The sequence below is a fragment of the Gemmata palustris genome (assembly GCF_017939745.1).
Taxonomy (GTDB): domain Bacteria; phylum Planctomycetota; class Planctomycetia; order Gemmatales; family Gemmataceae; genus Gemmata; species Gemmata palustris.
This window is the reverse complement of the sequence record NZ_JAGKQQ010000001.1, coordinates 6,782,378-7,243,750: the sequence shown is the minus strand read 5'-3', so window position 1 is coordinate 7,243,750 and position 461,373 is coordinate 6,782,378. Positions and strand designations below refer to the sequence as shown.

Sequence of the window (461,373 nt, the reverse complement as noted above, 5' to 3'; positions counted from 1 at the left end):
TACCAACTGCACCACGCCAAACGACCGTTCTTTCGTTTTCCCTCCAAAGCGGTCGTTCGCGCATTCGCGTCGGTGCGGGGCATCAAGGCAATCGGAACACCCTCCCTCGCTGTCGATGACTCATTTGTGGTGGTACTTGCCGGGCCAGAATCGTTCCCCAATTCTTCCACAAGCTAAAGTGGAAATCCCACAGTTCCAAGCGCCTCCACGCATTGAAGCGTTGGCCCATGCAACGTGGGGGCCGGGGCTGCAAACGAATCCGCGCGTCGCTCGTTTCAACCTACAGTTGCGGTGAGAACGGTTGTAACGGATAATCGCACCGTTGAGCCACCAGAACGCGACGGAGGCGAGCCATGATGCGGTTCTTCGTTGGCGCTTGCGCGGTGTTGGGGCTGTCCGAACTGGCCCCGGCAAGGGCGCAGTTCGTGGCCGCGCCTTTGCACGGTCCCGGGTACGGTTTTGGTAGCAGGTATTCGTACCGGAGCGGGTTCGGGTTCTCGTTCGGTGGACCGCACGTCCGCGTCAGTGGGTTCTCCGGCGGGTTCGTGTCGCGTGCCGTGTTCTACCCGCCACTGGTTCCCGTCGCGCCGTTCGGGGCGGCCGGGTTCGGACCCGTTCCCCCGGTCGGGCCGTTCGGCTTCGGCCCGGCGTTCGGGAACGGGTGGGGCTACGCGGCCCCGAATGTGATCGTCACCCCACCGCCCATCATTATCGGCGGGAACTTCGGGAACCCCGACCCGGATGCCGCTGCCGAGAATGTTCCCCCGCCGCGCAACGACGCGGTCGCGTTCCCGCGCGGCGCGAAGGAAACAGACTTCCTCGTGATCTCGCCCAGAAAGGGCACGACCGTTCCCGAAATCACCCGCGTCGCTCCGCCGCCTCAACCGGCCCCAATGGGCGCGTTCGATCCGTTCAAGCCGGTCGTGAAAGTGGCCGTTGAGCAGCCGGAAGCGGACCCGAAGAAAGAAGCGGCCCGGCTCGTGAAACTCGCGCGGGCGGCGTTCGCGCTGGGCGACTACGGGCGCGCGGCCGAGCACTTCGAGCGCGCGATCGCCGCGGACCCGACCGACGCGCGGGCATACTTCCTGCACGCGCAGGCCCGGTTCGCGGCCGGTCAGTTTGCGGAAGCGGTGGCCCGGATTCGCGACGGGCTCGCACGCGACGCGAAGTGGCCCGCCGCGGCGTTCGATCCGGCGGAAATGTACGACGGGCGCGCGGACCGTTTCGCAGCGCACCTCGCCGCGTTGAAGAAAGCTGTTGCGGACAACCCCGGCCAGGCTACGCTCGAATTCTTACTCGGGTATCAGTTGTGGTTCGGCGGGGAGAAGGCGGAATCGGAGAAGCTGTTCCGCGCGGCCGAAAAGCACCTCACGGCGCCCGGGCCGATTTCGCTGTTCAAGTGAGTACCGCGAGCGGGTGCAAGCGAACGGCGCGGCGTAAGCCCGTCGGTGCTTTTAGCCACTACCGGCGGGCTTACGCCGCGCCGTTCGCTCGCGTTCACAGCACCGCCCTCACGAAGCGAGCTATTCCTTGCCCAACACGAGATCAAGAACCCAGCACCCGCGGAAGTGCGGCCCTTCTCCGCGGCAGTGAGCGAGGGCGTTCTCGTCGTCGCACCCGGCGTCCTGGAGCGCGTCGGCGAGGATCGGCAGCGCACTAAAATTGCGGCTCTCATACATTTGGCGCGCGAGTGACACTGCGGTATCCGTCTGCCAGTCGCGATAGAACAGCGCGGGCCGGAACGGGTTCCCGACGATCTCACGCACGACCCCGCGCATAACGGCGTCTTGTGTGGCGCTCGCGTCGTCCAACTCAGCCGAGGAAATCGGCATCATTTGAACGACCCCGACGCGGGCCGGAGCTGCGGCCCCGGCCGCACGTCTCCCGACCTCTTCGACCGAGAACGGCGTGGCCGCGGCGAACGCGAGTGCCCACGCGAACTGGGACCGAACCCACTCTCTTACCGCGTCCCCGCTCTCGGTCTTACCGTCAACCCGTCGAACGTAAACGTCGTGAGCCCGTTGAGCAATTTCGCGGCACGAATTACGGGCACGTTCGACCGCAGCGGCCGGAACGAGGCCGTCGGCGTACCGCTCGATCACGTCGAGCGCCTTAACCAAATCGGGGTGATCGAAGAGATCACTAACCGCACGACAGAACCCGGCCGCCAGCAAGCGCTGGCGGCGCGGGGAGAGGTGGTCGAGTGCGAACCGCACGTGCGCGGTGAAATCGGTCCCGGTCAGCCACTCGTCTTCGCTCATAGTGCCGACCGGGGAGGAACTTACGGCAACAGGTCGACTAATTGCGCGAGGTGCAGTTCGGCCCAGAGCGGCGCGACCAGCGCGTTCGGCGAACAGACCCGTGTCTGTTTGTAGGAGAAACCGTGCGGCGCGTCCGGGTCCGGTTGGGGGGCGCGGAAAATCGTGAGCTTGCGGGCCACCACATCGAGCACCCAGTAATCGGGTACGCCCGCGGCGGCGTTTCGGCCCGCTTGGTCGGCAATGTCGTAGGCGGTATCGGCGTCCTCGAACTCGATCACGAGAATCGGTCCGCGCTCGGCGTCAGTCTTCGGGTGGGCACGAACGACAGCGACGTCCGGGGTGTGGTCGTCGGGCGCACCGGCTTTCGCGTCGCGCCCGAGAACGGTGTACAGGTCGGGTGAAAAAACGTTACGCAGCCAGTTCTCGGTCAGGCGCTGAGAAGTGGCCGCGAGCGAACGGTGCGCGGGCAAGACGGTCGTAGACATGATCGAAACCTCCTGTGAGGCTCCCCCGGTGCGAGAAGATTTGGAGACCCGCACCACCCGCCGCAAGGAACCGCCAACGGGCCGCAAGGAAATGCGTGCGGCCCTGTACCGATTCGACGGGATTCGGAAGAGAACAGCGCCCCGTGTGGGACACCGGTGTAGTAAACGACTCACGGTTTGGTTGCACCGCGAACCGCTTCGGGAGAAGAACACTAGCGGGGGATTTTAACAGAAGCCGTTCGGCGCCGCACGAGGGAAACGAATAAACACTCGCACATGCAAGCAAGTGCAATAGGGATAACAGCTTGTGTCGACAAGAAATTGTTAAGTGCGGCCCGATCGGGCCGAAAACTCCCGGCACGTTGTGTGGGGTACGCAAGCACGCGGAAAAACGTGCTCGCGTGTAAACGACGAGAATGACGCAGAAAGCTAACGATCTTTGTATCGAACAGGCGCCCGACGCGCGATTGACTCTGCTGATATCAATCAGCGATTCGACACTCTGTCCACTTCAATTACACGGTATAATAATGCGAACCACTAGTTTAGTTGTTACGCAGTGCGATGGCTTGGGAAGCCAATACAGGGGCGTGCGAGGTAGGCTCGGACGGCGTCCCGGATGATTGCGGTCTTGGCTTCAATCCAACTGATACCGGTTGCGAAGCAATGGGCCTCGAACCGCAGGAAGGCACGCAGGGCGAGCCCGATGTGGTTCCGCTGGGCTCGGGCGGTGCGGCACTGACACCTCTCGACGCCGGTGCATTGCTTGATGCCCCGGTGGTAGTGCTCGATGGCCCAGGAGAAGTCGGCGAATTGCAACCGCGTCAGGTCGCCCATCCCCAGGTCGTTGGTGGCCCAGTACACGGTGCCACCGTTTGGGGTGGCAATCCCGAATACCTTCACCAACCCGAACCCGGGCAACCACACCTCCGTGCCCGTGGCTGCAATGGCCGTGTCCGCTAGGGCTCGCGTGCCCCGACGGTCGAGGTTCACCAGCCGATTCGACTTGAGCCGGGTGAGCCACGTCCACCCGCAGTTGCGGATCAACTTCAGGTTCTCCAGGCTGCTATACCAGCCGTCGAACACCACGCACCGAGGGGCGAACCCCCGCGCGTAGGCGGTCCGAATCATGTCCCCGAAGTGATCGTTCTTGGTCCGAGCATCGGCCTTGTCGTACACGCGGTAGTCGCACGGGATGTGTCGGTCCCCATCGGTCCACAGCAGGGACACCAGGTTGATCCCCTGGACCACCGCGCGGTGCTTGCCGGACCAGTGTCGGGTGACCAATTCGATGGACCGGGCATACGGCTTGTCCAGGGTCGAGTCGTCCACGACGAGAACCCCGTCGTCCCGCCGGACCTGGGCTTGCGCGTCGGCCCAGAGGGTGTCGGGATCGGGTTCCAACCGGGTCAGCAGTCGGGTAAACGCGTCGTGGGCCGGTGGGTCCGGTTGTTCCGGTTGCACCCGCGCGGCCTCCGTTCCCGAGCACGCCTTCGGGGTCGCGATCAAGAACTCGATGTAGTCACGCGGAAACACCTTGGGCACGCTCATGACACGATCGTAGGCCCAACGAGCCGCTCGCGCAAGGACCAAAAACGCTGCACTGCGTAACACCTATAGTTATCAACCTTGAACGATTTGAAAGCACGATTTGAGTGCCTGTGTCGGAGGGTGAGGGGGGGGCAACTAATAAAGCAGAAATGTTAGCGTTTATTAGCCAGAGCCGGCCCCGACGCAACAGCACCAATGAGATTAAAACACTGGTATTTGTTGCGAATATGAGTTCGGCAATCAGTACAGATCGCAACGATAGCCAAAATGTTAGCCAATGTTAGCATCGAAAGCAGAAGCCCAATAACAACAGCAACTTAGACGTGACCGCCGCAGACGGCGCTCGCAACGCACCGGGTTCGGAGAAGGAGCACGATCAGACCGCGCTGCCGATGACCGTTCGCACCTTGTAGGCCAACGAGAGTGGCGTGAACGGCTTCTGAAGGACCGCGTCCGCGTCCCCGATCGTCGCGTTGTCCGTGGGGCCGCCGACGTACAAAACCTTGATGCCGGGGTGCCGCACCCGCAGAACGTCCGCGACCTCGCGCCCGCCCACTTCCGGCATCACGACGTCCGTCATCAGGAGCTCGATCGGCCCGGTGTGCTCCCGCGCGAGCCGCAGCGCCTCGGCCCCGCCTGTTGCTTCCAGTACGCGGTACCCCTGCCCCTCCAGCGCGCGCCGGGCGAGCTCCCGCACTTCGCCCTCGTTCTCGACCAGCAGTACCGTCCCCGCGTCCCGGGACACGAGCCGAATCGATCCGGCAACGGGGGCAAGGGCGGGGAGGAGAATTTTGAACGTGGTCCCGACGCCCACTTCGCTCTCCACGTCCACCCGCCCGCCGCACTGCTTGATAATCCCGTCGACGACCGCGAGCCCCAGCCCGGTCCCCTTCCCGACGTCCTTCGTGGTGAAGAACGGCTCGAACACCCGCGCCCTGACCTCGCTCGTCATCCCCGCGCCGGTATCGGACACGACCAACTGCGCGTACTCACCGGGCGCGAGATCGGGGTACGCGCCCCGGTGCTCGTCCCGTAACCGGACGCTGCGCGTCTCGATGGTCAGACTACCGCCCCGGGGCATCGCGTCCCGCGCATTGACGGCGAGGTTCAGGATCACCTGCTCCACTTGTGCCGGGTCCGCTCGCACGCCGTTCAGATCGCGTGCCAGGTCGGTACTCAGGACCACGCCCGTTCCGAGGAGGTGGCGCAGGAGCGGTGCGGATTGCACCACCGCCGCGTTTAGATCGACAATTTTCGGTTTCACGGCGGCCCGGCGACTGGATACCAGGAGCTGCCGCGTCAGTTCCGCGGCGCGCTGGCACGCGGCCGACGCCCCTTGTGCGAATTCGTAAATCGGGTCCGCGCTCGGAACCCGTTCGGCGAGCATTTCGGCGTACCCGTTGATGACCGTCAACAAGTTGTTGAGGTCGTGAGCGAGCCCCCCGACGCGCTGCTCGGCCGGCTCCGCCTTCTGCACGAGCGGGACCGGCTCCCCGGCTTCTTTCCGCTCCGCTTGGTCGATCACCACAATGGAAACGCGCGCCGGCGCCTCGGCGTCGGCCTGGGACACAACGCGGACCCGCGCCCGGAGCGCGGAGCCGTCCTTCCGGCGGTACCGCCGGTCCGCCTCGTAGGACCGCACCCGGCCCGCTGCGACCTCGCCGTACTGGGCCAGAACACCGGCCCGGTCCTCGGGGAAAAGCACCTCGGTCCCGGACATCTCGTTCAGTTCCGCCAGCGAATAGCCGATCATCTGACTGAACGTGTCGTTGGCCCAGAGGATGCGGGCGTCGGGAGCGACCTCGACCATCCCGACCACGGTCGCGGTCGCATCGAAAAACGCGCGGAACCGCACTGCGCCGAGCCGGGCTTCGTTTTCGACCAGTTTTCGGGCGGTTACGTCCTGAATCTGATTCAGGCACACCGGCACCCGCCCGTTCGGGCCGCGAACGAGAGACACGTTCGTCAGCCCCCAGATCACGCTCCCGTCCCGGTGCAGGTACCGCGTTTCTGCTTGGATCTGCTGGCGCCCCCCCGTGAACAAGGCCTTGCCCGTTGCGAGGCTCTCGTGGAGGTCGTCCGGGTGGACGATGTCGGCCGCCAGCATCCCGAACATCTCGGACTGAAAATAACCGAACATCCGGGCGAACGCGGCGTTCACCCGGATGAAGCGGTTCTCGGTGTCGGTGAGCGCGGTGGGCACCCCCGCGTGCTCAAAAACGCCCCAGAACAGTTCCTCGCTCCCGTGCGGCCCGGCCTCCCCACCGGCGCGGGTCGAGGAGATGTCGGTGACGATCGCGAGGACGAGGCGCCCGTCGATCCGCACCTGGCCCCGGTTGACCCGAACCGGGAACTCGGTCCCGTCCTTTCGGCGCCCGGAAGGCGCGAACCCCGCACCCACCGAGTGCGGCTGCGGACCCCGGTGCCCGGGATCGGTTCGCGCGCGCCCGTCCACCCGGAACCATTCCGGGATGAGCAGCTCGGCCGGGCGCCCCAGCAGTTCGGCGCGCGCGTACCCGAACAACTTTTCGGCTCGGGTGTTTACGAACGCGACCCGGCCCGCCTCGTCCACGATTACGATCGGGTCCGAGGTGGAATCGAGCAGCCGGCAGAATTCGTCTGGGACGGAGCTGGGCGTCATAGTAAGTCCGCCGCGGGGCCGGGCCCCCTCTTGCTAGTGCGAGTCATCGAGTGTGTCGGCCGGGGTGCCCGCGGTATCGACCAACGCGCGCACCAGGTCTTCGGTCAAGAGCCGCTCCGCGCCCTCGGAGTGGTGGCCCGCGCGCGGGGCGCCGGGGCGCTGGCGGAGCCAGCCGACGAGAGCGGCCGGGCCGCGCTCGGTTCGGACGGCCCGACGCACCATCGGGAGGAGCAGGGCCGCCAGTTTGTCGGGCGGGAGCCCCCGGCTCTCGCCCAGAATCCGCGTGGCCAATCGGTGGAACCCGGCCCGTACTTCGCCCGGGTGCCCCCTGAGTGTCGAACCGGCCAGTTCCACATGCGCCTCCGGTGTGTGCGGGTGGTCCGTGAGCGGGCATTAACCCGGGCTGATGTTGTAAAGTGCGAGGTTCGAGGCGAGGCCGTTGGCGTCGGTCGTCTTCGCGGACGCGAGGCCGTTATCGGTCCCGTCCATCTTCATCAAATAGGTCACAGAGAAGTGCCCGGTGGCGTCGGTTGTTGTCGCCTTGTTCTGGAGCGTGGCCGGTACCCCACCGAACTGGATTACGAGTCCCGCGGGTGCGGGGCCGATTACGTCACCCGAGAACCGCCACACCCCACCGATCGCCTCAACGCCTTTGAAGTTGATAATGCGCGGGGCAACGTTTACGGCCGTAACCGGTGCGTAGATTTCCTGCGTCGCGTCCGCGTCCATCCTTACTAGAGTCGGGTCGGCGGTCGCACCGGGCAGCGGCGCGCTCGAAACCGCGATCACGTTCGCGGGGTCAATGACAGGCGCGGGGAGCAGAACGAAGACGCCTTGTGTCGAGTCGTCGAGTAGGGACGATGGGGCCAGCCGCGAATCGAGCGCCTCCAGCGATAAACGGGCTCGGAACCGATTAGCGCTCGAACCGGACGCCTGACGAAAGCTCCGCATGACCTGATCCCGACAGACGTTGGGGAACAGATGGCGCCTGCCACCCGGTACCGCGGAGAGCGGGACACTCAGGGAGTTGCGATTCCGTTGCGGTACTGGACATGATTTTCGGCAGACGACCTCCCCCACCAACAGTTTGTTGGCTCAGATGCGGTACCGAGTGTATTCGGTGATGGGTGTGTAAAGAGATTGGGGCCGGTGCCCCGGAGGTGATCGGCCGCTCGGCCCGCGTCAGGGAGCGAGTTTCGCGAGGTGCAAATTGATGGACGGGGCGACGTGATTGGCGCGCGGGGCCAGCGCGTCTTTGAAGGCGGGGTGATCCGCGAGTTCTTGCAACACCGGGTTGCTCTCGATCACCTTGGAGGGGCTCCCAGCCGAGACCGCGTGCCGTACCGCCCGCACCGCGGCGTCCCGCGCCGCGGGTCCGCCATCGGGCGCGAGGAGGTGTATTTGCGCGGCGGTAATCCAGGCGTCCGGAACGTTCGGCGCGCCCGCCGTCACCCGGTCGATGTCGGAGATCGCTTCTTGCGGAATGACCGCACCGCTCTTGAAGTACCATTGGAGGTACACGTCGGCGCGCGTGAACCGAGCCGCTAACAGATTCGGGTCGCGGCGAAGCGCCTCATCACAGTCGGCTTTCGCCGCCTCCAGGTCGCCACCTTGGAAGTGATCGTAAGCCCGGTTCGCGTACACCGGGGCCTCGCGGTAGCCCCGGCGAATCGCTTCGTCAGCGGCCTTAATCGCCCCGTCACGAATCCGGCACTCCGACAGACAGTGGGCCGCGTGACCGTAGGCTCGGCCGTCGTTGTCCGCCGCCGCAATATTCTGAAACTCCACGGCCGCCAGATCGTACTTCCCCTGTTGGTACAGATTCATCGCGCGCTGGCGCGGGGAAAGCTCCGGTGGTTCCGACGCGGGCGCCACCGGCTCCGCGGGAACGGTGGAGGGGCGAAGTATCGCGTACCCCAGCACCAGCCCCAAGATTCCCGCACCGGCGAGAACGGGAACCACGAACCGCCGCGCCCGCGGGGCACTGATCCGCGTGAACAGTGCGACCAATTCGGCCGCGGTGGGCCGGCTCTGCGGGTCGAGCGCCAAGCAGCGCCCGATCGCGGCGCGAACGGCGCGCCGGACCCGGGGATTGAGAGGAGCGAGGGGAAGGTGACCGGCCCGCTGCGCGTTGAGGAGGGCCGCGGCCACGTGCTCCCGTCCGAGTTTGGCGGAGAGCGCGCTCGGGTCACCGAACGGGTGCCGACCGGTCAACAGTTCAAACAGAACGACCCCGCACGCGAACACGTCGCCGGGGCGCCCGTCCGGGGGCGGGCTCGCGGACTCCTCCGCCATCAGTGCGAGTTGTTCCGGGGCCATGTACGGGAGCGTACCGACCAGGCGCCACGGGTCGGTGGACCGGGACGCGAGGTTGAAGTCCAGTAGGTACGGGTGCCCGTTCGGGCCGAGGAGCACGTTCGACGGCTTGAGGTCGCGGTGGGCGATGCCCTGTTCGTGCAGGTACGCGACGCCGGCGAACAGCCCGGCCGCGACCGCCCCCACCGCGTCCTCGTAGGTCGCGCGGCGGAGTGGGAACGCGGGACCGGGGAGAACCGGCGGATCGTCCCCGGTCCCGCCGCACCCGGCCGCTTCGAGCAGAACGGCGGCCGACCGCGGCGCCTCGTCCCGATCCGAGCGCCAGGCCACCGACAACACGTCTTCCAGGGTCGCCGTCCCCACAAACGGCATGGCGACGACGGTCCAGTTACCGGCCGACCGGGACGACAGCACCGGGGTGAGGTGCGGGTGGGACAGCGGCCCGAGCGTATCGGCCTCGCGGCTGCCCGCGGCGGAGACTTTCAGCGCGACCGGGCGCCCCCCGGCCGTGGTTTCAATCGCCAAGTAGACCCGGGAGAAGCTGCCGCGGCCCAGTTCCCGGAGCACGAAGAAGTCGCCCACGTCCTCCCCGACCGCGGGCCAGTTCGTCGGAACCCCGCCGAGTGCGTCGGGGTGATCGTCGAGGAACCGGTGGAGCGTGAGGAGCCGGCGCAGCGAGGCGCCGAAGGAGAAGCGGGCACAGAACGCCGTCGAGTCGAGAACCTCGCCCGCCTCTTCACGGGTGCAGAACTCTTCATACGCGAGGTCGATGGCGACCGCGCGATCCCCGGCGATGTCCGGGTTCTCGCGCAGTGCGGCCGCGGCGTCAGGGCGCCGGTCGCGCTGCCACCCGTCCTTAATGGCCTCGGCCCGGTCGATCCGGTAGCGGGCCGATTCCGCGGCAACGCGGGGCGCGGGGTGCGTCATGGCGGCGTTCCGGGTGAAGTGCCCCGCGAGAGGAGGCGCCGGACGAGGCGCTGCACGGTCTTTTCGGACAGTTGGAACGTTGCGGCGGTATCGGCGTGGGTGTGCCCGTCGCGCAACATCTGGAGCATTTGCCGCTCGCGGTCCGACAGCCCCGCCGTCAGCCGCTCCCACTCGTCGTGGGCGAGCACCGTCTGGCTGGGGGTCGGCTCGCGCCCGGTCGGGTCACCGACCTGGGAGGCCGGCACGTCGCGGGTCAACCCGACCTTCTGGGTCGTCTGGTGCCGGTACTCCTCGGCCACCTTGAGCCGGGCCATTTGAGAGAGGTAGGCGACGAGCCCGCCCTCGTCCCGGAGGTCCTCGCGGTCGATCGCGGCCCGGAAGAAGGACAGCCACACGTCCTGGGCAAAGTCCTGCGAGTCGAAGCGCATCCGCATACCCGTCGCGAGTCGGCGCCGCACGGCCGCGCGAACGTGGGGCAGGTACCGGTGGACCAGCTCCGCGGTTGCCGCGGGATCTCTCCGCCGACACGCCTCCAACAGCGACAGCAGATCGTTGTTTCCAGACATGTCAAGGTGTGATGCGAGGGTGAAGAGCGAGCTTTATATAGTTTCGTGATCTCGATCGCAAACGCAAGCGCGTTTGGATGGATCTCTGGAAGCCAAACTAGATCACGATTTCGGCAAACGCTACCGGGCCAGCGTTACTACCCGACACGCGGGCGGCAGAAAAGTCGAAAAACCGGCGACTTCGTTATCGCCGAAATGGGGAACCGGCCCTCGTTCCGAGACACAAGGGCACGTTTCGCAACGGTACTCACCTTGAGCCGCTTGCGCGACCGCCGAACGGGGCGGAAGCGAGAGCGGGACCGCATGCGAGCGCAGTGTCTGAAATGTCTACACGAACACGAATTTCGGCTCCCGCGGCTCCGGCTTCAGGTTTTCGGATTCCGTCGGCCCGGGCGGTTCGTAACCTGCGCCGCGTACCCCCGGTAGCCGGCCAATTTCGGGACGTCACCCGGGCTCGCGCTCCGGGCCAGCGCGCGTATCACCCGCCGGAGGCGGTCCGGTAAGCGCACGCCTCCGGAACGAGTCAGAACCGCGCCCACGATCTCGGGTTCGTCGCGCCGGTGAGACACGCGCCACCCCTTTTCCGGGTGAAGGGTGTAACCGAATTCGTGCAGTGCGGCCCGGACCCCGCGTTCAAAGCCCGAAGGCGGACCCGAGCTGATGGGCCAACTGAACGCCAAGTCGTCGCAGTACCGGGTGTAGCGCGCCCCCGAAGGTGCCGCGTGCCGGGTCAGGCGCGCGTCCAGTTCGGTGTTGACGAAGTTGCTCAGCCCCGGACTGGTCGGCGCCCCCTGCGGGAGCCCGTCACGGTCCGTGGTCAGCAGGGTGAGGAGCCGGGCCGTGTCGCTGTCGGTCCGTTCGCGCCACCACGTTTCGATGCGTTCCGCGCGCGTGCTCGGGAAAAAATCGCGGATATCGGCTGTGATTACGATTTCCGCACCGGCGTGCGCCCAGATGTGGTCCGCGGTGGATCGGCCCTTCTGATACGCGATCGCCGCCGGGTGCGAACGCTCGGCTGAAAAGCACCAGGAGACGATCGCGTACTGGAGCCGTTTGAGCCGGCGGTCCGGCTCGGCGATCGCGCGCCGACCGCCGGCGCGCTTCGGTTTTTGGAAGCGCCAGTAATGTAAATGCGGGTGAAGAGCACCGGACGCGACGATCGCGCGCTGGTTCTCCGGCGAGAGACCGAGTCGGGCGAGCCGTTCCGCCCAGTTCGACTCGAACGGAAGTGGCGCGATACCGGCCTCTGGCGCCGAGCGCCCGCCCGAAAGGGTTCGCCATAGTGGGGTGAAGATCGGCCACACGCCTACCGGCCCTCGTTTCGATCGCGCCGCGGGGCGAACAAGTCGGCCAAGTTGGGCAGTACAACAACGTTACCGCCCTTCCCGGCCAGGGCCAACAGCGCATCAAGTTCCTGCATACGGGCGACCTCGGGCGTTTCGGCCAGGAGCTTGGCCGTGTTCGCCCGCGCCCGTGCCGCCGCGATCTCGTGCCGCGCTTTGACGAGATCGGCCCGCCCCGTTCGGTCGGCCTCGATCTCCAGCATCAGCACGCGCTGCACCTCGCGCGGCAAAATCACGTCGCGCAGCCCGACGCGGCTCAATTCCACTCCGTAACGGCGCGCCGGTTCGACCGCCGAGCGGAGCAGTTCCGCCCCGATTTCGGCCCGCCCTTCGAGCAACTGGTCGATGGTCCGAGCGGCAACGACGTCGCGCAAACCCAATTGCAGTTCCTGGTGGAGCTGTTCGACGTAGTTCTCGACGGCCTGCAGCGCCAGCACCGGATCGGTTACGCGGTACTGGGCCACCAGCGTAACGCGCACCTCGATGCGGTCGGCGGTGAGGAGCCCCTGGCCGGGGACGACGTGGCTCATCTCCCGGAGCGAGATTTTCGCCACCTCCACCCGCTCCGACCGGCCGAACTGGTAGCGCCCGGGTTCGAGGGTGCGCTCGAGCCGACCGTCCCGATAGAGCAACCCGCGCTCGAACTCGAACACCGTAATTTCCTTGCGGAACCCGAACGCGGTCCGCCTCATCGGGGCCATCATGATGGTTCGATTCCGTGGGTCTTAACCGAGCCGAACTGCCCAGTCGCGTGGGCACGTACTGCGGGGGGACACGGGTTGACGCCGCCGTTAGCCGGACCGCGGTGCGGTCCGTTGACGACGACGGGTATCCCCCGTGCCGCAAACCCGGGTTCCGTGTCGCCCGAAGGCAGAAACGAACGGACAGTCCGGCTCGGAACGCTCCCCGGCCGCAACGCGGTCGGGGAGAAGAGTGGCACACGCGCGGAACACACGACCCGTATTCGGGGTGCGCCGCTTCCACCACGCTCACTTTAGACGGCTCCCCGAGGCGGTACAACCGAATGTGCTCGCGAAAGAGCCGTTCCCCGAACGGGAAGCTCCACCCGCTCGTCGCCGCCCACATTCACATTCAGCGGCCTGTGAAAACAAAAAAACTGCCCTGGACGCGATGCGTCACTTTTGGCATGGCGACACACACCTTCTGCGCAAGATTTAAAGACCGATGCTCCGGCCCGGCCCCTATGCAGGCGCGGTACCGGTGTAGCAAAGCTGCATAGAGGGCGAGCACCGGGAACCGGCTATGAAATCGCTCTTGTCCCGACTTACCCCGTTCGTCAGTCTCGGGCTCGTGGTTGTTTTCGGGTGCCACACCACGAAGCCGGTCCCCACCGCACGTAATTCGCCGCAGAAGGCGAATCTGCAGGCTATGCGGTTGGACTACGTCGATTCGGACGCTTTCGACCTGCTTTTTGAAACAACACTACTCAACGTGCAACCCGTGATTGTGGTCCAGACCGATCACGACAAACCGGAATGGGGCTCGCGCCTCAACGCCTGGATCGCCGCCTGGAACGCGGGCCGGAGAACCGACGGCTTCCGGGTCCGGGGCCAGATCCCGGGGGCGCCCTCCGTGGTCGTGGACGGCGACAGCATCCGCGAGTTTCGTTTGCTGATCGACGGGTTGATGAGCCGCACCGAGGAATCGGCGCGGACGGGCACCCGCTGGTGGACCGAAAAGCACCTGCGCGATCGGCGCGTCGCCCTGCTCAAGCCGTACAGCCTTCGGTTCCACCTCGACGCCAACGAGCGCATCCAGCTCATCTTCTTCCACGGTGACTTCGCGGCGTACCACGAAGACGTCGTCCGTTCGCTGGCCGACCCCAGTGGGAGCGAGTCTTTGGCGTGGTCCCCCGACTACTGCTGCTCCCGCAGCAAAGACTTGGTGAAGAGTAAAAGGCTGACGAAGAACTGAAGTCACCGCCGTGACGTGCCCCTGGAACCGGGCCCGGGCGCCGAGCACGCGACCGGGCGCCACGTGACGTTCGCGAACCCGATCCCGGGCGCGAAGCGCCACCGCTCCACACCCCTATTCCTTGCCGAGTACGAGATCGACGACCCAGCACCCGCGCACGTGCGGCCCCAGACTGTAACAGTGATCGAGTACATCGTCACTGCCGCCCCCCGGCGCTTTGGAGCGTCCGCCAGATTCGGCCATCGTTCGCCCCTCGGAACCAACGTGACCGCCCGATCGAGCGCGTGCGCCAATGAACGCGCCCGGGTCGAGGTCGCGACCCTACTCGGTGACCACCTCGCCGCCGTTTCGAGTGCCGAACCCGCGCAACACCAGGAGCGCGGTCGAGTCGTTGAGGAACCGGACGCTGCCGTCGGCGAAGGTCGCGTTCGCCCCGCCGTTGTGGAGGCTGCCGTAAGCGCCGAGCCGTGCCCACCACTGGAGCTTCAGCCCGTCCCACGGCACCGGGGGCGGCGGAGTGGGCGGGGGCGGCGGGAACCCCGGGAGCCCCAGGATCGGCGGCGGCGGGGTCCACACCGTTCCGTGCCGGTAACCGATCGCGGTCTCGCTACTGAGGAGCCCGGCCGCCGCGTTCGGTCCGGGCGCCGGCGCCCACAGGCAGTAAGCCGCGCTCGAATGGATCGGTGGCGCGGGCGCCGGTGTGATGACCCCGGGGGGCGCGTCCAGGTACGAATCCAGCGCCGGGTCGCCGATGACGCGCTCGCCGAAGAGGAGCGTGCTCGCGGTGCCGTCGGTCACGTCCGTGAGCCGCACGCCGGTCTGGTTCGCCCGCGGTTCGGACAGCGGGCCGGTGGTGTGGAACATCCCGTCGAGCGTGGCCCGCGCGGGCGGGAAGACGAGCGTGCCGCCGTTCCCGCCGTAGTTGCTGAGTGCGGGGGAACTGCCGCCGGACGCCAGCGTTTGCGCCGGGCACACGTACACGGACAGCACCGTCCCGGCGCGCGACGGGGAGCCCGAATAGTTCGTCGCCGGGTTCGCAAAGTCCCACTGTTGGTACAGCGGGGCCTGCTCGATGTACGGGAGCAGTTCGACGAAGAGCGACGAGAACCGCGGACCGATCTGCACGCCGCCGGGGAACCGCTCGTTGACGTCGTGGTAGGTGTGGGCCGCGAGCCCGAGTTGTTTGAGATTGTTCTGACACTTCAGGCGGGCGGCCGCGGCGCGGACCTTCTGAACCGCGGGCAGGAGCAACCCGATGAGGACCGCGATGATCGCGATCACCACCAGCAACTCAATGAGCGTAAACGCGCGACGAACAAGAAGCATGGGAATCTCGCGAGTCGGGCCGACGTGCTCTGCTTGTATTATCATCTCTTATCTGGTGCGGTGCGGTCCACCCTCAAAGTCGGGAGATTTCTCGTTCCGTTCAGCTATCGTCCGAATGTGCGTCGAACCCGCGGCCCACACGTCCGCGACCCGAACTGGTTCTTGCGCTTCTCTCTGTTCTTCTCCTCAACTCGACGAGGCGAGGAGGGGACGTCGGCGCCGCACCCTTCTTCGGCTCGGTTGGTGCTTTTCGGGAGGCGCGCGAACCGCTAGACTGTGGCAGGCGTCCCCTTATGCTTAAGAGGGTGAAGGCGGCGCTGTTCGTATCGGATCTGGTGCGAGCAACTTTTACGACCGCGGTCCCGTGTAACGGACGGTATGTGGAGAGGGGCAGTCGAGCGATCACGGAGCGAGCGGATACGTGACAGCAAAAGCTAGTAAATGAAGCATTTGGAAGGGTGGCAGAGTGGTCGATTGCACCGGTCTTGAAAACCGGCAACACCGAAAGGTGTTCCAGGGTTCGAATCCCTGCCCTTCCGCTGAGAATCCACGAAACCCTGAAAGGCCTGGGGCTCGTGGATTTCTGCACTTTCCGCAACGTTCTGTGCTTGGCCGGTGATGGCGGCGTCTTGTGCTCGAATAGCCTCACGGCAGCCACCAGCCAGACCACTGCGGGAACACCGGCCGAACAGGTCAGCAGCCCCAATTGGAGCGCGGGCAGCAACGTCATCTCGCAGACCGCGTACCGACCGTAGATGGCGGCCCCGGTTTCTGACCGGTCACCGTCCCTAACTTGCCCCTCACGATGTATTGCCTGGAGATCCCACCCGACGTTCGCGCGTGTCGGTTGTGTGAAAGGTGCTCCCGGCCACCGGCACGCCTAGAATACCTGCGACACTTCCTCTCCGGTGACACGATGAAGCACGTGCGAATCGGCAACGGGTGCGGGTTCTGGGGCGACAATCTCGACGCCCCCGTGCGCCTCGCGAGTGCGGGGCGGCTCGACTATCTCACGCTCGAGTACCTCGCAGAACTCACGATGTCGATCCTCGCCGTCCAGAAGGCGAAGGACGCGAGCGCCGGGTTCGCTACCGACTTTATCGACGTGCTCGGGCGCCTCGCCCCCACGCTCCAAGCACAACCGCAGTTGAAGATCGTCACCAACGCGGGCGGCATGAACCCGCGGGCGTGTGCGCTTCAGGCGAAGCAGGTAATTGCGAAAGCCGGAATCGAGAAGCGAATCGCGGTGGTGAGTGGTGACGACCTGCTGCCGCGCCTCGACGAATTGCTCGCCAGTGGACACACGCTCAATCACCTCGACACCGGCGAACCGATCGCCTCGATTCGCGACAAAGTGGTAAGCGCGAACGCCTACCTCGGAGCACGTCCAATTACGGACGCGCTGAAGCAAGGTGCGGAGATCGTCATCACGGGCCGCGTCGCGGATGCGTCGCTCACGGTCGGCCCGGCCGCGCACGAGTTCGGCTGGGGGTTCGGCCCTGCGGATCTGGACCGGCTCGCGGCCGGGACGGTCGCGGGGCACCTGATCGAGTGCGGCGCACAGGCTACCGGTGGATTGTGGATCAACGCGGACGAATCCACGCACCTCGAAAACGTCGGGTACCCGATCGCGGAGATGCGAGAAGACGGCACGTTCACGATCTCGAAGCCCGACGGCACCGGCGGGGCGGTGAACATCGAAACGGTGTCGGAGCAACTCCTCTACGAAGTCGCCGATCCCGCGCGATACTTCACGCCCGATGTCGTCGCTGATTTCACCACTGTGAAACTGACGCAGGCGAAACCCGACGTGGTGAACGTGACCGGCGGCACCGCGAACGGCTTGACGGACACCTACAAGGTGTCGATCGCGTACCGCGACGGGTTCATGTCGGCCGGCACGCTGGTCATCGCGGGACCGAATGCCGCAACGAAAGCCCGGCGCTCCGGCGCGATCCTGCTCGAAAAGTTGAAACAGGCGGGATTCACCTTCGCCGAGAGCCGTATCGAAGCGCTCGGCGCGGGCGATTGCGTGCCCGGCGTTATCACCGCGACCGCCGACCCGCCCGAGGTCGTGCTTCGTGTGAGCGTGCGCGATCCGCGTAAAGCTGCGATCGAACGCTTCACGAAGGAATTCGCCCCGCTCGTCACATCGGGGTTCCCGGGCACAACGGGCTACACCACGGGTCGTCCGCCCGTGCGCGAAGTGTTCGCTTACTGGCCCGCGCTCGTTGCGAAGTCGGCCGTGACACCGGTCGTGGAGGTGGTGTGATGGCGCAAGTTCCGCTCTCGCAGATCGCCCACGGGCGCAGCGGCGACAAGGGCAACCACGCGAACATCGCCGTGATCGCGTACACCGACGCGGGGTTCGCGTGGCTGCGCGAGCACCTCACGGCGGATGTCGTGGCCGAATACTTCCGCCCGCTCGGGGCGACCCGCGTGGAGCGCTTTGAAGCCGCGAACGTGCGCGGGCTGAACTTCATGTTGTACGATGCCCTCGCGGGCGGCGCGAGTCGGTCGTTGCGCACCGACACGCAGGGCAAGACGTTGGCGGTGGCCCTATTGCGCATGATGGTGGCGTGGGAAGAACCGACGTCCTGACGGGAACGGGAGAATCCATGTCCGACATCGTGCAGTACGCGAACCGCGGTTCCGCAGCGGTCATTACGATCAACCGTCCCGACAAACGCAACGCCCTTTCGCGCGCGCTGATCGCAGCGTTAGGCGATGCCTTCCGGCGCGCGGCCGAAGACAGCGCTGCGCGAAGCGTGATCCTCACGGGCGCGGGGACTGCATTTTGCGCGGGGATGGACCTCGACGAACTTCGCGGAACGTTGGGGGCGGATAGCGATAAAGTCTGGGACGACGCGGCGAAGCTCTCAGCGCTGTACGAACTCATCTACACGCTACCCAAACCGACCATCGCGGCCGTGAACGGCGCTGCGGTCGCGGGCGGAGCGGGACTCGTGACCGTGTGCGACCTCGCCGTGAGCGTGCCCGATGCGAAGTTCGGGTACCCGGAAGTGCGCCGCGGACTGGTCGCAGCAATGGTGATGCCGCACCTGCTCCGGCACGTCGGCGAGCGCACCGCTCGGTGGCTCCTTCTTACGGGCGAACTCATTGATGGACTCGCGGCCCTGCGCGTGGGCTTGGTGAATCAGATCGCGTCGGCAGAAAACGTGCTCCTCGTGGCCGGTGAGTGGGCGAAGTCACTCGCCGAAGGCGGCCCCAAAGCACTCGCGACCACGAAGGAACTGCTGCACCGCTGCTCGCGCCAGTCGGTCGGCGTCGATGACCTCGCGAAGGCGAGCGCTGAACCGCGCCTCACCGACGAGTGTCACCACGGGCTGACCGCGTTCTTCGACAAGAAACCGGCCCCGTGGGTGGGCGAACGGCCGGTGTGAGCCGGCCGGTGTCGAGCGCAATCGCACGAAGAACAATTGGACAGGATTAACCGGATCAACCGGATTCAGATCAACCAGAGACGCGATCCACGTCGAGCGGTCTCTTGATCGTGTTAATCCTGTCAAAAACTCTTCACTGTTCTCACCGGCCGGCTCACACCGGCCGTTCGCCCGGAGTTGTCATGAACCCAATTGTCGGCATCGGCGAAGTGCTGTGGGACGTGTACCCGGACGGCCGAAAGGTGGCCGGCGGGGCGCCGTTCAACTTCGCGTTCCACTGCCACCAGCTCGGCCACGACTCGGTCATCGTGTCGCGCGTCGGCGCCGACGACCTCGGGCACGAGTTGCGCGACCGCGTCCGGGCACTCGGGCTTTCAGACGAGTACATCCAGACCGATCCCGATCACCCGACCGGCACGGTCCAGGTGGCACTCGACGCGAACAAGGTGCCGACGTACACGATCACCGAATACGTCGCATGGGATTACATCGGGTGGGACGAGAAGCTCGAACCGCTTCTGAAAACGGCCCGCGCCGCGTGCTTCGGTACACTCGCGCAACGGTTCGGCACACCGGTTCCCGTTCACCGATTCGCCGAAAGGCTGCACCCGCGGCCGCGGGATTTGGTCGTGTTCGATGTGAATCTCCGAGGGCAATATTTCTCTGAAGAAATACTGCGGTGGGGAATCGGCACGAGCAATTGGATCAAAATCAACGCGGATGAGCTCTCTGTGCTCAGCGACGTCCTCGGATTCCGATCACTATCCGATGTCATGGACGCCGTGACGCCGCTCGCCTTCGGCTGTGGCGCTACGATCCTGACTCGTGGCGAACAGGGGTGCGAAATCTACAGACGGTGGGAAGAGGACGACGGGGACGACGGCTCACTTTATCCAAGTGAAACATTCACCGAGCCCGGCGTGTCCGCGAAGGTCGTTGATACGGTGGGGGCGGGGGACGCATTCACCGCCGCGATGGTGTGCCTGCACCTGGAGGGGCGGCCGCTGCGCGAGTGCGCGAAGTTCGCCACGCACTACGCGGCCCGGGTGTGCGAGTACCCGGGTGGCACCCCGAAAATCGATCGCGCCGAAGTGGAACGCGCTGCGGGGCTGAAATGATGAAACTGCCCAACTGGCGCCCGCCGACGCTCACCACGGAGCGCCTCGTCCTCCGGGCGTTCACCGAAGACGATGCACAACCGCTCTTCGAGCACGCGCGGAACCCGAACGTGACGCGGTTCACGCTCTGGGACGCGCACCGCACCGTCGCGGACACGATGCTGTTCCTCCGCGATTACGCCGTGCTGCGGTACCTCGAGGGAATGCCCGAGCCCTACGCCATTACCGTCACCCCGGACCCACACCCCATCGGTGCGTGCGGGTGCTTTTGGGCCGCGAAGCCGCACCAGACGATGGAGCTCGGCTACTGGATCGCCGAACCGTTTTGGGGCCAGGGGTATGTTGTCGAGGCGTGTCGGGCGGTGCTGAACTTCGCATTCACCGAGTACGAACCGGAGCGAATGCAGGCCCGCGTCATTGACGGCAACACCGCGAGCGAGCGCGTCCTGACGAAGCTGGGCTTCCAGCACGAAGGAGTGTTCCGCCACGCGCTCCTGCGCCGCGGGAATTTCGAGGACGTGCGGATGTACTCGGTGCTCCGCAACGAGTGGACGAAATCGGGACACGAGTCGGGCTGACCATCGCCTCCACTGTCCGTTTGCGCTCACAGCATTGCTTTGATAGTCATCGTGAACGTGCTGCCCTTGCCGAGTTCGCTCGCTACGGTGATCTGCCCGCCCATCGCGGCGCAGAGTTTCTGACTGATCGCCAGTCCCAAGCCGGTGCCGCCGAACTTGCGCCCGGCCGAAGAGTCCACCTGCGTGAACGCCCGGAACAGCCGGCCCACCTGCTCCGGCGACATGCCGATTCCCGTGTCCGACACCGCGATAAGGATCGAGTCCACCCCGGCCACGGGCTCGCGCCGGGCGGTCACCTTCACGGTGCCGTCCGTCGTGAACTTGCACGCATTGCCCACGAGGTTCAGCACGCACTGGCGAATGCGCGTCGGGTCGCCCATTGCGCGGCCCAGGTCCGGCGGGCAGTCCACTTCAATTTGGTTCTTGTTCTTCTTCGCGAGCGGTTCCACCGACAACATCAGGTCGCCGATCAAGCTCGCCGGCGCATAAGGATCGTTCGCGATCTCCAGTTTGCCCGCTTCGATCTTCGAGAAATCGAGGATGTCGTTGATGAGCGCGAGCAGGTGCTGGCCCGCGGCGTGGACCTGCTGGAGGTCGGCCGTGTATTGCGGCAAGTTGTCCATCGCGGCCTGTTCGAGCAGCATCTCCGAATAGCCGATGATGGTGGTGAGCGGCGTGCGGAGTTCGTGGCTGACCATCGCGAGGAAGCCGCTTTTGGTGCGGTCGGCTTCTTCCGCCGCCTCCTTCGCCACGCGCAGCCGGTTGGCCTCGTCGTCCTGCTCCAACCGCTGTAGCCCGGCACCGACGGCGGTCGCGAGCAACTGCACGACCTGCGCTTCGAGCGGCCCGATTTCGCGCCCGCGTGCGCGCTGCATCCGGCTACCGTAGACCACGCCGATCACGTTGTCCTTCGAGTCGAAGAACGGCGAGACCACGACGCCCTGCACCCCCACCAGGCTCTCGCCCCCTCCGGCCGCCGCCGCGCCCACGTAAAAGGTGCGCTTACCCGTCAGGGCCTGGTTCACGAGCGCGTGACTGAACGCCCGGGCGGGCTGTTTGTCGTCCCTCATTACCTGCGCCGTTACGCGCCACGCATCGCGCTCCTTCACGAGCACGATGCCGGTGTCCAACCCGATGTGCGAGACGAGCGCGTCGGCCGCTTGCTTGTAGAAGGCGTCGCGCTCGCCGGCCTTCTGCACGTTCACGACCGTTTCGAGCCAGCCGACGATCTCCTCGGGCTTCGCGGCCTCGCTGCGGTCGATGAGCGCCGGCTGCGTACCGGACCCCGCCCGCGCGGGCGCGGCGATGGTCTTCAGCACGTTCACCGAGACCGGCTCGGAGTCGCCGGAATCCACATCAATAACGGTTTCGCCCACGGCCAGCCGGACCGGGAGCAAATAGTCGCAATCGGCGCCGGGGTTCAGCACCGCGTGGTTGTCCACCGTGACGGGTGCCTTCGTGCTGAGGTTCGCCACCTTCACCTTGCGGCCCGGTAGCTCCTCGATGCGGATGTGGTCGCGCGACACGAAGGCGTCGCGCACCACGACCCGCGCCGACCCCGACCGCACCGGCCCGCGCCCGAGCTCCAGCGGGCCGCTGCTGTGCGTGAGTTGCTGCGTTTCGAGCTTGTTCGCGACCGTGAGCGTGAGCATGAGAGTGTTCCGAAGAACCGGGCATCCCGCCCGTAAGGGCGGTGGGTGATAACGAAGGCAGCAAGTGACACCGTCTCGCTTTGTTTGCCTTCTGTAGCCGGCCTCACGCAATGGATTGCGAACGTGGGCAATGATTCCGTTTTTGGTTGTGCCCTCTCCCCTTGCGGGAGAGGGTCGCCGCGCTTCGCGGCGGGGTGAGGGGTTGCTTCCGGTGTGTGGCGACCACCCCTCACCCGGTTCGCAAAGCCTCACCACCCTCTCCCGCAAGGGGAGAGGGCACAACCAAAAACGCTGGCGCACCCCACGTTTGCCATTCGTTGACAAAGGCCGGCTGCGGAAGACAGACAATCAGCACGATCCGGTCTGACTACAGTGGACCCCGCCCGCAAGGGCCGGGCGGTGGCTAGCTGACCCAGCGATACCCGCCGCGGCGCCAGGTGCTCCCACCGCCCTTGCGGGCGGGGTTCGCCAACACATTACCCACCCGACAATCGTAACCCAATCGGGAGGCTCTCGCCGAACAACCGCGACGCTTCTTCGCCCTCGGCCGCGACGACCTCCTCGACCATCCGCTTCCACGCCGCGGGGCACGGGTGCGCACGCAGCACGTCCAGCACCCGGTTGCGCGTCGAATCGCTAATGTCCACCGCGCGCAAACCGCTCTGGCGGGCGAGCTGCGACAAGCAAAAGAGCCAGCCGTTCTTCTCGCTGTCGTTGGCCGGCGTGAACGGCAGAAGCTCATCAATCCACTGCTCCACGATCTCGGGGTGAACGACCGAGTTTAACGGACCGTAGAACTGGACCCGGGCGCCGAACCGCGTGAGCGCCCAAAACGCATACGTCGGCACGGGCGACTTCTTGCAATCTCGAAGCACGGCGGCACCGAGCGTCTCGCGGGTCTTCGCATCCAGGCGCTCGAGGCTCGCAGCGGCCCGCCACATCTCGGCGAACTCGTTGGCCGGCGGGCGGGAGAACGCCTTGCCCTTCACGGGAAGGAGCGTGGGCTTCAAGCGGGAGAACAGCGCTTGCTGGAGCGCCGCGTTCAACCCGCCGCTCACCCGGCGCCACATGATCCAATAATCCGCACCGCCCTCGGGGACGACCATCTTCTTCGGGCCGCTCGTCTGCGCCTGGCCGCTCGCCGCGGCGGTAATCATCTTCCACAGCGATTCGACGCGGTAACGGTCGACCGGGTCGCCGAAACCGGGCCGCAGCGTGTAACCCGTGAGGTTGTACCACCGCGACAGGTGCCCGGGTGACCGGGCGCGACCGGGCGCGTTGGCTTCGAGGAACTCCCACACCCGGCGGCACAAACCCGTGGGCCAGTCGGCGCGCGGCGACTCCAACGCGGCTTCGAGCAGTTTGGGAAGATCGGAGGTCGTGGCCGCGGGGACCGCGGGCGCCTCACCCACTTCGGGGGCGCTGGTCCCTGGATCGCCAAACACCTGTGCGATCAGCGCCGCAGCAGCCTGAACTTTTTCTTCCGGGAAGACGTCGATCACAGCGCCCTTCGCGTCGTCATCGATGTCGTCCTTCGTCGGTTCGCGCAGCACGTCGCGGACGTTGAACTCCAGGCGCCAGCGGTTGCCTTCCTTCGATTCGCAGTAAAGTTCGAGCGTGCCGATCTCGGTACACTTGGCCGCGAGCGTGACCGGCACGCGCTTGGCGCCGGCCCTCTTTCCGCCGCGCAGAATCGTGTGAAGCGGCGGCAGGCGCATCAGCGATTCTTCCGGCAATCGCAGCACTTGCCCCGGTTTATCATCCCCACGCACGGTCGAGGTGTAGAGAGGGAACAGTACCGGCTCGCCGAGCGCGAGTTCCAGCACCGGCTCCGGCATGTGAACCTCTTCGCCCTCCTGCATCCGGCGCGGAACGACGCACAACACCGGAACGCTGTGCGCGTGAACCCCGCGCCCCGGTGCATCAGTCTCCACCGCGACGTAGTACGAGCGCGGAATCCCCCCGCCGATGCGCCGACCGCCGGAGTGCTTGAGCCACGCGAAGTACGCTGCGCCCCACGCGACCGCGAGGTCGAGCGACGGACTCGTTAGGACCAGCGGCTCCCACTTCTTCTCCGTCTGGTCGAACCACGGCCGCATCACATCAATGACGCGCTCGCGCAGCACTTCCGGCTGGAACACCCCGCCGTTGAAAAGAATCGCATCGACGCCCTCGGTCGCGGGCACGTGCTGCCGAATGAACGCCGCGAGGTGCTTGCTGACGGCCGCGTCGGAGACATACGGGAGCCCCATCTCCTGGAGCCCGGTGCGGATGCCGTGGGTCGGTTCCGCGTCGAACGGCGTGAGCGGGAAGAATCCGTCGAAGAGGGCGACGGCCACGTCCTTCGGGGTAATGTTCACCGACACCGTGCCACCCACAACGGAGCGCCCCTTCCCCATCACAGTGACGGGGTACGAGGGCGGTGGGGGGGCGGTGAGGAGCGCTTCCTTCGCCCCGCGGCACGCCTGCACGAGCGACCCGAACTGCGCCGCGTCGAGCCGGCCGCCGGGGAGCTTCTGCTCGACGGCCTTCGCGAGCGCGAGGTCCATGTTGTCGCCGCCGAGCAGCAGGTGGTCGCCGACCGCGTCGCGGATGAACGTGAGTTCTCCCTTCTCCTCCCCGGCCCGAATCAAACTGAAGTCGGACGTTCCGCCGCCGACGTCCACCACCAAGCAGCGCATCCCGGGGCGCAGCATTCCGGCTTCCTGCGGCGAGTGCGTGCCGAGCCACGCATAGAACGCGGCCTGCGGTTCTTCGAGCAGCGTGACGTGCTTCAAGCCCGCTTGCTTCGCGGCCTCGGCCGTCAGGTTCCGTGCCACGTCATCGAACGACGCGGGCACCGTCACCACCACCGTTTGTTCTTCGAGCTTGTCCGCCTCTTTGCGATTGGGCGCGTTGTTCCACGCCTCGACGATGTGTTTGAGGTACTTCGCCGACACTTCTAATGGCGACAGGCGCGGAACGTCCGGCGGACCGGCCCACGGCAACAGCGGCGCGGTGCGATCGACACCAGGGTGGCACAACCACGACTTCGCGCTCGAAATTTGGCGCCCGGGCACTTTCGCCCCGTGATTGCGAGCGAACAGGCCCGCGGTATCGGGCGGGTTCTTCTTCCAGGGGAGATCGATCGCCCCGGGCGCGAGGTCGTGCGGCCCCGGGATGTAGAGGAACGACGGCAGCAGGTCGTGCTCTTGCACCTGACCGGCCGCGACGACTTGCGGGACGTGGAACGTGTGCAGTCGCGGACCGCCGGCCGCTTTACTGGCCGTGTCCACGAAGGCCACCGCGACGTTCGTGGTGCCGAGATCGATTCCGACGAGGTAGCGGGGCATAGTCGAAGGTCGCAAAGTCGGAGGTCGTAAAGTCGCAGGTCGCAGGGTGTCAGCGGTCGGCGTCCGGGTTTCAGGGGGACGCGCGACTTTCGACTTTACGACCCCGCGACGGTATTCTGAGCCGCATGGCAACGTCAATCTTAGGACTCGACATCGGCGGGGCGAATCTGAAGGCCGCAACCGCGGATAAACGCGCCGTGTCGGTGCCGTTCCCGTTATGGAAGCAACCGGACAAGCTGCCGACCGCTCTCGCCGAACTTGTGGCGAAGTTCCCGGATGTCGAGGAACTGGCCGTAACGATGACCGGCGAGTTGTGCGACTGTTTCGAGACGAAGCGCGACGGCGTTCACGCGATCATCGCGGCCGTGCGGCGTGCGAGTGGCGGGCGCGCGATCAATGTGTGGAGCACGGACGGCGCGTTCCTGAATTCGGAGGAAGCGAAGCAGAATCACATGAAGGTCGCCGCGGCGAACTGGCACGCACTCGCGACCTTCGCGGGGCAGTACGTTCCCAAGGGCCGGGCGATCCTCGTCGATGTGGGTTCCACAACAACGGACATCATTCCGATTATGGACGGCAAGCCGGTGCCGGTCGGCAAGACGGATTATGATCGCCTCTTTAGCGGCGAACTGGTTTACACCGGCGTCCGCCGAACACCGGTGTGCGCAATCCTGCCGTGGCTGACGGCGGCAGAACTGTTCGCCACCACGCTCGACGTGTACGTGATGCTGGGCAACATTCCGGAAGACCCCAACGACCACGATACCGCCGACAGTCGCCCTGCAACGCGAAAATATGCCGCCGCCCGGCTCGCACGAATGTGTGGTGCCGATCTCGAAACGATTCCAACTGATATTACCGACACCCTCGTGCAAGGTGCTCGTGACAGCCAACTCGCGCGGCTCCGGGAGTGCATCGCTGACGTCAGTGGTTTCCTGAAAGCTCGGCAAGCAGGTGCGGCCCCTGAGCGGGCGACGCCGCAGTGGTCGCTGACCAACTTTCTGGCCCGCGTCGGCGTGTTCCGGCGGCGCGTACTCGATCGGGAGTTAGCGGCGCGGCTCGCCGAATTGACGCCATCTGAAGATGTCGCCTACATCGTATCCGGTTCCGGCGAGTTCCTCGCGCAACAAGCTATCGGCGCCCCCCACCACACATCCCTCAACGACACACTCGGCCCCGACGCCTCCGCCTGTGCGCCGGCCTACGCGGTCGCGGTGCTAGCGACGGAGCGCCGGCGATGATCGTCGTGAAGGTCGGCGGGAGCCTCTTCGACTCCGCGGCCCTCGGGCCAGCGCTCCGCGCGTTCATTGAATCGCTCGGGCCGGCAGAGGTGTTGCTCGTCCCCGGTGGCGGGCCGGTCGCGGACGCCGTGCGGAAACTGGACCGCACGCACGGATTGGGCGAAGAAGCCGCGCACTGGCTCGCACTGCAATCGCTGAGTGTGACGCGGACGTTTTTGGAGCGACTGGTGGGAAGTCGCGAAGAACCTAACCCCCTAACCCCCTTCCCTAAGAAGGAAGGGGGGACAGAACCAAACACAACAGACATCACGCAATCCGCGACGGTTTTAAGCCCCTCTCCGCTTAGGGGAGGGGTTGGGGAGGGGTTGTTTTCAGAACCTCCTCCCCCCGCCCCCCTCGCTTCTGGTGAGGGGGAACCCCCTGCGGGTTCCCCCTGCAACCCCCTCCTGTTAGGGAAGGGGGAGCAGGTATTGGGCGCCTCTGGGCGAACCGCGAGTGTTAACGAGCGGGTGGTTCCCCCCCCCTTCCCTTTAGCGAGGGGAGCGGGGAAAGTAGGTTGTCTCGATTGCTTCACCTTCGCGCTCGAAGACGAGGGGTGCCCCGGCGCCCTTCCTCACTCCTGGAGCGTGACGACTGATTCCATCGCCGCGCGCGCCGCACTGGTCCTCCGCGCCGAACGGCTCGTCCTCCTCAAATCGGTAGACGTCCCGCCCGGTACACCGTGGGAGTTTGCCTCGGCTAATGGCTGGGTCGATACGCACTTTCCCCAGATCGCTAAAGCACTTGCGTGCCCCATTGAGGTCGTGAATTTCCGTTCCAGACTTCACGCTCGCGCCTGACCTGAATGCGTGTTCTATGCTTGGCGCGAATAACGCTCGCCGCTCGAACACGGGAACTCACGCGCCATGCGGTTCATTATTGCGAACGAGTTCTATCAGCAGATGATCGCCGTGCCGGATCACACCCCGGACTGTTTCGTCCGGCCCGGCGAATATCTGCACCACATGTACATCGACGGGGTGAAGTACGCGGTCGCGCCCGCGGTCATTGATTGCCTCGCCGAAGCCGAAGCCAAGGACGACCAGGAAGCTATTGCGCACCTGCGGCTCCACAAACTGCACTTCGAGGCCCTGCTCGCAGACGCGGAGCGCACGGGCACACTGACCGAAGACGTTACGCTCCTGGGAGATGCGCCGCCAACAGACGAAGAGGGGATGCCGCTCACGGGGAACTCTTACATCCCGCGCGTACCGAGTCGGTGGGAAGACCTCGGGCTCGAGTTGCCGTTCATCTTCGACCTGGCGATGCGGACGATTTACACCCGCGGGCAGATTACGGGCGGCGAACTCGCCAACTCGATGGCCGTTCCGTTCCCGATCGTGAATCCCGTGTTCCAGGCGATGCGGAAACAGTCGCTCATCGACATCGTGGCCCAGCGCGGCAACAGCGGCGACGCCAGCTTCGTCTACGCGATCAAGCCGCCCAAGGGCGAAGACGCGCTCCGCGACGCGCTCGACAAGACCAGCTACGTCGGCCCGGCCCCGGTACCGTTCGCGGACTACGTCGAGTCCGTGATGGCCCAAACCATCAAGCGCCTTATCGTCACGCGCCGCAGCATCCGCCGGGCGTTTGAAGACCTCATCATCACGGACGAGTCGTTCAACGAGATCGGCCCCGCGATCAACTCCGCCCAGTCGATCTTCTTCTTCGGCTACCCGGGCAACGGGAAAACGAGCGTCGCCGAGCGCATCACCCGGCTCATGGGCGACGCCATCTACGTCCCGCACGCGGTCGAGGCCAACGGCCAGATCATCAAGGTGTTCGACCCGATCCAGCACACCGTGATCCAGGACGACGACCACCACGACGTGACCGAAACCGTGCTGAAGCGCGGGGTGCAGTTCGACCAGCGGTTCATCAAGGTGAAGCGCCCGACGATCGTGGTCGGCGGCGAGCTCACGATGCCGATGCTCGACCTGAAGTACAACAGCGTGGGCAAGTTCTACGAAGCGCCGCTCCAGATGAAGGCCAACGGCGGCATCTTCATGATCGACGACTTCGGGCGCCAGCAGGTGCGCGCGATGGACCTGCTCAACCGGTGGATCGTGCCGCTGGAGAAGAAGTACGACTACCTGAATACCGTCAACGGCACGAAGGTGGAAGTGCCGTTCGACCAGTTGCTCATCTTCAGCACGAACCTGGACCCGCACCAGCTCGCGGACGAAGCGTTCTTGCGCCGGATCAAGTTCAAGATCGAGATCCGCGACCCGGACGAGGCCCAGTACCGTAAGATCTGGGAGCTGGTGTGCCGGAGCAAGCGCGTCGAGTTCGATTCGCGCGGCGTGGACTACCTGGTTCAGAAGTGGTACCGCCCGAGCGGGCGCCCGTTCCGCATGTGCCAGCCGCGCGACATCCTCGACCAGATGATGTCGATCGCGAAGTACAACATGGAGCGCGTGAACTTCAGCCCGGACCTCATCGACGCCGCCTGCGCCACCTACTTCATCAGCGCCGAGAAGAAGGACTTCGGTGCCAAAGTACGCATGGACTAGGCACTTTTGGGCTGCACCTTCGTCCCCGTCTTCACCATGATGAAGGTGTGAATCACCAACGAAGCACCCAACGCGACGCGCCAAACACGTCTCTCTCCGATCGCCTCAAAGAGCACGCCCGTGAACTCGGCTTCGCGCTCGCGGGCATCGCGCCCGCGACCGACGCGGACGGGTTCGCGCGCTTTGGCGCGTGGCTCGAGCGCGGATTCGCGGGTGAAATGTCTTACCTGCCTAAATTCCGCGCCGAGCGCCAGAACCCGCGCAGCATCCTGGAGGGCGTGCGCAGCGTGCTGATGGTGGGAATGGAGTACGGGAGAGGGGAGGAACCTACCCCCCTAACCCCCTTCCCTAAGAAGGAAGGGGGGACAGAACCAAACACAACAGACATCACGCAATCCGCAACGGTTTTAAGCCCCTCTCCGCTTAGGGGAGGGGTTGGGGAGGGGTTGCAGCCCTCGCCCCTCGCCCGCGTCGCGGCTTACGCCGCCGGCCCCGACTACCACCGGTTCATCTGGGACCGCCTCAACGCGCTCGCGGCGTGGCTTGAAGCCGAAGTGCCCGGCTGCCGAACGGAAGCGGTCGCAGATACCGCGCCGCTCCTCGAACGCGACTTCGCCCGGCGCGCCGGTTTGGGGTGGGTCGGCAAGAACACGATGCTCATCAACACGCGACGCGGGAGCTTCTTCTTCCTCGGTGCGGTCCTCACGGATCTCGAACTCGAACCAGATTCGCCCTCAACATCTTCGCACTGCGGCACGTGTACGGCGTGCCTCGATGCGTGCCCGACACAGGCATTTGTAGAGCCGTTCGTGCTCAACGCGACCAAGTGCATCAGCTACCTGACCATCGAGTTGCGTTCGGATATTCCCGTCGAACTCCGGGAACCAGTGGGGAACTGGCTGTACGGCTGCGACGTGTGCCAGGACGTGTGCCCGTGGAACCGTAACGCCGGCAATCGCTCCCCGGCGTTCCCACACGACCCGGATTTGGCGTGGCTCGACCCGGCGGAACTACTCGGCCTCGATACCGATACGTTCCGCGTGCGCTTCAAGAAGACGTCGTTCTGGCGGAACCGCCGGGCCGGTCTGTTGCGCAACGCGGCAATCGTGTTGGGGAATGTCGGTGATGAACGCGCGTTGCCGGCACTGGAAAAGGCACTCACCGATTCCGAGGACGTGATCCGCGACGCGGCGCGCTGGGCCATCGAACGCATTCATCAGCGCACTTCGAGTGTGAAATCGGGATTGCCGTCCGCGCCCTCGGATTGAGTGAGTCGAAACGATTTGCCCAATGCGGCCGATTTCGTCCACCCACCGGCCTTGCGCACGGCGAGGTATTCCTTCTTCCCGCGCTTGTAAATATCGAACCGGATATCGTCCTCGTCGCGCGCGTCAACGACCCAATACTCTTGTACGTCAGCGTCAAAGTACGCGGTCATCGTCCATTCCGTGTCTTTGACTTCCGAACTCTCGCTGACGATCTCAATGACGACTTCCAGCGAACCGACCAGTTCGGTCTGCGTCCCCGTGTCCCCACCGACCAATTCCACGCGCCCGTCGCGCAGTGTCTCGTGCGAAACGATCATCCCGTCCGGTTCGGTAGACAACTGCGTCCCCAAGTGTCCGAATCGCATCCCTTCCGACACGAACCGCCCGAATTTCGTTTCCTTCATCAGATTCGCCAGCACACGACCGAGTTCCGTGCGGACGACGTTGTGACTTGAGAACTCCTCCATGCTCAGGTCCATCCACACTTTTCCGTTGATAAGGCAGATCCGCCCCTCTTCGGGAAATTCGGCCGAGTGCGACCAGTGCCGAAAGGATTCAAAGTCCGCCACCCACGCGGGCACCACCACCTTCCGCCTCCCAATCGCGAGTATCATTTCCATACATTTCTCATATTCTGGTCGCGGGTCGGGCACCTTCGCGTTTAAGGTCTTTGCGGATAATACCACCCGACTTGCGCATAAACCTCGCCGGACGAATGCGCCGATTGTAAGCCCGCACAGATTGCCCGGTTTCAGCAGGTTCTCATATCTTGGATCGTAAAATCAGGTACTCTACGAAACACCTCCGACTCGCCACAGGTACGACCACCACAGCCGCGGTACAGCAACACAAGCTGAGCTAAGGTACGGGGCCACAATGCAACTGATCCAAACGCTCACCGCCCGCGGACTGCTCAACGAAACCGACCGCGCCCGCGCCGCGGAGACCATCAAGGCCAACCCCGACATCCCCCCGCACCAGATCCTCATCGACAAAGGGTTCGTCCGCGAGGACGCGATCCTGCCGGTCCTGGCCGAAGAGTTCGGCCTCGAACTCATCGACCTGTCGCACGCGAAGATCGCCCCGGACGTGCTCTCCGCGATGCCGCAGAAGCTGGTTCACCGCAAGAACCTGCTGCCGGTCGCCCGGCACAACGGCACGCTCGTCGTCGCGACCGGCGACCCGTTCGACGTGTACGCGCTCGACGAACTCCAGACGCTCACCGGCCTGCACGTGATGCCGGTTCTCGCCCCGGCGCGCGAAATCACCCGGCTCATCAAGCAACACTTCGGCGTCGGCGGTGACACCGTCGCGGCGCTGGCGGAAGAGGCCAAGAACGAAGACGTTGAACTGCTCGAGGCCCTGGAAACCGACGACAGCGAGATGGCGAAGGCGGCGCAAGAGGCGTCCGTCGTCAAGCTCGTGAACCAGATCCTCGTCGAAGCGGCCAACGAGCGCGCGTCCGACATTCACGTCGAGACCGAAGAAAAGGGCATCCGCATCCGGTACCGGATCGACGGCCTGCTCCAGCTCCAGAACCTGCCCCCGGAGATCAACCGGTTCGCACTGGCGATCGTCAGCCGCATCAAGATCATGGCCCGCCTCAACATCGCCGAGAAGCGCCTCCCGCAGGACGGGCGCATCAAGATGAAGGTGCAGGGGCGCGAGATCGACGTCCGCGTGTCGATCATCCCGATGATCCACGGCGAGGGCATCGTCATGCGTCTGCTCGACAAGGGCCGCATGGCGTTCAGCCTCAAATCGTGCGGCATGTTGCCGGACATCTACGGCACGTTCAAGCAACTCATCGACCGGCCCCACGGCATTGTTCTCGTCACCGGCCCGACCGGTTCGGGTAAGTCCACCACGCTCTATTCGGCGCTCAACGAGATCAAGGACGAAGTCACCAAGATCATCACGGTGGAAGACCCGGTCGAGTACAACCAGGACGGGATCTCGCAGATCCAGACGCACGCGAAGATCGGCCTCACGTTCGGCCACGCCCTGCGGTCGATCCTGCGTCACGACCCGGACGTGATCCTCGTCGGCGAAATCCGCGACAAAGAAACCGCGGAAATGGCGATCCAGGCGTCGCTCACCGGGCACATGGTGTTCAGCACGCTGCACACCAACGACGCCCCCAGCGCCTTCACGCGAATGATCGACATGGGCGTCGAGCCGTTCCTCGTCTCGAGCACGGTCGAGGGCGTCATGGCCCAGCGCCTCGTGCGCACGATCTGCCCCGACTGCAAGACCGAGTACGTCCCCGACCCGGACTCGGTGCCGCTCGACTTCCCGGGGCGCACGGGGTCCGTGAAACCCGCCCCGGACATCGCGATCCAGCAGGGCGTGGTGGAGATGATGGCCGCCGGCGCCGCGAACGACGGCAAATTGTGGAAGGGGACGGGGTGCCGGGCGTGTCGCCAGGGCGGGTACCGCGGGCGGACCGGGATTCACGAGCTGCTCATCAACAATGAGGTAATGAAGGACCTGGTCGTCCAGCGCGTGAACGCCGGCGTGATCCGCCTGGAAGCACTCAAGGCCGGCATGATTACGCTCCGTCAGGACGGCTGGCGCAAGGTGCTCAACGGCAGCACCACCATCGACGAAGTGAACCGCACGACCGCCGGCGACATTAGCTAACGGCTTTGGCGTTTAGTTCATTGAGGCAATGCGGCACCGAACCGGCGCCCTTTGTACCGCGCGCCCGCAGGATGGATTCCGAGCTGACAACGTGATAGCCCGTACACTAAAATAGTAGTTCGCAGTTGAGGAACCAACTGTCCAATTGCGAACCGCAAGAGATTCGGGTGGGCGTTTCGAGACCGGAAGTGAGCCGAAAGTGAGCCGAGAATCGCGAAAATGTTAGCCAATGTTAGTGTTCGGCGCGGGGCAGATGTCGTGCGCAGCGGCTGCAAGGAACAGAAATTTCAGTAGTTAGGACGATTTCCCACCCAATACCCCGCCGCAACGCCCCAAAATGTTAGCAATTGTTAGCCCGGGCGACGCAAGATCATATAAGCCATCAAGTTAGTTGCCCCGCGTCGTCGCGAGCCAGTAATCGGTCGTGAGTGCCAAGGCCTGAAGTCGTCGTTTCACCGGAACAAACCGAGCACCGAGCGCTACCATGCCCGACTTCACGTTTGAAGCACTCGCCCGCACCGGGACCAAGTCCACTGGGACGCTCACGGCCAGCAGCGAACGCGAAGCGGCCCTGATCCTCGACGGGCGCGGGCTATTTCCGCTGAAGATCGGGCGCGCCAAGACGCAAGCGTCCAGCGCCGGCGGACTGTTCGGCGGGCGCGTCAGCGGGCGCGCGACCGCCACACTGTTCTCGCAACTCGCGGACCTGCTCCACTCCGGCGTACCGCTGCTGCGGTCGCTCGAACTGCTCGAGCGCCAGAGCACCAACCGCGCGCTCCAGTCGGTGCTGCGCGACATCCGCGCCCGCGTCGCCGACGGTACCGGGTTGGCCCAGGCGATGGCGTTCCACCCCAAAGTGTTTAACGAACTCGCCGTCAGCATGGTCCGCGCCGGTCAGGAGGGCGGGTTCCTTGAAGACGTGCTCAAGCGCATCGCCGCGTTCGTCGAGCACCAAGAGGACTTGAAGGCAAAGGTCGTCGGCTCGCTCGCGTACCCAGTGTTCCTGGCTTTTGCCGGCTTCGGCGTGGTCGCCGTGCTGATGGTGTTCTTCGTTCCCAAGTTCGAGTCGATTTTCGAGAAGCTGAAGGAAAAGGGCGAGATGCCCGACATCACCACCCTGCTGCTCTGGATTAGCCACACGCTTCAGGGCTACTGGTGGCTGATGTTGGGTGCGGTGATCGCACTGGGAATCGGGTTCCGCACGTGGTCGCAGACCCCGAACGGGCGGCTGATTGTGGACAAGCTCAAAATTCGGCTGCCGCTGTTCGGGCCGGTGTTCATGGGTCTGGCGCTATCGCGGTTCTGCCGCATCCTGGGGACGATGCTCCACAACGGCATCCCACTCCTCAAGTCGCTGCACATCTCCAAGGACTCGACCGGCAACAAGGTGCTGGCCGCGGCCGTCGAGCAAGCGGCGGAGAACGTGACCGCCGGGCAAAAGTTGGCCGACCCGCTCCGCAAGAGCGGCCACTTCCCGACCGACATCGTGGAAATGATTACCATCGCGGAAGAGGCGAACAGCCTGGAAAAGGTGCTGATCGACGTCGCCGACGGGCTGGACAAGCGGACCGCCCGCAACCTCGAACTCATGGTCAAACTGCTGGAGCCGATCATGCTGCTGTTCATGGCGGTGGTGGTCGGCACCATCGCGGTCGGCTTACTGATGCCCGTATTCAAGATCAGTAATACGCTCAGTTGAAGAAGTTACGTCTCTCATGGCGGGTTAACCGCCCGCCGAGTTATACTGACTGCATCCACGCTTCCTGTTCGCCCACGTAAGAGGTTCCGACCCATGATGCTCGCAACAACCCGCCTCTCTCCGGCAACCCGCCGGCGCTCCGCGTTCACCCTGATCGAAGTGCTGGTGGTGGTCGCGATTCTCGTGATTCTGGCGACCATCGCGGCGGTCGCCGTCCCGAAGCAGATCGAAGAAGCGAAGAAGGGTAAGGCCCAACTCGGGTGCAAGAGCATCGAAACGGCCATCGAGTCGTACCAGTTGAGCACCTCCAACCCGGGTCTCACCGACGAAGAGAAGATGCCGACGAGCATCACCGACCTGTACCAGCCGCCGTGGGGCGCAGCATCGTTCCTGAAAGACGGTCAGTCGAACACGATCGACCCGTGGGGCAAGCCGTACCAGTTCGAGCGGCGCTCGCGAACGGACGGGACGGCATACGTGTTCGTTTTCACGCACGCCCCGGACGCCGCAAACACGCGAATCAGCCAGTACGGGGTCGGGCCGAACTCCGAGCCCCGGAACTAGCCCTTACGTTCGTTCCCGTTCCGTGCGGACCGAGGCGGTCCGCGCGTCGCCTGAGGGTCGGCCGTGCTCACCCGCTCCACCCGCCGCGGATTCACCCTGGTTGAAGTACTCGTCGTCATGGCGATCCTTCTGCTGTTGGCGGCCGTCGTGCTGCCCAGCATCGGTGCCTTCCGCGGTGACTCGCGGCCGCGGGCCGCGGCCGATGTGATTCGCGGGGAACTGGCCACGGCTCGCGGCCGGGCGATGCTCGAATCGCGCCCGTACCGGATCGCAATCGGGGCTAACGGAACACGCATCCGGCGCGCCCCGGACGGGCCGGAATTCGCCGAGACCGCCGCCTTTGAACACGCCGACGGGGGCGCGGCCGTCGTTGAGTATGCGTTCGACTACGTCACCGCGGAGCTCCTCTCGGACCCGTCCGCGGCGTCCGATTCCGGCAACGGGTGGACGACGATCGCTGTCGTACTGCCCAACGGCACCTGCCTGGATGACAACATTATCGTTGGAGTGCGAGAAGACAGCGGTTCACCGCTTCGCATCCAGATCCGCGGGCTGACGGGTACGTCCCGTGTGCTGCCCGCCGGTACGGAGGCTCGCTGATGCTCCTCCGCACGCCCCCACGCCACGGGCTCTCGCTGATCGAAGTCATACTCGCGCTGACGATCCTGATTATTTCTCTCGCCGCCATCAGCCAGTTAGTCGACCTGGGTACCGACCAGGGGAACCAGGCCCGCGCCGCGACCCGCGGGACGCGATTGGCGCAGGGCAAGATGGTCGAGGTCGAGGCCGGGGTCGTGAGCCTCACCAGCGAATCGTCTGGCGATTTCGAGGGCGACGACGCGGCCTGGAAGTTCACGGTCACCCCGGAACCGGCCGGCCCCCCGAACCTGTACACCGTGACCGTCCGCGTCTCCCGCGATCTCAAGGGCCTGCCCTACGAAATCGTGCTGACGCAGATGATCTTCGACCCGACTGTGATGGGGTCCGCGGCGCAAGCCGAGCGCCCCCCGGCGGAATCCACGGCCACCGACTCGACGACCGGTACCACATCCGGCACCACGACCGGAACGGGAGGAACGACGCCGTGATGCTCCGCTCTCGACGCGCCCGCTCCACCCGCCGGGCCGGGTTCACGCTCCTCGAAATCCTCCTCGCCACCCTGATCGCCAGTCTGCTGCTCGCCGCACTATACCTTGCGATGTCCGTGACGCTGCGGCAAACGCAGACCAGCCGCGACGCGAGCGAGGTCGAAGACCTGTCGCGCGGGATCTTCAACAAGATGACCGTGGACCTGAGCGGCACACTCGCGCCGCTCCCGCCGCGGTCCGGTGGGAACCCGCTCCCGGCCGCGAGCACCACGGCCACCTCGAGCGCAACCACGCCCAGCACCGGGGGCACAACCACACCAACCGTCACCGGCACTGCAACTGGTTCTGGCGGTTCTACCACTCCGGCAACGAGTACCGGCTCCACGACCACGCCGAGTACCACAACGACCCCGACAACGACGACTTCGACAGACAGTGAAACCGATAATCCCAATGCCGGGGCCGCGGACTTCTCGTTCCAGGGCGGCGTGTCGGGAACGGAGAAGCAGATCGTGGTCTTCGCGGGGCGCGTGCCGGAGGCGTTCGGGCGGTTCGGTAACCCCGGCGACCAGATCCGCGCCGACCAGCGCCAGATCATTTACTGGCTCGGTCCCAGTGGCGGGCTGTACCGGCAAGAGCGCCCGTGGGTGACCGCCGACGGGGTGCGCAACTCGCTCGACCCCGACCCCGAAGCGGCCGATGCGGTGCTCGTTGCGGAGGAAGTTTCGGACGTGTCCTTCGAGTACACCGACGGATCGGCCTGGACCACGGAGTGGGACGGCACGGTGCCCGGGCCGGACGGCGTGACCCCGCTCGGCCCGCCCCGCGCGATCCGCGTCACGCTCGTGCTCAAGATCCCCACCGGGAAGAGCAACGAGACCGTTGAGAAGCGTTTGACGCAGGTGATCGCGGTGCGGGCCGCGCCCGGCACGAACACCCCGACGTTCATCGAACCCCCGATCGACGGCGCGACCGACACGACAACGAGCGGAACCACGGGCGGTACGACGACACCGTCCACGGGCGGAACACAGCCGAGCACCGGCTCCGGCACGACCGGGGGAAACAGCTCCGGGGGCTCGGGCGGCACAACGACACCGTCCACGGGTGGAACGCGACCGAGCACAGGAACAACCACCGGAGGAAGCATGGGCGGCTCAACCGGCGGCAAGAGTGGAGGCGGGAAATGAAGCTGCACCTGACCTCCTACCCATTAGGAGACAAGCGCGAGTCTTCGCGGCGCGGCGGGTACGTTATTTTCGCCGTGCTCATCGTCATCGTCGTCCTGTCGCTCGTCGCGTACCGGTTCACTGCGGCGATGTCGGCGGAAGCGCGGGCCAGCGCCCGGGCCAACGACGACGCGCAGGTCAAACTCGCGGCCGTTTCCGGGCTGCACTACGCCGCCGCGGTGCTCTCCGACCGTACCACGTTCAGTGAGGAACTCGACAGCAACCCGTTCGACAACTCGACCATTTTCGAGCGCATCGAAGTACCAGCAGCCGGCGGGAGCAGCCGCAAGAGCGCGTACTTCGACGTGCGCTCCGTGGCCCGCCTGGACGGGGGCACTTACGAGCAACGGTTCGGGGCGATCGACGAGGGCGGCAAGATCAACATCAACAGCATGATGGCGCTCGACCCCACCGGCAACTTGCTTTACAACGCGCTCATGCAGCTCCCCAACATGACCGCGGACATCGCCGACGCGATCGTGGACTGGGTGGACGCGGACGACGTCCCGCGGGCCAGCGGCGCTGAATCCTCGGAGTACCAGTCGCTCTCGAACCCGTACAAGGCGAAGAACGGCCCGCTCAACTCGCTCGACGAGTTGCTGTTCGTCCGGGGCGTGACACCGGACCTGCTCTACGGCGGCGACCGGAACCGCAACGGCGTGTTCGACGACGGCGAGAGCGGAACCCCGGACCTCGGCTGGTCCGACTTCCTGACTGTCTACGGGCGCGAACTGAACGTGGACTCGACCGGTACCGTGCGGGCGTACCTCAACGGCGAACTGGACACGCTGCTGCCGCAACTCACCCAGTTGATCGGGGACGAACTGGCGACGTACATCGTCGCGTACAAGATGTTCACCGCGACCAAAACGGACGCCAGCGGAAACCTCCAAACCACCACAACGACAACGACGCCAGTCTCAATGAGCAGCGGCTCGGGGAGTACCGTGACGGCTGGGACCGTGACGGTGACCCTCACCTCTACCCAGCCCAAGCAAACGCCCGTGACCACCGCAACACTCGCCCAACTCCAAGACGCGGTTCAGACCAAGGGCGAATCGAACGGTTGGACGGGCAAGAACAAGGTGAACTCGATCTTCGATCTGATTAACACGCGGATCACGCTCCCCCGCGCAAAGGACGCCAAGGCAGAAGATCTCGACGTGGTCGCGTTCTCGCCCCTGCTCGACGCCAGCAAGCGCAACGAGTTGCTCGGCTCGCTGATGGACAAGACCACGGTGACGAAGGACGTCGAAATGATCCCCCGGATCAACGTGAACACCGCGCCGCGCGAGGTGCTCCTGGGGATCCCGGGCATGACCGAGGGGTACGTGGACACGATCATCAACACGCGCGCCGATCAGGTACCGGGCGACGCCGCGACCGTCTCGGGCGCGTGGCTGATTACGACCGCGAACATTCCGTCGAGCACGTTCCAGCAAATGGAAAAGTACGTGACGGGCAGCGCGATGGTGTACCGCGTGCAGTCGATCGGGTACTTCGAGGGCGGCAGCGGACCGGTGGCCCGCATGGAGGCCGTCATCGACACGAACCAGGGCGCCCCGCGGTTCCTCCACATACGCGACCTGACGGACCTGGAGAACCCCCGCGGATTCGATCCGTCGAAAACGAGCCAATAATCCGGGTCCGCTGTTTTGAACGTGGAGCCCGGCCCCAAGAATTGAAATTCGGAGCGGAGCACCTGTGTCCAACTTTATCGCGATCGATCTGGAAGCGAGCGGGGTGTACGCCGTCGCCGGCACGGGCGGCGCGCGTGGGTCCGTCAAGCTGACCCACGCGACCGCGTGGACCGCGGACGACGGGGACCCGCCCCCGGCGCTCACGCTCGATACCGCCCGCGCGTTCGGCGAGGCCCTCCGCGCGAAGCTCCGCGCGGCCGGCGGCCCGCCCGCACCGGTCCTCGTCTCGATCGGCCGCGACCGGGTCATTCTCAAGGAACTGAAGCACCCGCCGGTGCCGGCGCACGAGGAGCCGGCCCTCATCAAGTTCCAGGCCATCAAGGAAATGTCCGAGTCGCCCGACGACGTGGTACTCGACTACGCGCCGCTGACCAACGGCAACGGCGGCGACGCGAACGGCGACCGCCGGGCGATGGCGGTAATGTTGCGGAAGGACGTGTTCCACGCGATCCAGGCGATGTGCGTCGCGGCCGGGCTGAAGCTCGCGGGCGTCACCCCCCGGCCCTACGCGGTGGCCGCCGGACTGGTCCGGGCGTTCGCCGCGGGCACGGCGCCGGCGCCGGAACACAAGACCGACACGGTCGCGGCCCTCACCCTCAGCCCGAGCGGGGGCGAGTTCACCGTCGTCCGCAACGGCGAGATGATTCTGACTTTGGCGATCCCCAGCCCCGTGCTGGCGAACGAGAACATGCTCGTCGCGCAGTTGCGCCGCAACCTCACGGTCTACGCCGGCCAGCACCCGGGCCACCCGGTCCAGGCGGTGTACCTCGCGGAAGTGGGGCCGGGCTGGACCGGCCGGTTGGCCTCGGCCCTGGGCATCCCGGTCCACTCCTACGACCCGCTCGCCGACGTACTGCCGAAGGTTCCCGAACACATCCGCGGGCGCTTTGCCGGGGCCGTGGGGCTGCTCGCGGGCAAGGCCCACGACGCGCTCCCGATCAACTTCGCCGCGCCCCGGCAGCCGGTGACCACGCGCGACCCCGCGAAGCGGCGGCTCGTGGTCGCCGCGGTCGCGGCCGGTGTGCTGCTCGCCGGCGGCGCCGTTTTCGGCTTCATGATGCTGAACTCGGCCGAGGCGCGAGTGGGTCAACTGACCCAGCGGCGGGACGAGCTGAAAGAGAAGACGGACAAGGGCAAGCCGGACGTGAGCCGCGCGACCGCGATCGACAGTTGGTCGAAGCGCGAAGTCGTGTGGCTCGACGAACTGCACGACCTCGCCGCCCGGATGCCCGCCGACGACAACATGCGCCTCACGAGTGTGGCCGCGACCCCGTACCCGGTGGGCAAGGACGGGAAGCAAGAGGCGCAGTCCCGGGTGGAGCTGAAGATCGCCGCGACCGACGCCAAACCGGTCAACAACTTGGTGTCCGCCACCGAGCGCGACAACACGCTCACGAACAAATATTACACGAACTCCCCCGTGAGCTTCCTCGGTACGCTCCCCGCGAGCGCGGGCAAGTACACGCAGGGGTTCGGGCTGGTGACGAAGGTCAACCACCGCGAACCGGACAAGTACACCAACCACCCGAACTTCACGCCGCCGAAGCGGAGCTGGGGGGCGTTCACCCCGGCCCCCGAGCGCGCGCCCGACCCGCCGGTCGAACTCGCGCCCCCGCCGGCCGAAGGTAAGGCGCCCGACGCCGCCCCGTGACCGGCGGCCGCGTTCGTAACTCCCGGTGTCCAACCAAGCCACGAATCACCGCGACCGAAGGCCCGATCCGATGACTTCCCGCGAACAAACACTGGCCCTCCTCTTGATCGGCCTCATGGTGCTGGGCGTCGGCGCCGCCGGCGGGTACCTGCTAATTTGGTCGCCGCTCCAGCAGCAGAAAGCCGCCGAGGAAACGATCCAAAAAGAGATCGACGACCTGGAGAAAGACGAGCGGGCACAAGTGGCCAGCGCCAAGAAGCTGGCCGCGGCCCGCACGCGGAGCCTCCCCGCCGACGCGGACCTCGCCAAGGGCGAGTACGTCGTCGCGCTGGGGCGCCTGCTGGACGCGGCCGGGGCCCCGAAGGGGTACACCATCTCGTGGAAGGTGGTGGACAACACCGCGCGCCAGGTGCCCGAGATCTCCAAGGGCAAGCCGGTCTACACGCGCATCGCCTACGCGGTGCAGATCAAGAAGGCCGACATGTGGGTCGTGAAGGACTTCCTCAAGGGCTACTACGAACTCGGGCTGCTCCACCAGATCACGCACTTCAGCATCAAGAAAGAAGACGAGGGCGCAAAGGGCACGGGCAAGCGCAACGACCTCACCGTGGACCTCACCACCGAGGCCATCATCGTGGACGGCGCCGAGAACCGGAAGACGCTGCTCCAGATCCCGACCGCGTTCGGGGCGATCGGGGGCGGCGGGCTGTACGCGACCATGACGTCTCAAAAGGAGTACGGGCGCGGCATCTCGCCCCAGGTGCTGAATTCGGTGCTCGCCAAGGGCCGCGACTACAGCCTGATCGTGCTGAAAGACCCGTTCAACGGGCCGCTCGCGCCCCCCCCCGCGTTCAAGCTCTCGCCGATCAAGGACGTGAAGATCGTCCAGGACGAAAAGCCGTCACCCGTGAAGGTCGCGGTCAGCGGCGAAGGCGCCGTGGGTACGAAGGTCACGGCCATCGCGTCGGGCACGCTGTTCCCCTCGGGCGCGCTGAAGGTCGATCCGAAGGCGCTCGCCATCGAGTTGCCCAAAACCTCCGCGAGCGAAGGCACGGAGACCATCTCGGTCATCGCGACCTCCGCCGACGGTAAGGTCGAGAAGACCTCGTTCAAAATTTCTGTCGAAGCAGCAAAGGTCGCGAGCAACGTAGAAGACAAGCGCCCCGAAGTGGACGCGGCGATCATCCTCACGATGGTCACGTTCCGTTCGGACGGCACCGCGTCGGCCGCGATCCGCGACGCCGCGAACCGCCAGCGGTACGAGATCGACGTGAACGGCAAGAAGGTGGTCGTGAGCAAGTACTACTACATCAAGGACAAGAAGAAGGAAGATGACACTGACGCGCACGGCGTGCTCGTCATCTCCGACGACAACAGCAAAACCAAGCGCACGTTCAAAGTGGTCGCGGTCGAAGGCGACGCGCTGGTTCTCGAAGACCAGAAGCCGACCGCGGCGGCGAAACCGAAGGCCGGCCCGACCAATTGGCCGGGTAAGGGCGGACCGCCCAAACAGGGGCCGGCCAACCCGATCACGGCGATCGCGGGGAACATGGCCGCGGGGGTCGCGTCCACACCGGCCAAGCTCTACCGGTGGACCGTCGGGCAGTCGCTCGCGACAATCACACTGATCCCGGACCCCGAGGCGAAGAAGATTCTCAAGCAGGCCGCGGACAACGGCCCGATGGTCGAAGTGGCTGCGATCAGCAACCCGTGAGGACCGAGATCCCGCCGAGCAAAAAGTCGGGCGTTCCCGTTTTGTTGCGCGTGCTGTACCACGAGGTTCGTCGCACGCGCAACAAAACGAGACCGCCCGCAACGAAGAAATCAGCACACCACTTCGGTTCCGCTTTCGGTCAGCGATTCGGATCGCGTTCCGACCTCTCCCCGACACGACGTCGTACCAATCGGCAGAGAAGCCCCGACCCGAGTTTGCACTCGGCGCGCCAAATTCGAGCCCGACCCAAGTGCCCGTGCCCACCCAGATTTGCCGCATTCTCTCATTCCGATCTAACGGTGTGTTGGCGCGGCAACTGAGATAAACTGGGGTTAGATTAAAAGTTCCCTTGCTTCGGCAGTTTCCCGTTGCTGGCCCCGGTGACGGACGATATTCAGCCTCATCACGTGTGTGAACACTCTCGTCGGTTCGGCGGACCGCTCGTTGGGGAACGGGCGCCCGCGAACCCGCCGCGACCGAGCGGCGGGGGAACCCGGTCCACGAGAGCTTCGCAGTTTCTGGGGGATGTTATGGGTCAGCGTCGCGGCTCGCGCCTGCGAGCGGTTCCGTTCTGGAAGCTCCTGAAGCTCCGCAAGTGGCTGCCCGGCGTTCTCGCCGCGGCCGCCGGGCTGACCGGGCCGATCGATCGCGCCTTGGCCCAGCCCGCGACCATGCCGGTCCCAGGGATGCCCGGCGCCGTCGCGCCGGTGGCCCCTGCGACTCCCGCGGCGGCGCCCGCGAAGATGGTGAGCATCAACTTCGAGAAGGCCGGCTGGGACGAAGTCCTCGACTGGTACTCGAAGGAAACCGGGCTGACGCTCATCACCACCGTCAAGCCGACCGGCACCGTGGCCATCAAGCCGGGCAAGGACCGCAAGTTCACCATCGGCGAAGTCACCGACCTCATCAACGAGGCGATGATGCAGCAGAAGTTCATTCTGATTCGCCGACACATGACGTTCTTCATCCAGCCGTCGGACGAGAAGATCGACCCGACCCTGCTCCCGCGCGTCACGCTCGGCGAGCTGCCCGAGCGCGGGCGCACCGAGATCGTGCAGGTCGTGGTCCCCGTCGAGGGCATGGTGGTCGAGGACGCGGTCGAAGAGCTGAAAAAGATGCTCACCCCGTTCGGCACGATGTTCCCGCTCATCAAGCCGAACGCGCTGCTGATCCAGGACACGGTCGGCAACATCGCGCGCATCCAGAAGACGCTCGACGACATCGTGGACAAGAACAAGGGCGCGGACTCGCTGAACCACGTGTGCGAGTACCGGCGCCCGCAGGAGATCGCCGAAACGCTCAAGACGCTGATGGCCGGCAACGACGTGAAGGTCGATATCACCGGCGCGCAAGCGATGCAGCCGGGGTTCGATCCGCGCTGGGGGCAGGGCGGGGGCGGGTTCGATCCGCGCTGGGGGCAGGGCGGCGGGGGTGACCCGCGCCGCGCCCCCGGCGGCGGGAACGCTGCACCCGCTACGGGCGGCGGGCGGGTGAAGACCGTGCAGATCGCGGTGGACGCGCGCCGGAACGCGATCCTCGTTACCGCGCCGCAGGACAAGATCGGCCTCGCCAAGAAGATCATTGAAGAACAGGACCGTCCGCTCTTCCCGGGACAGGAGAAGTTGAAAGCGGCCGACCCGGTGATGAGGACGTACACCGTGTCGGCCGGCGCCGCGGCCGAACTCGCCAAGAACATCGGGACGAAATTCCCTTGGGTGCAAGCGGTCGCGCTCCCGGCCCAGAACCAGATCTTGGTGTCCGCTGCGCCCCTCGATCAGAAGGAAGTGGCGGCGTACCTCGGTCTCGACCAACCGGGCGGGACGGCCCAGGAGACCGTGTTCATCGCGCTTAACGCCCTCGATCCGGGCGAAGCGGCGGCGCAGTTGGTGAAACTGTTCCCGACCACGCTCGCCGGCGGACCGAGCATCGAGCCTCAGAAGACCGGGGTAACCCCGGGAATTCTGATTAAGGGCACGGCGGCGCAGATCGCCGAAGCGAAGAACGTCCTCAAGCTCCTCGGCGAAACCGGGCTCGACACGAATCCGAGCAGCCCCACGATTCTGCCGAACTCGCGCACCATCAGTCTCGGTGGGGGCGCCAACGCCGCGGTCGTCGCCGAACTCCTCGGCCGCGCGATGGAGGGGATGGGCAAGAAGGTCATCATCAACGACCCGCTCAACCCGAAACCGCCGGTGCTCAAACCGCCGACGGGCGCGTTCCCGCAACCGGGGCTCCAATCACCGCCGAGCCTTCAACCGGCCCCCGTGCTGCCGGCACCGGCGAAACCGCCGACCCTGGGCACGCGGGACCAACTGCCCGGCCGCGACTTCCTGATCGCCGCGCAGATCAGCGACCCGGAACGTAAGGAAGACAAGCCGATCACCATCACCGTGGCCGGCGGAAAACTCATCATCCAGAGCGACGACACGAAGGCGCTCGAGGTGCTCGCGCAACTGGCCCGGTACGTCACCACCGAGGGCGCGAAGGTCGACGAGAACCTGTTCAAGGTGATCCGGCTGAAGTCCGTGGCCGCCGAGGACGCGGCCCGCGAGCTGACCGAGATCTTCAACGGCCCGCAGCAGCAGCAACAGGGCGGCGGGCGCGGCGGATTGGGCGGCGGACTGAACCCGTTGGCGCTGCTGGGGCTCGGTGGCGGTGGCGCACCGGCCGCACCCGCCCCGGGGCGCATTCGCGTCGTCGCGGAGCGGAGCAGCAACTCCGTGATCGTGGTCAAGGCCAGCCCGCTCGACGTGGTGATGATCGAGAAGTTGCTCGAGGGCGCGATCGACGGCGGACCCAACGACTCCGCCGTGGTCATGAAGACGTACATCCTCCCGCTCAAGAACGCGGACGCGGCCGAGGTCGCGACGCGGATCCGGGAATTGTACCGCAGCGCCATGTCCCCCACCGGGGGCGGGCAGGTCGGGGCACTGCCGGTGTTCAACCCGTTCGCCGCGGCCGCACTCGGTGGCGGCGGCGGGCAGCAGCAACAGCAGCGCCCACCGGCGCTCTCGCTCTCGGTGGACGACCGGAGCAACAGCCTCTTACTGGTCTGCGCCGAGCCGCTGTACCAGGACATCCGGGAACTGGCGCTGCACCTGGACAACGCCACGATCAGCACCACCGAAACAGTGAAACTGGTCCAGCTCAAGGGCATCGACCCGAACGTGGTTCAGCAGGCGATCAACGCCATGCAGGGCCGCGACACCCGTCAGCAGCAGGGTAACCGCGGCGGTTTCGGCCAGGGCGGTCAGGGCGGCGGGGGCCTCGGCGGAGGTCAGGGCGGATTCGGGGGAGGCCAGGGTGGGTTCGGTGGCGGCCAGGGCGGGTTCGGAGGCGGGGGCTTCGGCGGAGGCGGCCTCGGTGGTGGCGGCGGGATCGGTGGCGGTGGGAACCGCGGGGGCGGCGGCGGGATCGGTGGTGGTGGAATGGGCGGAGGAGGGAACCGCGGTGGGGGCGGCGGGGGAGCAACCCGCGGGGGCGGGCGCCAAGCCAGCCTCGGCACGGAGGGCCCCTTAAATTTTGACTACCGGGGCAAGGACGCCCCTTCGGCCGTCTCCAAGATTTACGACCCGATGGTCGATGCGCCGGATTTCGGTTACAACCGACCGGCGCCCCCGAAACCACTCAACGACGTCGTGCAGATCGGCGCGCGCCAGCCGGAGCCCATTGTGCCCGGCGGCGCCCTCCCCACGACTATGGCCCCGCCGGTCGCACCGCCCGGGTACCCGGGCGCGCAACCCGGCCCGGGCGCAGCGAGCGGCGGGGACGCGGCCCCGCGCGGCACGATCACCGCGATCCCGATCACGGGGTTCGATTCCATCGTCCTTCGCTCCCAGGACGCGAAGGACCTGGAGATCGTCCTCCAACTGATCGAGCTGCTCCAGCGCCAGGCCAAAGAGGTCCAACCGAAGATCGAGATCGTTCAGCTCGAACACGCCGACTGCAACTACATCGCCGACACGTTCAACGCGCTCCTCACCCGCGTCCAGATCGGGCAGAACGGGAACTACGTCCCGGCGGCCCGTACCGGGGTGAGCGCGCCCGGCGGCGGGTTCGGCAACCAGGGCGCGACCGGCGCCGCCGGCTCGCAGAACGTCGGCGCCCTCGCGCTGCCGCGGTTCAACGCCATTCTCCTCGTCGCGCCGGAGGCGCGCTTCGATGACGTGAAGAAGGAGCTGAAGCGGCTCGATCAGCCGACCGGCGCCCCGTTCAAGGCGTTCCAACTGAAGAACGCGTCCGCGCAAATCGTCGCGACTCAGCTCCAGAACTTCTGGAACTCGCGCTACCCGGGCGAGTCGCTGCAGCGGAACCAGTTCCGCGTCACGTTCGACATCCTCAGCAACACCGTGTACGTCCAGGGCAGCAACGGCGACCTGAAGGACGCCGAGGAACTGCTCCGGTTGATGGACACGTCCGTGTCGAAAGCCGTCAACGACATGCGCGTGTTCCGCCTCAAGAACGCGCTGTCCGACGAACTCGGCCAGGTGCTGAGCCAGGCGCTCACCGCGAACGTCCTCGACCCCCGCCCGCAGCAGACGTTCACCAGCCCGCTCGCACAAACGGCCGGCGGGCAGGCGATCTTCGGGGGCGGGCAACTGACCGGCCTCGGGGGACAGATCGGCGGGCAACAGGGCGGCCAGATCGGTGGACAACAGCTCGGTCAGCAGGGCCAGCAGGGGCAAATCGGCGGGCAGCAGGGCGGGCTCAACGGGGCCCTGCAGGTCGCGCAGATCAACGCCCTCGTCCCGACCATCGGGACCGGTAGCGCGGGCGGCATCCACACCAAAACGACCGCGATCCGGTTCTACTCCGCGAAGGACGGGAAGACCTACGAGACCGGGTTCCTTTCGGACGTCCACATCGTCTCGAACGCGCGGATCAACGCGCTGATCGTCGCGGCCCCGGCCGAGACGATGAAGATGATCGAGCAGTTGGTCGAGAACCTCGACACGGTCGCGGCGGCCCGGTCCTACGTGAACGTGTTCCAGCTCTCGAAGGGCGCGGACGCGACCCTCACGGCGAACCTGATCGCGCAACTGTTCACCGGCCAGGGGCGGCAGGCCACTACCGGCATCGGCCAGCAGGGGGGGCTCGGCGGGACGACCCAATCGCGCCCGCTGCTCATCCTTCAGGGGAACCCGTCCGACGGGGCCTCACTGATCGACCTGCGGTTGTCCGTCGACGATCGTACCAACAGCCTCATCGTGGCCGGCTCGCTCAACGACCTCGACACCATTCGCGCCATCGTCGCGCGGTTGGAAGGGGCCGAGACCCAGTCCCGGTCCAACGAGGTGGTGAAGCTGCGGAACGCCGCCGCCGCGGACGTGGCCACCGCCGTGCAAACGTTCTTCACGAATTCGCTCCAGGTCTACACGACGAACTTCACGAGCGCCTACCAGCAGCTCCAGCGCAACGTGGTGGTGATCGCCGAGCCGGTGAGTAACACGGTGCTCATCAGCGCGACCCCGCAATACTTCGCCGAAATCAAGCGGATCATCGACAAGATCGATTCGCAACCGCCGCAGGTGGTGATCCAGGTGACGATCGCCGAAGTGCAGTTGAACAACACGGAAGAGGCCGGCGTGGAACTGGGGCTCCAGACCCCGGTGCTGTTCAACCGCGGTACGGGGTTGAATTTCAACAACACCTCTGCGCTGCCGAACGTGACGGTCAGCGAGAGCACGGTCGGGTTCCAGGGGCTGGGCAACCTGGGCGTCGGCCGGACGTCGCCCACGCAGGGCGTCGGCGGGTTCGTGTTCTCCGCGTCCAGCGACACGTTCAGCCTGCTGGTCCGGGCGCTCAAGGCCCAGGGCCGGGTGGACGTGCTCAGCCGCCCGCAGGTGCAGGTGGCGGACAACCAGACCGGGTACATGAACGTCGGCCAGAAGTTCCCGGTCGCGACCGGGTCCACCATCACCAACGGTTTGGCCCAACAGGGCATCAACTACATCGACATCGGTATCACGCTCCAGGTCACGCCCCGCGTGAACCCGGACGGCAAGGTACTCATGCGGGTCGAGCCGACCGTGTCCAGCGTGCAGCCGGGCGCCGTCAGCGTGGGCGGTATCCAGGCCGCGGTCTTCAACCAGCAGACGGTGCAGACCACCGTGCTCGCCTCGGACGGGGAAACGATCGTCCTCGGCGGGTTGATTAGCAAACTGGAGAACCGGACCGAGACCGGCATCCCGTACATGAAGGACATTCCTTACGTCGGGGCGCTGTTCCGGTACCGCCAGCACACGATCCAGCGGCGCGAGATCCTGGTGATCATGACGCCGCACATCGTCCGCAGCGAGTACGACCAGGCCCGCATCCTGGCGGAAGAATCGGCCAAACTGAAGTGGTGCCTGCCCGAAGTGGGCGCGATGCACGGGCACGGGATGGAAGTCATGGGACCGGCGTCCCAGGGCGCCCGCCCGGTACCGGTGGGCGCACCGCAGTTGGGGGGACAAGCTCCCGTACCCGGCCCCAGTTACATTGGCACGTTCAACCCGATTCCGCTCGACGGTGTACCGGCCTACCAGCCGGGCGCCGCGCAGGGCATGTTGCAACCGGGCACGCCGCAACCGGCGTACATCCCACCGAGCGCGCAGCCGGGGGCGGCTCAGTCGAACAACGTGATGCCGCCGAGTGGTGCGACCATCCTGCCGATGATGCCGACCCAGCCGGTTCAACCGATGGTCCCGATGCCGGGCCAACCGGTCGGTAGCCAACCCGTCCCGGGCGCGGTGACGCTCCCTCCCCTGCCGGGGGCGACCGGAGCGGCCCCGCAACTGTGGCCGAATCAGCCCGCTGCGGGCGTGATGCCGGTCAGCGCGACGCAACCAGCCTTCGCGCCCACGAGTTCCACACAATCGGGCTTCGTGCCGCCCGCACCAACGGCCCCGGGGTACACGCAGCCGGCCGCTCCGGTGGGCTACGTCATGCAGCCCGCCCCCGGCACCCCGGCCGCGGTTCAACCGCTACCGGGAGTGCCCGCGGCTCCGAGCACCGCGGGGCGCGGGTTCAACATGGTCGGCGGCAGCCCCAATCCCGGCCCGGCGGCCCCCGTTCAACCACAACCGGCAGCGGGTAAGGATACCCCACCGGCCGACAAGAAACCGATTCCCAAAACCACGGAGGGTACGCAATGGAACACCGGAAACAACATCTTCCGTTGATCGCGTTGGCGGCCGGTATGCTGGCCCTCGCTGGTGGATGTACGAGCACGGGCACGAAGGCCGACGTGAAGAGCGAGGCGAAGAAGCCCGACGTGACGCAGCCGGGCGTGCTACCGCCCCCGCAAGAAACCACCCGCCCGGTGTCCGCCGCGACACCGGGCGGGCCGGTAGTGCCGGCTTCCGCAGTGTCGTTGACGCCCGTGGTCACCCCGCAGGCGGCTACCGGAACCGGTTCGTCGCTCGCGAAACTGACCGGGCGGACCGAACGCAAGGTGGTCGCGACCGAGATGGCGGTCGGCTGGCAGCCCCGTATCGCCTCACTGCCCGATCCGGTGCGCAGCGGGCGCATGAGCCCGGGCATCGTGGGCCAGATGTTCCTCTTCGGCGGAACGAAGCTGGAGTTCGCACAGGCCGACGGCACGCTCACGGTGGACCTGATCGACGAGACCCCGCGACCCGCGGGGCAACCGGCGGCCAAACCGGAGCGGTGGCAGTTCAGCAAGGAGATCTTGCGGAACCTGCAGACGCGCGACGAAACGTTCGGGAAGAGCTACGTGCTGTTCCTCCCGTGGCCGACGTACACGCCGGACGTCACGCGGGTGCGGATCTCCGCCCGGTACGACCCGGACACGACGGGGCACACGCTGTTCGCCTCGCCGAACAGCATCACGCTCGACGCGAGCGGGCCACAAGGTGCCAGCATGTGGGCCGAAAAATCGAACGTGTCGACGCCGATTGTTCCCGCAGGGAACCGTCAACCGGGTGGTACCGGTTCCCTGCCGGGGCTGGGCGGGGTGACGACGAGTGGGGTGGTACCGAATTCCGGCGCGACCGGCGCCCCGATCCCGATCGGCGGGCCGGCACAACTACCCGGCCCGGCCATGCTGCCGATCCAGCCGAACGGGTCTGCGCCCATGATGCCGCTTCCGTCGGGCGGCGCCGCGATGGTGCCGTTCCAGCCGAACGGGTCTGCACCCATGATGCCGTTCCAGCCGAACGGTGCCATGATGCCGATCCAGCCGGGCACGGTTCCGTCGGGAGGTGCGGGTCCGAACGCGCTGCCCGGAACAGCTCCCGTGAACCCGATGCCGTTGCCGGAAGGACTGTCTCCACTGACCATCACGCTGCCCACACGACAGTAGCCTGATGGTTCGTAGCGAGCCGGGCGCACCAGAGCCCGGAGGCGTAGCGCTCTCGAAGCGCAAAACCTCCGGGCTCTGGTGCGCCCGGCTCGCTTTTGTCCCCCCGCGCCCGACAATGCACCTGTCCGCTGTGCGAACCCGGGAAGCGCATGACCGAGCCGATACTGGCGACCGAGAACTTAACAAAAGATTACGGCCCGTTCCGCGCGCTGAGCGCCCTCACCCTCTCCGTCGCCCCGGGCGAGGTAGTCGGGCTCCTCGGCCCCAACGGGTCGGGCAAGTCCACCGCGCTGCGGCTCGTGCTCGGCTTCCTCCGCCCGACGGCCGGCCGCGCGCGTATCGGCGGGTTCGATTGCTGGGCCGATAGCGTCGAGGCGCGCAAACGGGTCGCGTATTTACCCGGCGAGTTGCGCCTCTACGACACCATGACCGGCCGCCGACTCGTCACGTTCCTCGCGCAGCTCCGCGGCGGTACACCGGGCACGGAAGTCGATGACCTCGCGAAGAAACTGGACATCGACGTCGACCGCCCGCTCACGCAGATGTCCAGCGGCATGAAGCGGAAGGTGGCGCTGCTCGCGGTGCTGGTGCCGAAGGTGCCGCTCATCATCCTCGACGAGCCGACGAACACACTCGACCCCACGATGCGCGACGAGTTGCTCGACCAACTCAAAGCGGCCCGCGACCGCGGCCAGGCGGTTCTGTTCTCGTCGCACGTGCTCCAGGAGGTCGAAGCGGTGTGCGACCGCGTCGCGATCCTGCGCCGGGGCGAGTTGGTTCACACGCAGGAAATGAGTTCGTTGCGCGAGGGCCGGAGCGTGAGCGCGCAGCTAACCGGCACACGACCCGCGACCGGACCCGACGGCTCGCCCCTCAGTGCGGACGCGATCAGCCGTGACGGGCGCCTCCAGTTGACGTTCCGCGGCCCGCTCCCGGCGCTTCTCGATTGGCTCGCGAAACAACCGCTCGCGGATCTGGTGATCGAACCGCAGGGCCTGACGCCGATCTACAAGAAATTCCACGGCTAACCGGGCGAACGGCCGGTGCGAGCCGGCTGGTCGGAACTCGCAGAGCACGTGTCACTCTCACCAGCCGTTCGCCGGAGGCGCACATGACCTTCATTCTCGTTCGCAAGCTGCTCCGCGACGTGCGCCCCGCGTTCATCGCCGTATCCATCATTTTGTTCGCGTTCGCGACTCTCTGGGTGAAGATCACGCAGCGCGTGACGACCGAGATCGCGCCGATGTTCAAGATCGTTTCTACGGTCGCAATGGGCGACCCGAAGCGGTTCGAGAATCTGATGATGCGCGGGCCGACCAAGGTGTCCCAGGCCGCCCTCGGGTGGGGCGAGATCAACTTCGAGCGCCCGACGGAGTTCCTCTCTATTGGTATGTTGCACCCGGTGCTACTCGTCCTGTGCGTGGTGTGGTGCGTGGGGCGCGGGGCCGGCGCGGTGGCCGGCGAACTCGATCGCGGCACGATGGAGCTGCTCATGTCGCAGCCCGTTCCGCGGAACCGGTTGCTGCTCGCACACTTCATCGTCGATTGCGTCGTGCTGCCCGCGCTGTGTCTGGCGTTCTTCGCCGGGACGCAGTTCGGCCTCGCGACGGCCGGGCCGTTCGTACCGAACTACGCCGCACTGGACGAGATCCCGCAGTTGAAGAACTTCCCACGCGACACGACCCCGCTGGAGGTCAGCGGAATGGGCGAGATCCCGGGGTTGGTCAACACGCTCGCGCTGATGTTCGCGATCAGCGGGATGACGCTCGCGATGTCCGCGTTCGGCCGGAGCCGGTGGAAGGTGGTGGGCCTCGCGGTACTGGTGCTGGTGGTGATGTTCGTGGGGAACACGATCGGCCAATTGTGGGAACCGGCCGGGTTCCTGCGCCCGTTCACGTTCTTCTACTACTACCAACCGCAGCGCGCGATGATCGCGGACGCCTGGACCATCGACCTCAACAAGACGTGGAACCTCGGGAGCAGCTTCTCCGTGCCGGCGGTCGGGGTACTGTTCGCGGTCGGCGCGGCCGGGTACGCGATCGCGCTGCGGGTATTTACCCGCCGCGATCTCCCGGCCCCGCTATGAGTTACGAACGAGGGCGGCGGGTGTACGGGAAAAATCCTCTCAGTTGGCGTTGACAACTTTTGCGCGCCCGCTCAGTATACCCAGAAGTTCTGCCTCTTCTCTGTTCCGGCCCCACCGTACCGAGGCGCAAGCCAAAATACGGTGGGGTTTTCTCGTTTCGTGGCTGCGGCAGTTGCCCTGTCCCGCGTTTGCAGAAAATGCGTATACTGGTTCGTTAATTGTGGATCGGCTCGCAGTCTGGAGAGCGCCGTGCAACCGCCCGCGAACCTCGACGACCCCGTCCTGTACACCAACCGCGACCTGAGCTGGTTGGCGTTCAACCGGCGCGTTTTGGAAGAGGCCCAAGACCCGACCGTGCCCATGTTGGAGCGGCTGAAGTTCCTCGCGATCTTCAGTTCCAACCTGGACGAGTTCTTCATGGTCCGGGTGGGCGGGATTCAGCAGAAGGTCCACGCGAACATTCCGATCGGGTCCGGGGCCGATCAAGTGCCGCCGCGGGCACAACTGGAGCAGGTGCGGGCGACCACGCGCGAGCTCGTGGGCGAACAGTACCGGGTGCTGCGCGAGGAGGTGCTCCCGGCGCTGGCCGCGCGGGGGATCGGGCTCCGCACCGCCGAGCAGCTCTGCGACGCGGACCGCGCGCACGTGCGCGACCTGTTCACGCGGGAAATTTTCCCCGTGCTCACGCCGCTCTCGACCGACCCGGCGCACCCGTTCCCGCACCTCCAGAACAAGTCGCTCAACCTCGCCGTCCTCCTGCACCGGCCCAACGACGCCGACCCCGTCTACGCGGTCGTTCAGGTGCCCAGTGTGCTCCCGCGGTTCCTGCCCCTACCCGCGGCCCGGAGCGAGGCCCCCGCACCGGGCGAGGACCGTGAGAAAGCGAAGTCGGGCACGAACGGCGAGACCTCGGGTGTGATCCCCTTCGCCTCGCGCCCCGCCCCCCTCCCACCGACCCAGCACGCATTTTTGCCGCTCGAAGACGCGATCCGCCTGCACTTGAAGGAGCTGTTCCCGGGCCTCGAGATCGGTCCGGCGGTCGCGTTCCGGGTCACGCGGGACAGCGAGTACGAGCTCGACGACGAAGTGGACGACCTGCTCGAAGAGATCGAGGCACACGTCCGCGCGCGGCGCCGGGGGCACCCGGTGCGCCTGGAGATCGACACCGACGCGCCGGCGGACATGCACCTGTTCCTCACCGACGGGCTGAACCTGAACGCGGCCGACGTGTACCCGGCCCCGGGGCCGCTCGACCTGACGGGCCTGTTCCAGCTCCTCGCCGTGCCCGGATTCGCGGACCTGCGCGACCCGCCATTTACACCGGCACTCGTGGCCGCGTTCGCGCAGGCGAGCAACCCGTGGTCGGTCATCCGCGGGCGCGACGTGCTCGTGTTCCACCCCTACGAGTCCTTCGCCCCGGTGGTCGAGTTCATCGAGGCCGCGGCCTCCGACGACCGCGTCCTCGCGATCAAGCAGACGCTCTACCGCACGAGCAGCGATTCGCCGATCGTCCGGGCGCTCCAGCGCGCCGCCGACCGCGGCAAACAGGTCACGGCCGTTGTGGAACTGAAGGCCCGCATGGACGAGGAGCGGAACATCCTCTGGGCGCGGGAACTAGAAAAGGCCGGGGTTCACGTCGTCTTCGGGTTCGTCGGGCTGAAGACGCACTGCAAGGTGTCGCTCGTGGTGCGGCGCGACGAGGACCACGCCATCCGCCGGTACGTCCACCTGGGCAGCGGGAACTACAATCCGCAGACCGCGCGCGTTTACACGGACCTCGGATTGTTCACCTGCAACCCCGAAGTGGCCGAAGACGCGACGCTCCTCTTCAACCACCTCACCGCCAGCACCACACTGCCGGCGATGCGGAAGTTGCTCGTCGCCCCGGCGCGCCTCCAAGCGCAGATGATCGAGAAGATCGACCGCGAGGCCACGAACCTCAAGGCCGGCAAACCGGCGCGCCTGCTGGTGAAGGTCAACGGCATTCTGGAACCGGCGGTGGTCAAGGCGCTGTACCGCGCGAGTCAGGCCGGGGTGAAGATCGACATCGCGTGCCGCGGGATCTGCTCCTTGCGCCCCGGCATCCCGGGAGTGAGCGAGAACATCCGCGTCATCTCGGTGGTGGACCGGTTCCTCGAACACAGCCGCATTTTCTACTTCGAGAACGGCGGCACGCCCGAAGTGTTCGTCGGCAGTGCGGACTGGATGGACCGCAACCTGAGTCGGCGCGTGGAAGTGGTGTTCCCGATCGAGCAGCCGGACCTGAAACAGCGGGTCATTGATATACTTCGGACGACCCTCGCGGACACGGCAAAGGCGCGCGAGCTACTAGCGGACGGGCACTACCACCGTGTGATGCCCCCCGAGGGGCAGATCGCACTGCGGAGCCAAACGCGGTTCCTGGAGCAGGCCAACGAACCGCCGCCCCCACCCCCGTCCGCACCTATCTCACCCAAGCCCGTGCGCCGAACCAAGCGCCGGTAAGCGCAGAAGAAGGACCGGAGGTCGAATCGGTTTCACCCGACCCGATCTCCGGCCCCGCACTCAGGCCACTCAACTTCTGTCACTCGTTCCCGCCGCCCTTCGGCGGGGTCGGCTTCGCGGGCACCGCCGGCGCCGGGGCCGACGGGTACGGGTTCGTCGGCCCCGTAATTTGGTAGTCGCTGGGGTTGTACCCGCAGTCGCACTTGCCCCCGACGTGGCTGCAGCCGAGCGCGGCAACCAGCGCGGCGAGAACTGACGTCAACGCGATGTATCGGCGCATGACCGTAACCGTCCGTGGCTTGTTGAAGTCGAAAAATGGGAACCGGCCACCCACGGCCGCCGCCGGGAAGAACGCCGGTGGTACCAGCGCCCGACCCGACGGCGGCACGGGAGGGTGAACGCACTAATGGCCCGCTTCCGTGCGCGAACCACCAGCGGTCGGGTGGGTGTTGGACTCCGCCGCTACCGCACCCGACGCCGGTTATATCGACGGCCCCCGTTGCCCGGGTTCACTCGTTTTCGCCGAACCACGCGGTTTCTCCCGCTCCCCTTTCTAGACTGATTGTGAAGCGCGCACCGGTCGCGCCCCACTCAATCTCAACGGTCTCCAAGCGTGGATGCGATCATTCTCGCCGCCGGTAAGGGCACCCGGTTACGCCCGCACACTGAAACCGTCCCCAAACCCCTTCTCGACGTGCAGGGGCGGCCGATCCTCGACTGGATCATCGGCGCCCTTCCACCCGTTGACCGCCTCGTGGTCGTGGTCAATTATCTCGCGGAACAGATCGAAAGCTATCTCGCGACACAGACGCACGTCAAGAACTGGACCACCGTCCGACAGGCCGAGCCGCGCGGCACCGGCGACGCGCTCATGAGCTGTCGGGGCGCCGTCACGTCCGACCGGGTGATGGTGCTGAACGGCGACGACCTCATCGGCCGCGCGGACCTCGCGAACCTCGCGACGGTGCCGATGGGTATTCTCACGCACTCCGTGAACGAACCGGAGCACTACGGAATCACGTTCCGCAACCCCGACGGCACTCTCGAAAAGATCGTGGAGAAGCCCACGGGGTTAGTACCGCCGCAGTTGGCCAACATCGGCGGCTACATGTTCCCGCGCGAGGTGTTCGACCTCACGCTCCCGCTGTCGCCGCGGAACGAGTACGAGATCACCGACGCGGTGAGCCAGCTCGCAGCGAAGGGGCCGTTCCACGTCGTCGCGGCGAACTACTGGCTCCCGATCGGGACCATCGACCAGTGGAACGCCGCACAGAAGGCGGACGTCAGCGCCGCGAAGTGAACGAACTGTCCGCCACGCGGAGAAGCACAGTATGCGTCACCTTCTTGCCGCCGCGCTCGCACTGACCTTCAGCGCGCCAGCACGCGCCGCCGATGCGGTCGTGGTCCGCGGCCACAAGGACCGCATTAACGCCGTTGCGTTCACCCCGGACAACAAGACCGTCGCCACGGGAAGCACGGACAAGACCGTGCGCGTGTGGGACGCAAAGACCGGCAAAGAACTGCTCTCGCTCGAAGCCCACACGGGAGCCGTCACGGGCCTCGCGTTCAGTTTCGATGGCAAGAAGCTCGTCACCGGCGGCTACGGTCCGCGGCAAAAGGGTACCGAGGTATTCACCGGCGAGGTGAAGGTGTGGGACGTCTCGTCCGGCAAACTGCTTCAAACGATGGAGAAGACGAACCTCGCGGTCGAAGCGGTCGCGTTCGACCCGAACGGCCGACAGGTCGCAGCCAATAGCGGCAAACTGGTTCACATTTGGGACGTCATGACCGGGACGCGGAAAGTGACGTTCGAGGGCCACACGGACCCGGTTCGCGGGATCGGGTTCGATGCGCAAGGCGCGCGGCTCGTGACCGCGGGCGAAGACGGCACCGTCCGCGTGTGGCACCCGGACACCGGGAAGCTGATTCACACGCTCAAAGGGCACCAGGGCCTTGTGCTGGCAACGGCCGTCGCCCCGAACGGGGTTCGTGCGGTCACCGGTGGGCAAGATCACTCCGTGCGTATTTGGAACATCGAAACGGGCAAAGAAGAAGCGAAGCTCACGAAACACGGCGGGCCGGTTTCGGGTGTCGCCATGAACCCCGACGGCAAGAACTTCGCGACCGCGAGCGGGTTGGACGGTACCGTCCGCGTTTGGGAAACAGAAACGGGCAAAGAGGTGCGTATTCTTCGATTACCGAAAGAATCGAAGGGGCCGTGTCGCGTGGCCTACGCGCCCGACGGCAAACGGCTCGCGATCGCGTGCTTCGATAACAGTCTCCGGGTTTACGAACTCACCGCGGAGTGAAGGCCGCGGGTCTCCTTCTGTATCCGACCTTCGTCAACGGATTGCAAACGTGGATTGTCGGTTGGCTTCGGATTGTGCCCTCTCCCCTTGCGGGAGAGGGTGGTGAGGCTTTGCGAACCGGGTGAGTGGCTGTGTTGAATTGGGCGCTTGTCGTTTTGTTCACAAGCGGGAAGCGCCGCAATTCAACACATGTCACTGTTGGTCCTTCGGACATACCAGGGGTGGTCGCCACACACCGGAAGCAACCCCTCACCCCGCCGCGAAGCGCGGCGACCCTCTCCCGCAAGGGGAGAGGGCACAACCAAAAACGCCGGCGCTCCACGTCTGCAATTCGTTGACAGAGGCCGGCTACGAAAGACAAACAAGCAATACGAGTGCGTATCACTTCTCATCGACCTTGAGCGGAACGACTACCTCCCAGCGCAACCCCGGCACGAACGCCCGCGACCGCTTCGCGAGCACTTCCCACGGCGTCCCTCTGTGGTCGGTCGCCAGTTTGGTGAAACCCTCCTGGGCCGCGTTGAACATGTCCCGCACCTCGCGGCGAGACGTGAGCTTCTCGGCCGGGCAGAGCCGCCAGCCCGTTGCCCCGCTGGGCAGATCGGGAAGTGACTCGGTGCGGACACGGGCGAGGAGCACGTTGTACTCGTTGAGTACGACCAACCGCAGCCGCACCTCGGCGACGGCGTAGTCGTAATGGGCCTGCCACCGCTTCGTTTCTTTCGCCCTGTTCGCGGCCACAGCGAGCAAGCCCTCCAGTTCGACTTCCAGTTTCGTGATCGCCTGGGCGAGCGGCAGTTGCGCGTCGCTGATCGCCTTCTTGGTCCGGTCCACGACCGGCGCGACCAACGGCGTGACGCCCCTGGGTTCCTTTGCGGTGAGTGGCCACGTATCGCGCACCGCTTGAAGCGCCCGAAGCGTCGCGACTCGGAGCGGGTACTTGTCGCCGCTTTTGAGTGCCTCGTCCACCGAAACGTCGGGCTCGTAACTCTTCAGCGACGCTTCCGCGAACGGCAGCAGCGCAACACTCCCGGCATCGTCCTCGAACAACGGCGGCAGCGCGAGTTCGTCGAGGATTGTTTTCACATCCGCACTGGGAGTTCCCTTTGGAATCGCGGCAAGCTCGAACCGCTTCGCGGGCGCGGCCTTCGGGCCGTGTGCCGCGGATTGCTTGGGGGCGATGCCCGTGAATGCCGGCGTCTGCTTGCTCAGAGTCGCAACGGACTGACACGCGGACTTGTGTAGTGCTTCTACCGGAATGGCATCGCCGGGCGCCGCCTTCGCAGAGGTATCGGCCGCTGCGTGTCGTAGTGCGTCCAAATACGCGCTGCCCGCGAATATCCCGGCCGGTCCGCGTGGCGCTGAGTATTCCAATGAGCGCTCGCCGGGCGAACAACTGACCAGCGCCTGCACGCCCTCGGGCGGAGCGGTGAGTGCTTTGAAGAGTGCATCCGTCATCGGTCCCGGATCACGGCGCCCGCGCACCCGCTCCGGGTTGTGTCGGCACACGTCCCAAATCACCACCTTTTGCGCCGCGTTCAGCCCTTTCAGTGCGGCGTAAACGTCCGCGACCGGCAGCAGCGTCTCGGGTGCGTCGGGCGCGCCATCAATGGGTACGACGAACGCCTTACCGTCCTTCTCCACCGCATGGACGCCGAAGTAAATCACGACGCGATCTTGCGGCCGCGTCGTGGTGCAGAAACCTTCGAGGGCCTTCGCGAGCACGTCTTTGGTGGGCAGTCGCGCGTCCGTCGTCAGCGTGTCGGCCAGCACAAAGAGCTGATCGTTACCCCTCACGGTCGGGGTGAGCAAGCCGGTGGCGAAGCGATCGGCCACGGCGCGCACGCGATCCGGGCCACCGGGAGCCGAGTGCGTGAGCGGGTTCAGGTACAGGTAGCCGCCGACGTGAACGAACAGCACCCGGCGCGGGAGCGCGGGTGCTTTAGGGTCTTGGGCCGAAACGATCGGCGCGAGGGCGAAGATTGCTGCAACCGAGAGTGCGAATCGCATGGTGGCCCTTGATAGCTCGCGCCGATCGCGGTGGTTACGCTCTGACCACGGGGCGCGCGTACAAATCATCGACGGCCTGCGTGAGGACGCCTTCGAGTTGTGCGGGCTCGCCGATTTCTGGTTCACGGGCGAGGTAAGGAACAAGGTGCAGCGTCCCGTCCGGCTCGAACTCGACTTCGAGGTTCGCGAGCAGCCCGCCCGTTAACCGTCGGACCGTGTACGACCACACCGATCGGCGCACCGCAGCGGCACGAACGCTCGCATCGGCCCCGGCCCCCTGCGCCGCTTCGTGGTGCGCGACGGCCGCCAGTACGTCGCACGTGACCGCGTGGCCGTCGCCGTACTTCTTGTCCGCGAGGGCGAGCAGGTCGGCGAGAACCGCTCGCATGTGGGCCGGGTTCCCGTCCGGCGCGCGCTCGATGACTTTCGCAACGGTCCGGCCCACCAGCTCGTCCGGCAGGTTCACGAGATCGGCGAACGGGCTGTCCGCTTTGCCAGCCGCCTTCCACGCCTCCGCCCGCACCGGGACCACCTCCGTGATGAGCACGTCGCCGAGGCGCCAGAGCGTGTCGTAGGCCTCCTGAGCGATCTGGAGCGCGTCAACCGGCCGATTGGCCCGAAGGGTCACATCGGCGAGCGGCACGATCGCGGCGGCGGCCAGCGCGGAAGACGGCCCGTACAGCCGCTTGGCAAACATCGCGCACTGGCGCAGGACCATTTGCGCCTCATCGAAGTTGCCCGCCCCGGCGAACGCCGCGGCCAACCCGTACAGGAAGCCGAGGCGGTCGCGCCGGCTCGGCGTGTCGGGCGGCATCGCGTCCTTGCTCGCGTGCTGGAACTCGGCCACCGCCTTCTGGAACTTCCCCATCCGCAGGTGCAGCCGGCCCATGTCCGCATACGCCATCGCCAGCGGGTGCGATCCGGAACCGTGCTTCCCCTTGGCCACCTTCGCGGCCCGTTTCACGACCGTCTCGGCCTCCTCAGCGCGCCCCTCGGCGAGCAACGACAGCGCTTCTTGTAGCGCGGCCGACGGCTGTTCCGCAAACACCATGAGCGCCCCCACAATGCACGAGCAACGCTCGCAATTATCCCCCGCGCGCGGGGAGGTGTCCAGAGCGGCGCGCAGCTTGTGGCGATTCCGCTGAAAACTGTGAGGAACCCGAGCTCACCCGAGGCGCCGCCGGACCGCGGCTAACATTTGCTAACATTTCCGGCCCAGGGCACTCATACGCGCGGGGTGGAACGCACCAGTCGCTGGTATTTCATGTGTATTAGCATTGTTGCCCGTCTTCGGAGCCCACGCCGGCGGCTAACATTTGCTAACAATTCCGCCCCTCCGCACACCTTTTCACACCCGGAATGCCCAAATATCTGTGAGGCTCGCCGGTGGTCAGTTTTGGATACTGCGCCGCGTTTCACATATAGTATACGCATTATCACATAAAAATCCAATCGCTGCCACGAATAATCTGCACGAATCCGCTTCTTGGCGAACGGCCGGCGTGAGCCGGCTGGTGGGCGCTTAACTCACGCCGGCTGTTCGCCAAAAAGTGGCAACAACCGCTACTCAGGGCCGTTGAGTTCTCGGGGATAGGAAGGTCCACCCGCTCGTTGACACCTTCCAGTTGGTCACATCTTTGGTATTGCGGCCTCGAATTCGAGGAAGGCGTGTAGCCTCGTCCATCCGCGCCAGAGGACGAGCCACCCGGGTGGTTGCTTGCGCGGGATCCACCCACCCAACCGGGCCAGGGCCTGCACGAACGCCTCGGCGCTCAACGCGCGCGGGGCCTTATAGCGCCACGTGCTGAGCACCTCGACCCAGCGCCCCGGGACCACCTCGTGTGCCGGTCGGTCCGCACCGCCCGAACCCGAAGCCAGTTGGCGCAGGTTCACCAGGGCCACCGCGACCACGCTGAGCACCCCGATCGCCGGGTCCAGGGCCCCGCGGGGATCGAGCTGCAAGCGCTCGATCCCCGCGCCCGTCTTCAGGCCCTTGTGGTACTCCTCGATCACCCACCGGGTTCGGTACCAGTGCGCGACCCGGCGCAACCCGGGCACGTCCGTCACCGGTTCCGAGGTCAACAGCAACCACTCCACGGGGTCCGCCCCGGCCCCCGGGTCCGGCTCCCACACGCGCACCACGTGGACCCGGATCGGGAGCGCCGGGTACTCGCCCTTGCGGTTGTGGGGCGGGGGCACGGTCACCGTCGTGAGGCTCGCGCGCACCTGCGCTCGGCACCCCGCGCGGGCTCGGGTGGGGGGCAACTCGAGCTCCCACGCGCCCACCGGGGGCGTGGCCCGTGCCGTAGCGAACAGCTTGGCCCCCGGGCCCAAGGACCGGTCGTGTTGGGCGCGCACCACGAACCGCTCACCGGTGCGCGCCAACCGGGACACGAACTCGAACGCATCGGCCCCCCGGTCCGCCACGTGGACCCACCGGTTCGCGCCCGGGGCCGGCCCGATCTCGTCGAGGGCCCGGGTCCACAGGCGGCTCTCCCGGGTCGCCCGCGCGCGCTTGGTGCCCCGGGACTCGTTCTTCCCCACGGGCACGCGCACGTGGAGCTGTTGGGCCACCAGGCCCAGGATCTCCCCGGTCCCGGAGTCGACCGCGAGGCTGTTGTGGCACAGGAGCCCGCGCCCGCCCCCGTTACCGATGGGTCCGAGTTGTGGGGCCAGGGTCCGGTGCCCGGAGAAGTCCAGGTCCGTGGTGTCGTGAACGATGAGTACCGTGCCCGTGTGGGCCTCGGCCCGGTCCAGGGTGCGCGCCTGGTGCGGGGCGAGCACGGCCGCGTGCGTGACGTGCGGACTCCGGAGCAGGCGCAACGCACCCTGGTAACCGCTCGGGTCGTGGAACTTGTCCGGGAGCGCGTGGCCCGGAGCGCACGCGCACGCATCGGCGAGGGCCACGAGCCGGCGCGTGCGCCGCACGTCCCCCAGCTCCACATCACCGAACTCCTGAGCCCCGAACGATTTCGGTAACGGATTCATCGCGACCCCTCCTCGGGTGCAAACGATTACCCATTCCAAACAACCACTTGTCAACCCCAACAATGTGACCAACTGGAAGGGGTCAACGAGCGGGTGGAGCGGCCCGCCGTGCGCAAGCGCACACCAACGGTTCTGAACCCATACCGAAACGGGCTTTACACGTCCGGTTTCCGTTGGCATAAGCCGCCCACTCACTGCGAATAGTCACCCGCTGAAGACGTGCCGCTGGGGAACGCGCGCGGAATCACGGGTACCGCTCGAACCGCGCTGCGGCGCGGGCGGGAAATAAGGGGGGGAACCATGAGCCGACTTCGGGTCTGGGGGGTTGCCGCTGCGCTGGCGGTCGGCGCGGGGGCGCCGGCGATCGCGGCCGATGCGCCCACAACCGCGACCGACACGCGGCCGTGGTACAAGAGGATGTTCGTGAGCGCGCCGAAACCGGCCGGGCCAACGGTCCGCAGCGGGCCGGTCACCGGGGGGCCGCGCCCGAGCGCGCCGCTCCCGCCGGACGTGGTCCAGTCGGCCGTGAAAGCCGAGTCCGATGCCCTGCTCCGCCGGTTGACGGTTTGCACCGAACTCCGCCAGGTCGCGCTCGAAAAGATCCCGGTCGACGAAGCGCTGATGCGCCAGGTCGATGAGATGGAGCGCCAGGCCAACGCGGTCTACCAGGCACGGGTCGCGGCCCTCGGCGTGTCGAAGCACGCAAAAGCTCCGCTGCCCACGTCGAGCAGCAGTTTCGCGTCGTCGTTCGATCTCGCCCCGGAGAAGCCGCTCGATTCCAAGACGGCCGCGGCAAAGCTGGTCGCACCGGCCGCTCCGGTCCCGGTATCGGGCACCGCCGCACTCGGTGGAGCCGCAGCACCCGCTCAGGAAGTTCGGGAGGTGAACCCGTGAAAACGCTTTTCTTCGCGTTGAGTGTGTTCACGCTCGCCGGGTGCAGCACGCTGAAACCGATCGGCCCGTTCGCCAAAGAAGCGCCGGCCGCACAGCAGGGCAAGGCGCTCACGAGCGGGTCGCCCGCGATCGATCCGACCCCACCGCCGGCCGTCAACCCGACGCCGCCGACGATGTACGTCACGCCCAGCGACGTGAAGGCCAATCCTTACGAAGCCGCGAACAAGCTCTCGAGCGAACTGGGGATCGACAGTAAGCCGGCCACGAACGGCCCGGTCACAGTTGAGGTATCAAGGCCCAAGCGCGATTTGAAATGACGCGGGGTACAAAGCGAACGGGCCGGAGAGCACCACCTGCTCCCCGGCCCGTTCGCTCGACTGTTATTGTTGCGAGTTACTCGTTCTCGTCGGCGAACTCTTCGAGCCGGCACGAGCGCGTCGGCTGGCGGAGCTTCAGCAGCCCGCGGGCCTCGATCTGACGGATGCGCTCGCGGGTGATGCCGTACTGCTTGGCCACTTCGTCGAGCGTGCGCGGGGTGCCGTCCTTCAGTCCGAACCGCAGCTCGATCACCTCGCGCTCCCGGGGCGCCAAACTCTTCAGCACCTCGCCGATGCGCTCTTTCAGCAAGTTCGCATCAACGTGTTCGCCGGGGTTCGGGATCTGCCCGTCACTCAGGAAGTCTTCGAGGGCGCGTTCGCCCTCCCCGCCGACCGCGTCGTTCAGGCTGACCGGGTGCCGGCCGACGATACGCAAACTGCGGGCGTCTTCGGGTTTGATGTCCAGGGCTGCGGCCAGTTCCTCGGTGGTCGGCTCGCGCCCGGTCGCGGCGGTGAGCTCCCCGCGCGTCTTCTCCATACGCGACAGCAAACTGATCTGGTGGCACGGCACGCGCACCGTGCGGGCGTTGTCGTGCAGCGCCCGGGTGATGCCCTGCCGAATCCACCACGTCGCGTAGGTGCCGAACTTGAACTCCAACCGCCACTCGTACTTGTCCACGGCCCGCATCAACCCTCGGTTGCCCTCTTGAATGAGGTCCGAGAACGGCAGCCCGCGGTTGCGGTAGTTCTTGGCGATCGAAACCACGAGCCGGAGGTTCGCTTCCGCGAGCTCCTTCCGCACCGCCTGGTACGCGAGCCGGCGCTTCCGCAGCACGCGGACCAGCGCCGCCAGTTCGTCGGCCGTCATGGACGCGCGGCACTCGGCGTCGCGGAGCAGTTTGCCCAACTTGGCGCGGTCGGCCGGGCACCCGGCTTCGCCCTGCGCGATCGACAGGTGCTTCAGTTCGTCCGCGAGGTCGTTCAGTTCGTCCGTCCAGCGCTCGAGGATTTCCGTCCGCGGGGACAGCTCGTTCACGAGCCGGCGGCACTTGGCGAGCCGGTGGAACCGGTCGCGCTTCCACGCGCTGGAACCACCGCGGAACTCGTCCCGCACGCCGGCCGCGAACACCTGGGTGTCCTGCCCGAGCAGCACGCGGAGCGTCGGCAGGTCGGTGCCGAGGCGGGCGAGGATCTGTGCCCGCGTGAGGCGCAAATCGACCGACGAGTACGCATCAATGTTCGGATCGATGGGCGTCTGGCCGGCGGCGATCTGCTCGAACTTCTCCAGCACGCGAATCAACAAGCGCGGGCACACCAGTGCGGCGCTGCGGAACCGGTTGCGGTGGTGCTCCAGGCGCTTCGCCAGCGCGAGTTCCCGCTCGCGGTTGAGCAGCGGGATCGAACCCATCTGCCGGAGGTACAGCCCGAGCGCGTCGTCCGGTCCCCCGGCGTACTCGTCTTCGCTCGCCGGGGCTTCGTCGTCGGCGCGCGCCTCTTCGGGCTCGAGGGCGGTATCGTCGTCCGACTCCTCGCCGTCGTCGGCCAGATCGTCTTCCTCCTCGCGCTCGTCCCGCGCCACGCGCTCGTCGTGGGGCAGTTCGTTCACGGGTCGGTCGTTCGTTTCGTCGTTGTGCGTCATACGGCTCATATTTCTGTCCGCTCCGTCCGGTGGGTGCCGGTCGGCAAGGCAAAAGTCATTCCGCGTGCGTACCGTATCGCGATACGGGTTCGTCGGGGCGCAACCGCTCCGAATCCCGTGCCAACGAACTTATCTGGTGGGGGTCTCGCGTGGCAGTGGTTCCGGACACTGACCCGCGATAGGAAACAACAGCGTACTTCGCGATCGAGAGCGGGCCAACCCGCCCCCAGATTTCGACGGTCCCGAAGAACGAAAGGTTCACGGTTCGCGCCGAATCCCTCTGCATTATACCCGACCTTCTGGGCCGGGGCGCAGATTCGGCCGGTAAACTTTCGCCCCCTTCACCAATTACACTCCCGCGCAAAGCGCGTTCCTAAACCCACTGGCGCGACCGGGACGAACTCGGTTCACAGCCCCGGGGCCGCCAATTACGACATTGCGCAGTTCGTTACATACGGCGCCCGTGGGCGCCTTCAGACGAGTCAGCGAGTTCACGCTCCCGATCAGGCTCCATTTCCTAAAACGACAGAGTGGAACGTATTGGGGCAGAAATCGGTGGTTTTCGCCGGGAATGGCTCCTGTTCCCCGCGCACCCGGGCGCGCCGATCGTGATCTTCCTTACCGGCACCGGTGGAACCGCGGAATGGGCGGACCGCGAAACCGGCTGGTCGGAACTCGCTCGGCGCGAAGGTTTTGCGCTCGCGGTTCCCGAAGCACTTCCGCCGGACCCGACCAAACCGCCGTCGCTTCTCGCCAATCCGCCCCGCTGGAACGACGCATCTTGGGCGTATGACCAACAGACAACAACCATAGAACACGACACCGGATCTTCTTCCGGTTCTGATTCACCCTTCGCGCGTCGTTCTTCCGCCCTACCGGACGATGTCCAGTTCCTCACTGCGGTGATGGACGACGCGATATTTCGCCTCGGTCTCGATTCACGCAACGTGTTTGTAACGGGCTTCTCAAATGGGGCCGGGATGACATTTCGTATCGCGGCAGAATCGGCGAACCGCGTTGCGGCTATTGCCCCTGTTGCGGGGCACTGTTGGGTGCGCGACCCGCGGCCCGCGCGCCCGGTCCCCACACTCTATACCGTCGGCGCGCGGGATTTATTGCTCCCGCTCCGCGGGGGCGACGTGCGCCTGCCGTGGCGCAACCGACTCGTGCGCCGACCGCCCGTCGCGGACACCCTCGAGCGCTGGGCACGGGCACTCGACTGCGCGGTACCGCCCGTGGCGCAGCGCGACGATCAGACAGTTAGAGTCGATCGCTACCCCGGCCCGGTCGTGTTCGACGCGGTGACGATCGAAGACCTCGGCCATCACTGGCCCGGGGGCCGGGCGCAACTCAACCCGCGCGTGGCGGGGCCGCCCTCGAGTACCGTGAACGCGACCGAGATGATTTGGGCGTTCTTCAAGAGCGTCATGGCCCCCTCCGCCTCATGATGGGGCCGCACTGAACCCACCTCGCCGCTACTGCGCAAGTCTCCAATCCGTCGGGCATTCGGCGAATGAAGGTTCACCGAATGCCCGACCGAGCATAACGCATCTTCGGGCATGACAGACGACGAGCGGAATGGTAGTTTGTATCCCCTATACAAACGAATTTGTCCGCGAATGCGCGATCGCCCCCGCCCCCGGAGCTCGCCCCGATGCCGATTCGCCCACTCAATCGATGCGACGCCTGCAATTACACGTGGTACCCGCAGGGCCACGACCTCGCGCCCCGCTGCCCCGGTTGCGGGAGCGAGGCGGTTCAGCATTCTTGGCTCCCCGTGGTGGCGCCCGTTTTGGGCGGCGGGTTGTTCGTTCTGCTGCTCGCCTGCGGGGGGATGTTCGCTCTGTTCAATCGTGACGACTCCGATCCCCCGGAGCCGGTGGCCAAAGCACCCGCTTTCATTGAAAAGCCCGTTGAAGGCCGCGAACCGCCAGCGAAGACGAATCCCGAACTCCCGCCCAACCCCGGGTCGATAGTTCCTCCGGGGCCGCCTCCGATCTCAAAAGTGCGCCCGGAGCCGATTCAGGAACCGAACACGCCGGCACCGCTCCCGAAAAAAGAGCAGCCCGATCCGGTCGCCGTTGCGCCGAACCCGGCCGATTATCTCGCGCCGCCCCCGCACGCGCTCCCACTCAATCGCCCGCCCGCGGGGTTCGTTTCCGAGTGGGTGCGCTGCGGCCCAATTCAGACCCGCGTCGTCGGCGCAACGGTCACGCGCCCGACCCTGATTAGCGCCACGAACAACGAGTTTCTCGCGCCCGAGCCGGTGTTGGTCGTGTGGGTCGAGACCCAGAGCCTCCCGCACGGCCGCGTGGCGCTGCGCCGGTGGCAGAACCCGCTCCACAACTACGCGGAGTTAAAGGACTCGGCGAACGCGAAGATCAAGGCCGCGAAGATCCCGTCCGGCGCGTGGGTCGGCGGGCAACTGAAGGGGAACCACTCATTGCCGCCCGGTGGGGCCGGGATCGTGGACGTTCTCGTATTTGAAGCGCCCGCGGCGTCTTCTCGGGACTTGTGGCTCGGACTCGACGGCGCGAACGTGAACGAGCGCGACACGTTCTTCAACAACATCTGAATACTTGTACAGTATAAATCAAGGTGCCGGAAACGCTAGGAATCCCGGCGATTTGATTCTTTCTGACGCGGAGGTTAACACTGGGCATGTGGCACATGCGAACATTTGTAGCAGGTGAACAATGGCTCAGGGAAAAGCAACAGTGGTCGAGTACATGGGCGAGAGGCTGACTCTCGCGCAACTCTCCGAGCGGTGCGGCGTAAGTGCCGCGACGCTCAGGTCTCGCATCGCCGTTTACGGCCAAACGATCGAGCAGGCGGTAGCGACGCCGATCCGGAGGAAGTCCACCTACGGCGGGCGGCCCCCGGCAAACGTCCCGCGCCCGGTCCCCAAGTTGAAGCGGCACCCGTCCGGGCGCGCGTACTCGCGCTGGCGGATGATGGGGAAGATCAACGAGCGCTATTTCGGGAAGCACGGTGGCGCGGAGGCGAACACCGCGTACCGCAAGTTCTCGCAGGATTGGATTGAGGGCAAGTACGATCAGATGGCCGGCTCGGGGATGAAGGCCGGCGGGGGGCTGTCGGTCGCGATCCTCGCAGAGCGGTGGATGGAACACGTCCGCGGCTACTACACAAAGGACGGCTTACCGACGACCGAGGTCAAGACGTGCCTCGCGGCGGCGCGATTAGTGAACGAAGAACTGGGCATGACGCTCGCGGCGGACTTCACCCCGGCCGCGCTCCGAGAATGCCGCACGAAGCTCGTCGGCTACGGGCATTCGAGAACGACAGTCAACTCCTACGTCAACCGCGTCGTGCGGATGTTCGCCTGGGGCGCGGGGCAATCACTGGTTCCGGCCGCGGTTCACAGCGCCCTGAAATTGGTCGAGAGCCTCAAACCGGGTCGATCGCCCGCGCCCGATCGACCGAAAAAGCAGCCCGCCACGAACCAGCAGATTGAGGCGACAATACCCTTCCTCGCGCCGGCCGACCCCGTGCGCAACACAAAGCTCACGGCGATGGTGAAGTTGCAACGGCTGACGGGAATGCGGCCCGGCGAAGTGTGCGCGCTAGAATTGGGCGATCTCGACAGGTCGGCGGACGTGTGGCGGTACGAGGTCGGCAAGGCGAACAAAAACCGCCACCGCGGGAAGCGGCAGGCGTACTACTTCGGCCCGAAGGCGGTGGAGATCCTCCGGCCGTTTCTCGAAGGCGACCCCTCCGGTCCGATCTTCGACGAGGGGCCGAATAATTACTCGCACGCGGTTCTCCGCGCCAGCGTCCGGGCCGGTGTGACTCGGTGGTCACCGCACCAACTCCGGCACGCGCTCGCCACAGAAGTTGCCGAGCAATTCCGCTCGCTCGGACACGCGGCGGCGGCGATCGGGGATTCGGAGGCCGTTGCCAGCGCGGTCTACGTTCACGTCGATCCGCGCGAGCGCATGAAAATTGAGATCGCGCGCAAGATGGGGTAGCGAGCTGGGGCGCGACCGCCCGGAATGCATCTGCGTGCGGGTGCAAACATCTGCGCGCAGACGTAAGGCGACCACTCGGCTCTAAGGATCTGTTCGGGTTCGGGAAGAACGGTCGTTTTTGTCGTGTTCGGTATCTTGGTTCGGGGTTCCAAAATCGAGCTGTTTTTCTGCCCCACGTCGTGACCCTTGACACCACCCTTGGGTTGACCCTTAAGGGTGGTGTGGTTCCCAAATCCCCATAGTCCGCACCACACGTCAACCACCTTTGGACCCACCTTTGGGGTGACCTTTAAAGGTCTCGCTTTTGTCGCAGCCCCGTCGCGTTTTCGTCGCGCTCGCGTCGTAATTCCGGCGGGCAAGAGCAAGGGGCAGACCTCGCCGCGCACCGACCTTGTGTTCACTATATGCCATCGTGTACACTTCGCCTCGACATAGCCCCCGGTTGGGCGAGCGCGTTGTTCCGTGCGTGGCTGCGGCCGACGGATCGGTTCCCAACTCCGGGAACGTGAGGGCGATGAGCCAGGAGTGAAGGTGACCCGGGTGCGGGTTGCCGTACCGAACAGCGCTGGTGTGCGTACCGACACCCTGCCAGCGACCCACCACTGTTCGGCGCGCAGGGTGGAAGCCCGGGATGCGCGAACCAAATACCCGGGCCGGTCAAACCTCCCGTCCATGTACGACAGGGTTTTGACTGTACCGACTCCATCGCAGGGGTCGGTACGCACCAACCCGCGCCATCCCGACAGATTAGGAAGACGAGCCGCATCCGCCGGACCAACCAACAACCGCGAGGTCGAAATGCTAACCGAGAACAACGAGGTGCTCGTGGGCGCGCCCCTGACGGTCGCGATCGCGGATGAGGACATGAAGGCTGCGTGCGATTGGGCGATGAGCTTCGCACGGAAGCGCGCCCGCGGTAGCAGCGAGGTCGAAGAGGTTCTGATCGACGCGGCTACCGACGCGCTCATGTGGTGTCGCACCAACTGCACCAATGCGGACACGTTCATAGGGTTCGCGAAGGCGGCCGTTCGGCGCTGGTTCGGGCGTGCGCTCCACCGGCTGAAGCTCAGGCGCTCGAACCGGCCGGCGGTCGTATCGCTCGAACACGACGTGGCGCGCCGGCGCGTGGAGCAGCCCGCGAAGCCCGTATTGATCGAGGATCTACCTGAAGACATTGCATTTATCGTCAGATTGTACATGGTCGATGGTTTCAGCCTCCGCGAGATCGGCCATTTGACGAATCAAAGCCACGACACCGTCGCTCGCCAACTGCACCGCGCGGCCGAACTGCTCGCACCGCGGCGCATGAGGCCTCAGCGCGCGAATGGGCAAAAATGTCTCTCGCGCTGAGTAGCGAGCGAACACAGATGGGCCGCGGGAGCGCTCCCGCGGTTTTTTCGTTTTCCGGGATCTGACAGGACCGGGGTGAACCGGATACCAGATGGTGACTCCCGCGAACTGCGGCGAACCCGGAGTAGTACCCGTGCTCACAATTCCCGAATCGGGTGACAACACCCGGACCTCAAGCGACCCGAACGCGCTCGATACCGCCGCGGTCGCAAAGCGTCTCAACTGTCACGTCATCACCATTCGCCGGCTTGTGGCCGCGGGGCGCTTCCCCCAGCCGTTTGGCGTGGGTTCCCGCCCGCGGTGGCGCGCCGCGGATATTGACCGTTGGATCGAGCGAGGGGGTAGCACGGGGCCGAAGATCGAGTACCGCAGCGGGTCGATCGGTGGCGAGCGGCGGCACGCGAACCGTCGCCCCACGGTTCGTACCGAAGGGGGCAACCGGGTTCTTTCCGGTTACGGCGCGGTGTTCCACGTCCCCGGCGATCCCGGCACCGAGTACGAGCTGAACACCGACCTCTGGGAGCGCATCAACCCGGACGCCTTCACGCGCACCCTGCGCGAGCGGCCCGACGTGGTGTGTTGTCAGGACCACGACACGGCGCGCCTTCTGGGTCGAACCACATCGGGAACACTTCGGCTCACCGTGGACAAGGTCGGGCTGCGGTACGAGGTCGATTTGCCCAACACGCCCACGGGCAACGAGGTGTACGAACTGGCCCGGCGCGGCGATCTCAACGGCTCTTCGTTCTCGTTCTTTCCGCACGACTCGAAACGGTACGCGGACGATGGGCGAGACATCATCGAGCGCATGGACCTCGAACTCTACGAACTCGGTCCCGTCTCGATTCCCGCGTACACAGGCTCGACTGCTGGCGTTGCGGCCGACGCCGGAGGCCGGAGCAATCACGGCACCGACGCTCGCGCCGATCAGGATGCCGTCGCGGTGCAACTCGCGCTCATGGGCATGGAGGATGAGGAGCGTGAGGTTTCCCGCCCGGTCCCTCCCAGCCCCCGCGCCCGCAAGATGAACGCGCTATCGGCGCAGTGCCGGCGGATCGCGTCCGAATGCGACCGCGAGCGGATCGCGGCCACGCTTCGGCTCACGGGCAGCCGGGGAAAGCCGTCCGAGCCGCAAATGGTGTGCGAGTTCTGCGGCAGGGACGAACTCGAAGACTGTATGTGCTGACGACCGAAATGCCACCTCGCAACTTCGCGGTGTGGCCCCTTCTGGAACTACAAGGACCGCAACATGCCCCCGGAAGCGCAATCAGATATCGCCTTGATCGAGCGGACGCTCAGTCAGCAACTCGACGCGCCCGAACCGGCGCCGCGCCAGCGGGTGCGCCCGACCGTGCGGAAGGCGGAACCGATTGCTCCGATCGGTGACGACGACGACGATGAAGCCGACGACGGCAGCGACCTGGAAGGGCTCCTGACGGCGCCGGTGATCCCCCCACCCCGCGCGCCTGCGGTGATCGGGCTGCCCGACGTCGAGGGTGTTCCCGGTGTGATCTCCGCGCGGGCCGCCGAAGCCGACATCCAGGCGAAGCGGAAGGCACTCGGTGAATCGAAGGGCGCGCTCCTCACGGCGCTGAGTCTGCCCGCGGGCGCCGGGGAGCGGGAACTCGACAAGCGGCAAGTCGCCTTGATCGTCGCGGGCGCGGACGAGACGGACATCGAGAAATTGCGCGCCCTGTACAAGCGCGAGAAGCTCCTCACGGAAGCTGCGAGCGTGGCCGCGGGCGCGACTCAGGACGCGATTCGCAAAGCCCGAAGTGCGCTGGCCGAAGAAGCCGAAGCGACCCTGTATGTGCCGGCGCTGCGCGAGGCGGCCGCGCAGTACCTGAACTTCGTCGCGGCCGGTGAGCAACTCAGGTCCGCTGTCGTGCAACTGACCGGCGCGGGGATGCGCCAACTGGCGAGCATGTTCGCGAGCGGTCCCGTCCCAGCCGACATGCGGGATCAGAGCTCGCACATGCACTTGGTCGCGGTGCTCAATGACCTCATCGGCCGCGGGGCGCTGACCACGGCCGAGGTGGACATGAAGCTCCCAGGAATTCTCCCGCGCTAACCCACTCCTCTCCCGCGCCGGCACTCGTCAGCGCGGTTCTCTCCACACCCAACTGTGAGTTTCAATGGCCGGCTCAAACACGATCGGAACCGGTGCGGTAGTTCTCACGGCGAACGCGGACCAACTGTTGGTCGGGCTGAAGAAGGCCGAAGCCGCGACTGAAAGTTGGGCGGCGAAGACGCGCAAGATCGCGGGCAGCGCCGGCGCAGGTGTCGATAAGTTGCTGGCGGGACCGGGCGCCAAAGCTCTGGGCTGGGCCGCCGTTGCGTTCGCGGCACTCAAGGTCGGCGACGAAATCCAACACGCAGTCTTGCGCACGGAGCAGTTCAACAAGGCGATGGAGCGATCGGCCGAGTTGAGTCAGAAGCTCGCCAAGATCACTGACTCCCGCGCCGCAGATCGGGCCGCGATGCTCGACGCACAGAGCGCGACCGCGGCCAGTCGGCTCGTGGAACTCGAAAAGCAGTTACGCGAGGTGAGCGCGGAGTCCGGCTCGGCCGAAGCGGAGAAACGCCGGGCGCAAATCGAGCTCGACAAGCTGAAACTGGGCGCGGCGCGCGGAGGGAGTCTCAGCGAAAGAATGACCGCGGACGCGCAGGTTGCTCGCGAATGGTCGTTTGGCCAACTCGGGCGACTTCGTGAACCCCTCGAAGCCGCGCTGAAGGAGTCCGACGAGCGGCTTCAGAAGGCGACCGAGCGGCGCGACGAATTGCTGAAGCAATTGTTGCTCCACAACGACCCGGACCGCAACCCCGCAAAGGTCGGAGAGATCAACAAAATCACCGAGGCGATGGAGCGGCAGGCGGCAACGTTTGGGATGGCCGAACACGCGGCGAAGCGCCTGGAGTTGGAGCTTGACGGCTTCAGCGAAAAGCAGGTTCGCGAGTTCGTCATCGCTGCCGAGAAGCTCGACGCCGTGACGAAGGGTTTCGATCACGTCATGACGGCGGTCGGCAGCGCGGCGAACTTCGTAGGTGGCGCCGACTTCGACAAGATGAAGCAGGTGACCGACGCGATCAAGAAGCAGGGCGATACGCTCGGGTTCACGGCGAACCAGATCCAGCTCTACGACCTGCGCATGCAGGGCTTCGCAGAGCGGCAGTTGAAGGAAATCGAGAAGTTGCAGAACAGCACGGAACTTCTCGTCAACACGTTCGGGATCGCGTCGAGCATCGCGAACGGCGTCAAAGACACCAAGCTCGAAAGCGGCGGCCCCATCCTATCGGGCGCCGCGCTGGGCGGGTCGTTCGAGGCCCATACCGCGGTCGCGAACTTCCGCGCCTCGAACGCCATCGCGGGCGGGTCGATCGGGGACAACCCGGTGCAGATCGCGCGTGAGGCGCTGAAGGTCGCGAAGGAGCAGAACCGCAAGATACAGCGGCTCATCGACCTGATGGATCGCTCTCCCACGATCAAGGTGGTGACGTAATGGGCGCGCTGAACGTGGACGGGCCGACGCTTCTGGGATTCGTTCGGCACCGCATGAAGGTACGCGGGCTTCCCGACGAGGTGCGCGTCGTCACGATCGAAGTCGAGGGCGTGAAGCTCCACGCGCGCACCTTGACCGCGGAGCGGTGGGCCGCGCTCTACCAGTTCGAGCGGCAGAACCCCGGCGACATGATCGGCCGAATGGTTCGCGTGATCGCGTTCGGTCTGTGCGACGCGGAAGGTCAGGCGCTGCTCACGATTGACGAGGCGCGCGACCTGCCGTACCTGACCGCGGTGGCCATCGCCGATCAGATCGCGCTCGTCAACAAGCTCACGCCCCTCGTGCCGACACCAGCGCAGAAATCGAAATAGCCTTAGTCATAATTTCGCTGTAAGGGGATACCCGGTAATATTTTACGGCATAGACCCGGGAAGACCGTGTGCCCCTGCTCAAAAAACACAAACTGGTTTCGCAAACATCTTTTCCCCCACACCGAGTAAGTAATGGGCCAGCGTGGGCCGAAGCCGGGACAGTACGTGATGCGGCCGATGCCGAAGGGATCTCCGGCCGCGAGCAAGGGCGCGTCTCGGTACAGGCCGGGCGCTCCGGCGTGTCCGTCTTGGTTGAGCAAGACCGCCAAGAAGGTGTTCAAGCGCGTCGTCGGCGACATGCTAGAGGCCGGGACCGTGGCGAACGTCGATGTGGGCCTGATCGCGTCCTACGCGACGGCGGAGGCCGATCTCGCGGAGGTGCGCAAGGCGCTGAACAAGACCGGCGTTGTGATCGAGGTGCCGACTCTGGATCGCAACGGGCGCCCCACGGGTCACAGTGTCGAGAAACCGAACCCGCTGCTCCGCACGCAGGACGCGCTCTTGGGTCGGGTGAAGCAATTGGCTGACGCGCTGGGGATCTCTCCGGCGGCCCGATCGCGGGCGGGTGCGGCACCGGAAGCGGCGCCCACGGCGGCGACGAACAAGGTCATTGCGATCAGGGACCGCATTGCGGCATTGCGGGAAGCCAACTAACGGGAGCAGGTGATGCAAGAGGACATTGAACGTTGCCAGCGCGATCAGCGGGCGACGGCATCGGACGTGGCGCGGCTCCGGTCCACGGTCGCGACGCAGGCGAGGCAGATCGCGGAACTGTACGCGCTCATTCGCGGGCAGGCCGCGGACCGGGCGGCCGATCGTCAGGCGATCGACACGGGCCTCGTGTCTGTCGGTCAGACGTTCGCGGACGCGCACCGGTAGGTTCAGGTAGGCCGTCGGTTGTGCCACGAGACGGGAAGCGGCCGGGAGGTGTTCTCCCGGCTGTCTTCGTTTTTGCCACTTTAGCCGATACGATACCACCTTCACAACACGCGCATAAACTCCTGGCGACCATTTGCCCATGAGAATTATATCTGATACTAAATCATCGAATAAAGGCGAGATTACAATCTTATCGATCGTCGAGAGCTTGCTTTCGGTCGCCCTGTATGTGGGGGTGGCGCATTGGTTCGACACAATACAACACATTTTTATTGCTGCGGCAATAACGCCGCTATGGTTGCTCAGGACAAATCTGAGCGTAAGACGCGCAGTGCGGTGCTACCTGCGAGTCAGGTCGTGGAAATACTACCCTACACAGATGTTCCAAAGACGAGCGCAGGCGGAATCTGCCGCTTTGCCGCAAGTGAAAAGGAGGGGTTACCTACTCTGGCTACTAATATGGATAGTCTGCAACGCATTTGCTTTAGTGGTTTGCGACATGGTTATTTGCACAATACTGCGTGTTGTTGCTACCGCGTATTCATTGTTTAGTTATCCGCTTGTTCATATGATTTCAATTCGCAAAAATTGGAAGCGACTTGTTCTTGCAACAGACATTGGAACTCCGCCCGAGTGGCTTCCAGGTGCCGACCGGAACGCTGATTACAGAAAAAGATGCCTCGTAAGTGTCGCAAACGTTAACACTGTCCGTAGTGCCATGCGGGGTCAAAGTAAATTCCACCGATATGCTATCGCTTCAACTATCCTCTGGTGGCTCGTTGCACTTATTTACGTTGTGCCCTTGATTCTACGGACTGGGATTAAAGGCGCTTCGATTCTGTACACGCCCCTGTTTCTTGTAATAAACAGCGACCCGATTAACCATCGAGTCGACCCGGCCACGCGACTAATCGAAATGCAGCATGACAATGCAGCTGTCTTGAAACGGTGGTTCGCTCTGTTCTCAATCGGCTCTTTTGCCCTGACGATCTTATTTAGTGGACTTGTAATGAAGGCCCATGAGTGGATGCGGCCGGATGCAACGCCGGTGTTTATACTTCTTGCAGAATACTATTTCCCGCCAACTATGCGTGCATGGCAGCTCGCTTCGGCATTGAATGGTGGGATATTCTTGTATGTGTCAATTATTTATGCTCCGTATGCGGCCAGGAGGCTGGAGCGAGGGGTGTGGAGACCATCCGAGATTCGCCACTATCTAAATAAATTCATTACAATTCAGATGATACTATCAATCTACTCGACGGCGTCAGCGGTAGCCATTTTTGCAAATTTCTTCCTACATCACCAATTTCCTTCACGGCATTGGCAGTGGTTTCCAGTTGTTTTGTGGTGAAACAGCCGATGGAGGTTCAGCCCAGTGGCGCCGGGGATCGCGAGCGGTTCACTAGCGCGGCGCTGGCGTAATAACCCCAAGCGCGGCCAATACCGTCGCCACCAACAGTAACAGCCAACTTCCGACCGGGAGAACGTGCCCCATCATGACTCGGAGTATCGGCCTGTTACCGACATCACCCTTGATGAGCGTATACGGGTGCGTCGGGTCTTGAAGCAATCGCTTATGCACCGCGCCGAGCTTCCGGCGCGCGTGGTTTAAAGATCCCGCGAGCGCTACGGTCATCGAGAGGCCGAGCACGAAGACGCCGATCATGTGCGATTGGGAGCGGGCATTGAGCGCGCCCGCGACGACCAAAGAGAAGACCAAAAGCAGGAACTGGAATCGTTGGGTGACCATCGAGGTCAGTAGCACTCGCTCCTGGCTCAGATCCCAAACGGGTGAGGATTTGTCTCGATCCTCTTGCGAGATATTGGGCATGAGCGGGCCTCGTGATTCGCGGATCTCAATCCAACTGGTTTGGATCATGTCGCGGTCGGCAGCCGTACCATCACTTCTTGCCCTTCGGCTTCTTGGGGGCCGGCTTCTCTGGTAGTACCTCCGGTTGCTCCGGCACTTCCGCCTCGCCACCTTCATCAAATTCCGCAACCGATACACCCAACGCCCGCGCCAGGGCGACAACTGTGTTCCACGTCGGATCGCCGACGCCTTGTTCCAACTTGGCGACCGTAGTGTTGCTGACGTTGGCAGCGCGCGCCAGCGCCTCTTGGGTCATGCCGGCCTGCTTGCGAAGCCGCTTCAGCCGTTCGGAAAACCCTCCAGCCATTACGCTTCCCTGTTGCATGGACTGCTCCGAGGTGTATCAGCAAAACTCTACCCGGAAGATTCGCTGCTGACAAAGTTTTCTTGGAAACGCCGGATTATGCTTGCTGGGATGGCAGAACTCTGCTAGCCTTCAAGTTATACCTATTTCAATGATCGCGCTGGATGCTCCGGCGATGTGATCCCCGCAGCCCGCGGGGAGTCGGGCCACTGCGCGCACTGTGAGGGCCGACAGATGGAAGCGGAACTGATCCAAGTCGAGGTCTGGGTTTTGGTCGATGAGAACGGCGACTACGAGGTATCGAAAGACGCCGACGAACTCCAGCCCGCCGCGGGACTCGCCTCGCGGATGGTGAAGATCACAGTCAATGTGCCGACGCCGAAGCCCGTGGAACTGGTCGCGACCGTGGCGGCCGAACCTGACGCGGGAGAGTTGAGGGTCGCGTAGTCCCCCGGGCCGGAACTCACCGGCCCATCCCCTGCACAACCCGAAGTCCAACCGGCGACCCCAGCGCGGGGCCGTCACGTCGAAGGAACGTACCCAACCAACGAGGATCATCATGACCGCCACTGCGATCGCGCCCGTGAACGAAGGGCCAACAGCAAATGGCCGCGCCGACGAAGAGAAGGGGGCGGAACTCCTCGCTGAGATCGTGAAGGTCGGCGATCTGTTCAGCCGAGTCTGGCGACTCGACGACGACATGCGCCGCGCTGGTTACGACTCGCCTTTCGATGATGAGTACGACTCGTTCACCAGTGATCTCCGAGACGCCGTGTTCGCCTATGTCCGCGCGCTCGGTCGCGGCTGATCCACAACCCAATCACTTACACCACCACTACGAGGAGCGACGATGAGCACGAGTAAAGCCACGAAGAAAACCACCCCGAAGAGCAAGAAGTCGACCACCAGCGCCAAGGCGCAGAAGCCGACATCAGCCGAGTTGCTGTTCGACCCGCCGCATCCGGTTTGGGACACGCCGGTTAACGCGCGGCTGGGCAAGTTGCTGGTGCTCGTCGAGCAGGCTCGCGGGCAGATTGACGAGTTCGTGAACGACGTTCAGGAGTTCCCGGACGGAATGTTCACGGAGTTCGGGGATGAGTTCATGACCCGCTTGCGGGGACTGTCGCTCGTGATGTTCGATCAACTGTGCATGTTCAACTCGCACCGGCTTCAGACAAACGCAGAGTTCACGAAGTGGCGTACCGGGCCGCGATCGGCGTAATTGATCGCAAATCTCACGCGCGCAATGACTTCTGACGGCAACCGCTGACAGCGGAAAGTGCCGACCTTACGGCATCGCATTTCACCCGTTATGAACGGTGTTCGCTTCACAGGCCAGCGCGTTGCGCTGGCCTGTTTCACACCTGGGAGGACTACAACGTGGGGCGGAAAAACGGCTCGATTTTGGACCCCCGAACCAAGATACCGAACACGACAAAAACGAACGTTCTTACCGACGGGGAACCGGAACCTCTGGTTTTCACCCGTCAGGACTGGACAGAGTTCCGTGACCCGGCGCGGATCTCAGCGAAGGCCGGCGTCAGCCGAGGGTTGCTACCGCGAGTGGTGGTGAAGGAGTTGGTGGATAACGCCCTGGACGCTACCGGTGGCGTAGAATTCGGGCTCCTAGGGGGCGAGCACGAGGGGGCTGGCTCAAAAGAGAACTGCGCCCCCTCGCTCACCTTGTTCGTGTCGAATCGCGGCCCCGGCCTGCCCGGAACGGATGAGGAGCTGGCCACCCACTTTTCCATCCGGCGGCCACTTACATCGAGCAAGACTCGCCGGATGCCAACGCGCGGAATGTTGGGTAACGGGCTCAGGGTCGTTGCGGGGGTCGCGCTCGTTAGTGGTGGAGAGTTGAAGGTCTGCACGCGCGGCCGGGCGCTCAGGCTTGTTCCTCGACCAGAGGGCCACACGGAAGTGGTTGAGGTCGCGCCCTGGAATGAAGAGGGGACGAGGATCGAGGTAATTTTTAGAGGCGAGTTCGCTTCGATCGCGGCCAAGGACGGCGGGTTGTTCGAGTGGGCGCATGTGGCGTGCCTTCTGACTCACGGCGACCAGTACAGGGGCAAGTCGTCTCCCTGGTGGTATGGGGACAGCTCATTTTGGGAACTCCTTCAAGCGGCCGGTCACCGGCCGCTTGAGCGTGTGCTCGAAACGCTCGACGGCTGCACGGAGCGAAAGCGAGTTGCAAAGGTGGCGGGCGGGCTGCGGGGCCGGGGTGCGACCTCTATCAAGCCGAACGAGGCCGCCACCCTTCTCGCCGCTGCTCAGCACTCCGTGCGCCCCGTACCCCCATCGCGACTCGGAAAGGTCGGGCCAATTGAATCTCTCGGTGATGGGTATGCTGTAGCCCGCGGAGAGTTTGAACAAGACGGCGCACAAATTCCGTTCGTGGTGGAAGTGTGGGCCAAAAGATCGAAGGGAGCCAAAGCTACAGTTTGCGTGAACCGAACTCCGGTCGTTAACAACCCCGGCTGCTGGCGCCACGACGGTGATGTGGAATACGTGCTCAACGGCGGCGGGTTCGACTGCGATAGCTTCAGGGTCGGGCAAAAGAGAGGCGGCGACTTCAGCATAACCGTGAACGTCATCAGCCCCTTCGTTCCGCTCACATCGAGCGGCAAAGATCCCGACCTCTCTCCGATGATGGATCAGATCCTCACAGCGGCTGAGAAGGCAGTGAGAACCGCGAAGCGCAACAAGCCAAAGGGGAGGGGTAAGTCCTCTCAGAAAGATCTGATCCTATCTCACCGAAGTGAGGCGGCAGAGGTGCTCAGTGGAGGTGGAGTATACGGTTTCAGCTTGCGCCAATTTTACTATCGCATTCGCCCGCGTCTGATAGATGCTTTTGGTAAAGATCCAAGCTACAATACATTCTCACGAGTGGTAGGGCAATACGAAGACAAATGCGGAGATATCGAGCACCTCTACCGTGACGATCGAGGTACGATTTATCACCCTCACACTCACGATTCGCTGTCTCTCGGAACGCGATCGGTTGCCGATTACGAGCGCCCGTCCTGGGGGTTCAATAAGATCCTGTACTGCGAGAAAGAGGGCTTGTTCCCCCTCCTGCAGCAAGCCCGGTGGCCGGAGCGACACGACTGCGCCCTACTCACATCAAAGGGCTACGCGACTCGGGCGGCGCGAGAAGTGATACGTATGATCAATCGCACAGGCGAACCGATTCAGTTCTTTTGCATTCACGATGCCGACGGTGACGGCACCATGATTTTCGAGACCCTCTGTCGAGCCTTCGCCGGCCACAACGTGAAGGTTATAAATTTGGGGCTGGACCCAGCCGAAGGGCGGGAAATGGGGCTGGAACTTGAGACGATCCATCGAAAGCGAACCGTCCGAGTTGGGCGGTACATTTCTGATTCGGATCGAGAGTGGCTTCAAACTAACCGTATTGAGCTAAACGCGATGCCCACTCCGCAGTTTCTCGCTTGGCTCACGCGGAAAATGAGCGAGCATGACTCGGGGAAAGTCGTACCGCCCATAGAGGTAGTTCAAAATGAGATGACCGAACGCGCACGAGAGGCAATCAGGAAACGCCTTACCGAAGATGCCATTCGCTCAGCGAACGTTAACGCGCGTGTCGAGAAGGCGATCGCTGAACTCAAATGCGAGTTAGATATTGCGGCAAAAAGCCTAGCCTCATCACTCCCGTCGATGTTGGCCGACCACCCTCTGGAACACTGGTCGGGGGTGGTTGATTCCAGGGCGAACGAGGTAGCCGCGCCTCTTTCATGAACGACCAAACCCGACCGCCCCACACCCGCCAATCGGCGGGTGTTTTCGTTGGGGCTTGCACCGGGCGCCGGATCGGTCATGCTGGGAGCGGTTCCAGGGAGCGCCCGATGACCGAAGCGGAATGGCTGGTGTGCGAAGATCCGACTCGAATGTTACTTGCGACGTCCGCATTCAGAACGGAGCGCAAGCTCCGTCTGCTTCTCACCCACGCCGCCCGGTCGGTCTGGGATCGGCTACCTCTTCCGGAACTACGTGAGGCGGTGGAAATTGTTGAGCAGTGGATCGAAGGTGAGTTGCCGGCCGAATCGTTGAAACAGGCCAACACGCTCGTGTACACGAGCGCCATACAATCCCGCTCCACACCCGAGCGTACTGCTTGGCGCCGCAATATAGCCGAGACCGGCGATTTCTATTTCATCGCGCTCAGCACGACCTCCAGCTCGCAACTTCTGGGCACTCTCGACAGGAGCGAGAGGTGGGGCGCACTCACACACCGGTTAGCGGGGCGTCTGGTTAGTTTGTTCCGTGAATTGTTCGGGCCTTCTCCCCTTCGCCCCTTGACCTTCTCCCCCTCGTGGCGCACCTCCACAACGGTCGCGCTCGCATCCCAGATGTACGAGTCACGCGACTTCAGCGCGATGCCGATCCTGGCCGACGCGCTCCAAGACGCCGGGTGTGACAGCGCCGATGTGCTCGATCACTGCCGCGGACCGGGGCCGCACGTCCGCGGGTGCTGGGTTGTTGATCTGGCGCTGGGGAAGGAGTAGGGCGGATAGAAAGGGAACAACTCGGCTCCCGTGGCCCGCGGCGGTTGCTCAGGTGTGTTCACCGCGGCTTACGTGGGCGCTCGTCAACCACGAGGTGCGGGCGGATGCGCACGCCGCTCATGCGCAATAGCTGAACGACTTCGGGGCACAGGGTGCCGGTGGTTGTGTCTTGTGTGCCGGGATCGGTGGAGATGACGGGGGTGACGGGAACGTTGTAGGCGAAGCTGAAACTGACACCCGGCGCGGTAAAGGATCGAGGCGACTGGTCCGGCATCTACCCGCCCTCTGGTGTATGATCTGGAACGGCTATGGCAACGACGAGCAGCCGCCGTTCCAGGAGCGGTGGCCCGTTCGAGAGAATCTGAACTCGGTACTCGCCGGGCTCCGGGAACGTGAGCGCCCCGAGTTGGATGTCCAGCTCAACGACCGCTAACGGGTCGCCTACCTCGATCACGTTCGACGCCTCGAAGATCGCCCGGTCGTCGCTCGCGTCGGCGATGCGGAACGTCAGGGGTAGATCACCGTGGCACTCGGTTAAGCAAACATAGACCGCCATTCGCGGGTGCGTCACGGGAAAATGAGATGCGTTGATTCGGGAGAACGTGCCGAGCAAGGTTCTCTTGCCCGTCGCGTGGTCCGTATGCACCGCGTCACAGAGCACTACCGCCAGGACAACTGGTTCGGGTCCGTTCATAGTTGTTGCACCAGCAGGGCTTACCGCACAGACGTAATGTCCCTAGCGGTCAACTTATCCGCGCTGTGGCACCCGGTGCAACTCTGATTATAATTTCTGTCAGAGGTAACAAGTTATTGATGTGGGCCTAACCGGGCCAGCCCGCCGTGCGAACAAAAATAGGGCCAGTAACCTGTCGTAATTTCAACCGGGGACAAGGGCACCCCAGCTGACTTTTCTTTGTGCCCACCACACACTTTCATCTCCCGCGACGCTCGTATAAGATCGCGCCCGGCGGCGCGCGTCGGGCGTACCGCGTTCACATCCCCGGAGGAGCGAATACATGATCGGGATCGACAGCAGCGCCGAAACGTTGCCCGCGCTGGCGAAGCGGATCGGCCGCACCCGCATGACTGTTTGGAACTGGGTCAAGACCGGCGTCACGGTCGGCAACCGAAAGGTCAAGCTCGCCGCGGTCCGCGTCGGGCGGCAATGGTGCGTGGCGCCCGACTGGTACGAGCAATTCCTCCTCGACTGCAACCCGGAGCGGCCCGCGCTCCCCGAATCACCGGCTGCGGAAAAGCGGCGACTCGCGGCGGAACACGCCCGCGTGAAAGCACTACTCGGGTGAACGGCCGTCAGGTGTGTATGGCGCCCGTACATTGACACTCGAACCGGATATTTCCCGGCGATTTTTATGTGGAAACTTGTGCAGTAGTATAGGCAGCGTTGACGACGTAAGTGCATACCGGTAACGTGATAGCGCTCAGATTTGCCCTCCACTTCAGATGCTTCAACAAGATCCCCTACGAGGTTTGGTCCAAGAAGTGACGCGCGAACGTGTTGTGTTGCCTCCCGCGCAGTGAGTAACATCTCGTCGGCGCGAACTGATTGCAGGTTCGGCATACGCTGGCGGTACTCGAGCGGCCGTGTAAGTCGCGTGGCCTCTGACCAAACGCCGAACCCAGTGCTACTGCGGACTGCTGTAAAATGCGTACTAAATGATCGAAAAGGTGGCCCGTGACTCACCCGGCTGTGACGAACAAGTTTCCGGCTTTTTTAGTCGGCGTATGCACTCCGGCAGCGTACCGCCTGTGGCTGTTCCGTGAAATGAGATCCGCCGGCAACTGGAACCATAAAGTAGCGATGCACCGGGCCGTTGAACGCGCCGGCGCGTTCGACGAGTACACGGGGGTGCCGCTCCGGTGGGACCTACTCGACGAATATGCTGCCACTCCCCCCCAGGGGTTCGGGGTGCCGTCCGATTTGCCCACCGTTCAGTGCGTGAGCGGCAAACCCACTTTCAAAGTGTGCGCCCGTCACATCTGGGCGATGAAGCAGAGCCTCAGCGAGAACGAGTTCGTCGCCGTATGTCGCACACTTGCCAACGTGAGGGGAGTAGATCCGAACTCAAAGAACCCTCCGGCCCAAAAGATTTCGTCGCTGCCCGCCAGTAGCTGGCTCCCGGAAGCAGAAGATTGCCCGGGGCACTTGTATAAGCAAAGCGGTGACACAGTAATGTTTTGGGGAGCGTGGGTCCACGAGGATTGGGTCTGTCGCGTCACGGGGCGAGTGGGTGAAATGGCGGTAATGGAACGGGAGCAGGTCACCAGCGCGAAAGCAGCCGAAGCCCGAGTAAAGCAAGACGAAGCGGCTCGTCACGAGGAGGGCTACGAGGATCTCGACTATCACCAAATCGTTATCAAACTGCGCACCGACATTTTCGAGCGGGACCGTGAGGGCGTGTCCGACTGGCAGGACGAGCTCATCGACGAAATTCGCGCGGCATTGAATCAACGCGCTCTTGGTTTTGAGACAGGAGTCAACTGGGGGTGGTGGGGCGTGGAAATATTCTGCGAGTCAGTTGACCCTGATAAAGCAGCAGAATTATTCATAAAATTACTAGAGAAACATAAAATTATCGATTACCTATCAGAAATTTCGACCAAATCAGGTGACAGCGAACGCATTATTTTCTCACCCGCGAAGTAAGCGCCCTTTCGATGCGTTAAACGTGCCCGCCATAGATAGTATGAGCTACTTGTGCGGTTCTACGCCGCGCTGGACGCCCAGATGCCCGTCACTCGACTGAACCCAGAGCGTGTCTGGGAGAAGTGGCGGGCCGTGCGAGAGGGATCGTGTAACAGAATTCCGAGCTCAACGCCACCTGACCCGATTCTCGGCGCTCCCCTCGCGCGACAGCGGCGCCCCTACGGGGTCGAGGCCAGGAAGTGACGACCAGCCCTCACTTCGCTTCGATCAGCTTCAGGATCGCGTCGGCGAACGGGACCGCGTCGGGCGGGCCGCTCGCGGTGACGACCTTGCCGTCCACCGTCACACCCGGCTTGTCCCAGGTGACGCCCATCTTGTCCCACGGCAGGAACGGGTGCTTCTTGAACAGGTGCTCGTTGGGCGCGACTTTCTTACCCCTCAATACACCGTGCGTGGCCAGAACGCCCTGCCCCACGCAGATCGCTGCGATCGGCTTGCCCGCCGTGCGCATTTTCTGGATCACCTGGCCGGCCGCAGCCGACCCGCGCCCCACCCCCATGTACTCCTCCGCCCGCTCACCGCAGAAAATGAGCGCGGAATAGTCGGTCAGGTCCATACTCGCTTCGAGCCGCACATCAATGGGCACGTCCGGACCGGGTGTACCCGGCGCCGGCCGGGACCGGTCGCCGTCGAACGAAGCGGTCACTACCGTTGCGCCCCGCGCCACGAACCGGTCGCGCACCGGCACGAAATCGTCCAGCCAGACGCCGGTACTCGGCAGCACGTAGAGAACCTGCACGCCCTTCGTCGGCGGTGCGATCACGGTCGGTGTAACCGGGGCCGTCTTGTTCCCCTTCTCACCTTTGTCGCCCTTATCGGACTTGGTCTGCGGTGGGTTTGCTTTGGCACCCGCGGTCGGGTCGGTCGGCGCATCGGCTACCTTTTTCTTGCTGGAAACAGCGATCGCGACCGCGGCGAACAGCGCCAGAGCCGCGACCACTCCGCCGATCACGGCTCGCTTCCGCTGCTGCCCCCGCACCGCCTTCTTGGGCTTCTTCGCACGTTTCGGGCGCGGCGCGTCCGCGAGCGTCGGACCGTTCGCAACCGGGGAGGTGTCGAAATCCGGCACCGACAGTGGAACGGGCGTGTGCGCACGCGAACCGACGAGCGGGGAAGGAGTGGTGACGACCGCGTCGACGATCTCGAAGGCCGGTTCCTTCGCGGAATCGGACCGCGTGAACGGGAGCAGCGCGCCCGCCACCTCCGCGGCCGTCTGGTAGCGGTCCTCCAGTTTCTTCGCCATCATCCGCGCGAGCACATCGGCCAACCCCGCCGGCACCTCGGGGCGGACCTCGCGAATCGGCGGCGGCGCCTCATTCGTGTGAGCGAGCAACTTGTCGATGAGCGTGGTCGCACTGAGAAACGGTGCTTTACCGGTGAGCAGGAAGTGCAGCGTGCAGCCGAGCGAGTAAATGTCGCTCCGGTGGTCCACGGCGTGCGAGTTCCGGGCCTGCTCGGGAGAGAGGTAATCCGGCGTGCCCATGAGCACGTTGGGGTTCGTCACCCCAGCACTCGCCGCGCCCATCGTTCGCCCCGCGCCGAACGGCATCTGCGTGGTCCGCGCGGGGTCCATTTCGACCTCGGCCTCGGATTCGTCTGCTTGTGCGAATCGCGCGAGACCGAAGTCGAGAACCTTCACCTGCCCCTTGCGCGTCACCATCAGGTTCTGCGGCTTGATGTCCCGGTGGACCATGCCCTTTTCGGCCGCGTGCTGGAGCCCGAGCGCCGCCTGGCGCGCGAACACGCACGCCATTGGCACCGGCAACGGCCCCTTCTTCGCAACCAGCCGGTCGAGACTGACGCCCTCAATGAACTCCATCGCGAGGAAGTGCAGCCCGCCCGCTTCCTCGGCGTCGTGGTAGGTCACGATGTTCGGGTGCGTGAGTTTGCCGGCCGCCTTGAATTCCTTCACGAACCGCTCGACCGCACTGGCTTTCGCGGTCAGGTGCGGGGCGACGACTTTCAGCGCGACCACTCGGCCCATGAGCCGGTGTTCGGCCTTGTACACGACCCCCATCCCGCCGGCCCCGAGTTCGCTAATGATGCGGTACCGGGGGTGATTCGCGAGCGCGAGGGGGATCTTGTCGGTCGCGACGGTGGCCCCGGTCGGTGCTGCGTCCGTCACCGATTTCACTGTAGGAGGTGCGGCAGCAGCGGCACGCGCCAGGTTCGCGAGCGAGTCCTCTGGGATGAGCTTCAGGGCGCTACCGCACGCGGCGCACCCGGCGACGTGGTCCGCGACGCTCGCCAGATCGGTCGACGACAGTTCCCCGCGCGCGAACGCGGCCAGAGTTCCCGCTTGAGGGCAAGTGGCTACCGACATCGAACGAAACCTCTCGGGGGCGAATTCAAACCGCACGGAGAAATGATGGCACGAAAATGGGAGGATCTGTCGCCATTCGGCGCCTTGGTGAAAACATCGTGCCAATTCAGGTCTGGTTCGCAATTCTACGGGCAAAGCGCGTGTGACACTTCGTCCGTGACTTGAAACTTGAGGCTCGCACCCTAACCCAACAGTCCCCCGGCTTCTTCGCGCAGCCGGGCGAGAACACGAGACTTTGCGATATAAACGGCGTTCGCGGTGACCCCGGATTCGGCCGCGACTTCCTCCGCGGAGAAACCATCCAGGACGAACCGGCCGAACAGCTCCCAGGTGCGGGCCTCGAAGTCCGGTTTGATGCGCTCGAGCAACTTGCGGGTGACGTGGAGGTCGTGTTCGCGCTCCCACGCCCGCGCGAAGTCGTCGGTCGGGTCTTCGAGGCGGGCCAGGTAGCCCCCGAAATCGGACCCGCCCGGCGCGGTCGGGTTCACCTTGCGCGCCTTCCACACGGTGCGGGCACAGTTGGCCGCGATCGCGCGGAGCCACCCGCGGAACGCGCCGGGTTTCTCCGGGTGGACGAACTCCGGGAACCGGCGCACGACGACCGCCATGACTTCTTGGACCAGGTCGTCGGCGTCGGCCCCGCGCACGTTCAGCCGCTCCGCCCACACGCGGATGAGCGGGGCGTATAATTCGACGAGCCGCTCCCACGCGGCCGAATCGCGCGGGTCGCGGAGCCGTTCTAATAACGTGGCCGATGTCGCCTGCATGAACCACCCCTCTAATACAAGTCTAGCCCACCGCGGGCGCTTGTGGGAGCGGAAGGTTCGCGGCTATACTCTGAAGTGCCTCGACTCGCCGCCCGGAGGTGTTGGTGCCGGATCGACCCCGATTACTGCTGATCGGCCCGTCCGTCGGGTCACTCGACGGCGCGCTCGCGCCCGGCGCGGCCGTGGAACCGATTTCGCCCGACCCGGCCGAGGTCGCGGTCCAGCTCCGCTCCGGCGCGTTCGCGGCCGTCATCGCCGCGCCCGACGTGGTCGCCGGGATGCTCGACCGGTTCCGCCGCGACGAACTCATTATCGGCCACATCGAGAAGGGGCTGGCCGTCCTGGACCCCGTCGGGACCGTACTGTGGGCGAACCCGGTGTTCCGCTCCAGCGCGATCGGCGACCCCGTCGGGCGCCCGCTGCTCGACGCGCTCGGGAGCGACCGCGTGTCGATCGAGCACATCGAGAGCGCCTCGGGGCGCGTCGTCGCCCCCGTCGCCGACGACCCGGCGGACCCGCTCAGCCCGGCCCGGCGCGGGGCCGCGACCGCGCTGCGGGTCCACTGCCCGGCCAACGCGGAGCAGCCGTTCGTGGAGATCGACGTCCGCCCGGTGCTCGCGCCCGACGGCACCGTGTCCGGGCTCACCGCGCTCGTGCGGAACGTGACCCTCCAGGTGGTCCAGCAGCAGAAGCTCGACGCGCTCCACGCGGCCGGGCGCGAGCTCGCGGGCCTGGACGCGGACCAGCTCACCGACATGAACGTCGAGGCCCGCGTCGAGCTCCTCAAATCGAACCTGCGCCGCACCATTCACGACCTGCTCCACTACGACACGATCGAGGTCCGCCTGCTCGACCGCAAGACGGACGAGCTGAAGCCGCTCCTCGAGGACGGCATGCTGCCCGAGGCCGCGCGGCGGGTGCTGTACGCGCGCCCGACCGGCAACGGGGTCACGGGGTTCGTCGCGGCCACCGGGGTGAGCTACCTGTGCCGGGACACGGCCGACGACCCGCACTACATCGCCGGGGCCGCGGGCGCCCGCAGCTCGATGACGGTGCCGCTGAAGTTCCAGGACGCGGTAATCGGCACGCTGAACGTCGAGAGCCCGCGCGTGAACGGGTTCGGCACGGACGACCTCCAGTTCACGGAACTGTTCAGTCGCGAGGTCGCGGCCGCGCTCCACACGCTCGACCTGCTGAGCGCCCAGCAGGTGTGTACCGCGGGGCAGTCGATCGAGTCGGTGAACAAAGAGGTCGCGCTCCCGCTCGACGAGGTGCTGACCGGCGCGAGCGTGCTCCTCGAGCGGCTCGCGGGGACCGACCCGGACGCGGCCGCCCGGCTGCGGCGCGTCCTCGGCGCCGCCCGGCAGGTGAAGGACAGCATCGCGCAGGTCGGCCGCGACATGACCGAAGCGCCCCAGCCCACGGCCGGGAGCCACCCGCTGTTGGGCCGGCGGGTGCTGGTGATCGATTCCGACGAGCGCATCCGCCGCATGGCGCACCTGATGCTCGGGCGGTTGGGTGCGACGGTGGAAACCGCCGCCACCGGTGCCGACGGCGTCGCGCTGGCGGCCGACGCCGATTACGACACGATTTTCCAGGAAGTGAAGCCGCCCGACATGGGCGGGTACGAGTGTTACCGGCGCCTGCGCGCCGCGTGCCCGGCGGCGACCGTCGCGCTCACCACGGGCTTCGGGTACGACGTGGCCCACTCGATCGTGAAGGCGCGCGCCGACGGGATGCGGCACGTCCTGTTCAAGCCGTTCCGCCAGGACCAGATCGTCCGCGCCGTCACCGAGGGCGACACCGCGCGCGCCGGGGTAACGGGATGACGGCGACCTCAGCCCCAACGCCTCTAATCTGGTAAACTGCTGGTATCGTCCCCGCCCCGACGAGATCCATCTTCGTGAACCGGTTACAACTCCAACGGCTCGCGATAATCCGTCTCGACGACGCGGCCGCGCTCATCGACAAGCAGCGGTGGTCCGCGGCTCATTATTTGGCCGGGTACGCGATCGAGTGCGGCCTGAAGGCGTGCCTGTTGAAGTACCTCGGCGAGTCCGGCGCAATATACAGCGACCCGAGCTACCTCAAGAAGCTCGCCGATTGCTGGACGCACGACTTGGCGAAGCTCGTTAACCTTGCCGGGTTGGACGCCGACTTCGGTGCGGCGCGCGGTGCGAGTGCCGCCCTCGACGGTTTCTGGAGCATCGTGAAGGACTGGAAAGAAACGAGCCGGTACGAAGAGCGAACCGAAACCGAAGCGCGGGCGCTGTACGAGGCCGTGTCCCACGCACCCAACGGAGTGTTCCCGTGGATACAATCGCGCTGGTAGACGCGCAGATCGACGGCGGCATGAGCCTGTTGGACCGGCTCCGAGAGGAGGGCGTCGCCGTTGATGCGTCGTGCTGGGTCAAGGCCGCCGACGAGGACCGGTGGTCGCTCTACATTGCGACCCCACTTGTGGACGAGAAAGGCCCGGTGGCGGGCTACCGAACGGTGAACGAAGTCCTGCGGTCAATGGGCCTCGCCCGGGTTCTTGATTCTCAAATCAAACTCATCGGAACGACCAATCCGGCCGCGAAGACCATCCGCGAACTCCAAGAAACGCTCCCGGGCTACAAGAGTAACGTCTTGCTCGGGGCGACGTTCGCGGAGGAAGTGTTCGTGTACCCTTCCACCAGCCAACAGCCGGTGACGATCTACGGCATGGCGTTCCGAGGCGGGCCTTCGGCCCCTCTTCACCTGTCATTTGAGCCCCACAGCCCGCATTGCAAATTGACAGTCGAAGACGAAAATGGGCGCCGCGAGTACCCGGCCCAAACGGGCATCGACTGGGTGGTAGCGGTACCGGATCGCGCGACTTTGGAGCGGGATGACACCGGGCGCGCGGTACTGGGCTGGGAACTGCACGGCAAGCACCGACAGTCCGACGCGCAAACGGCGTTCAGCCTGGCCAAGCTCGGGCTTCACGGCTTCCGGTTTCTCCGCGAACCGAGCGGAACTGGAGCGCGCTCGGCGTAGTTTCAAAAGGCACGATCACGTCTCACACCATTTTCAGAACCAATTGCCGCGGTCCGGGGTTAGGATGTGCGCGGGAATCAATTCCCCGCGCATTTCGCCCCCGGAGTCCCAATCATGGGTCACACTCGCACGCGGTCCCGGCGACAATTCGTATTCGCCTCCGCGCTCGCGGTCGGTGCTTTGTTCGCGAGCCTCACGACACTCGGCGCGGGCGACTGGCCGCAGTGGCGCGGACCCAACCGCGACGGCCGGGCCACCGACTTCAAGGCCCCCAAAGCGTGGCCCAAGGAACTCACCCAGAAGTGGAAAGTGACCGTCGGCGACGGGGTCGCGACGCCCGCGCTCGTCGGCGACAAGCTGTTCGTGTTCACCCGCGAGGGCGGGGCCGAAATCACGCGGTGCCTGGACGCGGGCACCGGCAAAGAAGTGTGGGCCGACAAGTACGACGCGGCGTTCAAGCCGACCGCCGACGCCGGGTTCCCGGGGCCGCGGTGCTCGCCCGCCGTGGCGGAGGGCAAGGTCGTTACGCTGGGCGTGAACGGCACGCTCTCGTGTCTCGAGGCCGAGAGCGGCAAGAAGCTCTGGCGCGTCGAAACCAAGGGGGTGCCGCGGTTCCACACCTCCAGTTCGCCCGTGATTGTCAACAAGCTCGTGATCGCCCAGTTCGGCGGCGAAAGTAGCGGCGGGATCGCGGCCTACGAACTGGACGGCGGTAAGGAAAAATGGAAGTGGACGGGCGACGGCACTGCCTACGCATCGCCGGTTCTAATGACCGTGGACGGAACCCAAACGGTCATCGCGGAAACGGCTGCGAACGTCGTCGGGCTCGACGCGGCCGAAGGGAAACTGCTGTGGAAGAGCGCCTACCCGGTGACCGGCGGGCGCGGGTACAATTCGTCCACACCGATCGTGGAGGGGCAAACCGTGATCTTCTCCGGGTCCAACCGCGGCACCCGGGCACTGAAGATCGAAAAGAAGGGTGACGAGTACACAGCAAAGGAAGCGTGGAGCAACAAAGACCAATCGGCGCTGTACAATACTCCCGTGTTGAAGGGCGGCAGTATGTTCGGGCTGACATCGGCCGACAGTTTGTTCTGCGTGAGCGCGGAAACCGGCAAGACCGCGTGGACGGAACCGCTCGCCGGCGGGCGCGGGTACGGGAACGTCGTGGACGCCGGGACGGTGCTACTCGCCCTACCGCCGACCGGCCAGTTGACCGTGTTCGAGTCGAACGACAAGGAGTTCAAGAAGATCGCGAGCTACAAAGTGGGCGCCGGCAAGACGTATGCGTACCCGATCGCAACCGGGAACCGCATCTTCGTGAAGGACGCCGATTCGGTCATCCTGTGGACCGTCGAGTGACGGACCGTACCGGGAGCGCCGCGTGTGCCGTTGGGATGCCCCGCCCGGCGCGCGCCCTTGCGGTATTGGAACCCACCGATAGCCAGCGCCGCCCACCGGTGATATTCTGGATCGATGGCAGCTCCGATCACCACCGACGCCTGGCTCGCGTTCGAGGACGGGTGGCTCGCACCCTACGCGATGCCCTCCCGGGCGAGCCGCGGGCGCAAACACGCCGAGCCCGAACACGAGTTCCGGTCGCTCTACCAGCGCGACCGCGAGCGCATCGTTCACTGCACCGCGTTCCGGCGCATGACCGGCAAAACGCAGGTTCTCGTTGCCAGTGTTAACGACCACCACCGCACCCGGCTCACGCACACGCTCGAGGTCACCCAACTCGCGCGCACGGTGGCCCGCCGGCTCCGGCTGAACGAAGACCTCGCGGAAGCCATCGCGCTCGCGCACGACATCGGCCACCCCCCGTTCGGGCACGCCGGCGAGGACGCGCTCGACGAGTGCCTGAAGCCGTTCGGCGGGTTCGACCACAACCTGTTCGGGCTGCGCCGGGTCGACGAGCTGGAAGAGCGCTACCCGCAGTTCCCCGGGCTGAATTTGTCGTTTGAAGTGCGCGAGGCGTTCGTCCAGCACAGCAGCCGCCGCGAGGCGCCCGAGTGCGCCGAGTTCCGCACGGCCGGGGCACCGCTACTCGAAGCGCAGATCGCGGACGTGGTCGATTCCATCGCCTACGACACGCACGACACGGACGACGCGCTCGGGCTGGGGTTCATCACGCTCGACGAACTGCGCCGCGTCGAGTTCTGGGCGCGCGCGACGGAGCGCGTGCAGGTCCACACGCCGGGGCTGTCCGAGGGGCCGCTCCGCGTCGCGGTGATTCGTGAACTGCTCGCGTGGCAGGTGACGGACCTGCTCGAAGAGACCGCGAACCGGCTCGCGAGCGCCGGCGTAAAATCCGTTGACGACGTGCGGGCCGCGCGCCAGCCGCTCGTCGGGTTCGCGCCCGAGGTGCGCAAACTGAAGGCCGAACTGGAGCGGTTCCTGCGCGCGCGCGTGTACAAGCACCACCGCGTGCTGCGGATGACCGCCAACGGGAAGCGCATCCTGGAGTCGCTGTTCGCGGAGTACGCGCGCGCCCCCGCACTGCTCCCGGAAAAGCACCTCCGGCGCTGGACCGGGGCCGACGCGATCACCGGGCCGCCGCCCCCGGGCTGGGTGACCGCGGCGCGCACGCGCCTCGACTGTCTGGAGCGCGTCGTGGGCGACTATCTGGCCGGGATGACGGACCGGTTCGCCCAACTGGAATACCGGCGACTGTTTTTACCGTCCATTGAACTGTAGAATCATGTGTTGAGGTGAGCGATTTTTTCGGAGAGTGGGACGAAACCCTGCGCGGTCCCGCGACTCATTGTTCTCGGACCGGCCCCCGCTCACCGACACCCGAGGAATCAAATGCTGATCTCACTGATACGGATCGCCTACGCCGCCCTCGTCGTCGGCATGGCCGTGCTCGCGTTCAGTTTCCTGGTCGATTCGGACCAGACCCTGAAGAAGGTCCTGGTCCCGCTCGGCGTCCTGGCCATCGGCGGCACGGTGCTCTTCACCGACCTGCGCGAGAAGCAAAAGCAGATCACCACCATCTCCGCGCTCTACTTCGGGCTCCTCCTGGGCATGCTGCTCGGGTACCTGTTCTCGATCGCCCTCGTGCCGATCCTCGAATCGACGTTCGGCGCGGGCTCGCCCCTCATCCTCCTCGGCCGGGTGCTGCTCACCGTGGTGTGTTGCTATGTGACGATTTCAACGTTTGTGCAGACCAAGGACGAGTTTCGGTTCATTATCCCTTATGTCGAATTTTCCAAACAGGTGAAGGGCGGCAAGCCGCTCGTGCTGGACACGAGCGTAATCATTGACGGCCGCATCGCCGACGTGTGCGATACTCGATTGATCGACACGAAGCTCATCGTGCCGCGGTTCGTGCTGCAAGAGCTCCAGGCCATCGCGGACAGCGCGGACAAGATGAAGCGGAACCGCGGGCGCCGCGGGCTGGACGTGTTGAAGCGGCTCCAGAGCAACCCGAAGCTCGAACTGCAGATGCACGACGGGAACGTGCCCGAGCTGCGGACCGGCGAGCGCATCCGCGTGGACGAGCGCCTGGTGATTCTCGCTAAGGCGCTCGGCGCCCGCGTGGTCACCAACGACTTCAACCTGAACAAGATCGCGCAGCTCCAGGGCGTGGACGTTATCAATCTGAACGAGGTGGCGAACGCGCTGAAAACGGTCGCGATCCCCGGCGAGTACATGCAGGTGAAGGTCGTGAAGGCCGGGGACCAGATCGGCCAGGGCGTCGGGTACCTCGACGACGGCACGATGGTCGTGATCGAACAAGGCCGGGCGTTCATCGGGCAGGACATCCCGATCGTGGTCACGAGCGTGCTCCAGACGCCGGCCGGGCGCATGATCTTCGGGCGCCCGGACCAGCGCGCGAGCGGCTCCCACACCCCGTACCCCGGGGGCAGCAACACGCCGAACGTGGCCGGGCCGGGCGATTCCCGGAGCGGGTCGGGGCCGCACGAACCCTTGAAGGGGGGCGAAACGAAGAGTTGACCCCACCTTCAAACGGTCGGCGGCACGGACCCACGGGCGCCCCCCGTGGGTTCTTCGTTTTGTGATTCCGTAAGAGGTCTTCGATATGCGCATGCTGCTGTTGGGCTTGGCCGGTCTGAGCGCGGGGACCGTCGTGTGGACGGTGGGCGCCCAACCGAGTAAGCCGCTCACGGAGCCGAGCAAAGGGCCCCTCCCCCCAGGCGACAACCTCCCGCCGGCCGCCGCCACCAACGACGTGCAGGCCGTCGAGCGGTGCCTCGCCGCCCGCAAGGAGTACGAGAGCAGCCTCAAGGCGCTCTACGAGCACTACGCCAAGGCCGGCGACAAGCAGCGCCTCGCGTGGGCCGAGCGCGAACTCATGGCCTACCACCTCGTGTGGAAGCCGTCGTACAACCTCGACGTGAAGGACGTTCCGCCCCCCACACTCGAGGCCCGCGTCAACGTGCGCGAGGCGAACGAGCTGTACAAGACCGCGATGGAGTACAAGGGGAAGGGACTGGGCGACGACTACGTGCTGAACATGCGCCGGTCCGAACTGCTGCTCCGCGAGGTACTGGAGAAGTACCCGAACTCGGACAAGATCGGGGACGTGGCGTACCAGCTCGCCGACATTTACGAGGGCCGCGCGTACAAGCAGTACGACCGCGCCGCCAAATACTACGAGCGCTCGTTCCAGTGGGTGAAGGGGTCGCGCACCGACGCCCGGCTCCGCGCCGCGACGCTCTACGACCGCCAACTGAACGAGCGCACGAAGGCGGTCGACCTGTACCGGGCCGTCGTCGAACACGACACGAACCCCGAGCACATCAAGCAGGCCGAGAAGCGCGTGGGCGAACTGACGGGCCGCAAGTAATCGGCCGCGTCACAAGTCGTAAGGTCGGCGGGCCGGTGAACCCCCGGCCGCGAGGCCGGCGGTAGTATCGTAGCGCGTCACCCGCCGGCCTCGCGGCCGGGGTTCACCTACAATGCCCGGATGGAACCTCTCGCACGGCTGCGCTGGCCGGTAGTCTTGTCGATCGCCGCCGCCCTTGTCACCATCGGAATGAAGAGCGCGGCCTACGCGCTCACCGGGTCCGTCGGGTTGCTCACCGACGCGCTCGAATCGGTGGTGAACCTGCTCGCGGCCGTCACCGCGTACTTCGCGCTGTGGTACGCCTCCCGCCCCGCCGACCCCACGCACACCTACGGTCACGAGAAAATCGAGTTCCTTTCGAGCGGGCTCGAAGGCGTGCTCATCGTGGCCGCCGGCCTCGGCGCCGCGGGGTACGCCGTCCGCCGGTTAATTTTCCCCGAGCCACTCCAGGCGCTCGAACTCGGCAGCGGGCTCGCCCTGGTCGCGTCGGTCGTGAACCTGGTCGTCGCACGGGTGCTCCTGCACTACGGGCGCGTTCACAAGTCCATCGTGATGGAAGCCGACGGTCAGCACCTCATGGCCGACGTGTTGACCTCCGTCGGCGTCCTCGTGGGGCTGGCGCTCGTCTACGCGACCGGGCTCACGTTCTTCGATTCGCTGCTCGCGATCATCATGGGGTTGCACATCACCTGGACCGGGTGGGGGCTGATCCGCCGGTCGTTCGACGGACTCATGGACCACGCGATCCCCCTTGACGAGCGCGACCGCATCCGCGAAGTGATCCGCGCGAACCTGCCCGAAGGCGCGACCTTCCACCTGCTCCGCACGCGCCTGTCCGGGGCGCGCCGGTTCATCGAGTTTCACTTGCTCGTGGACGGCGACATTTCCGTGCGCGAGGGGCACCACCTCGCGACGAAACTCGAAGCCGCGCTCGAAGCCGCGATGCCCGAAGTGGCCGTAACCATTCACGTCGAGCCGGTGGACGAGCAGGAGTCGTGGGAGCCGGAGTACCTCCAGCGGCTCGGCGAAGAGCCGCTCCCCCCGCCGCCCACAACCCCACAAGTCCCCTGAATGTCGCGTCTCGTACAGCCTCGTTTCGATTGTCTTCTGTAGCCGGCCTCTGTGAGGCCGGGATATCCACGGACAGTGGCACCCCGGCCTCACAGAGGCCGACTACAGAAGGCAAATGCACGATTTGGTGTTACGGCTCAGCGTAAGGAATCCGGTCCGGTGTTTTGGGCATTTCCACTATCGGCGCCGGGGCCGCGCCGATGAACCGGTCGATCTTCCAGGGCAACACAACGAGGTCGCGGTCACCGGAAACGGTCTGCGTGCCGTTCCCCAGGAACGCGGCCCCCGTCACACTCGCGCCGTGCTTGCGGAACACAGGAACCTCTTGCTTCGCGGCGGACGTGTCCCAGAGACGCAATGTGCGGTCGGCCCCGCCGGTAAGTACCCAGCGCCCGCTATCTTTAACAGCAACGCTCCGAACCCCGCCCTCGTGCCCGGTGAGTGTGAATCGGGCTTTTTCTTCGCCCAATTGCCACACGCGGACCGTGCCCGCGTCGTTGCCGGCCGCGATCCACTGACTGTCGGGGCTGATCGCGACCGCGGAGAGAGGGGACGTGAATTTACCGTAGCGCTTCAACTCGGCGCCGGTGGTGAGGTCGAGCAACACGAGCGCGTTCTCGGTCGCGACCGCTACGAATTTCCCGTGCGGATCGACCGCGAGCGCGGTGACGAGGCCGAGCGTCTCCACGCGCCAGCCCTCTTTGCCGTCGGCGACCTTCCAGTACGCCACGGTACCGTCGAAGCTCCCGGACACGACCCATTTGCCACTCGGTACAAACGCGACCGCACTCACGAGACTCGTGTGGTCGGTGAACTTCGCGATTTCGAGCCCGGTCGCCAGATCCCACACGCGGGCCGTGCCGTCCATCCCGCCGGATGCGGCACACTTGCCGTCCGCAGAGAGCGCGACCGCCCATACGCTCGCGGTGTGCCCCACGAACCGCTTGAGGTCGCGCCGGCCCTCCACATCGAAGTAGCGCACGCTCCGGTCACCGCTCGCGACGATCGCCCGGCGCCCGTCCGGGGTGAACGCCCACTGATTGGCCGAATCCCCCCGTGCTTCGAGCGGGTCGAGTTCGCCGGTGTTGTCCTTCAATGTCGGGCCGTTCAAGTTGGCTTGGTACAGCCCCCCGAGTTGCAATTCGCGCACGATGTCGCCGAACGCCTGCACCCAGAGTTGCCGGGTCACAGTTCCTCCCGCACCCAGAGCACCAACGTGCTTCACGAGAAGCTCCGATTGGCTAATGCGCCCGCGGAACTCGTCGACGGATAGCCCGATTTCGCTCGCCCCGGTGACCAGATCCACGTCCGCTTCGTACTTCTGCGTGATGGTACTGACGGCCTCGAACCGGCTCACCTTCGCCCCCGTTTTCGCAACGGCTTCGGCGTACTTCTTCGCGTCCGCTTCCATCAACTTGAGCACCGCGTCCTTGCCGGGGAACAGCGCCCGGATCACTTCACCCTCTTCGCGCTTGAACGCCTTCGGGTTCTTGCCGAGGTGATCGAGAACCTGATCCGCTTTCGGGAGAATGCCGGTCACGTGACACGACATGCACGACACGCCCGCTTCGACCGCGCGGTCCGGGCGCTTCGGGTCGCTCACGATGTTGAGCGGTCCCTTATCGAGCCGCGTATTGACGGCGTTTATCAAGTAGTAGGCGTGCAGGCCGTTCGGGAGCGCGAAGATGGCTTCGCCGCCCGCGTGCTGGAACGGGTTCTGTGCGAGCCCCCCCGGTCCGAGTGGGAACGCGAAAATGTTGCGGCGATCCGGGAGCAGCCCGCCGTTCACGCGGTCGACGAGGTTCGCTTGGGGTTCGTCGAAGTCGTAGGTGCGCCAGTACATCCCCTGTGCCGAGTCGTGGCGCTCTAGCACGCGGTTGAAGCGCGAGATGCCGCTGCCGTTGAAGCCGGCCCGCGCGACGCGCTCCTGCCGGATGTTCTCCGCGGCATCGACTCGGATCTGTTTCTCCAACTCGGCGAGGTTCGCGGGGAGTTGAAGCACGTCGTAATAGAGCGGCGCACGCGACGCGGTGGCGATGAACCAGTCGGCTCGCAGAAGGGGCTGTTTTGCCGCGCTGCCCACGGCCACGGCCCGCGCGCTCACGGAATCGTCGAGGACGCCGTAGGGGTACTCTTGCAGAATGCGGTTCCAGATGGTCGCGTCCCACACGAACCAGCGCAAATCGATTCGCAGGATCGTTCGGTTCGCGTCCACCGCGACCGGGTTCACGATCTTCGACCCCCACGACAAGCTGTTCACCAGTTTCGCGAGCGCATTGCGGTACGTTTGCAGTTCCTCGTCAGAGAGGCCCGCGTTGTGGAGGTGCGTGAGCGTGAAGTACCGCTGAAAGCGCCGGGCGCGCCGGTCCAGCGTCTCAAGGTCCGCGAGAACGGCCGCGAACACGTCCGCCTGCGTGATCGGCTTGTGGGCGACATCGGTTTCACCGGTGGGTGCGCCGGCCTCGATCCACTTCTTCAGAATCGCGACTTCCGCAGCGCTCGGGCGCGGGTTTTCGTCGGGCGGCGGCATCGTGCCGTCGTCCACGCGACGAAACAACCGGCTGCCCTTCGCGTCGTTGGGAACGATCTTCTTGCGCGCGACCAGCTTGCCCAAATCGGTCACGAAGTTCATCGCGCCCTCGACGCTCCCGTCCTGACCGTGGCACCGGTAACAGTGCGTCTTCAGCACGGTTTTGGCTTGCTGCGCGAGCTGTTTCGCGTCGTCAGCGCGTGCGGGCGAAGCGAGCGCGAGAAGTGCCAGGACCGGCAGGAGAGTTGTGCGCATGTCGTCTTCCGAGCGTGCGGGACGCGAATCGCCATCTATTCGACGAATCAGAAGCGATCGGCGATTGCGACACCGCGAATGTAACGCGCGGGTAACGAAAGTGCGATGCGGGCGATCAGACTGCGTTCAAAAATGGGCCGCTCGTGAAGTGAGCGGCCCGCGGGTATCACTCCACGAATTCCACCGCGACCGGGTTCGGGATGATGCCCGCGCGGTGCGCTTCGCCGAGCAGTTTTCGGATCGCGGCCCGACCCCGCTCGCCGTAATCGAGCGTCCAGTCGTTCACGTACATGCCCACGAACTTGTCCGCGAGCGACACGTCCATGTCGCGGGCGTACTTCAGGGCGTAATCGAGTGCCTCGCGCCGGTGGTCGAGGGCGTACTGGATGCTCTGCTTGATGAGCCGGCTCGCCTCTTTCATGGTGGCCGCGCCGAGATCCTTGCGAACCACGTTCCCGCCGAGCGGCAGCGGCAGCCCGGTCCGCTCCTGCCACCACACGCCGAGGTCGGTCACGAGGTGCAGCCCCTGGTTCTGGAACGTGAGCTGCCCCTCGTGAATAATCAAGCCGGCGTCGTACTTCCCGCTCGCGACGGCCGGGATGATCTCGTCGAACGGGATCACGTCATACGTCAGCTTGTCCTGCGCGCCGATCGACTCGAACAGCAGCTTCAGCGTGAGGAACGCCGTGGTGAGCGTGCCCGGCACCGCGATCTTAATACCGGGCAGGTCGGCCACCGCGAACGGCTTCCGCGCCACCACCATCGGGCCGTACTTGTCGCCCATGCTGCACCCGGTGGGGAGCAGCGCGTACTTGTCGAGCAGGAAACTGTAAGCGTGAATGCTCACGGCGGTGACTTCGAGTTCGCCCTTCAGCGCGCGGCGGTTGAGCGTCTCGATGTCCTGTAGCTCGTGAACGAACTTGAGATCGCCGGTCGGGATCTTGTCGTTGGCGAGCGCGTGAAACATGAACGCATCGTCCGGGTCCGGGCTGTGTCCGACGCGGATCACCTTCTGTGTCGTTGCAGTGCTCATGAACGTTCCTTACTTAACACGCGGGACGCGCGTCCCGTTTCTTTCTAGCTCTACCGCCCCGGTGAATCATTCCAGGGCTTCGGCCGGCCCGCCGGGGGCGAATGCTTCGTCCGCGGGGCCGGAGTAAACGACCCGCCCCTTATCGAGCAGGTGGACCACGTCGGCGATCCGCTTCACGGCCGGGATGTCGTGTGTGACGATAACCATCGCGACCTGCAACTGCTCGTCGTCCGCGAGGTCGTCGATCACGCGCATGACTTCGGCGGCCATTTTCGGGTCCAGCGCACTCGTCGGCTCGTCGAAGAGGATCGCCGTGGGGTTAACCGCAAGCGCCCGCGCGATCGCAACACGCTGTTGTTGGCCGCCCGAAAGTTGAGCCGGGCGTGCATCAAACTTCTGCCCCAGCCCGACGCGGTCCAGCCACTTCTTCGCGGTCGTTTCGGCTTCGGCGGTGGGCTTGCCGAGGGCGTGAATCGGCCCGGCCATCACGTTCTTCAGTACGCTCATGTGCGGGAACAAGTTGAACTGCTGAAACACCATCCCGACCGTGCGGCGCAGCGCGACCAGCGTCGAACGGTGAGGCGCCGCGCCGCCCACGAGTTTCAGCGAATCGCCAACGGCGACTTCGCCCTCCTGGAACTCCTCCAGGCCGTTGATGCACCGGAGGAGCGTACTCTTCCCGCCGCCGGACGGCCCGACGAGTGCCGCGACCTGTCCCCGGCGCACTTCGACGGACGCACCGTCCAGAATCCGGGCGTCGCCGTGGTACTTCACGATGTTGGAAACGCGAATCATGCCCGACCTCCTTCGTCGGCCGGGAAAAACGAAAATCGAAACTCGAAACCCGAAAGAAGGGCCGGCTCGTTCTCCGTTTCGTGTTTCGTATTTCGTGCTTCGGATTTACTCACCGGTGGGTACCTCCGACGCTGCCCAGGCGCTTTTCAAGAACGCGCGCGACGATCGCCAGCGGGTAACTCATCACGAGGTACAGCCCGGCGGTGATGAACGCGAGCTGAATGATGTAGTCGCGGTTGAAGTTATAGAGTTCGTTGTACTTCCGCGTCAGTTCGGTGATGAGGATCACGGAGCACACGGAGGTGTCCTTGAACAGCGCGATGAAGTCGTTCGTCACGGGCGGGATCACGATCCGCACCGCTTGCGGAACGATCACCACGCGGAGCGCCGTAAGCGGGTTCATCCCGAGTGCGAGCGCCGCTTCCATCTGCCCCCGCGGGATCGCGAGAAGCCCGGCGCGGTAGTTCTCCGCTTCGTAGGCCGAATAGTTGATCGCCAGCCCGAGAATGCCGGCCTCGATCGGCGAGAGATTGAAACCAGGAATGAGTTGCGGGAGCAGGTAGAACACGAAATACAGTTGCAGTAGCAGCGGGGTGCCGCGCAGAAATTCGACGTACAAGCCGAGCGGAATCCGTAGTAAAGCCGGTCCGTATACGCGCCCCAGCGCGACCAACATGCCGATGAGCATCGCGATCGGAAACGACGCGGCCGCGAGGAACACCGTCATGCCCGCGGCCCGGAGCAGTTCTAAGAACATTCGGCCCCAATTCGCCTTACCGCTCTCACCCTGCGCGTCACCCTCTTCACCTTCTTCAGACGGGAACGGTGGCGGCCACTTTTGCTCAGTCCAGTAGAGCAATCGCTCCTGATCTTCGTTCCACAATCCGTATTTCTCATAGATCCGTTTCAACGTCCCATCCTTGATCCCCTTCTTGATGGCGGCATTAAGCTGTTCGCGGAGTTCTTTATCGTTTTCTCGCGTGAGGACGACATAGAACCCCGACTTGCGGGGTTCGTCTGCCAGCATCAACCCCTTGCCGTGTTTGACGTAGTAGAGCGCGGCCGGGAGATCCTGAACGGTCGCGTCGAGGCGCTTCTGCTCGACCAGCCCGATGACCGTTGCAACATCTGGATTGATCGCCAACTCAATTTTGTCTCCGAACTTCTTGCCCTTCATGTATTTGTGGGCCGCGGACCCACCGAGTACGCCGACAGAGGTCTTCCGTTTCTTCCCGTCTTCGTCTCGTTCGCGGTTCAAATCACTCCACCCCGAGATGCTCTCGGCGCGGTCTTTGTGGATGATGAGGCCGAGCTTGTAGACGTAGTACGGGACCGTGGACGGATACATTTTCTCCTTATCTTCCGTGAGTTCGTATCCGTTCAGAACGATATCGATGCCGTCGTCATCAGCGGGTTTGCCGAGAAGTTCGGGTAGCTTGTCCCAGTCGCCGGTAACCATCTTGCTGGTGCGGCCGATTTCTTTCGCGAGGTACTCCGCGAGTTCCACCTCGAACCCAACAAACGTGTCACCGTCCTTGTAAACGTAAGGCGCGCCGCCGGTCGGGTCGGTGCCCCAACGCAGCTCCTTCTTGTCTTTCTTCTCCTGACCGGGCATCGGCGGAGCGAGGACCAGCGCCGCGACGGCGACGAGCAACCAGCGTGGGTTCACCTTGGCGGACCTCCTGTGGGTGAAAGCTCGATTCAGAGTGGTATAGCAGCGCCCCCCGAAGGGGCACCACTAAACTTGTGGTATGCCGAAGGACGCACTCCCGATCGATGACGCGCTACCCGAATTACTCGCCGCGCTCCGCGCGAACGGGGCCGCGGTGCTGCGTGCCCCCACCGGCGCCGGGAAGACCACCCGCGTGCCGCCCGCGGTCGTGGAAAGTGGGCTCGCGGGGACCGGTCTCGTGTTGATGCTCGAACCGCGTCGCGTGGCCGCGCGGGCCGCGGCGCGGCGCATGGCGATCGAGCACGGTTCACCGATCGGCGATGTGTTCGGCTACCAAGTGCGGTTCGACCGCAAAGCCAGTGCGCGCACGCGGGTACTCGTTGTCACACCGGGCGTGCTGCTCCGTCGGCTCATCGACGACCCGTTCTTGGACGGAACCGCGTGCGTCGTATTCGATGAATTTCACGAACGCGGTTTGGAAGCCGATCTCGCGCTCGGCATGGTGCGCCTCGTTCGAGAGAACGTGCGACCGGAATTAAAAGTCATCGTGATGTCCGCAACCGTGGACCCGCTCGCGGTGTCCACGTACTTCGGCGGGTGCCCGGTCGTGGACAGCGCGGGGCGCACGTTTCCGGTGGACGTGAAGTACCGCCCGCGCCGCACCGATACGCCCGTGCCGCTCGCGGTCGCCGACGCGGTCCGGGACGTGCTCACCGAGCGCGACGGGGACGTGCTCGCGTTCCTGCCCGGGCTGCGCGAGATCGGCCAAACGGCCGACCACCTCGAAACGTTGGCACGCGAACAAAACATCGTCGTACTGCCGCTTCACGGCGATCTCCCGCCCGAACAACAGGACCGCGCACTTCAGAAGCTCGATCAGCGGAAGATTGTCCTGGCAACGAACGTCGCAGAAACGTCCGTGACGGTAGCCGGCGTGACCGCGGTGGTCGATTCGGGACTCGCGCGGCAAATGGAGTTCGCACCGGACGTCGGCATGGACCGGCTCCGGCTCGTTCCCATTTCGCGCGCGTCGGCCGATCAGCGCGCGGGCCGTGCCGGGCGCACTGCCCCCGGTGTGTGTGTCCGACTGTGGGACGAGCCGAGTCACCGCGCGCGCCCGGAACAGACTGTGCCCGAAATCAAGCGCGTCGACTTGTGCGGTGCGGCACTTCAACTGGCCGCGCTCGGCGAACGCGACGTGCGCAAGTTCCCGTGGCTCGATGCGCCGACCGAAGAGGCTGTACAGCAAGCACTTCGCTTGCTTGAACAACTCGGACTGCTGAACGCCGACGGCCTGACACCGCTCGGCGAAGCCGCGGCCGCGCTACCGGTTCACCCGCGACTCGGGCGGCTCCTTCTCGAAGGCCAGTGCCTGGGCTGCACGCCTCGCGCCGCACTCGCGGCCGCTCTACTTTCGGAGCGCGACCCGTTCCTGCGCGAGTTCGACAGCGGACCACCCGTCCGAAGAGCCCCGCCCACCGTGTCGGACGTATTGGACCGCGTGGAGGCACTCGAAGCATTCGAGCGTGGAGGACGGCTCGATGGCCCGCTCGGGCGCCTGCACCGCGGCGGCGCACACGGCGTACTGGAAGTGCGAAATCAGCTCGCGCGGTTAGAAGGAGCAAAGGCAACCTCCCCCCCGACCCCCTCCCTAAAGGAAAGGGGAAGAAGGCAAGAAGCGGAAGATTCGCGCCGGTCTTCTGCTCCCCTCGGCAGTGGAGGTGATGATGCACTTCTCCGCTGTATCCTCACCGCGTATCCGGACCGACTCGCACGCCGGCGCGAACCCGGGAGCACAAAAGCGCTCACCGTGGGCGGGCGCGGGGTGAGGCTCGCGCAAACAAGTGGCGTGAGCGAGCCGGAACTGTTCGTGTGCGTCGACGTGGATGCCGGAGGAGCGGATTCGTTCGTGCGGCTCGCGTCTGGCGTGGAACGCGAATGGCTGCCCTCGGATCGAATATCAGCACGCATCGAAGTAGTATTCGACGACAAGACCGAGCGACTAGCGGCGCGAAAGGTAACGCGCTTCGACGACCTCGTTCTGGACGAAACGAACGCGCACATCGCCGACGAATCCGAAGCCGCAAGCGTGCTCGCCGCTGCTGCCGCGGAGCGCCTGGAAAAAGTGCTGCCACCGCCCGATTCCGCTGCGGGAGCGTTTCGTACTCGCGTGCGCTGCCTGCAAGCGTGGGTACCCGAGTTGGAACTCCCGGCGTTCGAGGCGGCCGACCTTCACGAAGCACTTGAAGCACTGTGCCGCAACCGGCGGTCACTCGCCGATGTGCGCAACGGGCCGTGGCTCGATTTCCTTAAAGGGCAGTTGACGTATCAGCAACTCCAAACAGTAGAGAACGAGGCCCCGGAGCGAATCGAAGTGCCGAGCGGCAGTCACATTCAAATCGAGTATGCAGAGGGGCGCCCGCCGGTACTCGCGGCTCGGATTCAGGAAATGTTCGGCCTGACGGAAACGCCCCGCGTCGCCCGCGGGCGCGTGAAAGTGCTGCTCCACTTACTCGCGCCGAACTACCGCCCGCAACAGGTAACGGACGATCTCGCGAGTTTCTGGAAGAACGGCTACCCGCTCGTGCGGAAGGAGTTGCGTGCGCGCTACCCGAAACACGGTTGGCCCGAAGACCCGCTCACCGCGGAGGCCATTCGCGGGGCTCGGAAGAGACACGAATAGGCGAACGGCCGGTGTAAACCGGCCGGTGTAGCTCGCCCTCACGCCATCCGGCTCACACATAAAGTCGGAAGTCAGATCCGCAGTGATCGCGTGGGCCAGCGTTCGTTCGTACCGGCCGGCTTACACCGGCCGTTCGCCTGCGCATCTAGTTACGGCTTCCACCACGCATCGAGCCGTTTCGTCAGGTCTTTCACCTTGTCGGGGTGCTTCGCGGCCAAGTTGTCTTTCTCGGTCGGGTCTTTGGCCACGTCGTACAGTTCGGGCTTGGCGTCCGTCACGTTCGGCTCGTGCGGCAGGATCAGTTTCCAGTTTCCGTCGAGCACCCAGCGGTATTGTAAGTTCGCGGCCGGCTTCGTGATGTCGACCGCGTTGTGCTCGAAGATTTCGCCGAACAGCTCCCCGCGACTCGCGACCCAGTGAGCATCGAGTAGGTCGATACCGGACATCCCCCTACTCGGCTTGGCGCCGACCGCGTGCAGGATGGTTGGGGCGAGGTCGATTGAACTCGCGAGCCGGTCCAATTCGCCCGGCTTCACGTGCCCCGGCCACTTCACGAGGATCGGAGTACGCAGCCCGCCGTCGTAGGGCGAGCGCTTCGATTTCGGCGCGAAGTTCGCCGACGTCTCGTCCTGAATCCAGCCGTTGTCGTGCAAGTAAATCACGATTGTGTTCTCGGATTGTCCGCTCTTTTCAATCTTCGCGAGTAAATCGCCGATCGTTTCGTCGAACCACTCGCACATGGCCCAATACTTCGCGACGAACTCGGATTTCGTTTTGTCCTTGTACTTGTTGAAGAGGCGGTCGGGCGGGTTGTGGGGCAGGTGCGGCATCATCGGCGCATACCACACGAAGAACGGTTTCTTGTCCTTCTGGGCTTTGTCGAGGAAATCGAAGACGGGTTGCAACCCTTCGCGCCCGATTTTCAGCCCCTCGTCGCCGTGGCGCGCGCCTTTTGCGGGGTCGCCGTGCGTCATACCCTCGGTGAACCCACCGCACCGACACGCATTCCCCTCCCACCACTTCCCGGCCTGGAAGCTCACGTACCCTTCCTTCTCCAGCAACTTCGGTAGCGTGGGCGCCTTTTCAAACAGGGCGATCATTTCCTGTCGCTGCTTCAGGAACCCCACGTCCCTCTGCGCCTGGGCGTTGGTCAGGCCCTTCGGGATGGGCGGATCATTGGAGGTCATCAGGTGCTGGTGCGGGTAAAGCCCGGTAACCATCGTCGCCAGACTCGCGCGACACAAGCTGGTGGGCACGTAGCCGCGTTTGAAGACGAGCGACTCGCGCGCGAGCTTATCGAGGTGCGGTGTCTTGATGTGCTCGTGGCCCATGAACCCGTAATCGCCCACCCCCTGATCGTCTCCCACGATGAGCACAACGTTCGGCGGGACCGCTTGAGCGGGGAGCGTGAATACGAGTGCGAGTACGAACGATGCGAAGAGGCGCAGCATAATGATGCACATTGAGAAGAAGTGCTCGGAAAGGAGGGTACGTATTGCACGTACCGCTCTTGGTGAACCCGATACACAAGTATCGGGGTTGAAGCGATCGATTGCTACTTCACTTCGACGACCCACACGTTGCGGTATACGACCGGGTCACCGTGGTTCTGGAACTGGAACGGCCCGGAGTTCGCGTCTTCCTTCTGACCGCCGGGGCACTCCTTCGGGAACTCGATGTTGTCGTGGATCTTCACGCCGTTGTGGTAGACCGTCGCGTGGCCGTTTTTGGTCTTCTTGCCGGCCGAATCGAACTGCGCGGGCGTGAACTCGATGTCATACGTTTGCCACGTTAGCGGCGGCAGGCACATGTTCACGCTCGGCTTGTGCTGCGTGTAGATCCCGCCGCACTCGTTGTTTTCGCCGCTCAGCCCGAAGCTGTCGAGCACCTGGCACTCGTAGCGGTTCTGGAAGTACACCCCGCTGTTCCCGCGCCCCTGGCCGGTGCTGTTCGGCATCCACGGGAGGCGGAACTCGACGTGCGCTTTGAACGCGCCGAACTTCTGCTTGCTCGTCACGCCCACGTCGAGGTACTTCCCGTCCGAGAGCGTGACCAACTTCCCGCCGTTCCAGTTCTTCTCGTCGCCCTCACCGCCGAACAGCACGACGGCGTCCGCGGGCGGTTTCGCGCCGATCGTCTTGGACGTGCGCTCAACTTTCTTCAAGGTTCCCTCGGCATCGTCCCAGTGGATACGGATGGCTCCGCTCTCGAACTCCCCCACCTGCCGAGTTTTCTTGTTTCGGGCTTCGGTAATAATCACCTGATCCCCGGTGCGCGTTGCAGTCGCTGTTGCTGTCTCTTTGCCGTTCCAACCGGCCCCGGGAAGCCCGCCCACAAATGCCTTCACCATGAACTCGCTACCACCACGCGCAACGACTTGAAGGGCGATCTTGGTTGGTTTGCGATCGATTATGACTTCCCCCTCGTACTCACCCTGGATCGCGAAATCGGGGTCTTTGGCGACGTCCTTCGGCTCCGCAATCGCGATGCGTTCCTTCTTCTTGGGCGCGTCTTTTTTGTCTTCCGCGATCGATCTGGGGAAGCCGATGGCGAGTGCGCAGCCGGCAATGAGCAGGCCGGCGAGTAGCGGACGGAGCATGAGTCACCTGGGAGGGAGGTTGTGGGGCGGGAACCGCGCGGTCGCGGCACGCCAATTGTCGCGGTAGGCGCGCCCGCGTCAATGGGTGCCGAAGCGACTTTCTTGGTCCCTCCCACTCGCGTAAAATGTGGGCATGGATCAGACCCACGACGAAGTGACCGCGTACCACGAGGCCGGGCACGCGGTGATCGCACTGGTGCTCGGGCGCGCCATCCACAAAGTGAGCGTGCTGCCCAACCGTGAGCGCATGGGCGAGTGCCGGTTCGCGAAGGGCGCGGCGAAGCCGACCGACGACTGGGCCGAGCGCGAGATCCTGATCGCGCTCGGCGGCATGGCGGCCGAGGCCCGGCACACGGGCACTTACGCGATGGACGAAGCCGGGCAGGATCTGCGATTCGTCCGCCGGCTCACACAGGAGCGCAAGTCCGACCGACAAGTGGAGCGCTACGAACAGCGAATGCTAGACAAAGTTGAGTACATGCTCGCGGACGAGGGAAACTGGAAAGCGGTGCAACTGATCGCCGCGGAGCTACTGAAGCACGGTGCCATCAGCGGGAGAGCCGCGCGACACCTGTTCGAGTTAGCGACAAAGGAGTGATGCGAACGGCCGGTGTAAGCCGGCCGGTGGAGACGACACACCGGCCATCTGATTCTTACCCCAGACGTGTGCGCGACGACGCACCGCCAGTTCCGCGCCGGTGGAGGCGACACAACGGCCATCTGGTTCTCACCGGCCGGCTTACACCGGCCGTTCGCCGTCACCCACCAGAGCGCTTCACCTTGTAGCCGAGTTTCTCCAGTTCCTGCGCGAGTTTGTCGCGGTGGTCGCCCTGGATCTCGATGCGCCCGTCCTTCGCGGTGCCGCCGGTGCCGCACTTGTTCTTGAGCTGCGTCGCGAGTTCCTTGAGTGCGTCTTCGTTCAGCGGCAGTTCGGACACCACCGTGACGCCCTTCCCCTTCCGCCCGGCGGTTTCGCGGCTCAGCTTCACCGTGTGAACCTTCTTCGGCGGCGCCGGAGGACGGGGCGCGGCCGGCCTGGGCGGGAGCTCTTCGTCGCTGCCGCCGAGGAGCCGCGCGATTAGACCGGCCGCGGCGGCGCCCGAGTCACCGGTGGCCCATTTCTCGACGCGCCCGGTCCAGCCGTCCGGCGCGGAGCCGTCGAGCGCAACGACGACTTCCACACCCGCGAACGCCGCCGGCGCGACGGTCACCCCGCGCCAGGGCATCCCCAGGCGCCCGGCGGCGGAGTCAAAGGCCGACCGCGCGCCTTCAGCTTTCGCGAGGTCGGCGGAAACGAACAGAGCGGTACGAAATACTTTCGCCATGCGATCTCAACTGAAAATGTCACTCGTACAGTCGCCGCCCGGGTAACGAACTTCGTGCGCGCGGCTCGGCCCGTCCGGTTCCTTACCGAAGTCCACACAGAACTTGTCGTTGAGCGCCAGCCCGCCCTTCTCGGTGTCGCAGTCGATCTGCACCATCCACGAACCTTGCTTCCCGAGGTCCGGGTAGAAGGCGTTATCCCAGGTACTGTAGAGCGAATTCGTCGCGTACAGTCGTTTGCCGTCGAGCGAGAGCTGGAGCATTTGCGGCCCGCCGGCCAACTCCTTGCCCATCAGCTTTTCGGGTTTGCCGAGCGCGCCGCCGAGCTTCACGGTACCGGTGAGTCTCGGTTTGCCGGGGTCGGTGATGTCGTACTGCTTGACCTCGCCGTGCAACCACGCGGCCAAGTACAGAAAGCGGTCATCCATCGAGATCACGAAGTCGCTGATGAGCCCCGGCACTGCTCCACCGGGGAACTTGTCGTTCTTGACCGGCGCGAGTTCGATGACTTTATCAGCGGCCCACTTCTGACCGCCCCGACCATCGGGCGCGAACCGCCACATCGTGCTGCTCAGCGCCGCGCCGACGAACCCGATCGGGCGGGACGGGTCGTGGAGGAAGCGCACTTCCAACGGAATCGATGCGGCCCCCAAATCGAAAGATTGCTTGATCTTCCGCTCTTTCCAGTCCCAGAGGTGGATCTTCTGGCCGTACTTGCCGGCCTTCACGTCGTCGAAGTTCGGGCCGGGAGCGAACGTCTTCGGCGCGGCCCACTCGCTCGACACCATCGCGTTGTGCTGCGGTTGGTACCAGAAGTCGTAGTTGAAGTTCATCCCCGTCAGGTCTTTTTCCCACCGCCCTTTGATCTCGTACTTGTCGTCGAGCAGCAGGAACCCGCCGGGCGCCTCGCCCTTCGCGTTGCCGAGCATTGAGAGCATGATTTCGCCGGTCGGCAAACAGTGGGCCGTGTGCGGCGCGGACAGATCGGCCTTCTTCGCGATCTCCTCCGGCTCGATCACCTTGTGGACCTTCAGCGCGAGCGGGTCTTTCGCGTCGACGATGTGAATCCGGCCCGACTTCAGCCCGGGCACGATGAGGTACCGGCGGTCGCCCGGCTTGCCGTGACACGAGGAGCAAATGTTCCAGCCGAAGTGGTGCAGTTCGTCACCGACCTTCGGCATTTTCAGCCTGTGAACGACCTGCCCATACGTTTTGGAACCGGGCTTCGCGTCCACCACCGCGAGGTAATCGGGTTTGTCGATCCCGGTGTTCGCGTAAGTGCAGGTGACGAAGAGCAGTTCCTCGCGCGGCCCCTTCATCGCCTCCTTCGGCGAAGCGAATCCGGGAGTCTCGGCGCCCCCAGCGCGCGGGGAGTTCGCGCTCCCCAGCGCGCCAACGGCACTCGCGGCAGAAGCGGCCAGAAACGCGCGGCGGTCCATGTGCGGTTCCCTCGGGAGAGTCGGGCGAACGTTCAATCGCGTTCCGCATCACTGCGCGGGGGCCGCACCCGGCGGGAGCGAGGGGACCAACGTCGCGACGGGTATCAGTGGCTCGGGCGGCGTCGGCATCGTGCGCCGCAAGTAGATTTCGATCCCGACCGCCGCCGTGAAGATGACCACACTGCCCCACTGAGAGAGCGTCAGGCCCCCGCCAACGGCCGGCTCGATCCGGAGCGATTCGTTGATGAACCGGTGAACCGCGTAGCCGACCATGAGCAGCACCATCACCTGCCCGTCGTGCCGGCGGTACGGGTAGTACGCGACCAATAGCAGGATGAGCAGCACCATGCTTACGGTTTCGTAGAGCTGCGTCGGGTACAGCCCAACGGTCGCGGGCGCGAACGCGGGCAGTTTCACGACCTCCCCGTTGCGGCTCACAGCAAGCTCTAACTTCGATTTACCCCGAGGCCACGATTGGGTGATTTCGTCGAGTCGGTCGTAGCCGGGACGGGCCACCTCGTTCGGTTCACCGTTGACCTCGGCGATCCGGTCCCCGACCTTCACGCCCGCGCGCGCCGCGGGGGAGTCCGTCTCGACGGCCACAACTTTCAATTTCCCCTCTTCATCGGGTACACGGACGAAACCGGTGGCGGTCTGGAGGTACAGCGACGCCTCTTTACTCGCAACATCGCCCACCACTTGTTGCCGTGCGTGTGCGGGGAGCAGTGGGAAGTGAGCCGCGCCAAGCGGCACCGGCCGGCACTCCTCGCACGCGACCTGCCCCCAGCAGCAGCCGTTGAGGTAGCACCCGATGCGGCCGATCGCGAGCCCGAGCGCGAGCAGCGGGGCCACCGCGTCCGCGAGGCGCCAGCCCGACACATCGAGCCGGCGCAGGATGAGCTGGTAGAAGAGCCCGTAGCCGATCACCCCGCCGAGCGCCGAACCGTAGAAGATGATCCCGCCTTCCCAGATCTTGAAGAACGCGGCGATCAGCCCGCCGATGCTCTGGTCTGGGAACTGGCGGGAATACTGGATCATGTACAGGGTGCGGGCGCCGATCAGACCGGACACGAACAGCCAGATGACCATGTCCTGGAACCGCTCGGGCGGCATGTTCGCGGTCCGCTTGGCGCGCCGCGACCCCCACACCGTCACCGCGACGAAGCACACGAACAGCATCGCCCCGAACCCGTACATCGGGATGCCGTCGGGCTTGAACGAGTCCTTGAAGATCGGGATCGTGAATAGAACTTGTTGCATGAGGTACTACCTGGCGAACGGCCGGTGTAAGCCGGCCGGTGAGAGCGACAAGGACGATCAACCAACATCAATGCCAATCGATTCCCCAACCGGCGCGACTGCCCAGACGAACAGCGCTCCGGTCTGACTACTGACATACTCGATCGCGGCGAGAATGTTCTTCTCATCACGAAGCACCCGGCGCGAACCAGATTCCGACCACCAGGAACCCGCTACGGGTTTGCCGTGCGCGGTATTGAGCCGACGACTCGCGTAGCTCTTGAAATCACGAAGTAGAACCGCGCCATCGGGATCACCTTCGACACGAACCACGGCGTGGATGTGGTTCGTAAGGACCGCGAGGGCGAGCAGCGCCCAGCCGCGACGCGCTGAGGTTTCCCGTAACTGCGAGAACACATCTATCGCGTGTGCCGGTTCGAGCAGCACCACGGAGCCCCGCATGACCGATCGGGCGTATTCTCGCAATCCCGCCGAAGGCGCCTCCTGTGGCGCTCCTGGTGTGTTGTGGATTTCGCGCGTACCTCTCGTCGTAACGACGGCACCAACGAAGCCCCGCGGGTCGCCGGGAAGCCATGTACCATAGGTTCGCCACGTCAGCAGCCAGTGACGCGAGTGACCATCAAAGGTCATAAAGACCTCGCCCAGGTGAGCCGGCACCAGCTAGTTGGTGGGCGTGCCGCCACAATGCCGCCTGTACTCAATTACTTATTGCCGCGATCACTCCCCCAGTCGTTCATCGCTCGCTCGTTCATTAACTGACCGGTAGACAGTTCACCAGCCGGCTTACGCCGGCCGTTCACCGACCTCCCGCCGATCATCGGCCAATCTCTCACCGGCCGGCTCACACCGGCCGTTCGCCAATACCGCCCGTCACGGTACCGGTAATCGGTCGAGCACCTGCTTCACCAGCGACTCGGGGCGCAGGTCCTCGGCCTCGGCCTCAAAGGAGATCACGAGCCGGTGCCGGAGCACGTCCGGGGCGGCCGCCTTCACGTCCTCGGGCGTCACGTACCCGCGGCCCACGAGGAAGGCGTGGGCCTTGGCCGCCCGGAGGAGCGCGATCGCGGCCCGGGTACTCGCGCCCAACTGAATGAGCCCGGCCATATCGAGCCCGTAATCCGCGGGCTTGCGCGTGGCGCGGATCACGTCGATCATGTACTCCTTCACCTTCGCGTCGACGTATACCGAATCCACCGCCCGCCGCAACTCCTCCAGTTCGTTCGCTTCGAGGGCCGGGGAGATTTCCACGCTCGTCGCCAAACCGCCCATTCGGTCCAGAACCGCCAGTTCGTCCGCGCGGCTCGGGTAGTCGATCACCACCTTCAGCATGAACCGGTCCACCTGCGCTTCCGGTAGCGGGTAAGTGCCCTCTTGCTCGATGGGGTTCTGCGTGGCGAGCACGAAGAACGGCCGCGGGAGCTTGAGCGTGCTCTCGCCGATGGTGACCTGGCGCTCGGCCATCGCCTCGAGGAGCGCACTCTGCACCTTCGCGGGGGCGCGGTTGATCTCGTCGGCCAGCACCACGTTCGCGAACACCGGCCCCTGCTTCACGGTGAAGTCACCGGTCCGCGGGTTGTAGATCTGCGTGCCGATCACGTCCGCCGGCAACAAGTCGGGAGTGAACTGGACGCGCGCGAACTTGAGGTGCAGGGCGCTCGCGACCGTGCGCACCGCGAGCGTCTTCGCCAGCCCCGGCACGCCCTCGAGCAGCACGTGACCGTCCGTGAGTAGCCCGATGAGTAGCCCGTCGATCAACTTGCGCTGACCGATGAGTACGCTCTCGACCGCCCGGTAGAACGGGTCCAGCTTCGGCCGCAGTTTCTCGATGGTCGCCGGGTCGGTCATGGTCGCTCCAGGCGAACCCCACCCATTCAAGATGGCGGGTTGTACGCATCATACCCACTGCGATTAGTGGGTGGGGTTCGCCGACGGTTCGCGGGGTCTACCTCATGATACAGACGAGTGCGCTGCGGGAAGCTACCCTGCGGGTTGAATCGACCCGGCAGGCGGGGCAATTGGGCGAGGCTGGGAAAAACGACTGGCGCGCACCCCGAACTCGGGGGTAAATCTAAATCTACCGCCTTCGCTCCCACCGCAAGAGGTCTCATCCCATGCTGCGCTCCCAGTTTGCGCTGTCGCGCGGGTTCGCGGCGATTGCCTTATTCGGGCTGATCGTCGCGTCCGCGGGGCCGCTCTCGGCACAACCTGCCAACAAAAAGGTGCTCACGTTCGCGGACTACGATATCTGGCGCGCTGCGAGTGGGGTCACGCTCTCGCGCGACGGACAGTATGTCGCGTACCTCGCCGGCGCGGAAAGCGGGGACGGCGAAGCGGTGGTGCGGCACGTGAGCAGCGGGAGGGAGTACCGGTTCCCGCGCGGTACGGCGAGCGGAATCGCTGCGCTCGGCACGTCCCCGCGATTCACTCCCAACGGCAAAAAGTTGCTGCTGCCGCTCACCCCCACGAAGGCGGCGCTCGATAAGGCAAAGGCCGACAAACTGAAGGTGGACGAGTACCCGAAGGCCGCGATCGCGATCGTCGATCTATCGAGCGGGAAGGAACTGGACCGCATCGCGGGCGCCGGTTCGTTCCAGGTCGGCGGCGAGGGCGACGGCTTCTTGATTTACCGCAAGCCGACCGCAGCCGAGTCTGGCAAAAGCGACACCAAAGAGCCCACCACACCACCGGTCAAAGGCAAGGGCAAAGGGGCGCTCCCACCCAGCGGCGGAGCCCCCCCGGGACCGACGCGGACCTACGGGTCCGATCTCTTCATCCGCGACCTTTCCGGCACCACCGACCGCACGATTTTGGAAGTGAGCGAATACAGCCTCTCGGCCGATGAGAAGACGCTGGTGTACACAGTGTCGTCGCGCAAAGACGAGAAGAACGGCGTGTACGCGCTGAACCCGAATTTCGGCACCGGCGGGGCTCCGCTGAAATCCGGGCCGGGTCGGTACACGAGCCTCACTTGGGACGAAAAGCAGAACAAGCTCGCGTTCTTCTTCGACGACAGCCAGATTCCCTCCGCGACGCTCGCGCCGCCCCCGCACCCGGCCGGTTCACCCGTCGGCACCGCCATCACAACGACCCCGAGCGCGCCAACTCCGCCGCGGTACCGCGTGTTCGTGTGGGACCGAGTTACGAAGGCCGAACCCAAACCCCTCTCGCGCGTGCCGCTGGGCACGGTCGGCGGGTTCGGCGCGATCACGGCTACGGTCGTGGCGGCCAACGCGCCGGCCCCGGTCGCGCTCAGTGAGGTACTCGGACCCGATACCCCCGGCATCAAGAAGGGCTGGGCGCTCTCGGGCAACTCACTGAGTTTCTCGCAGGACGGCACGAAGCTCTACGTCGCCACGGCCCCCGAACGCGCCCCGCCGCCAGCCACCGCGCCGGCGGACGAGATTCAACTCGACCTGTGGCACTGGAAGGACGCGAACATCCAGCCGATGCAGAAGCTGCGTGCCACACAGGACCGCAACCGGACTTTCGGCGCGGTCGTCCTGCTCGACACGAAACAGTTCCGCCAGCTCTCGGAAGACGACGTGACCGTGCAGCAGGCCGCGACCGGCGACTGGGCCGTGAGCACGGACGAGCGGAAGTACAAGCACACGACCGGGTACGCCTTCCCGGTGCCCAACGACTACGCGCTCGTGAACGTGCGGTCGGGCGCCAAACTCCCGATCGCGACCGCGAGCGCGGTGAATTTTACCCTCGCGCCGAGCGGGAAGTACCTGCTGTCGTTTGATGGCAAGGACTGGTACACCGTCTCCGTACCAGATGGCAAGAAGGTGAACCTGACGGCCAAACTCGCGGTAAAATTCTTCGACGAAGAACACGATTCGCCGAGCACCGCGCCCGCCTACGGCAGCGCACAGTGGACCTCGGACGGTAAATTCGTCCTGGTGAGCGACCGGTACGACATCTGGAAGCTCGCGGCCGACGGGTCCGGTGCGGAAAATCTCACGAAAGTGGGGCGCGAGCAGGGTCTGCGCTTCACGCTGCTGCGCCCGCGCAGCCCGGACGATCGCAGCCCGATCGAGCGCACCATCGACCTGGGCAAGACCCACCTGCTCGGCGCAGAAAAGCTCAGCACCCACGACACCGGCTTCTACCGCCTCGAGCCGGGCGCGGAACCGCGCCTGCTGTTGATGGGCGGGCGCAGTTACGGCAACCCGATCAAGGCAAAAGACGCGGACGTGTACCTGCTCACGGTGCAGACGTTCTCACAGTACCCGGACTACTACGTCACCACGCCGGACTTCAACGAACTGACGCGCGTGACGGACATCAACCCGCACGTGAAGAACTACAACTGGGGCCGGGCGGAACAGATCAAGTACACCAGCGGGGACGGCGTCCCGCTGACCGGCATCCTGATTAAGCCGGAGAACTTCGACCCGACGAAGAAGTACCCGATGGTGGTGTACATCTACGAGCGGCTGTCGGAGAACCTGCACCAGTTCCGCGTGCCCAACGTGACGCGGGGCCAGGTCATCAACCCGACGTTCTACGCGAGCAACGGCTACATCGTGCTGATGCCGGACATCGCGTACAAGATCGGGTACCCCGGCCCCAGCGCGATCAAGTGCGTGCTGCCCGCGATCCAGGCCGCGGTCGATAAGGGGTTCGTGGACGAAAAGGCAATTGGCATCAACGGGCAGTCGTGGGGCGGGTACCAGATCGCGTACATGGTCACGCAGACGAACCGCTTCAAAGCGGCCGTGGCGGGCGCGCCGGTGGCCAACATGGTGAGCGCCTACGACGGCATCCGCTGGGGCACCGGGTTGCCGCGCCAGTTCCAGTACGAGAAAACCCAGAGCCGCATCGGGGCGACGCTGTGGGACGCGCCCCTGCGCTACATCGAGAACTCGCCGGTCTTCATGGCGGACCGGGTCCAGACGCCGCTCCTGATGATCCACAACGATCAGGACGACGCGGTGCCGTGGTACCAGGGCATCGAATACTTCCTGGCCCTCCGGCGCCTCGGTAAGGAAGCGTACCTGCTGAACTACAACGGTGAACCGCACAACCTCGCGAAGAAGCCCGCGGCGCGCGACTTCGCGATGCGGATGTTCCAGTTCTTCGAGCACCACTTGAAGAACAAGCCCGCGCCCGAATGGATGGAAAAGGGCGTCCCGTACCTCGACCGCGAAAAGGAAAAAGAGCAGTGGCGCAAGCTGTACGGTCAAAAGGGCGACGAAGCCTACGAGCGCTGAGTCGTAACGAGCCGCGCTGGGGCGCAGTCCGCTCGCTCTGCGAGCGGGTTGGGATCTTGTATCGCAGTCGAAACGTGGTCAGTGACGTTAACTGTAGTCCGCTCGCTCCGCGAGCGGGGTTTCGGCTCTCGGGGCGATGAATTCACCCCTTCAATTCAGGAAGCCAACCGCTCGCGGAGCGAGCGGACTACACTCCAAAACGTCTTACGGCCGGGAGACACACTATGGTCTCCCGGCCGCAAGACATTTCTCGGCACGTATCAACAATTTAGCGGAAGTGAGCGAGACTGCTGTGGGCGTTGCCGCTGTCGCGGATCTGCTTCACGCTCACCGGCGCGGACGGCTTCACGCCGGGGCGCGCGTAGTACACCATCACCTGAGACAGTTCCGTGTCGGCCGGGAGGCGGTGCTGCGGGGTGACCGGGCGCCCGGACCCTTCGCCGGGCATCTGCACCATCCAGCGGTCGTTTCCGGGCAGGTCGTACAGCGTGAGCGTGCAGGTGTGCTCGTCGTAGTTAATGCGGTCCGCGTCGGGCGGCGGCAGTTTCGGCCGGTTCGTCACCCAGGCCGGATCGTTCGGGCCGCCCGCCGGTGTCGGTGCCGAGTCAGCGCCCGGAGGAGTGGCGGAACCACAACCGAGCAGCGCGACCGGGAACACCACCAGTACCGCGGCTCGTGCGCGCCGGCCCCACGCCGTGCGGTAGGAAGAATCGGTCGGTCGGGTCGACCGTAATACGGTCATAATAACCCTCCTCCTTGGGGCGGCTTTCGCGCTTGGTGCTTTTGACTTAGGCGTCTTCTACGGGAAGAGATACCGGCGAGCCACGGTACCCAAACACCGCACGCGGAAATAATCCGCATACTTGAAACGTAGCACCCGGACTTGTCAAGCGGAAGGCGCGTAAAGGAAAAAGGCCCGCCCCACCCCCAACGGCGCCGGCTTCATCTTCGGCACCGTCGCGCCGGGAAGCCAACACCGCACGGCGTCCGCTCAATAGGAAATGCTGCGGGCCACTGTTTGTGCCGCTCCGTTACGTGGGGAGCCGCGAACCTCACTTCGGAGCGCTAATCACTTCGACCGACTTATTGGTCGTCATTGGCCGGTCGCCCAAACTGTCTGCGGTCATCCTGAAGAGGAACTCTGCCTGATCCACCTTCCTCCCCTCGAACGTGAGCGTGTACGTCGTTTCTCCATTGCTGGGAACGGACTCCGCGTTGAATTGAACGACGTTGCCCGCGAAACGAACGTTCGGCGTGGTTTGCACGACGCTCACGCAATCCGGGGCCTCGATCTGGACGCGCACGTTGCGGCCCTCCGCGCCGCCGGTGTTCTTCACTCTTACCGTGAGCACGCCCCGCTTGCCGACCTGGACCGTCTGCGGGTCGAACTTCGTTTCCCACGCGAGCGCGGCCGCGCCCGAGAACGTCGTCGCCAGTTCCTGCGCGGCGCGCGTACCGCGGGCGTCCGACGCGCTACTCGTCACCTTGCGCCGGCCGGTCGTACTCGCCTTCAGTTCGTACCGGAACGTCTGCGCCTCACCCGGGTCCAACCTGGGCACCTGCCACGCGATGGAATCGCGGAGGATTTGACCGCCGTCCGTCTTGCGCGTCGGCCGGCAATCGACCGGGATCGTGCCCACAACTTTCAGGTTGGTACTCGGGAGCGTGCCGGTGTTTCGCACCAGGATCTCGTACTTTGCGGACTCGCCCGCGTTCACCACACCGTCCGGCCCCGTGAACTTCAGCTCCAACCCCGGCACGAGCACCTGCGTGCGGGTCTCGGCGGGCTTGTCCGGTACGAGTTTCTGCCCGGTCACGTTCGTGAGGGTGTAGATTTCCTTCGCCTCGCGCGCGGTGACACGGTACTCGATCACTCTTCGCTCGCCGGGTTGGAGCTTCGCGATCTCCCACATCCACTGCTGTGCCCCAGCCCCTTTCAATCCTTCCGGTTGCTGAATTTTTTTCGCGCCGGCCGTGACCGGTTCGATCTCCGCCGACGTCGGCACGTTCTCTAACACGCGCACGCCTTCGGCCGGTATCTTCCCGGTGTTCTCGACCAGTAGGCGGACGTTGTACGTCTCGTCGCGCACGCTCTGTTTGGGCGCGGTCTTCGTCACTTTGACCGTGGGCTTGCCGATCTTCGTCGTCACCGACTGGCCGTGCTCGTACTTCACGTAGGCCAGATTCTTCAGCTCCGTGATGTCGGGTTTATGGCGCAGGGTGAGTTCGATCACCTTGACTGCCCCCGCTTTGAGCGTGCCGAGCGACCAGACGAGTTGTCTCGACAGGTCACTCTGTGACGTTACGCCGCCCGGCTGTGCATCGCTCTGCAGTTTGCCTGATGGTGTCGGCTTATCGGGCTGCGGTTCGGCCCTCACGACATCAGCTACTTCCTTCGCGAGCGGGTTGCGCACGGTCACGGAGTGCGCGTCCGCGGCGGAGACGTTCTGCACGGTGATGATGTACTTGATGTCGTCGCCGGGCATCGCGTCGGCGGGCACGCGCACGCGGATCGTGACAACGGGATACGCCGGATCGGTCACCGCCGCGGACGCGCCCGTTGGTTGCCCCGGCGCGCCGCTGCCGGGCGCACGCTGTTTGAACTGCGCCTGCTCCACGTTGGGGTCGGTGAAATCACCGAGCGGCAGGAGGTGTTCCGCCTCTGTCGCTGGTGGTTCCGGCACGTTGTGGAACGTGAGTTGTGGCTTTTGCGCCGAGGCCGCCAGTGAGACGAAAGCCCACACCGCGACGACCGCCGCTCCGCCGCCCGTTGCCGCCCGGATGTGCTTCCACCGACTCATGATGCCCCTCCGCGACGCACCGGTCAGACCGGCTCGCGGTGGGGGTATAGCGTTTCGCGCGAATCTGCGAAAGATCAGTCGGCGCGGGCGGGTCGCGGCGACGGCGGGTAGCAGAGCACTGCGACTTCTGGCAAAATGGGCACGCTACGGGCGGGCAGAATATTTTCGGGTGCGAGCGCAATATCGGGACACTGTGAGCGAATTGCGCTTGTATGGGCGATTTCACGTACCGCGAGTTCCACCCATGAGCGTCGCCGAAGAACTGGACAAACTCAAGAAAATGCGCGACGACGGGACCATCACCGAGGAGCAGTACGCGCGCGCCGTGGCCGAACTCGACGAGGGGCGCGAAGAGGGCCGCGTGCGGGTCCACCGGCGCGATCGTGACGAAGATAAAGACGAAGATCGCGAGTACCGGCGCCTGCGCGACTACGACGAACTCGAAGAACTGTCGCCGCGCGAGTTGGAGAAGAAGGCGCGCGAATGGGGCATGTTCCTGCACCTGTCGCTGTTCGCGGGCCACGTCATCCCGCTCGGCGGGATCATCGTGCCCATCGTAATCTGGCAGATGAAGAAGGACGAGTTGCCGAAGATCGACCGGCACGGCAAGAACGCGGTGAACTGGCTCATCTCGTTCGCCCTCTACTTCATCATCAGTGCCGTGCTGTGTCTCGTGTTTATTGGATTCGTGCTGCTGCCCGTTGTGGTGGTCTTGGGGATCGTGTTCCCGATCATTGCCGCGATGAAGGCGAACGAGGGGCGGGTGTGGAAGTACCCGCTCGCGATTCCGTTTTTGACGTGACCGGGTCACACGTGGTCCGGCAGGCGCTGTAGCTCCGCGAACGCGGTCACGGTCTGGTCGGGCGTGTGGTTGAACACGACGCGCCCGCCCGTGTGCCAGTTCCCTTGGTGGAAGCTGAACACCGCGGTCGCGGGGCGCGGGGCACGGGCCGCGGGCACGTCCTCCATGTCGCCGCCCTCCAGCGGCTCGAACTCCACCAGCACCGGAACGAGCGCAACAATTCCACCGGTCGCGGTGTCGCGGACCAGAACCGCGTCGCCGGTGATGTTGCACCGGACCCACCGCAGTCCGCGGGGCAATCCCGACGCACCGGCCGCTTTCACCAACTGCTCCTCGAAGCGCTCGTGCTGGAGCCGGAACAGTTCGCGACAGCGCTCGACGTGGACCACCCGGCCGAGGTACCACAGCCACCGCGCGACGAGCGCGAGCAGAACGACGACCACCACCCCGCCGGTGAACCACCACCCCAAACTGCCCATCGGCGTTACCTCGCAAAAATCCCGATGCGGTCGCGGCGCAGGAGCGGAATCGCACGCAGCGCCCGCTCCGGTTGCCCGGAGTGATGGCTCACCGTAAACGGTTCCCCCGTCACGATCTGTTCCGCGGTGAGTCCGCTCTGGGCTTGTGCAGCGATGTCGGCGTAGTGCGCCGCGACCACTGACCCGTTCGCCATTCCGGTACCGGTATTGCCGGGGAACGCGAGCGCGGCCACTACGCACAGCGCAATCGGCACCCACTTGCGGCCGAGTTTCACCCACACGAGGTACGTCGCGGCGAGCAGTGGCCACGTGAGTAGCGAGTACCGCGACCACAGCCCCATTCCCGCGCCCCACCCACCGCGGCCCACGCCGATCGCGAGCGCGACACCGGTTACCCCCGCGGCGACCGCGATTAGCCCCGCGACCGACAGACGCTCGTCTGGCTCTTTCCACCGCGGTACGAGCACCGTGAGGGTGAGCACGCCAACCACAAGTAACCCACTGGCCGCGGCCCACCACACGACGCTCAGCCCGATGCCGAACGACATCGCGAGCACTTCGCCCGTTACGCCAGCCACGGCTATCGGATTGGAACTCGGTGCCGGGTGGTGCGGCGGCTTATGATAATCCTGAAAGTACACACCCAGATACGCGATCGGCAAAACCGCGAGGACCAACAAAAGTACGGCCCGGCCCTTTGAACCGCCGCGCCACACATTTACCGCAACGAACACGATCCACGCACTGACGCACGGCACGACGACCAGTCCCGAGCCTCCCGTCAGTGCAAGCAACATCAGGCACACGCCCGCAAGCGCGCCGGAACGAAAGGCATTTTCGCGCGTGATTCGCAGCACAATGACAACGAGAGACGTCGTCAGCACCGCGAACAGCACGAAACACACCTGATAACCCATCACGAAGTTTTCCCAGTGTCCGATGTGCAGCAGCGAGACGGGGAAGAATGCGTCCGCCCAGTGTGGCTTGCCGCGTAGCTTGTCGGCTAATCGCACGAGAAAGAGCGCAAGTGCCGACAGCATCGCGACCTGCAGCACCATTCCGGCGCGGAAGTCGTGCGTGAGTTTGAAGTACGTGAGCACCACCGCTCGCGGGAGCGGCATCCGGTGCTCGTTGTGTTGCTGCCACAACCACGGCCCGGCCGGTTCGTCGCCCAAGAGCGCCGGGACGAATTCCCACTCGTCAGCGTAGGGGGCGTTCGTGCCGATAAAGGCCACGAACGCGAACGCGCCGAGGGCGAATACCGCCCACACCGCGACGAGCGCGCGGCGGAGCGAACCGAACGTTGCGCTTGTCGCTGGGGGGGGCGGCGTGTAAGTTTGTGTCATCGCATCCGTATTCGGAAGTGCATCTTTCTAGGAGCAGTATATGGTCGAGCGGCGAATTGAATTGGACCGGCGCTACGGGCGCAAGAAGAAGATGAAGAAGCTCAAGGAGAAGCTGGAAACCGCGACCGGCGAAGCGCGCGACAAGGTTCTCTACAAGATCAAGCGCCTCAGCCCGTTCTGGGTCGAGCCGGCAAAGCCCGAAGGCAAGTAACAGCGAAGTATTTCGCAACGGCCGTTGAGACGCGCAACGATTTGCGCCGAGTCTCAACGGCCGTTCGCTTTTAGGCTCAGAGCCGTTTTCTTGGCGAGCCGCGACCGCAAGGGAGCGGGAGGGGCTCCCGTTTGTAGCCCCGGGTTCCACGCACGGGAAGCCCCGCTCCCTTGCGGTCGCGGCTCGTTCGGCCACTACGTGGATCTCGAAACGAGACTAGCCCCGGAGCAGTTCCAAATCCTGCCAGAACCCCGGGTACGTCTTCACCACACAGCCCGGGTTGCGAATCACCACTCCCGGTACCTTCAACCCGACCAGCGCCAGACTCATCGCCATGCGGTGATCGTTGTAGGTATCTACCGCACAACCCTTTAGCGGGCGCGGCACGATCGTCAGCCCGTCGTCGCGTTCTTCGACCTCCGCGCCGAATTTGCGCAGTTCCGTCGCGAGTGCGGCGATGCGGTCCGTTTCCTTGTGGCGAATGTGCCCGACGTTGCGGATCGTGGTCGGCCCCTCGGCGAAGCACGCGACCGCGCCGAGCGTCATCACGGTGTCGCTGATGTCGTTCATATCGACATCGACCCCACGCAGTCGCCCGCCGTGAACCGTGATACCGTTATCGCCCTCCTCGATCTGACAGCCCATCTGCGCCAGCACATCAACGAACCGCACGTCTCCCTGGAGCGACTTGCGGTTCAGCCCCGTGACCGTGATCCGGCCACCGGCAATGGCAGCCGCCGCCCAGAAGTACGACGCGGCCGAGGCATCGGGTTCGATGGCGTACTCGGTCACGCCCAAATACTGATCGCCGAAGATGTGGTAATTCCCAGGACCGCGCACCTCGAACTTCAGACCAAAGTCTTGCAGCATTCTGAACGTCATCGCGATGTACGGCTCTGACACCAGCGGCCCGTCCACCTCGATGTCGGAATCCCCGTCCGCGAACGGCGCGGCCATGATGAGCGCGCTCAGGAACTGGCTGCTCACGTCGCCCTTCACCCGAACGCGCCCGCCGCGCAGACCGGTCGTCTGAACCACGACGGGCGGGCACCCGTTGCCGTGCTCGCTGTACGCATTCACGCCGAGTTGTTGGAGCGCGTCGAGCAGGTCTTTGATCGGGCGCTCCCGCATCCGCGGGATGCCGTCGAGCCGGTACGTGCCTTGCCCCAGCGCGACCGCGGCCGTCAAGAACCGCACAGTGGTTCCCGAGTTCCCGACGAACAGGTCCGCGGACTCGGCCGGGATGAGGTCGTTCTTCCGGTGCAACCTCGGATCTTGCTCGGGCGAGATCCAGACGGTGTTCTGGTCCCAGTCGGTATCGATCACGAAACCCAACCACCGGAGGCACTCGATCATCACCTCGGTGTCCTCGCTCCGGAGCACGCCACGGAGCGTCGTGCCCTTCTCGGCGACCGACAGCGTGGCGAGGACCAGCGCGCGATTGGTAATGCTCTTGCTGCCCGGTACGGTCACGGCCGCGCTCACGGGCTTCGTGAGTGGGGCGATTTCGAGTTCGGCGGGGTAAGTCACGTCGGACATGGGTGGTACGTTACACGCATGAGGAAGAGGCCTTCGGGCGGCGCGGTGGGGCCGGCGAGCCGGCGGTCCATCGCGCGGAGCACGTCGGCGATCTGCGTTTCGGGCCAGAACCCGCGCCCGACCTGCACCAGACTGCCCGCGATCGCCCGCACCATGTTATAGAGGAAGCCGTTCGCCTCCACGTCGATCCAGATGCACTCGCCGAACCGGTTCACGCTCAGGTGCGTGATGGTGCGCACGCTCGTGAGGCGGTTCGGCCACTCCGTCTCGAAGCAGCGGAAGTCGTGGCGCCCGACCAGACACCGCCCGGCACGCGCCATCACTTCCGCATCGAGGTTTTGCCTGACGAACCAGGCGTATTTACGCAAGAACGGGTCTTGCTGCCGCCCGTCCTGAACGACGTAGCGGTACATTTTCCGCACGGCGTCCTTGTTCGCACAGAAGCTCTGGGGCGCCTCGATCACCTCGCGAACGCTCACATCGTTCGGGAGTTTCGCGTTGATCGCTTTGAGGAGCGTCTCACAACTTAACCGCGACACGGTGTAAACGTTGGCGACTTGCCCGACGGCGTGAACGCCGGAATCCGTGCGCCCGCTGCAGTTCACGCGCACGCGGCTCTCGCGGGTGATTTCGCTGATGGCCTTTTCGATCGTTTCTTGCACCGTGCGCTGGCCGGGCTGCGTTTGCCAGCCAAAGAAGTCCGTCCCGTCGTAGCGGATGGTGAGTTTGAGGTTGCGAACCGTCATGAGTAGTTGGCATCGGGCGGGTCAGCGACTAACTCGTCGAGTTTCTGGCGGTCAATGATGGTTTCGGTCGCTCGCCACAATCGTATCGTTTGTCGAAAGTAACCCAAATCGCGGAGCAAAGCGCCAGTCGTAATTCCACCAATAAACCAGGCAGCAAAGGGACTTTCCCACAGCAAACCGGCCGCAATTACTAGGCCGGTGATCAGCAGCAGTACGCAGGTGTTTCGCCACGACTTCGCGTAAATCATGGCGAGAGTTGGTGACGATTTGCAATAATCCCACAAATTTTGAAGGTATCGCCGCTCAAGCGGGGTCAGATCCTCTGGCCCCGCGATGGGTTGCTGACTCATGCCAAACCGCCTGGATCAGTTTCGTGCAGGTGCCAACAGCTCACGGTTGAGTAGGCTCGTGGGCGCACATGTGCCCACGAGCCTGCTGCGAAGTAACTCACTCGCCCGGTTCGGTATCACTTCACAATGCCGCGCTTCACCAACTCCTCCGCACACTGCACGGCGTTGCTCGCCGCGCCCTTGCGGAGGTTGTCGGCCACGACCCACAGGCACAGCGCGTTCGGGTTGCTCGGGTCCTGGCGCACGCGGCCGACGAACGTGTGGTCACTGCCCTCGGCATGGAGCGGTTGCGGGAACTCGCCCTTCGTTTCGTCCATGAACACCACGCCGGGCGCGTTCGCGAGCGCGGCCTTCGCGTCGGCGACCGAGAGCGGGCGCGCGAACTCGACCGTGATCGCCTCGCTGTGCGCGACTTTCACCGGCACGCGGACGCACGTCGGGCTCACGCCGATGGTCGCGTCGCCCAGGATTTTCTGCGTCTCGTTGATGACCTTGTTCTCTTCTTCCGTGAAGCCGTTCGGGTCGAGCGTCCAGTCCAGCGTGATGACGTTCCCCGCGAGCTGTGCCCGGTGCGCCGTCGGCGCCGGCACGGGCTTGCCCGCGGCCCACGCGCTGAGCTGCGCGTTGAAGTCCAACAGTCCCTTCGCGCCCTTGCCCGAAGACGATTGGTACGTCGCCACGACGATGCGCCGCACTTGCGCGAGGTCGTGCAGCGGCTTGAGCGCCACGCACAGCGGGATCGCGACGCAGTTCGGGTTCGCGACGATGCCCTTCTTGATGTGGTGGAGCTGGTCCGCGTTCACCTCCGGCACCACGAGCGGGCAGTCCGGGTCCATGCGCCACGCGGAGGAGTTGTCCACCACGATCGCCCCGGCCTTCGCCGCGATCGGTGAATACTCCTTGCTCACCGAACCTGGCGTGCTACTGAGCACGATCTGCACGCCCGCGAACGCCTCGGCGCGGATCGGTTCGACGGTGTACTGTTTCCCCGCGAACTCGACGGATTTACCAGCGCTTTTCTCGGAAGCCAGGAATTTGATCGACTTGATCGGGAAGTTGCGCTCCGCGAGCACCTTCCGAATCAGGTCGCCAACGGCACCCGTCGCACCGACAACCGCCACGTTCACGGACACGGTAACACCTCTTAATTTGGAGATTGGGACGGACCACTCCGCCCACAGATAAGAATACGAATTCTCGTTGTTATGGAAATCACAGGAGAGACGAGAGCGCGGGTTCCCGCTGCCGCGACAAACGCCGGCCGTTCCGCGGTGAAGAGAATACATTGCTCTTCGCGCCCCACAAATAGGGCCGTCGTTCAAGCCGTACCGGGCGGAAGCCCGTGACTCCTCCCACCCCAGCGCCTCCATGCGAATCGCCATCGGCGGGTTCATGCACGAGTCGAACACCTTCGCCCCGCTCCCGACGGACCTCCAACGGTTCCGCGACGGCAGCCTGACCTACGGCGACACGGTGGTTCCCATCTGGCAGGACGCGCACCACGAAGTCGGCGGGTTCATCGAAGGTGGGGCCAAATTCGGTTACGACCTCGTGCCGGTCGCGATGGCGTGGGCGACTCCGGCCGGGCCTGTTACGGACGAATTCTTCAACCACTTCACGGACGCACTGGCGACTGGTTGCAAGCTCGCACGAGCAGATGGCGTGCTGCTCGCGCTGCACGGCGCAATGGTCACCCCCAAGCACCCGGACGCGGACGCAGAAATCCTTCGCCGAATTCGGGCCGCACTCGGGCCGAACGTACCGATCGCGGTGACGCTCGATTTCCACGGGAACGTTTCGCCACAAATGGCCGAAACCGCAAACATCCTGGTTGGTTACCAGACGTACCCGCACGTCGATCAACGGCAGCGCGGCTTGGTTGCGGCCGAACTGCTCGCGCGGGCCGTGAAAGGCGAAGTGCACCCGGTGTGCCACGTCGCCAAACCGCCGATGCTCCTGAACCTGCTGGGCCAGGACACAAGCCGCGAGCCGATGGCCGGGCTCATGCGCATGGCCCGCGAGATGGAGAAACAGCCGGGCATCCTTTCGGTGAGCCTGATGGCCGGCTTCCCCTACGCGGACGTACCCGAAATGGGCGCGAGCGTGATCGTGGTCGCCGACGGGAACCGCACCCACGCGAAGGCCGCGGCCGACGAACTCGCGAACGCGATGTGGTCCGTGCGCGAACAACTGAACGTCCCGTGCCCGCAGCCGGAAGCAGCCGTTCGCACGGCTCTCACGGGCACGAAATCGCCGGCCCTGCTCATCGACCTCGGCGACAACATCGGCGGCGGGTCCGCGGGCGACGGTACCGTGTTGCTCACCGAGCTTCTGAAACAGCGTGCGAGAGGCTTTGTTGTGGTGATTCACGCGCCCGCGGCCGTCGAGCAAGCGAAGACCGTTGGTATCGGCGGTACGCTCGAAGTGACCATCGGTGGCGCGACGGGGAAGCTACACGGCGAGCCGGTTCGTGTGCGCGGAATGGTGCGCTCGCTCCACGAGGGGAAGTGGACGGAGGTCGAACCGCGGCACGGCGGGCGCCGACAGAACGATCAGGGGCACACCGCCGTCATCGACCTCGCCGACGGCAACTTGCTCGTGCTGAACACGCTCCGCACGCCGCCGTTCAGCCTCGGACAACTCACGAGCCTCGGCATCGACCCGAAGCAGGCGCGCGTGATCGTCGTGAAGGCTGCGGTCGCGTACAAAGCGGCGTATGAGCCGATCGGCGGCGAGATCATCGAAGTGGACACGCCCGGCCTCACCGCGATCAACGCGGCCCGGTTCGAGTACAAGCGCATCCACCGGCCGATGTACCCGCTTGATTAATTGCGCCGCGGTCGCGCTCGTTTGAGGTGGAGCACAGAAGTTGCTTCACCCTATCCGGCATTATTTGCCGACCAACGAGCGGTGTAAGAATGAGCAACACGAAGAAAAAGTTACGAGCCCAAGGCGCGTACCTCACTTCGATTCGCACACATTACACACCGCCCTACTCGCTTGTCTTGCACGCGACCTCCGGTCATGCTGACGTGAACCGACCGGAGCCAACACCGTGACCGAACAAGAGTGGCTGAGCTGCACCGACCTGGCCCCGATGCTGGAGTTCCTGCGGGGCAAGGCGAGCGACCGGAAGTTGCGGCTGTTCGCCATTGCATGTTGCCGTAACATTTGGCATCACCTTACTGACCCACGAAGCCGCAATGCCGTGGTCATTGCGGAGCAATTCTCGGATGGGTTAGCGACGCAAGAACAACTCATCGAAGCCCACAAAGCAGCGTGGGAGGCCGATCATCACGAGAAGGCAATACTTCGACATGCAGGACGTTGCCCGCTCATTGCAGAAGATTGGGCAGGTGCGGCCAGTTGGCATGTTGGATGGGAAACCGACGACGCATCTACTTCAGACTGTCACCCAACTTCCGAAGTATCCCGCCTCTGTGCTGAGGCATCAGGTGTAGGGTCTGAGGAAGCAAGACGAGCCGAACGCAGCCTTCAATGCCGCCTACTCTGGGACATTTTCGGCAACCCCTTTCGCCCCATAACCACTAACCACTCTTGGCTTACGTCCGGTGTCGTCGCACTCGCCACCGACATCTACCAAGACCGCGCCTTCGACCGGATGCCGATCTTGGCCGACGCTTTGCAGGATGCTGGTTGCGACAGCGCCGACATCCTGGGGCACTGTCGCAGCAACGGTCCGCACGTTCGAGGCTGTTGGGTGATCGATTTGCTGCTGGGAAAGGAGTAACTCCAATGCCCGCTGCGAAACACCCCAAGAAGAAGCCTTTTGATATCGAAGAAGCAGTTCCCCTCTTACGCGACGCGGTTGCCCCCTACCCGAAGGCCGCACTGTTCGAGTTGGCTGGCGAGGGTCACACATCCGTCTTCGAGATCCTCGTCGCGTGTATCGTCTCCATTCGCACGCGGGACGAAACGACACTTCCCGTGTCGCGCCAGTTGTTCGCGGCCGCACCGAGGCCCGCCGACGTTGCCGCGCTATCAGCGAAGGAAATCGAGCGCCTCATTTACCCCTCCACGTTCCACGACGTGAAGGCCGGGACCATTCGCACCATCGCGCGCGAAACGGTCGAGAAGTACGACGGCGTGTTGCCGTGCGATGCCGACGAACTGATGAAGTTCAAGGGAGTCGGGCCGAAGTGCGCGAACCTCGCAGTCGGCATCACGTGCGGGCAGATGCTCACGGGTGTGGACGTTCACGTTCACCGCGTCACGAACCGGTGGGGCTACGTGAGCGCGAAGACGCCAGAAAGGACGATGGACGAGCTACACGAGAAGCTCCCGCAGCACTTGCGGGTCGAGATCAACGCGCTGCTCGTACCGTTCGGCAAGCATATCTGCACCGGCGACCGGCCCAAGTGTTCGTCGTGCCCGCTATTAGAAATGTGTCAACAGGTTGGTGTCACGCGACACGGTTGAAATGCTCCCGCCCGGCGAACGAGTTGCCGGATGGGAGCGATTGCGATCACTACTTAGGCGGCATCGTTCCCGGAACGACCGTGCCACCGGGAAGCACCGTGCCCGGCGGGTACGCACCCGGCATCAGCGCCGCGCCGCCGGGGTAACCCGGTTGCCCATGATAATACGCACCCGCGGGGACACCATAACTGGAACCGCAACCGCCACACGGCGGCGGGGGAGCACACGAAACTGTGGCCGACTTCCGACCGCGCTTCTTACCACAGGCCGAAGCGTCGTCCGCGAACGCAGCGAACGAAGCAACGCTAAGAGCAAAGAGAACGAGGGTACGCATCATGATACCTCACAGGTGCGAAACGACCAAAATGGCCGTCCCTGCCCAAAAGTGAGCAATCATCGCGCCCATTTCTGGCCATTTTCGACGTTCTCCGCTCATTTTGAGAAAGAGCGCACAGGGCTTCCGCCCTGTGCTACGGAAGTCGGCCCCTCCGGGGCGAAGATCGGAACCAACAACCACCGTAAAAGCACCGGAGCTTGTCACCTTCTGCTCTCGATGTGGCTGCCAAAACCAATGCGTTTCCGCCCGGAGGGGCCGGCGGACGTAGCACAGGGCGGAAGCCCTGTGATCCTTGTTGTTCCCGCAAAAAATTCTCGCGAGGGATTTCGCCCCCACGCGGACAATATCCGGACGATGAGCGACGGCGACCCTTGGCACGAGCGGGCGATCCGCGACGCGGTCCTGGCCGGCGACGCGACCGCGTGGCGCCAGTGGTTCGACGCGCACTACGAGCGCCTCGCCGATTACGTCCGCTGGCGCTGCGGCGGGCTGCGCGACCTGACGGACGACGTGCTCCAGGAGACGTGGTTAACGGCCGTTCGGCGGGTGCGTGCGTTCGACCCGGCGCGAGGGGCGTTCTTTCACTGGCTCTGCGGGATCGCGTCCAACGTCGCACGCAACGCGATCCGCGCCCGGTATCGGCGGAACGCGAGAATCCGTCCGCTCGCCCCGGGCGACGACCGCCCCGGGCCGGACGCACGGGCCGAAGTCGAAAAGGCCGAGCGCGTAGCCGCAGCGCTCGCGGCGCTACCCGACCACTACGAGGCCGTGTTGCGGGCCAAGTACCTCGACCGGCAAACGGCCGACGAGATCGCCGCCGCACGCAACGATTCGCCGAAGGCAGTGGAATCTCTGCTCGCACGCGCCCGACAAGCGTTCCGCGTGATTTACGAGGACGGCCATGAGTGATTCACTCCCCCCCGACGACCTCGATCACCTACTCGCGCCCCTACCGACAACGACCGACGCGGCGCTGCGAAGCGCGCTTCTGCGTGCCACTCAGCGCCGCATCAGTCGAACGAGGTGGGTCCGGCGCGCGGGCAAGGTCGCGGCTATAGCCGCGGTGTTCGTGGTGGGCGTTGGTGTGGGGGTACTGCGCACACCGCCCGAGCGCGAAAAGGTGGTCGTTACTCGCGAAGTGGAAACGATCGTGGCAGCGATCCCGGTGGTCGTTCCGGTCATGATCTCCGCGACCGAGCCTCCACCTGTTCCGCCCCCAACGCTCACTGCCGCCCGGCTCGAACTGGACGCGGAACAAGCTGATGGCGCGGCCGCGGCTACGCTCTACCGGCGCGCCGGCGACACGTATTTGGCCACCGAACAGGACTACGCGAACGCGGCCCGGTGCTACCGACTGTTCCTCACCCGGGGCGGTGACACCGCGTTGTCACCAGAATCGGACGATTCGTGGTTGCTCGCGTCCCTCAAGAACGCGGCATTCAAGGAGAAGATCCATGCGACGACTGACGGTTAGCGCGCTCTTCGCGCTCACGCTCTGCGCCACAACGATCAGCGCACAGCCCCCGAATCCCGAACCTCAACCTCAACCCAAGGTGCTGGGCGACAAGAAGCCGGCCGACCCGACGGACGCGGGAATTAGCGCCGCGCTAGCGAACGACGCCGACGTGAAAATGGCGAAGGCGAAGATCCAACTCGCCGAAGCCGAACTCGCGAAAGCGCGCCAGGTCGTCACCCTCAAGGTGCTAACGCTAAAGGCCAAAATCGACCAACTCAAGAGCGAGATGGTCGCGGCCGAGGAGCGCGTCAAGGCAACCAAAGGTATGGTCGATAAGGGAACGCTCCCTCAAGCACCGCTGCTCATAGAGCGCGAGAAACTCGCCACAGCGAAGACCGCCCTCGCGCTGGCCGAAGCCGAGTGGAAGCTGCTCACCGGCGGCACCGATCTCACTGCGCATAGTGAGTTAGCAGAGGTACGGAGACGCGAGCTAATCCTAAACTATCGGGCCATCGAAGCCTTACATAAGGCGTCCGCGATCAAAGGCCCGATCCCGGATCAGATCCGCGCGGCACTTGATAAGCCCGTGAAGATCGGCGCGAAGGGTGAAAGAGTGCCGTTCGAGAAGGTACTGGAGTTGTTCAAGAAGGAAGCCGGATTGGATGTCCCGGTTCGCGGCTTACCCTCATCGATATTAGATCCCGTCACTGGCAGGGAATTGATCGATCACTCAGGCCTGCCGCTCACCATCGGGATCATATCCCAGGGTGAAGCGCTTCCGGTCGGGGCCTGGTTCCAGTTACTTCAAGATGAAAACGGTGGGGCGTTCTACGTTCGTGAGTACGGGTTGCTGTTCGCAAAGACGGCTCCCCCGGATGCGCCTACGCTCACCGAGTTCTGGAAGCAGAAGCCTATCGCGAAGCCCGAACCGCAATCGGAATCCAAGCCTGAACCGAAACCCAAGCCCGAGCAGAAGTGATTCCCCCCCGCGTGCGCACAAAAGTGGTGCGCACGCGGAAGTTCTTCCGGGTCACTGGTAGTCGTAACCGATGTGGAACGTCACGCGGCCGTCGGGCAGCCGGCGGATGTTGGTGATGTATACGGTTGAACCGCCCCCCAACTGACTCTTACTTGATGGGATCGTGTACGGCGTGAAGCTGTCGTTCGCCGCGCTGGGGTACGGCACCGAACTCAGGTGAACGTTCGGTCCGCGTGCCCCTTCAACGCCGTGAGACTCCTCCAGAACCGGCTTGTTGTTCACCACGCGCCAGACCAGTAGCCCCTCGCCCGGCAGCTTCTCGTCCCACCCCGTCTTCTTGCGCACTTCCAGCAGGAAGTATTCGCTCCCGTCGGGCCGCACCTTGATCTTGAAGCACTGCGCCGGGTCGTTCTCGATCGGCGACAGGATCAGTTTCTGCTTCACGCTCGGGTCGATCACGGTCGGCTTCACCCAACCGAGCACTTCCTTGCTCCACGCGCTGAAGTGCTGCGGGCGCCCGTTGCCGATCTGGTTGGACATCGCGCACCACTGCCCCACGCCTTCACTCCCCGGCAGTTCGGGCCGGGCGTACAGGTCCGGTAGCCCGAGCATGTGGCCGAACTCGTGGCAGAACACGCTGATGTCGTTCATCGTGGTGCCGCCCTCCTGCACGATGAAATATGGGAGGCTGCGCCCGCCGTAGCTCACGTTCGCCCGGTGCGGCCAATACAGCCCGCCGCGTGTGGTCTGCACGCGCGCCCCCGCGTACAGGAAGAACACCCCGTCAAACTCCTTGAGCGCGTCCTTGCCGGCCTTCTTCGTGTACAGGTCGAGCGCCTCGGTCAGCAGCGCCTTCTTCTCGCCGGCGCTGGTGCCGCTGCCGCTGGAGTAGTCCATCCGCTTCTTGGACGCTTCCACCCAGCCCACGAACTTCCCGTTGATCTTGAACGTGCCGTAGCTGAGTTCCTTGTAGTAGTCGTTCATGCTGCCGAAAACCTGCTGCCCGGTCGCGTTCTTGTCCTTGTACGTCCCCAGGCTGAACATCGAGTCTTCCCAGGCCTGATCCTCGATCTTCGGGTTGTGCTTCATGTCCGGGTACTCGACCCCGATGATGGCGAGGTTGTAGCCGGGCTTGCGCCACGAGCGCGGCAGCCGGTCGTCCCAGCCCATTCCCTTTCCGCCGCCGCCTCCCGCCTCGGCCGCCATCGGACTGGTTGCGGCTTTCAACTTGGTCGTGATGGTCTTGGGGCTACCGCCACGGGACACGGTGAACGCGACCGAGTCCCCGGCCAACTTGCTCCGCAGGATGTCCCGCACCCACGCGGCGGTCGTCGCCGCTTCGCTGCCGAGCTTGAGCACCACGTCGCCTTCCTTCAGCCCGGCTTCTTCGGCCGGGGAATCGGGAGCAAGTGCTTCGATCACCGGGCGCCCGCTCCGATCACCCACCATCACACCGAGGTACCCGGCCGCGAGATTGAGCGCCCCCGGCGTTGTGGGCGAATCTTTGATCGTCTTGGCGGTTTTCACCGTCCTGTAACCGCCCGGCGTGGGGAACGGTGCGACATCGGGTTCCGATCGGACTGATTCGGTAATCAGAAGGATCGACAGGGACGCGAGCGATCCGAGTGCGAAAAGGCGAGTGTGCGTCATGTGGCACGCGCGGGAAATGGGGGAAAATGAGAAACGGGGGGAGTAGTCGCGTTGTAGCCCCCGAGATGTGAAGCGGAAATGAAAGCCGCTCGTTACGCTCGCTTGTTTCGGCCCTCGGTCCAGGTTAAGAATCTTCTTTGATGCCCAAACCCGGAGACCGGCAATGCGAGTTCTCGCTCTCACCGCGCTGACCATTGCTCTCGCGTTCGCACCAGTTCGTGCGGCCGATGATGCCACGGAAAAGGAACTCAAACGGTTCCAGGGCGATTGGCAGATGGTGGAAGTGACAAAAGACGGCGAGACGCGGAAAGGCGACAAGCTCAAGGACCGCGTCTGGTCGTTTAAGGGGGACAAACTGGTTCCACTGTACAACAAAGACGACGCCGCGACGATCAAGATCGATCCGAGCAAGAAACCGGCAACTCTAGACATCCTCGACAAGAACGGGGACCGGGTCGAGGGCATCTACAAGTTCACCGGGGACGACACGCTCACGATCTGCGGGCGCGGCGACAGCAAGCGCCCGACGGAGTTCGCGGCGAAGAAGGAGTCCGGGGCGATTCTGTTCGTCCTGGAGCGCGTCAAGAAGTGAGGCGCGACGGTTCGGGGGCCAGCGCCTTGCCCGCCCCCGCGGGACCGCTACAATACTCCATCCTCCGTAAATACTGAAAATAAGGAGTATAGAGTCATGGCACACAAGAAGGGTCAAGGGTCCGTCCGCAACGGTCGGGACTCGGTGTCGAAGCGCCGCGGGCTGAAGGCTTATGGCGGCCAGGCGGTCACCATCGGCAGCATCATCGTGACGCAGTGCGGCACCAAGTACTCGCCCGGCCGGTTCGTGCGGCTGGCGAAGAACAGCAGCATCTTCTCGCTGGTGGACGGCAAGGTGTACTTCGATCAGGGCGGCAAGCGCATCAACGTGCAGCCCGACGACGCGACGGCCACCGCGATCGCGTAATGCGAGCAGGATTGTAGAAAAACAAAAAGCGGAAAGGGTCCGCGCGTGAAAGCACGCGCGGACCCTTTCGTTTGCAATGAGTGCTGCGGGTTTTGTCCTGGCCGCAAACGACGCAATGATTCGCGTCGTTCGGGCCGCACTTTTGGCCGAGGGCGTGTTTCCACCGATCGCCCCGGACGCGATTTAGTACGCCCGTGCGAACACCACGCGGCGCGCGGACGGCTTACCGGTGAAAATACACGTGCCGGGCTCCTGCGGGCCGTCGAAGGGCAGGCACCGGATCGTCGCCGCGAACTCCTTCTGCACGCTCTCTTCCGTCTCGCGCGTGCCGTCCCAGTGGGCGTACACGAACTTCAGCGGCTCCGTGCCCGCTTCCGCGGCTTCCTCGCGCGCGGGGAACAGGGCCTTGAACTCGTCGAGCGTGTCTGCGGTCACGATGCGCGAGTCGCGGAACGTCTTCGCCCGGTTGTAGAGCGCGGACTGAATGTCGCGGAGCAGCTTCGCAATGTGCTCGGCCGCGCCCGTGAGCGGGATGCCGAACTGTTTCCCCTCTTTTCCGGGCACGTCGCGCCGGGCAACGGCGCAGGCGCCCTTCTCGATGTCCTTCGGCCCGATCTCCACGCGAACCGGCACGCCGCGGACCTCGTGCTCCGCGTACCGGAAGCCGGGCTGCTTGTCGAACAGCGTGTCGATCTTCACGCTGATCGGCTCGTAGCCGAAGAAGTCGTCGCGGGGCAGTGCCCGCAGTTCGGCCGCGAGCTTTTCCGCCGCGGCGATCGAAGGCCCGCGCTCCGCGTCGTTCTTACCCAGCGGCACGATGACGACGTGCGTGGCCGCGAGCCGCGGAGGAATTACGAGTCCGTTGTCGTCGGAGTGCGTCATGATGAGGCCGCCGATGAGCCGCGTGCTCACGCCCCAGCTCGTCGCCCACGCGAACTCTTCCTTGTTCTCCTTGTCCTTGAACTTCACATCGAACGCCTTCGCGAAGTTCTGCCCCAGGAAGTGCGACGTACCGGCCTGGAGCGCCTTGCCGTCCTGCATCATCGCTTCGATGCAGAGCGTGTACACCGCCCCGGGGAACTTCTGCCCGTCGGTCTTCGGCCCGACCAACACGGGCATGGCCATCCACTCCTCCGCGAATTTCTGGTACACGCGGACCATCTGGAGCGTTTCCGCTTCGGCCTCCTGTGCGGTCGCGTGCGCGGTGTGGCCCTCTTGCCACAGGAACTCCGCGGTGCGGAGGAACAACCGCGTGCGCATCTCCCAGCGCACCACGTTGGCCCACTGGTTGATGAGCAGCGGCAGGTCGCGGTAGCTCTGCACCCACTTCTTGTAGGTGTTCCAGATGATCGTTTCGGACGTGGGGCGGATGATGAGCGGCTCTTCGAGTTCGGCCGCGGGATCGACGTGCAGGGGCTTACCGGGTTCCGCCTTCAGGCGGTAGTGCGTGACCACCGCGCACTCCTTCGCGAACCCTTCGGCCATCTGCTCTTCTTTGGCCAGGAAGCTCATGGGGATGAAGAGGGGGAAGTAGGCATTAACGTGCCCGGTGTCCTTGAACAACCGGTCGAGCGCGCGCTGCATCTTCTCCCAGATGGCGTACCCGGTCGGCTTGATGACCATGCACCCGCGGACGTCGGAATTGTCGGCGAGCCCGGCTTCCTTGACGATGTCTAGGTACCACTGGGAGTAGTTCCGGGCGCGGGGCGTAATCACATCGGCCATGAGATGTTCCTTGACAAATAAGGCGAGCACCCGGGGCTCAGCTCGGGCGCCGCGTGTGGTCACGATTATAGATAGGGACAGGGCCGCGATCGAAAGGTGATCGGGGCGGCCGTAAGAGAGGAAAAGGCCGCGTTACTTCACGGACCTAATGGGCCGGCCCTCGCCCCGCGGGCCGTCAGGTCACGGCGATACTAGTCTTTGAATCGGACGCTGCGGTTCCAGAAATCGCCGCCTCGACCGATGCCCCCGTGTACCCTTGAGAGGCCGTAATGGAAGTGCTCCAAGTGTTGCCCGAAGCAGAAAAGGGGAGAGCGGACGCGACCACTGTGCCGGACGCATTTTTGAGAACAACAGTGATTAGTGGTGGGGGATTATCTGTCGTGTAGTCACCGCCGACCGTAAACGTGCGCGCCACTGTCGCGCCGTTGGTAGGGGAAGAAATCGTGATCAAGGGCGTGGGCATTGATTCTCTGGGTTCGGGGCTATGGGATCGGGGTAAGAGTAACGTTCCGAACGGTAACAACGGACCGGTATGCCCAAATGCCAATCGGGGCTCGCGCGTTCCACGCGGGGTAGGTAATGCCGTTACCGGGAATCAATTTATCCAGCTCTTCGTGGGTTTTGGAGTACTTCGCACGAGCCTCGGCGAGTGGTACGGTCCGGAACGCGCTCTTGGCCCCATCCGGTTGAATCCACCGCGCCTCGATACCGGCCTGCGTCACATCGATCTCGATCGTGCGCCACGGACTCGGAACTTGTTTTGCCGAATCGAACGGGACGGAAGCCAAACTCTCAAGCCCTATACCGGGCGTAGTGGCCCGCGACCGCGGTACGGACAGGCGGACGAGTTCCGCGTGGTCGCGAAGCAGTTCGTCGAATCTGATCAGAAACGCGATCTGGGATTGTAGACCGTTTGCGCCGGGCGCAGTCTGCCGGCCGAAATACAGCCCTATTTCGTGCCCTCCGCCTTGGGGTAATAGGCCATCCGGAGTACGGGTCACATCGGCCTGTGACAATTCGGCGCGAATCTGATAGCTGTCATTCATAGGGTCGCGGCACAGATCGAGCATGGATAAGTCCAGCGCGCTGAACGAGCACGGGGCACCGCTCTCGCCGGGCACAAGTTCGGCCGGACCGAGTGCCCACTTGGAGCACAGCGGCTCTCCTGTAGCGCCCACCAGGGTGACCGCGCGCCCCGCGGCCAGTTCCTTCTCAATTTTCTCCCACGCGGGCTCCCCGGAGGCTCGGAGCCCCGCGCCGATCGCGAACACGCTCGCCAGCACACACACCGCGGCGGCCACCCGCGCGAGGGTCGTGCGGTTCCGCGTCACGGTCTTCCACGCGCGGCGCGCGGGCGTGAGCGGTTTGGCCAGAACGGGCTTCTTATCAAGGAACCGGCCCAAATCGTCGGCCAGTTCCTCCGCGGTCGCGTACCGGTCGGCCGGCTTCTTCTCCAAACATTTGTGGGCGATGGCTTCGAGTTCGAGGGGGATTTCGGGGCGCGCGGCGCGAACGCGGGACGGTTCCGCGCGCTCGATCTGCGCCATCAGTTGGTGCGGTTCTGCCTCCTCGAACGGGGCGCTACCGGTGAGCGCGTGGTAGAGGGTCGCGCCCAGCCCGTAAACATCGGTTCGGGGGGTGACGGGCGCGTTGGTTACCTGCTCCGGGGCCATGAAGCCGGGCGTGCCCAAGATCCCGGTGCCCTGCGTGAGACTGACCGTGCGGTCGAGTTGCTTGGCGAGGCCGAAGTCGGACAGTTTCGGCACCACGTCGGCCGAACGCAGTGTCGTCAAATCAGCGGGTCCACTCGAACCTTCGGTTCCGCTTTTGAACTGCAGGAGCACGTTCCCCGGTTTAATATCGCGGTGAACGATCCCCGCTTGGTTGGTCGCGTGGGTTCCGTGGGCCACGGCCTTAATTAGCTCCGCGGCGTCCTTGGGAGCGAGTGGCCCCCGAGTCCCAACGAGCCGAGCAAGTGTCCCTCCCGGGACGAACTCCATCGTGTAGTGCGGGGGGTGCTGGTGCAGGTTCGCGGCGAAAACGGTAACGACGTTCGGGTGCGCGAGCGCGGCCAGCGCGCGCACTTCGAGTTGGAGCCGATCAAGAGCGGTGGGATCGCCGGGGGCGTGGAGCAGTTTGACCGCGACTTGGCGCTTCGTTTCCTCGTCGAGTGCGAGGTACACCTTACCCATGCCGCCGCTCCCGAGCAGGCGCGAAAGGGCCAACCCCGGTGGGTTGGGGGGGAGCGATTCGGGGGCGGGGGGAGTCGATCGTACCCGCGCGCGCGGCCCCACGGTGACGTCCGGCTTATCCGTGTCCGCGCGCAGGTCCAGGTGTCGGGTCTTCGCGCACACCGGGCACCCGGTCTCGTGTGAGTCGGGTAGCAGTGGGCTCGAACACTGCGGACACGTTATCGGGTTGGTGCCCATAGTGCGTTGTGAGTTTGAGGTAATTGTGCGAGTCGAAAGAGAGTTTACCCTAGCGCGTGCCCGGACGCAATCTCCGCAGTAGGACTATTGCGTTCGCGATTTTGCCTGTCCGACGCGGGTGCGCACTCGACCCGAGTTTCATACCAATACGCGCCCGAACCGCCCGCGGCCGCCGTCAGACCATCGACCGGCGCGGTGCCATTTTTAGAGGAATCACGGACCGCGGTATCCTTCATTCGAGGCGCAGGGGCGCCGAAAACGGACGACCGCCGCTCGTGCCGGGTTCGGCCGTGGTGGTGCCCGGTCAATCGCACAGGGATCGCACATGGACCGTTGGTTCGATGGTGTGTATTTGGTCGGTCGCTACAACTGGCTGCAAACCGGTGTGTGGTTGCTCGCTCACAACGGCGAGGCGGCGGTGTTGGAACTCCCACCGACCAGTCTCGTGGGAATCGACCTCGGCCCCGACCCGGCCGGGGACGCGGCTTCGGCCGCGCGCGAACTCGGGGTCGCGGTGAAGTTCCTACTTTGCACGCACGCGCACCACGACCATTTCAGCACCCGGACGTTCGACGCGATGCGCCGGCAGTTTCCGCGCGCGGAACCGGTGTTGCAAAGCGGCTTCCGCCAACTCGCCGGCGGCGCCCCCGACATCAGGTATTTCGACGACGGCCTTACGCTGTTCGTCGGCGGCGAACTGCTGCACCTCGTTCACGCGCCGAAACACAGCTACACCGATACGATGGTGATCTTCCGCGGCGCGGCGTGTACCGGGGACTGGGAACTCAACACGGTGCGCACAGTAAACGAGCGCGTCCCGGTCGATGTGCGGCTGGGCTCGTGCGAGCGCATGATCGAGTTCGTGGCTCGCACCGGGTACCACGTTCACCGCGTGTACTCGGTTCACGCCAACGACCGCCGCGACGCGGTGGACTTCCCCGCGCTCATGGCCGACACGCGCACCGACCGCCGGCTGTGGTGAAACGCCCGCGCCCGGCCCGCGTCCTACCAATGACGGCCATTCCTTCTCCCGTCAGAGGTTGCCATGCGCCACGGCCTGAAGCGCCCGGAATTGGCCTGTGCGTGTGTGATTATTGCCCTGTTGGTCGCGCTCGCTGTGCCCGCAGTGCAGCAGTGGCGCGCCGCCGCCGTGCGAATGCAGTGCAGCAACAATCTCAGGCAACTCGGTCTGGCAACCTGCAACTACGTGGGATCAAGCGATCATTTTCCGCCCGGGACGATGTTGAATGCCGCACTCTCGCCGGAGCAGCGATTGAGTTTTTTCGTGGCCCTGCTCCCTTACATCGAAAGCGATCCCACGTATTCTCAGCTCGCCAAGACGGAACCGTGGGACTCACCGAAAAACATCGACGTCATGGACCGGGCCGGTTTCAAATACTTTCAGTGTCCGGCGTGGACCGGCGGAACAAGCATTCGCCCCCCGCCCGTGGGGCACCTGGCGATCGGTAACTACGTCGGCGTCGCGGGTGTGGGGATGGACGCGGCCACACGACCACCCGAAGCGCCAGGGATCGGTATTTTCGGCTACGATCGTAGTACCCAAATGAAGGACATCACAGACGGCACCGCGAACACGCTACTCCTGATCGAAACGACACACGAACTCGGGCCGTGGATTCGAGGCGGTCCGGCTACGGTGCGCGGACTGGACACGGGGAGCGAACCGCCCACCGGAGCGGATCGTCCGTTCGGTGGCACCCATCTCCGGCACGCGTGGACGTACCAGAAACGCGCGGACGGCTTCAACGTCGGGTTCGCGGACGCCTCGGTACGTTACATCACGAACGACATCAACCTCGACGTACTCCGCGCCCTCGCGACCATCGCGGGCGGCGAGGAAGTTCCCGCAAACTGGTGACCCGCTCAGGCTGCACTTCCAACTGGCGCGACATCGGACGGGGCTGTGTGCGGTTCCTGTGAGGGCGAGGCGTGATCCGTATGCTGGCGTTCGAGCCGGCGGAACGGGTAGGCCAGTTGCCCCCAGAGCGTTTCCGGGGGTGGGTCGTGGTTCACACCGAATTTCGCGGGTTCGCGGTGCGGGAAGTGCGCGGTCCCGAACAGCAGATCCCAGATCGGGAAGATGCCCGAGAAGTTCTTGTCCAACCCCTCTTCGTCGCGGGTGTGGTGCCACCGGTGATACAACGGGCTGACGAACACCCAACGCAATGGCCCGAAGTCCCAATTCAAGTTCGAGTGTAACACGATCACGAAGAACACCAGGATCGGTACCACGATCAGCACGGCCTTGATCGATAGGCCCAGCAGCACCACCGGGATCACCTGGCACAACCGGGTGACGAAGTCGTTCACCGGGTGCATCCGGGCCGAAGCGTGCCACGTCATCTGTTCCGGGCTGTGGTGGATCGCGTGGAACCGCCAGAACCGCGTGACGTGGAACCCGCGGTGGGTCCAATAGTCGACAAAGTCGGCGATTACCAGTATTTCGATCGCCTGCAGCCAGAGCGGTTGGCGCCCCAGGGGACCGAACCCGTTTAAAACCGACTCGTCCATTGGCCAACCGAGCGCGAGGCACAGTCCCAAACCGACCAAACAGACGGCAAACTTCGATACAACCTGAATGAGCAACGGGTTGACGAGCCAGTACGTGACGTTCAGCACGATCGACCGGCGCGCGGCGGCTTGGTGCGTGTGCGCCGGGAACAGGTGCTCCAGAAGAACGAAGGCCGCCGGCATGACAGCGACCAACATGAGGATTTTGGTTTGCGACGGGAGCGCGCCGACTTGATCGAGTAAAGTGAGTAGGGTTTCGGGCATAGGTCGTCTCGGACCGAGGGCGAACGACGCGACGCGGCTGCCGTCGAACCGGTTCCGACCCGCCGTCAATACTGGCCGAGTGCGCCGCGCGGAAATCGCTAACAGCACCGCCTTCGGCACCAGTGTTACAGTTCATGCGATCTGCGTGCCATTCCCCGCGCACTCGTTCGGAATTGAAACACAATGCGCGCTCGCATCCGATCAAATCCGTCCGATCTGTATTCGCTCGGCGCGGTCCCATCTTGTGCCACACTTTAAAACGCCTGATCCTCGGCACCCAGTTCATCGCGAACTCAAGAATCCAGAAAAACGTGAACACTTTCCGCGGTGGGACGGGACTATCCAGTGACAGTCACCCGGCGGGGAAGAAATGGCCGCGAACGACGCCCGGACGGTGAACCAGTTTCGGAGGTTGACGGCGGAGCCGGAGGAGAACGCGCGCCTTCTTGAGCGCTTCTTCGCGCACACTGACGCGGCTGCGTTCTCCGAACTGGTGCGCCGACACGGGCCGATGGTGTCGGTCGTCCGCGTGCTGGAACTGCGCGTCCAACAACTCGAAAGAGAAGTGCGGGAACTCCGGTCGCTCGTAGAAGAACTCCGCAAACCGAAACCATAGCTGTTGAACCCGAGCGCCAGGCGCCAATTCGCTCCCCGACCAGTTACTTCTCGCGCTCCGTCCAGTACGTCTGTTTGTGGCCGCGCGCCTCGAACTCGGCCACGACGCGATCGGCCTCCGCGCGCGTGAGGTGCTCGCGCACGATGAACGTGTTGCCGGTGTCGTCGGTGCGGCACACGGCCCACTTCTCTTCCGGTGGCGCGAGCGGTAGCGTGATCGCTCGTTTCTCTTGATTGGAGCGGTAAATCGCGCTGAACAGCTCCACCACCGCGCGCCCGTCCTCGCCGGTCACGAGCGGCGAGCGGTTCTCGCGGATCGCTTGCAGGAAGTCGCGAATCTGGAGCATGTGGTAGTAAACCGTGGCGTTCACACTGGCGAAACTCGCCCGGTCTTGCGCTTGAAATTCGGCAAGGTGCTTTTCTTCGCCGGGAACGGTCCACAGATCGGTGAGCGGCGGTTCCGCGATCTCCGACACGCCCGCAATGAACGTCGCGCCGCGGTCCGTTTCGACTCCGACCGATGCGCCGAGGGAACCGTGGATGTGGACCTTCGTGTAAATGCCCGGCTTCTGTGAAAGGCTCGTGATGATCGAACCCAGCCCACCGTTTTTGAACCGGATCGATGCGACCGCGGTATCGTCCACTTCCACGGTCGGGTGGTTCAAGTTCGCCCAGTAACCGCTCACTTCGGCGACCGGCCCCATGAGCCACAGGAGGATGTCGAGTTGGTGCGGCGACTGGTTCACGAGCACGCCGCCGCCCTCGGTGTCCCACTTCCCGCGCCACGGGTCCGAGAGGTAGTACGCCGCGTCGCGCCAACTGTACTGGATGAAGACGCCGAGCGCCGGCTTCCCGATCTTGCCCTCATCGATCGCGCGCTTCATGCGCTGAACCGGCTCCAGGAACCGGCGCTGGCTGATGACACCGAGCGTAGCGCCGCCCTTCTTGGCGGCCGCCAGCATCCGGTCGCAATCCGCGACGCTCGCGGCGAGCGGCTTCTCGACGAGGACGTGAACGCCGGCTTCCGCGGCCCGAATTGCGGCTTCTGCGTGCATCGGGTGTGGCGTACCGATGATGATAGCGCCCGGGCGCGCGTCGCGGAGCATCGTGCCGAGGTCGGTGAACGGTCGGGCACCATATTTTGCAGCGAAGGCATTCGCGCGATCGGCGTTCACGTCGCACGCCGCGACGAATTCCGCTTCCGGTATCGCTGCAAGTGCGGTCGCATGAATGCCCGCGACCTTTCCGCAACCGACGAGAGCAACACGCATTGGCGTCATGGGAGAGCTTCACTTCGAGTTGCAATTACGGCCGAAAAGTTCCGCCCCACGCCGCCAGGGTAACATTTGCTAACATTTTGGCCCGCCCGGGAGCCGTACCCGCTCCGCGCATCACGAAACGCTGAGATTTCCAGCTCATCCGCGTTTTCGCCCTTTGGCGGAGCGCCCCAAACGGCTAACAATTGCCAACATTCTTGCTTCCCGACAAGCGGAATGCCCCGTGCATTTCGTCACATGGTGAGTGAACACCGCGAATGCAGTGAAATTATACCCACCAAGTGAACGGAAATACACATAGGTTCAAAAATTTCTGCTTCGTGCTTGGGGCTGTGGCTCCCTACGGGAAATACTTGGCGGTGACGTTTCGCAGGAACGCGAGCGATTCGGCCATCTCGCCCATGCCGTTCATGCCGTCTTCGATGCTCACCCACCCACGGTAGTTGTGCTCCGCGAGAATGCGGAAGATCGCGTCGAAGTCGTTCAGCCCCTTACCGGTGACGCCGTGGCGGAGCTTGTCGAAGTAACCAATGCTGCCGTCCGCAGCGCGGAGGTCGTCGAGCGTGGCGCCGTCCGCGAGGTATCGGTCGCTCGCGTGCATACTCACCACGCGGTCCGCAACGGCTCGAAGTAACTCGATGGGATCGTCACCAGCCACGACCGCGTTCGAGGGGTCGTACTGCACGCCGAAGTGCGTCCGGTCCGGGATCGCGTTCACCAGATCGAGAAACACGTCCTTCTTCTGTGCGAACTCCGGGTACTTCCAGAACCCGTCCTTGTAATGGTTCTCCAGGCCGAGGATCACATCACACTCCCGCGCGACGGGAAGCACCGCGTTGATGCACTCGACCACCCACCCGAGGCCCTGTTCGCGCGCGACGTCCGGGTATCGCGGGCCACTGAGCACGCGGCACACGGTTCGAGGGCCGCCGAGCCGCCGCGTGACGCGGACCATCTCGACTTCTTTGTCGATGGCGCGTTTGCGGGCGTCCGCGTCGGGGTTGGTGAAGTCCGGTGAGCAGCAGAGCATGGGCATGACGCGCCCGGTCGCGCGGATCGCGTCGCCCACGGAGTCGAGGTAGCCCGGTTCGAGACTGGTGAAGAACCCCTCGTACATCTCCAGGCCGTCGCAGTCGAGCGCCTTGGCCATCTCGATCCACTCGAAAACGGTCATGCTCCGTTCGCCGGCGATCGCTTCGAGGTAGCACTTGGGGAACGCAGAAATGCGGAGCGGCATGGGTCGCTTCAAACCGTGGGGGGAGGGTTTTCGACAGGATAACAAGATCGAGCGCGATCGGGACCAAGAAAGTGAATTTCGCCCGTCGCGCTCGATTCGTTCCGCTACCCGTCGAAAGCCCTCCCTCAGCACAAAGCGGCGTGTGTTACTTCTTGAATTCGCTGTCGTCGAGCTTCTCGAAATACTTCATTTCGAGCACTTCAGCTTCGAGGAAATCTTTCCCGTCGTGTTTGACCGTGATCTTCTTGGGAGCCATCAACCCTTCCTTGGTCTTCGAGTAATCACTGGGCATCCGCTCCTCGGTGATCTCGTTCCCGGTCGCCTGATCGATGGTGCGGTGCTCGATCTTCGCGATCAGGAACGTTTCCTTGTCGAAGTACAGGCTCACGTCCTTCTCGCCCTTCTTCGACACGCGGACGCCCACCACCTTTTTGTCGCCCACTTTGTCGTCACCGATGAGGCTCAGTTCGTACCCCTTGCCCCGCACCGGCACCAGGCGGGCGACTTCCATCATGTGCCCGACGCCCTTCAGTGCGTCCTTCACCTTGTCGCCCGCGCCGTCGATCTCCTTGCCGTTCACCTCGACCGTGACCTTGTCGCCGTTGATGAGCGTGAGCAGGCTCACGTTCTGGCCCATCACCTTGAACTCCAGTGACTCTTTGATCTTGTCGGGGATCATGAAGGCGGTTTCTTGCGTGAATTCGACCTCGCCCACACCGGGGATGTTGAGTTTGCCCTTCGTCTTCAGTTGCGCGGCCTTGTTCTTCGTGAGAGCGTCCGCGCCACCGTGGGCCTTGATCGCCTTCTCGATGATGTCCTTCGGTTCGTCCGCGGCCCGCGCCCCGGCGGGCACGAACGCGACCACAAATGCGGCAGCGGTAGACAGGAGCAACAGACGTGAGCGAGACATGAGGCACTCCGTTCGGGATGGGCCGGGCGATGCACTTGCTATTCGGGACACGGGTGAGAATATTTCTCGCAAACTGTGACGACGGCCGAAGTAGCGTATTTCACCCGGGATCGGGGCATTGCATCGGGCGAACGGCCGGTGTGAGCCGGCCGGTGAAACCACCACGAGCTTTGACAGGATTCACAGGATCAACACGATCCCGAGCAGCCGGGCCTATTCACGGCACTCCATCAGCCGTTCGCGTGTGGCACCACCGGCCGGCTCACACCGGCCGTTCGCCCGATGCAAGAGCGGGCAAGATGCCCGCGGTCTCAGGAATCACCGCACGCGGAACGGCAGTTCCTTCCCCTCCAGGCCCGCAAACAGGTTCACGACCGACAGTTCCGCCATGCGCCGGCGGGTTTCTTCGGTCGCGCTGCCGAGGTGCGGGGTGATGATGACGTTATCGAGCTTCAAGAGCGGGTGGTCGCGCGGCAACGGTTCCGGGTCGGTTACGTCCTGCTCTTTGCGCAACTTCATCACCATTAAGCGGCCAAGTCGAGTAGTCGTTCGGCGGCGACTTGTAATTCGGCCTCGTTGATCCCGGGCCGCAGAACCGCCTGAATTTCGTTCCGCAGTAGCTCACGGCGCCAGGCGCGGCGCTTATCCGCGTGACTCGGTCGCCGTTCCCCGTCGTCCCATGGACTTGCGGCCCGGTGCCCGGCCAACGCCTTGGCATCCCGATTCCAGGCCCAAGCTTCGGTCATCGTGAGCGCCCACAGGCACACGTGGAACGCCCCGACGTTGGCCCGCACGAGGCGCACCTGCTGCTGACCCGCCCCGACAACTTCTTTCAGATCGCGGAACGCGATCTCCAGGCTGAAGCGACTCGCGACACTTCCGAGGATGTCGCCCACCGGCGCGGCGGTGTCGGTGCAGAAGAACGCCACCCACCCGGTGGGCTCGTCCACCAGAACGACGCGAATCGCCCCACCGGCCGGGCGCCAGGTGGCCACGAACGTCTTGTACTTCTTCTCCGTCGGTTTCCCGTACAAGTCGAACGTCCCGGTGGCCCACCCGCGGGTCTGTCCGGCTCGCTTGGCCAACTCGATTCGCTGGTCCCCATAGGTCCGGTTCGGTCCGCTGGTGGGGCCCCGCGGGCCGGGCACGGACCACAGGGCCGAGTCCTTCCTCAGTCGGCTCACCACCGTCACCCCGAGCTCCCGCAGGGGCTTGAGTACCGGGGCCTTGGCGTACGCCCCGTCGGCCACCACCCAGAGGGGCTTGCCCAGGTGCCCGAGCCACGAGGCGGCCCACCGCACCAACTCGACGGCCAGTTCCAGCTTGGTCCGGAACCCGGGCCGGGTCCTCGCCGGGATCCCCGGAAGGTCCTTGCGCGCACGTACAACCGGGCCAGCAGCGGGAGCGCAACGATGCCCCAAGAGGGGTGCCGGGCCAGGAGCCCGAGGACCACCCACACGTGCCCGTACACGAACGGTCCGCCGGCCGGCCCGGGCGTCGGGTTGTGGTGCACCCCGGCCCCTTGTACCGTTGCCCCGTATCGTTCCGTTGGGGTGTCATCCAGGGCCAACGTGAGCCGTCTGGCCTCCGCCGCCAGGGGCCTCACGACCTCCCGCAGCAGGTGTGACGCCGCGCGGTCGGTCCGGCCCCCAGCGCGGCCACCGTGGTGTAGCACGGGCGATACTCATCGCTCAGCCCGGCGGACCGAATCCAGGTCGTAACGGTGCGCCGGCCCCGAGCCAGAACGGCTCCGACCAGCAACCATGCCAGCCGCGGAGCCGATCGTGGGTCTAACGCCGCCGCGAGAACCGAAAACCAGTGGCACGACGAGGGTAGCGGATGCGATGATGGCATGGCCGCGTCCGTCCGGGGCGAGGGTGGTGTGGTAACCCCATCGTCTCGGACGGGCCGGCGCCTGTCTACACGCTAAGCCTCAGCCGCTCGAATACAGGAAGTCGCGCAAAGTACAGTTACGTCGAGGGCCGCCGCGAAGATGCGTTTCGCCGAAAGTGCTTCCGTGAGGGCGTCTTTATCAACGACCGCTCCGCGTGCGACGTTCACCAGCGTCGCGGTGGGCTTCATTTTCGCGAGTTCGGCCCGACCGATGAAACTGCGCGTTTCGGGTGTGAGTGGTACCGTGAGTACGACATAGTCGGCGGCGGCGAGCAATTCGTCCTTCGTCGCGTACCGAGCCTTCAGCGCGACTTCGGCCTCGTCGCTCCGGTTGCGGTTGTGGTACAGCACCTTCATCCCGAAGCCGTTCGCGCGCATCGCGACCTGCCGGCCGATGCGCCCCATCCCGAACACCCCGAGCGTGCTGCCGTGGACCTCGCGCCCGAGCATGTACGACGGGTCGTACCGCGTGAAGTCCGGCCCGCGTGCGTAGCGGTCGCCTTCCACAATGCGCCGACCAGCCGCGAGGATGAGCGCGAACGCGAGGTCCGCCGTCGCACCATCAAGGATGCCAGGGGTGTTCCCGACCGGGATATTGCGCTCGGTCGCCGCCTTCACATCAATGTGATCGACGCCCACGCCGAAGTTACTGATGACCTTCGAGCCCGCGAAGCGGTCCATCATCGCCGCGTCAACGGTCGGGTGACCGTAGGTGTAGATCGCGTCCACGCGCCCGGTCGCGTTCCAGGGTACGAGTTCGACGCGCCCGCCGAGCAACTCCAGCACGGCTGATGACACCGGAAGATCGGCGAGCACGCGGGGCAGAGGCATTGTGAATCTCCTTCAGTGTCCACGGGCGCGCGCTTCGCGATCGACCCAGGGCTATGAGATACTACCCCTTCGGAGTAAAAACCAAAATCCGCCGCTCCCGGCGCGTTTGACTCCCGCACCACTCATCTCCACGCTATCATTAGAATGCAGTTACGCTCCGCCCGCCTCACGCATTCGCTCCCGTTCTCACGGCAACAAGAATGATCTCTTCCCTGCCGAAATTCGGTTTTACGTTCGTCGCGCTGCTCGCACTCGTTCCCTTCGCGAACGCCCAAGAGAAAAGCGGCGAAGTGATCTACCGTCAGATGTGCGCGAAGTGTCACGGGGCGAAGGGCGAGGGCGCGAAGAACTACCCGCTACCGCTCATCGGCGACAAATCGGTCGCGCAGCTCGCACACGTTGTCGATCTCACCATGCCCGACGGCGCGCCGGAACTGCTCGACGCCGCGGGATCGAAGCGCGTCGCCGAGTACATGCACGACGCTTTCTACTCCCCCAACGCACAAGCAAAACTCAACCCACCCCGAGTAGAACTCGCGCGTCTCACGATCAAGCAGTACCGCAACAGCATCGCGGACGTGATCGGCAGTTTCCGGGGGCAACCGAAACCGGAAGACAAGCAAGGACTTCGGGGCGAATACTTCAACGCCCGCGGGTTCCAGGGGAACAAGCGGCTGATCGATCGTAGCGACGCCGAGGTGAAGTTCGATTTCGGCAAAGAGGGACCGGCCACAGCCCCGGACGCGAAGGAAAAGTTCGACCCGCACACGTTCTGCATCAAGTGGGAAGGCTCGGTGTGGGCGCCCGAAACCGGAATGTACGAGTTCGTTGTGCGCACCGATCACGCACTGCGGTTGTGGGTCAACGACAACCGCAAAGCCGTCCTCGATGCCTGGGTGAAGTCCGGCACCGACACCGAGTTCAAGGCGAACGTGTTCCTCCTCGCCGGGCGCGCGTACCCGATCCGGCTGGAGTTCTCGAAGGCCAAACAGGGCGTGGACGACTCGAAAACGAACCCGAACCCGCCCGTTAAACCCGCGTTCGTTTCGCTCAACTGGAAGCGCCCCGGGCGCGCGATCGAGGTGATCTCCGCGAAGCACCTCACGCCTCAGAAGTTCCCGGAAGTCGCAGTGATCGAAGCGCCGTTTCCGCCCGACGACCGCAGTTTCGGCTGGGAACGCGGCACCACCGTCTCGAAGGAGTGGGAAGCCGCGACCACCGAAGGGGCGCTCGAAACGGCCGCGTACATTGTCGCGAAACTGCCCGAATTGAGCGGCGCGCAACCCAATTCGGCCGATCGCGTTGCGAAGACCAAAGCGTTTTGCCGGACGTTCGCAGAGCGTGCGCTGCGTCACCCGCTGACGGAACCCGAGAAAGCCCTGTACATCGACCGGCAATTTGAAGCGGCCGGCGACGATGTGCAACTCGCGGTGAAGCGCGTCGTTCTGATCGTGCTGAAATCGCCCCGCTTCCTCTACCCCGACGCGGCTGGGGCACCTGAACAGTACACGATCGCGTCCCGGCTCGCGTTCGAGTTATGGGACTCGCCGCCCGACAAGGAACTGCTCGACGCAGCGGCCGCGAACAAATTGCGCACGCGCGCCGAAATCGCCAAACACGCCGAGCGCATGCTGAACGATCCGCGTGCGAAGGCCAAGCTCCGCGATTTCCTGCTCGCCTGGCTGAAACTCGATCAGGCCAAAGAACTTCCGAAAGACACGAAGCGGTTCCCCGATTTCGACGCGGCCCTCGCGTCCGATCTTCGCACGTCGCTGGAACTGTTCCTCGACGACGTGATGGGAAGCCCCAACGCCGACTTCCGCCAACTCTTCCTCAACGAAGAAACGTATCTCAACGGCCGGCTCGCGAAGTTCTACGGTGCGAAACTGCCGCCGGAAGCGCCCTTCCAGAAAGTGAAACTGGAGGCCGACAAGCGCTCCGGCGTCGTCACACACCCCTACGTTCTCTCGTCGCTCGCATACACGGGGGAAACGTCGCCGATTCACCGCGGCGTGTTCATCGGGCGCGGGCTACTCGGCATCGGCATCAAGCCGCCGATGGAAGCGTTCACACCTCTTGCCCCGGACCTGCACCCCAGCCTGACCACCCGTGAGCGTGTCTTGCTGCAAACGAAGGCTCCCGCATGTGCCGGGTGCCACACGATCATGAACCCGCTCGGGTTCGCGCTGGAAAACTTCGACGCGGCCGGTCGGTTCCGCGAGCAGGACAACAAGAAGACCGTGGACGCGACCGGCAGCTACGACGCGCGGGCCGGCGTCACGGCCAAATTCACCGGCGCGAAGGAACTGGCCAAGTTCCTCGCCTCAAGCGAAGAAACGCAGTACGCCTTCGCACAGCAAGCGTTCCACTACTTCGTGAAGCAACCCGTCCGGGCTTATGGGCTTGCGAGGCCCGAAGAATTGCGGAAAATATTTGCCGATAACAACCTGAATATGCGAAAACTGGTAGTGGAGATTGCCGTAATCGGTGCTATGCCTCCCAAGAACGAGAAACCGCCGAAATAGTGTGGCCCACGCTTAACCCGCGTGAATGCTATCGCCCGCGTGCCACACCCACCTAATACTCACCCGCCTCGGAGCCAAGCCATGTCCCTCACCCGCACCCGGCGCGAGTTCGTGCGCGACCTCGGCATCAGCGCCGCGGCCGTGCCGTTCCTGCTGAACCTGCCGAGCCTCAGCTTCGCGAACCAGGCCAAGCGGAAGCAGCGGATCGTCTTCATCTTCAGCCCGAACGGGATCGTGCCCAAGTCGTTCTGGCCGGACGAAGAGGGGGCGAAGTTCACGCTCAAAGAGATCCTCACGCCGCTCGAACCGTTCAAGGACAAGACGCTCACGCTGCACGGCGTCTGCGACCGCATCCGCGGCGACGGCGACGGCCACATGCGCGGCATCGGCTGCTTGCTCACGGGCATCGAACTGTACCCCGGGAACGTGCAGGGCGGGTCCGACACGCCGGCGGGTTGGGCGAAGGGCATCTCCATCGACCAGGAGATCAAGAACTTCCTCCAGAAAGACGCGGCCACCAAGACGCGCTTCGGCTCGCTCGAAATGGGCGTGATGGTCCCCGACCGCGCCGACACCTGGACGCGCTGGAGCTACGCGGGCGCGAACAAGCCGATCACCCCGATCGATGACCCGTACCAGATGTTCAACAAGCTCTACGGCCGGGCGAAGGACAACGAAGCGCTCGCCAGCGTCCTCGACGACATCAAGGACGATCTGAAGAAGGTCGGCGACAAGGTGGGCGCGGCGGACAAGCGACTGCTCGACGAGCACGCCGCGTTCGTGCGCGACATGGAGAAGGAACTGAAGGAGCAAAAGGCCGCGGCGAACGTGGGCCACGTGGTGCCGAAGCTCGAAGCCGGCATGAAGAAAGACAACGACAACATGCCGAAGATCAGCAAGGCGCAAATCGACCTGCTGGTGAACAGCTTCGCGGCCGACTTCGCCCGCGTCGCGTCGTACCAGATCACGAACTCGGTGGGCGGTGCCCGCATGAAGTGGCTGGGCGTGGACGAGGGGCACCACGAACTGTCGCACGAGCCTGACACGAACGAAAAGGCCCAAGAGAAGCTGGTGAAGATCAACAAGTGGTACTGCGAGCAGGTGGCCTACCTCGCCAAGCGCCTGGCCGAAACACCGGAACCGGGCGGCACCGGCAGCCTGCTCGATAACACGCTGATCGTGTGGACGAACGAACTGGGCAAGGGTAACTCGCACACGATGGACAACATCCCGTTCGTGATGGTCGGCGGCGGGCTGGACTATAAGATGGGCCGGTCACTGAAGTTCAACAAGGTGGCGCACAACCGCCTCCTGATGTCGCTCGCCCACGGCTTCGGCCATACCGTGAAGGCGTTCGGCAACCCGAACCACTGCGCCGCGGGTCCGCTCACCGGCCTCGCGTGAGACGAGTAACAAGAAGCGGTTCCGCACTCGCAACGCCGGCCGCTGGTCGGCGTTGTGCTTTGTGCCGGGCGCATTAGGCGAACGGCCGGTGTAAGCCGGCCGGTTGAATGAGCCCGTCTCTTGTTGATCCTGTAAAAGCTCTTTGCCGCTCTCACCGGCCGGCTTACACCGGCCGTTCGCCCACAAGCACTGCAAAAATACCGGCCGGGTCGGCGCGTTTACTTCCTGACCTGGGGTTTGGAAGGCTCACGGCACCGCCGTTTCATTTGGCACCTGAACCGCGGCGGCACCGCGGTCGGCGGGGTAGCACCAGACCGCCGCGGTTCAGGTGCCCCAAATGAAACGAGAGCGGTGTTGGAACAGCCTTCCTCACGACGCACGGACCGGCAAACGCTCGGAGCGACGCAACATCGCCCTTGTGCAAAGCACAGAGCTAAACGCAACCGACCCGGCCGACACCAGCACGATAACAACTGGCCCCGAAGCGCCCAACACAAAACACTACCGCCCGAGCAAGAATCTCATCGCGCGGGCGGGCGCGGCGCCAGTTGCACGCGGAGCCCTTGAGCCGAGGGCGAATCCGCCCGGAACCTCAGTTCGCCGTTAAGTGCGGGAACCGTCTGCCACCCGCGGGCGCGGTCGACGAGCGCGGACCAGCCGTCGATCGGTTGGACGCGGACCTCGTCGGACACGAGGTTCGCGTGCGCGACCTTCGGGTGCGCCGGGTCGAACGGCAGCGGGGCGGGGGGCGCACCGGGCGGCGCGGGAGCGCTGGTGCCCGTCCATTCGATCGCGTCCTCTTTCGCGCCCGAGCGGAGCCAGACCTGCACGCGCCCACCGGTCTGATTCCAACTCATTACGTCCGGTCCGCGGACCTCCAGAACGGTGACGTTCGCGACACTGAACTCGACGAGCGCGACCGGATCGCGCGCCGTCCACGTCACGGTGCCGGTCGCATCGGCCCGGTGCGGACCGACGCGCCAGGTGGTAACGGTGCGCACCGCTGGTGGATCGCCCGCACGAAGGACGGGGCGCAGTTCGGCGGTCGCCCCGGGCACCAAACGGAACGCGCGGACCGGTTTGTTCGGATCGAGCTTCAGATCGGGAATCGCGGCGAAATCCCGCAGCGCGTCGGCCGGGAAGTCGATCACGCCCCCGCGCCCCACTTCGTCTACGGTCACGCGGTTCGCGCGCAAGCCGTAGATCGCCTCCGTTTCGCCCTTCACCGAACCGAACACGATTCTCGGGAACCGCAGCACCGGTTGCCGCGTGAGCGACCTCCGCGGCGCGCACTCCAGCACCACGAGGAACCGCCCACCGGCGGGCGCTTGAAAGTCGAGCTGGAGCGGGCGCGCTCCGCCCTGTTCTTGGCCCAGGGTCCAATCGCGCAGTGCGAGCGGCGCGGCCAGCAAATCGGTGGACCGGACCGCGACGCGCAGGACCTCCAGTTCCGCGGGCACGTCGAACCGCAACCCGCCCACGGACCCCTGGTCGACGCGCACGAGGTAAGCGGCACTCAGTTCGGCGCCGGCCTCGGTCACGTCCCAAACGCACCCCTCGCGAACCTTGACGACGGCCGATCCCCCCGCGCCCTCGCGCCAGCGCAACTGCACGCTCTTCACCGCACCGAGTTCGGTTTCTACGGTCGCGCTCTCGCTCGCCCGCCCCACGACCTGGCGCCCGACCCGGCCGACCGTGTGCGGCTGGTGCGCGGACCCGGGCAGCGCGGCCGACAGCTTCGCGTCCGCGACCTCGGGCACGCTGAACCGGACCTCGCGCTCGGCCCCGGCCACGGTCGCGGCCACGGCGAACCGGACCTCGACCTCGTAGCGCCCCGGACCGGGCAGCGCGACGGCGTACCCGTCCGAGCGCGCCACCGGGAACGCCGGCGCCCCGCCCACCGTCACGCTCTCCAACCGGGCGTCCCCCAGTGGCAGCGGCACCACGTTGTCGCTCGCGCGGAGCGCGTGAACAACGAACCGCGCGGTCACCCGCGCGCCGGCTTCGTCCGCCCGCACCTGGTACGCCGCAGAGGTGATCGCGGGCGCGGGGAGCGGGGGGCGCGTGATCGCGTCCAGGCCGTCCAGGAGCGCGCGCGGCGCAACGACGTCCTCGCCCCCGTCCGCGCGCGGCACGACCAGCACGGTCACCGGCGCGGGTTGCTGTGCCAGTGCGCTGATCGAGTGCAGCGCGAACCCCAGTGCGACTACGCCCGCGCCCACCGGCGCAACGCCCCGGCGCAGGCCCCCGAGGTGCGCGAGCACCCCGGCCAAAACAACAACGGCCATGCACAACACCGGCCACGCGACCCGCCCCCACCACGGCGGGCCGAGTTCCGTGATGACGAGCGCGCCGACAACGGCGCCGGCCAGCACCAGCGTAACGCGGGCGCGGCGCCGGTGCGCGGCGATCCACCCAAGGGCGCTAACCAGCGCGATCGCGCCGACCGCCAGAGCGTCGGCCGCGCGCACCGAACCGACCCGAACCCACTCGTCGTCGGAGCGGGTCACGAGCACCGGCGCGCCGCCCGCGAGCGGTCCCCCCAACAGGGCGGGCTCGTCGACACTTGTGTCCCACGGGCGCGCGGGCCACCCGGGAAGCGCGCCGGGCGCGAAGCTCCACCACCGGCGCACCGGCGGGTCACCGGGTACCGTCGGCACCGGGCTCGTGACGCGCCGCGTCGGCCACCCGGACGGTACCGGTAGTCGGTAGCGCACTTCAAAATGCACCACGGCTCCCGCCGGAACGGGGACCGGCAGTTCCGCGCCCGGTGCGCGGGACGCGGCCGGATTCACCCACCGGCCCGCGACACACACCCCGCGCACGTCCGCACCCGGCGGTAAACCGATCCGAAGTGTTCCCCCGAGAGAGTCGCGCACCGTCCCGCCGAACGCGACGACCACATCGTCGGGGGCGCGTACCGCCGTGAGCAGGTACGCATCCGACACCGGGTGCGCGCCCAGCCCCGCACCCGGACGTGCCCCCACGCGCACCGAATTTCCGATCACCTCCACCGCCACCCGGCCCTTGAGAGCGGGGGACACGTCCGCCTTCGTTGTTTGACCCGCGCCGGGCACTTGCGGTACCGGGAGGGCCACCGCGTCGTCACCGAACGCCGGTCCGGGCGCGGTCGTTTCGAGAACGGCGGTTCCGGTGAGCGGGCGGGCAAATTGCAGCACCCAAAATGTTCCGTCCGTGTTCCCCCGTGCGCGCGTCCCGATGGTACTCGCGCGCACATCGAGTGGCGCGAGGAGCGGGGCAGCGTTCAACAGTTCGGGCGGAACGGGTACCGCGGCGGTCACCGCGTTCGCCGGGTCGAGCAGCTTCCATGAACGTTCGCGCTCGTGCGATCCCGGAACGAACACCGTAACATTGGAAAGCACGCCCCCACTCACGGAGAGCGTGAGGCGCGTGGTCGCGTTCCACCGCGAACCGGGCGCGTCGAGAGACGCGGATGCTTGCGCGCGGACCTGCGGACGCGCCGGGGCGAGGGTCACGAACCCGTCCGGTTCCTTCGCGCGGAAGAAATACACCGCCCGAGCGTCGCGGGGAGCGTCCGTCGTCACCCACCCCCACAAGCCCGCGGGCGTCGCGCCCGCGCCGGGCTCCGCGTCGAGCGCCCAAGTGGGGTCGGCCGTGACGCTCAACCACCCGCTCCGCTCGGTCGCGCCGAGTACCGCGAACGCCGGGAACGGCACCGGCGCGCCGGGCCTGGCACCGGCCCCGCGGAACTCCAGGCGCAGGTCCGCGTACTGCGACGAGAGCAGCGGGCGGGCCAGTTCGATCACCTGCCCCGCGGGCACCGGCGGGCCGATGTGCGCGACCAGCTCGTCGGTGCCCGCGGCGCCGCGATCGAGTGTGAAGCCCGGCGGGGGGCGGACCGTGAGCTGAAACAGCGGGCCGCGTGTCACGCGCACCCGCACGCGCGCGACGAGGGTCGCGTGCGCCGCGCGGAGCCTCCACTCGAGCCGCTCGAGCGAGGTGAACTCGACGTCGGGCGCGCTCGTGCGGACCGACGGCATGCGCCGGAACACGTCGTCCGGGCCGGTCGCGAGCAGCGTACCGACCAGCGACAGCACGCGCGCCGGGTCCGTTGTGCCGGGCGGGGGCTGGGTCGAGTCAATCAAGCGGTAATCGCCGGGCGCCCACGAATCGATTTTCAGCCCCGGTGCGAGGCGCAGTTCGATGCTCTCGCTCTCGAGTACCGCACCCAGTGGGCGCACGACCGGCAACGGCGCGTCCGGCGGGCGCGCGGGGTCGGGCAGCGGCGCGACCGCGCTGATGAGCACCTTCCCGCCGGGACCGGGTTGCCGGAGGCTGACGCGCACGCGGCGCGGGCCGTTGGGAACGAGGGGCGGGTCGACGACCCACCCGGCGCGGTTGTTCGTGACCACTTCCGTAATACGCAAGCCGGGATCGGCGGTGAACGCCCATTCGCCCACGGACCCGCGCGCCGGGCGCAGCTCGTACTCGAACGCGGCCGACAGTTGGCCCGGGTTGAGTTCGTACTTCGCGACGAGGGCCGCGGTCGCGACCACGGAGGGCGTACCGCCGGCGCGGACCGCGAATTCGAGCTTCGGGCGCCCGCCGAATCGGAGGCTCCACGCGCGCCGGGCCGGTTTCCCGGGCACCTCGAACGGCCCCGTGAGAAGCACGTCCGCGGACGTCGTCGGCACCTGGTCGGCCGGCAGGTCGAGTTGGAGCACGGCCGCGGGGCACGGCGGCACGCGCATCTCGAACCGGCGCTCACCGGGTTCCGTGGTGCCGGTCAGCGACCAGCGAAATTGCAGCACCCGGCGCCCGTCCCCGCTCACCCAGACGACCGGCACCGAAGTACTCGGCGTGCTCGGCGCGGTCGGCAGCACGGCCATCACCGCCTCACCGCCCGGCGCCCATTTCGCACCACTCACGGCCAGTTTAAGGGGGTCGAGGGGCAGGAACGTGCTCGCGCCGCTCGCGTTCAGGATGCCGAGTTCGGCCGTACCCGTCAGGTCGCCGCCATCGAGTTCGGCGGTGTAGGTCGCGTCCGCGATCCGCGCGCCGTGTTTCGCCTGATAACTGGCGCGCCCGGCCGCCCGCACCCGGGCCTCGAACTCCGGGCGCGGTAGTTGGACGACCGGGCCGGGTTCGAGTTCTTTGAGTAGGTGCGGCAAACGCGCATCAGCGCCCCGCATGCGCCTGATGGGGAACGGGTCGTCGACTGGCACGAGGTCGAGTGCGCTGTGAACGACGGACTTCACGGGCTGGCGCGGCACCGCCCCGAGCGCGCCCCCGGCCGCACACACGCACACCAGAAGTAGCCAGCCCGAACGGGGCATGGGTCGGTTCACCGGGGTGAAATCGTCGGGCGTCAATTCCTAGTTCGGGCCGCTCAGTTGCGCCCACGATCGCCGTGCTGCCTCGAACGAGCCGCGACCGCAAGGGAGCGCAAGCGCCTGAACCCGGCGCACCACACCACGAGTGTGTTGCGGGTAAACGAGCCGCGACCGCAAGGGAGCGGGGCGCGGCCCCCCGGGTTCTCTTGAGTCACCCGTGCGCGTCGTGCCTCCCGCTCCCTTGCGGTCGCGGCTCGTTACAAGGCGCAGTTCCCCGAGTCAACTTGAGATCACTCGGCAGGGCGCGGTGCCTCCCGCTCCCTTGCGGTCGCGGCTCGTCCGACCGGCTACGACGATCCCGAAATCAGCTACGAGCCGCTCCCCGTTGGTGCGGGCGCGCCCGTGCTGCCCGGGCGCGCCCGCACCGACGCCGGCGCGGGATGGGCCATCGTGCCGGTGGCCGGTTCCGGCGCCGTCCGCGTGAAGCCCGGGAGGTACCGCACCCGTCGGCGCACCTGCCACCGCACGACCGCCTGCACCCCCAGCGCGAGTACCGCGATCACCAGCCCCGGTTGACCGGCCGCGACCGCTTGCGCGGCCGGTTGCGGGTACAACACCGCCGCGACCCCGAACGCCCCACCGAGGAGCGTGACGACCAGGCCGGACGCGACCGCGTTCAACCGCGTCAGCACGAGCGCGACGAGGAACACGACCAGCGAGCACACGATGACCAGCGCGGTCCACGGCGCGCGGGCCACGCGCAACGTGTCCGGCGCGTTCTGCCGGGCCACGAGCGGTTCACCTTCTTGCACGGGCGTGAGCCCGCCCGCGTCGGGTTCGCCACCGGAGTTGAACCAGTGCTCGAGATCGGCGCGCGGGACGGCCGTGGGCGCGAGAACCGGGCCGCGCCAGCGCCACCGGAGTTCCGGCCGCGCGCGGTCGCTAAAGAGGAACGGGGCGGAACCGGACGCCTCGGTGACGAGCCACCGAACCGGGCCGGAGTACGCGGCCGAAAGCACCCGCGGGGGCTGGTAGGCCGTTTCGCCGAGTACCTGCCGCGAACCGGGGAGGGTGTACTGCACCTCCAGAACGGTGACCCGGCCGCCCGGGACGTCGGGCAAATTCACCCGGAACCGGCGCCCGCCGTCCGCGTCGCCGACCGGCACCAGTGCCGCGCCCGTGCCGTCGATACGGGCGGTCGGGTTCGGGCCGATCGCGCCCGGCAGCCACACCTCGATCGCGGGAGCGAGCCAGCGCGCGAGCCGGAACCGCGCCCGGTAGTTTACCGCCCCGTCCTCGGTCGCCCCGGCCTCGATCAGCGCCCGCTCGACCCACACGGCCACCGCCGATTCCGGGGCCGCCTGCCGCACCTCGAGCGCGAGCGGGTACTCGGCTGATGCGGCGAGCGTGAGCGCGGGCAACGTGTCGCGCTCCGGTACGGCTTCCGGCGGGAGCTCGCGCCAACCGGGGGCGCTGGTGCTCACCGTGCGCCCGGTGACGGAACTCACCCACACGCGGACGTTTGTCTCCGTGCGCGCCGCGTCCGCGAGCCAAAACAAGCCGACCGGCAGCGCGAGCGGCCCGTCCGTTTGGGCCGGCAGCGGCAGCGCGAAGCTCACGCTCAGGGTGGCTTCTTTTGCGTCGGGGGGCGAGTACGTCCACACACCGGGCGCTACGGAATCCAGGGCCGGAACCGCTCTCAGTCCGAACGCTTCGGCCGGGCCGCGGAACCGTATCGACTTCGGGAGCCCGTCCCCGGAGCGCAGGTGGAACTCTTGCTTCACCACGACTTGCCGTTCGCCCACGGTCACGTCGGTCTTGATTTCGGCCGCGACGTCGGGGCGGTACGGCTGCCAGTTGAGCACGGCGCGCGAGAACCCGAGTTCGGCCTTCCCGGTTACAGCGGCGACGGCCTTCGGAACTTTCCCGTCAGCGCCCGGCACGGCGGCGAGCGGCGCGCCCCACGCGGCGGGCTGATCGCCCTCCCACCCGCGCCCGGCTCCCCGCACCTCGAGTCCCTCGGGGACCGTCGCGGTAACGATCGCGTCGCGCTCCACGGCTTTCGGGTAGCGCGGGAACGGAACGGTCACCTCGCGCCCGCCCGGGGGAACGGTGATCGTCCCGAGCAGCACCACATTGAACGGCTGCTTCGTCGCGTTGGCCAGGCGCACCGTGACCGGCCCCCACGCCCCCTCGACCTTCCCCGGGCTCACGCCCTGCACGGTTTCCGGGTCGAACTCCGACTCCAGTCCGCGCCACTCGGCCGGCACATCGATCGTGATCGCGTCCACCTCGGTGCGGATCGGCTTCACCGCAATTTCGGCGCGCACCTTCCAGCCCGTTTCTGTCAGTTCCAGCTTGTACACGGGGCGCACGCGGACCGCGCCTTCAACGGGCCACGCTTCGACCGTGAGCAACGGCGCGTTGACCGGTGTCGTACCGGTGGGGCCGGTCGTGAGGCGGAACAGTGCCGCGCTCACGTCGTCTTCGGGCGCGCTGGGAAGTTCCGCGCGGCGCAGGTCCGGGCCGTGCTTGAACACGAACCGCGTGTGCGGACCGGCCTTGACACTCACGGTGCCGGTCTGTTTGAGCACATCCAGCACGGCGAACGGGCCGATTGGCGAAGCCGCGGCTTTTGTCGTGCCGGTCTTCGGTCGGGCCTGGCGCACCACGGCAGTGATGACCCAGTCGCCCCCGGTCGAACCGGCGGGCAATTCGATCTTCCACACCGGCTTATTGGGGTCACCGGGCTTGCTCACAACGGGTTGCTGCGTCGGCCCGGTGCCGCTGACCACCGCGACGCGATCCACACTCACATCGGCGGCCGCCGGCGCGACCAGTTTCCACTCGCGGGCCGGTCCGCGGACCTTGATCTTCGCCGTGGACTCCACGAACCCGTCGGTGAGGAGCACCGTTACATCGATGTCGGCGTTCTGAACTTGATCGGCCGGTTGTGCGACGGACGCGGGCGGCTCCCAGTTCACTTCGAGCGATTCCACCGCGCCGAGCGGGAGACCCGGTTCGTTGCCCTTCGGAGCGAGTTGCTTAACGTCCACGGTCGCGCGCCGCGGTTGGGCCTGGTCCGGGGTCTTGGTGACCAAGGTCACGCGCTTCACGTCGCCGCCCGGCGGGTCGAGTGCGAAGGTCGTGATCGGTGCCCGCGGGAGCCCCAGATCGAAGCCGATTTCGGCCTTCGTGACCCGCGCGGTCACGGGCGCTTCGGTGTCGAGAACGAGGGCGTGATCGCCGGCCGATTCCACCAGAACCGCGAACCCGTCGTCGGTCGTATCGAGCACGGGCAGTTTCGCGCCGTCGAGCGCGGCGCCGACCAGGAACGCTTTGCGCCCGCCGAGCGCGACCGCGGTATTCGCCTGCGTTGTGCGGAACTTGTAGGTGAGCTTGAGCGCGGCGACGAGTTGCTCGCCGCGCTTCTCCACGCGCCCGCGGATCGCGCACTCGCTCGGCGCGGTCGGCTTGCGCGCGGCCAGTTCCTTCTTCAACTGGTCCACGCGATCGAGGAGCTTTTGGAACTCTTGCGGCGAAAGGGTGACGCGCTCCCCGCCTTCGGCGGAACCGAGCCAGAGGAACGTGCCGTCGGGCAGCTTTACGATGAGCGGCTTGCTGTCGGCCTTATCCGACTTGTCGGCCTTCTCGCCCTTCTCGGACTTGGTCGAATCTGCAGGTTTCTTGAGCGATTCCGCTCCCGGCGGCTGAGCAGAAAGGGCGACCGTTCCCGTCACCAGCACCGCGAGGGCGAACGCGCCTGCGAGCGACCGGTGGCGGTTGCGTGTCGGCATTGGTGGCACCCGGAGCGGAACGCGACGCGATCTTCGCTCGTGAGGTGCCCCGACCCGCACTCGTCCCGCGTAGGAACCGACGCGGAAAAGCGGGCGAGGTAGAAGCACACCACACGAGCGAATGCGGCTATCTTCGCTCAGTATACCCAAACCCCGCAGCCGTTCCGCCCTGTCAAATGGGAATCGTTTCACGCGCGGCACTGCGCGACCCGCACACACCGCTCACGCGGTCCGACCGGCACGCGAGGAGCACCCCCACCGCGACCGCCTGCAATACGAACGCGATGGTGTGCGTGCCGTACACCATCGCGAGGTCCGCGCCGCGGCCCCCGAGCAGCCCCGGCCCGGCCATCAACACGAACGACGCGACCAACACACCGGTGATGAAGGACCGAACGCGCCGCGGTAATTCCACGACCGCGACGGCGTAAGCGAGCGCGGCCAACGGGAGCAACAGCACGACGGCGTGGTGCTTCCAGGTGCGCTCGCTGAACAGCAACATGCCCAGGCAAATCAGCCCGCACTCGGCGGCGAACCGCCAGCCCTGGCGCACATCGGTCGGGCGGCGAACCGGCCACCGGCACAAGCACACGACCGCGAGCGCGAAGCCGGCCGTGAGCGCCTTGACAACGACCCACGCGGCCGGGCGCCCGATGTCGGTGAGGTTGTGGTACTCGGCCGGCGTCGGGATGTTGTCCGGGTACACGATGTAGGACGGGCTGTGCGTGAAGAGCCGGTACACGAACCCGGTCACCGCCTGATTCGGGTGCTCGGTCGTGATTTCGCCCTTCAAGAGCGGCCGCTCGATCATGAGGGAGTACCAGCCGTCCAGCAACTCACGGTTGCGGTCCCAGCCGAAGGTGAGGCCGGGCACGACCGCGAGCCAGAGCGCCAGACCGACGAGCGTCGCACCGAGGAGCCGCCAGCACCGCTTCCACGCGAAGTACGCGACGAACAGCATCGGCGTCACTTTGCAGGCGATCGCGAGCGCGAGCGTCAGGCCCGCGAGCGTATCGAGTCGGCGCCGAAACGCTTCAAGGCAGCCCACGACCAGGAAGAGAATGAAGATGTTCACGTTATTGTGCGACAAATCGCCGAGTAGCGGCGGCAGGCACAACACGACCGCGACCGCGCGGGCGACATCAAGGGCGAGTTCCTTCCCAACGCCCTGGGCAGAACCTACCCCCCCGGCCCCCCTCGCCTCTTGTGAGGGAGAACCCCCCACGGGTTCCCCCCCGGCCCCCCTCCTGCCAGGGAAGGGGGAGAAAGAATCGTCGCTCGTGTGCGACGCTGTTCCAAGCACAGCGGATGCGCGCGCCAGCTCCCCCTTCCCTTTAGGGAGGGGGGACGGGGGGGTAGGTTCCCGGTTAGCTCCCCCACACAGTCGAAACACCCACACCGCGGCCAGCACCGCGAGCAGCACTTTCGTGTAGAACCACACGAGCGCGCCGGTGACCGGAGGGAGCGCGGTGAACGGGCGCAGCAGCACCGCCATGATCGGCGGGTTCGGGTACTCGTTCACACCAACGTAAATGTTCTCGCCAGCGAACACACCGTTCACCATCTGCCGCCAGCGGAGGAACGCGGAGCGGCTCTGCTGACCCGTGTCGCCCGGTTTGGCGATCTTGGCCGCGTACTTGACGCTCATCAGCATCACGATCGCGGTCAGTATCGCGAGGAACGCGATCCGCGGCCCGCGCGGGTTCACGGTGTAAGTGACGCGGAGCCAGGTTGTGAACCGCGAATAGGACAACACGCGCACGAATCCGCCTCCTGCGGGACCGAGGAGGCGAGATGATGCCGGAAGCGCCCGCGCGCCGTCAACCCGAAGGCGCGGCTACTTGGGCACGAGGGCGTCGTGGACGGCGGACCGTGCCCCGGCCCGCTGCACGTCTTGGACGACGGCCCGTGCCCCGGACTCGATCAACCACGGTGCTTTGGGGGAGTTCTCGCGGGTCACGAGTTTGTGAACCACGTACCGCCCCTGGCCGTTGCGCGTGCGGAACACGGTCGGTTGGTTGAACGGGAACTCGGTGGGGTACGGGGTGTTAACAGGGAGCAAGTCGTGCGGCGGGTTGCGCGCGGGGCCGATGAGCGCCGCGCGCTGCTCCTCGGACTTGGCGGGGAGCGCGACCCATTCCAGATCGTTGATAACGAACCGGGCGTTCGGCGTCTTCGTGGCCAGTTCGCGCATCACCTTCACGCGCCCGTCCTCGAGGTTTTTATCGTACCCGATGGAAATGGCCGTATACACGTGCATGAAGCGCATGCCCGGCTTCTTGTTCAGGAGCAAGTACGCCGCGTGCGGCGAATCGAACCACGCGATCACCTCGCCGTCGCCCACGCCCTCACCGTGCAAAAAGGTCACGACCTCGTTGATCTCTTCCCAGCTAATCACGGCTTCGTGCGGCGGGTGCAGTCGGAGCCGGTCCCACATCGCGTACCGCTGGGCGTCGCCCAGGTCCGGGCGCCAGCACTGCGGCCAGAGCCGGAGCCGGTCGGAGGCGAAGATCGGGTGGCGCGGAACGTAGTGTTCGCGCTCCTGGGGGGAAATGCGATTCAACTCGCCCTGAACGGCCGCGTCGTGCTCGGCCAGGAACCACGCGCTCGTCGTCACCGTGAGCCAGAGTAGCACGAGGAGCGTCCACGCCCACCGGTGCGAGGCCCACACGCCCAGCATGAGGAGCGTTTCCGGTATGTGTGCGTACTGGAACCCGCGCTGGAGGAAGAAGGCTTGCGCGGCCCAGGCGAAGTACAGCGCGCCCAGCACCCCGCGTGCGAACCGCGCGTCCGCACCGGCCTGCTTGTCCCACATGAGGCGCGGGAGCCAGTGCCCGACGGTGCCCGCGCGATCGGGGCGCGCGGTCGCGGCCGCGCGGCTCGACCACGGGGCCATGTCCAGCACCGACACGAGTGCGAGCGGCACGGTCAGGAGCATCCCGAGGCTCCACGGCGGGAACCAGTGGAGCTGCTGCTCTGTTCGCATGTCGAATTCGATTATCACCAGATCCCAGTAGCCCGGGTTCCACTGCGTGAACACTTCAATGAACGGCTCCCACGTGCCAGTCGCGAACAGCCAGGTGAGCCCCGCAAGCCCGAGGGCGAGGCCGCCGATCAGGTTGCCCAAGAAATCGGCACCCGCAGCGCGCCACGGGCGCTGGTACTCGCCCGCGATCCGCCGGGCGGTAAGTAGCCACACAACGGCCGCCATTATCACGATGTGCGGCTTGATCCACACACCAGCGCCCCACAACACGCCCTCGAAGAAAGAGAGGCGAAGGGAAGACAGAGAGGTCGGTCGCCCCATCCCGCGGCGCACGCGGAGCGCGACCGCGGCGAGGGCCGGCAGCGCCATCCAGGTGTCGCGCTGGGCGTGCGACATTTCCACCGTGAACGGGTAGAACGCGGCCGCGCCCGCGAGCGCCCACCACCGCGCCGCGCGCGACGCGCCACCCCACTTCGCCAGCCGGTCAATGAGGAGCACGATTCCCGAAACGACGAGCAGGTCCGCGGCCCGCACCGCGACCACGCTCTCGCCGAACACCCATTGAATGACCGTGAGCAGCCACACGAAGCCGGGCAGGTTGGTGTCGAAAATGTCCCGGTAGTGGGTACCGCCGTTGAGGATGTTGCGCGCCGCCATCTGGTAGAGCGTGATGTCGCACCACGGCGGCATTCGCAGGAACAGCGGTACACCGATGACCAGAGCAACGAGCGCGACGACCCGCGCCAACCAGACCGACCGCCACGGGCAACACAGGGGAACAATCATTGAGGTGCGCGAACGGGTGGGAAACGGGAGAGGGTACGGGAACAGAATATGAGGTGCGCGCGCCGCACACCAGCGGGCGTCAGTAGCCGTCGGGGTGTTTGAACCGCGCCCGGAGCCGCTCCTCTATTTCGCCGCTCGTGGAAACGCAGAGCACGTCCAGGTTCGCCAGATTCGGGCTATCGAGCATGGCCCGCACCCCGGAATCAGTTATTTGGGGGTTGTGCTTCAGGTGCAGCGCACTGAGCGCGGACGCGCCCTTCCATTTCGCCAACGCTTCCGCGCCACGGTCGTCGATCCGGTTGTACGTAAGCCACAGGATCGGCGGGCACCACGTCCCGAACCCGCGGACCAGCTCGCGCACCGCGGTCGCACCCAAATTGTTGCTGTCGATGTCGAGGTACCAGAGCGTGCGGAGTCTCGGGCTGCGGGCGAGCGCCCGCGCGTCCGCGACCCGGAGCCGGCACCCGTGAAAGTGGAGCATCCGCAGCGCCGCTCGTGGTGCCGCCGCCAGCCGCTCGGCGTCCAGTCCGGTACACGGGTTTCTGTCCAGGCACAAGTTCACGAGGTTCGCGAGGTGCGGTGAACAGAGCAGGGCCGTAGCCCCGCTCCCGGTGATACGGTTGTTGGACAAATCGAGGGTGCGCAACTGCGAGAGGTCGGGGCACGCGGCCAACACCTCCGCCGCGTCATCGTCCAATCCCGCGCGCTCAATGCGAAGTGAGGTGAGATTCGTGAACCCGCCGGCGCCCAGTGCGCGGAGGGTGTCCGCGTACCAATCGTTGCGCCCGCGTAGGTACAAGCGCCGGAGCGTGCGTAGGCACTTAGCCCCGAACAGTGTTTGGGCCGCCGCCGCACTCGTGTACGCGGTCGACATATCGAGCGTTCGGAGCCCGGTGAAGTTCGGCGCTTCCGCCAGGGCCGACGCGACCGCTTCTGCGTCGCCGTGGCGCGTCGCGATCGCGCGGATACGAGCCGCTTCGGGGCGGTTACCGAGTTCGCGCAACCCCGACGCGCATTCGCCCGTGAATTCCAGCGCGCTCATTCGGTCGAGCAACCCCACATCGGCGAGTTGCTCGACGACGCGACCCGTGAACTCGTCACTTTTGAGTGTGACGGCCGGAACGGATGTGCGAATCAAATCCGCGCTTTTGGGCAAGTTTCGCAAACCACTAAACTGCACGCGGTACGGGAACCCGCGGTCGAATTCATCGATCTCCACCTCGTACTTCTTCGGTACCTTCGGGAGCCACCGGGCGCTGTGCTGCCTCAGTAGATCGTTGGCCCGCATCGCGAGCACAACAAGCCGGTGAACGCCCGCGTCGATCCGCGTCCAGTCGGTCGCGATGAGGCCGGGGAAATAGTGCTTGTGCAAGAACGCGTACATCGCGTAGCTGTCGCAGTCCTCGTCGGCGAAGCGCGCGAACTCGCACTGTAACCGGATGAACTCGGCGCGGTCGGGGTCGCCGTTCTCGTCGAGCCAGTCCGCGAACACCAACCGCGGCGTGTCCTCTTCCGAGGTGGCCCGAACTGCGGCTAACAGAGCGTCACGGTCCGAGAGCATGAAGTGAACTCAGAAACAGACAAAACCACTTGGGGCACAACAGTTTGGGTCCGAACGGCTAACATTGGCTAACATTTTCAGCTCGCGCGGCTTCGGGAGCCGGGCATTTGAGCGGGCGCGCCGCAAACTGCTGGTATTTGCTGTTCGGCGAGCGGCTGCCATTCTTTATCAACCGGATCTAAAAGCCGCGCGCCGGACCAACACCCCAAGCGTGCGTCAATGCGCGCATCCCGTGTCGAGGCACCCCAAGGCGGGAGTTATCACCGGCCGGCTGACACCGGCCGTTCGCCCTACCCCATTCTCTGATTTCTGTTCTCTGACCTCTGACCTCTATTCGCATCACTTCAGCCACTTGTCGGCGAACTGCATGAACACCTTCCAGTCGTCGGGCGTCATGCTGTGCTTGCCCGCGCGAATGAAGTAGCCGAGGCGGTCGGCGCTCAACGTCCCCTGCTCCGGCACTTTATCCGCGCCCGGCTTCGTGTCGCCGTAGAGCTTGTACGCGGGCGCGGCGGCCGTCAGCACGTCGAACTGACCGCTGGGGTTCGCCCACTGGTCGTCTTCTGCGTTGGTGAGGAGTACCGGGCGCGGCGCGCAGATCGCGACGAGCGCGTGCTGGTCGAACGGGATCTTGGTGGTGTCGTCGCCGAACGCGGTGAAGTTCGCACAGAACCAGTGCGGGAACACGGTCGTGATGCGCTTCACCGGTTCCGCTTTCTCGTTCTTGCTGCGGCTCGGGCCGGCCCCGCCGCACCCCGATTGGTGCGGGATCACCACCGCGATGCGGTCATCGAACGCCCCCGCCAGTAGCGCCGTCTTGCCTAGCCGCGAGTGCCCGACGACCGCGAGGCGCTTCGCGTCAATGCTCTTGTCGGTCACGAGGAAGTCGACGGCGCGGTGACAGCCCCACGCCCACCACATGACGGTCGCCGTCTCGTCGATCGGCCCGCCGTCCTTGTGGACCGGCAGCGTGGCCCGCATTCCCTCGCGCACGTTCGGGCGGTCGGGCTGGATGTCGCCGCAATAGAACGTCGCGACCGCGTAGCCCTTCTCGACGATCTGCTGTAGCGGCCACGTATCGGCCTGTTTCCCGCGGCCCGCTGCGGTCGCCTTGTTCGTGCCTTTTTCCACACCGGGATAGTTCGCCGGAACCCACGCGGTCGGGACGCGCACCTTGTCGGACGCGGTGAGCAAGTGGTTCCCGCCGAAGTTCGGACCGACGAAGCACGCGGCCGGCGCCGACCCGTTGGGTGCGGCGATCAGCAGATAAATCTTCGGCCAACTCGCTTCACTGAAACTGACCTCTACCTCGCGCAGCGTGCCCTTACCGTCGAACGCCTTCGCGTCCTCGAACAGTACCTTCCCCGTTACCACGACCTTCACGGGCTCCACCAAGTGCGGGTAGCGGCCGTACATGTAGTGCTGGAACAGCTCCTTCAGTTCGGGCCGCTGTTTCTCTTCCCAGTCCTTTTTGCTGGTGATCTTGGTGCCGTCGCGCATGGTCAACACGTCCGGGAGCCCTGCGACCGAGGGTAACTTGTCCGGCGGCGGCAAGTCCGCGGGGGTGGCGACGACGCTCATGATGAGGATTCCGAGGCCGGCGAGGGAGAGTCGCATGGGACGCGCTCCAACGAGATTGGCATTCCGTCCAAAACAAAAGCGGGCCGGGGCTGCCCCCGACCCGCACAGTATCCGACCCGGCCCGCGCCCGCAACGGTCAGAACGCCAGCCCCAACCCGCTTAAGATGATGAGCGGCTCCACCCCGAGCACTTCCAGCGGCAGGCTGAAGGACTCATTCACCTCGACGCGGATCGTTTTGCCGTCGTCGCGCGTGACGGTGAGGTTGGGGAACAGGTGCCGACTCAGCTCGTGCCCGTTCGGGACGATCCCCACATCGATCGGGTCGAAGTCGGTCTCGTTGTTCTCGCTGAACTGGTTCCGCAGCCCGAGCGTGCTGACCAGCAGCGGCCCGACGCAGCACAGGTTCTGTACGGTGGACTTCGGGTTGCAGAACTGGAGCCCGCAGCCGTCTTGCGGCATCTTCGCGAGGCGCTTGGCGGTCTCGGCGTCCGGCTTCCACTGTTCCAGATCGCCCTTCGCGCGGAAGATCATGCCCTGCACCGCTTGCGGGTGCGCGGCCACCACGAGCCACTCGCCCACGATCGCGTAGGTCGGCGTGACGACGCCGAACCCGCGGGCGTAGAACTCGCGCACCTCCACGCCCTTCACCATCTTCTTCCGCACCTTGATCGGGCTGTTCGCGATCGCCTCGAGAGCGCGCTGGATGCGGTCGGTCGCGGCCCGCACTTTCGCCGGGTCTTTGCACGACACGCAGATCACGGTGCCGAACACCGACAGCCCTTCCGCCGGGCTCTGGTACACCACGAACTTGTCGCCCAGGTGCGGAAGCAGGTCGTCCTTCATCGAGATGCCGAGGAACTTGTCCACCTCGCGCGCCATGAAGTCTTTGCGCGCCTTGATGACGTCCGCCTGGCCCTTCTTCTTGACCTCGTCCTCCACCCCGAATTCCTCGTTCATCGTGAGGAATTCGATGAGACCCAGGCCCGCGTCGTAGGTCGAAGCCGGGTCGAGCCGGAGCGCGGAAAAACGACTCACGTCCGGCGGCATCGGCGGCAGGTCGGTCGCCCCGAGGGGAGCGTTCTTGAGCGCCTTCGCCAGCCCCTTGCGCTCGCCGGGCACGTCGAACTCGTACACCGCGCGCGACTCTTTGCCGTCGAACCCGGAGGTGAAAACGATCGCCTTCAGCCCGCCGATCCCGATCCCGTCGAGCCGCTCCTTCAACCCGGGCACGAACGGTCCCGCCAGGCTCTTCGCGAGCCCGATGACCTTCCCGGTGTCCACGAACCCGCGCGTGATCGTCTCGAACTCACTCGTCTTCAGGGCGCGCTGGAACAGCGGGTGACCGGTGACGCCACCTTTTGCCGCGTTCGCGGTCATCTCGGTCATCACGGTTTCGACCGGCCGCGTGCCGGTGTAGAAGACGAAGTGTTTGCCCTCGACCCACCACGCGGAATGAACCGGGAACGGCGGCGCGCCCTCTTGCGGCACGACGAACCGGAACCCCTTCCGCCCGTTCGCGGCGAACGGTTCGACCTGGTTCTCGCCCTTCCGCATGAGGAGCCGGATCGAGCCGTACAGCACTTCGGCCTTATCGCCGACGTCGGGCACGATAACGATCACTTGTGCGTCCGGCAGGATCGCGGCCGCACTGGGCAGTTTTCCGCCCAACAGCCCGGTGAGCGCGCCGCCCACGCCCTTAATCGTCGGCGCCGGCTCGCGCACTTCCCCGGCGACGATCACGCCCTTATCCGCGATGAGTTCAATGAGCTTCTCGGCCGATTTCAGGTCGACGAGGTTCGTTTTGAGTTCCGCCGGCGACTTACCATCGAGCAGCGGATCGGCGAGAACGGACGCCCCGAGCAACTTCGGCCCCATCGCGACCAGCGCGCGAACGCTGTCCCCGGTCGGCCCCGCCATCACCGGGCCCCAGATGGACTTCTTGTACGCTTCGTTGTGTGCCGTGGTGCCGTCCCAGCGCACGAAGAACTGCGTGGTGGGTGGGAGGAGCCGCTCGGGTGCGGTATCAGACGCGGGCGACCCGTCCGCCGCGAACGCGGGAGACGCGAAGGCCAGCGCGACCAGCGCTAGCGCGAACGAGCGGGGCATGTGCGATCCTCAGTAAATGAGGTGAGTTTAGTGAGGGGAGCGTTCAGCCGGAGTGTTTTGGTATTTACCCCGAAGGGGTTGCACATCGGAGCCCAGGGTCGCGCCGCGCACCCTGGGAACCCACCGACGGCAACCACCCTTTGTTCCCAGCGAAGCGTCAACGGTGCGACGACCGGAACGCGAACCGGGAACCCAACGACGACACCGGCCCTTTATTCCCAGGGTGCGCAGCGCGACCCTGGGCTCCGATGTACAACCCCTTCGGGGTACAGAACGGAGCAACGCGGGCCGTATTCACTTCTCCACCGGCGGAGGCACGTCCTCTTTCACCGGAGGTGCGCCCGCTCCCGGCGCGGTCGGGTCGTCCGGGAGCGCACCGGGCGGGAGCGGGTTATTGGATTTACTCGGCCCCGAACCGGCCGGGGCCTTCTTCTTGCGGTCGATCAGCGGGAGCTTCTCGAACTTGTCGTCGAGCACGCCCCGGCTGTCCACTTCGAGCCAGTCGTCGAGCAGGGTCGCGTACACGCGGCGGAAGTCGGTGTGGTACTTGATGTCGCCGTCGGTGAGGTCCGAGAGACTCGGGTGCTTGCCCACCAGCCCGCCGACGACCTGCGACCCGGCCAGGAACATGCACGACCCGCTGCCGTGGTCGGTCCCGCGGCTGCCGTTCTCCTTCACCCGGCGCCCGAACTCCGAGTACGTCATCACGGCGACGCGCTCCGAGTGCTCGGCTTGCAAGCCGTTGAAGAAGTTACCGATCGACGTGGAAAGTTCGCCCAGCAGTTTCGCGTGCATCTCGGCCTGACCCGAGTGCGTGTCGAAGCCGCCGAGTTGGACGTAATAAATGCGCGTGCCCAATCCCTTCTGAATGAGCCGCCCGACGAGGCCGAGTTTGCCGCTCAGGGTGTTGAGATCGTCCGGGTCGCGCTGCACCACCCGGCCGCCCACGAACTCATTGGTTCGCCCCTGGCCGCTGCCGCCCGCCTCGCGGAGCGCGTCGTCGATCTTCTTCAAACTCGTGTACGTCTGGAGCTGGCGCTTGCGGACGAACGCCGCGAGGTCGGCCTTACCCGTGTCCTTCTCACCGTTCAAGTCTTCGATGAGCGCCTTGCGGTTCGCCTGGTTGCCCGTGAGTTGGAGCTTGAAACTCGCGCGGTCGGCGAGGCTGATGACGCCGCCGTCCGCACCCTGGATCGCGACGGGGAGGCGCTCGTTCCCGAGGTACATGCCCGGGACGCCCGCGTCCCTCACGCTCATACCGGGGATGCTGCGGGCGAGCCAGCCGCTCGTGTGGCCGCGCTTCGGGTCGGCGAGCTGCCAGATGTCCATGCTCTCGAAGTGCGAGCGGTCCGGGTTCGGGTACCCGACGCCCTGAATGACCGCGAGCCGCTTTTCGTCGTACAGGCGCTTCAGCTCGTTCATGCGCGGGTGCAGGCCGTGGTAGTCGTCGAGCTTCTGCACCTCCTTCTTGCCGAACGCGAGCGTGGGGCGCGCCTTGTGGTAGAGGTCGTCGCCGTAGGGCGCAACGGTGTTCAGCCCGTCGTTCCCGCCGGTGAGTTCGATCACCACGAGAATGGTGTCCTTCTTCTTGTCTTCCTTCTCCGCGGCGCGCGCGGTCGAGGCGAGGAACTCCGGCACCACCCCGCCGACGGCCAGCAGGCTCGAGGCACCGAGGGTGGTCTTCAGGAAGTCGCGTCGGGTAGACATTGGCGAACCTCGGTGGAAGGGATTGGGCGAACGGCCGGTGTGAGCCGGCTGGTGAGACACGCGAGCGAAGAGGGGCGCCAGTGCCCACCGGCCGGCTCACACCGGCCGTTCGCCCTAGTTCAGTTGGTATTCCGGTAGACACATCATCGCGTGGTAGGCTTCGCGAACGCGCGCCTTGAACTCCGGCGAATCGAGCTTCACGTCTTTTGGATCGAGCGGTTTGGGCGGCTCCGCCTTCTTGGGCTTGGGTTCGGGTTCCGATTTGGTCTTTGTCCCGTCCGCCGATTTGGTCTCGGGAGGGGTCGGCCCCTTACTCTTCGGCTTCGGTCCCTTCGGGGCCACGGGTGCTGCACCCGCGGTGGGGCCGGGCGTGAGCAAGAACGTCTCCAGCTTCTTGACCTGCGCGGGCGCAGCGGCTTCGCCGTAGAGCAGTGTGCTCATTTGCGTCACGACCGCCGCAACGTCCTTGGGATTCGCGGCGAAGATCGTGGTGCAGACGTCGTGCTTCGCTTCCGGTGCGGGCGCGGACGCCGTGTCCACCGGCTTCGGCTCGTCGATTTTCGTTGGCTCGGCGACGAACCCGAACTGTTGCGGCGGGCGCCCGCGCCCGTTGCGGCTCCAGTCACCGACCGCGACCTTCTCCGCGAAGTTGTTCCGCGCGAGGAGCGTCGCACTGTTCAGCCAGTCGGTACCTGTGCGCCAGCCCTTCACGTTCGGCGGGGCGAACAGCGCCTGCCCCATCTTCGAGAGCGGATCGACCACGTCCGCGAGCGGGACGCGCTCGCCGGTCGCGCTGCGGACCGCGCCCAGCGCGCACTCGACGGGCCACTTCACGCGCTTGTGATAGGCGTGCTCGCTGAAGAACAGCCGCGACCCGAGGATCGTCTTCACGAGGGCCGCGGTGTCGTAATCCGACTTGCGGAACTGGTCCGCGAGCGGGGCCACCAGCGCCTTCGGCGGGGGCGTTTCGCTCACGAGGAAGGCGTAGAGCTTCGAGACCAGGAACTTCGCGCACGCGCCCTGATCGCAGCAGAGGCGCACGACGTCCTCGCCGCTCCACTTGCCCGTCTTGCCGAAGATCGTTTTGTTGCCGTCGTCGTGCAGTTCGCGGTTGAACTCGAACTTCTGCACCTCGGCGTCGTGGTGCCAGCCGGTCAGCGCGCGGGCCGCTTCCTGAATGTCCTTCTCGGTGTAATTGCCGACCCCGAGCGAGAACAGTTCCATCACTTCGCGGGCGTAGTTCTCGTTGGGCGCGCCCTTCACGTTGCGGTTGGAGTCGAGCCACACCAGCATCGCCGTGTCCTTGCTCATGTCGAGTAGGAACGGCCGGAACGTGCCGAGTGCGTGCTTCCGAATGGTGACATTTTGCTCGTACATCAGCTTCGTGCTGCGCACCTTCGCGTAGCTCGTGGCGAAGTGGTTGTGCCAGAACAGCGCGAGCTTCTCGCGGAGCGGGTGCCCGCCCTCGGTCATGGCGTAGAGCCACCACACGCGGAGGTTCACCGGCTCGGTGTAGTACTTGCCCGTTTCGGTGAGCAGCTCGAGCCGGTCGGCCGCGTCCGGGTCGCCGGTCATGAAGTGCGCGAGCGTCTTGCTTAAACCGTCAGCGATCGCCTTGTCCGTTTCGGCGGGCGTCGCGCCGAACCCGGCGCGGCGGTAGAGGTGCGAAACCCATTTGCGGTTCCACTCGCCGCTGGCTGGTTTCCACGGCTTCCACGCTTCACTCGGATCGACTTTGGTCAAATCGGAGGAGAGGGCATCCGCCATGAGCGCGCTCCGAGAAGCAACCGGCAAATGGCCGGCAGGAGGATCGGACAGGCGACCGCATTATTGCCGCCGCGGGGCGGACTTCAAGTTCCAAGTTACAAGTTCCCGCTTTCGAGTCCCGATCCGAAACCGAGTAATTCGCGTCGGCTATTGATCTTGTGATTCGGAACCGGGGACGCGAATTTTGGAGCTACTGCTTCTTCGCTTTCGCTTCGGCTTCCTTGATGTACTTTTCCGGATTCTCCTTGAACTCGTCGCGGCACCCGGAGCAGCACACCCAGTAGTCCTTGCCCTTGTAGCTCACCTTCATCGTGCCCAGCCCGCCGCTCACGATGCACTCCGGCCCCTTCGTTGTGGCCGCGAACGGTTCGCCCTCTTTGGTCGCCCCCACCTGGTACTTCTTGCTGTAGGCGACCGTCGTTCCTGCCGGGCGCGTCTCGAATCGGTAAAGGTGACGGTTGCTGTGGAGGAGGCTGAAAACGATCCGCTGTTCTTCGGTGGCCGGGCCGTCGGTACGAGTGAGCGTGAGAACTTTGTTTTTGTCCGTTAGCCCCCCGACAAAGGTGGCGGTAGATTTGTCGGGGGCCGTCAGGGTGAGCGTGAACCGCGGCGCCGCGCCCTTCGCGTCTTTGTCCGGCGTGTAACGCAGTTCGCCCTTCGTGAAGTGCTTGCCCTTCGCGAACGCGACGGCCAGCCACGCATCTTGCTCCTTGAACTTCCACTCCCACGCGACCGTTTCTTCCCACGCCCCGGCCGCGCGCTCCTCCTTCGTGCCCTCGGGCATCCCGCTTCCCTTCCAGGAACCGACTAACACGTTAAACGGTTGGAGCGCCTCTTTGGGGGCAGCCGTTTTCACCGGGTCGCACTGGTCACTCGGCGCTGGATCATTTTGAGTCACTGTGTGGTCAAAAGTGACACAGTGTGCCAACAGCAAAATCGCGGCGAGCATACCGGCTCCCTGGTGTGAAAACGACGGAGTCCCCGGTGTGGTTCTCCGGAATGACGACGCGGACGACTAGTGATTTCAAACAGGTGAAAGAAAGAAAGCCCGCGCGAAGGCGCGGGCATTCATTTCTCAATGAAGAGAATTGAGAGGCAAATTGCGGGGAGAATCCCAGGTGTTTGCAGTGCGGTCTAGCGCGGCTTGCGCGGGAGCCGGTACTTGCTCAGTTTCCCGAGGGGCGGTACGGTGGCCTGAGCCGCTTGTGGCGCGATCGTCGGCACCGCCGTGGAAATCATGGCCGTGTCCGGGCCGCTGCTAATCATGGTGTTCTGCGAATCGAGCGTGACTTCGCCGCCCACGGTCGCCAAAACGTCCGCGGATTGTTCGATCTTGTCGTGGATTTCCTGGCGGTCCACGCGGACGTGCGACGGGGCCTCGATGCCCAGTTTGACGCGGCCGGGGCCAACGTTAACCACAGTGATTTTGATGTCACCGGCAATGATGATGGATTCGCCGGGGCGCCGAGTGAGAACGAGCATGAGATGTCCCTCCTGGATGGTGCTCGCGGTGGGTCAGGTTGGTGTTGACCCCGCCAGCTTTCCTCATTACTTGATTCTACGACACAATTTGTCGCATCTTGCAGACCGGACTCATTTTTCTCTCAAGTTCCGTCCTGCTGTTACCGAAACGTTACCTACCACCTGCTTCAGAGCCGATGTCGGTTGCCGACGAAAGAAACTTGAGCAATTCCGAAGCCAACACAATATAGACGCACGAAGATGGCAAAATGTTTCTAATAATGCAGAAAAAAATACTCCGCTCCGCACACCAGGGGCACGGAACGGAGTCTAATGATTAAAATTTGAGGCAATAGCAGAATCGCGTGCGCGTCCGGCTACCAACTGTATTCAGACACGCGCACGGCAGTTCGCGGGCCTGGCAATTTGGTGCGCATGTCGCGAAGGGTATTACCTTTCGAGCGTTGATTGGAGCGATTTCAGCCGATCGGCTCCGTCGCCGCCCTTAAAGGGGTTCGGAGGTGGCATACCACCCATCCCTCCGCCGCCCATTCCCCCTCCGCCCCCACCGGGCCAACGGTAACCCGCGGCTTCGAGCGTTTGTTTGTTGCCTTCAAACAACTTGAGTAGCGCGTCCAGTTTGTTCTTCGCGTCTTCTTCCTTCAAGTCCTCTGCCGATTCCAGGCCCGCGAGCAGTTCCTTCGTCTGCTTCTTCTGGTCCGCGGTCAGTTCGACCGAAAGGGGCTTCTTGGTGAGCGTGTCGAGCTTGTTCACGAGCTGAGCGAGTTGCGCCTTGGAACTCGGCCCCTTCGGTCCGCCGGGCGCGCCCCCGCCTCCTCCACCGCCGCCACCCAACCCACCTCCCCCTCCACCACCGCCGCCTTTTCCACCACCTTTTCCACCCCCGCCGCCACCCTTGCCGCCTTTTCCACCCCCGCCGCCACCGACTCCGGGCGCGCCGGGAACACCACCCTTGCCGCCCTTGGGATCGCTACCCTTCTCATCGTCCCCGCCGGGGGCGGCTGCGACTTGTTGGTCCGGCTTGACCAGCGTGTACGACATGACGACCCCGACGAGGCCGCCACCGAGCACGAAACCAACGATCCCGGTCGCTATTGCGACCGGGATCTTCGCGGTGAAGACTGCCACGAGCGACTCCCAATTAATGGGGCGAGGAATGAACCCGCCGCCATTGGGTGCGGAGGCGCTCGCGAACGCAAGCTAAAAATGGAAGTAACGTGAGAACCGCGTTACCGGCTCACACGCGCGCCGGGACGCGGACGCGGGCCTGGCGCCACGGCGGCTGCCACTCGTTCGCGTCGAGCAGGTCGGTCAGTTCCGCCAGCGACGGCACCACCGTTTCCGGCCGGTAGGCGTACCGGGGCAGGTCTTCGTGCTTGGTCCCGCCGCTCAGCACGAGCACCGTGTGGAACCCGAGTTGCACGCCGCCGAGGATGTCCGTTTCCATCGTGTCGCCGACCATCGTCGTCTGGTCGGTAGCGAGCCCGAGTTCCTTGCGCGCCGCGCGCATCATGACCGGGCTGGGCTTGCCCACGCTGAACGCTTTCACGCCGGTGGCGGTTTCGAGCAGTGCCACGAGCGCGCCGCACCCGGGCCGCAGCCCGTTCTGCGTCGGGCAGTTCGGGTCCATGTTGGTGGCGATCAGCTTCGCGCCGCCCAGGATCATGCGGACCGCGACCTCGACTAGTTCGAGGTTGAACGTGCGGCCCTCGCCGACCACGACGTAATCCGGGTCGTGGTCGACGATCGCGTAGCCGTGCTGGTGGAGCGCGGTGAGCAACCCGCCCTCGCCGATCACGAACGCGGTGCCGCCGGGCTTTTGCTGCGCCAGGAACCGCGCCGTCGCCATCGCGCTGGTGAAGACGTGCTCCTCTTCGACGTCGAGCCCCAGGCGCACGAGCCGGGCCACCACGTCGCGCCGCGTGCGCTGACTGTTGTTCGTCAGGAACCGGAACGGAATGTCGCGGTCGCGGAGCTCCCGCACGAACCGCTCGGCCCCGACGATCAGGTCCGTACCGCGGTAGAGAACCCCGTCCATATCGATCAAGAAGCCGAACTTCGGTGTGCTGTGCTGCACCATACGCTCCTCAGGAAACGAAACGATACCCGCCGCGGGCGCAGTGCCCGTGGGCCGATGTTGGGGAGTAGTTTGGGGTGGAGGACCGCCGGAGATGCGGCAGGGAGGTTATGAGGTGTAAAGCATCGCGCGTGCCGTAAATAGAAAAGTGCGCAAAGATGAGTTCTAAGGTACTGTGAAATAGCGAGTTCGGTCGAATGTGCAATCGGTGTGAAGCGCGTTGGTGTGCCCGCAGAATGTGCATATCAACGCGAAACGCCCCGACCGGGTCGGAGCGTTTGAAGTCGGCCGGGTCGCGAGTGCCCGCTTTCAGGTCACTGCGTGACGATCTTTGACACGTCCTTCACCACGGCTTCAATGTCCTTGTCCGTGAGCTTGCCCTTCGGGAAGCTGTAGTTGGCCTTCACGACGCGATCGACGTACAGGATCACGGTCACGTCGGCGTCCTTGTTCAGCGCGTACTTTTCGGGGATCGGGTCTTCTTTATCATCGATGGCGAGAACCGTCGTCTTCAGTTCGGCCTTCTTCGCGGCGTCTTTGAGCTGCGGTTCGAGTTTGTCCTTGTCGCCGCTGAACACCGCGAAACTGAACATGTCGGCCTTCGCGTTCTTGGCGGTTTCGGCGTCCACGGCCTTGATGAGCTTCTGGGTCATCGCGTCGTCGCCGGTGCGGGCGAAGATCGCGACCACGGGGCTGTTACCGCCCCGGCAGTACAGGCACGCGGTCTTCCCCGCGTCCTCGCCGGTCACGTTGTACGGCGCGAACGCGCCGGGCACCTTCGCGCCGACCTGCGGACCGGACTTCAGATCCGCCGCCACCACCGCGCCGCCCAGCACCGCGACCACCGCCGCGGCCAACACGTTACGAATCATCTGGCTCTCCGAAAATGAGGGACACGCGACACAGCAATAATACCGCGTACCGGCCCGGGATGTTACGCCGAACCCGGAGCGCCGCGGACGGGACGGCCCGTTCAGCAGCGCACCGGGTTCGCTCGACGCCGCAGTGCGACCTTACTTCTTTTCCTTCACGGTCCACACGTGCAGGGTGTACTCTTCGCCGTCGGCCCCGGTCACCTTGATGGTCTTGTCCGGCGCCCAGTCGCCGATAACGAACCGGTGGGAGACGATGCGGGCACCCGGCTTGAGCTGCTTCTCGAGAACCGGGCGGAGCAGGTTGTTGAACTCGTTGCCCATGTACAGCAGAACCACGGTCGCTTCGCTGTAGTCGCGGTCCTTCAGCGCGTCGCCCTCGATGATCGTGATTTCCTTTTCGAGCTTGGCCTTCTTGACGGCGTCCTTGGCCTCGTCCGCCTTCTTCGGGTCGAGTTCGATGCCGACGCCCTTCTTCGCGCCCTTCTTCACGGCGGCGATGAGCATCCGGCCGTCGCCCGGACCCGGCTCGTACACCACGTCGTCCTTCCCGACCTTGCCGAGCTTCAGCATCTCGTCGACGATGTCGTCCGGGGTCGGCACCCACCGGATCACGGCCTTGTCCGGGGCCTTCGGGTCGGCCTTCGTCAGGTCCGCGACGATGTCGTCGCCGCCCTTGAACTCGATCGACTTCGTGCGGGTCAGCGTGGTGTAGTTGTTCGGCTGCCACGTGACGGAGAACGTGTACTCGTACAACTTGCCCGAATCCAGTTCGGGCGTCTCGAACTCGCGGGTCACGCCGGTCGGCTTGGTGTCCTTGTCCTCGATCTTCAGTTTCGCGTCGTCCTGCGGAACCGTGATCTTGATCTTCGACTTGACCTTCTTCGAGTCTTTCTTTTCGTCCTTTTTCTCGCCCTTCTTGTCCGGTTGCGCGCTGACGGACAGCGACGTCAGCCCGGCGGTGACGAAGAACAGAGCGAGAGCGAACCCGAACATACGCGCGGTACGGGTGAACATGGAACTCCTCGAAGCAGCGGGAACCTGAGTGGGCTACCTGGGTCAGTTGCGGAATAGTGTCACCGAAACCAAGTACGCATGCAAGCCCTAGACGGCAATAGTGATGGAGTGGGGGGCGGGGAGCGCGGAATGCGGAATGCGGAGTGCGGAACAGAGAATGAGGAACAGAACTGCATTGGCTTCTCTTCCAGTTAGGTGTTACGCAGTGCGGCGTTTTTGGGGCTTGCGCGGGTGCCGGTGTGGTACTACGATCGGCCCATGAGCGTACCCAAGGTGTTCCCGCGCGACTACATCGAGTTCCTGATCGCGACCCCGAAGGCGTGCTCGGGGGCGGAAGCCGCGCGGGTGCAGCCGGCGGTCCCGGACCCGCCGGCCCACGACGCCTTCACTCGCCTGCTGACCCGATTGGAGCCGGACCCGAGCACCCTTTGGGCCGAAGCCGCAACCCAAGTCCGGCGCGCCGGCGGTGTCCTTGTCATAGATGACTCGACCCTCGACAAGCCTTACGCCAAGGCCATCGAACTGGTGACCCGGCACTGGTCCGGCAAGCACCACGCGGTCGTCCAGGGGATCAACTTGGTGTCCTTGCTGTGGACCGACGGGGATCGCCATATCCCGTGCGATTACCGGGTGTACGACACGGGCGACGGGCGCACCAAGAACGACCACTTCGGGGACATGATCCGGACCGCCTACGCGCGCCGGTTCAAGCCCCGGTGCGTCGTATTCGACGGCTGGTACAGTAGTTTGGACAACCTCAAATTGATACGCGACTGCGGGTGGACGTGGCTCACCCGGCTCAAGTCGAACCGGCTGGTAAACCTCGACCGTCGGGGCACGCGAGCCCTGGCGGACACGGCCATTGCAGCCACGGGCACGGAGGTGTGGCTGCCGGGGTTCGGGTTGGTGAAGGTATTCGGGATCGCCATCCCAAACGGTGGCACCGCGTACTGGGCCACCAACGATTTGGCGATGACGGACTTGGCGCGGTTGCAGCTCGCGGACTTCTCCTGGGCCATCGAGAACTACCACCGAGGGATCAAACAATGCACCGGGATCGAGCGGTGCCAGTGCCGAACGGCCCGCGCGCAGCGGAACCACATCGGGTTGGCCCTGCGCGCGTTCCTCCGGTTCGAGGCCCACTGCTTCGCCCGTGGCGTCAGTTGGGTGGAAGCCAAGACCGCCATCATTCGAGACGCGGTCCGCAGCTACCTCACGCGACCTCATATTTGCTTCCCAAACATGCGGACTGCGTAACACCTACCAGTATTGCTCCGCGCTCCGCGCTCCGCGTTCCGCATTCCGCGCCTCCCCCCAGGCAGTTGCATCTGCTACCCAGTTTGCGATAATCCCTGTCAACCTCCCGCCCGGTTCGTTCGACCCACTCCTGCCGAGACGCCACAACATGAGCCGCACCTGCCTCCTGTCGCTACTCGCGAGCACGTTCGCGCTCGCGCTCGGTCAAGCCGGGGACTGGCCGCGGTTCCGCGGGCCGAACGGCTCCGGCACGGTCGCGGGAACGCTGCCGGACATCGACCCGGCGCACCCGCTGTGGGCGGTGAAGGTGCCCGGCGGAAAGGGTGTCAGTTCGCCGATCATCGTGGACGGCAAAGTGTACCTGCAATCGGCCTCCGCCGACGGCAAGGCGCGCTCACTCATGTGCCTGAACGCGGCGGACGGTAAGACGCTGTGGACGAAGGAGTTACCCGGCAACAAGGCCTCCGCGCACGCGAAGAACTCGCTCGCATCCGGCACGCCGGCCTGTGACGGCACGCAGATTTACTGCGCCTGGTGGGACGGGAGCGCCGTCAGCCTGGCCGCCTACGACCTGACCGGCAAGGAGGCGTGGCAGGCGTCGCTCGGCAGCTACGTGAGTCAGCACGGCCCCGGATTCTCGCCGATGGTTCACAACGGGCTCGTGTTCGTGAACGTGGACGACGACAAGCACGCGGAATTGGTCGCGTTCGACGCGAAGACCGGGCAGAAGAAGTGGTTCGCGGAGCGGAAGCACGTGCGCGCCAGCTACACCACGCCGTTCCTGCTCGAGCGCCCGGGCAAGCCCGCGGAACTGATCCTCGGCACCACGACGGCCATCACCTCGTACCAGCCCGCGACCGGCAAGGTCAACTGGGAGTACACGATGGTGTGGGCGAAGGGCGACATGCCGCTCCGCGTGATCGGGCACCCGGTGTACGTGAACGGGCTGCTCGTGGTGTACTGCGGGGACGGCGGCGGGTCGCGGTACATGGCGGCGATCGACATCGACGGGAAGAAGCCCACGAAGGTCTGGGATCTGAAAAAGGACACGCCCTACGTACCGTGCCTGTTAGTGAAGGACAACCGGCTGTTCTGGATCGGCGACAAGGGCGTCGCCGCGTGCGCGGAGGCGAAGACCGGCAAGGCGGCGTGGGCGGAGCGCGTGTTCACCGGCGACGTGACCGCGTCCCCGATCCTCGTGGGCGACAAGATCCTGATGGTTTCGGAGAAGGGCGAGGTCGCCGTGGTGAAGGCGGACAAGGAGTACGAAGAGCCGGCGAAGGTTTCGCTTGATGAAGGCGTTTACGCCAGCCCCGCGATCGCGGACGGCCGCGTCTACATTCGCGGGGTCAACACCTTGTTCTGCTTCGGAAAGAAGTGAGATCGTGCGCGTTCGGGCCTTTATTTTCGTGGCACAGGCCTCTGGCCTGTGTTGCACGCGCCTCCACAGGTCGGAGGCCTGCGCCACGGAATTCCGACCGAAACGAGCCGCGACCGCAAGGGAGCGGGAATCGCCGCAGTTTTTACGTGATCACCAGCCAAACATCTGGGGGCCATCGTCCCGCTCCCTTGCGGTCGCGGCTCGTTTAAAACCCTCATTCGATCAGGGCGTGGGCCACTAACACCGATCTTCGGTCACCACTTCAACTCGAGACCGAACTGGACGCCGTTGATCGCCAGGTCGGACTGCTTGAATAGCGGGCGGGGCCGGTACTGGCCCGAGAACCCCAAGGGCAGCGCGTTCGGCACGAACGTGAGATCGACCACGTGGTCGATCTGGTCGCCCGGCCGAATCACGTTCGACCAGTAGAGGAAGTTGTACCCCGCGAACACGCGGAAGTTCGGCGTGACCGAGTACCCGAGATTCAGGGTTAGCTCCGGCGCCACGCTGAAGCGGTCGCGCGAGAACTTGCCGATGTTCGTGCCGGCCGCGAGCAGCCCGCCGTTGTTGAACACCGCTTGAGGGCCGCCCGGCTGCTGGCGCGTCTGGAAGCCGCTGATCTCCAGAATCTGGTGCGTGGCGCCGAGCGCGACCGACCCGCGCGCTTCCAAGTCCCAGCGGCCCCAGCGCCGGTCGTAGACTGCGCCGACTTGTGCCCCGTGGAACTGGTTCCGCGTCGCGAAGCGGTCCTGCACCACGATCTGCGTGCCGATCGGGTCGGGGATCACGAGCCGGTTCCCGCCGGACCCGATCACGGTGATGTTTTCGGTAATCGCGAGGCTCTCGCGCAAGTTGAGGTGCCGGTAACCCGCGAACATTTCGGACCGCGAATCGCAGGTGTTTTTCCAGCACCAGCGCGCGTTCACGTCCGCGCCCCACAACTGGCTGTCCGCCTGAACGCCGAGCGACCCGCGCAAGATCCCGGGCACCGCGACTGCTTCGCCGTTCTCACCGAGCGCCTGATTCGTGCCCGGAACCAGGTTGGGCACGAAAACCGGGCGCGTGATGAGCGGGAACCGGTCCGGGCTGAATGTGACGGAGTCCGACTTGTTACCCAGGAAGAAGAACCCGCCATCAATGCCGCACGATTGGCTCTCGTCCAACCACGCGCCGGCGCGGATGCGGAACCCGCTGCGGGTGCTGTCGAGGAAGGCCCCGGGGCCGAGGAGCGAGGTCGTTCCGGGTTCGCCGAGGTAGCCGTTCAGGGCGGTGTTCGCATTGGTCGTGCCGAGCACCGGCGTCGCGAACCCCGGCATCCACCACAGCAGATACTCGCCGCGCACGAAGTACCGGTTCATCGGCCCGTTCGCGCCGTCGTCGAGGCTCAGGTCGCGCGAGTGGCGGCCGGCCAACTCGCTGAGCGGCGGGTAGTCGCGCGAGAGCCGGATCGGTTGGGAGCCGAATGTGCCGTTCTTGGACGTCTCGAACGCCCCGGCCGGGTACATCAGTTCCGCGGGCGCGGGCTGGAGCACCGGAAAGGGGGACGGAGGGTCTTCCTGCCAGACCGGGCGCGGGTCCACCGGGCGCGGCGTGGGGAGCGGGGTCGCCTGCGGGTCGACCCCGTTCCACGACGGCTGATTGAACGGCGGTTGCGGCGGGCGCATCGTCGGCGGGTCGCTCGCCCGCGGGACCGGGAGCGGGTTCGCGGGCGCTCCCGAGTCGGGTTGCGGCGCGGGCGGTTGAGTCACCGCGCGCATGGGGGGCGGTTCCGACGCGCCCGGCTGCGGGACATCCGGTACCTGTATTGGCGGGAGCGCGGGAGCCGGACCGACATCGCCGATGCCGCTGGTCCGCGGCCCGATCATTCCGGGCGGTTCCGGCGGCCACTTCGTCTGCCGCGGGGCTACGTTCCCCGGTAACGGCTGAGGTTGTGGCACGGGCGCGAAAGGCGGAACGACGGAATCGGGTTCGGCCCGCCCGCTCGTTTGCTTAATAGTTGGCGCGACCGGCTGCTGGGCCGGCAACCAGATCGGACCTTCGTCCTTGATCGGCGCTTTGCGGAGCGCTGGTGGCAGCAAAGCCGGTGCCCCCGCCGGCACCACACCCGAAGACGGATCGGTCGCGCCGAGCGGGCGCCAATCGCCGTCGGCGGCCAGCGCCGACCCCGCGGTTAGCGCCAGGCCCAGACCGATCGCTTTCACCCCGAAGCGCTTCATATCCGCCCCCGAACACGGTTCACTCAGTTGATTCGGTCGGGCGGCGGCACAACCCGCAAACTTTCTCGGATCGTTCCCGAACGATTTTCGCGCAAATGCCACCCTGTTTACCGATTCCCGCCAAATTCACGCGACTAGCGCCGTGCCGTAATCAGGGTTGACATTAATGAGTCAGTTTGGGATGTGCCGTGCTGCGGGAGTGTCGGAGGGCTTAGTGTGAGTGGAACCTCAACAATGCGTGTGCCGCGCGGAAGCTGGCGAATGTGGGGGGCGGTGATCGTGCTCTTGGCGGTCAACACCCCGGCGCACGCATTCTACTGGTACGGTTGGCCCGGCAGTCTGCTGCCACCGAACGAGAGGCTGACCCCGCCACCCCCACCGGGCGAGCCCGAAACGCCCAATCCGCCGGTCGGTCCGCCGGTCCCGGTGGACAAGCCGCCGATCGGCCCGCCTCAACACACGCCCGAACCGTCCACGGGGCTGATCGGGTTGCTGGGGTTCGGAGCACTCGCGGCTGCGAAGAAATGGCGGAAGCGGCCAACGGCTTGAAGAAAAACAAAGCACAGAGGGCCGGGGATTTGATCCCCGGCCCTCTGTGCCTTGGCGAACGGCCGGTGCTGTGCTTAGACAGGATGAAGAAGCCGCACGAAACGCGGTTCTGAATCCGGTTGATCCTGTTTAAACACCTTCCGTGCAAATGCGGAAGTGATGACTAAACATAATGCTCACCGGCCGCGCTATCAGTAACCCACCTGGGCACGGAGCGAACAACGGAAATCAGTTCACGCGACCGGGTTCGGCCTGGCTTTTCCAGGCACAGGTTGACACGTTCCTGGCGCTAACCTTCGATCCGCGCCCTGACTGGGTTCCCATTCGCGTCGACGTCCGTGACGAGGTTGTGGCCCCAATAAAAGCGGTCTTGGTCACCCCAGTACAGGCCAGCCTCGCCATCCGAATCGAAGTTAATGGAAGCGAGCTGTAACAAGTTGGTGATGTCCTCAACGGTCATGGCTTCTTCCGAATTCCAGCGGCCGCTTTCCACTTGCTCGGCGGTCCAACGTCGATACTGGAGCTCCCTACTCCAAATTCGCTCCAGCCAGTCGGGGACATGCATTAACGCCGCCTCGGGTGGGTCGCCCTCACCTGAAATGAAGATATCGACCGGATGGTCAGGCTCCAGATCGATTCTGCCGACCCACCACGCAAGTTTGTCATCCCATTCCAGGAAGCCGAGTGTGGGGTGGTGAAGCGAGCCAGCCATTCCCCCACCTCTCTTGCCGAACTCGTGTGTAGTTTGACCGACCTATCATCCCCGAACGTTGCGGTCGTTGCAATCTATCGCCGAAGGCCAGCGTACCACTTCTCCATTTGGCGGGAGCTATTTAGACACAGCACCGGCCGGCTCACACCGGCCGTTCGCCCAATACGGCCTCGACACTCACACGGATGCGCGGCGGCTCCGATACCGTTACGCGGCCCGGCGCACGGTTTGGCGCAGGTAACTGGTACACACATCGACCACGCGCTCTTGTTGCGCCTCGGTGATCTCCGGGAAGATCGGCAGCGCGAGCACCCCGCCGGCCGATTCTTCGCTGGTCGGGAAGTCGCCGGTGCGGTACCCCAGGTACTTGAAGCACTCCTGTTGGTGCAGGCTGAGCGGGTAGTACACTTCCACGCCCACGCCGTTCTCTTTCAGGTACTTCACGAGCGCGTCGCGGTGGTTCGACGGCACGCGGACGACGTACTGGTTGTACGTGTGCCGGCGGTCGGGCATTGCGATGGGGCGCCGCATGAACCCGTGCAGGTTCGCGCGCTCGAGCAGCGAATCGTAGCGCTTCGCGGCGGTCTCGCGCGCGGTCAGCCAGGTCGCGACGTGCGGCAGTTTCACCCGGAGCACCGCGGCGTGGACCGCGTCGAGCCGCATGTTGTAGCCGATGTACTTGTGGTAATACTTCACCTCCGAGCCGTGAACGCGGAGGGCGCGGAGCTTCTTGTCGATGGCCGGGTCGTTGGTGGTCACGAGCCCCGCGTCGCCGAGCGCGCCGAGGTTCTTCGTGGGGTAGAAGCTCATGCAGCCCACGATCCCCAGCGTCCCACAGCGCGTCCCGCGGTACTCGCTGCCGAACGACTGCGCCGCGTCCTCGACCACGTAGAGCTGCCGGTCCCCGGCGATCTGCCAGATGGCGTCCATGTCGCAGCACTGGCCGAACAGGTGGACGGGCATGATCGCCCGGGTGCGCGAGGTGATCTTGGCTTCGATCTGGCCCGGGTCGAGGTTGAACGTGATCGGGTCGACGTCCACGAACACCGGGGTCGCGCCGATCCGGGCGACCGCGCTCGCGGAGGCGAAAAAGGTGAACGGCGGGACGATCACTTCGTCGCCCGGGCCGATGTCGAGCGCCCGCAGCGCGAGCACCAGGGCGTCGGTCCCGGACCCGCACCCGATCCCGAACTGGGCGCCGCAGAACTGGGCGGCCTCCTGCTCGAAGGCGGCCACTTCCGGCCCCAGGATCGCTTGCCCGGAGCCGAGCACGCGCAGCACCGCCGCGTTGATCTCCTCTTTCAGCGAGTTGTACTGGGCTTGAATATCGCACAGCGGAACAGGGGCCGGGGCTGATGCTGAAACGGAAGAAGTCGGTTTCACGTAGACGCCTCCATGCGCCGCGAAAGTCGGTCTCGGTCGCGATCCGGGGTTGACGAAAGCGTCCTATCCCTACGTTACTGGAGGTGAACGTGTCAAGCCGGCTTGCCCAGCCGCACGGAGGACGAGGACGCATGACGACCGCATTGACACAGAAAGTTCCCGCGACCGGGAAGCCCGCCGAAACGCTGGCCGAGATCGCGCCACTGCTCGCGCCGCTGTTGGAGCGCGTGGCGGCCGACCCGAACGCGCGGGTCGCGCTGCTGGAACAGTTGCTGGGCGTGAACGCCTGTCGGCAGATCGGAATTTACCCGATCCCGCCGGGGTTCAAGCTCTCGGTGGTGATCCCGGTGTACAACGAGGAGCGCTGGCTCGGGGAGCTGGTGCGCCGCGTGCAGGCCGTCGAGATCCCCAAAGAGCTGATCCTGGTCAACGACTTCTCGACGGACGGGACGCCCGCGATCCTCGCCCAACTGGAGAAGCAGTACGACAACGTGCGCGTGTTCCACCAGCCCAAGAACATGGGCAAGGGCGCGGCACTCCGCGAGGGCTTCAAGCACTGCACCGGCGACCTGGTGGTCGTGCAGGACGCGGACTGGGAGTACGACCCGGCCGAGTACCCGAAGCTGATCCAGCCGATCCTCGACGGGCGCGCCGACGTGGTGATCGGGTCGCGGTTCATCGGCGAGAGCCACCGGGTGCTGTACTACTGGCACTCGGTCGGCAACAAGGTGCTCACGACGCTCTCGAACTGGTGTACCAACCTGAACCTGACCGACATGGAGACGTGCTACAAGGTCTTCAAGCGCGAAGTGATTCAGGGCATGACGCTGAAAAGCAACCGCTTCGGGTTCGAGCCCGAGGTGACCGCGAAGATCGCGCGCAAGCGCAAGGGCCAGCCCCCGTGGCGCATCTACGAGGTGCCGATCAGCTACTCCGGGCGCACCTACGAAGAGGGCAAGAAGATCGGCATGAAGGACGGGTTCCAGGCCCTCTACTGCATCATCCGCTACTGGCTCGCGGACTGACCCGGTGAACCCCGCAAGCCCCGGGTACACAGGGCTTCCGCCCTGTGCTACGGACGCCGTCCCCTTGTATGTTTCGTAAACCGAAGAGTGGTGGGGTAGGCCGCACGCCCCTTGGGAGTGAAATCCCGTCCCGGAGCAAGGACCACCCCACAACTCTCGCACCCTCGCAGCCCGAACAGGCGCGTGGACCCCAACCGGATTCGCAAGGCCGGGCCGAACGGGTGCATCGGGGCACCACCATGACGACCGCATGTTTCGTGGGGATCGATGTCTCCAAGGATCATCTCGACCTCCACGCGCGGCCCGACGGATCGGCCGCGCGCTACACCAACGACCCGACCGGTATTGCGGCCCTACTCGCGCGCGTGGGCGAACGGGCGCCCGAGCGCATCGTCCTCGAAGCCACCGGGGGGTTCGAGGGCGCGGTGGCCGCGGCCCTCGCCGCGGCCGGGCACCCCGTGGCCGTCGTCAACCCGCGCCAGGTACGGGACTTCGCCCGGGCCACCGGCAAGTTCGCCAAGACCGACGCCATCGACGCCGCGGTACTGGCCCATTTCGCCGAGGCCATCCGACCCGAGGTCCGGGCGCTCCCCGGTGCCGAGGCCGTGGCCCTCGCGGGTCTCGTGGACCGGCGCCGCCAGCTGTTGGAGATGCGCACCGCGGAGGCCAACCGCCTGGCCCTGGCGACCGCGCGCGTGGCGACGAGCGTGCGGGCCCACATCGCGTGGCTCTCGAAGCAACTGGACCAGGTCGACAAGGAACTGGCCGAGCTCATTGAAGCGCGTCCGGTGTGGCGCGCCAAGGACGACCTGCTCCAAGGGGTTCCGGGCATCGGACCGGTCGTGAGCCGGGTGCTGGTGAGCGAGCTCCCGGAGCTGGGAACGCTCTCGAACAAGCGGATCGCGTCGCTCGTGGGCGTGGCCCCGATGAGCCGCGACAGTGGCCGGATGTCGGGCACCCGTTCGATCGCCGGCGGGCGCGCGGGCGTTCGGAGCGGCCTGTACATGGCGATCCTCTCGGCCGTGCGGTACAACGAGCCGATCCGCGCGTTCTATCAGAAGCGGCGAAAGGCGGGTAAAGCGATCAAGGTCGCGCAGGTGGCGGCGATGCGCAAGCTCCTCGTCATCCTTAATGCCATGATCCGCGACAACAAACCGTGGACCCCGAACGTCGCCACCGCCTAATCGCGTGTTTTTCCCTTGACCTCCAACACAGGCGCTCCGGGGCGAAGATCGGAACCATCAATGCGTTTCCGCCCCGGAGGGGCCGGCGTTTGTAGCACAGGGCGGAAGCCCTGTGTGTGTTTTGGGCTAGCGTCATTTCCTCGGTTCGCCTATTACCCCGCTCCCCCAAAGCCTCTGGTGCAGTGAGAGAGGCTCTCCTTGAGTGGAGCGGAGCATGATTCGCGTCCGGTTACTTTTGGCGGTGGCGTCCGTGTTCGCGATGGCGGCCCCCGCGCTCGCACAGCCGGCGGTCGCGTTCGACGACGCGGGCCTGCACGCGGTTCAGTTCGTGGACGCGAGCGAGGGCTGGGCGTGCGGCGACGACGGCGCCATTTGGCACTCGATGGACGGCGGGGCCAAGTGGGAGCGCCAGAAGACCGGCACGCGGGCCAGTCTCCGCGGGATTCACTTTGTGAACATGTCCACCGGCTGGGCGGTCGGCCGCATCGATACCCCCGCGGGGTCGGTCGGCGTGATGCTGAAGACGACCGATAGCGGGAACCGGTGGGCCGAGGTCGGCACGAACGTGATGCCGGGGCTGCACGCGGTCCGCTTCCTGGACGAAAAGAACGGCTTCGCGTGCGGCGACGGTTCCGATGCGTTCCCCACCGGCATGTTCACCACCACCGACGGCGGGGTGAGTTGGGAGCCGGCAAAAGGGCCGCGTCTGCCATCGTCACGCAGCGCGGACGTCCTGATGCCGGCGAAAGATATCATCGTCGCGGGCGCGTGGGGCAAGTTGGGCACAGTGAACGGCAGCACCTACCGCGAAGCGGAACTCGACCCGCTCGGCGGGCGCGGCATTCACAGCGTCGCCTGTGCTACCGACGGAGCCAAGTCAGGAGCAACCGCGTTCGCCGCGTGCGACGGCGGCGCGGTCCTCACGAGCAGCGACGGCGGGCGCAAGTGGGGCTTCGTGAACCTCGGGCTGCCGGCCACGGCGCTCGCGTCGTGCGATTTCCGTTGTGTGGCGGCCTTCGGCACACACGTGTGGGTCGCGGGTCGGCCGGGCGGGTTCGTGCTGCACAGCGCGGACCTCGGCAAAACCTGGGACGTGCAGAAGACCGAACTGAGCGTGCCCGTGAACGGCATGCACTTCGTCAGCGAGAAGGAAGGCTGGCTCGTCGGCGACCTCGGCTGCATCATCGGCACCGTCGACGGCGGAAAATCGTGGAAGGTGCAACGGGCCGGTGGTCAGCGTGCCGCAGCTCTGTTCCTGCACTCTAGCAGCAAGAACACGCCGCTCGACGTGGTGGCCACGCTCGGTGCGGCCGACGGCTACCTGTGTGCCTCGACGAGTCTAATGAACGCGGACCCGGTAACGTCCGACCCGAAGCGCGCGAGCGACGGGCTGCGGGCACGGTCCGCGATGCGCCTGGCGGGTGGCGCTGCGGTTGAAAGCGCGTGGGCGTTCCCGCTGTCCGCGCACGCGACCGGGTTGCCGCCGCGCGAGCTGCTCGCGACCTGGGACCGCGCCCACGGCGGCAAGGCGAACGAGCAACTGCTGCGGCACGCGGTGCTGGCGATCCGCACGTGGCAGCCGGACGTGATCGTGTGCGACCTCTTCGCGACCGACACCTCCCCGGCCGACGCTCTCGCGCTCAACGCGGCGAAGGAAGCCTTCAAGCAGGCCGCCGACGCGAACTGCTTCCCGGAACAGCTCACTACACTCGGGCTGAAGCCGTGGGCCGCGAAAAAGCTCTACGCGCTCGCACTCGACCCGAAAACCGCGGCCGTGAAGCTCGACCAGAGCGTGTTCAGCAACCGGCTCAACGATTCGCCGAGGGACTTCGCCGAGGCCGCGAGTCGCGTTCTCGCGGGTGACAGCGCCGTCATCGATCGCCGCTGCTTCGTGCTGGTCACGCACCGGCTGCAAGGCGCGGAGGGGCACGCCAACCTGATGGACGGCGTCACGCTCGCGCCGGGCGGAACGGCGCGCCGAAACGTCCCCACGAACTTCGACCCGGCGGCCGCGGCCGAGAAGCAAAAGGCCGTGCAGTCGCGCCGCAACCTCGAATCGCTCGCCAACATCGGCGACGCGGAATTCGGCGGCGTGGACAAGCTGATGGGCTCGCTCAACACCGAACTCAAGAAGATGCCGGACGACGTCGCGGCGCGGACCGCGTTCGGGGTCGGGTCGCGGCTGGCGCGCGAGGGCAAGTGGGTCGAGGCGCGCGAGGTGTTCGGCATTCTCACCATTAACTACCCCGGGCACCCGCTCTCGGTGGAAGCGTTCCGCTGGCTGACGCGCTACCACGCGAGCACCGAGGCCCGGCGCCGGACCGAGATCCAGCAAAAGATGCTGCTGAGGACCGTCACGTTCGAGGCCAACGGTGGGGGCAACATCAAGCCCGCGAGCGGGACGACCACCACCGTGGGTGGCGCGAACGTGGAAGAGGATCACTACAAGTTCTACAGCCCGAACATGATCCTGAAGTGGCACCAGGCCTGTCTCGAGCTGGAGCCGAAACTGGCCGCGTTCGGTCCGGTTTACAGCCGCGACCCGGCTTCGTGGCTGTGCTTCCTCACCGCGCGCAAACAGGTCGGGCGCCACAACGACGCGGACACGTTCATCAACGACTACTTTAAGCAAGCGCCCGCGGCCGTGACCGCGGCCCCGGGGCTCGATTTGTGGCGCGACTGCCTCGCGGCGGAACTGTGGCTCGTGAACCCCGTTGCGATCCCGACCCCGCCCAAGGCGCTCGCGTACTGCCGGCTCACCGAGACGCGCCCCATGCTCGACGGCAAACTCGACGACGACTGCTGGAAGACCGCGAAGGTGATGAAGCTCAGCGCGACCGCGGCGTCCGACAAGCCGGATGAGGTGAAGGCGTTCGGCGAGCAGTACCGCACGGAGAGCATGTTCACCTACGACGACCGCTACCTGTACATCGGGGTGAAGTGCGCCCACCCGCTCGGCAAGAAGGTGGAGCCGGCCGCGAAGCGGACCCGCGACGCCGACCTAAACGGCCGCGACCGCGTGGACGTCCTGCTCGACATGGACCGCGACTACCAAACGTACTACCGCTTCCAGATCGACCACCGCGGGTGCCTGGCGGAAGACTGCTGGGGCGATAAGAGCTGGAACCCGAAGTACCACGTCGCGTTCCACGCGACCGACAGCGGGTGGACGGCGGAGGTCGCGATCCCGCTCGTGGAACTGACCGGCGACAAGCCCGCGCACGGTAAAACGTGGGCGATGAACGTGTCGCGCATCATCCCGGGCGCCGGTGTGCAGTCGTGGAGCGGCCCCGCCGATAACGACCCGCGCCCCGAAGGGATGGGGTTGCTCCAGTTCCGTGCGGACAAGTAAGAGTCGCGTGCCAATCAAGAAGGCTCACCAGATATGGTGGGCCTTCTTTCGTTCGTGAGCGCCCGAATCGCGGGTTACGCTTCCAGGGCTTTGCGCTTCTCGCCGATGAACGTGAGGTGGTGCGGGATGTGATTGATCGCCAGTTGAATTACCTTCTCCAGCGTTTGCAGCCCGCGCTTGTTGTGATTGCCGGTCAGTTGGAGCTGCTCCGGGGTCAGCCCGCGGATGATGCGCGCCATCTGTTTGCGGGTCACTTCGATTAGCGTCAGTTCTTCCGCCACGTCGCGCCGGGTGTACCCCAATTCTTTCGCGAGCAGTGTTTCGTCCGCGCTCATCAGGAGCGGCACTTCACTGGCCAGCGCGATGATTCGTTTCATGCGGTCCGCGAGGATCGACTCGAAATCGCTGATGTGGCAGACGACTTCCAGCGTGCTCCACTTGTTCGCGACCGGGCGCGCGGCGAGTTGTTCGCGGGTCAGGTCCGCGACCGCGGCGCGGACCTGTGCGGCGCCGGCGAGGTACTGGTCGGCCAGTTCTTGAGGGGAAGACATCGGTCCGGTTCCAAAGCTTGGGTGAAAAGTCAGTCGCTCCGCGGTGTTGTACCGCGCGAAGGGGGAGGGCTTTCAATACCGGGTCGGCGCCTTTGGAGCGCCGACCCGCGGCACTTATCTGGAACCATCAGCGCGGGTTCTTGGATCAAACGTTTGACATCGACTCGCGGTTCTGTCATCCTGACTTTTATGCGGGCTCAACATTCCGCCCGCCCGATACACAATTAGGGCCGGGTGGGTTGGCGGGTCGGCGTTTCGGTAATACCATCTCCCCCGAAGCGCTAGAAACCGAATACTCGCGCGGCGGATATCACCTCAGGGTTCCCGAATGCCCGAACCCCCTCGTACCGGCGATGCCGTTCTTGCACTCGTGCGACGCGCCGAGGTCGCGGACGATGATGCGCTCGCCGGATTTCTCACCAAATCCGGGCCGATCCCGTCGACCGCGCCCGATACCGCGACGCGGCTCATTCAAGCGGGCATCCTCACGCCCTTTCAAGCCAAACTCATCCTTCAGGGGAAGCACAAGGGGTTCAAACTCGGGCCGTACCGCATCCTGAACCAGATCGGGGCGGGCGGGATGGGGACCGTGTACCTCGCGGAACACGCCGCGCTCCGGCGCCGCGTCGCGCTGAAAGTCTTGCCGGGCAAGCAGGCCCTCGACCCGGCGAACGTGGAGCGCTTTTACCAGGAGGCCCGCGCCGCCGCGACCCTCGACCACCCGAACATCGTTCACGCCTACGACGTCGCGTGCGACCGGGGCACGTACTTCCTGGTGTTCGAGTACATCGACGGCGAGACCCTCGACCGATTGCTCGCCGTGCGCGGGCGGCTCCCCGTCGGGCAGGCCGTGAGCTACGTGGTTCAAGCCGCGGCGGGGCTCCAGCACGCCCACGACAAGGGCGTCGCCCACCGCGACATCAAGCCCGCCAACCTGCTCGTGGGGCGTGACGGGATCGTGAAGGTTCTCGACCTCGGCCTCGCGGACTTCTTTGAAGATTCCGGTACGAAACTCGCGCGGAACGGCGGCGCGATGGGCACGACCGACTACGTTTCCCCGGAGCAGCTCCGCGGCTGCGCCGATGCCGACCACCGGGCGGACATCTACAACCTCGGAGCCACGCTCTACCACCTGCTCACCGGCCAGCCGCCCTTCACCGGGACGACCGCGGCGAAGATGATCGCGCACCAGTTGTCGCCCGTTCCGCCGGCACACGACGTCTGCGACGACGTGCCCGAAGCGCTGTCCCAGGTCGTCGAGATCATGCTCGCGAAGGACCCGGCCGACCGCTACCAGACGGCCGCCGAAGCGGTCCAGGCGCTCTTACCGTTCATGAACACCCCCGACCGCAGCGGCATGGCGTCCGGGCGGCTCCCTCCGCTCGCCGCGGCCGCCGTCCAGGAGAGCACCGCGGGGTTGGAAGTGGGGCCGATCCTCGAAGCGATCAACACCGCCGACGCACTCGCGCGGGCACAGCGCACCACGCGCCTGGCCGTGATGGGCATGATCGCGGGCATTCTGTTCGGGATCATTTCGCTCGGGGCCGCACTCGTGATGTGCCACTGACGACACGCTCATCGCACCCACACTTGCCTTCTCACCATCACCCTGGTGAGGAGGCACCTCGCTCATCGCGCACCGCCATTTCGCTAAATCCGCGCGCTCGCGCATTCCGCGCGAATTCGCCCGCCCCCGGTAGCCGATACAAATCGGTCGTTCTGTCTCCGGGGTGCGAAATGGACTTCGCGTTCTCTCGTCGTGGGCTGATTCAGGGTGCGGCCGCTGTGGGCGGCGCCTTGGCCGCGAATGCCGCAAGTGCAGGCCCCATTGCGCACGTCCGAGAAGCGCGGCACCCGGGGTGGGTGTTCGGTCGCATGACCGGCGCCGAAGCCCTGTGTGCGGCACTGCTTGCGGAGAACGTCGGGTGCGTGTACGGCATTCCCGGCGCGCAGGAAAACGAACTGTGGGACACCTTCAAAGAAAAGGGCATCCCGTACCTGCTCGTGACCCACGAGTTCTCCGCCGCGTGCATGGCCGACGGCTACGCACGCAGCACCGGGAAACCCGGCGTGCTGTGCGTCGTTCCCGGCCCCGGCGTGACGAATTCGTTGACAGGCTTAGGCGAAGCACTGCTGGACTCCTCACCGCTCGTGGCAATCGTCGGCGATGTGGCGAACGGCGAGAAGGCGAAGCCGTTTCAGGTTCACGCGCTGAACCAGGTCGAGTTACTCAAGCCGGTGTGCAAGTGCGTGTACGCCGTGCAGACCGTCGAGCAGATCGCCGCAGCGGTACGACAGGCGTTCGTCACCGCGACACAGGGCGAACCGGGGCCGGTCGCGGTGGTGGTGCCGTACAACCTGTTCATCGAGGCTCACGACTTCCGCACCCCGCCGCCCGCGGTTCCGGCCCCGCCCTTTGATGACGCCGCGTTCGAGCGGGCGCTGCCGTTCCTGGCGGACAAGAAGCACCGCGTCGGCATCTACGCCGGGGTAGGCTGCATGGCCTCCAGCGCCGAACTCGCGGCCGTCGCGGAAATGCTCCAGGCGCCCGTTGCGACGAGCGTCTCGGGGCGCGGGGTCATCAGCGATTCGCACCCGCTCGCGGTCGGATGGGGCTTCGGCCCGCACGCCAGCGAAGTCGCGGAGACGGTGTTCGCCGGCGAGAAGAAGCACCCGCTGAAATCGGGCGTCGATACGCTACTCGCGATCGGGGTGAAGTTCAGCGAAGTCTCGACGGGCTATTACGGTAACCCGCAACCCAAACACGTCGTTCACGTTGACGCGAACCCGTGCAACCTCGGGCGCATTCTGAAGACGGACGTGTGCGTCCACGCGGACGCGGGCGTTTTCCTCGGTCGTCTGCTGGCGTGCGGCGACAGGCTCCGGCGCGCGGACGACAAGTGGCTCGTGAACCACATTCGCACCCTGAAGACCGACGCCGCGAAAGAACTCTGCAACATCCCGCAACCGAAGTGCGGCGTCGACCCACTCGCGACCGTCGCCGCGCTCCGCAAGGTGCTGCCGGACGACGCGCTGCTCTTCACCGATGTGAGCGTGACGGAGCATCTCGCGGCCGAGCACTTCCGCGTGTGCCACCCGCGCACGTACTTCAACCCGGTCGACAATCAGGCGATGGGGTGGAGCGTGCCGGCCGCACTCGGCGCGCAGCGGGTTCATTACGGGAAGACGGTCGCGACGCTCACCGGCGACGGGTGCCTGCTCATGAGCGCGATGGAAATCACCACCGCGGCGCGCGAGCACCTGCCGGTAAAGTTCGTGATTCTCGACGACCAAGCGTATCACTACATGCAGATGCTGCAAAAACCCGCGTACCTGCGGACCACGGCCACGATCCTCACGCGCCTCGACTACAAGGCACTCGCCCAGGCGTTCGGCGTGGGTTACGTGGAGATCAATTCGCACGCGGAACTGGAAGCGAAGCTGCGCGGCGCGGTGTGTTACGACGGACCGGTTCTGGTTCGCGTGCTGACTGACTACAGTAAGCGCAAGGTGCGGTGGGTGGACGCGGTGCGGGCGCGGTACACGAAGGAACTGACCGCGGCGCAGAAGGCGCGGTTCCTGGCCCGCATCGGCTCGCGCGCGATCCAGTTGGACAAGAAGAACGATTAACACCACAAGCGGGTGCGCGATGTCCGAAGACGATTACACTCCACCTTCGACCGCTCCCACCCTCTCCCTGTCGCCGGGAACAGGCGCGGGAATCGCCGGTCTGGTGATCGGCTGCACGCTGTTGCTCTCCGCGTGCGTGTTGATGGTGTTTAACGTGATCCTGTTCGTCCAGGGCATGCGCGACGTCCCGCGCGACCTCGCGCAATGCGGCGGGTTGATCGGAACAACGGGGGGCGCGGTTCTCGGCTTGATCTCGGTAGGTATCAGCGTTCGGGGGTGGGACGCGACCCGTCGGAGCGGTGAATCCAGTGTGCTGGGTTTTGCGGCGTTCGCGGCGAGTGTTGTTGGGCTCGGCGCGTGGCTGATTGCGGGGATCGACCTGATGATGATTCTGCTCAAGTAGAACGGCACCCAAACAACAACCGGCCGACCCGTGCCGGCCGCGTCCAACAAGAATCATCCGAACAGCAAGAGAACGTTCCACGGTGGGGTCTTCTCGAACTCGCACCCGAGTTCGTAATAGTTCGTGTTCTTGCGGCAACTGCGGACGATGACCGTGACGAACCCGATGGTGTCCGGGGCGTCCACCGCACGAACCTGGACCGTCGTCCCGGGCGGTACAGCCGACTGGGTCGCGAGCTTCAAGCCCCCGGTCGATCGATCAATGACGTACCCGTCACCGGCCCCGTTGCGGAACGTGTTCGAGGCGAGCAGCACCCGGACCGGCTGGCCCTCGCGCCGCACCGCCCCCCGGCGGTCCGCGTAGGATTGCTCCGGCGGCGCCCAACTGAGCGCTTTCTCACCGGTGAGAGCGTTAGCGCTGGCGGGCGCAAGTTTGGCCGGATCGAGGGCCCCGCGGCGCCGGGCGGCGATTACCACCAGGAACGTGAGCACCAATAGCGCGACGAACCCGCCGACCACGATCGGCAGATTCCCGGTGGCCCAAACTTTGGCCCCCTCGAGCATTTCGACGAACGACATTTTCCGGCCCCAGGAACAACCCGTCCCTTCACTTGATCTGATAACTGACTCTAGCACGCGGGGGGTGTGTTGCAAAAAACAGGCACGATCTGCCCTATCGAAAGCTTCCGAACCATTACCCGCAGTCTTCCCAATCCGAACTATTTTTCCGAATTCTTCAAGAACCAGGAACTTCACACGGCCTGCTCGCATTCTGACAGAAAGTGCGCGTGGACTGAGCGACTCGTTCGGGTGACGCGGTTCCATGCAAGTAAATTCCGACGCGGGAATCGCGTATTTCCCTCGCTAAAATTGAAATTGCCGTGTGATTTTGTCGTGCGGCATTCGGGTTGCATTCATATTCATTGACGGCCAGTCTTCAGTTCAACCGCTGACCGATGCTGAAGTGTTTCGCTCACCGAGCGCGATTCGAGCGTGCCGGGGGTTCGGCGTTAGCGTCTTGCCGTCGCGTGATCTAATGGTTACGATGCCCCTGCGCGGGGCCGATGGGACTTGAGGATCGTTAGGCCCGTGATTTTCGGTAGCGTGGAGCTGCCGTACACGCTTTCCAGGGCAGGTGACGCCGTGCAACCGCTATTCGATGCCATATCACCCAACGCCGTTCGCTCCGATCAAGAGGTCGTCGAACTGGCCCTGTTGTTGCCGCTGTGGCAGGCGATGGAACTGGAAGCCGCGGCCAGCCGGCGCGGAATGACCACCGGGCAAATGCTCCGGCGCGTCATCGGTGAACTGCTCGCCTCGCAGCCGGCCGTGGCCGCTTCCTGACCACGTTGACCGCCTCCGCACGCCTCTTCCCCGGCCACTCACGCTCGCCCGGGGAAACACCTCGATTGCCACAATTCCACGCATTGGAAGCCAATTACGTTCGCGGGGTGCCGTCACCTGCGCGGAAGTTCGCCAGTACGCGTTCAATAAACGGTCGGCTCACTGAGTAGAATTTGTCGAACGTGGCGCGGTTCACCGTGTACACCTCGACGCGAGTCAGCGCACGCACGGTCGCGTTCCGAGGCTGGTCCATGAGGAGCGCGACTTCACCGAAGTACCTCCCCGCACCCATTTCTGTGAGCTTTTGAGTCGCTCCTCCGACCTCGCGCGACACGTCCACGGTGCCGCGCCGGATCAGGTAGAACTTGCTCTCCGCGTTCACCGCGTCGCCCTGGCGCACGATGACCTGTCCCGGTTCGTAGACTTCGACACAGCCGGGCTTTGCGGCGAGGTGGTCCGGGCGCACCGGGTCGTTCGGGTGAACGCCGATCAGGACCGAATCGGCGATCTTTTCCTGCTCTTCGGGCAGAACCGCGGCGAACGCCGGACTCTGGCGCAGGCCCTCTCGCACGAACAGGCGCTCCGCGACGACCACGTTCGACTCGATCCGGCCGCGTTCCATGTGAACGATGCGGTCGGCCAGATTCATGATGCGCGAATCGTGCGTGACAATCAGGCTGGTAGTGCCGTGTTCTGTGGCGATCTTCTTTAAAAGCGGGATCTGCCAACTTCCGAGCCGCCCGTTCTCGCCGGCTTCTTCGGGCGGGCGCACGAGCCGGCGGAGGTCTTCCTCGGACCGTTGGCGCGCGAGTTCCTGCACCAATGTGACCACCGCGAGTCCGCTATTCGCGTCGAGGGCCGCCGTCGGCTCGTCGGCGAGAACGAGCTTCGGTCGATTGACGAGCGCCCGCGCGATGGCGACGCGCTGCCGTTGACCGCCGGAGAGTTTTGCGGGCTTGTAGTCGAACCGCGACTTCTGCGTGCGCCCTTCCAGGTCTTTTTCGCCGAGGAGCAGGTACGTGAGCACGTCGCGTGCGTCCGCGTCGGGATCGGCTTCGCCGGTCTCTTTCAACCGCTGCGCCATGCGGATGTTCTGCACGCTCGTGAGCGAGTCGAACAAATTGTGTCGCTGAAAAATGAACCCGATGAGCCGGCGAACGTGGACCAGTTCCGGCTCGGGTACGCCCCTCAAGTTGCGGTAACCGCCCAGCCCCGCGTCCCAAACTTCGATCTCGCCTTCTTGCAGCGTGCGCAGCCCGCCGATGAGCGTGAGAATGGTCGTTTTGCCCGACCCGGACGGGCCGCTCATGATGACTAACTCGCCCGGCATCACTTCGAGCGTGTTATCGAAGAGCACCTGCGTGCGCGTGTCGCCGGTACCGAAGTAGTGATTCACCCCACGAATGCGGAGCACCGGTTGACCGGGGAGGGGGAGTTTAGAAGACATCGGCGGGGTCCACCTTCTTCACCTTGCTCACCGCGAGCGCCCCGGACGCGACGCACATCACCACTGTTAACACCATCACCAGCGCGAATCGGGCCGGCGTGAGAATCATCGGCAGCCCGGTAATCTCGCTGAGGACGAGATACATCGCATAGGTCACCGCCACGCCGGGAATGAAGCCCGCTGCGGCGAGGATCAGCGACTCTTGCAGCACGATCCAACTCAGGTATCGGTTCGTGTAGCCGATGGCCTTCAGTGTCGCGTACTCGGGCAGGTGGTCGGCCACGTCGCTCGCGAGAATCTGGTAGCAGATCACCATTCCGACAACAAAGCCCAGGAGCACACCGGCACCGAACGCGAAGCCGATCGGCGTGTTCACCCACCAGAAGCTTTTCTCGCGCGACACCATTTCGTCGCGTGTGAGAACCAGCACATCGCTCCCAGCGGCGAACTTCGATTGCAGCGCCGCCTTCACCCCTTTCACGTCCGCGCCCGGGAGCAACTTCACCACGCCGATGTCCGTTTCCGCCATCGGGCTCGTCGGGTAGTACGGCTCGCGAACCCATTTCTCGAACGTGCGGTCACTCACCACGACGCTGCCGTCGGTGCCGAAATCGAAGCCCATCTCGAAGCCCGCAACGAGCCGGATGTCGCGCCCCGCGAGTTCAGTTCCGGCCCCGGGTTCGAGTTTTCCGAATACCGACTCGCCCGGGTGATTGACCTGGTCCGGGTGCGGTCGGCTCTTGCGGTCATAAAGCGCGGTTCCTGGCGTGTTCAGTTCCTGCCAGTCTTTCGCACTCACGCCGGGTAGGTCGAGTACGTCGGCGTTCGGATCGACGCCGATCACGCGCACCCGCCGCGTGCTGGTGCGCGCGGACGGGTCAGCCGCGGTGTGGCGCAGGGCCGCGATGGAATACTCCACGAACACCGGCGACACGCTCTTCACACCAGCCACGCCCTCGGCTTCCGCGATCCGCCGGCGCGACACGCCCTCGCGGAACAGCAGCGACGCCTTGTTCGGGTTGATGAGTACGATGTCGCCCTTGAGCCGCTCGATGAGCACCGTGTTGCTGTCGAGCATCGCGTTCATGATGCCGTACTGCACGCCCATCAGCACCACCGCGAACCCGACGCCGGACGCGAACAGCGCGAACCGCACCCTGTCGTGGGCAAGGTTCTTCCAGGCCAGGGGAACGGGAGCGGGAGCGGGCATGATTTCCTGGCGAACGGCCGGTGTGAGCCGGCCGGTGAGAACAACGAAAGTACAGCTACTCGTGCAAATTGCACCGGCCGGCTCACACCGGCCGTTCGCCTAGAACAGGTCTGCCGGGTCCGCCGTGTGGACCTTCCGCACGGCTAATAGCCCGGACGCGAGGCACATAAAGCACGTCAGCGCGAGTACGCCCACCGCGGCTCCGAGTGTCATTGCGGTCGGGATGCCGCCGTAGGTGCTCGCCACGAAATACAATCCCAGCGCTGCGATGAAGCCCGGAACGTAACCGAAGACCGCGAGCAACACGGCCTGCCACAACACCACGCCCGTGAGGTACGGCGGGCGGTAGCCGAGTGCTTTTACCGTCGCGTACTCCGGCAGCATGTTGCGGATGTCCGCGGCCATCATCTGGTACACGAAAATGACACCGACCACAATTGCCAGAATCACCGCGACCAACAGGAATTGCCCAATGGAGGTGAGCCGCAACCAGTAGTTGCGCTCGGCCGCGTTGATCTCGGCGCGCGTGTAAACCTTCACATCGGGCGGTAGAGTCGCGCGAAGCTGCTTCTGAACAGCAACCGGGTCGGCGCCCGGCTTCAACTGCACCAATCCGAAATGAACCGCGTCCCGCGGGCGCATCGCGAAGTGCGTGTAAGTCTCTTCGCTGGTCAGCAGCATTCCGTTCCAACTGAACCCGGTACCGAGATCGAACCCGCCCACGACGCTCGCGCGCATGCCGTTTACGCGAACGGCCTCACCCGCGCGTCCGTCGGGAGGAAGTTTCTGAAGTTGATTAACGTCGCCGAAATCCGGCTTGGACCGGCGATCGAGCAGGAACGTGTCGAGCTGCTTCAGTTTGACTCCCGCGCGGGCCGCTTCTTCTTCGGACGCGAACGCGCCGCCCTTCCCCACGGCGAACGTCTTGGCAAGTTGATCCGGCACCGCGGCGACGATGTTGATACTCAACTGCCCGCCCGGTTCGGTACCACCGAACACAGACTCCTGGCGCGGCGCCCGCCAACCCGCGACGCCGAAGGAAACCGGGATCACGTCGTCCACGCCTTCGACCCGGGCCTGTGAAAGTCGCGCCCGCGGGAACTCGGGCGCGCGGCTCAGGTCGAGGTACTCGGACGATGTGATGAGTAAATCGAATTGCAGCTTGTCGTAAAGCATGGTCGCGGTGCGGCCGACGCCGCCGAGCATACCGAGTTCCATGAACACGAGCACGACCGCGAACGCGACCCCGGCCGCGGCGATGAACGTCCGCGTGCGTTTGTGAACCAGGTTCGCCCACGCGAGCCGAAGGGGAGTCATGGCGCCCTTAGTGTGGTCCGCTCGCTCCGCGAGCGGTTCGCGTCGTTATCTCAATCGCGATCACTGACCGGAGTCGGCTACATCCCGCTCGCGGAGCGAGCGGACCACACTAAACTACTTCCCCGGCACGAACGCGACTGTCACTTGCAGCCCGACGAGCCGGCCCGCGTCAGCGGCACTTGCGTCGTCCAGGTGAACGACCACCTCCACCACGCGGCGGTCGGCGTCCTCGCGCGGCCCCATCGCGAACACCTGGTTGCGCGCGATCATGCGCGTGATGTCGGCTTCCGAGCGAACGACGCCTTTTAGTGGCTTCGGCAGGGCCGGGTTCGTGACTTCCGCCGTAACCGGCCCCGAGCGCACCCAACCCGTCAGTCGCTCCACGTCGCTCTCGTACACCTCCGCCACCGCGGTCATCTTGCCGAGGTCCGCGAGTTGAAGGATCGGGTCCACCCCGGTTGGTTGCCCGGTGCGCCCGGTCACCTTCAGTACGATCCCCGATATCGGAGCCTTAATGGTGGTCATTTCGGCCATTTGCTCCGCGAGCGCGACCTTCTCCTCGGAGGACTTGATCGGCGCGCGGGCCAGTGCCTCCTCTAGCTCTGCTTTCGCCGCACCGATCTTCGCCTCGGCCGCCTTCTCCGTCTCTTCGTAGGTGATCCGGGTTTTGTCGCGCGTGGCCTGCGTCGCGGCGAGCTCGGCGTCGGCTTGTGCCTGGAGCAACTCGACCTTCTCGATGTCCTCGTCGGCCACCGTTGTGACTTTGCCTTTCAGTCCCCGCAGGCGTTCTGCCTGTTTCGCGGCAGTCTTCGCTTGCAGAGCGACGGCCTTCAGCTTGGCGTCGAGCGCGGCGAGGTCGCTGACCTTGTTCGCTTTGGCCTGGTTCAGTTCGGCTTCCGCGGCCTGAATCTTCTTCTCGCCCGCCCGCTTGCTCGCGTCCCGCGCGGCCGTTGCTTCGGTGAGTTGCGTGCGGGCCACTTGGACTTCGAGCAACCGGTCCTTGCGGCTCGCGAGTTCGGCAATGGGAGCGCCGGCCACGAGCGGGGCGCCGGTGGGGATCGAGTACATTCGTGCGATGCGATCTCCCGGCGGGCCGTACACGGGAACCACCCCGCCCTCCGGTTGGAGGCGCCCGAGCGCGGTGACGCGGTCGCGCGAAGCGGCCTCGCCGTTCGTGCCCCCGTCGGAGGCGCCGCCCGACTTGTTAGCGCGTCCCGCGAGGAAGTAGCCCGCGATCCCGCCGACCATGAGGGCGGCGGCCACGGCCAGCGCGGTGGTCGATGCGCGCCCGGATCGATGGCTATTGGCGTGCGGCATGTTAGCCCCCGATCGGCTTGACGACTTCGCCCGCGACGAGTCCCCACCAGATGATTTTACAGGTGATGTGAACGGCCTGATCGACGTGCAATGAGTACCACTTCTCGCACTTACCGTAGTCGGTGATCCAGTGAATTACGGTTTCCGCCAGGGCGACGGCCAGGACCACGTTCCAGTCGAAGTTCATCCACCGGAAAATGACCCCGACCGCGGCCCCGTGCAGGAGCGCGTGCGACGTGAGCCAGTAGTACCACGGCACGCTCGCCGCGAGCGGGTTGGTGGACTTCCGGCACTTGCACACCGCCATCGAGTCGTTCTGCAACGAGTAGTCCATCAGCGCGTGCCCGGCGATCAAGAAGAACAGCAGCGCTAACAACATGACGTTCGGTCCGTGGGGTGCCCAATTCTACCACGTTGCCCAGTATCTCACGCGCCGGGCGCGACTGAAACCGGCTTGCGGATTATGCGGCTCACCAGCACAGCCGTTACGAGCAGTCCCGCCGACAGGTAAAACGCCCCGCCCCACTGCCCGGTCCGGTCCTTGATCGAACTGGCCACCAGCGGCACGAAGAACGCGAACCCCCAGCCCACGAACACCAACCCGTAGTTCAGTCCCAGGTTCTTCGGGCCGTAGTAATCGGCCGTCAGCGCGGGGAGCACCGCGAGCGTACCGCCGTACTGCCACGCCATAACCCCGATCACCACGAACAGCAACAGGACGTTTTTCTCCGCGAGTACCCACGGCGCGACCAGGAGGCACGCGGCGGACACCAGACCATTGATCGCGTAAGCGTTGAGCCGCCCGATGCGGTCGGAATACTGCCCGGTCCCAATGCGCCCGATCGCGTTCACCACACCAATAAACGTGACGAGCAGCCACGCACGCTCGGCGAAGTAGCCGGTTTTGCCCGCGGTGTCTGCGAGAAACGTTTTCGCCTTCGAGATGACGAGTAGGCCCGATTGCGCGGACCCGATGAAGAGTAACACGAGCGCATAGAACTGCCACGTGCGGAGCATCTGCCCCGCGCCGAAGTTGGTGGCAGCCAGCTTCGGTCCTTCCACGACGTTGGACGGCGCGGCCGCCACGAACCCGGGCGGGGGAGGACTGAGGAGTTGACCGGCGATCACGACCACGACCGCGAAGAAGATCCCCAATCCCACGAAACTGCCGGTCAATCCGTGGTTCGTGATGAGGTAGTCCGCGAGCGGCGAAATGTAGACGGCCGCGGCCCCGTACCCCGCCACAACCAACCCAACGATCAGCCCGCGCCGGCTGCTGTGGAACCACTTCACCGCCGCGGGCGTCGCCGCGGCGTAGCCCAAACCCATGCCGATTCCACCCAGCACGCCGAATCCGACCACCAGCCCCTCGAAGCTCTTCATGAGGCCGGCGACGATGCACCCGATCGCGAGGAACAACCCGCCGAGCGTGGCCCCGATCTTCGCCCCGTAACGGTCCTGGAGGCGCCCGCCCGGGATCATGAACAGCGCGAACGTGATCCCGCAGACGGCATACGCGACGGTCCCGCGCACGTTATCGAGGTACGTCCACCCCTCGTTCAGCCCGGTCATCGGCTCGCCGGCCCGCGCCTCGTTCACGAGCGCCGCGTTCCACACGCTCCAGCCGTAGAGGATGCCGAGACACAGGTTAACGGCCGTGCCCGCGCCGGTCACCACCCACGCCCGCGCCGGAACCGCCATTCGTTGAGCCTCCGAAATCAACCGCACGATCAATGTCGATGAATGGCACGATAAAGACAGAAGACGGATTGGCCACAAAAAGGCACAAAGGGCACAAAAAAGAGGACAGAGGACAGAGGACAGAAGTCAGGAGGAAGAACCGCGGATAACGCAGATTACGCGGATCAGACAAGAGAATGATTTTTAGCCCCGGATGGGGCTAAACCAATGCGCCCGGCCTTCCTGCTTTCTGCCTTCCGATCTCTGTCCCCTGTCTTCTTTTTGTGCCCTTTGTGCCTTTTTGTGGCCAATCTGCTTTTCTGTTCTCTGCTTTCTGATCTCTGTCCTCTGAATAGTGGCGAATTTCCCTCGCCCCTTACTTCAGCAGCAGCCACCCCACCAGAGCCACCACACCGAGCAGCCCCAGTGCGACGCCAGCCACCACGAGCAGCTTCGCGCGCTTCTTGGCCCGCACCTTTTGCGGCACGAATACTTCCGGGCGCCCGAAGTCGCGCGCTTCGACCTTCGGCGGTGGGGCGGCTTCTTCGGGGTGGCGCTGGAAGTGTGCGTGCATGTAGCCGAATGACAGCATCAGCACGACGGGTCGTGCGAGCGTGCGCGTCTCGAACGCGGTGAGGCGCGACACGGAATCGCGGAAGAAGAACTCCGCGCGTTCGAGGAAGCGTGCCTTTTCCGCGCCGGTCGCGTGCTTCGCGGCGAACTTGAAGACCTCGCTCTTGCGCATGTCCTGCGCGGCCCAGGTTTCGTTGGGGTATTCGAGGATCTCCGGGCGCGACAGCGTCGGCACTTCGTGGTCCGCCATCCAGCGCGCGTAGTGCAACAGGCTCGCGCGGGCGTAAGCGTACATTGCGTCGAGTTCGTCGCGCTCGATTTTGTGATCGAGGTACTTCCCGAGCGCCTGGAGGAACATCGTGTAGAACCAGCGGTTCTCCACATCGAGTAGGTTGCGTTTCGGCACGTCGTCGTTCGGGTGGATGCAGCGACGAACGAGCTGCTCCGCTTTGTTGAGGAACGCGACGTCGCCACTGAGCCGGTGGCCGTCGATGAGTGCGGACAGCGAGTTCCCCGACCCGCGCCCGGGACCGTGGTAGCCCGCGTCACGGCTCTGACTCGCGTACCCGGTGTCGCCGCTCGCGAGCCAGCGGAATACCGTCTTACTGCCGTCGTCCATGTCGATCACCCACCGCGCCAGACCGAGCGCGGCTTCGCGCGAGGCCGCACTTCCCGTCAGGAAGTGGTGGAGCATCAGTCCGGTGGCGTAGTTGTGCTCGTTCGCGGGTCCGCCGCCGAGCGCGTACACGCTCTTGGAACGCTGGGCCTTTGGGTCGTTCGGATCGAGCCCCGGCATCCCCTTCAGTTGAAGCAGTGAACGCGGGTACGACCGGTGCGTGCCCGTATCCGCGTCGACGTAGTGGTACGTGTGCCAGAACAGCCCGCCGTTGTACGCGGACTTGTCTTGCGTGGTGTGATAGATGTCGATGTCGATCACGTGGGCCGCGAGTTCTTCCATGTGCCGCAGCCAGCGAAGGTCGCCGCTGCGCATCAGTTGGTACGCGAACCCCGCGATCGGGTCGTACTGGTTGTTGTAATGCGACACCATCGGTTGCGGTCCGGTGTGGTAGACCGCTTCGTGGTCGCCATAAATATCGCCGAAGTGCCGCCAGCCGTATTCGTCGATCTTCTCGCGCTTGGCATCAAACGTGTCAGCCCCTTCGATGGCCGCGTCCACGAGCTTCAGGTAGTCCGCGTTCGGGTCATCGACCTTCGGCGAAAGGTATGGAATCGCTCCGCTCTCGCAGTACCACTTCGGCGACGCAAACGCGCGTGCCGGTGTGCGGGACCACTCCAGGGCCTCGGGAGTCGCGTCCGAGCCGAACGCGACCGCGAACGTCCACGTCTTCTGCTCTCCGCCTTGCAGTTCGTGAGAGTCTGTGGATTGCTGCGGGAACAGGCGCAGCGTAAGTGAATTCGACGTCGCTTCGACCGCTTGCGGAAAATTCTGCCAGAAGTGCGGCACCGCGACCCCGACCGAGTCCGCTCCCCGCGACAGCGTGACAATTGGTGTCGCACGAAGCCCGGTTCGTTCCGATTCACCGGACTTCAGCTTGTACCCGCGAAACGCGACCGGCACCTCGTGCTTGCGATTGAGATGATTCGTGCTACGCCAGTTCTCGCCGCCACTCGAATCCTGATACAGCTCAAACGGGGCCGCGAAATCTTCCGCTGGTGATCCAATTTCGGGCGAACACCGAACGCCCATTTCGCCCGTCGGAAGCGCGAACGTGAATGAAGCATCCTTCAAGAAAACAGACCCCGAGTCGCCCAAGTCCCAAAGCCCGCTGGGGTGGGCCGCACGGCGCGAGTTGCGAATGGTGAACTCGATCCGCACCGCCACGGACCCGGCGAAGAAGTGCATCTGGATGTCGAATTCGGCGCATAAAGTGGACGCCACGTTCCTCCTAAACAGACCGGAGAAGTGCAGTACCGTTCGTACCGGCCCAGTCTCTATTTTGTATCCATTACCAAACAGGAATGGGAACCACGAGTCCCCCTTCCCTTCAGTAACAAGCGGGTACACCGTCCTACTACCGCCAGTCCCCTCTACACCTACCTGACGAAACCCGAAGGTAGCTAATGTCTGTAATTCAAGCTGTAGCACTCCCGTATCGACAACAACGATCTCGTCGCGCTCCTCCACCCTTACCACCGGCCCTTCGACCGCGGCCGGCTCACCGACTGCCACGCGGTACGGGCCGGCGTTCGCTTCCGCGATCCAGTCGAGTAGCGCCCACCGCACGGACCCGTCTGGCCAGCGATCGGTCGCACGCGACTGAAGGCGAACGGCCTTCCCGGAAGCGTCGCGGAGCACGAGTTTTTGCGGATCGGGTAGCGCGCTGCGCGGGAACGGAACACCCGTGGTGACCGGCCCTCGGCCGACGGCCGGTGCGACAACGTTGAGTTCGACGACGTGTTCCAAGCTCGTGCTTCCTGTTCGGGGCGCGGGGATGGACTTCCCCGTGTGCTATGAAAGATGGTAGAACACCCGGCCGTAACCGGGGTGGGGCGCGCGTGCGCCGATATGATACTCGCAGGGCTTTACGTCGCGGCACGAGCCGGCGCCCGTGTGCCGGGAGGAACCCGATACCGCGGCCGCGACCCGGGACGGATCGATGAAGCAGTTCGCGCTCATGGCGCTGATGATGTTGCTGGGGACGGCCGGTTCGGTCGTGCTCTCGCCCGTGTACGGCATCGCCGTGTACTACACGTTCGCCGTGCTGCGCCCGCAAGCGATCTGGGACTGGGTCGAGGTGTTCGGGCTGCGCGTGTCCGAAATCAGTTGGTCGTTCCCGGTCGCGGTCGTCACGCTCGTCGCAACGGTCGCGTGGCGCCTGAAGGTGTGGACCCCGCTCGCGGTTTCGCAGGCCCCGTGGTACGGCAATCCCAAGTTCAACCGCAGTCACTACCTGTTCCTCGCGTTCACCGCGTGGATCAGCGTCACCTACTTCACCGCGATCAACCAGACCGTCGCGTGGCCGTACTTTCTGGAGTACGCCAAGATCTTCGTGATGTTCATCTGCGCCACGCTCGTGCTCCGCACGGTCCGCGATTTGTGGATCATCTACTACGTGATGATCGGCTGCGCGGTGTACATCGCTTACGAGGTCAACTTCTTCTACTTCGCGTGGGGCTGGCTGATGCTGGCCACGCGGGGCTACGGCGGGCTGGACAACAACGGGGCCGCGCTCATCTTCGCGATGGCCGTGCCGCTGTGCTTCTTCGCGTGGGAGGCGCACACCCGCCGGTGGCGGTGGGCGTTCCTCCTGGTGATCCCGGTGCTCCTGCACGCGGTCCTGCTCTCGTTCTCGCGCGGCGCGATGCTCTCGCTGCTCGTGACATCAATACCCATGTTCCTGCGAGCCCGGAACAAGCGGTTCGTCGCCGCGGTGTACCTGGTCGGTGCGGTTCTCGTCGTCGGCATGGCGGGGAAGGAGATCCAGGAGCGGTTCTTCTCCATCGGGAAGCAGGACACGGACGCGAGCGCCCAGGCCCGCTGGGTGACGTGGGGCATCGCGGTGAAGATGGCCAACGAGCGCCCGATCTTCGGCATGGGCATCCGCAACTCGAACCTGTTCACCTACCAGTACGGGGCCGATATCGAGGGGCGCACGATCCACAGCCAGTACCTCCAGACCGCGGCCGATAGCGGCTGGGGCGCGCTCGCACTGTACGTCGGGTTGCTGCTCTCGGCGTTCGTCGGGTTGTGGCAGGCCCGGCGCACGCTGCGGCCGTTTACGGACCCGGAAACGCTGAAGGTGCGCTCGCTCGCCGCGGGACTGGAGTGCGCGCTGATTCTGTTCTGTTTCGGCGCGATCTTCCTTTCGCTCGAGCACTTCGAGATGCCGTACATTTGCGTCCTCCTCGCGGTGCAGTTGCACGCGATCACGTGCGCGGTGAAGGCGAAGCTCGGCCCGACGCCGTCCGGGTTACCGCCGCTCACGCTGCCGTACCCGTACCCGGCCGCCTCTCGTCCCGCGGCGGTGCCGTCGTGAAGGGACCGATCCGCGTCGCGTTCGTCGTCCACTTGATGCAGGTGGCCGGGGCCGAAGTTCTCGTGCGCGAAACCATTCGCCGGCTCGGGGACCGCATCGAGCCAACGATCTTCTGCCTCGACGCGGTCGGGCGCATCGGCGAAGAGCTAGTGGCCGAAGGCGCCGATCTGGTGTGCTTTCACCGCAAGCCCGGGCGCGACTGGAGAGTGAGCCAGCGCATCGCACGGGCGGTCCGCGCGCGCGATATCGAAGTCGTTCACGCGCACCAGTACACGCCGTTCTTCTACTCGGCGCTCGCGAAACCGCTGTGCGGGTTCCGGCCCAAAGTGATTCTCACCGAACACGGGCGCCACTTCCCGGACCGCGTATCGCCCCTGCGTCGCGCGGTGAACCGGCTCGTCCTCGATCGCCTCGCGGACTCGGTGACCGCGTGCTGTCACTTCAGCGCGCAAGGGTTGTCGCGCACGGACGGGTTCGCCGGCGCGCGGATCGAGATCATCGAGAACGGGATCGAAGTCGAGCGCTACGGCCCGCCCGCGGATAAAGCGCTCGCCAAAGAGGATGCGGGTCTGGAACCCGACCGGCGCTACCTGATCCACGTCGCCCGGCACCACCCGGTGAAAGACCAGGTCACGCTCTTACGCGGGTTCGCGGCATCCGTGCCCGATTTGCCGGGCGTGGACCTGCTCATGGTCGGCGACGGGCCGCTTCGTGCCGAACTCGAAAACCTCGCGGTGGACCTGCGAGTTCCCGATCGCGTGAAATTCTTGGGTATCCGCACCGACATCCCCGAACTGATGTGCGCGGCAGAGGCCTTTGCGCTCACGTCACTCAGCGAAGCCGCGTCACTCACGCTGCTCGAAGCGATGGCGAGCGGATTGCCCGCGATCGTGACCGCGGTGGGCGGGAATCCCGAAATCGTGCGGCACGAGAGCGAGGGGTTACTCTTCCCGCGAGGCAATGTGAACGGGTGCGCGGACGCGATCCGCCGACTGTTCCGTGACCCGGAATTAACCGCGCGCCTCGGCGCCGCGGGCCGCGAGCGCGCGGTCGAGCGCTACCAGTTGGGCCGGACCGTCGAGGAGTATTACGCTCTGTACTCCCGTCTGGCCGGGAGGTGACCGCAATGAGTTCCCCGCCCGTTATTCACGTTCCCCCCACGGAAGACGCATCTGCGCTCAAGAGTGCAATCAAGCGCGCGGCCCGGTGCGCAGCGCTCGTCGGGGTTTCGCCGGTGCTCGCATCATTTTGGCTGAACGCGGCCGTCCTCGGGCGCGGGCGCGCTCTGGAATCGCGCTCGCAGCTACTCTCGTTGTGGCCCGGGCTCACGGGGCAGTACCTCCGGCGCGCGTTCCTTCAGCAGGTGCTCGCCAAGTGCCACCCCTCCGCGACCGTCGAGTTCGGCACGTTCTTCTCACAGCCCGGTGCGATCCTCGATGAGAACGTGTACGTCGGCCCGCGCTGCAGCCTCGGACTCGTTCACCTCGAGCGCGACGTGCTGCTCGCGTCCAACGTGCAGATCCCGTCCGGTGGAAAGACGCACTACTTCGACGACCCCTCGAAACCGATCCGCGACCAGGGCGGCGAGCGCAAGATGGTGACCATCGGCGCGGGCGCGTGGATCGGCACCGGAGCCATCATCCTGGCCGGCGTGGGCAAAGGAACGATCGTCGCGGCCGGGTCCGTGGTGACGAAACCGCTGCCGGATAACGTGATTGTGGCCGGCGTACCAGCGAAGGTGATCCGCAACCGGTTCGAGCCGACCGAAACGAGCGCGAGCGATGCCTGAACCCGCCCCGCTGATCGTGTTTTCCGACGACTGGGGCCGGCACCCGTCGAGTTGTCAGCACCTCATCTCGAAGCTGCTCCCGCACCGGCGCGTCGTCTGGGTGAACACGATCGGCACGCGCCCGCCGGGGCTGAATTGGAGCACCGTCACGCGCGGAATGGGCAAACTCCGCCAGTGGGTGCTGGGGGAGCGAAGGCAACCTAACCCCCTAACCCCCTTCCCTAAGAAGGAAGGGGGAACAGAACCAAATACACAATCCGAGACGGTTTTAAGCCCCTCTCCGTTTAGGGGAGGGGTTGGGGAGGGGTTCTCCCCCCCCGCCCCCCTCGTTCTCAATCCCAAGATGTGGCCGTCGTTACGGTCGCGGTTCGCACGCGGACTCAACCGGCGGCTCCTGGGGCGCGCGCTGAAGTCCGTCGCGGACGCGATGCCCGAACCGCCGGTGGTCGTCACCACGATACCGCTCGTGGCCGATCTCGTCGGGCACGTTCGTGCGGCCCGCTGGGTCTATTACTGCGTGGACGACTTCTCCGTGTGGCCCGGCTTAGACGGCCGCACGATGCGCGACATGGAAGCCGAACTCGCCCCGAAAGTGGACGTCACGATTGCGGTGAGCGAAACACTACGAACGCACCTCGCGGCGTGGGGTAAATCCGCGCACTTGCTTACCCACGGGGTCGATCTCGATTTCTGGCACGCGCCCCAATCGAATGACGTACCCGTGTCACTCCGTGAACTGGATGCGCTGCCAAAACCACTCATTGTGTATTGGGGAGTGATCGATCGCCGCACGGACCTTGCGTTCGTGAAGCACCTCGGTGAAGCAATGACCGACGGCACGATCCTCTTTGCGGGTCCGCACGACGCCCCCGACCCGGAATTGCTGCGACTGCCGCGTGTGCGGAGCCTCCCACCGCTCCCGTTCGCCGATTTGCCGGTGCTGGCGGCGCGGGCGTCCGTGCTCATCGCGCCCTACGCGGACCTCCCGGTAACGCGGGCGATGCAGCCGCTGAAGCTCAAAGAGTATATGGCGACGGGGAAATCGGTCGTGGTTCGGCACCTGCCCGCGACCGCGGAGTGGGCCGACTGCGCCGATGTGGTGGAGTCGCCTGAAGCGTTCGCACGAGCCGTATTGACGCGCTTGCAGACCGGGATGCCGGAGAACCAAAGGCGGGCGCGCGGTCGCTTGGCGAACGAAGGGTGGAGCGCGAAAGCGGAGCAGTTCGCGCGGTGGATCGACGGGAAGCAATAGGCCGACTACTTCGGGTAATCCAGTTTGGCTTTCAGGAACGCAAACGTCTCCTTCGCGTTAACCTGGTGTCCACCGGGGAAGAACTCGATCGTTGTGTTGCCGGGGATCTTCAGCCGGTTCGCATACAGGTAGCGCACCTTGGCGAACTCGTAAGCCACCATCTCGTCCGTTCCCACACCGTCGTCGTGTCCGCGCTCCACCATGAACGGACGCGGCGCGATCAAGAACGCCATCTCCGCGTAGTTGAACGTGTTGCCGAGATCGAACTCGTACATCTCGTACTCGCGCGTCCACATGTAGCTGCGATCCAAATCGACCGACACGTTCTTGCCGATCCACTCGTTGAAGTCACCGGAGCAGATGGAGAGACAGTAGCGCTTCTCGACGGCCGGCACGCGCATCGCCGTCTTGCCGCCATAAGAGAGGCCGTAGAACGCGATCTTCTTGGAGTCCACGTTCGGCAGCGTTTCGAGCCAGTCGAGCGTGCGCTGGTGCTGCCGGATGATGAAGCTGAACAGCGAGAGTTTGAGCGGGTTCGCCTTCCGCTGGAGCTGGCGGAACACGTTCTCGCCGTAGTACGGGTTCTGCGGCGCGTACACGATATAGCCGAGTTCAACGAGCCGGCGCGAGAAGTGGTTATAAACGGGGCGCTTCTCGACATCGATCGTGTGCCGCGGGGTGCCTTCCAAACCGTGCTGGCACACCACGACCGGGCGCTTCTCGCCGGGCTTCATGTCTTTGGGAAGGAGCAGGATGCCGTATGCAAATACATCATCGTACACATCGAGCATCACTTCATATCCGGTCCACGTTTTCTCGTCGTAGACTTGTCGCGTGCGCGGGTTGAGTGGCCCCTTCGGGTCGGGCAACTTGCCGATCACTTCCGTGTGGAAGTAGTCGCGGTACGAGTCGCACGACTTCTCCCACGCCTCCGGCGAACTCGCGTCGGCCTTCTTCCAGAACTCTTTCCGCACCGCCTCCGAGTCGCGCCAGAGCTTTTGCGTGCAGGCAACGAGTTGGTCGAACTGCCGCTTGTGGCGCGCGGCGGGGTCGGGAAATTTCACGTCGGGCGGCGTCAGGCGTTCCAAAGCGATCCGCTGGACACCGAGTCCGTGTAGAAACTCACCGATCTCGATGGTGACTCGGACCGGACCGCCGATATCAATTACGGCATCCTTCTTCAGTGTGGGGTCGGAGAAACTGCGGTAGCGGTGATCTTCAGTGAAGCCCCCGAAACCCTCTCCGAGCCTTCCTGGAGCGGCCCCGCTCCGGCCCGATTTGGATTGCGCAGGGCCATCCCATGTTGGGGCACTGTAGTGTAGATCGCGGCCAAAGTGCCGCGGGTAAATCATCGCCCCAAGTTCGGCGTCACCGAACTCGTTGAGCAACCCCCACACGTTGCGATCAATCGGCTCTTCGTGAAGTTTTTCCCGCTGATTGAAGTAGCCTGCCACTTGAACGGAAGCGATGCGCTCGTCCAGGGCGCCGGAATACAGCGCGATCATTCCACCGTCGCCGTACCCGATCACCCCGACCTTCAGTTTGTCGTCTTGAGCTTTGTACCAATCGACCGCGGCGAGCACCTTCTGCGCCTCATAGCCGGTGAGCGTGTGGCCCATCTCATAGGCCATCCGGTACAAAAACTCGCGGTGCGGCAGGTTCGTCAGTCGCTTGAGTTTGGCGTTTCCCGACAAGTCGTCGCGCCGGTTGATGAGCGTGGGAACCAAGACTCGACAGCCGCTACGAGCCAACCGGAGCCCGAAGCTATCACCTGCGATTAACCCGGCGACAGATTCGGGCAACTGGTCCGCGTGGGGCACCGCGATCACGTTCGCCTTCGGCTTCTCCTTGGGTTCGATGAGGAGGCCTTCGGCATCGACGCCCGGCAGTACGGCCCAGCGAACTGCGTGAATCTTGCACCCGTCGATCTCGGCAATCAGTGATGCCCGTCCCGGTTCCGCAACGTATTCGAGCTTCGGCGGCACGCGCTCATCGATCACACCGAGCATTTTCCGCAAACGATCGCGCTTCGCGGGAAGTGACTTCACCAGGGCGTCTTTCGACGCGAGATCGGCTTTCCATACTTCGTCGCGCGTCTTGGGCGCGTTCGCCAGCGCGCGGTCGAGGTACTTGTGCATCCCCGCGACCATCTTTTCGGACAGGTTCCCTTCATCCGTCAACGGTTTGGTGTCGGGGAGCGCGACGAGATCGGCAGCAAAAAGAGGAGTCGCGGGTAACGCGGATGAAGACACGATCAGAAGTAAAACTCGATGGAATGCGGGCTTCATGTCTGATCCTTCTTCGATCTGCGTGATCTGCGGTGGGATGTTTTTTGCTCAGAACAGTTCCGTGACCGGCGCCCCGGGATACACCGCGACGGGCGCGCCGTCCGGTCCCGGAATGGTCGCGTTGTGCGGAACGCCGAGCGCGTGGAAGATGGTGCTCACGAGTTCCTGCGGCGAAACTGGCCGGTCACTCGGTTCGCTCCCGATGCGGTCCGATGCCCCAATGACGCGCCCGCCCTTCACACCGCCACCCGCAACCAGTGCGGTCCAGCACCCGGCCCAGTGGTCGCGCCCGCCGTTGGAGTTCAGCTTCGGCGTGCGCCCGAACTCGCCCGTCGCGACCACGAGCGTCGATTCCAACTGTCCGCGATCTTCGAGGTCCATGAGGAGTCGCGCAACCGCCGTATCGAAACTCGGCGCCACTGTATCGCGGACGTCGGTTAGTGTGGTGCGAAGCGAACCGCCGTCCGCGTGGCAATCCCACGAAGGCGCGTCGAAAACGGTAGGGAACTGGTTGATGGTCATGAATCGCAATCCGAGATCATCCACCACAGAAGCTAAGCCACAGCAAAAGTTAAATGGTCCCGCGGAAAAACATGGCAAATCCATGATTGCCGGAACCACCCCTCCGCGTTTCAGCCAACCAGCACTCTGCCCGTGGCTCACGGAAATACCCGTGTCGACGGTTGCATGCGGCATGACTATCCAACTCGACATATCGGACCACTTCCGCTCGAAACGGTGATCGATCACCGCGCCCATATTCGGCCATTCGGGGCCGTCGCGGAAGAGGCGGCCGGTGTTCAGCAGTTGGAACCCGCACTCGTGAACCGGTGGGGCGTCGTGGTGCATCGAGCGAATCAGGCTGAACTTGTCGGTCAACTTCGCGAGCTTGGGGAACAGTTCACTCAGGTGCGTGCCCGGCGTCGCGGTCTGGATGGGCCGGAACGGTCCGCGCACGTCACTCGGCGCATCCGGCTTCGGGTCGAAGGTATCGAGGTGAGCCGGGCCGCCCACCATGTTGATAAAGATGCAGCTCTTCGCGCGACCGAGCGCCAACGGCGCGTTCGTGCGCCCGCTCGCAGCGCCAGCAAGTGCGAACCCGGCGGCGCCGGCTACCGTGGTACGGAGGAAGTCGCGACGGGTGGGGGTCGTCTCGGACATGATTGCGATCCGGTGAGGACGAAGCGGCGAAGTGGCCTCATCGTACCGGACCCGCACGCAGATGCAATTAGCTGCTTACTTCTTCGCGCTCATCGACTTCGCCAGTCCTTCGGCCGCGGTGCGCGCGGCGGCGTCCCAACTGTGCCGCTCGATCACCCACCGTCGAACCGATGCGCCGGCCGCAGCGCGCCGGGCCGCGTCCGACCACAACGCGCCCAACGCTCGCGCCCAGTCATCGGGCGAGCGGGCGACGATTGCGCCGCTTTCGGCCGGGTTGCGAAGCCCATTGAGCGCTACGGACGAACACACAATCGGTTTCCCCATCGCTGCGGCTTCGAGGAACTTATTCTTGATGCCGCCTCCACTCACGAACGGGAACACCACTGCTTGGTGCGCGGCGACCGCCGCACGCAGGTCCGGGAGGTCGGCAATGAGTTCGATTCCATTGTGCCCGGTCAGCGCGCGAACCGCGGGCGTCGGGCTGAAGCCGTAGACCGTGAACGTCGCGTCCGGGTGCGCGGCCCGCACGCGCGGCCACACGCGCCCGCAGAACCATTCGAGCGCCTGCACGTTCGGCCCGAAATCGAGCCGCCCCCAGAAGGTACAACTGTGTTCGCGCTGGGGCACGTCGAGCGGGCGGAAGTACTCCGCGTCCACACCGTTGGGCACCACATCGATTCCGCGAACGCCCGCGACCCAGCGCATCGCGCGCTGATCGGCGCTGGTGACGACCCACACGCGCTCGAGCATCGGCCTGTACGCGCGCTCGTACACGCCCTTAATCAGCGCCTGCTTCATCTCGCCCCACGTTCGCGGGCGGAACGCGCTCACTTGTGAAATGTGGTGCCAGGCCCATTCGTCGGCCGCGTACCACACACGGAGCCGGTCCTTCACCGCGCCGAGGTACGGCAGTACGTTCAACCCAACCACAACCACGCCGTCTGCGTTCATGTCGAGTGCGGCTTGGCCGACCGCGCGCACGCGGTTCTCGTCCACACCCCAATAACTCTGGAACTTCCGTTGCAACCAACGGAACTGCGGCGCCGGGCCGACGGCTGGCTCTCCTCGCTTTGGGAACGCGCGCTGAAACGCGAGCGGCAGACCGGCGACCGCTTCGGGGTGCGGTTCGGCCGCGGTGAGCAACCCCACCTCGTGGCCGAGCTTCGCCAGCGCCTGCATCATGTGGAAGCAATGGACGTCGTGCCCGCTCGAACGCGGCCAGGAGAGCGAGTCTTTGACGAATAGCAATCGGAGGGACATCAAATCCATCTTTCGTGAACAAAAACGACATCAACCGCGTCTCAACCGGCGGCCCAACTCGAATACACCACGCAGCGCGGGTACACCCCAACGGTTCCGGGCGCGATACGGCCCCGTGCGGCGCGTCGCGGCGTCGATGAGTCCTTCGAGGACCGCGTCGGCCGCGTCGCGTTGCGATGCCTCGCGTTCGTGGCAGTACCGGTGGTACGCATAGCGCAGGTAGGTCGCGTAAGCCGAGAACAACCCGCGCCCGCTTTCCCGTCGGTGCTTTCGCACCAGTAGCGAAAGGTTCCGCGTGTCGTAGTACCGCTGCCACTTCTTCCCGGCGCGCTTGAACGCGGTTGAACCTTTGTGCCACACGAGCGGCTCGGCCAGCACGCCGCACCCGAAACCGGCTTCTTTGACCCGGAGGCAGAAATCGGCTTCCTCGTGAATAAGGAAGAAGTGATCGTCGATCAGCCCGATGCGCTGAAACACGTCCGCGCGCACCATCATGCAGCAGCCGTTTACGATGTCAGTCTCATCTACCGCGGGCGGATCGGTCGTGCGCTCGGGTACGACTTTCCGCTGGAAGAACCCCGGAAAGCGCGGCGGGTTGAACGTCACGCCATCAGTCATCACCACATCGGGTTCGTCCATGTAGCGGATCACGGGGCCGATCACGCCGAACCCCGGGTGAGCCCGAAACGCGCTCAGGAGTCGCGCGACGATGTCGGGCGCAACCGTCGTGTCGTTGTTCAGCAACATCACGAAGTCCGCGCCGCGTTCCAGCGCGTAGCGAATGCCGGTATTGTTCCCGCCGGACCAGCCGAGATTCTCGGTGTTACGAACGACGTGAACCCACGGGAACTCCGCTGCAAGTGCGGCCGTCGGGTCGGGGTGCGAAGCGTTGTCGACGAGGATCACGTTCGCGGGAACCGAAAGCTCCGCGAGCGAGCGCAGGCACTTCTGCGTATCTTCGGTTCCGTTGTAATTAACGGGAACGATCCACACGTTCGGCGTCATACGCGGCCCCCCGGTGCGGCCGTGTGCTTCAGCCTGCGCACCCGGCGGGCGAGCGCGCCGGGGAGTGTGCAGAAGGTTGCGAGCGCGAGCGTTGCCGGACGCACATCGCCCGCGCGCACGGACCGCCAGAATCGCTTACGCGCTTCCGCGATGTCACCGCGATCGTAGGCGAGATAGGCGTGGCTAAAAAGGTGGGTGCGGAGTTGGGCTCGCATGAAGCGCCGATCGGAAGGCGAGAGGGCACACTTCGCCAACACGTTGCGGAGCGACTGCACGAATTCGGCGATCATCTTGTCGTGATTGCTCGACATGTTATCGAGGTGCCGCGTGTACTTCGCGAGAGGTTCGGCCATGTACGCCCAGGTGAACCGGTGCGCCATCCGCAACCACAACTCCCAGTCCGCAGCGCCGCAAAGCTGAGGATTGAAACCGCCGATCGCGGCGAACGCTTCGCGGCGCACAATCGTCGCACCAATGAACACCGGGTTACGAACGGCCATGCGGCGAAAGAACGGCCCGCACTCCAGAACGCGAAAGCCCGGCTCCGGTTCCGAATGCGGCAACCGGAAGAACGCCTCTTGCCCCGCGGATTCGATCCACGAAACGTAACCCTCCTGCGGGTTGCCCATTCTGGATTCGGCGAACAGCGCATCTACCTCTGGGTGCGCATCCAGGAACCGGACCGCGCGGGCCGGTGCGTCGGGGAGCCACTCATCGTCGCAATCGAGGAAACCCACGTAGCGCCCGCGGCTCACCGCAAAGGCGGCGTTGCGCGCGGTCGCGGGCGTTCCGCTGTTCGGCTGCCACAAGTATTTCGCTTCGGGGTTCGTGGCGGCAACAACTTCGCGCGTGTCGTCCGTGGAGCCGTCGTCGGAAACGATGATCTCCAGATCCGGCACGCCGCTTCGCTGAAGCGCGACGAGGCACTCGCGAACGTACCCGGAGCGGTTGTACGTCGGGACGATGACGGTCAGTGAGCAGGGCTGGTTCATCGCGCACTAACCTCCGCAGTTTGCGGCGCGCGGGCGGGGCACATCCGGTGGAACCACTCCGCGACCGGGCGCACGACTTCGCTCCACGGCACGCGGTCCGCGATCCGCCGGGCCGCGCGGTGGCGCTCTTGCACATCACCCGCGAAAAACGCTCGTACCGCGTCGCACAATCCCTCGACGGAGCCGACCGGGAAGCACACTCCGGCTTCCGGCTCCTGCGCGAGTGCGGCCCGAAAGTATGGTAGCTCCGACGCCACGAACCCGCGCCCGAGTGTGGCCGTGGTGAGTAAGCTCCCGCTCCCGGTGATCTTCGCGTAGGGCAGCAGGAAGCAATCGGACGCAGCGAACAAGTCGCTGACAACTTGGTCCGACTGACTCTCCAGAAGCAACGTCACGTTCGAAGTGCCGGTCGCGGCTCGGCGCAGTTCGTCCGCGAAGGCCTGATCGGGGGGCCGACCGGCGACGACGAGGTGATATTCCGCGCCGAGATGCTTTACGGCTTCAATAGCCAGATCGAAGCGCTTGTACGGCCGAATGTTCCCCTGGCACAGCACTACGCGGCGCGCCGGGTCGATCCCGAAGCGGGCGAGCGTTTCCGTTCGTGGTGCAGCAGGCGGGAAGACGCCATCGTAGTTCCCGTGCTCCATCACGCACACGCGCTCGCGCGAGCCACCGAACCGCTGTACGAACTGGTCCGCGGCCCACTCGTCGTGAACGATGCACAGATCCGCGTGGCGTGCGAGGAGCCGATAGCCGAGTTCGTCGAGCCGACCGCTACCCTCGTGGTGCTCCACGTCGTGAAGCGTCCAGACGATGCGAATCCCGAGCGATCGTGCGAGGCGCAGGTACTTCCAAAAACCTGCCAGTCCGCGTGCCCGTGCCCACAGCGACGACCCGCGACAGCGCCAGATTTGCTCCGGCGCCCACTGGAACTGAACCGCGTCGATCGTGCCCGCGTGCGCGCGCAAGAAATCGTCGCGCACTTCGCACCCGGGACCGAGATTCACCCCGTGCGCTGCGAGCGCGCCGTAGTACAGATCGAGGTAGCGGTTCTCGATCCGCACGTTCGGCCAGTTGGAAACGATCGGCATGGCGCGGCTCGGGGTCACCGGCGGAACAGGAGGTTCAGCATCTGGGCATCGGGCACGGCCGGGTTCAGTGGCGGGAGGTGGTCGTCCACGCGCTCTACGGCCACGGGAGTCAACCCACAATCCGCGCCGATCAGAGAGCACTCGAACCCGCGTGCGCGGAACCATTCCAGGTACGCGGCCGGGTCTCCCCCCGCATTGCGAATGCCGATGGGCCAATATTCCGTGAGAATCGCTCGCGGCCGGTTTGTGCGGATGAGTCCATCCAGGCCCGCGACCACGTGCGGCTCGTAGCCCTGCACGTCGATCTTGATGAAGTCCGGCGCGGGCCAGTTATTCGCCGCGAAGAGGTCATCGAGCCGCACGACCGGCACTTCCACGAACGCGCGCCCGGAGGAGTCGCCGTCAGTGTAGAGCCGGTGGTCGCCCAGGTTACCGACCGACTTGAAGAGTTTGGCGGTTCCCGGCGCGCCGCCCGCAGCGACGTTCACTGCGGTGGACCGCTCGCGCGCGTTCAACTTCAAGTTTTTCTGGAGCAGCGCGAAGTTGTACGGCTCCGGCTCGATCGCGATGATGCGCCCCGTCTCGCCGACCAACTTCGCCGCGAGTGTGGCGAGGTACCCGAGATTCCCGCCCACATCGAGGTACGTCATGCCGGGTTGGAGCACGGCCCGCAATACCGCGGCTTCCGGTTCCTCGTAGCGGCCGTGAATGAAGATTCGGCGCCCCACCCCGAAGTCGCGCAAATCGACCCACAATCGGCCGTGCGGCACGCGCACCGTTCGCACGGCCCGGCCGCACGAAACGAGCCTCTTGGCGATCCACTCGCCGCGCGCGGCGGGGCTCGTGACGAGCGCTGCGGCCCACGCGCGCCAGTGATACAGCGGACCGCGCACGAACGCGGGAACCAGCGATTGGTACGCTTGCACGAGCGCCGACATCGAACCTCCATCGAACCGGGTCGGCCCGGTCAGTCTCCGATCCGCTCCTCGGTCCATTCCAGTAGCGGCATCACCACGCCGAGGCGGTTCTCGATCTGCTGGAGCGAGCCGATCGCGGACACCTCGAAATCGAGCACCGATTCGAGCAGGTCGTGCCCGCGGTCGCCGACCTGGTTCGCGGCAACGAGCAAGTGGTAGCGGCCCGGCGCGAGCAAGTGCGCGGGGAACTCCACGCGCGCAACATACCGCCCCGGCCGACGCGCGGTGCAGAAGGTTCGCTTCGTGTCATTGTCCGCGGTGGTGAGCACCGTTTGCCCGTCGTCGCGGTTCAAGCGGAACGCGATTTGAGTGCTCGCGGGCGCGGTCACCTCGTAGTCGATCTCGATGCCGAACGGTTGATCCGGCAGGAGCGCGGGCGCGACCGTTCCGTCGGCCCGGCGCACGCGAACCGCCTTGAGTGCCACGCGCCGGTTCGCGACCGGCGCGCGCGCGTCCGTCCACTCGGCCGCGAGGTCGCCGCGCTGGGTCAGGTACGCGCGAACGGCTTCCGCGGGCGGGCCGTCCGTGACCACCTGCCCCTCCGCGAGAACGATGGCGCGGGAGCACAGGTTCTGCACCGCGGTCATGTTGTGGCTGACGAACAGCACCGTGCGCCCGCCGGCCGAGACCTCGCGCATCTTCCCCAGGCACCGATTCTGGAACTCCGCGTCGCCGACCGCGAGCACCTCGTCGATGATGAGGATTTCGGGGTTCAAGTGCGCGGCGACCGCGAACGCGAGCCGGACGTACATCCCGCTCGAGTACCGCTTCACCGGCGTGTCGAGGAACTGCTCGACGCCCGCGAACGCGACGATCGCGTCGAAACTGCGGGTGATCTCGCTGCGGCTCATGCCGAGCACGCTGCCGTTCAGGAAGATGTTCTCGCGCCCGGTCAGTTCGGGGTGGAACCCGGTGCCGACCTCGAGAAGACTGCCCACGCGCCCGCGCAACTCGACGCGCCCGCCGGTCGGGTCCGCGATCCGCGACAGGATCTTCAGGAGCGTACTTTTACCGGCCCCGTTGCGGCCGATGATACCGACCACTTCGCCGCGCTTCACCTCGAACGAAACGCCCCTCAGCGCCCAGAAGTCGTTCGCCTCGGGTGCGGTCGAAGTGCGCCCCCCGCGCAGCGCGCGCGCGAGCCACTCCGTGAGGTTCAGCCCGCCCTTCGGCCGACCGCCCAACCGGAAGTGTTTCGTCAGTTTTTCGACGCGGATCGCCGGGTGCATGGCCTCAATTACTTTCCGTCCACAGGGCTGGAACAGTCACTCAGGTACCAATCCACGACGCTCAGGCGAACGGCCGGTGTCAGCCGGCCGGTTGTTGTGTTGAGCGCTTGTGCTTTCTGCTTGTGGCACAGGCCTCTGGCCTGTGGAAGCACTCACACAGGCCAGAGGCCTGTGCCACCAAACAAAAGACCAAACTCTATTCAACACGGCGCAACGCGCCCGGGTGCGCCGAGCGTGGGTGCAGTGAGCAATCCGGGAGTCTCTCATCGGCCGGCTGACACCGGCCGGTCGCCCGGAGCGACCGGCACGGCTCTGCGTCTGCTAAATCGTGTCCGCGAAGGAGCGTTCCACGCGGCGGAAATACAGCGCGCCCACAATTGCGAAGAGCACGCCCACACCCGACGACACCCCGAAGGCGTACCAGTCGAATGTGCCGCCGAGCGCGGCCTGACGGAACGCGAGCACCAGCCCGTAGGCCGGGTTCAGCGGAAGGTAGGTCTGTGCGGTCGGCCCGAGCGCGTCGGCGGGCAAGTAGAGGCTCGGCGTCGCGAACATCCACAACTGCACGCCGAACGTGAGAACGTACTTGAAGTCGCGTTGCGACACGATCAGCGCGGCGAGCAGTACCCCCACTCCGGCCGACGCCACCCCGAGCATCAGCACCACGAGTGGCAGCAACAAGACCGACCAACCCGGCACGACGCCGAACGACAGGGCCATGACCGCGAGCAGCCCCGAGGCGATGACCAAGTCGAACACGCCGACCCCGACCGTGCTGAGCGGGATCACGAGGCGCGGGAAATAGATCTTCGTGACGAGGCGCTCGTTCGCAACCACGCTGTTGGCCGCAGTGGTCACGGTGTTGCCGAAGAACGTCCACGCGACCATCCCCGCGAACACGAACAGCGGGTAGTGCTCGATTCCCGCCGAAGCGCCCGCCATTTTACCGAGGAACAGCGCGAACACGGCCATCGTCGCGAGCGGTTGTGCGACCGCCCAGCCGAGCCCGAGAACCGTCTGCTTGTACCGAACTTTGACGTCGCGTAACGCGAGGAAGAAGAGCAGTTCGCGGTACCGCCAGAGTTCTTTCAGGTCGAGTAGCGCCCAGCCGCTCTGCGGTTCCAGTACGGTGAGCGGCGGTTCGATTTCGGGCGGAGACGCGGGCGCACGGACTCCCTCGACCGATTGCGGAGGGTCTCCCCGCACGGTACCGGCTTCGGGTTGCGCATCAGATACCACCATACCCTACCTTTAGCACACGGGGGGACGAGCGATTCGTGCTGGTGAACCACCGCGTCGCACACACGTTAAACTCGAAGCGACCACGCCGACCGCCGCACCGATTCCGCCGAGCAGCACGTCGGTGATGCAGGGCGTGTGCGTGTCGTACCACCGCTGCCCGCTCTCGAAAAACGATGAGACGGCTAACCCCAACGCGGTCGCGATCACCACGGCCACCCGCACCGAACCGGGTGCGCCCCTTCGGTGACGCGGGGGCAGGCGCCACGCCGCGACCAGCACGCCGAGCAGCCCGAACAGCACCAACTTCGTGAGCACCTCTTCGAGCGTAAAGAGCGGATCGCCGCTCTCGAGTGGGCGCCCCGGCACCCAGTCGAACGGCCGGGGTAGTTCGAGGCGCGGGGTGTTTGCCGGCGACTGTGTGACGGGCGTCATCCCCGCGAACCACACGACGCCCCAACTCACCGCGAACGGGATCGCGAGCCCCTCGTGGTGAACGCGCCCGGCGTACCACCCCAGGACGGCCGCGACCGCGCCGACGAGTGCGTCCGTGGTGCTCGGCGTGCGCGACTTCACAATCAATTGCGCCGATTCGAGGCACAGCGCAACGGCGCCGGCGGCGAGCACGACGCGGGCAATGTTCCACGTTTGTATGTGGCCCTTGAGTCGCGCTGCGAGCAATCCCAGTGGGAAATACAGGCCCGCGAGCTTCGCCAGTTTCGCGATCTGCTCCCACCGTTCGGCGTCGTTCAGACCATCGAACGCCCCGAACGGCGCGAACCGAACCGTGTCGCGCAATTTCCGATACAGTTCGGCCGGGCTCGCGCTTAAATCGAGCGGAAGCATTTGAACGAACGCGAGTAGCGCGAGGTACGCGATCAGCACCTGACCGCTGGCGTTCACATCGGCCCGCGCCCACACGGCCCGCACGCGGTCCGTGAGCGCTTGCCCCCACAGCACCCACGCGCCCATTCCCGCCAGCGCGCCCGCCCCCTGCGCCACGATGTCGGACGCGGAACAGGTGCGCTCGGCGGTGTAGAGCTGGGCAAATTCGACCGCGCTGGAGAACAGGACACAGACCGGCAGCAGGAGCGCCCCGAGGCCCGCGACCCTGCGACGCGGCCAGGCGCGATCAACGCTCACCAGCCCGAGGAGGGCGAACCCGAGCGGGACGCCGAGCATCACGTTCGCGACCGCGTCCGACCGCGACGAGATTCTCACGCCGTCGGCCAGTACGCGCCCGAAACTGTTCGTGCGCGGGCCGAAGTGGAACGGCACGAGGCTGCCGTACACGATGAACGCGGCCACCCCGCACACGATTACCGCAAATACGCGCCGGCCAGACTTCACCGCCGCGCCCCCTTGGGCTGGAGCTGCGCGGGTTGGACCGCGGGCGGCGGGGTGCCGCCCTTTTCCGGCGGGAGCGCGGTCATAATCAGGTACGCCGGGTTCACCGAATTCGCTTTGATCATTTCCTCGCGGCTCGCCCTTCCGCCCTGGTCCACGAACACCCAGTCCAGGAGCTTCAGTTCGGCCCACAGGATGAGTAGGGCCAGCGGCATCATCATCCACCCCGCGAAGTCGTGGAACACGCGGTCGCCGAGTTCCTTACCGGCCTCGTTGTACAGCACCCCGGTGAGCGCGATGCGCAGCACGTTCGAGAGCACCGCGACCGGCACGGCCGACACGAGAATGAGCCCGCGGTCGAACCACGGCCGTTTTACGATCATCGCCATCCCGGTCGCGAGCGCGGCGAACGTGAGCAACATGCTCAGCCCGCTGCACGCCTCCTCGACCCGCAGCACGTGGTCCTTGACGTGCAGGATGATCCCCTCGCGGTACGTCGGGTAGCCGATGGTCTGGAGGACGAACTCGGAGGCGATGGACGCGACCTTCTGGAGCTGCCAGCCGAGGGCGGTTTCCACCCGGTACGGCAGCGGGAACATGAACAGCAGGAACCCGAGCGCCGGCCACAGCCACTTCAGCGCCTTCCACCCGCCTAAAAGTAGGGTCGCGCCGCACAGGTTCAGCACGAACGAAATGCCCTGCATCCACTCTTTCCCGATGTTCCGGTCGCCGAACACGACGAACAACCCGCCCCCGACCGCGAGGAACGCGAGCCCCCACGGTTCCGGCCAGCGGACGCGCTCGGGCGCCCACGCGCGCCAGCGCCACGCCAAGTAAGCGGCGAAGAACGGCACGAGGAACCCGTGCGAGTAATCCGGCTTCTGCCACTCCCCGAAGCAGTACCGAAACAGGCCGGCGTAGACGAACACCAGCACCCCAACGAGCGCGAGCAGGGCCGCGATCCAACCCGGGGTGCGGACCACTTCGGCGGCGAGCGGGGAACCGGAGCGCGACGGAGAAGAGGGGGCTGAACTCACTGATGCAGTCTCCAACGAGCGGTGGGCCAATTCAACATATACCAAAACCGGGCGCCTCGGCAGACCGGTTTCCGGGTGCTCGTAACAGTAGGACACGTTCGCGGGGCACGATTCTGGCGCGAAAGTTCCCGCTGGGAGCGCGCGGCGCGCCCGCGTAAACTATGGTTATTGGTCGGAGCGGGGTGTATACTCAGTAGCGCCCCTCTCCGGCACTTGCCCCGCATCCGTCCCGGCAGGGCTCCGGTCCGTGAACGACCCTTTAATCGCCCGGTTCGCCGACGCCTGCGGCGCGACCGCTCCGCTGGATTTGCGCGTCGATTTGGCCGGAGGTGGCCTCCTGGCCGAAGGCTCGGTCGATCAGCCGTTCACCCTCGTCGGGCGCGACGACTCCTGCGACGTCACCCTTTCCGATCCCGACATCAACCCCCGACACGCCTGGCTCCAGGTGCTCGGCGGGCGCGTGTTCGCGATCGACCTGGGGAGCCGCACGGGGCTGCTGTGGCCGGGCGGAACCCGCGGGTCCGACTGGCTCGACGCGGGGGTGCCCGCGAAGGTCGGGCCGTTCCTGCTCCGGCTCCGCGCCCCGGCCGCCGAACGCCCGAGTACGTTCCCCCCCAATTACAACCCGCTCGTGGCCGATACGGGCGCCAAAGCGCGCCCGGCGGTTTCGCTGGAGTTCCGCAACGGGAAGCGGGCCAAGGACCGCTGGGCGGTGAACCGGCTCGTCACACTCGTCGGGCGCTCGCCCGAGTGCAAGATCCACCTGACGGCCGACGACATCTCGCTGTACCACTGCGGCCTCGTGTCCACGCGCGACGGGTTGTGGGTCGTCGACCTGTCCGGGCGCGGCGTGGTGGTGAACGGCGAGCGCATGCGGGTCGCGCCGCTGACCAACGGCGCCGAGCTGTGGGTCGGCCGGTTCCTGATCGGGTGCCAGTACCAGGCGCCGCCGGGCGAGGGGCACGGGTCGGGCGCGGCCCCCGGTGACCACGGGGTCATGAACTCGTCTTCGACCTCGAAAAACCCGCAGGTGTTCCCGCCCACCAGCCTCCCGGCCCCGAAGCCGCCCCAAGGGGCCGAAGACGAAGTCGAACTCGGCGCCACGCCGGAATCGGCCGACGACCTGCCGAATTCGCACATCATGGCCGATGCGTTCCGCCAACCGGCCGGGGCCAACGTGAGCGGCCCGGCCTCCAACTCGATCACCGTCTCCGGTTCCGGCCCCACGCCCGGGGCGCTCGCGCCCCCCACTCCCCACGACGCACCGCTCGCGGGGCTGTTCGGCGCGCTCGGCTTCGAGCCCCCCGACGACGGCCCGCTCGCACCCGTTCTGCGGCAAATGGCCGACCTCCACGCCCGCACGTTCGGTGAGTTCGAGCAGTGGTTGCGCCTAGTTGCCCGGCTGTTCGGCCACGTGAAACGAGAACACGCACCCGTGGTGCAACACGAACTGAACCGGATCGAGGGCCTGACGGCCGAAATCACCGCCCTCCAGTTGGAAGTGTCGCGCCACGAACTCGAACGGGTCGCGGCGGACCGGGCCAAGCAACCGGCCCCCTCGCTCGACAGTGCCGTGCCCGCACCGACGGCTCCAGACGACGGAGCGCAACGCCCCGAGTTGTGGGTTCCGCCGTCGGCCCGCACCCCGATTCCCGATCCACCGCGCCCCCGCGCACCCGACCCGGCACCCGCGCCGCCACCAAACCTGGACCGCCTCCGTGCGCTCCAACAGGAGCGCGCCAACCGGTGGCAAGCGGTCATCGCGCTCTTCACCCGGGGGTAACGCCCCGAACGCATTTCGATCGGCCCGCGGACCGATCCACGGGTCTGGAATCCGCTCCTGAAAACGATTACGCTGTTCTTTCACTCGCGCACTTCTGCGCCGATAAGCAAACGCGAAGGACCGGACCATGCGTCGAACCTTTGGCACCGGCTTGGCGGTCGCGCTCCTCGCGCTCGCGCTCGGGTGCGGCAAGAAGGTCGGCACCGCGCCGGGCGGCCCCCCGGACCCCAGCAGTGGCTCCGGGAGCATCCAGGGCACTTGGTTACTGGTCGCGTTGGAAGCGGACGGGGAGGTACAGGACAAGGTCGTGAAATCCATGTCGGCAGAAGAGAAGACGCTCAACATTACCCCGGACCAGGTGATCTTTTTTAAGGGCGGTCAAAAAGAACCTCTGGCCTACAAGCTCGACCCCTCGAAGAACCCGAACGAAATCGACATGAGCGGAACGAAACGGGACGGCAAGCCCGAAACGATGTACGGCATCTACAAGTTTGAAGGGGACAAGCTCACCATTTGCGCGGTTAAATCCGACGAGCCGGCCGACCGACCGAAGGAACTCAAGACCCACGCGGCCGGCCGAGCGCTGGTCATGGTCTTCGAGAAGAAGTGATTTCACCGGAACTCGAACCGGCGCAGCGAACCGAACAGATTTCGTTCGCTCGTCATTTGAACCGGTCAAAGGCCCCAATACTCGATCCGCCTCGCGGGCGGATATCGAGGAGTGCGTTTACGGAGTAAACACCGCAAAACTCACCCCCTGACCCGATCCCGAACATAATTCGATAGTTTTCGCTTGATCACCTCCCGTGTTCGTGAGATAACCTCACAAGCTTTTCACATTCCACTCTCCCGCCCTTAATCTTCGAGGTGCTCATGTGCTCAGTACGAGTACTCGCCCCGCTGTTGATTTTCACCATTTTTCTCGCCGGCTGTTCGGACTCATACGGCGGGCGGATGGAGGTCTCCGGGACGGTCAAATTCAAGGGACAGTCGCTCAAAGACGGCACGGTGTCGTTCGAGCCGCTCGACGGGCAGCCGACCCGGGCGACGGCACTGCTGACCGCGGGATCGTTCACGATCCCCAGGCCGACCGGCCTCGTACCGGGCCGATACTTGCTCCGCGTGTCAGCGGGTGATGGTAAGACGGCGGTCAACCCGGTCGAGGCCGACAAACCGCCCGGCCCCGGCGGGGGCACCAACATCATCTCCAAAGAGCTGATCCCGGCGGACTGGAACGTGAAGTCCAAGCAGGAGCGCACGATTGGTGCGGACGGCCCGAATCGGTTCGAGATCGAGATCCCTTAAGGACGTACCAGCAAGAAAGTTCCGCCCCGCGGAAATTGCCCGCGTTTCTCGGTCCCGCTCGAAGCTCGGTCGACTCTCCCTTCAGAAGCGCTCGCCCTCAGAAGCCCCTCTCCTGTTCAGCCGTTGGTTTTCGTCTGTCCTCTCGCATTTTCTTTTTTCGGAAAGGAAGACGCTCATGTACCTCCGGTCCCGTTCTCATTGCTCCGGTCGCGTCGCCCCCCCAACTCGCGGGTTCACGCTGATCGAACTGTTGGTCGTGATCGCGATCATCGCAATCCTTATCGGCCTCCTGTTGCCCGCCGTCCAGAAAGTGCGCGAGGCCGCCGCGCGCATGAAGTGCAGTAACAACCTCAAGCAGATCAGCCTCGGGAACATGAACTACGAGAGCTCGAACGGCACGTTCCTGCCCGGCATCAGCCGCACGGGGTGCTGCTGGGGCACCTGGCAGGTACCGATCCTGCCGTACATCGAGCAGGACAACATCTTCAAGATTTACACGAACTTCGGCGGGCTGGACAACACCGGCGCGCGGTACGCGGGCGGGGGGAACGCGGAGGTCGCGAACAAGCGGATCTCGACGTTCACGTGCCCGAGCGACACGCCGAGCGTGATCGGGACCATTACGCAGCACAACTACGTGCTGAACGCCGGGAACACGAGCCTCTACCAGTCACAGATCCCGATCGGGTGTACCGGCGGGTCGGTCACCAGCACCACGTGTACGAGCTTCGGCGGCGCCCCGTTCGGGTGGTACGAAGACCCCGCGACCCTGGCCGCGGGCGGCGACTCCTCGCCCGTGGATTACGGCGCCGGCAACGCGGCCTTCGGGCGCTGCGGGCGCCCGCGGAAGATCGCCGAGATCAGCGACGGCACGAGCAACACGCTCATGGCGTCGGAAATCTGCCAGGGGCAGGGCGGGGGCGACTACCGCGGGTTCTCGTGGTGGGGCGGGGCCGCCGGGTTCACCGCGTACAGCCAGCCGAACAGCACCGACCCCGACGTGCTGACCGGGGCCGGGTGCAACAGCACGCCCCCCAACGCCCCCTGCACAGACGTTTCCACGGCCTCGCGCCCGCGCATGCAGGTGGCCCGCAGCCGGCACACCAACGGCGTTACCGTGGGCATGTGTGACGGGAGCGTCCGGTTCGTGCCGAACGCGATCAGCCTGGTGACGTGGCGCGCCCTGAGCACCTCTCAAGGTGGTGAAGTTCTTGGTAACGACGGGTGACCCGATCGCCTGCCGCCCCGGGGCGCGCGAGCACGCCTCGCGCGCCCGTTGATTGCTCCGGCGCGTTCGGTTAGCACGGTCATTTCCGCGACGCACCCGGCGAGTTTCCGCGCCCGGGGCGTCTTCTAGTAGTGCGGCGAAATCGCCCGCGACGGGCGCGGCGAGCGCCCGCCTCTCACAAGGGCGCACCGGTGCAACGCCGCTGTTTCATCACGTCGGTCGGGCAGTTCTTCCCCGGCGAACCGGTCACGAACGAACAGATGGAAGCGCGCCTGGGGCAGATCGGTCCCAGACCCTCGGGCCTGCGCGAGCGCGTGCTGCGCCAGAATAAGATCGAGCAGCGCTACTACGCACTCGATAACAATCAGCACACCACACACACCAACGCGCAAATGGCCGCCCGCGCCGTGCGCGACGCAATCGGTCGTAGTACGCTCGACCTGAAGGCCGTGCGGCTGCTCGTCGCGGCGACTTCGCAGGGCGATTTACCGCTGCCCGGGTTCGCGAGCATGGTTCATGGCGAACTCGACATGCCGCCGTGCGAGATCGCCACGATCCACGGCATCTGCGCGAGCAGCGTCGTCGCGCTGCGGCACGCCGCGCTCGCGGTCGGGTCGGGCGAAGTCCCCAACGCGGTGTGCGTCGCGAGCGAGTTCGCCAGCCGGCTCCTGAAAGCCTCGCGCTTCCAGGCACAGGGGTACGGCGAGGGCAAGCGACTACCATTTGAAACGGAGTTCTTGCGGTGGATGCTCTCGGACGGCGCGGGCGCACTCCTGCTGGCGAATGAACCCGCACCCGCTGGCCTGTCGCTCGAAATCGAAACGGTCGCGCTGAAGTCCTACGCGAGCCAGTTCCCGCCGTGCATGTTCGTCGGCACCCGCGCCGAGGTACTCGCCGCGCAGCAAGTCGGCTGGCTGGATCACCCGGATTACGAGACCGCGTCCCGCGCAGGTGCGATCAACCTGCACCAGAGCACGGAACTGCTGACCGATGTCGTGCGGTTGTGCGTGAACGGCGTGTTTGAATTGATCGAGGAAGGAAAACTCGACCCGAAGGGCATCGACTGGTGGGTGACGCACTACTCGTCACACCTGTTCCGCGAACAGGCGAACGAACTGTTTGTTCGTGGCGGATTGACGATCGACCCGGACCGCGTGTTCACGAACCTCTACACGAGCGGCAACGTCGGCTCCGCATCATTCCCGCTGATGCTCGGCGACCTCTTCCGCAGCGGGAAACTCAAGCCCGACCAGCGCATCGTGTGCATCGTGCCCGAGAGCGGCCGGTTCATGTTCGGCTATGTGATCGTCCGCGTCGTCGGGAATGACTCACCCGGTGCGCGTCCGACCGCGGTTGCCCCCAGCGTTTCCGCGCCGCCCGACATCAAAACCAGCGGGTCGCCCCTCGAAGAGTCACTGGTGCGGCAACTCGCGGGGGTGTGGACCGCGTTCGAGACGCGCCTGAACCGCGTGCCTATCGTGGCGAAGATGTTTGATGGGCGCATGACGCTTCAGGATTACCGCGATTTACTGTTCAACTTGCGGCAGCAGGTGATCGACGGGTCGCGGTGGATCTCGCGGGCCGCGTCGAACGTGACGCGCGAGCACTTCCCGATCCGGTCCGCGTTCATCGGGCACTCGCGCGACGAGCACCGCGACTTCGAGATGATCGAGCGCGACTACGCATCGGTGGGCGGGAACGTGGAGGAGATTCGCGCGGGCCAGAAGAACATCGGCAGCACGGCGCTCTCGGAATACATCCTGAGCCGCGCGAGCCGCGAGAACCCGTTCGATCTGATCGGCGCGATGTTTATCATTGAGGGCTTGGGGCGCCGGGTGGCCGCGCGCTGGGCCGAACTGATCCGCACCCAATTGAAACTGGACCCGCGCCAGGTATCGTTCCTCGCGTACCACTCTGCGAGCGACGACGTCCACTTCGAGCGCCTCGACGCCGCGGTGCAGTCCGGCATCCTGACCGATAAGCTGGTCGACGAGATCGTGACGGCCGCCAAGGTGGTGGCCCGGCTGTACGTCCTGCAACTCGAAGAGATCGGGAACGTCTAACGATGCCGCGGTTTCGTAGGGTGGGACAAGGCTTTGCGCAGGCCCACCACCTCCCTGGGTATCGTGAGCGCGAAGCGAAGCGCTCCCGAGCCCGGACCACCTGGCTGCCGGAGCCCCGATGGTGGGCCTGCGCAAAGCCTTGTCCCACCCTACGAATAGAGCCGCGAACAGGACTCACGCGATGCCGCCCACCGACGCGACGCAGAAGCTCCAGAGCATCAAGCACAACCCGCTCGACCCGAACCCGTGGCTCGCGCTCTACGTGGACACGAGCGTGCCGCTTCATGCGGTCGCGAAGGCGAACTTCCTGGTGGACGTGGCCTCGACGTCGCGCCAGTGGTTCCTGCCGATGATTCGGCCGTTTTGTCGGCTCACGATTTGCGGGTTCAAGGTGCTGAAAACGGTGATGCCGCGGTTCCTCACATCGTCGTGGTTGTTGCACCACTCGATTTATTGGGGCCTGAAGTGGTTCGTATCGCCCTACGCGAACTACCTCATCATGCGCCACTTCCACATCGGCACGGAGCTGCTCCAGTTCATCGCGAAGAACGCGAAGGGCGTGAACATGGAGTTCGTGGGCCTGCGCCCGGAGAAGCTACACGACCTGACCGAGAACGTGTTCCTGCAACACGACCTGAACATCTTTAACTTCATCATCGAGATCAACCGGCAGCTCAACGAACAGGGGTTGGAGCTTCAACCGAAGGGTGAACTCGACTTCAGTTGCATCACCGACGGCGAGTTCCCGATCGAGGACATGCCGCACGGCTGGTTCAACTTAATCGACCTCGAATCGGCGATCGAAATGTACACGCCGATGTACCAACTGCTCCTGACCGACAGCGACTTCTGGCGCGCGTGCAACTCGCTCCAACTGGACGAAACCATCGCGCTCTACGCGACCACGCTCCTGAACGACCACCGGTACTTGGGGTTGGTGAACAACAAGCACCCGATCGTTCCGAGTTCGACGCTCGGTGCCGCGCACCGCCTCATGCTGCACGGCCTGGCGGCGGAGTTCCTGCACGCCTTTCTGGTCCGCCAGAAGCGCACACGCGAGAACAAGGCCGACGCCGTGAAGCAGGACCGCCCCCTACAGGGACCAATATCCTCCTGAAGAATTTGTGCGCACCTCGGGCACTCATCTCGACATCAGCGCCCACCAGTTGATAAGGCTCGCACAGAGGCCGAGGACGATGAACACTTTCATCGGCTCCGGCACCTCTTCCCAGGTTCGTGCCTCTCCCCGCCCGTACCTCTGCCGCTGGGTCGCAAAATCGTATGGAAATAGGAGGTTGCCGGTTCCCACGGCAGTAGCGAACGGGAAAAAAATCGCGGACAAATAACCGACCTCGTTACCCCGAAGCGCTTCGCGCCAGAACCAAAACACCCCAAAAGCACCGATCCCAAACAAAAACAGCCCGATCAGTCGCTGCCCGAGTCGGGATTCGACGAACGCATTTCTTGGCGATTCGGGTTCTTTAGAGACGCGCGGCGCTTGAAAGAGTTCTTCCGCGCGCCGCACGGTAAACAGAAACTGTCTCACCATCAGAACAGAAAACGTAACGAGAAGAATCAGAAATGCGCCCACGATCAGAGCGACTTTGATATCTCCCATGACTACTTCCCTGCCCAAACTTGGCACAGTTCCAGCACAACCTTCACCGCGGATTCCATCTCTTCCAAACAGGTCCATTCGAGCGGGGAGTGCGGGTTGTGTTCGCCGGTCGAGATGTTGGGCGTCGGTAGCCCCTTCTCTGTGAGTTGCGAGCCATCGGTGCCGCCGCGGATAATCTTGAACTTCGGCTCCAGACCCGCGCGCCGGGTCGCTTCTTCCGCGAACTTCACCGCGTTCGGCATCTTCGCGATCCCGTCGCGCATGTTGCGGTACTGCTTCCGCGTCTCGACCTGCACTTTCGCTTGCGGGTACTCGCGCTCGACTTGGCGCGCGATCTCGCGCAGGAGGTCCGCTTGTACCGCGAGCTGCGCGGTATCGAAGTCGCGGAGCAGGAAGCCGATTTTGACCTGACCGGTCCCGCCCTCGGTCGTCAGCGGGTGCAGGAACCCATCACGCCCGTCGGTCGTTTCGGGACTCATCGTGCGCTGGGGAAGGTGGTCGATGAACATTGCGGCGAGTCGCACCGCATTCACCATCCGCCCCTTCCCGATGGACGGGTGAATGTTGATGCCGGTGACGGTGACCGTTGCGGCGTCGGCGGAGAACGTTTCGTCCTCGATCTCGCCCGACGCCATTCCGTCGAGCGTGTACGCGACCACCGCCCCAATCTGCGCCGGTTCCAGGTGCTTCACGCCGAAACCGATCTCTTCATCGCACGTGAAGACGATTCGGACCGGGCCGTGCGGGATCTGGGGATTCGCCAACAGAGTGCGGGCGGCTTCCATGATGACCGCAACTCCGGCCTTGTCATCGGCCCCGAGCAGGGTCGTGCCGTCCGTCGTGATGATCGTCTTCCCGATCAGGCCGTTCAGTTCCGGGTTCTCGGTAACGCGGATCACTTTCGTGGGGTCTTTCGGCAACGTGATGTCGCCACCGCGGTACCCGCGAATCACTTGCGGGTCCACGTCCTTGCCCGAGTTTTCGGGGTTGGTGTCGACATGCGCGTTGAACGCGATGGTGGGCGCACCCGGCACGTTACCCGGCACGGTCGCGAACACGAGGCCGTGTTCGTTCTGGACCGCGTCCGTGATCCCGAGCGCGAGCAGTTCGTCGCGGAGCATCGCGCCGAGCACGAGTTGTCCGGGCGAACTCGGATAAGTGGTGGATTTCTCGTCCGCTTTGGTGTCGATGCGAACGTACCGCAGGAACCGTTCGAGTAGCGTGTGCGTGTCAATGGCCATAAGAGTTTCACCGCAGAGAACGCAGAGAAGAACAGAGGCTTTATTTACTCGCTGACTTTCTCGGTGCCCTCTGCGTTCTCTGCGGTGAATCGGTTTTCGTGCTCTTCTTCCGCTTGCGCTTCGCCGCGAGGCCCTTCACGCCGATCTTCGGGCACAGGTCCGCGATCACACACTTTTCGCACCGCGGCTTGCGCGACAAGCACACCTTGCGGCCGTGCATGATGAGCCGGCCGCTGAAGTGCAGCCATTCTGATTGCGGCACGATCTCGGCCAGCGCGAGTTCGACCTTCACCGGATCGCGGTGGCGCGTCAGCCCGAGCCGGCGCGAGAGCCGCCCGACGTGCGTGTCCACGGTGACGCCGGGCGTCTCGAATGCGTGCCCGAGGATCACGTTCGCGGTCTTGCGACCGACCCCGGGGAGTGTCACGAGGTCATCGAGCGTGGTTGGAACTTCGCCGCCGAAGCGCACTACCATCTCCACGCAGCACGCGCGGATATTCTTGGCTTTGTTTTTGTAAAACCCCGACGGCTTGACGAGTTGCTCCAACTCCTTGATATCGCATTCCGCGAGTTCTCTCGCCGTCGGGAACCGCGCGAAGAGCGCAGGCGTGAGCAGGTTCACGCGCTTGTCGGTGCATTGCGCCGAGAGAATGACTGCAATAAGTAACTGGAACGGGTTCGCGTAGTTTAGCCCCTCGAACTCCGGGTACAGCGGGGCGAGCCGGTCGTTGATCGGCACGACACGATCGCGCGCGGGCGGGAGCTTCGACTCAGAAGTGAGGTCGTCCATGTTACGCGGCCCGCCGAACAGAAGTCGCGGGTTCTCCTGCCGTCGCTACGGATACGGGCTCAGATGCGGTTCGGGCGCGAGCCTGTTCCGCTTCGAGCGGCGTAATAAATCCTCGCGCGAGCAGCGCATCAGTGTCGAGCGAGACGCTAGTCGGAGCGCCCGCGGTAAACGATCCCAGGGCCGCGAACGCGCGGCGCTCTTGTGCGAAGCCGGTTTCGTCCGAGCTGCGTTCCGGCACGCGCGGGGTACATTCGAGTTCATCAAGGAACGTGCGCAGATCGATCTTCGCGCGCCGGGCACAAAACGCCCGGTCCACCAAACCGCGGTCGCGTGCTTCGCGGCCCGAAAGTGTGCGCCCTGATGTAATGAACGGTTCCGCGCGGCGCCCCAACAACGTCCGCAGCCGATGACTTCCGCCGAAGCACGTGAAGCGCCCCGGGAAGCCGAGGTGCGTTGTCGGTGTGGCGACACACAGGCGGTAATCGCACGCGAGCGCCAGCTCGAAGCCGGCCCCGAGGCACGGACCCTCAATGAACGCGACCGTCGTAAACGGCAGCGCGCTCAGGCGCGCGAACGTGCGCTGCCCGCGCCACGCGAACCCGGCGCGATCTGTTACGCGCTCGGAATCGGGATGAAGTCCGGCGCAGAAGCCGAACGGCTTCGCGGACCGGACTACCAGCGTGTTGATGAAGACGTTCGTTTCGATTCCCGCAAGTGCGGAATCGAGTTCGCTCAGGCGCGCTCCGTCGAGCGCGTTCACCGGATCGCCGGGAAAACCGAGCCAGAGTGTCGCGACGCCGTACTCGGCCGTTACGCGAATGTGTGGGGACTCGAACAACATGCCGGGAATGTTCGCGGGTCGAAGGCGAGAAATCAACCCGAACTGCGCCTACATGAGTTCCACGTTCCACGTTCCAGCCGTTCCAAGTTGAAAGCGAAAGGCCGTTGATGGGCCTTCAACGTGGAACTTGGAACGGCTGGAACGTGGAACGATTGTGTCAGCACAATTCGTCAATCGGCTTGCCGCTGGGCAACACGGAGATGGGGCGCCCGTTGTTCAGGTACTGGGCTTCGGTATCGACGCCGAGGTGCCGGTAAATCGTCGCGAGCACATCCTGGGGCGATTTCGGGTTCGCCTTGGGGAAGGCGCCGTTACTGTCGGACGCACCCACTACGCGCCCGCCCCGAACCGGCCCCCCCGCAAACGCCGCGCTGAATACACTCGGGTAGTGGTCGCGCCCCGCCTGCGCGTTCACCTTCGGCGTGCGGCCGAACTCGCCCCACGCCACGACCAGCGTCGTTTCGAGCAGCCCGCGCGTTTCGAGGTCTTCGATGAGCGCGCTGAACGCACGGTCCCAGCGCGGCAGGAACCCGAGCTTCAGCGACTCGAAGCCCTTTACGTGCGTGTCCCACCAGCGCACGTCCACGGTCACGATCCGCACCCCGGCTTCGACCAGCCGCCGCGCGAGGAGCATCCGCTGTGCCCAGTTCGGCGCGCCGCACCGATCGGCGGCCTTCGGGTCGAACGCGGGCATGTGGCCGTAGCGCTCGCGGACCTTCGCCGGCTCCTTGTCCAGATCGAATGCGTCGCGTGCCGCGGGCGAAGTGAGGATGTCCCACGCCCGCATCTGGAACTTGTCCGCCGCATCGACTTGGCCGCTCTTGTCGGCGTCGCGTCGGAGCGTGTCGAACCGCTTCAGCAGGCCCTTCCGGTCGTCCACTTGGTCGTAAGTGATGCCCTGTGCGAGCTTAAAGTTGGGGAGCTTGAACGGCCCCGGCTGCGCGGGGTCCGCGCCCGTCTCGAACGGCTTGTGTGCGGTGCCCAGGTACGCGGAGCCGGCGCCGGGGAGCAGCCGCGGGATCATCACGTAGGGCGGCATGGATGTCGAGAGGTGGCCGAGTTGCTTCGAGACGACGGACCCGATGGACGGGTGAACGTTCTCGTCCGGGTTCGGCCCCGGGTTGTAGCCCGTGAAGCAGATTTGGTCGCCGGTACTGTGACCCGCGTCGTGGTGGTGCAGGCTGCGGACGATGGACCACTTGTCCATGATCTTCGCGGACATCGGCAGCAGGTCCGAGAGCCGCACACCGGGAACGTTCGTGTCGATCACCCCGAACTCGCCCCGCACCTCGGCCGGCGCATCGGGCTTCGGGTCCCACATGTCGTGGTGACTCGGCCCGCCGCGCATCCACAACAGGATGACGTTGTTGATCTTGCTGAGCGAACTACCCCCGGCCTGGCGGCCGGGGTTCGCCTCTTCCGCGCGCGCCTCGGCACGAAACAATCCGTCGAGCGCGAGGGCGCCGAGCGCGCCGGCCTTCACGAACGCGCGGCGATCGGGCCGGCGCAGCGACCGGCGGAACTCTTCGCAACCGATTGGATTGGCCGGCATGAGGCTGTCCCGAGCTGACGGGCCGAGGGATGGTAGGTGTGCGCCAATTTCGGCACATTCACCCTATCATCGGAACGCGGCCGACGCCAGCGCGTTCCCGACCTCACAGTTTCAAGAACAGTTTGTTCTTCTCCAGGCTGCGCATGAGGGCGTAGCAGATCGTGAGCGCCAGAGCGCACATCACAAAGATATACTCAAGCGGCGCGTCCTTCGGTACGAACGGCTTAACCGCTTCGTACACGGGGTCGTGAATGATGTACGCGGCGAGCGCGTTCGATCCGAGCGTGCGGAACACACCGATTCGCATCGAGCCAATATCACACGCCAACACGAACACGGCCAGCACAATGAGTGCGACCCCGGCCCCGAACAGCGTGTAGGTCAAGCTCCCGGACCGCTGACTCATCGTGAACAGGTCGTTCGTCGGGGGCTTCACGTTAACGAAAACGAGCGGCGGCGGGGCCGCCGAAACCGCAGCATTGAAGTGCCCTTCGTCCATATCTGAGGGCGCGAGGTGAACGCAAGACAGACCGTAAGCAAGAGCCGCGATGATTGCCCCGATGAACGCGAACCGAATACAGAGCCGTTCGCGGTTCGGGGTAGATTGATAGAGGTCGCACGCGAGCGAACCGATTAACAGCGGCACCGCCCACGTGAGGAACCCGAGCGGCCCGCCGTCCACGCCGTTCGGCGGAGTGTTAGTCCAGCGGTAGTTGAACCAGTACGACAGCGCGACGTGCAGTACCCCCGAAAAGACAGTGTACGCGATCCGCACGCGGGGCCGCGCGGCGATCACCGGGAGCACCCACAGCGACGTGACCGCGATGTGCCCGAGCGTCTGGAACAAGTCCTGTTTCGCCCACCGGAGCAGAACCACGTCACGTTGACTCAAGTCGTCCCACTTCTCCCACTTGGAACCGACGTTGTAAACCACGAACGCGACCAACAAGAGACCGAGGTTTCGGCGCACCGCGTGCCAGTAAGCCGCTTGCGCACCGACCGCGGTCACGCGCTTCACGAACGTCAGCCGGAACGCGAACCCCACCGCGAACAGGAACTGCGGCATGATCGTGTCGGCGTAGCTGCAATACGTGTGGTGGTGCGCCAGAACCGGGAGTTGCTTCTTCACGGCATCAAACGAGCCGACGAAGTTCACCAGCAACATGCCGAGCACGGTGTAACCGCGGAACTGATCGAGCGAGACGAGGCGCGCGGATTCGGCCGGACCCACAGTTGGAGCCAGTTCGGAAGGGGCGGATGGCATCGCGGTTTCTTCGTGTTAGTAGGTACGGTGTCTGACACAAGGTCCGTGCGGTCGGCAGCGATGTGAGATCGCGTCGGGAGCCCCTATTGGACCGTTCGGAGCACCCGCGCGACGAATACTGTGCCCGATGAGCCCGTCGAACCGCAAGTCTTAATCTGCCGAAAAATGGAATGATGAAGACCGCAGGTAGATCGGCGGGTGCCACGGAAGCATTTCCGCAGTCGGTCGTAGCACTGGCCGGAGAACGCGGTACATTAGCGGCCACCCCAGGAGATTTCCCAATGGCCGCCGAACGCACTCTGCTCAACAAGCGCCCCGCGTGGGCCGCGCTGCAGGCGCACTACCAAACAGCGCAAAAAACGCACTTGCGCGAGCTGTTCGCGAGCGATCCGGGCCGCGGAACGCGCCTGAACGCGGAAGCCGTCGGCGTCTTCCTCGACTACTCGAAGAACCGCGTCACCGATGAAACGCTGAAACTGCTCCTCGCGCTCGCGACGGAATGCGACCTCAAGGGGCGCATTCATGCCATGTTCAGCGGCGAGAAGATCAACATCACCGAGAACCGGGCGGTGCTGCACACGGCCCTTCGTGCCCCGAAAGGCGCAACGGTCACGGTCGATGGCAAGAACGTCGTGCCCGAGGTTCACGAAGTCCTCGACGCGATGAGCGCGTTCGCCGACCGCATCCGCTCCGGGGAGTGGAAGGGCTTTACGGGCAAGCCCATCAAGAACATCGTGAACATCGGGATCGGCGGGTCGGACCTCGGCCCGGTGATGGCGAACGAAGCTCTCCGCTTCTACGCCCAGCGCGAACTCACGTTCCGTTTCCTCTCGAATGTGGACGGCACCGACTTCGCGGAGACCGTGCGCGACCTCGACCCGACCGAGACGCTGTTCATCGTCTGCTCGAAGACGTTCACCACGCAAGAGACGATGACCAACGCGGAGAGCGCGCGGACGTGGTCACTGGCCACGCTGAAGGACAAGGCCGCGGTCGCCAAGCACTTCGTCGCGGTCAGCACGAACAAGGCGAAGGTCGAAGAGTTCGGCATCAATTCCGCGAACATGTTCGGGTTCTGGGACTGGGTCGGCGGGCGCTACTCGATGGACTCCGCGGTGGGCCTCGCCACGATTCTCGCGCTCGGCCCCACCAACTTCCGCGAACTGCTCGCCGGCTTCCACGCGATGGACGAGCACTTCCGCACCACACCGTTCGAGAAGAACCTGCCCGCGCTCATGGGCCTGATTAGCGTCTGGTACGGCAGCTTCTTCGGTGCGGAAACGGTCGCGGTACTGCCCTACGACCAGTACCTGAAGCGGTTCCCGGCGTACCTGCAGCAGCTCACGATGGAGAGCAACGGGAAGCGCGTCACGCTCGGCGGCGCGGAAGTCGACTACCAGACCGGCGCGGTGTATTGGGGCGAGCCGGGCACGAACGGCCAGCACAGCTTCTATCAGCTCATTCACCAGGGAACGAAGCTCATACCGTGCGACTTCATCGCGTTCTGCAAGTCACTCAATCCGGTCGGCCGGCACCACGACCTGCTCATGGCGAACGTGTTCGCACAGGCCGAAGCGCTCGCCTTCGGCAAGACCGCGGAGCAGGTGAAGGCCGACAAGGTCGAAGACTGGCTGGTGCCGCACAAGACGTTCCCGGGCAACCGGCCGTCGAACGTGTTACTGGTCGAGAAACTCACTCCGTTCGCGCTGGGCACGTTGGTCGCGCTCTACGAGCACATCGTGTTCACGCAGGGCGTAATCTGGGACATCGGCTCGTTCGACCAGTGGGGCGTGGAACTGGGTAAGGCGCTCGCGTCGAAGATCGTGCCGGAACTGGAATCCGCGACCGAACCGGAACTGAAGCACGACACGTCCACGAACGCGCTCATCAAGCGCTACCGCGCGGGGAAGAATTAGCGTTCGTGACGAGCCGGAAGCGTGAAGACGGATGATATTGTCCGTCTTCACGCTTCCGGCTCGTCAAAGGTTTTACACGAAACGGTGTTACGCCTGGCACACCAGGAAGAACGCGACGATGAGTGAACAGGCAGAAATAATCGACCTTACCGCAAGCCGTTCGCTAATCGATGTTCGCGGAGGTGGCTTCGACTTGGCTCTGGTAATGGGTGGTCAACCGATCGCCCTCAACTGGTCCGATTGTGAGGGGAGTGTTGCCCAGTACCTGGCACGCGCTGGTCGAACCGACTGCGAGAGCGAACTCCGCTCGCTCAGGCATACTCTAGCCGGTCACTGGCTTCCCGAAGCTCCGATCAGCTCGCAGATTTACCCGTTTATCGAACTAATGGTTCCGGGGCGATACGAGCTCCGTTACGTGGAATCATGTCCCGACTGCAGTTACATCGAGTTCGATTCCTCCTGGGACTTCGACGCAAAATACGACCATTACTACCCGTTTGGAAGCACGCTCGTGCTTACTCGAGCAACCGATTCACTCAGCCAAGGCCAAGTCACACACTATCTGGAGCGCATACGGAGCGGTTACCGGCCGATTGCGCTAACTGTTACCGCCTCGGAAGGCTGGTGCAATTTCGTTCTCGACGGTCACCATAAACTTCGAGCCTACAAAATGGCCGGAGTGAAACCGGCATTTGTAAGTGTGTGTCGACTGGACGCGCCGCGTGTGGGCGCTGAGTCGTTCGATAAGTGGATTGGGGCAAATCATCCGATGGCGAGCCGTTACCGAAAAGTGAAGACCAAATACGACACCTGAGCCGCGCCGCAAAGTGGAGCGGGCGTTCCTCCGCAACTTGGGGTTGATTCGCCCCGCTCCCATCTGCCACAATCCCGCTCGGCTTAGGATTCCGGGTCACGGATTGGACCCGCGATCGCCCGGTTCGCACGGGGACACGGATGTCGTCAGTTAGCTTCGCATCACGGACCTTACCCGCGCCCGCGTCGGCTTCCGTGAAGTCGCGCCTCGCAGTCTGGCAGGGCGCTGCCATCGCGGTCGTTCTCGGCTGGGCGTACCTGCCCATGCTCAGCGTGTTCGCTGACAAGTGGCTGAACGACCCCCAATACTCACACGGCCCGCTCGTGCCGTTCTTCTCCGCGTTCCTGTTGTGGCGCGCGTGGAAAAGCGACTCGCTCGTACTCAAACCGCTCCCGATCCTGGGGTGCGGGCTCCTGGTCGCGATCCTCGCGCTGCGCACCGTGGCCGGGGCGATGCTGTTCCACCAGCTCGACGCGGCCTCGCTGTTGCTCGCGCTCGTCGGGGTGTGCCTCGCGGTCGGCGGAGTGCCGCTGCTGAAGCTCACCGGCCCGGCGATCGCGTTCCTCGCGTTCATGATCCCGCTCCCCTACGAGCTCGAGCGCAACGTCGGCTCGCCGCTCAAGACGGCCGCGACCGTGAGCAGCACGTTCCTGCTGCAGACGCTCGGGCTGCCGGCCATCCGCGACGGCAACCTGATCCTCATCGACGACGTCCGGCTCGGGGTCGTGGACGCCTGCAGCGGGCTGAAGATGATGGTCACGTTCGCCGCGTTCTCGGTCGGGGCCGTGCTCATGATCCAGCGCAGCCGGTTCGAGAAGCTGATGGTGCTCCTCGGCATCATCCCCATCGCGATCCTCACGAACGTGCTGCGCATCACCGCGACCGGAGTGAGTTTCGCCAACATCACCGACGACGCGACGCGCAAGTTCCTCCACGACGCCTACGGCTACATGATGATCTTCATCGGCCTCGGGCTGCTCGCGGTCGAGCTGTGGGTGCTCAAGCGCCTGGTGCTCGACGAGCCCTCAAAAACCTGATTCCCGCGCCCTTCCTCCGCGGAAGGGCGCCGGGTTAAACACCTTCGACCCGCGCCACATTACCTGAACGGATTCAGGCTATGAACGGACCCTCGTTCGCTACGCACCCCGCCCCCGCGGCCCCCACCGCGCCGCCCCGCGCCCCGCGCCCGGCCACGCGGCCCGGCGAGAAGTCGGACGACGGCGCGGCGATGCGCGTGCTCATCTACTTGCGGCTCCACTGGCTGATGATCGCGTTCTGCGGCACGCTGCTCGGCGGGGCGGGCGCGTTCGTCGCGTGGGAACTGCTCGCGAGCAAGTACGAGTCCACCGGGATGCTCAAGGTGTCGTCGGTGCAGTCCACGATCGCGGGTCCGGGGAACCAGCAGCAGGCCAAGACGGATTTCGTCACGTACACGAACACGATCAAGACCCTCATCAAGTCCGATTTCGTTCTCAACGCGGCCCTCCGCGACATCAAGGACCTGCCCACGATCAAGGCCCAAAAAGAGCCCCTCAAGTACCTCGACGAGGAACTGATCGTGTCCTGGCAGGACGGGTCCGAGGTGATCCGGGTCGTGTTCAAGGGGCACGCGCCCGAGGACGCGAAGAAGATCGTGGACGCGGTACAAAAGGCGTTCATCGAACAGGTGGTCGAGCGCGAGGTGCGCGACACGCGCAAGTTCCAGGCACAAGTCGAAGACTCTTACACCAGGATCAAGGAAAAACTCCGCCTCACCACGAAGCCCGGCACCATCGCGAAGGACGGTGGAAACGGCGTGATCCCGGCGGGCGGCCCGGCTACCCCCGTGGCCCCGCCCCCACCGGGGGCGGTCCCGGCGCCCGTACCTGGCGCGATTCCCCCCTTCGTGCTCGACCGCCTCGGCTCCACGTTCTTCACCGGCGAGTACGTAAAGATCCGGGAGAAAATCGACCAACTGCCCCTCGCCATTCACGCCGCCGAGCGCGAGCGCGAGGTTCTGCGCGAGCGCCTGGAGTTCATCAAGAAAGCGCCCGTGCCGAAGACGATCGAGGACGCGATCGACGCCATGCAAGACGTGGCCGTCACCAAAGTCCGAATGGTTCAATCGTACCGGCTCTGGAAGGAGCGCGAGAACACTAGCGCCAACCCAAAAGCCCCCGCGATCCTCGAACTCAAACACGCATACGAGGCGGACGAGGCGCGGCACAAGGAAGTGCGGGACGAGAAGCTCAAAACGTTCGAGGCCGATCGGCGGGTGAGGGAAGCACAGCCGACCGCAAAGGAACTGGAAAAAGTCATCCAAAGAATCCAGCAGTTGCAAGAACAGCTCGATCACGCAAAGGAAGCCCTCCCGAGGGTGGTGAAACAACTGATGGAGTTGCCGGCCCCGACCGAAAAGAGCGGGGGGGCGTTCGCGTCGCGGTTCGAGCGGGAGCCGTACCTCCCCGAAAACAGCGACCTCGAAACCGTGGACAGCGTCTTCCGCCGGCTGATTCTTCAAAAGGAACTGCTCAAACTGGCGGTGGAATCCCCGCCCCGCGTCGAGATCCTCCAAGCCGCGTCCGCCCCGACGCAGAAGGACACGAAGAAGCAGGTTCTCGGCACCGCGTTCGCCAGCATCATGGGGTTCGTGCTGATGGCCCTGGGCGTGCTCGGGTTCGAGATGATGTCGAAGCGCGTGAGCTCGCTCGCCGACGTGAAGACGTCGTCGCCCGCGCCGGTGGTGGGCGTGATCCCGTGTGCCCCCGGCGACGCGACCGCGTCCCAGGGCGGCGGGCGCGACCCGGTCAAGCGCGCGGCCACGAACGAGTCCATCGACAAGCTCCGCGCTTACGTTTCGCAAACGTGGCTGAGCCGCGGGGCGACGACCATCGCCGTCACCAGTCCGATCGGCGACGAGGGCAAGGCGTTCACGGCGTTCGGGCTCGCGAGCAGCTTGGCCCAGGCGGGCTACAAGACCCTGCTCGTAGATTTCGACCTCCGGGAGCCCGCGCTGCACGCCTACGCGGGCGTGCAGAACGCGGCCGGCGTGTGCGAGCTGCTCCGCGCGGAAACCGACATGCGGGCCGCGGTACAGTTCCTGCCGAGCGGGTTGCACATGCTCCCGGCCGGGAAGTGGTCCGACGAGGCCCGCAAGGCCGCGACCGGCGAGAAGCTCGAAACGCTGCTCGCGAAACTGAAGGAGCCCTACGACTGCGTCGTGATCCACGGGCACGCGCTGCTGACCGTGGCGGAATCGGTCGAGGTCGCCCGGCGGTGCGAGGTGGTGCTGATGTGCGCCAAGTACCGCGAGACCGTCACCCCGCTCCTGAAGCGCGCCGCGGACCGCGTCGCGATGATGGAGATCCCGTACTCCGGCATCGTGTACATCGGCGCGACCGACCAGGAATCGCTCTGCTGAGTAAAAGTCCCTCTCCCCCGCGCCCCATCGGGCGCGGGGACGTTTCCGAGGAGCACCCATGATGAAGCCACTTACGTTCTGTTCGGTTCTCGCGCTGGTCGTGTGCGGCGCACTGGTCAACGGCTCGGTCACGCAGCGGTGGGACCTGCTCGCGTCCGACGGGGGCCGCACGGACCGGCTCCACGCGCTGGAGGTCCGGTCCGAGGGCTGGCAGTCGGAGAACGTGGACACCGAGATGCCGCTGAACGAGCGGAGCACCGCCACCAGCCGGCGCTACACCTCGCCGGACAACCACACCGCGGTCGTCAGCTTCATCAGCGGCATCCCGGGCTCGGTCGCGACGCACACGCCCGACGTGTGCTACCCGGGCAGCGGGTACAAGACGCTCCGCGCGGCCCACAAGGAAACGATCGACCTGCCCGGCGGACCGGCGACCGTGTACGTGGCGGACTTCGAGAAGGAAACGAAGACCAAGCGCGACCGCGTGCGGGTGCGCTGGGCGTGGACCACCGGGGGCGAGTGGGTCGCCCCGGACAACCCGCGCTGGCAGTTCGCCAGCCAGTTGCGCGCGCCCACGATCTACAAGGTCTACATCGCCACCCCGCTCGGGGACTCCGACGGCGACAAGACCCCCGAAGACGACGCGACGACGAAGGCGTTCGTGCTCTCGACGTGGGCACAGTATTCCGCGGCGTTCGGCCGCTAGAAGTGACGAACCGCACCGGGGACGAGCGAAACAACGCGGCCCCCGGTGCCGCGCGGACGTTCGGCTCGCCGCGGCGCATTATTCATCGCTCACCCCTACCCATCGTCACGCCCGCCACTTGTTGGTCGCCCGAGCGAAGCGAGGATCGCATCTGTATGAACGGGAACCGGATGTCGCCCGCACGGGTCAGCCAGAGGTCGGCGTTGCGAACACCTGCCCCCCACGTCCCCCGGTTGCGGCGCGCGAGTGCCCCGCCGATCGTGCCCCCGCCCTCGGCCCGTGAGCGGGTGAAAGCGGCGGCCGACTTCGTGCTCGCGGCACTCGTGCTCGTACCCGCGCTGCCCGTGATCGCCGCGTGCGCGGTTCTGGTGCGGCTCACGTCGCTCGGACCGGCGCTCTACACGCAATCGCGCGTCGGCCGCGGCGGGCGCGTGTTCACGCTGTACAAGATTCGCACGATGTACCACGATTGCGAGAAGCTCACGGGACCGCAGTGGAGCACGCCGGGCGACGCGCGCGCCACCCCGGTGGGGCGCGTGATGCGCGAACTGCACCTGGACGAACTGCCCCAACTGTTCAACGTGCTGAGGGGCGAAATGAGTTTGGTCGGCCCGCGCCCGGAGCGCCCGGAGATCGTGAAGAAGCTGCGCGAGGTGGTCGTGGGGTACGACCGCCGGCACGCGGTGAAGCCGGGAATCACCGGGTTCGCGCAGATCCACCTGCCGCCGGATACGTGTACCCGGAGCGTGCGAAACAAGGTCGCCTACGACCTCTTTTACATCCGCTTTCGCTCCGCGCGCATGGAACTGCTCATCCTCTGCGCCACCGCGCTGAAGGTGATCGGCCTCAAGCACGTGTACTACCGCGCCCCGCGCGTCCCAACGGAATGAAGCGCACTCCGCCCGCGAGGGCGGCGGGTTCCCGAGCCACAGGTGCCGCCCGCGAGGGGCGGGCGCCCGGAGACAATACATGCCATCCGTTAGCGTAATCGTTCCCGTGCGGAACGAGTCGCGCTCGATCGAGCACACGCTGCGCCTGCTGCTCACGCAAGACTTCCCGCGGAGCGCGTTCGAGGTGATCGTCGCGGACGGCGTGTCCACCGATGACACCGTGCTCATCGTGCGCCGGCTCCAGTCCGAGTTCTCCAACTTGAAGCTCGTGTTCAACAGCGAGATGCTCGCGTCGTCCGGGCGGAACACCGGCATCCGGCACGCGACGAAGGACGTCGTGGTGATCGTGGACGGGCACTGCCACGTCCCCGACCGCGACTACCTGAAGAAGCTCTCCGAGGCGTTCGCCACGAGCCGGGCGGATTGCCTCGGGCGCCCCCAACCGCTGGACGTCGAGTCCCCGACGCGGTTCCAGCAGGCCGTGAGCGCGGCGCGGAGCAGCCGGCTCGGGCACAATCCCGATTCCGACATTTATTCCAACGAGGCGAAGTTCGTCCCCCCGCAGAGCACCGCGGTCGCGTACTCGCGCAAGGTGTTCCACACCATCGGGCTGTTCGACCAAGAGTTCGATGCGTGCGAGGACGTGGAGTTCAACGAGCGCGTCCACGCGGCCGGGCTGACGTGCTACTTCACCCCCGAAGTGAAGATCGTGTACGAACCGCGGGGCACCTTCGGGGCACTGTTTTACCAGCTCGGGCGCTACGGCAAGGGCCGGGCGAAGCTCGCCTGCAAGCACCCGAAGTCGCTGTCGGTTCCCGCACTCGTGCCGCCGCTGTGGGCGGTGTGGGCCGTCACCGCGGGGCCGCTGAGCGCGGTGGTGCCGTACCTCGGCTGGCTGTGGCTCGCGAGCATCGGACTTTACGCCGCAGTTTTGCTCGGCGCGGGCGCGGTGCTGGGCCGCGGCCTGCCCCTCGCCGCGGGCGCGCGCATCCCGATGGTGTTCGTCGCGATCCATTTCGGCTTCGCGTGGGGCTTCGGGAAGGAAGTGGCGAAACAGGCACGTTGGTGGGTAAAATGCCGCTTGAGTTCGATGCGCCCGGCTCAACCCGCCAGCGCGTTTGTTCTGGAGCGCGTGAAGAAATGATTCCCGGCGGCACGGCTCCCGATCTGACGCTCTTTCAGCCGGACGGCACCCCGGTCCGGCTGTCGTCGCTCCTCGTATCCGATTTTCTGCTCGTCGTTTTCTTACGGCACCTGGCGTGAATCCCCTGTAACGCCCACCTCGGCGAGGTGGACGCGGCCCGCGCCCGGTTCGCGGCGCGGGGGTGCTCCGTTCTCGTTATTTCGCAAGCGCGCCCCGAAGTGCTCGCTCTGTATGTTGCGCGCCACAAATGGGCCGTGGCCGTCGTGTGCGACCCGGAGCGGGCCGCGTACTCCGCCTTCGGTCTGGAGCGCACGGGGTGGCTCACGTTCTTCAAACCGCGCGTGTTGTGGGGCTACTTCCGCGGGATGTTCAAGGGCTACCGCGTGAAGAAGCCCTACGCGGGCGAGGACGTGCTCCAGCTCGGCGGCGACTTCATTCTTTCACGCGACCGCAACGTGGTCTTCGCGCACCCGTCCGCGGACCCGACCGATCGGCCCGGGGTTCCCGATCTACTCGCCGCCCTCCCATCGGCACCGCCGATTCCGCACGAACGCGAGCCCGATGGCCCAAACGTTGACGCACCCGCCGCCGGCACCTAACGATACCCTGCCAACCCCACGGTCACGCACCCACCTGCCCCCGCTCCCCTCCGGGTCACGGCGAAACATCGAAAGGACTGTTATGACAGTTCGCTGGGTTCTGTTTGTACTCGCACTGTTCACGTTCGCAGCGCCCGCCGGCGCCCAGCCGCCCATCGAGCCGGCCGACTTCTTGCTGCCGAACGAGTCAAAAATGACTCCGTTCAAGGACCGCGTGCCGGTGGTGTTCCTCACCAGTAACCAGCCCGAGTGGAAGGCGCTGAAGGGGTTCTGGACCGAGGGCACGCAGGAGGACGCGGACCCCGCGACCGGCCTGAAGGTGACGCGCAAGGTCGTCAAACTGAAGGTCCCGCTCGGGCTCACGCAGGCGCCCGTGGTCCCGGCCGAGAACCCGATGACCGTCGAGAAGTGGGCGCTCGGCAAGGAGCTGTACTACGACAAGATCATGTCCACCAACGGGAGCGTGGCGTGCGCGAGTTGCCACGCGCCGAGCAAGGGCTTCGCGGACGGCAAGCGGACCTCGAGCGGGATCAACGACGCGCTCGGGCCGATCAACTCGCCCACCGTGTTCAACTCCGCGTACAACCGGTTCCAGTTCTGGGACGGGCGCGGGTCGTCGCTCGAGGACCAGGCGCAGGGGCCGGTCGGCAACAACAAGGAAATGTTCGGCGGGAAGACCGACCCGTGGGAAGAAGCGGTGGCCCGGCTCCGCGCGAACCCCGGCTACGTGAAGGCGTTCAACGCGGTGTTCGGCCACGCCCCGACCCGCGACGCCGCGGCGAAGGCGATCGCCACCTACGAGCGCACCGTGCTGCTCGGCAACAGCCTGCACGACAGGGCCGAGGCACTCATGCGGAAGCGCGTCATCGAAGAGGAGAGCGGGAAGTTCGTGCTCAAGGCCGAGGACTACACGAACGCGCTGAAGGACGAGTTCGCCACGAAGGGCACGGCCCTGAAAGACCTGGGGCTCGATGCCGCGGCCGACGCGGGCAAGGCCGACGAGTTCGGCAAGCGCCTCCTCGCGGGCCGCGAACTGTTCTTCAACAAGGCCCGCTGCACGAACTGTCACACCGGCGACACCTACACCGACCACGGGTTCCACAACCTGGGCGTGGGCGCGAAGGACGGCGAACTGCCGCTCGAGGAGTTCGGCCGGTTCGTGCGCCTGGCTACCGGTCACAAGGACACGGCCCTCGTGGGCGCGTTCAAGACGCCGGGCACGCGCGGGCTGCTCTGGACCGCACCGTACATGCACAGCGGGGACGAGAAGACGCTGGAGCAAGTGGTGGACTTCTACGACCGCGGGGGGAACGTGAACGCCTGGTTGAGCGAGAAGATGCGCGACACCGCGGCCGAATCCGCCTACACCAAGGCGCGCGCGGAGGGCAAGTCGGTCGATCCGGCCGTCAAGACCTACGGCCCGACGAAGAAGCCGATCATCCCGCTCAAGCTGAACCTCAGCACCCAGGAAAAAGCGGACCTCGTGCTGTTCCTGCGGGCGCTCAACGGCGAACCGCTCGACCCGATCGTTGCGGACCCGGCGAAGTTCCCGGCGCGGTAGGTGACCTCGAAATCCGCACCCGGGGTTTCAACCCCGGGTGTTGTAATTGAGCCTGAACCCCGGAGCAGTGGAAACAGGTTTGAACAGTTCGTAAAACGACGGCCCGCGGAATGAGTCCACGGACCGCCGTCTTTTCGGAGAGTGGTTGCCATGTCGTCCGACGCGATCCCCGCGCCCCAACCACAACCCGCGCCCGCGCCGGCGGCCCCAACCTGGGAACCGCTGTCGCCGCTCGATCGCCGCATTCTCGGGGTGCTGGTCGAAAAGCAAAAAACCTCGAAGACCGCGGACTCGTACCCGCTCTCGCTCAACGCACTCGTGACCGGGTGCAACCAGAAGTCCAACCGCGACCCGGTGTTCGAGCTCGATGAGATCGAGGTCGAAGAGGGGCTGGATTCGCTGCAAGAGCGCGGGCTGGTGACGCGCATCACCGGCGGGCGCGTGGACCGGTTCCGCCACGAACTCTACGGGGTGTGGACCAGCGCCGGCCCCGAACTTGCTGTACTCGCGGAACTGTTGCTCCGCGGCCCGCAGACGAAGGGCGATTTGCGCACGCGGGCGGCCCGGATGGCGCCCATCGATTCGCTCGACGTTCTCGACGAGGTGCTGAAGCCGCTGCTGGAACGCAAACTGGTCGTCTACCTCACCGAACCGGACCGCCGCGGCGCGGTGGTCACGCACGGGTTGCACGCGGCGGACGAAATCGCGCGATTAAAGGCGCTCCACGCGGGCGCTCCGGTTTCGGTGTCCGATCCCGAAGTTCCCGTTTTCCGCCCGGTGCCCGTGGCCGGCCCCGCGCCCGCCCTTGATACCAAGTTGACCGCGGCGGTGGCCGAAATCGATGCGCTCAAGGCGCGCGTCGCGACCCTGGAAGCCCAACTCGCAGATGTACAGAAGCAATTGGGCCTGTCGCCCGCATAACTACCGGCGCAACTCGCAGCGCCGACCACAGCTATGAACGAACACTTCTGGCAGGAAGAGAACGACCCGCACGCTCTTCTCGGCGCGCTGTTCCCCCCGCGCTCCCACGGGAGCATCGAGCACCAGACGCGCAAGTGTCGGCGCTACCTACTGGAGTGCGCGCGCCGACAGTGGGACCGGTTACCCGGTGTGTGCCGCACGATCGCGGCGCTGACCGAGGTGTTCGCCGAGGATCCGCGCAAAGAGGGCCGGCTGCGCGCACAACTGTCACCGATCGCCGAGCACCTCATGAACTCCAACGGCGAAGAGGGCGACCTCCGAGATGCGGCTCGCGCCCTCACGAGCGCGGGCGAAGAAGAGGTGCCCGGCGGTGTACTCTCGCGGTTGGACCCGCGCGACCGATCTGTGAGCACGACAGAAGTGCCGGCCGAACCGTTCACCGAAGCCGAGTGGCGCGGGCTGGCCGCGCTCGTGTATTTGCCACTCTTCCCGAACACCCCGCCGTTCACCTGGGTTCCGCGCGAGCTGCACTCGACCGAACTGCTCCGGGAGATCTACTACAACCCGTACTTCTTTATCCCATTTAAACCGGAGTGGCGCACGACCAACGTTCTTCCAATGGCGCGGGGGATGTACGATACACGCGATTTTAGCGCGATGCCGATCCTGGCCGACGCGCTCCAGGACGCCGGCTGTACCGACACTACGATCCTCAATCACTGCCGCCACGCGCCCATAAACACGCACGTCCGCGGGTGCTGGGTGCTGGACCTGGTACTGAACCGAAAGTGACGCAATGGCCCTTTCTGAATTACGGGCCGACATCATCGCTTTTCGCCACTACATCCAGTCCGAGCGCGGGCTGGCGGAAAACACCGTGCTCGCCTACGGCCGCGACCTCGAGCGCTTCGCGCGCTGGGTCGTGCTCGTTCAGCTCCCCCAGTACCTGAAACCGACGCTAAAAGACCTCGCGCGCTACGTCGCGTTCCTGCACGAAGAGGAACTCGCGCCGCCGAGCATCGCCCGGCACCTCGTCGCGCTCAAAATGTTCTACCGGTTCCTGCGACTCGAGGAGCGCGCGGACGCGACCGCCGTGGACCTGCTCGGGTCGCCGAAATTGTGGGAGCGCGTGCCCGAGGTGCTCCCCCCCACCGCCGTGGAAGCGCTGATCCTCGCGCCGCAACCGGGCGACCGGTTCTACCTCCGCGACCGCGCGATGCTCGAAACGCTCTACGCCACCGGGTGCCGCGCGTCGGAGGTGGTGAACCTGAAGCTCAACGACGTGTACCTCGATTCCGCGTTCTGCCGGTGCGTCGGGAAGGGGAGCAAGCAGCGCGTGGTGCCGCTGAACCGGCACGCGGTCGCTGCGCTGCGCTCGTACCTCGTGGGCACCCCGGACGAGGGCGCGCGCCCGGCCGAAAGCGCGACCGAGGTCTTCGTGAGCAAGAGCGGGCGCACGTTGACGCGAATCCACCTGTGGGCGCTGGTGAAGAAATACTGCAAGCGCGCCGGGCTCCCCAAAACCGTCAGCCCGCACACCCTGCGGCACAGCTTCGCCACGCACCTGCTCTCGGGCGGCGCCGACCTGCGGACCGTCCAGGAACTACTCGGCCACGCCTCGATCACCACGACGCAGATCTACACGCACGTGGACCGCGAGCGATTGAAGGCGATGCACAAGCAATTCCACCCGAAGGGCGGGAACGCGAGCGCGCCTCTGCCCCCTCCGGCCCCTCTCGCGCCTGAAAACGAAAAACCGCCCGCGGCGTAGGCCCGGGCGGTCGGGAATCGTTCACAACAACCCGGCACTACGCGACCACCGGTTCCACTTCGACCGTCGTCTGGCGGACGGGCGGCTCGATCGCGGGGACGGCCGCGACCGGCGGCGCTTGGACCGGCACGCTGATCTTCAGCGGCCCCACGACGACGGGCGCGGTCACGCCGAGCACCTCGTTCGCGAGCGCGGTGTAGTCGGCCGCTCCGCTGCTCTTGGGCGCGTAGCCGAACACGCTCTTCCCGAAACTCGGGCACTCCGCGAGCTTGATGTTCCGCCGGATCTTCGTCTCGAACACCTTCGCGTTCGCCCACGGCACGTTCGCGCCGCGGCTCCGCGCCAGGAACGCCGAGAGGTCCGTGACCACTTCCTGGGCGAGTTTCGTGGCCGCGTCGTAGAGGCACACCACCACGCCCGTGACCGTCAACTTCGGGTTGATGCGGCGCGCGACCAGTGCCGTCGTTTCGAGCAGTTTCGACAACCCGTGCAGCGCGAGGAAGTGCGGCTGGAGCGGGATGAACACTTCGTCCGCCGCCGCCAGCGCGTTCAGCGTCAGCACGCCGAGCGACGGGCCGCAATCCATCAGTACATAGTCAAAGGCCGGGGAAGAGCCTCCCGCGCCCGGCCCTTCAGAGAGGGGGAGCATGGGGGCCGGCCGCTCGTCCACCGCCATCGCTTCACGCAGGATCACTTCGCGGCCGACGATCCCGGCGAGTTCCACCTCTGCGGCCGCGAGGTTGATGTCGGACGGGATCAGGCTCAGGTTGTCGCCCACCGCCCGCCGCACTTCGACCAGCGGCTTGTTGGAAACGAGCACGTCGTACAGCGACGGGATGGTACCATCTGGCTCGACCCCGAGGTGCGTGCTCGCGTGCGCCTGCGGGTCCATGTCGATGACGCAGACGCGCTTGCCCGCCAGTGCGAGAGCGGCCGCGAGGTTGACGGTCGTGGTCGTCTTGCCGACCCCGCCCTTTTGGTTGATGACAGCGATCGTGCGCATGGTGTGCCCCGTGGTTCTCGGCCCCGGGCGCGCGACCGGGGGTTCGGGTAACTCCGCGCCGGTGCTCCCGCCCCGGGTGCGCCAAGTTCCCGACCTTCTTGCCGCGTGCCGAACGGGGCTTATAACCTGAGTAACCTCTCCTCGACCAGCCCAACCGTACCCGTTAATCACTGGGATGTTCCGGCGCGTCGGTACGAACCACACCCCGATAGGCCTCGCACCACCAAAACAAGGAGCCTTTCCCACGATGACCACCCCACGCCAGGCCGCGATCCAAGCCATCGCCACGACCGAGTACGACCTGAACCAGATCGATTTCCGCACCGCCCACCTGAAGGAACTGTTCGGCACGCTCGTGTTCAGCGAAGAGGTCCAGAAGCAGCGCCTGCCCAAGCCGGTGTTCAAGGCGCTCCAGAAGACCATCAAGCAGGGCGCCCAGCTCACCGACCCGGCCGTCGCGGACGCGGTGGCCAGCGCGATGAAGGACTGGGCCATCGAGCACGGGGCCACCCACTTCACCCACCTGTTCCAGCCGATGACCGGGCTGACGGCCGAGAAGCACGACAGCTTCCTCGCGCCCACCGGCACCGGCTCCGCGGTGTCCGAGTTCAGCGGCAAGGAACTGGTCAAGGGCGAGCCCGACGCGAGCTCGTTCCCGAGCGGCGGCATCCGGGCCACGTTCGAGGCCCGCGGGTACACCGGCTGGGACCCCACGTCGCCCGCGTACATCCGCGAGGCGCCGAACGGCGCGACCCTCGTCATCCCGACGGTGTTCGTGTCGTGGACCGGCGAGGCCCTCGACAAGAAGACCCCGCTGCTCCGCAGCATGGAGGCCCTGAGCCACCAGGCCCTGCGCATCGTCCAGTTGTTCGGCAACACCGAGGCCAAGAAGGTGTTCGCCACCGTCGGCCCGGAGCAAGAATACTTCCTCATCGACAAGAACTTCCTGTACGCCCGGCCCGACCTGCTGAACTGCGGGCGCACCCTGTTCGGGGCGAAACCGGCCAAGGGGCAGGAGCTCGAGGACCAGTACTTCGGCACCATCCCGGAGCGCGTGCTCGCGTGCATGGCCGAGTGCGAGGCCGAGATGTTCAAGCTCGGCATCCCGGTCAAGACCCGGCACAACGAGGTGGCCCCGAGCCAGTACGAGATCGCCCCGATCTTCGAGGACTCGAACCTCGCCACCGACCACAACCAGCTCACGATGGACGTGATGCGGCGCACGGCCGAGAAGTACGGCCTGGTGTGCCTGCTGCACGAGAAGCCGTTCGCGGGCATCAACGGGAGCGGCAAGCACAACAACTGGTCGATGTCCACGGACACCGGCGAGAACCTGCTCAACCCGGGCGACACCCCGCACGACAACGCCCAGTTCCTCGTGTTCTGCGTCGCGGTGATCCGGGCCGTGGCCAAGTACCCGGAACTGCTCCGCGTGAGCGTGGCCAGCGCCGGTAACGACCACCGCCTCGGTGCCAACGAGGCCCCGCCGGCGATCATCAGCATCTTCCTGGGCGACCAGCTCCAGGACATCATGGACCAGCTCGAGAAGGGCAAGCCCGAGAAGACCCTGCCGGGCGGGTTCATGGAGGTCGGCGCGAGCGTGCTGCCGAAGCTCCCGCGCGACGCCGGGGACCGCAACCGCACCAGCCCGTTCGCCTTCACCGGCAACAAGTTCGAGTTCCGCGCGGTCGGCAGCAGCTTCAGCATCGGCGGCCCGAACACGGTGCTGAACACGATCGTGTCCGAGTCCATCGACTTCATCGCCACCGCCCTCGAGAAGGCCGTCGGCACCGACCGGGACCAGGCCAAGCTGAACAAGGCGATCCAGGACCTGCTCCCCGGCATCCTGAAGGAATCGAAGAAGGTCGTCTTCAACGGCGACGGGTACAGCGAGGAGTGGCACAAGGAGGCCGAGCGCCGCGGGCTCCCGAACCTGAAGAACACCGTGGACGCGCTGCCGGTCATCGTCCGCAAGGACGCGGTCGAGCTGTTCACCAAGTACAAGGTGTTCACCGAGCGCGAGCTCATCAGCCGGTACAACATCTTCAGCGAGAAGTACGTCAAGGAGGTGACCATCGAGGCGAACACGATGGTCAGCATGGCGAAGACGCTGATCCTCCCGGCGGCGCTGCGGTACCAGGGCGAGGTGGCCGCCGCGGTGAACGCGACGAAGGCGGCCGGCGTGGACCCGGGCGCCCAGCTCGACCACCTGAAGGAGCTGGTGGCCACCGTCAGCAAGTTCCAGGCCGCGACCCACGACCTCGAGCACGCGGTGAACCACAAGCACTCGGGCGACCCCTACGCCGACGCCAAGGCGGTGCGCGACACCGTGCTGCCGAAGATGGTCGAGCTGCGGACCCTCGGCGACAAGCTCGAGACGATCGTGGCCGACGACCTGTGGCCGCTCCCGACCTACCGCGAGATGCTGTTCATCAAGTAACTGAACGGTGACCCGTACCGAACGCCCGTGGGGTGACCCGCGGGCGTTCTTCGTTACACTGAGCCCGTCCGATCGTGTCGCGGAGGCGCTTCGATGTTCAGCCGGTGCGGGGTCGTGTACGCTCTTTTCGTCGGCTCCTGTGCGCTCATCGGGTGCGGCCCCTCGGCCCCGGTCGAATCCGGGCCGAAGGGCGTGTACGAGCAAAACTGCGCGAAGTGCCACGCACAGGCCGGGGAGCCGGGCGGGCCGCCCTCGATCGGCGCGTCGAAGGGGCCGAAGCTCTCGAAGATCGGCGCGGAACCCAACCGCTCGGCCGACTGGCTCGCCGACTACATCCGCGACCCGAAGAGCAAGAAAGCCGATTCGCGAATGCCCGCGTTCGGGGGCACGCTGACGGAGGAACAGATCCGCTCTCTGGCCGAGTACCTCGCGGCCAAGAAGTGAGCGGCGGCAGCACCTCCCGCTCGCGGTGTGAGACACGGGCCGGAAAGCGAAGCTGGTGCGCGAAGAGTAATGTAATCGGCGATCTGACCATCCCGAGCGGGTCCGAAACGGGTCCGCGGACCACGCGCGCTGCGGCCCGTTTCCGTATGCTGTCTCCTTGCTCTGGAGACACGCAATGTCACGCAAACCGTCAGTTCTCATCACCGGGGCGTCGGGCGAGATCGGGCACGCGCTCATCTCGCGGCTGTCGCACGGCGACCCCGACCGGCCCATTGTTACGCTCGACCTGAACCCGCTACCGCCCGAGTCGGCCAAGCTCGTCCGGCAGGCCGTGAACGGGTCCATCCTCGACCCGGCGCTACTCGATGGTATCCTCGCGCAGTACGAAGTGGACCACGTGTACCACCTCGCCGCACTGCTCTCCACGCGGAGCGAGTTCAGCCCGGCGCTCGCCCACAAGGTGAACGTGGAGGGCACGCTCAACCTCCTGGAGTTCGCGCAAAAGCAGGGCGAGAGCCACGGGCGCCCGGTCGCGTTCTTCTACCCGTCGAGCATCGCCGCGTTCGGGCTCCCCAGTCTCGAAATCAAAGCGCAGGCGAACAAGGTCAAAGAAGACGACTACAACGTGCCGACGACGATGTACGGCGCCAACAAGCTGTACTGCGAGCACCTCGGGCGCTATTATTCGCGCCACTACAAGCAACTCGCCGCCGAAACCATAAGTGGCAAAGTGGACTTCCGGTGCATCCGGTTCCCGGGCCTGATCTCGGCCGAGACGGTACCGAGCGGCGGGACGAGCGACTACGCCCCCGAGATGATCCACGCCGCGGCCGAAGGGAAACCGTATGCGTGCTTCGTCCGGCCCGACACGCGCATCCCGTTCATGGCGATGCCCGACGCGGTCGATGCGATCTTCCGCCTGATGGACGCGCCGCGGGCGCGGCTCTCGCGGACCGTGTACAACATCGGCGCGTTCGCGCCGAGTGCCGCCGAGATCGAAGCCGTGGTCCACGCGGCGTTCCCGAAGGCCGCCATGAGCACGCACGTGGACGAGAAGCGACAGGGCATCGTGGACTCGTGGCCCGCGGACGTGGACGACTCCGCCGCGCGCCGCGATTGGTGCCACGGCCCCAAATACGGGTTCGCCTCCGCGTTCGGCGAGTACCTGATCCCGAGCATCAAGAAGCGGTACGCCGGGACGTGATCTTGAATGCCCGGTGATCGGGCTCGGTTGATTACCTTCTGTGGCCGACTACCACGAGGTCGGCCACAGAAGGCAATCAACCGCACGAGCGCGGCTCATTTCCCCAGGTGCAGCAGTAGTTCCCGCTGCCGGAGCGCCTGCAGTCGGCGCAGCCCGCCGCACAGGTCGAGGTACTCGGCGAAGTCTTGCACGCCGAAGATGTGATCTTCGAGGAACTGCGCGAACGCGGCCGGGTCTTTCTCCACTTCCATCCACAACTTGAGATGGTCCTCGTCCGAGAAGTATTCGCCCGGCATGTTCCCCGGGTAACTGCCGAACGGCACTTCGCACACCGCGTCCACACACAGGAAGGGGATCTGCGTGCGGTGCGGGTTCAGGCGCATCTCGTCGTGCGGGACCAGTCGCTCGCACGTAATGATGACGCGCTTGGACGCCCGCGCGAGGTCGATGTCGGCGACGGAAGTACCTGTAAATCGGCAGTTGCCGTAGCGATCGGCCTCATGGACGTGGATCGCTGCGACATCGGGGTAGAGCGCGGGAATGGCAGCGAGTTTTTCGCCGGTGAACGGGCACGTGATGACCTTCGCCGGGCAGTTCGCGAGCGTGTCGGTGCCGAGTAGGGATCGCGCCGGGACGAACGGAACGCCCATCGCCGCGGCCGAGTAACGCAGCGCGAGCGTGTAGTTCGACCACTCCGCGACCTGCACCGTGCCCGACTCCATCACGCGCCGGGCGTGCGGCGACAGCCCGCGCGCTTCCAGTCCGACGACGTAAGCCGCGTCCACGCGCGCGAGCGTCTGCCCGCGCCCGGTGAGGTTCCCGGCGCACAGGATCTGGAAGTCGTGTGTCGCGGTGTGACCGGAGAAACCGAGGTGCTGTTTCCGCTGGCGCAGAACCTCGTGGCACACGGCCGCGGGGATGCGGTTGGTGCCGAACCCGCCCGTAGCGAGATAGTCGCCGTCGCGCACGAACCGCACAACGGCGTCCGAAACCGTCATGACCTTATCGACCAGGCCGCGCGGTTTGGCCGCGAACACGGCGCGGGCGTCGTCGGACGCGGGCGAGGTAAAGAGAGGGGCTGTCATGAGAGTAAGGGATGGGGAATGGGGAGTAAGGAGACTGAAACCGTTATAGGCTTTTTCTCCCGGCTCCCCACGCTCCGTTCCCCACTCACTTACTGCCGTATTCCTTCACCAACTTGCGGAACCGCGGATCTTTGCGAATGGAATCGAGGTCGTGGTCCTCGAGCATGAACTCGAAGTCGCGGTAGCCGAGTTCGACGGCCTGGCGGAGCGCGGTCAGGGCCTTGTCGCGCTGCTTGAGGAGCGCGTACCGGCACGCGAGGTTGTAGTGCGCGGTCGGGTCGTGCGGCCGGACCGTGACGAGCTGTCGATCAACGGCGAGCCCGTCCTGCATCCGACCCTTCATGGTCAGGTTGCACGCCTGCGCGCGGAGCGCGTCGGCGAAGTCGGGTATGGTGGTTAGTATTTTCCCGAAGAACTCGAGTTCAAAATCGAGTTGCGTTCGCTCGGCCAGGAGGCCGAGGATCGAACCGGGTGGGAACGAATTGGCTGCGGACGGACTCGGGCGCTTGGGGTGCGGCATGAACGTCCCCCGGCGAAGGTGTGCAGTGGCGAGAGGACGACCACCGCACTTACCGAATTATACCCCGCTTCCCAGAGCGTGCAAACGCAGAGTCCACCATGTGTCCGGTTCGCGGTCGGGTTGTAACGGCACTTCACTCGGCCTTCACGACGAGGCGATAACCAAAGTTAGCGCCCCCGAGGTCGTGCGCGTCGATGAGCGCGACAAAGTACGTACCGTCCTTCGGAAGCGTGACAGTCAAAATTGGGTCGGCAGAACCGTTCACATCATCGGCGGAATCGACGACCTTGCGGTCGGCATCGTAGAGCGTGAGGAACCCATCGACCGGCGAACCGGAGCGCGCGGCCTGAACCTCAATACGCACTTTCGTTCCCTTCTTCCCTTCAAACTTGAACGTATCAACGTCCCGCTCGCTCTTGATCGTCCCCTCCACCGCACACGGGAGCACGACCGCCTGCGCGGTGTCGAACCCGCCGTTCTCTTCCTTTTCCGCAATCGCAGGGAGTTCGTCGCGAACGAGGAGCGTGTAAGCGTTCGAGTCACCTCCGCCATTCACCGCGGTGAGCTTCACCGCGCCGGGCTTCGCGTCCTTCGGCAATTCGAGTTCGAGTTCGACTTCCGAATCACCGACACGCTCGCCCGGGTAGTTGTTCGGCACGCCGACCGCCTTCGCGCCGAGCACCTTCAGCTTCGCGCCGTCCGCACCGGTCACCTTCACCTCTTTCACGGTGGCGAGGTTCTTCCCGCGGATCACGAGTTTCTGCTTCTCGCCCGGCTTCGCGACGAGCGGGATCGCGTAAAGCACCTTCGGCGCCGGCTCTTTTTTGGGGTCGGCGGGCTTCTTCTCTTGCGACGAGGTGGTCGAGGCGAGCCCGAGCGAAATGATGGCGAGACAGAAGAATCGCATGGTGAACCCCGCCCGCAAGGGCGGCGGGTGAATAAATGTGGCCCCATCTGTAAGGGCGATGGGTGTGGCCCCGCCCGCAAGGGCGGCGGGTAAATGTAATGGTGCTCGCTCGCCCGCAACGGCAGTGGGTGAACATGGTGCAGCGCACCCGCCGCCCTTGCGGGCGGGGTTCGCCCAGTATCACTCGAACAGTTCTTTCACGGTTTCACCCTGGTCGAGAATCTCGATGGGGCGCCCGTCCGGGGTGACCAGTTGCTTACGCGGATCGATCCCGAGCGAATCGAGGACGGTGTACGCGACGTCCGCGGGCGACACCGGGCGCTGCGTCGTGTACGCGCCGTGCTTGTCGGTCTTGCCCAGCACGAGACCCGGCTTCACCCCGGCGCCCGCGAACAGGAGTGATGCGGCCTGCCCCCAGTGGTCGCGACCCCCGTCCTTGTTCAGCTTCGGCGTCCGCCCGAACTCGCCCATCACGACGAGTAACGTGTTCTCGAACGTACCGCGTGCGTGCATGTCTTCCACGAGCGCCGAGACCGCGCGGTCGAACTCCGGCAGTTTCTTGTCCAAACCCTCGAAGATTTTGCCGTGGTGGTCCCACCCGCCGTAGTTGACCGTAACGAAGCGCACGCCGCTCTCAACCAACCGCCGCGCGAGCAGCATCGATTGACCGGCCGTGTTGCGGCCGTAGCGGTCGCGCACGCGATCGGATTCGCGGTCGATGGCGAACGCAGTCCGGGCCTCGCTCGAAAGCACCATCGCCCGGGCACGGGCGTGGAACTCGTCATAAGTCGCGATCTGATCGTTCCCCTCGACGCGCTTCGCGAGTCCGTCCACGGCTTGTAAGAGGGTGTCGCGGCGCGCGGCCTTCTTCGCGTCCACGTCGGCGGCCGTCAGGTCTTGCACCTTGTAATTCACCCGGCTCGGGTCGCCGGCCTTGAACGACTCGTACCGCCCGCCGAGGAACGCGCTCTTCCCCAACTCCCAGGTGAACGACGGGTTCTGCGGGACCGCGACGTAGGGCGGCAGCGTGCCGGTGAAGCCGGTTTCGTGAGCGACCACCGCGCCGACCGCGGGGTAATCGCCGAACGGCGTGCCGAACCGCCCGGACAGTACCCAGTTGGTGGCGGTCTCGTGGTGGTCGTTGTTGTGCGCCCCGGACCGGACGAGGGCGATCTTGTTCATCACCTGCGCCATCAGCGGCAGGCGATCGCTGACGCGCAGGCCCGGTACCACAGTTCCCATCGTGGCGTACTTACCGCGGATGTCGTCGGGCGCTTCGGGCTTCGGGTCGAAGCTGTCGTGGTGCGACAGCCCGCCGCCGAGGTAGACGAGCACGACCGACTTGGCCCGCGCCCCCTTGGACAGCGACCCGTCCTTCTTCGCCACAGCGCCGGCTTCGGCCCGGAGCAGCGCCGGGAGCGACAGACCCGCGAGCGCCCCGACCCGGAGGAAGTCGCGCCGATTGGCAGAAGCGGTCGCGTGCGTTGAGGCATTAGTACATACGGTGTGCGGCTGGCTGTTCAGCACAACGTCGAGCATCGGAGCGGCTCCTGGCGGTGGATCTTTGGGCGAAGCGAGGGGGCGGACACCACTTAGCTTCGGCGGGGGCGGGGGCTGAAATCGCGCGGCGGGACAAACTTCTGCACTCCCGCAGTTTACCCCGACATCGCGTTCGGGGGAACAGGCATCTTCGACACAGGCGGAGAAATGCCGCGTATTGTGTTTTTTGGGATTTGCCTCGTAGGGTGGGTCCAGGCTTTGCGCAGGCCCACCATCTTCCGGGGTAACGTGAGCGCAAACATAATCGGCGCACCCGAACCCATCGGGGAGCCGAAGACCCAATGGTGGGCCTGCGCAAAGCCTGGACCCACCCTACAAAATGCGGTTTAAATCACGCTGATTTGTCCGCGGCGGCGCCACGTTCGACACCGGACGGGCCGAGGTACTCGAACACCGACCCTTAATCGACGGGCACGTGGTTCCCATTCCGCCAATTACCACGTCGGGCCGACGGGTTCCGCGGTGCCTTCCTGGTATTGGTCGGAGCCGAACCCGAGGAGCGGGTAGAAGATGAACCCGAGAAGTGCGAGCCCGAGGCCGAACGCCTCGCTCTTGCCGAACCGGCGCGCGACCTCCACGTTCACGAGGATGGCCGCAATGATCTGCACAACGGGGATGAGAACGAGAATGTACCAGAGGAGGCTGAGGCGCGCGACGCCCACCACCAGCACGTAGATGTTGTAGAACGGGACGAGGGCCGCCCACCAGGGGCGCCCGGCCTTCGGGAACACCCGAAGCCAACCGAGCACCACCCCCGGAACGGTGACGGCCCCCCACACCACCAAGTACCACAGCAAGTCGTCCACGCGGACACGTCCTCAAAGCCGGTGGGCGATCACCCGTTACCAGTTATCGTCTTCGTCCACGTCGTCACGGGAACGCCTCTTCTTGCCGCTCGCGTACTGCGCCGAACCGAACCCGAGGATCGGGTAGAAAATAAACCCGAGCAGGGTCAGGCCGATGCCGAACAAGGCGTCCTTTCCGAATTTCTTCGCCACCTCAATATTGACAACAAACAGCGCGATGAGCGCCAGCGGTCCACAGACGACAAACCCAATAACCAAAAGGATGAACCAAAGGATCTCTTTCTTAGCGACTTCAACCGTTAAAATGTACAGGTTGTAGAACGGTACGATCGCAGCCCAACCCGGCTGCCCCGCCTTCTCGAACACTTTCCACATTCCGACGATCGAAATGATGGCGAGGGCGAAGACGATTACCAAATAAATCATGAGGCCGGCAAGAATGCCGGCACCAGCGGCGTCGTTGTTTTGCTGGGCAAACAGGCTGCCGAGCCCGTTTGCGTTGAGAATGTTCACGCGCGAGTCCCCGTGGGTTGAACCGGTGAAGTAAACGGTTTTTGAGGCTATGGGAGGAGATACTAGCGGCGGGGTGCGGCGCTCGCAATGGTTGAAGAACGAAATTGCAATCTCTCTCAAATTCCTCGCCGTCAGGGTCGGCATCAGTTGCGCACGAGCTTTGTCGCCAGCTCCGCCACGGCCCGGGTGAACTGGTGGTCCGGGAACTTGAGCGAGAAGATGCCGGTGCTGCCGAGCCGGAGCATGTCTTCCGAGAGCAACAGGACCGCGCCGATTTCCGCCGCGAACGACCGCTCCACGTCCTTTCGGAGCGCGGCCTGGTCCATGCTCGCCAGCACCTTGTTCACCGCGAGCAGCAGGTTCGGCACGCCGAGCTTCCGCGCGACCTCGATCGTGATCGCGGTGCCGAGGTAGTCCTGCCGGTCGGGGCGGAGGAGGAGCACCAAGCAGTCGGAAATCGCAATGGAGAGCAGCGTCTCCTCGTTCATCCCCGGGTGCGTGTCGATGAAGAGGAAGTCGAGGTCCAGCGCTTCGAGGAGCTGGTCGAACCCCGCGTTCAGCTTCTCGACGTCGTAGCCCTCTTTCAGCACGCGGGCGATGTCCGCCGACTTCATGCTGGCCGGAACGAGGTACAGGTGCCCGCCGGCCCGGGTGACCTCGGGCGGCGAGACGTGGTACGCGGCGTCCTGGATCGCGCACTGGTCGTAGAGGTAGTCGTTGACCGCGCGGGTGATCTGCTTGTCGTCCAGGTTGAACAGCACGTGGATACCGGGCGACTGGATGTCCGTGTCTACCACACCGACCCGCTTCCCGGTGAGGGCGACGGCGGTCGCGAGGTTCGCGGTCAGGTTCGATTTACCCGTTCCGCCGCGGTACGAATGAATGGACACGATCTGTCGCATGGGGAACCCGGACTCCGGCACGTTTGAGTGTGGTCCGCTCGCTCCGCGAGCGGTCGGTTTTACTGCCCCTGGTCAAAAACTGACCCCACCGGCGCGGCCCGGAACCGCTCGCTCCGCGAGCGGACCACACGGCGAGCCCTACGCCTTCGGTTTCTTCGGCAGCAACATCGTTTCGGTCATCGGGTTGGGCGCGTGCCGCCGGGCGCGGGCCTCGTCCGCGTACCTGCGGGCCTTCTCGAAGGCATCCGACGTCGTGACCCGCGCGACCTCGTGAACCACCTCGCGGTGATCGATTTCCACCTTCGTCATCTGCTGCATGTCGCTCTGCAACTGCTTCATGCGGGCTTGCACTTCGCGGGCCATGCGGTCGAACACGCGGGCCAGCGTGCCGAGCGCGTCGTCGCGGCCCGCGACCGGCGCCAGCAACTCCGAGTTGAACTGCCCCTGCTCCACGAGTTCCGCGGCGCGCGTGAGCGTGGTCACCGCACGCAGGTACGCCAGTTCTTGATCGCGCAGTCGGCGCTTGTCCAGGCACGCATTAATGCGCGCGTGCAACATGACCGGGTCGTAGGGCTTCTGCAGGTAATCTTCGGCCCCCATCTCGATGCACCGGACGACGCCGGCCATCTCATCGAGGGCCGAGATCATGATGACCGGCAGTGCGGCCAGTTCCGGGTCGGCCTTGAGTTCGCGCAGAACCTCGTACCCGTCCACTTCGGGCATCATGATGTCGCACAGCACGAGGTCGAACGTGTGCTTGTGGACCGCGTCGAGCGCTTCCCGGCCGTTCGCGGCTTCGGTGGTCGCGTACCCGTGCTTGTTCAAGCGCCGGCACAGCATCACGCGGTTCGCGTCATTGTCCTCGACCACCAAAATGTGCTTCGGTCGGACCTCGCAGATCTCCTTTTCGTCGTCTTTCACCCGCTTGGAAACGGGATACTTCCCGGTCGGGAGCGGGGCGACTCCGGCCGGCTTCGGGCTAAATATGAGCGTTTCCGCCGGCGACGTATCGGGCGGGAGGGCGCGTATCGCTCGCAGCGCGGGCACTTCGCCCGAGCCCGAAGCCAGCTCGCGCGCCCGGGCCGCGGCTTCGGCCGCCGCTCGGGTGGCTCCGTCTTGTGCCTTCGCGAGCCACTCTTCGATCTTGCGGAACAGCCCGTCCCAGTTGACCGGCTTCGTCTCAAAGTCCTGGCACCCGGCGGCGAACGCGCGCTCTTTCGCGTCGGAGGTCGCGTGCGCGGACAGCACAATGATCGGGATCGCGGCGGTGACCGGGTCCGTTTTGAGGCGCTTCGTCACCTCCCAGCCGTCGACGTCGGGCAGACCGAGGTCCATCAGCACCAGGTCCGGCGCCTCGTTCCCGGTGAGCGCAATTGCGCTCGCCCCGTCCTCCGCGGTGAGAACGGTGTACCCCTTCCGTTCCAGGCGCCGCCGAAACAGTTCGCGGTTCACCTGTTCGTCTTCAACTAGCAGGAGGCGCGGCATATCGTTGTGGCACTTCGGGGCCTGTGTTCGCCCGGGAGGGTAAAGACCGGCCGCGCCGGGGCACGTTCGGTCAGGTGTTCAACACGCAGCAGACCCGGAACCCGGTGGCCGAATCGCGCTGGTGGGGGGCGAGGGCGTTCCGGTACGCGGCCCGGCACGCGGTGGCGTGGTTGCGCCAGCTCCCCCCGCGGAGCACCCGGAACCGGCCCTCGGGCGGCCCCGGCGGGTCGCGGAGGGGTAAGGTGGCATAGTACGCCTCGCCGTACCAGTCGGCGCACCATTCCCACACGTTCCCGTGGGCGTCGTGCAGCCCCCACGCGGTCGCCGGGTAACGGGTGACCGGGGTCGTGCGCCCGAGGCCCGTGCCCGGTTCGCCCTCTCCATAAGGATACACCGTGTCGAAGTTCCCGTGTGGCGCGGCGAAGGTGTCCCCGAACGCGAACGGGGCCGCGGTGCCCGAGCGGGCGGCAAACTCCCACTCCGCTTCCGTCGGCAAACGGTAGCCCCGCCCCGCGGCCTGCTCCTCGGGCCGCGCGTTCAACCGCGCGCAGAACGCCACGGCGTCGGCCCACGAAACCGATTCGACCGGGTGATCCGGCCCGCCCCCCTCGGCCGCGGTGAACCGTGACGGGTTCTGGCCGGTCACCGCGCGGTACACGGCCTGTGTAACGGGGTGGACGCCGAGGTAGAACGAGTTCCCGATCACCACCTCGTGAACCGGCCCCTCGTTCGTGCGGTGCCCGACTTCGCTCGGCGGCGAACCCATGAAAAATTTGCCGGCCGGGATCAGTACAAACGCCATACCAACGGAATTGGTGAGCGCTTTGCGCGCGGAACTGGCGGGCGCGGCGCCGAGCACGTCGTCGAGCACGCGACTGAGGTCGGCGCGGCGCGGAACCCGTCGGGTGACTTCACGTTTTTCTTCAGCCGGTTCCGACATGCCCGCTCCAACAGTGGTGGTACACCGGCACCACCGCACCGGTTCGCACAGTTTACCCGATCCGCACAGAAACTCTACGCCCGCGCCCCAAGCGTCCTTTCGCCGAAGGGCGAGATCGGTCGAGAAAGAACGAGCCGCCCGCGAGCGTATCGTGATCGGGTCGCGGTGCCGTTAGAACCGTTACGAACATTCGACTCTGCTCGGGCTTCTTTATGAGCACGCCAACACCCGCACCGCCGTGGCGCGGGTCGTCTGCCCCCGCACTCACCCCGTCCGGCCCGGCCTGGCGGGCGCCGACCGCTCGTATCCCGTACCGCCCGCGCTGGCGGAAGCTCGCGCTCGTTGCGGGTCTGGGGTTGCTCGCGCTCGCGGTGGTGACGTGGGTGGTGTTCTGGATTCGCCCGCCGGCCCCGGCGCGCCTCGTCGTTCTCTCGGCCAACTACGATCGCACACTCGCCGCGCCACCCAACCCCTACGGCAAGGCGGACGCGCGGGAACTCGCGGCCCTCGCGCGGCCGGGGAGTTGGTTCGGAACGCGCGCGCGGTTCGCGGGCGGGTCCGCGACGTCACTCACCCGGGCCGGCCTCCCGGACCTGTCCGCGGTAAAAGAAAAGTGCGTCGTGGTGTTTATCACCGCTCACGGCGGGCGCGACCGCGACGGCCCATTTCTCTTCCCCGAAGACGCGACCAGTGAACCGGGCGAGCGCGTGCGGTTCAAAACGCTCCTCGAACAACTCGCGCGGCTCCCCGCCGACAAGCAGAAGATGCTCGTCATCGACGCGGCGCGCGAGCCCGCGTTCACCGATCTGGGGCTGGTTCACAACGATTTCGCGGGCGGCGTCGCGGAACTGGACGCCGACATCGCGGCGATCCCGAACCTCGCGGTGTGGCTTAGTAGCGGACTCGACGAGCGCTCGTGGGCCTCACCCGAGTGGGGAACGTCCTCCTTCTCGCACTTCGCCATGAACGGGCTGAACGGCGGGGCCGATGCCGACGGCAACAAGCGCGTGACCGCGGGCGAGCTGGTCGCGTTCGTCACGTCTCGCGTTTCGGACTGGGCACGCGACCACCGCGGCGCCCGCCAGATCCCGGTGCTGCTGCCGAAAGCCGAAGGCGAGCAGCGCGTGCGCGACATGCACCTCGTTTCGGTGGACGGCCCACCCGCGCCCCTTTCCGCGCCGGAACCGTTCGAGCCGCCGCCCGAACTGGAACAGCAGTGGCAGGAGTACCGTGCGCTCGCGCAGGCGACTCCGCCGCCCACCGCGTACTCGCCACACTTGTGGCGCCAGTACGAAGCCTGGGTGCTCCGGTACGAACAGCACGTTCTCGCGGGCGACACCGAAGGCGCAGCAAGCGCGAGAGAGAACGCTGCTGAGCTGCGCCGGAAGATCGAATCTGCGCGCACGCTCGATATTTCGCCACAAACGCTCGCGATCCAGTCCGCAGTGGGCGGGCAGCGGTGGAAGCCCTGGACGCCCGAAGTGCAGAAACTATTCCTCACGGGGATCGGGCGCGTTGCGGGGAAGCAACCCGCCGACCGCGCGAAAGAATGGGCGGCCGTGCGCGACGAGGCCGGCGACATCGAAGCGAACCGGTTGCTCTGGTGCCGGGCACTCGTGGAGTGGACCGCTGAAGAACCGCTCCCGCGCCTCCCCGTCGCGCGCGACCTCGTGCCGCTCGTGAGTGACGGGCTCGCCATTCGGCCCGCTGAGTTGAATTTTCTCTCAGGGCTCGCACGACACCTCCCGGCTGCATCAAAAGCCGAAGTGATCGGCCAGCTACTAAAGAGCGTGCTTCACCAGCGCTTGAAGGCCGAAGAAGCTGCAGCGATGCTCACCTCCGATCGCAACGAAAAACAGTCTATTTATCCCTACGCGGAGTTCTTCTACCCGTGGATCGCCCCTCAACTCGCGCGAGTTGATGCGAAGCGACGCGAAGCCGAAGATCTGTGTTTCGCGACCGACGAAGCGAGCTGGAAACGCGCCTCCAATTCGGCGAATGAGGATTACTCGTTCGACTCACTGACGGGTTGGGGAAGCGGCCCGCGTGACGCACTCGTGGCGTGGCACTGCGGCGCGCACCTCGCCGTGGCCGAAGCCGAGTGGGTCGCCCGCTGGTCAACGGATTCTGTCGGGAGTCGGTTCGCCGCCCAGCGCGCCGTGTGGGAGCAGCTCCACGTAACAGCAAACCTGCCCACACAACCAATCGGTCACGCGCGGAATGCCCTGGAAGGGGTTATCAAGGCGGGTCGGGAACTGACAGACGCGCGAGCCCCCGGTCGGATTCATCTCGCGATCGAAACTGATGCACTGCTGAAAACGAAACCGGAGTTTGATGCCAATTCGACCCCGCGTGCGGACGCCGTGAAGTGGTGGAACACGGCCGAAGCGGTACTCACGGCTCCTCCCCTTCTGGGTGCCAACCCGAGCAACCGCGTTGCCCTGGCACGCGAATTCCGGCGCGTGTCGCGGCAGTTGCTCATTACGGGCGAAACCCGGCCCGAGGCGCTCCCCGAAATTCCCGCTGCCAAAGCGCGAGAGACCGCGTTCGAGACCGCCAACCGCCGCGGGCAACTGTTGCTCGAACGGTTCGGCGGCGCGAACCTGATCTGCACGCTGTGCGAAGTTCGACCGGGCGAGGACTACCACGCCCTACACGAGCGGCTCGTGCGGTTCGCGTTCCAGGCCGACGGACGGCAATCGCTCGCGTTCTTCAACTCGCGCTGTGGTGAACTATTCGACGCCGTGACCGCACGCGCCACGAAGCCCGATGACGTGCTCGCGGCCGACCGGTGGGTTCGCATCGCGCCGGCCCGCGCTGCGGTGCCCGACACGCCCATCGACCGGGTGCGGCGCGAGCGCGTGCGCGGGTACCTCGGGTATCAGGCGGGCCGAACCTTTGCCGATCACTGGTACGGCGAGGGCGACACGCGGTACTATTCGCTCGCCGTCCAGCGCCTCACGGACGATGCCAACGCGATCACGGCGGCATTCGCCCCGACCGACGATCCCTTCAAACAGTACCGCGTGGAAACACCGTTCCCGGTGGCGCCGAAGTTACCCGCTCGCATCGCAATTACGGACGAACCCAACCCGACCGTACACGTGCCATTCGCCCCGCACCCGACCACGGGAATTGATGGCTTTCCCGTCTTTTGGACCGATGCTTCTACACGCACTGCGGTGAGCACCACCCCGGGTGCTACCGCGCTGACACGAAGCCTCACGCGGCCGCCGCGGCCGCAACCACTCACGCCGAAGGCCCAGACCGAAGCACTCCGAGTGACCGGCTTCTTCCGCGGGCGCACGCTGGACGCATCGTGCCCGGTGGACTTCTTCGCGGTACCGGATCGCGCCGCGGTGAGCGCGCCGCTGCCGCAAACGGTGGGGCTCGCGGTGCGCGCGGATACTCGGGCGCTGAAGCGCTACGGCTTCGGTACGGGTGCCGTGGCGATCGTGCTCGACTGCTCCGGCAGCATGGGACGCGACCCGAAAGACCCGACGAGCGTTGCCAACTACCCGACCGCGGTAGAGGCGCTCACAAAGTTGCTCAAAGAGCTTCCGCCCGGCACGACCATCAACGTGTGGACGTTCGGCCAGAAGACGCCCGGCGCGAAGACACCCGAAGACACGATCCGCGAAGTGCTGCCACCGACGGACTTGCCGATCGATTTCGACGCGGTCGTCGAGGACGTGCTGAAACAGGTGCGCGGACTCGAGCCGTGGCACGAATCGCCCATCACGCGCGCTGTTGTTCGCGCGAAGGACCGCATCAAGGACGCGAAGGTGCCGTTCAAGGCGGTCGTGCTGATTTCGGACGCGGTCGATACCCGGGCCGCGACCGATCCCGATTACGGCGAGAAGAAGCGCACGGTGAGCGACGTGCTGCGGGCCGAATTCCCGCCTTCCGAGGTGGCGCTCGGTGTGGCCGCGTTCGCTGTGGACAAAGAGGAGCAACCCGCCCAGGCCGAATTCAAAAGTGCAGAGTCTTTCACACCGGCCGGCAAGTTCGTGAGCGTGAAAGACATCGATGTGTTGATCGCGTGGGTGCGCACGGGGTTGAACCCGCGCGTGCGGTTCGCGCTGCGCGCGGTCGGATCGGACGCACCCGTTACGAGCCTGATGGCGGGAACGAGCGAGCACGACAACTGGCACGCGGGGAAACTCGCGCCCGGTACTTATACGCTCAGCGTGTTCGGCAACACCGAGTTCAGCGACGACATCCAACTGTCACCGGGCGACCGGCTCTTACTCGACCTGACCGAAAATCGCGGCGCACTGAGCACCAAGCGCCACTGGTTCGCGGACACCGTGCCCGCCATCGTGAAGGCCGGCGCCCCGGCCGATTCCTGGCGCCTCGCGCTCCTTCAAAACGGGGCGAAGGCCGGGAAACTGGACCTGTTTACCTCAATCGACGTGAACCCGTTCGTGGAGCATCGCACGTCCGTCGCGCGAATCGGCGACGTGTGGTTCGAGGTCACGCCGTCGGTTCCGAAACCGGAGCCGATCGCAATTCGGTGGCGCGCGGAAAGTGGGTTCCCGGCCCCCGCGTGGTCGCTCCATTCACCCGGCTGGCCGAACTTCCCCGGCACTCAAGCGTTCGCCTCCCCCAAACTCAGTGCGTGGTGGGCGCCGACGCAATTCTCGGCTGCGGGCGAAGTGTTCAAAGCTCCCGATAGTGGCCTCATCGATTTGAGGGGCCGCACGGTTACCGTGAACGGGGCCGCGGTCACACTCGATTCGATCACGATCGAAGAACACGGCGTGGAAGTGGCCCCCGGTGAGCGACAGAAACGGACGTGCCTCGTCGTCCGCCTCACGCACCCGGAAGGTAACCCGATCTTCGCGCGACCGCGCGGCATCACGCCCGCCGGTCGCGAGATCCGACTTTATGAGGGTGCGAACAAGCTGACGTGCCTCTTCTGGTGGCCCGGCCTCACCGAAGCGGATGCGAAAACGAAGGTGACGGGGTTGGAGTTCGTGGTGTTGAATGACGCACTCCGCGCCGCAGAGAAAGACGGCCGGCACCTGACACTGACCGCACCCGCACCAACGGACACCTCGGCGCGCCCGGAACCGCCGACGAAGTGACGCTCCCGAAGGACTCGCGCATGCCCGACCCCTCAGCAACTCCGCGATTGTGGCGCTTCAGCGCGCCGCCCTCTCCCGGTGCCGGTCGGCGCACGCGGCTGCTCTTCGTGCTGGCGGTGCTCACCGCGTTCGCGGGCGTCGTGATCGGGTTGCTGTACTGGGTGTCGCCGCCGCGCTCCGTGGCCGTGCTGCCCGTAGCGATTACGATCGGCCCCGCGGAAAGCGGCGCGGTCCCGTGGGCCGAACGCGACCGCGCGGCACTGGCGGCGTCCGACTTACTCGGGCAGGCGATCGACGACCCGAGCGCGAACCCGTCGCGCGATCAAATCCGCTTGCGGTTCGCTGCGCTCGCGAAAACGGCGCGCTTGCAGCCGATGGTCATTTCCCTTTCCGCGCCCGCGGCCGTTGATGCCGGTGGAACCGTGTTCCTGTTGCCGGCCGATCCGACCGGCGATAACCCGCGAAATCGGCTCACGCTCACGGAACTGCTCGCGGCCGTGCGCGATTGCCCAGCGCACAACAAACTGCTCGTTCTGAACCTTGTGCCGCCGAGCGGCGATTCACTTTACGCGCCGCCCGCCGGCAACCTCTCGGCCGCCGTATTCGCGGCACTCGACGCAGTATCCGACGACAACCGCCTGTGCCTCATCGCGTGTGGACCGGGGCAAACGCCCCACACCTCACCGGAACTCGGTCGATCGGTCTTCAGCTACTACCTCGAAGCGGGCTTAAAGGGCGTCGCGGACAGCGACCGCGATGGTCGCGTGACTGTGAGCGAACTCGCGAACTTCGTCCGCGTGCGCGTGAACCGCTGGTCGAGCACGAACCGCGGTTCGGCACAAACGCCCACACTCGTTGGGAGTGCCAAAGACTTCACGCTGCGCGCGATTCCGGCCGGCCACGTTCCCGAGGAGCACGCGCTCAATGAAGTCGCGTACCCCGACTGGCTGAAGGCTTCGTGGGAAGCACACGACCGCTGGCGCACGGACGGGCGGGCGACGACTGCTCCGTGGGCGTTCCGGCAAGCGCGTTCCGCTCTCCTCAGCGCCGAGCGCGACATCCAAGCCGGACTTCCCGCTGAGGATGTGAAACACAAACTTACACTCGCGCTTGCCCACGCCGAGCAAGTCGGCAAAGCACTGCGCGCGGTGCCCACGCCTGATCCGCTGCCCACACTCGCGGCGATGTTCCCCGGATACGCGATACCGGAACCCGCGCTGATCGAGCAACTTCGCACGGCCGCCGTGACAGCCGAATCACGTCCCGCGCCCGCACCTACGAAACCCGACGAGAAACCGAACGAACCGCCGCTCTCCGCGGACTTCGATGCGTTCAAAACGAAGCCGCACCCGCTCCTCGCGGCCGCGGTGTTTCGGGTGCTCACGGAAGACGCGGACCCGTCGCCGGCCCGCATCCGCAACTTCGCGAAACTGCTCGCCGCACAAGACCCACAAGTGCGGTTCGCGGAAGTGTTACTCATCCGGCGACTCGCCGCGCTCGCCGATCAGAGCGCACTCGCGCCGTGGGCGAACGAGCGTGCGGCACTCGCGCTCCAAGCGGCCCGGTGGATCGAAGACACCGCGACCCGACCGGACGTGTTGACCTGGGCAAAACCGGCGCTCGATGAAGCGTACTCGCTTCGCGCGAACGCCGAAGCCGTCCTGTTCGCGCCAGGGTTCGCTTCCCCCGACGACGCAACGACCCGCCTCCGCACCGCGGAAGCCACCGCACGAAAGCTGAAACTCACCGCGGACCGGTTGCAATCGGCGAGCGCGATTCGTGATGATGCGACACTGTGGTTGACGGGCGTTACTCCGCTCGTAAACAGCGGCGCGGTGAACATCACGGAGGCCGTCACCGTTGCCGACGCGGTGGGCAAATTGAATCACATGCTGGTGCCCGCGCCGGGACAGACCGGGCACACGTTCGCCGACCGCGTACCGGAGTGGCACCGACTCGCAAACAGTGTCCGTGTGGCTCTCAGCACCGCGAACCGGCCGCTCACGTCCGAGTCCCTCGGGGCACTGCGCCGGCGCGCGGAAGGGCCGAACGCCGGTCCCTCAATCTACGCAGAACTGGACGCGGCGCTGGCTTCACCGCTCGTGCCGGTCACCGATCGCGTGGCGCTGTGGAACGCGCGATCGGCGCTCGCTCGACGATTATGCGAGAACACGCTCCGTAAGGACGCGATCGATAACGAGGCGGCTCAAAAGGGCGAACCGCGCGCGCTCACGCCGGATCTCGCCAACGAAGCGCCTCACGACACGGACCTCGCCAAGCGCCGGTCACGGTGGACCGGCGCGATTCTTCGCACAGCGGTTCCCGGAGATCGCACTGAAGACGAATTACTGCGACTCGCGCCGGACCGCTTCGCGTTCGCGGACCGGCTGCGCCGCGTGTGGTCGGAAGACGTGCCCACGCGATTATTGCAAAGTGCGCCCGAGCGCACTGTGGCTGTGTGGCCCGTTTCTGTCGCGTTCCCGAAACTCGATGACGCGACGACGAACCCGCACGCGGTTCCGCAGCGCGAAGCCGCCCTGCGAATGTGGGCGTGGCACGCAGCGCGTTTCGAGTATGAACTGCGAGATCCCGCCGATCCCAGCCCCGCCATTACCGGCGTACCGTTCGCGACCGCAGCCGCTCGGAACTGCGCGACCGCGGCGAAGACGGGCGGGTTCGCGTACCTCGAACTCGCACACCCTTCGGTGCCGAAACTCACCTTTGAGAATCCAAGTGCAGACTTAAAAATTCACCTCCGCTCGATCGGCACACCGACCACAGCGCGCGTTCAGGTGCTCTCACCAGCGGCCGAATGGCTGAAGCCGTCACCGGCTGTTTCAGCCCAACTCGAAGTGATCCGCGATAGCGTGCTTTCACTTCCGCTCGCGGCGGGCAGCAAGCCCACTTCGCACCCCACCGCACTCGGCGTGCTCGTCGAGGCGACCGCAGAACTGAGTGGCGATAAGCGAACGTATCACCGGCGCGTACCGGTGTCGCTGCGCACGCTGTCGAGCCGGGTCGATATTCTCGTGCGAACGGACCCCAAAGCCGCCCCGCAACAACTGACAGAGTTCCGCGTCCGACCGAACGGTCAGCCGAGTTCGTACCAACTGGTGCTGTTCAACCCGTCCCCCGTACCGCAGAAAATCGCAGCGCGCCTCGTGGGGTTGAACCGGGAGACGGTCCCCATTAACCTCGAACCGGGTAAGCCGGTTCCGCTCGTGTTCACGTCCACTACTCCCCCCCCACCTCCCCTCGCACCCGGGGCAGTAGCGAAGCCCGACGACGGCTTCGCTCCGATTAGCGGGAACGCGCTGGCGATCGAACTGTTTGATCCAACCGACAAGGACGTGGTTCTTCAGACATTTACGCTCCCGGTCGTGGTCGCGGACCCCGCCAGCTACCTCCGCGTGAGCGACGCAGTGTTCACCCCCGCGGCCGATGGCAGATTGAACCGACTGAGCGCGACAATCGTGCCCGGCGACATTCCGGGTTCGGGCGCGTGCCCCGTGAAACTCTTGTTCCCGCCGGAAGCGAACCCCAAATTGCTCGTGCGCGACGGGAGCCAGGCCGGGAGCATTGCCACCGCCGGGAAACCGGTCACACTGTATGTGGAGAACATCGCGTTCCCCTTCCCGACCGGCGCTAAAGTCACCGTCACGCTTTCGGCGGACGGCGTCGAGCGCGTGGCCACGTACTCAGCGACTCTGCCCACGCTCGGTGAGACGGTGCGGCTCCAACCGCAGACGAGTCCGCGCGTGCGCGTGAAAGCCCTCGACTACGCTTCGGGCACGGTGCCGTTACCGGTCGCGCTCGAAGTGGACAACGCGCCCGAAGGGGCAAGACTCGAACTGCTCGTCGGCACCGCGCGGGACGCGGGTTCGCCCGTCAACGCCGACCGCACGTTTCTCATCGCCACCGCGCGTCAGAAGCTCGCGCGGCTCCGCTTTGATCCAAAAGGCGAGGGGTTCGAGCTGGTCGGTTCGATCGCGGACCACAAGTCGGTGCTGCCGGTCGATCTACTCACCGGCAAGCGCACGCTCGAAGCGCGCCTCATCGCCCCCGATGGCGATGTCGTCACGAAGGACCGCGTGACGGTCGTGTTCGATGGCAACGTGCCGACGGATGTGAAGTTCCTCAACCTGCCGCCGAAAGCCGCGAAGGGGCAACCGCTCGCGGTCAAAGCGACGTGCGGCCCCAGTATCTCCGGCATCAAGAAGGTCGAGTTCTTCGTCGGCAAACCGAACAAGGACGAACTCCCCACAAGCCCCACCCCCATGCCGGGCGTGTCACCTGACGGCAGTGAGTGGCGCGCCACACTTCAAATGCCGGACCAGAAGGGCATCGTCGTGGTCGGGGTGAAGTTCACCTCGCAGGCCGGGTTGAGCACGATCGAGACGCAGGAAATCGAACTGCTCGACGCAGCAGAACTGAACCGCCCCGCGCCGGGCAAGATCGCCGGGAAGTTGGTTGAAAACCGCATCCCGCAACCGACCGCGGTCGTGTTTCTTTACGATGCGAAGGGCAATCCCCTCGCCAAAGCGACCACCAAGGCCGACGGCTCGTTCGAGTTCAAGGAACTGGTGCCGGGCACGTATTACCTGTTCAGCGAGAAAGAGCGAACCAACCGACAGGTGAAAGAACAAGTCGACGTGAAGGCCGGCGAGCTAACGGCGAAGGATTTGGAGCTGCTACTGAAGTAACGACTTCGCACCACCACCTGCGAAAGGGGCGGCACGGCATCTGCACCTGTTTTCAGCCGTTGGACGATGACGAGTCATCCCGAGGGCATAGCCGTGATCTTTCAAGTTCGCACCGATAACCACATCAAGAACAGCGCCGCGTTTTCCGAGTCGATCCGGGCGGATGTCGAGGCCGCCATTGGCGGGCGCTTCGGCGACCGCCTGCGCCGGGTCGAGGTGTACCTCGAGGACACGAACGGCGACAAAGGCGGGGTCGACACGCGGTGCTCCGTCGAGGTCCACCTGGCCGGGCGCCCGGTCGTTAGTGCTGAGGACCGAGCCGAGGACGTCGATACGGCGGTCGAGGGTGCGGTGGAGAAAGTCCTGCGCGTGCTCGAGAAACAGCTCGGGCGCATCGAGGACCGAGCCGGCCACGTCTCGGCGTCCGGCGACGAGGGGCACGCTTACGGCGAATGAGAACCAGAAATCGGCGACCGGGGCGCCCCGTTGTGTAGCCAGCCCCCCCCGGAATGTTGTTCCGCGCGACCCCGCGCCACTTTGCGCAGACTTCTGCGCGTCTCCTTTCGGTTGAGCCATTGTGAAACGGTCGCCCGTCATGCGGGCGCACGAGCTGAAGCCCGAATCGCCACTCGTCCCGAGTCCCCACCTCGACGAACCTTGCCGGTGCTTTTCGCAGTCGCTTCACCCGCCGGTGTAAGTGACTGTCCCATATGTGCGAAAAAGCCTGAGAAATCGTGGGTGACAACTCGAAAATACGGCGATTTCGAGGCATATGGGACAGTCACTAAGTTCCGCCTATGGCGAATGCACCGGTCGCACCAACTGGGCACGTCGGCTCTCGGCGTGCGGTGAACGCGAGTGATATTTCGCCTCAAGTTGCCGACCGTAGAGGCCGAATTGCTGTGGCGGCAGTTCGGTTCTTATTTGGATAGGGGTACGGGTATGGGGTTCTTTACGGGGCGCGTCACGTTCCTCCGGTTCGCGGTCGGCGGGCCGGCCCCGGGAATGTTCGACGACGAGCACCTCGACCGCCTCCGGGAACACGTCGCCGGGCGCCAGACCGTCGCCGCGGCCGACGGAATCGAGGGCGGGTGGTCGGCCGGCAAATCGGTGCTCGACCTCGAGTTCGATCTGGCCAAGAACATCGTCAACGACGCCCTCCACTTCGACCTGCGGGTGGACACCGATCGGCTCCCCGGCGACCTGCTCAAGGCGTACTACGAAGCTGACCTGGCTGCCCTCGCGCGGGACAACCCGAGCGGGTTTGCCTCAGCGAAGCAGAAGCGGGAAGCGAAAGAAAGCGCGCGGGACCGGTTGGAGGCGGAGGCCAAGGACGGGCGCTTCAAGCGGCGCAAGTGTACCCCGGTGCTCTGGGACCGGCACGCCAACGAGGTCCTGTTCGGGGCCACCTCGACCGCCCAAGCGGACCGCTTGTCGGAACTGTTCGAGCGCACCTTCGGGTATCCCCTGGAACTGCTCACCGCGGGGCGCCAAGCGGAGCGGACCGCGGGCGCGCTGGGCCTGACCGGGGTCGCGGACGCGCCCTCGGGGTTCGTGCCCGGGGCCGGGGACGAGGTCGCGTGGGTGCCGGGCGGCGGAACCCCCGACTTCCTCGGGAACGAGTACCTGCTGTGGTTGTGGTTCCTGACCGACCGGGACTCGGACACGCTGACCGTGGGGGACGGGAGCGAGGTCACGCTGATGCCCGCCCGGACCCTGTCCCTGGAGTGCCCGCGCGGGGTCACCGGGACCGGGACCATTGCGAGCGACGGGCCGACCCGGTTGCCCGAGGCCCGGCGCGCGGTGCAGGCCGGGAAGCTGCCCCGGAAGATGGGCCTGACGGTGGTGCGGCACGACCAGCAGTACGAGCTGACGCTGCACGCGGAGACCCTGGGCCTGGGCTCGTGCAAGATGCCGGACCTACCGGAAGACGTGACCGCGGCCCGCGCGAAGCTGGAAGAGCGGGCGGGGCAGGTGCGGGAGTTGGTCGAGACGTTGGACCTGCTCTACGCCCGGTTCCTCACGGTCCGGTTGTCACCCGACTGGCCGGACGAGCTGGACCGGGTCCGGCGGTGGCTCGCTCCGGCGGACCAGCGCGCGGCGTGACCACGGGTGCGACGAGGGGAACCACTTCTCGCTCGTGACTGTGAGGGGAGCGGTGCGTCGAAATAGCCCATCTGTTTCGACGCACCGTCCGATGGATTTTCTTCCCCGAACGATTCAAGAGCAGACATCGGCACACGGTTCCATCGCGTTCCGGGGACGCGGGAACTCGGCCTCGGATCGGGTGAACATCGCGCTGTGAGATAAGGGTTCACGGCGAGAATGCAACCTGCTCACTCGCCAACTCGAATCGCGCCGAGCCCGACGACCGCGATCGCCGGAAGATCCTTCAGTTCCGCGTTCGGCCCCAGGAACTCGGGGAACCCGACACGGGGGTTCCGTTTCCCGACGAGGGTGAGTTTGGTGCGCCCGTCACCCCGGAAGTGCTCGGACGCCCCGAACAGGCGCTCGATCAGTTGCCGGTACACCCAGTCCGCCCCGCCCGTCTCCCACAGCGCCGCATAATCCGTCGCCTTCACGCGCGCCTTCCCCACATCCGGGAACCCGGTTGCGAACGCCGCCTCCTTGTCAGATCGGAACTGGAGCTTGGTGGGCACGAATGCGTCCCCCTCCGGGCGCACGGTCCACCGGTCCTTGTCGGCCGTCAGGTGGTCAGCGAGCGCGAACACGTTGTCCCACGTCGCCGGGTACACGCGCCGATCCCAGTCGGCGGGCCTTTTCCCGTCCTTCGGCGCGCCCGCACGGATCGTATCAGGGTATGCGAATACGACCGCCACCTTTTCAACGCCCTTCTCGATGTCGAGGATCTCCTCCGGGTCGTAGCCGATGGCCGACAACGTACCGAGCAGGTCGCGCCCGCGTGCCGCGTCCGGGACGGTCAAGAACACAAACGGTCGGGCGCCCACCCAGCCACCGGACTTGAGCTTCGCGCCGTCGAGGGCGTGCCGGCGGGAGAGTACCCGGAGGTACACGCCAGAACCCTTCGCAGCGCCCGGCTCGACCGGTTTCTGATCGGGGTCGAGGAGGCGTTCGACGTGGGGCTTGAGTGCGGGCGGCACGTCGAGCGGGTCGGCCGGGTAAAGGAGCTTGCGCACGGGCGCACCAGGTCGGGCGGGCGCGTCGGGCTGCGCGAGCACCGTACCGGCGAACGCAGTGAGGCAGAGCGCGACCACGAGAGGCATTCGGGGCATTGCTTCTTCTCCGGGCCGTTGCACGAAACGGATGGCGACGGGTTGGGAGTAGGTATTAGAACGGGGTGCGGCGTGCGGGACAACTCATTGCGCCCTGTCGCAGTCTGGCCCGTGCCGTGGTATTGTTGGCGGTGCCGTTGCCCGGTAACGTTCGATCACCCTCTCCTCGTTGTAGAGCCGCTATGCGCCGTTTGCCGAACCGACCGGTGTACTCTCTCGCGTGCCTCATGTGGCTCGCGACGATAAGTTCACTAACCGGAGCCGAACCCGCCCCCCTAACCGTAGTGGCGCCCAAACCCAACCAGGTGGTCCAGCGCACCGGTTTCGACCCCGTCGCGGCCGCGAAGGAGAAGCCCGGTCATTCGGCGTTCGGGTTCGCCGATGTCGCCCTGCGCCTGGAGCCCGTCAAGTCCCCGGGGCACGCGGCCTGGGAATACCGCGTGGTGCAATTAACCGGTGCGACCGGGCGCGACGTGCCGTGGACCAAGCTGAACGTCCGAGCCGAGAATGCCGGCCCCGCGGCCACGGCCCGCGTGCCGGCCGGCGGGTGGTACCGGCTCGAAATCCGGTGCCGACAAGCCGAAGTCGTGACGCACCGGGGCGCGGTCGAGCCGTTCGGCGTGGGCGAAGTGTTCGTCGTCGCCGGCCAGTCGTATGCGACCAACTGCAACGACGAGAAACTGATCGTGACGGACCCGCAAAAGCGCGTCGTCGCCTGGAATGCTGCGAAGAGTACGTGGGGCGTGGCGAACGACCCGCAGCCGGTCCCGGACGGTAGCACGGACGGCTCGATCTGGCCGCCCGTGGGGGACGCCTTGGTCAAGGAATTCGGCGTCCCGGTCGCGTTCGCCAACGTCGCCGTCGGCGCGACCGCGACTTCGCAGTGGGCGCCGGACGGAGTGCTTCACGGGCGTCTCGTCGAAACGGGGAAAGCGCTGGGCGCGTTCCGGGCCGTGCTGTGGCAGCAGGGCGAATCGGACGTGATCGCCAAAACCACCACCGAGAAGTACGTCGCGAACGTGCGCGCGATTCGGCACACAGCGGCCACGGAGTGGGGCACTCAGCCGCCGTGGTTGCTGGCGAAATCGACGCACCACCCGACCGTTTACACCGACCCCGAGGGCGAATCGCGTATCCGCAAGGCGATCGACGAACTGGTCGCTCGACCCGGCTTCCAGTCCGGCCCGGACACGGACACGCTGACCGGGAAGTATCGAGGTGGGGCCGGATCGCGCCGGCACTTTAGCGCACTGGGTCAAGCGAAAGCGGCGGAGATGTGGGCCGACGTGCTGAAGAAGAACTTGCTCGCCCCGCGCAAGGTGGAGGAGACGCTGGCGGACCTGCACCTGCTCGCACCCGCGTGGGCCTCACCGGTCGTTCACCGCGAGAGCAGCGTCCTGCTCCAGATGAAGGACGAGGGGCCGATCACGGCCCGGCTCGCGTTCCCGGCTACCGAGGTTCTGGAGGTCGCGACGGCCGATCGCCGGCACCGGTTCGACCGCGACGCGGTGGCGCTCTCGAAGGACGGGCTGACGCTGACATTCACGAAGGGCGCCTCCATCGAATCGATTCCGGCCCGCACACTGTTCGTACCCAAAGGTTCACCGCAGAGCTACGCGGCGCGTGTGGGGCACCCGAACGAATCGCTCATGTACCACGCGGGGCGCTGGTTCCACGACCGCAACGTGGAGGTCACTTATCGGCGCCGCGACGAAAAAATCGCCGCCGACGCGATCGCGGGCAGCCTACCGAAGACGGCCGCTCGTTTGAAAGCGGGTGAAGCGTTCACGCTCGGCGTCAGCGGCGACAGTATCTCTACCGGCGCGGACGCCTCGGTGCTGTCCAACGCGGCCCCGTTCCAGCCCGGGTTCGCGGAACTCGTGACGGCGCAGTTGCAGGCGCGATTCGATTGCCGGATCGCGCTCAAGAACCGGGCGGTCGGCGGGTGGAGCGTGGCAAACGGGGTCCAGGATCTCGACAAGCTCCTGGCCGAGAAACCGAACTTGATCGTGGTCGCTTACGGCATGAACGATGTGGGGCGGCGCGACCCGAAGTGGTTCGGCGAACAGACCCGCACGATCCTCGACCGGATCAAAGCCGCCGACAAGGACATTGAAGTTATTCTGGTCGCATCGATGCTGGGCCACGGCGAATGGACCGCGACCCCGCGCGACATGTTCCCGAAGTACCGCGACGTGTTAAAGGGCATGACCGGCCCCGGCGTCGCGCTCGCGGACCTGACCGCCGTGTGGGAGCTGATGCTGAAGAACAAGCACGACCTGGACCTGACCGGCAACGGGCTGAACCACCCCAACGACTTCGGGCACCGGCTCTACGCGCAAGCGATACTCGCGGTGCTAAACGAGCGCAAGTAGCCCGCGGGTCAACATCAGGACCGGTGCGCGGGGCGTTGTGGTAAAATGCACCGCGCACCGAGGTCCGACTGCGTCCCAGGCGTACCGCGTGCGCTACAGTTTGAAGCCGTTCCCGGCCTCGGCCGGTTCTCACCGAGCGCTCTATGGGGCCGCAAATAGTTCCGCCCGCTCCGCCCCCGGTTGCGCTCCAACTCTGGACGATCCGCGATGCGTTCGCGGCGGACGCGGACCGGGCTTTGGCCGCCGTGAAGGGCGCCGGGTTTTCGGCCGTGGAACTCGCCCCGCTCCCACCGGCGCTGGCGCCCGCCCGGCTCGCCGAATCGCTCGCCCGTCACGACCTGGCCGTCGTGTCGATCCACGGCGACCTGCCGACGCCCGAAACTATCGGTCCCCTGGCGCAACTCGCCCGCGCGTGCCGGTGCCCCAAGGTCATCTGGCACGGCTGGCCCCGCGACCCGCGGTTCGATTCTCGCGCGCGCGTGGGGGATCTGATCGCGGCTTGCAACGCGGCCGGGGCACTCGCCCGGGACCACGGACTCGAGTTCGGCATGCACAACCACTGGTGGGAGTTCGAGCCGCTCGAAGGGGAACGGCCGATCCGCCTGCTCCACGAGGGACTGCACCCCGACGTGTTCTGGCAGTTGGACGTGTACTGGGCACAAACGGCCGGAACCGATCCGGCCGACGCGCTCGCGCAGTTGGCACCGCGGGTCCGGTCGATCCACTGGAAGGACGGGCCGTGTGTTCACGGCCGGCCGATGACGGCCCTCGGGCACGGGACGGTCGATGTCCCTCGAACCCTTCGGGCGCTGGCGCGCCCGGTCGACTGGGTCATCGAGCTGGACGAGTGCGCCACCAACCCCCTGGAGGCCGCGCGGCAAAGTCGCGTGTATCTGGAGTCGCTTCGCAATTGAAAAAGACCGCACTTGCCTCCCCTGACGAAGCGAGCGAATCCTCTGCGACCGCGAGGGTACAGCGGCAGCGCAATTCGCCCCGGAGTTTTCATCTGTTCTTCTTAATCGCTCAGATTTCCAAGCCTTCCTCGGCCCGAGCGAAGTAGACTGCGAGTGACTCGCCTCGTACCTCCCATTAGGGATTCTCCCCATGTCTCCCGACCGGTCGGAACTGCTCGCTCGCGTCCTGGCGTTCGACATTGATGGCGACGAGGTCGCGCTCCCCTTTGCGGCGCGACTCGCACGCGAACAAGGTTGGTCCCGCACCCACACGGATCGCGTCATCGAAGAGTACAAGCGGTACGTGTTCCTCGCGGTAACGGCGGGGATCACCGTCTGCCCGTCCGAGGACGTGGACGCGGCGTGGCACATGCACTTGACCTACACAAAGTCCTACTGGAAGCGGTTTTGCGGCGAAGTATTGGGCCGCCCGCTGCACCACGAGCCCACGAAGGGCGGGCCGGCAGAAGGCGCGAAGCACTTCGCCATGTACGCCGAGACGCTGACCGCGTACCGCGAAGCATTTGGCCGCGCGGCGCCCGCGAACATCTGGCCCGCCGGGAACGAACGGTTCGGCGATGATACCCGGCACCGGGTCGTGAACGTCGCCCGGAACTGGGTCATCCCCAAAGCGCCCGTCAAGCGCGTCGCACAACTCACGGCCGCGTTCGTGCTCATCGCCCTCGCGGTTCCGGGGTGCAACGGCGGGGTGAACCCGTTCGAGTTGAAGAACAAGGAGTTCCTCACCACACTGGGGTGCGCTTTGGTCGCGGCCGTGTGCATCGGCCGGGTGGTCCGTTCCGTGATGCGCACCCCCGACGCGATCCCGGACGACGAATACCAACTGGACTGGGAACAGACCGCGTACCTGGCCGGCGGCGCGGGGCGCCTCATGACCGCGGCCGTGGCCCGCCTGGTCGGGAGGGATCTGGCTCACGTCGGGGACGACGGCAAGCGGTTGATCCGCACCGGGCCGATTCCGGACGATATCAGTTCCGTCGAGCGCGCGGTGCTTCAAGGACTACCGGTCTCGAACGACGCGGCTTCCCTGAAGCCGATCCAACAAGCCGTGGATGCCGCGTTCGCTCGAAACGTTGAGCGCCTTGAAGAAGAGGGGATCACGATCCCGAAGGGCCGGCAGGTACTCATCGCGTTCACGTCGCTGATGCCGCTCGCGGTCGTGCTGTTGTGCCTCTCGCTCCCCCGGTTGCTGATGGGATTGGACGCGAAGAAACCGGTGGAATACCTGGTCGCTACGTCGATCGTCGGCGGAGTTTTCAGCCTGCTGATCGTACTCGCCGGTTCGGGGCGCTTGAGCCACCGCGGGCGGGCGCTCCTGGCGGAGCAAAAGGAACGGTGCGACCCGCTCCGGGCCGGTACGCGGTGGGAGAACAGCGGCGACGCGGGCATGGCCGTTGCACTGTTCGGGACGGCGGTGCTGGCCGGTACCGCGATCGCGCCGCTGCAAACGTGGTACCCCAGACAGACCAACGAAGCGTCGTCCGGCGGGTGCGGCGGGAGCAGTGGGTGCGGGGTGGGTGCGGCGGGGGGGTGGATGCGGGGCGGGTGCGGGGGCGACTGAGCGGAGTGCCTTGCTCGTTTGGGAAATGCCCACCGGCGCCCTTGTAACGAAACGAGCCGCGACCGCGAGGGAGCGGGAGGCGCGCCCTTGTGGTCGTCACGGCTCAACGCATTGGACGTCCCGCTCCCTTGCGGTCGCGGCTCGTCGAGCCCGCCTGCGGATCACTTGCGCGAAGCGTACCACTCGCGCCACTCGTTCGCGGTGGCGAAGTCCTTCTCGGTGAGGCTCTTCAACCCGGCGCGGGCCGCCTTCGTCACGACCTCGTTCTTGTCGCCCAGTGCGTCGATCAGGTCGGGGACGTGGTCCTTGTCGTCTTTCATCGCGCACGCGAGCGCCGCAGCGCGCCGCAGTTCCGCGTCGTCGGCCTTGAGCATCCCGCGGAGCGAGACCGGCGTCATGCGGCACAGGCGCTCCGCGAGCGCTTCCCGCGCGGTCGCCTTGCGTTCGCCGTCGATGAGCGGAATGACCGCGAGCAGGGCGCCCGTATTTTCCTGCCCCTTCGCTTCACGGACGCGCTTGAGTGTGGCCTCCCAGTCCGCGCTCGACGTGCGCGTGAGCTCGATCGCGATCTCGCTCGCCGTGGTGCCCGGCACCGGTTTCGGGGCGCTCGGTGGCGCGAAGGCGACGGGCTTGATCGGCGGCTCGACCGCCGCGGGGGTCGGACTCGGGGGCGGTTCGGGCTTCGCGGCCACCGTGTCGCCCGGCGCGGGAGCGGCGTTCGCGCGGAGCTCCGCGTTGGCCGGGCTGCGCTGGACTTTTGCGGCGAGGTCGCGCGCGAGATTGGAGCGCGAGAGGAACAGGAGCGCGAACGCGGTGTCCACGTCCGCACCGTACCCGCTGCGTCCGGTCCACGAGCCGTCGCCGCGCTGAGCGGCGACCAGCGTATCGGCGCCGAAGTCGTACCAGTCGGTGTTGCCGATCTTGTCCACACCGTAAATGACGCCGACGCGCTCCAGGGACCAAAGGAAGTACAAATCGGGATCGTTCCCGCGCCGGCCGCGCACCTCGCGCCCCTCGCCCGCGAGCGCGGCCGCGAGGTTCGCCATGCCGAGCTTCACCGCCGCGTCGCGGGGGTCGCCCGGCCCCCTGTTCGCCTTCGGTGCGGCCGGGGCCGCGGGCTTCTTCGGGGCGTCGGCTTCGGGCACTTTCGGCGGATTGTAGAACGGGTCGTTCGGGTCCGCGCCGGGCGGGGCCGCGGGCTTCGCGGGTTCGGGCTTCGGTTCCTTCACGGCCGTCTTCACAACGAGTTCGGCCTTTTGCTTTTTCTCCTCGCGCCGGCCGATCGCGGTCGCGAGCCCGAGCAGCCCGGCGCACGTCATCGACGGGCTCCCCTCCGCGCGCCCGAGGAGGCCGCTGTAGGGCCACCCGCCAGCCGCCCCCTGTTGCGCGAGGAACCGCTTCTCGATGAGTTCGAGCGCGTGCTCGACCGGAACGTCGTGCTTGCGCGCGACCCACACACCCAGGACACCGAACTGCGTGTTCGAGTTGTCGTCGGGCAGGTGGGCGCGGCCGTGATCGGCCGCCAGGAGCCCCTGGCGGTACTTCTCCACGTCCGCGTGGAGCTTCCCACCCGCGCCGGGCTTGCCCGCAGCGCCCGGCGCGAGCGGTTTCGCGGGGGCCGGGTCCGCGCGCCCGGCAATGAGAACGGTGTCGGAGAGTTTGGTGCGCAGCAGGCGCTCGGTCGCGGGGGGAACGGTGGGGATGCACTCGTAGGTCCACCCGCCGTTCGCGTTCTGCCCCGCGAGGAGCCGGACGCCGAGCATTTGAATCAGCGGCCGGTCGCCCGGTTCGCCGAGGCGGTCGAGGTACAGGAGGCAGAGGGCGACTTGGTACGTTTGGTTCTGCGTGTAAGCGGCATCACGGACAAAGGCGGTGATCTTCTTCACACTGGCGTCGTCGGGCGGGGTCCCGGCTTCGAGCAGCGCGAGCCCCACGAGCGCGGTGGCGCCGACGCGCTCGGAGTCCCGGCCCCACTTACCGTTTTCGCCCGATTTTTTGAGGTACGCGAGCCCCTTCTGCACCGCGGCGTCGATGTCCTTGGGCGCCGCGGCGCGCGCCGAATGAGTGAACGAAATCGCGAACACAAGCGCCGATAGAAGCCGCAGGAGCGCCATGCGTGGCCCTCACCGGATGTGAACGAACGAAACGGGCGACCCGCGACGTGTTTCCCGATACTTAGAACGCGGACCGGGCGGAAGTGTTGGAGCAATTATGCCGGTGCGTCGGATTGTGCTGACCCACAACCCGACGCACCGAGGCTTTTTACCGTTCAGGAACGGCCCGTAATTCAATAAACGGCCCCGCGGGGCGCCCGAGACGCTATTTCTTTTCTTTCGCGTACCACTCGCGCCACGCGGTAGCGGCGGCGGCCTTTTGCGCCGCGGGCGCGCCCGACGCGGGGCCGAAGTCCTTCCCGGAAAGGCTCTTCAGTCCGGCTTTCGCGGCCCGCACTACGGAATCGTCCGCGTCGGTGATGAGTTCGATCAGATCGGGGATGTGTTCCTTATCGTCTTTCATCGCGCACGCGAGTGCGGCCGCCCGGCGCAACTCGACCTCGCTCGCTTTCAGCATGGTGCGGAGCGTGGCGGGTGCCATGCGGCACAGGCGCTCGGCGAGCGCCTCGCGCGCCGCGGCCTTTCGATCACCGTCGGCGTGGGCCGCGGTGACGGCCAGCGCGCGGGTGTGGACCGTGCCCTTGGCGTCGCGGGACTCGGCGAGCAGCTTCGCCCAATCGCTGCCGGACGCCTTCAGCAACTTGGACGCGAGCGCGACGCCCTCGTCGCCGGTCGGGTTCGGCAGGTTGACGACCGGCACGGCGGCGCTCACCGGTGTGGTCGGCCGGTTCGGGAGCAGGTCCGTCGCGGCCGGCCCGGTCCCGGCCTTCATTTCGGTGCTGGTGGGGTCTTTCTGCACCTTGTTGGACAGGTCGCGCGCGAGGTTCGAGCGGCAGAGGAACAGGACGGCGAACGCGGTATTGACCTCGGTCCCGTAGCTGCCGCCGACGGTCCAGGTGCCGTCCGCCCCTTGTGAACGAACGATGGCCGTGGAGCCGATATCGTACCAGTCGATCTTGCCGATCTTGTCCATGCCGTAGACGACGCCGACGCGCTCGAGGGACCAGAGGAAGTACAGGTCGCCGGTCCCGTGTGCGCCGCTGCCGGTCAGGAGCCCCTGACCCTTTTGAATCTGATCGCCCATAGTCAGCCCCAACCCGGCGAAGGCGAGTTGGACCACGAGGTCGCGCGCGTCGGGGGCGGCGCGGGCGGGCTTCTTGGGCGGGTCCTTCCCGGCGGGCGGGTTGTAAAACGGGTCGGTGGGCTTATCGGGCTTCGCGGGCGCCTCGGGTTTGGGCGCCGGCGCCTCGCTCTTCAAGCGCCGGTCCTCGCGCCGGGCCAGCCCGGTGGCCATACCGAGCAAGCCCGCGCAGTACATCGAAGGGCTCCCGGGCATCCCGCCGACGCCCGCGGGACCGGGCATCCCCCCGGAGTACGACCAGTTCCCGGTGCGCGGGTCCTGCGAGCCCATGAACCGCTTTTCGATGCGGTCGAGGGTGTCCTCCACGGGCGCGCCGTGCTTGCGGGACATCCAGATCGCGATGATGGCGAATTGCGTGTTCGAGTTATCGTCCCCGAACCCGACCGTCGCGCCCCCTTGGGTCCGGTCGGCGACCAGGGCCTGGCCGTACTTCTCGACGTCCGGGTGCAACTTGGGCGGCTTCCCGTTCGCGCCGGCGACCAGTTGGTTCGGTTGGAGGTTGTTCTTGAGCCACGTCGCGGTTTCCGCGGAGACGCCCCCGCAGGTTTGATACGTCCAACCGCCGCCGGCCGTCTGGCCGACGATCAGGCGCGCCGCGAGCATCTGGATGACCGGCACGTCGGCCGCGTCGCCGAGGCGGTCGAGGTACATCAGGCACAGCGCGACCTGGTACGTTTGGTTCTGCGTGTACGCCGCGTCCCGGACCCGGGCGGTGATCGTCTTCACCGCGGGGTCGTCGATCGGCGTGCCCGCTTCCAGGAGCGCCAGCCCGGTGAGGCACGTCGGGCCGACCCCGTGGTTGGCCAGGTTCGCGCTGCCGAAGCCGGCCCCGCCCTTCTGGTTGTACCCGGATTTCAGGGCGTCGGTGCCGGCCTTGAGCGCGCGGTCGATCTCCTTCGGTGTGGCCCCCGGTGCGGCCGGACTCGACACCACCAGTAGGGCGCCACACAGCCCGGCAACACGAGCGAACTTTGAGAACATGGTTCAACCCTCGGCGACAGCGAGGAGAGGACGCGACGATACAGACTACCTTAACATTTCGGCAAATGCGAGGCGACCACGAAATACGTTTGTAACGGCGCAGCGCCGGGTGGTTCCGAACGCGGGCGGGAGTACAGTACCCGGGTCCATCTCTCTACTCGCTAGCCAACCACCAATGGCCAAGTTCTTCAAGTACAAGTCGGTCGCGGAACTGGAAGCGGAGAACGCGCGGCTCGGGATCGATTTGCGGTTCTCCGACGACCTCGCGCCGCTGTTCCAGCCCCGCCCCGTCGGGCCGCGCACCGTCGGCAACCGGTGGTGCGTTCACCCGATGGAAGGGTGCGATGGCGAACCCGACGGCTCACCGGGGGAACTCACGTTCCGGCGGTACCAGCGGTTCGGGGCGGGTGGGGCGAAACTCCTCTGGGGCGAGGCCTGCGCCGTCACGCAGCAGGCGCGCGCCAACTCCCGGCAAATCTTACTTAACGAATCCACCAAGTCGGCGTTCGCGCGAATTGTCGCCGAGTGCCGCAGCGCCCACCGCGACGCGAACGGGACCGACTCCGACCTGCTCTTCGGCCTGCAACTGACGCACTCCGGGCGCTACAGCCACCCGCGCCCGATCATCGCCACGCACGACCCGATCCTCGATCCGCGCACGACCGCGAACCGGGCGACCGGCGCGCGGGTCACGGCCGATTACCCACTGATTACCGACGACGAGCTGAAGCACCTCGTCGACGACTACGTTCGCGCGGCGCAGCTCGCGGTGGAGGTGGGCTTTGACTTCATCGACATCAAGCAGTGCCACCGCTACCTGTTGAACGAGTTGCTCGGCGCGCGGAACCGGCCCGGTCCCTACGGCGGCAGCTACGAGAACCGCACCCGCTTCGCGCGCGAGACGATTCAGGCCGTGCGCGAAGCGGTCCCAAATCACATCGTCATCGCCACGCGGATGAACGTGTACGACGGCATCCCGTTTCACAAAGCCGCCAACGCCGACGGCACACCGGATACCCACGCGCTACCGCTGGTGAACGGCTGGGGGATGTCCGAGAGTCATCCCTTTACGGTGGACCTCACCGAACCGCTGCGCTGGATCGCGGACATGCGCGGGCTGGGCGTGTCGCTCGTAAACGCAACGATGGGAAACCCATACGCGCAGCCGCACTACGGGCGCCCGTTCGAGTACCCGCCGCCGGACGGCTACGAATCTCCCGAGCACCCGCTCACCGGCGTGGACCGGCACTTCCGGGCGGCCGAGGCCATTCAGAGGGCGTTCCCCGATCTCGCGCTGGTGGGCACGGGGTACAGCTACCTGCAGGAATTCTTGCCACAAGGCGCCGCGGCGAACGTCCGCGACGGTCGCGTTAGCATCGTGGGCGTGGGGCGCGGAACGCTGGCTCAACCCGATTGGGTGCGCCAGTTGCTCGATAGCGGCAAGCTCGACCGCAAGCGCGTCTGCCGCACGTTCAGCTACTGCACGGCAATCATGCGCGCGAAGCAGCACCCGCTGGGCCAGTACGCGACCGGGTGCCCGCCGTTCGACAAGGAGGCCTACGGCGAAATCTGGAAGGAAGTGCAACAGTTGAGTGTGAAGAAATCACCGTCCGCGAGCGAATGACAGATTGAGGGAATCGGCATCGCGCGTTTGGGACGCACGGCCGACCCGGTCGTTGGTGCCCCCGCGTCACAGAAAACAGGCCCGCCATGTCCGCCCGCCGGTGGTTCGTCCTGCTCGGCTTCGTGCTCGTCTCACTGGTGCTGGCGCTGGGGTGGTTCGCGTGGGCCGTCTTCAACGCGCCGCCCGGCCAGCGCATGAGCGCGATGGGCATCACCGGAATCCTTCAACTGCTCGAACTGCCGCTCGCTTACGGCCTGCTGCGCCTCAGCGACTACGCCCACACCTGGGCAATGCGGCTGAACCTCGTGAAAATCGTGAGCGCGGCCGGCCTCACGATCGGGGCGTTCGCCGGGGTTCGCGACCCCGAACTGATCGCGGGCGGCCTCGCGATCTGCGGGTTCTTCGGCGCGTACACGCTGTTCCTCCGACGCAACGCCGAGTTCTTCGACTGAACCGCGATACAACAGGTGCGTACCCTCCTCCCCCGGAACCCCCATGCGCACCAATCCCGTTAAGCAACTCTTGAAGTCCGGTAAACCCACGGTCGGAACCTGGCTCTCGCTCGGCAGCGTCACCGCGTCGCGGTTCCTCGCGCGCGCTGGTTTCGACTGGCTCACCGTCGACGTCGAGCACTCGCTCGTCAACGTCGAGACCACCACGCACATGATCGCGTCGATCGCGGATGCCGGGAGCGTGCCGCTCGTGCGCGTGCCCTCCAACCGGCACGACCACATCAAGCGCGTCCTCGACAACGGCGGGTTCGGCGTCGTGGTGCCGATGGTGAACACGCGCCAGGAGGCCGAGGACGCCGTGAGCGCGTGCCTGTACCCGCCGTTCGGCACGCGGAGCGTCGGCGGGAGCGTTCACGCGCTGAACTTCGCCGCGAACCCGGTGGACTATTACGCGAAAGCGAACGACGAGATCCTCATCGTGCTCCAGTGCGAGCACATTCAGGCCGTGCGGAACTTCGAGGAAGTGTACTCCGTGCCCGGTATCGACGCGGTGTTCGTCGGCCCCAACGACCTCGCCGCGAGCATGCGCAGCGCGGACGGCAAACCGCCGCACCCGGACGTCTTCAAGCAGGCCCTCGCGGACATCCTGGCCGCCGCGAAGCGGATCGGTGTGCCCGCCGGCATTCACACGTTCAGCATCGAAGAAGCGAAATCGCGCATCGCGGACGGCTGGCAGTTCATCGCGGTGAACAGCGAACTGAAGTTCCTGACCGACGGGGCCAAGCAAGTCGTCGATGGTTTGGGACTGGGTAAGGGGGGCGACCTCGCTAAGTATTGAACCACAGGGCGCACAGGGCTTCCGCCCTGTTACGGAAGACGGCCCCTCCGGGGCGAAGACCAGAACCCTCTTCCGCCGCGGAGCGGCCGGCGTTTGTAGCACAGGGCGGAAGCCCTGTGCATTCGGGTGTCCCTGTAGATTTTGGCAGGCGGTAGTGGTTAGGCTGTTGGTCCTTGCACTTTTTGACTCTGGGAGGCACGGATGCCGACGCTAACCATCGAGTACCAGACCGACGCGGAACGACTGATTTTGGAGCAGGCGCTGGCGTTTTTCGCTCAGATGCGACACGTCGGTGCCACCGCTCCCGATGGTACGGTACTGGCCGCTTGTGAACGAGTCGCCCTCGACTCCGGACGCGAACTCGTCCGCGACACGTTGGCTTCCGCCGTCCAGAGTCGCGCCGACACCACCGATGCTTCCCAAAAAAGTCGGGCAGCAGGCTCAAAGGACGACGCCCCCGCTGGCTCTTGACGGCACTCGGGCGCATCCGCCTCCGCCGTCAGTACGCCATCCGCGCCGATGGCGGAGCGTTCCCGGCCGATGCCGTTCTGGGAGCCGAGGGGTATGTAACGACCGCCGCACAGCGGATGGCGGTTCTGGCCGGTGCGAGGGATTCCTTTGCGCGTGCGGAAGTAACGCTGCGTGAGTTGGCCGGTTGGGAGTTAGACGACGAGGTGATTCGCCAACTCACACACGCCGCCGCGAAGAGTCTGAGGGCCTCCCGCGAGCATCGCGCCGACGCCGAACGATTCGCAACGGCCGGGGGAGTCGTCGAGGTGCAAATCGACGCCGGGAAGGTGAACACCACGACCGGATGGCGGGACATCAAGTTGGGCGTGGTTTGCAAGCGAGAGCGGGGGAAGTCCGCGACGCCCGAAAAGTGGAGCGACCGCGTGTTGCCGCCCCCAACGATTCGGACCGTGGTGGCCAACGTCGAGGGCGCGAGCATTTTCGCGGAGCGCGTGCGAGCGGAGGCGGATCGCCTGAAGGTGACCACCGCCAGCGACGTGACGGTATTGGGTGACGGCGCGGAGTGGATCTGGAATCTGGCGGCCGATGTGTTGCCCCAGGCCGCCGGTGTATTGGACGTGTATCACGCGATCGAGCACATCGGGACTGCGGTGAAGGCGATCTGGGGTGAGACGGCGGAGGCGACCGCTCGTCGGCAGAGCGCCTTGTTGGCCGTGGTGACGGATGGGAAAGCCGGGATCGAGCGGTGGATCGCCGATACGTTCGGCGCGTTGCCGTCGGAATCCAACGGAGACGTGTTGCGGGCGTTGGCGCGTTACCTCGGCTCGCACCCGACGCGGTTGGGCTACGCGCAACGGCTGGCAAATGGTCGGAGTATCGGCAGCGGGTTAATCGAGGGTTCGGTGAAGCAGTTGGTGAATCGCCGGATGAAACTAACCGGCGCGCGGTGGCGCGTGGAACACGTCGGGCCGCTGGTGGAACTGGCGGCCGTCATCGAGACCCCAGACTGGCACGACTTCTGGACCGCCGCTTGAGCGTTGCCAAAATCTACAGGGACACCCTGTGCATTCTTGTGCTCAAAATCGAGATTGACCCCAGCCACCACCGAAGCTATGCACGCGGGTGAAACCTTTAGATACCCAAGGCGTGCGAACCGATGCGGCGGGCGTGGGTGCGTTCGGTGATTGTGGCGTTGTGCGCGGGAACCGCGTGCGGGTGCTTGACCCGCACCGAAAAACCGTCGCTCGCGTCCGTGGCCCGGTCCCTCGCGCCGGTGCAGCAGGTCGAGGGCATCCAGCTCGAGTCGATCATCCTCGAGCGCCCCGTCGGGGACCGGTTCCTCGACCGCGACCTCTGGGCCGCGACGCTGCCGATCGGCTCGTCCGAAATGCAGGTGCTCCTGAGCGAGAACGGGCTCCGCGCGGGCGTCATCTCCGGGGCGCTCCCGGCGCGGTTCCAAACGCTCCTCGAATCCGATTCGGAGGCGATCGGCGGGCGCGGGCTCACGTTCGCGAACCGCAAGGAAGAAGTGCTGCCGACCAGCGGGCCGAACGAGCGGTGCGAGTTCACCGTCCTCACGGACCTCGCCGGCCAGCGCAAGCCGGTCGAACTGAAACAGGCGCGGGGCGGCATCCTCGTGCGCCCGGAACCGACGAGCGACCGCCGCGTGCGGGTGTGGTGCGAACCGCAGCTCCAGCACGGCGAGCGGCAACTGTTCCTGCGCCCGTCCGCGGACGCGACCGGGTTCGTGAAGCACGAAGAGGTTCCGCTGGTCCGGTACCAGCCCCTCGCGTTCGATGCCCCGCTCGGCCGCAACGAGTACCTGGTCATCGGGTGGCAGGCGGACCAGTCGGACACGCTCGGCGCCGCGCTCTTCAGCGTGGAAGCGAACGGGCAGCCGCGCCAGCGGGTGCTCGTGATCCGCGCCCGCCAAGTGAACCCCGGCACCGCGCCCGACCTCCCGTCACTCGGCTCGGGCACGCGCCGGGCGTCGATCGCGGCCGAGGCCGGGCGCACGCGGTAAATGATGCAGCAATTTGTTTACTGGGCGCGCCTGCGGCGCAGCCACTCACCCACGCTCAACTTCCGGCTGCTGAGCAGCAGATAGATTAGCGCGAACACCGCGGGCGGACCGCCCCACAAGAGTAAATCGGGCGGCGGGAACGTCGGCGCGGACCCGGCCGTCGAGAGCACCTCGCCCGTTGTTTTCTTCGCCAGCATTTCGCCAACGAACATCCCGACCACGACCAGCACGACGAACGCGACCAGATCGGCGATGAACGGCACCAGCGTCGGTTCGGGCCGCTCCTCGAGTTCCGGCTCGGGCTCCGGTGGTTGGGGAGTACGCTTGGAAGGCGGGGGCGTGCGCGGGGGTTCCGGGCCGAGCAACTTGAGGTCGATTCCCGGAGCCGCGTGCGCTTCCGTGGTGGAGGTTGGTCCCACCGTGCTTTCGAGTTCCGGCGAACTGGCCTGGTTCGCGTCGCTCGCCCCCGGGGGCCAGATGCGGGCCGCGTCACTGAGGCTCGAGGCCGTCGGCCCGCCCACGTTGAAGTCGATGTCCGGCGTCGAATCCGGCTTCGTCACGAACACGTCGGTATCGTCGGCCGGGGGAGCCGGCGGCTTCGCGACCGGCGGTTTCACATCGGCCGGTGGGGGTAACTTCGCGGTCGGGGGTTTCGCACCCGGTGGGGGCGCAACGATCTTGGCGACCGGTAGCGGGGCCTTCGGCGGCACTGCTGGAGCGACCGGCTTCGGCTGGACCGGCACAGGCGGCGGAGCGGGGGGAGGGGGCGGATCGGGTTCCGAGGCCGGAGGCGTGATGTGGTGACCGCACTGCTTGCACACCAGCGGGAGGAACGCTAGCGCGGGCGGCAGTTCGTAGTGTCGGCTGCAGTTGGGACAGTTAAACCGGATCACGCGGACCTCGGGTGGCGACACGTCCGATGAGCGCGATGATAGCGAATCAGAGCCGGGAATGCAGCCCGCGCGCACTCACCATTGCGCCCGGCGCGGTTGCCCCGTCACTACAATCGGAACCGTTGTAATAGGGGTCGCGGGTCTACCGTGCCAGCGCCGGCGCGCGCCCGCCTCACGGCTCGTGCGGCCCGCTACTTCGCGAACTCGTTGTGCAGCGCGGTAAGCGTCACTTCGCAATTCGCGGTCGTGCCCACAACAACGAAGCACCGGAACTGGTGGTCGCCACCGGGAACACCGTCCTGATTCCTCAAACGGAAAACGCAGTTCCACTTCACCACCTTTTCCGGCACGAAGCGGAACCGCCCGTACCCGGCGCCCTCAAATCCCCTACTCGGTAGATCCGGCGCGTACACGCCCATTGCGTGCTTGCCGTCGGCTGTGCCCAACACGACCGGGTCGGCTTGCTCGCCTGGGCCATCGGTGAGCGGTTGCAATTTCCCTTCCTTCGCATTGAACCGGAGGAACGTGTCGAACTCGGGCGGCATGTACCCCGTGACCGCCTCGAACTGCGCGTAGGTGTGCTTCTCGCCGCTCGGAACGAGAAACGTAACTCGGTACTCGATCGCGTGGGACAGTTCCTTGTAGCCGATGATGACGCGCTTCGCGAGGTAGTGGTCCGATAGCGCGACCGTGTTCCGCGCGGGATTACCCAGCGACTTCTCCCCCGGCTTCAGCCAGAACGCCATCCGGTTGAGCGTCACGAGTTCGTTTTCCTTCGCGCTCAGCTCGAGCAACTTGCCCGTGGAAGTCGCCCCGCGCCCGTCGGCCATGCTCCCGGCTTCGGTCGGGTTGAACACCTCGGGGACGAACTTCTGCCCGCTGTCGAAGTTCGATGCCGACTGGATTTGCCGCCCGTGGTCGAAGCTGTCCACGAACGCCTTCCCGCCCCACGTCAGCGAGTGGATCGCCCCGGCCGTGCGCGCGGTGGTGCGAATGACGATGTCGGACGCGCCCGCTTTCGCGCGGATGGTCGAATCGCCGAACGCGGTCAGAGGCGCGGGTCCGGGGGCGCCTACGGGTTGGAACTGAAGCGCGGCCATGATGCCCACGCTCGTGAGCGCCAGCAGCACCAGGACGGTTTTCACGATGAGTTTCATGGCGGCTATTCTACCGTGACGCGGGGCGGGTGTTGTTGAATGGCGCCTTGCGAACGGTGCGGCGTAAGCCCGCCGGTGGCGCCCACCACAATGGCTCACACCGTACCCGAAAAACTTGTAGCGAATGACCTCTGAAAACACCGGCGGGCTTACGCCGCGCCGTTCGCAAGATTCAATGTCGCGTGCGTCAGGTCAGGAGCGCATTTTGGGTGTGCGTGTTACTCGAATGTCAGCCCAAAGTGGCGAAATATGGAGAATTGTTAGCCACGATTCGCGGGTCCGCCCACGTCGGGGCGGCCCGCCGTTCGTCCGGTCACTGACTTTCCGAAAGACCCGGCGCCGATTTCGACATAAAGTGTGTAACACTCTCCCGCCACCAAGCCCTTCTCGCTCGGAGTCCGCGCATGCACCGGTTCGTCTCCCGTTTCGCGCTCGCATTCGCACTCGCTCCCACCCTACTTGCAGCCGACTGGAACCAGTTCCGCGGACCGGCCGGCAACGGACACGCGGACGCGAAACTGCCGACCGAATGGGACACCAAAAAGAACGTGACGTGGCGCAAAGAGTTACCGGGGTTGGGTTGGTCGTCGCCGGCGGTCGCGGGCGGAAAGGTTTATCTGACGACCGCCGTTTCTCAGGGAGAGGGTTACTCGCTCCGCGCGGTGCGTTTGGACGTGAAAACTGGCGACATCGAATGGGACCAAGAGGTATTCAAGCAAGGCGCGGAGGCGCCGAAACCCCACAAGAAGAACAGCCACGCCAGTCCGACACCGGTGGTCGAGGACGGCAAAGTGTACGTCCACTTCGGGCACATGGGCACCGCGTGCTTGGATGCGAAAGACGGGAGCAAGGTGTGGGCCAAACAGGAGCTCAAGTACACCCCGGTTCACGGCAACGGTGGGTCGCCGGTCCTCTCGGGGAAGCACCTCATCTTCAGCGTGGACGGCACCGACAAACAGGCCGTGATCGCGCTCGACAAGGCAACGGGAAAGATCGCGTGGCAGACGCCGCGGAACAACAAGACCGGGGCGAACCCGTTCTCGTTCAGCACACCGTTACTCATCAAAGTGAAGGATAAAGAGCAACTCGTCTCCGCCGGTAGTGGAGTGATGATGGCGCTCGACCCGAAGACCGGTCAGGAGATCTGGCGCGCGACCTACGGGAGCGGGTATTCCGTGGTACCGAAACCGGTGTTCGCGAACGGCCTCGTCTACGTTTGCACCGGGTACAACGCGGCGAACCTGGTTGCCGTTAAGCCGGACGGAAAGGGTGACGTGACGGGCTCGCACGTCGCGTTCACGGTCAAAAAGAACGTCCCGCTCAACCCGTCGATCCTGGCGATCGACGACGCCCTGTACATGGTTTCCGACAGCGGCGTGCTGAGTTGCCTCGACGCGAAGACGGGGGCCGAACGGTGGAACGAGCGCGTCGGCGGGAACTTCTCTTCGTCGCCGCTGCTCGCGGACGGACTGGTGTACCTGCTAGACGAAGCGGGCACGACGACTGTGTTTAAACCGGGCGCGAGTTACGAAGAGATCGCGAAGAACAAGCTCGGCGAGAAGACACAGGCCAGTTGCGCGGTCCACGGCGATGCACTCTTGCTCCGCACCGAGAAGGCGCTGTATCGCATCGAGAAGAAGTGAAAGACAGCACAAGGCGCACAAGAGACGCACAGGGCTACAAACGCCGGCCGCTCCGCGGCGTGAAAGGCATTGATAGTTTTTTGTCTTCGCCCCGGAGGGGCCGTCTTCCGTAGCACAGGGCGGAAGCCCTGTGTGGTCCTGGGGCAGCCCGACCCAAAATTGGGCTTGCAAAACAAAGTGAACTGATTTACACTTCTCTATATTCGCACTGCGCGCGAAGCCCGGGTTTTCGGTGTCAGTTTTTGCGGACGTGCGGCTCGACCTGACACCTGCCAGGTACTATGCACAACACCACAAACGGTATCACTCCGAGACAGAACGCGGCGCAAGAATTGTGCTGATCGCAAAGGCTTATTCCAGAAGCAATTGCACCTAAACGCTAACATTTCGAGGGGGTCGAAAATGTTAGCAAATGTTACCCGAGTGTCGGGGGCAACGGGACGAAGTCAGGCCAGCTCCACTGATTCGACAACGAGGTGCGCGACGATTGCACACCTCGCGGTTTTCAAAGGGCACTGCAATTAATCGCTGAACACGCGGTCGAAGTCGCCGACGCCGGCCCGCATCGCGAGTTGCCGGAAGTCGTCCGCGAAGTTCTCCGTGGTGTGGTGCAGGTGCTCGGCTTCGGAAATGAGCGGCAGTGTCTCGCGCCGGCGCACCCCGTGGGCACGCAGCACGCGGCGGAACGGCTTCAGGTTCGGCGCGTAAATGTGGAACAGCTTATGTTCGTCGAACTGCACCTCAATCGGGCGCCGTTCGGCGAGCACCGCGACCCCCGTGCAGCCGTCGTTCGTGAGCAGCTCCTCGAACTCACAGAAGTGGCTCGTGAGAACGGCCAGATCGATGTGTTCGCGGCGCAAGTCCGCGTGCCCGTCCGCGAGCACCCCGTGGCTGCTCTCCAGCACCACGTGGACCACCTCGCCCAGCGGCTCGAGGAGCGCCAGGAACGTCTCGAACAGCCGCTCCGCGGATACCGCGGCCGAGAGCATCGGGAGGCGCAACTTGGCGCGCTGGTCGCGGTACACTTCAACACGGTAGCCCTGGCGCGGGCACACCGGCACACTGGCCCCCGGACGGATCGCGTCCGTCAGCGTAAAGGAGCCGTAGGAATTCACGGACAGGTGCGTGGCCAGCCGGTCAGGAGTCACGGGGACACCTCGCGCGACAACGGAATTTAGCCCAGGGAGACGGAAATCAAGTGGTGTCGCGTCGTGGCGGTCGGCGTCTGGGTGAAAAGCCCTGGGCAGTCTAACTTAGCCCCAATTTTGCGTCGCTGGCGTCCGTGCCGCCCGAATTATAGCGCGCCGTTCGCCCGAAGCGCACGAAACTGGCGCGAAGTCCGGGTGTTCCGATTACGGAACCGGTGTATGATCGGGGCACTGGCGCGTTGGTGCCGCCCGTTACCAACGCGCCCGGCCCGAATTCCGTTGAACCAATCAAGCCGACCAGCGACGCGACATGAATGAAGAGTAAGTGACGTCAGAGGCTCCGAGTTTTGACCCTGCGGTTCGGGACGGCACAACGGGAGAATCCCTCATGCGGCAATTCGGTGCGTTTCTCGCGCTCGCGGTTTGTGTGCTGTTTGCGACCGATTTCCTGGCACAAACCGCCAAATCGGAAGACCAGAAGAACATCGTCATCCGGCCGAAGATGTCCGGTGAGTCGGGAGTGCCCGCCGCGATTGATGCGTCCAAGTTCATCATCATCCGGCCCAATGGGAAAGCTCCGTCCCTCGTCACAACACAACCAACCGCACCCACTCAACCGACCCAACAGGTAGCCGGGCGCCCGGTGGCCGGTACGATCGCGGTCCCGCCCCCCGGTGTGCCCAAACTCGATGCCGACACCGCGTTCGACTACTGGTTCGTTGCCGCCGTAGAAGGGCAGCGAATCGGTTACGTTCAGTGGGGGGCGAAGCGGACCATGAAAAATGACCGCGTGCTCCTCGTCGGGGTGAAGTACCAGAACTTCACGGTGGCGCGGTTCGGGCAGATCGTGAGTCAATGGGGTGAGGAATCGTCCGTCGAAAACGCGGCCGGCGACATCCTTGTTACCGGCATGCGGCAAGGGATCGGCAAGGATCAGGCCCTTGTGCTGAGCGGCGTGGTCGAAGGCAAAACGCTCAAAGTGACGGGCGACGGGGCCGCGAAAGGCGCCAGCGACACGCCCTGGCCCGAGGGCGTGGTCGGGTGCGTCCGCGAGCCGGCCCTCTTTAAGGAGAAGCGGATCAAAGCGGGCGAGTCCTTCGATTACCCCGCGTACATCGGTGTGATTAACCGCGTCGTGAAGATGACCGTGGCGCTCGAAGCGGAAGAGTCTCTGGCACTTTGGCCGAAGGAACCGGCCCGAAAACTGCTTCGGTACGTTTCCAAGATGGAGTCGGTCGGCAATTTCAAACTGCCACCCGCAACCACCTGGGTAGATGCGGAGACGTTCGAGCCGCTGAAGATGGAGTTCGATTTCCCCGGTTTTGGCGGTAAAGTCACGTTCCTCCGCACCACGAAGGAGTCCGCGACGGCGGCCGTAATGCGGCCGATCGAGCTGTTCAACGCGCAATCGATTCGCCTAGATCGCGAAATTCCTGGAATACACACGGGTAGGAGTGTCGTCTACAAGGTATCGGCCCCGAAAGACGACGAACCGACCACCCTCTTTGCAGGGGACGCGCGCCAAACGGTCAAGAACCCGGACCCGAAGACGAAGAGCTTTGAACTGCACGTGTCGGCGGCTCACGGTCCAGTGAGGGGGGCCGGCGCCCCCGCGCCGGGCAAAGAGTTCACCGCGAGCAACTACTTCATCAACTGGGACAACGACGGCGTGAAGGGCCACGCGGCAGCCGCACTGAGGGGCTTACCCGCAACGGCCAGTGATTGGGAGAAGGCGGCGGCCATCGAGCAATGGGTCCACCGGAACATGAAGGCGTTCGAGTTCTCCCAAGCGATGGCGACGGCCGATAACGTGGCGAAAACGCTCAGCGGGGACTGCACCGAGTACGCGATGCTCGGCGCCGCGATGTGCCGGGCGACTGGGGTGCCTTCGCGGACGGTACTGGGTCTGGTGTACGCACCCGCGAAGGACGGCAAGCCGTACCTCGCGTACCACATGTGGTTCGAGGCGTTCGCGGACGGCCAGTGGCTCCCGCTCGACGCGACGCTCGGGGGCGGCGGGGTCGGTCCCGGCCACCTGAAGATCGCGGACCACAGTTGGCACGACGAAAAGACCTTCGCCCCGCTGCTGCCCGTGTTGCGGGTGCTCTCGGCGAAACCGGCCGTGACCGTGGGGAAGGTGGAACCGTAGTCGGAAAGTTCTGAGTGCCCGAATCGCGCATGAAATTTAAGTGTGCGATAGCTTCCCCGTGATAGACCGTCTATACTCTTGGCACTGCTGCCGAACACGTTTCTTAAGCGTCGTGAGGCGCAAAACGCGCGACGGGTGCCCGTTCCTCCCGCGCGACCCCTCGTGAGCGAGCGTCGATGACCGTTGTGTCAGTCAGAGTGCCGGCATGACAGAACGGGAACTGCACACCCCGCTCGCCCCGACGCCGGCCCGGTCGGTCGCGCACACGGCTCCGCACCCAGACCACGAAGGCAATGGTTCGTTGATGACCGCGACCCTTGTCCCCCGATCGCCCGCCCCGGCACCCGGCACACTCACCGCACGGGGAGAGCACCCCGTGACCGCTTCTGATCCCGGTGACCGCGGCCGCCAGTGGCTCACGCGCCTGTTCGCGGGCGACGCCATTCCCGCGATCGCTCCGATCGCACTTCCGCCCGCCGATCGCACGGCCGTGGAACACGCCGCCGTTGCCCGCGCCGCGGGGTGTTGCGATCTGTTCGTGATCCACGCCGATCCTGCGGCCGGGGAGCGCGTCATCGCCGACATCGCCCGCGCCGCGCCCGATCGCGTCCTGGTGCTGTCGCCCAACCCGGGCGCGGCCGACCGCGTGACCGAGCGGTTGCTCAAGTGCGGCGTACCCGTCCTGCGCGCGCTCGCGGACGACGAGAACCCGACCCGCCCGTCCCCGGCCGTTAGCAAGGTGACGTCCGTCGCACTCGGCAGCGCCCGCGCGGAACAGGCGCGCCGCGAAGCCGCGGCCGAGGTCACTGCGGCCGAGAGCCGAATCGCGGCGTTCGCGAGCGTTTCCAAGGCGCTCGCGCGATTGGCCGAAGTGAACGAATCGCTGGCGCGCCTGGGCGCGGATCTCGTAGAGCGAACCGCCGCGCGCGACCGCATCGAATCGGACTTGCGGGCCGAAACGGACACACCGTTCGCACTCGCGCTCGCCAAGCTTCAAGCCGATCACGACGAAGCGACCACGAAACTGGCGGCAGAGTTACAAGCCGCGACCGCGGCCCACACCGAAAAAGAAGCGGCGCTAACACAGGCTCGGCACATTCTCGCCGAAGCGGTCCGCAAGCCCGGGTTCTTGTCGCGCCTGTTCAGCGGCAAAACGAAACCCGGTACGGTCGACCTCGCGGACCTGGAGAAGCAGGTCCACGCCCACGAAACAGAAGTGGCCGCACTCGCCGATCAAGTGCGCGACCTTCAAGCGAAGTCGGACGCTTCGCGGGCCACAACTGCCACCGAGTGCGCGGCGCTGGTCGCGAGCGAGCTCTCTTCCCGGCGCACAGCGAGTGACGCTGCGATCACCACGACCGAAGACGAGCGAGCGCGGGCACAAGCCGAGGCTACCGCGCTCAATAAGGTCATCACGGCCGCCGTGCCGGGCGAGGACTGCGCGACCGCCGAACAGAAGTTGACCGCGGCCCGAGAGAAGGCCGCGGAGATCGCGCGGTCCGCTCCGCAAATCGGTGCGCGGGCGATCGTCGGCACGCCCGGCAGCCTGAGCGCCGACCCGGTGTTCTCGGCATTCGCCGACAAGCCACCGTTCGGGGTACTCGTACTCGACCGCGCGGAAGAACTCCCCGAAGCGGAGTTCCCGCGGCTCGCGCGGCTCGCCGAGCGCTGGGTTCTGGTCGGCCACGCGCTCCCCCCCGACGACCCGCGCCCGCAGTTCAACAACGCTCGTTCGCGCGGCCCGCGATCGGGTCGGGCCGAAGTACCGTTTGCGGCCCGTCTCGCGAAGGCACTCGACCGCGAGACGTGGACGGTGGAAGGCGAACGGCTCGTGTGCCGGCTCACGCACCTCACACCCGACCAGCGCCGATCAATGACGCGCGAGCCGCTCGCCGATCGCCCCGAAATCGAACTCCGGTTCACCGCGACCGGCGCCGACCCGCTGCTCGCGGAGATCGCGTTCCCGGGCCACACGGCCGTCCCCGTCGCGAAGAGTTTCCTGTTCCACGAACTCGGCGAAGTGCTGTTGCGGCCGTGCGGCGAACTCTGCTGGACCCACGGGGCCGACGCGATCACTGCGGGCTGGTCCGCGGCCGACGTCGGCCCGGACGCCGCGTGGGTCGACCTCGAAGCGGGCGTGCGCGAGAAGGTGACCGGCGCCGGACCGTTCACGTTCACCGCCGCCGTGAGCTTCGACCCGACCGCAGGCTGGGACGCGGACCGGGCCGCCGCGTGGCTCGCTACGCACCTTCCGCCCCCGTCGCCGAGCCGCTTCGCCGCGCTCCCGCGCACTCCCGGCGCCCGTCCCGGCGCGTAACCCGGCGGGCACCTTTCGCTCGTTAATACTCGTGATTCCCGGAGGCCGAGCGCGGGTGCCCTCTGGGGGAGGCCGATGTGTCGTTCAAACTCGTCGTTTGGGACTTCGACGGTACGCTCGCGGACTCGTTACCGTCGGCCGTGACCATCTTCAACCGGCTCGCGCCGGAGATGGGCTTCAAGCCGATCGAAGACCTGAGTGCCGCCCGCGCGCTCTCCACGCGCCAGTTCCTCCGAGAACACGGGATCTCGCTCTGGCGCTTGCCGCGCCTCGTGCGCAAGTACCAAGCCATCGCCGCAGAAGGCGCCGACCAGTTGCAACTGATCGCCGGCATCCCCGAGGTTCTGACCGAACTCGCGGCCCGAGGGGTGAGGCTGGGCGTGCTGTCGTCGAACCGCGAGGACAACATTCGGCGCTGCCTGCGGGCCAACGGCGTGGAGCAGCACTTCGCGTTCGTGATCGGGTACCCGCGCCTCTTCGGTAAAGCCAAGGCCCTGAAACGCATCCTGCGCGCCGAGCGCATGGACCGTGCGGACGTGCTCTACGTCGGTGACGAACTGCGCGACGTGGAAGCCGCGAAGAAGGTGGGTGTGAAGGTCGCCGCAGTCGCGTGGGGGTTCCACAAATCGGAACTGTTGCGCACGGGCGCACCCGATTTCGTGGCGACCGAAGTGCGCGAGTTAATGGGCGCGGTCGGAGCGGAGCGGGAACGATGAATCACTACTTGGGTTCCAGCACCCGCCGAATCGCCAGTGCGAAGGCGATGCCCTCGTCGCCCTGGTCGCTGAGGCCGAGCGGCCGCGCACGCAGGCGGGCCACGTCGTCGCCGAGCGAGTCGGCCGTGCGGAAGTGCAGGTACCACACCGCACCGGCCCGCAGTTCGTCTTCCCCGAACACGTAGGTCGGGCGGTTCAGCCGGTCGCCGGCGACGCGGTTGAACTCGGTGCTCGCGGCCGCGAGCGTTTCGGGCGTCGTTTCGATCGCGTGGAACGCCAGCCCGCGGGTCGCGGCCATGTCCTTGATCGCGCTCGCGTCCGAGCCGGTCGCGTGCAAATAAACCACGCTGCGGAACCCCGCGTTCTTGAGCGCGTCGAACCCGTCGAGCGTCGGCTTGCTCCCCGCGAACAGCCCGTCCTTCACCTTCGTGTACCCGGTCCCGGTCGTCTTCGGCGGCTCGGTCGTTTGCGGCTTCACCGGCGCCCCGAGAAGGCCCGGCGTACCCGGTTGCGCGGGTCGCGCGGACGGGTTCGCGGGGAGCGGGTCCGGGAACAGTGTCTCGGCTCCGCCGCTCTTCGGAGGGGCGCCAATGTCCGGCGGCGGGAAGTTACTCGACCCTCCGGGCGGTTGGACCGAAGGCGCGGGCGACGTCGGTACGCCGGCCGGAGGGAGCAGGATCGAGTTCCGCGGCGCGCTCGGCAGGAAGGGTTGCGGGCGGTTGCCCGGTTCGTTCAGGTGGCAGCACTTGTGCCGGCACCCGGCCGCCCCGACCACCAGCGCGGCGACCGCGACGAGCATCAATTTCCGAGTCATGTGACGGTCCTCCGCGCATCGAAACGAACGTTCTCCGACATCCGATTCTAGGCTGCGGACGGGCGCGACCCACGGGACTTGAGCCGAACTGCGATAATTCCGATTGTGCAACGTGGCGGAGTTGCCGATTGTGCAACGTGTGCGGGCGTAGCTGCGTGGGTAAAATGAACAGGCTGCGGACATGTGGCAAAGTGTAGGGCGCGTCACTCGCACCCTACACCTCGCGAACCTTACTTCTTTGCCGCGGGCGGATCAGTGTAGTCGCGGGCGAGGTTCAGAAGCTCCTCCGCGGTCATCTGCTCGGTGCCGTTGGTCGCGCGCTTGCCGTCCTTCTCTTTGGCGCGAGCGGCCTTCACGGTCGCGCCGGTGATCGCGGGCTTCGCGTTGTCCGCGTCGGCTTTGTTCGACCAACTGTTGCGGATGTGGGCGAGCACACCGGCGATCTCGTAGTCCTTCAGCAGCGAGCCGTGTGCGGGCATGGCCGTGCCGGTGCCGGAGAACGGCTTGCCGTCCACCTCGATCGGCCCCTTGAGCCCGTAGAGCAAGATCCGCGAAAGGCGCGCGGGCGTCGCCTTGTCCCCCGCGACCCACTCGGACCGGTCCAGCGGCGGAATCGGCGGCTGTTCGCTCGGCTTCCCCTTCCCGTCCGGCAAGTGGCACGCGGCGCAGATCGCGTCGTACTTCTGCTTGCCGACCGCCTTCAGGTCGTCGACCGTTTGCGGATCGGGGTCGGCGGTCGGCCCCTGGACGGCGGTCGGCTTCGGGTCCGGCTCGTCGAACACGTCGCGCCGGAAGTCGGCGGAGTTCGCGCCGACGTAGTAGCCGCCCCACATGAGCAGCCCGCCGCACACGACCGCGACCCAGAACGGGATCGGCTCGAACCCGTCGCGCGGCTCGGCCTGTTCGCGCATCACCATCTCGTGCAGGCCCTGCACGGAGTCCGATCCGCCGGCGCCCGGCTCGTCGCTCTCGGGGCTGTCGTCCACGCCGTCCGCGGTGAGCATCACCGGGTCGTTCATCTGGATCATGTGCGCCCGGTGCAGGTCGGACACGGAGTCGCCGCCGGTCGGAACGACCGGCGCGTCCGTTTTCGGCGCGTCGTTCGGGTTCGGCGTGCTCATTCCTTCGCCTCCGGCAGCGGGACTTCGGCCTTCCGCAGCGCCAACAGGTACGCGACCAGCGCGTCGCCCTCGGCGGTCGGGATCACCTGGTACTCTTCTTCCGGCGTCGTCAGCCAGAACTCCAAGAGGCGCTTCTTGCCCTCGGGCGTGCCGATGTTGATCGCCTCGGGCTGGCCCGCGGTGTACTGCGCGACGAGGGCGCTCCCGCGGCTCGCGAGGACCGCGTCCCATTCTTTCGTACTCGGGCGCCACCGGTACCCGGGGTCGACGGTCCACTCGCGCCCCAGCGACAGTGCCTTGTCGCTGCGGCCCCCGACGATCTTCTCGCGGGCGTAGAAGAACGCGAACGACGGCATGATGCTCCACACGTTCGCCGACCGCGGGTTGAACAGGTGCGTGTGGTGCCAGGCGTCCGACGGGTTGCGGGCGCCGATGTTCGCGAGGTCCGGCCCGGTGCGCATGGTGCCGAGCATGGTCGGGTTGTCGTAGATGTAGTCGCGCGACACGGTGCGCCGCAGGCCGTAGCTCCGCTTGATGTCGGCCCCGGTCTTGTGCTCGCCGTTCGCGTCCCACCAGTCGCCGAACTTCTCGCTGCGCACCTGCTGCGTGTGACAGTACATGCAGCCGTTGTTCTGATAGACCTTGCGGCCCGCGAGCGCGGTGCCCTGGAGCGGCTGCGGGTACGGCTCGTCGCCCTCGTCCTTCTGGTACGGCTGCTGCTTCCCCAACTGCCAGAACGGGAACACGACCAGTCCCAGCCAGCTCGACGAGAACGTGAGCACCGCTCCCAGAAAAATCACCATCCCGCGGTCCATATCGGTCCCTCAAGAAACGCGCCGCGGACACTAAATGTCGAAACACGCGCCCAGTGTAAACACCCGAATCGCGTTCGCCTTACCCTGCTGATCGGCACCCGCAGATCGCCCCGCCGCGCGGCTAACATTCGCTAACAAATTTGGGGCGTCAAATTGTTAGCGAATCGCCGCAAACACAATTCCGCGAAGGCGTTGCAAACAAAGCAAAACCACCACCCGTGTTACCCCTGTTGCTGGGCTCAAAAGCGCCGCGGGACGCGCAATTCCCGGAGCCTCGGCCGCACTAAGCAATGAACACATGACCATTATATCCAATGTCGCGCCCGCGTCACAAGCAGGAACCACAAAATCGCCCGATCTTGCCTGCCCCGCGGTACTAGCGCTCGGGCCGCTCTCGGGGCACCCGATTTCACAGTTTCCGTTCGGCCGGCTCCACGAAGAACGTCGGGCCGGTGCGCTTCTGCCCCCACCCGGCGAGGTTCATCACGAACGACGTCGCGAACGCGATGTGCCCGGTCGTGAGCAAGATCCCCGCGACCGATCGCGCGAACAGGTGCGGTTGCGTGTACAGAACGATCTTGGCGAACGGCACGTCCGGGTTGTTCATCATGCGGCCCTGCCACCACCCGCCGATGGAGAGCGCCGCGAAGTACGCCGTGATCCCCACCGCGGCGCACCAGAAGTGGACGCGGATCAGCGTGCTACTCGGCCACTCGCGCCCGGTGAGGCGCGGGACCATGTAGTAGAACAGCCCGAAGAAAATCATCGTGACGAACGCATACGCCCCGAGGTGCGCGTGGGCCACGATGTAGTGCGTGAAGTGGGCCGTTTCGCTGAAGTCCTTCAGGGCCATGAGCGACCCCTGGAAGCTCACCACTGTGTACGAGATCGACCCGAACACGGTGAACCGCAGGGCCGGGCTGTACCGCAGGCGCTGGAAGTGCCCGAGCATCGTCATGTGGTGGTTGATCGCCACCGCGATCACCGGGATGAACATCATCATGCTGCCGACGGTGCTGGCGGTCGCGAGCCACGCCGGGATCGGCCCGCCGATCAGGTGGTGCATCCCGGCCCACGAGTAGAACAGCGCCAGCGCCCAGAACCCGATGATGCTCAGGTAGTAGCTGTGGACGGGGCGCCCGATGATCTTCGGGATGAGGTAGTACGCGGTCCCCACGGCGACCGGCGTGAACCACAGCCCGAGCACGTTGTGCCCGAACCACCAGTTCACGATCGGCTGCACCACGCCGGGAACGGGCATCCAGAAGATGACGAACTGGGCGACGAGGTAGAGCCACGGGAACCAGAACACCGCGCCGAGGATGTACCACTGCGTGACGTACACGTGGAGCTCGCGGCGCCGGCGGAACGTGGCCACCGTCCACGCCGAGACGAGCCCCAGCGCGGCCACGAAGAACGGCGGCGCGTAGGGCGGGGCGTCGAGCCACTCCACCGACTGGCCGTCGCCGAACAGGATGCCGAACACCGCGAGGAACACGCCCACGTTCCAGAGCGCGCCGGCCAGGTACAGCATCTTCGGGTAGATCAGTTCCGCGCGCGACAACCGGCACATGAGCCACAGGCACGCGGCCACCGCCGCGAGCGACGACCAGCCGATCCCGACCGACTGGAGGTGCGCCATGCGGGCGCGGCCGAACGTGAGTTCCGCGCTCCCGGTGAGGAAGTACGGGCTGTGGAGCTTGATCGACGCGAGGAGCGCGAGCGCGGACCCCACGAGCAACCAGAGCACCGCGCTCGAGGCGAAGAGCAGCACCGGTCCGCGGCACGACGCGTCGATTGCGGCGCGCTCTTCCGCCGATTTCGCGCGATCGTATTGGCGGGGTTCGGGTGCGATCACGGCCATGTCGAATCGGTCTCCGGGCGCGGGCGCGCCGAAGGGGTGGGAAAGTTTGTTGCGGCAGGCCCCCGGCCCGTCCTAGCGCCCGTCCCGCGTTCCGGGGAACGTGTCGGTCGCCTCGCCAACGGGCTCGTCCGGCCCGAAGATGGACTGCGAGCCCTGCTGAAAGTTATCGAACTGGCCGTCGCGGAACGCCCAACTGAGGGCGAGGGCGGCCGCGCCGCCGAACAGCACGATCGACCCGATCACGGTCGCGAACAGCGCGACGTCGGCCGCACTCACGGGCGCGCCCGGAACGGCGACCTCGTGGGCCGCGAACAGGGCGGCAAGCGCACTCATGGCCCTTATCCTTTCCCGTCCTTCTTGGGTTCGTCCTTCTTCGGCGCAACGGGGGCCGGCGGTTCCGGTGCGGGGAACGGCATCTTGTCGTTCGGCCCCTTGAGTGAAGAGAGCAGCTTCCCCCGCGCCTCGTCGCGCGACATCTTCGCGCCGACGCCGTTGAGGGCCGCCTCGTTGCGCGCCTTCACCTCGTCGAGCTTCGCGGCGGCGTCCGGCTTGGGCTCGCCCTTCAGATCGGTCTTCGATGCGTCCAGCACGTTCTCGCGGTTCGTCACGAGCCACATGAGGAACAGGAACGCGAACAGCACGCCCACCGACGCGCCCACCGTGATGAACGGGAAGCCCTGGGACGGGTCAGCGGGAACCGCGTTATTGGAGCTCGGGTCGGTCATTATCGTTGCGGGGTCGGGGTCCGAGTTCGGCACCGGGGAAGAAATCATCCCCGCCTGCGCTCTTCGTGTCCCCTCCCCGTCCTCCGCGTGTTACTGACGGCTGTCCTGAATCCCGGTTGCTGAACCCCGAATCCTGCTCAGGGCGTCTCGTTCTCGTACCCGATCGTTTCGTTCAGCCGCGCGTCGCGGATCGGGATCAGCGGCAGGCGCGTGAACCCCCAGATCGCCGAGAGCAGCACCACGCTGAACATGAACACCGGCGCCGCGGCGTCCAGCCAGTGGAAGTGGATCGTGTCCTGGTGCAGCACCGGCATCACCTGCCAGTAGAGATCATATGCGTGCATGACCAAGATCCACGAGCTGATGAGCGCGAGCCACACGGGGCTCCGCTTGTGCGCTCGTGGCAGCAGCATGAAAAACGGCACCACGAAGTACAGGATCGGGAGCAAAATGCTCATCGTGTTCCACGCCCCGTTGCGCCGGAGCAGGTAGAACTGCGTCTCCTCCGGCACGTTCCCGTACCAGATCAGGAAATACTGCGCGAACGCGATGTACGTCCAGAACACGGTGAACCCGAACATGATCTTCGCGACGTCGTGCAGGTGCTCCATCGTGATCGTGTTCCGCAGGAACCCCGCGGCCCGGAGCCCGAGCACCACGAGGACGACCGTGGCGAGCGACCCGCGGATGCCGCCGGCCCAGAAGTACACGCCGAAGATCGTGCTGAACCACGAGTACTGAAGGCTCATCAGGACGTCGAACGCGAAGAACGTGGTCGTGAGCCCCAGGAGCGCGACGCCCGACGGCGCCCACCACTGCATCTTCCGCGTGAGCGCTACGCCGCCGACCGCGTCCTGCTTCGTGGACCAGTTCCGCATCACCACCGAGTACCCGATCCACACCGCGAAGTAGATCACGATCCGGGTCGCGAAGAACGGCGTGTTGAAGTACAGGTGCTTGACGTGCCACAGGTGCTCGCCGTGCCCCTTTTGCGGCACGGTGTGAACGAACTCGTACCAGGCGTGCAGGTTGCCCGTGAACGTGCCGACCAGTACCGGCACGAACAGCGCCGTGAGCGGTATGATCGCGCGGTTGATGTTCTCGAACACGCGCCGCAACCCGACCGACCAGCCCGCGTCCGCGACGTGGTGGATCAGCGTCCAGAACAGCGCGCCGAGCGCGATGTCGAGGGCGAACACGTACCCGAACAGGTACGAGTGGTAGAACTGTTTCGCGTCCGTGAACAGCCCGATCACGAGCAGCGCGCCGGTGCCCAACAGGACCGCGACGAGGGTGCGAATACCGCTGGCGAGCGCGTCACCAACGGGGGCAACGCGGTCCGGCAGCCCGGCGGGGTAGGTGAGCGGCGGGGGTCCGCCGGCGCCGTCGGTGATGTTCGCGGTACTCATCGGCCTTCTTCTCTGGCTTCTTGTCGTGGCCCGGGTCCGGTGACCCGTCTTAACTCCTGTGGCACGGACGCTCTTTTCTGTGCCACCAACACGCAGATCGCAGTTACTTCTTGTCCGCCACCGCGTTCCCGTTCGCGAACTGCAACTCGCGGACGTAGGCCACGATCGCCCAGCGGTCCAGTGCGTCCCGCACCTGGTGCCCGTAGCCGGACATCGAGCCCTTCCCGTTGGTCACGGTGTTGAACAGTTGCCCGTCCGGTTGTGCCTGAACGTCCGGGGTGAGTACGTTCGCGGGCGGCACGCTCAGGCCGTAGGCGCCCACGATGCCGTAAGCCAGATCGCCGCCACCGCCGCGCCCGCTCGTGCCGTGGCAGACGGCGCAGTTGCGGTTGAACTGTACCTGCCCGCGCTTCAAGAGCGCCTCCCACCCGCCGACCCGCTCGACCGCTTGCGGCGGGAGGTTGTTCACGTAGTAACCCTCGCCGGTCAACTTCCCGGCGTCCCACTTGGGCTTCGCGGGCGCGCCGTCGGCCCCCTTCGCGTCGGCGTTGGCGATGCCGAAGTAGTACCGCTTGTCGGCCTTCAGGAAGTCCGGGTTCGGCACGCTGTGGGTGCCCGCATCGGCGCCGTAGTCGGTGCCGTCAAAGGGAACCGTGTTGTCCGGCGGGAGGCGGTTGCTCCGGCCGTCCGCGAAGTATTTGCTCTGACCCTGGCTCAGGTACTTCGGCTGGTACTTCATGTCGAGGACGATGTGCCACGGGCGCGAGTCGCTCTTCTTCCCGCGGAACCCCATCGCCGCGACCACGACCGTGAACGAGCCGAACAGCGCGGTGAACATGTACAGGTACGACATCACGCGCCCGCGCTTGCCCATCCACGACGCCAGCACCGTCGCCCCGAGCAGCAGCGCGGTCGTGCCGAGGATCACGGCCACCACCGTGTTCATGAACACGTTCGCGTCGATCATGTACATGCGAATGAACCTTGAAGAACCTACCCCCGGCCCCCTCCCTGAAGGGAAGGGGAGCAAAACCAAAACCTTCTGCCCCTTTTCAGGGACCGGGTAAGTCGACTTATGCTTCGACCACCGCCACGTGTTTGCCGCCGAGCGACTCCAGGAACGCGCGGGTCGCGTCCGGGCTGAAACTCGCGTCCAGGGCTTCGATTGTCAGGAAGAACCCCGCCTGCGTCCCGCGGTTGAACGTCGGGTGACTATCGAGCGGGTGAAAGAACTTCGGCAGCCCGCACAGCCCGATCAGGCTGAACAGCGTAAAGAACCCTGAGAACAAAATCGTCATCTCGAAGAACACCGGCACGAACGCTTCCCACGCCCGGTACTCCTTCCCGCCCACGATGGTCGGGTAGTAGTACGTCATGAGGTAGAACTGCAGCGCCGCGGCCGCGGTCAGCCCGGTCAGCCCTCCGGCGAGCGTGAACAGCGGCAGCCGGCTCCGCGTGCGCCCGATCGCTTCCTTCATCCCGTGGACATAGAACGGCGTCCACGCATCCAGGTGCTTGTAGCCGGCCGCGAGCGCCTTCTTCGCGGCGGCGAGCAGGTCCGTACCGTTGGCGAACTCGGCGACCGCGCCCCACGGCTTGCCCGTCCCGCCCGGGGTCGGGATGAACGCCGGGACCGGCTCGGTGTGCGGTTGCACTTCGGTCGGCGGGTGCGACGGCGGGCCGTAGGCTGCGGCCATCGCGTGGTCCTCGGTCGGGTACTGGCCGTGCTCGTCCTTCAGGTACTGTGATTCCGGCGTCGGGTGGTAGTGCGGGTTCGCCATCGGCAGCACGCCCTTCACCTCGGCCATCGCCACCATCGGCAGGAACCGGACGAACAGCAGGGTGAACGTGAAGAACAGCCCGAAGTCGCCGATCATCTGGAGCCAGTCCACCCACGTCGGGTGGAACTGCCCCCACGAGCCGGGCAGGAAGTCGTGGTGGAGCGATTGCACGATGATGACGAACCGCTCGTACCACATCCCGACGTTCACGAACGTCACGATGATGAGCACGAACCACGGCGTCTGCCGGCACCACCGGATCCAGAACACTTGAGGGATGAAGAGGTTACACGTCATCATCACCCAGTAGGCCCAGGTGTAGTCGCCGTCGAACGCGCGGTTCTTGAACGTCTGCCATTCATACGGGTTGCCGGAGAACCACGCGATGAACAGCTCCATGCAGTAGGCGTACCCGACGATGGTCCCCGTCGCCATGATGAACTTGCACATCACATCAATGTGCTTGATGGTGACGACGTTCTCGAGCTTGTACACGGCGCGGGCCGGGATCATGCACTGGAGCACCATCGCGAACCCGCCGAAGATCGCCCCGGCCACGAAGTACGGCGGGAAGATCGTCGTGTGCCAGCCCGGGATCAGCGACGTGGCGAAGTCGAAGCTCACGACCGAGTGGACGCTCAACACGAGCGGCGTGCTGAGGCCCGCGAGCATCAGGTACGCCACCTCGTAGTGGCGCCAGTGCCGCGTGCTCCCGCGCCACCCGAGCGCGAGGAACCCGAAGATCATCTGGCGCGTGCGGCTCTTGGCCCGGTCGCGGAGCGTCGCGAGGTCCGGGATCAGGCCGATGTACCAGAAGATCAGCGAGATCGTGAAGTACGTCGAGATCGCGAAGGCGTCCCACAGCAGCGGGGACCGGAAGTTCTGGAAAATGTGGTTCGCGTTCGGCAGCGGGGCCGAGAACCACGCGTACCAGATGCGCCCGACGTGCATCGCGGGGTAAATGAACGCGCAGATCACGGCGAAGATCGTCATCGCCTCGCTGAACCGGTTGATCGACGTGCGCCACTTCTGCCGGAACAGGAACAGGATCGCGCTGATGAGCGTGCCCGCGTGCCCGATCCCGATCCAGAACACGAAGTTGGTGATGTCGAACGCCCACGCGACCGGGATGTTGCTCCCCCACACCCCGACGCCGGTCGAGATGAGGTAGCTCACGGCCAGCACGCCACCGCACAGCAGCGACGTGGTGACGAGCAGCGTGGGCCACCACCAGTACGGCTGCGGCTTCTCGGTGATCGCGCTGATCTGCTCGGAGACGGTGGAGTAGTCGGCCGGCCCCCACACGAGCGGGATGCGCGGCAGCGGGTCCGGGAACTTCGGCCCGTGCCCGGCGTGCGTGTCGTGGGTGTGGGTGGTCTCGGTCACACTTCGCCCTCATCGACCAGGGCTGAAATCCCTGGCTATGTGCGGTGCCCCTGCTGGGGCACGTGTCTTACTGGCCCCGAAGGGCGCCGGGAGAGCCGGGAGCGTCACTCTCCCGATTTCGATACCATGTCCGGATTCCGGTTCCACCGGCGCGGGAGGTAGCTCGTCCGCGGTTTCGTGTTCAGTTCGCCGAGCAACAGGTAGTCGCTCTCCTGCGCCTTCAGCTTCGCCACCTTACTCTTCGGGTCGAGCATGTTGCCGAAGGTGATGGCCTGCGCCGGGCACGCCGCCTGGCACGCGGTCACGATCACGCCATCTGGAACGATCACGCGCCCGACCGCGTCGAGGTCGTAGCCGGCCGCGAGCGGGTTCTTCGGCTTCTTGTACGCGGAGAGCGAGCCGTCCGCGGTCTTGAAGCTGCCGTCCGTTTCGATCGTGCGCCGGTCCTGGGCCACTTCCGCGGCGGCGATCTTCGCCCCGTACTTCCCGCGCTCGAGGCGCTGGACGCAGTACGTACATTTCTCCATCACCCCGCGCATCCGCACGGTCACGTCGGGGTTCTTCTGCATCTTGAGCGTCTCGGGCACGCCGCTCTCGGTGAAACTCATGCCCCCGCTCGCGAACGGCGTCGCGACCCGCAGTTCGTCCAGCCGGCGCTTGTTGAAGTCGAACCAGTTGAACCGGCGGACCTTGTACGGGCAGGCGTTCGAGCAGTACCGCGTGCCGATGCACCGGTTGTAAACCTGCAGGTTCAGCCCCTCGGGGCTGTGGACCGTCGCGTTCACCGGGCACACCTGTTCGCACGGCGCGGCCTCGCAGTGGACGCACGCGACCGGCTGCGACACAATCGTCGGCTCGGCGTCGGCGGCCTCGCCGTGGGTCGTCGCGGACGAGAAGTAGCGGTCGATGCGGATCCAGTGCAGTTCGCGGTTGCGCTTCACCTCGTCCTTACCGACGACCGGGATGTTGTTCTCGGTCTGGCACGCGATCAGACACGCGGTACACCCGGAGCAGGCGCTGAGGTCGATCACCATGCCCCACTGGAACTGGCTGTCGAGCAGTTCCGGGCGCGCGAGGTCGAGCGGGAACCGCTCCTGCTTCACGCCCGACGGGGCCGGGGGCTGTTGCTTGTTGCCGTAGCCGCCCTGGAACTCTTTCTTCAGGGCCTCTTCGGTGATGTGCCCGGTCGGTGCGATCCCGAGCTTCGGGCCGTGGTCGTGGGCGCCGCCCGGTTTCTCGTGCCCGTGGTCCGAACCGGGCTGGTGATCGTCCTTCTTCTTGCCCGCGTCCACCTCGCGAACGATGTCGCGCCCCTCGGGGATGACGCCGTGCTCCTGCGTGGTCACGAGGTCCGCTTTTCGGCCGGTCTTCTTCAGCGTGGCACCGACCGCGGTGTGCAGTGCGGTGGACCGGCGCAGCGGGAGCACGTCCGTTCCGCCGCCGTTGGGAACGTGCGCGATCCGCATCTGGCCGAACTGCCCGAACGGGAGCGCGACCGAGTAGTCCGCTTGCCCCGGCAGCACGAACACCGGCACCGCGAGGGTGGATTCACCGAGCCGGATTTCAACGATGTCGTTCTGCGCGACCCCAAACGCGGTCGCGGTCGCGGGACTCAGGATCGCGGCGTTGTCCCACACGAGTTTCGTGATCGGGTCCGGCATCTCCTGGAGCCACGGGTTCATCGCCCCGCTGCCGTCGTACAGCGCGTAAGACGGGTGGAACGTGAGTTCGACCGCGTCCTTGGTAGGCGCTTCGGCCGGCTGGTAAGGTGCGAGAGCGGCCGCCACGCGCGCCTTGTTCGCGCTCACGCCCTTCGGCTTGCGGTTCGTCTCGTCCGGCTTCGCGAACTTGAGCGCTTTGGCTTTGTCCGCGTCCACCGGGAAGAACCCGACCTGCTTGTAGCGGTTGAACTCGTCGTCGAAGTTCGGGGCCGTCAGCGCGATGCCGCTGCGGTCGCTGAACGCCTTGCGGACGTAGCCGTAACCGGCCTTCTGCGCCGCGGTGAACGATGCGACCGGCTTGCCGTCCGCACCGGGCGCTTGCGTGAGCAGCGCGAGCACCTCCAGCGCGGTGCGCCCGCCGCGCGCGGGCGGGGCCGCATCATCACTGCCGCTCTTACCGCTGTTGAGCGGCGCGATCAGCGGTTGCACGCAGCAGAGCGACCCGTCGCCGGCTTCCGTGTCGCCCCAACCTTCGAGGAAGTGCGCGAGCGGCAGGTGCCAGTCGCACCTCTCGGACGTTTGATCGAAGAACGAGCCGAGCCGGATCTTCTTCGCGACCTTGGCGAGTTCCTCACCGAACCGGAAGTCGGCCGGTGCGTTGAACACCGGGTTGCCGCCGATGACAAGCACCGTGCTCACGCGGCCCGCCGCGATGTCCGTGACGAGTTCTTTCAGCGTCTTGTCGACTTGTTCCGCGGGCGCGTCGCGGAACTCGGCCATCCCCGCTGCGTAGTTGCCCAGCGCGTCGTTCAGGGCGTGCGCGAGTGCGTGAACCCACGCGGCTTGCCGCGGGCCAACGACGATGAGGCTCTTGCCCGCGTGCTCGGCAAAATCCTTCGCGACGCTCTTCACCCACTTACCGGGGAACGAGCCTGTCGATGCGGGAAGCACATCCGGCACCGCGTCCGGCTTCTTGAAGCTCGCCGCGTGCGTCTTCTTCAGCTCGTCTGCCAGCGCGAGCAGGTACGCGCCCACTTGTGTGGCCGGCACGCGCAGCCGGTGATCGGCCATTGTGCCGGTCACGGTGTACGTCGACTCCACGACGTACAAGCGGTTCATGTGCTCGGATTTGCGCTTCGCAGCGAACCCGCGGGAGTGGAACACGCCGTCCGCTTCGTTGCCGAGGAAATCGCTATCGAGCGCCAGGACGCGCTCCGCTTTGTCGAAGCGGTACCGCGCCACCAACTTCGAGCCGAACGCGGTCTCCGCACCCTTCAGCGATTCACTCGTATCAACGGCCTCGTAGCTGTGCCACGACGCGAGCGGGAGCTTGTCCTTGATCGCCGCACGCAGTACACGCAGCGCGGGCGAAGGCACCTGCTCCGTGAGGACGTAGAACCCCTTGCCCTTATCCTTGACGAGCTTCTCGGTTTCGCCGCGCGCGAACCGGTCGAAGTCTTCCCACTTCCGCGCGGCCTTCCCCTCCATCACGCCGGGGTACTTGTCCGACATCACGCGGTCGGGGCTGTAGAGATCGAGGACCGACGCCTGTGCGTGGACGTCCGTGCTGCCGAGGCTGGACGGGTGCTGCGGGTTGCCCTCGATCTTGGTGGGGCGCCCGTCGTGACTCTCCACGAGAACGGGGAGAGCGCCGCCGGTCCGCGGAACGCTCGTCGCGTAGAACGTCGGCTTACCGGGAACGACGTGACCGATCTGTTCGTCCGGCACCGCGGAGAACGGGAGGATCTGGATGTCCGGCCGGCGGCACCCGGCGAGGGCCGCAGCGCCCAGCGTCGCGACCGACAGCGCCATGAACCTGCGGCGATTCAGCCCGACCGATTCGGGCTCATCGCCCCTCAGTTCCGCCGCGCCGAGGGACTCGAACACGTTGGCGTAGCCGGGGAACTCTTCCGACGCGGACGCCCGAAATTCCGGCGAATCCGCCAGTTGTTCGAGACTGCGGTAGTAGCTCTGTCGGTCCATGTGAACCCTTCGCCCGCATCGGAACCAAACCAATCGGATCGGGAACCCGGGGTGAAACTCCGGGCGCCCGGTTACGCAACTACCGGTGGCACGCCTGGCAGTTCATCGGGGGCGCCACGCGCAAGTCCTTTTGGAGCAACGCGCCGATCTCCCCGGCGGTCTTCCCGCCCTCCGGTTTCCATTTCAGGTTCGTCACGTCCTTCACGTCGCGCAGGTGCTCGTGCGGGTCGTTGTGGCACTGCAAGCACCAGCCCATCGTGAGTAACTTCTCGTGTGACACGACCTTCATCTCGTTCACCTGGCCGTGACACGACACGCACGACACGCCCTTGTTGACGTGGACCGCGTGGTTGAAGTAGGCGTACTCGGGGAGCTTGTGAACCTTCTTCCACTCCACCGGGCGCCCGGTGTCGAAGCTCGACCGCACGGGGGCCAGGAGCGGGCTGGCGCCCTTCACGTTGGCCTTCTTCGGGTTGTGGCAGTTCATGCACGTTTGCGAGCTCGGCACGCTCGCGTGCGGCGACTCGAACACGGACTGGTGACAGTACGCGCAATCCATCCCGAGCTTGCCCGCGTGCAACTCGTGCGAGAACGGCACCGGTTGTTCCGGCGTGTAGCCCACGCGGGTGTAGCTCGGCAGCGCGTAGTAGTACCAGCCGGTACCGACGAGCGCGACCAGCACCCCCAGGCCGATAACGGCCTGACGGACGTGACCATCGAGTGACCGCGAGAAGATGGACGGCACGCTCTCGCTCCCCCAAAAATCAGCCCGATGCAGCGATCACCGCGACTTTGTGAAAACTTTCACAAGCCGTCGGTAATCGTATGAGTCGCGGCCACTGGTCGGCAAGGGCGAAATCAATCCGGGCCGCGAACCAACGGTTTTACCGCCGAAACGAAGAACTCACGCAGTTGCGCATGTGCGTCCGCCGGGAGTGGCGGGAGATCGCTCGCGGCAGCGTTCGCCCGGGCTTGCGATCGGTTGCGCGCGCCGGGGATGATGGTCGTGACCGCGTCGTGATCGAGGCACCAGCGCAGCGCGAGTTGCGGGAGCGTGTACCCGGCCGGCACGAGCGGCTTCAACTTCTCGACCGTCTCCAGCCCCTTCTCGAAGCCCAGGCCCGCGAACGTTTCGCCGACGTTGAACTTCTCGCCGTTGCGGTTGATGGTGCGGTGGTCGTTGGGGCCGAACGTGGTTGCGGGCGTATACTTCCCCGCGAGCAACCCGGACGCGAGCGGGAGCCGAACAATGATCGCGACCCCGCGCGCCTTGCAGCGGGCGAGGAGGCCACTCGTTTCGGGCGTTTGGCGGAAGATGTTGAAGATGATTTGCAGCGACGCGCAGTCCTCGTGTTTGATGCACTCTTCCGCTTCGGCCACCGATTCGACGCTCGCCCCGAACCGGGCGATCTTGCCCTCTCGCTTCAGCGCGCGAACCGTGTCCCACACCTCGGCGCGCTGGAGCTGCTCCATCGGCAGGCAATGGAGTTGCGTGAGGTCGAGGCGCTCGATCCCGAGGCGCTTCAGCGAATTCTCAGTGTGTTCGCGAATGGTTTTCGGCTCGAAGTTGCTGGGCCAACCTGGGCGCGGGAACCGCCCGAACTTCGACGCGATGAAGAACCGCTCGCGCGGGTAATTTTTGAGGAAGTGGCCGATCAGTTCTTCGCTACGCCCAGCGCCGTACACGTCCGCGGTGTCGAGGAACGTGACACCGGCTTCGACGGAGGCCCGCAATACCTCAAGTGCGTCCGATTCGGCAACATCGCCCCACTGATCGCCGCCGATCTGCCAGCAGCCCAGCCCGACTTCCGAAACGTTCGCGTCACCGAACTTGCGGTGCTTCATCGTGTGATCCCAGTCTCAAAGAAGAAGAGCACAAGAACGCGCAGGGCAGAAGCCCTGCGCTACAAACGATGGTTCTTGTTCTTCGCCCCGGAGGGGCCGTCTTTCGTAGCACAGGGCGGGAGCCCTGTGCGCTCCTTCGCCCGGTGCAGTACGCACAAGCTACCATCTAATCCCGTCAAAACTCATTACGGTTTGCCCAAGAACCCGTACAGCAGGAACGGCGTCGCGATGATGATCGGGATGCCGAAGATCGTGAACAGGATGAATGCGGTGTGTTTCGTGAGCTTATTCACGTGCGTCTCTCCGAAAGGCGAAGTGCGTTTCGGAACACGATACGAACTCGGCACGAGTGTGGCCGCAAGTGATCGTCGAACGAGTAGAAACTTGGCTCGAGGCACTGGATTGGCGACGACTCACGGGAGAAGCCGACCGCGGCACCGGCGGCTCCCGCGGTTCTCGGAGAATTGACCGGCACTACGCGCGAGCGCCGGACGAGCCCGCGCGGAAAAGATCACCCCGCTGGAACCGCGCGCTTGCGCGCCTCCCACTCGTCGGGCAAAATGAGCACCTGGCGCGCGTTGCTGCCGTTGAACCCGCCGACGATGCCGTCCTCGGCCATGTAGTCGATCAGCCGCGACGCCTTACCGTACCCGATGCCCAGCGCGCGCTGCAGGAGCGACGTGCTGCCGCGCTGCTCGCGGATAACGATCTCCACCGCCTGCTCGTAGACCGGGTCGCGCTCGCGGAGCTTTTCACCCACCTCGCCCCCACTGTTAGCGGCTTCCACCTGTTCGCGGGTCTTCAGATTGAGCAGCTCGTTGTCGTAGGACGGGGTGTCGGTGGCGATCGCGCCCACCACGCGCTCGATCTCCTGGTCCTCGACGAACGCGCCCTGCGCGCGGGTCAGCACGCCGGTTTGGAGGAACAGCATGTCGCCCTTCCCGAGCAGGCGCTCGCCGCCCTTCTCGTCGAGCACCACGGCGCTGTCGGACCGGTTCGTGACGCGGAAGCAGATGCGCGCCGGCATGTTCGACTTGATGAGCCCGGTCACCACGTCCACGGTCGGCTTCTGGGTCGCGAGGATCAGGTGAATCCCGGCCGCGCGCGACTTTTGCGCGAGCAGAATGATGTTCCCCTCGATCTCTTTCTTCATCTTCATCATCAGGTCGCCGACCTCGTCGATGACGATGACGATGTACGGCATCTTGCGCGGGATCGCCCGCAGTTCGTCCTCGCTGTCCGGGTTGACGCGCCGCGCGATCTCCTCGAACGGCAGCTCGTTGTACGAGGCGATGTTCCGCACGCGGGCGCGGTGCAGCCACTCGTAGCGCTCTTCCATCTTGTCCACGGCCCAGGCGAGGATCGCGTCGGCCTTCTTGTCCTCTTTCACCACCGGCGTCATCAGGTGCGGGATCTGCGCGTAGTCGCTCAGCTCGACCTTCTTGGGGTCGATGAGGATCATCCGGCACTCGTCCGGCCGGCGCGTGAGCAGCAAGCTGACGATGATGGTGTTCAAACACACCGACTTACCGGTCCCGGTGCTGCCCGCGATGAGCAGGTGCGGCATCGTGGCGAGGTCGAACGCGAGCGGGCGCCCCTCGACGTCCTTGCCGACGAAGAGCGGCAGTTTGAACTTGCTCACCTTCGGCGTGTGCGCGAGCGCCCCGACGAGTTCCTTGAGCTGAACCGTTTGGCGGATCTCGTTCGGCACCTCGATCCCGACCGTGTTGCGACCGGGCAGCGGGGCGACGACGCGCACGCTCGCGACCCGGAGGTTGAGCGCGAGGTCGTCGGCCAGCGTGGTGACCTTGTTGAGCCGCATGCCGGTTTCGAGCGTAATTTCGTACTGCGTGATGACCGGTCCCGTGTGGATGCCGACCACCTTCACGTTCAGGCCGAAGTCCTGGAACGTCTTCTCCAACAAGACGGCCATCTCGCGCAGTTTCTGCTCGTGGTCCTCGACCGGGAACGGTTCCGGGTCGTTGAGCAGCGAGAGCGACGGTAGTTCGTACTCGATGGTCGAGAGCGGTTCGTCGAGCGGGGGAACCGCGCGCAGGAGCGGCGCGAGCTTCGACCCGGCGTGAACGTGAATCGGAATGTCTTCGGGCTTCGTCTCCGGCGCCGCGTCGTCCTCGGGAGAAGACTCGGGCGGGATCGGTGACCGAACGGGCGCCGGCGTCGCGGTGGAAACAGAAGCCGGCCCGATCTTCGTGATCGGTGCGACGTGCATCGTTGACGCGGCGGGCGAAACCGCTTTTCGCGCGGGTACGACCGCGAGAGCGCCTTTTGCCACGCTCAGCGCGCTGCGACCGATGACGTTCAGCACCTTTGCGACGCGGCCAATAACGGCTTCCATTGCGTCCGCAACGCGATCATTGACCCACACCGCGCCTCTCCACACCGCCCGCAGTACGACCCAGCTCACGCGCGCGACAGCAACCACGAGCCGGTCGGCCACGAGCGCCAGGCCGACGAGCGTGACCAGTGCCAGTACCGCCAGCGCGATACCCGGCTCGGTCGCGTCTTCGAGCCCGAAACGAAGATACGCGCCCACCGATCCGCCACGCCCGGCGACCGTCGGTGCGGGCAACCCCATGCCGAACCAGTCCACGCCGACCGCGGTGGAAATCGTGACGGTACCCCAACCGAGGACGCGCGTGATGAGCCTGAGCGTAGTGCGCCTGACGATGAGGAGCGCGGCCACCGCGAACCAGCCCGCGAGCAGCACGATCGCCGCCCACCCGAGCGGATCGAGGAGCCACCCGGCCCCGACCTCGCCCCACGAGCCGAAGAGGTTCGGCCCGGAGCCGAGCGCGCGGGACGAGCCGACCGCGACCGCCAGCACGGTTCCCACGGCGAAGAGCGTGATGACGAGGGCATCGACCCGCCACGACGACTGAACCGAAGGTGCGTTCTTTTCCGTCATTCGTCCCACCCCGAAGCCGCGCGCGCTGCACAACCCACATTGTCATTCGTGGGACGCGCGCCCTGAACCCGAGATCGCGCCCGGCGCGGTCGGATTTCATGTCCGGGGCGCGGAGCTGCCGATACAACACGCACGGCCGGAACAATCGGAGGAGTCACGTGCTGCACGTCGCGCTGTGGGAACCGGAGATCCCGCCCAACACCGGGAACATCGCGAGATTGTGTGCCGCGACCGGCACGCGCCTGCACCTGATCGGGCGCCTCGGGTTCCGGCTCGACGACCGCTCGCTCCGGCGCGCGGGCCTCGATTACTGGCACGCGGTCGATGTGGTGCGACACGTCACGTTCGAGGACTTCGAGCGGGCGCTGGGCGAACCTACCCCGCGCATCTGGTGCGTGGAAACGCCCAATGACAAGCCCTACACGCGGGCCGATTTCGTCGACGGTGATTGTCTGTTGTTCGGGAGCGAGTCGAGCGGGCTGCCGCACTCGATACGCGAGCGCTTCGCCGAGCGACTCATCGGCATCCCGATGCCGACCGGGGCCGTGCGGAGCCTCAACCTCGCGACGTCCGTTGGAATCGTTCTTTACGACGCCCTGCGCCGGCTGCACGGGTGGTAGAACCGGAATGCGTTTGCCGAGTGGCCGGAGCGTTCGGGCGTGTTGAGCGTGACACGGCGGCCGTAAAACGTTTGGATAGGCGAAACGATCGAAGTTCGGAGTACGGTGTTCGGAGTGCGGCGGGCGGAACGCGGAGTTGAGGCGGAAGGAAGTCGACTGATCGCCCGAGTCCTTTTGCCTTGAGTTCTGCGTTCCCGGCGCCGCGCTCGGTGTTTGATTGAGGTGCGGATGTCTCGTTCGGTGGTTGCGTTCTCGGCCGTTGAAGATTTGGCCGAATTCGTTCACTCGGTGCTGTGTGATAGAGACGCGCTCGACCCGACTCAGGCCCCACTGTTCCGCACGCCGCTCAAGCGCGGCGGCCGGGCGTGCGGGCTGGTGTTCCACGTCCAGGGGCCGCGCTTGCTGCGCACGAGCGCCATCTGGTCGAATGACGACGGGCGCATCATCTTCTACGACTCGTCGGGACTGCGCTTTCAGGAAGTATCGTTGAGCGAAAGCCCACCTCTAAACACGGGGTGCGAAGTCCAGAGCGCGGAGTGAATGCTGGCACCCGGCACGCGACTTCACTCGTCGTCGTCCTTCTTATCGAACCGGATCTTACAGCCCGCTGCGGCGGGCGTTTCAGCGGGCGCAGCCGCTTTACCCGCGAGCGCGACCTTCACGGCATCCTCAACAAACTTCACCTTCGGGTCGCCGTCCGGCTTGTCATCGAACGCCCCCATGTAAACCACCTTGCGGTCCTTGTTCAGCACGAAGCACTCGGGCGTGAACATCGCGCCGTAGGCGAGCGCGGTCTTCTGCGTCGGGTCGTACAGGTAGGTGAAGCCGAACTTCTTCTTGGCGGCGCGCTCCTTCATGGCGGGCAGCGCGTCCGCCTTGCCGGTGTTCACGTTGATCGCAACGAACCCCACCTTGCTGTCGGCCTTGTTGCACTCCGCGGCGAACGCGATCAGCCGGTCCTCGTAGCCCTCCGCGACGATGCAACTGTTGCAGGTGAACACCACAACGAGCACGTCCTTGTCCTTCCAGTCGGCGAGCGCGTGCTTCTTGCCGTCCGTGCCTTCGAGCTTCTCCCACGTCGGGGCCGCGTCGCCGATGTTGAGCTTCTTGTTGTACTTCCCGGCGTTGATGGGCGCGGTCACCAGCGCGCACAGGACCGCCGCGAAGAGGAGGCGCGTGAAGAGTGTCATGGGTGCCCTCGCGTTGTTGGTGGACCGCGCCCGCTCGCGGAGCGGAGGAGCGCCGGCCCTCACACCTTCTTCAGATACGTCGTTCCGGTGTCCACGTGTTCGAGCGTCGCGGAGCGGCACAGGCCGACGAGGGCGGGCTGATCGGCCGGGGCGTGGAACTCGCAGATGCCGAAGAACTGGTCCTGCAGGAACCGCAAGATCTGCGAAACCAGGAGCTTGGCGATCCCCTGCTTTCGCAAATCCTGGCGCACCTGCACGTCAAGAATGCCGGCCGACGGGAACCCCCAGCGCCAGCCGTAGCCCTCGAGTTCCCACACGATCGCCCGGGCCGCGATGAAGTTGCTCGCGAGCTTATCGACCACGCGGAACTCGACCGGGTCCAGCGTGCCCCAAACGCACTCGTGCCACCAGCTCGGCACGCCCGCGGCGCGCATCACCTGCGTTTCGTACCGCTTCCGCAGCATACTGAACCGCGCGTCCGGGATCGACAGCGGGGAATCCAGCTTCTTCTGGAACACGAGCGTGGTGCCGGCCGGTTCGTAGCCCAGCGAGCGAAAGAACGGGTCCGCGGCGGGGTCCGATGCGAGGAACCCCGGGCAGTTCGTCCCCCCGTACAGCCCGAACCCGAATGGGCAGTAGGGCCACACGGGGCCGGCACGGAGGGTCGTTGCGCCGCGCTTCGTCAGGTACTCTTCGCACTTCTTGACGAGGTCCACACCGAGGTGCTTGCGCCCCACGCTGGGGCGGACCGCGACCGAGCAGATGACCCCGTGCGAGTAGTCGAGCGCGCTGAGATCCGCGTTCGGGCCGAACCCGGCCAGCGCGTAGCCGACGATGCGGTTGTTGTCCGCCTCGTCGTAAGCGACGATCAGCCCGTCGTGGTCGAAGTACGGTTTGGAGAACACCCACCGCTCGAGCAGCGCGGGCGTGCGCAGCGGGAAACTCCCGCGAGCCGTGTGCGATTCGTTCCACACGTCGGCGAGGGCCGGCGGGTCGGTGTTGCGGAAGCGACGAAAGGCAATCACGGACGGCTCTCGCGGTCCGCCGGGGGAGGAACGGCGGCGGTGGACGGATTACGCAATACTATAGGGGGAACCACGCCCCCGCAAGCCAACGGAGCGCCCCATGCTTCGCTTTGTTTTCTGCCTTTCCCTCACCCTCGGCCCCGCCCTCTGCGCGCCGGCGGGGGATTGGCCCCAGCTCCACGGTCCGGCGCGCGACGGGCACTCGGCCGAAACCAGGCTCAACTGGGACTGGCCCAAAGCGGGCCTACCACTGGTGTGGAAGGTGGACGTCGGTACCGGGTGGGCGGGTCCGGTCGTCAGTGGCGACAACCTCGTCCTCTTTCACCGCGTCGAGGACGAAGAGGTTATCGCGTGCCTCAATCCCGTCACGGGTAAGGAGAAGTGGAAAGTCGCGTACCCGGCCAAGTACCGCGACAGCTTCGACTTCGACAACGGCCCCCGCGCGACGCCCACCGTCGCCAACGGGACCGTGTTCGCGCTCGGGGCCAACGGCGACCTCACCGCGGTGGAACTCGCGACCGGCAAGAAGGTTTGGGCGCGCAACCTGGTGAACGACTACAAGCCGGCGAAGGGGTTCTTCGGGGTCGCGTGCTCGCCGCTCGTGATGCAAAAGAAGGTACTCGTGAACGTCGGGGCCAAAGGCGCGGGCGTGGTCTGCCTGAACGCGGCCGACGGCAAGGAAATCTGGAAATCGACCGACGACGGCGCGAGTTACTCGTCGCCCACGACCGCGGAGTTCGACGGCCGACCGGTCGCGGTGTTCCTCACGCGCGCGGGTTTGTGCGTCCTGGAACCCACGGACGGTAAAGCGCTGTACGACTTCGCGTGGCGCCCGCGCGACAACAACAGCGTGCAGGCCGCGACGCCGATCGTGTGGAAGGACGAAATTTTCCTGACTGTGTCGTATGCCACGGGTGGCGTTCTGCTGAAGGCCCAAAAGGGCGAGGTAACGGAAGTATGGTCGAACGATAAGTCGCTATCCAGCCAGTACAACACGCCGGTCCGCGTCGGCGACTACCTTTACGGCACCCACGGCCGATCCGATGTCGGCAACGCACTGCTGCGGTGCGTCGAGTGGAAGACCGGCGCGGTCAAGTGGAGCGAGGCGAAGTTCGGCGTCGCGTCGCTGATCGCGGTGGATAGCGGACTGCTCGCGCTGAACGAGGGCGGCGAGCTGGTGCGGTTCGATGCTTCGCCTGATGGCTACAAGGAGCGCGCCCGCTCGGCCCTCCTCACAAAGCCGACCCGCCCGGCTCCGGCACTCGCGAACGGCCTGCTCTACGCACGCGACGGCAAAACGCTCGTGTGCGTGAGCCTGAAGAAGTAAGATGTGGTGGGTCTTCGCCCGGCCGCACCGTTGCGGCTACTTCTCCGTGGGCAGCCCCTTTTCGGTCCACGCGCGCCACCCGCCGTCCATGCTGATGACGTTCGTGTAACCCATCTTTTGAATCGTGTCGGCCACGAGCGCGGAACGGAACCCGCCCCCACAATACAGCACCAGCGGCGTTGCGGGGTCGGGGATCTTCGACTCGATGTCGCGCTCGATAACGCCCTTGCCCAAGTGAACCGCCCCCGGAACGTGCCCGGCGGCGAACTCGCTCTCTTCTCGCACGTCTACCAGGATGAACGTCTCGCCCGCCGCTTGGCGCGCACGCACGTCATCGATCGTGCATTCCTTCACGCGGGTCTTCGCGTCGGTCACGATCTTCAGGAACCCGGGTGCGTGTTGTTTCGCCATGAGAATATTCCTCTTGTGCCCTTTTGATCGTCGAGAGTGGCCGCCTCCGACCCGAGGCTAACATTTGCTAACATTTTCGGGATCGGGAGCCTACGCGAACGGAGGCAACGCACCGACCGCTGGTATTTCTAGGCAGAAGTGTCGTTATGGCCCTTCGCAGACCGGTTCGGATCGCTAATATCCGCTAACATTTTCGGGCCAATTGCCGGCTCTCGCCCGGCACGATTACCAAGCTGGGTTGAGTCGATGGAATGCGACTATCGCCCCACCATGTCGCCATTAACTATTATAGTGTACAAATTAACAAAAGCAAGTTTTCCGGCCGGAATGCGCACCAAAAAACGCGGCGCCAACCGAGCCCTTGCGTCACTCAAGGCCGAGGCACAAATCCAGCACCCAACACCCCCGAACGTGAACCTGATTGGCGTCGCGACAGTGGGTCAGGATGTCGGCGTTATCGCACCCGGCTTCTTGAAGTGCATCAGCCAGAATTGGCATCCGCTCGAACGCGCGATCGTCGTAAATGCCGCGTGCCAACGCGACGACATCCGCCGTGCGCCAAGCAGGATCGAAACGAGGAGGTGCGAAGGGATTGGGGAAAATTTCGCGGATGAGATTCGCAGTGCCATGTCCAGAAATAAACTCGCGAGCTAACGTCTCCACATTCGCGGCTCCTTCGTACACAGCTCGACGTAGCCATCTCGCACCCCAACCGACCTGCTGCTTGATACGATACTCGTCTATGCCTCCCCAAAATTCATCGAGAGCTTGAGCCAATTCCTCCATTGAGATTTCGCCATCAGCTAACTGCTCAATCTGCCCGATGACAGGTAAGGTTGGAAACTCTTCTCGATCTCGCCAACTTGCCGCCGCAAACAACCACAATTTCCGGACACGCGGGTGTGAACCAAGGAGATCAAGTAGCCGTGATGCGTCTGTCGATGTCATCCATTCGCGCGATAGCTCAGAAACTTCAGGCTGTTTGATCAGAACGAGTTGCTCAAGTGGAACGGGCACTTCAAACGAGCGGCCCCAGAAGACAAATTCTATGATTGTTTTTGAGTTGAAGCCCAACCGAATCACGGTCCCTTCTTGCCCCTCAAATGGGCAAGATTCTCTCACCCGAACCCGGCTGCCAACACCGAACGATGCTGGCCCCGTCGTCACGAATGTTTCGACTGAACTGGCCGGAACCGCGGGAGCACGTGACGCTTTGTATTGGTAATTGGGGTAGCCAAAGGGATTCCTGTCACTTGCAGATTCGTGTCTCTGGTTGTTCGCTCCGAAGATTAACCCACGCTCCAAATCTACCACCAGTATTCGGAGCCAATCGCCGAGACTTGCAGCTTGAATCGAGCGATCCTCACCCTTGTTGTCAAACCACACAATTTGTCCGCGAGCACCAGTCCATACGCCCGCCGTATCGACGCAATACCAAAGCTGGCATCCGTCGAGTGACAGGAAAGGAACCCAGTCAGGGAGCCACCATGCTGGCCGGTCAGGGCTATTCCAAGATGGTGCGTGGGCGCAAAAATCGGTGTGATCTTGACGCACCTCATCCAGAGGCATTGGTCGGAAACCACCCCAGAATGGGCATTCGTCCCAACAACATACGCCCTCTTCAACTCCCCCGCGCCAGCGATAGAACGCGCGGACGTCGTCCGGGAGTTGACGACCGATGGCGCGTTCGAGGTCGTCGAGTTCCGCGTCCGTCGCGCCGGGGCGCATCGCCGCGAGGAACGCGGGCTGGTGCTCGCGGAGCCAGCGCTCTAGGCGTTCGAGCGTGTCGTGGATTTTTGCGCGCGTGGACACGCCGCCTCCGCGAATGGGATTTCCCTGGGACCGACTCACTTCGCTTTGGGTACCGGCCAGCGGCGGAGAAACCCGCCCTCGTCACCGGAGTAGAGCGCGTCGCCGGTCGGCGCGAACGCGACCGCGCGCACCGGCTTGTCGTGGCCGGTGTAGGTCGCGAGCTGGAGCCCGTCTTCGACGCGGTAGACGCGCACCGTGCGGTCCGTACCGCCGCTCGCGAGCACCGTGCCGTCGGGCGTCAGGGCGCAGCACGACACCGGTCCGTCGTGCCCGGTGAACTTCTGGAACGTCGCGGCGCCCGGTTGCCGAATCGCGAGCCCGTCGCGCCCGGCCACGGCCACGCGCTTCGCCGCGAACACCAGCGCCGCGATCGGGCCGACTGGGGCCGAGAGCGTGCCCTTCGTTTTGCCCGTCTTCAAATCCCACTGGCGCACGGTGCCATCGACCCCGGACGAGAGCAGCGAATCGGCGGCCACGAACGCGACCCCCGTCACCGCGCCCGTGTGCCCCTTGATGCACGCCGTGGTCGGGCCGCTCGCGTCGCGCAGCCACAACCACACCATCTTGTCGGCGCTCGCGGCGGCGACCCCCTTCCCGTCGGGCGAGATCGCGACGCCGGAAATGTTGTCCGTCGGCCCACGGAACCGCTTCCCCTCGGTCCCGGTATTCAGATCCCACAGTTGCACGCCCATATCGGACGCACTCAAGCGGATCGCGCACGTCGCGGCCCACTTACCGCTCGGCGCGATCGCGAGGTGCTCGACCGCGCCGATGTCGCCGTGCATCGTGCGGAGCTCCTTCAGCGTCCCCGGGTGCCAGAACTTCAGCACGCTGTCGCCGCCCCCGGTGAGGAGGTACGAGCCGTCCGGGGCCGGGGCCATCGCGTTGACCCCGCCCTCGTGCGCTCGGGCGAACACGGACGAAACGACCGGCGCGGCTCTCGTGCCCGTTTTCGGCGGCGCCTCTTTCAGGAGCGCGTCGAGCGCGGTCATGAGTTCGGCCGGGGTCTGGTAGCGCTCGTTCGGATCGAGGGCCATCAGTTTGCGGATGACGGCGTCCACCGCGACGGGCACGTCGGACCGCTTGGTCGCGGCCGAGGGCGGCGGTTCGATGAGCTGCTTGCGGAGCTTCGCGGCCAGCGTCTTGCCCGGGAACGGGACTTCCCCCGTGAGGCAATAGTACATCGCCCCGCCGAGGCTGTAGAGGTCGGACCGGGTGTCCGCGGCGCGGGGGTTCTCGGCCTGTTCGGGGGCCACGTAGTCCGGCGTACCGACGAACACGCCCGGGAGCGTGAGGTCGTCCGTTTCCGGGTCGGAGTGCTCGGTGTCGACCACCCGCGCCAGTCCCATGTCGAGGATCTTCACCTTCGGCAACCGCCCGGTGCGCCCCTCGGCCGGCGCGAGGGGCGACGGACTCACCATCAAGTTCGACGGCTTGATGTCGCGGTGGATGAGGTGGACCTCGAAGGCGTGCTGGAGCCCCTCCGCGACCTGGCGCGCGTAGTACACGACGTCGACCACCGGGAGCGGCCCGGTCTGCCGCACGAGGCGAAACAGATCGATGCCCGGCACGAACTCCATCGCGACGAACGGGATCGGGCCGTCCAACTCGGTCTGAAAAATGGTGACGATGCACGGGTCGCTGAGCCGGCCGGACGCGCGCACCTCGCGCTTGAACCGGGCGCGGGTGCCGGGCTGGTCGAGTTTGCCGGGCGCGATCACCTTGAGTGCCACGAGCCGGTTCACCCCGGGCTGGCGCGCCTTGTAGATCACGCCCATGCCGCCGCGGTTGATTTCCCCAATGATCTCGTAGCCGGAGATGATGCGCCCGGGGCCGATTGTCAGTGCCGCTTCGCGGCGCAAGCGATCAGCGTTCGCGGCCGCTTCCGCGTTGGTCACGACCGTGCCGGCCGGGTGCGACGCCTCGCTCGGTTCGGATTCGGGGTGGCGCGTGTTCTCGCCCGCGAGCGTGCAGGCCGGGCAGATGAGGCGCACGTCCCCGGGGACCGGCTCGGTGTCCGGGTGGTCCCAGGCGTTGCCGCAGGGGCATGTGAGGCGTCGCGTGGACATTCGCGGTTCCGGGGCGGAGCGAAGGTTCAAGTGCCGAGTTCCAGGTTCCGAGTTTCAGATTGAACCCCGAAGACGCTGCACCGGGCTGGAGTCTTGTCTTCTGGATCGGGCCGAGATTGGGAACCCTCGAACTCGAAACCCAACCCTATTCTACCGCACCAACCTGACGCACAGGCCACCAGATTACAACATCGGTTGTGACTTCCGGGAGTTACACACGAGTTACAATCCCCAGAAGGAGCAGAACCCCTGTTGTAACAACGTGCGCGCCCGGCGCCGGTAAAATGGTCGGAATTGAGGTGACCGCGGGAGCCGACGGTGCGGTTGCGTGGCGCCTGCGCCTTGCGGGAAGTGCGAAATGGCGTGAAAGTTGTTTCTGACGGGGAGGGCTCGGTCACTCGAGCAGCGAGCGCGACTTGGAGAACGGCCACCAGTCGTCCGGGAGCAGGCCCGTGACGCGGCGGTACACGGTGCCCAACCAGTCCGGCATCAGGCGCGACAAGCTCGACTGCTTCGTCTCCCCGACGTAGATCTGATCGTCGCCCCGGAGCGTCACGTTCGTGCGCTGGTTGCCGTCGACCAGCACCGCGGGCACGTCGACGCGGAACACCTGCGGGCGCGTGGCCGCGGCCACGTTCGGGCGCACCACGTACACCTGGCTCAGTTTCGAGCCGGGGGGCAGTCCGCCGATGCGCTTCAAGAAATCAAGCACCGGTTCCGGCCCCTGGTAGGGCACGATGCGGGCGCGCCCGCGGATCGGCCCGTAGACCACCACCCGCGCGCTGCGTGCGGCCGCGAGCGACACGGTCACGCGCTCGGGATCGCACCCCGCGAGGGCCGCGAGTTCGTCGCGGATCTCCGCGAGCGTTCGGCCGTCCGCGCGGGTGCTCCCCGGGCGCTCCAGTGGCAGCAGCCCGTCCACATCGACGACCGCGACCGCGTCCCACGCGGGGTGATCGAGGAACGTCACTTCGAGCACATCGGGGCAGCCGACTTGGTACGCGGCGGACGGGGCGGGCCGTTCGGCCGCGAGTTTCGGGTCGGGTGGCGTGGGGCAGGTCCGGCGCAGGAATTGGACGTCCGCACAGCCCGCTAGCACGAGCAGTGCGAAGGCAAGCGCGCTGCGCGCTGTGCTCGCACAAGTGCGGCGATTCGAGCCGGCGGTCGCGGTGCGAACTTCCACGCATCCGTTATCGACCGCACGACCCGCACAGCTTGACGGGAAAATGACGTGTGCCGCCAGCGCCCCCTCAACCCCAGAGCCACGCGAGTAATGCGTCCGCGTGCTCGTAATCGGGGATGATGATGTCCGCACCGGCCGCGATGAGCGTTTCGCGTTTGGTCGCGTTCACCCCGCGCACCCCGGCCTCGCTACTGGCGACGCCCACCGCAACACCGCCCGCGCGCTTCACTTCCTGCGTTTCCACCACGCCGTCGCCGAAGCCGATCAGCTCGTCGCCCCGAACGGCGAGTTCGCGGACCGCGCGCTCGATCACGTCGCGCTTGCGGAAGGTCGCGTCATTGTCCTTTGGCGCGTAGACGCGCCCGCCGACGTGCGGCAGCAGTTCGAGCAGTTCCACTTCGCGCGAGACGTGTGCGAGATCGGTGCCGCTCGCAACAAACAGTGGAACGCCGCGCTCCTGCAAGTTGCGCAGAATGCCGTGGGCGTTCGGGACGACCCATTCACTCGGCTTCGCGCGGCGCGATTCGATGGCCTCCCACCGCCCGTGAACCACGCTCATGAGCCGGTCGATGTACTGCTGAAGGTACGCGGTCGGTTCCGCCGGGGTGCCGCCGCGCTCGGTCACTTCCACCACGAACCGCTCCATTTGCCGGACCGTGGGGTGCCCGTTCAGCGCCATCACGAACGCTTCGATGTGCGCAGCGCACTCCGGTTCCGACTCAGTGATGAGGCACTGGTCGCGGAGCCGGTCCAGCATCAGGTCGATCATGACACGCGGCCACCCCTCGCGGATGAGCGAGAGCGTGCCGTCGAAGTCGAACAGCGCGACCCGAAACGGTCCGCGGCGCACGACGGGGTTGATGAGTTCGGCGGAGGGTGGGAGTGGCATTCGTTAGTTCCGAAGTTCCAAGCTCGCGCCGTAAGCGCTTTTCACAGAGGTATTTAGTGTGTGAGTTTGTGCGAGTAACTCCACCCGCTCGGTGACCCTCGCGGTTCGCCCGCGTCTCTTGGCGAACCGCGAGGGTCACCGAGCGGGTGGAGTCAATCATGCGGCCCACATCCACACATTAAACGGCCCTGACTAATACTCGTTCGGGGTTGCTCAACAATCCGGGGTACGGTATCTCCCGCATTCTACCCAAAGGAGTGTAGTCATGCGGGGGCGGTGGGTCGATGCGCTGTGGCTGCTCGCCTTCGGGGTCGTGTCGTCGGCCTGGTGCTTAACGGCGGCCGCCCAGTTCGGGGCCACGTTCGACGAACCGCTCTACGTGAAGGCCGGCCTCACCAGTTGGCGCACCGGCAGCAACAAACTGCTCATGCGCGCCGGCACCATGCCGCTACCGGTCGACGTTCAAACGCTCCCGGTCTATTTGTGGGAGCAGTACCGCGGGCACGAGTTCGATCCGCTGCTCGAACTGCACACCGTTCTGCCGATTTGCCGCGCAACGAACCTCGTTTTCTGGTGGCTCGCGCTCATTTACTCGATGCGCCTCGGGCGCGCGTTCGGCGGCGTGTGGGGCGGACGGCTCGCAGTTGCGCTGGTCGCGTGCGACCCGAATTTCCTCGGGCACGCGGCACTCGCCACCACGGATATTGCGCTGCTAGCGGGCATGTTGATGCTCGTGTACCACTTCCATTATTGTTACACGCCGGGTGCAAGCTGGAAGCGCCGGGTGCTCGTACCCGGCCTGCTGTACGGGCTGGCGATCACCGCCAAAGCCTCGGCAATGGTGTTCGGAACGCAGGCGATGCTCGTACTGGGCGTGTGGAACCTCGCGAAAGCGGGTGTGCTGACTCCGCCCCCCGGAAGTTCGCTTTGGGGGAAAACGATGCACCTGTGGCACGCGACGTACCAGTTCCGCAAGGACTCGGTCGCGATCGGGTTCATTGGGTTCGCGTTCGTGTTCAGCTACTGCGGGTGCGATTGGGGCACGGAGCCGACGTTCATCAAGTGGGCGGACGCGCTCCCCGAGGGCGATTTGAAACAGACGATGGTGCCGATCAGCCGCGAGCTGAAGATTTTCACGAACGCGGGCGAGGCACTGGTCCACCAGATCAAGCACAACATTCGCGGGCACGGCACGTACTTGCTCGGCGAATGGCACGCGCGGGCCACGCCGACGTATTTTCCGCTCGCGCTCAGCATGAAGGTTCCGCTCCCCGCGCTCGTGTTGTTGCTTACGGCGCTCGTCGTCCACCCGCGGCGGTTGCTCCTGCCGACGGCCGGGGTCGCACTGATCCTGTTCGCGTTCACGCCGAATTGCCGCGTGCAGATCGGTATCCGGTTCGTGTTCGTGTTGATGGCGCTCGCGTACATCACGGCCGGGGCTGCGATCGCTCGCGGATGGGCGGAACAGGGCGCGGGAGGGAGCGGGCGCGTCGTGCCGCGCTGGTTGGTGGGCGCTCTCATTGCCGCGCTCGCGGGGACTACGGCGTGGGTGTGGCCGCACGGTTTGAGCTACTTCAATCAGGCCTGGGGCGGAATGCCGGTCGGGAGCACGCTGCTCCACGATTCGAATTACGACTGGGGCCAGGGACTTCCCGAGTTACGATCGTGGAACACGCACCATAATAACAACGAACCGCTGGCGGTCTGGTACTTCGGCACCGACCCGGACATCATGTACCCGCCGCTCGCGTGGCTGAATTTGAGCTGGCTGCCGGTCGTCCCGGGTGACGATATGGGGCACTATTGCCAAACGAAGTACGTTGCCGTTTCGGTGGCCATTCTCAGCAACAACCCCGCGCCCACGCCGCAACATAAGGTGCGACTCGAATGGGTCCGGGCGCGGCAACCGGTCGCGCGCACGACACACTTCTTCATCTACCAAGTGCGAGAGTGACCCGATCCTCTCGTTATTCACCCGCGAGGTTGTCGCAATGTGGGCGCTGATCCGCACGGTGCTGGCCGCGACCGGGTTGCTCGTATCGGTCACGGGGTTCGCGCTTTTTGCCGGTGCCGCGGTCGGTGTGTGGCGGGTGAAATCCGAAGTGAACAAGCGAACGGACGCACTGGCCGCGCGCGCGGACACGGCCGTCGGCGCGGTCGATCACGCGGTCACGTTCGTCCAGGAAGTGATCGGTCAGGCCGAAGAGGATTTGAAACAGGCACGCAAGAGCACCGAGGGTATGCCGCCGGAACCCGTCAACCCGATCATGAGGATGGGCGCGCAACGTGCGTCACAGGAACTGGTCGGGTCCGTCGATCGCGCGAACGCGGCCGTCGTCGCCGCGTCGGACGCGGTCGTTGTGGCAAAGACCGCGCTGGAACTGTTCGACAAGGACGAAGAGTTGCAGGGCTGGTTCGGGGTGAAGCCCGAACAGTTGGCCCAAACGCGGACCGGCCTCGGCGCCGCGACGCGCGACCTGAAAAAGGCACAAACGGTGCTGGGTATTCCCATTGCCCCGGGCGCGGTGCCAACGCCGGAGCAGTTGAACACGATCGAATCGGCACTCGCCCAGGCGCGGGGGTTCACCGACCAGATGGGAACCGTGGTCGCGACCACGCGCACGCGGGTGGCCGAGACGAAGCGGAGCGTCGATTTATGGGCGCGCTGGGCCGCGCTCGGGGTCACCCTTCTCGGCGCGCTGGCCGCGACCGGACAGTTCTTCACGGCCCGGTTCTGCTGGCGCGTCCTGCGGCACAAGCCCGCGTGACGGTACCGCCGGCGGTCACGAGCCCCCGACGACCGGTTCCGCCTCGACTTCTGGTTCGGGCGCGACGCGGCCGGCCCGCAGTTCCGCCGGCGGTTCCTTCACGTCCCATACCAACCCCAGCCGCGCGAGTAGCCGAATGAACCGGTAGCACATGTCGAACTCGTACCACGCGAACCCGTGCCGCGCGGAGTACGGTGCCCGGTGGTGGTTGTTGTGCCACCCGTCGCCCATCGCGAGGTAGCCGAGCACCAGATTGTTCCGGCTCCCCTCGCCCGTGTCGAACCGCTGGCGGCCGAACAGGTGGCCGATCGAGTTCACCGCGAACGTGACCTGGAACACCAGCACCACACTCAAGCAGAACCCGTAGATCAGCCCGTTCCACCCCAGTACCGCGAAGCACGCCGCGGCCAGCAGTGCGCCCGGGACCATCCACAGCCGGTCCAGCCAGACCAGTTCCGGGTACTTCGCGAGGTCGCGAACGGTGCGCTCGTCCGGCTTCATCAGGTCGCGCGTGAACAGCCACCCGACGTGCCCGTGAAAGAACCCGTCCACGACCGGCGAGTGCGGGTCGGCGGGCGTGTCCGAGTGCTTGTGGTGGAGCCGGTGGTGGACGACCCACCACAGCGGCCCCTTCTGGAGCGCGGTGCAGCCCGCGGCCGCGAGCAGGAACTGGACCCCGCGCGAGGTCTTGAACGAGCGGTGCGAGAAGTAGCGGTGGAACCCGGCGGTGATCCCCAGCCCGGTGATCCGGGTGACGACAAAGATGGCCACGACCGACCAGACGGTGAACTCGACGAACGGGATCGCGACGAGCGCGAGGTGGACCGCGATCAGCGGGCACAGCGCGAGTGCGACGCGCGTGGCGCGGTACCAAAACGGGCGGAGCGTGCCGGTGACCGGCGGCGCGACGAGAGTTGTCTGCATTTACGGATGACCGGGTCAGAGTTCCCCGGCCGTCCGGGTTGCGTGGGTCGTGGTTGGCGCCCCACGATCAACTTCGTTCGGAAAATGTACCCGGCGGCCGTTCGCAAATCGACCGCGCTTGTGTACTTTCGGCCATTTAGTAATCTGCGGTATTTGAGCCGGCCCGGGCACTTGCGCCAGCTCGGTCGGGTCACTCGACGGTGACGCTCTTGGCGAGGTTGCGGGGCTTATCCACGTCGCACCCGCACAAGAGCGCGATCTCGTAGGCGAGGAGCTGGAGCGGGATCGCGGTGACGATGGGCTGGAGGTACTCGGGCACGTCCGGGATCTCGATCACGTCGTCGGCCACGGCCGCCACCTCGTGGTCCCCGGGGCTCGCGATCGCGATCACCGGCCCCCCGCGCGCCTTGATCTCCTGCATGTTGGACATGACCTTGTCGAACACGTTGCCGCGCGGGACCAGGAACACGCTCGGGGTGCTCTCGTCCACCAGCGCGATGGGGCCGTGCTTCATCTCCGCGGCCGGGTACCCCTCGGCGTGGATGTAGCTGATCTCCTTGAGCTTCAGCGCGCCCTCCAGGGCCACCGGGTACAGGTACTGGCGGCCGAGGTACAGCACGTTCTTCGCGTCCGCGTACTTGGCCGCGACGCGCTTCACCTGGTCGTGGCACTCCAGGGTCTTGCGGATCACGTCCGGCAGTGCTTGCAGCTCGGCGATGATGCGCTGGCCCTGGGTGCTCGACAGGTGCCGGGTGCGCCCCAGGTACAGGGCCAGCATCGCGAGCACGGCCACTTGCGAGGTGAACGCCTTGGTGCTCGCGACACCGATTTCCGGCCCCGCGTGCAGGTACACCCCGCCATCGGTCTCGCGTGCGATGGAACTGCCGACCGCGTTGCAGATGGCCAGCGTGGTGTGGCCCATGCGCTTGCTCTCCCGGAGCGCGGCCAGCGTGTCGGCCGTTTCGCCGCTTTGCGTGAGCGCGAGCACGACCGTGTTGCGGTCCATCGGCGGGTTCCGGTACCGCAACTCGCTCGCGTACTCGACCTCCACCGGCACGCGCGCGAACTCTTCAAACAGGTACTCGCCGACAAGTGCGGCGTGGTAGCTCGTGCCGCACGCGGTCATCACCACGCGGTCGATTTGCCGGAGCTGTTGGGCGCCCAGGTTCAGGCCGCCGAAGTGCGCGGTGGCGTTGTCGGAGTCGAGGCGCCCGCGCATCGCGTTGGCGAGCGTTTCGGGCTGCTCGTAAATCTCCTTCAGCATGAAGTGCGGGAAGGCGCCCTTCTCCGCATCGCCGTCGCCCAGGAAGCTCTTGATGTCACTAACGGACACGGACACCGGAGACAGATCCTGGTCGCGGATCTCCCAATCGGTTTCGGTGAGGGAGCAAATCTGCCGGTCGGTGAGGTACACCACCTTGTCCGCGAACCCGGCCAGTGCGTTCGCGTCGCTGGCGAGGTAGGTGCCGTCCTCGCCGACCCCGACGACGAGCGGGCTACCCAACCGCGCGCCGACGATGAGCCCGGGTTCCGCCTTCGCCATCACCGCGATGCCGTAGGTGCCCTTCACCAGCGCGAGCGCCTGCCGCACCGCGGTCACGAGGTCGCCGTGATAGTAGTGGCTGATGAGGTGCGCGAGCACTTCGGTGTCGGTGTCCGAGCGGAACTGCACGCCCGAGGTTCGGAGCTGGTGCTTCAGCGCGGCGAAGTTCTCGATCACGCCGTTGTGAACGAGCGCGATGTCGTTCGTTTCGTTCAGGTGCGGGTGGGAGTTGTGGTCGGTGGCGCCGCCGTGGGTGGCCCAGCGCGTGTGGCTGATCCCGTGGCACCCCGGGGCCGGTTGCGCGGCGACGAGCTTGCCGAGTTCGGCGAGGCGCCCGGCCTTCTTGCGCAAGTGCAGTTGGCTCCCCGTGCTCGTCACGAGTCCCGCACTGTCGTACCCGCGGTACTCCAATCGGCGCAGGCCCTCGAGCAAAATCGGCGACGCTTCCCGACGCCCGGTGAATCCGACGATGCCGCACATTGGTGTAACCCCTTCTGCTGGAGGGAAAGAGTGTAGTGATTGAGGGGAACAGAGGGGAAGACCAATGCGCCGCGGCGCGAATCCGGTTTTTGCTTCCTCGGAACGAGCCGCGAGGGAGCGGGAGGCGCAACGCGCGCTCGGCGGCACGAGCCCGCACACATCGGGTGCCGAAGCCCGGCTCCCTCGCGGTCACGGCTCGTCGAGCCCGCTCGCGTTACCCGCGAAACTAACCGCCGACCGAACCGTCTGCCAGGTTCGCGATTTCGGAGTTGGGGTCTTCGATGGGGATGAACCCGCACGTTTCGTAGAGGGGGCGCAGGCTCGCTTTGCTGGTGAGCATCACGTAGGGCGCGCCCCGCAGGAACGCTTGATTGGCCGTTTCGGTCACGAGTGCGGACGCGATGCCCTGCCCGCGTGCCTCGGGGCCGACCACCACGTAATCGATCTGCCAGTTCACCGGCGCGTTCACGAGCAAGAACCCGTCGGCGCGGTCGTCGGCGTTGCGGTGGACCGCGACGAACCGGACCCCGCTCCACACCGCGAGGAATTTGCTGCGCGTGCGGAACTGCGTTTCAACGAGTTCCCACAACCGCTTGCACGCCGGTTCGTCGGCGAGGAACTCTGGCGTCGTGAGGAACTCGATCGTGTGGGCGACCGGGCGCAGGCCCGTCGGTTGGCAGATGTAGTGCAGTTCGGTTTCAGACATGGCGCGGTTCCGGGATCGGCTCTGGGCGGTCACGGACGGCGGAGAGGTGGAATGTTATCGGGCAAAGGTGCGGGTTGCAACGGATCTAGGGGCGAATTCAGCGCGCCGGGCACGGGATTCGCGCATGAGCCGAGAGGACTTCACCTTCTGCACACGCGCGAACTCCGTCCGTGATCCTAAGCGTTGCCGGCCCGCTGATTGAATCCGTCGAACGGGAAGGTGACGGGGGTGTCTTTGCCCTTTAAGAGGTTGTACGCGCGCATCTTCTTGTAGAGCGTCACGCGACTCACACCGAGCATCTGCGCGGCCCGGGTGCGGCTCTGGTTCGCCTTCTCCAGCGCCCGCAGGATGTTCGCGCGCTCGGTCGCCTCGCGCGTCTGTTTCAGCGTGCCGTCGAACCCGCCCGCGAGCGGGAGCATCACCGTCGGCGCGTCCGAACGGCTGAGCACCTGGGGCGACAGGTGGTGCATCTTGAGTTCGTTCCCGGCGCTCGTCAGCACGGCCTGTTGGACGACGTTTTCCAGTTGGCGGATGTTCCCCGGCCACGGGAACGCTTCCAGGGCGCGGAGCGCTTCCGGGCACACGCTGAACAGCCGCTTGCCGTACTTCGTACCGTACTTCGCGACCATCCCGCGCACGAGCGGGCCGATGTCTTCCGGGCGGTAGCGCAGCGCCGGCAGGTTGAAGCTGAGCACGTGGAGCCGGTAGTAGAGGTCGCGGCGGAACGTGCCGCGCTCGACGGCGTCCGCGAGGTTCCAGTTCGTCGCGGCCACGATGCGGGCCTTGCACAGGTGCGTCTCGTTGCTGCCCACCGGCTCGAACTCGCCGGTCTCGATCACCCGCAGCAGGTTCGCTTGGTGCTCCAGCCCGAGGGTGTCGATCTCGTCGAGCAGGATCGTCCCCTCGCCGGCCGCGGCGAACTTGCCGACCTTCACGGCGTCGGCACTGGTGAACGCGCCCTTCGCGTGGCCGAAGAACTCGCTGGCGATCAGGTTGCCCGAGAGCGTGCCGCACGAGACCACGAGGAACCGGTTCGCGCGCCGCGCGGAGCAGTCGTGAACCAGCTTCGCGAGGAACGTCTTGCCCGTGCCGGTCTCGCCCTCGATGAGCACCGTGACCTCGTGCGCGGCGGCGATGCACAGTTGCTCGACCAGCGCGGTCAGCGAGGGCGTGTGGTTGATGAGCCGGCGCCGGATCGTCTCGGCGACGCTCTCGGTCGCGGGGTCGGCGAACGGGGCGCCCGGGGCGAGCGCGCGGTGCGCCCACGCGGTCAGCTCGCGCGGGTGGTGCGGCCACACGAACCGCTCGGCGATGTACGGGTTCAGCGGGTCGAGTTTGCCGCTCGCCCGGACGACGTCGGTCTCGACAACGGACAGCCCGGGCGGGAGGTGCTGGACCTTCGTTTCGCGCACGACCGTTTCGAGGGCCGACACGTCGGCCGGGTCGGAGGCGAGCAGGAGCAGGTCGCCGTCCGTTTCGGGCGCGAGCAGGTTCGGGACGTCTTCGTATCGGACGACGGGGGCGGTGACCTGGATGGCCCGCTGAAGGTGCCCCTGCACCGCGGCGGCGAGGCGCTGGTCCTGGGCGACGATGACGAGCCGGCGGGAAGAACCCATGTTGGCGAAGCTCCGCAAACGATCCCTGCGCGGCGCCGCGTGCCCACGAGGGTACGCGGCGACCGGGGCGATGTCGGAGGTGCGCGACGCGCGCCGCGTTTCGAGCCGACGACGGGTTCGTGCGGGAGTGCGCGCACAGAACCGTTATCAACTCGAACCGGGACCGCGCGCCGCGCACGCATCCGAATGGAGAGCCGATACAGCATCTACCGCTCGCGCAACCGATTTCTGTCGATTGATGCGAAAAGTTTCGGCCGCGCTCCCACACTAAACCAAAGTTTACAAACGGGGTCGAGGCAACCGGGCCGCACGAAGATGCTGGAAAAACCGACTAACCAGAGCGGCCCCTTGCGGCGGGAGCCGAATGTCGAGACGTAGCAAGGGCAATTTCGCGCGACAGAGAAAGCGCTGCACACGGTTCAAGCGTACAGGGCGGAAGCCCTGTGCATTCTTTATCAATCACGGAATCCCGCGAACGATCAGCGGACCGACGAGGCGCGTGAGGGCGACGGGTAACCGCTGCCACAGCCGGATGACCTGCTGGTACCGCGGGTTGTCCGGGCGCATGTCGCCGACTTCGCCCTGGAGCACGCTGTACTGCCACGCGGCCGGGTGCGGCACGGCCCCCCACTGTTTCTTGAACTTGAACGTGCTGCTCCCGGCGGTCGAGCGCCCGAAGTCGAACACCCGCTGGCCGCGCTCCACCGCGCGCTGGAGCAGGTGGTGGTACATGAGCATGTTCACGTTGCTGGGGTTCTGCTCTTTCAGCGCCGAGGCCGTCGGCACCTCGGTGACGCCCCAGCCGTGCAGGAGGAGCGCCGCGGCCACGGGGCGCTCGCCGGTGCGCAGCAAGCAGATTTCCGCGTCGCCGGGGAACGTGCTCAGGATCGCGCGGAACAACTCTTTACCGTACACGGGCGAGCCGAGATCGCGCATGTTCGCGCACAAAACGTCGTGGAACCCGTCGAGGCACTCCGCGCCGCCCCACTGCACCGAGAAGCCGCCCTTCTCGCCCTTGCGGATCTGGTTGCGCACCTTGGGGCTGAAGCCCTTCCACAGTTGATCGGGCGCTTCGGGCAGCGGCAGCCGCATGTGGACCTTACTGGTCAGCGATGCGTTCAGCGCCGGGTGCGCGATCGGGGCCTCGTGCCGCAACTCGAGGTAGCGGACGTTGAGCTCCTCGGCGAGCGCCGCGGCGCGCGTGACGAGTTCGGCCTGCACGTCCGCGGAGCACGCGACGACGCCGTTCGTGTTCAGGTACGGCAGGCTGACGAGGAACCGGCCGAAGAGCGCCGAGCTGACGCACGCGAGCGGCAGGAACCCGACGGTGCGCCCGCTGGCGGTGGTTTCGAGCGCGTAGACCTCGTGCCCCAGCCCGGCGCGCAGCACGTCGAGCCAGAGCGGGTGCTTACTGAGCGGGACGTCCGCGGCCGAGTGCCGCACGAACGCGGCGAGGTCCGCGATCCGCCCGGCGATCGCGGCGCGCGGGTGGGCGACCGTGACGAGCGGCGGCGGGGGCGTGGGCGACATGAGGCGATGCATTACGGGTTCCGAGGGTCGAACGTCTGCCGCGGATCAACACAGGAGAGTACCGATTGATACCGGAGAAACATAACGCAAGATCGTACACGAGATAAAACGGATAATTGACCGCGGTCGCGTCTAAAATCCGTTCGATTAACGGCTCTCTTTTGTGTCTCGCGTGCTCTTAATTCTGACCAATTTCCTCTTGCCGCTGTCCGGATCGTGCCCTCGTCCGCGTTAATCCGTGGCGCGGTATTGTTTGTTTTGCCGCGGCGAGCCGCACCACGCTCTCCGTGGTCGCGCTCCCGCACACAGGCGCCGCCGCGTTCCCTTGTGAGCGCGGCTCGCTCGTTGCGCGCTCACTTCGCCAGCAGTTCGTCGTAGAGGCGCTTGAGGCGCTGCATCCGCGTCGCGAAGTTGTATCGCGTCTCAACGGTTCGACGCCCCGCGGTGCGAAACAGTTCCCGCCGTGCGTCGTTCGTGAGCACCCCGGCGAGGGCGGTCGTCAGCCCGTTCAGGTCGCCCGGATCGACCAGCGCCCCGTTCTGCCCGTCCTGGATCAAGCGCGGGACGCCGTTTACTCGCGTCGAGACGACCGGCACGCCGAGCGCCATGGCTTCGAGTACCACGTTCGGAAGGCCCTCGCGCAAACTGCTCAGCGCGAACACGTCCATCGCCTCGAAATACCCCCGCACGTCCGCCTGCCAGCCCGCGAGCCGCACGCGCTCGCCCAGGCCCAATTCGCGAACCAGGCGCTCGAGCTTCGCGCGCTCGTCGCCCTCACCGACGATGACGAGCCGAACGTCCCGCCCTTGCGCGACGAGTGCGCCAATAGCGCGGATCAGAACGTCGAACCCCTTCTCGGGGGACAACCGCCCCACCGCGCCGACGACGGACCCGCTCGTGGGTAAATCCAATGCGGCCCTCGCGCCCGCCAAAGTTTGTAGGCGCGAATACTCCGCCGTGTCGATACCGTTTTCCAGGAGCACACAGTTTTTGGCCGGTACGCCGGCCGCGAGGCACGCATCCAGAAGGTCGTCCGACACGCAGATGACGCGCTCGTAGTACGGGAGGCAGAGCTGGTCGATGCGGTAGTACAGCGGCGTGCGGCGGGTGTGCCGGACCCACCCGTGAACCGTCGTCACCAACCGCATCGGCCACAGGCGCTTGAGTAACAGCCCGAGCGCGTTCGTCTTGTAATCGTGGCCGTGCCAAACGGTTACGTTCTCGCGCCGGCACACCGCGAGGGTTTCCGTAATCACGCGCCAGTCCCACGCGCCGCGGTCCGGGATGGAAACGAGCGGCGCGCCGCACGTCGCGGCCCGGTGCGCGAGCACCTCGAAACCCGGGTCGCCGGGCGGGTGCATGTAAGCGCACACCATCCGGTACCCGAGCGGCTCCAGGAAGCGCGGCGAGTTCAGGATGGTTTTTTCCGGCCCCCCGCCGGCGCCGGTCACGACGCGCGCATCCAGGACCACCGGAACGGTAGACGACGCAGTGCCTCGTTCGATTTCCAGTGAATCGGACAACAGGGCGAACGGGTGAGTGAGGGAGCCGGCGGTATCCACGGCGGGGTCGTTAAGGTAAGTGTAGGTCGAGAACGGCCCGCGCGGGAAGAGTGGCGCGGGCGTAATCAGGTGTGCAGAACCGGGTTCGGGAAGATCGCGTCGAGCAGCGGGCGTAAGCACTGCTCCCAGTGGTGGTGCCGCTCGACGAATTGCCGGGCCGCACCCGATAATTTGTGACGCAAGCCTGCGTCCGTGAACAGCGCGGAAACCGTGTTCACCCACTCTTCCGGGGTCGAGGCCGAGAGCAGATGAATCCCGCTCTCCGTGCCCAGTGCGGCCAGGGCGGGCGGAGCGGCGACGACCGCTTTCGCCATCGCCATCGCTTCCAGCACCTTATTCTGGACGCCGCGTGCGAGCCGGAGCGGGACGACCACGACCGCGGCCGACGCCACGAACGGCCTCACATCGGGCACCTGTCCGATGAGACGAATACCGGGCAGCACGGCGAGCGCTTGCACGGCGGGCGTCGGTTTGCGCCCGATAATGCGGAACTCCGCGGCGGGGAACTTCGCGCGGATCGCGGGCCAGATGTCGCGGGCGAACCAGATCGCGGCGTCCTCGTTCGGCATGTAGTCGAGGGCACCGACGAACGCGCAGGCCAGTTGCGTTTCGCCCGTCACTGGCGCGACCGGCGCGAAATAATCCAAATCGACCCCGTTGGTCGCGACGGTCGCGGCTCCGGCGCGCGTAAACGAATCGTAAACGTCCGCTTCCGCCCGGCTCACGACGCTCGCGGCCCGGACCGAACCCGCGAGCGCGCGCTCGATCTTCCGCACGCGGGCCGCTTCGAGCCGGTACAGCCATTTTTTGGGTGCGCGACTCGCGGCGGCGAAGTCGAGCCACTTCTGGCTGTCCACGTCAATCAGGTCGACGACCGCGGGTGTGCCCGCAAGGGCCGGGGCACGCAAATACGGCACGAGCGCGGACGACGACGCGACGACCGCATCGAACTTCGCTTCCGCCGCCCATTCTTTGAGAACGCGGGCCAACCCGTTCGATGCGAACAGCCCTTCCGAGAGGCTCATGCCGGTAGCGAGGCTCCACGCGGCCCGGCCCCAGCGCGACGAGCCGCCGACGGGAACCACTGCGACCCGCTCGCACAATTCGTTCAGCGCTGCGAGGGACTCCGGCGGGACCGGTTCGTCCGCGAGGCACCCGAGCCACACGCGCCCGCGCTTGACCATCTGCCGGAGCAGGTGGTAAGTGCGAATGCGGTCGCCCTTGTCCGGCGGGTACGGGACGCGGTGCGTGAGGTAAAGAACCCGCGGGGCGGGCTCTTGTGGAGAACGGCTCATCAAGCGGGTTGAAGGGCGGGCACGGTCTCGCTGTCGTCGGGCACCGGCACGATGTTGGCGAGGAACCCGTCGGCAACATCGTGCCGGTCCGGGAGGAAGAACACGCGGCGGAGGGTGTTCGGACCGGCCGCCACCGCCTTGAACAGTGTGGCCACGATCAGCCGGATGTCGAGCAAGAGGCTCTGGTTGCCGACGTAGTAGAGGTCGTACACGACCTTGTAGCGCACGCTGGTCACGTCGCTGTCGGCCGGCAACTGGCACTGTGCGAGGCCGGTCACACCGGGCTTCACGCGGAGCCGGTGGCGGTAACCGGGGACGAGTTGGTTCAGGCCCTTCGCCTGGATCACTTCGGGCCGCTCCGGGCGCGGGCCGACCAAACTCATGTGCCCGAGCAGCACGTTAAACAATTGCGGCAGCTCGTCGATGTGTGTGACGCGCATGATCTGGCCCACACGGGTAATGCGCGAATCGCCCTTTTGCGACCACTGGATGCCGGACACGGACTCGCAGTTGAGCCGCATGGAGCGGATCTTGATGATCTTGTACTTGCGCCCGTTCAGCCCCACGCGCGTCTGCGTGTAAAACACCGGGCCGGGCGACGTAATCTTGACGGCGATCGCAGCGAACGCCATAAGAACGAGCGCCAGCGGGAGCAGCGCGAGTGCCACGGCGTAGTCGAACACGGTCTTCGCCGCCGCGTACCAGCCCAGGTTTACTGGGATCTCGACGACCGCGTCCGCGGGGAGGCGGTCGATCTCCGGCCACGGTTCGCGTTTGGGCGCCGGGGCAGGGGTCGGCAGTGTCGGCGGGTACGTCGGCACAGCGCTCATATGGAGTCCGTTCTCCGGCTTCGGGGGCGGTAGAATTTTCTGGTTTTCCCGCTCGCTTTACGGGCGAGGCAGCGGGTCTTATTTCGATTCGGCCGGTTGTGGGGCCAGCGCCTTCTTCACTTCGGGCAAAAAGTCCGTCAGGAACTCGTGAATCGGGTCGCGGTCAGCAGTCGGGTCGGGTCCGTTTCGGGTGACGTACATTTTGTATAGCGCACCACGCCATCCGAACCGGGCATTTGAGGAAGCTTCCCAATCTCCACCTATTCCCCACATCCAACAAACTCGGAGCGACTCGGATGGTGGGGTTATCTTATCGAACCGGACCGACCAGTAGGTCGCGGGGGACTGATCTGGTAGGGCGACTGCTTTTTTCTGCGGTTCGCCGCTCATTGTGAACCCGCTACCGGCGTAACACACGTCAGGTGTGTGAGCACCGATAGGACCGCTAGGACCGCACAAAAGCAGTACGGCGAATTCGGCCCCGGTCTTTCTGTGTTTATAAATTCTTGACACGTGACCGGCGGCTTCGGCGACTTTCAGCACCTTTTCCGACATCGGGGCGTCCGTACTCGTCCAGTCCCCGAAGGTCGCGGGGACGCCGTCGAACTTCGCGGCGGCGGCGCGCACGTCCTCGGACGGCCCCCACCGATTCGACCGCGTTCCCTCGACCACCGCGGCCCCGGCGAGCCCGGCCACGGCCAGAGCGATCACCAACCCTTTACGAATCGCCGAGCGCCCGGAAACACCGGGCGATCGGGCGGTCGCGGTTTGATGGGGGTGGATACTCATACGGGCACTAACTTTACGCCGTTTTGTGGTCCGCTTTGCGGCACGAGCATTCTTGCCGGTGCGTCTTTCTTCACACAATCTCGGTGGGCCTGCGCCGGGCGCCGACCCCACCCTACAAACCCACCAGCCGTGTAGAAGTTACGCGGGTAACTGCTTCACGTAGTTGTAGCCGTAGGAGTACACGTCCTGTTTGATGCCGTTCACCACGGCCCCGACCAACAGGATGTTCAGTTGCGTTAACTTCTCCGACGCGGTGATAACTTTTGGCAACTGGCTGATGTCCTGCATGATCGAAAACACAACTCCGTCCACGTGTTGCGCGATCAGGAGCGCGTCGGCGACCGGGAGCACCGGGCAGCTATCGACGATCACGAAGTCAAACTGCCCGCGGAGCCGGTTGAACAACGTTTCGAGCGGGTGCCCTTGCGCGAGTGCGGCAATTGTCGCGTTCGAGCACTGGCCAGCGGGAATGATCCACAGGTTCGGCACGGCGGTCGCTTGCACGGCGTCGCTCACGTCCACTTCCTGACGAAGCACTTCGGACACGCCCGGCGTGAGCGGGAGCTCGAACAGCTTCATGATGGACGGGTTCCGCAAGTCGCAGTCCACGATCAACGTGCGCATCCCGGCGGTCGCCATGCTGGTGGCCAGTTGGCTCGCCAGCGAGGTCTTGCCCTCGCCCTGGGTCGCGCTGGTCACCATCACCACCTGCATCGCCTGGGCCTTCGCGGTGTGAAGGAGCATGGTGCGGGTGGAGTTGATGGACTCGTTGAGGACGAAGCGCCAGTTCGCGCCGCCGGCCTCGGTCGCGGCCTGGAGGCTCGCCCGGTTCGGGAACGCGGGCACGGTACCGATGACCCGCATCCCGAGCTCGTTCACCACCTGGTCGACGCTGTCCACGCGGCGCGAGCGCCACTCGAGGAACGAGACGAGCAGGATCACACCGAAGAACGAGACGAACCCGCCCGCCGAGGCCAGCGCCACCTTCTTGTTCTGGTTGTTGTTCGGGATCTTCTCGGCGTCGCCGCGCGAGCTGACGCGCCCGCCCTGCTGGGCCGCGACCCGCATCTGAATGAGCTGCGACTGGATCTTGTCGTACATCTCGCGCTGCGGCTGGAGCGACTTGCGCATCGCCTCGATGTTCAGCCCGCCCGAGGCGGTGCTCGCGATCACCTTTTGCAGCCCGTCGCGCTCCTGCCGGTACCGCTCGCGCTCCTCTTTCTTGACATCGATCGTGAAGGACAGTTCTTCGACGCGCTTCTGCCGCTTCGCGCTGTCGATCGCTTGGGCGACCGCGAGGGACTCGGTCGCGGCCTGCTTTTCGGCGTCCTTCACTTCGGTTTCGAGCTTCTTGACCTCGGAACGCAGCTTCACGATCCCGTCGTCGCTGTCCGGGTTGGTGGCCTTCGCCGCTTCTTTCTCCAGGAACTCTTTGCGGGCGGTGTGGGCCTTCTTCGCCGCGCCGACCCGCGGGTCCGCAGCCACAAGTTGGGCAACGATCACCGGGTCCGGTGGGGACTTCTGGTCCTTTTCGTCCAACTGTTTCAGCACTACCTTTCGCTCGGACTCGGCCTTCTCGATCTCGCGCCCGGCGACGACGAACAGCCCCTCGGCCTCGATGTGGCGCTTCTGGAGCAGCGCGAGGGCGGTGTTCGTGGCTTCGGCCCCCGTGGTGCCGTTGTTCCGGCCGATCAGCTCGATGTTCTTCTCTTGCAGGTCGATCTCGAGTTGGACGCTCGCGCGCAGCTTCTCCAGGTTCGCAGTGGTGTCGTCGCGGAGTTTGCGATCGATAGAAGTCGCGTCGTCCACGTACCGCTTGATGAGGTGATCGAGAATCACCTTCATGTCTTCGATGTTGTTACCCGTAAGCGTGACCTCGAGGATCTCCGGCGCCGCAACTGTAACCCGCAGCGCGTCTTCGAGCACCGCGACCGGGTCTTCGGACTGCTTGACGGTGTCGAGGCTCGAAACGGCCGGGTCCGCGAGCACGCGGGTGAGCACGTCGCGCGTCTTCAGCAGGAACATCTGGTGGCGCCGGTACGCCTCGAAGTCTTCCTGGGTCTTGTTGACGAACTCCACCTGCTTGGGCTGGAGCTGCACGAGGGCGCGAACCTGGTGCTTGCCCGCGGGCATCACGAGCCAGACCCCGACCACGACCGCGGCCGCGACGAGCCCGGCGATGAACGTGCCCAGCACCCACCGCCGGCGGAACGCGTTCAGCAACCCGACGGGCGTGGGCGTGGACGCCACGGCCGGACCCGGGATATTGGGCTGGTTGGTGTAGTTGAACGGCGAGAGCGCGACCGGAACCGGTGCCCCGTTCGATTGGGGTTGGTACTGCGGCTGGTTCGTGGGCGGGTCACCGGCGATCGGACGGGCCATCGTGGGGGTCTCCGGCGTTGAGGCTCGGAGCGGTTCGCGTGCGTGCGGACCGCGTGCGGACAGGCTCGGGGCAAGCCCGGAGCCGGGACCAGGGTCGGTTTTTCGGGCCATACGGTACGGCCCGCAAATTCAACCCCGTTAAAAACCTTAGCACGCTGCGCGCCGGACGGTCCGGCGGCAACGAATGCTTCTTCTTCGCTCGATCGCAAACTACTGATATCGTTGGAGTTCCGGCTTTAGTGGCGAACCGGGTTGCGGGCCGCAATTGTGGCCCGTACCGGTCACACCGGAACGCACCGAGTAGGCATTACCGGCGCCCGACACCACGTTGCCGGAATTTACGACACTTTCGTTTGGTCCGTCCCAGTGTAATCTCTGCAACCCAGGATAGGAAAGGCCACCTGTCAAGGCGGGCGAGAAGATTTGCACCGGCCGAGGAAGAGTTAAAGGTGGAGTTAGGACGGGTAGGGTCGGAAGGCACGGATGGGAGGGAAAGTTTTTATTGGACCGAGAAACCGGGGACGCCGATTAAACAGGCAAGCATGGGCGGACCGGGGGACCGGAGTATTCCCGGCCATCCACACTGTTCGCGTAATCCCCGAACTCGGGATAAGGAGTGAAGTCATGGCACACCGGCGCATCTGGAAAGCGTGGGTGGCGTTGGTCGCGGTCGCCGGACTGTTCGGCGGCGCCGGTTGCCGGTCGGTCCACGATTTCAAGGCGGAACGGGACTGCTGCAAACCGCCGAAATTTAACTGTTGCACCATCCCCGACGTTCCGGTCCCCAAAGAGCTGAACAAGGTCAGCCTGCCGCCGTACATCGTGGAGACGCCCGATGTGCTCCAAATTGATGCGATCCGGGTGATCCCGCTCCCGCCGTACCGGTTGGAGCCGCTCGACGTGCTCTACCTGAGCGCGGAGAACGATTTCGACCAGAACAAGCTCGCGGGGCTGTACCCGGTGGACCCGGACGGGACCATTAACCTGGGGCCGCGCTACGGCGGGTCGATTCGGGTCACGGACATGACGACCGACGAGGCCCAGAAGATCATCGAAGCGAAGGTGCGCGTCCACGCAAAGAACGCCAACGTCACCGTGTCGCTGGCGCAGTCGCGCGGGGTCCAGCAGATCAGCGGCCAGCACATCGTTCGGCCCGACGGCACGGTGGGGCTCGGCGGGTACGGGAGCGTGTACGTCGCGGGGCTGAGCCTCGCGCAGGTGAAGCAGGCCATCGAAGCGCACCTGTCGAAGTACCTCGTGCGCCCCGAGGTGTCCGTGGACGTGTACTCGTACAACAGCAAGTTCTACTACGTCATCACCGACTTCGCGGGCAACGGCGAACAGGTGACGCGCTTGCCGCACACCGGCAACGAGACGGTGCTCGACGCGGTGTCGCTCATCGGCGGGCTGTCGGCGGTGTCGAGCAAGCACATCTGGGTGGCGCGCCCGGCCCCGACCGAAGCCGGCAACGACCAGATCCTGCCCGTGGACTGGTGCGGCATCACCCGCAAGGGCCAGGTGAAGACGAACTACCAGATCCTGCCGTCCGACCGGATCTACATCCTGTCGCAGCCGCTGAGCAAGTTCGACACGTACCTCGCCCGGCTCCTGTCGCCGGTCCAGCGCACGCTCGGCGTGGCGCTACTTGCCGGGAGCGTGAATAACCAGTTCCGCAACAACGGCAACAACGGCAACGTCGGGATCGTGGCCCCGATCATCCCTTAAAACGGGATCTCAGTCGAAAGTCGTAAGGTCGAAAGTCATAAGGTCGAAGACCGCAACCAAGCGAGTCTTCGACCTTATGACTTTCGACCTTACGACTTTCGACGGCATTTCTGCACGACTTTCGACTTTGCAATTAGCGGCTCAACTTGAGGGATCGACGCCTTCCGCCGGTTCTTCTGGTCGCACCGGCTGTTGCCGGGAGGAACAGTGACATCGGCGGTGCGGCGCCTGCTTCGGCGCGTTCCGCACCGCCGATGTCGTTTGCGGCAACCGGAAGTCGGTCGTGTTAAACTGAACGGTCGGGTCCGCCGCACGCCCTACTTCTGAAGGAGTCGCAGCATGTCGTTCCGAGTGTCCGCGATTATCGCCGCCGTCGCCGTTATGGGGTTCGGGGCGCTCGATCCAGTGGGGGCGCAACCGCAGGTGCCCGTTCGCCCGCGGAACACTCAGTTCCAGAGCATCTTCGGGGGCGGGCGGCCGGTACTGGCGACCCCGGGGCAAGGGTTCTTGGGGCAGAACCAGCCGGTCGTGAACCCGAACGGCCCCCAAGTGCCGGGGTTCGCGTTCCCGGGGCAAACCCTGTCGCCCCAGGGGTTCACCGGCGGCGCATACTCCGCTGATGCGCAACTGCCCCCCACGGGTGTTGTGGGGTCGTTCAACAACCTCGGGCACTGGTACGGCGGGAACTCGGGCAATTACGGCCACTGGTACCAGAACGGGATCGCGAACGGGCGCGGCGTTCTGGGCTACGGCGGCGGTAGCGGCGGCACCTTTGCTGGTGGGGGCGTCGGCCCGACCGTGGGCAACTCGGCCCGGCCGCGCAGCGCGCTCGGTTCGGTCGGGGGCACCGCCCTCGGCGTCGGTGCGGCGGTGGGCTCGTTCCGCCGGTGAATGAAAACGGGAACCGCGGGGCCGGCGCCAGAGGCGCCCGACCAACGCGGTTCGTTTGAACGGATTCTGTCTCAACCGTGAAAGGAGTCTCGGTATGAGTATTCGCTCGTGTTTCGCCCGGCTCGCCACAAGGATCGTGGCCGTGGCGGTGTTCGCGTGGGCCGGTTCGTCGGCGCGGGCCGCGGACGTGACGGCGCCCGTGCCGGTCACCGTGGGTGCGCCGGTTACGATCGGGGCGCCCGGCTGTGAGACCTGTCAGCACGGCACCCCGAAGGGGAGCTGTTCCACGTGCGGGAAATCGATCCTCTTCCCGAACAAGAACAAGAAGCCGTACCCGGTGACGCTGGCCCCCGGCGCGTGCTTCGGGTACTTCCAAACGCAGTGGCGCAAGTGGGACGATGCGTGCCCGTACCCGTACCAGGGGCACGGCGTGAGCGACGCCCCGAAGCCGGCCGTCATGACGCCCCCGCGCACCGGCGAAGAACTGAACCCGCCGCGCCCGATCGACCCGAAGGGAACCGGCGCGGAACCGAAGGGGAGCGACGCCGAACCGAAGACCGGCACCAAGAAGCCGGGCGAACTGCCGCCGATCCCGCCCGTTCCGGGCAGCAAGTTCAGCCCGTGATCGTATCTTAAACTGAGGGCCGGCGCCCGCACCCGACCGTGCCCCGGTCGGGTTGTTTCGTTTCGGGCGCGCGGCGACTCCCAATTCCACGTTCCAACTCGGAACTCTCCCACGGGGAACTTGCGATGGCGGGAAAGTGTCTGGTGACCGGCGGGGCGGGGTTCATCGGCTCGCACTTGGTAGAAGCGCTCGCGGCCGCGGGGCACACGGTGCGCGTGCTGGACGATCTCTCAACGGGGCTCCCCAGCAACCTCGAGCACATCGCGCCCGCACCGGAACTGATCCGCGGGTGCGCCACCGATGCCGGCGCCGTCGAGCGCGCGGTGGCCGGGTGCGACGTGGTGTTTCACCTCGCCGCGCTCGCGTCGGTGGCGAAGAGCGTGGAAGACCCGCTCGCGTCGCACGCCGCGTGCGCAACGGGCGCGCTGAACGTGTTCCACCAGGCGCGCAAGGCCGGCGTCCGGCGCATCGTGTACGCGGGGAGCGCGAGCGCTTACGGTAACGCCTCCGACGAGGCCGGGCAGGACGAGAACACGCCGCTCATGGCGCTGTCGCCCTACGCGGCGGCGAAGCTCGCGGGGGAGCTGTACGCGGAATCGTTCGCGCACTCTTACGGCATCGAAACGGTGCGCCTGCGGTTCTTCAACGTGTTCGGTCCGCGCCAGCGCGCGGACAGCCCGTACTCGGGCGTGATCGCGATCTTCGCGGCGCTGCTCGCTGCAGGGCGCACGCCGACCATTCACGGCGACGGGCTCCAGTCGCGCGACTTCGTGTACGTTTCGGACGTGGCGAAGGCCCTCATGCTCGCGGCCGAAACGCCGGGCGTGAGCGGGCGCGTCTACAACGTGGGTACCGGCGGGAGCGTGAACTTACTGATGCTGATCGCGGAACTGAACAAGATCCTCGGCACGACCGCGGTCCCGACGCACAGCGCGGCCCGCGCCGGCGACGTGCGGCACTCGCGCGCGAAGATCGACCGCATCCGGGCCGACCTCGGCTACGCGCCCGCGGTGCCGTTCGCCGAGGGGCTGCGCCGCACGCTGGAGTGGTCCCAATCGCAGTAGAAGGTTTCACAGGGCTTCCGCCCTGTGCTACGTCAGACGGCCCCTCCGGGGCGAAAGACCATAACCCATCTGCCGCCCGGTCGCCTTCATCTCATCTGCAATGTGGCAGCGAAGGCCAATGCCTTTCCGCCCCGGAGGGGCCGGCGTTCGTAGCACAGGGCGGGAGCCCTGTGTGCTTGACGGGCGTGCATAAAAGGCGATGATAAGCACCTCGAATCGAGTTGCTCCCGCCTTCATCCCGACACGCCGTTCCCATCATGAACTCACACGAACACTCACGCCGTTCGTTCGTTAAGAACTCCGTCGCGCTGGTAGGGTCCGCGCCCCTCATGGGCGGGGCACTCCGCGCGGAAGCGGACAAAGCCGACAAACCGCTCCTTGCTTACGTGGGGACGTTTAGTTCCCCGCTGCGCGACGTGTTGCCGACTCAGGTGGATCTGCCGCCCGGGAACGGGCGCGGCATTCACATCTTCAAAGTGGACCGCACCACCGGGGCGCTAACTGCGGCCGGCGTTCACGAAATGGGCACGAGCCCGAGTTGCCTGGCCGTCAACGCGGCCGGAACGCGACTGTATTCGGCCAACGAAACCGACCGCGTGGGCAAGGACAAGGTGGGCACGGTCAGCGCGTTCGCGATCGACCGGGCGGACGGCAAACTGAAGTTGCTCAACACGGTGACCTCGGGCGGCGCTGGACCCACCTACGTGAGCATCCATCCGTCCGGGAAGTTCGTGCTGGTGGCCAACTACTTCGGCGGGTCGATCGCTGTACTGCCGATCCTCGAAGACGGTCGGCTGGGCGACGCCACCGACACCAAAATCGACGCCGGTAAGGTTGGTCCCACCAAAGCGGTCCACGCCCCACCCGGGAGCTTCGCCTTTAGTGGTCACGACCGGACCCACGCGCACATGATCGAGGCCGACCCGAGCGGGCGCTTTGTGTTGCACGTGGATCTGGGGTTGGACAAGATCTTCGTTTGGAAATTCGACGAGAAGAAGGGCACGCTAACACCGAACGATCCGCCCGCGGTTTCGCTACCGCCGGGCGACGGCCCGCGGCACTTCCATTTCCACCCCAACGGTAAGTGGTTCTACTCCATCCAGGAGGAAGGCTCCACGATCGTGCTGTTCGACTACGACGGCGCGACCGGCGGGCTAACCTCGCGGCAAACGATCTCCACTCTTCCGCCCAAGTTCGCGGGCAGCAACTTCTGCTCCGAGATCCTGGTCTCCGCCGACGGCCGGTTCGTCTACGCGGGCAATCGGCTGCACGACAGCATCGGCATCTTTTCTGTTGGCGAGAAGGGCACGCTCACACACGTCGGCGACGAATGGACCCGCGGGAACTACCCGCGCAGCTTCACCTTCGACCCCACCGGCCAGTTTCTGTACTGCTGCAACCAGCGCGCGGACAACGTCACCGTGTTCCGCGTGGATCGCAAAACCGGTGGACTCACTTTCACGGGGCACTACACGCCCGTGGGCAACCCGTCGATTGTCGTGTTCCTCGATCTCGCGAAGCCGGGGTGATGCGCTTCGGCTACCCCAGTGGCTAACGTAAACGCTCGATGTTAGCCAGAAGCGGAGGCAGCGCGCGCGAAATGTTAGTCGCAGAGGAGATGTGAGGAAGAACTGATCCCGGCACCGGCCTTCCACGATGGGGAGGCCGGGGCCGAGGAGAGCGATTCAATTACCAACGGTACGTAAGGCCGAAGCTGATGCCCTGGATGAAGTAGCCGCTCGTGCTGAACTGCGGCTGCGGACGGATCGGGCTCGCCAGCGGCACCCCGGAGCCCGACGGGATCAGGTTCGGGACGCGGGCCGCGTCGAGGCGGGTGTCGATCGCCTCGCCCGGGCGCACCGCGCTGCTCAGGTACAGGAAGTTGTAGCCGACGAACAGTTTCATGCGGTCCGTGGCCTGCCAGCCGATGTTCAGTCCGACTTCCGGCACCACCGCGAACTTATCCTGGCTGAACCGCCCGATGTTCGCCCCCGGTACCGCGAGCAACCCGCCGGGCGTGGTCGTGGTCAGGCCGTTCGCGAACGTCAGCATCTGGGAGCCGTTGATTTCCACCGTTTGGTGAACGGTACCGAACGCGACCGTCGCACGCGGATCGAGCGACCACCGCCCGCGCTGGAACGACCCGGTCACACCGATCTGACCACCGTGGAACTGGTTCTCGGTGCGGAACGAGTCCGTGATGGTACCGGCAATTGCCGGGATACCGACGGTTGGGTCCGAACCCGGGATGCGCGCGAACCGTTCGGTGATGGTGAGCTGCTCGCTCACGTCCAGGTAGCGGTAACCGGCGAGCAGGTCGAGCCGCGCGCCCGTGGTGCCGGCGAGGTACCGCCGGTAGTTGATTTCCCCGCCCCACACGGTGCTCTTCATCGCGGCGGTCACGCTACCCGTTGCGACCCCTGGCCCCGCGATGACTTCCGACGACTGGCCGAAGGCAAAGTTCGGGTCCGAGATCGTGCCGTTGATATTGAAGAACGGCCGCGCCAGGAGCGGGAACTGGTTGGTGTTCGCCGAGAACGTCGCGGTGGTCGGTGAAACCCAGAACACGCGGGCGTCGATCCCGCGGCACTCGTTGTCACCGAACCAGTACCCCGCGCCGATGCGCCCGCCGACGTGGTACGTGTCGCCGAACGATCCGCCGAGCAGCACCCGCGTGTCGCCTTGGCCGATGATGCCGTTGAATTGCGGCGAGCTGGTGGTGACGAGCGGCGGCACCTGGCTCCCGCGGTTCCACCACAGGAGCACTTCCCCGGACACCCACGCTTTGTGAGTGCGAGCCACGCGGTCGATCGCGCCAATCTCCGGGGCACCGGTGAACAACGGGTCTTCCAGCCCCACCGGACAGTCGTAGCCGCCGGGCGCGACCGACGGGACCACGACACCCCCACTGGGGATGCGCCCGGTCGGGTCACGCGACTCGGTGATGCTCGGTGCCCCCGGAACGAATTGCGGGGCCGCGACCGAGCCGGGCGGGGTCGACTGCACCACCGGCATGCCGCTCATCGGCACCCCGCCACTCATCGGCGGCTGCGAGATGACCGGAATGGGCGTACCGAAGTTACCCGGCGCGTAAGTCGTCGTGGGCCGCGATTGGCCGGACGGACGGTTCGGGAACAAGCCGGTTTGAGTGATGCCCGAATCGGGTTGCGGGTCGGGAATCGCACTCGGGCGCCCCAACGTCGCGGCCCGCGTGGGTGCTTTCGTTCCCGTCGGAACGGGTTGCTGTGCGAGCGCGGGGTGTGCAAACACGCCCAGCGCGATTCCCAGCCCGCCGAGCAGAATGCGGTTCATGTGATGTGGTCCTCCTGACACGCTCGCCGGGCCGGTATCCTGCCGCCCAGAATGCGTCACGTCACATCATTCATTCGGCCAAATCCCCACGCCGTCCGAAACTTCGCTGGCGCCCCGGCGCAACTTCTTTTGCCCGCGCGCCGGTTTCGACGGAGTCTTGCGCATCTTCCGCGCTGTCGGCACCGGGGGCGCGGGTACGGGGACCGAGTTACTACGGGGGGAATGGCTGAAGTGGCGCCGGCGCGCGGACCGAAGTAAGCGTTAGAAGCCGCACAAACTGAAGCTGCTCGGGGAAGATGCTAAGGAGGGCGATCGTGGCAACTCGGCGCATACGTCTCAAGAAGAAGTTGAAGCAACTGCTCCCCGCGGTGACCGTGACACTCACCACGGTGCCGTTCACGGTGTGGTCGTCACCCGCGCAGGCGTTCTTTCCGCCCGTGTGGACGAGCCCGCCCCCGGTCACCGTGATCCCGCCGGTCAGCCCGCCGCCGCTGGTCGTGGTTCCGCCGGTGAGCCCGCCGCCGTTCGTACCCCCGCCCCCGCCGCCGGTGATTGTGGTGCCGCCGGTGAGTCCGCCGCCGATCGTGGTACCGCCGGTGTGCCCGCCGCCATGCGGCGTGCCGGAACCGGGTACGATCGTGGGCGGGCTGATTGGGTTGGCCGCGGCCGCGGGCTACGGGTTCCGTCGGCGCGACGAGAAGAAGGCGGAGTAGTTGGTGAACCCCGACCACGAGGTCGGGGGTGGCGCGAACCTTTGACTATTACCCCCGACCTTGCAGTCAGGGTTCGCCGAGGCAAGGTCGGGGTTCGCTATTAATCGGTGACCTGGAACCGCGGTAGTTCCGCGCTGATCGCGCGGAGGTCGCGCACCGCGTCGATCGCGCGGCGGAACCGGAACTCGCCCAGCAATTGCGCGAGCCGGTCCGTTGTGCGACCGATTCCAACATAGGTGCGCCACCGGGCGAGGCGCCCCAGGGGAAGCTTCGGCTGATCGGGGTCGAACTCCCACGGGTGGAAGTACAGCATCCCCACTTGCGGCACCTCGGATCGCGCCGCCTGGCGCAACCCGGCACGCATCACCGCGAGCGGGAACAGGCGGAAGTACCCCCCGCCCGCGACCGGCAGGTTCATCCCGGCGACCCGGTACGTCAGCGGCGGGAGTTCGAGGATCTCGTGCTCGCGGCCCTGGGCGATGAACGGCACGCGCGGCGCGGTCGGGAGGCCGTAGCGGTCGTGGCGCACCGGGAAGATGGAACTGTCGTACTCGAAGCCGCACTCGGCGAGCGCATCGATCGCCCACCACGTCTCGCGCATCAAGCTGAACGTCGGGGCGCGGAAACCGAACACCGCGGCGCCGATCGTTTGTTCGAGGACGTCCTTACTTTTGCGCAGGTCTTCCCGAAAGCTCTCGGGCGTGAACTGGTGAATCCGGCGGTGGTCCCAACTGTGCGACCCGACCTCGTGCCCGGCCGCGAAGATGTCGCGCACCAGTTTCGGGTGCGCCCGGGCGATCTCGCCCACGATGTAAAAGGTGGCCGTGACCTTCGCCGCGGCGAGCTGATCGAGCAGGCGCCGCGTGGAGGATTCCATCCGTGCCGCGTAGTCGGCTTTCAGCTCCGGGGAGCACGGTAGCCCGACCGCCGCCTCGATCCGGTCGTGCTCTTCGACGTCGAAGCTGATGACGTTCGCCACGCTGACCGCCGACGGACCCTCGACACGGGTGCGGGCGCTGGCGCCCGTACTCACGCTCGTAGTTCCCAGTGGGCGGTAGGGCGATTGCACGATCTCTCGCATTGCACTCATATCGGTCTTCCAACGGAAGCCGGAACGGATCCATCCGGGGCTCGGCGCTGAAGAGTAGCACTTTTTGGGAGTTCGGCTCAAGACGGGTCTTGCGAATCGCCGAAGTGTAAACATTCGGAACCGCGGTGTAACTTGTTCGCTACCTTAGTCAATGTTGGCAAGAAGCCGGATTCGTTTGGTCGACATTGTGTTTTCGACTACTTCGCGCGAAGTTCCGCGGGTGAAGGTGCTTACGCTCGAAACGCTCATCCGGTTCGACCTGTGTCGAATTGGCATTGAGATTGCACGGTAAATTAGCGGTTCTTCGTATAATCGGGTTGACAGCATGGGGGCATTCTCGCTTTCTTAGCAAGAGGCTGCGAAATCCGCGCAACACGCCTGTTCGGGAACGCCCCTAAATTCCCAACGGACCGAGGGCGCCACCAAAACGGGTGGGCCGTTCGGTCTTGCGTTCCGAACCCCGGTGGGGCATCGGAGCGTTGTGCATACAGCCCGTTCGTTTCGCCCACTGAGTCTCCAGTTAGGAGCTACCCGTCATGCTTCAGCGTCAGTTACGGTGGATCGCCGCGGGACTAGCGGCCGTCGCCGTGGTCTGCTTCGCTCCCGCCCGGTCGAGCGCCGAAGTTCAGATTCTCGTTGAAGAACTCAACGCGAGCAGCACCGTCGTGGGTAGCAGCGCGTACACGGTCGGCAGCCCGGCCGGGGCGACGACCTTCTTCCAGAATTTCAGTTACTCCAGCCCCACGGGGCAATTCACCCTGAACGGCTCGACCGGGACGAACAGCCACCAGGGTACCCTGAACGCTTCGCTCTCGACCAGCTTCACGGCCGGGTTCACGAGCAACTTCGATCCGTCGCAGCCGCACACCCTCCGGATCACGATCACCGACGACAAGTTCACCAGCAACGGCGCCCCCGCCATGCTCCAGAACAGTGCCGGCGTCGCCCTCGGGTTCGCGGGCGGGAGCATCCAGGTCGATTCGTTCAGCCGCATCTACGACCCCACCGCGCCCGGCGCGATCGCGGCCAGCAGCACCAGCACGCTGGCGGACGGCCCGACGTCCGGCGGTCCGACCGGGGTGGCCACCGATACGCTGCCGTCGGACCCCAATAACGCCCGCATCACGTCGTCGGACGTGTCGGGGCTGAGCACCCCCTACGCGATCCAACAGGTGATCCTGATCTCGGTGAACCAGACCGGCTCGATCGACCCGAGCAGCACGTTCACCGGGTCGGCCGGTGCCCGTGTGGACCCGACGACCCGCGCGGTCCCGGCCCCCGGCGGTCTGGCACTCGGGCTGATCGCGCTGCCGCTTCTCGGCCTGCGCCGCACGTTCCGCAAGCGCGCCGCGGTCTGACCGGGCGCCGGGTTTTCGTTGCGATTAATGTGTGCTACGCTGGACGGGGCAACAATTGTTGCCCCGTCTTCGTTTTTCCGGCCGCCCACCGAGGACTATGCCCGTGCGTCGAACGCTGTACTGGAAGCGCCTTCTGATCGTCTGCGCCGTGTTTCTCGCACTGAGTGGGGCCGTCTTCGCCGTTCACCGCGTGCAGATCAAGAGCCAGGTTTCCGTCTACAAGGAAGCGGCGGAGCGGGCCGAGGCCGCCATCGGCGGCGATTCCGCGAAGCGCGGCGAGGTCATCGCGCTGTACGCGAAGTACCTCAAGTTCCGACCGAGCGACGAATCGGCTTACCAAAAATACGCGAGCCTTCTGTTCGAGCAGGGCCGGGCCGAATCGGAACCGGCGCCCGTCGAGCGCGTCGCGGTCGGCGTCGAGGGGTTCTTGCGCGCGTTCCCGGCCCACACGGACGAGCGCCGGCAGTTGGTCGAGGTGTACGTCAAGAACGGCAAGTACATGAGCGCCCGGCAGCACGTCGAGATGCTGTTCGCGGCCCCCGGGGGCGGGTACAAGTCCGACATCGAGGTGTTGGAGCTCGCCGCGGCGTGTGAGCAGGGGTTGGGCGATCTCACGAAGGCCCTCGGGCACCTGAGCGCGGCCGTCAAGACCGGAACGGCCCCGGTGCGGGTGTACAAGCGGGCGCTGGAACTGAACTACGCGAACACGTCCGACCCGCAACGCAACGCGAACATCGCCGGGTTACTGGAAGCGCTGCTCCGCGAGCCCCGGTTCGTGAACGACGTGGCCGCCCGCGTCGCCGCGGCTCAATTCCAGCGGTTCCTGGGGGAACTGCAGAACGCGCGCACCAACATCACCTACGCGCTCAACGCGATCCCCGGTGGGTCCAAAGACCCGGACGCGCTCCTCGCCGCGGCCGAGCTCGCGGTCGCGGAGATCAAGACCCTTCAGCAAGTGCCTGGCAAGCTCCGGGAGGCCGAGGGGTACCTGCGCCTCGCACACGAGCGCGACCCGAAGAACCTGGCCGTCGGCGCGCTGCTCGCCGAAGTGCTGACGCGGCAGGACAAGAAGGCCGAGGGCATCGAAGTTCTGCGGGCGACGGCCAAGCTGCTCACGAAGATGGACTCCGACTTCGCGATGCTCGTGGACCGGCTCATCGACCTCGGCGAGCAGACCGATTCGACCGCGCTGGTGGACAAGCTCGCGCGCGACGGCGGTAACAAGGCCCTGGTGCCCTACTACCGCGGGCGCCTCGCGCTGCTCAAGCAGGACTGGCGCGCCGCCCAACCGCTGCTCGAAGAAGCGGACCCGAAGGTCGCGAACGTGCGCGCGTTCCACAAAAAGGTGATGGTCGGGTTGGCCACGTGTTACGCGAACGTGCAGAACCCGGACAAGCAACTCGAGTACTGCCAGAAGGCCCTCCGCGACGACCCGAGCTACCCGTTCGCGCTCATCGGCGAGGCCGAGGCGCTGTCCAAGATGGGCAAAATCGAGGACGCGCTGCGCCGGTACCGCACCATCGTGAACGCGCTCCAACTCATCGACTACCGGCCCGAACTGGTGCGGCTCGAGCTCCTCGACGTGCTCGTGCAACCGGTCGAGATCGAGGTGCGGAACTGGGACCGGTTCCAGGAGAGCCTCGGCCCGGTCGCGGAGCGCGCGGCGGAGGTTTATGTCCTCGAAGCGGACGGACTCGTGGCCCGGGGGCGCCCGGCGGACGCGGTGAAGCTGCTGCGCGACTGGCTCGACGCGAACCCGAAGCACGCGAAGGCCGCGCGCGTGTTCGTGGCACTCGCGCGGGTCAAGGACGGCGGAACCATCGAATCCGCGCGGGCGGTTCTCGACGAGGCCGAAGCCAAGGTCGGGGACACAGTGGACTTCCGGCTGGCGCGCGCCGGACTGCTCGTTTCGCGCCCGAAGGCACCGGGCCCCGAGGAGTTCGAGGCGCTCGGCGCCGGGGCCGCGAAGTTCGCGCCCGGCGACCAGTTCCGGCTCTGGTTCGGGCTGGGTCAGACCGCCGGCCGGGGCGCGGACCTCCAGAAACCGGACGAGTCCCAGGCGCTGCGCACGGTCGCGCTCAAGTGCCTGCGGGCCGCGGCGGACCTGAAACCGAAAGACCTGATGTGCCACGCGGCGCTGCTCGACCACGGCATCGCCGGCGGGCGCGCGGACGTCGTGGACCGGGCGCTCCGGGAGATCGCCGAAGTCGAGGGCAAGGACGGGCCGGTCGGCGCGCTGGGGTACATCGCCATCAAGTTGCCCGACGCCCGCAAGATGACCGACGGCGCGGGCCGCGCGGCGGCCGTGAAGGAACTGCGGGACCTGGCCGGGCGCGTGCGCGACCTGCGCCCGGGGTGGGGGCGCGTATTCGTGGCGCTGGCGGAACTCGACGTGATCGAGGGCCTGAACGACGCGGCCCTAGTCAACTACACGGCGGCCATCGAGAAGGGCGAGCGCCAGGAGTTCGTGGTCCGCCGGGCGGTGGAGCTGTACCGCACCAAGAAGCAGGACGACAAGGCCGTCGGGATGTTGAACAAACTGAGCACCGAGACGCGGCTCCCGGACGACCTGGAGCGGTACCGGTCGATCCGCAACCTGTTGCTGGCCCAGGAACTGCCCAAGAACTCGCGCCCGACCATTGATCGCGTCGCCCCGGCCGACAGCAAGGACTACCGGATGCAACTGCTCCGCGGGTCGCTACTGGTCACGATCCGCGAGGACGCGGACGCGCTGGTCGCGCTCCGCCGCGCGGTCGAGTTGAACGATCAGGTGCCCGAGACGTGGGGGGGGCTGGTTTCGCAACTGGTTCGCGCCAACAAGCTCGACGACGCGAAGCGCGCGGTCGCGCAGGCCGAGAAAGCGCTCACGGCCGCCCCCCCGCCCCCGACCACCGAAGGAAGGGCCGAACTCGAGATCGGCCTGGGCGGGTTGCACGAGATGGTGGGCGATCTGAAGGCCGCACTCGACCACTACACCGCCGCCGTCACGGTCGCGCCGCTGGAGCTCAACCCGACGCGGCACCTCGTCCAGTTCTTCCAGCACACCGGCCAGATGAAGCGGGCCGACGAGCTACTGCTCAAAGCGAAAGACGCCGCCGCGCCCGACGTGGCTCGATGGGCCAGGCGCCACCTCGCGCTCACCATGATTAGCCGCGCGGACGCATACGCCCTGCGGGGCGAAGCGCTGGCCCTGATCGAGCGCAACCTGGCGGTCGCCGCGAACGACCCGGAAGACGTGAAGGCCCGCGCCGTGATTTGGACGCTGGACCCGGTGACGCGCGAGAAGGGCGTCGACGTGCTGAAATCCTACGGGGACCGCGGGGACCTCACCCCGGACGAGTTCTACCTGCTCGGGCGGCTCTCGTTCGATCAGGGCCGGGACAAGTTCGCCCAGGCGGAAAAATACTTCAAGCTCGCCGCGCGCCTGCGGCCCGGCGTGACCCCCGAGCACCTCGCGGCCCTCGTTCGCGTGTACCTGGCGCTCGAGCGCGTGGACCTCGCGGAGCACGCGCTCGAGCGCCTGAAGGTCAACTACCCGAGCAGTTGGGAGGCCGCGCGCGAAGACGCCCGCGTGCTGTACCGCAAGAGCAAGGCCCGCGCCGTACTCGAACCGGACGACGCGAAGCGCCTGCTCGACCAGGCCCGCGGCGCGATCCAGAAGTTCCCGGGCTGGGACACGGGCGACAGCGCGGTCGCCCGGTCCGGCCCGCTGTTCGAGGAGATCGGGCTGATCGCGGACGCGGAAGCGGTGTACAAGAAGTACCTCGCCGAGAGCCCGGCGCCGGGCGCGCACCAGGCCCTCGCGATCCTGTACGTGCGGCAGAAGCAACCGGAACGGGCCATCGACCTCGCGTTCGCGCGCGAACCGAAGGCGCCCGTCGCGCTCACGGCCCGGCTCCTGACCGGCGCGGTGCGCGCGAAGCGCCCTGACGCCGCCGCGACCGAAGCGAAGATCGAGAAGTGGCTCGACGCCGCGCTCACCAAAGCCGCGAGCGACCCCGAACTGGAAGCCGCGCTCATCGGCGCGAAGGCCGAGCTGTTCGACGCGCGCGGGGACTACGCGAACGCGATCAAGGAGTACGAGCGCGCGGTCGCCGTGTTCGCACGGGTCGCCGCTCCGAAGGGGCGCAACGACATGGTGGTGAACAACCTGTGCATGTTGCTCGCGCTGTACCAGCCGGTGCGGGCGAACGACGCGGTGAAGCTGATGTCGGACCTGATCGCGATCCGCGGACCGGTCCCGTCGTTCCTCGACACCCGCGCGGTCGCGTACCTCGTGAGCAGCCGACCGGAAGGGGCGATCAAGGATCTCGAAATGGCGCTCGTTCAGTTCGACCGCGCCCCGTACCACTTCCACCTGGCCTGGGCGTTCGACCTCAACGTGCTGGAAGCGAACCGCGTGCTGGCCGTGGACGAACTGAAGAAGGCGCGGGAACTCGGGCTGACCGCCGACGCCCTGCACCCGATCGAACTCGACAAGTACAAGATGCTGCTGTCCAAGTACAAGTTCCCGGTCGATTAACGCGGCGCGATCCCGTGGGAGAAGTCCGACGGGGTCGGTTCATCGGCGGAGGGTGACCCGTGTCGAGCGCAGCGCTGTTTGAAGAGGGCGAAGAGTTTGTCGATGCGGAGATGTTCGCCGACGCACTCGATAGTTTCCAGGCGGCGTGGGACGCGCTACCGGAACCGAAAGCGGATCAGGAACAGGCGATCCAAATCTGTGCGGCTATTTCAGACTGCTACTTCCATTTGGAAAGCTGGTCCGCGTGCCACGACGCGATGCAGAACGCGCTCCGGTGTGGCGCGTCCGTCGGTAATCCGTTCGTGCGCCTGCGACTCGGTCAGAGTTTGTACGAATTGGGCAACGAGCGGGAAGCCGCGAACTGGCTCGTGCCGGTGTACCTGATGGAAGGGCGGGCGCCGTTCGAGGACGACCCGAAGTATTTGGAATTCTTCCGCGGCAAACTGGCCCCACCCGAGGGCGGTTGGCCGGAAGGGTGGTAGTGCCACGTCGGTTCGTTCGCATATCCGCAGCCGAAGGACGCAACGCATGGAATAGTGCGATGCGTTCATCCCAAATCCCTATTTCCCAGTGGTGAATTCCAGCCCGGCGCGGGGCGGACTCACGGTGCCCGGCGCGGTATCGGGCGGGTACGGCTCCCACGTCCCGTTCTTGCCCATCTGGTAGCCCACCAAGTACATGCGCTGGGACTCGCTCGGGTCGAACACCATGCTGCTCGAGCGCCCCTGGAAGTCGTCCGGGAGGGCGATCAGGCCGAACCGCGATCGGGTCGTACCGCACAGCGCGTACAGTTTGACCGTGTCGGCCCGGAACAGGGCGTACAGCGTGGTCGAGACCGCGGTCACCATCGTCTCGAAGATGCCGGGGCACGTTTCCGCGCGGTTCGGGTGCGTCTTCCCGGCGGAGAGAACCCACACGTTCGAGCCGGGCGCGAGCGGGCCGGCCGTGCGCACGAACACCTGCGTCAGGTTCCCGGCGTCGGAGTGCAGTTCCTGGTACCGCACGCCGTTGACCGTCACGTCGAACTCGACCGGCGGGGCGAGGCCGGGAATCGAGCACGCGGCGAGGATCACTTTGCGGATGATGACCTTCGCGTCCGGGCGCCCGGAACACGCGATCGCACCGATGTCCCAGATCGCGACCCGGCGCGACAGCACGTTCGACGTGGCGACGAACAATCGGCGCCCCTGTGCGTGCGCCGCGCACAAATCGGCCATTACCGGGTCGTCGAGGTGCTTCTCGAGGAGGTCCTCGAGTGGGCGCGAGGTCATCAGCCCGCGCCCCGTGATGAGCCCGCGGACCGGGCGCCAGCGGAACAGGTCGGAGCGGTTCAGGTTCAGGAAGGTGCGCGTCAGTTCGTCGTCGTACTTCGGGCCGAGGAACGCCATGAACGCGGTCGGGGCGCCGCTGCTCACGCCGGTCGCGACGTCGAAGTCCGGGCGCGTGCCGGCCGCGGTCCACCCGCACAGGGCGCCCGCGGTGAACGCCGCGTACTTTCCGCCGCCGGACACGCACAGTACGTTCTGGGGCCGCCCGGCAGGGCGGGGCACGGGGGCGTCGCCCTGAATGGCCAGAGAGAGGGTGGACACCGAATCCGAGTCCGCGTCGCGGTAGTCCGACGACGGTTTCTCGTTGGCCCAGGGCTTCGTAGCGAGCGCGTCCGGAACCGGTTGGCGCACCTGCGGCCCGGCGCACCCGATCAACACCGCCAGCACCAGCGCGATTGCCAGCGCAAACAAGTGCGCGTTCCGAGCGGACCCCCGTCGCTCGCACGAGCCGGTTACCATGCCACCCCCAAGTTGTTCGCCCTAAGTCGGGCGGGAATAGCAGCCCCCGCGCCCGGGGTCAAGCTTCAAGTTGCCGATTTGGGGAACCGCGTTCGGCGCGGCAGGCTGGGGAAGGAACGGGCCGGGCACTCGGGCCTCGGAGTGGTACACTCACACCATTCGCCCGCGCCGTCCTCCCGATCCCGCGCAATGATTCTCACCGCACAAGGCCCGAACCCGCTCGACTCGTGGCGCCGCGCGCTGCCGAACGACGTGCCCGTCGTCCTCGGGCGCGACGCGCTCGAGTGGTCCGCACCGTGGGAGCCGTTCCTCGCCAGGCGCCACGCGGAGCTCACCGCGCGCGGTACGAAACTCAAAGTGCGCAAGATCACCGGGGCCGCCAACCCGGTGTTCCACGCGGGCCGCCCGGCCGACCACTTCGAGCTGATCCCCGGCGGCTCGTTCGTCATCGGGCACACCACGTTCACGTTCGCCGATGCCGCGCGCGAACCGGTCTCGCCCGGGGACGAGCCCCCGCTCCTGGACATGCGGACCGTTGCGCACCACGAACTCGATCGGCTCGCGTTCCGCGACGCCCCGCACCGGCTCGACGTGCTCAGCCGGCTCCCGGAGGTGATCTCCAGCGCCACGGACGACGCCGATCTCCTCAGCCGGCTCGTGGACATGCTGCTGGCCGGGATTCGCCGGGCCGACGCGGTCGCGATCGTTTCGCTCCCGACAGACACGGACCACGGGCGCCTGAAGTTGCTGCACTGGGACCGGCGACTCTCGGTCGAGGGGGACTTTGAGCCGAGCAAGCGGTTGGTCACGGCCGCCGTCGCGGAACAAAAGCAAACCGTCCTTCACGTGTGGGGAGTCACCCCCGGGAAAACACCGACGGACGACCCGTTCACGCTACAGGGGCGGTTCGATTGGGCGTTCTGCACGCCGGTGCATTGCGATGCGTGCCCGGGTTGGGGGCTGTACGCGGCGGGCCGGTTCAACGGGGTCGAGCCGGCCACGCTGCTCGCGCCGTGGGAATCGAACGAACTCCGCGACGACGTGAAGTTTACCGAACTCGTGGGGAACATTCTCGGGTCGCTCAGACAGGTGCAAGTGCTCCGCGAGCGCCAGAGCGTGTTCCGCCGGTTCTTCTCGCCGGGGGTCATGACCGTGCTCTCGGGCGGTGACGCGCCCCGCGCGCTCGAACCGCGCGAAGCCGACATTACGGTTCTCTTCTGCGACCTCCGCGGGTTCTCGCGCAAGGTAGAAGAGGGCGCGGACCGGTTGCTCGAAGTGCTCACGCGGGTCAGTGCCGCACTCGGCCTGATGACGCAGAACATCCTCAGTCACCGCGGGGCCATCGCGGACTTCCTCGGTGACGCGGCGATGGGGTTCTGGGGTTGGCCCCTGGAACAACCCGGGAAGGTGGAGTATGCGTGCCGCGCCGCGCTGGGGATTCGCGCCGCGTTTGAAGCGGTCGGGCGCGACGCGGGGCACCCGCTGTACGGGTTCCGGGTCGGGATCGGCATCGCGAGCGGGCGCGCTGTCGCGGGCGGCATCGGTACGCCGGAACAGGCAAAGGTCACGGTGTTCGGACCGGTCGTGAACCTCGCGTCACGCCTTCAGGACATGACCAAACTGCTCCGCGTACCGATTCTCATCGACGAGTCGACGGCCGACGCGGTGCGCGAAAAGCTCCCGCCCGACGTCGGCCGCGTGCGCAGGATGGTGAAGGTCCGGCCCTACGGTTTAGAAACGCCGCTCGTGGTTGCGGAACTGATTCCGCCGGCCCCGGCACCCGGGACTGAAGCGACCGAGGGGGCACTAACAGATGCGGACCTCGCCGCTTACGACGCGGCACTCGATGCGTTTCTTTGCGGGGACTGGAACGCGGCTTACAAGCACCTGCACCGCGTTCCGCCGGACGATCGCGGAAAAGACGTGTTGATGGAATTCATTCTGAAGAATAACCGCACCCCACCGCCCGGTTGGGACGGCGTGGTGCCGTTAGCCAGCAAGGGGTGAAAAGCACCCCCGCAAATACTGTGAGGTTTCGCCCGCTACTTACTCCGCGGCCATTTCTTCGGTGAGTATCGCGTCGGTGTGGACGTTCTGCACGTCGTCGTGATCGTCGAGTGCGTCGATGAACTTGATGACCTTTTTGCCGGTCTCGATGTCGATCTCTTTTTGCGTCTTGGAGAGGTATTTCACTTCGGCTTCGGTCGTCTCGATGTTCGCGGCCTTGAGTGCATCGAACACGGCCGTGAAACTGGACGGGGCGCAAGTGATCTCGAACACGTCGCCTTCGCGCTTCATGTCCTCGGCGCCGGCTTCCAGCGCGACGGCCATGACCGCGTCCTCGTCCTTATATTTGGCGGCATCGACGGCGAAGAACCCCTTGCGGTCGAACAGGTACATGACGCTGCCCGGTTTGCCGACTTCGGAGTTGGCCCGCTCGAAGATCTTCTTGATCTCGCCGTTGGTGCGGTTCCGGTTGTCGGTCAACACCTCGACGAGAAAGGCGATGTTGCCGGGGCCGATCCCTTCGTAATTGATCTCGTCGAAGCTGACGCCTTCCGTGTCGCCGGTCCCGCGCTTGACGGCCCGTTCGATGTTCTCTTTGGGCATGGAAACGGAGCGTGCCTTGTCGATGGCGTAGCGGAGCCTCAGGTTCATCGTCGGGTCGCCGCCGCCGGCGCGCGCCGCGATGATGATGTACCGGCTCAGCTTGCTGAACAGCTTGCCCCGCTTGGCGTCCACCACGTTCTTGTGGCGGACCATGTTCTTATAGTGGCTGTGGCCTGCCATATCCCAAACCTCTCGGTTGACCTTGATGTGAAACAGTATAGCAGGCGCCCCACAGTGTGGCGTTCGCGGGAGCGACAGCGGATGGTATAATCGGTGCGCCAATCGTCGCGGAGGGTGCCAGATGCCGTCGCCGTTTCCCGGAATGAACCCGTACATCGAGCGCCCGGACGTGTGGAACGACTTCCACGACAGTTTCATTCCCGCCGTTCGTGAAGTGCTGACCGCGCAGGTGCAACCCCGGTACTACGTCCGCATCGAAGGGCACCTCTATATTCACGAACCGAGTGCGAAGGAGCGGTTCGCGCTCGGCCGACCCGACTTGTCGCTCCACACCGGTCCGCAATTCGGCGCAACGAGCGGTGGTGTCGCGGTCGGCGCTCCAGCTTACGTCGGGATGCCGGTGATTGTGGAAGAAGAGCGGTTCCCGTACCTCGAAATCCGCGACCGGGCGAAGAACGAGGTGGTCACGGTCATCGAACTGCTCAGCCCGACGAACAAGACCAACGGGCGCGACCAGTACCTCGCGAAGGTGCAGCGCATCCTTGCGAGCAAAACGAACTTCGTCGAGATCGACCTGCTCCGCGCGCACGAAAAGATGCCGTGGGACCGGCTCCCGTCGTGCGACTACTACGCCATCGTCAGCCGGTACGCGGACCGGCAGGGCAACGCGCCCCAAGCTGCGCTCTGGCCCCTGGGCGTCCGCGACGCGCTGCCGACGATCCCGATCCCACTGCGGCCCGGCGAACTTGAGCCGACAATCGATCTGCAAGCGATCCTCCACCGCATCTACGACGCGGCGGGTTACAGCATGTTCCTTTACGAGTTCGACCCGGAACCGCGGCTGTCCGTGCCCGACGCGGTGTGGGCGGCCCAGCTCGTTCACCCGCCCGGCGCGTCAGTTTAACCGGCGAAGGCCGCGTCCAGCAGCGCGCGGCCGTCGAGCAGTTCCGCGACGCGGCGCAAATCATCCTGGAACAGGTAGTCGGCTTCGCGGTGCGCCGTGACCGCCCGAACGCACTGGTGGGCCGCTTCGACTCCGCGGCCCGGTCGTAACGGCAGCCGGTAATCGAGTGCTTGGGCCGCGGTCAGGAGTTCGATCGCCAGTACGGTGTCCACGTTCTTCAGCACCGCGAGCAACTTCACGGCGGAAATGCTCCCCATACTCACGTGGTCTTCTTGGCCGAGGCTCGTCGGGATCGAATCGACGCTCGCCGGGTGGCACAACACCTTGTTCTCGCTCACGAGCGCCGCGGCCGTGTATTGCGGGATCATGAACCCCGAATTGAGTCCCGTTTCGCGCATGAGCAACTTCGGTAAGCCGTCGTGCCCTTCGAGCAGAAGGTAGATTCGGCGCTCGGAGATGCTCGCGTACTCCGCCAGCGCGATCGCGGCAAAGTCGAGCGCCAGCGCGAGCGGCTGACCGTGGAAGTTTCCCCCACTGACGATGTCGCCGGCCTCGAACACCAGCGGATTATCTGTCACGCCGTTGATCTCGGTTTCCAGCACGCCACTCGCGTAGGCCAGCGCATCGCGACTCGCGCCGTGAACTTGAGGCACGCACCGCAGGCAGTACGGGTCTTGCACCTTCCCGCAATTGCGGTGTGATTCGAGGATCTCGCTCTCTTGCAATAAGAACCGCACGTTGGACGCGACCGCGCCGTGCCCCGGGTGCGGGCGGATCGCGTGGATGCGCGCGTCGAACGGCGCGATGCTCCCCTGGAGCGCTTCCAGCGACATCGCGGCGGCGAGGTCGAACAAGTCCACGAGGCGCGAACACCGTTCAAGTATCCACGCCCCATACGCGGCCATGAGCTGCGTGCCGTTGATGAGCGCCAGCCCGTCCTTTGCCGCGAGCGCGACCGGCGCGAGTTCGTGTGCGCGGAGCACGTCGGCCGCTGGTACGCGCCCGCGCCGGTCGTCGTCCCAGAATTCGCCCAGGCCAATCAGTGGCAAGCAGAGGTGCGCGAGTGGCGCGAGATCGCCGGACGCCCCCACGCTCCCGCGGCTCGGTACCACGGGAAGCAGATTCGCGCGGTCGAACTCGATGAGTCGTCGAAATACCGGGAGCGACACGCCGGAGTAGCCCAGCCCGAGCGCGTGCGCCTTCAACTGGAGCATGATCCGCGTAATTCCGGGCGGCACCGGTTCGCCCACGCCGACCGCGTGACTCAGCAGTAAGTTTCGCTGGAGGGCGGTGAGCTGCTCGTCCGGGACGCGCTTGTTCGCGAGCGCGCCGAACCCGGTGTTGATGCCGTAGTGCGGGAGCCCGTCGGCGAGCGCGGCTTCCACGCGCGCACGGCTCCGTTCGACCGCGGACGTGTCGCGCGCGAAGTGCTCGATACTCGCGGCGAGGTCGGCATGGAGATTGCGAACAGTGATTCGCGGCGCGCTCATTGCGGTTAACTCCGGGCGAACGGCCGGCGTGAGCCGGCTCGGTGAGATGTTTAAACAGGCGGAAATCGCCCTCAACCGGCCGGCTCACGCCGGCCGTTCGCCAGTATTAAGGTTATCGACATGCCCAACGAGACGTTCACCCTGCGGTCGCCGGTGCCGGTGTCGGCCGAAGAATTGTATGCGTGGCACGCGCGCCCGCTCGCGTTCCAGCGCCTCCAACCGCCGTGGGAAGACGCCCAGATCATCAAGCAGGAAGGCGCGTTCGGTACGGACGGCTTCCGAATCACCGTTCGCACCAAGACCGTTGGGCCGCTCAACGGAACGTGGGTCGCGGATGCGTTCGACTTCCAGCCCGGGCGGGGGTTCCAGGACCGCGCACTCGAAGGGCCGTTCGCGTCCTGGCACCACACGCACCGGATGGTTCCCGACACCACGGAAACCTCATTTCTGGAAGACGCGATTGAGTACCGCCTTCCGTTGGGAATGGCCGGGCGCGTATTCGGCGGCGGAATGGTGCGCCGGCGGCTCGCGGCGATGTTCGCCTACCGGCACTTCATCACCGCGAGCGACCTGCGTCGGCACGCGAAGTTCGCCCACAAACCGCGCCTCACGATCGCGGTCACCGGGTCGCGCGGGATGATCGGCTCCGACCTCGTGCCGCTCCTCACGACCGGCGGGCACAAGGTGGTGCGCTTGCTCACGGGGAACGCGACTCCTCTCTACGACGACGGCACGAAGTGGGTCGCGTGGAAGCCCGATGCGCCACTCGCCGCGGATACCTTCGATGGCATTGACGCGGTGGTTCACCTCGCGGGCGATAACGTGGCCGAGGGGCGGTGGACCGACGCGAAGAAGCGGAAGATCCTCGACAGTCGCACCGGACCGACGCGGGCAATCGCTCGGGCCATTACTACTCTCCCGATCGATCGGCGGCCCAAGGTGTTCGTGTGTGCGTCGGCGGTGGGTTTTTACGGGAATCGCGGCGAAGAGGAGCTGGCCGAAGACTCACCGGCCGGCGAAGGGTTCTTTCCCGAGGTAGCGAAGGTATGGGAGGGCGCCTGCGCGCCCGCCCGGGATGCGGGTGTCCGCACTGTGAACATGCGCATCGGAGTCGCTCTCTCGCCGAAAAGCGGCGCGCTCGGCAAGCAACTTCTGCCCTTCAAAATGGGCGCGGGTGCGGTGCTCGGTGACGGGAAACAGTGGGTGCCGTGGATCACGGCGAATGATGTGGCCGGCGCGATTTACCACTCGCTAATGAGTGACGAGATTAATGGCCCGGTCAACACGGTGGGGCCGAACCCGGTGACGAACCGCACGTTCACCAAGACGCTCGGGCGCGTGCTGCGTCGGCCCGCGTTCTTTTGGCTCCCGGAAGTCGCTCTGCGGGCGGCATTCGGCGGGGTCGCGGACGAGGCGCTACTCGCGAGCATGAAGGCCCGGCCCGCGAAACTCGCCATGGACGGCTTCGCGTTCGACCACCCGGACCTGGAAACTGCGCTGCGGTTCTTGCTGGGGCGGTAGTGTTTTGTGTTGGGTGCGCCCCATCTTCGTTCGGCCTGCACACACACGATGGCGCGATACGGGGCGGGCAAAGGGACGAACCGGGGCGAAATTCTCACGCGCGCAGTTCGTCGAAGTGCTGATCCAGAAACGCTTTCGCCTTGCGCGCGGTATTCACCGCGTCGAAGCTGTGGCGACTCAATTCGACGTACACGCCGCCCGTGTAGTTCGCGGCCCGCAGGCCCGCAAACACGTCTGCGAAATCCACTTCGCCCTCACCGAACATCAGGTGATCGTGAACCCCGCGGCGCATGTCCTCGATGTGGACGTTCCAGAGAACGTGCTTCCACTCCGTGAGGAACTTACTGACGGGCAGTTCGCCGTTGTGGACGAGGTGGCCGATGTCGATCGTGAGCCCGAACGCGGGGTGATTGACGCGCGCGTGCAGCTCCGCGAACTTGTCCATCGTGTCGATGAACATTCCCGGTTCCGGCTCGAACGCGAGTCGGACGTTGTGTTCCGCGGCGATGTCCGCGAGGCGCTTGCACTCCTCGACGAGCCGGTCCATCAGCACGGAAGGCGCGGCACCGTCGGTCGCAGCGCCGGACCAATAACTCACGCACTCGGCGCGCAACTCCTTCGCGAGAAACACGCACTCACTGAGAAAATCGAACCGCGTTTCGCGGTCGTCGGGGGCGGGGCTGATGAGAGTGGGCTGGTGCTTTCGGCGCGAATCGAGGAGGAACCGCGCGCCGGTTTCGATCACGCACCGCAATTTGTGTCGGAGCAAATCGCCGCGAATCAGCGTCTGGCGCCCGGCGTAGTTCACCTGTTCGGGGTCGAGGTGGTTCACATCGGGCGTGAGAGCGACGCCGCCGTAACCCAGTTCCGCCAAGATCGCGATCGCATCATCGAGCCGGTGATGGGCGAAGCCGTTCGTGTTGTAGCCGAGGAACATGGAGAGGGCCCCAGCGGTTGGCCTTTGAAGTGGCGGAACCAACGACAGTGCGACGATCCCGATGCCTTACGGCACCGCTTCCAGGATTTCGACTTCCGGCACCTTCTTGCGCAACTCGTCTTCGAGCGAAGTGAGTATGGTCATGATGGTGGCCGGGCACCCGGCGCACACACCCGAAAGCCGTACCGATGCGATACCGTCCTCGACTTCCAGCACTTCAATGCCGGCGCCATCAAGCAACAGCGCGGGGGCGATTTCCACTTTTAGCGCGTGCTCGACGCGCTCTTTCAGGCTCATAACTCGGCCCTCGTCTTTGGCTCAGTGCTCAGCACTTCTTGCGCGCGTGTGACGTCCTGTTTTAATTGTTCGATCAGTTCGCTCACGCCCTTAAACGGTTTCGTTTCGCGGAGTCGGGCGACGAACTCGACGCTCATCTCCTTGCCGTACAGGTCGCCGGCAAAGCCAATGAGGTGAACTTCGATCTTGCGCGCGTCTTCGCCGAAAGTCGGGTTGGGGCCAATGTTTGCGGCCGCTTGGTGAGTGGCGCCACCCACGATTGCGCGCACCGCGAACACGCCGTTCCCCGGTAGCACCGTGAGCACGTTGTCGAGGTTCGCGGTCGGGAACCCGATGGTGCGCCCGCGTTTCGCCCCGGTTACAACGGTCCCCGTAATGCGGTAGGGGCGGTTCAGCAGTTCCGCGGCACGCGATACGTCCCCGTTCACGAGCGCAGCGCGCACGCGACTGCTGGAGACCGGCTCCCCTCCCACCGCGTATTGCGGAATCGCGGTGAATTCCAACCGCGCGTCGGCACACAGAGCCTTGAGGGTTTCATTTGTCCCGGCGCGCCCGCGACCGAAGCGGAAGTCGTAACCCTCGACGAGCGCCTTCGCGCCGAGTTGCCGGACGATCACGTCCTCGAAGAACGCTTCCGGGCTGAGCGCGAGAAGTGCCGGGCTGGTGCGCAGAACGACAACATGATCCGCACCGATCGCGTGCAAGAGTTCCGACCGTTGCGCAATGGTGGTGAGCGGCGGGCGCTCCGATCCGGGGTGCAGCACTTGGTGCGGCGGCGGATCGAACGTGACCACGACCACCGGCCCCCGAACGCTGTCCGCGTGCCGCCGGGCCGCCGCGACGAGGGCCTGGTGCCCGCGGTGTACGCCATCGAAGTTGCCGACGGTTACGGCAGCGCCCGTAAACTCCCGCGGCGCGTATTCGGACCAGTCGAAGTAAGCCGTCGCCATACCTTCATCTTATTCCGATAACGGCCGAACGGTTCCGAGAACCCGATTCCGAGTCACTGAACCAACGAAAAAGCACGCCCACCCGCAAGCGAAAGCAGGTGAACGTGCTTGGCGACCGGACACTGAGGCTCAGTTTGCGTCGTTGATGTTGGCGAGGAAGTGTTCGTACTTCTTGCGGGCTTTGAACTCGTCGACCACGAGCCCCTTCTGCCTGGCCGTGAGCGCGTCGATCTCCTTCTCCTGGTCCGACAGCTTCTTCAGGTACGTCGCGTACACCTCGGACTCCTTCGGGGTCTCGCGCAGGTTCTTCCGAATCCGGTCCTGATCGACCGTGAATCGCTGCAGGTCTGCGGTCACCTGGGCCAGCTCGCGCGCGGTCGCGTCCCAGCCCCCCTTGATCGTGAGCGCCTCGGTGAGCCGCTGCTTGAGCGCGGGGCTGGCCTCACTCAGCGACACGAAGTACCGGATCTGGTCCTCGGCCCCGTTGGTCAGCGCGATCGTGCTCACATCATCGCGCTCCTCCTTGACCGTGAAGCTCTTGGTCTCACCGGCCTTGAGCCCGAGCCCGAACCGGAACACCTCGGGCGTGTCCTCGGTCGGCTTGTCCGTGTCCACCAACTTGAACTGCTGGGTCGTGCGGTTCGGGTGCTCGATCAACAGCGCGCGGTCCGTCTGCGAGCGGTTGATGGCCTTGTACGTGGTCTCCTCGGTCACCTTCGTGGTGGTCGTCACGATCCCCTTCACGGCCTTGATGCTCGTGATCTTCTGCTTACCCGCACCCGCCTTGGGATCGACTTCCGTTCCCAGGTCGATGGCGTAAGAGAGCAAGCGCTCCTCGTTCGGCTGGACGTCCAGTACGCGGGTGTCCCCGGCGTAGGTGCTGCCCTCGAACACCGTGATCGGTCCCTGGTTCAAGTGCGCCCCACTCGTGTTCTTGAGGCGCAGCCCCAACAGCGGGTGCTTGGCTTGCACCGCGGGATTGTAGATGCTGACCCGCGTCCCTTCGACGTCCTTCCCGACGATGGGAAGCAGCGCGCTCTTCTGGCGCGGGAGCGTGACCGGGTGGTCGATCGTGTACTGGAAGAAGTCCCCCAGCGCACCCGCCGTCGCCGCGTTCCCAACACTGCCAGTGCCCAACCGCTGGGCCAGTTCCGCAGCCGTGTCCCGCGCGAATTTCGCATTCGGGTCATTTGGCTGAACCGCTACACCAAGTCCCGCCATATCGTACTGTGCGAACGCGCGCATGTCAGGTTTGCGAGGAGGTAAGTTATTTTGCGCACGTTTGTCACTGATCGATTTTGTAGACTCCTCCAGTTTGTTGATTTGCATCCTCATTCGCATTACTTCGTCTTCTTTCTCGAAGCCACCGCGATACGTGACGGGACGTAGGGAGGCGAAGAGTTCGGGCTCGACGGTGGGGCGCTCCACGTAGAGCGGGTTGTACAGGTCCATCTTGAAGCTGATCGGGCGCCCCGACACGAGTGCCATCTTGACCCCGGTCCAGTCCTCGTCGGTCGGGTTCTCGACCATCGCCCAGCCCTGCAGGTACGGCTTCTCCTTCTCGTTCATCAACAGCCGGTAACTGGTCTTCCAGATCGGCGCGCCGATCACGTACCCCACTTGGACCTTGCGCTTGCCCTCGCCCGCGAAGTGCAACTGAACCGCCTTCTTCTGGCTGTCGTGCGACAGCGCCAGCACCTCCAGGGCGCGCCGGAATTCGCTCTCGATCACGGGATTGCTGAACCGCAGGGACTGGATGTCGCTCATCTTGATGGCGCGCATCCCCTCCGCGCACCACATGTTCAGCACGTCCGCGTCGAGGGTCTGGGTGCCCGCGGGCACTTTTTGCTTCTCGACCCCGACGATTGTGCCGGTGAGCTTACCCGGTTGGTTCGCCGCGGTCGCGCTGACGGCGACCTCGATGCGCTCCCCGCGCAACTGGCCGATGATCCCGGCGAAAGTCGGGTTATTGTTCAGATTGATCGCGAACGAACCGAGCGTGCGCGCGATGGGTTCGCGGGAGTCGTAAGAGACGGCCGAAATGCGCCCGCGGCCGAAATCTTCGAGGACCATGCTCTTGAGCAGGTCGTTCACGTCACTTTCGGGGAACGTGAGGTCCACACGCGCCTCGCCCTCGACTTCGCCGCTTCGGGAGAAGTACCCGACCCCGCTGTTGAACAGTACCACCCGCGTGAGCGGAAGCGTGGTCGCGGGCTTCAGGTCTTGTTTCGCGTCTCCCGCGGCGCTGAGGAACTTGTCCGCGCCCACGCCGGCCCCGAGCCCCAGCGCGCCCGCGACCGGGGCCACCAGCAGCCACTTCTTGCTCGCCATGATTCGTTCCTCGTGTCGCGCCTACCCCGAAACGGGGTGGAAAGGTCGAAGCGCCCGCAACCTGCGCGATCATACCCGCACGCGACCATGCACGGGAACAGCGCCCCAGCCAGTTGTTACACGCGGCTTCATCGCGGTTGCGTAACACGGCCCGAAACCATTTGTATTCGCCCGTCCACTAACGTATAATTTGGTGTGGAGGTGTCCCGTCGGAACACTGTTTGGAGGCTTGGCTGATCGCCCAGGTATTTGCGTTCGCGGGTTGGTAACCAAGTGTTAGCCAGAAATCGCGGTGGCGTTGAGGGGTTGTTAGCGATTGTTAGTCATTGCTGGCGGTTCGTGCGGAACGATACGAGGACACCAGCATCAAAAAGTCTTGAAGTACCAGCAGTTTAGGTCGCCACTCACCTGGTGCCGTACCCGCGCGACCGCCCGAGGGCCGAAAATGTTAGCAATTGTTAGCCCGGCCGAGGCGCAGGCGGAGTGGGCGCTTTCTTTGGATACCAAAGTCAATCAAAGAGCTTGAGGAATCGAGCAATGCGCCACTCAACACTGCCCGAGTGTTTTTGTCGCCGCGGCGTCGCGATTGACACCGCTTCGGCGGAAGTGGTAGAACCAGCAATTCGAGTGTCGAACGGATTCGCCACGGCCAGTCGACCGACCGCAGGATGCGCTCATGTCCCAGGTGCGGACGGCACCGATCGAAGCCCGCGTCACGCGCCCGGCCAAACCGGACGTGCCGGACGTGTCAGTGTGCGTCGCGAATTGGAACTGTGTCGAGCTGCTCCGCCGCTGCCTGCAATCGCTCTTCGATCAGGCGCAGGGCGTGAAGTTCGAGGTCGTGATCGCGGACAACGGCTCGACCGACGGCGCGGCGGAGATGGTCGCATCCGAGTTCCCCAACGTCGTGCTGATCCGCAACTCGGACAACCGCGGGTTCGCGCGGGCCAGCAACCAGGCCGCCGCCGCCGCCCGCGGTCGGTACTTCTTCTTCTTGAACAACGACACGCTGGTTCCCGCGAACACACTGCGGAAGTTTCTCGACCTCGCCGAAGCACGCCCGGACGTCGGCATGTTCGGCCCGCGGCTCCGCGGCGCGGACGGAGCGTTCCAGATCTCGTACCGCCAGCGCCCCACGCTCGCGGCCCTGTTGCACCGCGTCAACCTACTTCGCTGGACCGGGTTGTTCCGTAAGGCCTATTACGAGTACCGCCGCGCCACGTTCGACCCGACGCAGGAGCGCTCGGTCGAGGTGCTCATGGGCGCGGCCGTGTTCCTCTCGCGCGAGGTGTTCGAGGCGAGCGGCCGGTGGGACGAGGGGTACAACTTCGGCGTCGAGGACATCGATCTGTCCACGCAGGTGAGCCGGCGCGGGTCGCTGATGTTCGTCGCGCACGTCGAGATCGTGCATTACGGACGGGCGGCCGGGCGCAGCAACGTCCACTTCGCGGCCCCGAACGTGGCCATCGGCTACGTCCACTACTTCCGTAAGGCCGGAACGGGCCGCGCGGCGCTCTTCGCGTACAAGGCACTCGTGACCCTCGACGCGCCGTTGCAAATCGGCCAGAAATTGCTCGAAGCGGGCTGGCGCAGTGCCACCGGCCGGCGCGTGAAGGCCCGAAAGAGCCTGCTCGCGGTCCGCGGGCTGTGGGCGTTCCTGCGGCACGAACTCGTCCGCTTCTGGAAGGCGTGACATGCGAACCCGTGACCTGTTGCGATTCGTCCCCGGTTTGTCGCGCCTCGTGCGGGTGCTCGATTCGCGCGAGCGCGAGAGCCGCCTGCTCACCGAGGAGTGCTGGCGCCTCGCGAACGAGAACCACCGGCTGAAGGCCGCGACGGGCAAGCCCCGTGCGAAGCGCATCGCTCCCGCCGCAGAAGAGGCGCTGATCCCGCCGGACGTGCTGCGCCTCATGGTGGCCGGCACCGACGACGCGGAGTGGTTCCTCACCGCGGGTCAGCGCGCCGCGGATTCGCTCACGGCATTGCTCGCGAAGACCGGCATCCGCATCGAACAGTGTGACCGTATCCTCGATTTCGGGTGCGGCTGCGGGCGCGTGATTCGGCACCTGCGCCACTTGCCCGCCGAACTGCACGGGTGCGACTCGAACCCGGTCGGGGTGGAGTGGTGCGCGGAGAACCTGCCGTTCGGTCAGTTCGCAGTCAACGCATTGGAATCGCCGCTGCCCTACGACGCCGGCTCCTTCGACCTCGTTTACGCCTTCTCGGTGTTCACGCACCTGCCGCTGCACCTGCAAACGCACTGGATGCACGAACTGCGTCGCGTGCTGAAGCCCGGTGGCGTGGCGGTGATCTCGCTCCACGGCGACGCGATGCTCGGTCGCCTGACGCGCGCCGAACGCGCGGACTATCGCGCCGGGCGGTTCGTCGTGCGCGGGGGCGACCTCGCCGGAACGAACCACTGCGCCACGTTTCACCCGCCGCAATTCGTGCGAACCGTGTTGGCCGATGGCTTCGAGGTGCTGGACATGGCCCCCGAAGGCGCGAAGGGAAATCCTCCGCAAGACGCCTGGGTGCTGCGTCGCACTCGGGCGTGAAGTTTCCGTAAACTCTCGCGCTCGACGATTGCCGGCCGGCACGCGATCGGGGAAGAAGGACACTCGTTCCTCTTTTCACCGGGGTCGCGTCCATGCCAGCACGCTCTTCGCTCTCGCGCCGCGGGTTCCTTGCGGCCGCTACCGCTGCTCCCCTTATCCGCCCATCGAGCGCGCTCGCGCGGGTTGCGCCTTCCGCGACCAAGCTCCCACAGCGGGTGTGCGTTGTTCTCTTCGACGGCTTCGGACCCGAATACTACGAAGCCTCCCCGATGCCGACGCTGAAAGCCTGGGCGAAGGACGGGTTCCACAAGCAGCTCAAAGCCGCGATGCCGACCGTGACGAACACGCAAGCCGCGGGGTTGTGCTGCGGTGTCCACGCGGACGAACACGGTATCACGGGCAACTCGTACTGGGACGCGGAGCGCGACGAAGAGCTCTTCATGTCCGACCCCAATTTGCTCACCAGCGCGACGCTCTTTCAGCGCGCGGCGCGGTTCGGGGTGCGGTCCGCACTGGTTTCCGCGAAGCAAAAGACCGTCTCGCTCTTGAAACAGGGAACCAGCTACGCGGTCGGTTCGCAGCAACCGCCGGCCGAGGCCGCGAAGAAGTACGGCACGCCGCCGGACATCTATTCGGCGGACGTGAACTACTGGGTGTGGAACATCGCGATCGATCTCATCAAGAACCAACCGAAGTTCGGGCTGCTGTTCGTCCACACCACCGACTACCCGATGCACAAATTCGCCCCGGAAGCCGCCGACTCGCGGGCGCACCTGAGCAAGATCGATTCGCTCCTGAAAGAAGCCGCTGAAGCCGACCCGGACATGGCGTTCATCATCGCCCCGGACCACGGTATGAACGCGAAAACCACCGTGATGAATCTGAATAAGGCACTCACGGAGCGCGGTACGCCGGTGAAGATCGCGATGTCGGCCGAGCGCGACCAGTACCCGCGGCACCACGGCGGGTACGGCGGTACCGCGTTCATTTACTTGAACAGCCCCAAGGACGCGGACAAGGTCATCAAGTCGCTGAAGGACATCGAAGGCGTCGAGGACGTGTTGACACGCGACGAAGCGGCGAAGAAGCACCGGCTGAACCCGCACCGGATCGGCGACTTGTGGGTGACCGCGACCAAACGGGTGGTGTTCGGCCACTCGATGAAGGAGCGCGAAGAGTTGCCGAAGGACTACCGCTCGCACGGCTCCGCGCACGAACAGGACATCCCGTGTTTCATCCACCGCTACGTGGGCAAACTACCGGACAAGGAGGCGTTCGCCACGAACGTGGACATGGCGAAGTTCCTCTATCGGGGGACGTGATGCGGCTCGGAGGCGCGGGCACTATTTCTTGCCCGCGCGCATAACCCCAAACGCGGTCAGGCTGCCGTTCTTTCGGCCGACGATTCCGACGATCGGCGTTCCGTCCCCGAGCTGTTGGGGACCGTACCCGCCGATCCCGCCAACCGTTTCCCCCGTGTACACGTCATTCGGATCAAGGCGCCCATTTGCGATTTTCATGAAGGTCGGGGTGAGTGAATCGACGGCCCCACCGAATCGCACGTCCACGTGACCGACCGCGTACCCCGGTTTCGCGAGCGCCCGTGCGCCGCGGTGTGTTTCTGTTCCGTGGAGAAGCCCGGCTGAATCGACGCCCCCGGTGCGGTAAATGGGCCGAATACCCACGATGATCTCGTAGTCGGCATAGGGACCGTACCACACGTCGAAGCCCGCAAGTAATCCACCGTTCGGCGCCACGTCCTGGAACTCTGGCTCGAACGCGCTGCCGAGCATCGGTTCCCGTGTGTGTGAGTAGGTCGGCGGGGGAGCAGGGATTGCGGGATGGGGTGCTACTCGTGAAGGAGCAGGAGTGGGGGCAGGTGCGGGAGTAACAGCCCATCCTGGACCGGGCGTGTCCCCTCCGTCCGTGATTCGGAACGAGTCGAGGAACGTCCGAACCTGTTGGTTCGACAGTTTGGCGTCCCGACCAAACACTAAGACGATGTAGAACCGCCCGCGTGTGAACAGCACCCGACCCGAATAGAACGTGTGGGGGTTCTGCCCTTCGATCTCGAACTCGCGCCACCCGCTACCGTTGCGGCTGGCTCCTTCCGATCGGGTCGCGGTGCCGCTCACCTTCTGCGACAGCCCGTTTACCGCGCCGCTGAGGTCGCACGGCGTTCCGGGTGGAATGTCCGCCGATGAAACGGCGTACCCCTCGCCCCCCACTTCGATCGCATGGGTCGTCAACTGGAAACCGTACTCGTTCCGCACGTCGCAACTCGGCGTGCCGGGCATAAGGACCGTGTACTTGGCGTCCGGCTGCGCGAACTGCGTGAAATCCTTGAACCCGCGCTTTCCACACCCGGTGAGAGGTGACAGAAGGGCCAGCGCAACAAACGTAACGAGTATCCGCATCGGAGGGCACCGGCGGTAGAAGATCGGGCGTGCGCGGATCAATACCCGCGCGAACGCGGAAGTGAGAATAGTATTTCGGATGTGCTCGGCTGATGCAAGCCGGGGGCGGGCGAACTTCCTCCGACCGAGGACATCAATGCGGTCGGTTCGACCTGCGCGTTCCTACGGCTTCTCGCAACGAGTCGGCCGCGATAGAAACCCCACAAGTGGCGTTCAATGCAATCACCGCGCGGCAAACGAGCAGCGCGGCGATTACGTTCAGCGGTCCTTGCGGTTCACATCAACATCCACTTTGCGGTCTTTGCCTTCTCCTCGACCCTTTACATCCACGTCAACACCCGGCGTGCGGATCTGGATGTTGGTTTCTTTCTCACGCGGCGCGGTGGTCGGTGAAGCGGGTTGCTGGCAGCCGATCAGGAGCGCACAGCCGAACGTGAACGCGGCGACAATCGCCGCGCGTGAAGCCTTCATTACGGTTCCTCCGTCGATGTTCTCCCGGCGCGTTTTCCGGGTTGGCGTGAATATGCAACCGATGTGCCGCCGACGCCCGTACCAGCAACTGGGGTTCCCTTTCTCCGTGCGGAGCGACGATACTATTAACCACATCGCCTGTACGTTTTCGTGAGTTTGTGATGCCCCGCATTCGCCAACTGCCCCCCGACGTGGTTACCAAGATCGCCGCGGGCGAAGTGATCGAGCGCCCCGCTTCCGTTGTGAAAGAACTGCTCGAAAACTCCATCGACGCGGGCGCCACTCGCATCGACATTGACCTCGACGCGGGCGGAACCGAACTCATCCGCATCGTGGACGACGGGTGCGGGATCGACCCGGACGACCTCGCCCTCGCGTTCTCCCAGCACGCCACGAGCAAGCTCGAAACGGCCGACGACCTGTTCCGCATCGGTACGATGGGCTTTCGCGGGGAGGCCCTCTCGTCCATCGCGGGCGTCGGGCAGATCACGTTACAGTCGCGCACGCACGCGGCCGCGAGCGGGTGCGAAGTGAAGTGCGACGGCGGCGCGCTCTCGGACGCGCGCCCGTGGAACGGCACCCCGGGCACGCGGCTCGAAGTGCGGCACCTGTTCTACAACGTGCCCGTGCGCAAAAAGTTCCTCAAGAGCGTCGCCACCGAACTCGGTCACGTGTGCGAAACGGTCACCCGGCTCGCGCTCGCGCACCCCACACTTCACATCACACTCCGGCACAACAACCGCCTCGTGTACGACATCCCCGCGAGCGCCGGGCTGACCGACCGCATCGCGCTGTTCTTCACGGGCGAGGTGCGCGACGCGCTGTACGAACTGGACTCCGGCGCGGGTCCGCTGCGGCTCACCGGGTTCATCGCGGACCCGAAGTGCGATCGCGGTAACTCGAAGCTGCAGTACCTGTTCGTGAACGGGCGCTGGTTCCGCGATCGGAGCGTTGCGCACGCGCTGCAGGAATCCTTCCGCGGGCTACTGATGTCCGGGCGCTACGCGATCGGGTTCCTGTTTCTGACGGTCCCGCCCGACAAGGTGGATGTGAACGTTCACCCCACGAAGTCCGAAGTGCGGTTTCAGGAGAACTCGCTGATTTATTCGCTGGTCCGCAGCACGATCAAGCACCGCCTGCTGAAAGAGAATCTGGTCCCGCACCTGACCGTACCGCAGGGCGAAGAAATTGGGGGACCGGAACCGGCGCCCGTTGAAGCGCCGACACTGTTCACGTCTCCGCGGCGCGAACTCGCGGAACAAACGCTCGCTCCGTGGGAGAGGGGCGAGATCGCGGACCCGTTCTGGCGCACGCCCGCGGGGGTGGCGCCGAGATCGAGTCCCGCAACCTCCTTCACGAGAAAGGAGGGGGGTGACAGGTGGTCGGGCGGATTCAGCACGCCACCGCTGAGAAGCGAGACGGCCGAGAGGACGGTCTCGGAGCCGGTCCTGCCGTCTCCCTTTACCTCACCCGTCACCAGTCCGGTCCGTGAAACGTCCCGTGGACCGGTAGAGAAAGAGGGGGAGCGAAAATCCGAAGTACGAGACGCAACACCAACAGCTTCCACCCCAACCCGTCCCACTTTAGAGCAGGGATTGGGAAGAGGGGTTTCGACGGAGCCTGCTCCTTCGGGGAGTGAGGAAGAAGAGTCTGCGCTTGCTGACCTCCCCTCCCAAGAAGAGGAAGAAGCCCCCGCACCTCATGACGATCCGCCCTCCGCGCACCAAACGCCCCAGCCGGCTCCGTCCGCACCTGCCACTGCAGAACGAGTCGAAGTGCCTTCGGCCGGCACAGCGATTCAGCTCCACGATTCGTACCTCGTGCTTGAAACTCCGGACGGGATGCTCGTCATCGATCAGCACGCGCTGCACGAGCGCATTCTGTTCGAGCAGTTGCGCCGGCGCATTCGGTCCGGGCAGCTCGAAATCCAGCGGTTGCTCATTCCGGAACCGATCGACCTCCCCGCGGAGCAGGCCGCGCTCGTGCTGGAGGCCGCGGACGCACTCGCCGAACTCGGCCTCGAAGTATCCGACTTCGGCGGGAGCACTATTCTGCTTTCCAGCTACCCAACACTGCTCGGGCGCAAGGCCCCGCACACGATCCTGCGCGGCGTCATCGACCACATCGTGACGCAGGAACGTGCCCCAACGAAAGAGGCGCTGTTGCACCTGCTGATGGCGACGATGGCGTGCAAAGCGGCGGTGAAGGCCGGCGACAAACTCTCCGCAGAGGAGATTAACTACTTGCTGCACCTGCGAGCGATGGCCGAAGACAGCCACCACTGCCCGCACGGTCGGCCCACGTCGCTGCTGTTCAGCCGGCAAGAATTGGACAAGCAGTTCCGGCGCACCTGATAGAAGGGGCAGCGAGCCTCGCGTGCTTGTTGGTGTGAAGATTTGAGCTGTTACATCTGCGGGTAGGCTTCTGGTGCGCGTTCGGGTAGACTCTACCCAACGCTGCCCGCCAGAAGGACTCTTCCCGCCATGCGATCACAGTCCTCACCGCGCTTCGTGGCGCTCGCGCTCTTCGCTCTGCTCCTCACCGCAACCGCGGCCCCGGCGGTCATCACAAAACTCACGCCGCTCGCCGAGGTACTGGAGAGCGACCAGTACATCTTCACCGCGAAGGCAGAAAAGCTCGACCCGGACAACAAGGACCGCCCCACCGCGACCTTCAAGCTCGACAAGAAGCTGAAGGGCGAAGTGCCGTTCGAGCGCATCCCGGTCAACATGACCGGTAACGACGAAGCGAAGAAGGCCGGGGACACCAAAACGATCTTCGAGCGCCTGGACGACTCGCGCCAACTCGTGTTCTTCGTGCGGAAACAGGGAAAGATCTACAACGCGAAGGTGTTCGTCGAGGGGTCGTGGTTCTCGATCTACGGGACGCTCGACGCCGACGGCAAAACGGTGCGGTGGGCGCTCCTCCACGGCGAGCCGTTCCTGCGCCGCACGTTTAAGGGCACGAGCGCCGAGATGGTGAAAACCATCGAAGACGCGCTCGCAAAGAAAGCCAAGCCGCCCGAGCCCGATGATAAGGAGAAAGCCGGATACGGCCCTCCAATTCAAAAGAAATGCGAAGAGCTTAACTCCGCGCTCCAAACTCCGCGCTCCGCGCTGCTGGGCGTCATCCCCTCATTTGTCCTGGTCGGGCCGCTCGCGATCATCGCGGCGCTGTTTCCCGGTGTGTTCGCGCGAATGGCCGTCGGCATGAAGCGGTGGCGCGCGTTCCTCGTCGTCGCCAGCATCAACAGCACGCTCGCGCTCATCTACTTCGCCGTCTCGACGTACCGCCCGCACTGGCTCCCGGCGGGTTGGGCGTTCGCGCCGAGGTCCGTCGCCGTCTACTTCACCGCGATCGCACTCGGCGGGTTTCTGTGGGCGGGGTTGCGCTACCGGCGAATGGCGTGCGAAGAGCCGAACGTCACCGGCGTGCCGAGCCGAACGGAATTGCTCGCGCTCCTCGGGCTCACGGCCTTTGCTGCGATCTGTACCGCGCTCACGGCCGCGTTCGCGGACTGGAACAGCACGCTCACCGTGCCGATGCGCGAGTTCACGTTCATTGGAATCGCGCTCCTCACTGCGACCACCTACGCCGCGTATCGCGCGCTGACGCACCGCGCTGATCTGGGCGCGGACGGAAAAGAACCCGCGCTGCGGCTCAGTCTCTCGGGTGAATCGGTCGGCCTCGGCGCGCTCGTTCTGTGTGGTGTCGTTACGGTTCTGCTCCTGAACGGGCGCGGCGGTGAGCCCATTGCGGCGGGCACCGAAATCGGCGACGCGGAAGCCAACTTCGCCCCGCGACTCGTGGGCGAACCGGTTGTGATCGAAGCGTTCGAGGTCGAGAACGGGAAGCAAGAAAAGGTCGCCGGCCGCATCATGTCCGGCCTCGCTGTGGACGGCGACCGTCTGTGCTTCGGTGTACAAATCGCGACGGACGGGCGCCTGCTCGCGATGAACCGACACACGGGCAAAGTCGAGTGGGCCGTGGACGCGGTCGGCGAGCCGCTCCGCCCGGTGTTCTGCACGCCGACGATCGAGGGCGGCAAAGTGTATTGCGGCGAAGGGATGCACGTTGATAAGGGCTGTCGGCTGTTTTGTGTGAACGCGAGCGACGGTAACCCCGCGTGGAAAGAACCGTTCAAAACGGGCAGCCACACCGAGGGCGCACCGGCAATCGCGAACGGCAAAGTGTACTTCCCCGCGGGCGAAGACGGGTTGTTCTGCGCGGACGCGAGCACCGGCGCGAAGTTCTGGCAGTTCCCCGGTGGGAAGGATAAGGGCATTCACATCGACGCTGCACCCGTGGTCGCCAACGGCACCGTGTTCGTCGGCAGCGGGCTCTACACCTACGTCGCAGTGGGGCTCAACGCGAACACCGGCGAAGAGAAGTGGCGCACGGACCTGAAACTTCGCGTGTTCGGCGCACCAATCGCGAGCGGGAACAAAGTGTTCTACGGCGTCGGCACCGGCAACATGGGGTTCGACACGTTCCACTACGACGAAGAGGGCGAAGGCCGCGAGAAAGAGCCGGCGGGCGCGGTGTGCTGCCTCGATGCGGCTACCGGCAAGGAAGAGTGGCGGTACCCGCTCCCGAGGTCCGTCCACACCGGGCTCGCGGTCGATGCGTTCTCGGTCTACGCCGGGTGCCGCGACGGAAACGTGTACGCCATCGATCGCAAGACCGGCAAACTGCGCTGGCGCGCGGGGATCGGCAGCGCAGTCGCGAGCGCGCCGGCGGTGGCATCGGTGGGCGGGTTTCCGATCACGGTGTACGCGGTGTCGCGCGAGGGGCGGGTGTTCTGTCTCCACCCCCAGACGGGTGCCGTGCTGTGGTGGCGCGGGACGTTACCCGGCTTCGGCTGGCGCGGGGACGACTTCGACGTTATGTGTTCGCCGCTCGTCGTCACGACGCCGACCGCGACCGGCAGCAAGCGAACCATTTACATTGGCGGGATGACCGTTGATCCGAACAATCCCGTGCGCCGACACGTCGCGGTGTTCAAGTTCGAGGACGCCATTGGGGGGTAGTTCGTGCGCGCCTCACGCACTGCCCGCGCGCGGCAGTGTGACGCGGAACGTCGTTCCCTTGCCGAGCTTGCTATTCACGCGGACCTGCCCGCGCATCGCTTGAACGAGGTGTTTGACGATCGACAGCCCCAAGCCGGTACTACCTTCCGCACGCCCGCGGGCCTTGTCCACGCGGTAGAAGCGCTCGAACACGCGGTTCACGTCCGTCTCCGGGATGCCGATGCCGGTGTCCTCGACCTCGAAACTCACCGTTTCCGTGGTCGCGCCCCAGCGCACCGTGATCCGCCCGCCGTTGGGCGTGTACTTGATCGCGTTGTCCACGAGGTTGTCCATCACCTGCCGGAGCGCGTCCGGGTCGGCCCACGCCGCCACGTTCGCGGGCGCGTCCGACGGCGGTTTTTCCACCATCGTCAGCGTCTTCGTTTCGGCCCGCGGGTGGTGCCGTTCGACGCAGTCGGTAATCGCGCGGTCCAGTACGACGACCCGCGGTTCCAGCGCGAGCGAACCGGACTCGATCTTGGACAGGCTCAGCATGTCCTTGATGAGATCGGCCAACCGATCGGCCTCGCGCGCGACCTGCTCCAGGAACGCGGAGAGCAGGTCCGGGTCTTCGGACGCGCCGTCGATGAGCGCCTCTACGCTCGACTTGATGACGGCCAGCGGCGTCTTCAGTTCGTGCGATGCGTTCGCTACAAAGTCCTGACGCATCCGCTCGGCTCGGCGGATCTCCGTCGTGTCGTTCACCACAACTACCGCGCCCGGCATCCCGTGTCCCGGGAACCGCGACACGTACACCTCCATGTGCCGCCCCCCGGACCCGGGAACGTCGAATTCCTCGCGGTGCGGCTCCGTCGCCGTCAGGCCGTTCTCGACGACCGTGTGGAACGGGGCCAGGCGCGTCACGTTGCACATTTGCTCGTTGACGGCCTTGCGCGGGTCGAATTCGAGCAACTGGCCGGCGCGCTCGTTGGCGAACAGGACGCGCCGCTTGTCGTCGATGGCGATGACGCCTTCCACCATGCCCGAGAGGATCGCGCGGAGCTGCTCGCGGTCGTGCTCGAGGAGGCTGAACGTGGCCGCGAGCCGGCCGCTCATCGCGTTGAACGTCTCGGCCAGTTCCGAGTGCTCCGCGCTCCCAGCCACACGGATCTTGTGCCCCAAGTCCCCGTCAGCCAGCTTGCGCGCGCCCTCTTGGAGTTCGACCAGCGGGCGCGCGAACCAGCGCGCCAGCACGAACGCCGCGCCGACCGCGAGTATCACGACGACGAGCAGCGCGGTCGCGACCTCGCGCACGAGGTCGTAGAAGACCTCCTCGGCGCGCTGGAGCGTGAGCAACCCGAGCAGCCCCACGGTCGCAACCACGAGCAGCAGATACGTGAAGAAGAGCCGCCAAAACATAGGGATTGTGTGGCTTGTGTGAAGGTGAGAATTTTACCGTTCGGATGTGATTGTAACAGGTGCGACGTCGATTGGATCGATTCGTATTCGGGATCGCGCGAAGTCACAAGGCCGTGAGCGGGATGTCCGCGGTCCCAGGGACGAACCAATTTAGAACAAGCGCGGTTGGCGCTTCGGGTCCGCGAGTGCGGTCATCAGTTTGCGCTGCGGTGAACTTACGGGATAATTCGCGAGGTCGGTCGGCACCACCCATTTCGCCTCCGCGTAAGCACCGGGTGCGAACGCGCCACCGTTGAGTGTTGCTTCAATGCACACGAGCGTGATCGCGTACCGAGTCACACCGTGCTTGACGGTGAGCAACTCGGCCCCCGGTTCGATCTCGAAACCGGTCAACTCTTTCGTCACGCGAACGGCCGCGACGCTAAGGTCTTCACCCGCGGCGCGCGGCGCGTGCGGAACCTCCCACATGTTCTGCCAGCGCCCCGCGTTCGCGGGCCGTTGACACAACAGGAGCTTGTCCCCGTCCCGAATCACGACGCCGACCTCGGCCACCTCCGTAATCGCGACCGACTTCTTCTTGGGCGGGATCACGTCCTGAAGGCCGTCGCGGTTCGCGACGCAGTGCGACGAAACCGGGCACTGGTCGCACGCGGGGGCGGTGGGTGTGCAGATCAGCGCGCCGAGTTCCATCAATGATTGGTTGAAATCACCGGCCCGCTTTTGTGGCAGCACGGCTTCGGCCGCGGACCACACCCACGCCTTGCCCTCGCCCTCGCGCGGGTCTTTGCGATACCCGAAGAGCCGGGCGAGTACGCGGAGGCTGTTCGCTTCGACGATCGGTAGCGGTCGGTCGAACGCCTGCGATAACACCGCCCCGAGGATGTACCGCCCCACGCCGGGCAGCGCCTCCCACACTTCGGGATCATCGGGCAGCTCGTTTTGATCGGAGCCGGTCCCAACTTCACCGTTCTCGAATTGTGGGAGGTGATTCGCCACCAGTTCCTTCGCCGCAGCGTGCAAGTGCCGGGCGCGCCGGTAGTACCCCAACCCCTCCCACAACTTCAGCACGTGCTGTTCGTCGGCTCCCGCCAGCGCGCGAACGTTCGGCAGGGCCGACATGAACCGCTCGAAGTACGGCACCACCGCCGCGACGGTCGTTTGTTGGAGCATGACCTCGCTGACCCACACGCGGTACGCATCGCGCGGCGCGGTGAACTGACCCGCCGCGTCGCGGCGCCAGGGGAGGTCGCGTTGGTGCGTGTCGAACCAGTTGAGGAGCTTGGTGCGAAGTGCGGTGAGCGTGCGACCGGACCAGCCTTCGGGAAGCTCCCAGTTCCGGGTGCCGCGTTCCAAGTTAAGCCGGGGTTGGGGTAAAGCACTGCGAGTTTGAAGTTCGGTGGCCCCATGCCTCCGCAACTTCAAACTCGCGACTCAAGATCTGGAATTGAGAACCTGAAGTTACTTGGGCCGACGCATGTACCGGCGAAGAAGGTCGTTGGCGGCGTTCGTCATCTCTTCGCGGGTCTGCACCTTTTTCGGCTCGCCCGCCTTCTTGTCGTCGGCCTTCGACTCCTCACCGGTACCCGCGAGTGGCGACGGCATCTCCATCACCGTGCTCCCCTCGGGGACGCTACCGTTGCCGTCGTCGTCCATACCGAGCAGCATCGCGGCGATGCGGTCGTGATCCTCGTCGCTCGTCGTTTCTGAGGACGTTAGCGCCGGGGCTTCTTTCGAGCCGGCGGGCTTGGGTGCGGCGACCTCTTTCGAGGCGCCCGGTTTCGTCGGGGGAACTGATTTGGGCGCCGATGGCGCGCCTGATTTCGCCGGCGCGGGAGTCGTGTCGCGGACCGGAGTTTTCGGGGCTGTGGCCGCCGTCGCGGCCTTTACTGCCGCAAGTGCGGCCGCCGTTTCCGCGGAAGAACCCGGTAGCGGGGTACCGTCGGTCTGTGGGGCGAACGTCTCGATGCGCACGCGGAAATCGAGGGGGCCGACCTGCAAGGACGCGCCGTCCTCGATCGCCACTTCCTTCGACTGAATCAGCTCGTAGTTGACCAGGGTGCCGTTCGTGCTCCCACAGTCTTTGATGTACACTTTGCCATCGCGAATCAGCACCGCGCAGTGGACCTTGCTGATCGCGGGGCTCGCGGGGCGAAGGTGGCACTGTTGGTCCCGGCCGATCAAGAACTGCGCGCCCGTGAGTGGGATCGCGCGCCCCTCGTGAGCCCCCGCCGCTACGACCAAACTCACCTTCATATTTTGTCCGCCTTCGCCGTTGAACCGCCCGAAAAAGGGACGGGGTGAAGAGCCGCGGAAGGGGGGAAGCAATCCACACCGCGCGGCGAACGCCGCGCGATCTCTATTGCCGCCGACTTGCCTTCAACCCCCGCGGGGCTACGCTCAGATTGTGCGAGCCACTGCGAGTCGTTGTTGGGTTTATCGGTTAACCCTGGTGGCTGTGATTGTTATTCTATGTTATTGGGCGCGTGCGATGCAACAGCCTGTTCCACCAATTCCGCGCGACCGCTACAAGTTTCATACTCTTGCCACACTCGCGGTCTTTCTCGCACTTGTTGCGTGGGTCGCGTCTCTCGGCGGGTGCGGTGACGCCCAAATCACGTCGCCCGAAAAACCCAAACCCCACGACGGGGTGCATTTGACGTTCAGTTGCCCGGACGCCGCGTTCGCCGGAGCGATCGAACCGATGGTCCGCTCGTGGGAAGCACGGACCGGCGCGAAGGTGACTCTGACGCGCGACGCCATGACTGCTGCGGACGCGACCGATCTCGCTGTCATTTCGGCCGGACAGCTCGGAGAGTGGGCCGAACCGGGGCACCTGGCGGCGCTCCCGACCCGGTTCCGCGCGGGCGACCACCCGCTCCAGTGGTTCGGGTTCCTGACGGATTCCGCGGACCGCCTCGCCGAGTGGGGCGCGAAGACCCAGGCCATTCCCCTCACGGGTGACGGCTACGTGGTGGTGTACCGCGGGGACCGGTTCCGGGACCAGGCGACCAGCGCCGACTTTGTGAACCAGTTCCGGCGCCCGCTCGACCCGCCCGCGACGTGGCAGGATTTCGCCCTCATCGCCGAGTTCTTCGCGAAGCGCGACAAGAAGCCGAGCCTTCCGCCGTTCCCGGCCGATCCCGCCCGGGCGTTCGACTTCTTTTCTCGTGTCGCATCGTCAATGGACCGGCCCGCGTTCAGTGAGAAGGATCTGGACGGGCCGAAGGACACCGAGCGCCTCGCGTTCCAGTTCGCCATCCAGACCGGCGCCCCGCGGCTCCGGGCACCGGGCTTTGAAGACGCCGCAAAGTGGTTCGCGGACCTGCACGCGGCGGGATGCCTGCTGCCTGTGCCCGCGGGCGGCTCGGACGACCCCGTCGCCGCGCTCGCGGAGAACCGCGCCGTGCTCGCGCTGGTGTCACTCGACCAACTCGCCCGGCTCCCACGTGAGAACGGCACGGTGCCCGCGCGGTTCGCGCTTGCGAGCGTGCCCGGATCGAGCCGGTACTTCGACCCGGCGCGGAACGCCCGCATCGACCTCCCGGCGCCGGGAGTGAATTACATCCCGCACTTTTCCGGCGGGCGCCTCGGCGTGGTCCGCGCGCGCTGCACGAATCCCGACATCGCGTTCGACCTGCTCGCCGAGTTGGGCGGCCCGTCGCGCAGCGCGGAACTCATCAGTACCCCGGGGTTGGGCGCGGGACCGACCCGAAGTGCCCACCTAACCCCCGACCGGATCTTGCTCTGGCTCGGCTACGGGTTCGAGGCGAAGCGGTCGGCGGAACTCCAAGACGCACTGCGGCACTACATCGGCCAATCGGTGAAAAACCCGACCTACGGGCTTCGCGGACCGGACCGCGCTCCACTGACCGAGGCGGCCGGGAGCGCGATACGGAAGCTCGGTACGGGTATCAAGCCGGGCGATGCGTTGACAGAAGCCATGAGTGCGTGGGCCGCGATCGACGCGAAGGCACCCAGCAACGCGACACTCATCCTCTGGCGAAAACGGGCCGCCGGCCTGAACTAACCCCGAATCTCTTCTGTTTCTGTGCGGCGGCTGTCGCCCCACGTGATTCAAAAGCGACCGCCCGTATTTGTTGTGTTGAAACGTTGCGACCGGCGCGGCGTAGCTCGCCGATAGTGGCTCAAAACACCGGCTGGCTTACGCCGCGCCGGTCGCTCGCACCATGATTTCAGCACCGCACCCGTACCAGTCACAAACAGCGTGAAGCTCAACAGCGAAATACGGTAAACGCCTTTCTTGACGTGGTGCGCACTTCCCCTGAAACGACGCGGCCCGCCGAACGTTCGGCGGGCCGCGTCGTTTCAGGGGTTTGAAAACTTAGTTCTTACCCTTGCTCCAGGGGTTGTTACTCTTGCGGTCACCGCCCTTATCGCTCCCGCGTTCGCTGCGGTCGCCGCTTCCTCGGTCACCCTTCTCACCACTGCCCCTGTCACCACCCTTTGGCCCGCCCATCCCAGGACCGCCCGATCCGGGACCGAAGCCACCCGGCCCTCGCCCCGCCTTCGGCTCGTTACCACTCGGAGCAACTGACCCGATGCCCCAATTCGCGGGGCGGGTGCCGTTTTCTTCGTAGTTGGCGATCTTCGCATCAATGTTCCGCTGGCGGGCGAACCGCAGGTACTCGTCCGCGGTCACGAACCCGTCGTTGTTGAGGTCCATCTCCGTGAACTCTTTCATGTCCTTACCGGCCTTGCGCCACTCGTAGAGCCCGATCTGACCGTCCTTGTCCGTGTCGTCCTGGTCGAACCACGATGGGAGGTCTTTCGGCAACTTGCCGTAGCGCATCGCGATCGGCCTCTCTTCTTCGGTCTCTTTCTTCTCGAATTGACGTTGATCCCAACCACCAGCCGGGAAGTCGCCACCGCCCCAACCACCGCCGCCACCCGGCCCCATACCACCCCAACCACCGCCACCCGGGAAGCCGCCGCCGGGTCCACCGCCCGGCCCGCGCCCGGGTCCGCCCGGAGAAGGCGAAGCGGAAGCACGAGCGGCTTCGCTTCGCGTGTGGTGTTCGAGGTACGCGGCTTTCGTCATAATGCCGCTTTCGGGAAGCGGGAGGCCGCCCGCCCGCTCGGTCGCGCTCTTCAGAAACTCGCGCGTCTGCGGCGGAATCGCACTGAGATCCACCGTGTCGCCGGTGCTGTTCGTGAGCCGCTGGAGCATCATCCAGCCGCGCTCCGGGTCCATACCACCACGGCCCCCACCGCCCGGCCCCATACCGCCACCGCCACCGCCACCGCCCGGCTGACCGAAACCGCCGCCGCCACCGGGTTGCCCGAAGCCACCGCCGCCCGGCGCACCAAATCCGCCGCCACCGGCACCGCGATCACGGCCGCCACCCGGTTGCCCGAAACCACCGCCACCCGGTTGGCCCCCGAAGCCACCGGGCGCACCAAACCCGCCACCACCGGGTTGGCCAAAGCCACCGCCGCCACCCGGTTGACTGCCAAACCCACCGCTACCGGGACCGCGCTCACGGCCGCCACCCGGTTGACCAAAGCCACCGCCACCGGGTTGGCCACCGAACCCGCCGCCCGGCGCGCCAAATCCGCCACCACCCGGTTGGCCGAAGCCACCGCCGCCACCCGGCGTGCCACCGAACCCACCGCCACCGGGCGCACCAAAGCCGCCACTCGGGTAGCCGCCGGTTCCGCCGTTATCTCGCCCGAAACCGCCCTTTCCACCCTTACCACCGCCGCCGGGTTGGGCCGGAGTGTGTGTCGGGTCGAGAAGGATGATGAGGCCGAGCATACCGGAAAACGCGAGCCACTTTTTCCACATGGCGATACCCCAGAAATGGGCAGCATATGTCAACGGTGATACTAACCCCAAGGCCCCCAACAAGTCACGGGGGATTCTCAAAAGTCTCACCTTGCTTTCAGATATGAAAGCGCCCGTGTTTTGTTGGGTGTTCGAGGACAATGTGCAATTGATAAACGCCAAACCCGGCGCATCGGAGACAACGCGCATCACCGAATCTCGTGTGTGAGCTTGGGCGCTCTCGTCCGTCATTCCCTTTTGAACCCGTCGCGCCGGTCGGTTAAAGTGGATTATGAATGCCGCGTGATCGGTGTGTGAAACCGGGCATCGCCCTCAACCCGAGCCGTACCCGGAACCCCGCCAACCATCCTTTTTGTCAGGGCAGTCAATCTCATGCGCACGCACTTCTGCGCCCCCACCTTCGGCGAAGGAAATAGGAACAAGGGACCAAGAACAATGCCCGCCCCACGCGCCCTCGTTCTGCTCCTGGTGCCGCTCGCACTGTTCCTGTCTTCGTCCCCCGCGCCGGGCCAGGAGCCGATCCGGTTCGCCCGCGCACCCGACATCTCGCCCGACGGCAAAACGATCGCGTTCAGCTACCTCGGCGACATCTGGACCGTCGAGGCCATCGGCGGCGTCGCCCGCCCGGTCACGATGCACGAGGCCCACGACGTCAACCCGGTGTTCAGCCCGGACGGGAAATGGATCGCGTTCAGCTCGAACCGGTTCGGCCAGTACGACGTGTTCGTCGTGCCCGCGGTCGGGGGCAAGCCGAAGCGCCTCACGTTCGATCACGCACCCGACATGGTGACGGGGTGGACGCCCGACGGCCGGAACGTGGTTTACTCGTCGCCGCGCACGACCGCGTACCCGTCGAACGCCGAGTGTTTCACCGTGCCGGTCGAAACCGGTGCCGAGCGGAAACTGAACCTGTTTGAAGCCAAAGAAGCGCACTTTTCCCCCTCCGGGAACGTGATCGCGTTCGTGCGCGGGCCGGGCACGTGGTACCGGCGCGGGTACCGCGGGTCGAGCAACGACGACATCTGGGTGAGCGAAGTGGACGGCAAAAATCCCCGGCGCATCACCGCCTTCGACGGGCAAGACAGTTACCCGATGTTCAGCCCGGACGCGCGGAAGCTGTACTACGTCACCGAGAACGGCAGCAAGTCGGGGTGCGCCAATCTCGTGTGCCAGTACCTCTCGTCCGACTTCACACCCGCGGGACCGGTGAAGCGGCTCACCATGCACGAGGACGACACCGTGCGCCACGCGCGCGTCTCGCGCAACGGCGAGTGGATCGTGTACGAGTGCGGCGCGGACCTGTGGGTCGCCAACACGAGGAGCGATGGCCCGTCGCGCAAACTCGCCATCGAGGTGAACGCCGACGATAAATCGAACACCGAGCGCGCGGTCACCCTCACACGCGACGCGACCGAGTACGCGCTCTCGCCGGACGAGAACCACGCGGTCCTCGTGATCCACGGGCAACTCTTTCTGACGAAGGTTCCCGGGGGCGGCAAGTCCACGCGGCTCACCGAGCACGCCTTTGCCGACAGCAACCCGGCGTGGTCGCCCGACGGCAAGAAGATCCTCTTCGCGTCCGATCGCGGGGGCACCACGGATCTGTACGTGCTCGAAGCGGACGACGCCGAACACCCCGAGTTGACCAAAGCACACAAGTTCAAAACGACCCGGCTCACCAATACCGTGTCCGAAGAGATCAGCGCGGCGTTCAGCCCGAAGGGGGACCAGATCGCGTTCATCCGCGAGGGCAAGCTCTGGCTGATGAAGCCGGACGGCAGCGACCAGAAGGTGCTCGTGGGCACGCAAAAGATGCTCGATTTCGACTGGTCACCGGACGGCAAACACGTCGCGTACTGCCGAATGGACGGCTCGTTCTCGGCGGAAATCTACATCTCCGCGACCGACGGCACCGGCACCCCCGTGAACGTGTCCCGGCACGCCACCTTCAACAGCGACGTGTCCTGGAGCCAGACGAACGGGAAGCTCTCGTTCGTGGGCCAGCGCCGGAACGTGTACGGCATCCACGTTGCCTCGCTCCAGAAACCCCTCGCCGACGGCAGCACGAAGCCGCCCGCGGACCAGATCGACTGGGAAGATCTGCACCTCCGCGTCGAGCGCCCCACGAACATGAGCGCCGAGTACGGTACCGTCTCGCCGGACGGGACGCAGGTCGCGTTCCGCTCGCTGTCCAACGGCGACGATCTGTGGGTCGTGAGCAGCAACGGCGCGGTGCTCACGCGGATGACGACCGGCGGGCAGGTGCCGAGCTGGATTCGCTGGTCGAAGAAGTCGTTCGGACTGGTGTACTTCCTCAACGGGTCCGGCGAGCTGCGGTTCGTGCGCACCGGGTTCGGGTTCGGCCCGACGAACGGTACGCTGCCGGAACCGAGTAAGGTCGCGTTCTCGGCGAAGATGACGATCAAGCGCGAGGAAGAGTTCGCCGAAATGTTCGCGCAGTGCTGGCGGGCGCTCTCCGACAACTTCTACGACGCGAAGCACCACGGCTCCGACTGGGCCGCCGTGCGGAACAAGTTCCTGCCGCTCGTCGCGCACACCGCGACCCGCGAAGACCTCTACGCGCTCGTCAGTTTGATGCTCGGCGAGTTGAACGCTTCGCACCTCGGTATCAGCGGGAAGATGCCGACCCCGGACGAGTGGACCGCGGACCTCGGGTTGATCTTCGACGACACCTACCGCGGTCCGGGGCTGAAAATCGCCGAGGTGCTCAAGCGCGGCCCGGCCGACAAGCGCGGGATGAACATCAAGCCGGGCGACATCGTGCTCGCGATCGACCGCACCGAACTGACCAGCAGCGTGAACGTTTCCAAGCTGCTCAACAACAAGATCGGCGAGGGTGTGCTGCTCGAAATCGCCAGCGACCCACGGGACGCGAAGACGAAGCGCCGAATCGAGATCACCGCGGCGAGCCGCAACCGGATCTCGCAACTCATGTACGAGCGGTGGGTGCAGCAGAACGCCGACGCGGTCGCGAAGGCCAGCGGCGGGGCGGTCGGCTACATCCACATCCCGAGCATGGACGAACCGGGACTCGATACGTTCGTCCGCGCCCTGTACTCCGACCACTTCGATAAAGAGGCGCTGGTCATCGATGTGCGATTCAACGGCGGCGGGTTCACGCACGATCAAGTGCTGAACTACCTCGCCGGGAAAGAGCACACGTTCTTCAAACAGCGAGACGGCGGCGAGGGGCTCGTGCTCCGCAGCGCCGACCGGAAGTGGACGAAGCCGATGGTGGTGATGGCCAACAACCGCTCGTACTCCGACGCGGAAATCTTCCCGCACGCCTTCCGCGCGCTGGGTTTGGGCAAGGTCGTCGGTCAAGCGACCGGCGGGTTCGTGATCGGCACCGGGAGCACGCGGCTCATCGACGGCTCGTCGTTCCGGTTGCCGCGGATCGGTGTCTACACGAACAAGGGCATCAACATGGAGAAGCAGGGCGTGCAGCCGGACGTGCCCGTTGAAATCACCCCCGATGACTGGGTCAAGGGAATCGATGGTCAGTTGCTCAAAGCGGTCGATGTTGTGGCACTCGATGTGAAGGAGTGGAAGAGAACCAAAGCCGGTATCGCCGGCTCGACTACACCGAGCGTAACGACACCCACCGTCCCTGCTCAGGTACCGGTCGCGCCGATGCCGCACGGTTCGCCCCCCGCTCCCACAACGCCGAACAGCCGGCCCACAACTCTCATTCCGATGGCGGAAGAGTAAGCGAAGCAAAAGCGCGTTTCACCTCTGTTGCGATGAGGCGCTTGTGTTCGTGGCGCGAATTAAAACTCCGCACCACGAACACAAAAACCTACCTCTTTGCCCGGTCCGCCCACTCCACGCTAACAATTGCTAACATTTTCGACCCTGGAAGGTGCTGGACTCGTTGGAATCACGCTAACCAATTACACTTCCAGAACTTGGGCAATTTCGATGTCCGCATTGAGCCGCTCCAATTGCTAACATTGGCTAACATTTCAGGCAAATCAGCCTCGTTTTTGCGGTCATTGTAGCGCGTCAAACGAGCCGCGACCGCAAGGGAACGGCGCCAGCGACTCCCCATTGTGCTGAACCGAAACCGCGAACACCTGCTGCCCCGCCCGCTCCCTTGCGGTCGTGGCTCGTTAGCTGGGGACTGCAAACACCTGTTGCCCCGCCCGCCCCTCGTTTAAGGTAACCGAAACCGGGCTCGCCTCTCACTACCTCAATGTTACCGCATCGCTTAATGCACGTATATCCACAATATCCATTTTTTCACGACATATTCTGAAGTATCGCGCGTGGACCAGATTCTCTGAATTGCCCCATCGAGCAGGTGGCAGACTGGGGTAGATGCTCTTTCCTCTCCTACTGTCCTTGCGAACACTCCTGGCAGCATGGTACAACTTTTCCTCCCAACCCGCTCATTCGTTCAGGAGGGAACTTATGCTCTGCCCGCGCTGCTACGGCAAACACGTGGTTCTGCTGAGCGGATCGTGGATGCCGTGCCCCGAGTGCGCTGGCATCGGCGAGCTGCACTGCTGCGACGGGCTGCTCGAACAGGGTGAGTGCCAATACATTTCGCCCCCGGCGAACGCATTGATGGGCGTCCCACCTCTCCCACTGCGTGAATCAACCCCCGCCCCCGAATCCGGCGCACTCTCGCCCGTACTCGTCTGAACCCGTTATGAACCGCCGTGGTCCCAGAACCACCTAGCGCCGAGCGATACAATCGCCTCATGTCTTCATTCGACTACGACGCAATTATCGTGGGTGCCGGAGCCGCCGGGTTGTTCGCGGCCATTCATGCGGCCGAGCGCGGGCGCAAGGTGCTCCTTCTGGAGAAGGGCAAGAAGCCCGGCGTGAAGATCCTCATGTCCGGCGGAACGCGGTGCAACATTACGCACGACTGCGACACCCGCGGCATCGTTCATGCGTTCGGCGCGAACGGGAAGTTCCTGCATTCCGCGCTTGCCGGGCTCGGACCGAAAGAGACGGTCGCGTTCTTTAATGGCGAGGGCCTTGCGACGAAGGTGGAAGACACGGGGAAGGTGTTCCCGGTCAGCGATCGCGCGGTTGATGTGCTCGATGTGCTGATGAAGCGCCTCGCCCGGAGCGGGGCGACGCTCGCGCTCACGGAACCCGTGAAGGACGTGGACCTGCAGCCCGAGGGCGGGTTCCGTGTCTCCACGCCGACACGCACGCTCACCGCGGACCGCGTGCTCCTCACCACAGGCGGGAAGTCGTACCCGGGGTGCGGCACCACCGGCGACGGCTACGCGCTCGCAATGAAATTCGGCCACACGATCGTTCCCACAAGCCCGGCGCTCGTACCGCTCACTGTGCAACCGACGTGGGTCAGTGAACTGCGCGGGATTACGCTTCCCGACGTGAACCTGAAAGTGGTGCCCGAACAGGGAAAAGCGCTCACTCAGCGGCGCGGATCGATGCTGTTCGCGCACTTCGGACTGACCGGCCCCGCCCCGCTCGACGTGAGCCGCGCCGTGAGCGGGCACGCGAAGCCGTCGTCCCTCACCCTCGAAGCGGACTTCCTACCGCACGAGCCGGAGCAAGTGTTCGACGAGTTCTTGCGTGCGGAATCGCTCGCTTCGGGCAAGAAGCAGCTCGCGGTGGTGCTTTCGGAGAAGCTACCGCGGCGCCTGGCGGATCAGTTGCTCGTGCTATGCGGGATGGCGGTCGATCGAAAGGCCGCAGCACTCGCGAGACCGGACCGGCTCGCGCTCGTGGCCGCAGTGAAGCGTCTCCGGCTACCACTCCGCGGGACGCTCGGATTCGAGAAGGCCGAAGTCACCGCCGGGGGCGTGAACCTCGACGAAGTCGATTCGCGCACGATGCAGAGCAAGCACCGGCCGGGACTGTACTTCGCGGGCGAAGTGCTCGACCTCGACGGCTGGATCGGCGGATACAACTTCCAGTCCGCGTGGAGCACCGGCTGGCTCGCGGGCAAGCAGTTATAAGTCGAAAGTCACAAGTCGTAAGGTCGTAAAGTCACAAATCGTAAGGTCGGAGCGTCTCTCCAGGCCAGAGCTCTGGGCCACGGGCAAAAGCGTCAGTCCGCAACAGCAGCGATCGGTCATCCCCGTACCAAGTGTAGCCCCGTAAGGGGCGTAGGCGCGTAGCCAGGGGTGGAGCAACGCGCAACCCCTGGCGGACTCCCGCGAACCCCAGATGTTTTTGACCTGACGACCTGCGACCTTAGAGCCTATCCCAGAACCTCGCGGGATAGAATGTAAGTGCCCACCGATTCGCCCGTTGGGGAGGATCGACATGGCCGCCACACGGCACACGGTCGTTGAAGCGTTTCGCATTCCGGACGCCCTGTGGGAGCGGGTCGAGCCGTTGCTTCCCAAGGTCCGGCGATCTCGCAGGGCGGGCGCCCGCCGTTACCCCAACGACAGGTTCTCGACGGCATTTTCTACGTCCTGCGGACCGGGTGCCAGTGGAAGGCGGCCCCGCCCGAGTTCGGCTCCGGGCAGCCTGCACCGGTACTTCCGGCGTTGGCAGAAGCGGGGCGTGTTCCGCAAACTGTGGCAGGACGCCCTGCGCGAGTACGACGATGAGATGGGCATCGACTGGGAGTGGCAGAGCCTCGACGGGAGCATGACGAAGGCTCCCCTCGGGGGAAAAAGACGGGCAAGAACCCCACGGATCGGGCCAAGATCGGCACCAAGCGGTCGGTCCTGACCGACGGCCGTGGGGTTCCGGTGGGTCTGGAGGTGGCCGGGGCCAACCGGCCCGACATGAGACTGGTCGGGGCGACCCTGGAGGGTATCGCCGCCGAGCGCCCCGAGCCGACGAAGAAGAAGCCGCAGCACCTGTGCGCGGACAAGGGATACGACTACCCGTCGGTCCGGGCGTTGGTCGCCGCGTGGGGGTACACGGCCCACATCCCGGTCAAGAAGGCCAAGGGAGCCGAACCCGTCGTGCGGGCGAAGGTTCCCGGATACCGGGCGCGGCGGTGGGTGGTCGAGCGGACGCATAGCTGGATGAATCGGTTCCGGCGGTTGTTGATCCGCTGGGAGAAGAAGGTTCCGAACTACAAGGCCTTCCTCCACTTCGCCTGCGCCGGGATCACCCACCAGGGCGCCGGGGTTTTGGGATAGGCTCTTACAACTTACGACCGCGTCGCTCAAATCTGAGCGGTTTCGAGCAGGTGGATGATTTCTTCCAGCCGAACCTTGATGTCGTGGAACTTGTCGCCGGCGGCCTCGCGCATCATCGCGAGTACGTCCCCCAGCAGTTGGTCCGGTTTCTTCGACGGGGCGAATCCCATGTCACGGTACATCCGCTTCGCGTGCCGCAGCGGGGTGCTCCGCTCGTCCGGGTTGGAGAGGGTCGGGTCGGCCCCGTGTGCTAGCAGTCGGCGCACCTCCTCGACCTCGATCTGATCCACCGAGATCCACAGCGGCGGGTACTCGTCCGGCCCCAGTTCGTTGATCTTCGCGCCCGCGGCTTCGAGTTCCCGCGCCCGCGGTTCGTCCCCCGTGAGGATCGCTTCGAGCAACAGGTCGTGCGGGGTCGGAATGAACTCCTCCGCCTCCCCCTCGGGTTCGTCCGATTCGAGCAGGTCGTACAGCCCCTCCCACGAGGTCCAGTGTGCGGCGCGCTCGTCCGGCGAGTAAACGACCACGAGACCGTGCTCGTCCTGCCAGTCGGATTCGATCAGGAACGCGAGGTGCGCGAACCCGCCGCGGGCCTCATACGCGATGTCGAGGCGCGTGACCGCGAACCGGCCCTGCAACTCCGCGGCGGTCGCGGCCGGCTTTACGCCCGCGATCTGCCGCCAGTGCTCCTGCTCGAACGCGCTGCGGAACGATTCCCACACCTGCTCGCACACGGCATCGAAAACGGCCGATTCGTTCTCCAGAAGGAACTTGAACGCGGCCTCCTGTTTCGGCGACGGCTCGATCCCGCTCGGCCCGGCGATGCGGACCGGGAACCGCCCTTTCGCCAGGAGCGCCGCGCGTTTTTCGCGCCGGGCCGCGCGCCGCTGTTCGCGCTCCTCGTCCTTCGGGTCCGCGTCTTCGCCGGCCTCCAGTTCGGCTTCTTCGGCCTCGCGATCGATCTCCGCGAACGCCTTATCGACCTGATCGCCGAACCGCTCTCGCATCTGGGCCTTGATGTCTTCCAGGGCCGCGTTCATGTCGGCCGCCATCCGCACGGCCTCTTCCTCGGTCATCGGCGCCGGTTCCGGCATCGCGCCCACGGTCGCGAACCGCGGGAGCGCAGCGGACCCGGCCCACGACTCGTCGGCATCTCGGAACCGCAACTTGCCGAACACATCGTGCGTCATGGGAACTCCGTTCGCAGCGGGCTCATGGTGACTGCTCAGAAACCGGTACCACCCCGACGGCTTCTTTCGGGATTTTGGCCCCAAGTCCTCACGTATCAGAGTATCACTTTCGAGCCGTATCGTGCCCTCCGGCCGGACGGGAACACCGGGTGAGGTTTTGGCCCGGCTCGACCCGCGCGCCCGCGGGTTGTGTATTAGAGTTCCCCTGTTGAATTCGGGACCGAATCGGGACCGGCGCGAGGAGCAATTACTGTGGACGCACAAGCCTTAGCCAACAAAATGGCGCTAATCTCCATCCCCGCCAAGCTGATCGCGAGCCTGAAGGGGCACACGGCCGAAATCATTTCCCTCGCGTTCTCGCCCGACCGGTGTTTGCTCGCCTCCACGAGCAGCGACGCGACGGCCCGCATCTGGGACATTGCGAGCAGTAAACCCAGCGAACGATCCGTCTTACGGCAATCCGGCGACCGACTCCATGCGCTCGCGTTCGCGCCGAACAGTCGCACGATCGCGGTCGGGTCCGGGGCACTGAACGGCTTCATTTGGCTCTACGACGTGTCCGACTCGAAGCCCCAAGAGGCCGGCACCCTCCGCGGCGCGCGCGGGGCGATTGACGCACTGAGTTTCTCGGCCGACGGTAAGCACGTTGCCGGGGCCGGCGAAGACCGGACCCTGCGCATTTGGGAATCCGCACGCGGCACCAACGGCGAGGCCCGAGCGCTCCTGTTGGGGCACACGCAGCCCGTTCGGGCGGTCGCGTTCAGCCCGGACGGGTCGGGGGCGGCGACCGCGGCACGCGACGCGACCGTCCGGCTGTGGACCCTGGGCCGAATCCGCTCCACGGAACGCGCCGTGTTGTCTCACGGGGGCGAAGTGAACGCCCTGGCGTACGCGCCCGATGGCAAAACACTGGCGACCGCGAGCCAGGACGGGGCGATTCGGCTCTGGGATCTGACCGCGATCAAGCCGAGCGTTCGGGCCGAACTGAGGGGGCACACGGGAGCCGTTCGCGCGCTGTTGATCGCGCCCGGTGCGGACACCATCGTCAGCGTCGGCGACGACCTCCGCGTGCGCAACTGGAGCTTCGGATCGGGCACACAGTTCCGCGAGTGGGAAGTGTCCGGGCGCCCCGCGACGCGCGTCGCCTTCACCCCGGACGGCCGGTACATGGCGAAGGGCACGGCCGACGGTACGGTGGAGCTGTTTCGCGTGGCCGAAAAGCGATAACGGGCTGACCTTCGCCGACACGCATAAATGATGGTAAAATCCGGTGTGTGTTTCTCGCCCCGCCGGAGGTGTGCCGCTCGTGGCCAAAGACCCACTCGAACCACAGCGCTGTGCGCGACTGCTCTCCGCGCTCGCCGCGCCCGAGCGGCTGAAGATCGTCCGCTTCCTGGCCGACGGCCCGCAGAACGTGACCGCGATCGCAGACATGCTCAAACTGAAAAACGTGGTGAACGTTTCTCACCACCTGGGCGTGCTGCGCAACGCGGGACTGATTCGCGGGAAGAAACAGGGCCGGTTCGTGCTGTATTCGCTGCGCCCCGGCGTACTCGAAGATGCGGTGAACGCCGGCATCCCGAAGGACGCGCTGAACCTCGGTTGCTGCCGCATCGAGATGCCGAACTGTCGAGACGAAGTGAAAGAGTGAGCGTGGCAGAAGCAGAAAAAGCACGAATGAAGAGCCGCGGATCAACGCCGATAACACGAATCAAGACAACAAACACCGGGCAGAAAAGCACAAGAGTGGGTGTGAGAAATTGGAATTGATTTCGGTTCTACTTTTGTGCCTTTTGCGCGTTTTTGTAGGGATTACTCCTCTTGTTTCGTTCTGATCCGTGTTATCCGCGTTGATCCGCAGCACCCTTCTTTTCCACTCGATGTCCCACACAAGACACTTGGTTTGCTCGGCGCGCCCGGGGCGGGTAATATGATCTCGCCTCTGCGGTGTTCGTGATGTGTCGCGCTCCATATTGGCGAACCTACACTAACCTGCTTGGGAGCCTTTATTTTAATGCTCGAGCCGCTCGCAAGCCCATCCCCGGCGCTCGTCGTCGGGACTGTAGTGGGATCCGAAACACTCGGGCGAGGCGCCCTACTCAATTAGCGGGTTCCCAACTGGCGGCACACACGGCACAGGTGGAGGCACTTTCTTTTTCCGCACATCCGATTTTTTCTTCGCGCCCGCTTCACGCGCACCCACTTACTCACCCAACTCGCGCTGCTGCAACGGATTGCGATCCGGGCAGCGAGCGCGTTTCTTTTGCGTTACACCGCGTGACTCGGCACTTGACTCACACGCACCGCGCAAGTGGGCCCGCCCAAAGTCGTTTGCATAGCGTGGGTTCGGGCGATTACTCACTGACACCGCGTTGGCAATGGCTTACCCGTTGACACAGCCGGCGCAATGGGTATCGTTCCCCCCATGACTGAGACGCAAACGACGCGAGGAATCGGGATGACCCGAATAACTCTCCTGTCCAAGTCGCAGCTCCCGCGTCGGAGAACCAGTCCCGGACTTTCCGCCCGGTAACGGCGGGAGCGGGTTCACGGCACGCCTCAATTGGATCGCGTGTGCCGCGTTCTCCGAAGTCGAACCTTCCGCCAACTCGCGGCGGTGATTAGCACCACACACGCGACGCTCCCCGACTCAGCGGCTCCGAGAGAGCCGTAGGGACCACGTCGTTACGAAACACGGCACCGGGCCGGTTCGTGGCTCTTTTGCACCCGCCGCAGGGAATGCGCCGGGAACGGTGTCACGGAAGACGCCCGGGACAGAAACGCTTCCTCTGTCCCGCTGCGAAGAGCCGCTGCGAACCACAACCCGGCTGTGTGGCCTGTGGCACGGACGCCACGGCAGGCTGCGGCCGACCCGCCCACGGACGGAGCGGGTCGGCCGCTACTATTTCACATCGCTCGAATCCGTTGCATATTCCAGTTAAGGCGCACCGGCACTTTCGGTACAACTATTAAAGCCCCATTGCGCTCATAACGGACCCAGCATGCCCGCACCTCTCGACCACCCGTTCCTTAATGCCGCCCGCGAGCGCGTCGTGATCCTCGACGGTGGAATGGGGACCAGCCTCCACAAGTACAAGCCGACGGACGAGGACTGGGGGCACGCGCCCAACGGTAAGTCGCTGCTGAACCTGTCCGACGCGCTCGTGTACACGCGGCCCGAGTGGATCGCCGAGATCCACCGCGGGTTCTTCGCGGCCGGGTGCGACGGGGTCGAGACGAACACGTTCAACGCCTCGCAGATCGTGCTCGACGATTTCGGCATGGGCGACAAACTCGCCGAGATCAACCGGCTGAACATCCGCATCGCGAAGCAGGTCGCGGCGGAGTTCGCGACCCCGGACCGGCCGCGGTTCGTGATCGGCTCGATCGGGCCGGGCACCAAGATGCCGTCGCTCACCGACCCCGCGATTTACGCGGACTTCGACACCCTCGCCGACGCCTACCGCCCACAGATCCGCGTGATGCTCGAGGAGCGGGTGGACGCCCTCCTCGTCGAAACGTGCTTCGATCCGCTCCAGGCGAAGTGCGTCGCGATCGCCGCCATTGAAGAAATGAAGCGCGCCGGCGTGCGGCTCCCGCTGATGGTGCAGCTCACGATCATCGACGCGCGGCAAAAGATGCTGCCGGGGACCGATATCCCCGGCGCGCTCGTGGCCCTGGAGCCGATCGACGAGATCGACGTGATCGGGATGAACTGCGGGGTCGGTCCGGACCTGATGGCCGACGGCATCAAGCACCTAAGCCGGCACTGCGACCGGTTGCTCAGCGTGCTGCCGAACGCCGGACTGCCCGAGACCCGCGGCGATGAGACGTACTTTCCGATGACCCCGGAAGTCATGGCCGACTGGGTTGATCGGTTCGTCACCGAGTTCGGTGTGAACATCGTCGGTGGCTGTTGTGGCAACGCGCACGGGCACATTAGTGCGATCGCGCAACGCGTTGCCGGGAAGAAGCCCGCGAAGCGCACGCCGGTCTACATCCCGGCCGTGTCCAGCCTCCAGAGCGCGCAGGAGCTGCTGGTCGACCAGCGCCCGCTGCTCGTCGGCGAGCGGACGAACACCAACGGCTCCCGGAAGTTCAAGCAGTTGCTCGAAAAGGACGACTGGCACGGCCTCGTGGAGATGGCGAAGGAGCAGGAGCGCGAGGGCGTTCACATCCTCGACGTGTGCGTGGACTACGTCGGGCGCGACGGCGTGCGCGACATGAAGGAGGTCATCAAGCGCTACAACGAGGTGCTGACGAAGCCGATCATGCTCGACAGCACGGAAGTGCCGGTGATCGAAGCCGGGTTGAAGTTGTGTAGCGGTAAGGCGCTCATCAACAGCATCAACCTCGAGGACGGGCGCAAGACGCTCGACCCGAAGACGATCCTGGCGAAGAAGTACGGGGCGTCACTCGTCGCGCTGACCATCGACGAAAAGGGTCAAGCCGACACTGCCGAGTGGAAGTTCGAGGTCGCGAAGCGCATCTACGACATCGTGGTCCACGAGTACGGCATCCCGCCGTCGGACCTGATGTTCGACACGCTCGTGTTCCCGCTGTCCACCGGTCAGGAGCAGACCCGCAAGAGCGCCATCGCGACGTTCGAGGCGCTGCGGCTCATCAAGCAGAACCTGCCCGGCGCGCTCACGCACCTCGGGCTCTCGAACTGCTCGTTCGGGCTCGCGCCGTACACGCGGCAGGTGCTCAACAGCATGTACCTGCACTACGCGCTCCAGTACGGCCTCGATTCCGCGATTTTGCACGCGGCCAAGATCATGCCGCTGGCGAGCATCGACGATACGGGGCGCGAACTGTGCCGCCGGTTGCTGTTCGACGAGCGGGTGTTCGATTCTGCGGGCAACTGCGTCGAAGACCCGCTGCAAATGCTCATCGCGCACTACGCGGACAAGAAGGCCGAGAGCAAGAAGGGCCAGTCGCTCGGCGATACGATCGAAGAGCGCCTGCGCCAGGCGATCATTCAGGGGCGCCGGGAGTCGCTGCTCGCGGACCTCGAGGCCGCGCGCGAGAAGTATTCGCCCATCGACATCATCAACAACATCCTGCTCGACGGGATGAAGGTGGTCGGCGAACTGTTCGGCAGCGGGCAGATGCAATTGCCGTTTGTGCTGCAGAGCGCGGAGGTGATGAAGACGTCCGTCGCGCACCTCGAACAGTTCATGGTGAAAGTGGAGGGCGCGGAGAAGGGCAAGATCGTCCTCGCGACCGTGAAGGGGGACGTTCACGACATCGGCAAGAACCTCGTGGACATCATCCTCACGAACAACGGATACAAGGTCTACAACCTCGGCATCAAGCAGCCCGTGGACGCGATGATCGCGGCGTTCAAGGACCACAAGGCGGACGCCATCGGCATGAGCGGGCTGCTCGTGAAATCCACCGTCATCATGAAAGAGGACCTCGTCACGCTGAACGAGCGCGGGCTGGCCCCGCCCGTGATCCTCGGCGGCGCGGCCCTCAACCGCCGGTACGTGGAGCACGACCTGCGCGCGATCTACAAGGGCGAAGTGTTCTACGGTGCGGATGCGTTCGAGGGGCTGCACGTGATGGACGAGCTCGCGCGCCGCAAGAAGTACGACATCGGCCGCGCGAGCCGCGCGATCGCGAAGTCCGAGGAGAAACGCCCGGGGCGCGAGATCGGTGGAAGCACGACCGTCGACGCCGCCCCCCGACCCAAGCCGCGTGCGCCGCGGACCGACCTCCCGGCGCGCTCGCCGTCGCTGCCGAAGGCCCCCGACCTGCCGCCCCCGCCGTTCCTCGGCGCCCGGAGTCGCACCGATTTCGACATGAACGAGATTTTCAAGTTCATCAACGAAATCACACTGTTCGGGACGCAGTGGGGGTTCAGGAAGGGCGGCGTGAAGCCGGCCGAACACGCGCGCCAGATCGCGGAAGTGGCGCGCCCCGCGTTCGAGCGGCTCAAGGCACTGTGTTTGGCCGAGAACATCCTGCGCCCCGCGGTGACCTACGGGTTCTTCCCGGTCGCGAGTGCGGGCACCAAACTCACGGTGTACGAGGACGACCACCGCACCCCGCGCAACACCTTCGACTTTCCGCGCCAGGACTTCGGCGAGTTCCTGTGCCTGTCGGATTACGTCGAACCGCTGCGCGACGGTAAGGCGGTCGATTACGTCGGGTTCACGGCGGTGACGATGGGTCGCGAGGTGACGAAGGTGGCGCAAGAGTGGTACCAGGCGGGCAAGTACCAGGACTACCTCTACCTGCACGGTCTCGGCGTCGAATCCGCCGAGGCGCTCGCGGAATACTTCCACCAGCAGGTGCGCCGGGAGTGGGGCATCGGTGCGGACGATTCGCCGCGCGTCGAGAAGCTGTTCAAGGGGCATTATCGCGGGTGCCGGTACTCGTTCGGCTACCCCGCGTGCCCGAACCTCGAGGACCAGAAGCAGCTCTTCGCGCTCATTGATCCGACCCGCGTGGGGATCACGCTGAGCGAACAGTTCCAGCTCGAACCGGAGCAGAGCACCACGGCCATTGTGGTTCACCACCCCAACGCGAAGTATTTCAACACCGAGCGGTACTCGAGCTGCGACACGAACGAGTAAGAGTGTTTACCGCAGAGGGCGCGGAGAGAAACTGCGCAGTTCCACCCGCTCGTTAGCACTCGCGGTTCGCCTGGAATCTCTGGGCGAGCCGCGAGTGCTAACGAGCGGGTAGTGTTTCCGCGCACTCAACGCCCCTGGAAGACAGAGGAGAGACACGGGCGAAATCCTGTTCTATTCTCTCTTCGGTATTCTCTCCGCGCCCTTCGCGCCCTCTGCGGTGAACACTCTTGCTTTCCGACGCAATGATTCGCATCGCCGGGCTCCGCGTGCTGTACGGCGCGTTCGCCGCGGTCGACGGGCTCGACCTCGACATCCGTCGGGGCGAACTGTTCGGGCTGCTCGGGCCGAACGGGGCCGGTAAGTCCACCACCATCCGCGTGCTCATCGGCCAGCGCCAGCCGAGCGGCGGGAGCGTCACCATCGGCGGGCGCGACGTCGTGCGCGAGTGGGCGCGGATCAAACCCATATTCGGCTACGTGCCCGACCGCGAGAACCACTTCGAGGAGTTCACCGGCCGGCGCAATTTGGAGTTCTTCGGCCAGCTCTACAACGTGCCGAAGTTGCGCGTGACGCAAGTGCTGAAGATGGTCGAACTGGACGAGGCCGCGGACCTGCAGGTGCGCGGGTACTCGCTCGGGATGCGGAAGAAATTGCTCCTCGCCCGCGCGCTGCTCCACGAGCCGCAAGTTCTTTACCTCGACGAGCCCACCGCGAACCTCGACATCCACTCCGCGGAGGTCGTTCACCGCATCCTGCGCGAGCGCGTGAAGATGGGCGCGACGATCATCCTGACCACGCACGACATGGACGAGGTCGAAAAGATCTGTGACCGCGTCGGGATTATGGCGCGCGGGAAACTGGTCGCGCTCGATTCGCCACTCGCGCTGAAACAGCAGCACACCGAGCGCAAGGTGGACGTGATCCGCGACGACGGCGCGCGGTTCGTCTTCGACATGGACACCCCTGCGGGCCGCACCGACCTCGCGGCACTGATAACGGCCGGGCGCGCGCTGAGTATCCGCACCCGCGAGTTCGACTTCCACGCGACATTCCTGAAACTCACGGGGCTGGCATTCGATTGAGGCCGCGATATGGTCGGCGCGGGCAAAAAGGGAGTTCGCAAGAGAACCGATCGACCGCCCCCGAAAGTGTTTCTCGGTATCGGGGCGGGCCTCTTCGTGCTGAACCACTTGGCCGTCGCGTTCGGCTTGGGGTTGCACCCCGAAGCCCTGGTGACGGGCTGCTGGCTCGTACTGATGGGCGGCTGGGTTCTGCTCGCGGGCCGTTCGTTCGACGCGGTGTGGGCCTGGGCGGGCCCCTCCGAGTACCGAATGATCGGGCTGCTGGTACTCACCCTCGTTGCCGCACTCGGGGCCGCAGAAGGTGTCGCGCGGATCGCCTACGGGCAGCGCCTGTTGAATTAATCACCGATTCCCAACGGACCCGAACCCCGCTATGCGCTGGTACATCCTGAAGGCGCTCATCAAGAAAGAGTTCGCGCGGCACCTGGCGAACCGCGGGGGCATCGCGCTCGCGTTCCTCCTGGTCGCGGCCGCCGTGCTCCTGAGCGTGTTCGCCCCCCGGGAAACCGCGGCGGCCGGCACGAGCATGGTCGGCGGCGTCCACCACTGTTACGTCGACTACGACCGGTCGACGCCGCTGGTCAGGCACCTGCAGGGGAACGTCCCACCGGACCTGAAGGCGCAGGTCGTCTTCCGCGAGATCCCCCCGGAGCGCATCGGCACGCTGCTCGATTCGCCCCCCGGTACCGGTTCCATCCAGCTCACGTCCCGGCACGACCCGGGCAAACGGCCCGCGGTTCAGATTTACGTGTGGCACCCGGACGGCGAGCCCGCGGCCCTCGCGCCCTACGAACAGTGGCTCTGGAAGGAGTGCCGGCGCGCGTTCGCGGCCGAGGCCGCAGCGAAAATGCCGGGCGCGACGCTCCCGGCGGAACCGAACTTCGATTCGGACCGGTGGCTCGTGATCGAAGCGCACAAGCGGTTCCAGGAGCAGATCGAAGTCGTGCGCAAGAACGAGGGCGTCGAGAGCGCGGCGCCGGTCGTGCCGGACCTGGTGATCGATCGCCGCGGATTGGGCGGGAAGGTACTCGATTTCCGCGCCGCGATCGCGACCGGTATGGTGGTGTTCGCGCTGTACTTCGCGTGCGTGTACCTGCTCCCGACGCTCAACTGTGAGGAGCGCGAGCGCGGCGTGCTGCTCGCGCAGGCGCTCACCCCGGCCTCGCCGACCGAGCTGCTCGTAGCAAAGTTCGTGTTCTACCCCGCGTTCGGGTTGGGGCTCGCGGCCACGCTCGCGGCCGTGTACAAACCGGACGTGCTCTCGAGCCTGTTCTTCTGGCTGGCACTGTTCGCGGTCGGTGGCGGGTTCCTCGGTATCGGCATGACGATCGCGGCGTGGGCGAAGACGCAGCGGGCCGCGTTCCTCGGCGGGATGTGCTACCTGCTGTCCGTGTCGATGCTGCTGCTTATTTGTTCGATCAACGGTATCCCGTACCTGTCGTACCTCGCGGTCGAGTTCCACGGCCCGCGCATCCTGCACGCGGCCCTCAGCGGCGCGGTGCAAACGGCCCACTGGAAGCACTTGGCCGCGGCACTGGGGTTGGCCGTCGCGTGGCTGTTCGCGGCGGGCTGGGTGTTCAAGCGCCGCGGGTGGCAGTGAGCTTGAATGCGAAGGGGTGAAAGGGCGAGCGGGTGAAGGGGTGAAAGGCCCAGTGCCCGCTGCGGTCTCAAGGCATCACGGCCAAAATCGCACGTCTGGAACGAGTAGCCCGATCACGAACCAGATGGTTTCCAGAATCCACATCAGCAGCGCGAACAGTCGGATGCCATCGGCGGTCCACTCCATCGCGCCGAAATCGACGATGAAGGCCACGATCCACGACCCTTCCAACCAGTTCGCTCCGCCCAAAAAGAGAATCCACGCCCAGAACAGCGAAGAGATGAGGAACACGCCGATCCAGGTGTTGACGCTCATCTCCACCTCCGCACACCAGTTGTGATGTACTTCGGCGGTCGGCGCGATTTATTTTAATGCGAAGGCGACGTGAAAGTTCGCAGCAGCGCCGACTCAACAACTGAGAGCCAATCTTCGGGCGTGTGATCCAACGGGCTGCGTCCGGTCATCGTCGTGGCGACCGGACGCCCCATACATCTCCCGTTCGTTTCAGTCGCCGCCACCGTACTCCGGTTCGGGGAAGTCGGCGTCGAGTTCGGCCACCCGAGCGCGCGTGGGCCAGGGGATCGAGCACGGCGTCGCGGCCGCAATCGACACCGGTTCCGGGATGTCCGCGAGTGCAGCAACTCCGACGACTTCCTGGCGCGCGCGCGCCGGGATCAGGCGCAAGCGCACCGGGAGCGGTTCGTTACCGGGGCGGCTCACCGAGACGGTGACTTCTTGTGGCTCCGCTAACAGGAACCCGACCGGGACGACGACTTGCAGTTCACCGCGTTCCAGAACGGCCATCAGTTTTTCCCCCAGAAAGGGTGACAGGAAAGGGGCGCCGGGCGCACCGGCGCGGGCGTAGCCGACACCACGAAGGTGTGGCACACAGTGAGGGGCTGGGAGAGGAATCCCGCCGCGAGTGCCGATTGGCGGGTTACCCGCTGAGGATAACGCTCACCGGTCGGATCTCAAAGGATCGTTTGGAGATTCCGTGAGCGAAGTTTGTGCGGCGTGCTGCCGACTTGAGGAAATCCGACAGCGCCACATTAACGCGGGCCGGTGGACGTGTCGAATGTATCAGCGGGAAATGTTGTGCGCTCGCGCGGTTTCGAGTCGGGTCGGACCGTGTGGGGAACGTGGAGAAAGAGCGGGCAATTTCCGGCGGGGTAAGCACACGGATGTCGTTCCACCGGAGGGCGCCCCGCGGAACGTACTGGTATTCGACCCGGATCGTAGAATGCGGGAACCCTGGAGGCGCGAATGAGCCCGACGTTTGCCCGTGTCTGTGCCCTTGCATTTTGTCTCGCGTTCGTCAGCACCGCGTCGGCCGACCCTATGGGGGAAGCCGAGGCACGCCGGCAAGAAGAGCTGGCGCGGCAGGCCGAGGAACACCGCGCGAACGGGCGGCTCGCGGCCCGTGCGTTCTGCGTCGTGATCGGTGGGGTGATCCTGTGGGTGGCCGTCGGTATCGCGCGAAACGGTTTGGGCTTCGGCTCCGGCCTGCGGCGCACGACCGGCCCGGTGGCGTGGGTGGTTGCGGCTGTAATTGGTGCGGCCGGCCTGGTCATCGCCGTCGGCGGGCAAGTGTACGCCCCGGATCTGCTCGTCCGGCCCTGATCCCGCGCGGCGCTCGACGCGCCTTTCCGTTCGGGTACAATCAGCAGCATGAAATACGTCATCGTCATTCCCGACGGCTGTGCGGACGAACCGGTCGCGGAACTCGGTAACCTGACGCCGCTCCAAGCCGCGAAACTGCCGAACATGGACCGCGTCGCGAAGAGCGGCGTGGTGGGGCTGTCGAACAACGTGCCGCCGTCGCTCACGCCCGCGTCGGACGTGGCCACGCTGTCGCTGTTCGGGTACGACCCGCTGCGGTTCTACACCGGGCGCGCGCCGCTCGAAACCGCGGCGATGGGCATTCACCTCGGCCCCAACGACTGGGCGATCCGCTGCAACCTCGTGTACACGCCCGACGGCCACATGCGGGACTTCACCGCGGGACACATCTCGAGCGAGGACGGCGCGCCGCTCATCAAGGCGCTCCAGCACGAACTCGGCGGGCGGGAAATGGGCGGCGGGACGCTCGAGTTCCACCCCGGCGTGCAGTACCGCAACATCCTCGTCTGGCGCTCGAACGCGGAAGCGTCCCCGCTGAACGGCACGAAAGCGCAGGCCCCGCACGACATCCCTGACAAGCCGGTCGCGGACTACCTCCCGCAGGGACCGGGGGCCGAGATGCTCGTCGCGCTCATGGAAGCGAGCAAGCCGATTCTGGCCGCGCACCCGGTGAACGCGAAGCGCATCGCGGAGGGCAAAAAGCCGGCGACGCAGGTGTGGCTGTGGGGTCACGGCAAGGCGCCGCGCATGGAGCCGTTCGCGCAGGTGTACGGCGGGCGCGGGGCGATCATTTCCGCGGTGGACCTCGTCCGCGGGGTCGGCGTGCTCGTCGGCTGGCACCGCATCGATGTGCCCGGCGCGACCGGGTACCTCGACACGAACTACGCGAACAAGGGCCGGTACGCGATCGAGGCGCTCGGCGCGTTCGACCTCGTGTGCGTTCACGTCGAGGCCCCGGACGAGGCCTCGCACGAGGGCAAGGCCGGCGAGAAGGTGAAGGCGCTGGAACAGATCGACGAACACATCGTCGGCCCGCTCCTCGACGCGCTGCCACGCTACGGCGAGTACCGCATTCTGGTGGAACCGGACCACCGGACCACGCTCGCGACGCGGGCACACGCTTACGGGTCGGTCGCGTTCGCCGCGTGCGGAACCGGCATCACCCCGGACGCGGCCGAGCGGTACGACGAACCGACCGCTGCGACGACCGGTCTGAGTTTCGATCCGGGTTGGCACCTGATGAAGTGGTGGTTGGGGCGGTAGACGCGCGCGAAGAATAAGACCGGGCGGGAGTTAGGAATTCCGAGTGCGGGTCGTCCACTGAGAACCCTTTACCGCGGAGACACACATGAGCCGGCTGTTCGTCGCGATCGGTTGTTGCGCCCTCCTGTTCTCGTTACTCCCGGGCGCGCCCGCCCCGGTCGCCGCGGGGCAAGAGTCGAAGGAACAGTCCATCAAGATCCGGTGGTTCGGGCAGTCGTTCTTCCAGATCGAATCGGCCGAAAAGCGCCAGATCGCGATCGACCCGCACGCGATCCCCGCGTTCGGGCGCCAATCGACCACCGCCGAGTTCATCCTCGTCAGCCACCCGCACGACGACCACGCGCTCCTCGACATGGTCGAGAAGGAGAAGAGGGAAGACAAGTTCAAGGAAGGCGACATCCTGCGCGGGGTGATCGAATCGAAGCCGGGCAAACAGGAGTGGAAGGTGATCGACGAGAAGCGCGGGAACATCCGCGTGCGCACCGTCGCGACCTACCACGACACCACGAACGGGATGCAGCGCGGCAAGAACAGCATCTGGATCATCGAGATGAACGGCCTCGTGATCTGCCACCTCGGGGACCTGGGGCACGAACTCTCGCCCGAACAGGTGAAGGCGGTCGGCAAGATCGACGTGCTGATGGTCCCCGTGGGCGGCATCTACACGATCAACGGCGAGCAGGCGCAAAACGTGATGAAGCAACTCAAGCCGCGCCTGTACGCGCTACCGATGCACTACGGCATTCTGGGTTACGACGAACTCGCCGGCCCCGAAGAGTTTCTCGACGGGATCAAGAAAGAAGACATCAAGAAGATGCCCGAGACGAACGAACTCGTCATCCCCGTGACCCTCAAACTGGACGAGCCGAAAATTGTGATCCTGAATTGGAAGAAGGAAGAGCCGAAAAAAGAGGAGCCAAAGAAGCCGGAACCCAAGAAACCGGAAAAGAAGTGACAGAGGAAGGCCCACCCGCTGGTTGGCCCTCGCGGTTCGCCAAGAGTCTCGGGCGAACCGCGAGGGCCAACCAGCGGGTGGACCGATTCCCAGGATTAGTTGCTGAAACGCGAATCGGCTGCTGCTCACCTCCGGGTGAGCAGCAGCCGATTCGCATTTCTCGGCCCACCGCCTGGACTCACACTTCTACTTCGCGTCCGGCTCACTTCGGGAGGAACTCGAACGCGCCCGACGGGAACGGACCGAACGGGGCCGATGTGATGCCGTTTTGGGTCGTTCCAGCGAACTGCGCGGGCGGCGCGATAATGCGCACTCTCACGACGACGGTTTCACCCGGCTTCGCGAACCCCGCGTGGACCACCGCCATCTGCGGGTTTGAATCGAGCGTGTAGGTCCCACTGCCCCAGATCGCACCGCCCTGCCCTTGCCCTTGGGCTCCGGTAATGCGGAACACGAACTCCTTGCCGAACTGGTTCGCGTAGTTGAACAGGCTGGGCGGGGCCGGCTGCGCGTTGACCAGTTGTTCGGTCGGCTCGGGACCGGTGCGAACCAGGCGCACGTCGGTCAGCTTGAGGTGTTGCTCGCCGAACTGGAACGTGCCCACGCGGAGCGACTCGGTCGTCAGTTTCCCCGCGATCTTGGAATCGTCCGTGTGGATCACGTCGAACTCGCGATGCTCCAAGTTCGCGGCGGGCACCTTGTTGCGAACGAACTTCACGACCTCTTCGGCCCGGCGCGAGACCTCCGGGTCTTCGTGCTTGAGGGCCTTTACGAGGGACGGGTACGCCCGGTCGCGGAGCTCCTTGAGTTCCTCGGTGGCGGACTCGCGCACCTTGAAGTCCGAGTGGTTCAGCTTGGCGATCGCGGCCGCGGCCTTATCCGTGGTGGCCGCCGGGAGCCGGGTCGCGAACTCGATGCGCCGGATCTCGGACACCGCGATCCGCAGGGTGCCGTGCTTGGTGACGAGTTCGAGCTTCTCGTCGAGCAACTTCAGCTTCATGACGCTGTCGTCGATGTACTTCACTTCGACGTCGGTACCCGTGCGCGGCTTGCTCGCCTCGGACGTTTGCGCGGGCTGCGGCCCGCCGACGATCGGGGCCGCGGAGAGCCCGACGGCTAAAGCAACGGGAACGATCCAGAGAACCTTGCGAACCGTGGGCATGGGGGTCGCCCTCCGAAAAGTTGGGAGCCGTTCTCAAAAGGGGAGTTTCCGTTCCCCCGCGGGTCGGAATCCTATCGGGATAGGCTAATCAATGTCCCAGCGTGAACGCTACCCCAATTCGCCGACCCGCGCGTTCGTTCATGATGAAAATCATCCGCGAAATGTTTCGCGCCGTAAAGCGCCTTTATCGATTTCGCACCCGGGGCACCAAAACGTAACGCCCCGGGGACGAACCCCGGGGCGCCGAGAACACACTCACTTACTTAACTCACACGGCGGCCAGTTCCGCCCCGTCGTTCGCGAACCGCTCCGCCAGCGACGGGTCGATGCCTTCGAGCACTTCCTTCAACCGCAACCGGGCGACGTGCAACCGCCGCTTCACGGTCCCCGTCGGGACCGCGAACTCCCGCGCGATCTGCTTCAGGCTCCGGCCCCGGATGTAGAACGCTTCCAGGGTCTGCCGATCGAGCGGCTTCAACTCGGCGAGCCCCTCCTTGAGCTGATCGACGGCCTCGCCGACCGCGAACTGCTCCTCCGCGGTCCGGGTTCGGGCCTCGACCGCGTCGAGCACCTCGGTGTCGGCCCCGAAGAGCGGGCCGCGCCGGGTCAGCCGGTTGATCGCCATCCGCGCGGTGATCCGCCGCAACCAGCCGGCGAAGCACCGGGGGTCGCGCAGTTGCGGCAGCTTCCGCATCGCGTGGACGAACACGTCCTGGGCCAGTTCCTGCGCCTCGAGCGGGTCGCGCACCCGGCCCAGCGCCATCGCGTAGACGCTGCTCTGGAACCGGGTGACCAACTCGCCGTAAGCCTCGCGGTCGCCGGTCTTCGCCTTCTCAACCAACACAGTGATTTCGGTCCAGCTCATGATTGGGTTCCTGTCCCGATCCTTGTCCCGTGTTTTGCGGCGCTGGCGACGCGCGACCGACTCGGGAACGCGGCCCTCCTCGGATCAGAGAAGGGGGCGGCTCGTTCCCGCGTCCGGGCGGCTTCTGGGTAGCGGCTCACCGACTCGCACCTTTCCCTTGCGGTCCGGCGCAGCGATGTGCTGCACCACGACCGCTCCGGGCGCCCCTTTGCTGAGAAAGGGACATCGGCGCGAACAATCGTCGGGAACCGGAACCGGGAAAGCCGCGGCGGCTTTTGCCCAGGGGTTGGTTTGAGGGGACCCGTTCGTGAGTTGTCACATGCGACGGCGATGTTCGCGAGGCGACTGAAGGCGCGCGGCCTTCGTCTGCTTCGTGACACCGGCGCACCGTGCGACCCGACGAGGTCTCACTCGCACCAATCCGGGACCAGCGTGATAGAAGTTAAAAGTCCTGGTTGTGACCATCGCGTAAACGCGCAACGACTACGGTTGTTCATCTGAGCCGGTGGGCCGGCCCTCGTGGTCAATCCGAATCGGGGGTGCGTTTAAGCCAGTGGTCACCTCACTTTCCGGCCGTCGTCGCCGGGGTCACTTTCCTCAGTACGCCTTGTTTGTCGCAGGTCCGAGCAGGCGATTGGCAGTCGCGGCTGATTCGGCTTCTGACGACGCTTACTGTGGTCAAGCGATCCCACCGGGAATCTGTGACTATCGCTGTCCGGTTCGCACCGGATAGGGACGGCCACGAGACGACGGCACGGGAACCAGGGGAATGACATCCGACCGGACCGGTCGGGGGCACGGCGTCTGGAGCGCCCGCCCGCGTCTGCTTTCGCATCTGCGGTGCGGACTCGTCCTGCCGTGACCGGACCTGTTCGGGTTCCGGATTGTGGGGCAACGGGAATTGCCCCTGGGACAGGTCGTCCGCTGAATAGGCTCCAGCCGCGAACCCCAGACCGAGGCGATCGGCCGGCGTCGCGATCAGCTTCACGCTGGTCACAATGGCGGTCGTCGTCGTCAGGGTCTTCAGGTTGTTCAGGGCCATCGCACACCTCCGCGGACGTTGTGACACGGTTGAGAGCCGTGCCAGAGGATGAATTAAGAAGTCATCTCGAACGGTTAGAGGGAAATAAAGGTTAGGGGTACACGGTAAAAACGACGCGAGCCGGGATCGCCCGGCCACGGACTAGTAACAGTAACTAGCCGCGATCCGCTTGGCAATCGACTCTCGCCGATTTTTCCAAATTTTCAGAGCCAACGACCGAACACCGGGGCGAACCCCCGGTGCGGTTACCCTTCTCGGACACGAGCTTCTAAGGGGTGGTTCGCGCGCTTTTTGATTTTCTTTCCCTTTTTCTTCGCGACGCTCAGTGAGCCAGAAAGTGCTTTGAAAGGACCAGAGGAACCGAGCGTGCCGACTTCAAGCAGCGGGTTCGATGCTCACGCCGAGCGGGTGCCCGCCCTGCTTCACGAACGGGTCGGAGCCGCACGAGCGGATCTGATCGGCTTTCAGCTCGGCCACTTCCAGCGCCCCGATCCACACCGCCGCTTTACCGTTCTGGTGCGCGTCGAGCATGAGCTTCACGCACTTCTCGACGGTGTAGCCGAACACCTTGCGTAGCACGCCCACGACGAATTCCATCGTGTTCTTGTCGTCGTTGTGCAGAATGACCGCGTAGGGCGGCTGGCGGCGCGTTTTGGCCTCGGTGTCGGGGGCGACGTCTGGAAGTGGGGTTGCTGTGGCCATAATCCGGTCTCTCTACCGGGGCGAGCGGAAGACTCAGCGATTATAACCCGCTCATAACATGAGGGGAAGAGAGGGTAAACAAATTACTCTGTCCACATTTAGAGTGATGCGCCCGTGTTCTGCCGTCGGAAGCCGAACAGTTCAGACCCAAAGACGAACCCCGCCCAAAAGGGCGGGGTTCAGCATTTTACCGTTCCGGCGGCGGGGGCGGAGGGTTGCCACCCGGTCCGCCGGGACCGCCCGGGAACCCACCGGGGCCGCCCGGCCCTCCCGGGAATCCGCCGGGACCACCCGGGCCACCGGGACCGCGTTCCTTCATGGCCTTGAACGTTTTCTTCTGTTCTTCGGTCATGAGCTTTTCGAGCTTCGCGTCCACGTCCTTCTGGATGGCTTCGAGTTGCTTCTTCTGGGCATCGGTCAGCTTCAGTTGGTCCTGGAGGAACACCGGCATGATCTGACCGAGAGGGGGCGGGCCGAACCCACCAAATCCCCCGGGGCCGCCACCGCCCGGGCCACCCGGCCGACCACCACCGAATCCTCCCGGGCCACCACCGCCGGGGCCGCCGCCACCGAGATTGGCCATTTCCTTCGTGAAGAACGCGGTCAGTTCTTCCTTTGTGAGAACGCCCTTCTGGTTCGCATCGGCCCGCTCGAACAGCGGCTTCAACCGCTCGTCCGTGACCTCGTCCTTCGTGAGTTTGCCGTCGCTGTTCTTGTCGAAGGCCATCAACCGCGTCACCATTTCTTCGGCGCTGACGGCCCGACCGCCGCCCGGCCCACCGGGGCCGCCCTTGCCGCCTTTTTCGCCTCCTCCGCCACCCTTACCACCGCCGCCCTTACCGCCGCCGGGGGGTTGAGCGTTGGTGAACGAAACGACCGCGAGCAACCCGCCCACGAATAATGCCACTGCTGCCATTCGCATATGGAGTCTCCGAATAGATATGATGGGGTTCGATTCAGCCCGCGCAGTTACTTCCGCGGGTTCATGTCCTTCTCGTCCGGCGTGACGCCGAGAACGATCTCGAAGTACGCCTGCAATTCGCCGATTTTCGAGTCCTTGACCGGCTTGAAGTCCACCAGGATCAGTTCGCGGTCGATGACGTCGCGGACGCCACCGAATACCCCGTCGCGCGCGTTGCCCGCGTGCCCGCGGATCATGAACTGGCTGGTGAGCAACTCGCGGTTCCCCTTCTTCACCTTGAAGTGGATGTGCGGCGCGGGCCGACCGGGGTACGGAACCGGCTTGATGGTGCGGAACCGGTACTCGCCCTTATCGGTGGTGGCGCAGCGGCCGAACCCCTGGAAGTTCTTGTCTTGTTGCTTGGCTTTCGGGGTGCTGTCGGACGAGTGGAGGTACACCTCGTTCGCGTCGCACTGCCAGATTTCGACGGTCGCGTTCTTCACGGGCGCACCGTTGATGTCGAACACCTTGCCCGTCAGGTGCGTGATCTCGCCCACCGCCCGCGTGGTGTTTTTGCCGATGATGATGAGGTCGTTATCCGTGTCGAGCGGGATTTTGTCCGGGTAGAACGGCCCTTCCGTGAGCGGCGGCGTGCGGAGCAACTGTTCCGCGAATAGTGTCGGTGACGTGAGCACGGACGCACTGAGCGCGCCGAGAAACATGCGGCGATTGGGATTGAATAGCGGCCCGCTCATGGCGTTACTGACCTCGGTTTGGGAGTGGGGGAGTTGAACGGTACGGGTTAAACGCAGAGCACTTCCGAGCCGAGACCACGGTACACGCGAAATTCACACCACACGCGAGTCTCCGCGTCCGCGCGGACGCCGTTCGCGGTCGGCCGTAGCATGTCGGGTATGCTGATTTTGCTCTTACTTGCCGGTGTGGTGGCGTGGATCGGGCACGCGTGCATCTGGACCGCGGTCCTGAACAATGTGTACGGGCACCCGCTTCCGAAGGGGCTGCGCAAGGGGTGGCGGTTGCTCAGCGGGGTCGCGATCCTCGCGTTTCCGCTGCTGATCTCGTTCGCGAGAAGTCGCCCCCTTGCGAGCTTCGGGTCGCCTGAAAACGACGCGGCGCAAGTCTGGGACGGGTCGGCAGTTCTGCACGCCGGCGCGTACCTGTACGTCGTCGTGTGCGGTTACTTCGCGCTGATGTTCGTGTACATCACGATCCAGCGGGCCTTGCGGGACCGGCCCCCGTGCGTGGTGAGCGAAGAGACGCGCACGCTCGATTTGTGGCCGGAGTACGGCGAGCAGTTGGTCGGCAACGGCAAACACCGACACGCGGTTCGCGTACCCGGCAACTGCGTGTTCAAGTTCGATCTCACGAACCTCACGCTCGCGCTACCGAATTTGCCGCCCGCGTGGGACGGCCTTACGATCTTGCTCGTCAGCGATCTGCACTTTCACGGCACGCCGAGTCGCACGTACTTCGACCGCATCTTCGATGAACTCACCGCGGGGCCTGTCCCCGACCTGGTGTGCCTCGCGGGGGACGTCGTGGACACCGACGAGCACCGCGAATGGATTCGCCCGCTGCTCGGGCGGCTGAACGCGACCGGGGCGAAGTTCGCCATCCTCGGTAACCACGACGATTACCACGAACCCGAGCGTGTGCGTGCGGAACTGGCCGCGGCCGGGTACGCGGTACTCGGCAACGGTTGGCGGGAAGTTACGATTCGCGGGGTGAAGTGCGTGACGATCGGCCACGAAGGGCCGTGGTTTAAACCGGAACCGGATCTGAAGGGCGCACCGACGGACACGTTCCGGCTATGCCTCAGTCACACGCCGGACAACTTCTATTGGGGCATCGCGCACCACATCAACCTGATGCTGTGCGGACACGTTCACGGCGGCGGAATTCGCGTTCCGCTGATCGGGTCGATCTTCGTGCCGAGCGTGTACGGTCGGCGCTTCGATTACGGCGTGTTCGAGGAGAACGGAACCGCGATGGTCGTGAACCGCGGGGTGAGCGGGAAGGAGCCGCTGCGAATCCGCTGCAACCCGCAGGCGGTTCGCATTACACTGGTTCCCGCAGGTGCCTTGTAACGGGCAGCGGGAGGCTTTGTAACGAGCCGCGACCGCAAGAGAGCGGGAGGCGCAATGAATGCAATGGGGCGCGGTCAACGAACAGGAGGCCGCAGCCCGCTCCCTTGCGGTCGCGGCTCGTTTGGCCCGCCGGCCGGTTCGAGCCCGCGCCCCGAATAAAGGCGCGAGCGGGAATGTCGCGATTGTTGTCCACCGAGCGGAACACACATCATGCGAATTGTCGTTGCGCTTCTGCTCCTGTCGGTTGCGTCGGTGCCTGCCGCGGACCCGCCTCTCCCGGGCGGTCCGCCGATTCCACCCGAGGCGCAGACAGGGCCGCCAACAGAGGCCGCGATCGACGCGCTCATTGCGGATTCGATCGGTCGGAACGCCAAAGCAGCCGCGGAAGCGACGCAGAAACTCATCGACCTCGGGCCGGCAGCCGTTCCCGCGCTCACACAAGGGCTGTGGGCGGATTCCGCCACGCGGCGCGCGTGCATTGCATTTCTCGGCGCGATCGGGGCCGATGCACGATCGGCCGCGCCGTCGCTCGTGCGGTTGCTTACTGATGAGAGCCCGGAAACGCGCGCGGGCGCGGCCCGCGCGCTCGGTTCGCTCGGCGCGCACTCCGCGATTCCCGCTCTGACCAAGGCGCTCGAAGACAAGTCGGCCCCGGTGCAACTCGGCGCCGTCGGGTCACTCATTTCGCTCGGCGCGAGTGCAGAAACTGTGCTGCCGGTCATCACGACAGCGCTGAGAGCGGAACAAGCTGAGGAAACATACACCGCGGCCAAACTACTCGGCGATTTGGGGCCGGAAGCCGCCCCCGCGGTGCCGATGGTGAACAACGATCTGCCCGGCGCGGACCCGATTCTGATGACGCTGCTCGCCGATGCGCTCGGCCGCGTCGGGCCGGCCGCGAAGGACATACTGCCCGCACTCAAGACGAAGCTGGTCGAAAACAAGAATTCCGCGCTCTTCCGCGTACCGGCCGCCCTCGCGATGTGGCGCATCGCCCGCGACCCGGACGCCGCCAAAACGCTCCGCCCCGCGCTGGGCAAGACACAGGGGCGCGGGCTGGCACACGTCCCGCTCTGGCGCATCGATCAATCGAAGGAAACGCTGGACGAACTCACCAAGCAATTGAAGTCGAACGAGCCGTCCGACGTGATCGCCGCGTCCGAGGCGCTCGGTTCCCGATCAAAGGACGCGGTTCCCGGACTCGTCAAGTGCCTTCAGCCGGACCTCGAGCCCGCGAAACTCTTCACCGTGTTGAACACCTTGGGCGACCTCGGAGCGGACGGGAAAGACGCGCTCGAAACGCTTCAAAAGATCGCGGGAAGCAAGGCGCCCGGCGCCAGCGTTCAGGCCGCGGCCGCCGCGTATCGCATCGCCCCCACCCCCCAAGCCGCGCGCGTGCTCACGGATTACCTCGAAGAGAAGGAACTCCGTGCTGAAGCGGCCGAAGCACTCAAACAACTCCGGCCCGCGAACCCGGCAGTAGTCATCGAACTCTTGGCCGCGCTCGATTGCCCCGACGAACAAGTGCAACTCTCCGCGGCGGTCGCGCTGTGGCGCATCGAAAAACACGCGCAGGCTCTGCCCTCGATCACCAAGCGCCTCCGCTCGGCGGACCCGAAGATGCGCGTGCTCGCCGCGGTGGACATCGGCGGCGAGTTCGGTCCGGACGCGAAGGCGGCTGTGCCCGAACTCGTGAAGCGACTGTTCGATCCGTTCGCGTCCGTGCGAGCGGCGAGCGCGGAAGCCCTGGGCCGCATCGGGCCGAACGCAAGCGGCGCGGCCAAGCCCCTCGTTGCGCTCCTCGATGGGGACGAACCCGCGTTCGTGCAGTCCGCGGCGTGCGAGGCGCTCGGCCTCATTCTGCCGCCCGAAAAGGACGACGCGGTGGCCGTGCTCAAGAAGAAACTCGAACACCCGGACGCGCTCGTGCGGGTCCACGCGGCACTCGCGCTGTTCTTGCTAAACCGCGATAAAGCGGCCGAGCCGGAGGTCATAAACGGAATGAGCTACCGCACTCACTACGTCCGAATTACTGCAGCCGAAACCGCGTGGCGGATGAACAAGAACGCGCGGGCCGTTCCGCTCCTGATTCGGGCACTGGAGGAATCGAATTTGGAAGGAACGGGGGGCGAGAACGAGCGCTACATGGCGGCTCGCGCGCTGGGGCGCATCGGCGCTGATGCCCGGGGTGCTGTTCCCGAACTGCTGAAGCTCATCAACCACCGCGATTACGCCCTCGCGACCGCGGCGCGCACGGCGGTGAAAGTGATCGATCCCGAAGCCGCGAAGAAGGCCGGCGTGAAGTGATACCCGTACTGTCGGTTCCGTTCCCGGGACGGGTGCGGTCCCGGGGTGTATCATTCCCGCATGAGCACAGAAGCCACACGTCTGCGTGAGTACCTGTCCGTCGCGATCGAGGCCGCGCGCCGCGGGGCCGCCGAACTGGAGCGCTGGCGCAGCAAGTTCTCCGTTCGTGAGAAGAGCCGCGCCGATCTCGTCACCGACGCGGACACGGCGTCGCAGAAGATCGTGAAGGACATTCTGCTCGATGCCTTCCCCGATCACGTCTTCATCGGCGAAGAAGAGTCCGTCGGGAAGTCGCCCGAAGACGTGCGCCCGCCGAGTGATGCGCCGCCGGCCTGGGTCGTGGACCCGCTCGACGGCACTGCCAACTACGTTCACGACGTGCCGGCGTACTGCGTGTCCATCGGGTTGTGGCACGCGGGGAAGGCCATTGTCGGCGTGATCCTTGACCCGCGCCAGAACGAACTCTTCAGCGCCGCGGACGGGCTGGGCGCGTTCCTGAACGACAAGCCGATCCGCGTGAGCACCGTGCCGGGCGTGACCGACGGCATGATTAGTACGGGGTTCCCCGCGAACTACCAAAAGCAACTCCGCAATCTCGAGGCCTGGACGAAGCTCACCGAGCACGCGCAATCACTGCGGCGCAACGGGTCTACGGCACTCAGCATGGCTTACGTCGCGTCGGGCCGGTTCGACGGGTATTGGGCCTATGACAACTACCCGTGGGACGTGATGGCCGGCGCCGCCCTCATCGCGGAAGCGGGTGGCGTGCTCAGCACCACCGATGGTAAGCCGTTCGACCCGTACCGGCCCGATCTCGTCGCGGGCAACCCCGGCGTACACCCCGAACTGCTCCGCATCCTGTTAAGCTGAAACTGCGGAGTCTACCCCAACTCCCTCCCTAAGAAGGGAAGGGAACTCAAGCAGGTGCAGGTTTTGCCGCCCCTTCCCTTCAGGGAGGGGGTTGGGGGTAGGTTGCCTTTCGTACCCTTTACGGTTCACGCATGCTGCTCCTTTCCTGTACGAATGTGTCTCGCGGGTACGACGCAACTCCGCTCTTTGAAGACGTGGAGTTCGAGATCCACGCGGGCGAGCGGGTCGGGTTCGTCGGCCCGAACGGGGCGGGCAAAACCACCCTGTTGCGCATCCTCGCGGGGCTGGACGAACCCGATTCTGGGAAGGTCCAACTGCACGCGGGCGCGCGCCTCGGGTTGCTCCAACAGGTCGCAGAGTTCCCCGTCGGGCGCACGCTGTTCGAGGAAGCAAAAAGCGCGTTCGATGAGTTGCTCGCGACGCAGCGCGAGTTCGAGCGCGTCGCGGAGGAACTCGCGACGTCGACCGACGAAATCCAGCACAAACAACTGAGCGCGACATTCGACCGCCTCACCGAACTGCTCCGCCACCACGACGCATTTGAACTCGACCACAAGGTCGAGGGGGTGCTCGCGGGTCTGGGCTTCAAGGCCGCCGACTTCGCGCGCGACGCGAACACGTTTTCCGGCGGCCAGCAGCGCCGGCTACTGCTCGCGAAGGTGCTTCTTTCTGCGCCCGACGTGATGCTCCTCGACGAACCGAGCAACCACCTCGACATCGGCACCACGCGCTGGCTCGAAAACTACCTCGCGCAACAGCCCGAAGGTATGCTCGTCGTCAGCCACGACCGGTACTTTCTCGACAAGGTGACGAACAAGACGTTCGAGCTGCACCAGCGGAAAATCACGAGCTACCCGGGGAGCTTCAAACAGTACGTGCGGCTCCGCGACGAGAAGTACGAGCGCGAACTGAAGGAGTTCGAGTCGCAAAAGGAGTACATCGAGAAGCAGGAAGAGTACATCCGCCGGGCGCACTACGGGCAGCTCGCGAAACAGGCGCAGTCGCGCGTGAAGGCTCTCGACAAGATCGACCGACTCGAAAAGCCGACGAAGGTGAGCGGGCCGAACATCGCGTTCAGTGAAGTGGCCCGGTCCGGCGACGTCGTGTTCCACACCGAGGATCTGACGAAGCGCTACGGCGAGAAAAAGCTGTTCGAGAATTTGAGCTTCGACTTACCGCGCGGCAAGCGCCTCGGGATCATGGGCGCCAACGGCTGTGGTAAGACGACGTTACTCAAGATCCTTCTCGGCGAAGAGGAACCTACGAGCGGCCTCGTCCAGCGCGGGCACCTCGTGTTTCCGGGCTACCTCGATCAGCACCTCGCGATCCTCGACCCCGAAAAGAGTGTGATCCGGGCCGTGTGGCCCGACGACGATCCGCAGCAGACCGAGCAGAAGATGCGCGACCTGCTCGGCAGCTTCGGGCTACACGGCGAGATCGTCGAGCACCCCATCAAGTCGCTCTCCGGGGGCGAGCGCTCACGGGCCGCGCTCGCGAAGCTCACGGTGAACGGCGCGAACCTGCTCATCCTCGACGAACCAACGAACCACCTCGACATCTGGGCCTGTGACTCACTCGAGCAAGCGCTGAAAGAGTACGAGGGCACGTGCATCGTCGTGAGCCACGACCGCTACTTCTTGAACCGCGTCGCGGACCTGATGATCGTCTTCGCCGACGACACCACGGAAGTCGTTTACGGCAACTACGACACTTACGAACTGCTGCGTCAAGCGCGCGAACAAGCAGACAAAGCGAGCGAAAAGGCGAACCCCGGGCGCAAGTCCGGTGGGTCCGAGCCAAGCAGCGCGCCGCGAGCTTCGACGGGTGACGCGAAACCCGCGAAACCCAAGCGCAAGTTCCCGTATCGGAAGGTGCCGGACCTCGAGGCGGACATCGCGAAGACCGAAAAGAAGATCGCGGACCTCGAAGCGGCCCTCCAAACGCCCGACGTGTACAAGGACGCGACCCGGCTCCGTGACACAATGGCCGACCTGGAGAAGTCGAAGAACGCCCTCGCGCTCCTGTACCAACACTGGGAAGAGGCCGTGGAACTGAACGGTTGATGCTCCGGGCGCGGGGCCGGCGCAAAATGGGAAGCCTGCGTCGGCGATTCCGTCTACTGGATGTTAGACGTTCGCCGGGTTCCACTTGAAACCGTTTCCGGATCTCGCGTTTAATGCGGCGCGCCCGTCAAGGAGGACGTGCCGATATGTCCGCTAATCTCTTCGACCACCGCGCGGGCCTGTTCCCCGTTGCGCCGCCCCGCACGACCGATCCGGCGTTCGCCGCGCGCCCGCGCCTGCTCGCTCTGCGAGAGGCACTGGTTCGGGCCGCGAAGCACGCGCGATCGATCCGGTGGAACGAGCCGGTCGCGTTCTTCTTCGACCCGAAGCGCCAGGCCGAACTCGAATCCGTTCGCCCGGCAGCGCCCGATCGCTTCGCCGCACTGACCGACCTCATCACCACGGAAATGCCGGCACTCGTGGCGGGAGTCGAGGTTCGACGGGCCGCGCGCGCGATCGACGGTTTCAAGTCCGCAGCGCTCGCGATGGCGCCCCACTGCGCGGCCGCGAACGATCTCGCGGACCTGCTCGCGGTGCCGGACGACGAAGTGTTCCTCGTGCTCGCGCCCAACGATCGCGCCGGCGTGCGGTTGCACGTTCGCGGCGCGGCCGGGATCGCACAACTGCATCGCTTGCTCGCGGAAACGGGGCCGAAGGCAACCTACCCCCCGGCCCCCTCCCTAAAGGGAAGGGGAGAAAAGCCGGGCCTCCAAATGTTCAAGTCCGCGGCGCTGTTACCCGACGGCACGCTCCCGATCGGGTTGGCAGGGTGCGAACATTGGCTCTGGCCGACGCAACCACTCGCCGCGGTGCCGCGAGTTGCGGGTGAGCGCGTCGTGATCGTCGGGCCGGCGGTCATACGCTCCGCGCTCGATGTGGAACTGCGGTTCCCCGAAATGGCGGTCGAATCGGAAGTCGTTCAGACGCTCAACCCGTTCCAGGTAATGGAAGCCTTATCGCGGTTGATCGGCCAACGGGTGCCGGTCACGGTCCCGGAGAACGCGCCGGCGGTTGCGCGGGCCGCGTAATGGTGTAAGATGTTTGAATGACGGTTCACGATATGCTCGCCGAAGGTCAGCTGGCGGACGCGGTCGCGCACCAGGAGGCCGCGGTCGCCGCGGCGCCGACCGACCCCGCCGCTCGCCGACTACTCATTGACGTACTCGCGTTCGCGGGGCGGTTCGACGCCGCACTCGAACACCTCACACACATTCAAAGCGACGAACCGGAATGGCCGGAAGTCGAACGCTCGTTCCACCGACTGTTTCGGAGCGAACGGCTGCGCACGCACGACGGGCGCGAGCCGACCATCGTCCCCGAACCGCCCCCGAGTCACGCGGCGCGCCGGTGGAAGGCGGTGAAGTTGCTGCGGCGCGCCGAACCGGAGAACGCGGTCCGGGCCGTCGACGCCGCCGACTCCGTTAGCCCCACCGTTCGCGGGTTCATCAACGGGCGCGAGTTCGACGGGCTGCGCGACGCCGACGACCGGTTCGCGTCCGTACTGGAAGCGTTCCGCGGCGGGGAGTACGTGTGGGTGCCGTGGGAGGCGCTCCGAAAGGTGCTGCTCGCGCCGGCCGCGGCGCTGCTCGATCAGCTCTACCGCCCCGCCTCGCTCACGTTCCGCGACGGCACGACGATCCAGGTCCATGTGCCGCTCGTGTACCCCGCCTCGTACCGCGCGGACGGCGCGTTCGCGCTCGGCACCGAGACGGACCACGTGTGCCCCGACAACGGCCCGACGCGGTGCGTCGGCGGTAAGCTCCTGCTCGTGGGGGACGACGACGAAGTGATGCTGTCCGAGTGCCGGCTGATCGAAGTGAGATAATCATGAGCATTGTTAGTGCGACCGATCTTCGTTCTTTACTTCGGCCGAAAGCACGGCTACAGTCACGTTCTCTCACGTCGCCCGCACCCACCATCCGGTTCCCGCCATGTCTCCACGTCGCGGATTTACACTGATCGAACTGTTAGTCGTGATCGCGATCATCGCGATCCTCATCGGGCTCCTGTTGCCCGCGGTTCAGAAAGTGCGAGAAGCCGCCGCCCGCATGAAGTGCTCCAACAACCTCAAGCAGATCGGGCTGGGCCTTCACAATCACCACGATGCACTCAGCACCCTGCCGGCCGGTCAACCCTACGGGTACTACACAGGCAACTGGTACTCCTACATCGGGAGCAAGGACCACGACCGGAGCTGCTGGGTCGGCCCGCTCCTCCCGTACATCGAACAAACGGCGATGAGCACGCAGTACCAGACCTTCCTGACTACCCTCGCCGACTACACCTGCTTCGCCCCCTTCGCGGCGCTCCCGATCAGCACGCTAAACTGCCCGTCGGACCCCGGCTCACCGAAGGTCTCGGCGCTCGGTCAGGGGGCACACACGAGCTACGTCGTCTGCCACGGGAGCGGAACCGCGACCCCGGGAGGCGCCAACGGACTGACCCTGGACGGCATGCTCTACGGTCAATCGAAGGTGCGGCTGACTGATGTGAGCGACGGCACCTCGAACACGGTCCTCGCCAGCGAGCTCCTCCAGAGCCAGGACACCAGTCAGCACGACATCCGCGGGCGCATCTGGAACTCGATCCACGCCGGCACCTCGTTCTCGACCATTTACCCCCCGAACTCGACCGTCGGCGACAACGTGATGGGGTACTGCGTTCCGGTCAACGGGGCGCCGTGCGGGAGCCAGTCCGTGAACGATGCGTTCGCGCTGGCCCGCAGCAAGCACACCGGCGGGGTGAACGCGGTGATGGCCGATGGGAGCGTCCGGTTCGTGTCGAACTCGATTACCCCTTCGGCGTGGTTGTGGATGGGCAGTCGGGCCGGAGGAGAGGTGATACCTTCCAATTAGTCCGCGCATCATCCTCGGGGTGTACCGATCCCGGCGCACCCGATTTCCAACCACTCACGAAAAGGTGTTAATCATGCGACGCCTAGCGAGCGCCTTCCTTCTCGCGCTACCGCTGCTGGTGGGGTGTGACGGGGAAAAGTCGGCCGAAGTTAGCGGGACCGTTACGATCGACGGGAAACCGCTGCCCGAAGGGGAGATCATCTTCGAATCACCGGACGGCAGCAAGACACCGGCGGCGGGACCGATCAAGAACGGAGCGTACACCGTGTCGGTGGCCCCCGGTTCCAAGAAGGTGAAAATCACCGCGTCCCGGCCCACCAAGAAGCCCGACCCCGTCATGGGAGCCGCGGCCCGAGAAGCGGCCATCGGCCCGGAATTCAATCAGCAGACCAAGCTCACGGCCGAGGTGAAAGCGGGCTCGAACGCCGAAGTCAATTTCCAGGTCAAGGCGCTGCCGTGATGTGGTAAACAGAGCGGGCCGCGGATGTCGCACACGAGAGAGAGCACAGGGCTCCCGCCCTGTGCTACGAAAGACGGCCCCTCCAGGGCGAAGACCAGAACCCTCTTCCGCCGCGGAGCGGCCGGCGTTTGTAGCACAGGGCGGGAGCCCTGTGCTTGTGCAGCATTCGTAGGCCACCACCTGATAAACAGAGCGGGCCGCGGATTCATCCGCGGCCCGCTCTGAAATCGATGCTACCCGACCCGCTTACCAGCGGCGGCCGTAGTAGCTGTAGTTGAAGCCGCCGGACGGGTACACGAACGGGCTGGGTTGGTAGAACCCGCGATTGTAACCGTACCCGCTGTAGAAGTTGTAGCCGGTGGAGCGGCCGTAGGTGTTGCCGAACACGTCACCGTAGTACGAGCGCTGCTTGACGCTCCCGAACGGCGAGATGTACGTGTTGTTCGTCTGGTACGCGCCCCAGTTGGAATACCCGTTGTTAATCACCACGCCACCGTTCGGGGTGATGGTCGTGTACCGCTGAACGTACTGTGCGTTGGCGGTAGACGCGGTTCCGAAACCGAGGGCGGCTGCTAGAACGGCCGCGACAGCAAAGCGTTTCATGATGTGCCTCCTATGTTGAAGTCCACGTGTTCGTGGTACGTTAGATCATACCGGGTAATAAAAAATCTCTTTCACTGCGAATTGTAACGAGCCATAAAGTCAGCTTCGCGGCTCGTTAACGTTGCGTGCTACCAGCGCCAACCCCGGCCGCGCCACGCCCCGGAAGGTGCGGCGTAAACACCGCCACTGGAGAAGCCGCTGTACGTCGGATAACTGTACGCCGGATAGCTGTACGTCGGGTTGTAGTAAGACGACGAGTACCCGCCCGGAACGACCATGCTCGTGCCCCCGAGCGGCGTATAACTGCCGACTCCCACGACCCCGTTGTACGTCGGGGGCGTGTAGATCGGTGCCGTGTACGTCGGCGCGTAATACGTCGGGGCCACGTAGCTGTACGAGCGCCCGTTCCGGTATCGGTACTGTGCGTCGGCGGAATTCGCGGTGCAGAACAGCCCCGCGGTGACCGCGGCCGCAAGCACCAGTGCTTTAACCCTCATTGCAAATCCTCTGGTGGCGCCTCCCGTTTGGCACCGGGAAGCGAATCAAGGCCCGGCGATCCGCGTCGGGCCGATTCGACACCAGCTAAACTTGCACGGTTCGTACCAACCGGGCCGGCTACACGTTTAATTCGCCGGTTCCGGCCCGAGATTGCTTGTGAGCGAACGAATTGCGACTTGGAGCCGGTCGCGAACTTCGGACGGGATGTGCTTGGCCGCATCGGGGTCCGCGATGACCGCGCACGCCCCTTCAACAATCTGGGCGATTCCGTGCCACACGGAGTCGAGTGCGGGAAGCACGGAGCGAGAGGGGCGTTCGAGGGGCTGAAGCGCGGCACCTTCACCGCGCGTCTTGGTACCCGTTTCCCGCCTCTTCACCCCGGTTCCCGGCCCCCGGTCCCCCGCCTCTTCGCCGACCAGTTCGCGCATCGAGTCGAGGAACCCGCCGGTGTTGATCGCCTCGAACGGGATCTCGTCGGCATCGCCCGCGAACAGACCCGTAAATAACCCCTGTTTGGCTTCGACCGTGCGCAGCACCTTCTCTTCAATTGTGCCGCGCGTGACAAAATTGATCACCCGAACCGGGCGGTTCTGACCCATCCGATGCACGCGCGCGATGCGCTGCTCCAGCACGGCCGGGTTCCACGGTAGTTCGAGATTCACCACGGTATCGGCGGTCTGAAGGTTCAATCCCGTCCCACCCGCGTCGGTGCTGAGGAACACTTTGCACGCGGGGTCCGTTTGGAACCGCTCCAGCACCGCCTTGCGCTCCTTACCGGGCAGCCCGCCGTGCAGCAGAACGTACCCGACGCCGAGCTTGTCCAGCACCTTCGCCGCTTCCATCGCCATCGTTTCCCACTGCGAGAAAACGACCAGCTTGTGATCGGTTGATGCCCCAACGGGAGGTGTCGCACCGTCGGGGTTAAGCCCTGCGGTTTCTAGGGCAACTGTTGGGGAGGGGTCGCTAAGTAGTTCCGGCACCAGTTCCGCGAACTCGTCGAGTTTGGGCGAAATGCGCGTCTGTCGGTCAAAGAGAAACAAGCTATCGCAGATGGTGCGAAGGTTCACCAGGCACGCGAGGATGCGCTTGCGGTCGAGGTCGGTGAGGTAGTTCTTTTGCAAGAGTCGCGCGAGCGTGGTGCGCTGTTCTTCGTAATGCGTGCGCTGTTCGGGCGCCAGTTCGACGAACACCGTATTGTCGGTGCGGGCCGGTAGTTGCGTGAGCACCTCGCCGCGCGTGCGGCGCAGGAAGATCGGGGCGAGCTTCTCGCGAATTTTGTCGAGGTTGCGGTACCCCTTCAAGTTACCGTTCTCGTCGAGGACGCGGTGCTCGTAGAGGAACTCGAACGCCGGACCGAAGCGCCGTTCGTCCACAAATTGCACGATGCTGTAAAGCTCTTCGAGCTTGTTTTCGAGCGGCGTGCCAGTCAGCACCATCGCGTACCGGCTCTTGAGCTTCTTGACCTCTTTACTGGTCTTCGCTTCCCAATTCTTGATGCGCTGGGCCTCATCAAGCACGATCACATCGGGCTTCCAGGCGTTAATCGCCTCGCGGTCGCGCACGACCTGCTCGTAGTTCACCAAGCGGAAGAAGGTCGGCTCCGCGTACTGGTCGAGCCGCGCTTCCGGGTTGCCATCGATGACCTGCACCGGCCGCGTGGTGAACTTTCGGATCTCCGATTCCCACTGGTACTTCACCGACGCGGGCGCGACCACGAGCGCGCGCTGGATGCCGCGTTCGCGTGCGAGTAGTTCGACGGCCGCGAGCGTTTGGGCCGTTTTCCCCAGCCCCATGTCGTCGCCGAGGATGCTGCGCCCGCGGCACGCGAGGAACAGCACCCCGCGCATCTGGTAGTCGTAGAGCGGGACGGAAAGCAAATTCAGGTCGAGGGTTCCGGCTTCGAGCTGTTTCAGCCACATCTGTTCGCGGGCGAGCATCTCTGCGCGCTCGATTTCGCGATCCACGAACTCCAGCGCGTCGGACATCACGGTGACCTCTTCGGGCACCGCCTCCACGTCGCGAATCAGATCGGTGTACTTCCCGCGCCCCGACCACAACCCTTTTTCGTCGAAGTACGTGTGCGCGAGTTTCGCGAGTTTGTCGGAGTGCCGAGGGGGGAGGTGCGCCCCCAGTTGCAGTTGCTCGCCGTAGTGGAGGAAGATTTCGGGCTTGGTGACCGCGGCCTTCTTCTTTTGCAGGTGCGGCGGCAGTTCGTCCTTGAGGTGGTCGAGAATCGCCTCAATGTGCTTGCAGGTGCCGAGCGTGTTCGCTTTGAAGTCCGGGCACGTGCAGGCGTTATCCCCGACCTCGAACCCCTTCACGGACACCGTGTACTGCCCGCCGGACTCCGGGTTGGTGATTCGGTAGTCGGAGAACACGCGGTTCTTGCCCAGGTTCTCGATCTGAAACTTGACCGCTTTCGCGCGCTGCCGGCGGATGTCGATCTGCACTTCGCGGAGCATGAGTCCCCTTTACGAAACCCGGCGCCACATCGGTGTTCGCCCTCACCGCGATTGTACCGCGATGTGGGTGTCCGCCCCAAGGTGATCCGGTCCCAACCGAACGGAACGGTCCGCGGGTGAACCGAAACGTCCGCGGCGTTTCTCCGTGCATCCGCTCGCCCGGGTTGCTACACTTCGATACTCCCACCCGAAGGCGCCGACGTGCGCGCCTCACACACCGCGACCGCGGTCCGCGCCGACTCACCTGGAGCCCCATGCCCCAGCGCTACTTCATCGTTGGTATCACCGCTTTTGCCGCGCTCCTGCTGTACATCGACCGCGTCTGCATCTCGATCCTCGCGGACCCTATTCAAACCGATCTCGCACTGAGCGAGCGCCAAAAAGAGTCCGCGCTCAGTGCGTTCTTCTTCACGTATGCCCTGTTCCAGATCCCCGTCGGCGCGCTCGCGGACCGGTACGGCCCGCGCCTCGTTCTCAGCGCGTCCATTGCCCTGTGGTCGGTGGTTACGGCGCTAACCGGGCTGGCGTGGTCGTTCGGCGCGCTGCTGGGCGTGCGGTTGCTCCTGGGGCTGTCCGAAGCGGGAGCGTACCCGGCCGCGGCCTGCCTCATCAAGCGGTGGGCGCGCCCGCACGAGCGCGGGCGCTTCAACTCGGTCGTGTCGCTCGGTGGGCGGATCGGTGGGGCGTTTGCTCCGACTCTGACCACGACGCTCGGAACGATCCTCGCGGGCGTAGCCGTCGCGGGGATCGCCGCGGGCGAATCCGGGATGAACTGGCGCGGCGTGTTCGTCCTTTACGGCGCGTGCGGGTTGGTCGTTGCAATCTTGTTCTGGCTCATCGTTCGCGATTACCCACGGGAACCGCACCCGGAACCCGCTCGCGCGGTACCCGAAGAAGGCCCGGGAGCCGACTGGCACGCGCTCCCGCCCGCGAACCAGGCGGACGAGCCCGGGGCTAATGAGCACGCGGTCTCCCTCACGAACCCGGCGTCCGCCCCACCCGCGTTCGGCCGCCAACTCGCCGCTCTCACCAGCAGCCGGGGCATGTGGCTCTTCGGTACGCTGCAGTTCTGCAACAACATTTCGTGGGCGTTCCTCGTCACGCTGCTCCCGACCTACTTGAAGGACGCGAACGTAGACATCGCGCTGCGCGGCAACATCCAGACCGGCGTGCTCCTGGCCGGGTGCGTGGGCATGATCGTCGGCGGGCTCGTAACGGACGCGACCCGCCAACGGCTCGGCGCCCGGTGGGGGCGGAGCGTGCCCATCGGCACGATGATGGCGCTGTGTGCGGCCATGTGTGCCGTACTGAGTTCGGCGCCGGGGTTGTGGTTCGCGGTCGCGGCGCTGGCGCTGATGGCATTCTGCCAGGACTTGGGCATCCCGTCCGTATGGGCCTACGCGCAGGACGTGGGCGGAACGAGTGTCGGGGCCGCGCTCGGTTTCGGGAACATGCTGGGCAACTTCGGTGCGGCGCTCTCGCCGCTCCTCTTGGGCGAAACGAAACGGAGCGGCGGGTGGGAGGCCGCGTTCGGGCTGTGCGCGACGTGTTACGTCATTGCTGCGATTTGTGGGCTGATGCTCGACGCGACCAAGACGGTCGAAGGGCCTACTTCGCCATCAGCCTGACGACCGCGCCGATGCCCATCATGGAGAGCAGTACCGCGCCGACGAGGAGCGCGGCGCTCGTCCAGAGCGGCCCCGGTCCGCGCCGACCGGACGGCGGGCGCAGCACCTTGGGCGGCGCGGGCGTGGCGCCCAGATCAACCGCGGTCACTTCACACACCGCGTCATCGGTGATCTGCTCCCACGGCGACGGCACCACCGGCAGCCCGAAGCCCGAATGGGACATCGGGTACGCGCCCGACCCGTCCGGCTGCACGTAGTGCCCGGTGAGGTAGCCGCTGTCGTAGGGGTACGGCGCGGCGACCGGCATATCGAAACTGACGTACCCGACCGGGCACGCGGTGGGAACGTGGGCCGCGTCCAGGTGCGCGAGCAGGTCCGCCGCGGACGCGAACCGCTCGCCGGGCAGTTTCATCAGCAACCGGTGAACGATCGCGCCCACATCGGGCGGCACGTCCGGCCGCAGGCGCTCGATGCGCGAAGCATCTTCCAACAGTTGGCGCCGCACGGTCTCCTCGGGCGTGCCGCTCGTGAACGGCGCGTGCCCCGTCAGGAGGAAATAGAAGACGCACCCGAGCGAGTACAGGTCGGCGCGGGCGTCGGCGGCGGAGGGTTTGCGCAGTTGCTCGGGCGCGGTGAAGTCGGGTAGCCCGGCCTCGAACCGCGGGACACCGAAGTTCGCGATCTTGACCGTGGGCCGGGCCATCGGCGCGGCCCGCGTTACGAGAATGCCACTCGGTTCCAGGGCGCCGTGAACCATTGCGTGGTCGTGTGCGTGATTCAAACCGTGCGCAATTTGCCGCACGATTTCGCACGCCTCACCGACCGGGAGCGGGCCGTGCTGCCGCACGAGGGCGTCCAACCCCGGGCCGTCCACGAGTTCCAGCACGAGGTAGAACCGGTCGTGCAGTTCGTTCGCGTCGAAGGCTGTAACGATGTTCGGGTGCGAGAGCTTGCCGGCCGCGTGGACCGCGTCCTGGAACGCCTGCCGCTCTTCGGTGGTCCGCGTCAGATCGGCGGCGAACACCTTGATCGCGACCGACCGGTGCATCGTCTGGTGCTTCGCCTTGTACACGCAACTCTTTGACCCGCGACCGACCTGATCGAGAACGACGTACTGGCCGATTCGGAACCCGTCGGTGCGCCCGGCGAGCAGGCGATCGACCTGGAATTGCGTGAGTAACCCGGCGGCGACCAGAACACGGGCCGCGGCGCGCGCGGGACCGGCCGCGGTGCGGTCCGCGGCCTTTTGGAGCTGGTTGGGGGAGAGCAATCCGGCCGCGCTCGCCGCTTCCAGCAGCGCGTCGCGATCGGTAAGTGTGTGAGTGGTCTGCATGGGCGACGCACCGCGTCGGCAACTCCGGCGGCGGATTCCTGTCGTGTTGTCCGGCAGCTCCGTGCCCGCCGGCTCGTATTCGGGGCTTCGGACCACGGGGCACCACTTCACTGTAGGAGACGTTTCCGGCCCGCGCCGACCGTTCCGCACGAATTCGTGTAACTGTGCGAATCTTCACCGAGCCGTCTACTGATAAGACGATCGAGCGCCCGGTTTCGAGGTAACGGCCTGGTAACTGCGCACTTCGTGCGGGGCGCGAAATTCCTTCTCTGCCCGCCCACAAAGGGCTATGGGACCAAACCTCTTTGATTCCGGCCCGTTCACCGTCAGGAAGCGAAGTCACAGCGCCGGCCGGTTGTGCCGGCCGTGAGCGGTCCGTATAGTGCGCTGAATTACCTCGAGTCCGTCGGTTTGGAGAGGAAGCAACATGGAGCGACCGGACAAGACGGAGCACGCGGCGTTCTACTCGAAGTACATCGATCTCGTGCCGGAGACCGACGTGCTCGCGGCGATGGCCGTGCAACTGGACGACGCGCTCGCGCTCTGGCGGAGCGTGCCCGAAGCGCAAGGGGACGTCTGCCACCCGCCCTACACGTGGACCGTGAAACAAGTCATCGGGCACCTCACCGACGGGGAGCGCATATTCGGGTACCGGGCGCTGCGGTTCGCGCGCGGCGACGCGACCCCACTGCCCGGGTTCGAGGAAAACGACTACGCGAAGTCGGGCGGGTACGAGCGCCTCGCGCTCGCGGACGTCGTGAGCGAGTTCGAGGCCGTGCGCCGGTCGAGTTTGTGGCTGTTCCGCAACCTGCCCGAAGCGGCCTGGGCACGGGCGGGCGACGCGAACGGGAACCGCATCAGCGTGCGGGCGCTCGCGTACATCCTTGTGGGCCACGTCCGGCACCACGGCGGCATCCTCCGCAAGCGGCTCGCCGGGGCCTGAAAGAATCCCGGGGACGTGCCCGAACAACATAGAAGGGCGCGGGAGGTACAATTTGGCGATCCGAGTTCTCGCGCTCGATCTCGAACGGACGTTGATCTCCGATGCGAACAACGCGAACCCGCGGCCCGGTTTGTCGGAGTTTCTGGCGTTCTGCCTCGCTCGGTTCGAGCGCGTCGTCTTGTTCACCACCGTGGAGGAAGCGGATGCCCGAAGTGCGCTCGACCATCTCGTCGAGTGCGGCCACGTTCCCGCGGAACTCGTTGACCCGTTGGGCTATGTTCCCTGGGTCGGCGAGCACAAGGATCTCGCGTTCATTGTCGGTGCGGCGCCGGAAGAGGTTCTGTTCGTTGATGATGACGCGGGATGGATTCGACCGGACCAGCGCGACAGGTGGGTCGCGATCGAACCGTGGGACGGCGGGGCGGACCGTGAGTTGGTGCGCGTCCAGCACGTTTTGGCCGAGCGGCTCGCAATCGACAATCGCGTGTGATGCCACCCGACTCGCCACTTCACCGCACCCGGAGTACGACTCTCCCTGCTCCACAACAGAAGTAACGCAGGGACCGCGCACAACGCCTGAACGAGACGGCGGATACACTCGCGGCCAAATCTGGCCTTGCGTACACATTGACAGGTGATTACCTTTCGGGCGGTTTCACTTACCCGAAGGAGGTCCGCGCGATGCCCGTCAACCACGTACCGGCCGGCTACCACACGATTGTTCCGTACATCACGGTTCGAGGGGCGGTAAAGGCCCTCGAGTTCTACAAGCAGGCGTTCGGCGCGACCGAGATCATGCGGTTCGATGGTCCAGGCGGCAGCGTCGCGCACGCCGAAATCGAGATCAGCGGTTCGCGCGTGATGCTCGGCGACGAAATGCCCGAGTGGGGCAACCGCGGGCCAGAGTCGCTCGGCGGCACCAGCGGCGGGCTGTGCGTCTACCTACCGAACGTGGACGAAGCGGTCGCCCGCGCGGTCGCGGTCGGCGCGAAGGTCTTCAAGCCGGTGCAGGATCAGTTCTATGGCGACCGCTCCGGTACCGTCACCGACCCGTTCGGTCATGTCTGGACGCTCGCCACGCACATCGAAGACGTGTCCATCGAAGAGATGCAACGGCGCTGCGCGGAGTTCATGAAGAGCGCGGCCTGACGGCTCCCGGGCGGCGAGTGATGAGAGCCGAGGCCGGGTGCATTCGCCCCGCAACGTCCTCTTTACTCATCACTCCTTTTCGCCAACCGCCCGCCGCTCATCACGAACCACGTCAGTAAGCCCAAGCTGATTCCCACCCAGTCGATCGCCACGTCGCGCACGCTACCGGTGCGGCTGGGGACGAACGTCTGACCAATTTCGGTCGCGCCCCCGTGCAGTGCGAGTAAGCCCACGAAATACCAGCGCCAGTAGCGCGGCAGCGGCAGCGTCACGGCCAACACCGTGAGGAACGCATACGCGCCCGCGTGGAGCAACTTCGCGGCGTAGAACTTCCAGTCGCCGAGGCGCCCCACCAGCGCTTCGGGAACCGGGATCGGCTCGAGCAGTTTCCACGTCCAGAGGCCGAGAAACAGCGCGAACACGAAGAAACGAAGGCGGCTGCCGCGGGAGGAATTCCCCCCCCCTGAAGGGGTGAAACCGCCAGAAGAACCTACCCCCCCGTCCCCCCTCCCTGAAGGGAAGGGGGAGCAGGCGCGCGCTGTGCTTGAGGACACACTACCTACCCCAGAGTTTTCTTTCCCACCCTTCCCTTCAGGGAGGGGGGACGGGGGGGTAGGTTTGGCCGCCGGAGTTGGAATCTGAGGTTCTGACTTCACTTATGGGAACCGAGTTCGCGGAGTTTGGTTTTCAGGTACTTCGCGCGGGCGGAGTTCCGTTCCTCGCCGTCGAGGTTGTGCCCCGCGAGCTTCTGCAGGTGGGCCGATTGCGTGTGGATGAAGAGCTGGTTCACCGCCGTGACCGGGATGCCGTCGAGCAAGTTCAGGTGGATGCCGAGCCGGACCGCGGAGAGCAGTTCCATCGTCTCCTCGGCGGTAATCATCGTCGCGCTGCCGAGCGTCCCGATGGCCCGGGCGACGCGGTCGTGTTCCGCCTGTCGGCGCTCCTTCACGATCGCGCCGCGCGCTTGGCGCTCGTACTGCAGGATCGTGACGATCACCTCGCGGATCTCGCCCAGAATCTTCGCTTCGCTCTTTCCGAGAGTCACGTGGTTCGAGATCTGGTAGAGGTCGCCGAACGCGCGCGACCCCTCACCGTGGAGCCCGCGGACCGCGAGGTTGATCTTCTGGAGCGCGCGGAACACTTTGTCGATCTGCTTCGTCAGCCCGAGCGCGGGGAGGTGCAGCATCACACTGGCACGCATCCCGGTGCCGACGTTGGTGGGGCACGCGGTCAGGTAGCCGAACTGCGTGTGGAAGGCGTAACTGAGCCGGTGCTCCAGCGCGTCATCGAGGCGGTCGATGTCCTGCCACGCTTCGTCGAGGGCGAAGCCGCTGCGGAGCACCTGGAGGCGCAAGTGATCCTCTTCGTTCACCATCACGCTGGCGGTTTCGGTCGGATCGAACGCGACCCCGCGCGGCCCGTCGAGCCCGCCCGCGAGTTCGCGGCTGATGAGCTGCCGCTCGACGAGGAACTGGCGGTCGAGGGCGGCCATCGACGGGATGTCGATGTACTCGAGCTTCAGCGCCGCGTCGGACTTGGCGAGCGCGTCCTTCGCCCGGCCGATCACTTCGGTTTTGTGGGCGCTCGTGGCGCGCGTGGCGAACGGCAAATCGGCGAGGTTGCGCGCCAGGCGGATGCGCGTGGACACGACCACGTCCGACTCGGGGCCGGTGCCGCGGAGCCATTCGCCCAGGTTGGGGAGCAGGCTGTCGAGATTCATTGCTGGTTCCAGTTCCGAATTCCGAGGTCCGAGTTGGAAATCCCCAGCAGCGCCCGCCGTCGAACTCGGAACTGCTGGAACCCGGTACTCGGAACTATGCTTCGTGTCGGCGGATCAGGTCGCGGAGCCGGGCCGCTTCTTCGTAGTCCTCTGCGGCGACCGCCACCTGCATCTGCTTCTTCCAGTCGCGCACCCGCACGGCCCGCGGCGCCTTGCCCGCGTGCGCCATCGACCGGTGGATGCGCTCCAACAGCGGTTCCAAAGTGGAACGTAGCGATTCGTAGTCGTGCGGGCACCCGAGGCGCCCGGCGGCCTTGAACTCGGCGACCGTCATCCCGCAGATCTCGCACGCGGTCGCGACCGGCTCCGGGCGCGGCTCGGCGCCGGTGCTCCCCGGCGCGTGCGGGGTCGTGAGCAGGCTCAGGAGCGCCTTCAGGTCGATCTGCGGGCCGGGCTGTTCGGGAATGAGGTTGCGCTCGCGCGCGCACGTCTCACACAGGTGCAGCTCGCGCTTCTTTTTGTTCACGATGTCAGTCAGGTGAACAGTGGCCGGGTTGTCGCAGGTCTGACACTTCATGCCGCACCCTGTGCGGGAACAAGCAAATTCGAGGCACGCAATCGAAACACAATGAAACGCGCGAACGGTTAGCCGTTCTCCAGCTCCTTGATGCGGTCGCGGACCCGGGCCGCTTCTTCGTAGTTCTCTTCGGTCACGAGCTGTTGCAAGCGGCGGCGGAGCGCGGTGAGTTCCACCTGTGCGCCTTGCGCACGCGGTAACCGGCGCGGGGCCTTGCCGACGTGCCGCACGTCGCCGTGAATGCTCTCCAGCAGCGGGAGCAGTTCCCCCTTGAACACGTCGTAGTCGTGCGCGCAGCCGAACCGCCCGTGGTTGCGGAACTCCAGGTACGAGAGCCCGCACGACTCGCACGTGGGGCGGGCGAAGACCTCCTCGGCGGCCTCGCTCGCGTCAACGGTCGGCCCGGCCGCGGCCTTTTTCTGCGGCTCTACGAGATACTTCTTGGCGCAGTCCTCACACAGGTGGACCTCCTCGAACCGGTCCCCGGGGAGCACTTCGGTAATGTGGTAGGTGGCTTGCTTCGGACACCGCAGACACTTCATTGGCCGCCCCTCCGCGTAAGGGCATTCTAACAGTCGAGGCACTCGTTGTCATTGGCGCCCGCGACGTCATGAGCCCGAGAGCCGCCCATTCCGTTAACGGGTTTGTGTCCACTGGCGCAGCGATTTCGGCCCGAAATTCCGCACCCGTGCCCCGAGCCGAGGGGCCGTCGCTAACATTCGCTAACATTTTGGCCCGCGAGCGGCCCGTACCCGATGATTGCGATACGAACGGCTGAAATTTCCAGGAGTCGCACCATTTCGGCCCTCCTGGGCACGGTAACCGTGGCTAACATTCGCTAACACAGCCCCTCGCACGACGCTCGTTTTCGCTCCCCGTGTTACCGATCACGCCCTCGCGTGCTTCGAGCGCGGCACTCGCTGAGTAGTGAATTATAGGCGATATGTATACGGAAATCCAGTAAAATTCACCGCGGGTGGTGATTGAGCACATCCACCCGCTCGTTAGCACTCGCGAGTGGAGCCACATGGACCTGTACACTATCGCACACTAAAAAGCACATTGACCGAGAGGCCGGCGATCAAAGTCGAGATGAGTCGGCCCCACCGCGATCAGGCAGGAGGGGTTCGTACCAAGCCGATACCGTAAACGGGGGCCGCCGTGGAAACGAACTCGCGAGGTTGCGCGGAGTTCGCCTTTACCTCGTTCCACAGACGGGTGACGCCCTCGGTGTAGGCGATATCGTGAAATCCGATCATGCCGCCGGGCGTCACCAGTGGCGAATACATCTCGTAATCCATACGCACACCTTCGTAAGTGTGATCGCCATCGATGAAGAGAAAGTCGATCGTCCTGCCGGCGAGGATCTCGCGCACTTGATCGAGCGACTCGGGCCGGTGCGAGTCGCCGCGCAGCAGGCACATCTTCTGGGCCGGCAACCCGAACGCCTCGTAAAGCGGGATGCGCTCCGCCGCGTAGCCGCCGCCCCAGTCACCGCCCGGCAAATCCAGGCTGATGATCGTTGCGTCCGGCGCCGCCACACGCGTCAGCATGAAGAGCGTGCCGCCATTGGCGGTGCCGATCTCCATCACGGTGCGCGGCCGCGCCTGGCGCACGATCTCGAGCACGGGCACCAGCTCCTGGCGCGACTGGATCGGCGAAATCAGCCCGAGATTGCCGCGCGCGCCGTAGTCGAAGATGCTCGCGGGATCGCTCATCGGCCCGCTGGAGCGGATGCGCTCTATTAGCTGCCGGTAGAACAGCTTGCGTCCGGCGCGACGGAATGGTTCGCGAACGGCCTTAATCGTGGATACCAGCATCGGATACTCCCCTCGGGCAAGAATAGAGTCGTTGCTCAATAGGCGTTGGTTCAGGCGACCTCCGGCCGCGCGGTCCGGGGTGGGCGTTATCCGTACATGCGGTTGTGGAGTCCGGCCACGTTCTCCATCCTGACCGTGTGCCGGCGCGGCGAGTTGCGGCACCGGTCCGCCGCGATGCGCCAGATCTTCATCTTCCCGATCCCGTGCTCCGCCACGATCCGTTCCTTCGCCAGTCGTCGATTCGATCGCCTCGTCATTCAAGGAGCCGTTCCTCGGCTTCTTCTCGGGCACCCGCAGGGCGCTCTCCCTGGTATCCGCTATCGCCGGACCTCGGTACCCCCGGAGGGATTCGCAGCCGCTAGTGGGCGTACACCCTCTTGTCGTGAACGCGCCCCGGCGCCGCTTTCGATACGGCCTTGATCCGCACCTTCTGCTACTCCCCGGCCCCTTCCGCTTCCGTGCCACCGCGACCTGGTGCTTCACCATGTGACGCTTCTTCTTCCCCGAATAACTGCGCCGTTGCTTCCGCTCGGGGCGATGTACCGGTTGTTCGGTCGCGTCAGCGAACACCGCGTCCAGGTCGTCGGGGTCGGTCCGCACCTTCCGCAACCGGCTGTCAGGTCACAGATTACCCCCCGCGAAGGGTCGCCTGCCACGATTTTCGCACCCGGATGAGGTCTCGACCACCGTCGAACGGTTCCCAAAATCACGCACCGAGCATTTTTCGCCTCCGGAATCGTCGAAAACGGCTGAGGGACGCACCGCGACCCCTGCTGGCGACATTAACTAGCCACGATGGACGGTTCGGTTTCGCAAACGCGCCCACCCTCATCCCGTGTCGCACGCCAACCGCCGGCACGACAGCTTAGTGACTGTCCCATATGCCTCGAAATCGCCGTATTTTCGAGTTGTCACCCACGATTTCTCAGGCTTTTTCGCACATATGGGACAGTCACTTAGTCTAGTTCACGGCGTTCTTGCCTTCCTTGATCCACTGCTCGGCCGTACCGCGCTTGTTGTAAAAACGGACCACGCGCCGCGAGCGCCAGTGCAGGCCGGTCGCGGCGGTGGTGGTCAATCCGAGGGCGTCGTCGAGTTCCCGGTAGACCAACAATCCGGCGCCACTGGTGACGGTCGAGCCGTAGAACTCGAGCTTGATCTCGCGGTCGAAACCGACGCGGAGCGGGTCATTTCGGTGGTCGCCCGCTGGGTCCCTCGGTCATTTCGGCAGGGAATGGTCGGAAACGCTGGGATTTCCAGAGTGCCGGCGCACATGCCATGTCAAATGCCGAGGGTCATCTGGGAAATGCACACTAACGCCCTCCTTAAATCCGCCCCGGAACATCTCTTGCCCCATTCGCCCCAATCCGGTTACCTTCCGCCGCCTCGAAGGACCGCGAGTAAGGCGCACTCATGACCGAAGCACCGACCAACGGATTTCGCGAACAGCCCGCGTGGCTGGTGGCCGCGGCCGTGGTGGTGGTGGCCCAGGCGGGATTGGCGCTGGCCCTCTTCGGACCGGCGCGCCAGTGGTCGGCCGTGACCGACGACCGCCCCGTCCTTTCCGGGCGGCACCCGCTCCACCTGTACCACGGCACGCTGGGCGCCAGCGCGTTTCGGGACCACCGCACCGCCACGTGCTACGACCCGGCGTTTCAGGCCGGGTACCCCAAAACTCCGGTGTTCGACGGCGGGAGCCGGCCGGCGGAACTGTTCGCGCTGCTCGGGGGGCGCGGGTACCGCCCCGCCGCGTACAAGTTCGGCGTGTTCGTGTTCCTGCTGCTGATCCCGGTCGGGTTCATTGCGGCGGCGCGCGGCGCGGGGTTACCCGGGGGCGCGGCGGTCCTTACGGGCTGCTTCGGCGTGCTGATCGGGTGGTGCCCGGCCGTGCGTTTCATGTTGGAAGAGGGGCAACTGGACCTGCTCGGGGCGGGCCTGGCCGCGGCGGTGTTCGTTCCCTGGCTCGGCCGTTACGCCAAACACCCCGGACCCGAATCGTGTCTCGTGCTGGCGGGCCTCGCCCTCATCGGCTGGTACGCGCACCCGCTGGTGTGGCTCGGGCTGTTCCCGATCGTGCTCGTCTTCTACCTCGTTTGTGCCCCCCAGCACGGACCGGGTTGGCACCTCGGGCTCGCCGGAATCACGTCGGCCGGGATCGTGCCGAATGCGTGGTGGCTGGTGGATTGGGGCAAATACTGGTGGCTGCGGCAACCGTCGGCCGAGGACAACATTCCGCTGCCGGGCGTGTTCGAGGTCCTCGGCGGCCCCGGCGACTACGCGAACCTGTGTGCCGGGCTCCCCGGCGGGCCGGTGGTTCCGCTGGTCGCGATCGGGGGGCTGGTTCTGGTGTGGGCCGCGGGGCACCGCGCCGCGGCGTGGCTCGCCTTCGTCGCGGCGGTACTCGCGGTACTGACGGCGCGCCTCTCGGCGGCGTGGCCGCGGGTACCCGCGGACGTCCCGGGGCGCGTGGCGCCGCTCGCGCTCGCGTTCCTGGCGCCGGCCGCGGCGTTCGGAGTGTGGGAAGTTTTGCGGCGCGCGCACGCGGCCAAAGTCGGCTCCGTTCTCGTCGCGGTGGGATTGTTGACCGTCGGCTGGGCGGACGGCCCCGGCGCGCCGCTCGCCCACGCGACCGGCGTCCACACCCCGCCGTTCGTACTCGGCTTCACCGCGGAACAGCAGCAGTTGCTCGCGGCGATTGATGCACACACCGGCCCCAGCGCGCGCATCCTGTGGGACGATGCGGAAGCGCGGTCCGGCCGGAGCTGGTCCGCGCTGCTCCCGATGTACACGAACCGCGCGTACCTCGGCGGGCTCGATACCGAGTCGGAGATCGAGCACGGGCACTGCGCGCTCGCCGACCAGCGCCTCAACGGGCGCCCGCTCGTGGAGTGGACCGACGCGGAACTGACCGACTTCTGCGAGTGGTACAACGTGGGCTGGGTCGTGTGCCGGGGGGGGAGTACCGCCGAGCGGTGGGGCAAGTACCCGACAGCGAAAGCCGTCGCGCGCCTCTCCGAGGGCGGGCAGCCGGTCGTCCTCTTCAAGATCACACGGAACCACTCGTTCGTGCTGAAAGGGTACGCGGTTTGGACGTCGGCCGACGCGCAGCGGATCGTACTGACCGACGTGCGCCCCAACGCGGATGGCTACGTCGACCTCAGCCTGCACGTCTTCGAGGGCCTGCGCGTGTACCCCAGTTACGTGAAAATTGACTCGTTCCCCGACCCCACCGGGCGCGACCCCATCAACCACATCCGCCTCAGAACCCCCGGTCCGGTCCCCCGCATCACGCTGGTGTGGGAACACCCATAGGCGGGTCGAAGGTCGTAAAGTCGAAGGTCGTAAAGTCAAAAGCCGCGACGTCGAAAGTCGTCAGGTCGAAGACTAACGCCGTGTGTGCCTTTGACTTTACGACCTTCGACTTTACGACCTTCGACGCTCATTTCGCATTTTCCCCTCAAGTTGATCTTGACGTGACTTTTCGCGCGGCTATCTACCGCAACTCAATCGAAACACATTGTTCGCGGGGCGGCCCGGTTCGGGGGAACTCGGGCGCCGTCGTTCCGGGACGAACAAGGACCAACGCATGAACCGGGCGTGGAAACTCGCGGCGGGGATCAGTCGGCGCAACTTCCTCGCGTGGTCGGCCGCCGTCGGCGTGGCGGGCATGGTCGGGTGCAAGAGCACCGACGCCAAAAAGGTGCAAACCCGGTCGCAGATCGGCGAGGACCCGTCCGACCCGGACTCGGTCGTCACCATCGGGTCGAAAACGACCGTGGGCAACACCGAGGCGCTCCAGGTCAGCGGCGTCGGGCTCGTCTTCAACCTGCCCGGCACCGGGGGCGGCGCGACGCCGGGCATCTGGCGCACCATGCTCGAAGATAACCTGAAGAAATCCAAGAAGGATCAGGGGCTCAACATCAAGGAGCTGCTCGACGCTCCCAGCCGGACCACGTCGCTGGTCATCGTCAACGCCCTGATCCCACCGGGCGCGCGGAAGGGCGAACTGATCGATGTTCAGGTGACGCTCCCGAGCGACAGCCGGACGACGAGCCTCCAGGGGGGCGAGTTGCTCACCACGGAGCTGGTCACGTCGGACACGACCGCGAACGTGAGCTCGCAGGTTCACACCGGGAGCGCGAGCGGGCCGGGCGGGCGCCTGCTGCTGGGTAACACGTGGGCGAAGGCGCAGGGGCCGCTCGTGGCCGGCAACTTCGTGGACGACGACGGCAAGGCCGGAAAAGCCGACACCGACGCCGACGGGCGCACGCTCTACCGGGCCGGGTTCATCGCCGGCGGCGCCGGCGTCACAATGAACCGGGCGTACTACCTGCTCCTCAACCCGAACGACCAGAACCCGCGGATCGGGGCCGCGATCGCCGAGCGCCTCAACAGCACGTTCCACACGACCGCCGACGCGAACCTGAAGGTCGCCGACGCCAAGAACCGCGAACTCATCCTGTTGAACGTGCCGACCGAGTACCGGCACAACCACTACCGGTTCCTGCTCGTCGCGCGCCAGGTGCCATACGACCTGGCCCGCGCCGGGACCGCGTACCGCCAGAAGCTCGAAGACGAGCTGATGGACCCCTCGACCGCGCTCACCGCCGCGGTCAAACTCGAAGCGCTCGGCGGCGACTGCCGGCGGAGCCTGAAAATCGGCCTCGAAAGCGCCTCGCCGTGGGTGCGCTTCGCGGCGGCGGAGGCGCTCGCGTACCTCGGGCAAACGGACGGCGCGGCCGAACTCGCCCGGCTCGCGGAAGACCACCCGGCGCTCCGCGCGCAGTGCCTCAAGGCACTGGCGTCCGTGAGCGACGCGAGCGCCTCCGACCGGCTCGTGGAGATGCTCGCCAGTTCCGACGCCGAACTGCGGCAGGGGGCGTTCATCGCCCTGCGGCTCGCGGACGAGCGGCACCCGGCCCTCGGCGGCGCGCTGATGAACAAGTCGTACTACCTGCACCGCATCGGCGGGCGCGGCGCGTCCGCGGTTCACCTGTCCGGGACCGGGCGCAGCGAGATCCTCGTGTTCGGCGACAACGTGAAGCTCCGCGGGCCGCTGGCGCCGATGCCGGTGGGCAGCGAGTTCACCGTCTCCGTGACCGACGACGGCGTCGCGAAGGTGACGCGGGTCGTGCGCCCCAAGGGGGGCGAGCCGGAGGTGAAGGAAGTCCCCTGCTCCGCGGAACTCGGCGGGGTGCTCACCGCGCTGGCGAACCTCGGGGGCGGGTACTCCGAGGCCCTCGAACTGGTCCGCCGGGCCTCGCGCACGGAGGTGCTCTCGGCCCCGCTCGTGACGGAGGCGGTCCCGCGCGAAATGAGCATCCAGCAGCTCTGCGGGTTCGCCAAGATCGATTCGACGCTGGCGAAGGCGAACGTGGAAGTGGCGAAGGTCGGCACGGTGCGCCCGGCGATCGACGCGAACGGCTTCGAGGTGCCGACCGCGCAAGACCCGCTCATCACCCCGGCCGGTGCGATCCTGCCGAAGCAGCCGCTCAACCGCGACCCGGGCCGGCTCTTCGGGTCGAAGCGCGCCGCGGACGCCCCGATCCTCGACTCGGCCGTTGTGCCCGCCGGGGGACAGTAACACTCAGAGGACAGAGAACAGAGTTCAGAAGACAGAACAGAAAACAGGGTCAGAGAGCGGAAAGCCGAAGACTGAATCCGAACGGGCCATCACCCTTCGATTCCGACCTTCTGACTTCTGCTCTTTGGCCCCTGTCGTTTATTTTTGTTCCTGTCTTCTGTTTCCTGACCTCTGTCCTCTGCTTGCTCTGTCCTCTGATTTCTGACCGCTGATCTCTGTTTTCTGACGCCTGTCCTCTGTCCCCTTCCGGTCCGCGATGCTCAAAAGACTGGAACTCGTTGGCTTCAAGTCCTTTGCCGATAAGACGCGGTTCGATTTCGCGCCCGGGGTCACGGGCGTGGTCGGGCCGAACGGGTCCGGCAAGAGCAACGTCGTGGACGCGGTCCGGTGGATCCTGGGCGAGCAGTCCGCGAAGAGTCTGCGCGGCGGCGAAATGGCCGACGTGATCTTCAACGGCTCCAGTTCGCGCAAAAGTCTCGGAATGGCCGAGGTGACGGTCGCGTTCGACAACGGGCGCCGGCTCCTCGCCGTCGACGCGGACGAGGTGCAACTCACGCGGCGCGTCTACCGCGACGGTACCGGCGAGTACCTGATTAACGGCCAGATGTCGCGGTTGAAGGACATCAAAGACATCCTCCTCGGGAGCGGCGCCGGCTCGGGCGGGTACACGATCATCGCGCAGGGCCGCGTCGACGAGCTGCTGCAGGCCTCGACGAAGGACCGGCGCGAGATTTTCGACGAGGCCGCCGGCATCAGCCGGTTCAAGGCGAAAAAGACCGAAACCCTTCGCAAGCTCGCGTCCGTCGAACTCAACCTGACGCGCTCCAAGGACCGGCTCGACGCCCTGGACGGCCAGCTCCGCACGCTGCGCATGCAGGCGGCCAAAGCCCAGAAGTACAAGGAGCACTCGGACCGCCTGCGCGAACTGCGCGTGGGGCTCAGCGCGCGCGAGTTCCGCACCCTCACCGCCGCCCTGATGACCGAGCAGGAGGCGCTCGCGTCGCTCAAGGTCGAAGTGTCCGGCGCAACGACCGAGGCCGAGCACCTCGAACTGCGGGCGAAGGAACTCGACTGGGCGGTCACGCGCGGCGAAGAGGCGCTACGGCACCACGAAGCGAAACTGGCCGATGCGCGGCAACAGATTACGGGCTTCGAGGGGACGCTCAAGCACGAGCGCGCCACCGAGCAGAACCTCGAAGCGGAGCTACTGAAGGTCGGGCGCCAGCGCGCGGACCTGGGCTACCGGCTGCGGGTGATCGAGGCGGACGCGGCCCGCACCGCGACCGAAAGCGCGACGGCCGAGGCGCGCGTGGCCGCGGAAAAGCAGCACGCGGACGAAGTGACCGCGGCGCTGGCCGCAATTGTAGCGCAACTCGCAGAACTCGACCGCGAACAATCGGAAGACCAGATCCAGCAGATGGAACTGGTTCGCGAGTCCGCGTCCAGCAAGTCCACCGCCGAGGCCACGCTCGCGCAAGTCAACCGCTTGCAGAAAGAGTACACGCGGAAGCTCGCGGACCGCGAACACAAGTCGTCCCAGCGCGCGACGCTCGCACACGCCCTCGACGGGCTCTCCCAGGCCGACGCCGACGTTCAGGCGCGACTCGCCGACGCGAACGAACAGATCGACACCCTCACGACGAACCGCGACCAACTCGCCGACCAACTGGCCGACGTGCAAGCCCAGCTCGAAGGCTTCCGCGTGCGCCAGGGCGACTTGCGCGGGCGCATTGATGTGCTCGAAGGTCTGGAGCGCTCGTTCGAGGGCCTCGGCGCCGGCGTGCAGCAAGTGATGCACCGGATGAAGGGCGGGGAATCGGCCGATTCGTCCCCGCTCCTTCACCCCTCGTCCGCGACGATCATCGGGCTGGTGGCCGATCTTCTCACGGTGCCGCGCGAGGTCGCATCACTCGTCGAACTCGCGCTCGGCGACACCGCACAACGCTTCGTCGTGCGCTCGCCGGAAGTCGTGGACGCGGTCGCCGCGGCCGTGGGGGATGTAACCGGCCGCGTCGGGTTCGTGCCATTGGCGGGGGTGGGCGAGGAACCTCCCCCCCCGGCCCCTCTCGCTCCTTATGAGGGGGAACCCCCTGCGGGTTCCCCCTACAACCCCCTCCTGTCAGGGAAGGGGGAGCAGGCTTCAGTGAGGGGGGATGGGGGGGGAGGTTCCCCTGGCCCTTCGCTCGCCGAATTCGTCTCGTGCGATCACCCGAACTGCGCCGCGCTCCCCGCACAGTTGCTCGGGCGCGTGCTGCTCGCGGACACGCTCGCGGACGCACGGTGGATGTCCGCGCTTCACCCCGCGTACCGCATCATCACGCGCACCGGCGAGTTGCTCGAACCGGACGGCACGCTCACCATCGGCCCGCTGAAGGCCGGAGCGGGCTTGGTGTCGCGTAAGAGCGAGTTGCGCGAGTTGCGCGAACAGTTCCGCGCGACATCCGAACTCATCACCGACACGGAAATTGAACTCGCGGACCTCCGGCGCCAGGCCGAATCCGCCGAGGGCGTGATCGAAGCCGTCGAAGCGGAAATCGCGCTCCTCTCCGACGAAGCCGGCGACTTGCTCCAGCGCATCGCGCGCCAGCGGCAGCAGGTCGAGAACCTGGACGCCGAAATCGACCTCAACCGCGGCGAGTGCCGCCTGCTCGAACAGCAGGTGCAAGAGGGCGAGGCCGCGTGGACTGCGGCGCGCATGGCAGCCGAGGAAGCCGAGCTTGCGGCGACGCAACTCACAGCGCGGCTCGCGGAAGTGAAGCAGGCTCTCGCCGCAGGTGCCCAGGAGCGCAGCGCACGCGAACAGGCCCACACCGCCGCACAGGTCGCACTGAGCCGCGCCGCGGCGGATCGGGACCGCGTGCGCGACCGCCTCGCGCAAATCGAGTCGGACATTCGTAAGCGGAAAATCGAAGCCTTCGATCTCAGCGCCGCGGACCGCAACGCACGCGGTCGGCTCGCGGACTGCACCCTCTCCGCGCTCCGCGCGTCGTCGGGACAAGCGGAAGCGTACCACGAAAAAGAGGCGCGCGAGCGCCTCGTCGCCGAACTCGGCGCGAAGACCGCGACCGACCGGGCCGCACGCGAGCGGGTCCGCGACCGGCTCCACGAACTCCGCCACGGGTGGCAAGAGAAGCAGTCTGCAGCGCACGCACGCGAACTCGCGGTTCACGACCTCAGCGCCCGACGCGATGCCGTGGCTCTACGGATTCGCGAGGACTACGGGATCGAACTGCAACAGATCACGGACGAGCCCCCGGAACCACCGCCCGATCCGGGCGCCGCGCTGAGCGAGGACGGGGCGGAGGGCGCGCTGACGCCCGTGCCCGATCTCCTCAACGCGCCACAAGAAATCGACGAGCTGAAGCGCAAACTCGCGCGGCTCGGCAGCGTGAACATGGAGGCACTCGAAGAACTCACGCGCGTGGAGAGCGAATTTAACTCGCTGCAAGCGCAACACAATGATCTCCACGCGGCCCAACAGTCGCTCCAGCAGATCATTGATGAGATCAACGGCGGCAGCCGCAAACTGTTCATGGACACGCTCACCGCGGTGCGCGGGTACTTCCAGGAGTTGTTCCGCAAACTGTTCGGCGGCGGACAGGCCGACATTGTTCTCGAAGACGAATCCGATGTGCTCGAGTCGGGTATCGAGATCACCGCGCGGCCCCCGGGCAAGGAACTGCGGGCACTGTCGCTGCTCTCCGGCGGCGAGAAGACCCTGACCGCGGTGGCCCTGTTGCTCGCGATTTTCCGCAACAAGCCGTCGCCGTTCTGCATCCTCGACGAAGTGGACGCCGCGCTCGATGAAGCGAACACGCAGCGGCTCGCGGGCGTGCTCCGCGAGTTCCTGGACCGCAGCCAGTTCATCGTCATCACGCACAAGAAGCGCACGATGGCTGCGGCGGACCGACTCTGGGGCGTGACGATGCAGGAGAGCGGCATCAGTCGCCTCCTCCCGATGCGGTTCGAGGACTGGACCGACGAAGAGGAGAACCCGGCTAGCGCCGCGGCGTAGCGCACGCTGCTGCACGAATCCGGGTTAACGCGCACCGCAGACTGGCAGTCGAATGTATTCATTCGTTCCGCATTGCTCCAGGGAGACCGCGGCCGGTTGCAGCGTGTTCGGAGCCGAGATAAGCTGATCGGAACTTCGAGCCAAGCAGGTTTGGATAATCTGTCGATCAGACTTACGAGCAGCCCGCCGTGAACATCGATGCTATTCGCGAGTTGTGGGAGGCGGGTGAGATCGGCCGAGCGGCTTTGATTATCTACGATGCACTCCCAGAGTCGTTGCGGCCGGGGTGGGCGGCCGACATCTTGGAGCTGGCCTGCTCCCGCCTACTCACGATTCCCGAAGAGGTCCGGGCCGTGGTCGTGATCGGTCGCACCCCGTCTCGGTTCCGGGGCGCCCATGCCGCCTTCTCGGATGTTCGCAAACTTACGCTGGTAGAGGATGCGTCCCACCTTGGTGGGGCCGTCTACGCTGCGATCCTCTGCATCGCGGAGGACGCTGCCAAGGTGATTTACAACGCATCAGGGGTGCGGGAACCAATCCGACCTGGCGAGAAGGCCCCGTTCGACGACGAGTGCGGGTACTCGTTGACCCGCGCTCTTGGCCACCTGGCGCGCACGAACGATTCGCCGGACTTCCGCCGGGCGGCCTGGGCAGTCCAAGAGTCGTGGCTCCACCGGGCAACCGGGCGCCCTTGGTGGCAGCTATGGTAGCACGGCCACGGGCCAGCCCAGCGTTGCACCTGACTCTGGCCGCGGGAGCACTAATTGCTCAGGACAGCTACGCTGCATTTCCACGGCACAATCGCTGTGAGGCGCCTTGATTTCAAGGTATTTTCTCGACATCTCCTCAAGCAGCTCGAAGACTGAACCGACAAAGAGGAGAACGCCACCAGCGCCGCGGCGTAGGGGGCCGATCGTGCACTATAAGAAGTGACGTGATGGCTCTTTAAAGTGAGCGAAACGTTCCGCCTTCCGGCTTTGCGCACCACTTCGGGTTGTGCCGCCCGTGCCCGGCGGTATGTCGGCACGGCGTTCGCGTTAATCATCATCTGTGGACGTACTCTCCGCGTCCGTTACACGAAAAATCGTCGCCCGCGAAGGCATTTCTCGCGGAGATTTTGCATGGGATTCTTCTCGTTTCGCCGGGCCGTGCTGATCGGCTGCGCGGCACTTTTGCTCACGGGCGCAGCGCGATTCGGAGTCCACAAATTTCTGTCGTCGTCGCGCGGTAAGGCAATGGTTGCGGACCGACTCGGCACGGCGTTCGGGATGCCGGTCGAAGTGTCCGAGGTCAGCGTTCAGGACGGCGAATCGTCGTTCGGTTTTCGCGTCATGGACCCGGCCGATCCGCGGGCCGAGGTGCTGAACGTGCCGTCGGCCTCGACGGACATTGGCACCGCCGATTTCGTGACCGGCCGCGTCGCGCCTTCAACACTTCACGTGAAGAACCCCGCACTCACGCTACGGATTTCGACCGACGGAAACGTCCTCACGCCGATCCCGTCGCTGCCAGGGACGAGCGAGGCCTTCCCCGCTGTGGTCGTTGACGGGGCGCGACTCTCGATGCGTCAGGAGGGGCGCCCGAATTTCGCGGTGAGCGGAGTGAACGTGAAGCTCACTCCAAACGGCGATCGGATTATTGTGTCCGGCTCCGTGAACGACCCGAAATGGGGTTCGTGGAGCATTAACGGTGAGTTTCGAGGAGATCGCGCGGGTTGGGTCGAACTCGTAGGCACCAACGCGCCACTAGACCGCCAGCTACTCGAGACGGTCCCGTTCCTCCCGTCGGGCGCGTTCGACGACATGCACCTCGTGGGGCGCGCCGCGGTGAAAGTTCGCCTGACACTCACCGCGACCCGCGACGTGCAGCCGAGCGTCGAGATTCGTCCGACGCTCGCCCTTTTCGGCGTTCCGCTCGGGCCGTGCTTCCGGCTCGTGCCCACGTCCGATGGTTATTACTTCGCGCCAACCCGCTGAGTGAAGACTTAGAGCCTATCCCATAACCCCTGAAAAGGATTCAAAACCTACTCGAATGGTGATGATTCACGAGGTTATGGGATAGGCTCTTAGTTCAGCGGCACGAGCTTGCGACCGGTCGCCCACTTCTTCTCAGCCGGTTTGTCGCGGACGACTTCGTGGTAGAGCGTATCGCGTTCGACCGGGGTGCGGCCCGCTTCTTCGATCAGCCGGCGCAGGTCGCGCACGGTGAGTTCCTGGGGTGAATCGCTCCCGGCCGCGTGGTAGATCGTTTCGTGGACGACGGTGCCATCGATGTCGTCCGCGCCGTAGCTCTGGGCCACCTGCGCGACCTTCACCGTCAACATCTGCCAGTACGCCTTGATGTGCGGGAAGTTATCCAGCATCAACCGCGACACCGCCATAACCTTCAGGTCCGTCATGCCGCTCGGTTTCGGAATCCCCTGACCCAGCGGATTGTTCGTCGGGTGGAACGCGAGCGGGATGAACGTCTGGAACCCGCCCGTCACGTCTTGCAGCTCGCGCAGACGAACCATGTGGTCGATGCGGTGCTCGGGCTTCTCGATGTGGCCGTAGAGCATCGTCGCGTTCGACTTGCCGCCCAGTTCGTGCCACTCTTTGTGTACGCGGAGCCACTGGTTCGCGTCCGCTTTGTAGTCGCACAACTTCGAGCGCACCTCGGGGTGGAAGATTTCGGCCCCACCGCCGGGGAGCGAGCCGAGGCCCGCGGCCTTCATTTCTGCGAGCAGTTCGCGTGTGGGGCGCTTCGTAATGCGCTCGAACCAGTCCCATTCCACCGCGGTCCACGCCTTCAGGTGCAACTCGGGGTACGCCTCGTGAATGCTGCGGATGATATTCAGGTACCACTCGTAGGGCAGCAAGTGGTGCAGCCCGCCGACGATGTGCAGTTCGGTGGCCCCCTGCGTGCTGGCCTCGCGCGCACGCTGGAGGATCTGCTCGTCGCTCATCACGTACCCGTTGGGCGATTTCAGGTCGGCCCGGAACGAGCAGAACGCGCACCGATACACGCACACGTTCGTCGGGTTCAGGTGCTGGTTCACGTTGTAATAGGTGACGTTCCCGTTCTTCTTCTCGCGCACGAAGTTCGCGAGTTCGCCGAGCACGAACAGGTCCGCGTTCTGGTCGAGAAACAGCCCGTCGTCGAACGTGAGCCGCGTGCCCGAGTACACCTTATCGCGGATGTCGGCGAGCCGGCCGGCGGTCGTGGTCATGTCTGCTCCGAGTTTCGCGCCCCATCGGTCCCGGGTTCCGGGTTCTCGGTCGGGAAGCCGCATCGTGCAGCTCCCGACCGAGAACCCGGAACGGGGAACCTGGAGTTTCTTCCCGTGTTTTATCGCTCCCGGAGCTAACCGCAATCGGCGCCAGAGTGTTAACCCCTATGTCCGGCACCCGGGAACCTGGGAACCGTGGAGAGTATGGGTTGAACACGGGCGCCTGTGGCGCAGAATCCGATTGGTGGGGCAGGATTCCAACACGGACTGACACCGGAGAAGTCTCATGCAACGGCTATTGCTGCTGGCCGCACTCGCGGCCGGCGGGGTCATGGGGTCGGCGGATAGCGCGAGCGCGCAGCAAAGGCACCTGGGTGGAGCGTACCCGACCTCGGTCACCTGGCCGTGCGTCACGCCGCCGGGGTGGTACACGAACACGTACAAACATGCGTGGTACTACCCGTGGTACGCCTATTACAACTACAGCCAGGGGCCGTACTCGAACTGGGTGGCGGGCGGCGGGCACGCGAGCTACGCCTACTGCGGACCGGGCGGGCACTATAACTGGCCCCAAGAAGCGGCTCAACCGTCCTCGGGCGCCCCTGTCAGCAGCGGGCCGAAGGAAGAACCGAAGCCCGCAACGAAAGAAGACAAGAAGCCCGAAAAGGCCGAGGGGCGCGTCTCGGTGACGCTCCCGGCGGACGCGACGCTGCTGTTTAACGGCACGGCCGCTACCGGCACCGGCGCGGTGCGCACGTTCCGCACACCGGCCCTGCAACCGGGCCAGACCTACCGCTACGAACTGACGGCGGAAGTGGTGCGCGAAGGCCGCACCGAGCGCGTGACCGAATCGGTCGTGGTGCGCGCG

The 461,373-nt window shown here is 65.4% G+C and carries 354 protein-coding genes, 1 tRNA gene and 6 pseudogenes (1 of these 361 running past the window's edge); 179 read left to right on the top strand and 182 right to left on the bottom strand.

The features are described from left to right. The first annotated feature begins 353 nt into the window (after positions 1 to 353). Positions 354 to 1,403, top strand: coding sequence for a tetratricopeptide repeat protein (locus J8F10_RS30010; protein WP_210660164.1), 1,050 nt, complete (start codon positions 354 to 356; stop codon positions 1,401 to 1,403). 120 nt (positions 1,404 to 1,523) lie between these two features. Here J8F10_RS30010 and J8F10_RS39385 read toward each other — a convergent pair whose 3' ends face one another. From J8F10_RS39385 to J8F10_RS29960, 10 genes are all read right to left on the bottom strand, one after another. Next, positions 1,524 to 2,261, bottom strand: coding sequence for a hypothetical protein (locus tag J8F10_RS39385; protein ID WP_246523659.1), 738 nt, complete (start codon positions 2,259 to 2,261; stop codon positions 1,524 to 1,526). Positions 2,262 to 2,281: 20 nt separating this feature from the next. Continuing rightward, a complete protein-coding gene (locus tag J8F10_RS30000; protein ID WP_210660163.1) occupies positions 2,282 to 2,746 on the bottom strand; it encodes a Uma2 family endonuclease in 465 nt (154 codons plus the stop codon). Positions 2,747 to 3,298: 552 nt separating this feature from the next. Continuing rightward, entirely contained in the window at positions 3,299 to 4,297 is a 999-nt protein-coding gene (locus tag J8F10_RS29995) for an IS701 family transposase (protein WP_210658601.1), read from the bottom strand. Between the two features lie 376 nt (positions 4,298 to 4,673). After that, positions 4,674 to 6,938, bottom strand: coding sequence for a PAS domain S-box protein (locus J8F10_RS29990; protein ID WP_210660161.1), 2,265 nt, complete (start codon positions 6,936 to 6,938; stop codon positions 4,674 to 4,676). A 33-nt stretch (positions 6,939 to 6,971) separates the two neighbouring features. Continuing rightward, positions 6,972 to 7,292 (bottom strand): hypothetical protein, encoded by a 321-nt coding sequence (locus J8F10_RS29985; RefSeq protein ID WP_210660159.1) that lies wholly within the window; start codon positions 7,290 to 7,292, stop codon positions 6,972 to 6,974. A gap of 39 nt (positions 7,293 to 7,331) precedes the next feature. Further along, positions 7,332 to 7,889 carry a hypothetical protein gene (locus J8F10_RS29980; RefSeq protein WP_210660158.1) on the bottom strand — a complete coding sequence of 186 codons (558 nt, stop codon included), beginning with the start codon at positions 7,887 to 7,889 and terminating at the stop codon, positions 7,332 to 7,334. Between the two features lie 231 nt (positions 7,890 to 8,120). Further along, entirely contained in the window at positions 8,121 to 10,181 is a 2,061-nt protein-coding gene (locus J8F10_RS29975) for a protein kinase domain-containing protein (protein WP_210660157.1), read from the bottom strand. Then, positions 10,178 to 10,747, bottom strand: a complete 570-nt coding sequence (locus J8F10_RS29970) for an RNA polymerase sigma factor (RefSeq protein ID WP_210660156.1) — start codon at positions 10,745 to 10,747, stop codon at positions 10,178 to 10,180. The genes J8F10_RS29975 and J8F10_RS29970 overlap by 4 nt, the downstream gene beginning before the upstream one ends. A 365-nt stretch (positions 10,748 to 11,112) precedes the next feature. Further along, on the bottom strand, positions 11,113 to 12,051 hold the full coding sequence (locus tag J8F10_RS29965; protein WP_210660155.1) for a reverse transcriptase domain-containing protein: 939 nt from the start codon (positions 12,049 to 12,051) through the stop codon (positions 11,113 to 11,115). Positions 12,052 to 12,053: 2 nt separating this feature from the next. Beyond that, positions 12,054 to 12,794 carry a slipin family protein gene (locus J8F10_RS29960; protein ID WP_210660154.1) on the bottom strand — a complete coding sequence of 247 codons (741 nt, stop codon included), beginning with the start codon at positions 12,792 to 12,794 and terminating at the stop codon, positions 12,054 to 12,056. 559 nt (positions 12,795 to 13,353) lie between these two features. Between J8F10_RS29960 and J8F10_RS29955 the strand changes: the two genes are divergently transcribed. Then, positions 13,354 to 14,025, top strand: a complete 672-nt coding sequence (locus J8F10_RS29955; protein WP_210660153.1) for a hypothetical protein — start codon at positions 13,354 to 13,356, stop codon at positions 14,023 to 14,025. Positions 14,026 to 14,139: 114 nt separating this feature from the next. On the opposite strand, the gene J8F10_RS40030 is transcribed toward J8F10_RS29955, so the two are convergent. After that, complete coding sequence (locus J8F10_RS40030; protein WP_261363096.1) at positions 14,140 to 14,268, bottom strand: hypothetical protein; 129 nt, start codon at positions 14,266 to 14,268, stop codon at positions 14,140 to 14,142. A 78-nt stretch (positions 14,269 to 14,346) separates the two neighbouring features. Then, on the bottom strand, positions 14,347 to 15,351 hold the full coding sequence (locus J8F10_RS29950; protein ID WP_210660152.1) for a DUF1559 domain-containing protein: 1,005 nt from the start codon (positions 15,349 to 15,351) through the stop codon (positions 14,347 to 14,349). Positions 15,352 to 15,803: 452 nt separating this feature from the next. Between J8F10_RS29950 and J8F10_RS29945 the strand changes: the two genes are divergently transcribed. From J8F10_RS29945 to J8F10_RS29920, 6 genes are all read left to right on the top strand, one after another. Then, a tRNA-Ser gene (locus J8F10_RS29945) sits at positions 15,804 to 15,890 on the top strand. A gap of 377 nt (positions 15,891 to 16,267) precedes the next feature. Then, positions 16,268 to 17,623 (top strand): acyclic terpene utilization AtuA family protein, encoded by a 1,356-nt coding sequence (locus J8F10_RS29940; protein ID WP_246523657.1) that lies wholly within the window; start codon positions 16,268 to 16,270, stop codon positions 17,621 to 17,623. After that, positions 17,623 to 17,952: an AtuA-related protein gene (locus J8F10_RS29935; RefSeq protein WP_210660150.1), complete on the top strand. Its 330-nt coding sequence runs from the start codon at positions 17,623 to 17,625 to the stop codon at positions 17,950 to 17,952. The genes J8F10_RS29940 and J8F10_RS29935 overlap by 1 nt, the downstream gene beginning before the upstream one ends. Before the next feature lie 17 nt (positions 17,953 to 17,969). Continuing rightward, complete coding sequence (locus tag J8F10_RS29930; protein WP_210660148.1) at positions 17,970 to 18,755, top strand: enoyl-CoA hydratase/isomerase family protein; 786 nt, start codon at positions 17,970 to 17,972, stop codon at positions 18,753 to 18,755. Between the two features lie 182 nt (positions 18,756 to 18,937). Then, positions 18,938 to 19,873 (top strand): carbohydrate kinase family protein, encoded by a 936-nt coding sequence (locus J8F10_RS29925; protein WP_210660146.1) that lies wholly within the window; start codon positions 18,938 to 18,940, stop codon positions 19,871 to 19,873. Further along, entirely contained in the window at positions 19,870 to 20,451 is a 582-nt protein-coding gene (locus tag J8F10_RS29920; RefSeq protein ID WP_210660144.1) for a GNAT family N-acetyltransferase, read from the top strand. Before J8F10_RS29925 ends, J8F10_RS29920 begins: the two co-directional genes overlap by 4 nt. 26 nt (positions 20,452 to 20,477) lie before the next feature. On the opposite strand, the gene J8F10_RS29915 is transcribed toward J8F10_RS29920, so the two are convergent. Beyond that, a complete protein-coding gene (locus J8F10_RS29915) occupies positions 20,478 to 22,103 on the bottom strand; it encodes an ATP-binding protein (RefSeq protein ID WP_210660142.1) in 1,626 nt (541 codons plus the stop codon). 476 nt (positions 22,104 to 22,579) lie between these two features. Beyond that, positions 22,580 to 25,435, bottom strand: a complete 2,856-nt coding sequence (locus tag J8F10_RS29910; protein ID WP_210660141.1) for a hsp70 family protein — start codon at positions 25,433 to 25,435, stop codon at positions 22,580 to 22,582. A gap of 125 nt (positions 25,436 to 25,560) precedes the next feature. On the opposite strand from J8F10_RS29910, the gene J8F10_RS29905 reads away from it, so the two are divergent. The 4 genes from J8F10_RS29905 (at position 25,561) to queG (ending at position 30,496) form a co-directional block, all read left to right on the top strand. Beyond that, positions 25,561 to 26,676 (top strand): hydantoinase/oxoprolinase family protein, encoded by a 1,116-nt coding sequence (locus J8F10_RS29905; RefSeq protein WP_210660139.1) that lies wholly within the window; start codon positions 25,561 to 25,563, stop codon positions 26,674 to 26,676. After that, entirely contained in the window at positions 26,673 to 27,515 is an 843-nt protein-coding gene (locus J8F10_RS29900) for an amino acid kinase family protein (RefSeq protein ID WP_210660138.1), read from the top strand. The genes J8F10_RS29905 and J8F10_RS29900 overlap by 4 nt, the downstream gene beginning before the upstream one ends. A gap of 66 nt (positions 27,516 to 27,581) precedes the next feature. Further along, on the top strand, positions 27,582 to 29,228 hold the full coding sequence (locus J8F10_RS29895; protein ID WP_210660137.1) for an ATP-binding protein: 1,647 nt from the start codon (positions 27,582 to 27,584) through the stop codon (positions 29,226 to 29,228). Positions 29,229 to 29,275: 47 nt separating this feature from the next. Beyond that, on the top strand, positions 29,276 to 30,496 hold the full coding sequence (gene queG / locus J8F10_RS29890; RefSeq protein WP_210660136.1) for a tRNA epoxyqueuosine(34) reductase QueG: 1,221 nt from the start codon (positions 29,276 to 29,278) through the stop codon (positions 30,494 to 30,496). Here the strand turns inward: queG and J8F10_RS29885 are convergent. Beyond that, the gene (locus J8F10_RS29885) at positions 30,445 to 31,116 is read right to left on the bottom strand and encodes a Uma2 family endonuclease (protein WP_210660135.1); all 672 of its coding nucleotides are present in this window, start codon (positions 31,114 to 31,116) and stop codon (positions 30,445 to 30,447) included. The two genes, queG and J8F10_RS29885, sit on opposite strands and share 52 nt — an antisense overlap. Positions 31,117 to 31,372: 256 nt before the next feature. Here J8F10_RS29885 and J8F10_RS29880 point away from each other — a divergent pair, with 256 nt between their 5' ends. From J8F10_RS29880 to ppk1, 14 genes are all read left to right on the top strand, one after another. After that, on the top strand, positions 31,373 to 33,139 hold the full coding sequence (locus J8F10_RS29880; RefSeq protein WP_210660134.1) for a GspE/PulE family protein: 1,767 nt from the start codon (positions 31,373 to 31,375) through the stop codon (positions 33,137 to 33,139). Positions 33,140 to 33,623: 484 nt separating this feature from the next. After that, positions 33,624 to 34,838 carry a type II secretion system F family protein gene (locus J8F10_RS29875; protein WP_210660133.1) on the top strand — a complete coding sequence of 405 codons (1,215 nt, stop codon included), beginning with the start codon at positions 33,624 to 33,626 and terminating at the stop codon, positions 34,836 to 34,838. Positions 34,839 to 34,931: 93 nt separating this feature from the next. Then, a complete protein-coding gene (locus tag J8F10_RS29870) occupies positions 34,932 to 35,402 on the top strand; it encodes a prepilin-type N-terminal cleavage/methylation domain-containing protein (RefSeq protein WP_210662224.1) in 471 nt (156 codons plus the stop codon). 63 nt (positions 35,403 to 35,465) lie between these two features. Next, complete coding sequence (locus tag J8F10_RS29865; RefSeq protein WP_210660132.1) at positions 35,466 to 36,002, top strand: pilus assembly FimT family protein; 537 nt, start codon at positions 35,466 to 35,468, stop codon at positions 36,000 to 36,002. Further along, positions 36,002 to 36,490 carry a type IV pilus modification PilV family protein gene (locus J8F10_RS29860; RefSeq protein ID WP_210660131.1) on the top strand — a complete coding sequence of 163 codons (489 nt, stop codon included), beginning with the start codon at positions 36,002 to 36,004 and terminating at the stop codon, positions 36,488 to 36,490. Before J8F10_RS29865 ends, J8F10_RS29860 begins: the two co-directional genes overlap by 1 nt. Continuing rightward, a complete protein-coding gene (locus J8F10_RS29855; RefSeq protein ID WP_210660129.1) occupies positions 36,490 to 37,680 on the top strand; it encodes a prepilin-type N-terminal cleavage/methylation domain-containing protein in 1,191 nt (396 codons plus the stop codon). Before J8F10_RS29860 ends, J8F10_RS29855 begins: the two co-directional genes overlap by 1 nt. After that, positions 37,677 to 39,359, top strand: coding sequence for a type II secretion system minor pseudopilin (locus tag J8F10_RS29850; RefSeq protein WP_210660128.1), 1,683 nt, complete (start codon positions 37,677 to 37,679; stop codon positions 39,357 to 39,359). Before J8F10_RS29855 ends, J8F10_RS29850 begins: the two co-directional genes overlap by 4 nt. A 64-nt stretch (positions 39,360 to 39,423) precedes the next feature. After that, on the top strand, positions 39,424 to 41,070 hold the full coding sequence (gene pilM / locus J8F10_RS29845; RefSeq protein WP_210660127.1) for a type IV pilus biogenesis protein PilM: 1,647 nt from the start codon (positions 39,424 to 39,426) through the stop codon (positions 41,068 to 41,070). Positions 41,071 to 41,140: 70 nt separating this feature from the next. Beyond that, complete coding sequence (locus J8F10_RS29840) at positions 41,141 to 42,784, top strand: hypothetical protein (protein ID WP_210660126.1); 1,644 nt, start codon at positions 41,141 to 41,143, stop codon at positions 42,782 to 42,784. 530 nt (positions 42,785 to 43,314) lie between these two features. After that, positions 43,315 to 49,947, top strand: a complete 6,633-nt coding sequence (locus tag J8F10_RS29835) for a secretin N-terminal domain-containing protein (RefSeq protein WP_210660125.1) — start codon at positions 43,315 to 43,317, stop codon at positions 49,945 to 49,947. Next, positions 49,917 to 51,089, top strand: coding sequence for a hypothetical protein (locus tag J8F10_RS29830; protein ID WP_210660124.1), 1,173 nt, complete (start codon positions 49,917 to 49,919; stop codon positions 51,087 to 51,089). Before J8F10_RS29835 ends, J8F10_RS29830 begins: the two co-directional genes overlap by 31 nt. A gap of 149 nt (positions 51,090 to 51,238) precedes the next feature. Beyond that, positions 51,239 to 52,117, top strand: coding sequence for an ABC transporter ATP-binding protein (locus tag J8F10_RS29825; RefSeq protein ID WP_210660123.1), 879 nt, complete (start codon positions 51,239 to 51,241; stop codon positions 52,115 to 52,117). A gap of 83 nt (positions 52,118 to 52,200) precedes the next feature. Next, positions 52,201 to 53,175, top strand: coding sequence for an ABC transporter permease subunit (locus J8F10_RS29820; protein WP_210660122.1), 975 nt, complete (start codon positions 52,201 to 52,203; stop codon positions 53,173 to 53,175). 249 nt (positions 53,176 to 53,424) lie between these two features. Continuing rightward, positions 53,425 to 55,659: a polyphosphate kinase 1 gene (ppk1, locus tag J8F10_RS29815; RefSeq protein WP_210660120.1), complete on the top strand. Its 2,235-nt coding sequence runs from the start codon at positions 53,425 to 53,427 to the stop codon at positions 55,657 to 55,659. Positions 55,660 to 55,738: 79 nt separating this feature from the next. Here the strand turns inward: ppk1 and J8F10_RS29810 are convergent, their stop codons facing one another. Then, positions 55,739 to 55,939, bottom strand: coding sequence for a hypothetical protein (locus J8F10_RS29810; protein WP_210660118.1), 201 nt, complete (start codon positions 55,937 to 55,939; stop codon positions 55,739 to 55,741). A gap of 333 nt (positions 55,940 to 56,272) precedes the next feature. Here J8F10_RS29810 and J8F10_RS29805 point away from each other — a divergent pair, with 333 nt between their 5' ends. Then, positions 56,273 to 56,959, top strand: a complete 687-nt coding sequence (locus J8F10_RS29805) for a nucleotidyltransferase family protein (RefSeq protein ID WP_210660117.1) — start codon at positions 56,273 to 56,275, stop codon at positions 56,957 to 56,959. 31 nt (positions 56,960 to 56,990) lie between these two features. Beyond that, positions 56,991 to 57,968, top strand: a complete 978-nt coding sequence (locus tag J8F10_RS29800) for a WD40 repeat domain-containing protein (protein ID WP_210660116.1) — start codon at positions 56,991 to 56,993, stop codon at positions 57,966 to 57,968. 381 nt (positions 57,969 to 58,349) lie between these two features. Here J8F10_RS29800 and J8F10_RS29795 read toward each other — a convergent pair whose 3' ends face one another. The 3 genes from J8F10_RS29795 to J8F10_RS29785 form a co-directional block, all read right to left on the bottom strand. Then, a complete protein-coding gene (locus tag J8F10_RS29795; protein WP_210660115.1) occupies positions 58,350 to 59,978 on the bottom strand; it encodes a caspase family protein in 1,629 nt (542 codons plus the stop codon). 34 nt (positions 59,979 to 60,012) lie between these two features. Next, positions 60,013 to 61,029, bottom strand: coding sequence for a tetratricopeptide repeat protein (locus tag J8F10_RS29790; RefSeq protein WP_210660114.1), 1,017 nt, complete (start codon positions 61,027 to 61,029; stop codon positions 60,013 to 60,015). Between the two features lie 578 nt (positions 61,030 to 61,607). Next, the gene (locus J8F10_RS29785) at positions 61,608 to 62,966 is read right to left on the bottom strand and encodes an IS4 family transposase (protein ID WP_210660113.1); all 1,359 of its coding nucleotides are present in this window, start codon (positions 62,964 to 62,966) and stop codon (positions 61,608 to 61,610) included. Between the two features lie 300 nt (positions 62,967 to 63,266). Here J8F10_RS29785 and J8F10_RS29780 point away from each other — a divergent pair, with 300 nt between their 5' ends. Both J8F10_RS29780 and J8F10_RS29775 read left to right on the top strand, forming a co-directional pair. Further along, a complete protein-coding gene (locus J8F10_RS29780; protein WP_210660112.1) occupies positions 63,267 to 63,860 on the top strand; it encodes a hypothetical protein in 594 nt (197 codons plus the stop codon). After that, positions 63,857 to 64,177: a hypothetical protein gene (locus J8F10_RS29775; RefSeq protein WP_210660111.1), complete on the top strand. Its 321-nt coding sequence runs from the start codon at positions 63,857 to 63,859 to the stop codon at positions 64,175 to 64,177. The genes J8F10_RS29780 and J8F10_RS29775 overlap by 4 nt, the downstream gene beginning before the upstream one ends. A 76-nt stretch (positions 64,178 to 64,253) precedes the next feature. Here the strand turns inward: J8F10_RS29775 and J8F10_RS29770 are convergent, their stop codons facing one another. Then, positions 64,254 to 65,825: an RNA polymerase sigma factor RpoD/SigA gene (locus tag J8F10_RS29770; RefSeq protein ID WP_210660108.1), complete on the bottom strand. Its 1,572-nt coding sequence runs from the start codon at positions 65,823 to 65,825 to the stop codon at positions 64,254 to 64,256. A gap of 521 nt (positions 65,826 to 66,346) precedes the next feature. Between J8F10_RS29770 and J8F10_RS29765 the strand changes: the two genes are divergently transcribed. From J8F10_RS29765 to J8F10_RS29720, 10 genes are all read left to right on the top strand, one after another. Beyond that, positions 66,347 to 67,264, top strand: coding sequence for an alpha/beta hydrolase family esterase (locus J8F10_RS29765; RefSeq protein WP_210660107.1), 918 nt, complete (start codon positions 66,347 to 66,349; stop codon positions 67,262 to 67,264). Between the two features lie 206 nt (positions 67,265 to 67,470). Continuing rightward, entirely contained in the window at positions 67,471 to 68,391 is a 921-nt protein-coding gene (locus tag J8F10_RS29760; RefSeq protein WP_210660106.1) for a hypothetical protein, read from the top strand. 121 nt (positions 68,392 to 68,512) lie between these two features. Next, entirely contained in the window at positions 68,513 to 69,805 is a 1,293-nt protein-coding gene (locus J8F10_RS29755) for a tyrosine-type recombinase/integrase (RefSeq protein WP_210660105.1), read from the top strand. A gap of 798 nt (positions 69,806 to 70,603) precedes the next feature. After that, a complete protein-coding gene (locus J8F10_RS29750) occupies positions 70,604 to 71,155 on the top strand; it encodes a sigma-70 family RNA polymerase sigma factor (protein ID WP_210660104.1) in 552 nt (183 codons plus the stop codon). Positions 71,156 to 71,288: 133 nt separating this feature from the next. Beyond that, positions 71,289 to 72,341: an HK97 family phage prohead protease gene (locus J8F10_RS29745; protein ID WP_210660103.1), complete on the top strand. Its 1,053-nt coding sequence runs from the start codon at positions 71,289 to 71,291 to the stop codon at positions 72,339 to 72,341. Between the two features lie 63 nt (positions 72,342 to 72,404). Beyond that, positions 72,405 to 73,226, top strand: a complete 822-nt coding sequence (locus J8F10_RS29740; RefSeq protein ID WP_210660102.1) for a hypothetical protein — start codon at positions 72,405 to 72,407, stop codon at positions 73,224 to 73,226. A 64-nt stretch (positions 73,227 to 73,290) separates the two neighbouring features. Further along, positions 73,291 to 74,655, top strand: coding sequence for a hypothetical protein (locus tag J8F10_RS29735; RefSeq protein ID WP_210660101.1), 1,365 nt, complete (start codon positions 73,291 to 73,293; stop codon positions 74,653 to 74,655). Beyond that, positions 74,655 to 75,026, top strand: coding sequence for a hypothetical protein (locus tag J8F10_RS29730; RefSeq protein WP_210660098.1), 372 nt, complete (start codon positions 74,655 to 74,657; stop codon positions 75,024 to 75,026). The genes J8F10_RS29735 and J8F10_RS29730 overlap by 1 nt, the downstream gene beginning before the upstream one ends. A gap of 132 nt (positions 75,027 to 75,158) precedes the next feature. After that, positions 75,159 to 75,680 (top strand): phage terminase small subunit P27 family, encoded by a 522-nt coding sequence (locus J8F10_RS29725; protein WP_210660096.1) that lies wholly within the window; start codon positions 75,159 to 75,161, stop codon positions 75,678 to 75,680. Between the two features lie 12 nt (positions 75,681 to 75,692). Beyond that, the gene (locus J8F10_RS29720) at positions 75,693 to 75,905 is read left to right on the top strand and encodes a hypothetical protein (RefSeq protein ID WP_210660093.1); all 213 of its coding nucleotides are present in this window, start codon (positions 75,693 to 75,695) and stop codon (positions 75,903 to 75,905) included. Positions 75,906 to 77,310: 1,405 nt separating this feature from the next. On the opposite strand, the gene J8F10_RS29715 is transcribed toward J8F10_RS29720, so the two are convergent. Together J8F10_RS29715 and J8F10_RS29710 are read right to left on the bottom strand one after the other, a co-directional pair. Further along, on the bottom strand, positions 77,311 to 77,739 hold the full coding sequence (locus J8F10_RS29715; RefSeq protein ID WP_210660092.1) for a hypothetical protein: 429 nt from the start codon (positions 77,737 to 77,739) through the stop codon (positions 77,311 to 77,313). A gap of 70 nt (positions 77,740 to 77,809) precedes the next feature. After that, positions 77,810 to 78,103 carry a helix-turn-helix domain-containing protein gene (locus tag J8F10_RS29710; RefSeq protein ID WP_210660091.1) on the bottom strand — a complete coding sequence of 98 codons (294 nt, stop codon included), beginning with the start codon at positions 78,101 to 78,103 and terminating at the stop codon, positions 77,810 to 77,812. A gap of 213 nt (positions 78,104 to 78,316) precedes the next feature. On the opposite strand from J8F10_RS29710, the gene J8F10_RS29705 reads away from it, so the two are divergent. The 5 genes from J8F10_RS29705 (at position 78,317) to J8F10_RS39380 (ending at position 82,608) form a co-directional block, all read left to right on the top strand. Then, positions 78,317 to 78,529 (top strand): hypothetical protein, encoded by a 213-nt coding sequence (locus J8F10_RS29705; RefSeq protein WP_210660090.1) that lies wholly within the window; start codon positions 78,317 to 78,319, stop codon positions 78,527 to 78,529. Positions 78,530 to 78,641: 112 nt separating this feature from the next. Continuing rightward, entirely contained in the window at positions 78,642 to 78,890 is a 249-nt protein-coding gene (locus tag J8F10_RS29700) for a hypothetical protein (RefSeq protein ID WP_210660089.1), read from the top strand. A 42-nt stretch (positions 78,891 to 78,932) separates the two neighbouring features. Beyond that, the gene (locus J8F10_RS29695) at positions 78,933 to 79,304 is read left to right on the top strand and encodes a hypothetical protein (protein ID WP_210660088.1); all 372 of its coding nucleotides are present in this window, start codon (positions 78,933 to 78,935) and stop codon (positions 79,302 to 79,304) included. Between the two features lie 158 nt (positions 79,305 to 79,462). Next, entirely contained in the window at positions 79,463 to 81,841 is a 2,379-nt protein-coding gene (locus tag J8F10_RS29690) for a hypothetical protein (RefSeq protein WP_210660087.1), read from the top strand. Positions 81,842 to 81,948: 107 nt separating this feature from the next. Then, positions 81,949 to 82,608, top strand: a complete 660-nt coding sequence (locus J8F10_RS39380; protein ID WP_246523649.1) for a hypothetical protein — start codon at positions 81,949 to 81,951, stop codon at positions 82,606 to 82,608. A gap of 58 nt (positions 82,609 to 82,666) precedes the next feature. On the opposite strand, the gene J8F10_RS29680 is transcribed toward J8F10_RS39380, so the two are convergent. Together J8F10_RS29680 and J8F10_RS29675 are read right to left on the bottom strand one after the other, a co-directional pair. After that, positions 82,667 to 82,882 carry a hypothetical protein gene (locus J8F10_RS29680; RefSeq protein ID WP_210660086.1) on the bottom strand — a complete coding sequence of 72 codons (216 nt, stop codon included), beginning with the start codon at positions 82,880 to 82,882 and terminating at the stop codon, positions 82,667 to 82,669. Continuing rightward, positions 82,883 to 83,302, bottom strand: coding sequence for a DUF6941 family protein (locus tag J8F10_RS29675; RefSeq protein WP_210660085.1), 420 nt, complete (start codon positions 83,300 to 83,302; stop codon positions 82,883 to 82,885). It lies immediately after the preceding gene. 322 nt (positions 83,303 to 83,624) lie between these two features. Here J8F10_RS29675 and J8F10_RS29670 point away from each other — a divergent pair, with 322 nt between their 5' ends. Together J8F10_RS29670 and J8F10_RS29665 are read left to right on the top strand one after the other, a co-directional pair. Next, positions 83,625 to 83,912 carry a hypothetical protein gene (locus J8F10_RS29670; protein WP_210660083.1) on the top strand — a complete coding sequence of 96 codons (288 nt, stop codon included), beginning with the start codon at positions 83,625 to 83,627 and terminating at the stop codon, positions 83,910 to 83,912. A 389-nt stretch (positions 83,913 to 84,301) separates the two neighbouring features. Then, positions 84,302 to 85,273 carry a hypothetical protein gene (locus tag J8F10_RS29665; protein WP_210660082.1) on the top strand — a complete coding sequence of 324 codons (972 nt, stop codon included), beginning with the start codon at positions 84,302 to 84,304 and terminating at the stop codon, positions 85,271 to 85,273. Between the two features lie 253 nt (positions 85,274 to 85,526). Here the strand turns inward: J8F10_RS29665 and J8F10_RS29660 are convergent, their stop codons facing one another. Beyond that, positions 85,527 to 87,656: a protein kinase domain-containing protein gene (locus J8F10_RS29660; protein ID WP_210660081.1), complete on the bottom strand. Its 2,130-nt coding sequence runs from the start codon at positions 87,654 to 87,656 to the stop codon at positions 85,527 to 85,529. Between the two features lie 182 nt (positions 87,657 to 87,838). Then, positions 87,839 to 88,423, bottom strand: coding sequence for an RNA polymerase sigma factor (locus J8F10_RS29655; RefSeq protein ID WP_210660080.1), 585 nt, complete (start codon positions 88,421 to 88,423; stop codon positions 87,839 to 87,841). Positions 88,424 to 88,527: 104 nt separating this feature from the next. Between J8F10_RS29655 and J8F10_RS40445 the strand changes: the two genes are divergently transcribed. The 8 genes from J8F10_RS40445 to J8F10_RS29615 all read left to right on the top strand — a co-directional run bounded on the left by J8F10_RS40445 (position 88,528) and on the right by J8F10_RS29615 (position 97,328). Further along, positions 88,528 to 90,252 carry a response regulator gene (locus tag J8F10_RS40445; RefSeq protein ID WP_210660079.1) on the top strand — a complete coding sequence of 575 codons (1,725 nt, stop codon included), beginning with the start codon at positions 88,528 to 88,530 and terminating at the stop codon, positions 90,250 to 90,252. A gap of 74 nt (positions 90,253 to 90,326) precedes the next feature. Further along, positions 90,327 to 90,755 carry a hypothetical protein gene (locus J8F10_RS29645; RefSeq protein WP_210660078.1) on the top strand — a complete coding sequence of 143 codons (429 nt, stop codon included), beginning with the start codon at positions 90,327 to 90,329 and terminating at the stop codon, positions 90,753 to 90,755. Further along, a complete protein-coding gene (locus tag J8F10_RS29640; protein ID WP_210660077.1) occupies positions 90,734 to 91,444 on the top strand; it encodes a hypothetical protein in 711 nt (236 codons plus the stop codon). Before J8F10_RS29645 ends, J8F10_RS29640 begins: the two co-directional genes overlap by 22 nt. A 114-nt stretch (positions 91,445 to 91,558) precedes the next feature. Next, positions 91,559 to 92,806 (top strand): PQQ-binding-like beta-propeller repeat protein, encoded by a 1,248-nt coding sequence (locus J8F10_RS29635; RefSeq protein ID WP_210660076.1) that lies wholly within the window; start codon positions 91,559 to 91,561, stop codon positions 92,804 to 92,806. 114 nt (positions 92,807 to 92,920) lie between these two features. Then, positions 92,921 to 94,141 (top strand): deoxyguanosinetriphosphate triphosphohydrolase, encoded by a 1,221-nt coding sequence (locus tag J8F10_RS29630; RefSeq protein WP_210660074.1) that lies wholly within the window; start codon positions 92,921 to 92,923, stop codon positions 94,139 to 94,141. 111 nt (positions 94,142 to 94,252) lie between these two features. Further along, positions 94,253 to 95,404: a PIN/TRAM domain-containing protein gene (locus tag J8F10_RS29625; protein WP_210660072.1), complete on the top strand. Its 1,152-nt coding sequence runs from the start codon at positions 94,253 to 94,255 to the stop codon at positions 95,402 to 95,404. An 85-nt stretch (positions 95,405 to 95,489) separates the two neighbouring features. Beyond that, the gene (locus J8F10_RS29620; RefSeq protein ID WP_210660071.1) at positions 95,490 to 96,257 is read left to right on the top strand and encodes a tetratricopeptide repeat protein; all 768 of its coding nucleotides are present in this window, start codon (positions 95,490 to 95,492) and stop codon (positions 96,255 to 96,257) included. A 120-nt stretch (positions 96,258 to 96,377) separates the two neighbouring features. After that, entirely contained in the window at positions 96,378 to 97,328 is a 951-nt protein-coding gene (locus J8F10_RS29615) for a cation diffusion facilitator family transporter (RefSeq protein ID WP_210660070.1), read from the top strand. Positions 97,329 to 97,458: 130 nt separating this feature from the next. Here the strand turns inward: J8F10_RS29615 and J8F10_RS29610 are convergent, their stop codons facing one another. The 4 genes from J8F10_RS29610 to J8F10_RS29595 form a co-directional block, all read right to left on the bottom strand. Beyond that, positions 97,459 to 100,113, bottom strand: a complete 2,655-nt coding sequence (locus J8F10_RS29610) for a c-type cytochrome domain-containing protein (RefSeq protein WP_210660069.1) — start codon at positions 100,111 to 100,113, stop codon at positions 97,459 to 97,461. 166 nt (positions 100,114 to 100,279) lie between these two features. Then, positions 100,280 to 101,146: a menaquinone biosynthesis family protein gene (locus J8F10_RS29605; RefSeq protein WP_052557150.1), complete on the bottom strand. Its 867-nt coding sequence runs from the start codon at positions 101,144 to 101,146 to the stop codon at positions 100,280 to 100,282. 66 nt (positions 101,147 to 101,212) lie between these two features. Beyond that, on the bottom strand, positions 101,213 to 101,941 hold the full coding sequence (locus tag J8F10_RS29600; RefSeq protein ID WP_210660068.1) for an amino acid ABC transporter ATP-binding protein: 729 nt from the start codon (positions 101,939 to 101,941) through the stop codon (positions 101,213 to 101,215). Positions 101,942 to 102,050: 109 nt separating this feature from the next. Continuing rightward, positions 102,051 to 103,610, bottom strand: coding sequence for an ABC transporter permease subunit (locus J8F10_RS29595; RefSeq protein WP_210660067.1), 1,560 nt, complete (start codon positions 103,608 to 103,610; stop codon positions 102,051 to 102,053). An 82-nt stretch (positions 103,611 to 103,692) separates the two neighbouring features. On the opposite strand from J8F10_RS29595, the gene J8F10_RS29590 reads away from it, so the two are divergent. Beyond that, positions 103,693 to 106,296: an ATP-dependent RNA helicase gene (locus tag J8F10_RS29590; protein ID WP_210660066.1), complete on the top strand. Its 2,604-nt coding sequence runs from the start codon at positions 103,693 to 103,695 to the stop codon at positions 106,294 to 106,296. A gap of 149 nt (positions 106,297 to 106,445) precedes the next feature. On the opposite strand, the gene J8F10_RS29585 is transcribed toward J8F10_RS29590, so the two are convergent. Continuing rightward, positions 106,446 to 107,759 (bottom strand): sulfatase family protein, encoded by a 1,314-nt coding sequence (locus tag J8F10_RS29585; RefSeq protein WP_246523647.1) that lies wholly within the window; start codon positions 107,757 to 107,759, stop codon positions 106,446 to 106,448. A 92-nt stretch (positions 107,760 to 107,851) separates the two neighbouring features. Then, entirely contained in the window at positions 107,852 to 108,895 is a 1,044-nt protein-coding gene (locus J8F10_RS29580) for a 3-keto-disaccharide hydrolase (RefSeq protein ID WP_210660064.1), read from the bottom strand. A 133-nt stretch (positions 108,896 to 109,028) separates the two neighbouring features. Here J8F10_RS29580 and J8F10_RS29575 point away from each other — a divergent pair, with 133 nt between their 5' ends. Then, a complete protein-coding gene (locus J8F10_RS29575; RefSeq protein ID WP_210660062.1) occupies positions 109,029 to 109,493 on the top strand; it encodes a hypothetical protein in 465 nt (154 codons plus the stop codon). A 160-nt stretch (positions 109,494 to 109,653) separates the two neighbouring features. On the opposite strand, the gene J8F10_RS29570 is transcribed toward J8F10_RS29575, so the two are convergent. The 5 genes from J8F10_RS29570 to J8F10_RS29550 form a co-directional block, all read right to left on the bottom strand. Then, entirely contained in the window at positions 109,654 to 110,220 is a 567-nt protein-coding gene (locus J8F10_RS29570) for a translation initiation factor (RefSeq protein WP_210660060.1), read from the bottom strand. Positions 110,221 to 110,226: 6 nt separating this feature from the next. Then, on the bottom strand, positions 110,227 to 111,657 hold the full coding sequence (locus J8F10_RS29565; protein ID WP_210660059.1) for a selenium-binding family protein: 1,431 nt from the start codon (positions 111,655 to 111,657) through the stop codon (positions 110,227 to 110,229). A gap of 48 nt (positions 111,658 to 111,705) precedes the next feature. Further along, entirely contained in the window at positions 111,706 to 112,917 is a 1,212-nt protein-coding gene (locus tag J8F10_RS29560) for a prolipoprotein diacylglyceryl transferase family protein (protein WP_210660058.1), read from the bottom strand. A gap of 57 nt (positions 112,918 to 112,974) precedes the next feature. Next, positions 112,975 to 113,346, bottom strand: a complete 372-nt coding sequence (locus J8F10_RS29555) for a transposase (RefSeq protein ID WP_210660057.1) — start codon at positions 113,344 to 113,346, stop codon at positions 112,975 to 112,977. Positions 113,347 to 113,787: 441 nt separating this feature from the next. Next, complete coding sequence (locus J8F10_RS29550) at positions 113,788 to 114,762, bottom strand: AAA family ATPase (RefSeq protein WP_210660056.1); 975 nt, start codon at positions 114,760 to 114,762, stop codon at positions 113,788 to 113,790. 266 nt (positions 114,763 to 115,028) lie between these two features. Here J8F10_RS29550 and J8F10_RS29545 point away from each other — a divergent pair, with 266 nt between their 5' ends. Next, the gene (locus tag J8F10_RS29545; protein WP_210660055.1) at positions 115,029 to 118,133 is read left to right on the top strand and encodes an alpha/beta hydrolase family protein; all 3,105 of its coding nucleotides are present in this window, start codon (positions 115,029 to 115,031) and stop codon (positions 118,131 to 118,133) included. A 268-nt stretch (positions 118,134 to 118,401) separates the two neighbouring features. Here the strand turns inward: J8F10_RS29545 and J8F10_RS29540 are convergent, their stop codons facing one another. Then, positions 118,402 to 118,875 (bottom strand): hypothetical protein, encoded by a 474-nt coding sequence (locus J8F10_RS29540; protein WP_210660054.1) that lies wholly within the window; start codon positions 118,873 to 118,875, stop codon positions 118,402 to 118,404. Between the two features lie 310 nt (positions 118,876 to 119,185). Then, complete coding sequence (locus J8F10_RS29535) at positions 119,186 to 120,934, bottom strand: DUF11 domain-containing protein (protein WP_210660053.1); 1,749 nt, start codon at positions 120,932 to 120,934, stop codon at positions 119,186 to 119,188. Between the two features lie 244 nt (positions 120,935 to 121,178). Between J8F10_RS29535 and J8F10_RS29530 the strand changes: the two genes are divergently transcribed. Further along, the gene (locus J8F10_RS29530) at positions 121,179 to 121,736 is read left to right on the top strand and encodes a DUF4870 domain-containing protein (protein ID WP_210660052.1); all 558 of its coding nucleotides are present in this window, start codon (positions 121,179 to 121,181) and stop codon (positions 121,734 to 121,736) included. A gap of 5 nt (positions 121,737 to 121,741) precedes the next feature. On the opposite strand, the gene J8F10_RS29525 is transcribed toward J8F10_RS29530, so the two are convergent. Together J8F10_RS29525 and J8F10_RS29520 are read right to left on the bottom strand one after the other, a co-directional pair. Further along, positions 121,742 to 122,215 carry a hypothetical protein gene (locus J8F10_RS29525; RefSeq protein WP_210660051.1) on the bottom strand — a complete coding sequence of 158 codons (474 nt, stop codon included), beginning with the start codon at positions 122,213 to 122,215 and terminating at the stop codon, positions 121,742 to 121,744. Between the two features lie 5 nt (positions 122,216 to 122,220). Further along, positions 122,221 to 123,561 carry a hypothetical protein gene (locus J8F10_RS29520; protein WP_210660049.1) on the bottom strand — a complete coding sequence of 447 codons (1,341 nt, stop codon included), beginning with the start codon at positions 123,559 to 123,561 and terminating at the stop codon, positions 122,221 to 122,223. Positions 123,562 to 123,601: 40 nt separating this feature from the next. Between J8F10_RS29520 and J8F10_RS29515 the strand changes: the two genes are divergently transcribed. Next, complete coding sequence (locus J8F10_RS29515; RefSeq protein ID WP_210660047.1) at positions 123,602 to 123,772, top strand: DUF6800 family protein; 171 nt, start codon at positions 123,602 to 123,604, stop codon at positions 123,770 to 123,772. Positions 123,773 to 123,988: 216 nt separating this feature from the next. Here the strand turns inward: J8F10_RS29515 and aroA are convergent, their stop codons facing one another. From aroA to J8F10_RS29495, 4 genes are all read right to left on the bottom strand, one after another. After that, a complete protein-coding gene (aroA, locus tag J8F10_RS29510) occupies positions 123,989 to 125,311 on the bottom strand; it encodes a 3-phosphoshikimate 1-carboxyvinyltransferase (protein ID WP_210660046.1) in 1,323 nt (440 codons plus the stop codon). Further along, the gene (gene truA, locus J8F10_RS29505; protein WP_210660043.1) at positions 125,299 to 126,057 is read right to left on the bottom strand and encodes a tRNA pseudouridine(38-40) synthase TruA; all 759 of its coding nucleotides are present in this window, start codon (positions 126,055 to 126,057) and stop codon (positions 125,299 to 125,301) included. Before truA ends, aroA begins: the two co-directional genes overlap by 13 nt. Next, positions 126,054 to 126,407 (bottom strand): hypothetical protein, encoded by a 354-nt coding sequence (locus J8F10_RS29500; protein ID WP_210660042.1) that lies wholly within the window; start codon positions 126,405 to 126,407, stop codon positions 126,054 to 126,056. The genes truA and J8F10_RS29500 overlap by 4 nt, the downstream gene beginning before the upstream one ends. 116 nt (positions 126,408 to 126,523) lie before the next feature. Then, the gene (locus J8F10_RS29495; RefSeq protein WP_210662218.1) at positions 126,524 to 127,534 is read right to left on the bottom strand and encodes an aspartate-semialdehyde dehydrogenase; all 1,011 of its coding nucleotides are present in this window, start codon (positions 127,532 to 127,534) and stop codon (positions 126,524 to 126,526) included. A gap of 241 nt (positions 127,535 to 127,775) precedes the next feature. Here J8F10_RS29495 and J8F10_RS29490 point away from each other — a divergent pair, with 241 nt between their 5' ends. From J8F10_RS29490 to J8F10_RS29465, 6 genes are all read left to right on the top strand, one after another. Further along, positions 127,776 to 129,236 carry a M81 family metallopeptidase gene (locus J8F10_RS29490; RefSeq protein WP_210660040.1) on the top strand — a complete coding sequence of 487 codons (1,461 nt, stop codon included), beginning with the start codon at positions 127,776 to 127,778 and terminating at the stop codon, positions 129,234 to 129,236. 226 nt (positions 129,237 to 129,462) lie between these two features. Beyond that, on the top strand, positions 129,463 to 130,158 hold the full coding sequence (locus J8F10_RS39370; RefSeq protein ID WP_246523645.1) for a hypothetical protein: 696 nt from the start codon (positions 129,463 to 129,465) through the stop codon (positions 130,156 to 130,158). 5 nt (positions 130,159 to 130,163) lie between these two features. Next, positions 130,164 to 130,847, top strand: a complete 684-nt coding sequence (locus tag J8F10_RS29480) for an endonuclease III domain-containing protein (protein WP_210660038.1) — start codon at positions 130,164 to 130,166, stop codon at positions 130,845 to 130,847. A 691-nt stretch (positions 130,848 to 131,538) separates the two neighbouring features. Further along, positions 131,539 to 132,093 carry an RNA polymerase sigma factor gene (locus J8F10_RS29475; protein WP_210660036.1) on the top strand — a complete coding sequence of 185 codons (555 nt, stop codon included), beginning with the start codon at positions 131,539 to 131,541 and terminating at the stop codon, positions 132,091 to 132,093. Next, the gene (locus J8F10_RS29470) at positions 132,086 to 132,658 is read left to right on the top strand and encodes a hypothetical protein (protein WP_210660035.1); all 573 of its coding nucleotides are present in this window, start codon (positions 132,086 to 132,088) and stop codon (positions 132,656 to 132,658) included. Before J8F10_RS29475 ends, J8F10_RS29470 begins: the two co-directional genes overlap by 8 nt. Then, positions 132,639 to 133,619 carry a hypothetical protein gene (locus J8F10_RS29465; protein WP_210660034.1) on the top strand — a complete coding sequence of 327 codons (981 nt, stop codon included), beginning with the start codon at positions 132,639 to 132,641 and terminating at the stop codon, positions 133,617 to 133,619. Before J8F10_RS29470 ends, J8F10_RS29465 begins: the two co-directional genes overlap by 20 nt. Before the next feature lie 51 nt (positions 133,620 to 133,670). Here J8F10_RS29465 and J8F10_RS29460 read toward each other — a convergent pair whose 3' ends face one another. Beyond that, complete coding sequence (locus tag J8F10_RS29460; protein WP_246523644.1) at positions 133,671 to 135,269, bottom strand: M6 family metalloprotease domain-containing protein; 1,599 nt, start codon at positions 135,267 to 135,269, stop codon at positions 133,671 to 133,673. Positions 135,270 to 135,432: 163 nt separating this feature from the next. On the opposite strand from J8F10_RS29460, the gene J8F10_RS29455 reads away from it, so the two are divergent. Both J8F10_RS29455 and J8F10_RS29450 read left to right on the top strand, forming a co-directional pair. Then, positions 135,433 to 135,861 carry a TIGR03067 domain-containing protein gene (locus tag J8F10_RS29455; RefSeq protein WP_210660032.1) on the top strand — a complete coding sequence of 143 codons (429 nt, stop codon included), beginning with the start codon at positions 135,433 to 135,435 and terminating at the stop codon, positions 135,859 to 135,861. A gap of 96 nt (positions 135,862 to 135,957) precedes the next feature. Further along, a complete protein-coding gene (locus J8F10_RS29450) occupies positions 135,958 to 136,227 on the top strand; it encodes a 50S ribosomal protein L27 (RefSeq protein ID WP_210660031.1) in 270 nt (89 codons plus the stop codon). 183 nt (positions 136,228 to 136,410) lie between these two features. Here the strand turns inward: J8F10_RS29450 and proS are convergent, their stop codons facing one another. Both proS and J8F10_RS29440 read right to left on the bottom strand, forming a co-directional pair. Continuing rightward, positions 136,411 to 137,952, bottom strand: a complete 1,542-nt coding sequence (gene proS / locus J8F10_RS29445; protein WP_210660030.1) for a proline--tRNA ligase — start codon at positions 137,950 to 137,952, stop codon at positions 136,411 to 136,413. Between the two features lie 482 nt (positions 137,953 to 138,434). Further along, positions 138,435 to 140,306, bottom strand: a complete 1,872-nt coding sequence (locus J8F10_RS29440) for a serine/threonine-protein kinase (RefSeq protein ID WP_210660029.1) — start codon at positions 140,304 to 140,306, stop codon at positions 138,435 to 138,437. 400 nt (positions 140,307 to 140,706) lie between these two features. On the opposite strand from J8F10_RS29440, the gene J8F10_RS29435 reads away from it, so the two are divergent. Beyond that, positions 140,707 to 141,363: an MBL fold metallo-hydrolase gene (locus J8F10_RS29435; RefSeq protein WP_210660027.1), complete on the top strand. Its 657-nt coding sequence runs from the start codon at positions 140,707 to 140,709 to the stop codon at positions 141,361 to 141,363. 63 nt (positions 141,364 to 141,426) lie between these two features. After that, on the top strand, positions 141,427 to 142,260 hold the full coding sequence (locus tag J8F10_RS29430; RefSeq protein WP_210660026.1) for a DUF1559 family PulG-like putative transporter: 834 nt from the start codon (positions 141,427 to 141,429) through the stop codon (positions 142,258 to 142,260). A 5-nt stretch (positions 142,261 to 142,265) separates the two neighbouring features. Here the strand turns inward: J8F10_RS29430 and J8F10_RS29425 are convergent, their stop codons facing one another. Continuing rightward, positions 142,266 to 143,177, bottom strand: a complete 912-nt coding sequence (locus J8F10_RS29425) for a sterol desaturase family protein (protein ID WP_210660025.1) — start codon at positions 143,175 to 143,177, stop codon at positions 142,266 to 142,268. 370 nt (positions 143,178 to 143,547) lie between these two features. On the opposite strand from J8F10_RS29425, the gene J8F10_RS29420 reads away from it, so the two are divergent. Next, a complete protein-coding gene (locus J8F10_RS29420; RefSeq protein WP_210660024.1) occupies positions 143,548 to 143,793 on the top strand; it encodes a hypothetical protein in 246 nt (81 codons plus the stop codon). A gap of 43 nt (positions 143,794 to 143,836) precedes the next feature. On the opposite strand, the gene J8F10_RS29415 is transcribed toward J8F10_RS29420, so the two are convergent. The 6 genes and pseudogenes from J8F10_RS29415 to J8F10_RS29390 form a co-directional block, all read right to left on the bottom strand. Then, entirely contained in the window at positions 143,837 to 145,072 is a 1,236-nt protein-coding gene (locus J8F10_RS29415; RefSeq protein ID WP_246523641.1) for a Gfo/Idh/MocA family protein, read from the bottom strand. Between the two features lie 337 nt (positions 145,073 to 145,409). Then, entirely contained in the window at positions 145,410 to 146,306 is an 897-nt protein-coding gene (locus J8F10_RS29410) for a sugar phosphate isomerase/epimerase family protein (RefSeq protein WP_210660023.1), read from the bottom strand. Between the two features lie 145 nt (positions 146,307 to 146,451). Further along, a complete protein-coding gene (locus J8F10_RS29405; RefSeq protein ID WP_210660022.1) occupies positions 146,452 to 147,216 on the bottom strand; it encodes a hypothetical protein in 765 nt (254 codons plus the stop codon). 318 nt (positions 147,217 to 147,534) lie between these two features. Then, a pseudogene (locus J8F10_RS29400) lies at positions 147,535 to 147,714 on the bottom strand (NAD(P)-dependent oxidoreductase); the annotation flags it as partial. A gap of 26 nt (positions 147,715 to 147,740) precedes the next feature. Beyond that, on the bottom strand, positions 147,741 to 148,673 hold the full coding sequence (locus J8F10_RS29395; protein ID WP_315854184.1) for an IS701 family transposase: 933 nt from the start codon (positions 148,671 to 148,673) through the stop codon (positions 147,741 to 147,743). 469 nt (positions 148,674 to 149,142) lie between these two features. After that, positions 149,143 to 149,940 (bottom strand): 2-hydroxyacid dehydrogenase, encoded by a 798-nt coding sequence (locus J8F10_RS29390; protein WP_210660021.1) that lies wholly within the window; start codon positions 149,938 to 149,940, stop codon positions 149,143 to 149,145. A 200-nt stretch (positions 149,941 to 150,140) separates the two neighbouring features. Between J8F10_RS29390 and J8F10_RS29385 the strand changes: the two genes are divergently transcribed. Further along, positions 150,141 to 152,465, top strand: coding sequence for a DUF1592 domain-containing protein (locus tag J8F10_RS29385; RefSeq protein WP_210660020.1), 2,325 nt, complete (start codon positions 150,141 to 150,143; stop codon positions 152,463 to 152,465). A gap of 81 nt (positions 152,466 to 152,546) precedes the next feature. Further along, a complete protein-coding gene (locus tag J8F10_RS29380; protein WP_210660019.1) occupies positions 152,547 to 153,869 on the top strand; it encodes a DUF1552 domain-containing protein in 1,323 nt (440 codons plus the stop codon). Positions 153,870 to 154,390: 521 nt separating this feature from the next. On the opposite strand, the gene J8F10_RS29375 is transcribed toward J8F10_RS29380, so the two are convergent. From J8F10_RS29375 to J8F10_RS29305, 15 genes and pseudogenes are all read right to left on the bottom strand, one after another. Next, positions 154,391 to 159,187, bottom strand: a complete 4,797-nt coding sequence (locus J8F10_RS29375; protein ID WP_210660017.1) for a hypothetical protein — start codon at positions 159,185 to 159,187, stop codon at positions 154,391 to 154,393. Positions 159,188 to 159,552: 365 nt separating this feature from the next. Continuing rightward, positions 159,553 to 162,981, bottom strand: coding sequence for a hypothetical protein (locus J8F10_RS29370; protein WP_210660015.1), 3,429 nt, complete (start codon positions 162,979 to 162,981; stop codon positions 159,553 to 159,555). A 172-nt stretch (positions 162,982 to 163,153) separates the two neighbouring features. After that, a complete protein-coding gene (locus tag J8F10_RS29365; protein ID WP_210660013.1) occupies positions 163,154 to 164,743 on the bottom strand; it encodes a glycosyltransferase family 87 protein in 1,590 nt (529 codons plus the stop codon). Between the two features lie 75 nt (positions 164,744 to 164,818). Further along, entirely contained in the window at positions 164,819 to 166,753 is a 1,935-nt protein-coding gene (locus J8F10_RS29360; protein ID WP_210660011.1) for a hypothetical protein, read from the bottom strand. 79 nt (positions 166,754 to 166,832) lie between these two features. Then, positions 166,833 to 168,314: a TIGR02996 domain-containing protein gene (locus J8F10_RS29355; RefSeq protein ID WP_210660008.1), complete on the bottom strand. Its 1,482-nt coding sequence runs from the start codon at positions 168,312 to 168,314 to the stop codon at positions 166,833 to 166,835. Between the two features lie 339 nt (positions 168,315 to 168,653). Next, the gene (locus J8F10_RS29350) at positions 168,654 to 169,931 is read right to left on the bottom strand and encodes a glucuronyl esterase domain-containing protein (RefSeq protein ID WP_210660006.1); all 1,278 of its coding nucleotides are present in this window, start codon (positions 169,929 to 169,931) and stop codon (positions 168,654 to 168,656) included. 100 nt (positions 169,932 to 170,031) lie between these two features. After that, positions 170,032 to 172,002, bottom strand: coding sequence for a hypothetical protein (locus J8F10_RS29345; RefSeq protein WP_210660005.1), 1,971 nt, complete (start codon positions 172,000 to 172,002; stop codon positions 170,032 to 170,034). A gap of 294 nt (positions 172,003 to 172,296) precedes the next feature. Then, complete coding sequence (locus J8F10_RS29340) at positions 172,297 to 173,709, bottom strand: DUF1501 domain-containing protein (protein ID WP_210660004.1); 1,413 nt, start codon at positions 173,707 to 173,709, stop codon at positions 172,297 to 172,299. 114 nt (positions 173,710 to 173,823) lie between these two features. Beyond that, entirely contained in the window at positions 173,824 to 175,476 is a 1,653-nt protein-coding gene (locus J8F10_RS29335) for a DUF1800 domain-containing protein (RefSeq protein ID WP_210660003.1), read from the bottom strand. Positions 175,477 to 175,666: 190 nt separating this feature from the next. Beyond that, positions 175,667 to 176,425 (bottom strand): YHS domain-containing protein, encoded by a 759-nt coding sequence (locus J8F10_RS29330; RefSeq protein WP_210660002.1) that lies wholly within the window; start codon positions 176,423 to 176,425, stop codon positions 175,667 to 175,669. Positions 176,426 to 176,790: 365 nt separating this feature from the next. Next, a pseudogene (locus tag J8F10_RS40970) lies at positions 176,791 to 176,958 on the bottom strand (carbon storage regulator); the annotation flags it as partial. A gap of 429 nt (positions 176,959 to 177,387) precedes the next feature. Further along, positions 177,388 to 178,086, bottom strand: coding sequence for a hypothetical protein (locus J8F10_RS29320; RefSeq protein WP_210660000.1), 699 nt, complete (start codon positions 178,084 to 178,086; stop codon positions 177,388 to 177,390). A gap of 109 nt (positions 178,087 to 178,195) precedes the next feature. Further along, positions 178,196 to 179,038, bottom strand: a complete 843-nt coding sequence (locus J8F10_RS29315; protein WP_210659999.1) for a TIGR01457 family HAD-type hydrolase — start codon at positions 179,036 to 179,038, stop codon at positions 178,196 to 178,198. 311 nt (positions 179,039 to 179,349) lie between these two features. Then, positions 179,350 to 179,907: a hypothetical protein gene (locus tag J8F10_RS29310; protein WP_210659997.1), complete on the bottom strand. Its 558-nt coding sequence runs from the start codon at positions 179,905 to 179,907 to the stop codon at positions 179,350 to 179,352. Between the two features lie 141 nt (positions 179,908 to 180,048). Beyond that, on the bottom strand, positions 180,049 to 180,924 hold the full coding sequence (locus tag J8F10_RS29305) for a TIGR03000 domain-containing protein (RefSeq protein WP_210659996.1): 876 nt from the start codon (positions 180,922 to 180,924) through the stop codon (positions 180,049 to 180,051). A 258-nt stretch (positions 180,925 to 181,182) separates the two neighbouring features. Between J8F10_RS29305 and J8F10_RS29300 the strand changes: the two genes are divergently transcribed. Both J8F10_RS29300 and J8F10_RS29295 read left to right on the top strand, forming a co-directional pair. Continuing rightward, the gene (locus J8F10_RS29300; protein WP_210651976.1) at positions 181,183 to 182,181 is read left to right on the top strand and encodes an IS701 family transposase; all 999 of its coding nucleotides are present in this window, start codon (positions 181,183 to 181,185) and stop codon (positions 182,179 to 182,181) included. A gap of 148 nt (positions 182,182 to 182,329) precedes the next feature. After that, positions 182,330 to 183,562 carry an outer membrane protein assembly factor BamB family protein gene (locus J8F10_RS29295; protein ID WP_210659995.1) on the top strand — a complete coding sequence of 411 codons (1,233 nt, stop codon included), beginning with the start codon at positions 182,330 to 182,332 and terminating at the stop codon, positions 183,560 to 183,562. Between the two features lie 254 nt (positions 183,563 to 183,816). On the opposite strand, the gene J8F10_RS29290 is transcribed toward J8F10_RS29295, so the two are convergent. Next, positions 183,817 to 185,778: a BBP7 family outer membrane beta-barrel protein gene (locus tag J8F10_RS29290; RefSeq protein ID WP_210659994.1), complete on the bottom strand. Its 1,962-nt coding sequence runs from the start codon at positions 185,776 to 185,778 to the stop codon at positions 183,817 to 183,819. Between the two features lie 261 nt (positions 185,779 to 186,039). Between J8F10_RS29290 and J8F10_RS29285 the strand changes: the two genes are divergently transcribed. Further along, complete coding sequence (locus tag J8F10_RS29285; RefSeq protein WP_246523635.1) at positions 186,040 to 186,327, top strand: PEP-CTERM sorting domain-containing protein; 288 nt, start codon at positions 186,040 to 186,042, stop codon at positions 186,325 to 186,327. Positions 186,328 to 186,616: 289 nt separating this feature from the next. Here J8F10_RS29285 and J8F10_RS29280 read toward each other — a convergent pair whose 3' ends face one another. Then, positions 186,617 to 187,039: a DUF2262 domain-containing protein gene (locus J8F10_RS29280; protein ID WP_210659992.1), complete on the bottom strand. Its 423-nt coding sequence runs from the start codon at positions 187,037 to 187,039 to the stop codon at positions 186,617 to 186,619. A 207-nt stretch (positions 187,040 to 187,246) separates the two neighbouring features. Then, positions 187,247 to 188,422, bottom strand: coding sequence for a DegT/DnrJ/EryC1/StrS family aminotransferase (locus J8F10_RS29275; RefSeq protein ID WP_210659991.1), 1,176 nt, complete (start codon positions 188,420 to 188,422; stop codon positions 187,247 to 187,249). Between the two features lie 131 nt (positions 188,423 to 188,553). On the opposite strand from J8F10_RS29275, the gene J8F10_RS29270 reads away from it, so the two are divergent. The 3 genes from J8F10_RS29270 (at position 188,554) to J8F10_RS29260 (ending at position 193,983) form a co-directional block, all read left to right on the top strand. Then, a complete protein-coding gene (locus tag J8F10_RS29270) occupies positions 188,554 to 189,447 on the top strand; it encodes a glycosyltransferase family 2 protein (RefSeq protein ID WP_210659990.1) in 894 nt (297 codons plus the stop codon). A gap of 239 nt (positions 189,448 to 189,686) precedes the next feature. Further along, positions 189,687 to 190,631 (top strand): IS110 family transposase, encoded by a 945-nt coding sequence (locus J8F10_RS29265; protein WP_210652302.1) that lies wholly within the window; start codon positions 189,687 to 189,689, stop codon positions 190,629 to 190,631. Between the two features lie 214 nt (positions 190,632 to 190,845). Next, the gene (locus J8F10_RS29260; RefSeq protein WP_210659989.1) at positions 190,846 to 193,983 is read left to right on the top strand and encodes a YCF48-related protein; all 3,138 of its coding nucleotides are present in this window, start codon (positions 190,846 to 190,848) and stop codon (positions 193,981 to 193,983) included. 74 nt (positions 193,984 to 194,057) lie between these two features. On the opposite strand, the gene J8F10_RS29255 is transcribed toward J8F10_RS29260, so the two are convergent. After that, positions 194,058 to 194,534, bottom strand: coding sequence for a DinB family protein (locus J8F10_RS29255; RefSeq protein ID WP_210659987.1), 477 nt, complete (start codon positions 194,532 to 194,534; stop codon positions 194,058 to 194,060). A 328-nt stretch (positions 194,535 to 194,862) separates the two neighbouring features. On the opposite strand from J8F10_RS29255, the gene J8F10_RS29250 reads away from it, so the two are divergent. The 3 genes from J8F10_RS29250 (at position 194,863) to J8F10_RS29240 (ending at position 198,567) form a co-directional block, all read left to right on the top strand. Beyond that, positions 194,863 to 196,101, top strand: coding sequence for a serine/threonine-protein kinase (locus J8F10_RS29250; protein WP_210659985.1), 1,239 nt, complete (start codon positions 194,863 to 194,865; stop codon positions 196,099 to 196,101). Between the two features lie 170 nt (positions 196,102 to 196,271). Next, positions 196,272 to 198,164, top strand: a complete 1,893-nt coding sequence (locus J8F10_RS29245) for a thiamine pyrophosphate-binding protein (RefSeq protein ID WP_210659983.1) — start codon at positions 196,272 to 196,274, stop codon at positions 198,162 to 198,164. 19 nt (positions 198,165 to 198,183) lie between these two features. Continuing rightward, positions 198,184 to 198,567: a hypothetical protein gene (locus J8F10_RS29240; RefSeq protein WP_210659982.1), complete on the top strand. Its 384-nt coding sequence runs from the start codon at positions 198,184 to 198,186 to the stop codon at positions 198,565 to 198,567. Positions 198,568 to 198,620: 53 nt separating this feature from the next. On the opposite strand, the gene J8F10_RS29235 is transcribed toward J8F10_RS29240, so the two are convergent. Then, positions 198,621 to 199,145, bottom strand: coding sequence for a PilZ domain-containing protein (locus tag J8F10_RS29235; RefSeq protein ID WP_210659981.1), 525 nt, complete (start codon positions 199,143 to 199,145; stop codon positions 198,621 to 198,623). Positions 199,146 to 199,709: 564 nt separating this feature from the next. On the opposite strand from J8F10_RS29235, the gene J8F10_RS29230 reads away from it, so the two are divergent. Next, on the top strand, positions 199,710 to 199,910 hold the full coding sequence (locus tag J8F10_RS29230) for a hypothetical protein (RefSeq protein WP_210659980.1): 201 nt from the start codon (positions 199,710 to 199,712) through the stop codon (positions 199,908 to 199,910). 94 nt (positions 199,911 to 200,004) lie between these two features. Here the strand turns inward: J8F10_RS29230 and J8F10_RS29225 are convergent, their stop codons facing one another. The 7 genes from J8F10_RS29225 to J8F10_RS29195 form a co-directional block, all read right to left on the bottom strand. After that, positions 200,005 to 201,357, bottom strand: a complete 1,353-nt coding sequence (locus J8F10_RS29225; RefSeq protein ID WP_210659979.1) for an ATP-binding cassette domain-containing protein — start codon at positions 201,355 to 201,357, stop codon at positions 200,005 to 200,007. Further along, the gene (gene devC / locus J8F10_RS29220; RefSeq protein WP_210659978.1) at positions 201,347 to 202,567 is read right to left on the bottom strand and encodes an ABC transporter permease DevC; all 1,221 of its coding nucleotides are present in this window, start codon (positions 202,565 to 202,567) and stop codon (positions 201,347 to 201,349) included. Before devC ends, J8F10_RS29225 begins: the two co-directional genes overlap by 11 nt. A 99-nt stretch (positions 202,568 to 202,666) precedes the next feature. Then, entirely contained in the window at positions 202,667 to 203,884 is a 1,218-nt protein-coding gene (locus tag J8F10_RS29215) for an FtsX-like permease family protein (protein WP_210659977.1), read from the bottom strand. A 114-nt stretch (positions 203,885 to 203,998) separates the two neighbouring features. Continuing rightward, positions 203,999 to 205,201 (bottom strand): ABC exporter membrane fusion protein, encoded by a 1,203-nt coding sequence (locus J8F10_RS29210; protein ID WP_210659976.1) that lies wholly within the window; start codon positions 205,199 to 205,201, stop codon positions 203,999 to 204,001. Between the two features lies 1 nt (position 205,202). After that, a complete protein-coding gene (locus J8F10_RS29205; protein ID WP_210659975.1) occupies positions 205,203 to 205,580 on the bottom strand; it encodes a DUF3307 domain-containing protein in 378 nt (125 codons plus the stop codon). A 47-nt stretch (positions 205,581 to 205,627) separates the two neighbouring features. Further along, positions 205,628 to 206,902 carry an L-lactate MFS transporter gene (locus J8F10_RS29200; protein WP_210659974.1) on the bottom strand — a complete coding sequence of 425 codons (1,275 nt, stop codon included), beginning with the start codon at positions 206,900 to 206,902 and terminating at the stop codon, positions 205,628 to 205,630. A 355-nt stretch (positions 206,903 to 207,257) separates the two neighbouring features. After that, on the bottom strand, positions 207,258 to 209,879 hold the full coding sequence (locus J8F10_RS29195; RefSeq protein WP_246523633.1) for an RIFT barrel domain-containing protein: 2,622 nt from the start codon (positions 209,877 to 209,879) through the stop codon (positions 207,258 to 207,260). Positions 209,880 to 210,024: 145 nt separating this feature from the next. On the opposite strand from J8F10_RS29195, the gene J8F10_RS40440 reads away from it, so the two are divergent. Genes J8F10_RS40440 through J8F10_RS29175 form a run of 4 tightly spaced genes read left to right on the top strand, consistent with a single transcriptional unit; the run spans position 210,025 to position 214,493 of the window. Next, entirely contained in the window at positions 210,025 to 211,452 is a 1,428-nt protein-coding gene (locus J8F10_RS40440; RefSeq protein WP_210659972.1) for an O-antigen ligase family protein, read from the top strand. Beyond that, positions 211,449 to 212,573, top strand: coding sequence for a glycosyltransferase (locus tag J8F10_RS29185; protein WP_315854183.1), 1,125 nt, complete (start codon positions 211,449 to 211,451; stop codon positions 212,571 to 212,573). Before J8F10_RS40440 ends, J8F10_RS29185 begins: the two co-directional genes overlap by 4 nt. Before the next feature lie 5 nt (positions 212,574 to 212,578). Beyond that, complete coding sequence (locus tag J8F10_RS40435) at positions 212,579 to 213,241, top strand: acyltransferase (RefSeq protein WP_210659971.1); 663 nt, start codon at positions 212,579 to 212,581, stop codon at positions 213,239 to 213,241. Next, positions 213,234 to 214,493, top strand: a complete 1,260-nt coding sequence (locus J8F10_RS29175; protein WP_210659970.1) for a glycosyltransferase — start codon at positions 213,234 to 213,236, stop codon at positions 214,491 to 214,493. Before J8F10_RS40435 ends, J8F10_RS29175 begins: the two co-directional genes overlap by 8 nt. 5 nt (positions 214,494 to 214,498) lie before the next feature. Here the strand turns inward: J8F10_RS29175 and J8F10_RS29170 are convergent, their stop codons facing one another. From J8F10_RS29170 to J8F10_RS29120, 11 genes are all read right to left on the bottom strand, one after another. Then, the gene (locus tag J8F10_RS29170; RefSeq protein ID WP_210659969.1) at positions 214,499 to 216,781 is read right to left on the bottom strand and encodes an alpha/beta hydrolase family protein; all 2,283 of its coding nucleotides are present in this window, start codon (positions 216,779 to 216,781) and stop codon (positions 214,499 to 214,501) included. Positions 216,782 to 216,829: 48 nt separating this feature from the next. Then, positions 216,830 to 217,942, bottom strand: coding sequence for a DUF1501 domain-containing protein (locus J8F10_RS29165; protein ID WP_210659968.1), 1,113 nt, complete (start codon positions 217,940 to 217,942; stop codon positions 216,830 to 216,832). A 75-nt stretch (positions 217,943 to 218,017) separates the two neighbouring features. Continuing rightward, a complete protein-coding gene (locus J8F10_RS29160) occupies positions 218,018 to 219,202 on the bottom strand; it encodes a glycosyltransferase (protein ID WP_210659967.1) in 1,185 nt (394 codons plus the stop codon). Between the two features lie 30 nt (positions 219,203 to 219,232). Then, positions 219,233 to 220,207: a glycosyltransferase family 2 protein gene (locus J8F10_RS29155; protein ID WP_210659966.1), complete on the bottom strand. Its 975-nt coding sequence runs from the start codon at positions 220,205 to 220,207 to the stop codon at positions 219,233 to 219,235. Further along, positions 220,204 to 221,199, bottom strand: coding sequence for a glycosyltransferase (locus tag J8F10_RS29150; protein ID WP_210659965.1), 996 nt, complete (start codon positions 221,197 to 221,199; stop codon positions 220,204 to 220,206). Before J8F10_RS29150 ends, J8F10_RS29155 begins: the two co-directional genes overlap by 4 nt. After that, on the bottom strand, positions 221,196 to 222,290 hold the full coding sequence (locus tag J8F10_RS29145) for a glycosyltransferase (RefSeq protein ID WP_210659964.1): 1,095 nt from the start codon (positions 222,288 to 222,290) through the stop codon (positions 221,196 to 221,198). Before J8F10_RS29145 ends, J8F10_RS29150 begins: the two co-directional genes overlap by 4 nt. 14 nt (positions 222,291 to 222,304) lie before the next feature. Next, positions 222,305 to 223,228 (bottom strand): FkbM family methyltransferase, encoded by a 924-nt coding sequence (locus J8F10_RS29140; RefSeq protein ID WP_210659963.1) that lies wholly within the window; start codon positions 223,226 to 223,228, stop codon positions 222,305 to 222,307. 29 nt (positions 223,229 to 223,257) lie between these two features. Next, positions 223,258 to 224,496 (bottom strand): ABC transporter ATP-binding protein, encoded by a 1,239-nt coding sequence (locus J8F10_RS29135; protein WP_210659962.1) that lies wholly within the window; start codon positions 224,494 to 224,496, stop codon positions 223,258 to 223,260. A gap of 321 nt (positions 224,497 to 224,817) precedes the next feature. Continuing rightward, positions 224,818 to 225,738 carry an ABC transporter permease gene (locus J8F10_RS29130; protein WP_210659961.1) on the bottom strand — a complete coding sequence of 307 codons (921 nt, stop codon included), beginning with the start codon at positions 225,736 to 225,738 and terminating at the stop codon, positions 224,818 to 224,820. Positions 225,739 to 225,747: 9 nt separating this feature from the next. Continuing rightward, the gene (locus J8F10_RS29125; RefSeq protein ID WP_210659960.1) at positions 225,748 to 227,085 is read right to left on the bottom strand and encodes a VanZ family protein; all 1,338 of its coding nucleotides are present in this window, start codon (positions 227,083 to 227,085) and stop codon (positions 225,748 to 225,750) included. Further along, positions 227,082 to 228,119, bottom strand: a complete 1,038-nt coding sequence (locus tag J8F10_RS29120) for an exosortase/archaeosortase family protein (RefSeq protein ID WP_210659959.1) — start codon at positions 228,117 to 228,119, stop codon at positions 227,082 to 227,084. Before J8F10_RS29120 ends, J8F10_RS29125 begins: the two co-directional genes overlap by 4 nt. 247 nt (positions 228,120 to 228,366) lie before the next feature. Here J8F10_RS29120 and J8F10_RS29115 point away from each other — a divergent pair, with 247 nt between their 5' ends. The 6 genes from J8F10_RS29115 (at position 228,367) to J8F10_RS29090 (ending at position 235,615) form a co-directional block, all read left to right on the top strand. Beyond that, the gene (locus tag J8F10_RS29115; RefSeq protein ID WP_210659958.1) at positions 228,367 to 229,902 is read left to right on the top strand and encodes an FHA domain-containing protein; all 1,536 of its coding nucleotides are present in this window, start codon (positions 228,367 to 228,369) and stop codon (positions 229,900 to 229,902) included. Positions 229,903 to 230,029: 127 nt separating this feature from the next. Continuing rightward, complete coding sequence (locus J8F10_RS29110; RefSeq protein WP_210659957.1) at positions 230,030 to 230,512, top strand: TIGR03067 domain-containing protein; 483 nt, start codon at positions 230,030 to 230,032, stop codon at positions 230,510 to 230,512. Positions 230,513 to 230,775: 263 nt separating this feature from the next. Further along, entirely contained in the window at positions 230,776 to 231,207 is a 432-nt protein-coding gene (locus J8F10_RS29105; RefSeq protein ID WP_210659956.1) for a carboxypeptidase-like regulatory domain-containing protein, read from the top strand. A gap of 175 nt (positions 231,208 to 231,382) precedes the next feature. After that, positions 231,383 to 232,435, top strand: a complete 1,053-nt coding sequence (locus J8F10_RS29100; protein ID WP_210659955.1) for a DUF1559 family PulG-like putative transporter — start codon at positions 231,383 to 231,385, stop codon at positions 232,433 to 232,435. Between the two features lie 191 nt (positions 232,436 to 232,626). Next, entirely contained in the window at positions 232,627 to 234,498 is a 1,872-nt protein-coding gene (locus J8F10_RS40430) for a 3-oxoacyl-[acyl-carrier-protein] synthase III C-terminal domain-containing protein (RefSeq protein ID WP_210659954.1), read from the top strand. A 181-nt stretch (positions 234,499 to 234,679) separates the two neighbouring features. Further along, the gene (locus tag J8F10_RS29090) at positions 234,680 to 235,615 is read left to right on the top strand and encodes a DUF6999 family protein (RefSeq protein WP_210659953.1); all 936 of its coding nucleotides are present in this window, start codon (positions 234,680 to 234,682) and stop codon (positions 235,613 to 235,615) included. Positions 235,616 to 235,639: 24 nt separating this feature from the next. On the opposite strand, the gene J8F10_RS29085 is transcribed toward J8F10_RS29090, so the two are convergent. The 6 genes from J8F10_RS29085 to J8F10_RS29060 form a co-directional block, all read right to left on the bottom strand. Continuing rightward, entirely contained in the window at positions 235,640 to 236,116 is a 477-nt protein-coding gene (locus tag J8F10_RS29085; RefSeq protein ID WP_210659952.1) for a hypothetical protein, read from the bottom strand. A 2-nt stretch (positions 236,117 to 236,118) separates the two neighbouring features. Then, positions 236,119 to 237,357: a peptidase T gene (pepT, locus tag J8F10_RS29080; protein WP_210659951.1), complete on the bottom strand. Its 1,239-nt coding sequence runs from the start codon at positions 237,355 to 237,357 to the stop codon at positions 236,119 to 236,121. Positions 237,358 to 237,397: 40 nt separating this feature from the next. Next, positions 237,398 to 238,147: an endonuclease III gene (nth, locus tag J8F10_RS29075; RefSeq protein WP_210659950.1), complete on the bottom strand. Its 750-nt coding sequence runs from the start codon at positions 238,145 to 238,147 to the stop codon at positions 237,398 to 237,400. Between the two features lies 1 nt (position 238,148). Next, the gene (locus J8F10_RS29070; protein ID WP_210659949.1) at positions 238,149 to 238,988 is read right to left on the bottom strand and encodes an enoyl-CoA hydratase/isomerase family protein; all 840 of its coding nucleotides are present in this window, start codon (positions 238,986 to 238,988) and stop codon (positions 238,149 to 238,151) included. 157 nt (positions 238,989 to 239,145) lie between these two features. Further along, on the bottom strand, positions 239,146 to 240,540 hold the full coding sequence (locus J8F10_RS29065; RefSeq protein ID WP_210659948.1) for a DUF1501 domain-containing protein: 1,395 nt from the start codon (positions 240,538 to 240,540) through the stop codon (positions 239,146 to 239,148). A 103-nt stretch (positions 240,541 to 240,643) separates the two neighbouring features. Next, entirely contained in the window at positions 240,644 to 241,804 is a 1,161-nt protein-coding gene (locus tag J8F10_RS29060) for an acyltransferase family protein (protein ID WP_210659946.1), read from the bottom strand. 281 nt (positions 241,805 to 242,085) lie between these two features. Here J8F10_RS29060 and pgi point away from each other — a divergent pair, with 281 nt between their 5' ends. The 12 genes from pgi to xerD all read left to right on the top strand — a co-directional run bounded on the left by pgi (position 242,086) and on the right by xerD (position 255,526). Beyond that, entirely contained in the window at positions 242,086 to 243,720 is a 1,635-nt protein-coding gene (pgi, locus tag J8F10_RS29055) for a glucose-6-phosphate isomerase (RefSeq protein ID WP_210659944.1), read from the top strand. A gap of 118 nt (positions 243,721 to 243,838) precedes the next feature. Beyond that, positions 243,839 to 244,534 (top strand): hypothetical protein, encoded by a 696-nt coding sequence (locus tag J8F10_RS29050; RefSeq protein WP_210659942.1) that lies wholly within the window; start codon positions 243,839 to 243,841, stop codon positions 244,532 to 244,534. Positions 244,535 to 244,674: 140 nt separating this feature from the next. Further along, a complete protein-coding gene (locus J8F10_RS29045; RefSeq protein WP_210659940.1) occupies positions 244,675 to 245,571 on the top strand; it encodes an exosortase/archaeosortase family protein in 897 nt (298 codons plus the stop codon). Between the two features lie 80 nt (positions 245,572 to 245,651). Further along, positions 245,652 to 247,934 carry a tyrosine-protein kinase domain-containing protein gene (locus J8F10_RS29040; protein ID WP_210659938.1) on the top strand — a complete coding sequence of 761 codons (2,283 nt, stop codon included), beginning with the start codon at positions 245,652 to 245,654 and terminating at the stop codon, positions 247,932 to 247,934. A 58-nt stretch (positions 247,935 to 247,992) separates the two neighbouring features. Next, positions 247,993 to 248,640 carry a hypothetical protein gene (locus J8F10_RS29035; protein WP_210659936.1) on the top strand — a complete coding sequence of 216 codons (648 nt, stop codon included), beginning with the start codon at positions 247,993 to 247,995 and terminating at the stop codon, positions 248,638 to 248,640. A gap of 203 nt (positions 248,641 to 248,843) precedes the next feature. Further along, complete coding sequence (locus tag J8F10_RS29030; RefSeq protein ID WP_210659934.1) at positions 248,844 to 249,530, top strand: sugar transferase; 687 nt, start codon at positions 248,844 to 248,846, stop codon at positions 249,528 to 249,530. Between the two features lie 79 nt (positions 249,531 to 249,609). After that, positions 249,610 to 250,674 (top strand): glycosyltransferase family 2 protein, encoded by a 1,065-nt coding sequence (locus tag J8F10_RS29025; protein ID WP_210659932.1) that lies wholly within the window; start codon positions 249,610 to 249,612, stop codon positions 250,672 to 250,674. After that, positions 250,671 to 251,273, top strand: coding sequence for a peroxiredoxin-like family protein (locus J8F10_RS29020; RefSeq protein WP_246523629.1), 603 nt, complete (start codon positions 250,671 to 250,673; stop codon positions 251,271 to 251,273). Before J8F10_RS29025 ends, J8F10_RS29020 begins: the two co-directional genes overlap by 4 nt. Before the next feature lie 82 nt (positions 251,274 to 251,355). Continuing rightward, complete coding sequence (locus J8F10_RS29015) at positions 251,356 to 252,834, top strand: cytochrome-c peroxidase (protein ID WP_210659928.1); 1,479 nt, start codon at positions 251,356 to 251,358, stop codon at positions 252,832 to 252,834. Between the two features lie 150 nt (positions 252,835 to 252,984). Further along, positions 252,985 to 253,755, top strand: a complete 771-nt coding sequence (locus J8F10_RS29010; protein WP_210659926.1) for a DUF480 domain-containing protein — start codon at positions 252,985 to 252,987, stop codon at positions 253,753 to 253,755. 33 nt (positions 253,756 to 253,788) lie between these two features. Continuing rightward, positions 253,789 to 254,547, top strand: coding sequence for a hypothetical protein (locus J8F10_RS39345; RefSeq protein WP_246523628.1), 759 nt, complete (start codon positions 253,789 to 253,791; stop codon positions 254,545 to 254,547). A 4-nt stretch (positions 254,548 to 254,551) separates the two neighbouring features. Next, complete coding sequence (xerD, locus tag J8F10_RS29000; RefSeq protein ID WP_210659924.1) at positions 254,552 to 255,526, top strand: site-specific tyrosine recombinase XerD; 975 nt, start codon at positions 254,552 to 254,554, stop codon at positions 255,524 to 255,526. Positions 255,527 to 255,563: 37 nt separating this feature from the next. Here xerD and J8F10_RS28995 read toward each other — a convergent pair whose 3' ends face one another. Then, positions 255,564 to 256,529, bottom strand: a complete 966-nt coding sequence (locus J8F10_RS28995; protein WP_210659922.1) for a ParA family protein — start codon at positions 256,527 to 256,529, stop codon at positions 255,564 to 255,566. A 247-nt stretch (positions 256,530 to 256,776) separates the two neighbouring features. Here J8F10_RS28995 and J8F10_RS28990 point away from each other — a divergent pair, with 247 nt between their 5' ends. The 3 genes from J8F10_RS28990 (at position 256,777) to J8F10_RS28980 (ending at position 260,617) form a co-directional block, all read left to right on the top strand. Continuing rightward, entirely contained in the window at positions 256,777 to 258,969 is a 2,193-nt protein-coding gene (locus J8F10_RS28990) for a glutamine synthetase III family protein (protein WP_210659919.1), read from the top strand. A 93-nt stretch (positions 258,970 to 259,062) separates the two neighbouring features. Further along, positions 259,063 to 259,413, top strand: a complete 351-nt coding sequence (locus J8F10_RS28985) for a c-type cytochrome (protein WP_210659917.1) — start codon at positions 259,063 to 259,065, stop codon at positions 259,411 to 259,413. Between the two features lie 175 nt (positions 259,414 to 259,588). After that, positions 259,589 to 260,617: an NAD-dependent epimerase/dehydratase family protein gene (locus tag J8F10_RS28980; RefSeq protein WP_210659915.1), complete on the top strand. Its 1,029-nt coding sequence runs from the start codon at positions 259,589 to 259,591 to the stop codon at positions 260,615 to 260,617. Between the two features lie 95 nt (positions 260,618 to 260,712). Here the strand turns inward: J8F10_RS28980 and J8F10_RS28975 are convergent, their stop codons facing one another. From J8F10_RS28975 to J8F10_RS28935, 9 genes are all read right to left on the bottom strand, one after another. After that, the gene (locus J8F10_RS28975; protein WP_210659913.1) at positions 260,713 to 261,702 is read right to left on the bottom strand and encodes a CoA transferase subunit A; all 990 of its coding nucleotides are present in this window, start codon (positions 261,700 to 261,702) and stop codon (positions 260,713 to 260,715) included. Between the two features lie 85 nt (positions 261,703 to 261,787). Next, positions 261,788 to 262,222 (bottom strand): TPR end-of-group domain-containing protein, encoded by a 435-nt coding sequence (locus tag J8F10_RS28970; RefSeq protein WP_210659912.1) that lies wholly within the window; start codon positions 262,220 to 262,222, stop codon positions 261,788 to 261,790. 133 nt (positions 262,223 to 262,355) lie between these two features. Further along, entirely contained in the window at positions 262,356 to 263,129 is a 774-nt protein-coding gene (locus J8F10_RS28965) for a PPC domain-containing protein (protein WP_210659911.1), read from the bottom strand. A 180-nt stretch (positions 263,130 to 263,309) separates the two neighbouring features. Then, entirely contained in the window at positions 263,310 to 264,668 is a 1,359-nt protein-coding gene (locus J8F10_RS28960; RefSeq protein ID WP_210659910.1) for a DUF1501 domain-containing protein, read from the bottom strand. A 455-nt stretch (positions 264,669 to 265,123) separates the two neighbouring features. Next, positions 265,124 to 265,495: a DUF5684 domain-containing protein gene (locus J8F10_RS28955; RefSeq protein ID WP_210659909.1), complete on the bottom strand. Its 372-nt coding sequence runs from the start codon at positions 265,493 to 265,495 to the stop codon at positions 265,124 to 265,126. A 36-nt stretch (positions 265,496 to 265,531) separates the two neighbouring features. After that, on the bottom strand, positions 265,532 to 266,152 hold the full coding sequence (locus tag J8F10_RS28950; RefSeq protein ID WP_210659908.1) for a DUF5684 domain-containing protein: 621 nt from the start codon (positions 266,150 to 266,152) through the stop codon (positions 265,532 to 265,534). Beyond that, positions 266,152 to 266,910 (bottom strand): MinD/ParA family ATP-binding protein, encoded by a 759-nt coding sequence (locus J8F10_RS28945; protein WP_210659907.1) that lies wholly within the window; start codon positions 266,908 to 266,910, stop codon positions 266,152 to 266,154. Before J8F10_RS28945 ends, J8F10_RS28950 begins: the two co-directional genes overlap by 1 nt. 138 nt (positions 266,911 to 267,048) lie before the next feature. After that, positions 267,049 to 268,395, bottom strand: a complete 1,347-nt coding sequence (locus J8F10_RS28940; RefSeq protein WP_210659906.1) for a response regulator — start codon at positions 268,393 to 268,395, stop codon at positions 267,049 to 267,051. Between the two features lie 70 nt (positions 268,396 to 268,465). Continuing rightward, positions 268,466 to 269,335: a formylglycine-generating enzyme family protein gene (locus J8F10_RS28935; protein ID WP_210659905.1), complete on the bottom strand. Its 870-nt coding sequence runs from the start codon at positions 269,333 to 269,335 to the stop codon at positions 268,466 to 268,468. A gap of 212 nt (positions 269,336 to 269,547) precedes the next feature. Between J8F10_RS28935 and J8F10_RS28930 the strand changes: the two genes are divergently transcribed. From J8F10_RS28930 to J8F10_RS28915, 4 genes are all read left to right on the top strand, one after another. Next, a complete protein-coding gene (locus J8F10_RS28930; RefSeq protein ID WP_210659903.1) occupies positions 269,548 to 274,425 on the top strand; it encodes a vWA domain-containing protein in 4,878 nt (1,625 codons plus the stop codon). A 20-nt stretch (positions 274,426 to 274,445) separates the two neighbouring features. After that, a complete protein-coding gene (locus tag J8F10_RS28925; RefSeq protein ID WP_210659901.1) occupies positions 274,446 to 279,128 on the top strand; it encodes a prealbumin-like fold domain-containing protein in 4,683 nt (1,560 codons plus the stop codon). 93 nt (positions 279,129 to 279,221) lie between these two features. Next, the gene (locus J8F10_RS28920) at positions 279,222 to 279,584 is read left to right on the top strand and encodes an HPF/RaiA family ribosome-associated protein (RefSeq protein ID WP_210659899.1); all 363 of its coding nucleotides are present in this window, start codon (positions 279,222 to 279,224) and stop codon (positions 279,582 to 279,584) included. 486 nt (positions 279,585 to 280,070) lie between these two features. Further along, complete coding sequence (locus tag J8F10_RS28915; RefSeq protein ID WP_210659897.1) at positions 280,071 to 281,234, top strand: hypothetical protein; 1,164 nt, start codon at positions 280,071 to 280,073, stop codon at positions 281,232 to 281,234. 230 nt (positions 281,235 to 281,464) lie between these two features. On the opposite strand, the gene J8F10_RS28910 is transcribed toward J8F10_RS28915, so the two are convergent. Further along, positions 281,465 to 282,382, bottom strand: a complete 918-nt coding sequence (locus tag J8F10_RS28910) for a hypothetical protein (protein ID WP_210659896.1) — start codon at positions 282,380 to 282,382, stop codon at positions 281,465 to 281,467. A 182-nt stretch (positions 282,383 to 282,564) separates the two neighbouring features. Here J8F10_RS28910 and J8F10_RS28905 point away from each other — a divergent pair, with 182 nt between their 5' ends. The 3 genes from J8F10_RS28905 to J8F10_RS28895 all read left to right on the top strand — a co-directional run bounded on the left by J8F10_RS28905 (position 282,565) and on the right by J8F10_RS28895 (position 287,292). Beyond that, positions 282,565 to 284,757, top strand: coding sequence for an SGNH/GDSL hydrolase family protein (locus J8F10_RS28905; protein WP_210659895.1), 2,193 nt, complete (start codon positions 282,565 to 282,567; stop codon positions 284,755 to 284,757). Between the two features lie 143 nt (positions 284,758 to 284,900). After that, complete coding sequence (locus tag J8F10_RS28900; protein ID WP_210659894.1) at positions 284,901 to 285,671, top strand: sugar phosphate isomerase/epimerase family protein; 771 nt, start codon at positions 284,901 to 284,903, stop codon at positions 285,669 to 285,671. A gap of 190 nt (positions 285,672 to 285,861) precedes the next feature. Next, positions 285,862 to 287,292 (top strand): TIGR04222 domain-containing membrane protein, encoded by a 1,431-nt coding sequence (locus J8F10_RS28895; RefSeq protein ID WP_210659893.1) that lies wholly within the window; start codon positions 285,862 to 285,864, stop codon positions 287,290 to 287,292. 161 nt (positions 287,293 to 287,453) lie between these two features. On the opposite strand, the gene J8F10_RS28890 is transcribed toward J8F10_RS28895, so the two are convergent. Beyond that, on the bottom strand, positions 287,454 to 289,406 hold the full coding sequence (locus tag J8F10_RS28890) for a hypothetical protein (RefSeq protein ID WP_210659892.1): 1,953 nt from the start codon (positions 289,404 to 289,406) through the stop codon (positions 287,454 to 287,456). A gap of 205 nt (positions 289,407 to 289,611) precedes the next feature. Continuing rightward, positions 289,612 to 291,528 carry a hypothetical protein gene (locus J8F10_RS28885; protein WP_210659891.1) on the bottom strand — a complete coding sequence of 639 codons (1,917 nt, stop codon included), beginning with the start codon at positions 291,526 to 291,528 and terminating at the stop codon, positions 289,612 to 289,614. Between the two features lie 175 nt (positions 291,529 to 291,703). Between J8F10_RS28885 and J8F10_RS28880 the strand changes: the two genes are divergently transcribed. The 6 genes and pseudogenes from J8F10_RS28880 to J8F10_RS28855 all read left to right on the top strand — a co-directional run bounded on the left by J8F10_RS28880 (position 291,704) and on the right by J8F10_RS28855 (position 296,936). After that, entirely contained in the window at positions 291,704 to 293,152 is a 1,449-nt protein-coding gene (locus J8F10_RS28880) for an oxidoreductase (RefSeq protein WP_210659890.1), read from the top strand. 86 nt (positions 293,153 to 293,238) lie between these two features. Next, positions 293,239 to 293,604, top strand: coding sequence for a hypothetical protein (locus J8F10_RS28875; protein WP_210659888.1), 366 nt, complete (start codon positions 293,239 to 293,241; stop codon positions 293,602 to 293,604). 43 nt (positions 293,605 to 293,647) lie between these two features. Continuing rightward, positions 293,648 to 294,442 carry an HpcH/HpaI aldolase family protein gene (locus J8F10_RS28870; protein WP_210659886.1) on the top strand — a complete coding sequence of 265 codons (795 nt, stop codon included), beginning with the start codon at positions 293,648 to 293,650 and terminating at the stop codon, positions 294,440 to 294,442. 201 nt (positions 294,443 to 294,643) lie between these two features. Next, the gene (locus J8F10_RS28865) at positions 294,644 to 294,913 is read left to right on the top strand and encodes a hypothetical protein (protein ID WP_210652645.1); all 270 of its coding nucleotides are present in this window, start codon (positions 294,644 to 294,646) and stop codon (positions 294,911 to 294,913) included. After that, a pseudogene (locus J8F10_RS28860) lies at positions 294,862 to 295,947 on the top strand (hypothetical protein); the annotation flags it as partial. The gene J8F10_RS28865 and the pseudogene J8F10_RS28860, both read left to right, overlap by 52 nt. 185 nt (positions 295,948 to 296,132) lie before the next feature. Further along, entirely contained in the window at positions 296,133 to 296,936 is an 804-nt protein-coding gene (locus tag J8F10_RS28855) for a hypothetical protein (RefSeq protein WP_210659885.1), read from the top strand. Between the two features lie 17 nt (positions 296,937 to 296,953). Here J8F10_RS28855 and J8F10_RS28850 read toward each other — a convergent pair whose 3' ends face one another. Further along, positions 296,954 to 297,829, bottom strand: coding sequence for a hypothetical protein (locus J8F10_RS28850; RefSeq protein ID WP_210659883.1), 876 nt, complete (start codon positions 297,827 to 297,829; stop codon positions 296,954 to 296,956). Positions 297,830 to 298,020: 191 nt separating this feature from the next. Continuing rightward, a complete protein-coding gene (locus tag J8F10_RS28845) occupies positions 298,021 to 298,986 on the bottom strand; it encodes a hypothetical protein (protein ID WP_210659881.1) in 966 nt (321 codons plus the stop codon). 404 nt (positions 298,987 to 299,390) lie between these two features. On the opposite strand from J8F10_RS28845, the gene J8F10_RS28840 reads away from it, so the two are divergent. Beyond that, positions 299,391 to 300,629 (top strand): PQQ-binding-like beta-propeller repeat protein, encoded by a 1,239-nt coding sequence (locus tag J8F10_RS28840; protein ID WP_210659880.1) that lies wholly within the window; start codon positions 299,391 to 299,393, stop codon positions 300,627 to 300,629. Between the two features lie 521 nt (positions 300,630 to 301,150). On the opposite strand, the gene J8F10_RS28835 is transcribed toward J8F10_RS28840, so the two are convergent. Continuing rightward, positions 301,151 to 301,777, bottom strand: a complete 627-nt coding sequence (locus tag J8F10_RS28835; protein WP_315854177.1) for a hypothetical protein — start codon at positions 301,775 to 301,777, stop codon at positions 301,151 to 301,153. Positions 301,778 to 302,165: 388 nt separating this feature from the next. Between J8F10_RS28835 and J8F10_RS28830 the strand changes: the two genes are divergently transcribed. The 3 genes from J8F10_RS28830 (at position 302,166) to J8F10_RS28820 (ending at position 306,959) form a co-directional block, all read left to right on the top strand. After that, positions 302,166 to 303,926, top strand: coding sequence for a transglutaminase-like domain-containing protein (locus J8F10_RS28830; RefSeq protein ID WP_210659879.1), 1,761 nt, complete (start codon positions 302,166 to 302,168; stop codon positions 303,924 to 303,926). Positions 303,927 to 304,302: 376 nt separating this feature from the next. Continuing rightward, a complete protein-coding gene (locus J8F10_RS28825) occupies positions 304,303 to 306,243 on the top strand; it encodes a hypothetical protein (RefSeq protein WP_210659878.1) in 1,941 nt (646 codons plus the stop codon). Positions 306,244 to 306,320: 77 nt separating this feature from the next. After that, on the top strand, positions 306,321 to 306,959 hold the full coding sequence (locus tag J8F10_RS28820) for an HAD-IA family hydrolase (protein ID WP_210659877.1): 639 nt from the start codon (positions 306,321 to 306,323) through the stop codon (positions 306,957 to 306,959). A 4-nt stretch (positions 306,960 to 306,963) separates the two neighbouring features. Here the strand turns inward: J8F10_RS28820 and J8F10_RS28815 are convergent, their stop codons facing one another. From J8F10_RS28815 to J8F10_RS28755, 14 genes and pseudogenes are all read right to left on the bottom strand, one after another. Continuing rightward, a complete protein-coding gene (locus tag J8F10_RS28815; RefSeq protein ID WP_210659876.1) occupies positions 306,964 to 307,773 on the bottom strand; it encodes a hypothetical protein in 810 nt (269 codons plus the stop codon). 230 nt (positions 307,774 to 308,003) lie between these two features. After that, a complete protein-coding gene (locus J8F10_RS28810) occupies positions 308,004 to 308,894 on the bottom strand; it encodes a c-type cytochrome (RefSeq protein ID WP_210659875.1) in 891 nt (296 codons plus the stop codon). Next, positions 308,891 to 309,709, bottom strand: a complete 819-nt coding sequence (locus tag J8F10_RS28805) for a cbb3-type cytochrome c oxidase subunit II (protein WP_210659874.1) — start codon at positions 309,707 to 309,709, stop codon at positions 308,891 to 308,893. Before J8F10_RS28805 ends, J8F10_RS28810 begins: the two co-directional genes overlap by 4 nt. A gap of 409 nt (positions 309,710 to 310,118) precedes the next feature. After that, a complete protein-coding gene (locus J8F10_RS28800; protein WP_210659872.1) occupies positions 310,119 to 311,573 on the bottom strand; it encodes a cbb3-type cytochrome c oxidase subunit I in 1,455 nt (484 codons plus the stop codon). A 72-nt stretch (positions 311,574 to 311,645) separates the two neighbouring features. Then, positions 311,646 to 311,906: a hypothetical protein gene (locus J8F10_RS28795; RefSeq protein WP_210659869.1), complete on the bottom strand. Its 261-nt coding sequence runs from the start codon at positions 311,904 to 311,906 to the stop codon at positions 311,646 to 311,648. A 5-nt stretch (positions 311,907 to 311,911) separates the two neighbouring features. Then, positions 311,912 to 312,346, bottom strand: coding sequence for a hypothetical protein (locus J8F10_RS28790; RefSeq protein WP_210659867.1), 435 nt, complete (start codon positions 312,344 to 312,346; stop codon positions 311,912 to 311,914). Positions 312,347 to 312,435: 89 nt separating this feature from the next. Then, complete coding sequence (locus J8F10_RS28785; protein WP_210659866.1) at positions 312,436 to 313,707, bottom strand: hypothetical protein; 1,272 nt, start codon at positions 313,705 to 313,707, stop codon at positions 312,436 to 312,438. A 103-nt stretch (positions 313,708 to 313,810) separates the two neighbouring features. Next, positions 313,811 to 314,680, bottom strand: coding sequence for a c-type cytochrome (locus tag J8F10_RS28780; RefSeq protein ID WP_210659865.1), 870 nt, complete (start codon positions 314,678 to 314,680; stop codon positions 313,811 to 313,813). A gap of 100 nt (positions 314,681 to 314,780) precedes the next feature. Next, on the bottom strand, positions 314,781 to 315,404 hold the full coding sequence (locus tag J8F10_RS40965; RefSeq protein WP_390891155.1) for a DUF3341 domain-containing protein: 624 nt from the start codon (positions 315,402 to 315,404) through the stop codon (positions 314,781 to 314,783). 63 nt (positions 315,405 to 315,467) lie between these two features. Continuing rightward, positions 315,468 to 316,811, bottom strand: a pseudogene (nrfD, locus tag J8F10_RS40960) (NrfD/PsrC family molybdoenzyme membrane anchor subunit); the annotation flags it as partial. 167 nt (positions 316,812 to 316,978) lie between these two features. Continuing rightward, entirely contained in the window at positions 316,979 to 320,518 is a 3,540-nt protein-coding gene (locus tag J8F10_RS28770) for a TAT-variant-translocated molybdopterin oxidoreductase (RefSeq protein ID WP_210659860.1), read from the bottom strand. A gap of 79 nt (positions 320,519 to 320,597) precedes the next feature. Further along, positions 320,598 to 321,263 carry a cytochrome c3 family protein gene (locus J8F10_RS28765; protein ID WP_210659858.1) on the bottom strand — a complete coding sequence of 222 codons (666 nt, stop codon included), beginning with the start codon at positions 321,261 to 321,263 and terminating at the stop codon, positions 320,598 to 320,600. Between the two features lie 113 nt (positions 321,264 to 321,376). Next, positions 321,377 to 322,363: an aldo/keto reductase gene (locus tag J8F10_RS28760; protein WP_210659856.1), complete on the bottom strand. Its 987-nt coding sequence runs from the start codon at positions 322,361 to 322,363 to the stop codon at positions 321,377 to 321,379. 511 nt (positions 322,364 to 322,874) lie between these two features. Beyond that, the gene (locus J8F10_RS28755) at positions 322,875 to 325,289 is read right to left on the bottom strand and encodes a DNA translocase FtsK (RefSeq protein ID WP_210659855.1); all 2,415 of its coding nucleotides are present in this window, start codon (positions 325,287 to 325,289) and stop codon (positions 322,875 to 322,877) included. Between the two features lie 158 nt (positions 325,290 to 325,447). Between J8F10_RS28755 and J8F10_RS28750 the strand changes: the two genes are divergently transcribed. Both J8F10_RS28750 and J8F10_RS28745 read left to right on the top strand, forming a co-directional pair. After that, positions 325,448 to 325,909: a tRNA (cytidine(34)-2'-O)-methyltransferase gene (locus J8F10_RS28750; RefSeq protein ID WP_210659854.1), complete on the top strand. Its 462-nt coding sequence runs from the start codon at positions 325,448 to 325,450 to the stop codon at positions 325,907 to 325,909. A 228-nt stretch (positions 325,910 to 326,137) separates the two neighbouring features. Further along, entirely contained in the window at positions 326,138 to 326,449 is a 312-nt protein-coding gene (locus J8F10_RS28745; RefSeq protein ID WP_210659853.1) for a hypothetical protein, read from the top strand. Positions 326,450 to 326,472: 23 nt separating this feature from the next. Here the strand turns inward: J8F10_RS28745 and J8F10_RS28740 are convergent, their stop codons facing one another. Together J8F10_RS28740 and J8F10_RS28735 are read right to left on the bottom strand one after the other, a co-directional pair. Then, the gene (locus J8F10_RS28740; RefSeq protein ID WP_210659852.1) at positions 326,473 to 327,099 is read right to left on the bottom strand and encodes a redoxin domain-containing protein; all 627 of its coding nucleotides are present in this window, start codon (positions 327,097 to 327,099) and stop codon (positions 326,473 to 326,475) included. 59 nt (positions 327,100 to 327,158) lie between these two features. Beyond that, complete coding sequence (locus J8F10_RS28735) at positions 327,159 to 328,124, bottom strand: GNAT family N-acetyltransferase (protein ID WP_210659851.1); 966 nt, start codon at positions 328,122 to 328,124, stop codon at positions 327,159 to 327,161. A 100-nt stretch (positions 328,125 to 328,224) separates the two neighbouring features. Here J8F10_RS28735 and J8F10_RS28730 point away from each other — a divergent pair, with 100 nt between their 5' ends. Then, a complete protein-coding gene (locus J8F10_RS28730) occupies positions 328,225 to 329,451 on the top strand; it encodes a PQQ-binding-like beta-propeller repeat protein (RefSeq protein WP_210659850.1) in 1,227 nt (408 codons plus the stop codon). A gap of 36 nt (positions 329,452 to 329,487) precedes the next feature. Here J8F10_RS28730 and J8F10_RS28725 read toward each other — a convergent pair whose 3' ends face one another. From J8F10_RS28725 to J8F10_RS28705, 5 genes are all read right to left on the bottom strand, one after another. Further along, complete coding sequence (locus J8F10_RS28725; RefSeq protein ID WP_210659849.1) at positions 329,488 to 329,862, bottom strand: rhodanese-like domain-containing protein; 375 nt, start codon at positions 329,860 to 329,862, stop codon at positions 329,488 to 329,490. A 366-nt stretch (positions 329,863 to 330,228) separates the two neighbouring features. Continuing rightward, a complete protein-coding gene (locus tag J8F10_RS28720) occupies positions 330,229 to 331,674 on the bottom strand; it encodes an SMI1/KNR4 family protein (protein WP_210659848.1) in 1,446 nt (481 codons plus the stop codon). Positions 331,675 to 331,709: 35 nt separating this feature from the next. Next, on the bottom strand, positions 331,710 to 333,743 hold the full coding sequence (locus J8F10_RS28715; protein ID WP_210659846.1) for a WD40 repeat domain-containing serine/threonine protein kinase: 2,034 nt from the start codon (positions 333,741 to 333,743) through the stop codon (positions 331,710 to 331,712). A 394-nt stretch (positions 333,744 to 334,137) separates the two neighbouring features. After that, on the bottom strand, positions 334,138 to 334,926 hold the full coding sequence (locus J8F10_RS28710; RefSeq protein WP_210659845.1) for a polysaccharide biosynthesis/export family protein: 789 nt from the start codon (positions 334,924 to 334,926) through the stop codon (positions 334,138 to 334,140). A gap of 67 nt (positions 334,927 to 334,993) precedes the next feature. Beyond that, positions 334,994 to 335,815: an HAD family hydrolase gene (locus J8F10_RS28705; RefSeq protein ID WP_210659844.1), complete on the bottom strand. Its 822-nt coding sequence runs from the start codon at positions 335,813 to 335,815 to the stop codon at positions 334,994 to 334,996. 265 nt (positions 335,816 to 336,080) lie between these two features. Between J8F10_RS28705 and J8F10_RS28700 the strand changes: the two genes are divergently transcribed. Further along, on the top strand, positions 336,081 to 337,769 hold the full coding sequence (locus tag J8F10_RS28700; protein ID WP_210659843.1) for a hypothetical protein: 1,689 nt from the start codon (positions 336,081 to 336,083) through the stop codon (positions 337,767 to 337,769). Between the two features lie 37 nt (positions 337,770 to 337,806). Continuing rightward, positions 337,807 to 338,583 carry a hypothetical protein gene (locus J8F10_RS28695; RefSeq protein ID WP_210659842.1) on the top strand — a complete coding sequence of 259 codons (777 nt, stop codon included), beginning with the start codon at positions 337,807 to 337,809 and terminating at the stop codon, positions 338,581 to 338,583. 15 nt (positions 338,584 to 338,598) lie between these two features. On the opposite strand, the gene J8F10_RS28690 is transcribed toward J8F10_RS28695, so the two are convergent. From J8F10_RS28690 to J8F10_RS28645, 10 genes are all read right to left on the bottom strand, one after another. Further along, positions 338,599 to 339,507: an acyl-CoA desaturase gene (locus J8F10_RS28690; RefSeq protein WP_210659841.1), complete on the bottom strand. Its 909-nt coding sequence runs from the start codon at positions 339,505 to 339,507 to the stop codon at positions 338,599 to 338,601. 190 nt (positions 339,508 to 339,697) lie between these two features. Next, positions 339,698 to 341,530: a glutamine--fructose-6-phosphate transaminase (isomerizing) gene (gene glmS / locus J8F10_RS28685; protein WP_210659840.1), complete on the bottom strand. Its 1,833-nt coding sequence runs from the start codon at positions 341,528 to 341,530 to the stop codon at positions 339,698 to 339,700. Between the two features lie 226 nt (positions 341,531 to 341,756). Continuing rightward, complete coding sequence (locus J8F10_RS28680) at positions 341,757 to 342,236, bottom strand: GNAT family N-acetyltransferase (protein WP_210659839.1); 480 nt, start codon at positions 342,234 to 342,236, stop codon at positions 341,757 to 341,759. 176 nt (positions 342,237 to 342,412) lie between these two features. Beyond that, on the bottom strand, positions 342,413 to 343,852 hold the full coding sequence (locus J8F10_RS28675) for a sigma-54 interaction domain-containing protein (protein WP_210659838.1): 1,440 nt from the start codon (positions 343,850 to 343,852) through the stop codon (positions 342,413 to 342,415). Between the two features lie 459 nt (positions 343,853 to 344,311). Continuing rightward, positions 344,312 to 345,394 carry a FemAB family XrtA/PEP-CTERM system-associated protein gene (locus J8F10_RS28670; protein ID WP_210659836.1) on the bottom strand — a complete coding sequence of 361 codons (1,083 nt, stop codon included), beginning with the start codon at positions 345,392 to 345,394 and terminating at the stop codon, positions 344,312 to 344,314. A 341-nt stretch (positions 345,395 to 345,735) separates the two neighbouring features. Then, positions 345,736 to 346,944: a glycosyltransferase gene (locus tag J8F10_RS28665; RefSeq protein WP_315854176.1), complete on the bottom strand. Its 1,209-nt coding sequence runs from the start codon at positions 346,942 to 346,944 to the stop codon at positions 345,736 to 345,738. A 65-nt stretch (positions 346,945 to 347,009) separates the two neighbouring features. After that, the gene (locus J8F10_RS28660; RefSeq protein ID WP_210659835.1) at positions 347,010 to 348,239 is read right to left on the bottom strand and encodes a TIGR03087 family PEP-CTERM/XrtA system glycosyltransferase; all 1,230 of its coding nucleotides are present in this window, start codon (positions 348,237 to 348,239) and stop codon (positions 347,010 to 347,012) included. Beyond that, positions 348,239 to 349,069, bottom strand: a complete 831-nt coding sequence (locus tag J8F10_RS28655) for a sugar transferase (RefSeq protein ID WP_210659834.1) — start codon at positions 349,067 to 349,069, stop codon at positions 348,239 to 348,241. The genes J8F10_RS28660 and J8F10_RS28655 overlap by 1 nt, the downstream gene beginning before the upstream one ends. Positions 349,070 to 349,147: 78 nt before the next feature. After that, entirely contained in the window at positions 349,148 to 349,858 is a 711-nt protein-coding gene (locus J8F10_RS28650) for an exosortase-associated EpsI family protein (protein ID WP_210659833.1), read from the bottom strand. A 138-nt stretch (positions 349,859 to 349,996) separates the two neighbouring features. Beyond that, positions 349,997 to 352,240 carry a tyrosine-protein kinase domain-containing protein gene (locus tag J8F10_RS28645; RefSeq protein ID WP_210659832.1) on the bottom strand — a complete coding sequence of 748 codons (2,244 nt, stop codon included), beginning with the start codon at positions 352,238 to 352,240 and terminating at the stop codon, positions 349,997 to 349,999. Between the two features lie 624 nt (positions 352,241 to 352,864). On the opposite strand from J8F10_RS28645, the gene J8F10_RS28640 reads away from it, so the two are divergent. From J8F10_RS28640 to J8F10_RS28620, 5 genes are all read left to right on the top strand, one after another. Then, a complete protein-coding gene (locus tag J8F10_RS28640; RefSeq protein ID WP_210659831.1) occupies positions 352,865 to 353,965 on the top strand; it encodes a polysaccharide biosynthesis/export family protein in 1,101 nt (366 codons plus the stop codon). 339 nt (positions 353,966 to 354,304) lie between these two features. Further along, on the top strand, positions 354,305 to 354,856 hold the full coding sequence (locus tag J8F10_RS28635) for a hypothetical protein (RefSeq protein WP_210659830.1): 552 nt from the start codon (positions 354,305 to 354,307) through the stop codon (positions 354,854 to 354,856). Positions 354,857 to 354,950: 94 nt separating this feature from the next. Continuing rightward, positions 354,951 to 355,481: a hypothetical protein gene (locus J8F10_RS28630; RefSeq protein ID WP_210659828.1), complete on the top strand. Its 531-nt coding sequence runs from the start codon at positions 354,951 to 354,953 to the stop codon at positions 355,479 to 355,481. 125 nt (positions 355,482 to 355,606) lie between these two features. Continuing rightward, positions 355,607 to 356,545 carry an NAD-dependent epimerase/dehydratase family protein gene (locus tag J8F10_RS28625; RefSeq protein WP_210659827.1) on the top strand — a complete coding sequence of 313 codons (939 nt, stop codon included), beginning with the start codon at positions 355,607 to 355,609 and terminating at the stop codon, positions 356,543 to 356,545. A gap of 329 nt (positions 356,546 to 356,874) precedes the next feature. After that, on the top strand, positions 356,875 to 358,074 hold the full coding sequence (locus tag J8F10_RS28620; protein ID WP_246523625.1) for a lactonase family protein: 1,200 nt from the start codon (positions 356,875 to 356,877) through the stop codon (positions 358,072 to 358,074). Positions 358,075 to 358,234: 160 nt separating this feature from the next. Here J8F10_RS28620 and J8F10_RS28615 read toward each other — a convergent pair whose 3' ends face one another. Next, complete coding sequence (locus tag J8F10_RS28615; protein ID WP_210659822.1) at positions 358,235 to 359,857, bottom strand: BBP7 family outer membrane beta-barrel protein; 1,623 nt, start codon at positions 359,855 to 359,857, stop codon at positions 358,235 to 358,237. 314 nt (positions 359,858 to 360,171) lie between these two features. Between J8F10_RS28615 and J8F10_RS28610 the strand changes: the two genes are divergently transcribed. Beyond that, positions 360,172 to 360,570 (top strand): PEP-CTERM sorting domain-containing protein, encoded by a 399-nt coding sequence (locus tag J8F10_RS28610; protein WP_210659820.1) that lies wholly within the window; start codon positions 360,172 to 360,174, stop codon positions 360,568 to 360,570. 100 nt (positions 360,571 to 360,670) lie between these two features. On the opposite strand, the gene J8F10_RS28605 is transcribed toward J8F10_RS28610, so the two are convergent. Further along, a complete protein-coding gene (locus J8F10_RS28605; protein ID WP_246523622.1) occupies positions 360,671 to 361,660 on the bottom strand; it encodes an XrtA system polysaccharide deacetylase in 990 nt (329 codons plus the stop codon). 536 nt (positions 361,661 to 362,196) lie between these two features. Between J8F10_RS28605 and J8F10_RS28600 the strand changes: the two genes are divergently transcribed. The 3 genes from J8F10_RS28600 (at position 362,197) to J8F10_RS28590 (ending at position 368,022) form a co-directional block, all read left to right on the top strand. After that, positions 362,197 to 363,018, top strand: a complete 822-nt coding sequence (locus J8F10_RS28600) for a hypothetical protein (protein WP_210659818.1) — start codon at positions 362,197 to 362,199, stop codon at positions 363,016 to 363,018. Positions 363,019 to 363,121: 103 nt separating this feature from the next. Further along, complete coding sequence (locus tag J8F10_RS28595; protein WP_210659816.1) at positions 363,122 to 367,540, top strand: hypothetical protein; 4,419 nt, start codon at positions 363,122 to 363,124, stop codon at positions 367,538 to 367,540. A gap of 59 nt (positions 367,541 to 367,599) precedes the next feature. After that, positions 367,600 to 368,022: a hypothetical protein gene (locus J8F10_RS28590; protein WP_210659814.1), complete on the top strand. Its 423-nt coding sequence runs from the start codon at positions 367,600 to 367,602 to the stop codon at positions 368,020 to 368,022. 78 nt (positions 368,023 to 368,100) lie between these two features. On the opposite strand, the gene J8F10_RS28585 is transcribed toward J8F10_RS28590, so the two are convergent. Next, entirely contained in the window at positions 368,101 to 369,279 is a 1,179-nt protein-coding gene (locus J8F10_RS28585; protein ID WP_210659812.1) for a patatin-like phospholipase family protein, read from the bottom strand. Between the two features lie 237 nt (positions 369,280 to 369,516). Between J8F10_RS28585 and J8F10_RS28580 the strand changes: the two genes are divergently transcribed. After that, a complete protein-coding gene (locus J8F10_RS28580) occupies positions 369,517 to 371,334 on the top strand; it encodes an adenylate/guanylate cyclase domain-containing protein (protein WP_210659810.1) in 1,818 nt (605 codons plus the stop codon). A gap of 39 nt (positions 371,335 to 371,373) precedes the next feature. On the opposite strand, the gene J8F10_RS28575 is transcribed toward J8F10_RS28580, so the two are convergent. After that, positions 371,374 to 372,117, bottom strand: a complete 744-nt coding sequence (locus J8F10_RS28575) for a YebC/PmpR family DNA-binding transcriptional regulator (RefSeq protein WP_210659808.1) — start codon at positions 372,115 to 372,117, stop codon at positions 371,374 to 371,376. 121 nt (positions 372,118 to 372,238) lie between these two features. Between J8F10_RS28575 and J8F10_RS28570 the strand changes: the two genes are divergently transcribed. Continuing rightward, positions 372,239 to 373,021, top strand: a complete 783-nt coding sequence (locus J8F10_RS28570) for a DUF4058 family protein (RefSeq protein ID WP_210659806.1) — start codon at positions 372,239 to 372,241, stop codon at positions 373,019 to 373,021. Here the strand turns inward: J8F10_RS28570 and hutH are convergent. Then, positions 373,018 to 374,511 (bottom strand): histidine ammonia-lyase, encoded by a 1,494-nt coding sequence (gene hutH / locus J8F10_RS28565; protein ID WP_210659804.1) that lies wholly within the window; start codon positions 374,509 to 374,511, stop codon positions 373,018 to 373,020. The genes J8F10_RS28570 and hutH overlap by 4 nt on opposite strands. Positions 374,512 to 374,631: 120 nt before the next feature. On the opposite strand from hutH, the gene J8F10_RS28560 reads away from it, so the two are divergent. Further along, positions 374,632 to 376,032, top strand: a complete 1,401-nt coding sequence (locus J8F10_RS28560; protein WP_210659802.1) for a TIGR01777 family oxidoreductase — start codon at positions 374,632 to 374,634, stop codon at positions 376,030 to 376,032. Between the two features lie 94 nt (positions 376,033 to 376,126). On the opposite strand, the gene J8F10_RS28555 is transcribed toward J8F10_RS28560, so the two are convergent. The 4 genes from J8F10_RS28555 to J8F10_RS28540 all read right to left on the bottom strand — a co-directional run bounded on the left by J8F10_RS28555 (position 376,127) and on the right by J8F10_RS28540 (position 380,547). Continuing rightward, positions 376,127 to 376,969 carry a sugar phosphate isomerase/epimerase family protein gene (locus tag J8F10_RS28555; protein ID WP_210659800.1) on the bottom strand — a complete coding sequence of 281 codons (843 nt, stop codon included), beginning with the start codon at positions 376,967 to 376,969 and terminating at the stop codon, positions 376,127 to 376,129. A gap of 66 nt (positions 376,970 to 377,035) precedes the next feature. Further along, a complete protein-coding gene (locus J8F10_RS28550; RefSeq protein ID WP_210659798.1) occupies positions 377,036 to 377,266 on the bottom strand; it encodes a NifU family protein in 231 nt (76 codons plus the stop codon). Beyond that, positions 377,263 to 378,216, bottom strand: a complete 954-nt coding sequence (locus J8F10_RS28545) for a bifunctional riboflavin kinase/FAD synthetase (RefSeq protein ID WP_210659796.1) — start codon at positions 378,214 to 378,216, stop codon at positions 377,263 to 377,265. The genes J8F10_RS28550 and J8F10_RS28545 overlap by 4 nt, the downstream gene beginning before the upstream one ends. Positions 378,217 to 378,345: 129 nt before the next feature. Beyond that, entirely contained in the window at positions 378,346 to 380,547 is a 2,202-nt protein-coding gene (locus tag J8F10_RS28540) for a DUF4139 domain-containing protein (protein WP_210659794.1), read from the bottom strand. Between the two features lie 676 nt (positions 380,548 to 381,223). On the opposite strand from J8F10_RS28540, the gene J8F10_RS28535 reads away from it, so the two are divergent. The 3 genes from J8F10_RS28535 (at position 381,224) to J8F10_RS28525 (ending at position 384,424) form a co-directional block, all read left to right on the top strand. Then, positions 381,224 to 382,240, top strand: coding sequence for a glycosyltransferase family 2 protein (locus J8F10_RS28535; RefSeq protein ID WP_210659793.1), 1,017 nt, complete (start codon positions 381,224 to 381,226; stop codon positions 382,238 to 382,240). A gap of 1 nt (position 382,241) precedes the next feature. Beyond that, positions 382,242 to 383,102, top strand: coding sequence for a class I SAM-dependent methyltransferase (locus J8F10_RS28530; RefSeq protein ID WP_210659792.1), 861 nt, complete (start codon positions 382,242 to 382,244; stop codon positions 383,100 to 383,102). Between the two features lie 92 nt (positions 383,103 to 383,194). Then, positions 383,195 to 384,424, top strand: a complete 1,230-nt coding sequence (locus J8F10_RS28525) for an alkaline phosphatase family protein (RefSeq protein WP_210659791.1) — start codon at positions 383,195 to 383,197, stop codon at positions 384,422 to 384,424. A 21-nt stretch (positions 384,425 to 384,445) separates the two neighbouring features. Here the strand turns inward: J8F10_RS28525 and J8F10_RS28520 are convergent, their stop codons facing one another. Both J8F10_RS28520 and J8F10_RS28515 read right to left on the bottom strand, forming a co-directional pair. Further along, positions 384,446 to 385,519, bottom strand: coding sequence for a hypothetical protein (locus tag J8F10_RS28520; RefSeq protein ID WP_210659790.1), 1,074 nt, complete (start codon positions 385,517 to 385,519; stop codon positions 384,446 to 384,448). Between the two features lie 258 nt (positions 385,520 to 385,777). Next, positions 385,778 to 385,990 (bottom strand): hypothetical protein, encoded by a 213-nt coding sequence (locus J8F10_RS28515; RefSeq protein WP_210659789.1) that lies wholly within the window; start codon positions 385,988 to 385,990, stop codon positions 385,778 to 385,780. Between the two features lie 161 nt (positions 385,991 to 386,151). Between J8F10_RS28515 and mutL the strand changes: the two genes are divergently transcribed. Then, the gene (gene mutL / locus J8F10_RS28510; RefSeq protein ID WP_210659788.1) at positions 386,152 to 388,344 is read left to right on the top strand and encodes a DNA mismatch repair endonuclease MutL; all 2,193 of its coding nucleotides are present in this window, start codon (positions 386,152 to 386,154) and stop codon (positions 388,342 to 388,344) included. 129 nt (positions 388,345 to 388,473) lie between these two features. Continuing rightward, positions 388,474 to 391,020 carry an outer membrane protein assembly factor BamB family protein gene (locus J8F10_RS28505; protein WP_210659787.1) on the top strand — a complete coding sequence of 849 codons (2,547 nt, stop codon included), beginning with the start codon at positions 388,474 to 388,476 and terminating at the stop codon, positions 391,018 to 391,020. A 12-nt stretch (positions 391,021 to 391,032) separates the two neighbouring features. On the opposite strand, the gene J8F10_RS28500 is transcribed toward J8F10_RS28505, so the two are convergent. From J8F10_RS28500 to J8F10_RS28490, 3 genes are all read right to left on the bottom strand, one after another. Next, positions 391,033 to 392,418 carry a sensor histidine kinase gene (locus tag J8F10_RS28500; RefSeq protein WP_210659785.1) on the bottom strand — a complete coding sequence of 462 codons (1,386 nt, stop codon included), beginning with the start codon at positions 392,416 to 392,418 and terminating at the stop codon, positions 391,033 to 391,035. A gap of 150 nt (positions 392,419 to 392,568) precedes the next feature. Continuing rightward, positions 392,569 to 393,771 carry an A/G-specific adenine glycosylase gene (locus J8F10_RS28495; RefSeq protein ID WP_210659783.1) on the bottom strand — a complete coding sequence of 401 codons (1,203 nt, stop codon included), beginning with the start codon at positions 393,769 to 393,771 and terminating at the stop codon, positions 392,569 to 392,571. Between the two features lie 105 nt (positions 393,772 to 393,876). Continuing rightward, the gene (locus tag J8F10_RS28490) at positions 393,877 to 394,671 is read right to left on the bottom strand and encodes an FHA domain-containing protein (RefSeq protein ID WP_210659781.1); all 795 of its coding nucleotides are present in this window, start codon (positions 394,669 to 394,671) and stop codon (positions 393,877 to 393,879) included. A 235-nt stretch (positions 394,672 to 394,906) separates the two neighbouring features. On the opposite strand from J8F10_RS28490, the gene J8F10_RS28485 reads away from it, so the two are divergent. Further along, complete coding sequence (locus J8F10_RS28485; protein WP_210659779.1) at positions 394,907 to 396,445, top strand: extracellular solute-binding protein; 1,539 nt, start codon at positions 394,907 to 394,909, stop codon at positions 396,443 to 396,445. Between the two features lie 315 nt (positions 396,446 to 396,760). Here the strand turns inward: J8F10_RS28485 and J8F10_RS28480 are convergent, their stop codons facing one another. Together J8F10_RS28480 and J8F10_RS28475 are read right to left on the bottom strand one after the other, a co-directional pair. Then, positions 396,761 to 397,630 carry an EF-hand domain-containing protein gene (locus J8F10_RS28480; protein ID WP_210659777.1) on the bottom strand — a complete coding sequence of 290 codons (870 nt, stop codon included), beginning with the start codon at positions 397,628 to 397,630 and terminating at the stop codon, positions 396,761 to 396,763. Then, positions 397,606 to 398,067, bottom strand: coding sequence for a hypothetical protein (locus J8F10_RS28475; RefSeq protein WP_210659775.1), 462 nt, complete (start codon positions 398,065 to 398,067; stop codon positions 397,606 to 397,608). Before J8F10_RS28475 ends, J8F10_RS28480 begins: the two co-directional genes overlap by 25 nt. Positions 398,068 to 398,659: 592 nt before the next feature. Here J8F10_RS28475 and J8F10_RS28470 point away from each other — a divergent pair. The 4 genes and pseudogenes from J8F10_RS28470 (at position 398,660) to J8F10_RS28455 (ending at position 405,336) form a co-directional block, all read left to right on the top strand. Then, the gene (locus J8F10_RS28470) at positions 398,660 to 401,956 is read left to right on the top strand and encodes a S41 family peptidase (RefSeq protein ID WP_210659773.1); all 3,297 of its coding nucleotides are present in this window, start codon (positions 398,660 to 398,662) and stop codon (positions 401,954 to 401,956) included. A 702-nt stretch (positions 401,957 to 402,658) separates the two neighbouring features. Then, positions 402,659 to 402,892, top strand: coding sequence for a hypothetical protein (locus J8F10_RS28465; RefSeq protein ID WP_210659771.1), 234 nt, complete (start codon positions 402,659 to 402,661; stop codon positions 402,890 to 402,892). Between the two features lie 59 nt (positions 402,893 to 402,951). Continuing rightward, on the top strand, positions 402,952 to 404,190 hold the full coding sequence (locus J8F10_RS28460) for a BaiN/RdsA family NAD(P)/FAD-dependent oxidoreductase (protein ID WP_210659770.1): 1,239 nt from the start codon (positions 402,952 to 402,954) through the stop codon (positions 404,188 to 404,190). Between the two features lie 310 nt (positions 404,191 to 404,500). Continuing rightward, positions 404,501 to 405,336 (top strand): annotated as a pseudogene (locus J8F10_RS28455) (IS5 family transposase). A 26-nt stretch (positions 405,337 to 405,362) separates the two neighbouring features. Here the strand turns inward: J8F10_RS28455 and J8F10_RS28450 are convergent. Then, a complete protein-coding gene (locus tag J8F10_RS28450) occupies positions 405,363 to 406,526 on the bottom strand; it encodes a DUF6985 domain-containing protein (RefSeq protein WP_210659769.1) in 1,164 nt (387 codons plus the stop codon). 252 nt (positions 406,527 to 406,778) lie between these two features. On the opposite strand from J8F10_RS28450, the gene J8F10_RS28445 reads away from it, so the two are divergent. The 6 genes and pseudogenes from J8F10_RS28445 (at position 406,779) to J8F10_RS28420 (ending at position 415,792) form a co-directional block, all read left to right on the top strand. Next, a complete protein-coding gene (locus J8F10_RS28445; protein WP_210659768.1) occupies positions 406,779 to 407,753 on the top strand; it encodes a WD40 repeat domain-containing protein in 975 nt (324 codons plus the stop codon). A 79-nt stretch (positions 407,754 to 407,832) separates the two neighbouring features. Then, the gene (locus tag J8F10_RS28440; RefSeq protein ID WP_210659767.1) at positions 407,833 to 408,177 is read left to right on the top strand and encodes an ArsR/SmtB family transcription factor; all 345 of its coding nucleotides are present in this window, start codon (positions 407,833 to 407,835) and stop codon (positions 408,175 to 408,177) included. Positions 408,178 to 409,528: 1,351 nt separating this feature from the next. Then, positions 409,529 to 413,110 carry a methionine synthase gene (gene metH / locus J8F10_RS28435; RefSeq protein WP_210659766.1) on the top strand — a complete coding sequence of 1,194 codons (3,582 nt, stop codon included), beginning with the start codon at positions 409,529 to 409,531 and terminating at the stop codon, positions 413,108 to 413,110. A gap of 287 nt (positions 413,111 to 413,397) precedes the next feature. Next, positions 413,398 to 414,192 (top strand): annotated as a pseudogene (locus J8F10_RS28430) (ABC transporter ATP-binding protein); the annotation flags it as partial. Positions 414,193 to 414,201: 9 nt separating this feature from the next. Beyond that, a complete protein-coding gene (locus J8F10_RS28425) occupies positions 414,202 to 414,534 on the top strand; it encodes a hypothetical protein (RefSeq protein WP_210659764.1) in 333 nt (110 codons plus the stop codon). A gap of 31 nt (positions 414,535 to 414,565) precedes the next feature. Next, entirely contained in the window at positions 414,566 to 415,792 is a 1,227-nt protein-coding gene (locus J8F10_RS28420; RefSeq protein ID WP_210659762.1) for an ABC transporter permease, read from the top strand. Between the two features lie 75 nt (positions 415,793 to 415,867). Here J8F10_RS28420 and J8F10_RS28415 read toward each other — a convergent pair whose 3' ends face one another. Further along, positions 415,868 to 416,107, bottom strand: a complete 240-nt coding sequence (locus tag J8F10_RS28415) for a hypothetical protein (protein WP_210659760.1) — start codon at positions 416,105 to 416,107, stop codon at positions 415,868 to 415,870. Between the two features lie 189 nt (positions 416,108 to 416,296). Then, the gene (locus J8F10_RS28410) at positions 416,297 to 416,596 is read right to left on the bottom strand and encodes a hypothetical protein (RefSeq protein ID WP_210659758.1); all 300 of its coding nucleotides are present in this window, start codon (positions 416,594 to 416,596) and stop codon (positions 416,297 to 416,299) included. A 459-nt stretch (positions 416,597 to 417,055) separates the two neighbouring features. Between J8F10_RS28410 and J8F10_RS28405 the strand changes: the two genes are divergently transcribed. The 3 genes from J8F10_RS28405 (at position 417,056) to J8F10_RS28395 (ending at position 419,630) form a co-directional block, all read left to right on the top strand. Continuing rightward, positions 417,056 to 417,412, top strand: coding sequence for a hypothetical protein (locus J8F10_RS28405; RefSeq protein ID WP_210659757.1), 357 nt, complete (start codon positions 417,056 to 417,058; stop codon positions 417,410 to 417,412). 48 nt (positions 417,413 to 417,460) lie between these two features. Next, complete coding sequence (locus tag J8F10_RS28400; protein WP_210659754.1) at positions 417,461 to 418,675, top strand: cofactor-independent phosphoglycerate mutase; 1,215 nt, start codon at positions 417,461 to 417,463, stop codon at positions 418,673 to 418,675. Between the two features lie 85 nt (positions 418,676 to 418,760). Continuing rightward, positions 418,761 to 419,630: an MBL fold metallo-hydrolase gene (locus J8F10_RS28395; protein ID WP_210659753.1), complete on the top strand. Its 870-nt coding sequence runs from the start codon at positions 418,761 to 418,763 to the stop codon at positions 419,628 to 419,630. 202 nt (positions 419,631 to 419,832) lie between these two features. On the opposite strand, the gene J8F10_RS28390 is transcribed toward J8F10_RS28395, so the two are convergent. From J8F10_RS28390 to J8F10_RS28370, 5 genes are all read right to left on the bottom strand, one after another. Further along, complete coding sequence (locus tag J8F10_RS28390; protein WP_210659751.1) at positions 419,833 to 420,792, bottom strand: LCCL domain-containing protein; 960 nt, start codon at positions 420,790 to 420,792, stop codon at positions 419,833 to 419,835. A 268-nt stretch (positions 420,793 to 421,060) separates the two neighbouring features. Beyond that, positions 421,061 to 421,657 (bottom strand): RNA polymerase sigma factor, encoded by a 597-nt coding sequence (locus tag J8F10_RS28385; RefSeq protein WP_210659749.1) that lies wholly within the window; start codon positions 421,655 to 421,657, stop codon positions 421,061 to 421,063. 1,417 nt (positions 421,658 to 423,074) lie between these two features. Next, a complete protein-coding gene (locus tag J8F10_RS28380) occupies positions 423,075 to 423,401 on the bottom strand; it encodes an ATP-dependent Clp protease adaptor ClpS (protein WP_210659747.1) in 327 nt (108 codons plus the stop codon). A 187-nt stretch (positions 423,402 to 423,588) separates the two neighbouring features. Further along, positions 423,589 to 424,323 carry a hypothetical protein gene (locus tag J8F10_RS28375; RefSeq protein ID WP_210659745.1) on the bottom strand — a complete coding sequence of 245 codons (735 nt, stop codon included), beginning with the start codon at positions 424,321 to 424,323 and terminating at the stop codon, positions 423,589 to 423,591. Between the two features lie 47 nt (positions 424,324 to 424,370). Continuing rightward, positions 424,371 to 425,057 carry a dioxygenase family protein gene (locus J8F10_RS28370; RefSeq protein ID WP_210659743.1) on the bottom strand — a complete coding sequence of 229 codons (687 nt, stop codon included), beginning with the start codon at positions 425,055 to 425,057 and terminating at the stop codon, positions 424,371 to 424,373. Positions 425,058 to 425,216: 159 nt separating this feature from the next. Between J8F10_RS28370 and J8F10_RS28365 the strand changes: the two genes are divergently transcribed. The 8 genes from J8F10_RS28365 (at position 425,217) to J8F10_RS28330 (ending at position 434,965) form a co-directional block, all read left to right on the top strand. Beyond that, positions 425,217 to 426,410, top strand: coding sequence for a metallophosphoesterase (locus J8F10_RS28365; protein ID WP_210659742.1), 1,194 nt, complete (start codon positions 425,217 to 425,219; stop codon positions 426,408 to 426,410). A gap of 210 nt (positions 426,411 to 426,620) precedes the next feature. Further along, positions 426,621 to 428,717: a HEAT repeat domain-containing protein gene (locus tag J8F10_RS28360; protein ID WP_210659740.1), complete on the top strand. Its 2,097-nt coding sequence runs from the start codon at positions 426,621 to 426,623 to the stop codon at positions 428,715 to 428,717. Between the two features lie 60 nt (positions 428,718 to 428,777). Beyond that, positions 428,778 to 429,587, top strand: a complete 810-nt coding sequence (locus J8F10_RS28355; RefSeq protein ID WP_210659738.1) for an inositol monophosphatase family protein — start codon at positions 428,778 to 428,780, stop codon at positions 429,585 to 429,587. 131 nt (positions 429,588 to 429,718) lie between these two features. Next, complete coding sequence (locus J8F10_RS28350; protein ID WP_210659736.1) at positions 429,719 to 431,650, top strand: ABC-F family ATP-binding cassette domain-containing protein; 1,932 nt, start codon at positions 429,719 to 429,721, stop codon at positions 431,648 to 431,650. A 146-nt stretch (positions 431,651 to 431,796) separates the two neighbouring features. Further along, the gene (locus J8F10_RS28345) at positions 431,797 to 432,678 is read left to right on the top strand and encodes a hypothetical protein (protein ID WP_210659734.1); all 882 of its coding nucleotides are present in this window, start codon (positions 431,797 to 431,799) and stop codon (positions 432,676 to 432,678) included. Positions 432,679 to 432,695: 17 nt separating this feature from the next. Continuing rightward, positions 432,696 to 433,475, top strand: coding sequence for a type VI secretion system accessory protein TagJ (locus J8F10_RS28340; RefSeq protein ID WP_210659732.1), 780 nt, complete (start codon positions 432,696 to 432,698; stop codon positions 433,473 to 433,475). A gap of 106 nt (positions 433,476 to 433,581) precedes the next feature. Next, positions 433,582 to 434,505: a DUF1559 domain-containing protein gene (locus tag J8F10_RS28335; protein WP_210662201.1), complete on the top strand. Its 924-nt coding sequence runs from the start codon at positions 433,582 to 433,584 to the stop codon at positions 434,503 to 434,505. A 73-nt stretch (positions 434,506 to 434,578) separates the two neighbouring features. Beyond that, entirely contained in the window at positions 434,579 to 434,965 is a 387-nt protein-coding gene (locus J8F10_RS28330; protein ID WP_210659730.1) for a hypothetical protein, read from the top strand. 246 nt (positions 434,966 to 435,211) lie between these two features. Here J8F10_RS28330 and J8F10_RS28325 read toward each other — a convergent pair whose 3' ends face one another. The 3 genes from J8F10_RS28325 to J8F10_RS28315 all read right to left on the bottom strand — a co-directional run bounded on the left by J8F10_RS28325 (position 435,212) and on the right by J8F10_RS28315 (position 438,528). Further along, positions 435,212 to 435,568 carry a hypothetical protein gene (locus J8F10_RS28325; protein WP_210659728.1) on the bottom strand — a complete coding sequence of 119 codons (357 nt, stop codon included), beginning with the start codon at positions 435,566 to 435,568 and terminating at the stop codon, positions 435,212 to 435,214. A 128-nt stretch (positions 435,569 to 435,696) separates the two neighbouring features. Next, positions 435,697 to 436,065, bottom strand: a complete 369-nt coding sequence (locus J8F10_RS28320; protein WP_210659726.1) for a hypothetical protein — start codon at positions 436,063 to 436,065, stop codon at positions 435,697 to 435,699. Positions 436,066 to 436,191: 126 nt separating this feature from the next. Further along, a complete protein-coding gene (locus J8F10_RS28315; protein WP_210659724.1) occupies positions 436,192 to 438,528 on the bottom strand; it encodes a DEAD/DEAH box helicase in 2,337 nt (778 codons plus the stop codon). A 254-nt stretch (positions 438,529 to 438,782) separates the two neighbouring features. Here J8F10_RS28315 and J8F10_RS28310 point away from each other — a divergent pair, with 254 nt between their 5' ends. Next, complete coding sequence (locus J8F10_RS28310; protein WP_210659722.1) at positions 438,783 to 440,156, top strand: MFS transporter; 1,374 nt, start codon at positions 438,783 to 438,785, stop codon at positions 440,154 to 440,156. Here the strand turns inward: J8F10_RS28310 and J8F10_RS28305 are convergent. Next, positions 440,137 to 441,489 (bottom strand): serine/threonine-protein kinase, encoded by a 1,353-nt coding sequence (locus tag J8F10_RS28305; protein ID WP_210659720.1) that lies wholly within the window; start codon positions 441,487 to 441,489, stop codon positions 440,137 to 440,139. The genes J8F10_RS28310 and J8F10_RS28305 overlap by 20 nt on opposite strands. Before the next feature lie 427 nt (positions 441,490 to 441,916). On the opposite strand from J8F10_RS28305, the gene J8F10_RS28300 reads away from it, so the two are divergent. The 3 genes from J8F10_RS28300 (at position 441,917) to J8F10_RS28290 (ending at position 443,581) form a co-directional block, all read left to right on the top strand. Then, complete coding sequence (locus J8F10_RS28300) at positions 441,917 to 442,432, top strand: DinB family protein (protein WP_210659718.1); 516 nt, start codon at positions 441,917 to 441,919, stop codon at positions 442,430 to 442,432. Positions 442,433 to 442,484: 52 nt separating this feature from the next. Beyond that, the gene (locus J8F10_RS28295) at positions 442,485 to 442,922 is read left to right on the top strand and encodes an NIF family HAD-type phosphatase (protein WP_210659716.1); all 438 of its coding nucleotides are present in this window, start codon (positions 442,485 to 442,487) and stop codon (positions 442,920 to 442,922) included. Positions 442,923 to 443,113: 191 nt separating this feature from the next. Next, a complete protein-coding gene (locus tag J8F10_RS28290) occupies positions 443,114 to 443,581 on the top strand; it encodes a VOC family protein (protein ID WP_210659714.1) in 468 nt (155 codons plus the stop codon). A 62-nt stretch (positions 443,582 to 443,643) separates the two neighbouring features. Here J8F10_RS28290 and J8F10_RS28285 read toward each other — a convergent pair whose 3' ends face one another. The 7 genes from J8F10_RS28285 to J8F10_RS40425 all read right to left on the bottom strand — a co-directional run bounded on the left by J8F10_RS28285 (position 443,644) and on the right by J8F10_RS40425 (position 448,812). Further along, entirely contained in the window at positions 443,644 to 444,003 is a 360-nt protein-coding gene (locus tag J8F10_RS28285) for a VanZ family protein (RefSeq protein ID WP_210659712.1), read from the bottom strand. A 230-nt stretch (positions 444,004 to 444,233) separates the two neighbouring features. Then, positions 444,234 to 445,301, bottom strand: a complete 1,068-nt coding sequence (locus J8F10_RS28280) for a protein arginine kinase (RefSeq protein WP_210659710.1) — start codon at positions 445,299 to 445,301, stop codon at positions 444,234 to 444,236. A 94-nt stretch (positions 445,302 to 445,395) separates the two neighbouring features. Beyond that, a complete protein-coding gene (locus tag J8F10_RS28275; protein ID WP_210659708.1) occupies positions 445,396 to 445,878 on the bottom strand; it encodes a UvrB/UvrC motif-containing protein in 483 nt (160 codons plus the stop codon). 68 nt (positions 445,879 to 445,946) lie between these two features. Beyond that, positions 445,947 to 446,420 (bottom strand): UvrB/UvrC motif-containing protein, encoded by a 474-nt coding sequence (locus J8F10_RS28270; RefSeq protein ID WP_210659705.1) that lies wholly within the window; start codon positions 446,418 to 446,420, stop codon positions 445,947 to 445,949. Between the two features lie 570 nt (positions 446,421 to 446,990). After that, positions 446,991 to 447,698, bottom strand: coding sequence for a class I SAM-dependent methyltransferase (locus tag J8F10_RS28265; protein ID WP_210659704.1), 708 nt, complete (start codon positions 447,696 to 447,698; stop codon positions 446,991 to 446,993). Between the two features lie 86 nt (positions 447,699 to 447,784). Continuing rightward, on the bottom strand, positions 447,785 to 447,955 hold the full coding sequence (locus J8F10_RS39340) for a transposase family protein (RefSeq protein ID WP_246524507.1): 171 nt from the start codon (positions 447,953 to 447,955) through the stop codon (positions 447,785 to 447,787). Between the two features lie 704 nt (positions 447,956 to 448,659). After that, positions 448,660 to 448,812 carry a hypothetical protein gene (locus J8F10_RS40425; RefSeq protein WP_210659703.1) on the bottom strand — a complete coding sequence of 51 codons (153 nt, stop codon included), beginning with the start codon at positions 448,810 to 448,812 and terminating at the stop codon, positions 448,660 to 448,662. 299 nt (positions 448,813 to 449,111) lie between these two features. Here J8F10_RS40425 and J8F10_RS28250 point away from each other — a divergent pair, with 299 nt between their 5' ends. The 5 genes from J8F10_RS28250 to J8F10_RS28230 all read left to right on the top strand — a co-directional run bounded on the left by J8F10_RS28250 (position 449,112) and on the right by J8F10_RS28230 (position 459,273). Beyond that, positions 449,112 to 451,010 (top strand): hypothetical protein, encoded by a 1,899-nt coding sequence (locus J8F10_RS28250; RefSeq protein WP_210659702.1) that lies wholly within the window; start codon positions 449,112 to 449,114, stop codon positions 451,008 to 451,010. A 274-nt stretch (positions 451,011 to 451,284) separates the two neighbouring features. Then, positions 451,285 to 453,282, top strand: a complete 1,998-nt coding sequence (locus J8F10_RS28245) for a flagellar basal body P-ring protein FlgI (RefSeq protein WP_210659701.1) — start codon at positions 451,285 to 451,287, stop codon at positions 453,280 to 453,282. A 256-nt stretch (positions 453,283 to 453,538) separates the two neighbouring features. Beyond that, the gene (locus J8F10_RS28240) at positions 453,539 to 457,297 is read left to right on the top strand and encodes an AAA family ATPase (protein WP_210659700.1); all 3,759 of its coding nucleotides are present in this window, start codon (positions 453,539 to 453,541) and stop codon (positions 457,295 to 457,297) included. A 188-nt stretch (positions 457,298 to 457,485) separates the two neighbouring features. Continuing rightward, positions 457,486 to 458,007, top strand: a complete 522-nt coding sequence (locus J8F10_RS28235) for a hypothetical protein (RefSeq protein ID WP_210659699.1) — start codon at positions 457,486 to 457,488, stop codon at positions 458,005 to 458,007. Positions 458,008 to 458,418: 411 nt separating this feature from the next. Continuing rightward, entirely contained in the window at positions 458,419 to 459,273 is an 855-nt protein-coding gene (locus tag J8F10_RS28230) for a hypothetical protein (protein WP_210659698.1), read from the top strand. Between the two features lie 89 nt (positions 459,274 to 459,362). On the opposite strand, the gene mqnE is transcribed toward J8F10_RS28230, so the two are convergent. Beyond that, a complete protein-coding gene (gene mqnE / locus J8F10_RS28225) occupies positions 459,363 to 460,505 on the bottom strand; it encodes an aminofutalosine synthase MqnE (RefSeq protein WP_210659697.1) in 1,143 nt (380 codons plus the stop codon). 286 nt (positions 460,506 to 460,791) lie between these two features. Here mqnE and J8F10_RS28220 point away from each other — a divergent pair, with 286 nt between their 5' ends. Continuing rightward, positions 460,792 to 461,373: the 5' portion of a TIGR03000 domain-containing protein gene (locus J8F10_RS28220; RefSeq protein WP_210659696.1), read on the top strand. It continues 60 nt past the right edge of the window; the window shows 582 of its 642 coding nt (coding positions 1-582); the start codon lies at positions 460,792 to 460,794; its stop codon lies beyond the right edge, outside the window.

Coding starts and splice junctions, on each gene's coding strand:
- J8F10_RS29060 (WP_210659946.1), bottom strand. CDS start 241,804: ATGCCATCCGCCCCTTCCGAACTGGCTCCAACTGTGGGTCCGGCCGAA.
- J8F10_RS28740 (WP_210659852.1), bottom strand. CDS start 327,099: ATGACACTCTTCACGCGCCTCCTCTTCGCGGCGGTCCTGTGCGCGCTG.
- J8F10_RS29240 (WP_210659982.1), top strand. CDS start 198,184: ATGTCCGAAGACGATTACACTCCACCTTCGACCGCTCCCACCCTCTCC.
- J8F10_RS29460 (WP_246523644.1), bottom strand. CDS start 135,269: ATGACGCACACTCGCCTTTTCGCACTCGGATCGCTCGCGTCCCTGTCG.
- J8F10_RS29620 (WP_210660071.1), top strand. CDS start 95,490: ATGCGCATGCTGCTGTTGGGCTTGGCCGGTCTGAGCGCGGGGACCGTC.
- J8F10_RS29610 (WP_210660069.1), bottom strand. CDS start 100,113: ATGCGCACAACTCTCCTGCCGGTCCTGGCACTTCTCGCGCTCGCTTCG.
- J8F10_RS28505 (WP_210659787.1), top strand. CDS start 388,474: ATGCGATCACAGTCCTCACCGCGCTTCGTGGCGCTCGCGCTCTTCGCT.
- J8F10_RS29835 (WP_210660125.1), top strand. CDS start 43,315: ATGGGTCAGCGTCGCGGCTCGCGCCTGCGAGCGGTTCCGTTCTGGAAG.
- J8F10_RS29755 (WP_210660105.1), top strand. CDS start 68,513: ATGGCTCAGGGAAAAGCAACAGTGGTCGAGTACATGGGCGAGAGGCTG.
- J8F10_RS29730 (WP_210660098.1), top strand. CDS start 74,655: ATGGGCGCGCTGAACGTGGACGGGCCGACGCTTCTGGGATTCGTTCGG.
- J8F10_RS29935 (WP_210660150.1), top strand. CDS start 17,623: ATGGCGCAAGTTCCGCTCTCGCAGATCGCCCACGGGCGCAGCGGCGAC.
- J8F10_RS29535 (WP_210660053.1), bottom strand. CDS start 120,934: ATGAGTCGGTGGAAGCACATCCGGGCGGCAACGGGCGGCGGAGCGGCG.
- J8F10_RS29825 (WP_210660123.1), top strand. CDS start 51,239: ATGACCGAGCCGATACTGGCGACCGAGAACTTAACAAAAGATTACGGC.
- J8F10_RS28925 (WP_210659901.1), top strand. CDS start 274,446: ATGCCCGACCCCTCAGCAACTCCGCGATTGTGGCGCTTCAGCGCGCCG.
- J8F10_RS29350 (WP_210660006.1), bottom strand. CDS start 169,931: ATGCGACTCTCCCTCGCCGGCCTCGGAATCCTCATCATGAGCGTCGTC.
- J8F10_RS29110 (WP_210659957.1), top strand. CDS start 230,030: ATGCGTCGAACCTTTGGCACCGGCTTGGCGGTCGCGCTCCTCGCGCTC.
- J8F10_RS29165 (WP_210659968.1), bottom strand. CDS start 217,942: ATGTCCGAGACGACCCCCACCCGTCGCGACTTCCTCCGTACCACGGTA.
- J8F10_RS29270 (WP_210659990.1), top strand. CDS start 188,554: ATGACGACCGCATTGACACAGAAAGTTCCCGCGACCGGGAAGCCCGCC.
- J8F10_RS29235 (WP_210659981.1), bottom strand. CDS start 199,145: ATGTCGTTCGTCGAAATGCTCGAGGGGGCCAAAGTTTGGGCCACCGGG.
- J8F10_RS29160 (WP_210659967.1), bottom strand. CDS start 219,202: ATGTCCCTCCGATTGCTATTCGTCAAAGACTCGCTCTCCTGGCCGCGT.
- J8F10_RS29625 (WP_210660072.1), top strand. CDS start 94,253: ATGCTGATCTCACTGATACGGATCGCCTACGCCGCCCTCGTCGTCGGC.
- J8F10_RS28405 (WP_210659757.1), top strand. CDS start 417,056: ATGAGCCCGACGTTTGCCCGTGTCTGTGCCCTTGCATTTTGTCTCGCG.
- J8F10_RS28315 (WP_210659724.1), bottom strand. CDS start 438,528: ATGCTCCGCGAAGTGCAGATCGACATCCGCCGGCAGCGCGCGAAAGCG.
- J8F10_RS28275 (WP_210659708.1), bottom strand. CDS start 445,878: ATGAAGTGTCAGACCTGCGACAACCCGGCCACTGTTCACCTGACTGAC.
- J8F10_RS29070 (WP_210659949.1), bottom strand. CDS start 238,988: ATGTTGTTCGAGTCCCCACACATTCGCGTAACGGCCGAGTACGGCGTC.
- J8F10_RS29500 (WP_210660042.1), bottom strand. CDS start 126,407: ATGAGTCAGCAACCCATCGCGGGGCCAGAGGATCTGACCCCGCTTGAG.
- J8F10_RS28770 (WP_210659860.1), bottom strand. CDS start 320,518: ATGGACCGACAGAGCTACTACCGCAGTCTCGAACAACTGGCGGATTCG.
- J8F10_RS28290 (WP_210659714.1), top strand. CDS start 443,114: ATGCCCGTCAACCACGTACCGGCCGGCTACCACACGATTGTTCCGTAC.
- J8F10_RS29550 (WP_210660056.1), bottom strand. CDS start 114,762: ATGACCGACCCGGCGACCATCGAGAAACTGCGGCCGAAGCTGGACCCG.
- J8F10_RS29225 (WP_210659979.1), bottom strand. CDS start 201,357: ATGTCTTCTAAACTCCCCCTCCCCGGTCAACCGGTGCTCCGCATTCGT.
- J8F10_RS28375 (WP_210659745.1), bottom strand. CDS start 424,323: ATGCGAATGGCAGCAGTGGCATTATTCGTGGGCGGGTTGCTCGCGGTC.
- J8F10_RS29905 (WP_210660139.1), top strand. CDS start 25,561: ATGGCAACGTCAATCTTAGGACTCGACATCGGCGGGGCGAATCTGAAG.
- J8F10_RS28320 (WP_210659726.1), bottom strand. CDS start 436,065: ATGAGGGTTAAAGCACTGGTGCTTGCGGCCGCGGTCACCGCGGGGCTG.
- J8F10_RS28755 (WP_210659855.1), bottom strand. CDS start 325,289: ATGACGGAAAAGAACGCACCTTCGGTTCAGTCGTCGTGGCGGGTCGAT.
- J8F10_RS28580 (WP_210659810.1), top strand. CDS start 369,517: ATGATTCTCACCGCACAAGGCCCGAACCCGCTCGACTCGTGGCGCCGC.
- J8F10_RS29990 (WP_210660161.1), bottom strand. CDS start 6,938: ATGACGCCCAGCTCCGTCCCAGACGAATTCTGCCGGCTGCTCGATTCC.
- J8F10_RS28575 (WP_210659808.1), bottom strand. CDS start 372,117: ATGGCAGGCCACAGCCACTATAAGAACATGGTCCGCCACAAGAACGTG.
- J8F10_RS29860 (WP_210660131.1), top strand. CDS start 36,002: ATGCTCCTCCGCACGCCCCCACGCCACGGGCTCTCGCTGATCGAAGTC.
- J8F10_RS28570 (WP_210659806.1), top strand. CDS start 372,239: ATGCCGTCGCCGTTTCCCGGAATGAACCCGTACATCGAGCGCCCGGAC.
- J8F10_RS29465 (WP_210660034.1), top strand. CDS start 132,639: ATGCGACGACTGACGGTTAGCGCGCTCTTCGCGCTCACGCTCTGCGCC.
- J8F10_RS28680 (WP_210659839.1), bottom strand. CDS start 342,236: ATGTCTGAAACCGAACTGCACTACATCTGCCAACCGACGGGCCTGCGC.
- J8F10_RS28715 (WP_210659846.1), bottom strand. CDS start 333,743: ATGTCCACGCGACGCCTCACATGCCCCTGCGGCAACGCCTGGGACCAC.
- J8F10_RS29630 (WP_210660074.1), top strand. CDS start 92,921: ATGGCAGCTCCGATCACCACCGACGCCTGGCTCGCGTTCGAGGACGGG.
- J8F10_RS28335 (WP_210662201.1), top strand. CDS start 433,582: ATGTCTCCACGTCGCGGATTTACACTGATCGAACTGTTAGTCGTGATC.
- J8F10_RS29720 (WP_210660093.1), top strand. CDS start 75,693: ATGCAAGAGGACATTGAACGTTGCCAGCGCGATCAGCGGGCGACGGCA.
- J8F10_RS29915 (WP_210660142.1), bottom strand. CDS start 22,103: ATGCTCACGCTCACGGTCGCGAACAAGCTCGAAACGCAGCAACTCACG.
- J8F10_RS28550 (WP_210659798.1), bottom strand. CDS start 377,266: ATGAGCCTGAAAGAGCGCGTCGAGCACGCGCTAAAAGTGGAAATCGCC.
- J8F10_RS28635 (WP_210659830.1), top strand. CDS start 354,305: ATGTCGTTCCGAGTGTCCGCGATTATCGCCGCCGTCGCCGTTATGGGG.
- J8F10_RS29910 (WP_210660141.1), bottom strand. CDS start 25,435: ATGCCCCGCTACCTCGTCGGAATCGATCTCGGCACCACGAACGTCGCG.
- J8F10_RS29570 (WP_210660060.1), bottom strand. CDS start 110,220: ATGGCGAAAGTATTTCGTACCGCTCTGTTCGTTTCCGCCGACCTCGCG.
- J8F10_RS29150 (WP_210659965.1), bottom strand. CDS start 221,199: ATGAACCAGCCCTGCTCACTGACCGTCATCGTCCCGACGTACAACCGC.
- J8F10_RS29670 (WP_210660083.1), top strand. CDS start 83,625: ATGATCGGGATCGACAGCAGCGCCGAAACGTTGCCCGCGCTGGCGAAG.
- J8F10_RS28795 (WP_210659869.1), bottom strand. CDS start 311,906: ATGAGTGCGCTTGCCGCCCTGTTCGCGGCCCACGAGGTCGCCGTTCCG.
- J8F10_RS29300 (WP_210651976.1), top strand. CDS start 181,183: ATGAGCGTACCCAAGGTGTTCCCGCGCGACTACATCGAGTTCCTGATC.
- J8F10_RS28410 (WP_210659758.1), bottom strand. CDS start 416,596: ATGGCCGTTCTGGAACGCGGTGAACTGCAAGTCGTCGTCCCGGTCGGG.
- J8F10_RS28805 (WP_210659874.1), bottom strand. CDS start 309,709: ATGGACCGCGGGATGGTGATTTTTCTGGGAGCGGTGCTCACGTTCTCG.
- J8F10_RS29455 (WP_210660032.1), top strand. CDS start 135,433: ATGCGAGTTCTCGCTCTCACCGCGCTGACCATTGCTCTCGCGTTCGCA.
- J8F10_RS29085 (WP_210659952.1), bottom strand. CDS start 236,116: ATGGGAGATATCAAAGTCGCTCTGATCGTGGGCGCATTTCTGATTCTT.
- J8F10_RS28785 (WP_210659866.1), bottom strand. CDS start 313,707: ATGAGTACCGCGAACATCACCGACGGCGCCGGCGGACCCCCGCCGCTC.
- J8F10_RS28995 (WP_210659922.1), bottom strand. CDS start 256,529: ATGCGCACGATCGCTGTCATCAACCAAAAGGGCGGGGTCGGCAAGACG.
- J8F10_RS28890 (WP_210659892.1), bottom strand. CDS start 289,406: ATGGCGCTCCTGCGGCTTCTATCGGCGCTTGTGTTCGCGATTTCGTTC.
- J8F10_RS29025 (WP_210659932.1), top strand. CDS start 249,610: ATGCCATCCGTTAGCGTAATCGTTCCCGTGCGGAACGAGTCGCGCTCG.
- J8F10_RS29370 (WP_210660015.1), bottom strand. CDS start 162,981: ATGCCGACACGCAACCGCCACCGGTCGCTCGCAGGCGCGTTCGCCCTC.
- J8F10_RS29105 (WP_210659956.1), top strand. CDS start 230,776: ATGTGCTCAGTACGAGTACTCGCCCCGCTGTTGATTTTCACCATTTTT.
- J8F10_RS29740 (WP_210660102.1), top strand. CDS start 72,405: ATGCCCCCGGAAGCGCAATCAGATATCGCCTTGATCGAGCGGACGCTC.
- J8F10_RS28815 (WP_210659876.1), bottom strand. CDS start 307,773: ATGACTCGGAAATTGATGCTCGTCGCGGTCGCCGCGCTGGTGGTCGGG.
- J8F10_RS28555 (WP_210659800.1), bottom strand. CDS start 376,969: ATGTTCCTCGGCTACAACACGAACGGCTTCGCCCATCACCGGCTCGAT.
- J8F10_RS39345 (WP_246523628.1), top strand. CDS start 253,789: ATGAACGAACACTTCTGGCAGGAAGAGAACGACCCGCACGCTCTTCTC.
- J8F10_RS29925 (WP_210660146.1), top strand. CDS start 18,938: ATGAACCCAATTGTCGGCATCGGCGAAGTGCTGTGGGACGTGTACCCG.
- J8F10_RS29635 (WP_210660076.1), top strand. CDS start 91,559: ATGGGTCACACTCGCACGCGGTCCCGGCGACAATTCGTATTCGCCTCC.
- J8F10_RS28525 (WP_210659791.1), top strand. CDS start 383,195: ATGCCAGCACGCTCTTCGCTCTCGCGCCGCGGGTTCCTTGCGGCCGCT.
- J8F10_RS28845 (WP_210659881.1), bottom strand. CDS start 298,986: ATGAAACTCATCGTGAAAACCGTCCTGGTGCTGCTGGCGCTCACGAGC.
- J8F10_RS29065 (WP_210659948.1), bottom strand. CDS start 240,540: ATGCCGGCCAATCCAATCGGTTGCGAAGAGTTCCGCCGGTCGCTGCGC.
- J8F10_RS28480 (WP_210659777.1), bottom strand. CDS start 397,630: ATGGACCCGGAGCGCGGCTGGATGATGCTCCAGCGGCTCACGAACAGC.
- J8F10_RS28470 (WP_210659773.1), top strand. CDS start 398,660: ATGCCCGCCCCACGCGCCCTCGTTCTGCTCCTGGTGCCGCTCGCACTG.
- J8F10_RS28790 (WP_210659867.1), bottom strand. CDS start 312,346: ATGATTTCTTCCCCGGTGCCGAACTCGGACCCCGACCCCGCAACGATA.
- J8F10_RS29590 (WP_210660066.1), top strand. CDS start 103,693: ATGCCGAAGGACGCACTCCCGATCGATGACGCGCTACCCGAATTACTC.
- J8F10_RS30000 (WP_210660163.1), bottom strand. CDS start 2,746: ATGTCTACGACCGTCTTGCCCGCGCACCGTTCGCTCGCGGCCACTTCT.
- J8F10_RS28460 (WP_210659770.1), top strand. CDS start 402,952: ATGTCTTCATTCGACTACGACGCAATTATCGTGGGTGCCGGAGCCGCC.
- J8F10_RS28465 (WP_210659771.1), top strand. CDS start 402,659: ATGCTCTGCCCGCGCTGCTACGGCAAACACGTGGTTCTGCTGAGCGGA.
- J8F10_RS29660 (WP_210660081.1), bottom strand. CDS start 87,656: ATGTCGGTAGCCACTTGCCCTCAAGCGGGAACTCTGGCCGCGTTCGCG.
- pgi (WP_210659944.1), top strand. CDS start 242,086: ATGGCCGCCGAACGCACTCTGCTCAACAAGCGCCCCGCGTGGGCCGCG.
- J8F10_RS28490 (WP_210659781.1), bottom strand. CDS start 394,671: ATGAAGGTGAGTTTGGTCGTAGCGGCGGGGGCTCACGAGGGGCGCGCG.
- J8F10_RS28600 (WP_210659818.1), top strand. CDS start 362,197: ATGCTTCAGCGTCAGTTACGGTGGATCGCCGCGGGACTAGCGGCCGTC.
- J8F10_RS28450 (WP_210659769.1), bottom strand. CDS start 406,526: ATGACGCACGATGTGTTCGGCAAGTTGCGGTTCCGAGATGCCGACGAG.
- J8F10_RS28670 (WP_210659836.1), bottom strand. CDS start 345,394: ATGCATCGCCTCATGTCGCCCACGCCCCCGCCGCCGCTCGTCACGGTC.
- J8F10_RS28540 (WP_210659794.1), bottom strand. CDS start 380,547: ATGGCGAGCAAGAAGTGGCTGCTGGTGGCCCCGGTCGCGGGCGCGCTG.
- J8F10_RS28615 (WP_210659822.1), bottom strand. CDS start 359,857: ATGAACCGCATTCTGCTCGGCGGGCTGGGAATCGCGCTGGGCGTGTTT.
- J8F10_RS28945 (WP_210659907.1), bottom strand. CDS start 266,910: ATGCGACAGATCGTGTCCATTCATTCGTACCGCGGCGGAACGGGTAAA.
- J8F10_RS29280 (WP_210659992.1), bottom strand. CDS start 187,039: ATGGCTGGCTCGCTTCACCACCCCACACTCGGCTTCCTGGAATGGGAT.
- J8F10_RS29695 (WP_210660088.1), top strand. CDS start 78,933: ATGAGCACGAGTAAAGCCACGAAGAAAACCACCCCGAAGAGCAAGAAG.
- J8F10_RS29980 (WP_210660158.1), bottom strand. CDS start 7,889: ATGCGGAGCTTTCGTCAGGCGTCCGGTTCGAGCGCTAATCGGTTCCGA.
- J8F10_RS28425 (WP_210659764.1), top strand. CDS start 414,202: ATGGTCGGCGCGGGCAAAAAGGGAGTTCGCAAGAGAACCGATCGACCG.
- J8F10_RS29585 (WP_246523647.1), bottom strand. CDS start 107,759: ATGTGCATCATTATGCTGCGCCTCTTCGCATCGTTCGTACTCGCACTC.
- J8F10_RS28535 (WP_210659793.1), top strand. CDS start 381,224: ATGTCCCAGGTGCGGACGGCACCGATCGAAGCCCGCGTCACGCGCCCG.
- J8F10_RS28730 (WP_210659850.1), top strand. CDS start 328,225: ATGCTTCGCTTTGTTTTCTGCCTTTCCCTCACCCTCGGCCCCGCCCTC.
- nth (WP_210659950.1), bottom strand. CDS start 238,147: ATGGACGACCTCACTTCTGAGTCGAAGCTCCCGCCCGCGCGCGATCGT.
- J8F10_RS29145 (WP_210659964.1), bottom strand. CDS start 222,290: ATGCCGATCGTTTCCAACTGGCCGAACGTGCGGATCGAGAACCGCTAC.
- J8F10_RS28360 (WP_210659740.1), top strand. CDS start 426,621: ATGCGAATTGTCGTTGCGCTTCTGCTCCTGTCGGTTGCGTCGGTGCCT.
- J8F10_RS29515 (WP_210660047.1), top strand. CDS start 123,602: ATGGTCGAGCGGCGAATTGAATTGGACCGGCGCTACGGGCGCAAGAAG.
- J8F10_RS39340 (WP_246524507.1), bottom strand. CDS start 447,955: ATGACGAGGCGATCGAATCGACGACTGGCGAAGGAACGGATCGTGGCG.
- J8F10_RS29265 (WP_210652302.1), top strand. CDS start 189,687: ATGACGACCGCATGTTTCGTGGGGATCGATGTCTCCAAGGATCATCTC.
- J8F10_RS29170 (WP_210659969.1), bottom strand. CDS start 216,781: ATGAAGCCCGCATTCCATCGAGTTTTACTTCTGATCGTGTCTTCATCC.
- J8F10_RS29975 (WP_210660157.1), bottom strand. CDS start 10,181: ATGACGCACCCCGCGCCCCGCGTTGCCGCGGAATCGGCCCGCTACCGG.
- J8F10_RS28415 (WP_210659760.1), bottom strand. CDS start 416,107: ATGAGCGTCAACACCTGGATCGGCGTGTTCCTCATCTCTTCGCTGTTC.
- J8F10_RS29995 (WP_210658601.1), bottom strand. CDS start 4,297: ATGAGCGTGCCCAAGGTGTTTCCGCGTGACTACATCGAGTTCTTGATC.
- J8F10_RS29940 (WP_246523657.1), top strand. CDS start 16,268: ATGAAGCACGTGCGAATCGGCAACGGGTGCGGGTTCTGGGGCGACAAT.
- J8F10_RS28395 (WP_210659753.1), top strand. CDS start 418,761: ATGAGCCGGCTGTTCGTCGCGATCGGTTGTTGCGCCCTCCTGTTCTCG.
- J8F10_RS28940 (WP_210659906.1), bottom strand. CDS start 268,395: ATGCCGCGCCTCCTGCTAGTTGAAGACGAACAGGTGAACCGCGAACTG.
- J8F10_RS28240 (WP_210659700.1), top strand. CDS start 453,539: ATGCTCAAAAGACTGGAACTCGTTGGCTTCAAGTCCTTTGCCGATAAG.
- J8F10_RS28840 (WP_210659880.1), top strand. CDS start 299,391: ATGCACCGGTTCGTCTCCCGTTTCGCGCTCGCATTCGCACTCGCTCCC.
- J8F10_RS29250 (WP_210659985.1), top strand. CDS start 194,863: ATGCCCGAACCCCCTCGTACCGGCGATGCCGTTCTTGCACTCGTGCGA.
- J8F10_RS29045 (WP_210659940.1), top strand. CDS start 244,675: ATGTCGTCAGTTAGCTTCGCATCACGGACCTTACCCGCGCCCGCGTCG.
- J8F10_RS28725 (WP_210659849.1), bottom strand. CDS start 329,862: ATGGCGAAACAACACGCACCCGGGTTCCTGAAGATCGTGACCGACGCG.
- J8F10_RS28605 (WP_246523622.1), bottom strand. CDS start 361,660: ATGAGTGCAATGCGAGAGATCGTGCAATCGCCCTACCGCCCACTGGGA.
- J8F10_RS28250 (WP_210659702.1), top strand. CDS start 449,112: ATGACCGAAGCACCGACCAACGGATTTCGCGAACAGCCCGCGTGGCTG.
- J8F10_RS40030 (WP_261363096.1), bottom strand. CDS start 14,268: ATGGCCGAATCTGGCGGACGCTCCAAAGCGCCGGGGGGCGGCAGTGAC.
- proS (WP_210660030.1), bottom strand. CDS start 137,952: ATGGCCGATGTGATTACGCCCCGCGCCCGGAACTACTCCCAGTGGTAC.
- J8F10_RS29245 (WP_210659983.1), top strand. CDS start 196,272: ATGGACTTCGCGTTCTCTCGTCGTGGGCTGATTCAGGGTGCGGCCGCT.
- J8F10_RS28650 (WP_210659833.1), bottom strand. CDS start 349,858: ATGAGTATCCACCCCCATCAAACCGCGACCGCCCGATCGCCCGGTGTT.
- J8F10_RS29880 (WP_210660134.1), top strand. CDS start 31,373: ATGCAACTGATCCAAACGCTCACCGCCCGCGGACTGCTCAACGAAACC.
- J8F10_RS29490 (WP_210660040.1), top strand. CDS start 127,776: ATGCGAATCGCCATCGGCGGGTTCATGCACGAGTCGAACACCTTCGCC.
- J8F10_RS28230 (WP_210659698.1), top strand. CDS start 458,419: ATGGGATTCTTCTCGTTTCGCCGGGCCGTGCTGATCGGCTGCGCGGCA.
- J8F10_RS29430 (WP_210660026.1), top strand. CDS start 141,427: ATGCGCCACGGCCTGAAGCGCCCGGAATTGGCCTGTGCGTGTGTGATT.
- J8F10_RS28345 (WP_210659734.1), top strand. CDS start 431,797: ATGTCCGCTAATCTCTTCGACCACCGCGCGGGCCTGTTCCCCGTTGCG.
- hutH (WP_210659804.1), bottom strand. CDS start 374,511: ATGAGCGCGCCGCGAATCACTGTTCGCAATCTCCATGCCGACCTCGCC.
- J8F10_RS28520 (WP_210659790.1), bottom strand. CDS start 385,519: ATGCGGATACTCGTTACGTTTGTTGCGCTGGCCCTTCTGTCACCTCTC.
- J8F10_RS29840 (WP_210660126.1), top strand. CDS start 41,141: ATGACTTCCCGCGAACAAACACTGGCCCTCCTCTTGATCGGCCTCATG.
- J8F10_RS29010 (WP_210659926.1), top strand. CDS start 252,985: ATGTCGTCCGACGCGATCCCCGCGCCCCAACCACAACCCGCGCCCGCG.
- J8F10_RS29705 (WP_210660090.1), top strand. CDS start 78,317: ATGGAAGCGGAACTGATCCAAGTCGAGGTCTGGGTTTTGGTCGATGAG.
- J8F10_RS28270 (WP_210659705.1), bottom strand. CDS start 446,420: ATGAAGTGTCTGCGGTGTCCGAAGCAAGCCACCTACCACATTACCGAA.
- J8F10_RS29260 (WP_210659989.1), top strand. CDS start 190,846: ATGATTCGCGTCCGGTTACTTTTGGCGGTGGCGTCCGTGTTCGCGATG.
- J8F10_RS29855 (WP_210660129.1), top strand. CDS start 36,490: ATGCTCCGCTCTCGACGCGCCCGCTCCACCCGCCGGGCCGGGTTCACG.
- J8F10_RS28305 (WP_210659720.1), bottom strand. CDS start 441,489: ATGCAGACCACTCACACACTTACCGATCGCGACGCGCTGCTGGAAGCG.
- J8F10_RS28380 (WP_210659747.1), bottom strand. CDS start 423,401: ATGGCCACAGCAACCCCACTTCCAGACGTCGCCCCCGACACCGAGGCC.
- glmS (WP_210659840.1), bottom strand. CDS start 341,530: ATGTGCGGCATCGTCGGATTCACCGGGCGTCGGGAAGCGTCGCCGATT.
- J8F10_RS29345 (WP_210660005.1), bottom strand. CDS start 172,002: ATGCCCCGCTCGTTCGCGCTAGCGCTGGTCGCGCTGGCCTTCGCGTCT.
- J8F10_RS29405 (WP_210660022.1), bottom strand. CDS start 147,216: ATGTCTCGCTCACGTCTGTTGCTCCTGTCTACCGCTGCCGCATTTGTG.
- J8F10_RS29785 (WP_210660113.1), bottom strand. CDS start 62,966: ATGAATCCGTTACCGAAATCGTTCGGGGCTCAGGAGTTCGGTGATGTG.
- J8F10_RS28695 (WP_210659842.1), top strand. CDS start 337,807: ATGTGGGCGCTGATCCGCACGGTGCTGGCCGCGACCGGGTTGCTCGTA.
- J8F10_RS29315 (WP_210659999.1), bottom strand. CDS start 179,038: ATGGTGCAGCACAGCACACCGAAGTTCGGCTTCTTGATCGATATGGAC.
- J8F10_RS39385 (WP_246523659.1), bottom strand. CDS start 2,261: ATGAGCGAAGACGAGTGGCTGACCGGGACCGATTTCACCGCGCACGTG.
- J8F10_RS29015 (WP_210659928.1), top strand. CDS start 251,356: ATGACAGTTCGCTGGGTTCTGTTTGTACTCGCACTGTTCACGTTCGCA.
- J8F10_RS28530 (WP_210659792.1), top strand. CDS start 382,242: ATGCGAACCCGTGACCTGTTGCGATTCGTCCCCGGTTTGTCGCGCCTC.
- J8F10_RS28630 (WP_210659828.1), top strand. CDS start 354,951: ATGAGTATTCGCTCGTGTTTCGCCCGGCTCGCCACAAGGATCGTGGCC.
- J8F10_RS29360 (WP_210660011.1), bottom strand. CDS start 166,753: ATGATTGTTCCCCTGTGTTGCCCGTGGCGGTCGGTCTGGTTGGCGCGG.
- J8F10_RS29795 (WP_210660115.1), bottom strand. CDS start 59,978: ATGCGATTCGCACTCTCGGTTGCAGCAATCTTCGCCCTCGCGCCGATC.
- aroA (WP_210660046.1), bottom strand. CDS start 125,311: ATGTCCGACGTGACTTACCCCGCCGAACTCGAAATCGCCCCACTCACG.
- J8F10_RS28365 (WP_210659742.1), top strand. CDS start 425,217: ATGCTGATTTTGCTCTTACTTGCCGGTGTGGTGGCGTGGATCGGGCAC.
- J8F10_RS29955 (WP_210660153.1), top strand. CDS start 13,354: ATGAAATCGCTCTTGTCCCGACTTACCCCGTTCGTCAGTCTCGGGCTC.
- J8F10_RS29655 (WP_210660080.1), bottom strand. CDS start 88,423: ATGCAGGCGACATCGGCCACGTTATTAGAACGGCTCCGCGACCCGCGC.
- J8F10_RS29830 (WP_210660124.1), top strand. CDS start 49,917: ATGGAACACCGGAAACAACATCTTCCGTTGATCGCGTTGGCGGCCGGT.
- J8F10_RS29340 (WP_210660004.1), bottom strand. CDS start 173,709: ATGTCTACCCGACGCGACTTCCTGAAGACCACCCTCGGTGCCTCGAGC.
- J8F10_RS29930 (WP_210660148.1), top strand. CDS start 17,970: ATGTCCGACATCGTGCAGTACGCGAACCGCGGTTCCGCAGCGGTCATT.
- J8F10_RS29530 (WP_210660052.1), top strand. CDS start 121,179: ATGAGCGTCGCCGAAGAACTGGACAAACTCAAGAAAATGCGCGACGAC.
- J8F10_RS29410 (WP_210660023.1), bottom strand. CDS start 146,306: ATGCCGCTCCGCATTTCTGCGTTCCCCAAGTGCTACCTCGAAGCGATC.
- J8F10_RS29575 (WP_210660062.1), top strand. CDS start 109,029: ATGGATCAGACCCACGACGAAGTGACCGCGTACCACGAGGCCGGGCAC.
- J8F10_RS28645 (WP_210659832.1), bottom strand. CDS start 352,240: ATGGCCCGTCCGATCGCCGGTGACCCGCCCACGAACCAGCCGCAGTAC.
- metH (WP_210659766.1), top strand. CDS start 409,529: ATGCCCGCACCTCTCGACCACCCGTTCCTTAATGCCGCCCGCGAGCGC.
- J8F10_RS29700 (WP_210660089.1), top strand. CDS start 78,642: ATGACCGCCACTGCGATCGCGCCCGTGAACGAAGGGCCAACAGCAAAT.
- J8F10_RS28400 (WP_210659754.1), top strand. CDS start 417,461: ATGAAATACGTCATCGTCATTCCCGACGGCTGTGCGGACGAACCGGTC.
- mutL (WP_210659788.1), top strand. CDS start 386,152: ATGCCCCGCATTCGCCAACTGCCCCCCGACGTGGTTACCAAGATCGCC.
- J8F10_RS29310 (WP_210659997.1), bottom strand. CDS start 179,907: ATGATTCGTAACGTGTTGGCCGCGGCGGTGGTCGCGGTGCTGGGCGGC.
- J8F10_RS28355 (WP_210659738.1), top strand. CDS start 428,778: ATGAGCACAGAAGCCACACGTCTGCGTGAGTACCTGTCCGTCGCGATC.
- J8F10_RS29140 (WP_210659963.1), bottom strand. CDS start 223,228: ATGTCGGCGCTCGTGCAAGCGTACCAATCGCTGGTTCCCGCGTTCGTG.
- J8F10_RS28865 (WP_210652645.1), top strand. CDS start 294,644: ATGCCGACGCTAACCATCGAGTACCAGACCGACGCGGAACGACTGATT.
- J8F10_RS29790 (WP_210660114.1), bottom strand. CDS start 61,029: ATGGTGTTTGCGGAACAGCCGTCGGCCGCGCTACAAGAAGCGCTGTCG.
- J8F10_RS29295 (WP_210659995.1), top strand. CDS start 182,330: ATGAGCCGCACCTGCCTCCTGTCGCTACTCGCGAGCACGTTCGCGCTC.
- J8F10_RS28990 (WP_210659919.1), top strand. CDS start 256,777: ATGACCACCCCACGCCAGGCCGCGATCCAAGCCATCGCCACGACCGAG.
- J8F10_RS29605 (WP_052557150.1), bottom strand. CDS start 101,146: ATGAGCACTGCAACGACACAGAAGGTGATCCGCGTCGGACACAGCCCG.
- J8F10_RS28675 (WP_210659838.1), bottom strand. CDS start 343,852: ATGGGTTCTTCCCGCCGGCTCGTCATCGTCGCCCAGGACCAGCGCCTC.
- pepT (WP_210659951.1), bottom strand. CDS start 237,357: ATGGCCATTGACACGCACACGCTACTCGAACGGTTCCTGCGGTACGTT.
- J8F10_RS29715 (WP_210660092.1), bottom strand. CDS start 77,739: ATGCCCAATATCTCGCAAGAGGATCGAGACAAATCCTCACCCGTTTGG.
- J8F10_RS28390 (WP_210659751.1), bottom strand. CDS start 420,792: ATGCCCACGGTTCGCAAGGTTCTCTGGATCGTTCCCGTTGCTTTAGCC.
- J8F10_RS29255 (WP_210659987.1), bottom strand. CDS start 194,534: ATGTCTTCCCCTCAAGAACTGGCCGACCAGTACCTCGCCGGCGCCGCA.
- J8F10_RS29850 (WP_210660128.1), top strand. CDS start 37,677: ATGAAGCTGCACCTGACCTCCTACCCATTAGGAGACAAGCGCGAGTCT.
- J8F10_RS28385 (WP_210659749.1), bottom strand. CDS start 421,657: ATGAGCTGGACCGAAATCACTGTGTTGGTTGAGAAGGCGAAGACCGGC.
- J8F10_RS29130 (WP_210659961.1), bottom strand. CDS start 225,738: ATGGTGGTATCTGATGCGCAACCCGAAGCCGGTACCGTGCGGGGAGAC.
- J8F10_RS29385 (WP_210660020.1), top strand. CDS start 150,141: ATGATCTCTTCCCTGCCGAAATTCGGTTTTACGTTCGTCGCGCTGCTC.
- J8F10_RS28950 (WP_210659908.1), bottom strand. CDS start 266,152: ATGCCGACCCTGACGGCGAGGAATTTGAGAGAGATTGCAATTTCGTTC.
- J8F10_RS29210 (WP_210659976.1), bottom strand. CDS start 205,201: ATGCCGCACGCCAATAGCCATCGATCCGGGCGCGCATCGACCACCGCG.
- J8F10_RS28780 (WP_210659865.1), bottom strand. CDS start 314,680: ATGTACATGATCGACGCGAACGTGTTCATGAACACGGTGGTGGCCGTG.
- J8F10_RS29870 (WP_210662224.1), top strand. CDS start 34,932: ATGATGCTCGCAACAACCCGCCTCTCTCCGGCAACCCGCCGGCGCTCC.
- J8F10_RS29725 (WP_210660096.1), top strand. CDS start 75,159: ATGGGCCAGCGTGGGCCGAAGCCGGGACAGTACGTGATGCGGCCGATG.
- J8F10_RS29290 (WP_210659994.1), bottom strand. CDS start 185,778: ATGAAGCGCTTCGGGGTGAAAGCGATCGGTCTGGGCCTGGCGCTAACC.
- J8F10_RS29035 (WP_210659936.1), top strand. CDS start 247,993: ATGATGAAGCCACTTACGTTCTGTTCGGTTCTCGCGCTGGTCGTGTGC.
- J8F10_RS28880 (WP_210659890.1), top strand. CDS start 291,704: ATGGCCAAGTTCTTCAAGTACAAGTCGGTCGCGGAACTGGAAGCGGAG.
- J8F10_RS28560 (WP_210659802.1), top strand. CDS start 374,632: ATGCCCAACGAGACGTTCACCCTGCGGTCGCCGGTGCCGGTGTCGGCC.
- J8F10_RS29675 (WP_210660085.1), bottom strand. CDS start 83,302: ATGAACGGACCCGAACCAGTTGTCCTGGCGGTAGTGCTCTGTGACGCG.
- J8F10_RS28885 (WP_210659891.1), bottom strand. CDS start 291,528: ATGTTCTCAAAGTTCGCTCGTGTTGCCGGGCTGTGTGGCGCCCTACTG.
- J8F10_RS28700 (WP_210659843.1), top strand. CDS start 336,081: ATGCGGGGGCGGTGGGTCGATGCGCTGTGGCTGCTCGCCTTCGGGGTC.
- J8F10_RS29375 (WP_210660017.1), bottom strand. CDS start 159,187: ATGCCCCGTTCGGGCTGGCTACTTCTGGTGTGCGTGTGTGCGGCCGGG.
- J8F10_RS28870 (WP_210659886.1), top strand. CDS start 293,648: ATGCGCACCAATCCCGTTAAGCAACTCTTGAAGTCCGGTAAACCCACG.
- J8F10_RS28310 (WP_210659722.1), top strand. CDS start 438,783: ATGCCCCAGCGCTACTTCATCGTTGGTATCACCGCTTTTGCCGCGCTC.
- J8F10_RS29205 (WP_210659975.1), bottom strand. CDS start 205,580: ATGTTGTTAGCGCTGCTGTTCTTCTTGATCGCCGGGCACGCGCTGATG.
- J8F10_RS29560 (WP_210660058.1), bottom strand. CDS start 112,917: ATGCAACAAGTTCTATTCACGATCCCGATCTTCAAGGACTCGTTCAAG.
- J8F10_RS29200 (WP_210659974.1), bottom strand. CDS start 206,902: ATGGCGGTTCCGGCGCGGGCGTGGGTGGTGACCGGCGCGGGCACGGCC.
- J8F10_RS28420 (WP_210659762.1), top strand. CDS start 414,566: ATGCGCTGGTACATCCTGAAGGCGCTCATCAAGAAAGAGTTCGCGCGG.
- J8F10_RS29885 (WP_210660135.1), bottom strand. CDS start 31,116: ATGGAAATGATACTCGCGATTGGGAGGCGGAAGGTGGTGGTGCCCGCG.
- J8F10_RS28875 (WP_210659888.1), top strand. CDS start 293,239: ATGTCCGCCCGCCGGTGGTTCGTCCTGCTCGGCTTCGTGCTCGTCTCA.
- J8F10_RS39380 (WP_246523649.1), top strand. CDS start 81,949: ATGACCGAAGCGGAATGGCTGGTGTGCGAAGATCCGACTCGAATGTTA.
- J8F10_RS29285 (WP_246523635.1), top strand. CDS start 186,040: ATGTGGGGGGCGGTGATCGTGCTCTTGGCGGTCAACACCCCGGCGCAC.
- J8F10_RS29135 (WP_210659962.1), bottom strand. CDS start 224,496: ATGCACCCGGCGATCCGCGTCGAAAAACTGACGAAACACTTCCGGTTG.
- J8F10_RS28800 (WP_210659872.1), bottom strand. CDS start 311,573: ATGGCCGTGATCGCACCCGAACCCCGCCAATACGATCGCGCGAAATCG.
- J8F10_RS29950 (WP_210660152.1), bottom strand. CDS start 15,351: ATGCTTCTTGTTCGTCGCGCGTTTACGCTCATTGAGTTGCTGGTGGTG.
- J8F10_RS28980 (WP_210659915.1), top strand. CDS start 259,589: ATGTCACGCAAACCGTCAGTTCTCATCACCGGGGCGTCGGGCGAGATC.
- J8F10_RS40965 (WP_390891155.1), bottom strand. CDS start 315,404: ATGGCCGCAGCCTACGGCCCGCCGTCGCACCCGCCGACCGAAGTGCAA.
- J8F10_RS29435 (WP_210660027.1), top strand. CDS start 140,707: ATGGACCGTTGGTTCGATGGTGTGTATTTGGTCGGTCGCTACAACTGG.
- J8F10_RS29305 (WP_210659996.1), bottom strand. CDS start 180,924: ATGTTCACCCGTACCGCGCGTATGTTCGGGTTCGCTCTCGCTCTGTTC.
- devC (WP_210659978.1), bottom strand. CDS start 202,567: ATGCCCGCTCCCGCTCCCGTTCCCCTGGCCTGGAAGAACCTTGCCCAC.
- mqnE (WP_210659697.1), bottom strand. CDS start 460,505: ATGACCACGACCGCCGGCCGGCTCGCCGACATCCGCGATAAGGTGTAC.
- J8F10_RS28300 (WP_210659718.1), top strand. CDS start 441,917: ATGGAGCGACCGGACAAGACGGAGCACGCGGCGTTCTACTCGAAGTAC.
- J8F10_RS29615 (WP_210660070.1), top strand. CDS start 96,378: ATGGAACCTCTCGCACGGCTGCGCTGGCCGGTAGTCTTGTCGATCGCC.
- J8F10_RS29040 (WP_210659938.1), top strand. CDS start 245,652: ATGAACGGACCCTCGTTCGCTACGCACCCCGCCCCCGCGGCCCCCACC.
- J8F10_RS28975 (WP_210659913.1), bottom strand. CDS start 261,702: ATGACAGCCCCTCTCTTTACCTCGCCCGCGTCCGACGACGCCCGCGCC.
- J8F10_RS28500 (WP_210659785.1), bottom strand. CDS start 392,418: ATGTTTTGGCGGCTCTTCTTCACGTATCTGCTGCTCGTGGTTGCGACC.
- J8F10_RS29735 (WP_210660101.1), top strand. CDS start 73,291: ATGGCCGGCTCAAACACGATCGGAACCGGTGCGGTAGTTCTCACGGCG.
- J8F10_RS28330 (WP_210659730.1), top strand. CDS start 434,579: ATGCGACGCCTAGCGAGCGCCTTCCTTCTCGCGCTACCGCTGCTGGTG.
- J8F10_RS28960 (WP_210659910.1), bottom strand. CDS start 264,668: ATGCTCGACGTTGTGCTGAACAGCCAGCCGCACACCGTATGTACTAAT.
- J8F10_RS28930 (WP_210659903.1), top strand. CDS start 269,548: ATGAGCACGCCAACACCCGCACCGCCGTGGCGCGGGTCGTCTGCCCCC.
- J8F10_RS28655 (WP_210659834.1), bottom strand. CDS start 349,069: ATGAGCGCTGTGCCGACGTACCCGCCGACACTGCCGACCCCTGCCCCG.
- J8F10_RS29155 (WP_210659966.1), bottom strand. CDS start 220,207: ATGACGCCGAACGTGTGGATCGTTCCCGTTAATTACAACGGAACCGAA.
- J8F10_RS29970 (WP_210660156.1), bottom strand. CDS start 10,747: ATGTCTGGAAACAACGATCTGCTGTCGCTGTTGGAGGCGTGTCGGCGG.
- J8F10_RS28830 (WP_210659879.1), top strand. CDS start 302,166: ATGCGGCAATTCGGTGCGTTTCTCGCGCTCGCGGTTTGTGTGCTGTTT.
- J8F10_RS29525 (WP_210660051.1), bottom strand. CDS start 122,215: ATGGGCAGTTTGGGGTGGTGGTTCACCGGCGGGGTGGTGGTCGTCGTT.
- J8F10_RS28965 (WP_210659911.1), bottom strand. CDS start 263,129: ATGCGATTCTTCTGTCTCGCCATCATTTCGCTCGGGCTCGCCTCGACC.
- J8F10_RS29820 (WP_210660122.1), top strand. CDS start 52,201: ATGACCTTCATTCTCGTTCGCAAGCTGCTCCGCGACGTGCGCCCCGCG.
- J8F10_RS29760 (WP_210660106.1), top strand. CDS start 67,471: ATGCCGATTCGCCCACTCAATCGATGCGACGCCTGCAATTACACGTGG.
- J8F10_RS29480 (WP_210660038.1), top strand. CDS start 130,164: ATGCCCGCTGCGAAACACCCCAAGAAGAAGCCTTTTGATATCGAAGAA.
- J8F10_RS28690 (WP_210659841.1), bottom strand. CDS start 339,507: ATGCAGACAACTCTCGTCGCGCCGCCGGTCACCGGCACGCTCCGCCCG.
- J8F10_RS29800 (WP_210660116.1), top strand. CDS start 56,991: ATGCGTCACCTTCTTGCCGCCGCGCTCGCACTGACCTTCAGCGCGCCA.
- J8F10_RS28660 (WP_210659835.1), bottom strand. CDS start 348,239: ATGAGCCGTTCTCCACAAGAGCCCGCCCCGCGGGTTCTTTACCTCACG.
- J8F10_RS29330 (WP_210660002.1), bottom strand. CDS start 176,425: ATGCTCGCCGCGATTTTGCTGTTGGCACACTGTGTCACTTTTGACCAC.
- J8F10_RS29420 (WP_210660024.1), top strand. CDS start 143,548: ATGGCCGCGAACGACGCCCGGACGGTGAACCAGTTTCGGAGGTTGACG.
- J8F10_RS28340 (WP_210659732.1), top strand. CDS start 432,696: ATGACGGTTCACGATATGCTCGCCGAAGGTCAGCTGGCGGACGCGGTC.
- xerD (WP_210659924.1), top strand. CDS start 254,552: ATGGCCCTTTCTGAATTACGGGCCGACATCATCGCTTTTCGCCACTAC.
- J8F10_RS40435 (WP_210659971.1), top strand. CDS start 212,579: ATGAGTTCCCCGCCCGTTATTCACGTTCCCCCCACGGAAGACGCATCT.
- truA (WP_210660043.1), bottom strand. CDS start 126,057: ATGACGGTTCGCAACCTCAAACTCACCATCCGCTACGACGGGACGGAC.
- J8F10_RS29335 (WP_210660003.1), bottom strand. CDS start 175,476: ATGGCGGATGCCCTCTCCTCCGATTTGACCAAAGTCGATCCGAGTGAA.
- J8F10_RS29565 (WP_210660059.1), bottom strand. CDS start 111,657: ATGGACCGCCGCGCGTTTCTGGCCGCTTCTGCCGCGAGTGCCGTTGGC.
- J8F10_RS28265 (WP_210659704.1), bottom strand. CDS start 447,698: ATGCTGGTATCCACGATTAAGGCCGTTCGCGAACCATTCCGTCGCGCC.
- J8F10_RS29050 (WP_210659942.1), top strand. CDS start 243,839: ATGAGTGAACAGGCAGAAATAATCGACCTTACCGCAAGCCGTTCGCTA.
- J8F10_RS28910 (WP_210659896.1), bottom strand. CDS start 282,382: ATGCCCCGAATGCCTCTCGTGGTCGCGCTCTGCCTCACTGCGTTCGCC.
- J8F10_RS28985 (WP_210659917.1), top strand. CDS start 259,063: ATGTTCAGCCGGTGCGGGGTCGTGTACGCTCTTTTCGTCGGCTCCTGT.
- J8F10_RS29425 (WP_210660025.1), bottom strand. CDS start 143,177: ATGCCCGAAACCCTACTCACTTTACTCGATCAAGTCGGCGCGCTCCCG.
- J8F10_RS29520 (WP_210660049.1), bottom strand. CDS start 123,561: ATGACACAAACTTACACGCCGCCCCCCCCAGCGACAAGCGCAACGTTC.
- J8F10_RS29355 (WP_210660008.1), bottom strand. CDS start 168,314: ATGCTCTCGGACCGTGACGCTCTGTTAGCCGCAGTTCGGGCCACCTCG.
- J8F10_RS28640 (WP_210659831.1), top strand. CDS start 352,865: ATGGCACACCGGCGCATCTGGAAAGCGTGGGTGGCGTTGGTCGCGGTC.
- J8F10_RS29540 (WP_210660054.1), bottom strand. CDS start 118,875: ATGACCGTATTACGGTCGACCCGACCGACCGATTCTTCCTACCGCACG.
- J8F10_RS29545 (WP_210660055.1), top strand. CDS start 115,029: ATGCTGCGCTCCCAGTTTGCGCTGTCGCGCGGGTTCGCGGCGATTGCC.
- J8F10_RS28745 (WP_210659853.1), top strand. CDS start 326,138: ATGTCTCGTTCGGTGGTTGCGTTCTCGGCCGTTGAAGATTTGGCCGAA.
- J8F10_RS29710 (WP_210660091.1), bottom strand. CDS start 78,103: ATGCAACAGGGAAGCGTAATGGCTGGAGGGTTTTCCGAACGGCTGAAG.
- J8F10_RS28895 (WP_210659893.1), top strand. CDS start 285,862: ATGTCTCCCGACCGGTCGGAACTGCTCGCTCGCGTCCTGGCGTTCGAC.
- J8F10_RS29750 (WP_210660104.1), top strand. CDS start 70,604: ATGCTAACCGAGAACAACGAGGTGCTCGTGGGCGCGCCCCTGACGGTC.
- J8F10_RS28705 (WP_210659844.1), bottom strand. CDS start 335,815: ATGCCACTCCCACCCTCCGCCGAACTCATCAACCCCGTCGTGCGCCGC.
- J8F10_RS29875 (WP_210660133.1), top strand. CDS start 33,624: ATGCCCGACTTCACGTTTGAAGCACTCGCCCGCACCGGGACCAAGTCC.
- J8F10_RS29450 (WP_210660031.1), top strand. CDS start 135,958: ATGGCACACAAGAAGGGTCAAGGGTCCGTCCGCAACGGTCGGGACTCG.
- J8F10_RS29100 (WP_210659955.1), top strand. CDS start 231,383: ATGTACCTCCGGTCCCGTTCTCATTGCTCCGGTCGCGTCGCCCCCCCA.
- J8F10_RS29810 (WP_210660118.1), bottom strand. CDS start 55,939: ATGCGCCGATACATCGCGTTGACGTCAGTTCTCGCCGCGCTGGTTGCC.
- J8F10_RS30010 (WP_210660164.1), top strand. CDS start 354: ATGATGCGGTTCTTCGTTGGCGCTTGCGCGGTGTTGGGGCTGTCCGAA.
- J8F10_RS29600 (WP_210660068.1), bottom strand. CDS start 101,941: ATGATTCGCGTTTCCAACATCGTGAAGTACCACGGCGACGCCCGGATT.
- J8F10_RS28760 (WP_210659856.1), bottom strand. CDS start 322,363: ATGAAGCACCGCAAGTTCGGTGACGCGAACGTTTCGGAAGTCGGGCTG.
- J8F10_RS28970 (WP_210659912.1), bottom strand. CDS start 262,222: ATGCCGCACCCCAAGCGCCCGAGTCCGTCCGCAGCCAATTCGTTCCCA.
- J8F10_RS28915 (WP_210659897.1), top strand. CDS start 280,071: ATGGGGTTCTTTACGGGGCGCGTCACGTTCCTCCGGTTCGCGGTCGGC.
- J8F10_RS28810 (WP_210659875.1), bottom strand. CDS start 308,894: ATGAGCACGCCGAACCCGAACGACGCGCCGAAAACGGACGCGCCGGTC.
- J8F10_RS28620 (WP_246523625.1), top strand. CDS start 356,875: ATGGGCGGGGCACTCCGCGCGGAAGCGGACAAAGCCGACAAACCGCTC.
- J8F10_RS28545 (WP_210659796.1), bottom strand. CDS start 378,216: ATGGCGACGGCTTACTTCGACTGGTCCGAATACGCGCCGCGGGAGTTT.
- J8F10_RS28370 (WP_210659743.1), bottom strand. CDS start 425,057: ATGAGCGGGCCGCTATTCAATCCCAATCGCCGCATGTTTCTCGGCGCG.
- J8F10_RS28515 (WP_210659789.1), bottom strand. CDS start 385,990: ATGAAGGCTTCACGCGCGGCGATTGTCGCCGCGTTCACGTTCGGCTGT.
- J8F10_RS29960 (WP_210660154.1), bottom strand. CDS start 12,794: ATGATGGCCCCGATGAGGCGGACCGCGTTCGGGTTCCGCAAGGAAATT.
- J8F10_RS29895 (WP_210660137.1), top strand. CDS start 27,582: ATGCGGTTCATTATTGCGAACGAGTTCTATCAGCAGATGATCGCCGTG.
- J8F10_RS28905 (WP_210659895.1), top strand. CDS start 282,565: ATGCGCCGTTTGCCGAACCGACCGGTGTACTCTCTCGCGTGCCTCATG.
- J8F10_RS29215 (WP_210659977.1), bottom strand. CDS start 203,884: ATGACTCCCCTTCGGCTCGCGTGGGCGAACCTGGTTCACAAACGCACG.
- J8F10_RS29770 (WP_210660108.1), bottom strand. CDS start 65,825: ATGAGCCGTATGACGCACAACGACGAAACGAACGACCGACCCGTGAAC.
- J8F10_RS28900 (WP_210659894.1), top strand. CDS start 284,901: ATGGGGCCGCAAATAGTTCCGCCCGCTCCGCCCCCGGTTGCGCTCCAA.
- J8F10_RS28485 (WP_210659779.1), top strand. CDS start 394,907: ATGCAACAGCCTGTTCCACCAATTCCGCGCGACCGCTACAAGTTTCAT.
- J8F10_RS29680 (WP_210660086.1), bottom strand. CDS start 82,882: ATGCCGGACCAGTCGCCTCGATCCTTTACCGCGCCGGGTGTCAGTTTC.
- J8F10_RS29390 (WP_210660021.1), bottom strand. CDS start 149,940: ATGCCTCTGCCCCGCGTGCTCGCCGATCTTCCGGTGTCATCAGCCGTG.
- J8F10_RS29580 (WP_210660064.1), bottom strand. CDS start 108,895: ATGCTCCGTCCGCTACTCGCCGGCCTGCTCATTGCCGGCTGCGCACTC.
- J8F10_RS29380 (WP_210660019.1), top strand. CDS start 152,547: ATGTCCCTCACCCGCACCCGGCGCGAGTTCGTGCGCGACCTCGGCATC.
- J8F10_RS29175 (WP_210659970.1), top strand. CDS start 213,234: ATGCCTGAACCCGCCCCGCTGATCGTGTTTTCCGACGACTGGGGCCGG.
- J8F10_RS29415 (WP_246523641.1), bottom strand. CDS start 145,072: ATGACGCCAATGCGTGTTGCTCTCGTCGGTTGCGGAAAGGTCGCGGGC.
- J8F10_RS29470 (WP_210660035.1), top strand. CDS start 132,086: ATGAGTGATTCACTCCCCCCCGACGACCTCGATCACCTACTCGCGCCC.
- J8F10_RS29475 (WP_210660036.1), top strand. CDS start 131,539: ATGAGCGACGGCGACCCTTGGCACGAGCGGGCGATCCGCGACGCGGTC.
- J8F10_RS28935 (WP_210659905.1), bottom strand. CDS start 269,335: ATGTCGGAACCGGCTGAAGAAAAACGTGAAGTCACCCGACGGGTTCCG.
- J8F10_RS28280 (WP_210659710.1), bottom strand. CDS start 445,301: ATGAATCTCGACAGCCTGCTCCCCAACCTGGGCGAATGGCTCCGCGGC.
- J8F10_RS29900 (WP_210660138.1), top strand. CDS start 26,673: ATGATCGTCGTGAAGGTCGGCGGGAGCCTCTTCGACTCCGCGGCCCTC.
- J8F10_RS28625 (WP_210659827.1), top strand. CDS start 355,607: ATGGCGGGAAAGTGTCTGGTGACCGGCGGGGCGGGGTTCATCGGCTCG.
- J8F10_RS28245 (WP_210659701.1), top strand. CDS start 451,285: ATGAACCGGGCGTGGAAACTCGCGGCGGGGATCAGTCGGCGCAACTTC.
- J8F10_RS28325 (WP_210659728.1), bottom strand. CDS start 435,568: ATGAAACGCTTTGCTGTCGCGGCCGTTCTAGCAGCCGCCCTCGGTTTC.
- J8F10_RS29920 (WP_210660144.1), top strand. CDS start 19,870: ATGATGAAACTGCCCAACTGGCGCCCGCCGACGCTCACCACGGAGCGC.
- J8F10_RS29780 (WP_210660112.1), top strand. CDS start 63,267: ATGAGCCGACTTCGGGTCTGGGGGGTTGCCGCTGCGCTGGCGGTCGGC.
- J8F10_RS28350 (WP_210659736.1), top strand. CDS start 429,719: ATGCTGCTCCTTTCCTGTACGAATGTGTCTCGCGGGTACGACGCAACT.
- J8F10_RS29090 (WP_210659953.1), top strand. CDS start 234,680: ATGCCGCCCACCGACGCGACGCAGAAGCTCCAGAGCATCAAGCACAAC.